Consider the following 461,373-nt stretch of genomic DNA (forward strand, 5'->3'; position numbering starts at 1 on the left):
GCGGGCTCCACGAGGAGCCCGCCGCCCGCTGTGGTGTCTAGAGCCGGTCGCCGCGATCCGTGGAGTCGTACCGCTGACCCGTCCTGCGGTCGATCCCCTCACGCCGGGTGACGACGGTGTGCCTCTTGCGGAACGAGAGCACGATGCCGATGATCACGACGAGGAGCCCGCACGCCATCAAGATGTAGCCGATCATGTCGAGATCGACGACCTGTACGTCCACGTTGACCGCGAATGTGAGAATCGCGCCGATGGCGAGGAGAAAGATCCCTGCTCCGATGCTCATCGTGTCTTCCTTTCGCTCCCGAATGCCGTCGCGTTCACCTTACAACGCGGTTCTGCGAGTGGGGCAGAACCTGATAAATTCGACATTGCCGTCACCGTCAACGCGTGTGACGGCATTACGGCCGAATCCGGCGTGACCGACGCCGCCGTCGACCTGGGCAATGTCTGCCCATCCGTCATCGCCCGACGCACCGATCGGCGCATCCTCTTCGGGGGACGGAATCGTGCGCTGCCTCGCGCAGCCGCGGCCACGAGCATCCGCCACCCGGCTCTTCCACAGCATCCATTCCGCACGCCAGAAACCAGTGTGTCTCGGCGTCAGCCTCAATAAAGGTTGCCATGACTCTCACAGCCGCACCCGCGCCGCTGACGTTCTCCCGTCAGCTCACCGACCGCCCCACACCGCCGGCGGTACGGGAGCGCGTCCTCAGTGACCCCGGCTTCGGCCAGCATTTCACCGACCACATGGTCATAATCGATTGGACCGCAGGCGAGGGGTGGCAGAGCGCGCGCGTCCAGCCCTATGGTCCGATCGAGCTCGAGCCAGCCGCCGCGGTCTTTCACTACGGGCAGGAAGTGTTCGAAGGACTCAAGGCGTACCGGCACTCCGACGGGTCGATGTGGGCATTTCGACCCGAGAGGAACGCAGCCCGGCTCCAGCGCTCTGCCGGGCGTCTCGCGCTCCCACAGCTGAGCACAGACGACTTCCTGGCGTCACTGCGTGAGCTGATCGCCGTCGATGCCGATTGGGTGCCCGGAGGAGACGAACACAGCCTCTATCTGCGGCCGTTTCTCTTCGCCAACGAGCCGTTCGTCGGCGTCCGTGCGGCACGTCGCGCCTCCTACCAGGTGATCGCGTCGCCAGCGGGACCGTACTTCGCGAGCGAGCTTTCCCCCGTCTCGCTGTGGCTGTCCACCGAGCACGCGCGCGCGGGGCGAGGCGGCACGGGGGCAGCGAAAAGCGGTGGAAACTATGCGGCATCGCTTCTGCCTCAGGCCGAGGCGCAGCGTCACGGCTGCTCGCAGGTGCTGTTCGCGGATCCATCGACCGGACGCATCGATGAGGCGGGAAGCATGAACGTGTTCTTCGTCACCCAGGAGGGGGCGCTTCTGACGCCGGCCGTCACGGGCAGCATCCTTGAGGGAATCACACGCGACAGCATCATGCAGATCGCGCGCGAGCGCGGACGCGAGGTCGTCGAGCGGGATCTTCAGCTCGATGAGATGCTCGACGGCATCGCATCGGGGGCGATTACCGAAATCTTCGCCACCGGAACCGCCGCCGTCGTGACGCCCATCTCGCGGCTGGCGGATCGGGATCGCGAGTGGGTGACGGCGGATGCCAAGACCGGCCCCGTCGCGCGCGAACTCCGCGCCGAACTCACCGGCATCCAGCACGGTCGCATCGCCGACCGTCACGGGTGGATGCACCGGCTCGACCGGTGACACTTGTCCGCCGTGCGCGACGTGCGACGGCGGTAGGCTTAACACAGTCACACATCACAGTTGCAGGAGCCACATGTCACGCACCCTCTCACTCGCCGTCATCCCCGGAGACGGGATCGGACCAGAAGTCATCGCCGAGGCAGAGAAGGTCCTCGATCGGGTGCTGGACGGCAGCGATGTCTCTCTGACAAAGCAGCGCTTCTCGCTCGGTGCCGGGCGGTACCTGGCCACCGGCGACGTTCTCACCGACGATGACCTCGCCGCCATCTCAGCCACAGACGCGATTCTGCTGGGTGCGGTCGGAGGAGCTCCGGGCGACCCCCGGCTGACGGACGCGAACATCGAGCGCGGTCTGCTCCTGAAGCTGCGCTTCAGCCTTGACCATTACGTCAATCTGCGCCCCACACGCGTCTACCCGGGCGTCCCCAGCCCGCTGAGCAATGCCGGCGAGGTCGATTTCGTCGTCATTCGCGAAGGCACGGAAGGGCCGTACGTCGGCAACGGCGGCAGCATCAGACAGGGCACCGAGCATGAGATCGCCAATGAAGTCTCTGTCAACACGGCGTACGGTGTCGAACGGGTCGTTCGGTACGCGTTCGAAAAAGCCGCGGCGCGTCGCGGACGCCTGACTCTCGTGCACAAGACAAACGTCTTGGTCTTCGCCGGATCCCTGTGGAAGCGCACGGTCGACGCCGTCGCCCGCGAGTTCCCCGAGACACACGTCGACTACCTGCACGTGGACGCGGCGACGATCTTCATGGTCACCGATCCGTCCCGCTTCGACGTCATCGTGACAGACAACCTCTTTGGCGACATCCTCACGGATCTCGCGGGCGCCATCAGTGGGGGCATCGGGCTGGCAGCATCCGGAAACATCAACCCCGACGGAGCGTTCCCGAGCATGTTCGAGCCCGTGCACGGTTCGGCGCCCGATATCGCCGGCCAGCAGAAGGCCGACCCGACGGCAGCAATTCTCTCGGTCGCGCTCATGCTGGAACACTTCGGCCTGAGCGCGCAGGCGGCCTCCGTCACGGATGCTGTCGAGGCCGACATTGCGCAGCGCACCGGCGCGCCGCGCACGACAACCGAGATCGGCGACGCCATCGTCGCCCGCCTCAGCGGTGAGGCTCTCGCATCCGATTCCCGACCAGAGGACAACTGATGAGCACGGTTTCAGACTCGCCCACCCTCAGCTACGTGCGGACGCTCAATCCGTCACCCGCGTCGGCAGAGGAACGCGACGCCATCTTGGCGAACCCCGGCTTCGGCATCCATTTCTCAGATCATATGGTTGCGATCGACTGGACCATCGAGTCCGGCTGGCACGACGCTCGCCTGCAGCCGTATGGACCGCTGCAGTTCGATCCGGGCTCGGCTGTGCTGCATTACGGGCAGGAGATCTTCGAGGGTCTCAAGGCATATCGTCACGCCGACGGGTCGATCTGGACGTTCCGGCCCGAGAAGAACGCAGAGCGTCTGCAGCGCTCGGCCCAGCGTCTCGCGCTCCCTGAGCTGCCCGTCGAAGACTTCCTCGCCTCGCTGAAGCAAGTCGTCTCGGTAGACAGAGACTGGGTGCCCACAGACGACGACGGCAGCCTCTATCTGCGCCCGTTCATGATCGCCAACGAGACGTTCCTCGGCGTCCGACCGGCACAGACCGTCGCCTACTACGTCATCGCGTCGCCCGCAGGCCCCTACTTCTCCGGTGGTGTCACCCCGGTGTCGATCTGGCTGTCCACGGAGTACTCGCGCGCAGGCCGCGGCGGCACCGGTGCGGCGAAGTGCGGCGGAAACTATGCGGCGTCACTGCTTCCGCAAGAGGAAGCCGCGCAGAACGGCTGCTCTCAGGTGCTGTTCCTCGACGCCGAGACCGGTCAGCATGTCGATGAGCTGGGTGGAATGAACGTGTTCTTTGTGCGCGGAGGCGACACGCTCGTCACCCCGGCGACCTCGGGAAGCATCCTCGAGGGAGTCACCCGAGACAGCATCATTCAGCTGGCCCGCGACCGCGGCCTGAACGTCGAAGAGCGAGACATCACTCTCGACGAGTGGCGTGAAGGCGTGGATTCCGGCGAGATCACCGAGATCTTCGCCTGCGGCACCGCGGCAGTGATCACACCGATTTCGCAGGTGAAGAGCCGCGACTTCACGATCGGTGCACCGGATGCTGTCGCCGGGGAGATCACGATGTCTCTGCGCCGAGAGCTCACAGACATCCAGCACGGACGGGCCGAGGACCGCCACGGCTGGCTCTACCGGCTAGACGCCTGAGACGACGAGGAGACGCACCACGTGAAAATTGCCCGATTCAGCCATGACGGAGCCATCAACTACGGGATCGTCGATGACGACGCTCTCGTCGTGCTCGACGGAGACCCGATGTACACGGGCTTCAACCCGACCGGGGAGCGAGTGCCGCTGAGCGACGCGACTCTGCTCGCCCCCGTGATCCCGCGTTCCAAAGTCGTTGCTGTGGGAAAGAACTACCACGATCACGCTCGGGAAATGGGCGGAGAGGCTCCCGAAGAGCCGCTGCTGTTCCTCAAGCCGAACACCGCCGTGATCGGGCCGAACGACCGCATCGTCCTTCCGGAGATCTCCGATCGGGTGGAGCACGAGGGAGAACTCGCGGTCATCATCGGCGCGATCGCCCGCAACGTGGCGGCGGAAGACGCCGGCACGGTCATCTTCGGCTACACGGCGGCGAATGACGTCACTGCGCGCGATCTGCAGCAGCGAGACGGTCAGTGGACGCGGGGCAAAGGATTCGACACGTTCTGCCCGCTCGGCCCCCTCGTCGACACGGAGTTCGTGCCCACGACGGGCAGCATCGAGACTCGAGTGAACGGTGAGGTCCGACAGCACGCGCCGCTGAGCGACATGATCCATTCCGTCGGTGCGATCATCGCGCACGCGTCTGCTGTCTTCACTCTGCTTCCCGGTGACGTCATTCTTACAGGAACCCCCTCCGGGGTCGGGCCGCTCGAGACCGGGGATGTCGTCGACGTCGAGATCGATGGTCTGGGAACTCTCAGCAACCCGGTAGTCTGAACCGCCCGACACCGTCGCCGGGGAGAGATAAACTGTTCGCCGAACGTTTCCTCCATTCTGCGTCGTGCCAGCCCGACGCGTGAAATGTCGAGGTCCGTCCCGGTCGACGCCGACGGGCGAGAGATGATCAGGACGAGAGAACACATGCACGAACCCGAACGTGGGGCGCACGGATCTGCCCATGCCAAGACGATCCTGCTCGGAGAGCACGCCGTCGTCTATGGCAGACCGGCGATCGCGTTCCCCGTCCGGTCGCTCACGCTCACCGCACATGCCCGTGCCGTGGACGGCCCGCTGAGGCTGTCGACGCCGTATCACCACGGCTCGATAGCCGCCGTCGACGACGGCACAGCGCCTCGAGAAGAGCATCTGGCTGAGGCGGCACTTCGACACACCCTCGACGCACTGGGAGTAGCGCACGACGGCGTTGATGTCACGGTGACCGGGCGCATCCCCGCTGCCCGCGGGCTCGGCTCCAGCGCCGCCGTCGCAAGCGCGATTTCGGTCGCCGTCGCGCGCCTGCACGGCATCGACCTGACGTACGAAGCCCGCTTCGAACTCGTGCAATTCGTTGAGCGCATCGCACACGGGTCCCCGAGCGGTCTCGACGCACACGCGACGATGTCGCCTGGACCCATCCGTTTCGAGAGCGGCGTCGCCCGCCCCCTCGTAGACACATGGCTTCCCCCTCTCGTCATCGCCGATACTGGAGTCGCGGGGCACACGGCGGCCGCCGTCGCCAGCGTCCGCGCACTCCGCACCACCGACAAACGCGGCGTAGACGCCGCGTTCGACGCGATCGCCGCTCTCGTGGAGGGTGCCCACACCGACCTCCGGACCGGAGATGCCACGGCGCTCGGCGCACGCATGAACGCCTGTCACAGCATCCTGTCCGACCTTGGCGTGAGCAGCCCGGAACTCGACACGCTCGTCGACGCCGCTCACACCGGCGGCGCTCTCGGTGCCAAACTGACAGGAGGCGGTCAGGGCGGATGCGTGATCGCCCTGGCCCCGACGCCCGCGGACGTCCCGGCCCTCGCCCGGGCACTCACCGAGGCCGGAGCTCGGGGCGTCTGGCCCGTGAACGGCGGAGAGGAGGAAGCAGCGTGAGCACGAGCACCGCGACCGCACACCCGAACATCGCCCTGGCGAAGTACTGGGGCAAACGCGACGAGGAGCTGATCATCCCCGCCACGGGAAGCCTGTCGCTCACACTCGACGTCTTTCCCACGACGACGTCGGTGAGTCTGGGGCACAGCGATGACGATGTTGTGATGCTCGACGGTGTTGCGCTCTCGGGAGAGGAATCGGCGCGGGTCCGCACGGTCCTCGACCGCGTCCGGGCACTCAGCGGTCGCGCCGAGTACGCACATGTGGTCAGTGCGAACACCGTGCCGACGGCAGCCGGACTGGCATCGTCCGCCGCTGCATTCGCCGCCCTGGCGACAGCTGCGGCCGATGCCTACGGGCTCGAAGCGGACGACCGGATGCTCTCGCGCATCGCTCGTCGCGGATCAGGGTCCGCATGCCGTTCCGTCTTCCCGGCGCTCGCACGCTGGAACGCCGGCACCGATGACCTCACGTCATTCGCGGAGCCGCTTGACTGGTCCGGCCCGGAACTGGCAATGATCATCGGAGTGGTGAGCACAAAACGCAAGGCCATCTCGAGCCGCGCGGCGATGCAGCGCACCGTTCAATCGTCACCGTATTTCCCCGCCTGGGTCGACTCAAGCGCCCGCCTCCTCGAGCGCATGTCCGACGCGGTCGCCGACGGGGATGTCGACACGTTGGGTGAGCTCACTGAGCAGAGCGCCCTGCGGATGCACGCGAGCATGTTCGGTGCCGTTCCGCCCATCCGCTACCTCAGCCAGGCGAGCATCGCGCTCTTCGACGCGGTTGCCGAACTGCGCGCCGACGGCCTCTCTGCGTACGCGACGGCCGACGCCGGCCCCAACGTCAAGATCCTCTGCCGTGCGGATGACTCGGCAGCCATCGTCGAGGGTTTGCGGTCCATCGGTGCTGACGCCGAATACGTCGTGGCGCACGCGGGCCCGGGGGCGCGCATCATCGAGAGGGAGGGCGCATGATCACCGTCAGGGCGCCGGGCAAGCTGTTCATCGCTGGCGAATATGCCGTCGTCGAAGCGGGAAATCCCGCGGTTCTCGTGGCCGTCGATAGGTTCGTCCGGGTCGATCTGACGCCAAGCGTGGGTAAGGGAAGCATCCATTCTGATCAGTACGGACGCCAACCCCTCGTCTGGTACCGGGACGCCCGCGGCATCGTGCTCGATCACGACATGCGTCCGGTCGACTACATTCTCTCGTCGATCGAGGCTGTCGAGCAGCTGGTGGCCGAACGGGACATCACCCCGCGCTTCTATGACCTGTCCGTGTCGAGCGAGCTCGATGACGTCAGCGGTCGCAAGTTCGGGCTCGGCTCGAGCGCAGCAGTCACCGTCGCCACGGTCAGTGCGTTGAACCAGTTCTACGAGCTGGGCCTGACCCGGCGTGAACGCTATAAGCTCGCGATGCTCGCGACGATCGCCGTTTCGCCGCACGCCTCGGGAGGGGACCTCGCCGCCAGCACCTTTGGCGGGTGGATCAGCTACTCGGCCCCCGATCGTGTGCAGGTGCTGCGGCTGCGCGAGGAGCACGGAGTCTCGGGAACTCTGCGCGAGAACTGGGACGGCTTCACCGTGCGCCGGCTGACTCCGCCGAGCGGCCTTCAGCTCCTTGTCGGCTGGACGGGAGAGCCCGCATCGACGTCGCGCCTCGTCGATGACCTGCGCGACAGACGCTGGGCTGAGGAGATTCGCTATTCGGACTTCCTCGCGCACAGCCGCCACTATGTCGAAGCACTCATCGCCGCCCTCGACGCAGACGACGCCGAGGGCGTGAAGAGCGCGATCCACGGGGCACGCCGCACGCTGTCGCGGCTGGACGCGGCAGCGCAGGTCGGCATCGAGACGCCGGCGCTGTCTCGGCTGAGCGACTCGGCGGATGCCATTGGGGCTGCAGCGAAGTCATCCGGCGCCGGCGGCGGAGACTGCGGTGTTGTGTTCGCCGACGTCGATGCCGACCTCACCGGCCTGCTGAGAGAATGGGAGCGCAGCGACATCCGCCATCTCGCACTTGCCGTTCACCCGGCCGAAGGAGGCCTCGATGAGCAGTGATCGTAAAGACGACCACGTTCGGCTCGCCACAGAGCAGAACCGTGGCCGTCTCCGGGGCAACGACTTCGATGACGTGCGCTTCGTTCACCACGCACTCGGTGCCGTCGACATCGACACCGTGTCGTTGGCGACGCGCGTCGGCGCTCGCGATTGGCCTGTTCCGCTGTATATCAACGGCATGACAGGCGGCAGCGCGTCGACAGCCCTCATCAATCGCGACCTCGGAATCGTCGCGCGCGAGACGGGCATCCCCGTCGCATCCGGCTCGATGAGTCGCATGTTCTCTGATTCGAGCGCAGGCGAGGGATTCCGTGTCATCCGTGACGAGAACCCGGACGGCCTCGTGTTCGCCAACGTGAGCGCGAACGCGACAGTCGAGCAGGCCCGTGAGGCCGTGGGGATGCTGCGTGCTGATGCCCTGCAGATCCACATCAACTCAGTGCAGGAGATCGTGATGCCCGAAGGCGATCGCGCGTTCTCGCACTGGCCGGAGAGGATCGAGCGGATCGTCGCCGGTCTCGACGTGCCCGTGATCGTGAAAGAAGTGGGATTCGGCATGAGCGGCAGCACTGTGTCCCGCCTCGCCGGGCTCGGCGTCGGCATCGTCGATGTCAGCGGACGCGGCGGAACCGACTTTGCAGCCATCGAGAACGCGCGTCGCACGGGCGCGGACTTCAGTATACTCTCGGGCTGGGGACAGTCGGCGATCGTCGGCCTGCTTGACGCACAGCACGCGGCTGCGTCCTCGGGAGTGTCCCTTCTGGCATCAGGCGGAGTCAGAACGCCGCTCGACGCGGTGCGCGCGCTCGCGCTCGGCGCGTCGGCGGTCGGTGTCGCCGGAGGTTTTCTGCGGACGCTGCGCGATGACGGAATCGACGCGCTCATCGCGGAGATCACCCGGTGGCTCGAGCAGATCCGCTCGATCACCGCGCTGCTCGGCCACACGACCGTCGCCGGGCTCACAGAGACAGACGCAGTGATCGGGGGAGAGGTGCGCGACTACTGCCAGGCGCGCGACATCGACATCACGGCGTTCGCCCGCCGCAGCGAGAACGAAAGTGAGGCGCGGTCATGACGGAAGCAGCGTTCGCCCCGGTGCCCCTGCGATGGCTCGGCCCCGTGCGAATCAGTGGAAACGTGATGAACGGCGAGCAGGAGGTGCCGCTCGCCACGTACGAGACGACGCTGTGGCCCTCCGTCCGCCGCGGCGCGCACGTATCGACGATGGTGGACGGCGGAATCCGTGCGACGCTCATCGACGAGCGCATGGCACGTTCCGTGCTCTTCGAGGCCGACGACGCGGGTTCGGCGCTCGCCGCAGCCAGGCGGATCGAAGCGGATCTTCCGGCACTGCAGGCCGTCGTCAGCGCAACGAGCCGGTTTGCGACGCTCATCGACATCAACCACCAGATCGTCGGCAATCTGCTCTTCCTGCGGTTCGAATTCACCACGGGCGATGCCGCGGGACACAACATGGTCACCCTCGCCTCGGACGCCCTCATGGCGCACATCCTGGATCGAGAGAGCGCACTGCGCTACGGCTCCATCTCGGGAAACTACTGCACAGACAAGAAGACCTCGGCCGTCAACGGCATCCTGGGTCGCGGCAAGAATGTGGTCACCGAGATCGTGATCCCCGAAGAGATCCTGCGGCGGCGGCTGCGCACGAGCGCCTCGGCTTTGGCGCAGCTGAACGTGCGCAAGAACCTCGTGGGAGGTGCAGTCGCCGGAAGCCTGCGATCTGCCAACGCCCACTTCGCCAACATGCTGCTCGCGTTCTATCTCGCGACGGGGCAGGACGCCGCCAACATCGTCGAGGGCTCCCAAGGCTTCACCCACGCCGAGGAGCGCGGCGACGACCTGTACTTCTCCTGCACCATCCCCAACCTGATCGTCGGCTCGGTCGGCAACGGCAAGGGGATCGATGCGATCACCGAGAACCTTGACCGTCTCGGATGCTCCGAGGAACGCGAACCGGGCGAGAACGCTCGCCGACTCGCCGTCCTCTGCGCGGCGACCGTGCTCTGCGGCGAGCTCTCCCTGATGGCGGCTCAGACGAATCCGGGCGAGCTCATGGCCGCCCATCTCCAGTTCGAAAGGACATCCCGATGACGATCGGCATCCACGACATCTCTGCTGCGACCGGCGGCCTCGTCTTCACGCTTGCCGACCTGGCGGAGCACGAGGGAATCGACGTGGGCAAATATCATCGGGGAATCGGGCAGACGGAGATGAGCCTGACGAGCGAGGACGAAGACATCGTCACCATGGCCGCGCGCGCGGCGGCGCCGATTCTCGAGCGCCACGGCAGCACCGGCATCCGCACCGTCGTTTTCGCCACCGAGTCGGGCATCGACCAGTCCAAGGCTGCCGCCGTGACGCTGCACGGGGTTCTCGGGCTTCCCCCTGAAGTGCGTGCCGTCGAGGTCAAGGAGGCGTGCTATTCGGCGACGGCGGCTATTCAGTTTGCACTCGGCATCGTCGCCCGCAGGCCGAGCGAGCGGGTGCTCGTGATCGCGAGTGACGTGGCGCGCTACGAGCTCAATTCCAGCGGCGAGGCGACGCAGGGCTCTGGAGCCGTCGCGCTCTTGATCGCTGAGGACCCGGCACTTCTCGAGATTGAACCGGAGTCCGGATTGTGGACGGGCGACGTCTGGGACTTCTGGCGCCCCAACGACCGCAGCACGGCGCTCGTCGACGGTCGATACTCGGTGCAGGTCTATCTTGACGCTCTAGAGGGCGCGTGGAACGACTACCAGGCTCAGGGCGGAGCTGAGTTCTCGAGCTTCGCGCGCGTCTGCTACCACCAACCCTTCACCCGCATGGCCGTCAAGGCGCAGCAGCGTCTGGCGCGCATTGCAGATCCGGATGGCGAGGCCCGAGATATCGATCGACTCGCCGACACGGTCGAATACAACACCCGAATCGGCAACTCGTACACCGCATCGATCTATCTCGCGTTCCTCTCTCTGCTGGACAACGGTCCGGATCTCTCCGGTGAACGCGTCGGCTTCTTCAGCTACGGCTCAGGAGCCGTCGGCGAATTCTTCTCCGGCGTCCTCGTTCCCGGCTACAAGGATCGGGTGAGAGTCGACGCACTCGAGCGGATGCTGGCAAGCCGCCGCCCCGTCGCCTACGACGAGTACCGGCATCGGCACATCGCGTACGACCGGGTCGGCGACTTCGAGACGGCAGACGAGACCCAGGGCGCTGTGCGCTTCGCGGGCGTGAGCGAGCACAAGCGCCAGTACGAGCGTCGCTGACGACAGCATCCGGCTCGGCCCGTCTCGACTAGGATCGAGATGATGTCAACTGCAGCCTCTTACCCCTTCTCTCCAGCCGCCGGCCGCGATGTTCGTGTGCGGTTCTGCCCTTCTCCGACCGGAACGCCCCACGTGGGCCTGATCCGCACGGCCCTGTTCAACTGGGCGTATGCGCGGCACTCGGGCGGAAAGCTCGTGTTCCGCATCGAAGACACCGACGCCGCACGCGACAGTGAGGAGAGCTACGCGCAGATTCTCGAGGGGCTGCGATGGCTGAACATCGACTGGGATGAGGGCATCGACGTGGGTGGCCCGCACGGCCCCTACCGTCAGTCGCAGCGGTCGGAGATCTATGCCGACGTCATCGAGAAGCTGACAGCATCCGGTCACCTGTATGAGAGCTACTCGACGGCGGAGGAGATCGAGGCGCGCAATGTCGCCGCGGGGCGTCCGGCCCAGCACGGATACGACAACGGCGATCGCGACCTCACGGACGAGCAGAAGGCGGCGTTCCGAGCCGAGGGTCGTCAGCCGGCTCTGCGCCTGCGTGTGCCGGACGAAGACCTCTCATTCACTGACCTCGTGCGCGGAGAGATCACATTCCCCGCGGGATCGTTCATCGACTTCGTCGTCGTTCGCCCGAACGGAAAGCCGCTCTACACCTTCGTCAACCCGGTCGACGACGCTTTGATGGGCGTCACTCACGTGCTGCGCGGGGAGGACCTCCTGCCGTCGACGCCACGTCAGATCGCCCTGTATCGCGCGCTGATCGACGTGGGGCTGACCGAATTCGTGCCGAACTTCGGGCACCTGCCCACCGTGCTCGGCGACGGCAACAAGAAGCTCTCCAAGCGCAACCCCGAGTCGAACCTCTTCCACCACCGTGATCGGGGCTTCATTCCCGAAGGGCTCGACAACTACCTGGCGCTCCTCGGCTGGGGCTATTCCGCCGATCGTGACGTCTTCACGCTTGACGAGATGGTCGAGCGCTTCGACATCGTCGATGTGAATCCCAACCCGGCGCGCTTCGATATCAAGAAGGCCGAGTCGATCAACGGTGACCACATCAGGATGCTGGAAGTCTCAGACTTTGCCTCGCGCTGCATCCCTTATCTCGTCGATGCCGGAATTCTGACAGAGCCGCTGACCGACGACCAGCAGGCGATCCTCGCCCAGGCGGCCCCGCTCGTGCAGACGCGCATGAGCCTGCTGGCCGATGCTCCCGGGATGCTCGGCTTCCTCTTCACCGACGCCGCATCCATCGAATTTCAGGCCGATGCGCTCAAGTCTCTTCCGGCAAACGCCGACGAGGTTCTCGCGGCAGCGCTCTCCACGCTGCGTGCGGCCGACGACTGGTCGGCAGAAGCACTGCAGCAGGGACTCGCCGACGCGCTTGTCGAGGGCCTCGGCCTCAAACCGCGCGTCGCCTACGGCCCACTGCGCGTCGCGATCTCCGGGCGCCGGGTCTCTCCGCCGCTCTTCGAGTCGATGGAGATTCTCGGCAAGTCCGACTCGGTGGCGCGCCTCGAACGGCTGGCGGCGCACCTGGGGGAGTGAGGCAGCGATGACACAGCACTTCGATGTCGTCGTCATCGGCGGGGGGCCCGCTGGGCTCTCGGCCGCGCTCAACCTAGTGCGCGCGCGCATGCGTGTTCTCGTGCTCGACGCCAACCGGCCGCGGCACTCGGCGACGCTCTTCGCACACGGGTTCCTCACTCGCGACAACATCTCTCCGCTGGAGCTGCGGCGGCTCGGCCGTGAGGACGTGTCAGCGTACGAGAACGGTGAGGTGCAGTTTGCCGCTGTCGATGCTGTCACGGCTCTGCCCGACGGCTACCGTGTCGTCGCCCGTGGGGTGAAGGGACACCCGGACCGCGACGTCCATGCCCGGCGCATTGTCGTGGCGACAGGGCTCGCCGAGATCCTTCCCGACATCGGCAATGCGCGTGCGTTCTACGGAACCTGCCTGCACAGCTGCCTCGAGTGCGATGGGTGGGAGAAACAGGATGCTCCGCTGGTGCTGATCGGCGAGAGCGAGGACCTCGCGCTGCAGGCGTTCCGTGCGCTGCAGTGGACGAACGACCTTCTGGTGCTCACCAACGGTGCCGCCGTCATCGACGAGGCAGAAGAACGTGAGCTTGCCGCATCCGGAATCCGTCTGGAGCGCACGCCCATTGATGAGATCACCGGGGAACGAGGCGTCATGACGGGCCTTGTGCTCGCTGACGGTCGGGCGCTGACGTATCGGGCGGGGTTCATCCGCCCGCGCTGGGAGGTGCGGCTCGGTTTCCTCGATCCTCTCGGCCTCGACGCCGACGGCGATGGTCTGCTCATTGTCGACGAGCGCGGGCGCGCGTCTCGACCCGGCGTGTACGCGGCGGGAGATATCGTGCCGCCCGGGCCTCAGCAGATTGCGATCGCTGCCGGGCATGGTGCCGTCGCCTCCGCGACGATCGTCGATGACGATGTTCGTGAGAGACGAGCATTCGGGACACGCCCGGTGTGACCCGTTTTGGCGCGTGCGCCGTCGTCGGCTAAAGTTGTCTCTTGGCTCCGGCACCACCGGGGCACGCCGTGGGGTATGGTGTAATTGGCAACACAGCGGTTTCTGGTACCGCCATTCTTGGTTCGAGTCCAGGTACCCCAGCTCTGAACTCCTCCGACATCGTCGGGGGAGTTTTGTGTTTCGCTGCCCAATAACGTGTGGTGGGGGAGCGCTATGGTGGGGGCGTGAACCATCAGGCTGCCGATGACCCCAAAACACCGGCGGCGTCAGGCGCGCGTGCGCCGCTCGAGCGGTTTCCGCTCCGACTGCGACGACGCCCGCCTCGCCGTACACTCAGTCTGCTGGGGGCGGGAACGCTCGTCGCCGCCCTGGCCGTCGGTGGCGTGATGACGCAACTGCAGCAGGGCGAGATTCTCAAGGCGATCGTCATCCTCAGCGTCTGCGGTCCGCTCGCTCTCATCGCATTCGGCTCGGTGCCTCAGCCGCGGCATACGAGGTCCTTCAGATTCATCAACGCCATCGTCATGACGCGAGCGGAACGGGCACCCGTCGACTCCTGGGTGCATCTTGCCCCCACCGGGCGTATGCGGGTGCTGGTTCTGATCACGTTCGTGTGGCTGTCGCTTGGAGCGTCCGCGACCGTTCTCAGTGCACTTGCTCAGCTGACGGGGCTGATGGCGATTCAGAACGAAGAATCCGGAGTCGGGGGTCTCGTCCTCGGCGGAACTGTGTCGTTGTTCGCGGCCATCGGGTTGTGGCGGGTGACGGCACTCATGCTCTCGCGGAATGCGCGCCACGGGACCGTCGGCCGTCGGCCGAGTGGAATCGCGCTCGGCCGAACAGCCGTCGCCGTTCACGTCCCCGGGCGAGATGTCGAGATTCCCTGGACGGCAATCACGCGCATTCAACCGTCGAGGCTGAAGATCGGTCGTGACGCGAACGTGCCGGTGATCCTCTTCTGGCTGAACCCCGACAGCACGGTGCCTGGCGGTCGACAGTTTGTGCCCATCGAGTCGATTGGCGTTCCGCCTGATGCCCTCTACACGGCTCTGCGTTGGTACCTCGCCCATCCCGAAAGCCGCTGGGAACTGGGCCGAACCGAGGGAGCGCACCGACTTGACGCGTGGCACCGTGACGCTCTCGGCTGATCGGCAGGCCTGCGTCACGTTGGCGAGCGGACTGCCGCAGCGCTCTGCACATCCGGCGAAGCACAGTGACGCGCGTGCGCGCCGGAGGAGAGGGAGAACGACAGTGAGGGTCGTGAGCGATCAGTGACTGGGCGCTACACTCTCACGGGGGTCGCCGCGATCGCCGTCACTGCTGTGCTCTGGGGAACGACCGGAACGGCCGCCACTTTCGCGCCCGATGCCGGCCCGCTGGCGATTGGCGCGGCGGCCCTCGGCATCGGTGGTCTGCTTCAGGCTGCGATCGCGTTTCCCGCTTTGCGCTCCGCATGGTCGGCCTTGAGAGCACAGCGGCATCGCATCGTTCTCGGCGCCCTCGCTGTGGCGGTCTACCCGTTGGCCTTCTACAGCTCTATGGCTCTGGCCGGCGTAGCGATCGGCTCCGTGGTCTCGCTCGCCTCCGCTCCGCTGGCCTCGGGGCTTCTTGAGCGGATTGTGGAACGTCGACCGTTGAGCCGGTGGTGGATGCTGTCGGCGGGCTTCGGCATCGGCGGCAGCGCGCTCCTGTGCTTTTCCACGATGGGCGAGCCGCACGCGTCTGCCCCCGCCACGGTCATCGGAGTGCTTCTCGGCCTCATCGCCGGGGTCACCTATGCGACGTTCTCCTGGGTCGTCTCACGCCTCATGACGGCCGGGATCTCCCGCGCTGCGTCAATGGGTGCGGTCTTCGGCGTCGGCGGTGCACTGCTCATGCCGGTCCTCGCGATCACCGGTGCACGGCTCGTGACCTGGCCCGAGGGCATCCTGGTCGGCGCGTACATGGCGCTGATTCCGATGTTCCTCGGGTATCTGCTGTTCGGCTTTGGACTGACGCGCGTCTCCGCGAGCACCGCCACGACGATCACACTCGCCGAGCCGGCCGTCGCTGCCCTGCTCGCCGTTCTCATCGTCGGGGAGCGACTCACCTCTCTCGGATGGATCGGTTTAGGAGCCATCGCCGCCGGACTCCTCATCGTGGTCGTTGCACCAGTGAGTTCAGCCCGCGTCGCAGAGCGGCCTCGGGCCGAGGACCCTCCGGGCAGCGTGTGAGCGAGCGGGGCCCGAGTCGCGATCAGGCCGGTCCACCGGCGGTTGGCTGATCAATGCCGTCGACGACGGCGAACCGGCGTGCGTGAGCGGACCACCCTCGCTCGGTTGGCATCGCGCGGAGAGCGCGATTCGAGAGTGCCAGCAGGGCAGCGACCATTGTCAGTGCGGCACAGAGCGCCAGCGTCCCGGTCCGTCCGGCTATCGTCAGCCCGAACCCGGCGATGAGCGGAGTCAGTGGCATCGCGCCCATGCTGAACACCCGGAATGCGCTGTTCGCGCGTCCCAGCAGCTCGGTGGGGACAGCGACCATGAAGTATCCCATCAGCGCAGAGTTGAGTGCGGGCACGAGGAGCACCGAGAGCCCGATGACCGTCATGATCGCCGGGACCGTGTGCACCATCACGAGCGCTGTGGTTCCGAGCGTGCACATCACCAGGCTCGCGATGACGATGACGCTGCCGGGAATGCGAGGGACGAGCAGCGGCGACACAGCGGCGCCCAGGAGCATGACGCCGCCGAGCACAGCAGTGATCGTGCCGATGATCACGGGGGAGTGGCCCGATTGCTGCAGCGAGTAGATGATCGTCGTGATCGCAGAGTTGAATCCCAGGTTCGCGAGCATCGCGACCCAAAGCACTCCACGGAGGTCGACGCGAGAGAAGAGCCAGCTGACACCCTCACGCACCTCGGAGAGCGCGCTGGGTCGAAGGGGCGAGATCTCGGATGCTGCCGGCTGCAGGGCAGCCGTGAGGTTCGCCCCTCGGCGCAGCAGCACCCACGACGTTGCGGCCGAGATGAGGTAGATCACCGCGGAGAACAGCGCGACGAGCCAGCCGCCGACCGCGAGGAGCGCACCTCCGAGAGGTCCGCCGGCGAGCTGGATTGCTGCGCCGCGCCCTTGATTCGCAGCTTGAGCGCGCCCCATTGCCTCATCGGGGACGACTTCTTTGAGAGCGACCTCCCCGGCGATATCGAAGAGTCCCTCACGCGCTCCCAGCAGCGCGTTGAGCGCCAGAAGCACGCCGAATGTGAGGGCCGACGTTCCGTCGAGAACGGCGAACGACAGAGCAAGAGCGACGCCAATGCCGGCGCCGAGGAGCATCAGTCTGGGCCGGGAGTGTCGGTCGGCGAGGACACCGCCGCCGAGTGTGCACGTGAGGCGTACCACAACCCCGACGGCGCCGATGATTCCCGCCTGCGCCGGGCTGTCCGTCACGATGAGGGCGATCAGGGGCACGGCGAAATCGAGAAGTGCTCCCGCGAGTTCCTTCGCGGAATCGCTGAGAAACCACGTCGGATAGGACGCGACCCGCCAGAGTCGGATCGGGGCGTCTGAAGATGTCATACGGTCACCGTAGACGCGCAAGGAAAGATGCGCAACTAGCATTGCGCAATTATCGATGCGCAATCGAGTAGCCTTGAGACATGACGAGTGCGGAGGAGAACGCCCACGACAGTGCCGAGGTGGTGCACGGCGCATCTTCGGCAGGCGGACATGCGTGGCATGCCGAAGATGAGGTGATGACGGAGGCGATGCTCAAAGCGCTGACGCACCCCGTGCGCCGGAGAATCCTGCGGGTGCTCGGGCAGAAGGTCTACGCGCGCTCAGCAGACCTGGCCCAGGCACTCGGCGTCGCGGCGAACTCGGTCAGTTTCCACGTTCGGACCCTGGCCGATGCCGGCCTGATCGAAGAGGCCCCCGAACGCGCGCGAGACCGCCGTGATCGGGTCTGGACGCCGGTGCGAGGAGGCCTCAACGTCGGCACCCCGGAGCATCCTGTCCGCGACGAGGTTCTCGCCGACGCTCTCATGAGAGCCATGGTCGAGGACCACTACGACCTCGTGAACCGGTCGAGTGCGAGCTGGATGGAGTTCATCGCCGGGCGCAACGCCCGAATGCGTTCAAACTTCATGCACATGAACGTCCCGATGGATGCCGAGACCGCCGAGACTTTCTTTCGGACGATCAGTTCATTGGCCGATGAGGCAGCCGAGCGCCTCGATCCGGATGACCCGGATGTACACGTCTGGGAGATCGACGTCATTGCGGCTGACGACACCGTCTGATGACCGCGTCACCGACGCGTGCCGCTGACCTTGTGATCAGGCCCGGCGCGTCTCCTGGGCTCTCGGCGCGGCCTCAGACCTCGATCGACTCGCCCGGTTCCAGAGGGAAATGCTCGCCCCCGCCGCTCTCCACAACGCTCGCGATCCGTTGATTCGACATATCTTTCCCGACGCGCGAGAGCACCATCTCGTGGGTGGGAAAGCTCCGCTTCGGGGCGACCTCGGCGACGAAGTCCATCACCTCACTGATCTTCAGCCACGGCGCGCCGGCAGGAACCGCCATCAGATCGACTTCAACGCCCTCGGGTACGGTGAAGGAATCTCCGCCGTAGTACACGGCACCGTCGATCAGCACCCCGAGGTTGTCGACGATCGGAATGGACGGGTGGATCACGGCGTGCTTTCCGCCGAAGAAGCGCAGGGAGAATGGCTCGACATCGACCTCGTCCCCGGCCTCGACCACCGTCACATCAAAGCCCTCGGCAGCCCGAGCGACACCGGCCGGTCCAAAGATGCGCACGTTCGGATTGATCGACCGGATCCGCTGAAGCTGCTCCGGCGTCCAATGGTCGGGATGCTCGTGAGTGATGACGACGGCAACGGTTCCGGCAGCATCCGTGATCGGAGTGGTGAAAGCCCCGGGATCCACGATCAGCCGCTCTCCGTCGTTGTCGATAACGAAAGCCGCGTGCTCAAGCTTTGTGAGGTTCATATCGCCAGTCTCGCGCCGCCCTGCGGCGACCGCAAGCGGACCGCTGACATAATCCAGGTGTGAGTCGTGAACCGTACAGGATCGCCGTCGCGATCAACCCGGCATCCAGCTTCGGCGCGCATTCCGCCGTGGGCATGAGCCTCGTCGATGCTCTCGCTCGGCAGAATGTCGAGGTGACGACGCTCATCGAGGCGGATGCCGAGAAGCTCGGTGCAGCCACGGCTGCCGCCGTCCGTTCGAACCCCGATGCCCTCGTCGCCGTCGGGGGAGACGGTCTTGTCAACGTGGCCATCAACGCACTCGCCGACAGCGAGGTGCCTCTCGCAATCGTCCCGACCGGCACGGGGAACGACTTCGCCCGCGGACTGGGCATCGCACGCGACAAGCCGGATGCCGCGGCACAGCGAATCCTGACTGCGCTGCGTGCTGACAGCATCCGAGTCGTCGATGTCGGTGTCGCGAGAACCGCGGCGGGTGAACGCAGGTTCGGGGGAGTCGTGTCCGTGGGGTTCGACGCCCGAGTGAACGCCAGAGCCAACGCAATGCGCTGGCCGCGCGGAGGATCGCGCTATGTTCTCGCCGTGCTGCGCGAACTCGCATCATTCCGCGCCGAGCAATTCACGGTCACTCTCGGCTCACACACCAGCACGCATGACGCGCCTTTCATCTCGATCGCCAACAACCGATTCATCGGCGGAGGCATGGCGATCGCGCCCGATGCAGATCTCGATGACGGGCTGCTGGACGTCGTGCGGGTCGACCCCATCTCAAAGCTGGCGCTGCTCGCCTTCTTTCCTCGCGTTTTCGCGGGCACCCACACCAGGCTCGAGATCGTTCACGTCCAGCGCGTGCGGGAGATCTCACTGGCGGGCGCGAGCGTCGATGCCTATGCGGACGGCGAGAATCTCGGAACGCTGCCGGTCAGCATCCGGGTGATTCCACACGCCCTCCGTGTGATCGTGTGAAGCCGTGCGTTGATGCCGACACGCCCGGCATGTGCGCTGCGGGCGCGTGATTTGTTGGCATGTGTTGTTCTGTGGCATACTCATGGAGTTGTTTTCAGGCCCCATCGTCTAGCGGCCTAGGACGCCGCCCTCTCACGGCGGTAACGCGGGTTCAAATCCCGCTGGGGTCACAATCTGAAAATCGCCTCCAGGATGCACGCGTCCGGGAGGCGATTTTTGTATCTGCGTTCAGCGCCATCACGCCTCGGCAACGTTTTCAGTGTCGGTGCCCGAAACGTTTGCAGACGTGATTATGCTGAATGCATTGCACTACAGCAACGTCGCTGGCTACACGTGTGTCGGCGGCGTCTTCCCCCAACCAAGAAGGGATGTACCCAAATGGCATCCGGAAAGTCCACGGCCCGACGTGTTGTGACTGCGACGGCGGGTCTTGCCGTCGCCACGCTCGCGCTCGCCGGCTGTTCAGGAAGTTCAGGAGACGATGGCGGATCCGGCGGTGATGGCGGGCCGATCGTGATCGGCACAACCGACAAGATCACGACCATCGACCCGGCTGGCTCCTATGACAACGGCTCGTTCGCCGTCATGAACCAGATCTACCCGTTCCTCATGAACACCCCCTACGGCAGCCCCGACGTCGAGCCCGACATCGCCGAGTCGGCGGAGTTCACATCGCCGAACGAATACACCGTCACGCTCAAAGACGGCCTGACATTCGCAAACGGCAACGAGCTCACGTCGTCTGATGTGAAGTTCAGTTTCGAGCGCACACTGAAGATTGACGACCCCAACGGCCCGGCATCGCTGCTCAACAATGTCGACAGCATCGAGGCCCCCGATGACCTCACCGTCGTATTCACGCTCAAGAGTGAGAACGACCAGACGTTCCCCCAGGTGCTTTCAAGCCCCGCGGGTCCGATCGTTGACGAGGACGTGTTCTCGGCAGACGAGCTGACGCCGGACAAGGACATCGTCGACGGGAAGGCGTTCGCTGGCCAGTACTCCATCGAGAGCTACGACTTCAACAACCTCATCCAGTACAAGGCGAACCCTGATTACCAGGGCGTGCTCGGTGCCGCAGAGAACGACGTCGTCAATGTCAAGTACTACTCGGAGTCGTCGAACCTGAAGCTTGCTGTGCAAGAGGGCGACATCGACGTGGCGTACCGCAGCCTGTCGGCGACCGACGTCGAAGACCTCAAGGGCAACGACAACGTCAAGGTGACGAGCGGCCCCGGCGGCGAGATTCGCTACATCGTGTTCAACTTCGACACGATGCCGTTCGGTGCGAAGGCGGACGGAGCCGACGAGGCGAAGGCGCTCGCAGTGCGCCAGGCGATGGCCGATCTCATCGACCGTGACCAGATCGCCGAGCAGGTGTACAAGGGCACATACACGCCGCTGTACTCCTACATTCCGGACGGACTGACCGGTGCCACCGAGTCGCTGAAGCCGCTGTACGGAGACGGTGAGGGTGGCCCGGATGCTGACAAGGCGAAGCAGCGTCTCGAGGACGCCGGTGTTGAGACGCCAGTCAAGCTCAGCATTCAGTACTCGAACGACCACTACGGTCCGTCGTCCGCCGATGAATATGCGCTGATCAAGTCTCAGCTCGAGGCTGACGGGCTGTTCAGCGTCGATCTTCAGACAACGGAATGGGTGCAGTACTCGAAGGACCGCACGGCTGACGTGTACCCGATGTACCAGCTGGGATGGTTCCCGGACTACTCGGATGCCGCGAACTACCTGCAGCCGTTCTTCAGCAAAGAGAACTTCTTGCTGAACCACTATGACAACGCGGAGGTGCAGGACCTCATCGACCAGCAGTTGGTCGAGCAGGATCCCGACGCTCGCGCGAAGCTCATCGAGCAGATCCAGGACGTCGCGGCCAAGACGCTGCCGACGCTTCCCTACCTGCAGGGTGCGCAGATCGCCGTATCAGGCTCCGACGTTGAGGGAATCACTCTCGACGCGTCGTTCAAGTTCCGCTACGCGCCGATCCACAAGTAGTAGCTCAGCCTGGTGTGGGGCGGATGCTGTACCCGCATCCGCCCCGCGCCGGGCGAGCAATCCGTTCGTCCCCAGTTAGGCAGGTGGAACGCTGACTTCCCCGAGCGCACAACCCAGCGGCTCCGTTGCGCAGACCGCGCCCTCCGCGAAATCGGGAGGAGGGGGAGGGAGCCTGTGGCGATATATCGTCGTGCGGTTTCTCCTCATCATTCCGACGATCTTCATTCTCGTCACCCTTGTGTTCGTGCTTATGCGCACGACCGGCGATCCGATCACAGCCGCTCTCGGTGGCCGACTCACACCGGATCAGCTTGCCGAGCGCATCCATAACGCTGGCTACGATCGCCCCGTCATCGTTCAGTACTTCGAGTACCTGGGCGGTTTGCTCCGCGGCGACTTCGGCACGACGATCAGCGATCATCGTCCGGTCACCGAGATCCTCCTCACCTATGGCTCTGCGACCCTCGAGCTGGCGATCTATGGCCTGATTGTGGCTTTCATCGTCGGCATTCCGCTCGGCATGTGGGCAGCGTACCGCCGTGACAAGGCATCGGATGCCGTCCTGCGCATCCTGGCCATCCTGTTTTACGCCACACCAGTGTTCTTCGCCGGGATGCTGCTCAAACTCATCTTCTCTGTGGGTCTGGGCATCCTTCCCGTCTCCGGCAGAGCGAGTACGCGAACCGAGTTGAATATTCAGTTCCTCGACAATCCCACGGGCATCCACCTGATCGATGCGTTCCGCCTGGGCGACCCCGATGCGGTCGGTGACGTTCTGAGCCATGCTGCTCTGCCCGCCATTGCCCTCGGGCTTCTCACTGCCGGTGTGTTTCTGAGACTCGTGCGCACGAACATGATCGGAACGCTGACGAAGGACTACGTGGATGCTGCGCGCTCACGCGGCGTGAGTGAGTTCCGCCTGGTCCGCACACATGCTTATCGCCCCGCGCTGATTCCCATCATCACCGTCATGGGCATGCAGATCGCGCTGATGCTGGCGGGGGCGGTGCTGACCGAGACCACCTTCGAATGGAAAGGCCTCGGGTTCATGCTCGTGCAATACCTCCAATCACGCGATTTCGTCGCCGTGCAGGGCATCGTCGTGCTACTGGCCGTGATCGTCGCCATCACCAACTTCATCGTCGACATCATCGCGGCGCTGATCGACCCGAGAGTGAGGTATTGACATGACCACTCAGACGGGAACTCCACGACGCTCACTTCTCGATCGTCTGCCCATCCTGCGCCAGCTGAGGCAGAGCTATGGCATTCAACGCGGCATGCTGATCGCGGGCCTCGCCATCACGATTGTGTTCGCGATTGTCGCCATCTTCGCCCCATGGCTCGCACCCTATGGGTACGCGCAGCTCAGTGACGATAACGGCGGATTCGGGGCACAGCAGCCACCGAGCGCCGCGCATCTGTTCGGAACCACGGTCGGCGGATTCGACGTGCTCTCCCGAGTGCTCTGGGGCGCTCAGACCGCGGCGCTCGTCGTCATCGTGGCCGTCGTCTTATCGATCTTCATCGGCGTGATCCTCGGCCTGCTGTCTGGATACTTCGGCGGTTGGATCGACCGCGTGCTCGTCGTTATCTGCGACGCGATATACGCCTTTCCGTCTCTGCTCCTCGCGATCGTCATCTCGATTGCGATCTCGGGCGGCAGATCCAACCTCATTGGGGGAATCCTGACGGCGGCGATGTCGATCACCGTCGTATTCATCCCGCAGTATTTCCGGGTGATCCGCGCGGAGACCGTGCGCATCAAGGCGGAGGCGTTCGTCGAGTCGGCCAAAGTGCTCGGCGCGAGCAACGTCCGCATCATGAGCCTGCACGTGTTCCGCAACGCCACACGCACGCTGCCGCTCATCTTCACGCTGAACGCATCCGAGGCAATCCTGACCCTCGCCGGGTTGGGCTTCCTCGGCTTCGGCATCGAGCCGACAGCAGCATCCGAATGGGGTTATGACCTCAACAAGGCGCTCGCCGACGTTTCGAGCGGGATCTGGTGGACCTCCATCGGCCCCGGTCTCGGCATCGTGCTCGCCGTGCTGGGCATGACCCTCGTGGGCGAGAGCCTCAACGACCTCAACGATCCGCGGCTGCGCGGGCGCCGCGTTGTCGCTGCGGACTCCGGCGAGATGGTCGAGACGAGTGTCGTTCCGGCTGTCGGCACACACGACGCTTCCGAGGGCGATAACGACGACGCGAGCGAGGGAGAACGACAATGAGCAACGACATCCTGCAGATTACAGATCTGAACGTCGCGTTCTCGTCGGATGCCGGGGCGGTTCGCGCAGTCGACGGTGTCTCACTGACGGTGGGGCAGCGAGAGGTCGTGGCGATCGTGGGGGAATCCGGGAGCGGGAAGACCGTGACGGCGAAGACCATCCTCGGTCTGCTGCCGGAAACAGCGACCAGTTCGGGGGCCGTCGTCGTGCGCAGTCGTGAAGGCGACCGTGAGAGCGACGTCATCTCTGTATCGAAGAATCGTCTTCGACAGATTCGGGGAGACGACGTCTCCATGGTCTTCCAAGAGCCGTCGACGGCGCTGAATCCCGTCTTCACCGTCGGGTGGCAGATCGCCGAGGGGCTCAGGGCGCATAATTCGAAGCTCAAGAGGTCAGAGGCCAGGACGCGAGCGATCGATATTCTGCGGCGGGTCGGCATTCCAGACCCCGAGACCCGCGTCGACTACTTCCCGCACCAATTCTCCGGCGGTCAGAAGCAGCGCGTCGTCATTGCCATGGCACTCGTTCTCGATCCGGGGCTCATCGTCGCGGACGAGCCGACGACGGCGCTCGACGTGACCGTGCAGGCCGAGATCCTTGATCTGCTGCGGCGGTGCCGTGACGAATTCGACACATCGATCGTCCTCATCACACACAATATGGGCGTCGTCGCCGATCTGGCCGATCGTGTCGTCGTCATGTATCAGGGTGAGGTCGTCGAAGAGAACGAGGCACGGGCACTTTTCGCAAGCCCGAAGCATGACTACACCAAGAAGCTCCTGGGGGCCGTTCCCCGCATCGGTCAGAGCATCGAGGTCGCCGATCGACGTGCGCCCGACCGCGAAGCGACGCCGATCGTCGAGGCGACGGATCTGCACATCCAGTATCCGGGCCGACTGGGGAGGCCGGGCTTCATGGCTGTCGATGGCGTCTCGTTCCGCATCGCACCGGGAGAAGTCCTGGGCCTCGTGGGTGAGTCCGGGTCGGGAAAGACCACGATCGGTCGCGCCATCGCAGGTCTCACCCGCGTGACCGGCGGCTCACTTCAGGTACTCGGCGCCGAGATGAACGGCGTCAAGGAGCGCAGCTTCAAGAAGCAGCGCTCGCGGATCGGTTTCGTTTTCCAGGATCCGGCCTCGAGCTTCAATCCGCTGCTCTCCATTGAGGATTGCGTGGCCGAGCCGTTCCGCGTTCATCGGCGAGACATGACCGATGCGCAGATCGAAGCGAAAGTCGCTGAGCTTCTGGAAGCCGTTCAGCTCCCGCGGGCCTATGCGAAGCGGTTTCCGCACGAGCTCTCCGGCGGTCAGCGCCAGCGGGCAAGCCTCGCACGAGGACTCGCCCTTGACCCCGAACTGCTGATCGCAGACGAGCCGACGAGTGCCCTGGACGTTTCCGTGCAGGAGCGCGTGCTTGAGCTCTTCGCCGAGCTGCAGGGAGAACTTGGCTTCGCCGCACTGTTCATCAGCCACGACCTCGCTGTCGTTGACATCCTCTCCGACCGCATCGCCGTGATGTATCACGGTCGGATCGTCGAGGACGGAACAGGTGCTGAAGTCCTGGGAAATCCTACTGACCCCTACACACAGCGTCTTCTCGCCTCGCTGCCCGTTCCGGATCCGGCAGAGCAGGAAGTGCGTCGCACCGCGCTTGCCGCGATCATCGCGGAAGAGCGGGCCTGACGGCCGGTGCGCCGTTCGGTGCGTGGTCCTTCGACGGCGCACTGAACGGCGTGTGCGGGGGAGCACGCACTGCGGCATCCGTTAGAGTGGTGACAGCGAAGGGGAGTATCCCGTTTCGCGGCGTCCGTCAGGACGGGTCACAACAGGGTGATCCCGGGTGCCGCGCCGATGTGTGTCGGGGGAGAGACTTTCGACGTTTCACGCACCCTCTTTCGCGAAAGGCATCGCCGCATGCATCCTGAGCTCCCACTGGCATTCGAGATCGGCTCCTACGTCGTTCTCGTGCTCATCCTCCTGTTCGACTTGCTCTTGGTGGTGCGGCGCCCCCACATCCCCTCGATGAAGGAGTCGGCTCTCTGGGTTGCGTTCTACGTCACCCTCGCGCTCGTCTTCGCGGGGTTGATGCTTCTTTTCGCCGGTGGCGACTTCGCGGGGGAGTTCCTCGCCGGCTGGCTGACCGAATACAGTCTTTCCGTCGACAACTTGTTTGTCTTTGTCATCATCATGACGAAATTCGCGGTGCCGAAGAAGCTCCAGCAGGAAGTCCTGATGGTGGGAATCATCATCGCTCTGATCTTCCGTGGCATCTTCATCATTGCCGGCGCGACACTGATCGAGCATTTCAGCGCCGTGTTCTACATCTTCGGTGCCTTCCTGCTGTACACAGCATGGAAGCAGGCGTTTGGTGACAGCGACGACGAGAGCGAGGGCGACTCGTGGTTCACCCGGTTCATGCGCCGCAAGATGAAGGTCGCACCGGACTTCGATGGCTCGAAGCTGCGCACCGTCGTCGACGGCCGCAGAATGTGGACGCCCATGGTGATGGTCTTCCTTGCCATCGGAGCGACCGACGTCATGTTCGCGATCGATTCGATCCCCGCAATCTTCGGCATCACACAGAGCCCGTTCATCGTCTTTACAGCGAACATCTTCGCGTTGATGGGGCTTCGCCAGCTCTACTTCATGCTGGGCGGACTCCTCGAGAAGCTTGAGTACCTGCATTACGGAATCGCCTTCATTCTCGCGTTCATCGGAGTGAAGCTGGTCTTCCACGCGCTGCATGTGAATGAGCTGCCGTTCATCAATGGGGGTGAGCCCGTGCTCTGGATCCCTGAGATCAGCACGTGGGTATCGCTCGGCGTCATCATCGCCTCGATGGCTGTCGCGACGGTCGCAAGCCTCATCGCCGCACGCCGCAAGGGGGGAGCGGAGCGCGAGATCTCCGGCGAGTGATATCCTTGCCACGTGCTGTTCGGTCTGCTTCTTAGCTGCCGCGGCGAGGCCTAGTCTTCAGGCATCCTCGTCGCGGAGTCTGGTGACGCCTCTTTCACTTCACCCCAAGGAAGCACTTCAATGCCACAGAACGCTGACACCCCGAACACCCCGCGCACGCTGGCCGAAAAGGTCTGGGCCGACCACCTTGTTTCGAAAGGGCAGGACGGCACCCCCGACCTCATCTATGTCGATTTGCACCTCGTCCACGAGGTGACGAGTCCGCAAGCCTTCGACGGCCTGCGTATGGCCGGTCGCCCCGTCCGGCGCCCCGACCTCACGATCGCCACGGAGGATCACAACACACCAACGCTCGCGATCGACAAGCCGATTGCCGATCTCACGAGCCGGACGCAGATCCAGACGCTGCGCAACAACGCTGAGGAGTTCGGCATCCGGCTTCACTCGCTTGGCGACGTCGAACAGGGAATCGTGCACGTCGTCGGCCCTCAGCTTGGCCTGACGATGCCGGGAATCACCGTCGTGTGCGGAGACTCGCACACATCGACCCACGGTGCATTCGGCGCGATGGCCTTCGGAATCGGAACGAGCGAGGTCGAGCACGTCATGGCGACGCAGACGCTCCCGCTCAAGCCGTTCAAGACGATGGCCATCACGGTGGAGGGCACGTTGAAGCCCGGTGTCACGGCGAAAGACATCATCCTCGCCGTGATCGCGAAGATCGGCACGGGCGGCGGGCAGGGGTACGTGCTCGAGTACCGCGGCAGCGCCATCAGGTCGCTGTCGATGGAGGGCCGCATGACGATCTGCAACATGTCGATCGAAGCGGGTGCCCGCGCCGGTATGGTCGCTCCAGACCAGACGACATACGACTACCTGAAGGGGCGCCCCCATGCTCCCGAGGGCGCGGACTGGGACGAGGCTGTCGCGTACTGGGACACGCTGCCGACCGATGACGGGGCCGTCTTTGACGCCGAGGTCTTCCTCGACGCCGACGAGCTTGAGCCGTTTGTCACCTGGGGCACGAACCCCGGCCAGGGCGTGTCGTTGAGCGGTGAGATTCCGGACCCAGGGCAGTTCACCGACCCCACCGATCGTTCATCTGCTGAGCGCGCCCTCGAATACATGGACCTCGCGCCGGGAACGAAGCTCAAGGAGATTCCCGTCGACGCCGTCTTCATGGGATCGTGCACCAACAGTCGCATCGAGGACCTGCGATCCTTTGCCTCGATCATCAAGGGAAAGAAGAAGGCCGACGGTGTGCGCGTCATGGTCGTCCCCGGCTCGGCCCGAGTCCGGCTGGAGGCCGAAGCCGAGGGAATCGACAAGATCGTCGAGGAGTTCGGCGCCGAGTGGCGGTTCGCCGGGTGCTCGATGTGCCTCGGCATGAATCCCGACCAGCTCTCACCCGGTGAGCGCTGCGCGTCAACAAGCAACCGAAACTTTGAAGGTCGCCAGGGCAAGGGTGGGCGCACCCACCTCGTGTCGCCCGTTGTCGCCGCGGCCACGGCCGTGCGCGGCACGCTGTCGAGCCCGTCTGACCTGGAGAACTGAGAATCATGCAGAAATTCACAACTGTGACGGGGATCGCCGCTCCATTGAAGCGGTCAAACGTCGACACCGACCAGATCATCCCCGCTGTCTACCTGAAGCGCGTCACGAAGACCGGCTTCGATGACGCCCTGTTCGCCGGCTGGCGACAGGATCCCGAATTCGTGCTCAACAGACCGGAGTTCTCGGGTGCCAGCATCCTGGTCGCCGGCCCGGATTTCGGCACGGGATCGTCACGTGAGCATGCGGTCTGGGCGCTGCGCGACTTCGGTTTCGCCGTCGTTCTGAGCCCGCGTTTTGGAGACATCTTCCGGGGGAACTCCGGCAAGCAAGGCCTGCTGGCCGCCCAGATCAGCGAAGATGACCTCGAACGGCTCTGGGCGGTCATCGACGAGAACCCGGGCGTTGAGTTCACCGTGAGCCTTGATGATAAGACCGTGACAGCCGGTGACGTTCAGGTGCCATTCGATATCGATGATTACACTAGGTGGCGCCTGCTCGAGGGGCTCGATGACATCGCGTTGACACTTCGCAATGAAGACGCGATCACCACATTCGAGGCGACGCGGGCCACATGGCGTCCGCAGACTTTGCCCGCCAAATAGCCAAATAATAGGGGCACGTATTGAAGACACTTGTTCAGGACGCAACGCGGGTGGGGGCAGGCGTGGCATTGCACGCAGACTCGATCACGATCCGCGGCGGGCAGCCTCTCAACGGACGCATCGAGCTCAAGGGAGCGAAGAACCTCGTCACCAAGGCGATGGTCGCCGCGCTTCTCGGTGACACCCCGAGCGTCTTGAAAGACGTTCCCGACATCAGCGATGTGCGCGTCGTACGCGGACTGCTCGACGTTCACGGTGTGAAGATCACCGACGGCGAGGAAGACGGTGAACTGCATCTGGATCCAGGTGCCGTCGAGTCTGCCCACATGGCTGACATCGATGCCCACGCGGGCTCGAGTCGCATTCCGATCCTGTTCTGCGGACCGCTTCTGCACCGCCTCGGCGAGGCATTCATCCCGGATCTCGGCGGGTGCCGCATTGGCGACCGACCCATCGACTTCCACCTGGATGTTCTGCGCACGTTCGGTGCGGTCGTCGAGAAGCTGCCCAGCGGAATCCGGCTCTCGGCCCCGACCGGGCTCCGAGGCGCCAAGATCGAACTGCCCTACCCGAGTGTCGGCGCAACCGAGCAGGTTCTCCTCACCGCCGTGCGCAGTGAGGGCATCACAGAACTCCGCGGTGCCGCCATCGAGCCCGAGATCATGGATCTCATCAACATCCTGCAGAAGATGGGCGCGATCATCTCCGTCGACACCGATCGTGTCATCCGCATTGAGGGGGTCACGGCGCTCAGCGGGTACTCGCATCGGGCACTTTTCGACCGCAACGAGGCGGCCAGCTGGGCTGCCGCGGCGCTCGCGACCGAAGGCGACATCTTCGTCGGTGGAGCTCGGCAGTCTGAGATGCTGACCTTCCTCAACGTCTTCCGCAAGGTGGGCGGCGAATTCGAGATCCACGAGGACGGGATCCGGTTCTACCACCCGGGAACGGCTCTGAATCCTGTCATCATCGAGACGGACGTGCACCCGGGCTTCATGACGGACTGGCAGCAACCTCTCGTCGTCGCCCTGACCAAGGCGCAGGGTGTTTCCATCGTGCACGAGACCGTCTACGAGAAGCGCTTCGGCTTCGTGGACGCGCTCGTCGAGATGGGGGCGACGATCCAGATCCACCGCGAGTGCCTCGGCGGGCAGGCCTGCCGATTCGGTCAGCGCAACTTCAACCACTCTGCCGTGATCTCGGGGCCGAGCACGCTGCACGGTGCCGACATCGTCGTTCCCGACCTGCGCGGAGGGTTCTCGCACCTCATCGCGGCGCTCAGCGCTGAGGGAACCTCACGCGTCTCAAACGTCGGAATTATCAGCCGCGGATACGAGCGCTTCCTTGAGAAGCTGCAGCTGCTCGGGGCCGACTTCACAATCGAAGGATAATGGGGGAGTGTCAGACACTCCGAAGCCATTGCCACAGACGTCAGTGAAGCGCAGCACCGAGAAGTCGCGTCCGTCGGTCTTCTGGATCCTCGCGGCGATCATCTTGCCGATCGCGCGCGTGATGATGAAGATCACGATCATCGACGGACACAAGCTTCCGAAGAACGGCCCGTTCATTCTCGCGCCGAATCACTACAGCGAGATCGACCCAATCGTGATCGGAATCGCGACCTGGAAGATCGGCCGTGTCCCGCGGTTCATGGCGAAATCGTCACTGTTTCGCATTCCTGTCGTCGGGCGCCTCCTTCGAGCCTCCGGACAGATACCGGTCGAGCGTGAGGGCTCGTCGAGAGGAAACGGACCGATCGACGCTGCCGGTACGCTCGTGACAACGGGCGGGGGCGTCATCGTGTATCCCGAGGGAACCCTGACGCGTGACCCGGATCTGTGGCCCATGCGTGGCAAGACCGGGGCAGCGCGCATGGCGCTCACGCACGATCTTCCCGTGATCCCGATTGCCCACTGGGGAACCCAAAAAGTGATGGCACGCTACGCGAAGAAGGTCAGTTTCTTCCCGCCCAAGAAGATCACGATCAAGGTGGGCGATGCCGTCGATCTGTCCGCCTTCGACGGACGCGCGCGAGATTCCGCTGCCTTCGCGGCCGCGACCGGTACGATCATGGACGCGATCACGGCTGAACTCGAGGATATCCGCCACGAGAAGGCACCCTCCGAACGCTGGGATCCGACCAAGCACAATCAGAGGGAGACTGGACGCTTTGAGTCGTAAGACGACGACGGCCCGAGTGGCGGTGATCGGTTCGGGCAGCTGGGGCACCACGTTCGGCAAGATCCTCGCCGACGGCGGCAGCGATGTCACCATGTGGGCGCGCCGCGCCGAAGTTGCGCGGGACATCTCGAAGAATCACCGCAATCAGGACTACCTGCCCGGTGTGACGCTTCCCCCGCGGATGACCGCGGTGACGAAGCTCGCCGACGCCGTCGCGGGCGCTCAGCACGTCTTCGTCGCCGTTCCAAGCCAGTCGCTGCGCGACAACCTCGTCGAGCTGCGCCCGCATCTGGCCGACGAGGCCAGCATCGTGTCGCTCATGAAAGGCGTCGAACGCAGCTCGGGGATGCGCATGAGCCAGGTCATCGAGGAAACCCTGGATTGGGATCCGGCACGTGTCGCGGCAGCATCCGGCCCCAACCTGGCGCTCGAAATCGCCAAAGAGCAGCCGACGGCCGCGGTTGTGGCCTCACAGAGTCTCGAGACGGCCCAGGCGATCGCGCTGCTCGCCCGCAACTCGTATTTTCGGACCTTCGTCAACACCGACGTGATCGGGACGGAATTCGGCGGCGTGCTGAAGAACCTCATTGCCGTCGCCATCGGTATCGTCGACGGCGTCGGCTACGGAGAAAACACCAAGGCATCGATCATCACACGCGGTCTCGTTGAGATGACGGACTTTGCCGTGGCGTTCGGTGCCCAGCCCGAGACGCTCTCCGGCCTTGCAGGACTGGGCGACCTGATCGCCACGTGTCAGTCGCCGCTGTCCCGTAATAACACGGCGGGCAGACTGCTCGGCCAAGGGTATAGTTTCTCGTCGGTCGTCAAGCAGATGCAGCAGACGGCCGAAGGTCTCGCTTCGGTGGGGCCGGTGCTGGAGATGGCTGATTCGGTTGGTGTGAGCATGCCGATCGTGCAGCAGGTCAAGCAGGTTCTCGACGGAACGCTCGACCCCAAGGGAATCGCCCCGCACCTGACAACCGAATCAGACGAACCCCAGGGGGAGAGGACGACCGATGATGCGAAAGCTGCGGGTGGCGGTGCTGTTTGGGGGGCTCTCAAGCGAGCATTCGATCAGTTGCGCAACGGCGGCGGGAGTGCTGGGAGCGATTGACCGCGACCGATTCGAGGTGATTCCCATTGGGATCACACGGGCCGGACAATACGTTCTGCAAGACGACCTCAGCACGTTCTCGCTCGATCGCGCCGAACTCCCCGAGGTCACGGACAACGGCACTCGGGTGCGCTGGCCCGATGACGCGACGAGTCGTGAGATGACACTCGAGCGCGACGGAGAAGTCGTCTCGCTCGGCGTCATCGACGTGGTATTCCCGATCCTGCACGGAACGTCGGGCGAAGACGGCACGATTCAGGGGCTTCTCGAACTCGCGGGGCTTCCCTATGTCGGCTCCGGTGTGCTCGCCTCAGCCCTGGGCATGGACAAGCACTTCACCAAGACGGTGCTTCAGCACGCCGGGATTACCGTGGCGCCCTGGAAGCGTGTGCGCAGCGCTGAGTGGGAGGCAACTCCGGATGCTGCGGGCGCACTCCTCGAGGGGCTCACCCTTCCCGTCTTCGTGAAGCCGGCTCGAGCGGGCTCCAGCGTCGGCGTCAGCCGTGTCGCGCACCCCGACGAGCTCGCTGAGGCCCTGCGCGTGGCGTTCGCCGAAGACGACTCCGCGATTGTGGAACAGGGGATCGATGGCCGTGAGGTCGAGATCGCTGTTCTCGGCGGGCGCCCGGGCGAAGCCGCCCGAACCTCTGATGTCGCCGGTGAGATCGTCGTCTCGGGACGAGACTTCTACGATTTCGACGCGAAGTACTTGGGGGCGGCTGGCATCGATCTGGTGTGCCCCGCTGAGGTGACAGGCGACGAGCTCGACGAGATGAAGTCCACTGCGCTCCACGCCTTCGATGCCGTCGGCGCCGAAGGGCTCGCCCGCGTCGACTTCTTTCTGGCGGACGACGGGTTCGTGCTCAACGAAGTGAACACGATGCCGGGGTTCACACCGATCTCGATGTTTCCCACATGCTGGATCGCTTCGGGGCTCAGCTACAGCGACCTGATCACCGAACTCATCGAGGCCGGCAGAGAGCGCGGCGCTCGTTAACCGGTGACGTCCTCAGCGTTCAGGCACTTCTCCGACTGATCGATCACGCTGACCGCGGCTGAGAGGTCGAGCAGAGCAGATCCGGACGCTTCGCGGTTGTCGATCACGACCTCGACGGCGGGCGTCCGCCCGTACGTCGTGAATCGATAGATCGGTGCCTCGCTGTCATCACGCACCCAGTCGACGCCATCCACGCTGAAGCAGGGCATAGTCGTCGGCCCGATGGGCGTGACGCCGCAGTGCAGCAGGATCGAGGCGGGATCGCCCCACGCTCCGGTCGCCTGAGCCGTCGTCTGGCGTTTGTCGAAATCGCCGACGGCGTCGGGAAGACGCACCGTGACAGCGGCACACATCGGGTCATTCGAATCGGGGGCGGGCTCCATGGCGACTGCGCCGGCACAGCCCGTCAGAGAGAGGGCTGACGCGGCAATGAGGAGAGACGCCGAGAGGGCACGGGCACGGTTACGCATCACATTCAGGCTACCGTTGATGGTATGGGGTTCTCTGACAGCGCTGGTGGGCCGAGTGTCGCCGAGGTGAGCGAGGGCGAGGTGCTCGCTCGCATCTTCCCGCGCCTTCCCGAGGCCGATGCGGCTCTCATCGGTCCGGGCGATGACAGCGCTGTTCTCGCGGTTCCCGATGGGCGCACCGTTGTGACGACGGACATGATGGTGCACGGTCCCGATTTTCGGCAGGCCTGGTCGACACCGTGGCAGCTGGGCTGGAAGGCCGCGGCCACGAACCTGTCTGACGTCGCCGCCATGGGCGCGAGCCCGACAGCCCTTCTCGTCGCACTCGCGGTGCCGGAGTCCACACCCGTCGCCGACGTGGAACGGTTCGCAGACGGACTCCGCGATGCGTGTCACGCTCTCGCGCCGGGGTGCGGCGTGGTTGGCGGAGACCTCTCGGTGTCCGACACCTTTACGATCGCCGTGACCGCATTCGGAGATCTCGCCGGGCTTGCTCCCGTCCTGCGCTCAGGAGCGCGGCCGGGAGATATCGTCGCGGTCTCCGGTCCCCTCGGGCTCGCGGCGCGCGGGCTGGAGCTTCTGTTCCGGGATGGTGTCGATGAGGACGGCGTCCCCGATGCTTCCCGTGCGCGTCGGCTGCGGGAGCAGCATCCGGATCTCATCCTCGCGCAGCTCACCCCGTCGCCTCCGATCAGCGATGGGCCGCGTGCGGCTCGTGCGGGTGCGACGGCCATGATGGACATCTCCGATGGCCTCGCTCTTGACGCATCGCGCCTAGGACGGGCAAGCGGAGTGACGATCGCTCTGGAGTCTTTGCTGCTCGGAGATGAGCCGACTGCGGCTCTGCACGGAGGCGAGGACCACGGCCTGCTCGCGTGCTTCCCCGCCGGTACGAATGTGCCGGACGGATTTGCCCGTATCGGGATGGTGGTGGATCGGGGAAGCGATGTCGTCACCTGCGACGGGGCTGCTGTCGAGGCGCGCGGGTGGGATCCTTACACGGCGTGGGACGGCGCTTCCGGCTGATCATCTGCCGGTTCGGCCCACCAGATAACCGTCTCGCCGTAACGACGGGAGCGCACAGGGGCGATCCAGTCGGGCCAGCTCGGCTCGGGGGAACGCGAGCTTCGCTCCACGACGATGATCGCATCGTCGGCGAGGATCGGCACGAGCGAGTCGAGGTTTCTCGTGAGCTCGTGTTCGGCGAGATCGTACGGCGGATCGAGGAAGACGAGCGAATAGCGGATGCTGCCTGCGGCACGATCGAGCCAACTCTGCACGCTCGACACCACGGTCTCCACATGCAGCGAGCGCTCGGCGGCGCGTGTCACCGTTGAGGCGTTTGCTCGGCAGATGGCGCCAGCGCGCGACGAACTGTCGACAAGGGTGACCGAGGACGCGCCACGGGACGCTGCCTCGAGGCCTTGCGCGCCCGAACCCGCGTAGAGGTCGGCAACATGGGCGCTGCGCAGCGCATCCCGGGCATCGAGAGCAGAAAAGATGGCCTCGCGCACACGGTCGCTTGTCGGGCGCGTCCCCTGAGGAGGCACCTTGATCGCGAGTGAGCCGGCGTCACCGCCGATGATTCTGGTCATTGCTCTCGACAATATCGTGTGTCAGTACCACCGCGTAGACTCGAACACATGAACGAGTCGGGACTGGGAGAGAAGCTTTCCGTGCCTCTCGGCGGCCGTACAGCAGCGGCGTTCGAGCGCGCCTTCGGGCATCGTACCGTCGGCGATCTTCTCGCGCATTACCCGCGCCGGTACGCCCATCACGGCGAGTTGACCCAGCTGGGCAGCCTTCCGGTCGGTGAGAACGTGGCTCTCGTCGCCGATGTCGTGCGCGCCTCAAGCCGGCCCATGAACAAGCGCAAGGGGTCGATCTTTGAGGCCGTGATTTCCGACGGTCGCGGCATCCTCACACTCACGTTCTTCAATCAGAACTGGCGCAAGAGCGAACTCGTCCCCGGTGCGCGCGGCGTCTTCTCGGGAAAGATCTCTGTGTACCGTGGGGCGATGCAGCTCACGCACCCCGATTACGAGCTCTTCGAGAAGTCCCAGGTGTCTGAAGAGAACGCCCGGGTTTGGGCCGAGACCCCGATTCCCATCTACTCCGCCACAGGGTCCATTCCGACGTGGGCGGTCAAGAAGTCCGTCGCACTCGCGTTGGATCATGTGGGGCTCGGCGTCGTCGACCCCGTGCCGGCGGCGATCCGGGATACCGAAGGCATACTCGACTACGGAACAGCACTGGAACGCATCCATCGCCCACGCACCGACAGCGACTGGCAGCGTGCACGGCGGGCCCTGCGCTTCCATGAAGCGTTCGTGCTGCAGGCGGCTCTCGTCGAAAGCCGTGCGCAGGCGCGTGAGCAGATGGCGATGCCCCGCGTGTCAGAACCGGGTGGGCCACTCGAGCGCTTCGAGGCGCAGCTGCCCTTCACCCTCACCGCGGATCAGACCTCGGTCGGAGCCGAGATCACCCACGACCTGGCGCAGCACAATCCCATGAACCGTCTGGTCCAGGGCGAGGTGGGCTCCGGAAAGACCCTTGTCGCGCTGCGCGCCATGCTCACGGTCGCTGAAGACGGCGGCCAGACCGCGATGCTTGCGCCGACGGAGGTGCTCGCCGCTCAGCATTTCCGGTCGATCGTCGCATCTCTCGGCCCCGACCTGGCCGCCGACATGGCACCGGTTCTGCTCACCGGTCGCATGCCTGCGGCCGAGCGTAAGAGGGCACTTCTGCGCATCGTCGGCGGGCAGGCGAAAATCGTGATCGGCACGCACGCCCTGCTCAGCGACATCGTGGAGTTCTACGACCTCGGGCTCATCGTGATCGATGAGCAGCATCGGTTCGGCGTCGACCAGCGCGACACGCTGCGTCGCAAGAGCGCGGCGCACCCGCACACCCTCGTGCTCACAGCCACCCCGATTCCCCGAACCGTCGCCATGACCGTCTTCGGCGACCTCGACGTCAGCACGATCACCGAACTTCCCGACGGGCGACGGGGGATCGAGACGTTTGTCGTGCCACTCGCCGTGAAGCCGACCTGGATGCCACGTGTGTGGGCGCGCATGCGCGAAGAGGTCGATCAGGGCCGTCAGGCGTTCGTCGTGTGCCCGGCAATCGATGCCGACACTCCGGGAGAACAAGACGAAACGGGTGAGGATCTCGACCCGGAGGTCGGAACGGCGATAAAACAGGCCCCCGCGACGGTCGTCGAAGTCACGGCGACGCTGCGCTCGGATCCAGTGACGGAGGGACTGCGCATCGAGAGCATCCACGGCCGTCTCTCGACGGACGAGAAGAACGACAGCATGACGCGGTTCGCCGCCGGTGACATCGATGTTCTCGTGTCCACAACGGTGATCGAGGTCGGTGTCGACGTGCCTAACGCATCGACGATGGTGGTCCTCGACGCCGATCGCTTCGGGGTCTCGCAACTTCACCAGTTACGCGGCCGCGTCGGGCGCGGGTCCGTTCCCGGTCTGTGCCTGCTTGTCACGAACGCCGCCCCCGAATCGACGAGCCTTGAGCGTGTCGAAGCCGTCGCCGCGACAACCGACGGATTCGAGCTGGCGCAGCGGGATCTCGAGCTGAGACGGGAGGGCGACGTCCTCGGCGGTGCTCAGTCCGGCGGACGGTCGTCGCTTCGGCTGCTGCGCGTGGCGTCGGACGGCGAGGTCATCACGCGCGCACGCGAGGCGGCGCAAAACGCGTACGCCGAAGATCCGGGCTTCACGAAGCATCCTGAACTTCGAGACGCGATCGACAGACGGCTGGATGAGACCGAACGCGAGGCGCTGTCGAAGTCCTGACGGCCACGTCGAAATCCTGCGCGCACGCCAGGTAGGCTGGGGGCATGAGCAGGATCGCCGTTGTTCCCGGATCATTCGACCCCGTCACGCTGGGGCACCTCGACGTGATCGAACGGGCGGCACCGCTGTATGACGAATTACACGTCGTTGTCGTGCACAATCCCGACAAGGCAGCGCTTCTGCCCATCGCCCAGCGCGTGGCCCTTCTCGAGGAGTCCATCGCGGCGGCTGGGCTCCCGACGAACATCGTCGTCTCATCGTGGAGCGTCGGTCTGCTCGTCGACTACTGCACGGATGTCGGTGCCTCCGTGCTTATCAAGGGCATTCGATCGCAGATCGACGTGGCATACGAGACCCCCATGGCGATCGTGAATCGCGACCTTGCGAGTGTCGAGACGGTATTCATGCTCACAAGCCCGGCACACGCGCACGTCTCAAGCTCACTCGTCCGCCAGGTGGCGGCCCTGGGCGGTGACGTTACACCGTACGTTCCGAACGCCGTCGCCACGTTCCTGAGGTCGACATGACGGACGCAGCCGTTCGGTTCGACACGGACGAGACCGGTCGTCGAGACGCCATGCCGATCTCGGAGGTCAGCGCTCTGGCCACGCAGATCGTAGGCCGCATCGAGACGGTCATTGACGGCAAGCACGACGCTGTGCGCACCGCGGTCACCGTGCTGCTCGCCGAGGGGCATCTGCTGATTGAAGACGTCCCCGGCGTCGGGAAGACGATGCTCGCGCGGGCGCTCGCAGCCTCGGTCGGGGTCACCGTCAGCCGCATCCAGTTCACGCCCGATCTGCTTCCGAGCGACGTGACCGGGGTCGCCGTCTTCGATCAGCGCGAGAGCCGATTTGAATTCACGCCAGGCCCAGTCTTCGCACACATCGTCATCGGCGACGAAATCAACCGTGCCTCACCCAAGACACAGTCTGCACTTCTCGAATGCATGGCAGAACGCCAGGTGACGGCTGACGGAACCACCTACCAGCTCAGCCGGCCGTTCACGGTATTCGCGACGCAGAACCCCATCGAAATGGAGGGAACCTACCCGCTGCCCGAGGCGCAACGCGATCGATTCTCCGCACGGCTCTCGATGGGCTACCCGGACGCCGCCGCCGAGCGCGCCATGCTCACCAATCGTGATGACGGCGACCCGCTCAGCGCGATCGAGCCCGTCGTCACTCTTCCCGAACTCGTGTCGATGATCGATGCCGTGCACGGAGTATTCGCCTCACCGTCGGTCAAGGCGTATGCCGTCGATCTCGTTGCAGCGACGCGCGACCACGCCGAACTGAGGCTCGGTGCCAGCCCCCGAGCGACGCTTCAGCTGCTGGCGGCCGCGCGTGCCAGAGCCGCCGTCGAAGGGCATGAGTTCGTGTTGCCCGACCACGTCGCCGCCCTGGCCGAATCAGTGCTCGCTCACCGCCTCGTGCCCGTGCCCCGTGCGGGGGAGCGCGGCCGTGACACGGCCGCAGCACTTCGCGCGATCGTTGCGGAGATCGTGGACTCCACTCCCGTCCCGAACCTCGGGTAGGCGCAACATGCCGGCGCAGACGCTCCGCCTGACTCGACGTGGCTGGTCTCTGCTCTGGGCAGCTCTTGCGATCGTCGTCGTGACGACGGCGATGAACCGGCGCGAAGGGCTGTTCATCGCCGCGTTCCTGGTGCTCGCCGTCGTGCTCTGCAGCGCTACTGTCGCGTTCCAGAAGACTCCGCTGCGCATGACGCGCACGGTGCCGGCCGAGGCACAGTGCGGTGAGCCGATGGAGATCGTCTGCACGATGAAATCGATCGGGATCACCAGCACGGTGGCCGGGTGGACGGACGCCGTTCCTCAGTCGTTCGGGCGATCGCCGGTCGGGGTGCTGCCGCCCGCGCATCTCCTGCGCGGAGGGCGGGCCGCCGTGCGCTACCGTGTGGTGCCGACGGTGCGTGGCCTGCACGAGATCGGCCCCTTCAGCGTCACGCTCACGGATCCGCTCGGCGTGTGTGAGGTGGTGCGCGCGGTCGGATCACCATCGACAGCCCTCGTCCTTCCGCGCGTCAGCCCCCTTGCTCCCAGTGAGCTGTTCACGGCGGCCAGCGAGGGGCGGCGCCGTGATCGCACCAGGCCGACGGCGCCGCGCGCCGACGAACTTATTGCCCGCGATTACCGGCCGGGGGATCCATTGAGGCGAGTGCACTGGCGCGCAACGGCCCGTCACGGTCAGCTGATGGTGCGTCAAGAGGAACCGCAGGCCGACCCCGACGTGCTGGTGCTGCTCGACGTTCCCCCTGGCCAGACGCGCATCGACGCCTGCGTTGACCTGGCAGCGTCCATTTCTCTGCACCTGGGGTCCCTCGGCTACCGGATCACCGTCGCCCTGCCAGAGACCGAGTGGCTGACCGTGTCGCCGAAGGACGCGCGTGAAATCCTGATGCCCCTCGCCGTATGGCCCGGCGGAACAATCAGATCTGCGCACGAGACGGCGCAGCGCTGTGAGCAGCGGTTCGCCGACCGCATCCCGCTTATCCTCATCACCACGGATGCCGACAGGCTCGTCGCCCTCGCCGACCTCGCGACCCAGGCGTCTCCCGCGATTGCCTTCATCGCCACGGGGTCAGGATTGCTGCGGGACACGGTACCGGCCACGTGGCAGGCATCGGGGCTGTCAGACCGTATCGATGTGCCTGCGAGCTGGGACCGACTCAACCGGAGGCTGCTCGTTCATGACTGATGCGAGAGCAGATGCGCGTGCGGGCCGTCGACGCGAGGGGCGTCGGCTGGTTCCGCTCACCGTGTCGCTTGGCCTCCTCATCGTCACGGCGCTCTCGGCGTTTCTGCCGGTTCTCGATGAGACGGGCTGGTGGTTCGGTTGCGTCGCCGTTGTGGCCGCTGTGGCGGGGGCGTCCGCCCTCGCACGGTTTCTGGGGGGCGCACGGCCCCTCGGCAGCATTGTGGGCGCTGCCGCGGGAGTCCTCGCCGTCACGGCGATCTGCGGAGCCGACACGACGCTGGCCGGAATCCTTCCCACGCCCGGGACGATCGGCCATTTTGTCGACCTCACCCAGTCGGCAGGAGAATCGATCTACCGGCAGTCGATTCCGGCCCATGCGGATGCCGGAATCACGTTTCTGCTGATCTTCGCCGCTCTCATGGCCGCCGTGTCGATCGACTTGATGGCTATCTCCGCCGGGGCGGCGGCACCAGTGGGGCTTGTCGCCCTCGCGATCATCATTCCCCCGTCCGTCTTGATGGAGGAGCTTCCGGTCTTCGCTTTCGCCGCGACGGCGCTCACGTATCTCGCGGTGCTCTGGGCCAGCAGGGTTGCGCAGGGCCGCGGCGGTGGCCTGGCCCGGATGCTGTCGATTGGTGTGGTTGCGGCATCCATCGCGGGCATTGGCGCCGCGGCTGTTCCCGGCTTCAACGGCACCAACCCGTTCAGCGTGTCGAACGCGACGACATTGTCGAGCAGTGTGTCCCCGCTTCTCAACCTGGGCGAGGACCTGCAGCGCACGGGAAACTCGGTGCAGTTCCGCTATCGCACTTCGGCCTCGGAGCCTCCGCGCTTTCGGATGATGACGCTTGAGACGTTCGATGGTGAGACGTGGTCGTCGACGCAGGAGCGGTCGGGAGTGTTCGCCGTCGAGCCCGGAGAGAGCCTGGTGCGCAATGAGGGCATCGCCGCCCCCTCGGGAACGCCCGTGAACACCGTCGTGTCCATTGCGGGGCTTCGTGACCGCGTGCTGCCCATCCCCGATGGCGCGATTGCAATCGACGGTGCCGATGGCACGTGGCTCTGGGATCCCGCAGACGAGACGGTGCGCAGCGCGAGTGACAGCACGACGGGGCTGCACTACACCGTCGCCTCGATCCGCTCAGCCCCGACGGCCGAGAGCCTGCGGGCGGCGGATATTCCCGACCGCGGAATCTTCGCCGCTGAACGGGAGGTTCCCGGCGACGTCCCCGAGGTCATCACGAGCACATTGGAAACGGTCATCGAGGGGACCGAGAACCCCTACGCGCGGGCTCACGCGATTCAGACATTCCTGCGTGACGGTGACTTCACCTATTCGCTCTCGGCGCCCGTCGCGCAGGGCTACGACGGAGATGGGCTCGACGTCATCGCCATGTTTCTCGAGCGCCGCGCCGGGTATTGCGTGCACTTCGCCGCCACGATGGCGACCATGGCGCGGCTGATCGACATCCCCTCGCGGATCGTCCTCGGATTCCTACCGGGTGACGAGAACAACAAAGGCCAGCACACCGTCACGACGGAAGACCTGCACGCCTGGCCCGAGCTGTTCTTCGAAGGCGTCGGCTGGGTAGCATTCGAGCCGACACCGGGGCGAGGCAGCACACCCGCCTACGCGCCCGAACCGACATCCACTGCCGAAGCGCAAGCGCCGGAGGACCTCGATCCGCGCGCGTTCGATACCCCAACCGCCCGCGAGACCACGCAGACACCGGATGCTGACACGGCAGCGCCCGACTCGAACAACAACGCCACGCCGAACCTTGCGCCGTTCGGCGCGATCGGCGGCATCGTCCTCGTCCTGCTCGCTGTTCCCGCTCTTGTTCGCGCGGCGCGACGGACGCGACGACTGCGGCGCGCAGGCCACGACCGGTCTGCCATCGACGCTGCCTGGGCCGAGATCGTCGACACCGCCGTCGACCTCGGCTGGCAGCATCCGGTCTCTGACACGCCGAGACGGTTGGGCGAGAGGATCTTGACTCGGATTGACGAGGGAGGGGCCGATGAAAGCGGCGCCGTCGCCGCGTCCGTCGAGAACCTCATGCGTGCCGTGGAGCGCGCGCGGTATGGACCGTCCGTCGACTCCACCATGGTCGGCACCGCGGCTGATGCCCGGGTGGTGCTGTCCGCACTGCGCGCGACAGCGACACCGGCCGAGCGCCTGCGGGCAGCGATGTGGCCGCCGAGCGTGTTCGCGCGGGGCATCCAGCCGACAACCAACCTGGCCGGGTAGACTCGTTTGTTGTGAGTGGAAGCAAGAAGAGCCCGTTCGCGATCAGCGTTCACGACCTCATCGGTCGCCCCGGGCACATGCGCGAGCACGCGCTGACGGTCGCCGCGCCCGAGCAGCTGGGCGAGGGACTGATCTCGGTCAAGCAGGGCGCAGAGATCGTCGAAGACGTTCGTCTCGAATCCGTGCACGAGGGCGTCCTTGTCACAGCCGACGTCTCGACGACGGCGACAGGGGAGTGCGGACGCTGCCTGACAGACATCGCCCAGAGCGTCGAAGTCGAGATTCAGGAACTTTTCGCGTATTCTACTGAGGAAGCTTCTGAGCAGGCGGTTCACGATGACCACGTGGATCTTGAACCTCTTGTCAGAGACGCAGTGGTTTTATCATTGCCGTTTCAGCCGGTGTGCCGACCTGATTGCCCCGGTCTCGATCCCGAGACCGGCGAGCGTCTCGCCGACACCGGTGAAAAAGAACCCCGCGAGATACTGGATCCCCGGTGGGAAGCCCTCGCTCGGTTCTCCTCACGCCCAGGCACCGAAGACTCGAGTGCGACAGACAGAGAAGAGAGATAACCATGGCTGTTCCCAAGCGAAAGAAGTCGCGTGCCAACACCCACGCCCGTCGTTCGCAGTGGAAGGCGAGTGCGCCGACGCTGGTGAAGACCGTTGAGAACGGTCAGGTCACCTACAGCCTCCCGCACCGCGCGAAGGTCGTCACCGACTCGGCCGGTACCGAGCTGTTCCTCGAGTACAAGGGCCGCAAGGTCGCCGACATCTGACGTGCGGCACGCCGCATCCGCTCATCGCGAGCGCGAAACCACCGACCGAGGACCGCTTCTGGCGGTCCTCGGCGTTTCGCTGGACCCGGGGCTTCTTGAACTGGCGCTGACCCACCGGTCATACGCATATGAGCACGGCGGGCGACCGCACAACGAACGCCTCGAGTTTCTCGGCGATTCGGTGCTAGGTCTCGCCATCACCACGGCCCTCTACCGCGATAACCCCGGCCTGCCCGAGGGCGAACTCGCGAAGATGAGGGCCGCTGTCGTGTCGACGGTCGCCCTTGCCGAGGTTGCGACGTCGATCGGCCTCGGCCAGTACATCCTGCTCGGCAACGGTGAAGAGCGCACGGGCGGCCGCGAGAAATCCTCGATTCTCGCCGACACGATGGAAGCGCTCTTCGGTGCCGTGTACCTCGACAAGGGCCAGGATGCCGCCACCGACACCGTGATGCGTCTCGTCGGCCCGCTGCTGCAGGACACCGCGCGCTTCGGCGCGGCGATGGATCCGAAGACACACCTGCAAGAGGCAGCAAATCGCATCGGCGCGCCCGCACCCGAGTACGCGATTGAGAGCACGGGTCCCGATCACGACAGGCGCTTCACCGCGACAGTCACCGTGGGTGACATCGTCTCGGCGACGGGAACGGGTACGAGCAAGAAGCAGGCCGAGATGGCGGCTGCGCTCACCGCGTGGACCGAACTCAATGCCCGAGCTTCCTGAAGTCGAGGTCGTCAGGCGAGGTCTCGAACCCGCCGTGACCGGCGCCCTTGTGACCTCTGTCGAGGTGCGCGATGAACGGTCGTTGCGGCGCCATGATCGCGCAGCAGGAGAATTCGCTGACCTGCTCACCGGTCAACGCATCTCGAGTGCGGTTCGCCGGGGAAAGTTTCTGTGGTTTCCGCTGACCGAGCGCGAGGCACTCGTCACGCACTTAGGAATGAGTGGCCAGGTGCTGCTCCGCGAGCCCGGCGTCGACGATCGGCACACACGCATCGCTCTGACGATCGAGCATCCCGACCATGGCGAGCTCCAGGTCAACTTTGCCGACCAGCGCATTTTCGGAAGCATGGCCATCGATCCTCTGGTGCCGACGGCGGACTCCTGGGCGGGCGGTTTCGCTGGGCAGGGGATCGCAGGCCCCACTGTCCCCTCCCAGGTGGCGCACATTGCCCGCGACATTCTCGACCCCGCGTTCGACGCCGACGGCACGATCGAGAAGATCCGCAGGCGCCGCTCCGGCATCAAACGCGTGCTTCTTGACCAGACGCTCATCAGCGGCATCGGTAACATCTATGCGGACGAAGCGCTGTGGGCCGCCGGGGTGCACGGCGAGCAGGCAGCATCCCGGATGTCACGGGCTCGCATCAGCACCCTGCTCGCGGCCGTGAGGAACGTGCTTGAGAAGGCCCTCGCCGAGGGCGGCACCAGCTTCGACGCCCAGTACGTCAATGTGAACGGCCAGTCGGGATACTTCGCGCACTCGCTGAACGCCTACGGTCAGGCGGGGCGGCCCTGTTCACGGTGCGGGTCAACGATCATGCGCGCCTCGTTCATGAACCGGTCGAGCCACTTCTGCCCGGTCTGTCAGCGGCGCCGTTGATGGTGCGTGCGGTGTTCTCGGGCGACGAGCCTGCCAGATCCGACGGATCGCGGCAGTGATCCGTTACCGTAGACCACAGAGTTCCGCACCATCCCGGTCATCGAAAGGCCTCAGCGTTGTATTTGAAGAGCCTCACCCTCAAAGGCTTCAAGTCGTTCGCTCAGCCGACCACTTTTGCGTTCGAGCCCGGCGTCACGTGTGTCGTGGGGCCCAACGGTTCAGGAAAGTCGAACGTCGTCGATGCCCTCGCCTGGGTGATGGGTGAGCAGGGCGTCAAGACCCTGCGCGGCGGCAAGATGGAGGACGTCATCTTCGCCGGCACTTCGACGCGAGGGCCGCTCGGCCGCGCCGAGGTCATCCTCACCATCGACAACTCAGACGGCGCGCTGCCGATTGAATACTCCGAGGTCACGATCAGCCGCACGCTGTTCCGCAATGGCGGAAGCGAGTACGCAATCAATGGCGAGGGATGCCGTCTGCTCGACGTTCAGGAGCTGCTGAGCGACTCAGGACTCGGCCGCGAAATGCACGTCATCGTGGGCCAGGGTCGACTCGACACCGTTCTGCATGCGAGCCCGGAAGAGCGCCGGGGCTTCATCGAAGAGGCTGCGGGGATTCTCAAGCATCGCCGGCGCAAAGAGAAGACGGTGCGCAAGCTCGAGGCCATGGAAACAAACCTCACACGGCTGAGCGATCTGGCGGGGGAGATCCGCCGCCAGCTGAAGCCGCTGGGCAGGCAGGCCGAGATCGCGCGCGAAGCTCAGACGATCGCGGCGGTCGTCCGCGATGCGCGCGCCCGCATCCTGGCCGACGATGTGGTGACGCTGCGCACGACGCTTGACGCGTTCGGCCGTTCTGAGAGTGAGCGGCACACGGAACGCATCGTGCTGCAGGAGCAGCTCGAGCAGAAGCAGCTGCGCATCGCGCACATCGAGAAGGCACAGCTCGGCGACGCTGTCGACGAGGCACGGCGGGTCTCATACGGACTCGATTCGGTGCAGCAGCGGCTGCGCAACTTGCACACGCTCACGGGCCAGCGCATTGCGCTTCTCGACGCGCAGTCCGAACAGTCTGAGACCTCGTCGACCGTGTCTGAGCAGATGATCACGGATGCCGAGAGCGAGCTCGAACAGCTGCGCGAGGGAATCACGGCAGCCGAGCAGGCGTCAGAGGCAGCGCAAGCGCACACCATGCAGACCCGAGAGCGCCTCGATGCCGTCGACCAGGAGATCCAAGCGCAAGCCGATCTCGTGTCGCAGCATGACCTCGAAATCGCCAAGCTCTCGGGCCAGGTCGAGACCGCGGCCTCCAAGCTTGCCGCGGTCCGCGGAGAGAAGCTGCGTCAGCAGAACTCACTGGACGCCGCAGAGCAGCGTCGCCAAGAGGCCCAGCATCGCCTCAACGAGCTTGAGGAAACATCGAGCGAGAGCAGCGTGAGCGAGTCCGGACTGGACGAGGCCTACGAACTGGCTCAATCGCGCGTCTTCGACGCCGAGGCCGAGATCGACAGGCTGCGCGACGACCTTCACACCAACGAACGCGAGCGCGACGCCCTCGCCGCAAAGACGAGCGCACTGTCTCGCGCCCTCGACATCCGCGACGGAGCGGCAGACCTGGTCTCGGCATCGCTCGACGGCGTCACGGGCATCGTCGCCGACAGCGTCCAGGTGAAGCCGGGCTACGAGGCCGCCGTCGCTGCCGGGCTCGGGACGCTCGCCGATGCCGTACTCGCTACAGGGGCGGCCGCCGCAGAGAACGCTCTCGCCCACGCCAAGCAGAACGATCTCGGCCGCGTCGAAGTCGTGCTCGCCGATGGGCCGCGGCGCACCATTTCGTGGGCGAAGAAGGCTGTCTCGGCAGCATCCGTCGTCACGGCCCCCGACGGCGTGCTGGGCCTTCTCGACCACATCGGCATCGTGGACGATATCTCCGCGGCCCGATCGGCCCGAGCCGAACTCGGAGACGACGCCGCGCTCGTCACCTTCGTGACCGCTGCTGGTGATGTGATCACCGAGCATGTGCTGCGCGGAGGATCCGGCGGCAAGCAGGGGCGCATCGAACTGCTGGCCGAGCGGGATGCTGCGGACGAACGACTCACTGAGGTGACAAGCGCCGTTGAGCGGCTGCGCTTCGATCTGGATGCCCAGAGGGCCGAACACGCGGCGGCGAAGGAACAGTCGCAGCTCGCCCTGCAGTCGCTGCGCGAGTTCGACGCGCAGCTGGCTGCCGAGACCGAAGCGCTCAACAAGGCAACAGTGCAGGTCGAGGCATCGGTCGCCGAGTGCGAGCGCCTCACCGCATCGTGCGCGGCATCAGAGGTCGCCGTGACCGAGGCCGAGGCAGCGAGTGAAAAGGCGAAGGCTGCGTTGGAGACGGCGCAGAGCAGGCCACGCCCAATCCTCGACGTCTCGGCACGCGACGAACTCGCCGCCGAGCGTGAACGCGCACGCGAAGCCGAGGTCGAGGCGCGCTTCCACGTCGAAACTGCGCGGGAACGCGTGTCTGCTCAGGCGGAGCATGTGCGTTCGCTGACGCAGCGCCGTGAGCGCGAGAGGCAGGCCGCCGAGGCGGCAGCACGCCGTGCGGTGATCCGCCGTCGCCAGCTCGACGCGGCGACGCGCGTCTCGGAGGCACTGCCCGAGGTGCTTGCCTCGGTCGAGAGGTCGGTGCGCGAAGCATCCGTCACGCTCGCTCGCGCTGAAGAGCAGCGCTCCAGCCAGAACGAGGAGCTCGCGGCGTTGCGCCGCGAGGAGTCCGCCCTGCGCGAGCGGCTTCAGGCCGTGACCGAGAACGTCCACGGACTCGAGCTGCAGATCTACGAGAAGAAGCTGCAGCTCTCGAGCCTCCTGGAGCGGGCCGGAAGCGAATTGGGCCTTGTCGAAGACGTCCTCGTCGCCGAGTACGGCCCCGACGTTCCTGTGCCCGTCGATGTCGCCGATGCACCGGAGATCCCCGAGACCCCGGAGCCGGGTGCCGAGCCCTCGGCGGAGGCCCCGCACGAGGCAGAGGCGGAGGGCGTGGAAACGCAGGAGCCCGAACTCGACATGCGCGAGCAGACGGTCACCGACGGGTCTTCGTCGAGGCCGGAACCTGCCGAGTCGGGTGCAGCTGCGGCGTCAGACAACACGGATGCTGTCGCCGAGGAGCCCGACGTCGAGACCGTGCCCTACGATCGCACCGAGCAGCAGCGTCGCCTCGAGAAGGCCGAGCGGCAGCTGCAGAGGCTCGGCCGCGTGAATCCGCTTGCCCTCGAGGAGTTCGCCGCGCTCGAGCAGCGGCACACGTTCCTCACCGAGCAGCTCACCGACCTCACAAACACCCGCAAGGACCTCCTCACGATCATCGACGAGCTCGATGACAAAATGCAGAGCATCTTCCAGGACGCGTTCGACGACACCAAGGCCGCCTTCGCCGAAGTGTTTCCGATCCTGTTCCCCGGAGGAACGGGCAGCATCTCGCTCACCAACCCGGACGACATGCTGACGACGGGAATCGATGTTGCCGTGCGCCCCGCAGGCAAGAAGATCGAACGTCTCTCGCTGCTGTCTGGCGGCGAACGCTCGCTCGCCGCCGTGGCCCTGCTCATCGCCATCTTCAAGGCGCGGCCCAGCCCGTTCTACATCATGGACGAGGTCGAGGCGGCACTGGACGACGCGAACCTCGGCCGGCTGCTCAGCATCTTCGAATCGCTCCGCGAGGCGTCGCAGCTCATCGTGATCACCCACCAGAAGCGCACGATGGAGATCGCCGACGCGCTTTACGGGGTATCGATGCGGCAGGACGGCGTATCCGCCGTTGTCGGTCAACGACTTGCCGAGGAGCGCGAGCGGGCGAGCGCGTGACCGCCCGCGGCGGCTACGCTTGAGTCATGGCAGAACGCACTCCGTGGTCTCTTTCCGGTGCCCTGAAGGGCATGTTCCAGCGACCCACCATCGATGAGTCGACGTGGGACGATCTCGAGCACGCTCTCATCACCGCAGACTTCGGCTCCGACATCGCCGAAGCGATCATCGACGAGCTGCACGCGAATGTCGATCGCTATCACACGACCGATCCGCGTGACCTCCAGCGGATGCTGCGAGAGACGATCGATGAACGACTCTCGCGCTTAGACCCCACGCTGACACTCAGTGAGCGGCCCGCCGTGGTTCTGATGGTCGGCGTGAACGGCGTGGGAAAAACCACGACGATCGGCAAGCTGGCCCGCTTCATCAGCAACGCGGGGCGCAGCGTAGTCGTCGGTGCTGCTGACACCTTCCGCGCGGCCGCCGTCGAGCAGCTCGGAACCTGGGCCGAACGCGCCGGCGTGCCGATTGTAAAGCCACAGCACCCCGGGCAGGATCCTGCTTCTGTCGCGTACCAGACGGTCGAGCACGCCATGACGACCGGCACCGAGATCGTGATCATCGACACGGCCGGCCGGCTGCACACCAAGGGCGGCCTCATGGACGAGCTGTCGAAGATCCGGCGTGTCGTCGAGAAACAGGCGCCGGTCTCTGAGGTGCTGCTCGTTCTCGACGCGACGACGGGCCAGAACGGCGTCCAGCAGGCACAGGCGTTCATCGAGCACGCCGGGGTCACAGGACTCGTCATCACCAAGCTCGACGGGTCGGCCAAGGGCGGTTTTGTGCTCGCCGTGCAGGAGCGCACCGGGCTGCCGATCAAGCTCATCGGCCAAGGCGAGGGGATCGGCGACATCACTGGCTTCACACCGCACGTCTTCGCGCAGAACCTCGTGGGGGCGTAAATGGGCATCGAACACGATTACTTCGGCGTCATCGAATCGGATGCCTCGGGTGCCCTCTATTGGTCGGAGACCGTCGAGGCGGGTGACCAGACCGTCGATGTGACACTCAGCGTGCCCGGAGGTGTATCCGTCACCGATGAAGCGCTCGACGTGGCGCAAGCGATGATTTCGACGCTCGAGGGACTCGATATGCGGGCACGCGAAGCGCTTGTCGCAGAGCTGGGCACCGCAGCATCCGATGTGACGGCATTTTTGCTCGAGATCGACGAACTGCTCGGGCCCGAGCTCTCCGCATTCATCACACGCGAGTCAGGTGACCGCGACATCGATGTGCTCCGATCGCTCGAGCTGCTGCGCACCGTGTTCCATCCCCACCAGACGGGGGAGGGTGACACGTTCGTCACGCTCGAATTCGCCCTGGCACCCGACGAGAACGAGCTTGCACTGCTGACGCACCTCAGCATGCGCGGCGAACCGGTCTCGATCGAGTTTCTGGACTGACGCCGTCAGACAGCCTGGGCGAACGGCCGTGAATCGTCGGCCAGGTGCCGCAGAGCGTCCGGGATCGGGCGCTCCGAGGCGACCATGGACTGCGCCCAGAGTCGGCCCGCCCGATACGACGAGCGCACGAGCGGTCCCGCGAGCACACCGAGAAACCCGATTCGCTCGGCGATCTCTTTGAACTCGATGAACTCCTGTGGCTTCACCCAGCGGGCGACCGGAAGATGGCGTGGGGACGGGCGCAGATACTGCGTCAGTGTGATGATGTCGGTTCCGGCATCACGCAGGTCGTGCAGCGCCGTGACGACCTCTTCGGGCTCTTCGCCCATGCCGAGAATGAGGTTCGACTTCGTGATCAGGCCGGCGTCTCTCGCCTGCGTCAGCACACCGAGCGACCTCTCGTAGCGGAATGCGGGGCGAATGCGCTTGAACAGGCGCGGCACGGTCTCGACATTGTGCGCGAAAACCTCGGGGCTGGCACCAAAGATCTCGTCGAGGAATCGCGGATCGCCGTTGTGCTCGTTCGCGAGAATCTCGACGCCCGTGTTCGGATTCTGCTCGTGGATCTGCCGCACGGTCTCCGCGTTCAGCCACGCGCCGGTGTCGGCGAGGTCATCACGGGCGACGCTCGTGATCGTCGCGTAGCGCAGCCCCATCCGTGACACGCTCTCAGCGACACGGCGCGGTTCGTCGGTGTCATACTCGGCCGGCTTGCCCGTGTCGATCTGGCAGAAGTCGCACCGACGCGTGCACTGCGACCCACCGATGAGGAAGGTCGCCTCGCGATCTTCCCAGCACTCGTAGATGTTGGGGCAGCCGGCTTCCTGACACACGGTATGCAGGTTCTCGTCTGCGACGAGTGCGCTCAGCTGCTTGAATTCGGGGCCCATCCGCGCCCGCGTCTTGATCCACTCGGGTTTGCGCTCGATGGGAGTTTCGGCGTTGCGCACCTCGAGACGCAGAAGCGGTCGACCCTTGGGAGCGGTGGCGGGACCCTGGGCTCCTCCGCCGGCTGCGCAGCCGCTCATGCGACAGCCTCCTCGCGGTTGAACGCGGCAGTCATCACCCGCGAGACGGAGTCGGCGAGATCGGCCGGAGTGATGCGGTACCCCAGCTGCTCGCTCACGCTGGTCACACCAGCATCCCGGATGCCGCAGGGAATGATGTGCTCAAATGCACCGAGGTCGTTGTCGCAGTTCACCGCGAATCCGTGCATCGTCACACCTTCGGCGACGCGGACGCCGATCGCCGCGATTTTCTCGTCACGATCCGCGCCACGTACCCAGACACCCGAACGACCGGAGACCTGAACGGCCTCCACACCGAGCGGAGTGAGGGCATCGATCAGCGCACGTTCGAGTGTGCGGACATGCGCGACGACGTCGACGGGGTCTGCGAGTCGCACGATCGGGTACCCCACGAGCTGGCCCGGCCCGTGCCAGGTGATCTTGCCCCCGCGGTCCACGTCAATCACCGGAGTGCCGTCGTCGGGTCGCTCATCGTCCTCCGTGCGCTTTCCCGCCGTGTAGACGGCTTCGTGCTCGAGGAGGAGCAGCGTGTCGGGGGAGAGGCCGTCGGCGACGCGGCGATGGGTCCGTCGTTGGATCTCCCACCCCTCCAGATACGGAACATATGCGGGCGCGAGCCCGAGTGTCGATGTGGTCAGCATGACGACACCCTAGCGTTAATAGACGCAATACATTAAATAAGAACGAGTCGTGTCGCCAAGGTGGCTCCCACGCTCAGCGAAACCCAGTAGAATCGGTGTCCAAATGGCTACATTCGGAACACTCTCAGACCGCCTCGCAGAGACCTTCAAGAACCTTCGCAAGAAGGGCACGCTCTCGGCCTCAGACATCGACGGCACCGTCCGGGAGATCCGGCGTGCGCTCATCGACGCCGACGTCGCCTTCGACGTGGTGAAGGACTTCACCACGCGGATCCGCGAACGCGCCCTCGGTGATGAGGTGAACAAGGCGCTCAACCCGGCTCAGCAGGTTGTGCAGATCGTCAACGACGAGCTCATCGGCATCCTCGGCGGTGAGCAGCGCCGGCTCGAGTTCGCCAAGACTCCGCCGACGGTCATCATGCTCGCTGGTCTGCAGGGCGCGGGGAAGACGACCCTCGCCGGAAAGCTCGCGAAGTGGCTGGCCAAAGACGGCCACACGCCGCTGCTGGTCGCGTGTGACCTGCAGCGCCCGAATGCGGTGACTCAGCTGGGCGTCGTCGCTGAGCAGGCGGACGCCGCCCTGTTCGCGCCAGAGCCGGGCAACGGCGTCGGCGACCCGGTGAAAGTGGCGAAGAACTCGATCAAGCACGCCCGTGACAAGCAGTACGACACGGTCATCATCGACACCGCGGGTCGCCTCGGCGTGGACGCCGAGCTGATGAAGCAGGCGGCGAACATTCGCAAGGCGGTTGACCCCGACGAAGTGCTCTTCGTCATTGACGCCATGATCGGTCAGGATGCTGTCGCCACGGCGAAGGCCTTCCAAGACGGGGTGGACTTCACCGGCGTCGTGCTGTCGAAGCTCGACGGCGATGCCCGCGGTGGTGCGGCGCTGAGCGTCGCCTCCGTCACGGGCCGCCCGATCATGTTCGCCTCGACGGGTGAGGGTCTCGGTGACTTCGAGCCGTTCCACCCCGACCGCATGGCCCGTCGCATTCTCGACCTCGGTGACATCCTGACGCTCATCGAGCAGGCGCAGCAGGCCTTTGACGAAGAAGAGGCACGTCAGGTCGCCGAGAAGTTTGCGACAGACACCTTCACCCTCGACGACTTCCTCAAGCAGATGCAGCAGCTCCGCAACGCGGGATCCATCAAGAAGATGATGGGGATGCTGCCCGGCATGGGGCAGATGAAGGGGCAGCTCGACAATTTCGACGAGAAAGAGATCGTGCGCACGGAGGCGATCATCCAGTCCATGACCCGAGCAGAGCGCACGACGCCGAAGCTGCTCAACGGCTCGCGCCGCTTGCGCATCGCTCGCGGATCGGGCACGACGGTCACCGAGGTGAATCAGCTCGTGGCGCGGTTCGAGCAGGCTGCCAAGATGATGAAGTCCGTCGCCAAGGGTGGAATGCCGCAGATGCCGGGAATGGGACCCGTGCCCGGTGCACATGGCGGCAGCCCGCGCAAGAGCAAGAAGGGCAAGAAAAAGGGCGGTTCACGCTCGGGCAACCCGGCGAAGCGGGCGGCAGAAAACGCGCAGCTCGGCCAGCCGGCTGAGAAGCCCGCGGGCTCCGGATTCGGGCTGGGAGCCTCCGGCGCAACCCCGCCGAGCGAAGACGAACTCGAGTCGCTGCAGAAGTTCCTCGGCCGCTGACGCGTCAGCGCTCTTTCAGCTCGCGAGCCAGATGCGCCACGACGGCTGTGAGGTCTCCGTGCGCCTCGTCAGCGATGCGTCGCTGACGCGTGCTGCTGCCGCCGCTTGAGATAATGTCTCCGATGGAGGTCAGCTCTGCAGCGCAGCCGAGACGGCGGGCGACGGGTTCGAGACGGTCAAGGTGCGCGGCGATGTCGTCGGCAACGGGGCGTTGGGTTCCCTCGGCATCCACGATGATCGTCGCGTCGAGACCGTAGCGCGCCGCACGCCACTTGTTCTCGCGGACGAACCACGGCTGCAACTCGGGGAGAGGTCGTCCGTCGTCGATGCGTTGAGACAGATCGTCCACGAGGCAGTGCACGAGTGCGGCGATAGCAGCGAGCTCACCAGGCGTCGACGTACTGTCACAAAATCTGACCTCGACGGTTCCCCATCGCGCCGACGGGCGAACGTCCCAGCGGACTTCAGTCTGATCCTCGATGATCTCCGTCGCGAGCTCGTCCTCGACGTAGCGCTCATAGTCTCCCCACGTGCGGATCTGCTCGTACGGAAGCCCGGCTGTGGGAAGCTGCTGAAACATCAGTGACCGATTCGAGGCGTACCCCGTATCCACTCCGCCCCAGAAGGGGCTGGAGGAGGAGAGGGCGAGAAGATGCGGAAAATAGCGCAGCATCCCCGCCACCGTCGGCATCGCCTTCGACACATCGTCGAGCCCGACATGCACGTGGACACCCCAGATGAGCATATTCCGGCCCCACCACTGAGTGCGCTCGATCAGCTTGTGGTATCGCTCCTTGTCGGTGACGGGCTGATCGAACCACTGGCCGAACGGGTGGGTTCCGGCACCGATCGGGACGACTCCGCGCGCGGCGGCGACAGTTCGCAGCTCGTCGAGAAGCGCGCGCAGCTCGTCGACAGCATCCGAGACCCGAGAGTGCACGCCGCTCACGAGCTCGACGGTATTCTGAAGCAGCTCCGAGACGATCTGCGCGTGTTCGCGTCCGTCCGTCCGCCGCAGATCGGCGAGGACGTCACCCGCAGCATTGGCGAGCTGGCCTGTGTGTTCGTCGACGAGGGCGAGCTCCCATTCGAGTCCGATCGACGAGCGGGCGGAGCGGGCGAATTCGATCGTCATCGGTACACGACCTTTCTTGAGATCACTATCCTCACACGTGCGCGCGCTCACCGGCAGGCATGCCGAGGCGCGGTCAGAATGAATTAGCGGTCGGGCCCGGTATCTGGCAGAATAGGACGCTGAAGCTGTGAGTGCTCGACCCTCTATCCGGCAACCACGGCCTTCCCTTACGTTTTCGCGCCTCCGTGTACCCCACCGGTCGGGCCGGGCACACCAATCAACAGACATCTCAGGAGAATTGTGGCTGTCAAGATCCGTTTGAAGCGCTTTGGAAAAGTTCGGGCGCCGTACTACCGCATCGTCGTGGCAGACTCGCGCACCAAGCGCGACGGTCGTGTCATCGAGGAGATCGGCAAGTACCACCCGACAGAGGAGCCCTCGCTCATCGAGGTCGACTCGGAGCGCGCGCAGTACTGGCTCTCGGTCGGCGCTCAGCCGAGCGAGCAGGTGCTGGCCCTTCTCAAGCTGACCGGCGACTGGGGAACCTTCAAGGGAGACAAGGACGCCGTCTCGACGGTAAAGTCACCTGAGGCCAAGGTTGAGTTCGTCGCCGACGAGAAGAAGAAGCCCGTTCTCAAGCCCAAGGCGGAGAAGCCGGCAGAGAAGGCTGACGACGCAAAGAAGGCTGACGACGCCGAGAAGCCCGCCGAGGACGCTGATACGGCTGAGGCACCGGCAGAGGAGCAGGCCTAATCTTGCTTGCTCCCGCTCTGGAACACCTCGTCAAAGGGATTGTCGACAATCCCGATGACGTCAACGTTCGTGCCACGAGCTCATCTCGCGGCGAGGTCCTCGAGGTTCGCGTGAACCCCGAGGACCTCGGCCGGGTCATCGGCCGGTCTGGACGCACGGCGAAGGCTCTTCGGACCGTCGTCGGCGCGCTGGCCGACGGGTCGCGCGTGCGCGTTGACGTCGTCGACACTGACGACTGACGTGGCGAAGAACGACTCGCACCGCACGTCACTTCGCGTGGGCCGGCTCTCGAAGGCCCACGGGCTCAAGGGTGCCCTCAAACTCGAGTTGTACACGGATGACCCGAACCGCCGGTTCGTCCCTGGTGCCGCGTTCAGTCTGCAGGTGCCCACCACGTCTCCCTGGCACGGTCAGTCCATCGTGCTGTCCGAACTGCGCTGGTACAACGGTGCCCCCGTCGCCTTCTTCGAAGGCGTGACCGATCGCACGGCCGCAGAGACTCTCGTCAAGGCGATTCTCTGGACGGACGACACCGATCAGTCTCCGGAAGAGAACGCCTGGTACGACCATCAGCTCGTCGGTCTGCGCGTCCATCGCGATGGCATCGACGTCGGAGCTGTCAGCCGTGTCGACCATCTTCCGGCCCAGGATCTCCTCATCGTCGACACCAGTAGCGGTGAGGTTCTGGTGCCGTTTGTCGCCGCCATCGTTCCTACTGTCGATATTGCGGCAGGAACAGTGACGGTCACTCCTCCCGCAGGCCTCTTCGAAGAGCTTCCGGCGAATCCGGAATCTGACGCGCAGGACACCGCCTCAGAAGAGGATGCCTGAGAACTCCTCCAGCCCCGTCTGTGGAACGCCTCGGCCCACGTATCTCGCTGCAGTGACCTGTGCAGGTGCACGCGCGGAACCGTCTCGCTCGCTGCACTGCAGAGCGCTCCTTTAATGAGAGCCTCGTAAACCTCGCCGATGGCTGCGATCCGCACAGCCTGCTCACTCACGCAGCTCCGCCGAGTCTGCCGACGACTCCGCCGAGTCCGCCGACGACGCTCTGCTCCGCAGAAGAGTTCCACCCCGCATAGAATCGGGGGATGCGCTTTGACATCGTCACGATCTTTCCCGAGTTCTTCGACGTGCTCGATATCTCGCTGCTCGGGAGGGCCCGGAAAAGCGGACTGATCGAACTTGGCGTACACGATCTGCGCGATTACACCCACGACCGGCATCGCACGGTCGATGACACGCCGTATGGCGGAGGCGCGGGCATGGTGATGAAGCCGGAGCCGTGGGGTGAGGCGCTTGACAGCGTTCTCGACGACGCTGATGACCCCCTGGTGATCTTCCCCTCACCGGCGGGAGACGTTTTCACCCAGCAGATGGCGCGTGAACTCTCCGAGAATGCGCATCTCGTGTTCGGTTGCGGCCGGTACGAAGGCATCGACCACCGCGTCTTCGACCACACGGCGTCGCGCGCGCGAGTGAAACTCGTGAGCCTCGGCGACTACGTGCTCAACGGGGGAGAGGTAGCTGTCATGGCCATGATCGAGGCGATCGGTCGACTCGTCCCGGGGGTCATTGGCAACCCGGCAAGCCTCGTCGAGGAATCTCATGAAGCCGGGCTTCTCGAATATCCCAGCTACACGAAGCCGGCGGTCTGGCGCGGCATTGACGTGCCGCCTATCCTGCTCAGCGGCAACCACGGCGCGATCGAGCGCTGGCGGCACGAGCAGCAGGTGGAGCGGACTCGCCGTGTGCGCCCCGACCTGCTGGACGAGTGACGCGCTAGCGCTGTGTCAGGATGATCGGACCGTCCTCAGCGATGGCGATCGTGTGCTCCATGTGTGCGCCGCGTGATCCGTCGACGCTGCGGAGCGTCCAGCCATCGGAGTCGGTGACGATCTTGTCCGTCGACTGAAGGAACCACGGTTCGATCGCTACCACCAAGCCGGGGCGCAGCGGGTAGCCCCGCCCCGCACGACCGTCGTTGGGGATGTGCGGTTCGCCGTGCATTTCGCGCCCGACGCCGTGCCCGCCGAAGTCCGTGTTGATCGTGTATCCCGCGCCGTGGGCGACTTCCGCGATCGCCGCGGAGATATCGCCGATCTTTGAGCCGGCGCGCGCGGCGCCGATTCCCGCGTCGAGCGCGCGGGTTGTGACCTCGATGAGTCGTGCATCTTCGTCGCGCGGGGTCCCGACGATGACGCTGAGTGCTGAGTCGGCGACCCAGCCGTTGACGGATGCTGCGAAGTCGACGCTCAGCAGGTCGCCGTCACGCAGCCGATAGTCGTGGGGGAGACCGTGCAGAACCGCGTCGTTGACCGACGTGCACAGCACTTTGCCGAACGGCATCGCTCCGAATGACGGGTGGTAGTCGATGTAACAGGATTCGGCGCCGGCCGCCCGAATCCGATCGTGGGCGAGTGTGTCGAGGTCGAGTAGGTTCACGCCGACGTCGGCCGCCTCTGCGAGTGCAGTCAGGGTATCGGCGACGAAACGTCCGGCCGGACGCATCTGTTCGACTTCGGCGGGTGTCTTCAATTCGATCATGGGTTCCTCCGCACCCATTGTTTCAGCCAGCCAGTACGCAGTGGGCATCGGTGGTTCTCTCAGTTTGCCCTCATAGCATGAAGTCATGTTTCTTCGCAGGGCCGTCTACTACTGGCAACTCGCCGCGGTGCTGCTTCTGCCCTTATGGCTTTTCGTCGGCTGGGGCATCTGGGGCGGCAGCGCCTGGACGTTCCTCGGCGTCGTCGTGGCCGCGCCTATCCTGTTCGTCGCCCTGCTGATCGTCACGCTCGTGATCTACGGCCGCGCCGAGGTTCGGGACAGCAACGCCGTTTCGTGGATCGATGTCGCGACGATCGCCGCGTGGCACGTGAGCATCATCGCATTCGGATTCTTCGGAGCCACCGCCTCGATGTTCGCGGTGCTCACCGTCGTCTTCGGACTCACCGCGTTCTGGGTGGCGCTCTGGGAGCTCGTGCGCAGCGTGACACGCCGGGCGAAAGAGACGATGAGAGAGTTTGAGAAGATGGCGGGCGGCACGGCACACGGGCCCGTTTCCCCTCCGCGCGAGGAACGTCGGCGCACAGACACGGCCGATGAGATCTTCGTCGTGTACGAGGGACGCGAGGACCGCAGCGCCTGATCGATTGGCGCCGGAGCCGCAATCGTGGCAGAATTGACGTTCGTGCCTTGGCTCGGTTCTGCCACGGGGGAACCTTTGCGCCGCGGATCAATCTGACAGAGATCAATCCGACACAGGGGCACGCACCTTCAACTTTTCCAGAGATTCGTGCTCGACCAGTGGCGGGCACAGAGAGTGAATGACCATGCATATCCTCGACAGCGTCGATGCAGCATCCCTCAAGTCCGACGTCCCCGACTTCCGCGCCGGCGACAACGTTAAGGTTCACGTGAACATTGTCGAGGGCAGCCGCTCACGTATCCAGGTGTTCCAGGGCACGGTAATCGGCCGTCAGGGCCACGGCGTCCGTGAGACATTCACCGTTCGCAAGGTCAGCTTCCAGGTCGGCGTTGAGCGTACGTTCCCCGTGCACTCGCCGGTCATCGAAAAGATCGAGCTTGTCTCGCGCGGCGACGTGCGCCGGGCCAAGATCTACTACCTGCGCAACCTGCACGGCAAGAAGGCGAAGATCCGCGAGAAGCGCGCCAACTGATTCGCGTCGTTGTCAAAACGTGCCGAGCTCCCCACCTAGACTGGTGGGGAGCTCGGACGGTTTAATGACAGAAGAATCAGTGGCGGCGGAAAACCCCGCAGACAGACGGCGGCGCGGAGCGCTCGCGTTCCTTCGTGACCTCGTGATCATCGTCATCGTGGCGCTTCTCGTGTCATTCCTCGTGAAGACGTTCCTTGTGCGGTCGTTTTACATTCCGTCCGGATCCATGGAGGACACGCTCCAGATCAATGACCGAATCATCGTCAATGAACTCGTTCCCGACGTCATCGATCTGCAGAGGGGAGATGTCGTCGTGTTCACCGACCCGGGCGGCTGGCTCTCCTCGCCCCCGCCCGACCCCGACACTCCGTGGATCGTCAGCGCCTGGGACGGCCTGCTCACGGCGGTCGGGCTCTCGGTGAGCGACAGCAACGACCACCTCATCAAACGAGTGATCGGGCTGCCCGGCGACCACGTCGTGTGCTGCAACGCTCTCGGCCAGATGAGTGTCAACGGCGTGCCGCTCAATGAGCCCTATCTTCTGCTTCCGCAATCAGCCCAGGCCGTCTCGGCGACCTCGTTCGACATCACGGTGCCCGCCGACTCGCTGTGGGTGATGGGCGACAACAGGTACAACTCCAAAGATTCCCGGTACAACGGCAACACGCCGGGCAAGGGATACGTTCCCATCGACAACGTCGTCGGGCGCGCGTTCGTCATCAGCTGGCCGATTGACCGGTGGCAGGGGCTCGGCGATTATCCCGCCGTGTTCGACGGCATTCCGGATGCTGGGGCCGAGTGAACGACCGATGACCGTGTCTGATCCGACACTTGACGTCGAGACCGAGCTGATCACGTCGGGAGCCCCGTTCGTGATCGGCTGCGATGAGGTGGGGCGGGGAGCAGTGGCGGGCCCTGTCGCTGTGGGTATGGCCGTTGTCGATGCGACGCACACCAGCATCCCGCCCGGTTTGCGTGACTCGAAGATGCTCAGCGAGAAGAAGCGCACGTCTCTCGCGCCCGTGGTCGCGACCTGGGCTCTGCACTCGGCTGTCGGGCTGGCAAGCCCGCAGGAGGTCGACGACGTCGGAATCGTCACTGCGTTGGGGCTGGCGGCCAAGCGTGCCCTCGGGCTGCTGTACGAACAGGGCCTCGCCATCGCTTCGGGAACCATCCTTCTCGACGGCAATCACGATTATCTGTCACCGACGCTGACGCATCCGCTCGACGTTCGTACACGGGTCAAGGGCGACCGCGACTGTGCATCGATCGCCGCCGCGTCAGTTGTCGCAAAAGTGCACCGCGACACGATGATGGTCGCCGAACACGCCAAGACCCCGGTCTACGAGTGGCAGTCCAACAAAGGGTACGGCTCCGTCGCCCATCTAGAGGCGATCAGGGCGCACGGGGTGACCTCCGTCCACCGCCGAACCTGGCTCGTCAACCACGTAGGATGAGAACACAATGGATGACGAAGATTTTGAGGACTACGACCGCGAGGTCGAGCTTGCCCTCTTCCGTGAGTACCGGGATGTCGTCGGACAATTCGGCTACGTGATCGAGACAGAGCGGCGCTTTTACTTGGCCAATGAGGTTGAGCTCGTACGTCGCGACACCGAGCATGATTTCTATTTCGAGGTCACGATGCGCGATGTCTGGGTGTGGGACATCTACCGCTCCGACCGCTTCGTGAAGTCAGTGCGTGTTCTGACGTTCAAGGACGTCAATATCGAAGAGCTGCAGAGCCGAGAGTTCGAGCTCCCCAAGGACCTCGCCCTCGACGAATAGCCGTCGGCGATCGGATGCTTGAGGCAGGCGTCCTCCTTCGGTGAACGGTCGGCAATCGTCGTCCACAAGCGTGCGGCGCGGGCATGTCGTACACAGGTGGACCTGGTGCGGTCGCGCGCGACGAGATCGCGCGCCACGATGGGCGCATGGATGAGACGACGATCGAATTCGGGGCACGCGGAGAAGCCGCGGCGTGCGCCCATCTGGAGCAGTTGGGCTACGAGATCCTCGAGCGCAATTGGCGTCATGCGCTCGGCGAGATCGACATCATCGCCCGCTCGGGCGACACCATTGTCTTCGTCGAGGTGAAGACGCGCTCGGGCGTCGGCTTCGGCCACCCCTTTGAGGCGATCACGCACGACAAGGCGCGTCGCCTGCGCAGGCTGGCCCGGCAATGGGATGCCGAGGCTGTCACAGCGCCGCGCCGCATCCGCATCGACGCCATCGGCGTGATCTGGCCGCACGGGGACGACGCTCCCGTGATCGAGCATCTTGAGCAGGTGTGCTGATGCCCGTCGCGCGAACCTGGGCTCTCGCACTCATCGGTCTGGACGGCACGCTGATCGAAGTGGAGGCCGATATCTCGGCCCAGCTGCCCGCCTTCGTGATTATCGGTCTCGGAGACCGCTCCCTGCGCGAAGCCGAGGGCCGTGTGCGTCAGGCGGTGAGCAATTCCGGATGCCGGCTGGCGGCCAGGCGCATCACCGTCAACCTGTCACCGGCCAGTCTGCCCAAGCACGGGGCGGGATTTGATCTTGCCATTGCACTGGCCTGCCTCGCAGCGGATGGTGTGATCGACCGCGCCTCGGTGGACCAAGTGGTCCATATCGGGGAATTGGGTCTCGATGGCCGGCTGCGCCCCACACCGGGTGTTCTGCCCGCGGTTCGCGCTGCCGTTCGCGAGGGACGCAGCACCGTGATGGTGCCCGTGGCGAATGCCGACGAAGCGCGGCTTGTTCCCGGTGCCGACATCATCGCTGTTCCCTCGCTTCGCGATGCGGCGATCCACCACGGCGCTGACCTTGCCGCACGCCCGGTCGAGGCAATCACGGCGCCGCCTGTTCCCGATGTGGAGCCCGAGTCTCTCGACATTGCTGATGTCATCGGGCAGTCGGATGCTGTCGATGCACTTGAGACAGCGGCCGCGGGAGGGCATCACCTGATGATGCTGGGCCCACCGGGGTCTGGAAAGACGATGATCGCCGAACGGCTGCCGGGAATTCTTCCCGATCTCAGCATCGACGAAGCGTTGGAAACAGCGAGCGTCGGGTCGCTTGCCGGCCAGCCGTTCGGAGGCGCGCTTCGTCTGCGACCCGGCTATGAGGCGCCGCACCACACGGCAACGGCCGCGGCGATCATCGGCGGCGGCAGTGGAACAATTCGCCCGGGCGCCGCTGCGCGAGCGGTCAACGGAGTGCTGTTTCTGGATGAGGCACCCGAGTTCGACAGAACCGTGCTCGACGCCCTCCGCCAACCTCTCGAGTCGGGCATCATCACGATTCATCGAGCGCATGCTGTCGCGCGCTTTCCTGGCCGGTTTCAGCTCGTGATCGCGGCGAACCCCTGTCCGTGCGGCCAGTACGGCGCGGCAGACGGACACTGCACATGCCCTCCGGCGTCGATCCGCCGATACCTGGGGCGGCTCTCCGGGCCGCTGCGCGACCGTGTCGACATTCAGCTGAGCGTGTCTCGGGTCTCCGCCGCGCACCTGCAGGCGTCTGCGTCTGTCGACCGGCCTCGATCAAGCGACGTGCGAGCTCGTGTCACCGAAGCCCGCGCACGCGCCGCAGAACGCCTGCGTTCCACACCCTGGACGCGTAACTCCGAGGTGACGGGGGCTTGGCTCCGTGGCGACGGCGCAGTGCCGAGGAGTGTGACGGCGGGGATCGATCGCGCTCTGGAACGTGGCTCGCTCACCATGCGCGGATACGACCGTGTACTCCGCGTCGCCTGGACGATCAGCGACTTGGCGGGAACGGAGCAGCCGACGGCAGAGCATGTCGGAAAGGCGCTGTACTTGAGGAAGGGAATGACACCGTGACGCAGATCGACGGGGCAGCACACACCGGGCACACGGGTACACCGCGTCGCGATGAAGAAGAGCGACGGGCCCGCGAGCACTGGCTTGGGGTCGCCGAACCCGGTGATGGAACAGCGCACACGCTCATCGACGCGCTCGGCGCTGCGCGAGCACGCGATCTCGTGGCAAGCGATGTCTCGGCCGCCGTAATCGTCAGCGAACTGCTCGAGCACACGGATGCGGGGGCGGACGCGGTCCACGAGGTCGTGGAACTTGTCGCCCACGGGCTGAACAGGTGGCGGCCCCGCATCGGCACCATCGACTCCGACGCCTATCGCCGGGCCGCCGAGCGGTGCGGCGCACGTTTCATCATGCCGGGAGACCGGGACTGGCCGAGTGGTGTCGATGATCTCGGCGAGAACGCGCCGCTCGGGCTCTGGGCGCGCGGCAGCCTCGATGTTCTCCCCACACGTTCGGTTGCCGTCGTGGGCTCGCGCAACTCGACAGGATACGGAGAGCACGTCACGATGGAGATCGCGTCGGGACTCGTGGCCCGCGGCGTCGGCATCATCTCCGGCGCGGCGTATGGAATCGACGGCCATGCGCATCGGGCGACCCTTGCCTCCGGCGGTGCAACTGCTGCTTTTCTTGCCGGAGGGATCGACAGACCCTATCCGCGGGGGCACTCCGACCTCATCGAGCGCATTGCCACGGAGGGTGTTCTGCTCAGTGAGGTCCCTTGCGGTTCGACTCCCACGCGCTGGCGGTTTCTGCAGCGCAATCGACTTATCAGTGCGCTGGCGACAGCGACGATCATCGTCGAAGCAGGATGGCGCAGCGGCTCGCTGAACACCGCAGCTCACGCGTCGACACTCGGCAGGCCGCTCGGCGCCGTTCCCGGACCGGTGACGAGCGCCGCCTCAGCCGGTTGCCACCGGCTTCTGCGCGAGAACGACGCCGTGTGCGTCACGAGTGCGGACGAGGCAGCAGAGCTCGCGGGAGACAGCGACGATACCGACATCCTCTCTCCGCTGCGCGACTGGATCGAGACACGTGTGCTCGACGCCCTGAGCTCACGACGTCCGCGTACCGTCGACGAGATCGCGTCGCGCAGTGGGCTCGACCACGACGCCGTCCGCTCTCGCCTCGGAACGTTGAGCGTGCTGGGCGACGTTCGCGAGACATCGAACGGCTGGCTGATGGCCTGACCAGCCGTCGGTATGGTTTCGCGCCGGTCAGTGCGGCCTCGCAGCTGCTCCCTCGTCGGAGTGCCGTGCCCGGGATCCGACGCAGGGAGACCAGACTGAAGACATGGAGATCAGCGCAGCCCGCGAGGAGTTCGTCGATCACGTCGTGGTCGAGCGCAACTTCTCACCGCAGACCGCGCGAGCCTATGCCTCGGACCTTGCGGCCTTCGCTGCGTGGGCCGCACAGCGGACGATCTCCGACACTCGCCAGCTCGACCTCGACACCTACAGAGATTGGCTCTGGTCGATGTCCACAGCCGGGCTCGCACAGACGACGATCGCTCGCCGCTCGGCGACGCTGCGCAGCTGGTCAGCATGGATGTGGCGCGAGGGAGCCACAGAGGTGGACACCGCGGCGCGACTGCGTTCGCCGAAGACCGGCACGCACCTGCCCACCGTCGTGCCCCGGGAATCCATGGCACACGTTCTTGACGAGGTGGCGGCAGCCGCGGCATCCGGCGGGGCACTCGAGATTCGCGATCGAGCGATCGTCGAGCTGCTCTATGCGTCGGGACTGCGCGTCTCCGAGCTCTGCGGACTCGATATTGACGACATCGACCTGGATCGCCTTACCGCTCGCGTGACGGGCAAGGGGTCGAAGCAGCGCGTCGTGCCGTTCGGTGTTCCGGCACAGTCGGCTCTCGTCGACTACCTGCGCTCGGCGCGTGCTGACCTTCTGGCCAAAGCGGGGAACGCCGCGTCAGCGGAAGCCGCCGCTGTCTTCCTCGGAGCACGCGGTGCGCGCCTGAGCACGCGGTCGGCGTACGCGGTGATTTCGCGGATTCTTTCGCGTGTTCCCGCAGCGAGCGGTGTGGGACCGCACACGCTGCGCCACACGGCGGCCACACACATGCTCGACGGCGGAGCCGACCTGCGCGCCGTGCAAGAGCTTCTCGGCCATTCCAGCCTCGGCACGACGCAGGTTTACACGCATGTGTCAGCCGATCGCCTCAGAGAGAGCTACCGGCTGGCCCACCCACGCGCGTAGGTACCCGCGTGCGGTGGTGGCATGACCGCGCTGGACCAATCAGGGGAACCTGAGCGCGTAGGGCCCCGATCCGTTGGCGTTATCGTGGGGACCGCGCAGGGGGCCCGTGCGGAAGGTCTTCCGCCGACGGCGCAGAAGCGAGGGGCAGGAGCACGGCTCGCTCGATCCCGCCGAAGAAGAGAAGCGGATTGACGTACTCGCCATGAACGCGCACGCCAACATGCAGACAGCTCGTGCCACAGTGTGGCCCCGTCGTGACGGTCCCGAGCAGCTCCCTGCCGTCGACGACGTCGCCGAGCTCGACGGCGGGAGCCACAGCCTCATAGCTGCTGAGAACATCGCCCTCGTGCGCCACGGTGATCACGGGCCGGTCGACGACCATACCGACGAAGAAGACCGTGCCGGGGGCGGGGGAGCGCACCTCCTGGTCGGCATGCACCGCGATGTCGATGCCGCGATGGCCGGGCCCCCACGGATCCGCCGGGGCTTCGAATCCGCGGGTGATGCTGCGCTCGCCGTCGACCGGCCACAGCCACGGTGTCGCGACGGCCGGGGGAGCGGAACGGTTTTCTGCCGCTGCGGGCGCATCGACGAGGAGGGCCGCAGCCACAAGCACGATCATGAGCGCGCACGCGGATGCGGGGGAGCGAAGAAACCGGGATCGCACAGTCATGCCCCGATTGTCTCTGCCGGAGAACGGCGACGGAATAAGAACGTGCGCACCTGTCAGCATCCGGTCTGTCACGCCTGCCTGTGGGCGACGAAGCCATGGCTGTCGGATGCTAAGATAGCCGGAGCATCCCGCATGTCGGGGTGACTACGCGTGCCCAATCGGCCTCCTCACCCATCGGTCTTCGCTCCTGGAGCGGAGTGGGTGTGTGCCGGGCACCAGGACGAGCGATCAGCCGATCGCGTATGCAACCGAACACGACGCCGCACGGCGTCAGAGAAGGAGACACGGCCATGGCCGTCGTAACAATCCGCCAGCTGCTCGACAGCGGCGTGCACTTCGGGCACCAGACCCGCCGTTGGAACCCCAAGATGAAGCGCTTCATCTTCACCGAGCGTTCCGGCATTTACATCATCGACCTGCAGCAGTCGCTCGCGTACATCGATCGCGCGTACGACTTCGTCAAGGAGACCGTCGCCCACGGCGGCAGCGTGCTCTTCGTCGGAACGAAGAAGCAGGCTCAGGAGTCGATTGCCGAGCAGGCGACGCGTGTGGGCCAGCCCTACGTGAACCAGCGTTGGCTCGGTGGCCTCCTCACCAACTTCCAGACCGTGTCGAAGCGTCTTGCTCGCATGAAGGAGCTCGAGGAGCTCGACTACGAGGATGCCTCGAAGTCGGCGTTCACCAAGAAAGAGCTGCTGATCAAGAAGCGCGAGCTCGACAAGCTGCACAAGTCGCTCGGCGGTATCCGCAACCTCACCAAGACGCCGTCTGCGCTGTGGATCGTCGACACCAAGAAAGAGCACCTCGCCGTTGACGAGGCGAAGAAGCTTGGCATTCCGGTCGTCGCAATCCTCGACACCAACTGCGACCCTGACGAGGTCAACTACCCGATCCCGGGCAACGACGACGCGATCCGCTCCGTGAGCCTGCTCACGCGCATCGTGGCCGACGCCGCAGCCGAGGGTCTCATCCAGCGCCACCAGAAGCCCGCCGAGGGCTCTGAGCAGGCCGAACCGCTCGCCGAATGGGAGCAGGAGCTCCTGACGGCCGAGCAGGGCAAGCCTGCAGAGGAGACGGCAGCGCCGGCCGAGGCGAAGGCTGATGAAGCCGTCGCTCCGGCTGAGGCAGCTGCAGACGAGGCAGCTGAGGCTTCCGCAGACGCTGAGGCAACAGAGACTCCGGCCGAGACTGTCGAGGCTCCGGCCGAGGCCGCCGCAGAAGAGGCTCCTGAGGCGCCCGCCGAGGAAGCCCCCGCCGCAGACGACGCAAAGTAACTTTCGAACACGAGGAGTTCCACACAATGGCAAACTTCAGCATTGCCGACCTGAAGGCGCTGCGTGAGCAGCTCGGCACGGGCATGTCTGACACCAAGGCGGCTCTCGTCGAGGCCGACGGCGACGTCGAGAAGGCCACGGAGATTCTTCGCCTCAAGGGTGCGAAGGGAAACGCCAAGCGCGCCGACCGCTCGACGAGCGAGGGGCTGATCGTCTCTCGTGAGTCGGCCGGTGCCACAACGCTCATCGAGCTGGCATGCGAGACTGACTTCGTCGCGAAGAACGACACATTCGTTCGACTCGCTGAAACCGTAGCTGACGCCGTTTCGGCGGCTGGCGCGTCGTCGGCGGACGAGGGCCTCGCGGCCGACGCATCGGGTAAAACCGTTGCCGATCTCATCAGCGAGCAGGCAGCAACTATCGGCGAGAAGATCGAACTGCGTCGCGTTGTGCGTGTCGAGGGCTCGACCTTTGCCGTCTATCTGCACAGGACCTCCAAGGACCTCCCACCGCAGATTGGCGTTGTCGTGGCCTATGAGGGCGAGGACGCCGAGACGGCTCGCGCGATCGCCCAGCACATCGCCATGTTCGACCCCGCCTACCTGAACAGCGACGATGTTCCGGCTGACGTGCTCGACAAGGAGCGCGAGATCGTCACCGAAATCTCGCGCAACGAGGGCAAGCCGGAGGCCGCGCTCCCGAAGATCATCGAGGGGCGCCTGAACGCCTTCCTCAAGCAGGTCGTGCTCCTCGAGCAGGCCTACGCGAGAGACAACAAGGTTCAGGTCAAGAAGGTACTTTCTGACGCCGGTCTGACCGTCACCGGTTTCGCCCGGTTGAAAGTCGGCGCGTAAGCAGACACAAGGAGTCCGGGTTGCGAATGAGCGACCCGGACTCCTTTGTGTGTGCAGGAACCGGCAGCACCCAGTAGTTTGAAGAGCACACGATCGGAAGGAAATCGACCGCATGTTGGAGAAGAAGCGCAGAGTACTGCTCAAGCTGTCGGGAGAGGCGTTCGGAGGCGGGCGGCTGGGAGTAAACCCGGACGTCGTCGGAAACATCGCGCGTGAGATCGCAGAGGCGGCGAGCGAGGTCGAGGTCGCGATCGTCGTCGGCGGCGGAAACTTCTTCCGTGGTGCCGAGCTTTCGGAGCGTGGGATGGAGCGCGGGCGCGCCGATTATATGGGAATGCTGGGCACGGTCATGAACGCGCTCGCCCTGCAAGACTTTCTTGAGCAGGCCGGAGCGGCCACACGTGTTCAGTCGGCGATCGAAATGACCCAGGTGGCTGAGCCATATATTCCGCGTCGAGCCGAACGACACCTTGAGAAGGGGCGTGTTGTGATCTTCGGAGCCGGCGCAGGGCTGCCGTACTTCTCCACGGACACGGTGGCGGCCCAGCGAGCGCTGGAGATCGGTGCCGATGTCGTACTCGTCGCGAAGAACGGCGTCGACGGTGTGTACACCGCCGACCCCAACGTCGACCCGTCGGCAACTCTGATTCGGGAGATTACGTATCAGGAAGCACTTCAGAAAGGCCTGAAAGTTGTCGATTCGACGGCGTTCAGCCTCTGTATGGACAATCGCATGCCGATGCAGGTTTTCGGCATGGAACCCGCAGGCAACGTCACGACAGTTCTGCGCGGCAGCGAAATGGGAACCTTCGTCACCAACTAGACTGGGCGAAGGCCAACGACGAGAAGGAGCGACGAGTGATCGCCGAAGTATTGACTGAGACGTCAGCAAAGATGGACAAAGCCGTTGAGGTGGCCAAGGATGACTTCGCCACCGTGCGTTCGGGGCGCGCGAACCCGCAGCTTTTCCAGCGCCTACTCGTCGACTACTACGGTACTCCGACGCCGCTCGAACAGCTGGCCTCCGTGAACAACTCCGACGCGCGCTCGATCGTGATCTCGCCGTACGACAAGTCGGCGATGAAAGACATGGAGCAGGCGATCAGAGACGCTCCCAATCTCGGAGTGAACCCCACGAATGATGGCACGATCATCCGGGTGACCATGCCTGAACTCACTGAAGAACGTCGCAAAGAGTACGTGAAGCTGGTTCGCGCCAAGGGCGAGGACGCTCGCGTGGCGGTGCGCAACATTCGGCGGAAGGGCAAGGACGATCTCGACGCGCTCAAGGGAGAACTGGGCGACGACGAAGTAGCGCGCGGCGAAAAGGAGCTTGAGCAGATTACCAAGACGCACACGGACGCCATCGACGATGCGTTGAAGCGCAAAGAGGCAGAACTTCTCGAGGTGTGATGCCTGTATTCGATGACAGGGGGCATCATGAACTCTGATGATGAATCCTCGTCACGGCGCCATACCGCCCGCCGCCGACGAGCGGATCTGCAAGCACAGTTGCGGGTGACGAGAGAAGACATCGAGCGTCAGGTGCGCGATGGCCGGGAAAGATTCGACCAGGTCAATGAGCGCATCGAGGCGCGCACCGGTCGCAACTTATTCCTTGCGATCATCATCGGAGTTGTCCTCGGTGCCGGGCTCGTCGCGAGTCTGATCTTCGTGAAGGTCGTCTTTGTTATCTTCGCGACGATCATCGTTGGCTTCACGGCGTTTGAGCTTGCACAGGCCCTCCGCCGGACCGGGCGGTTCGTCGACCCCGTCGCCGCCGCGATCTCGGCTGTCGTGATCATCGGCACCGCGTATTTCATCGACGCACCATCGCGCGGAATGGTTCTGGCGGGCGGAATCGCGTTCGTCGTTGTCTTCCGCCTGGTTGCCCAGATGGCGTCGGGCTCAACGCGCGGCGTCAAAGACATCATTAGTGACCTCGCAACCGCCGCGTTCATCCAGATCTACGTGCCGTGGCTCGCGAGTTTCGCCGTTGTGCTCGTGGCGCAGGAGAACGGCGAATGGTGGACTCTCGGGTTCATCATCCTTGTCGTGAGCGTTGACATCGGCGCGTATGTGGCCGGGCTGTCGTTCGGCAAACATGCGATGGCGCCGATGATCAGCCCGAACAAGACCTGGGAAGGTTTTGCAGGCGCTGCCGCCTGCAGCATCCTGGTTGGCATTCTCCTCGCACTATTCATGATCGGGCAGCCCTGGTGGATCGGCGTCATTCTCGGTCTGCTCATCCTCGGCAGCGCCACGGTGGGGGATCTGACGGAGTCGATGATCAAACGCGACATGGGCATTAAAGACATGAGTTCGTGGCTGCCTGGGCATGGCGGGTTTCTCGATCGGCTCGACTCGATCCTGCCGTCCGCGGCCGTCATGTTCGGCGTCTACACTGTCGTGATGCATTAGCAACGCACTGACGTTGCGGTCAGCTGCCCAGAGGAGAGAACGAGAACGTGACGACACATTTTCCACGGGTTGAGCACGGCAAGGGATACGCCATCGACGAGGTGGAAGCATTCCTTGATCGCGCTCGCGACGCCTACAACGAGTCTGGAACCGAGTCGATGTCGGCGGATGACATGCGGTCGGCGTCGTTCAGCATGAAGCGCAAAGGGTACTCGCCCGTGCACGTGGATGCCGCGTTGGAGCGTCTGGAGGATGCTTTCGCGCGTCGTGAGCGTGACAATGCCTATGCGGAGAAGGGTCGTGAGCCCTGGCTGGCGGAGGCACGGACGACAGCTCAGGTGATTCTCAATCGGCTGGCGCGACCAGACGGAGAGCGTTTCCGGCGCGTCAGCATCATCGCTCAGGGCTACCGGCGGAAAGACGTCGATGCCTTCGCACGACGCATTCAGGACTACTTCACGGATGGGGAGTCGATCAGTGTCGACCGTGTGCGCTCTGTCGTCTTCGCGAGTGAGCGCGGCGGATACGACGAAGCACAAGTGGATGCTGTGCTCGATGCTGTTGTGAGCGTCATGCTGGCCGTTCGCTGATCGTCGGGGCGTCGCGGTGGAGACTTGGCCGACCCCTCGTGTAACATAACCGTTATCGTGGGAAAGCATGTTGCAGTATTCGCGCCTGTCGTTGAACCGGTAAAGGCACGGCGTCAGCGACCCCGCACTCGCCGAACGATCGTCATGGGATTCTTCTCGTTCCTTGCCGCTTTCGGGTTTATCGCGGTGAACATCGTCGACCCCTACTCGGGTGCGATAGCGTCCCCCTATTTTCAGGTGGCGCAATCTGATCGTGCCGTCGACGCGCAGTCGATGGTCGTGGCCGGAAAGTATGAGACCGCTGTCGATCGGGATGGCTACGACGTCTATGTCAAGCCGAAACCCAAACCCAAGCCGAAGCCGGTTGAGAAGGACACGACGGATTCCGGGTCCAACTCGGGGTCCGGCGGCAGCGCGCCGCCTGCGGGCACCCCCGACCCAGGTTCCGCGAAGGCCATTGCGCACGACATGGTGATGGCTCGCGGCTGGGGCGAAGACCAGTACAGCTGCCTTGTCGCCCTCTGGAACCGTGAATCCGGCTGGAATGTCTACGCCCATAATGCGTCATCCGGGGCGTACGGAATCCCGCAGGCGCTTCCGGGAAGCAAGATGGCATCGGCCGGGGCGGACTGGCAGACGAATCCCGCGACGCAGATCACCTGGGGTCTTGGGTACATCGCCGGACGATACGGCTCGCCGTGTGGAGCGTGGGCGCACTCGCAAGCCAAGGGCTTTTACTGATCCCTCTCGACGTGGAGTTGATGATGCCGCGAAGCAACAGGCCTCGTCGACGGCGCCCGGCCGTTTCGACCGAGGACGATGACCTCAGCCACCTGCTCTCCGGCTGGAAGCGCTCTGAGGTGCGGCACGGAATGACCTGGAATGTGCAGCCCGTTTCTGCCGTTCGCGCGCTCAAGGACTATACGTGCCCCGGATGCGGCGGCATCGTCGAACCAGGTGTCCCGCACGTCGTCGCCTGGCGCGCCGACGGTGTGCTTGGCGATTCCGCTGACCTGGCGGCCCGCCGCCACTGGCACTCCCACTGCTGGAGCATCTCGTGAGTACCGAGATCCGCGGCGCGATTGTTCTTCCCGCCCGTCGGGAGGACATCACGCTGCACACCGATGACGGCCTGACGCTTGTCGGTGAACTCGCCCTGCCCGTTGATCGAGAGCCCGTGGCGACGCTGGTCACGCTGCATCCGCTGCCAACCGCCGGCGGGTTCATGGACTCGCACATCCTGAAGAAGGCTGCCGCTCGACTTCCCGCCCTTGCTGATCTCGCCGTTTTGCGGTTCAACACGCGCGGCACCACCTCGCCGCGCGGCACAAGCGACGGACAGTTCGGCGACGGCATCGATGAAGAATCTGATGTCGATGCGGCAATGGACTTCGTCGCTCAGCGCGAGCTGCCCAATCCGTGGCTTCTGGGCTGGTCGTTCGGAACCGAGCTTGCCCTCAAATATGGTCGCGCGCATCCGGTGACCGGAGCAATCCTGCTCTCACCGCCTCTGCACCGCACAACGGATGTCGAGCTGGCGGCGTGGGCCGGGGACTCTCGCCGCCTTGTCGCCGTGATTCCCGAACTTGACGACTACCTGCGCCCGGCGGAAGCTCAAGAGCGCTTTTCGGCGGTCCCCGACGCCTCTGTCGTGCCTGTTGAGAATGGCCGGCACCTCTGGGTGGGTGAGAAGCAGACGCGACGGGTGCTCTCCGAGATCCTCGCGATCGTCAACCCGGCTGCACTGCCGTTGCCCGATGAGTGGGACGGTCCGGTCGACTAGAGCTCGATGAGAGCTCGACTAGAGTTCGTTCTGTCGGGGGATCACGACCTGCTTGATGATGAGCAGGATCGCCGCCGCCGTCGGAATGGCGACGAGTGCCCCCAGCAGCCCGAGAAGCGACCCTCCCGCAAGCGCGGCGATGACGACGACGGCACCGGGAACCGAGACCGCGCGGCGCATGATGTTCGGGCTGATGACGTACGCCTCGATCTGCATGTACACGAGGTAGTAGACCCCGGCGACGAGTGCGGTGAAGGGAGAGCCGAGGCCCGGAATCAGGCAGGCGAGCGTGATGATGATCGAGCCGGACAGGGTTCCCACGAGTGGGATCATCGATGCCACGAACGCGAGAACCGCGAGCACGGGCGGGAATGGGGCTTGGATGATCGAGAGGAAGATGAACGACAGGATGCCGTTACAGGCAGCGATGCTCGCCTGACCGATGACGTAGTACCCGATCGAATCTGTGATCTGCTCGCTGAGATCAGCAAAGCGTGCCCGCTTCGAGGCCGGCACGAGCAGGTACATCCCGCGACGCATACTCGGCAGCGAGGCGGTGAAGTAGAGGGTCAGGATGAGGATGATCAGGGCCCCGAAGAAGAATGATCCGATCGACAGTGCGACGTTCAAGATGCCGCTTGAGAGGTTCGAGACGTTGCTCGCATCCGTGAGCCAGCTGGCGGCGCTGTCGATGAAGTCATCGAAGGGGATGAAGGGGAACTGCTGCTGCAGGTATTGCAGCAGCGTGAGGTCGCCGATCTGCCGCTGAATTTGGGGTACGAGGGCGACGAGCTTGCCGACCTGATCGACGATGATCGGAACGACCATCCAGATGATTCCAGTGAACAGCGACAGAACGCAGACCATGACGGTGACGAGAGCCGCCCAGCGCGGGAAGCTCTTTTTCTCGAGCCAGGTCACGATCGGGTCAAGGCCAAGCGCGATGAACAGGGCGGCCCCGATATAGATGATGACCGTCGAGAGAGAGACGACTGAATTGATGATCAGCAGACCGATGCCGACGCCGAGAGTGCCGATGAGCCCGACGCGGAATGCGTTCTGGATTTTCACTCGTGCCCCTCTCGAGAGTTCGTGCCACTCATCCTAGACGCCGCGGAGCCTCGCCCGGGGAAGCATGGCACCGCGTCGCCGAGCTTGTTTTCAGACAAATGGGCTAATCTGTAGCGTCTGTATTCGTCACCGTCATGCCCGAAACCCGATACCCGGATGCACTAACCGATCACGGTGGCGCTGGAGGAGAAACTCGTGCGATTCGTCTTGGCAATTGCCGCGTTCGTCGTTGCGGCGGCCATGATCGTTCTCGGCATCGCCCAGCGGACCGTTTTTCTGCCGCCGGCCGCGGTGTCGTATGAGGTGACGGTTCCCGGAGACGCGGCATTCACCGTGATCGACGGCGGCACGATGACCGCGCTTCCTGGCAAGCAGTCGGTGACCGCTACAGGGTCGGACACCGTCTTCGTCGCTTACGGTCGGACCTCTGACGTCAAAGCCTGGCTCGGGGACGAGCCGTTCAACACGATCTCGTTCAACGAGGACACTTCGAAGCTCGTTGTGGCATCGCACACGCCGGAGCCCTCCGAACCGGAGACCACGGAAACGCCGGACCCGAAAGCGACCGACGACCCTGACGCTGACAAGACCGACGCTGAAGCCGATGACGCCGACGCTAAAAACGCCGACGAGGAGGCCGGACCGAACCCTAAGGGGTCAGACCTGTGGTTGATGGAGAACGTCGAAGAGGAGGCAGTTATCGCCCCCATGAACATTCCCTCGGACGTGAGCGTGCTGATTGCCTCGGACGGCACACAGCCCGCGCCAGAAACCGTCAAGCTGACCTGGCCGAGTGATAACTCGACGCCCTGGGCCGGGCCGCTCATCGTCGGCGGGATCGTGATGATCATTGTGGGATTGGTGCTCTACCTGCTCGGCATCAATCATCTGCGTCGGTCGCGCGGGCCTCGCCGCAAGGGAATCGATCAGGGCCGCAAGAAGGGGATTCTCGGTCGAGGGTCGCGTCCGCGTGCGCTGACGACGGGCAAGAGCACCAAGCGACTGCGGATGATCGCTGTGCCGGTGGTTCTGGTCGGTGCCATCAGCCTCTCCGGATGCTCGCAGGCTTTCTGGCCGGACTTCACACCTGACCCCAGGCTGTCGTCGACTCCCACGCCGACAGCCACCCCCGACGGCGATGAGCTTCCGGCACCCGCAGTCTCGGTTCCTCAGCTCGAGCGCATCATGGCTGATATCTCCGCCGTCGCGACCGAGGCAGACAGCGCGCGCGACAGTGATCTGGCAGCCACGCGCTTTGCCGGAGCCGCGCTCTCGGAACGCGAGACGAATTACAAGATCCGCGAGAAGATCTCGGATTACGGTGCCCCCGCAGCGATTCCGGCTGCGCCGCTGACGATCAGTCTTCCGAAGGCGACGGATACCTGGCCACGAACGGTTATTGCGATGGTGAAGGACGAAGACCCGACCGTTGCGCCTACGTCCGTCGTGCTTGAGCAGAAGACGCCGCGCGAGAACTACAAGGTCGTGTATACCCAGCGTCTCGAGCCGGATGCTGTTGTGCCGCAGCTCGCACCGGCGAGCGTGGGCGCGGCGAGCATTCCTGCGGACTCCGCGTGGCTGACTATGCCACCGGGAGACGTGGCCTCGGCCTATGCCGACGTCGTCGCCAAGGGTGATGACAGTGAGTACGCTTCGATGTTCGACACGAGCAATGACACGCTGATCGAAGCGATCGCCTCTGACCGCAGTGCGAAGAAGGAAGAGCTTCCCGACACGGGCACGATTTCGTTCTCGACCAAGGCGGGCGATGCCGAACCGATTGCACTGGCGACGCTCAATTCGGGCGCCCTCGTCGCCGTCAATATGCTCGAGATCGAGACAGCGAAACCCAAGGAAGACGGTGCGGAGATCAAGATCGACGGCACGACGATGAGCGCGCTGACCGGTCTCGAAAAGACGACAAAGGGCATCGAAGCCACGTATTCTGATCAATTGCTGTTCTATGTACCGCCCGCTGACTCTGAAGGGAAGATCACGCTTCTCGGATTCAGTCAGGGGCCCCTGAGTGCCACGGAGTTGAAATGAGCGAAATGCCACTTGATGGTGCAGCCCTGAGGGGCGCCGTCGACCTGTCCAGCCTCGCCAATCGCGGAGCGTCCTCGTCGCCGCAGCAGCAGACGCCGGGGCAGCCCGCAGGCCAGGGCGAAGAGGCTTCTGCTGGCCCCGTCGCCGTCGACAGCCTCGTCCTCGACGGTACGGACCAGACTGTCGAGACTTTCGTTGAGCTGTCGATGCAGGTGCCTGTTCTCGTGGACCTCTGGGCTGAATGGTGCGGACCCTGCAAACAGCTCACCCCCGTTCTCGAGAAAGTCGTCGCTGACTACGCGGGTCGTATCCTGCTCATGAAGGTGGATGTCGACGCGAACCCGCAACTGGCCCAGGTGTTCCAGGCCCAGTCAATCCCGACTGTCGGTGTGCTGCTCGGCGGGCGTCCCATGCAGGTATTCCAGGGTGCCGTGCCCGAGGCCCAGGTGCGTGAAGTCATCGAGCAGGTGCTGCAGATCGCGGCTCAGAACGGCGTCACTGGCACCGCGACGGTGACGGGGGCCCCGGACGAGCCCGAGGATGCTGAGCCGGAACCTGAGCCGCTTCCGCCGCTGCATCAGGAGGCTCACGACGCGATCGACCGCGGCGACTACGATGCGGCCGTCGCTGCCTACGACAAAGCGATTGCGCAGAACCCGAAGGACGACGAAGCCCGCGCGGGGCGCGCGCAGGTGCGGCTTCTGGCCCGCGTCAGCGGGGCATCGCTTGAAGAGGTGCGGGCTGCTGCAGCATCCGCTCCGGGCGACCTCGATGCGCAGCTCGCCGTCGCCGACATGGATATCTCCGGGGGCCACATCGATGACGCCTTCGACCGTCTGCTCTCGCTCTTTCCCGAGCTCGATGATGACGGCAAGGCAACGGTGCGCGAGCGCCTGCTCGAGCTGTTCGAAATTGTGGGTGCCGATCCTCGCGTCACAAAGGCACGTGCGAGACTCGCCGGTCTTCTCTTCTGAGCCTCTGCGAGGGGCGATGGCGGATGCTGAGTGCTGACGCCGCCTAGACGAGCGACGCGGTGTCGCCGTTCGTGACGGCGAGCAGATCGGCGGGAGCGATCTCGATATCGACGCCTCGGCGCCCGGCCGAGACGAAGATTGTGGCGTGGGCGCGGCAGGAGTCGTCGATGACGGTGCGAAGCGAGGTCTTCTGACCGACTGGGCTGATGCCGCCGATGACGTAGCCCGTCTTGCGCTCGGCAACGGCCGGGTCGGCCAAGTGCACACGCTTCACGCCGAGAGCGGCGGCGACGCCCGAGCGATTCATACGGGCGTGAACCGGAATGACGACAACCGCGAGAGAGCCGTCAGCCTCGACGATCAGAGTCTTGTAGATGCGCTCAGCGGAAACGTCGAGCTTGTCGGCCGCCTCGGCGCCGAAATCGGTGATCGCGGGATCGTGCTCGTACGTGTGGACGGTGATCGGGACGTCGCGTTCGGCAAGTACGCGGGTCGCGGGCGTCGCGGGTGATCCTGTCCGACTCCTTTTGCCCACGAGCTCTCCCTCCGCGCGACCGAACGTTCCTGTATGCACTCCGTCGGATCTAGAGTAGTGAATGCGGCTCAGCGTCGCAGCGACCAGACAGATGAGACAGGGGACGAACCGTGAGCGTGTACCTCGACCACGCGGCCACGACGCCCATGCGCGGGGAGGCCCGCGAAGCCTACGCCGATGCGCTCGGTCTTGTCGGAAACCCGGCGTCAATTCACTCGACGGGGCAGCACGCGAAGCAGCGCCTTGAGGAGGCCCGCGAGACGATCGCCACGACCCTCGGCTGCGACTCCATCGAGATCATCCTCACCTCGGGCGGAACCGAGGCGATCAACGTGGCGCTCAAGGGTCTCCTGTGGTCGCGGAACCCGAATGGCGAGCGCCCGATCATTCTCGCGCCCGGCGGAGAACACCACGCGACGATCGACACACTCGAATGGCTCGAGGCGCACGAAAGCGCAGAGATCCGATGGCTGCCGCTCGACGACGAGGGGATGCTGCAGCCCGACGTCTTCGATCGAGCACTGGCCGCCGCCGCGGACGCCTGCGCTCTCGCAACCGTGATCGTCGCGAACAACGAAGTCGGGACGATCCAGCCGATCGAGGAGCTCAGTCGCATCGCCGCTCGCCATGGTGTTCCGCTGCATGTCGACGCCGTTGCCGCCTACGGACACATGCCGATCGACGTCGCCGGAATTCGCGCCCGGAGCGGTGCCGAAGGAGCATCCGGCCTCGTCGCCGCGAGCGTCTCTGCGCACAAGATCGGCGGCCCGGTCGGGGTCGGTGCCCTCTATCTCTCTCGCGGAGCGAGCGTCGAGCCGCTGCTGCACGGCGGAGGACAGCAGCGCAACGTTCGGTCGGGGACGCAGGATGTCGCCGGAGCGATCGCGTTCGCGACGGCCGCGCAGCTCGCCGCCGCCGAGATCGATGCGGAGGCGCGGCGGCTGGCACAGTTGCGGGACGTGCTGATTGATGGCGTCCTGGCTGCCGTTCCCGAGGCGCGCGTCAACGGGTCGATGACCCAGCGTGTCGCGAGCAACGCACATTTCTCCTTCCCCGGCTGTGAGGGGGACTCATTGCTCTTCCTCCTGGACATGGCGGGAGTCGCGGTCTCAACCGGGTCCGCATGCCAGGCGGGCATTCCCGAGCCCTCGCACGTTCTGCGCGCCATGGGGCGCTCCGAGAAGGAGGCCCGCGGGGCGCTGCGTGTGACGCTGGGGCGCACGACGACACGCGACGATATCGACGCGTTTCTCGCGGCGCTTCCGGGTGCGCACGCGCAGGCGAAGAAGGCGGGGCTCGCCGACCGCGAGGTCGTGCGGCGCTGACGTTCAGCCGCGGCGTCGTAAACTGGAACGATGAAAGTTCTTGCTGCCATGTCCGGAGGCGTCGACTCGGCAGTCGCCGCTGCGCGCGCCGTCGATGCCGGGCACGAGGTCGTCGGCGTCCATCTTGCGCTCAGCCGCATGCCGGGAACACTGCGCACAGGAAGTCGCGGCTGCTGCACCATCGAAGACTCCATGGACGCTCAGCGCGCCGCGAACATGATCGGGATCCCGTACTACGTCTGGGACTTCTCTGAACGGTTCAAAGAAGACGTCGTCGATGACTTCATCGCCGAGTACGCGGCCGGACGCACCCCGAATCCGTGCCTGCGCTGCAACGAGAAGATCAAATTCGCCGCACTGCTCGAGAAGGCACTGGATCTCGGATTCGACGCTGTCTGCACGGGGCACTACGCCACGATCCGCTATGACGAGAACGGCAACCGCGAAATGCACCGCGCGAGCGCGTGGGCGAAAGACCAGTCGTACGTGCTGGGCGTTCTCACCGCCGAGCAGCTCGAACACTCGCTCTTCCCCCTCGGCGACACGCCGTCGAAGGACCTTGTGCGCGAAGAGGCGGCACGCCGCGGCTTCACGGTGGCCAGCAAACCGGACAGCCACGACATCTGCTTCATTCCGGACGGCGACACGCGCGGCTGGCTCGCCGAGCACGTCGGCAGTGAGACGGGCGAGATCCGTGACCGCGAAGGCAACGTCGTCGGGTCGCACGAGGGAGCCCACGCCTACACGGTCGGACAGCGTCGCGGTCTCAACCTCGGCGTCCCCGCGCCCGACGGGCGGCCGAGATTCGTCCTCGAGGTGAAGCCGAGCTCGAATGAAGTGATCGTTGGGCCCAAGGAAGCTCTCGCTGTGGCCGAGATCGCCGGAACGCGGCACAGCTGGGCGGGGCTGCCTCCGGAGAATCCGGAGAGTGACTTCGCGTGCGAGGTGCAGATTCGTGCCCACGCCGATCCGGTGCCCGCCACGGCGGTGATGGCTCCCGACAGCGAGACGGGGGAGCCCGAGGTCGTCGTGCGACCGGATGTTCCGCTCGACGGCGTCGCACCGGGGCAGAGCGCCGTGCTGTACGTGGGAACACGCGTTCTCGGGCAGTTCACGATCGCCCGCACCGTCAGCGCGGTTCCGGTCGGCGCTTCTGCGTGATGTCGCCCCGAGCCGCGGCTCGTCAGCACCGAGTCTGTGTGGTGCGGCTCCGCCTCGGTCGGTGAGTGGCGTCCTGTAGCACTGCCTCAGTCAGGGACCGGCGTCGTGCGGCGCCCTGATCAGCGCGAGCGAATGGATGCCGCCGTGGCGAGAAGCTCGCGGGCGAGCACCTTCTCGACCTTCTCGGTGTAGCGTTCTGCCGGAACGGCAATCGACAGCGCAAGTGAAGGCTCCCGAGCGATGCATACGCCGACGGCCGTGACATCCGCATCGCTCTCTTTGACATTGACCGCGTAACCGCGTGTGCGGATGTGGGCGAGCTCTCGGCGCAACGCATCGAGTGGTGCCGGCTCTTGGTCGCGCCACCGGGGGAGCCCCGTGGGGTATAGCGCCGGAATCGACGCGTCGCCGAGATCTGCGAGGATCGCCTTGCCTCCCGACGTTGTGAACGCGGGGGTGCGAGAGCCGATGCGCAGGCTCACGCGGAGCAGTTGCGAGCCCTCGACGCCGTCGAGAAAACGCACATCCGGACCGGTGAGCATCACCAGGTGCACGGTCTCATCGACGCGGTGTGCCAGCGCTTCGACATGGGGCCGCATGGTGCGCACAATGCGGCGCAGCTGATTGCCGTCCGTGCGCTGTCCCGTGAGCTTGGCCCCGGGGTGGTAGAGGCGCTTCTCACCCTGCTCGACGAACCCGCGGTGGGTCATCGTGGTGAGCAGCCGATGAGCCGTCGACGCTGCAACGCCCAGCTCACCCGCAGCATCCGTGACGCTCAGGGTTCCGCGCTCGGTGAGCAGATCAAGCAGCTGCATCGCCCGGTCGACCGATTCGACCCGATACGGGTCATCATTCTGGTTCACGCAAATCACTGTATCCCACACTGGTCAGAGGTGCGCTCGTGTGGTACTGCACGTCGGCGAAGCCGATGTCGGATGTGCCTCGTAGACTTGCTCTTGTGACTGATGCCCGTGAACTGAGCCTTGAGCAGGCTGCCGACGACGCACGCGAACTGACATCGCGCATCATCGAACTGCGTGACGCCTACTATGAGCGCGACACCTCGCTCGTCTCTGATCAGGAGTACGACGCGCTGATGCGTCGCCTTGAAGAGCTTGAAAGAGCGTTCCCTGAATTGCAGGGGCAGGATTCGCCGACGCAGACCGTCGGCGGCCGCGCCGAGACAGCGCTCTTCGCTCCCGTCGTGCACGCCGAGCGGATGCTGAGCCTTGACAACGTGTTCAGCGATGACGAGCTGCGTGAGTGGGCGGCGCGCACGGAGCGCGCTTCCGGGCGCAGCATCCGGTATCTCACAGAACTGAAGATCGACGGTCTCGCCGTGAATCTGCGCTACCAGAACGGAACCCTCGTCTCCGCCGCCACCCGCGGCGACGGCGTCGTCGGTGAAGATGTCACCGAGAACATCCGCTTCATTCCCTCGATCCCGCGGCGGCTCTCGGGGGAGGGACACCCTGACCTCGTCGAAGTGCGCGGCGAGATCTTCTTTCCGGTCGCCGCATTCACCGCGCTGAACGAGCGGCAGCAGTCTGTGGGCGAGAAGGTCTTCGCAAATCCGCGGAACGCGGCAAGTGGAAGCCTGCGGCAGAAATCTGAGGGCAAGACCGACGCGCAGCGCACCCTCATGCGCGACAGACTCTCGCGGCTGCAGATGCTCGTGCACGGAATCGGGGCGTGGCCAAATCCGCCTGTGGACAGCCAGTCCGGTGTGTACGAGCTGCTCGACGGGTGGGGACTGCCGACCTCAACGCACTTCCGGGTGTTTGACGGCATCGACGACGTCATCGGCTTCATCCACGACTACGGCGAGAACCGCGGCACTGTCGAGCATGAGATCGACGGCATCGTCATCAAAGTCGACGAGTTGGCGCTCCACGATGAGCTGGGGGCCACGAGCCGTGCACCACGCTGGGCGACGGCATTCAAATACCCGCCAGAGCAGGTGAACACCACGCTTCTCGACATCGTGGTGAGCGTGGGCCGGACGGGACGGGCGACACCGTATGCCGTGGTTGAGCCCGTGCGCGTGGCAGGATCAACCGTGAGTCAGGCGACGCTGCACAATCAGGACGTTGTGAAGGCGAAAGGTGTGCTGATCGGCGACACCGTCGTGCTGCGCAAGGCCGGCGACGTCATTCCCGAGATCCTCGGGCCGGTCGTCGAGGCGCGAGACGGCAGCGAGCGTGAGTTCGAGATGCCGAGTCACTGCCCCGAGTGCGGGTCACCCCTGCGCCCAGCGAAAGAGGGAGATATCGACCTGCGCTGCCCGAACGCGCGCTCGTGCCCCGCCCAGGTGCGCGGGCGGGTCGAGCACATCGGCAGCAGAGGAGCGCTCGATATCGATGCGCTCGGTGAAGTGACGGCGGCCGCGCTCACGCAGCCGTTCACACCGAAGACACCGCCGCTGGTCACCGAAGCAGGGCTGTTCTCGCTCACTCTCGACGACATCATCGATGTCGAGGTGATCGTGAAGGACGCCGACACCGGTCTTGAGCAGATCGAGGACGGCGAACCGAAGCAGCGCACACCATTCAAGAAGGTGCAGCTCGAGTACCCGCCGGAGGCAGAGGGTCTGGATGCCGCAGAGCGCCGCCGGCGCGGCATCCGGAAAAATCATCGAGCCACCTATCCATCCGTTCAAGCGGAAACGCTGCTGAGCGAGCTGGATGCCGCCAAGACGAAGCCGCTCTGGCGGCTGCTCGTCGCCCTCAACATTCGGCACGTCGGCCCCGTCGCCGCGCGCGCGCTTGCCGAGTGGTTCGGCTCACTCGATGCCATCCGCTCGGCCACGCGCGACGAACTCGCCGATGTGGACGGCGTCGGCGGGATCATCGCTGACTCCGTGCTCGACTGGTTCGACGTTGACTGGCACCGCGACATCGTGAGCTCGTGGACGGACGCGGGTGTGCAGTTCGCGATTCCCGGGCACCCGGGCCCCGGCGCGGCGGCCGAACGAGGCGGTGTGCTGACGGGTCTTACTGTCGTCGCCACCGGTTCGCTCGAGGGATTCACCCGGGACGGCGCGAAAGAAGCGATTATCTCGGCAGGAGGCAAAGCAGCCTCGAGCGTCTCGAAGAAGACCGACTACGTTGCGGCGGGGCCTGGTGCCGGGTCAAAACTGGCGAAAGCCGAAGAACTGGGCCTTCCGATTCTGGATGCCGAACAGTTCGCACGTCTCGTCACCGAAGGACCGGAGTTCCTGGCAGGCGACGACAGCGAGAGCTGAGCTCAGGACTCCAGAAGCGACGCTCGCACCTCTTTGCGCAGCACCTTGCCGATGAGGGACGTAGGAAGCTCGTCCACCTGGACGATGCGCCGGGGTACCTTGTACGGCGTGAGGATGCTGCGCGCAAACTCTCTCAGCTCCTCCGGATCGATGGAGGCACCGGGAGCCGGCGTGACAGCGGCGACGACGTCTTCGCCCGAGTGTTCGCTCGGCAGCCCAACGACGGACGCATCGTCGACGCTTGGGTGTGACCGCAACGCGTTCTCGACCTCGGAGGGGGAGACGTTGAACCCGCCCGTGATGATCAGCTCCTTCAACCGGTCGACGACGGTGACGAATCCCTCATCGTCGAGAGTGACGATGTCGCCCGTGCGGAACCAGCCGTCGTCCGTGAACACCGCGGCCGTCTCGTCCGGCTTGTCGACGTAGCCGCTGAACACCTGCGGGCCCGAGACGATGAGCTCGCCCTGTTCACCCGCCGGGACGTCCTGCCCCGGATTCTCCGGATCGACAACACGAATACGAGTGCTGGGAAGCGGCAACCCTACGGTGCCCGCCTTACGTCCGTCAGACACCGGATTGGCCATCAGAACGGGCGAGCACTCACTCAGTCCGTACCCCTCGACGAGGTAACCGCGCGAGGCTTTTTCCCACGGCTCGACGAGAGTCTGCGACAGCGGCATCGCGCCAGAGATGCAGATCTCGATGCCGGCGAGGGAGATGCCTTTCGCCGTGGCCGCGTCGAGCAGCCGCTCGGCGATCGGGGGAACGGCGGGGAAGAACGTCGGGGGATGCGCGCGCATGGCTTTGAGGACGAGCTCCGGGTCGAACTTTGGAAAGAGCACCAGACGTGCTCCCATGCTCATGGCAAAGGTGAGGCACAGGGTGAGCCCATAGGCGTGGAACATCGGAAGGACGGCGTAGACGACACAGTCTCCGCGAGAAATCGTGGGAACCCAGGCGCGCGCCTGTGCGGCATTCGCGAGCAGATTCTCGTGGGTGAGAATCGCGCCCTTGGGAGACCCTGTCGTACCGCTGGTGTACTGGATGACGGCGACATCGGCTTCGGTGGGGGCCGGATGATCATCAGCCACGGGCTCGGATGCTGTGAGCTCCTCCCATCGGATGGTGCCGCTCACGGGTGTCGTCAGAGCACGCCGCGACTCGCGGGCTTTCTTGACAGGCAGGCGGAGCGCCAGGCGCATCCCTCGAGGGAGCGAGCGGGCGACGTCGACGGAGATCAGTGTGTCGACAGCGACATCGTCCGGGAACGCTTGCACCGTCGTGACAACGTTGTTCCAGACGATCGCCGTCGTCGCGCCATGATCCTCGAACTGGTGCCGCAGCTCTCGAGCCGTGTACAGCGGATTGTGCTCGACGACGATTGCACCGAGTCGCAGAACCGCGTAGAACGCGATGATGTGCTGCGGGCAGTTGGGCAGCACGATCGCGACACGGTCACCGTGGGCGACGCCGCGGCGTCGCAGCCCTTCGGCGACACGGCCGATGGCGTCTTCGAGCTCCGCGTACGTCGTCTCGGCGCCGAAGAACTCGAGTGCGACAGCATCCGGGAACTCTCGCGCCGACTCGGCGACGAGAGCGCCGAGCGAGCCGGTCTGGTCCTCGATCGTGTGCGGAACATCGGGCGCGTAACTGCTCAGCCATGGGGCATCGTCGTCGTGCTTCACCCATCCACCTTAACGCCCGTGCGACAGCCACGCCGCGCTCGCCACGGCCTAGAATGGTGAGGAACCCCACGATCCATGTGACGGAGACCTATGTCTGAAATATCCGAGGAGCAGGTGGCGCACCTCGCGAGCCTCGCTCGAATCGCGCTCACCGACGACGAGATCACGAACCTCGCGTCGGAACTCGACCAGATCGTCAACAGCATCGCCAAGGTGCAGGAGGTGGCCACAGACGACGTTCCGGCGACGAGCCACCCGATCCCGCTGCGTAACGTCTACCGCCCCGACGTCGTTGGCGACACACTCACGCAGGAGCAGGCGCTGCAGAATGCGCCGGATGACGACGGCCAGCGTTTCGTCGTTTCCGCGATTCTGGGGGAGGAGCAGTAGTGGGCGAGATCACCGCACTGACGGCCGCGGAACTCTCGGAACGACTCGCCACGGGCGAGATCAGCTCGGTCGAGGCGACGCGTGCTCATCTTGACCGCATCTCCGCCGTGGAGGGCGACGTTCACGCATTCCTGCACGTGTCGGATCACGCGCTCGATGTCGCCGCAGATATCGACGCGCGGCGCTCCTCCGGGGAAGAGCTCGGCCCGATCGCCGGCGTGCCGCTCGCCATCAAAGACGTTCTCGTCACAACAGACATGCCCTCGACATCCGGCAGCCGTATTCTCGAGGGCTACATGTCGCCGTTCGACGCCACGACCGTCGAACGGTCGCGCGCTGCGGGACTCGTGCCGCTCGGAAAGACGAACATGGACGAATTCGCCATGGGCTCGTCCACGGAGCACTCGGCATTCGGTCCGACACACAACCCGTGGGATCTGGAGCGCATCCCCGGCGGCTCAGGCGGGGGCTCCGCCGCTGCCGTCGCCGCTTTCGAGGCTCCGCTCGCGCTCGGAAGTGACACGGGCGGCTCCATCCGTCAGCCCGCGCACGTCACGGGCACCGTCGGAGTGAAGCCGACATACGGTGCGGTGAGCCGCTACGGCGCGATCGCGCTGGCCTCATCTCTCGACCAGGTCGGGCCGGTCGCGCGCACCGTGCTTGACGCCGGTCTTCTGCAGGATGCCGTTCAAGGACACGACCCGCGCGACTCGACATCGCTCACCGATGCGTGGCCGTCGATGGCGGATGCCGCTCGGGCCGGCGCCCGCGGCGAGGGCGTGAAGGGGCTGAAGATCGGTGTGATCTCGGACCTGACGGGTGCGGGCATCCAAGAGGGCGTCTCGACGCGCTTCCGCGAGGCGCTCGACACGCTCGAGGCAAACGGGGCTGAGATCGTCGAGGTCTCGGCACCCCACTTCGAATACGCCGTCGCCGCCTACTACCTGATTCTGCCGGCCGAGGCCTCATCAAACCTTGCGCGGTTCGACTCGGTGCGTTTCGGGCTCCGCGTCACCCCGGAATCGGGCGGAACCGTCGAGCAGGTGATGGCGGCATCACGTGAGGCGGGCTTCGGCCCCGAGGTCAAACGACGCATCATCCTCGGCACCTACGCGCTCAGTGCCGGCTACTACGACGCCTACTACGGCAGCGCCCAGAAAGTTCGCACGCTGATCCAGCGTGACTTTGCGAACGCTTTTTCTCACGTGGACGTGCTGGCCAGCCCGAGCGCGCCCACGACCGCGTTCCGATTTGGCGAAAAGCTGGACGATCCGATGGCGATGTACCTCAACGACGTCACGACGATTCCCGCCAACCTGGCGGGTGTGCCCGGCATCAGTGTTCCGGTCGGGCTCGCCCCCGAAGACGGGCTGCCCGTTGGCATCCAGTTCATGGCTCCGGCGCGGGAAGACGCCCGCCTGTACCAGGTGGGGGCGTCCCTGGAGGCGCTTCTCGAATCCGAGTGGGGGCACACCCTCATGTCACAGGCTCCGCAGCTGGGAGGAAAGCACTGATGTCGACGGCTGAACTGATGGACTTCGACGAGGCTATCGAGAAGTTCGAGCCCGTTCTGGGCTTCGAGGTGCACGTCGAACTCGGCACCGCAACGAAGATGTTCTCGGCGGCTCCGAACGGCTTCGGCGACGAGCCGAACACGAACGTGTCACCCGTGTGCCTGGGACTTCCCGGCTCACTTCCCGTGGTCAACGAGCAGGCAGTTCGCTACTCGATTAGCCTGGGGCTCGCCCTCGGCTGCTCGATTGCGGAATCGTCGTCATTTGCACGCAAAAACTACTTCTACCCCGATCTGGCGAAGAACTACCAGATCTCACAGTACGACGAGCCGATCGCGTTCGAGGGCGAGGTGGAGGTGGAGCTGTCCGACGGCAGCATCCGTCGCATTCCCATCGAACGCGCGCACATGGAAGAAGACGCGGGCAAGCTCACGCACGTGGGCACGAGCGGGCGCATCCAGGGTGCTGATCATTCTCTTGTCGACTACAACCGTGCCGGTGTGCCGCTCGTCGAGATCGTTACGCATCCGATCTTTGGCGCGGGAGCTCTCGCCCCGGAGATTGCGAAGGCGTATGTCGCGACAATTCGAGACATCGTCATCTCGCTTGGCATCTCCGAGGCACGCATGGAGCGCGGCAACCTGCGCTGCGATGCCAACGTGTCGCTGCGCCCGTGGGGGCAGGAGAAGCTCGGAACCCGCACCGAGACGAAGAACGTCAACTCGATGCGGTCCGTCGAACGCGCCGTGCGCTACGAGATCCGCCGCCAGGCAGCGATTCTCGAGGCGGGCGGCACGATCACGCAAGAGACAAGGCACTGGCACGAAGACACAGGAACGACATCGGCGGGCCGCCCCAAGAGCGACGCGGATGATTACCGGTACTTCCCCGAGCCAGACCTGCTCCCCGTCGTGCCGAGCGCTGAGCTGATCGACGAGCTCAGGGCCGCTCTTCCCGAGCCGCCCGCTGCTCGCAGGCGGCGACTCAAGACGGAGTGGGGATTCACCGACCTCGAGTTTCAGGACGTACAGAACGGTGGTCTGGTCTCCGAGGTCGCCGCGACCATCGCCGCCGGTGCATCGCCGGCCGCTGCTCGCAAGTGGTGGACGGGTGAGATCACGAGACTCGCAAACGCACGTGGTGCTGAGCCTACGTCGCTTGTGGCGCCCGAGAGCGTCGCAGAGCTCACGGCGCTCGTCGACGAGGGGACGCTCACAGACAAGCTGGCGCGACAAGTGCTGGAAGGCGTGATTGACGGGGAGGGAACTCCCGCTGAGGTTGTTGACACGCGTGGTCTCGCCGTTGTGTCTGATGACGGGGCGCTCATCGCCGCCATTGATGACGCGCTCGCGGCTCAGCCCGACGTGCTGCAAAAGATCAAGGACGGCAAGGTCCAGGCTGCCGGTGCCATCATCGGAGCCGTCATGAAGGCGATGCGCGGGCAAGCGGATGCCGCGCGCGTGCGCGAGCTCATTCTGGAACGCGCGACCGAATAGCACGACGTCGCGTGACGGCATCCTGGCGAAAGGTCTGGATGCCGTCACGCGACTGACCTACCATGAAGACATGCTCGTCGAGGGCACGATTCGCTGGCAGGTCACGGAAGACTGTCCGTGGGACCTCTTGCTGGCGCTTGCCTTGAGAGACCTCGCCGGGCTCGCGGATGAGTGCTCGCCTGAGATCCCGCTCGGCGTCCCGGGCATCGGGCGCATCGATACGGCGGGAATTGACAGGGCACAGTTGGCCGCCCAGTGGCGCGGCTGGTGGGCGGGAATCGTGCCGCTCGAGACGCGCCCATTCATCACTGAGGTCAGCCCACCGCACTTCGCGACCTTTGATCGGGCACTCGACCTGCAGGAAGCCATGTACCGCGGATACGACCGCGCCATCGAATGGGCGCGTCAACGACGTTTCGAGTATCTGTCGGCTGTCGAGAAGCGTGAGCATCCGCTTGCAGACGTCTACGGGCTCGTGCAGCGCCGCCAATTCGAGCTCCGACGCCAGTCGACGTCGTTCCGTCTCGACCTGGCCATCCTCCCGGTCGCGGAAAAAGGCGCCTGGGTGGAAGCCCCGGACACGATCGTCGTGAGTGAGAGCTTGCGCGACGACGCCGACCAGTTCCGAGAATGGCTTTTACCGCTCGTTATCGCCCTGGTCTGACGCCGTGTCAGCCCGGTGGGGGAGAATGGGATCATGTCACGTCAAGACGGTCGCGCCCGCCGTGTGTCTTCCGATGACGTCGACGACACCGGCGCCCACATTCTGCACGTCGACCTCGATGCGTTCTTCGCCTCGGTCGAGCTGCTCGATCGCCCTGACCTGCGCGGTCGGCCCGTGATCGTGGGCGGGCGCGAAGGACGTTCGGTCGTGACGACAGCGACGTATGAGGCTCGGGCCTACGGTGTCGGTTCCGCGATGCCGATGGCTCGCGCGCTGCAGCTGTGCCCCTCGGCCATCGTGCTTCCCCCTCGCCATGAGCTTTACCGCGAGTATTCCGCGCGGGTCATGGCGATCTTCGACGAGGTCACCCCACACGTCGAGCGGCTCAGCATCGACGAGGCATTTCTCGATGTGACGGGTGCTCGCCGACTGCTCGGTAGCCCGGTGACGATCGCCCAGTTGATCAGACAGCGGGTGGAAGACGAGACCGGGCTCACCTGTTCTGTCGGCGCGGCGGCGACGAAGTTCGTGGCCAAGCTCGCCTCCGGAATGTCGAAGCCCGACGGTCTGCTCGTGGTGCCGCCGGGGCAGACCCAGGAATTTCTGCGCCCTCTCCCAATTCGTGCGCTCGCGGGCGTCGGAGGAAAGACCGAAGAGGCTCTCTCCCGGCTGGGACTGCGCATCGTCGCCGACGTTGCCGACGTTCCCTTCGCGGCGCTGCGCTCTGCCGTCGGCGAGGCGCACGCGGCGCGCCTTCATGAGCTGGCGAACGGACGAGACCCACGTGTGGTCGAGACCGAGCGCGTCGAGAAGAGCGTCGGCCACGAGATCACGTTTCATGAGGACGTCACAGACCCGGGCGTCCTCGAACGTGAGCTGCTGCGGCTGAGCGATCGGGTCGGTGCGCGATTGCGCGCCGCAGATGTGACGGCCGGCGGTGTCGCTTTGAAGCTCCGCTACGGCGATTTCACGACGCTCAGCCGATCGCGCAGGCTGCCCGAGGCGACGAACGTGGCCAGGCGGATCTACGAATCGAGCCGTGAGCTCTTTCGTGAGCTTCAGGTCGGCGCGCGCCCGGTTCGGCTCATCGGTGTGCGGGCAGAACGGTTGTCGGACGACACTCCGTCGCTCAGCCTGTGGGATCCCGATGACGAGTGGCGCGACGCCGAGAGTACGGTTGACGCGCTGCGCGGGCGCTTTGGCCTGGATGCTGTCACCACAGCATCTCTTCTGTCGCGGCGTCCGTCGACGGCAGGAGGAACGCGGCAGCCGGGCCAGGACGCCACCTGAGCGTTGGCATTCGTGTCTGGGCATCCGGGCAAATGCGGGGTAGCGTTGACACATGGGAAACGTAGCGTTGGATCTCGCAGACAAATTCAAGTCGGTCGGCGTCACGACGGTGTACGGAGAGGTCGTCGACGTCGATGGCGTCAAGATCGTACCGGTCGCCCTCACCTCGTACGGCTTCGGCGCCGGGGAGGGCGATGCCTCGGGCGACATGAAGGGTGAGAACAGCGCGGGCGCCAAGGGCGGCGGCGGAGGCGGCGGCGGTATGAGCGTGCCGGTCGGCGCGTACATCCGCACCGGCAGCACCGTGCGGTTTGAGCCCAACCTGATCTCGCTTCTCGCCGTGGGTGTACCGCTCGTGTGCGTAGCGGGAACCGCGCTTAAGGGGATCATCAGGGCGCTCAAGAAGTAGCACAGCGCCCCACCAGCCGCTCGAACGGCTACACTTGCACTTAACACGGGAGTCCGGTGAGCCGGGCTGAGAGGAAAGTTCTCAACTTTCGACCGTCGAACCTGATCTGGGTCATGCCAGCGCAGGGAGTGACAATCTCAATACCCGTGCCCAATTCAGATTCGAAAGGGGCACGCTAGTGCAGACAACCAATCCATCATCACCGTCATCGACGAAACGCGTCCTGCGGTGGCGCGTCGTCGACATCGTTGTGGCCAGCATCATCGGCGTCGCCTCGGGCGTCGTCTTCCTCTTCTGGAATATCGCGTACGGGCCGCTGAGCCTTCCGCTCGCCGTCACGCCGGGCCTCAGCGCCCTGCTCGGAGGAGGCTGGCTGTTCGCAGGCGTTCTCGGCGGCCTGATCATACGCAAGCCCGGCGCTGCCCTCTTCGCCGAGCTCATCGCCGCGACCGTCTCGGCGCTCGTGGGCAATCAATGGGGCTTCTCCACACTGATCTGGGGTCTCGTGCAAGGCCTGGGCGCAGAGATCGTCTTCGCGCTCTTTCTCTATGCCAACTACCGTCTCTACGTCGGACTTCTCGCCGGGTTGGGCGCCGGTCTGGCCATGGCCTTCCTTGACACCACGTTCACGGACTACGCGGTTCTCGATCCGGCATTCAAGACTGTCTACTACGTCTGCGCTGCCGTGTCTGGCATCGTGATCGCTGGACTGCTCTCCTGGGCGGCGATGCGAGGGCTGGCGTCTGCTGGGGCGCTGAACCGGTTCTCCGCCGGTCGCGAGGGGCGACGGAAGGCCGCGTGATGACCGGCGCTCACGTTCACGCGAGCGGCTGGGGGTGGACACATGCTGGGCGGACGCGTCCCGCCGTGAGTGGGATCGACCTGTGGATCGACGCGGGGGAGCGCGTGCTGCTGCTCGGCGCCTCCGGTGCCGGAAAATCCACGCTCCTCCACGGGCTTGCCGGTGTTCTTGGCGGCGATGAGGAGGGCGAGCAAACGGGCACGCTCAGGATCGATGCTCGTAGCCCCGTCGACTCACGCGGCACGGTCGGTCTCGTCCTCCAGGATCCTGACAGTCAGATCGTGATGGCACGCGTGGGCGACGACGTCGCGTTCGCCTGCGAGAACCTCGGCGTCCCACGTGACGAGATCTGGCGTCGCGTGCACTGGGCCCTGGACGCTGTCGGTCTTGACGTTCCGCTCGACCACCCCACGTCACAACTCTCCGGCGGGCAGGTGCAGAGGCTCGTTCTCGCTGGGATCCTCGCCATGCGTCCCCGTCTGCTCCTCCTCGACGAGCCCACGGCGAACCTGGACCCGGAGGGCGTACGCGACGTGCGCGATGTCGTCGATCACGTGGCACGCGAGACAGGCATGACACTCATCATCGTCGAGCACCGGGTCGCCGTGTGGCAAGACGTCGCCTCGCGTGTCGTCGTGCTCGAGCCCGGAGGCGGCATTCTCGCCGACGGCCCCAGCCGCGAGGTGCTCGCTTCCGAGGGTGCGCGGCTCGCCGAGCGCGGAATCTGGGTGCCCGAGCATCCACCCGAGCTTCCCGACAGGACCCCGCGAGAGCCGGGGGAGCCCCTCATGCACGCGGACGGGCTTGTCGTCGGACGCACGCCGTTTGCGCAGAAGGAGCCCGTCATCGCAGCATCCGACCTGTCGTTCGAACTCCGCGCGGGCTCGACGACCACCGTGCTCGGGCCGAACGGCGCGGGCAAGAGCACACTCGCGCTGACGATCGCCGGGCTGCTCCGACCCGTGGCGGGCACACTCGAGGCTGCGCCGCCTCTCGCCGCAGGCGTCGTACCCCAACCGCACCGGTGGAAGTCACGCGAGTTGCTGACGAGGATCGGCACGGTCTTCCAGCATCCCGAGCATCAATTTCTCACAGGGACGGTGCGCGCCGAGCTGGCTGTGGGGCCACGTGCGCTCCGGCTGACGGACGAGGAGGTGACGGCGCGCGTCGATGCGCTCCTCGAGCGATTGCGGCTCGGGCACCTCGCGGACGCGAACCCGTTCACGCTCTCGGGCGGTGAGAAGCGCAGGCTCTCTGTGGCCACGGTGCTGGCCTCACGCCCGCGGATGCTGGTGCTCGACGAGCCGACATTCGGACAGGATGCCCGGACGTGGCGTGAACTCGTGCTCCTGCTTCGCGGGCTTGCCGACAACGGCGCGAGTATTGTCGCGGTGACGCACGATGAGCCGTTCGTCGATGCGCTCGCCGAGAACGTCATCCGATTGGGCAGCCCGCAGGGGGTGCTTCGATGAGCGCTATGACTCCGCAGATCGCCCCGTCGGCCGCGGCACGCGTGAACCCCGTGGCCAAACTCGGGGCGGCGCTGGTGATCAGCGTCACGCTCCTGCTGTCCGTCGACATCGTCTCGGCATCGGTCGCGCTTGTCCTCACGCTCGCGCTGGTGGCCTTCGCAGGACTCCGCGCGCGATCGTTCTGGATTCGGACGGCACCGGTCTGGTTCGCCGCGCCGTTTGCCGCGATCACGACGATCCTGTACGGGGAGGACTCCGGGGCGCAGGTTGCCCAGCTCGGCATCGCGACGATCAGCGAGGGATCCCTGCTGCTCGGCGTGGCCATCATGCTGCGCGTGCTCGCCATCGGGATCCCCGGTGTCGTGCTGATGGCGACGACCGATCCGACAGAGCTCGCGGACGGCCTCTCGCAGGTGGCCAGGCTGCCCGCGAGATTCGTGCTCGGTGGCCTCGCCGGCATGCGGATGATCGGTCTCTTCATCGACGACTGGCGTGCGATGGCCCGCGCACGTCGTGCTCGCGGAGTCGCAGACACGGGCGCGATCCGGCGCTTCGCGTCACAGGCGTTCGCGCTTCTCGTGTTGGCGATTCGCCGCGGCAGCAAGCTCGCGACGGCGATGGAAGCTAAGGGGTTCGGCGCGGCGTCGACGCGCACCTGGGCGCGTGAATCGACGTTTGGCTGGCCTGAGACCCTGCTCGTCGGCATCGGCGTCGTCATCGCGGGTGCCGCGGTCGTCAGCGCCGTCATCGCGGGTACCTGGAGTTTCGTCCTTGGCTGAGGTTCCTGAGCATGTCGCGCAGAACGCCCAGGCGATCGTCGAGGCGGTCAGACGGCTGCCCGAACAGCATCCGATCGTACTCATCGACGGCCCGTCCGGGGCCGGTAAGTCGACGACGGCGGATGCTGTTGTCGCGGCGTGGCCGGGTTCCCCGCCGACACTCGTGCGCATGGACGACGTGTATCCCGGATGGTCGGGACTCGAAGCGGCAGGAGAGCACATCGGCCGGCATCTGCTCGACCCGCTGTCACGGGTCGAGACCGGCTGGTGGCAGCGCTGGGACTGGTTCGCGAATCAGCACGCAGAGTGGCATGACGTTGCTCCCGACACCTCGCTTGTGATCGAAGGGTGCGGGGTGCTCACCCGGCGCAACGCACACTTGTCTCATCTCAGGGTTTGGATCGACGGCAATCCTGCCGACCGCAAACGCCGCGCCCTGGAGCGCGACCGCGGTGGGTTCGACGCGCACTGGGAGGATTGGACGGCGCAGATGGGTACATTCATCGAGCGGGAGCGGCCGCGATCCTCGGCGGACCTGGTGCTCTGGGCAGACGAGTGAGTCAGCCGCCGAAGAGCTGAGTGACAAACGCCGGGATCAGTTCGATGGGGTGCCCGATCCGCCACCAGACGTCGGGCGCGTGCATTGTGCCGTCGATCTTCACGGGAACCTCAACGGTCGACGCCCCGTGCGAGACCGTCGCCGTCGCCACGATGTCCCCGCGCGTCGCCAGCGTCACACCATCTGTTTCCACGTGCACGGTCGGTTCACCGGCCACCCAGCGAGTCGCCGTTGCTGACGAACCGATCACACCTTTCGCCCGCTCACCCCACGGAGTCGTGAACGTCGCGACCGGGGTGTCCTCGGGGAGGACAGGTCCGCTGTGCACGCCCGCTTCTGCGCTGTCCATCAGAGCGGTCATCGCGTCGTCGAGCGAATCCCAGTCCGGCATGCGAATCAGGGCACCATAGAAGACGTAGTCGGAGTCGTCGACAGTGACAGTGGCGGCGAAGAGCAGGCAGATGCCCGCCTGCGTCGTAAAGCTTCGCGAGATGCCCGTGACACCGCGGTCCGACATGTAGGCGGTTGTGTTCTCAACCCCGCGGGTCTCAGCGATGCCGGTGACCTCGCCCGAGAGAACGCCCGGAATCACCGGGTTGTCCATCGCGAGGGCGGCGAGAAGTGAGAGATCGGATGCTGTCGACACGTCGTCAGGCGACAGCCCCGTCGCATCGACCACCGTCGTCTCGTCAAGGCCGTTCTCGGCAAGCCACGTTGTCGCCGCGTCGACGTACGCGTCTACGGAACCGAACGCCCACGCCGCAAGGGTGTCCGCGAGGTTATTGCTCGAGCCGAGCAGGACGGCCTGCAGCACGGCGCGCTGTGACCACGTGTCGTCCGTGTAGACGGTCACGACGCGTGCCCCCGCATCCCGGTAGTCAGTGAAACGCACGAAGTCGCGAGAGGTGATGGGGACCGTCTCGCCATCGCCGTCGTCTTCCATCGGCTTCTCGTCGAGGACGACGAGCGCGGTGATCACCTTGGCAATACCCGCCATCGGCAGGGGAGCGTCATCTCCTGCCCGCGCGATGACCGGGCCCTCGGAGGATTCGGCGATCGCGCTTGCGCCGTCGTCGGGGAGAGCGGGCGGTGTGCCGTCGCTGTCGAGCTGCACCGTGTGGGCCGTCATCGTCGCCGGGGGAAGCGGGGCGAGAAGTGTCGCAGGACCGTAAAGGCCGACGGCGAGGATCACGAGGACCCCGACGAAGATCCCGAAACCGCGAAGAACCCGCATGATCACCTCTTCTCCCGTCTGATTCGAGATTATCCCGGGGTCGGGAGTCGGCGGCTACGCCCAGCCGAGTCGGTGCAATTCGGCATCATCGATTCCGTAGAAGTGCGCGATTTCGTGCACGAGAGTGATGTGCACCTGGTCGCGCAACTGCTCTTCATTGTCGACGATGGAGAGCAGGGGCAGCCGGTAGATGCTGATCGTGTCTGGCAGCTCGCCGAAGCCGTACTGTCCGCGGTCGGTCAGGGCAATGCCGTGATAAAGCCCCAAGAGCGAGAGCGAGCCGTCTTCGGGGAGATCTTCGATGAAGATCGCCACGTTGTCGAGGCCGGAGAGCATGTCATCGGGAAGCCGGTCGAACTCGTCGCTGACGAGCTCTTCGAACGTGTCAGCATCCATCTCGAACACGGCACCCTCTTTCTCTCTGCGTCGTCACCAGCCTATGCGCACGCCGTGACAGGCGGGACGCGTCGGCCGTGGCGGATACGATGGAGACCATGAGCAATCTCAGCGACCACCTGGTGTGGATCGACTGCGAGATGACCGGGCTCGACGTTTCCGTCGATGAGCTGGTCGAGGTCGCGGTCGTCATTACGGATTTCGACCTCAACATCATTGACGAGGGAATCGACATCGTGATTAAACCGAGCGATGCCGCCCTGGCGCATATGAATGACTTCGTCACAGAGATGCACCGTTCGTCTGGGCTGAGTGACGAGATCCCCCAGGGAGTCAGTCTCGCCGACGCCGAGACGCAGGTCCTCGAGTACGTGAAGAGCCATGTTCCCGAGGAGCGCAAGGCTCCTCTGGCCGGGAACACCATCGGAACCGACCGAGCATTCCTCGCACGGTACATGCCGCAACTCGATGCACACCTGCACTACCGCAACGTTGATGTCTCGTCCGTCAAGGAACTCGCACGCCGGTGGTACCCGCGCGCGTACTTCAACGCACCGAAGAAGGATGGCGGGCACCGTGCGCTCGCCGACATTCTCGAGTCGATCCGTGAGCTGCAGTACTACCGGCAGATCGTGTTCGTCGCCGACCCGGGGCCCACCTCGGACGAGGCGAAAGCGGCGGCCGAGGCCGTCGTGTCGCAAACCACTCCGAACGTGTAATACAATCGTGTGGTTGCTGTTTTCGCCGCGGTGCGAAAACCAGCACATGGTGGGTATAGCTCAGCTGGTAGAGCGCCGCGTTGTGGTCGCGGATGTCGCGGGTTCGAGTCCCGTTACTCACCCCAGTAGAGGGGTGGCAGGGGAGTGCGATTCTCTCCGCGTCACCAGTTCGGCGCAATGCTGCGAAGACTCAGCGCTCGTGCTCGCCAGACGCGGAGCCGGGCGCGCCGACCAGGTGCAGTCGTGAGTGATTACCGAGCCGGCTGCGGCGATGGTGCGCCGGACCCGCCGCGAAATTCCGTATCCCGCCGCGCCCTGCGGTATTCTTGACGTATTCGCCTCCGTAGCTCAGGGGATAGAGCAGGAGCCTTCTAATCTCTTGGTCGCAGGTTCGAATCCTGCCGGGGGCACAGAGAAACCGGCCGGCAGGCCAGAAATGTGAGCAATCCGTGACCGATCATTCGGGCGCCGTCGCGTCGTACCCGACGGCCGAGACGACCGACGAATTTGCGGCCAACCTTCGCGATGTGCGCGAGCGCATGGATGCTGCGGCGCAGCGTGCGGGGCGTGCCCCGGAATCCGTGCGCCTCCTCCCGGTGAGCAAGACAGTCCCCGAGGAGCGCATCAGGCATGCGATCGACGCCGGGGCGACATTCCTCGGCGAGAACAAGGTGCAGGAGGCCCTGCGCAAGTCCGAGAACCTGGCCGATATCCCGGATCTCGTGTGGGCGGTCATCGGGCATCTGCAGACGAACAAGGCCAAGTTTGTGGCGCGGTTCGCTGCCGAGTTCCACGCTCTTGACAGCATCCGCCTTGCCGAGGCTCTGCAGCGGCGCCTCGACATCGAAGATCGCACGCTCGACGTCTTCGTCCAGGTGAACACCTCGGGCGAAGAGAGCAAATTCGGCATCGAACCGAATGCGGCCGAGGCATTTGTGCGGGAACTTCCTGCCTTCGACCGACTCCGGATTGCCGGATTCATGACACTTGCCGTCTTCAGTGCGGATGAGAAGCGCGTCCGCGAATGCTTCGTCACGCTGCGCGAGCTTCGTGATCGCGTGTGCGAGGAAGCTCCGGGCGGGTTGCGCCCCGAAGGCCTCTCGATGGGGATGTCCGGCGATTACGAAGCGGCCATCGACGAGGGAGCGACAACGGTGCGCGTCGGCCAGGCGATCTTCGGCTCCCGCGCGTTACCGGACAGCTACTACTGGCCAACCGAGAACGGTGCGGGCAGCCGCGCGTGAGTGCCGAAGACTCCGTTCTCACGAGCGGGTGGGAGATGGACAGACGTCCCGTCGACGTCGTCGTCATCAGCTCACAGGTCGCATACGGCTCGGTGGGAACGACGGCGGCGGTTCGTGTGCTCACCGAAGCGGGGCATCGGTGCGTTCAGATTCCCACCGTCATTCTCGGAACCCTCCCGCACTACCCTCGGCTGCACGGCGGTGCCCTGCCCGATGAGTGGCTCTCCGGGATCCTCGACGATCTGCTCGAACTTGACGCGCTGCAGTCAGTCTCATATGTGCTCGTCGGCTACCTGGCGCACGCCGGGCAGGCACGGCTGATCGCCGACTGGTACCGTCGCCTGCGCGAGCGCGTGCCGGGAGTGCAGCTTGTCATCGACCCGGCGATGGGCGACGATGACGTCGGCATGTACACCGACCCCGCAGTGGCGGCCTCCTACGGAGAACACCTGTCTCCGCTTGCCGTGGGGCTCACGCCGAACCGGTTCGAGCTTGGTCTCATGTCGGATGCTGTCGTCGACGATGCCGCCGCCGTAGAGAACGCTGCCGTCGCGCTTCGCCCGCCAGACGGATGGGTGATCGTGACGAGCTCCGCAGACCCAGGTGAGGATGCTGTCGGCAATCTCATCGTCACCGACGACGGCGCTGAGGCAACCGCACACGACCGCATCACAACGCACGCCAAGGGCGCGGGTGACATCTTCGTTGCCACGGTGATCATGCGTCTGCTGGCGGGGGATACCGTCGCCGGGTCCGCCGAGTTCGCCGGGTCCGCCGTTGCCGCAGCAATCCGGCGTGCCGAGGGTGTCGACGGCTGACCTGCCCGTTCTCAGGAGCGACCGCGAAGCTTATCGATCGCGCGGCGGTCCCGCTTTGTCGGGCGTCCCAAGCCGCGCTCGCGCGAAACGGGCGCGGGTGCCTCCGTCTTCGCCGGACGCGGGGGAGTGCTGTCAATGAGACACTCGGCGGCGACAGAGGCCGAGACGCGCTTGGCGATGGGCCTGGTCACCGTCACGATGCGCTGGAACCCGCTGCGCGTGAGGCGTACCTCATCGCCCGGGCCGATGCGCTGTGCCGGTTTGGCGCGGTCTCCGTTCACACGCACGTGGCCGCCTTTGCACGCCGTTGTGGCCGCCGACCGTGTTTTCGCCAGACGGACGGCCCACAGCCAGCTGTCGACGCGGACGGAGTCGGAAGAGCCCATCACTTGAGTTTAGGGGACGGCTCCGGCGATCGCGTCGAGCACGATCTTCGCCGTGAACTGGGAGCCCGAGGTGTTCGGATGCAGCCGGTCGTCGAAGAGAAGTGAATCCACCGAGTCTGACGACAGGTACGCGTCGTAGACATCAATGAGCAGCACATTGCTCAACGGCTCCGCCCAGTCGGTCAGCCCGGCGATGACGTCCTCAAACGGTTCCTTCCACCGGTCGAAGCGCGGGTTCTCGAGAATGACCGCGTATCCGATCGGGTCGGTCCAGCGCGTCTCGACGGCTTTGATGAACGCCTGGATTTCTGGAGCAGCGCCGTCGGGGTTTCGGACGTTGTTGAGCCCGTGGTTGATGATGACGGCATCCGGCTGCTCGGGCACGAGCAGATCAAGATGTTTGAGCGAATAGGCAGCGGTCTTGCCCGATGCTGAGCCGTTCCACACAATGATCGGTGCGGAACCCGGCGCGCCGCTTGCGCGAGAGGTCAGGTCGTACTTGTGTGTCTCTCCGTTCCAGAAGTGGATGATGAGGGGGCGTTCTTGCTCTGCCGCGAGCGTGTGAAATGCCCGATCGACCCATTCTCCGGGAGCGTTTCCTGTGGAGTCACCGGCGACGGCGATGACGAACGGTGTATCTGTCTGCGCGATTCGCGTCCAGGCATCGGCGAATGAGATGGACGCGAGAATCGCCGAACCGTTGACCTGGGGGTCCTGCCCGGCCACAGTGACCGAGGGCGATTCAGCGGGACGCGCCATCGAGACGACCCCGGTGATGACGGATGCGACAACGATGACACCCGCGAGGAGGGCGGAGATTCTCCACCGAACCGAGCGTGGGTGTCGGTCAGCATCCCCTCGTGTCATGCGTATAGGGTACGCGCGAGCCGGCCCATTTCCCCAATCCGGCGTGGCCCTCATTCGGGTGACGTGTGCGGGAGTGTGGGCACGCAGGTTTTCGTGAGGCGTATTGACTAAGCTCTGGGCGTGGGCACGTCGAAACAGAACGAAGTCAGCGATCGCATCGTGACGCTGCCGAATCTGCTGAGTTTCGCTCGACTCGCGCTGGTTCCGGTATTCCTCATTCTCCTTGTCGAGGGTAATGATGTTGCGGCGCTCATCGTGCTCGGTGTCTCCGGACTCACGGATTTTCTCGACGGGTTTCTCGCGCGACGGCTGAATCAGGTGACGCGGCTCGGCCAGATACTCGACCCTGCGGCCGACCGGCTGTATATCGTTGCGGCGCTGCTCGGTCTGGGCTGGCGTGATCTGATCCCGTTCTGGCTCGCCGTCGTGATCATTGCGCGCGACGTCATGCTCCTCGTTCTCGGGGGCGTGCTGGCTCGGCACGGCATCGGAGCGCTCCCCGTCATCAAAACGGGAAAGGCGGCTACGGCCGCGCTGTTCATCGGGCTTCCCCTCCTGATGCTCTCGGCGGCCGTGCCTTCGATCGGCGTTGTCACACTTCCCTTCGGGCTCGGGTTCTCAATTCTCGGAGCCGCGCTGTACTGGGCGGCGGGAATCGTCTACATTGTTCAAACCCGGCGAATGATTCATCACCGGTCTGTCCCCGGGCCCGATTCATCAGATACGCTGGACACGTGAGGAGGACCACGGTGCCCCAACCCGAAAACAACAACCCGTTGGCCGGAGTCATCAGGCGCGGATCCTCGCCAGATGAGCCTTCTGGCGGCGGTCTGAACGACACGACAGTCGGCTACGGCGAAGACTTCAGCAACGCGCTCGCCGGTCTTGACGCCTCGGTTTCTCGCGAAGAGCAGGAGGCGATCGCCGCCCTGCCCTCTGGATCGGCCCTTCTCGTCGTGCGGCGAGGACCGAATTCAGGTGCCCGCTTCCTCCTCGATTCCGACCTCACGACCGTCGGTCGTCATCCCGAAGCAGACATCTTCCTCGACGACGTCACCGTGTCTCGTCGTCATGCGGAATTTCGGCGCACGGGCACGACATTCGAGATCGCTGACCTCAACTCGCTCAACGGAACGTACTTCGACGGCGTCCGCATCGACACGGCGCTGCTCTCGGACGGTGCCGAGGTACAGGTCGGCAAGTACCGACTCACGTTCTACGCCTCGCGACGCGACATGCGAACGTCGACTGGAAGCTAGTGGCTGCGGGGGCGGCCAAGTCGCAGGCGCCGGGGGACCAACTCCTGAACATTGGTCAGGTGCTGGCGCGACTGCGAACAGATTTTCCTGATCTCTCGAATTCGAAGCTGCGGTTTCTCGAAGAGCAGGGCCTCGTCTCTCCATCACGCACGACGAGCGGGTACCGCAAGTTCTGCATGGACGATGTGGAGCGGCTGAGGCTGATTCTCTCGATGCAGCGCGACCACTACCTTCCACTCAAGGTGATTCGTGCCTACCTCGCCGATCTCGACGCTGGCCGTGCGCCGGCGTTTCCCGGGCTTCCCGACGGCGCGGCAGCGCCGACGATCATTCCCGGAGGAAAACGGTATAAGAAAGACGAGCTTCTGCGTGAGGCGAACGCGTCGGCTGCATTGCTGGCGGATGCTGTTTCAGCGTCGTTGATTCAGCCGGGAGAGTCGTACGGTGACGATGCGCTGGGCATGCTGACCTCGCTCGTCGCTCTGCAGCGCTGCGGAATTGAACCTCGGCACCTGCGCGGATTCCGCACGGCCGCCGCACGGGAAGTGGACCTGATCGAGAGCGCACTTCGGCCTCTTGTCAGGCGCAGGGACGCCGCGAGCCGGGCACGCGCTGCAGAGCTTGCAGGCGATATCGCTGTCAACCTTGAAACGGTGCGGACGAACCTCGTGCGATCGGCACTAGGCCGAATCACTCCCGAGGCTTAGACTGTCCTCAGAGAAGCCCTCGAACCCGACACGCCGACCTTGTTGGAGCGAATGTCGAACACTTCTCGACCATGTGTCGATAGCGTAGAGGGTGCGCACAGCTTCACGTGCGGAAGGAGCAAGGGAGAACGATGAGCGAACTCAGCCGCGACGACAGCGCTCGCTACGACCTCGGTCTCCTGTTCACGGACGGGCTTCCCGATCTGGATGCCGACGCCGGTTACCGGGGTGCCGTCGCCGCTCGTGCCGCGGGCATCAGCTACCGTCAGCTTGACTACTGGGCACGCACGGGACTTGTGGAGCCCACCGTCCGTAACGCCTCAGGGTCCGGAACGCAGCGGTTGTATGGTTTTCGCGACATCCTTGTGCTCAAACTCGTGAAACGGCTTCTCGACACGGGGATCTCTCTGCAGCAGATCCGGAGCGCCGTCAATCAGCTCCACGAAGCCGGAGTTTACGACCTGGCTCAGACAACGCTCATGAGTGATGGTGCGAGCGTTTACCTCTGCACCTCGAACGATGAGGTCATCGACCTCGTCAGCCGCGGTCAGGGCGTGTTCGGCATTGCCGTCGGCAAGGTACTGCGGGAGGTTGAGACCACGCTCGTGGACTTCGACCCCCAGGCTCCGGACCCAATGGACGAGCTTGCGGCGCGACGCGCCGCTCGCAGCGCCTGAGCGTCGGACGCACCTCTGCCCTGAACAACCCTGTGCGGGCAACGCTCCTGCGCGGTCGACGCGACAGCCGCTGTCAACGCCCCGTCACGACGGTGACCTGGCCGATCGACGCGACCGAACGGTTGCTCGTGTTACGAGACAAGTTCGCGCCACAGGACAGGCGCGCGCGACGAGACGGTCTCGCGTTACGAAACAGGCTCGATGGGCTCGGCATCGTCGCGTGGGACAGCATCCGCGTATTCTCCCACCCGGCCCGTGCGAAGAACACGTTCCAGAAGCTGATCGAAGTAGTGCGCGAGTTCCTGTGCGCTGTCTCCCGGCCAGATGTGGAGCGGCTTGGCGGCCCCCTGTGCCTGCTGCAGTGACGTGCGCTCAGGCAACTGCGGGTTGAGCACCAGCGGGCCGAACATGTCGCGCAACTCCTTGATGCGGAACTGATGCTCCAGAGACTGGTTGCGCACGCGATTGACGATGATGCCGAGCGGCTGCAGCCGTGGTGACAGACCGCGGCGAATTTCCTCAATCGCGCGAAGAGCGCGGTCGGCTGCGGCGACAGAGAACAGCCCGGGCTCGGTGACGACGCTGACGCGGTCACTCGCAGCCCACGCCGTGCGCGTGAGTGCGTTGAGCGAAGGGGCGCAATCGATCAAGACCAGATCGTACTCATTCTCAAGGTAAGCGAGTGCCTCTTCGAGCTTCCAGATGTCGCGAATCGACGGATGCGGTCCGTCAAAGTTGATCGCAGAGGGGCTGCCGATCAGCACATCCAGTTTTCCCGGATGCGTTGTCGTCCAGCCCGAGGGTGCGATGGCCTGACGGACGGTCTTCTCTTTCGGAGACGTCAGGACGTCAGCAATATTGAGACGCCCGGCCAGGGAGATGTCGAGACCCGTCGACACATCGGACTGCGGATCGAGATCGACGACGAGCGTGCGAACGCCGCGAGCGAACGCGGCCGAGGCCAGTCCGAGACTGACGGTCGTTTTGCCCACACCGCCCTTGAGGCTACTGACGCTTAATACGTGCACAATCACATACGTTACCGTTACTACGGTTAGAGAACCTAAATGTTGGCTGAGCAGTACCGGGCCAGAGAGGACGTCGCGTGTTCACAAAGATTCTCGTTGCCAACAGAGGAGAGATCGCGATCCGCGCCTTTCGCGCAGCGTATGAGCTGGGTGCGAGGACCGTCGCCGTCTTTCCCTATGAGGATCGGAACTCGCTCCACCGGCTGAAAGCGGATGAGGCGTACCAGATCGGGGAGCCGGGGCATCCGGTGCGGGCGTACCTCGACGTCGATGAGATCATCCGTGTCGCTCGCCACGCGGGAGCGGACGCCATCTACCCCGGATACGGCTTCCTCTCCGAGAATCCAGAACTGGCCGAGAAGGCAGCCGCTGCGGGAATCACCTTCATCGGACCGGACACGTCAGTACTCGAGATGGCCGGAAACAAGGTCACGGCCAAACAGCACGCGATCTCTGCGGGCGTCCCCGTTCTGCGCTCGTCGCCGGCCTCGGCCGATATCGATGAGCTCGTCGCCGCGTCAGACGAGGTGGGCTATCCGCTCTTCGCCAAGGCCGTCGCAGGCGGCGGCGGTCGAGGCATGCGCCGGGTGGCGACGAAAGATGAGCTCGCTGACGCACTGGCCGAGGCCATGCGAGAGGCGGACAGCGCATTCGGAGACCCGACGATGTTTCTCGAGCAGGCCGTCATCAGACCTCGCCACATCGAGGTTCAGATCCTCGCCGACAGCACGGGCGACACCATTCATCTGTTTGAACGTGACTGCTCAGTGCAGCGCAGAAATCAGAAAGTCGTCGAGATCGCACCCGCCCCAAACATCAGCGACGAGCTTCGCCTGGCGCTCCATCGTGATGCTGTCGCGTTCGCGAAGTCGATCGGCTACGTGAACGCTGGAACCGTGGAGTTTCTCGTCGACACGGCAGGTGATCGAGCGGGAGAGCACGTCTTCATCGAGATGAACCCGCGCATCCAGGTCGAGCACACGGTGACCGAGGAAGTCACCGACGTCGATCTCGTGCAGTCGCAGATGCGTATCGCTGCGGGGGAGACGCTGGCCGATTTGAAGCTTGACCAGGACTCTCTCACGCTTCATGGAGCCGCGCTGCAGTGCCGCATCACGACCGAGGATCCGACGCAGGGTTTCCGCCCAGACACCGGAAAGATCACCACCTACCGCTCGCCGGGCGGAAGCGGGGTCCGGCTGGACGGCGGGACAATCAACCCCGGTGCGCAGATCAGTCCACACTTCGACTCGATGCTGACGAAGATGACCTGTCGCGGTCGCGACTTCCCGACCGCCGTCGCCCGAGCCCGCCGCGGGCTCGCAGAATTTCGCATTCGCGGGGTGGCGACGAATATCCCGTTCGTGCAGGGGGTTCTCGACGATCCGTCGTTCCTCGCCGGCGATGTGAGCACATCCTTCATCGATGAGCGCCCCGAGCTGCTGCAGGGGCGCACATCGAAAGACCGCGGAACAAAGCTGATGAACTGGCTCGCCGACGTCACGGTGAACCAGCCGAACGGTCCGCGCCCCGAGGGAATCAATCCGGCCGAGAAGCTTCCTGCGACCGACCTCGACGCGCCAGCGCCGTCCGGCTCACGGCAATCCCTCCTCGACCTCGGTCCGACGGCTTTCGCCGGTGCCCTGCGTGCCCAGACAGCGTTGGCCGTCACCGACACCACGTTCCGCGACGCTCACCAGTCACTTCTCGCGACGCGTGTCCGCACGAAGGAGCTTCTGCGGGTCGCGCCGTACGTCGCACGTCTCACGCCCGAGCTGCTCTCGGTCGAGGCGTGGGGAGGGGCGACCTATGACGTCGCCCTGCGGTTCCTCGGCGAAGACCCGTGGGAGCGGCTTGAGAGCCTCCGCGAGGCACTGCCGAACGTGGCCATTCAGATGCTGCTGCGGGGCCGCAACACCGTCGGCTACACGCCCTACCCGACGCGTGTGACTGACGCGTTCGTTGACGAGGCATCCCGAACGGGCGTGGACATCTTCCGCATCTTCGACGCCCTCAACGACGTCGAGCAGATGCGCCCGGCCATTGAGTCGGTTCTCGCAACGGATCGCTCGGTCGCTGAAGTCGCGCTCTGCTACACGGGCGATTTGGTGAACCCAGCCGAGGATCTCTACACGCTCGACTACTACCTGCGTCTTGCCGAGCGGATCGTCGACGCCGGCGCCCACATCATCGCGATCAAAGACATGGCCGGTCTTCTCCGTCCTGCTGCCGCCGCCACCCTTGTCTCTGCTCTCCGTGAGCGATTCGACCTTCCGGTGCACGTGCATACCCACGACACGGCGGGAGGGCAGCTCGCAACGCTGCTCGCCGCAGCCCAGGCGGGTGCGGATGCTGTGGACGTCGCGTCGGCCCCCATGTCTGGAACCACGAGTCAACCCTCTGCGTCAGCGCTCGTCGCGGCGCTTGCGCACACGGAGAGAGACACGGGGCTGTCTCTGGAGAGCGTGTCGAACCTCGAGCCATACTGGGAGTCGGTCAGGCATCTCTACCGCCCGTTCGAATCCGGGCTTCCGGGCCCGACGGGCCGCGTGTACACACACGAGATTCCCGGCGGTCAGCTCTCGAACCTGCGCCAGCAGGCCATCGCCCTCGGCCTTGACAACGACTTCGAGCTGATCGAGGACATGTATGCCGCAGCTGACGCGATCCTCGGGCGTATCCCCAAGGTGACCCCATCGTCTAAGGTCGTGGGTGATCTTGCGCTGCATCTGGCGGCCGTCCGTGCCGATCCGGCAGATTTCGCCGAGAACCCAGAGAAATACGACATCCCCGATTCTGTTGTCGGGTTCATGGCCGGTGAATTGGGGGAGCTGCCTGGCGGCTGGCCCGAGCCGTTCCGTTCGAAAGTGTTGGCCGGGCGCGACGTGTCGACGGGAGTCACGCCGCTGAGCACAACCGATGAGGCCGAGCTTGAGGGGACGTCGGCCGAGCGTCGCGCCGCGCTCAATCGGCTGCTGTTCCCGGCCCCGACCCACCAGTTTGAGCAGCGCCGCGAGCTCTTCGGCGATCTGTCCGTCATGGAGACCGCCGACTACCTGTACGGGCTTGAGCAGGGCCGGGAGACGTACGTCGAGATTGCGAAGGGTGTTCGTCTCTACGTCGGACTCGAGGCTGTGGGCGAACCTGACGATAAGGGAATGCGCACCGTGATGGCCGTGCTCAATGGGCAGCTGCGTCCGGTGTTCGTGCGAGACCGGTCCGTCGAGGTCGAGACGAAGGCGTCCGAGAAAGCAGACGCGAACAGACCGGGCCACGTCGCTGCGCCGTTCTCGGGTGTCGTGACCGTCAAGGTCTCGCCGGGTGACGCTGTCCAGGCTGGCCAGGCGGTCGCGTCCATCGAGGCGATGAAGATGGAGGCGGCGATTACCAGCCCGGTCGCTGGGATGATCGAGCGCGTGGCGATCAACTCACCCCAGCAGGTTGAGTCGGGAGACCTGATTGTCGTGGTCGACGGCGCGTGACTGCGTCTTTGCCTGGCCTCACGAATCGGCCGATCGGTCGCTGGTTTACTACACTGTTCACGGATTACACGGGCACATCAACGTGCCACAACCCGAAGGAGCATCAGCACCATGCCCTCGACGCATGACGGAACCGACAGCGCGCTCACCGCGACTGATCTTGCCGCGACGACCGAGAAGGCGCAGATGCGCAGCCAGACTCAGACGATCAGCGTCACCATTCCGACGGCGCAGGATGACGAGCTCGACGATGATGACGTTGTTCTCGACGATGTTGCATCGGACAGCGAGTTCGCTCTGACATCCCCGGTGGAGGCTTCGGCGGCACAGGTGCCCGTTTCAGAGGCCGACGATGACCGAGACGTGACGACGGATGCCGGAGACGAAGCAGCGCTGACAGCGACGTCACGCTCGACGCCCACACAGACGCCGGCGCCGACGTCGTCGAGCTCGGCGACGCCGTCGCCCAAGGAATCGGAGAGGTCGCCGTCGGTGACGAAGGGCGAGAAACCGAGTCCATCGCCGTCGGACCCGTCCAAGCCTGTGGCTCCGAAGTCTGGGACCTCGAAATCGGGGGCGTCGAAATCCGGTCAGTCGACGTCCGATTCCCCGAAATCTGATGATCCGAGAGGTCAGCAGCCGAAAGAACAGGCTGCGACGTCGCAGTCTTCACAATCGAAGGCTGCAGAATCGGGTACGTCGAAGGCTCAGGCTTCGAAGGCTCAGCCATCCACGGCGAAGAAATCGAAATCGCAGGCATCGACGTCGAAATCTGCGAAGGCGAGGTCCACGGCGTCGACATCGGCACGGGCGGCGTCCTCTGCGACCCAGGCGTCTCCGTCGGAACCCGCGCAGGCTGACGCATCGACGTCTGAAGACGTACAGACGGGGCGGCAGCAGCCATCGACGTCACCGAAGACCGGTTCTGCTCGGCAGGCATCGACGGAGCGAACCAGCTCGACCGCTTCACCTCGCGCAGAGGGACAGGCACGACCCCAGGCTTCAGGCTCGTCAGCGTCGGCACGCGCGTCGCAGACGGCGTCTTCAACGGAGGCGACGCCGACTGACTCTCCGTCGCGATTTGGCGCGTCCCCGCAGCCGTCGAAGCGCAGCGGCCAGCCCGGGGCTCAGGCCAGCGTTCAGAGCAGTGTTCGGACACCGTCTGAATCATCGTCCGCGGACACCGGGGCATTGAAATCGCGGGGAACATCGACGGTTCCCGCATCGACCACCCTGTCGGCGACGTCAGGCCTGTCTGCGGCATCCACCGCGATACCGAATTCCAGCGCGGGCTCGGCCGACGCGCAGCCGACTCCGCAGAGCGTAAGTGCTCGCCGCGCCCCGAACTCCGGCGCAGAGAACGCCGACATGCTGACGGCAGAGCGGCTGCTGGATGACCGAAGCTCCCGCGGGCGCGCCCCAGAAGATGGCGTGCAGCGACTGCTGTACCAGGTCAGCGGGCACCTCATCAATCTCGGCGACAGCAAGAAGACGCGGAAGCGCAAGGATCTGACGCACCGCATTGCGAAGCCCTTTGCCGGATCAGCACGGTTCGTTCCGGTCCTCACGCGCAAAGGTGGTGTGGGAAAGACGACGGTGTCGATTCTTCTGGGCATGGCCCTCGCCGATGCGCGTGATGATCGCGTGATCGCTGTCGACGCCAACCCGGATCACGGCACGCTGCACGATCGTCTCCGCGGCAACAGCGACTACACAGTTCGCGACGTGATCCATCGCGCGGCCGACGTCGCAGGGTTCACAGAATTCTCGACACTCGTGGCACGTGACGAAACACGACTCGACGTGCTCGCGTCGGATCCCGACCCGGCGGTGACGAAGGCCTTCGACGACTCCGATTACCGCGTTGTGGCCGAGCTCGCAGCGCAGTACTACTCAATGGTCCTGACCGATTCAGGCACGGGGATGGTGCACGACGTGATGGGCGAGACGCTGGAGAAGGCCGATGGCTGCGTCATCGTTTCGGGCACCAGCGTTGACGAAGCCCGAGCAACATCGGAGACCATCTCGTGGCTGGAATCGAATGGGCACGGTGCTCTCGCGAAGAACGCCGTCGTCGTCATCAACAATCGCTCGGCGGCGCGTTCGATGGTGAAGCTTGACGAGCTTGAGGCTCACTTCGCGTCGCGGGTGCGCGCTGTCGCCCGCGTTCCGTACGATCCCATGCTCGCGTCTGGTGCTCCTATTGACTTCCGCGCGCTTCGACCGGCGACGCGTCAGGCGGCGCGCCTTCTGGCCGCATCCGTTGTCGATGGGCTGCCCACGCAGCGTCCGACGATCCCCGTTTACTGAGGAGACCCGCACGAATGACCGAACGTTCCATCCGGCTTTTCGGCGATCCGGTGTTGAAATCGCCGTGTGCCGAGATCACGACGATCGATGATGGCGTTCGCGCGCTGATCAGCGATCTGCTCGACTCGGTGAGGCTGCCCGGGCGCGCGGGCGTCGCGGCCAACCAGATCGGCATCGGCATGCGCGCGTTCAGCTACAACGTCGACGGTGTTGTGGGGTACGTGATCAATCCCACGGTCGTCGAGGTGCGTGGGGAGAAGGAGCTCATCGACGAGGGCTGTCTCTCGGTCCCCGAGCAGTGGCACCCCACACCGAGGCACCCGTACGCGCGTGTGACGGGAATCGATCTGGATGGAAACCCGGTCACGGTCGAGGGGACGGGCGTGCTGGCACAAGCATTGCAGCACGAAGTCGACCATCTTGACGGCTACGTGTATCTCGATCGACTCGAGAAGGACGAGCGCCGCGTCGCGATGAAGCAGGTTCGAGAGTCCGACTGGTTCTGATGCCGGATCAGCGCGGACGATGAGCCGACGGCGGGATGCCGCGGGTCACCCTCCGCGCTTCCGGGGCAGCGCCCGAGCGATCAGGACAGCGACAGCCCTTGCGTGGGCTGTGGTGTTGTGTAGATGCGGTCGATCACATCGGCGAAGTCCTTGACGATCACGGCTCTCTTGATGCTGAGCTTTGGCGTCAGGTGCCCGGAGTCCTCTGTGAACTCGGTGTCGAGAATCTCGAACTTGCGAATGGACTCAGCGCGCGACACGCGCGAGTTCGCCGCGTCGATGGCGCGCTGTACCTCCGCGATGACGGCCGGGTTGCGCGCAGCATCCGCGACGGACATCGTGGCGTCCTGCCCGTTGTTCTGAAGCCAGGTGGGCAGCATTTCCGGGTCGAGAGTGATCAGCGCGGCGATGAACGGCTTTTGGTCGCCGACGACGACGATCTGGCCGATGATGGGATTGGCACGCACCGGATCCTCGAGAACGGCCGGGGCGACGTTCTTCCCGCCCGCGGTCACAATGATCTCCTTCTTCCGACCGGTGATGGTGAGAAAGCCGTCGGCATCGAGTGTGCCGAGGTCGCCCGTGCAGAACCAGCCGTCCTCGAACGTGTCTGCCGTCGCATCCGGGTTATTCCAGTACTCCTTGAAGACATCGATGCCCTTGACCTGGATCTCGCCGTCCTCGGCAATGCGGACGCTCATGCCGGGCAGCGGAGGGCCGACGGTGCCGATCTTCGACGCCGACGGAATGTTGACCGTCGCCGGAGCCGTGGTCTCGGTAAGACCGTAGCCCTCGAGGATCGTGATGCCGAGGGCATGGAAGAAGTGTCCGAGTCGAGCTCCCAGCGGCGCGGAACCGGATACCGCGTAGCGGACGTTCCCGCCCATTGCAGCACGCAGCTTCGCGAAGACAAGCCGGTCGAAGAGGAGGAACTTCATCTTCAGGCCGAAGGGGACGCTGCCGGACTCGAGAGCGGCGCTGTACGCGATGGCCGTGTCGGCGGCCTTGCGGAAGATCTTCCCCTTGCCACCGGCCTCGGCCTTCTGCTCTGCCGAGTTGTAAACTTTTTCGAACACGCGCGGGACGGCGAGGAGGAACGTGGGCTTGAATGAGCCCAGCGACTCGAGCAGCCGACTGGTATCCGGCTGGTGCCCGACCTTGACTCCGGCGTGTACGGCCAGAACCGCGATGAATCGGGCGAAGATGTGCGCCATCGTGATGAACAGAAGCGTCGAGGAGCCGGGGGCGACGACCTCCTTCATCGCGACGGCCGCGTTGCGTGAGAGCTCCACGAAGTTCGAGTGCGTGAGCACGCACCCCTTCGGCGTCCCCATTGACCCGGATGTGTAGATCAGCGTGGCTATGTCAGAGCCGCGTGCCAGAGCGCGCCGCCTTTCGATCTCGTCGTCCGGCACCTCTATGCCGCTCTGTGAGAGCTTGTCGAGGTCGCCGAGGTGCAGCTGCCAGACACGTCCCACGGCAGGCAGATCGCTGTGCACCTCGTCGAAGCGAGAGAAATGCTCCGGCGTCTCGACGATCATCGATGTGGCACCGGAATCGCTGAGGATCCAATGGATTTGCGAGGGGGAGCTCGTGTCGTAGACCGGAACGAGCACGGCGCCGGCGAACCAGGTGGCGAAGTCGATCAGAGACCACTCATAGCTGGTCTTGCACATGAAGCCGATCTTGTCGCCCGGCTCGATACCGGAGGCCACGAGTCCCTTGGACAGCGCCATTACTTGCGTGAGGAACTCTGCGGCCGTCACATCCCGCCAGCCATCGCCCGCAGGCAGGGAGAACAGCGGCGTATCGGGAGTAGCCGAGACACGGTCGATGAGGAGATCAGAGGCGTTCGCCTCGGGATCGGCGGGAACAAGAGCAGGTACGGAGTGGTGGTCCACTGTAGCTCCTTCGGTACGTGGGCGGGTGCGTCTTCCTCTACTCTAAAGTGAGGACGCTTGCGTTCACGGGATCGGCGAAGGCCACTCGGGGATTTCACTGCACGGAACGAGCAGGAGCAGGCGGTTTTTTGTGGGTTTCGTCAGTTTTCGAGCCCGAGTCATCTGTGGAGGTAGAACGTGCACGCCATCGGGATCGATATCGGAGGAACGAAGATCGCCGGTGCCGTCGTCGACGACGACGGTGAGATCGTCACCGAGGATCGCGTCCCGTCACCGGCACGCGACAGTTCAGCCATTGAGGATGCTGTCGTCGACATGGTGACGCGGCTGCGCGCCGAGCACGAGGTCGCCGGAGTTGGCGTCGCGGCGGCGGGCTTCATTGACGCCGCGCAGTCGACCGTGTACTACGCGCCAAATCTGAGCTGGCGCAACGAGCCGTTCCGCGCGAAGCTCACCGCGCGCCTCGACATGCCCGTCGTCATCGAGAACGATGCGAATGCGGCCGGGTGGGCAGAGTTCCGCTTCGGCGCCGCCAGGCTCGTCAGCGATATGGTCATGCTCACCATCGGAACGGGTGTCGGCGGCGCGATCGTGACCGGAGACGAGCTCTTCCGCGGCGGTTTCGGCACGGGCGGCGAACTCGGTCACATCAGGCTCATTCCCGGCGGGCTGCCCTGCGGCTGCGGTGTGCGGGGCTGTCTCGAGCAGTACGGCTCTGGTCGCGCTCTCGGGCGTCTCGCCGATGAACTCGCGGATGCCGGGGGCATCGGGCAAGCGCTCGCTGACGCGCGTGAGGCCGCGGGAGGCCGTCTTTCCGGAACGGACATCTACGACCTCATCATCGCGGGCGATGGTGGTGCTCTCACAGCCCTTCGCCGCCTCGGCTCGTACATCGGGCAGGGGTGCGCCACGCTGGGAGCCGTCCTCGATCCACAGATGTTCGTGCTGGGCGGGGGAGTCGCTCAGGCCGGTGAACTGCTGCTCGAGCCCGTGCGCGCCGCGTATCTCGAGAACCTGCCGGCTCGGGGCTTCCACCCGGAGCCCGAGTTCGTCATCGCCGAGCTGGTGAACGATGCCGGAGTCGTCGGCGCCGCCGATTTGGCGCGGATCGCCGCACGTCGAAGCGCGGCCTGATCCGCGTCGGGGATACTGTTACATACGATGTTCTACTGGATCATGAAGAACGTGATTGTCGGGCCACTGGTGACGGCGATCTTCCGGCCCTGGGTCGTGGGCGCCGAGAACGTGCCGACGAAGGGCGCAGCGATCATCGCCAGCAATCATCTCTCGGTGATCGATTCCATCTTCCTTCCGCTGTATCTCGATCGCCGCATCTCGTTTCTCGCCAAGAGTGACTACTTCACGGGCCGCGGTCTCAAAGGCTGGGCGACGCGCGCGTTCATGAACGCGACAGGCCAGCTCCCGATCGACCGCTCGGGCGGGAAAGCGTCCGAGGCATCGCTCAACACCGGCCTCGGCGTACTCGGGCGAGACCAGCTTCTGGGAATCTACCCCGAGGGGACGCGAAGCCCGGATGCCCGCATGTACCGCGGCCGCACCGGCGTTGCGCGCATGGTTCTTGAAGCCCGCGTGCCCATCATCCCCGTTGTCATGGTCGGCACCGAACACATCCTCCCGATCGGGAGAACGATGCCGCGCATCAGGCGCCCGGGCCTTGTCTTCGGCAAGCCGTTGGACTTCAGCCGGTTCGAGGGGCTCGAGGGCGACAGGTTCATTCTGCGCTCCGTGACAGACGAGCTGATGTATGAGTTGCAGCGTCTCAGTGCACAGGAGTATGTCGACGTGTATGCGACGACGGTGAAGGACAAGCAGTCTCGTCTTTCGCGATAGGCTGAGAGTCGCGCTTCGCGCATTTCCGCATCCACCTCGCACACAGATTTGGGAACGCCCGTGACAATGTCGAATGACCCGGTAGTGAAGGCTGATGAATCAGTGATCGCCGGTCTCGACTATTGGCGCGAACTGCCGATCAAGCAGCAGCCGACGTGGAATGATCCGGATGCTGTCGCCGAGGTCTCGCGCGAAATCGCGGCACTACCCCCTCTCGTGTTCGCGGGTGAGGCCGATTTGCTGCGCGACCGCATCGCGGGAGCCGCTCGGGGCGAGGCATTTGTTCTCCAGGGTGGTGACTGCGCCGAGACCTTCGCGGGTGCCACCGCCGACCAGATCCGCAATCGCGTCAAGACGATCCTGCAGATGGCCGTCGTGCTCACCTACGGCGCGTCGATGCCCGTCGTGAAGATGGGGCGTATGGCCGGTCAGTTCGCCAAGCCGCGCTCGAGTGACACCGAGACGCGCGGTGACGTCACGCTTCCCGCGTACCGAGGCGACATCGTCAACGGCTACGACTTCACGCCCGAGTCGCGTCGGGCCGACCCGAGCCGACTGCTGCGCGGCTACCACATGGCCGCATCGACGTTGAATCTCATCCGAGCGTTCACGCAGGGTGGGTTCGCCGACCTGCGCGAGGTGCACTCGTGGAACCGGGGCTTCGCTGCGAACCCAGCGAACCAGCGGTATGAGCACCTCGCGAAAGAGATTGATCGCGCCATCAAGTTCATGGAGGCAGCGGGAGCTGACTTCGATGAGCTGAAGCGGGTGGAGTTCTACACCGCGCACGAGGCACTGCTCATGGACTACGAGCGCCCGATGACCCGCATCGACTCGCGGACGGGCCAGCCATACAACACGTCTGGGCACTTCCTCTGGATCGGGGAGCGCACACGCGATCTCGACGGCGCACACGTCGACTTCCTCTCGCGCGTGCATAACCCCATCGGGGTCAAGCTCGGCCCGACGACCACGCGCGATGACATGCTGCGCCTGATCGACAAATTGGACCCTGAGCGCCGGCCCGGGCGTCTGACATTTGTCACGCGCATGGGCGCGGGGAAGATCCGTGACGCGCTGCCGCCGCTTCTCGAAGCGATTCAGGCGGAAGACGCGAACCCGCTCTGGGTGACCGACCCCATGCACGGCAATGGCATCACCACGCCGACCGGCTACAAGACGCGTCGCTTCGACGACGTGGTCGACGAGGTTCAGGGCTTTTTCGAGGCGCATCGCGCGGTGGGAACGCATCCAGGTGGCATCCATGTGGAGCTCACGGGTGACGACGTCACCGAGTGCCTGGGTGGCTCAGAGCACATTGACGAGGAGACTCTGTCGACGCGCTATGAGTCGCTGTGCGATCCGCGTCTCAATCACATGCAGTCACTTGAGCTCGCTTTCCTCGTGGCCGAGGAGCTCGGCAAAGGCTGACAGTGCCGCGCGTGACCTGCCGCGGGCGCGGCGCGCTGTGTGGTGCTCGGTTAGAGGTTCGCGGTGATCGTCACCGTTGAGCCGCGCTTGATCATCTCGCCTGCGGCTGGGTCCGTGCTGTCGACGGCGAACAGGTCGTTGATGACAGCATCCCAGTACTCTTTGGGGATGTTGGAGTCGACTTTCACCACGAAGTCGGCTTCCTCGAGCTTCTGTTTGGCCGCGTTGATCGTCATGCCGACGACGTCGGGAACCTGAACGAGGTCCTGACCCTTCGATACCACGAGGTCGACCGTGTCGCCGGGTGCCAGGGGAGTGTCATAGTCGGCGGAGATGACTGTTCCCTTGGGGACGGAGTCGCTGAACTGCTCAGATACCGAGCCCAGGGTGAGACCGGCATCGTCCAGGGCCGCCGTTGCGGCATCCTGAGTCTGGCCGACAAACTTGGGCACGGGGCCGACGGAGACGAGGAAGTCGACGGTCTTGCCCTGGTATGTCTCGACGCCCCCGGTGACGTCATCACCGTCGATGGATGCCGCGATGACCCCGTTCTCGGCGACGTCGGCATTGAACTGGTACGACTTGTCGCCCACAATGAGACCGAGATCCTCGACGGTCTTCTGGGCCTCATCGAACGACACGGCGGCCAGCGATGGCAGCTTTTCGGGTTTCGGGCCGAGGGAGACGTTCACGGTGACCGTGGAGTTTGGGTAGACGAGCTCACCCCCGGCAGGGTTCGTGCTCGTGACAAGCCCCTCCTCAACGTCAAGGCTGTACTCTTCCCCGGTCTTCACGACCAGCCCGAGCTCCTCAAGCGCGGCTGCCGCGGCATCGGGAGAGTCGCCGACAAAGGTGTCAGGCACCGCCACGCGCGAGCCGGGCCCGGTGCCGAAGTACCAGCCCGTGCCTCCGACGACGGCGCACAACAGCACGACGATCAGGAACATCCACAGGCCCTTGCGGCGTCGGCGCCCAACCGTCGTTGTGAGCTTCTTTACCGTGCCCGTTGAGGCGATCATCGACCCGAGCGGATCAGTGGTTCCGGTCGTCGCGGCGGGAGCCGTGTGCGCATCGAATGCGACTGTCGAGCCGAACGCCACCGTTTCATCCATCGGCATGACCGTCGTGTGCGCGGTGGGCATCGCCGAGAGGCTGTAGCCCAACTCTGCCTCGACCTCGTGCAAGCGGTCGAGCATCTCCTGGGCGTCGGCGGGACGCTCGTCTGGATCGCGTTCCGTGGCCCACAAGACCATGTCGTCGACTTCGTCTGGAATATTCGGTGCCCGTGTGCTGGGGCGCGGTACGGAATCGTTCGCGTGCTGATAAGCGATCTGCATCGGCTGCTCGCCCTTGTAGGGCTGCTCGCCGGTCAGCATCTCGTACATCATGATTCCAAGTGCGTAGATGTCGCTGCGCGTGTCGGCCATCCCGCGCGTCACCAGTTCGGGGGAGAGATAGGCGATGGTGCCCAAGAGAGCCTGACCCGTCGCCGTGTTCGCGGAGGCCGCCCTTGCGAGGCCGAAGTCGCTGATCTTGATGCGGCCGTCGTCGGCCAAGAGCACATTCTCTGGCTTGACATCGCGGTGCACGATGCCCGCGCGGTGTGCGGAGGCGAGCCCCGTGAGTACAGCATCCATGATGTCGACGACCTGCTGAGGAGTCAGCGCACCGTGGTCGCGCAGCAGCTCCCGTAGGGTGATACCGGGCAGGTATTCCATGACCAGGTAGGCCATGTCGCCGTCCTGCCCCTGGTCAAAGACGCTCACGACATGCGGATTGGCCAGCCGAGCCGCCGAGCGCGCCTCTTGCACGAAGCGATTCGTGAACGCCTGGTCGTCACTCAGATGACCGTGCATCACCTTGATCGCGACGCGTCGCTCAAGCCGATGATCCGTCGCGACATAGACTGTAGCCATACCGCCGCGCGCGATGCGCGAGCGCACCTCGTATCGGCCGTCGAAGACACGGCCGATCAGAGGATCGGTTTGTTGGCTAGTCGTCACGACTCGAGTTTACGAAGTGCACACTGAGTGGACGCCCGGACACACGGGACACGCGCCTATTCGTTGTGCTTCGTTATGGGATTGTCAACCGAGTTGTGCCAGCCAGGACCGTGCGGAGGCCTCCCACGTGCCGTAGGCCTCGGGGTAGGCCGAGATCTGGACGGCTTGTGCCGCTTCAGACACTGACATGTCCTTCCAACCGGCAATGTCGAGAAGCCCACGTGTCTTTCCCGAGACACCGACGAAGAACACCTTCGCCGCGTATTCCGGATTCATGATCTGCTCTTTCGTGCCCCAGCCCTGGCTCGTGCGCTGCTGGAAGAGCCCGAGCGAATCACGGTCGCCATGTTCGACGTTGCGCAGACTTGACTCCTGCATGGCCGCGGCAAGGGCGATGACCAGGCCGTAGTCGCTGACACCCAGCGAACGCCCGACCCGAATGATCGTCTGCGCGTTTGTCTTCATCTCCGCGGTGAGCGGCGTCGTATCGTCGTCAGAACTCCCGCCGGATTCGGACTCCGTCGATTCGGATCCGGGGATCGTGAGCTTCTGGCCGACATAGATGATGCTTGTCCAGGTCAGGCCGTTGGCGTCGAGCAGCGACTGGATGCTGATCCCGTGCGCAGAGGCGATGCCGCTGACGGTGTCACCGGAGACGACCGTGTAGGTCGAACCCTTCGCGTTGTCTGACTTTTTCGAGTCCGACTTCTTCGAATCAGACTTCGATGAATCCGAGTGCCCGGAGCTCTTCCCTGCGCCGGGAATTGTGAGCTTTTGCCCGGGGTAGATGACGGACGACCAGCTCAGGCCGTTGGCGTCGAGGAGTGACTTGATGCTGATGCCGTGTGCTGAGGCGATGCTGCTTGGTGTGTCGCCCGAGACGACAGTGTATGTTGACCCCTTCGCGTTGTCTGACGTCTTCGAGTCCGACTTCGTCGAATCAGACGTCGATGAATCCGAGTGCCCGGAGCTCTTCCCTGCGCCAGGAATTGTGAGCTTTTGCCCGGGGTAGATGACCGATGACCAGCTCAGGCCGTTGGCGTCGAGCAGCGACTGCGTGCTGACGTCGTGGCGTGAGGCGATACGTGAGACCGTGTCGCCTGACTGCACGACGTACGTTGTGTCTGCGGATGCTGCGCTCGGTGAGGCAGCTGCATCTTTTTTCGTGAGTGCAAGAGTCTGGCCCGCATGTACGGCGCTGTCTGTCGCGAGGCCGTTGAGCGCTGCGACGGTTTCGGCGTCAAGGCCGAAGCGTGTGGCGATGACAGCCAGACTGTCCCTGGCACCGACCGTGTATGAGGCGGGTGCCGGAAGAAAATGCGGAGTCTGACGCGGGAGCCCGGAACCACGAGTGAATCCCTCGGGCCCGTAATCGGCTGTGCGGTGTTCAGATGACTGTGCCGGTGCGATGTGCATTCCTGCGGCGACAGCGCTCAGCAGCGCGATCGGCACCATGCTCTTTGTGACCCCTGCCGGTGACATACGTTCCCCCTCGTCACGTTCCAGTAACGTCCCCACCGTTGCATAAGGATGTGAAGCGTGTCAATGAAAGCGAACAGTGTGGTTTGTGATAGAGACGAGGAAAAAGGGACGAAAGTGATGAACGTTATAAAAGAAGAGACCGGCCGTGACGAGATCATCTCTGCGGGGTGATGCCTGCTGATGCACGGTGGCACGGGCACCCCGTGGCAGCGCCGATCGGCTCCGGGTGGTCGAGTGATGTGGGCTCGTCCGACGAAAACGTGCACGGCGAGGATGCTGGTGGGGAACCGACCGGGTGCGTCGCTGGTCTGCGCCCGTGAACCGTGGCACACTCGAAACGTGACAGAACCCGCAGCAATCGAATGGCTCACCATCCCTGACCTCGCTGAGATCCTCGACGTGAGGCTGAGTCGCGTGCGTCGGCTTATCGAAGAGCGTCAGCTTCTCGCTGTCCGCCGCGACGGCATCCTTGTTGTTCCCTCCGGCTTTCTGCGTGACGGTGAACCGCTGAAAGAACTACGCGGCACCATCATCCTGCTCGCAGACGCGGGGTTCTCAGACGACGAGATCCTCGACTGGCTTCTGGAGGAGGACGACGCGATCGGGGATGCTCCGCTGAACGCCCTGCGTGCAGGGCGCAAATCTGAAGTGCGCCGCGTCGCGCAGGCTCTCGCGTAGTCCTTACGCGTTCCGCCGTGTGACAGCATCCGCAAGGCTGAGCAGCCCCTCGACAGCACGGGCATCAAGCGGGGCATGGACGATAGCCGATGTGGCAGTCGCCACAGCCTCGTTGATGCGGCTCTCGACCTGCTCGTGAGCGCCGCTTGAACGGATCATCGTCTGAATGCGAGCGACGTCGGCCTCCGTGAGGTCAGGGTCGCCCAGCATCCTGTCGAGGGCGTCACGATCGGAAGCCGAGACGGCGAGCCTGGTGAGGCCGACAAGAACCGTGCGCTTTCCCTCGCGAAGATCGTCTCCGCTCGGTTTGCCTGTCACCGCTGCGTCACCGAAGACTCCCAAGAGATCGTCGCGGAGCTGGTACGCGATGCCCAGCGGGAGTCCGTAAGCGCGGAGAGCGTCAACCTGCTCCGCACGACCCGCCCCGGCAAGAGCCCCAAGGGCGAGTGGCGCTTCAACGCTGTACTTCGCCGATTTGAAGGTGGCAACGGTCTCGGCGCGCCGCACCTGATCGGCATCGCTGTGCGTGGCCCACGCCTGCTCTTCACGGATGTCCAGGAATTGGCCCGCCGTCACCTCTGTGCGCATGCGACGGAACTCGTCGCGAGCACGGCGAGCACTCGCGTCATCGTTCAGTTCTGCAAGGGCGTCATCGAGAAGCTCATCACTCCAGCCCAAAAGAAGGTCGCCCTGCAGAATGGCAGCTGAGCGCCCAAACTCCTGAGCATCTCCCGACCAGGACGCGTCCCGGTGCTGCTGCTCGAACCGGCGGTGAGCTGAGGCCAGACCGCGACGCGTGTCTGAATTGTCGATGATGTCATCATGGACGAGCGCGGCCGCGTGAAAGATCTCGAGTGCCGAGGCGACTCCAACAATCGGGTCTGCCGCGCCTGAGGCCTGCGCGCCGGTGACCGCCTGCCAGCCCTGATGGCAAAAACGTGCCCTGAACCGTTTTCCACCACTGAGAAACTGCTTGGAGAAGCGGGAAAACTCAGCTGTCTCTGGGGCAACACGCGCCAGAATAGTCGTGCGCGCGGTGAGAAACTCGTCGAGCCGATTCTGGATAATTGAAAGCAGATTCTGTGGATCGGGCACGCGTCTAGCCTAGCCACATGAGGTCGGGATAGAATTGAGACAGACATTGAGTCGCATCCGAACTCGCGAGAAGGGGGAAGGCGATGCCACTATCTGAACAGGAGCAGCGGCTCCTTGATGAGATGGAGCGTCACCTCTATAGGAATGACGCTGATTTCGTCTCGACGGCGGGCGATCGCCGCGGACGTCCCTCGTACCGAAGCATCGCTCTCGGCAGCCTCGTTGTGCTTGTCGGCATTGGCGCGCTCGTCGCCGCGGTCATGATCCAACAGCCTCTTGTCGGGATCATCGGATTCATCGTGATGCTCGGCGGTGTGCTGCTCGCGATGAAGCCGTCGAAGGATGCCCCAGAGCCCACCGGAACGAAGACGCGACGGCCCACGGCTGATCGCGGCAACTTCATGGACAAGATGAATGATCGTTGGGATCGTCGCCAGGAGAACGAGCGCTGATCCCCGAGTAAGGCTTCGGCAGGAGCCCGAAGAAGGACCGACCGAGAGGTCGGTCCTTTGTGCGTTAACGAAGAGAAACGGCGCAGACCTCCTGCTGATGTGCGCGCAATGCCTTGAATCTCCGGCTGGCGCCTTCTGCGGCTGGGCCGGCACCGCGGCCATCCCAGAGCGTTCGGTTCCACGTGGTCGCTGCGTCCCCTCAGGCTGCGTGGACCGGTCGCGCCACTCTGCCGCGCCGAGCGTCTGCCACCGTGCTCGGCTGGAGCGGATCTCACTCGACTCCGGATGAATCAGCAGATGTCTTCGTCCGCGTACGCTTCACGCTGTTCCATGAGGGCGACCCGTCATCTCCACCGAGAAGTCTCCACTCCACCGGCGTCCTCCACTTCGCCCCACTCAACCGGACCGCCATGTTTCCGCCGTCCGCTGAGTGCACGTATCGCCTCGTGTCGACGTGTCAGAGGCATGAATACCTGACGATCGACGCTCGTTGAGGGTGACGTTTGGGCGCAGCATCCCCAAACATGCCGTATTTCCTCCACCTTCCTCCACATTCAAATTCCTTGTATTCCCGCGGAACTATGAGATAGATTTGCTCGAATTGCCCGCAATTGCTTCAAATTGTGGTGGGTTGTGGAGTAAAGTGGAGTAATACTCCACGTTGGCCGGCGAAAGGGGAGGGTCCGATGTTTCTCGGCACGTACTCTCCCAAGCTCGATGACAAGGGCCGGATCATCCTTCCGGCGAAGTTCCGCGACGAGCTCGCGGGCGGCGTCGTCATGACACGTGGCCAGGAGAACTGCATCTACGTGTTCAGCACACGAGAGTTCGAGGACATGCACGAGAAGATCCGGCAGGCCCCGGTGACCTCGAAGCAGGCCCGCGACTACCTCCGCGTCTTTCTCTCCGGCGCAAGCCCGGAGACGCCAGACAAGCAGAACCGCATCACGATCCCGCAGAATCTGCGCTCGTATGCGGGACTCGACAGGGAGCTGACAGTGATCGGCGCGGGCAGCCGCGCCGAAATCTGGGACTCCGAGGCATGGGAGACCTACCTCGCTGAGCAGGAATCCGTCTTCTCTGACACCGCAGAGGAGGTGATCCCGGGACTGTTCTGATCCCTCGTCGCCGACTCCCAGCCGTTGGCGCCCTGACACACTTCCCCGGTGCCAGGTCGAACGGATGGGGATCAGCGCCGAGGGCCCGGTGAAATCAATGGCACACAACGACATTCATACTCCCGTGCTCCTCGACCGCTGTGTCGAGCTGCTGGCTCCCGCCCTCGAGGGTTCCGGGCGGGTCGTCATTGACGCGACGCTCGGCATGGGCGGTCACAGCGAAGCACTTCTTGAGCGGTTTCCGGATGTGCAGCTGATCGGGATCGATCGCGATGCAGATGCCCTCGCACTTGCGCACGAGAGACTGTCGCGCTTTGACTCCCGGATCACATTCGTCAAGACGGAATACGACGACATTGCTGGAGCGCTTGACGCTGCCGGGGCTGATCATCTTGACGGCATCCTCTTCGACCTCGGCGTCTCGTCACTTCAGCTCGACCGCGCAGAGCGGGGATTCTCGTACTCGCAGGATGCTCCTCTCGATATGCGCATGGACGCCGAAAGCGAGCTCACGGCAGAACACGTGCTCGCCAGCTACAGCGAGGGAGAGCTTCGCCGCATCTTTCAGCGCTACGGCGAAGAGAAACTCGCGGGGCGCTACGCCCGGGCCATCGTCGCCGCCCGCACACCGCAGCCGCTACAGACATCAGCTCAGCTCGTTCAGGTTCTCGATGACGCAACACCAGCAGCCGTTCGGCGAAGCGGTCACCCGGCAAAGCGCGTCTTCCAGGCACTGCGCATCGAGGTGAATCAGGAGCTTGCCGTGCTCGAGAACGCGATTCCGGCGGCACTCGATGCTGTGCGGGTAGGCGGGCGCATCGTCGTTATGTCGTATCAGTCGCTCGAAGATCGGATCGTCAAACGAGCGTTTCACACGGCTTCGCAGTCGAGCGCTCCAGCGGGGCTGCCGGTCGAGCTGGACGAGCATCTGCCGACCTTTCGTCTGCTCACGCGAGGGGCTGAGCGGGCGAATGACGACGAAATGGCCGCGAACCCGCGCGCGACGCCCGTGAGGCTGCGTGCGGCAGAACGGATCAGGGGGAAGAACGCATGAGTACTCAATTGGCGCAGACGGCGCGCCCACTGCGGTCACCGGCGACCGAACCACAGCGCGCGCCGCTGCGCGCGGTTCCGCTGCGCACGGTACGGAAGTCTCGCCCCAAGATCGCTTACGCCATCACGACAATCGCGGCGGTCAGCGGGATCGTCGTGGCACAACTGCTCTCCAGCGTCGCGCTGAGTCAGGGGGCGTACGAATTATCTGATCTCCGGGCACAGCATCATGACCTCAGCCTGAAGCAGCAGTCGCTGACCGAGCAGATCGAGGTTCTGAGTTCGCCGCAGTACATCGCCGAGAGCGCACAGGCCCTCGGCATGGTGATCAACCAGAGCCCGGTGTACATCCGCTTATCGGACGGCACCGTGCTTGGCCAACCTGGACCTGGCGGCGAGCCGACCGAACGACCCCTTGCGGACAACCAGGTAGGGAACAGCCTTGTCGATCAGCTCGGGCCGATCGGAAGCAAAAAGGAGTCGAAGGAGAAAGACTCGAGTGCTACGCCGCCAGCAGACGATCCCTCCCAGGGCGCTGAGGATTCCTCCGGGGCAGGCGAGTCGAGCTCGAATCCGCCTCCATCGCAGGTAATCTTCGAAAACGATCTCCCGTCACCCAAGACACATTGATTTCGCCCGCGTCGTCGTGAGGAACCTACGTGCAGCACACGAACCGAATCAGCAGGCGCCGTGCCTTCGTTGCGGTCATCTGCGTTCTCGGAGTGTTCGCCGCATTCGTGATCCGGCTCATTGACATCCAGGTCGTCAACGCGGCGCAGCTGCAGGCCGAGGCATCCACAAAGACCTCGGGAGAGCTCGTCGTCTATGGCGAGCGTGGGGAGATTCTTGACGCGAACGGCGAAGTGCTGGCGGGGAGCGTGAAGCGATACGACCTGTCGGTGGCTCCTGTCAACGTGAACGCCTTCACACGAACCGCCGACGATGGATCCACGTCGAAAGTGAGCGTCGAGCAGGCGGCGAGCGAGATCGGCGCGATCATCGGGGTCTCAGGAAAAGACATCCTCGACATCGTCTCCGATGCCTTGGACAAGGATGGAAACTCGTTGTACGCGCGGATCGCGAAGTCGGTCGATGTCGACCAGTACCGGGCCATCGACGCCCTCGACATCCCGTGGCTGTATGCAAAGCAGCATCCCGCTCGTTTCTACCCGAATGGCGCGATCGCGGGTAACCTGATCGGCTTCGTCGGATCAGATCAGGAGCCGCTCGCCGGCATTGAACGCTATATGAACTCCTGTCTCAAGTCGCAGAACGGCACCCAGGCGTATCAGCGCGGCAAAGATGGCGTCGCGATTCCGGGGTCAATGGAAACGACGCAGCCCGCGGAGAACGGTGCAGCCGTCAAACTCACCATCGACGCGGACCTGCAGTGGTACGCCCAGCAGCGCCTCGCCGAACAGGTCGAGGCCACCAAAGGCACCTGGGGCATCGTCACGGTGATGGAGGCCAAGACGGGCAAGCTCAAAGCCGTGGCCGAGTACCCATCCGTGGATCCGACAGACGTGTCGGCCAGTAATCCGGAGGACCGCGGGGCGCGCGCTTTCACGACGCCGTTCCCTCCCGGATCAACGTTCAAGACGCTCCTTGCCGCGTCGCTTATCGACGCGGGGCTGGCGGACCCCACGACGCAGGTCGTCGCCGATGGCTGGTATTACCCGAGCAACGGCGCTGAGATCAAGGACTCATTCCCGCACGGTCCGATGAACCTCACGCTGACCGGTGTGCTCGCTGAATCCTCGAACACGGGGATCTCACAGCTCGGTGAGCGCATGTCAGCTGAGGACCGCTACGCGTATCTGCAGAAATTCGGCGTCGGCGAGAAATCAGCCGTTGGGTTCCCCGGGGAATCGTCCGGAGTGCTTCACCCGTGGCAGAAATGGGACAACCAGACGTTCTACGCCACTATGTTCGGACAGGGCCTCACCTCGACGTCCATTCAGGATGTGAGCGCGTACCAGGCGCTGGCCAATGGCGGAGTCCGGCTTCCCGCTCAACTTGTCGAAGGGTGCGTGCAGCCGGACGGAACCGTGACCAACGTGCCGTCCAGCACGGGAACCCGTGTGGTTTCTGAAAACGCCGCAGACCTCACCGTACAGATGCTCGAGAGCGTTCCGACCGAGGGACACTTCGGGACCACACTGCAGATTCCGGGGTATCGGGTTGCCGCGAAGTCGGGGACAGCTCAGCAGGGTGATGGCTCGGGCGGACTCAAATCGACATACATCGTGTCAATGACCGGTATGGCACCCGCAGAGAATCCTGAGTATGTCGTTTCTGTCACGATCGCGGATCCGACTACCATTAGGTCGTCTGCGGCCGCCGCCCCGACCTTCCAGCAGGTTCTGACCCAGGTGTTGAAGTCGTACGACGTCCCGCCGTCGACGGAGCCGGCTCCCAACTGGCCGACGCGATTCTGACAGAATCGCACGGACCGCGCACAAAGGAGACAATGCACCGGTGATCACTCTCACCTTCGGCGAGGTCGCCACCGCCGTTTCAGGGCGATTTGACCCAGCGGGAACGGACGCCACCGATCTCACAACCATCTCGGGCAATGTCGAGACGGACTCTCGCGAGATCGTCGACGGCGGCATTTTCGTTGCGAAGCCTGGCGATGTCACGGACGGTCACCGATTCGTCGACGCTGCCGTCCACAACGGGGCCGCTTTGGCCATCGTCGAACACAACGTCGACGTGGAGGTCCCGCAGATTGTCGTGCACGACGCCGTTGAAGCTCTGGCCGCTCTGGCAGCCGAGGTCGTCGGTCGGGTCAAAGCCATGGGAAACCTCACAGTGGTCGGCATCACCGGGTCGAATGGCAAGACGACGACGAAGAACCTGCTGGGAGCGATCCTCTCTCCGGATGCTGAGACAGTGATGCCCCGCAAATCGTTCAACAACACGGTCGGCGCCCCCACGACGATGCTGCGGGTCACCGAGAGTACGCGTTATCTCATCTCGGAGATGGGAGCCTCCGGCCCCGGACATATCGCGCACCTCGCGGCGCTTGCGAAGCCGGACATCGGGATCGAGCTGAAAGTTGGAATGGCACACGCTGGCGGGTTCGGAGGGATCGAGCAGACAGCGGCGGCGAAGACCGAGCTTGTCGCGGCGCTTCCGAGTGATGGCGTGGCGATCCTGAATCGCGATGACCCGCGTGTCGTTGCCATGGCGACGAAGACGTCGGCACACGTTGTGTGGTTCGGAGAGCACAAGGACGCCGATGTGCGTGCAGACGATATCGTCGTCACGGCGAGCGGGACCACGTTCACTGTGAGCACACCCGACGGGGACAGCATCCCCGTAGCCTTCAAGGTTCTGGGGGAGCACCACGTCTGGAACGCCCTCGCCGCGTTGGCCTGCGCCCGCGAAGTCGGGATTCCCCTGGCGACGGCCGTGCGCCGTTTGGAGTCCGTGACGCGCGCCGAACGCTGGCGGATGGAGGTCATGGGAGGCCGTGACGGCATCACGATCATCAACGACGCCTACAACGCCAGTCCGGACTCAATGGCGGCAGCGCTCAAGACTCTGGCGCTCGTCACCCCGTCCGAACACCGCACCGTCGCCGTTCTCGGGGCGATGAGCGAGCTGGGAGAGTTCGCGGGTGATGAGCACGACCGCATCGGGCTCATGGCCGTGCGTCTCGGCATTGACCAGCTCGTCGTCGTGGGACCGGAAGCACGTCGTTTACACATTTCCGCCATCAATGAGGGCTCGTGGGCAGGGGAATCAGCGTTCATGCCAACGGCTGAAGAGGCATACGAGTATCTGGCGGCGGAGCTGCGCGCCGGCGACACTGTCCTCGTGAAATCGTCGAATTCGGTCGGACTGCGCTTTCTGGGCGACCGGTTGGGAGAATTGTTCTCGTGATCGCACTACTCACCGCAGGAGCCCTCTCTGGGGCGTTCTCGCTCTTTATGACACCGCTGTTCATCCGACTCTTCCGGGCACTCGGCTGGGGGCAGTTCATCAGAGACGACGGCCCGCAGTCGCACCACGCCAAGAAGGGCACGGCGACGATGGGCGGGATCGTCGTCATCGTCGGCGTTCTCTTCGGATACTTCACGGCGATGCTCATCACCGGTGACCGAATCAGCGTTTCGGCGCTCCTCGTGTTATTCATGATGATCGGTCTCGGCGTCGTGGGCTTCGTCGACGACTTCCTGAAGACGCGCAAACAGCAGAGCCTCGGCCTCGGTGGCTGGGAGAAGATCGTCGGCCAGGTCATCGTTGCCGCGGTCTTCGCGGTGCTCGCGATCGGCTTCCCCAACAGCCAGGGAGTCACCCCAGGCTCCACCGCCGTGTCCTTCATCAGAGACCTGAACATCGACTTCCTGGCGCTCACGCAGTGGGGACTCGCCGGAACGATCATCGGCTTCATCGTCTACTTCATCTGGATCTCCTTCATCGTCACCGCCACGTCCAACGGCGTGAACGTCACCGATGGCCTGGACGGCCTCGCCACCGGGGCCAGCATCTTCGCGATCGGCTCGTACGTGGTGATCGGCTTTTGGCAGTACAACCAGTCCTGCTACAGCACGGCCCTGCAGGGAGACCTCGCCTACAAGTGCTACGAGGTCGTGGACCCGCTCGGACTCGCCATCGTCGCTTCCGCGATCGTCGGCGCGCTCATCGGCTTCCTCTGGTGGAACACGACACCGGCGCAGATCTTCCTCGGCGACACCGGCTCTCTTGCTCTCGGTGGCGCCGTCGCCGCGCTTGCGATCCTGACACACACAGAGATCCTCCTGATCTTCATCGGCGGCCTTTTCGTCATCGAAGCCGGATCGGTCATTGTGCAACGCGTGTACTTCAAGCTCACCCATGGCAAGCGGATCTTCCTTATGAGCCCGATTCATCACCACTTCGAGCTCAAAGGCTGGGCTGAGATCACGGTGGTCGTGCGTTTCTGGATCATTGGCGGGCTCCTGGTGGCCGCGGGCGTCGGCACGTTCTACCTGGAATGGATCTCCCGGTGAGCCCGAGGCACGCTGCGTCAGGGCGCCTCGACGCGCTGACGAGCTGGCACGCCGACTGGAGTGGACTCCGCGTCGCGGTTCTCGGGCTGGGCGCGACGGGATTCTCCGTCGCCGACACCCTCGCCGAGCTCGGTGCTGACGTCCTCGTCATTTCGGAGGGCGCGTCGGAAGAGCACGCGAAGCTGATTCCGGTGATCGGGGCCCGTCTGGTGCTGCACGACCTGCAGAATCCGCCGACCGAGCTCATTGAGCACGACCCCGAGCTCATCGTGGCATCGCCCGGATTCTCACCGGATCATCCGATCATCCGCTGGGCTGTGGACGAACGGATCCCGCTGTGGGGCGACATCGAACTCGCCTGGCGGGTGCGTGACAAAGTGGGGGCGCCCGCAGACTGGATACTCGTCACCGGCACGAACGGCAAGACGACAACCACGCAGCTGACGGCGACGCTCATCGCCGAGGCCGGACATCGCGTTGCTCCGTGCGGAAATATCGGGGTTCCCGTGCTCGATGCGGTGCGCGATCCCGCGGGATTCGACGTTTTCGTCGTCGAGCTGTCGAGCCACCAGCTGCACTACCTCGCGGCGAGCGATGCGGCGGTGACGCCGCATTCCGCGGTGTGCCTCAACCTCTCCAGCGATCACTTGGAATGGCACGGGTCGTTCGAGGCGTACCGTGACGCCAAAGCGCGCGTCTACCAGCACACGCGGGTGGCGTGCGTCTACAACAAAGCGGATGCTGCGACGCGCACAATGGTCGAGAACGCTGACGTCACCGAGGGGGCTCGCGCGATTGGCTTCGACCTGGGCGTTCCCGGTCCGAGCGATCTGGGAATCGTCGACGGCGTACTCTGCGACCGTGCGTTCCTCGACGACAGGCGGGTCTCAGCGCTCGAGATCATCACTGTCGATGAACTGCGCCCTGTCGGTCTTGACGCTCCGCACATTGTGGCCAACATCCTCGCAGCGTCAGCGCTGGCTCGTGCCTATGGCGTCCCTCCGGCGACGATCAAATCGGCACTTCTCGGATTCTCACTCGATGCTCATCGGATTCAGCTGATACGCGACGACGACGGTGTGCGCTGGGTCAACGATTCGAAGGCGACAAATCCGCACGCTGCCGACGCGTCGCTTTCCGCATTCGACTCGGTTGTCTGGGTCGTCGGCGGCCTTCTCAAGGGCGTGGACATCGGCCCCCTCATCGAACGCCACGCCGCTCGGTTGCGCGGTGCTGTCATCATCGGCACCGAGCAGCAGGCCGTTGCCTCCGCATTGCAGCGACACGCGAGCGACGTACCGGTGATTGCCGTCGACCCGGCCGACACTGAAACTGTCATGATGCGCGCAGTCGAGGCCGCACGCGGCATCGCCCAGCAGGGGGATGTCGTTCTGCTGGCTCCGGCGGCAGCATCCTATGACCAGTTCACCGGCTACGACCAGCGGGGAACACTCTTTGCACGGGCCGTCAGCGAGTTTAAGGGAGGTGGGGCCGATGACGAGCCAGAAGAGCCCCACCGGCTCGGCGACTGAGCGGAAGGGCTTCACCACTGCCCGGATCTCGCTGGGCGCGATCGAACGATCAGTGCCGTCGAATTTCGTTCTGCTGCTCGGGGTGACGCTCTTTCTCGTGGTCTTCGGCCTTGTGATGGTCGCGTCATCATCGACGATCGACTCGTACCTCGATTCGGATGGATTCTTCGGCGGATTCTGGAAGCAGGCGACCTACGCCGCAATTGGCATCCCCATGATGCTGATCATGAGCCGCCTGCCGATCTCGTTCTGGAAGGTGTGGGCCTGGCCTGCCATCCTTGGGGCGATCGTGTTGCAGACGCTGGTCTTCACGCCTCTCGGCATCGAAGACGGTGGGAACCGCAACTGGATTGCGATCGGTCCGGTGAGCGGGCAGCCGTCCGAGCTGGTCAAGGTGGCGCTCATCATTTGGCTGGCCACCGTTCTCGCCCGCAAACAGCCGCTTCTGCACAAGTGGTACCACGTGCTCATCCCCGTGCTGCCTGTCGCTGGTCTTGCGATCGGGCTCGTGCTGCTGGGGCATGACCTCGGCACGGTCAGCATCATGGCGGGAATCGTTCTGGGCGCCCTGTTCTTCGCCAACGTCAAATTGCGCTTTCTTGCCGTCCCCGTCATCGCAGGAGCCGGTGTGCTCGCCGCCTTCGCCCTGACGAGTGAAAACCGGATGCGGCGAATCACCTCGTTCTTGGATGCCCAGTGTCTGGACTATGAAGGTCTGTGCTGGCAGCCGCTGCACGGAACATGGGCGTTGGCGGGCGGTGGGATCTTTGGCCGCGGCCTCGGAAACTCGCATGAGAAGTGGGCGTGGCTGCCCGCAGCATCCAATGACTACATCTTCGCCATCATCGGCGAAGAGCTCGGCTTGATCGGCTGCGTGGTGCTTCTCGGGCTCTTCGTCGTCATGACAATCGTGTTCCTGCGCATCATGCGATCATCGACCGACCCGTTTACTCGGATTGCGACGGGTACAGTAATGGTTTGGATCATCGGGCAGGCCTTCGTCAACATCGGAGTCGTGCTGCGGGTGTTCCCCGTGCTCGGGGTTCCGCTGCCGTTCATCTCGGCCGGTGGGACAGCGTTGCTGACGGGAATGATGGCGATCGGTGTCGTGCTTTCATGCGCGCGCCATGACGACGCGAGCCATGCTCGCGTGAAAGCAGGACAATGACTCGATATCTCCTGGCCGGGGGTGGAACAGCGGGGCACGTGAATCCGCTGCTCGCCACGGCTGACGCCATTCGCGAACGTGAGCCCGACGCCGAAATTGTCGTCCTCGGCACCCAGGAGGGCCTCGAGGCGCGCCTGGTGCCCGAGCGCGGCTACGAACTGGTCACCATCCCCAAAGTGCCCTTCCCCCGGCGGGTGAACGGGGCCGCTCTGCGCTTCCCCGGGCTTTTCCGCCGCGCACGGCACGAGACAGTGCGGCTCATCAGGGACCGCTCCATTGACGTCGTCGTCGGATTCGGCGGCTATGCGGCAACGCCCGCGTATGTGGCGGCCAAGAAGACCCGCGTTCCGCTCGTCATTCACGAGGCGAACGCGCGCCCCGGGCTCGCCAACCGGCTGGGTGTGCGATACACCTCGTACGTCGGCGTCGCGTTCCACGGAACCCGCCTGAAGCACGCGCGCTTCGTGGGAATGCCGCTTCGTCCGGAGATCGAGCGCATTGATCTGGACATCTCGCGCCGAGAGGGCATCGAGCACTTCGGTCTTGATGCCGAGCGCCGAACACTCCTGGTGACCGGCGGATCTCAGGGCGCCAAGCGCCTCAACTCGACGGTGATTGAAACAGCTGAGTCGATCATCGGAACCGGTTGGCAGATCATCCATCTCGTCGGGGGAAAAGCCGATGTTTCAGACCTGGAGATCGAGCACTACCACATGCTGAGGTACTGCGACCGGATGGAGCTCGCTCTCGCCGTCGCAGACTTTGCGGTCTCGCGTGCGGGGGCGGCGACGGTGTCTGAGCTCACAGCCGTGGGAGTGCCCGCCGTCTATGTTCCGTATCCCGTCGGCAACGGCGAACAGCGGTTGAATGCCTCGGATGTCGTCGGGGCCAATGGCGCGCTTCTCATCGCTGACGCCCTGTTCGTGCCGTCCTGGGTCTCTGAGACCTTGATCCCACTGTTGAACGACCGTGTCCGCCGGCACGATATGGCTGTTCAGAGCCGTCATATCGGCTCGCGTGAAGGCTCACAGCGTATGCTTCAACTCATCGACGACGCCCTGGCCGGCTGACGCCGACCGAACCCGATCCCGAAAGAACGACAGTGATCAAGCCCGACCTCACAACACCCATTCCCGACCGAATTGACGCCGTCCATTTCGTCGGCATCGGTGGGTCGGGCATGAGTGGAATCGCACGGCTTTTTCTCGCACGCGGAATCACGGTGTCGGGAACTGACCGTGGTGAGTCAGACAACGTGGACCAACTCCGCGCCGCCGGGGCGACCGTGCACGTTGGGCATGATTCAGCGCACCTGGGCAACGTCGACGCCATCGTGGTGACGAGCGCACTGTGGCCAGACAATCCCGAGCTCGTCGCGGCACGAGAGCGGGGCATTCCCGTTCTTCACCGGTCGCAGGCTCTCGCCTGGCTCGTCGCCGATTCACGCCTCGTGTCGGTCGCGGGAGCGCACGGCAAGACCACATCGACAGGCATGATCGTGACGGGACTGCTCGGTCTCGGTGCAGACCCGAGCTATGTGAACGGCGGCGTCATCGAATCGCTCGGTGTCAGCTCGGCGCCCGGAAGCGATGATCTCTTCGTCGTCGAGGCTGACGAGTCAGACGGCTCGTTTCTGCTGTACAACACCGCTGTCGCGCTGATCACCAACGTCGACCCGGACCATCTGGATCATTACGGCTCACTGGAGAACTTTGTCTCGGCGTTCGTCGACTTCGCCGACAACGCGAGCGAGCTTGTCGTGATCTCTGCCGACGATGCCGGAGCGCAGGGCGTCTACGCGCGTCTGAGCCACGAGAACATCGTCACCTTTGGAACAGCGCGCGACGCCGACGTGCGCGTGTCGGATATCAGCTCCACCGGGCCCCTCACATTCACGATCGAGTATCGCGGTGCGCGATACGAGGCTTCCCTCGACGTGCCTGGTGTGCACAACGCGCTCAACGCAGCCGGTGCTTTTGCCGTGCTGACGGGACTCGGATTTGACCCGGCATCCGCCGTCGCGGCATTGAGCAGTTTCGGCGGCACCAAACGGCGATTTGAACGTCATGCCGTCGTCGGAGGAGTGAGCGTCTACGACGATTACGCCCACCACCCGACCGAGGTCGCAGCCGCCCTCTCGGCTGCGCGCAGCGTCATCGGAGACGGCCGGATCATCGCTGTGCACCAGCCTCATCTGTACAGCCGCACGCAGCTCATGGCCGGAGAGTTCGCTGAGACCCTCGAGAGGTACGCAGACCACACGATCGTGCTCGACGTGTGCGGGGCCCGCGAGGACCCGATTCCCGGCGTCACCGGCGCGCTCGTCTCCGAGGGCTTCACCGACCCTGCTCACGTGGACTACATTCCCGACTGGCAGCAGGCAGCAGACCGCACAGCGACGATTGTGCGGGACGGAGACTACGTCATCACCCTCGGCTGTGGCGATGTGTACCAAATCATTCCGCAGCTGCTGTCGTCGCTCGAACGCGAGCGTGGAGCAGACGCGTGAAACGTCCCGGGGGATTTTCTCCTCAGAACCGGCCGGAGGAGGACGCGCCGGCCGAGGACGCGAGCCCGGCACCCGTATCGTTTCTGGGGCGGTTTCGGCCAACGGATGCTGATGAGGCGACCACGGATCCGGATGCTCCGGCACCGGATGACGCCGCTGAACGTGAGACGGCGTCCGCACCACCTGAGGGCAGCCAGTCAGCAGCCGGACGCTGGTCGCTGAGGCACGCTGTCAGGGCACGCCGAAAAGTTGAGCGCTCTGAGGTTCGCCGATTCACCGCGCGGCAGCGCAGGCGTCGGCGGAATACGTGGATCGCACTCGGTGCCGTTGCACTCGTCGCCGTGGCTGCCGTGGTGACGGCGTATTCTCCGGTCATGGCCGTGCGCACGATCACGGTCGAGGGCGCGCGCCTCGTCAACAGCGACGGCATCGTCGAGGACTTGCAGTCACAGGTCGGCACTCCGCTGCCCCTCGTCGACCAGCGGGCGATCAAGGCGTCACTCGTGAAGTATCCGCTGATCCAGAGCTACACGGTCGAGGCGGTGCCGCCGTCGACGCTCGTCGTGCGTCTGGTCGAGCGTGAGCCGCTCGGGCTCATCGACTCGGGCTCAGGCTTCTCACTCGTGGACGCGGCCGGCGTGACGCTGCGGACATCTGAGAGCCGGATCGAGGGCTTTCCGATCATCGACACGGACGCTGACCCGGAGAGCACGGGATTCGCTGCGGCGGTGTCCGTGCTCCGGGCGCTTCCCGATGATGTGCGCGCGGCTGTCGATACAGTGACGGCGTCGACGCGGGACGACGTGACGTTGGTCTTTGCGGACAGCGGAGCGCAGGTGCGCTGGGGGAGTGCTGAGGACTCGGATGAGAAGGCGCGTGTGCTCAGCGCGCTGATGGCGTCGTATCCGCCCGATTCCGTGTCACTCTACGACGTCTCCAGCGCGGAGAACGCTGTCGTCAAGCCTCGCTGATCGCCTGGTTTCTTGAAATCACCTGACCTCTCTGCGACACGCCCGCGTGTCAGCAGACGATGCTGTCCTCGCACGCATAACGTGAAACTCAGGAAATGCATACTGAGCATAACTTTAACCCTTAACTAGAGGTTGAAAGTTCTCATCGGAGGCCGGACGTGACTACAAACCAGAACTACCTCGCAGTGATCAAGGTGGTCGGCATCGGTGGCGGCGGCGTGAACGCCGTCAACCGCATGATCGAACTCGGATTGCGGGGCGTTGAATTCATCGCCATCAACACAGACGCGCAAGCGCTGCTCATGAGCGACGCCGACGTCAAGCTCGACGTGGGGCGCGAGATCACTCGCGGCCTCGGCGCGGGCGCAGATCCCGAGGTCGGACGCCGTGCTGCGGAAGATCACGCGGAAGAGATCGAAGAGGCACTGGCGGGGGCAGACATGGTCTTCGTCACCGCTGGTGAGGGCGGTGGCACCGGAACCGGGGGGGCGCCCGTCGTCGCGCGCATCGCAAAGTCGATTGGTGCCCTGACGATCGGTGTCGTCACGAAGCCGTTCAGCTTTGAGGGCCGTCGGCGCCAGCAGCAGGCAGAAGTCGGCGTTGGCACGCTGAAGGAAGAAGTCGACACGCTGATCGTGGTGCCGAACGATCGGCTCCTCGAGATCAGTGATCGTGGAATCAGCATGCTCGAGGCATTCTCGACAGCTGACCAGGTGCTCCTCGCCGGTGTGCAGGGCATCACCGATCTGATCACCACGCCTGGCCTGATCAACCTCGACTTCGCTGACGTGAAGTCGGTCATGCAGGGAGCAGGTTCCGCGCTCATGGGCATCGGCTCGTCCCGGGGCGCTGATCGCTCGATCAAGGCAGCGGAGCTTGCCGTCGCCTCGCCCTTGCTCGAGGCCAGCATTGAAGGCGCGCACGGCGTGCTGCTCTCTATTCAGGGTGGCTCCAATCTGGGCATCTTCGAGATCAATGACGCTGCGCGGCTTGTGCAGGAAGCCGTGCACCCCGAGGCGAACATCATCTTCGGTGCGGTCATCGACGACACGCTCGGTGACGAGGTGCGTGTCACCGTCATCGCGGCGGGCTTCGACGGTGGCGAGCCTCCGGCGCGGCACATCGAATCGATGACGGATGCTGTCATTACGACGGGCGGCGTTGTCTCGTCGAGCGAGGCGGAGCCGGAGAGCGGCGGAGACAGCGACGAATCAGCCGATGCCGAGCCCGCGGTCGAGCCCGAGCGTACGCCGTGGACTGCTCCGCGTGCACCCCAGCGCATCCCGGCCCCCTCCTCGGCTGACGGGTCGTTCTCGGACGAGGACGAACTTGATATTCCGGATTTCCTGAAGTAGAAATTCCCGCCTCCGAGCAGGCGCCCGGGCCCGCATCGCGGACCCGGGCGCCTGTGTTTTTCCCCCCCTGCGACACGCGGGCGAGTTCCCTGCGTCAATCAGCGGAAACCGGGGGTATGGCCATTAACCTCGAGAGTGACGAACCATTATCGGAGGAAGCGATGTCGAACCCCCTGAAAAAGACCATGATGTACCTCGGCCTCGCCGATGAAGAGCTTGAGTACGAGGAGCAGGCTCAGCAGCCCAGCGCTCCGGCCTCACCCGCACAGGCGACGACATCGGCACAGCAGGCGGCACCGCACCGCGCGGCGCCCGTCACTCCGCTGAGACGTCCCGCCGCAGTGAAGCAGGCTGCACCCACGGAGCTCAGCGAGATTCTGACCGTGCATCCGAAGCAGTACCGCGATGCTCAGTCGATTGCCGAGAGCTTCCGCGACGGCATCCCCGTGATCATCAACCTGTCGCAGATGAGTGATGGTGATGCACGCCGGCTGATTGACTTCGCGAGCGGGCTGTCACAGGGTCTGTACGGAAAGATTGAGCGCGTCACCGCGAAGGTGTTCCTGCTGTCGCCGGCGCACGTGTCCATCTCGGGTGAGAACGACAGCAAGGCCGAAGCTGACGCCACGTTCTTCGCTCAGCAATAATTGACGGGTGAGTTCTGTCATTTCCTGGATTGGCAGCATCCTCTACCTGGTGCTGCTCTTGTACTTTTTCGTGATGTGGGGTCGGTTCATTCTCGACCTCATGCGTACGTTCAATCGAGCCTGGAGACCTCGCGGCGCGGGCCTCGTTGCGGCCGAGGTTGTCTACTCCGTCACGGACCCGCCCGTGAACTTCTTCCGACGTGTGCTCCCTCCGGTTCGTCTGGGAGCCGTCGCACTTGATTTCGGATGGACGATCACGATGCTGTGCGTGATCGTGGCAATGTTCTTCGTCGGATTCCTCTAAACGGAAGACAAGCAGACATTCAGACTCTCCGCATAGAGTGTCGGGCGAATGAACGAAACGGGCTGTAAAGTTGGGAATGCCGTCACACGACGTGCGTCCGACAAATTGCCGTCGTGTTTGCTAACGTGGGCACGCTACACATAACTCAGAACACATGAAGGTGGTAAGCCATGGCGCTCACTCCGGAAGACGTAGTCAATAAGCAGTTTCAGCAGACCAAGTTTCGCGAGGGGTACGACCAGGACGAGGTCGACGATTTCCTCGACGAGGTCGTTGTTGAGCTGCGCCGTTTGATCCAGGAGAACGAAAACCTCAAGGAGCAGGTCTCCAAGGCCGAAGCTGGATCGAGCACGCCAAGCTCCAGTGAGCCCACGACATCTGAGTTTGTCGCCGAGAAGCCAGCGGCGGCCGCTCCCGCACCGGCACCGGTTCCCGCGGCTCCGGCCGCGGCCGAAGCTCCGGTCGCGGCAGCCGAGACGTCGGGCGACGAGTCCGAAAGCTCCAACAGCCTCCTTGTGCTTGCCCGCCGTCTGCACGACGAGCACGTGCGTGAGGGCTCGGAAAAGCGCGACCAGCTGATCGCCGAGGGTCACGCAACGGCCGCTCGCGTCGTCGCTGAGGCCGAGGCCAAGCAGCGCGATGAGCTGGCGAAGCTCGAAACTGCGAAGTCGGGTCTCGAGAAGAAGATCGACGAGCTCCGTCAGTTCGAGAGCGAGTACCGCCAGAACCTCCGCAGCTACATCGAAGGCCACCTGAAGGATCTCGACAAGTCCAGCCCGTCGACTGGCTCATCGCAGCTGTCCGAGTCGACAAGCCACTAGGTCTTGCCTGATTCACCTTCGCGCACAGCCACGGTCCGAGCGCTCAGCGTTCTTTTCACCGTGGCTGTGCTGTGGTTGGGGCTAGATCAGCTGACGAAATATCTCGTCGTCTCGAACCTCGAGGCCGGTGAGCGTATCCCGGTCCTGAACGACGTGCTGCAGTTCATTCTCGTTCGCAATCCGGGTGCCGCTTTCTCGCTCGCCTCCGGTGCCACGTGGATCTTCTCGATTCTCGCGGCCGTCGTCGTCGTCGTGATCATCGTGATGGCTCGACGTATTCGCTCAGTCTGGTGGGGCCTGGTGTTCGGCCTCCTGCTGGGCGGTGTCCTCGGCAACCTGACGGACCGGCTCTTTCGTGAGCCCTCGTTCGGACTCGGCCACGTTGTCGACTTCATCTCCACGCCCTGGATGATCCCCGCGATCTACAACGTCGCGGATATCGGCATCTGTGTCGCAATGGGAGTCTTCATCCTGCTGACGCTGCTGGGCGTCGGGCTGGACGGCAAACGTGCGGTCAAGCAGCGTCCTGGGGCTGACGAGGTGTCAGACAACGAAAGCGACGCGGGCCACGCAGAAGAACCGGGCACAGGTGCCGTCTCGGATGGCCCGGCCACCGACGGCCAGACACCGCAGAAGGAACTCTGATGGAGTCGCGGAGCCTCCCGGTCCCCGACGGACTCGAGGGCACGCGCGCGGATGCCGGCATCGCGAAGCTTCTTGGATTCTCGCGATCGTTCGCCGCCGAAGTGATCGAAGCCGGGGGAGTGGAGCTCGACGGACGTTCGCTGCAGAAGTCCGACCGACTGCACGCTGACGGGTGGCTCTCTGTCACATGGACGCCGCGGCATGAGCCCGTCATCGAGCCTCGCGCCGTCGACGACCTCGGCATCGTGCACGACGATGACGACATCGTCGTCGTCGACAAGCCGACGGGCGTCGCCGCGCACCCTTCCGTCGGATGGACGGGCCCGACCGTGCTCGGCGCTCTCGCCGCTGCGGGCTACACGATCGCGACGTCCGGTCAAGCAGAACGTGCAGGCATCGTCCACCGCCTCGACGTCGGAACGAGCGGCCTCATGGTTGTTGCGAAGTCTGAGCGGGCCTATGCAGCGCTCAAACGTGCTTTTCACGATCGTGAGGTCGAGAAGATCTATCACGCGGTCGTTCAGGGGCATCCCGATCCGCTGAAGGGCACGATCGACGGGGCCATCGGGCGGCACCCCAAGCACGACTGGAAGTTCGCCGTCACTGTCGACGGCAAACCCTCCGTCACGCATTATGAGACGCTCGAGGCCTTCCCCTCCGCAAGTCTCCTCGAGATTCATCTCGAGACCGGGCGCACGCATCAGATCCGCGTGCACATGGCCGCTGTGCGGCATCCCTGTGTCGGCGATCCCCTTTACGGCGCGGATCCGACGGTGGCCGCGCGACTCGGCCTGACGCGGCAATGGCTGCAGGCCGTGCGTCTCTCGTTCGACCACCCCGCGACCGGGGAACGCGTGTCGTTCTCGGCCCCGTACGCACCCGATCTGCAGCACGCTCTCGATGTCTTGGGTCGCGACTAGGGTGGAAGCATATCGTCGTCGTCACACGGAGTAATGGTGTCCTCAACTGACTCGTTCGTTCATCTGCACGTCCACAGCGAGTTCTCGATGCTCGACGGTGCTGCCCGCATCAACGAGGTGGTCAAAGCGGCAGCAGACCAGCAGATGCCGGCCCTCGCGGTCACCGACCACGGCAATATGTTCGGTGCCTTCGACTTCTGGAGCACGGCGACATCGGCCGGTATCAAGCCGATCATCGGAACCGAGGCGTACATCACCCCGGGCACGCATCGCAGCGACCGCACACGGGTGCGGTGGGGAAACGGCGGCGGCGACGACGTCTCCGGTTCGGGCGCGTATACGCACATGACGATGCTCGCCGAAACGACGGAGGGAATGCACAATCTCTTCCGGCTGTCGTCACGTGCATCCATTGAGGGCTACTACTTCAAGCCCCGAATGGATCGCGAACTGCTCGAGCAGTATTCGAAGGGCATCATCGCAACGACGGGCTGCCCCAGCGGCGAGGTACAAACGCGACTGCGACTCGGGCAGTACAAAGAGGCACGTGAGGCGGCAGCCGATTTCCGTGACATCTTCGGGCCCGAGAACTACTACTGCGAGCTCATGGACCACGGCATCGGCATCGAGAAGCGCGTCGCTACCGAGCTGCTCGATCTGGCGAAAGACCTCGGCCTGAAGCTTGTGGCGACGAACGACCTCCACTACACGCACGCGTCAGACGCCAAGAGCCACTCAGCGCTGCTCTGCGTTCAGTCGGGGGCGACGATCGATGACCCCAACCGGTTCAAGTTCGACGCTGACGAGTTCTACCTGAAGTCGGCGGACGAGATGCGCATGCTCTTCCGCGACCACCCTGACGCCTGCGACAACACGCTCGAAATCGCGGAGCGCTGCAATGTCACGTTTGACACGACGGCGAACTACATGCCGCGCTTCCCCGTTCCAGAGGGGGAGACCGAGCAGACCTGGTTCGTGAAAGAGACAGAGAAGGGGCTCGAGTACCGCTATCCGCAGGGCATTCCGGATGCTGTGCGCGAACGTGCCGAATACGAAATCGGCATCATCTCGCAGATGGGTTTTCCCGGATACTTCCTCGTCGTCGCCGACTTCATCAACTGGTCCAAAGACAACAACATCCGTGTCGGCCCGGGGCGCGGCTCCGGTGCGGGGTCGATGGTCGCGTATGCGATGCGCATCACCGACCTCGACCCGCTGGAGCACGGGCTGATCTTCGAGCGCTTCCTCAACCCCGATCGCGTGTCCATGCCCGACTTCGACGTCGACTTCGACGACCGCCGCCGGGGCGAAGTGATCAAGTACGTCACCGAGAAATACGGCGACGAGCGCGTCTCCCAGATCGTCACCTACGGAACGATCAAGGCGAAGCAGGCGCTCAAAGACTCCGCCCGCGTGCTCGGCTATCCCTTCGGCATGGGCGAGAAGCTCACGAAGGCGATGCCGCCTCCCGTCATGGGGAAGGACATCCCGCTCACCGGCATCTTTGACAAAGAGCATGCGCGCTACAAAGAAGCCTCCGATATCCGATCCGTTGTCGAGACCGATCCAGACGCAAAGAACGTCTTCGACACCGCGCTCGGCATCGAGAATCTGAAGCGCCAGTGGGGCGTGCACGCGGCCGGCGTGATCATGTCGAGTGATCCGCTCCTCGACATCATCCCCGTGATGAAACGCGAGCAAGATGGTCAGATCGTCACGCAGTTCGACTACCCGTCGTGCGAGTCCCTCGGCCTGATCAAAATGGACTTCCTCGGCCTGCGCAACCTCACAGTCATCTCAGACGCCCTCGCCAACATTGAGACGAACCGGCAGCAGAGCCTTGACCTCGAGACTCTCGGGCTCGACGACCAGCCGGCATACGATCTGCTTGCCCGCGGCGACACGCTCGGCGTTTTCCAGCTCGATGGCGGGCCCATGCGCAGCCTGCTGCGCCTGATGAAGCCCGACAACTTCGAGGACGTGTCGGCTGTCATCGCGCTGTACCGTCCGGGGCCGATGGGTGCCGATTCTCATACCAACTACGCGTTGCGCAAGAACGGCGCCCAGAAGATCACGCCGATCCACCCGGAGCTCGAGGAGCCCCTCGCCGACATCCTCGACACCACCTACGGCCTCATCATCTATCAGGAACAGGTGATGGCGATCGCGCAGAAGGTCGCCGGGTTCTCGCTTGGCCAAGCAGACATTCTGCGCCGGGCCATGGGTAAGAAGAAGAAGTCCGAGCTCGACAAGCAATACGTGGGTTTCAGCGAGGGAATGAAAGAGCGCGGATACTCGGACGGAGCGATCAAGGCGCTCTGGGACATCCTGCTGCCGTTCTCGGACTACGCATTCAACAAGGCCCACTCCGCGGCGTATGGCGTCATCGCGTACTGGACGGCCTACCTCAAAGCACACTATCCGGCTGAGTACATGGCCGCGCTGCTCACGAGCGTCGGCGACTCGCGCGACAAGCTCGCGATGTACCTCAACGAGTGCCGACGTATGGGCATCAAGGTGCTTCCGCCTGACGTGGACGAGTCCATCAACTTTTTCGCCGCGGTGGGCGAAGATATCAGGTTCGGCCTCGGCGCCGTGCGCAACGTGGGGACGAACGTCGTCGACGGCATTGTCGCGGCGCGCCGCGAGAAGGGCCGGTTCGAGAACTTCCACGATTTCCTCCGCAAGGTTCCCGCCCACGTCACGAACAAGCGCACGGTGGAGTCGCTGATCAAATCGGGTGCGTTCGACCGCATGGGCTCGTCGCGGCGGGCGCTTGTCGAGATCCACGAGGACGCCGTCGAGTCCGCTGTCCGTGAGAAGCGGATGGAGGCGACGGGACAGGTCGGTTTCGACTTCGACAGCCTCTTCGCCGAGGCTGGGCAGGCCGAGGTCACGCAGGTTCCGGAACGCCCGGAATGGGCGAAGAAAGACAAACTCGCGTTCGAACGAGAGATGCTCGGGCTCTATGTCTCCGATCACCCTCTTGCCGGGCTCGAAGTGCAGTTGGCGAAGCTCGCCAGCACGTCGATCACCGATCTGACAACCTCGGAACACACGCAGGACGGCGATACCGTCACAATCGCGGGCCTGGTGACCGGCGTGCAGCATCGCGTCGCCAAGACATCGGGTAACCCGTACGGCATGATCACCGTCGAGGACTTCGGCAGTGAGATGACCGTGATGTTCATGGGCAAGGCGTACCAGGAATACCAGCACACGCTGCAAGGGGACACCATCGTCGTCGTGCGAGGCCGGGTGAGCATGCGTGACGATGGAATGAACCTGCATGCGTACTCGATCTTCAGCCCCGACCTGCAGCAGGACGGACCGGCTGGACCGCTCGTGCTCAATGTGCCCGAACGGCGGGCCACGACGGAAGCTGTGACCGAGCTCGCCGAGATCCTTGGGCGCCACAAGGGCGAGAATGAGGTGCGGTTACGGTTGCTGCGTGGGGATGTCGCGCGCGTCTTCGATGTGCCGATGCCCGTGTCTGTCACCGCGGACCTGTTCGGCGAGCTCAAGTCACTTCTCGGGCCGAACTGCCTCGGCTAAGATGGCCGCGCCGCTCAATACGATGATGTGGAGTATCACGCTATGACCAACCAGCATCCGGCATCAGGCTGGAATCCCGCTCAACAACCGACGCCGCACCAGGGAGCACCCGTGCCGCCGTCGCAGTACGGTGCGCCTCAGCGTCCGCAGGGATACCCGGCTCCGCAGCCGCAGGGATACCCGGCGCCTCAACCGCAGCGGTCGCCGTCGGACAGCATCCTGGTTGGACCGTTCACGCTGCGTGAGCTGATTCTCTTTATCGCCGTCGTGCTGGTGCTGGTCTCGTCCTTCCTGCCGATGATCGCGAGCAGCTTCGGAAGCGGAACGAATCTGTGGAACCCCGTCTGGCCGCTCGCCATTCCGGGGGCGCTCCTGCCAGTCGCCGCCGCTGTCCTGGTGCTGATCCGCAGACTTGCGCCCGGTGTTCGGATGCGCGTCGGTTCATTGTCGGTCGACCAGTTTGCCTCGGTCACCGCGATCGTCTCGGCTGCGACGTACCTCGGCGTTACATTTGTCGTCCTCGGTCTGGGGCAGGCTGTCGGGGGCGGCTTTGGCTTCGTTTCGGTGTCGCTGAGCTTCGGGCCGCTCCTCGGCCTCCTGTTCTCACTCGTCTTCGTCGCGGTCACCACCTGCGCGACGTTTATCCCGCCGTTCGCCGCAGACTTCCGCGGTCGAGACGTCGTCGACGCACACGTGACGGCGCGTCAGGCTAAGCCGATCGCCCGTGCGCCTAAGCCCGCACCGATGCCCGGATACCAGGCCCCCATGCCGCAGCCTGGTGGGTACGGACAGGCACCGGGCCCGTATGCGGCGCCCACCGGTCACACATCTGCCCCCGAGGCGCAGGCACCCCAGTCGCCGTACGCAGCTCCGTCCCCACGTTTCTCTGCGCCGGTGGTCGGAGCACCTGCAGATGCGCCGCAGGACGAACGCACGGGCAACCCGGCAAACGAACAATCGGGCACCGAGTCGGCCGATGGTCAGCACGGAGCATCAGCAGTGCCGGAACCCCAGTCGGTTGCCGAGCCAGTGGCACCGTCGTCAGATCAGACTGACGTGCCCGCAGAGGAACCGGCTGACGCATCGGCGTCTGGGGCTGAGAGCGGTGGCCACGTCGATGATCACGCGTCGGGCACCGGGTCTGCTCCGGTGAGTGCATCGGGGCACGTCAACGGCGCGTCGTCGCACAGCGCGTCGCCGTTCTGGGTCTGGTCGCCGCATCCGCGCCCCGTCCTGGACGAGGCAGGCGGAGAGCAGCTGTTCGAGATCGGACCTGATGCCTGGGCGCTGGCCGTCGAAGAACGGGACGATGCTCTCGTGATCCGGCACGACGACGGACGTGTGGGCATCCTCACCGATATCGGGGGCCTGACGCGAGGCTGACGCGTCGGGCACCGGTATGATGATCAGCAAATGATCTCGCTTATCGACCTGCGCTCGCGCGACCTCAGCCATGCTGACGTGCTCTCCGCGCTTCCGCGCCCGACCGTTGACGTCTCCGTCGCCAGTGACTCTGCTGAGAAGCTGATCAGCGCCGTGAGATCCGGCGGCTCTGCCGCTCTTCTGGAGCAGGCTGAGCGCTTCGACAGAGTCCGCCCGACAGCGCTGCGCGTGCCGCAGAAAGACATCGACGGTGCCGTGCTGACTCTCGACCCGTCCGTCCGAGAAGCGCTGACCGAGGCCATCGGTCGTGTTCGCCGTGCGACAGCGGCGCAGATCCCGCCGCAGCGGCGCACAGAAATGGGTCACGGGGCTTCCATCGTGCAGCGGTGGCAGCCCGTCGAGAGGGTGGGCCTGTACGTGCCCGGAGGAAAGGCTGTCTATCCCTCGAGCGTCGTGATGAATGTCGTCCCCGCTCAGGTGGCCGGGGTGACGTCGATCGCTCTCGCGTCGCCGGCGCAGCGCGAGTTCGACGGGGGAGTGCACCCGACGATTCTCGGGGCTGCCGGTCTGCTCGGCATCACCGAGGTCTACGCCATGGGCGGTGCCGGGGCGATCGGCGCGTTCGCCTATGGCGTTCCCGATCTGGGCCTCGCCCCGGTCGATGTGGTCACCGGCCCCGGCAACATCTATGTGGCCGCCGCGAAACGACTGGTGCGTGGTCAGGTCGGCATCGACTCCGAGGCGGGGACCACAGAGATCCTCATCATCGCGGACGGCACCGCTGATGCCCGCCACGTCGCAGCCGATCTGGTCAGTCAGGCGGAGCACGATGACGCGGCAGCATCCGTGCTCGTCACCGACTCGCCACGCCTCGCCCACGAGGTCACCAGCCGACTTGACGAACTGGTGGAGGCGACAGCGAACGGTGACCGTGCACGTCGAGCGCTGAGCGGCCCGCAATCCGCCATCGTGCTGGTGTCGGACATCCCGACCGCGGCTGAGGTCAGCAACGCCTATGGCCCGGAGCACCTGGAGATTCAGACGCACGATCCGCACGGCACCCTGGAGCACATCACGTCAGCCGGGGCGATCTTCTTGGGCAGTTACACCCCGGTGAGCCTCGGTGACTATCTGGCGGGATCGAACCACGTGCTCCCGACAGGAGGGCAGGCACGGTTCGCCGCCGGGCTCGGCGCATACACGTTTCTCCGGCCGCAGCAGATCATCGAATACGAAAGAGCGGCGCTTCAGTCAGCATCCGCATCGATAGTGGCTCTCGCGAACGCCGAGCGGCTCCCCGCTCACGGCGAAGCCGTCACCGAACGGTTCGAGGCGTAAGCCGATCCCGAGAGGGAGTTTGGAAGACCATGCACTGTCCCTTTTGCCGACACCCCGATTCGCGGGTCATTGATTCGCGCACGAGCGACGACGGGCTCTCGATTCGGCGCAGACGCCAGTGTCCCGAATGCGGTCGGCGCTTCAGCACGACCGAAACATCGAGTCTGAATGTGATCAAGCGCAGCGGAGTCGTCGAATCGTTCAGCCGGGACAAGGTCGTCTCCGGAGTTCGAAAGGCCTGCCAGGGACGGCCCGTGACAGACTCAGATCTTGCTGTTCTCGCCCAACGGGTCGAAGAGGCGATCAGGCAGACGGGTACGTCGCAGATCGATGCCAATGACATCGGTCTGGCCATTCTGACGCCACTGCGCGAATTGGACGAGGTGGCCTACCTGAGGTTCGCGAGTGTCTACCAGGCATTCGACTCGCTTGAGGACTTCGAAGAGTCCATCGCGGCGTTGCGCCGCGAGCATTCATCCTCTGCCTCCCCTGAGGGCGACGAGGGCGAGAATCGGTGACCGGATGCTGGACCAGGCGGTCCCGCCCCAGAAAGGCTGACTGAATGTACCGAACGCTGTTCTCGCTATTCCTGTCCCGACTCGATCCAGAGGTCGCCCATCACCTGGCCTTCATTGCGATCCGGCTTCTCCCGCGTATCGGGATCGGGCCGCTCGTGCGGCGGTTCACTCGCCCCGACCCATCTCTGCGGGTGAACGCCCTTGGCCTCACGTTCGATTCGCCCTTCGGCGTGGCCGCAGGGTTTGACAAGAACGCCGAAGCGATAGCCGGGTTGGGGCAGCTGGGATTCGGGCACGTTGAAGTCGGTACGGTGACGGCGCGCCCGCAGCCGGGTAACCCGCGCCCGCGGCTCTTTCGGCTGATACCCGATCGCGGAATCATCAACCGGATGGGATTCAACAACCGAGGGGCAGAAGATGCTGCGCCACGTCTTGCCCGCGCTCATCGCCGCAGAGCTCGTCCGGTCATTGGCGTGAACATCGGCAAGAGCCGGGTCGTCGACGTCGCGGATGCCGACGATGACTACGTCGCCAGCTGCCGCATGGTCGCTCGCCTCGCCGATTACCTGGTCGTCAACGTGTCATCGCCGAACACCCCGGGACTCCGCGGTCTGCAGGACCGTGACCGTCTGCAGCCGCTTCTCGAGCGGCTCAACTCCGAGTCGGGGGAGACGCCGCTGCTGGTCAAGATCGCTCCGGACCTCGCGGATGACGAGATCGAGAACATTTGCGACTTGGTCGTGCGTACGGGCCTGGCCGGGATCGTCGCGACGAATACGACACTCTCGCGCGAGGGGCTGACGACGGATGCTGGAGTCGTTGAGGCGGCGGGCGCTGGCGGACTCTCCGGCGCACCGCTCGCAGCTCGGTCACTCGAGGTTCTGCATGTCATCCGAGCTGTCGTTCCCGAGGATCTGTGTGTGATCTCGGTCGGCGGAGTCGAAACCGGAGCCGACGTTGCCGAACGTCTCGAAGCTGGGGCCACGCTCGTCCAGGGGTACAGCGGTTTCATCTACGAAGGACCGCTGTGGGCACGGGCCATCAATCGTGAGCTTGCGAGACTCACGATCGCACACTGATCAGCGAGGATACTCTCCGCGTGCCGACTGAGGTTTCGGCAGGCGCAGCTTGCGCAGCTGAATCATGCGCATCGCCGCGTACCAGCGGACACCGCGCTCCACGCGCGTCTCTCCGAACTTCTCGCGCAGCAGTTTGCGCACGCGCAAGCCCGCGAAAATGCACTCGATCACCATGATGAAGAAGAACACCCACAGGGCGAACATCCCGTACACCTGAATCTGGGGGATCGGGATGAATGTGGCAACGATCACCAAAAACATGAAGGGGAGCATGAACTCGCTGAGGCTCGTGCGTGCGTCTACCCAGTCGCGCACGTAGCGCTTCTGCGGCCCTCGATCGCGTTCGGGGAGGTATCGCTCGTCGCCATTGGCCATCCCGATGCGTGCGCGCTCGCGCTGGTCGGCCATCTGGGCACGTGCGCGCTGACGCGCCTCTTTGCGGTCATTGGGCACGAGCGGACGCTTATTCGCCGCTACCTGCTCGCTGCGTTTTGGCGTCGGAGCGCCCTTCTTGCCACCGCTGGTGACAGCATCCGGACTCTCTGCCGTGTCGGGTATATCGTCTGAAGTCTTCTTGGTCACGTGATCCTCGGTTGTTTGCGTGCTCTTAAGATTACCTGCATGACTGTTTCCACAGAGAATGTCCCAGGCAACGGTGACGATCTGGCCAGGCTTGTCACCGAGAGCATGCCGGAAAGTATCGCCGATTTGAGCAAACTGGTGCGGATCCCATCAGTGTCGTGGTCCGCGTTCGACCCTGCACACGTTCAGCGCAGCGCCGAAGCTGTTGCCGATCTGGTCCGTGCGACGGGTGTCTTCGAGACCGTCGAGATCTCACGGGCGCCGATCGCCGGGAAGTCCGAGCTTGGTCAGCCTGCCGTGCTGGCCCGTCGTGAAGCACGAAACGGAAAGCCGACGATCCTTTTGTACGCGCACCATGACGTGCAGCCGCCTGGTCGGGATGAGGACTGGGACACCGCACCGTTCGAACCCGTGGTGAAAGGCGACCGTTTGTACGGGCGAGGCGCCGCCGACGATAAGGCGGGCGTGATGACTCATATCGCCGCGATTCGAGCGATTGCGGCTGCGCATGGCAATGATCTCGACGTGGGGCTTGCTCTGTTCATCGAAGGGGAGGAAGAGTTCGGCTCCCGATCGTTCTCTGCCTTCCTCGATCAGCATCGTGACACCCTGGAGGCCGACGCGATCGTCGTTGCCGATTCCGACAACTGGACGACAACGACCCCTTCGCTGACGGTGAGCCTTCGCGGCAACGTGACTTTCCGTCTTGACATTCGCACGCTTGACCACGCGTCGCATTCCGGAATGTTCGGCGGAGCCGTCCCTGACGCCATGATGGCGACGATTCGGCTGCTGAACACCCTCTGGAACGATGACGGATCCGTGGCCGTGAGCGGCTTGACGAGCAGAGATGCAGAGACCCCTGAATTCGACGAGGCGCAATTACGAGTCGACGCAGGACTGCGACCGTCGGCATCGCTCACCGGCTCGGGGGAGATCCTCGGGCGGATGTGGAACAAGCCGGCGATCACCGTGACAGGAATGGACGTTCCCGATGTGGGCAGTGCCTCGAACACCTTGCTGCCGCAGGTCTCCGTGCGCGTCAGCGCCAGGATCGCGCCCGGTCAGAACGCTGAGGACGCATACCGGGCGTTGGAAAAGCATCTTCACGACAACATCCCTTTCGGGGCCGAAATCTCGATCGACGACGTCGACACCGGGAGTCCGTTCCTCGTTGACACATCAGGGCCGTTGGTAGCCGCCGCACTCGACGCTATGCGAGCCGGGTGGGGCGAAGAGCCGGTGAGCACCGGCATCGGTGGTTCGATCCCGTTCGTCGCAGACCTGGTATCGACATTCCCCGACGCAGAAATTCTCATCACCGGCGTTGAAGACCCGGATACACGCGCGCACAGTCCTAATGAGTCGCTTCATCTCGGCGTGTTCCGTCGGGCGATCCTTACGGAGGCGATTCTGCTGGAAACATTGAACGGATGATCACGAGACTCGACACTTTCTCGATCAAGGCGAGTAGCATGGCCGAAGATCCCCATACCGGGGCGCACACATCACGAGGAGAGTCATGAGCGACACACTGACCACTCAGAACCCGACGAAGGCACACGGCGTCGAGCTGACAGACACCGCGTCTTCGAAGGTGAAGAGCCTTCTGGAGCAGGAAGGCAGAGATGACCTTCGCCTGCGGGTGGCAGTACAGCCGGGCGGCTGCTCGGGTCTTATATACCAGCTGTACTTCGACGAGCGGTTGCTCGATGGCGACGAGACCGTCGATTTCGGCGGCGTCGAGGTGATCGTTGACAAGATGAGCGTTCCGTATCTCGACGGGGCTGTGATCGACTTCGAAGACACCATCCAGAAACAGGGATTCACAATCGATAACCCGAATGCGCAAGGAAGCTGCGCGTGCGGGGACAGTTTCGCCTGATTGAGGCGAAAGCATCGCAGACGGGGCAGGCGGATTTGACGCCTGCCCCGTCTTTTTCTGTTCCGGCCCCGGAACGTAAGCCGATTTTGTGACCTCGGCCACGGCGTTGGTGACGCGAACCGTTCGTAATCGGGCTAGACTAGCTGTGATTTACCAGTGTCTTCGAAAGGTCCCAGGTGCGCTCGAATAGACGACTCCGCTGGGCTGCACTGCCGATCGGCATCGCTCTCACAGTGATGCTGGCCGGCTGCACGCAAGCTGAGCTTCACGGTTTCCTCCCCGGCTTCATCGAGGGGGAGAAAGCCGTGACCAACCATGCTGAGACCGTCGCCACGTTGTGGACATCCTCGTGGATCGTCCTGCTGGGCGTCGGTCTGCTGACGTGGGGGCTCATCATCTGGGCAATCGTCGTGTATCGGCGGCGCAAGGGGCAGACGGGCCTGCCTCCGCAGCTCAGATACAACATGCCGATCGAGATCTTCTACACTCTCGTGCCGCTGATCCTCGTGATCGGCATGTTCGCCTTCACCGCCCGTGACCAGACGGCTATCGAAACGCAGTACACCGACGACGAAGCGGATGTTGTCGTTGAGGTGTACGCGAAGCAGTGGGCTTGGGACTTCGTTTATGACGACGCTGTCGACGGTCAGCAGGTGTGGAGCGCTGGTGTTCAGGCGGACGAGGCCGAAGACGGCACGATCGACCAGGACAAGCTCCCGACCCTTTACCTGCCGGTTGATTCCAAGGTCAAGATCGCGCTGAATTCCCGTGATGTCGCTCACTCTTTCTGGGTCGTTGACTTCCTCTACAAGAAGGACATGTATCCGGGCAAGACCAACTACATGTCGTTCGAGACACAGCGAGAAGGCACATACGCCGGTAAGTGCGCAGAGCTCTGTGGCGAATACCACTCGCTCATGCTGTTCAACGTGAAGATCGTGTCCCAGGCCGAGTATGAGGCTCACCTCGATGATCTCGCCGCGAAGGGACAGGTCGGGGATTACGGCGCGGAGTACGACCGGAACCAGAACATGCCCGATGACGAGAAGTCGTCGGTAGACAAGAGGGAAGAGGGGGAGTAGACCGTTGTCGACAGTAACGGACTTGCCCGAGGGACAGGCGAAGGTGGTCAACCAGTCACAGGTTGAGCACAAGGGAAACATCCTCGTCAAGTGGATCACCTCAACAGACCACAAGACGATCGGGTACATGTACCTCATCGGATCTTTCGTGTTCTTCTGCATCGGCGGCGTGATGGCTCTGATCATCCGCGCCCAGCTGTTCGAGCCTGGTCTCGATCTGGTTCCGACGAAAGAACAGTACAACCAGCTGTTCACCATGCACGGCACGATCATGCTCCTCATGTTCGCGACCCCTCTGTTCGCCGGATTCGCAAACGTGCTCATGCCGCTTCAGATCGGTGCCCCTGACGTCGCATTCCCACGGCTCAATGCCTTCGCGCTCTGGCTCTACCTGTTCGGAAGCATGATCGCTGTCGCGGGTTTCTTGACGCCGCAAGGTGCTGCCGCGTTTGGTTGGTTCGCGTACACGCCTTTGTCGAGTACCACGTTCTCGCCGGGCGCCGGGGGGAATCTCTGGGTCTTTGGCCTTGGTATGTCTGGATTCGGGACGATCCTTGGCGCTGTGAACTTCATCACGACGATTATCACCATGCGTGCGCCCGGCATGACGATGTTCCGCATGTCGATCTTCACCTGGAACACGCTCATCACCTCTCTGCTGATCCTGATGGCGTTCCCGGTCCTCGCGGCCGCGTTGTTCGGGCTCGGTGCCGACAGAGTATTTGACGCGCAGATCTTCAACCCGGCGAATGGCGGAGTGATCCTCTGGCAACACCTCTTCTGGTTCTTCGGGCATCCCGAGGTGTACATCATCGCGCTGCCATTCTTCGGCATCGTGTCAGAAGTGTTCCCTGTCTTCAGCCGGAAACCGATCTTCGGATACAAGACACTCGTGTACGCGACTATCTCAATTGCGGCGCTCTCTGTCACCGTGTGGGCGCACCACATGTATGTCACTGGGTCCGTCCTGTTGCCGTTCTTCTCCTTGATGACAATGCTGATCGCTGTTCCGACGGGCGTGAAGATCTTCAACTGGATCGGCACAATGTGGCGAGGATCGATCACCTTCGAGACGCCAATGCTCTGGGCTATCGGGTTCCTCATCACGTTCACCTTCGGAGGACTGACAGGTGTCATCCTCGCCTCACCGCCCCTTGACTTCCATGTCTCGGACACATATTTCGTCGTTGCGCACTTCCACTACGTGGTGTTCGGCACCGTTGTGTTCGCGATGTTCTCCGGGTTCTACTTCTGGTGGCCGAAGTGGACAGGAAAGTTGCTGAACGAGCGACTGGGCTACTGGCACTTCTGGTTGCTGTTCATCGGGTTCCACACCACATTCCTCGTGCAGCACTGGCTCGGCGTGATGGGCATGCCACGCCGATACGCGACGTACTCGCCTGACGATGGGTTCACCTGGATGAACCAGCTCTCGACATTTGGCGCGATGATCCTCGCGGTGTCGATGATCCCGTTCTTCTTGAACGTGTACATCACCGCACGACGTTCGCCAAAGGTCACCGTCGACGACCCCTGGGGTTATGGAGCATCGCTGGAGTGGGCAACGAGCTGCCCGCCACCACGGCACAACTTCACGTCGATTCCCCGGATCCGCTCCGAGCGACCCGCATTCGACCTCAACCATCCCGAGACCATGATGCCGGTGGGGCAGGCGGCCATCAACACGACGCAGTCCAGCTCGGATGCAGACGGAAAGGGAAACTGACCTATGGTCGCGAATATTCGCATCTTTTGGACGATCGCCGTTTTCTTTCTGCTGGTGTGCGGCATGTACGCGGTCTGGGGTGTGCTTGATCCGCTCCAGGCAGGCATTGAGTGGGCAGGAACAATCGCGCTCGGCCTGGTTGCGATTCTTGCCGGTCTCATCGCGTTCTATCTGGGGCTTGTCCACCGCAGCCAAGGGGGCGTGCTGCCCGAGGATCGCGTAGACGCAAATATCGATGATGGTGACCCTGAGCTCGGGCATTTCAGCCCGTGGAGCTGGTGGCCGGTTCTCCTCGCGGGGTCAGCTGGTTTGGTTCTCCTTGGACTCGCCGTCGGCTTCTGGGTGTCGTACCTCGCCGTGCCGCTTGTCGTGATCGCCCTTGTCGGCTGGGTTTACGAATACTACCGAGGATATTTCGCCCGCTGAGGCGGCGTACAGCCACGAGAAGGGCGGGGACACTTATGTGTCCTCGCCCTTCTTTTGCCGCTACGTGCTCGGTACACGTCACGTCGAGTGCGGTGCAGCTGGCCCACGGGACGTGACCATTCAACGTGTTCATACGCCATGACCGTTGATATAGGGTGGCCGTTTTCTGCGGTGGCCGTCCACGACGTGCATGGCATTCTGGGCAACGCACGTGCAGATGATTCGGAGAGTAGCGCGTCCCCGAGGGCCCTCCTGTATTTGGCAGTGCGGAGAACTTACGCACAACGGAGGCTTCTCCTTCTGTGTGTTCAGGCCGGTTTCATCTGCCAACGTTCTCCACTGCCACGCACGAAGAGCGATCCCTGGGCAGGACGGGCGCTCATGGGGTTGCTCCGATGAGCGATGACACCGAGCTCGATCTTCGTGACGGGGAGCTCGGCCGATTGTCTGCGGCCGATGACGGATCCATGCCCGAGGTTGTTTCCGTGACCGCTGCCGGATCCCGCGCTCGTGTGCGGACGCGACACTGCCTGTGCGTTCCGGAGAGCCCTGGTCGAGGGGTGGCGCACACGGAGAGCGTACGTGGTCGAGTGCGAACCAACACGTGCTCGGGGGAGAGGGTTCCCGCAGCAAGCGACCGGCTGGGTCCGCATAAGCGGCGCATACGCACAGAGAAAAGGGGCCGGGCAACAAGTAGTTGCCCGGCCCCTCATGGCTCGCGCCTAGTGCTGGTCGTGGGACCTGTCGATCTCCGTCTGGGTGACGGGAGCGATGCGATCCTCGAAGAACCATCTGGAGAGTGCGGCACGGAAGCGCTGCCCGGTTGTGATCTTGCCGCGAGAATTCGGACGGATCATGAGGGGCTTGTAACTGTCGTGACTGACGAGCTTCCAGCGCTCGTACTCGTCAACGGGCTGGTGCACCTCGATGTATTCACCGCCGGGCAACCTGACGATACGACCGGACTCGTACCCGTGCAACGCAATCTCGCGGTCCTTCTTCTGAAGTGCAAGGCAGATGCGCTTTGTCACGAAGTATGCGATGAACGGCCCGATGACGAGCATCGCCTGAAGGGCGTGGATGACGCCTTCCATCGTCAGCTGGAAGTGGGTGGCGATCAAGTCCGAGCTCGCTGCCGCCCAGAGAGCGGCGTAGAACGTCACACCAGCAGCACCGATTGCTGTGCGCGTGGGCGCGTTGCGCGGGCGGTCGAGCAGGTGGTGTTCGCGCTTATCTCCCGTGATCCATCCCTCAATGAACGGATACAGAAGAACGAGCACGATGAACACGCCGATGACCAGCAACGGCAGAATGATGTTGAACGACCACGTATGGCTCAGCCAGACGAATTCGAGATGCGGCGGAACAAGCCTCAACGCTCCATCGGCAAATCCGATGTACCAGTCAGGCTGCGTTCCCGCAGAGACAGGGGATGGGTCGTAGGGACCATAATTCCAAACCGGGTTGATCGTGAAGAGCGACCCGATCAACGCGATGATGCCGAAGACGATGAAGAAGAAGCCACCGGCCTTCGCAGCGTAGACGGGAAGGACGGGGAACCCGACGACGTTTCTCTGGGTCTTTCCCGGTCCGGGATACTGCGTGTGCTTATGGACCACGACAAACATCAGGTGCAAGGCGATGAAGAGCACAACGATGGCCGGAAGCAACAAAATATGCAGGGTATACAAACGCCCCACGATTTGATCACCCGGGAATTCGCCACCGAAGACCAGATATGACGTCCAGGTCCCAATGAGGGGGATGCCCTTGACCATTCCATCGATAATGCGCAATCCGTTACCCGATAGCAGATCATCGGGGAGGGAATAGCCTGTGAACCCTTCAGCCATGGCAAGGATGAACAGCACAAAACCGATCACCCAGTTGAGCTCGCGTGGCTTCCGGAAGGCACCAGTGAAGTAAATGCGCAACATGTGAAGGCCGATGGATGCGACAAAGAGGAGAGCCGCCCAGTGGTGGATCTGCCGCATGAGCAGACCGCCGCGGATATCAAACGAGATGTCAAGCGTTGATGCCATGGCGGCCGACATCTCGACGCCCTTGAGAGGTACATACGAGCCGTCGTAGTGGACCTCAGCCATTGACGCCTGGAAGAAGAACGTCAGGAAGGAGCCCGAGAGGAGAATGACGACGAAGCTGTACAGCGCGACCTCGCCGAGCAGGAACGACCAGTGGTCCGGAAAGACCTTGCGGCCGAACTCCTTGACTGCTGCGGAGATACTCGTGCGCTCGTCGATGTAGTTCGACGCTGCGGCGGTGAAACCGCCGGAGGCTTTCTTCGCCTCAGGGGATGACGTTGTTGCTGTGGTGGTACTCAATGACGCTCCCAGAAGCTCGGTCCGACAGGCTCAGTGAAATCGCTCTGTGCGACGAGATATCCCTCGTCATCGACGGTGATCGGGAGCTGCGGAAGAGGACGTGCGGCCGGCCCGAAGATGACCGCGCAATGGTTCGTGACATCGAACTGTGACTGGTGGCAGGGGCAGAGCAGGTGGTGCGTACGCTGCTCGTACAGAGCCACAGGGCATCCGACGTGCGTGCATACCTTCGAGTAGGCGACGATTCCGTCGTACGACCAGGTTTTGCGCTCTTCAACTTCATGCAGCTGATCGGGCTGCAGCCGCATGAGGAGCACGATAGCCTTAGCCTTCTCCTCCAGCATTCCGTCGGAATGCGATATGTCAGAGAGGCCGTCTGGAATGACGTGGAAAGCCGACCCGAAGGTGACGTCAGCCGCCTTGATCGGGGCACCGTCTGGGTCACGCGTCAGACGGGTGCCCTTCTCCCACATCGTCTGGCTCAGCAGTGCGACGGGCTCGGTGTCTTTGCCCTCGGGAGCGAGACCGCGGAACAGCGCGATGGCCGGCAATGGGAAGGCGATCAGCGCGCCGAAGAGCGAGTTGCGGATCATCGACCGTCGTCCGAAACCAGACTCCTTGTTCGCTGTATCGAAAATCTCCACAGCCGTCTGACGCGTCTCGTCAGAGCCACGCACAGGATGGCGGATATCAATCGATTCTTCGTCAGCCATGAGCGCCTTGCCCCAGTGGACAGCGCCGATTCCGAGCGCCAGCAGCGCAAGCGCGATTCCCAGGCCGATGAAGAGGTTGTTGAGCCTGACGGATCCGAGATCGCCCGGTGTGATCGGGAAGGCCATGTACGCGGCAACTGCCCAGACACTTCCGACGATCGACAGATAGAAGAGCGTGTATACGGTTCGTGCCGCGCGCTTCTCCTTCTTCGGGTCGAGGTCGGTGACGCGCTTCCGGTGCGCGGGAAGACCGGGGTTCTTCACCGCATCCGGTGCCACGACTGCCGTTCCGGTCGACGCGCCCGGAACGGCGATGTGGGCTGACGAATCGTCAGCGGCGAGATCCTTGCCGCTGTTGTCGTCCTGTGCCATTCTGCTCCTTCTTACAGGTTTTCGAGTCTGTGATCTGCCGGGGTCAGTTCGACTTCGCCGTGATCCACACGGTGATCGCGACGATGCTGCCGAGTCCGAAGATCCAGATGAAGAGTCCTTCTGAGACCGGGCCGAGAGAGCCGAGTCCGAAACCACCGACGGACGGGGTGTTCTCCGCGTACTTGAGCGCCGTGATGATGTCGCGCTTGTCTTCAGGCGACAGATTGGCGTCGTTGAAGACCGGCATGTTCTGCGGGCCGGTGATCATCGCCTCGTAAATGTGCGCTTCACTGACTCCCGTGAGTGGCGGGGCGAACTTTCCTTCGGTGAGCGCACCACCGGCACCTGCAACGTTGTGGCACATGGCGCAGTTGATCCGAAAGAGCTCGGCACCATTGGCAGCGTCGCCCTGCGCGTCAAGATACTTCTCGTCCGGAATGCCGGGTCCAGGAGCGAACGAAGCAACGTACGCGGCAAGCGCCGAGGTATCACTCTCGCTGAACTGCTTCGGCTTGACGCGCGCCTGCGGACCCTGCATCTGCAGAGGCATCCGGCCCGTACCGACCTGGAAATCGACAGACGCCGCGCCGACACCGATCAAGGTGGGCCCGTTTTCTGTGCCCTCGAGGTTCATCCCATGGCATGTCGCACAGTTTGCGGCGAAAAGCTTCTCACCATGTTGAAGCTGCTCTTGCGACGAAGGCTCAGCCTCGTCAGCGGATGCAGTGGCAGAACTGAACGCGGCGTAAGCGCCGCCAGAGAAGAGAAGGCCGATCGCGATGAGAGCAACGTTTGCGAGGGGGTGACGGCGCCCCTTCTTCGACGTTTTCGCCGCTGTGGCCATACTTGTGCGTGACATACGTGCTGACTGCTTTCGAAATCTATTGAAGAACGTAAATGACGAGGAAGAGGCCGATCCAGACCACATCGACGAAGTGCCAGTAATACGACACGACAATCGCTGTGGTCGCCTCTTTGTGCGCGAATGTCTTGACAGCGAACGCGCGACCGATGACGAAGAGGAAGGCAAGGAGACCGCCGGTCACGTGAAGGCCGTGGAACCCGGTCGTCAGATAGAACGCAGAGCCGTAGGCACTGGACGAGAACGTGATGCCCTCGCTGACGAGCGTCGCGTACTCCCAAACCTGCCCGCCGACGAAGATTGCGCCGAGCGCATAGGTGAGGAAGAACCACTCGACCATGCCCCATTGCGTCGGTTTCCAGCCGGTGGCACGCGACTGCATGCGCTCGGCAGCGAAAACTCCGAACTGGCAGGTGAACGACGAGGATACGAGGATCAACGTGTTCACGGTTGCGAACGGGACGTTGAGAATCTCCGTCGACGACTCCCAGAGGACGGGGGAGGTGGAGCGCAGGGTGAAGTAGATGGCGAAGAGGCCAGCGAAGAACATGACTTCGCTACCGAGCCAGACGATGGTTCCGACCATCACGGCGTTCGGCCTCTTCAACGCGGCTGCGCTGGGGGCATAGTTCATTGAGGTGCTCGTCACAGTTCCATTATGGCCGATATTCGTCAGGATTTTTCGCACGACGAGCCGGGGTGCTCCCCAAGACGGCAGGAATCACCCTTAAAACCGCCAGTTAAACACCTCTGAGTTCACCCGGGAGGGGCAGCGCCGATAAGATCGGCCTCATGTCCGAACGTATGTCATGGCCGCCTCTTTTCACTCAACTCCTCTCGAATGAGAACCTCAGCGTCTCTGAGGCGACATGGGCGATGCAGCAGATTATGACGGGGGATGCGACTGAAGCGCAGATTTCCGCATTCCTCATTGCGCTGCAGGCCAAAGGAGAGACTGTCGACGAGATCGTGGGATTCCGCGACGCGATACTTTCTGCGGCAGTGCCGCTCCCGGCTAATTCGATGGCGCTCGACATCGTCGGGACGGGTGGGGACCGCTTCGGAACATTCAACATCTCGTCGACGGCGTCGATCATCATCGCCGGTGCTGGAGTGCCGGTGATCAAGCACGGAAACAAGGCGGCGAGCAGCAAGTCAGGCTCCAGCGATGTGTTTGCTGCGCTCGGCATCGACCTCACGCTGAAGCCTGAAGAAGTCGTGGCAGTCCTTGAGGAGGCCGGGATCACGTTCGCCTTCGCATCGGCGTTTCACCCGGGATTCCGCCATGCGGGAAAAGTGCGTGCCGACCTCGGCATCCCCACGGTCTTCAACTACCTTGGCCCGCTCTGCAACCCGGCCCGGCCCGAGGCGTCGGCAGTCGGCGTGGCGCAGCTCGATCGCGTGCCGCTCATCGTCGGCGTATTCCAGACGCGCGGCGCGACAGCGCTGGTCTTCCGCGGAGACGACGGACTCGACGAGCTCACGACCACGGGGCATTCGCACATTTGGGAGGTTTCGCGCGGTCTCGTCACCGAACACGATCTGGATCCGCGCGACCTGGGGATCGAACTCGCGTCGATCGATGATCTTCTGGGCGGTGACGCCGAGTACAACGCTGATGTTCTGCGCCGTGTTCTCGCGGGAGAGACGGGGCCTGTGCGTGACATCGTGCTGCTGAACGCGGCGGCAGGCATGGTCTCGTACCGGCTCGAAGAGGATCCCGCGCAGTCGGAACGACGCATGGTCGACCGCTTCGCCGAGCAATTGGAGATCGTTCGGGAAACTGTCGATTCGGGGGCCGCGGCGGCCAAGCTCGAGGCCTGGGTCGCAGCATCCGCCCGCCACTCGTCGCAAGACCTACCCGAAGCGTCGCCAACAGCGTAGTTTGAAGAGTGCAGGCATCCCCGAGCCGCACATGATCATCGCTGGAGGAGAGTTCCAATGAAGAAGCTCATCAATGACCCGAAAGACGTCGTTGCGCAGTCTGTGGAGGGGTTCGCGGGCGCGCACGCCGACCTCGTCCGGGCGGAATTCGACCCGACGTTCGTGGTCCGCGTCGATGCCCCTGTCGCGGGTAAAGTCGGGATCGTCAGCGGCGGAGGAAGCGGGCATGAGCCGTTGCACGCCGGATTCGTCGGGTTCGGGATGCTGGATGCCGCCGTCCCCGGCCCGGTGTTCACATCGCCGACGCCGGACCCGATCGTCGCGGCGACGAAAGCTGTCGATGCCGGTGCCGGAGTTCTGCACATTGTGAAGAACTACACCGGAGACGTTCTTAATTTCGAAACGGCCGCTGACCTTGCCTCCGCTGACGGGATCGACGTCGAATCGGTTGTTATCGATGATGACGTTGCTGTGCAGGACTCGCTGTTTACCGCAGGCAGGCGCGGCGTCGCCGGTACTGTGCTCGTCGAGAAGGCCGCGGGCGCTGCCGCGCAGCGCGGTGATTCGCTCGCCGAGGTCGCCGAGATCGCCCGCCGTGTGAACGCCAACGTCCGTACCATGGGCGTTGCGCTCACGCCGTGCGTCGTTCCGCATGCGGGGGAGCCGAGCTTCGCCCTCGAAGATGACGAGATCGAGATCGGGATCGGGATCCACGGAGAACCCGGGCGCGAGAAGATCGGGCTCGAGACCGCCGACCGCATCGTCGACAGGCTGCTCGAGCCGATTCTGTCTGACCTCGGAATCGAATCAGGCGACAATGCCCTTCTCCTGGTCAATGGCATGGGCGGCACACCCCTGATCGAGCTGTACATCGTCTACCGGCATGCGGCGCAGGTGCTTGCCGACCGCGGAATCACTGTGGCGCGAAATCACGTCGGCAATGTCACGACGTCGTTGGAGATGCAGGGCGCCTCGCTGAGCGTTTTGAAGCTCGATGACGAGCTCACAGACCTGTGGGATGCTCCCGTGCAGACATCGGCGCTGCGCTGGGGCCGATAAGCCACGCCAGAGAAGACACCGGAAGGCAAGGAGTGTGACGATGACAGTCGACGCATCATGGGCGCGGGAATGGCTCGTCCAAAGTGCAGCCGTGATCGCAGAGAACCGGAGCGAACTGGTTCGTCTCGATCGGGAGATCGGAGACGGTGATCACGGGGAGAACATGGATCGCGGGTTTCAAGCCGTGCTGACGGCGATTCGGGATGCCGATGACGCCGCGACGGTTTCCGGCATTCTGAAGCGCGTGGCGTCGACTTTGATCTCGACGGTCGGAGGCGCTGCGGGCCCCCTCTACGGAACGGCCTTTCTCAAAGCATCCGGGGCTGTCGCTGGCACTGCAGAACTGGGGTCTGACGATATCGTTGCCCTGCTCACAGCAGCCCGAGACGGAATCGTGCTGCGGGGAAAGGCAGAGTCCGGCGACAAAACGATGATCGATGCGTGGACTCCAGCCGTCGACGCTGCGGAGAGAGCGGCGAGCGATGGCGCCAGCACCGCTGACGTTCTCGACGCGGCTGCGCAAGCGGCGGAGGGCGGCGCCGCAGCCACGGAGCCCTTGGTGGCTCGCAAGGGGCGGGCGAGCTATCTGGGGGAGCGCGCGATCGGGCACCGAGACCCGGGCGCGCAATCCACGGCACTGATTTTGCGGGTTGCCGCAGACGTGGCGAAGGACGACGCGTGAGCGTCGGCCTGGTGATCGTCTCGCACAGCTCAAAGATCGCCGAGGGGACTGTGGAGCTTGCGGTGCAGATGGCGCCCTCAGTGACGATGCGCCCCGCGGGTGGCACCGATGAGGACGGAATCGGGACGAGTTTCGACAAAGTCTCGCGGGCCCTCGGCGAGGCTGAGTCGGGCGATGGCGCCGTGATTCTGTGCGATCTGGGCTCCGCGGTTCTCACCGCAGAGACCGCACTCGACTTCCTCGATGAGGATGAGCGCAGCAGGGTCACGATTGCGGATGCGCCACTTGTTGAGGGAACGGTTGCCGCTGCTGTCGCCGCGGAGACCGGGGGAGACATCGCCGCTGTTGTCGCCGCCGCCGAGCACGCGGGCCGTGGTGGACCGAGTGGTACAAGCGAGGCGGCCGTGACGGAAACCGCTGAACCAGGTGGTCCAGTGACTCGGACCGTCACACTGGTGAATCGCGATGGCCTGCACGCGCGCCCCGCCGCTGACTTCGTCAAGAAGGCGAGTGAGTTCGACGCGCATGTCACAGTGAACGGCGTCGACGCGAAGAGCCTGCTGGGCATCATGTCCCTGGGGCTGGTGAAGGGGCGTGACGTGGATTTGTCCGCAACCGGTCCCGACGCCAGCACGGCGGTCGCAGACCTGGCAGAGTTGATTGAAACCGGCTTCGGCGAAAAGTGACAGTGGGAGGAATGTCATGATCGATCGCGTCGATGAGGATCAGCTCGGAGGCGTCATTCGTGATGTTCTTCGCCCGCGGGCGGATGTCTGGCGGCTATGGACGGAGCCCGAGTTCATCCAGCGCTGGTTCTGGGCGTCTCCGGAGGGAACCGAGGCAGAGTTCGTTCCCGAAGTTGGGCAGAGCTGGCGGGTTGTCTCGCCCAATGTTTCGGTCGGCGGGCAGATCCTCGAGGTTGTTCCCGGGGAGAAACTCGTCTTCACCATGCGCTGGACGGGCGACAACCACACTCTCGAAGTGGATATTCGGCTGCTCGACGACCCGGCCGGGGGAACCACGATCGAAATCAGCGAATCCGGGTTCACCTCGGCAGCTGAGAAGGCCGAACACGTTGCCGGGTGGGAGGCAAGCCTCGCCCGGCTCTCACGGTTGCCTCTTGACGGTGGAATGCAGCTCTAGCCTTTCCACATGAGCAAACCTAGAATGGGAGCATGGTCCCTTCAGAGGAGTCTCGTGATGGGGCGGGCCGGTACGACAACTTCTTCCGGCGCGTCGAAGACAGGCTCGTGCCTGCTATGGGTCCCGCCGATGTCGGCCCCTACGAGGACGATGTGCACGAACTGCGCCCCGAAGATTCGTGTCCGATCTGCGACTACGCGATGTCAAAGCACTCGATAGATCGGTCGACGGACAACGCAGTCCTCATCTGCCCGGTCGAGGCCCGGCCTGTCGAGAGCGATACGTCGCCGTTGAACGAGCTGGGCATGCCGACCGAGTCCGCACGCCGTCGCGCTGAGAGACACGACGACAGCACCTGATCGGGCGGCTCCACCGTGCCCCCGGTCAGGCGCCTGCGCCGCCGTGCGACATACTGGTGGGTGTGGGTGACGTGACGAATCCGTGGCGGTCCAGCGAGCTCAGGCGGCACCTGGCTGACTGGACTCCGAACTCGGCCGAACAGGCATATCGACGGCACGAGTACCTCGAATTCCTCACAGCGCACGGGGACGGCGCTCTCGACCGGGCAGCGGGATCCGATCATGTCACGGCGAGCTGCTTCATCTTCTCGCCATCATTTCGGAGCATTCTGTTGTGCTTCCACAAGAAGGGCCGGTTCTGGGTTCAGCTTGGCGGCCACATCGAAGCGGGCGATGCCACGGCAGCAGCAGCCGCAGCGCGTGAATCGTACGAAGAGAGCGGCCTTGAGCACATTCGGATGCTGTCAGATGCACCACAGGATCTGAATCGCCATGAGCTGGCCGCGGCGTTCGGGCGCTGCCGTCGACACTGGGATCTCGGTTTTGCGGCCCTGGCGACGGGGGAGCCGCGAGCAAGCGATGAGAGTGAGGACGTCGCCTGGTGGCCCGTGGATGCCCTTCCCGAGAACAGTCCGTGGGATTTCCGGGTACGCGTGGCGAATGTGCTCTCGGAGATTCGGGGCTGAACTACGCGTCGAGCAGCGGCCAGGGCTGAGGTGTGCGGTCATCTGTCGCGAGGATGCTGCCGACCCAGTCGTCTTCGCGACCGGTGCGGCCCATCGACGCGGAGCGGCGCACGCCTTCGAATCGGAAACCGGTGCGCTGTGCCACACGTGCTGAGCCGCGGTTTCCCGCATAGCACCGCCATTCAACGCGCTCCAAGTTCAGTGTTCCGAATGCGTAGTCGAGGACGGCGGTGACGGCTTCCGAGAGGTAACCGTGCCCACGCTGATCGGGCGCCAGCCAGAAGCCGAGGTTCGCCGAGCCGTGTGCGACTGCGTCGAGGCCGACCACTCCTGCAAATGTGCCGTCAGCATCGAGCGCCCAGGTAAATCTCTCGCCGCTGCGCCAGCCGTCTTCGCAGAAGGACATCACGTAAGCAACGGCATGCTCGCGCCGATAGGGGACAGGCACGGGTACCCGCCGCTGGATCTCGGGATCCTGGCAGGCAGCGGTGATCGCGTCGACATCGTCGAGGGCGGGACAACGAAGCAGCAGCCGCGATGTCGTGAGGGGGTCGTCGGGGACGGCATCCGAGCGTCTGTGTGCTATCGACGCGACGAGGTAGGCCTGGGCTGTGCGCTCGTGCCGTGTCGGCGCCGTCTCGGCGCGCAGCTCGACGACGAATCCAGCAGCTTCGAGAGCCGAGACGATGACGTCCGGAGAATGGCGGTACGCGACATAGTCGAGGTCCTCGTGCCCGTATGCGCTCGTGATCGTGACTCTCTGTGCGGCACCGGCTTGAAATGCGATGAGCAAGACGCCGTTGGGCGAGAGCGCGCGGCGGAATTCGGCGACAACATTCGAGAGCTCGGATTCCGGCGTGTGGATGATCGAGTACCAGGCGACAATGCCACCAAGGGACGCATCGGCGACTCCCAACTCATCGAGCGTACCGACGCGAAAGTCGATGCTCGGGTGCCGTCGCTGGGCCTCGGCGACCATCGCGGGAGAGAGATCGATGCCGGATGCTGTCACGCCGCGTTCTGCCAGATACTGGGCGACGCGCCCTGGGCCACAGCCCACGTCGAGCACGGGGCCGCGCACCCGAACAGCGATGTCATCGAGAAGATGACGGTGGAGCGGGCGTTCTGTGAGTTCGTTCTCAAGAAGTTCCGCGTAATCGATGGCGACGCGATCATAGGCAGCGCGCGTTCGCTCACGGTGCGTTTTCGGCATCCGTCAAGTTTATCCGTGCGCGAGTACCCGCTCTTTATTCGTGCACGAGCATCCATTGGACCTCAATTTCGTTATCGAATCGTTGCCGAAAGTGACGCCGTGGGGTATTTTTGGTTAATGGTCAGTAACATTGCTGGACATCACGTACCCCGGTCGCGAGGCGCCGGAGCGGGGGAGCGCTGGCGAGACTCGCGCGCGTTCGCCTATGTCGCGGCGATCGCTTACGGGTTTGCCGGCATCGTTCTTCCGGTCGTCGGCTGGGTCATCGGAGTCATCATGGTGGCGACCTCACCCCGGTGGAGTGCCCGTCAGAAGCGCTGGTGCGCGACTGTTCCACTGATACTGACACTCGCTGCCGTCGCCGTAACCTCGCTGGCCTCGGCGCTGCACAGCGACACGGAGAGATTCCCTATGGCCGAGAGCCTGCCGAGCGCTTATGACATCGCCTGGTTCGGCATCGTCGTCGTGCTTGTCATATCGGCGAGCATCGGCGTCTGGCTGATGCACTCGGCACGTGACTGAGCACCGTGACCCTGCGTGCGCACAGATCAGCGGCTGCCTGTGTCACTCGGGCGAACATACATTAGCGTCAGCGAATCGCATCACATGAACGCCCAAGACGTGGTCGTAACACCGGAAAATCGCGGGTGCGAGGGCCAGCGCCCGAGAGGCTGGCACAGAGCGGATGTTCGGCGAACCAGCGGAGTGCAGGGCGTCAGTATCGTGTCCTGATATCCGAGGCCGTCTCGTCTATTCTCCGTTGGGTCTGAGCACGTCGAGAATGGTGCCCCAGGCTTGGGCGCCAAGTGCACGATCGGCTTCCTCCGTGCCTCCGCGCGCCATAATTCGCCCTGAAGAGACCGGGGACTCGCCGGGGAGTAAGGTGCGGTGCCCTGCAATGTTGTGGCTCACGAGGGTTGTGGCGAATGGGCATCCCTGACGCCTGTCACGGATGCGTTCGGCTTGCGCAACGCTCGGCCAGACTCGATCGTCGCCTCCCGCAACGAGAACGAGGTCTCTGATGCGCTCAACGGGAATCGACGCTGACTCGACCTCATGTGCGTATGTCACACGCGAGGCGGTATACAGCGGAAGAAAACTCGGCTCGTCGCTGGGCACATGCGCATCGAAATCGAACGGAACGTAGGGGAGGGGCGTGCCATCCAGCGTCCAATGGGAGGTCTCGTGTCCTGTGCCGTCGAATCCAGCCCAGACGACATCTGAGGGGGCGAACGCGACGACGCCGGACACGGCATCGACGTGGGCGCCGGTCAGAAGCGCGGCCTCAGACCCGAACGAGGTTCCGACGATATAGACACGGTCGCAGGTTCTGGCGAGATTCTCGACTCGTTCAGCGAATGTCTCGAGAGGAATCTCCCACGGCCCGTCATGTTGCCCGGCCCCGCCAAACCAGCGTATCGACTCGGCGACGCACCCCAGCTGCGCGAAGACTCTGGCTCGATCTTCGTCGATACGTCCGCTCGAGCCGGCGAGCACGAGAACGCCTGCGCCGGAATACTGATCCGGCATCCAGCGCACGCCTTCCGGCGCCTGAAGTGCGATGCGGCGCATGGCGTCAGCTCGCCACTGCGTCGAGTGCCCACGCTGCAATGACATCGTCGAGGTGGGAAACAGGGCTGTCGGATGCTGTCAGGGGCACCCGCCACGCCAGCTCCACAAGCTCGTCGCTTGGCGTCGCAATGGCATCAGTGACCCGTGCGAAGAAGATGGCCCCGAGTTCCTCTCGCGGGGGAGCTGTCAGCTCAAAGTACGCATATCCCAAGAGCAGCGGTTGCGGAACGGTGATTCCGGTTTCTTCCTGGAGCTCCCGAGAGGCGGCGCTCTCAAAGGGCTCGTCATCCTCCACCATTCCGCCGGGCAGCTCCAACGATCGCCGCCACCGATTAAGACCGAAGAGAACCCGATCGGAATGCCCATCGACGACCACCACGAGTGCCAGTGGACACGGCGTGCGTGCGCTTGCCTCGTTCAGCCCGGCCGAATCGGTGCGCACGACTTCGATAAGCGAGTCTCCGCGAGCATCAGTGGCGATCGGGGCTGTGGGCATGAGAGCCATTTTACGGGCGACGAGGGTCACGGCACCGGCACCTCGATCAGGTCGGGCATGGAGAGCGTGCTCCAGAAGCGGCCGGCCTCTTGGCCCGGTCGCACCACGCCAACGGCGACCAGCCATGCCGTCAGCACCATGCCATGGCTCGCGACGACGATCGACTCGCCATCGATTGCGTCGATACCTGCCTGAAACCGTGACGCTGCGGCTTTTGGGGTTTCCCAATGCTCGTGGATTGGGTGCGGATGGCCAACGATCCACGCGAACCGTCGATCGTGAAATCCATCGTCAAACGGCTCACCTGGGCGATTCACTTCCGCGAAGCGGGAATCGACAACGATATTTGTATGCCTACCGACTGCCTGTTCGAGAGTCTGCCGGGCCTTGAGTTCTGGACTTGATGCGAGGACACCGTTAGCGGGAAGTCGCCCGCATAGCTGCGACGCCGCCGTCGCGCCTTCGTCGCTTAGCGGCCAGGTGTCAGGAGAACTATCGGGTGACGCGTCGGGCATCGCATGTCGAAGGAGCAAAATTCGACGTGTCATGGATTCAGACTAACGAGTAGGGGAGAGCAACGCTCCTCGCTGGGCGAGATCGCTTAGAGAGGTAGCCCATCCGCGTTGCGGTGTCGCAGGGGACATCAGCCAGGAATTCCATAATGTGAAAACTGGAGTCGTGTACTAGTTCTGGCGAGGCGAGACAAGGATGCGGACGCGGCAGCCCGCGCGCGGGTGAGTCATCCCACGTAGAGCGGAAAAGGCGGCGGTTCGCGGTGATTCACTGTGGCGGATGGGCAGTGACGATGGTCGACTGGGGTGTGGCAACTTTGAATCGAGCGGGGCAGTGGCTCCGTTGGCCTCTGAAAAGTTTAGTTGACATAATGTACATTATCAGCATGCAAGAGCGTGCGCGGGATGGGCGCTGAGGTGCGGCGTTGCTCTCGAGAATGCGCTGCGTGAGGGGGTCGTGTTGTGGCGGCATCTGTGCTCCGCTGTGCGGCCTCGACTCTGACAGGCGTGCTGTCTCGACGCGTTCGATGTTCGTGCAGGTTGCAGGTCTTCGTCGGATTGTCCGACTGCGTTTCCCGCTGACTCGTCCATGAGCGCCCATGCTCGCAGCAACGCGTTGGTGCCGTGCGTGTGCGTGTGTGACAGCGTCCTGGCGTGATGTCAGGTTCGCGACGCTGTGTCGCATAGCGACTGCTCTCTGAGGTGCATCCGCTCAGGCTCAACGCGTGCGTGCGCGACGGAATCGCTGGTCATTGCTGCCTCGTGCAGATGAGTCACCCCTCCCGGCGGATGGTTGATTAATGCATGATAATCGATATTACTTGACATAATGCGAAGGATATCGGTTCCCAATGCTCACCCTGGTTATCCACGCGCACGCTTCGTAGGCGGTTCTGCTGGCGGACGATCCATCAAATGAGTGCAAATTGTGCAGTTCTGCGCGAAAGTGGAGGTAAGCGACGAATTCGAGGAGGAATTGTGGCCGACAACGGAACCCGGTGGCTTGTGGATCACACCGCCCTCTCCCCTGCCCAGATCAACGGCATCCGGGCAGCGTTGATCGTCGGCGGCCTCGCGGCCGTCGTTCTGGGAATCGTCATCTGGGCGTGGCCGAGTGTGACGCTTGTCCTCGTTGCCTGGGCATTCGGGCTCTTCTTCATCGTGAGCGGGATCGTACGCGGCGTCATCGGCCTCACAGCCTTCGGAGAGACGACGGGCGGCAAGATCCTTGCCGTGGTTCTGGGCATTGCGATGGTCATTGCCGGAATCCTGATCCTGATCAACCCCGGGTTTGGCATCACCGTACTGGCCACAATCGTCGGGCTTGTGTGGATTGTCGAGGGGGTCGCCGCGTTGGCGTCATTGCCGACGAGTTCGCTGAAATGGCTCGCCGTTGTGTACGGGGTGCTCAGCATTGTCGGCGGCGTCTTCGTGGTCCTGTCCCCGATCTTCGCAGCCGGCGTTCTGCTGATTCTGGCCGCGACGATGCTCGTGGTCGGCGGGACAGCGCAGACGCTTGAAGGGATCGTCTTTGCGCGCGGTCGCGATAAGCCGGTCACCGCGGGATCTTACGACGACTGAGTCCGCATCGGCATCCTCCGCGATTCCCGTCAGAGGGAGCGAGACGGACGCCGTCGAGTGACGTTCATCGGGGGCATCGCGACGGGACGCGTCGTGATGTTAACTTTCGGGTGTGAAGTCGGACACATCACCGACGAGGCGCGTATTGTCAGACGGAACCTCGTCAACGGCGGCCTGGGCAACTTCTGCTGCGAACTCCGCAACGTTGTACAGGCGTCCCGCAGCCTTCTTGCGTTCGTCGAGTGCTCCCGGGTTCATGCGGTTCAGCAGCGTCGCCGTGATGGTGCCCTCAATCATGTCGCCCGAGACAACGACGAACTCGATCCCCGCGTCACTGAGCGCGGGGATCTTCTCACGCAGTGCATCCTCGCCGGCACGCTTTGAGCGTGCAACAGCTTCGTACTCAGGCATCGTCGGAGTCGTGCGAATGAAATGCGCCTGATGACTCGTCACGAAGACGACGCGTGAGCCTTTCCCCATCAGCGGCTCGGCAGCTGTGAGCGCATTCACCTGCGCATCGCGATTGAGGACCATGGCGTAATCCTCTTCCATTCCGGACTCCATGCCGCCCGAGGCGTTGAGCACGAGGATGTCGAGGCCGCCGAACTCCTTCTTGACCGTGTCGAACATTGATGCCACCGACTCGGGATCGGTCAGGTCGGCACCAATTGTGATCGCCGTGCCGCCGCTCTCTCGAATCGCCGTGGCGAGCTTCACCGCACGTGCTTCTTTATTGCGGAAATTGATCGCAACCTGGGCTCCGGCCTCGGCGAAATAGCGGACGGTGTCAGCACCGACACCGCGGCTGGAACCGGTGACGAGAACGCGGGTGCCGTCGAGCGAACCAGGCTGAAGGGGGTTGGACACGAAATACTCCTTGACGATGGGGTGCGGACGGACCGCGCGTACCTCCCGAGACTACCAAGACGAGGCCGCTCACACTGATAGATTCGAGGGCGAAGAAGCATCGCCAATCGCGGTCGATGGAGGGCGCAGGTCATGAAACGGGTCACACGTCATGCGGCGGCCGCGCTGACCCTGCCGACGGAGGGCGGACACCCGTGACCGTCAGCTTTCTCGCCCCGCAGAAGAACATCCGCATCTTCGCTCATCGTGGTCTTGCCGCCGGGGTCCCCGAGAACACTCTCGCCGCTTTCAGCGCTGCTGTTGCCGCCGGTGCCGATTACATCGAAACCGACGTTCATGTGACTCAGGACGGCATCTGCGTCATTCACCACGACCCGGTCGTGCGGTTGGGCGGAACCACCTGGCAGATCGCCGATGAGCCCTATGAGACGCTTCGTGCCCTCGATTTAGGTGCGGGTGAGAGCATCCCAAGGCTCGCAGACGCACTTTCCGCATTTCCCGAGGTCCGGTTCAACATTGATGTGAAGGCCAGGGATGCTGCTGAGCCTGCAGCTCAGGCCGTCATCGATGCCGATGCCATCGATCGTGTGCTCGTCACCTCGTTCGACGAAGCGACGCGACGCGCCGTCACGGCGCTGCTTCCCGGCGTGACGACGAGCGCCTCATCGCGTCTGATCATTGCGGCGCTTCCCTGGATGCTGCTTGGAATTCCGTCGCGGGTCGCTGCCGTGCTCTCCGGCATCCCTGTCGTTCAAATACCGGAGAAGCGAGGATTTTTGCGGCTGGTTTCCCCACGGATGGTGCGCGTGATGCACCGTGCAGGAATCGAGGTGCATGTGTGGACGATCAATGACCCTGAGGACATGGCCAGACTGCATCGGTGGGGCGTCGAAGGAATCGTCACTGATCGCTGCGATGTCGCCGTGAGAATGACGCGGAGCTGACAGCATCCACGCCCTTCTCGGGCGTCGATTCCGCACCTGCTGGAAGCATTTGCCCAGCTTGTTGGTTTATACATGATGAGAGCGGCGAGAAGGAGACCACACAATGGCAGATCGCAGTTTGCGCGGAATGCGCCTCGGCGCCCAGAGCTTGCAAAGCGAAGAGGGCGTCGTATTTTCGGAACGAGTTCAGCGCACTTACCAGTGCACCGAATGCAAGAAGGAGACATCCCTCACTTTTGCAGCGGACGCTGAAGCTCCGGACACGTGGGAGTGCAAGGCATGCGGTGCGGAAGCACTGCTCCTTGTCGGCACCGAGACCGTCACGGTCGATCATTCGGACGCCAAGACTCCCCGTTCACATTGGGACATGCTTCTTGAACGGCGCAGCCGTGAAGAACTCGAAGTGCTCCTTCAGGAGCGGCTCGAGTACCTTCGCAGCCGGAGAGGCGAGCAGAAGAGCGCCTAATCGCTGACTGACTCAGCGACCCTGACGTGGCCGCCTGGCACCCGTGCCGGCGGCCACGAGTGCACTGAGGCCAGCAAGCACGATGAACAACTCGATCTGACCGCCCATTTTTACAGCAGGCGTCTCGCCGCGCATCAGCGGGAGAGTCTGCAGAAGATAGCCCGGCTGATAAGCGGGGATCTCCTGGATCGTCGATCCGTCGGGAGCAATCATCTGGCTCTCGCCGACCGTTGAGATGTTGACGAGCGCGCGCCCGGTCTCGATGGCGCGCATTCGGGCGATGGCCAACTGCTGCTGGTTCTCATCCGTCTGGCCGAAATCAGCGTTGTTCGTCTGGGCGAGAATGATCTGCGCACCGCGGTCGACGGTGTCTCTCACCAAACCGTCGTCGACGATGTCGAAGCAGATGGACACCCCGGCGATCATGCCGTTGATGTTCATCACCGCGTCGCGTGTTCCCGGCGTGTATTCGCGCTGAATCAGCCCGATCAAGTCGGGCGCGAACGGCTCCCAGAACGATCGGTCGGGAACGTATTCTCCGAACGGCACCGGGCGCACCTTGTCGTAGTAGTCGGCGACACGGCCTTCCTGCAGAAGAAGCGACGAGTTGTAGTACAGCCCATCGCGCTTCGTGATTGTTCCGGTCAGAATCGGCGCTCCCCCGAGCGACTGACTCAGCAGGTTGAGGGCGACGGCGGCCGAACTGTCACGCGTCGGATCAAGATCCGAGCCGTTCTCCGGCCACACCAGAAGATCGATGCTGTGGCCGATCACGCCCTGAGTGGCTTTCAGCTGCGAGACCAGAATGTCGCCCGGTTCGCGTTCATCGAAGTACCCGGCCTTGCCGTTACCCTGTACTGCGGCGATCGTCGTGGTGCCATTCTGCTGTGTGGGCCAGATGGGGATGATCAGGACGCTGGCGATGAGCCCGACGGGCAGGACCGCGGCCGACAGTTTCAGAGGCCCCGGAGCGATGAGTACCTGCACGATGACCGCGGTGATGAAGACGATCACGAAGCTCACACCTGAGAGCCCGAGCCACGACACCAGGTCGGCGAATGGACTCTGTGACTGGCTGAGGGCGACGCGTCCCCACGCAAAACCGCCGTACGGCCACGTCCCTGCGACAACTTCGCGGGCGGTCCAGAGCGCTGCGACGACGGCGGGAACGGCGGCGTACCGACCGGCGGCAGAGGTCCAGACGCGTGGCCCCCACCGGTATGCGAGAGTGATGAGCATCCCGCCCAGCCCGAAGAACAGTGCTTCGAGCGTCGACAGAGCGGCCCACGGGGCCGGTCCGAGATAGAGAGTCGCCCAAAAGATGTGGGTGAGATAGAACGACAACCCGGCAATGAAACCCACGAGAAAACCCGTTCCGGCCCGGCGCCCGATCAGCGTGATGAGAACCATGGCGATGCCGACGAAAGCGAGCGGCCAGATGTCCTTGTCCGGGTACGCCGCGTCGAGGACGGGCCCGGATGCTGCGGCGATAACGATCGCGGGAATCAGCGAAAGCAGCGGTTTGTCGCGTTCAGGCTTTCGACGTCGAGTTGAAGACACGCCCTTCAGCCTACGAGGTTGTTGCTGTGAATCAGACGGAGGCGTACCCGACGATGCCTCTCCGAATGGCTTCGATGCCGGCTCGAGCGGTCTTCGACATCGTTGGCGAGGCGATTCCACTGATCTGGTCGAGAAGGTCGATGATCTGGCGGCACCATCGGACAAAGTCTCCCGCCGCCATATCGGCTTCGATCAACACCCGGTCGAGATCCGCGCCGCGTGCCCACAGGTGCACGGCCGGTGCGAGGGCTGTCGAGGGCGGCTCGGAACGGGAGAGTCGGTGGCGCTCCTCCAGATCGTCGAGAACGCTCCAGACATTCACCGTCTCGGTGAGCGCCCGCCGGAACGGACCGCGCGGCAGATACTGCTGCGCATACTCCGCTGAGTCGCGTTTCGGCTCGAAAAGTAAGCAGCTCACCATCGCGGCCAGCGACGCGCCGTCGAGATCGTCCCACAGGCCGTTCCGCAGGCATTCCGACACCAGAAGATCGCGCTCACCGTACACCCGAGACAGCACATGTCCGTCATCGGTCAGCTGCGGTTCGCCGTCGGCATCGGATCGCACGTAGTCCAGCGATGCCAGCACGTCAGTGACGCGGTCGAACACGGCAGCGACTGCGCTGGTGCGTGACGAGATGCGGCGCCTCAGCTGATCGGTCTCGCGCTTGAGACGCCACCAGCGTTCCGCCCATCGAGCGTGCGATTCGCGGTCGGGGCACCCATGGCACGGATGCTGCCGCATGCGCCTGTGCAACTCTGCGATGCGCTTCTGGCGCTTGTCGCGCTTCGCCCGGGACATCGACCCGACCTGGTTGCTCTTGCGCTCCAGATCGGTCAATTCTCGGCGCACACCGGCATAGTCGGAGAAGTCGCCGCGCTCACACTCCATCGACTCGGCATAGCCAGCGAGGGAAGCTTCCTGCTCACGCACCGTACGCGCCATCGCGAGCACCGCACGGTCAGCCTGGAACTGCGCGAACGACGATTCGAGGATGTCACGGGTCCTCTGCCGCCCGAACTGGGCGATCAGGTTGACCGCCATATTGTACGTCGGCCGGAAGCTAGATTTCAGCGGGTAACTGCGCTTTGATGCGAGGGAGCCGACCGTGCCCGGCTCCAGACCGTCATGCCAGCAAATGACCGAGTGGCCCTCGACATCGATCCCACGGCGGCCGGCGCGTCCCGTGAGCTGCGTGTACTCCCCGGGGGTGATCTGCACGCGTGACTCGCCATTGAACTTCTGCAGCTTCTCGAGAACGACCGTGCGCGCTGGCATATTGATGCCGAGCGACAGCGTCTCGGTGGCGAAGACGACCCGCAGGAGCCGCCGGCGGAAGAGCTCTTCGACGACCTCTTTGAAGATGGGAAGCATGCCGGCGTGATGAGCAGCAACGCCGCGCTGCAGAGCCTCGAGCCAGGACCAATAGCCGAGGATTGCCCGATCTCTGTCTGGGATGCTGCGACAACGCTCTTCCGCGAACTCGCGGATTTGCGTGCGTTCGTCTCGATCGGTGAGTCGAAGCCCGGATCGCACCACCTGCTCGACGGCGCCATCGCACCCGGCCCGGCTGAAGATGAAGAAGATGGCGGGTAGCAGCTGGTGCGATTCCAACAGGCGCACGACCTCTTCACGGCGCACACGGTGCACTCCCCCGCCGCGCTGGCGACCGCGTCTGTCGCGATTGCTCACCGGGGCGCGTCCGCCGTACTTCGCGAGCCGGACAAGCTCCGGATTTACACTGTCTGAGGTGCCGGCGTCTGCGAACAGCTCGACGAGATCTCCCTGAATGAGAACGTGCTGTTCAAGGGGTACGGGACGGTCTTCGGAGACGATCACCTCGGTGTCCCCGCGCACGGTCTGAATCCAATCGCCGAATTCCTCCGCGTTGGAGACCGTCGCACTGAGCGCGACAAGACGTACACGCTCCGGGAGGTGGATGATCACTTCCTCCCACACAGCACCGCGGAACCGGTCGGCGAGGTAGTGCACTTCATCGAGGACGACGAATGCCAGGTTCGGAAGCAGATCGGAGTCGGCGTACAGCATGTTGCGCAGCACTTCGGTCGTCATGACGACGATGCGAGCACGAGGGTTGATATTGGTGTCTCCGGTGAGGAGGCCGACAGCATCCGCGCCGTAGCGCTCGGTGAGTTCGATAAATTTCTGATTGCTCAGCGCCTTCATCGGAGCTGTGTAGAAGACCTTAGCGTTCGCCTCGCGCATCGCGGTGTGAATCGCGTACTCGGCGACGACGGTCTTGCCTGCCCCAGTTGGCGCGGCGACGAGAACACTGTGGTCGGCGTCGATGGCTGCACAGGCTTGCTGCTGAAACTCGTCGAGAGAGAAGTCAAGGTCAGCGGTGAATGCCGAGTATGTGTCAGTGGGCTGGGATGCGGGAACGGGTGCCGTCACGACTGATACTCAGACTCATTTTTTGCCGCCTTCTTCGCGCGGCGACGATCGTTGAGGAATGACACGAGGTAGGCGGCGAAGTAGAGCACGATCATGGGAATCGCGAGGAGGAACATCGAGATCACATCGGCGGCGGGGGTCGCGATCGCGCAGAACAGCATGATCACGAGAAGTGCGATGCGCCATCCCTTGATGATGGCTTTGGCCGAGAGCACGCCCACGAAGTTCAGCAGGACAAGGAAGACCGGCAGGACGAACGCGATGCCGACGGCGAGAACGAGCTTCAGAATAAAGTCGTAGTAGTAGCCCGCCTGATACAGGTTTGATGCGTCTTCGGGGGTGAAGTTGGCCATCAGCTCGACGATGTGCGGCATGACGGTCCAGCCGGCGAAGCAGCCGGCGAAGAACAGCGGAATCGCGGTGAGGATGAAGCCGAGGATGTACTTGACCTCTGTGCGTCTCAAGCCGGGTACGAGAAACGCCCAGATCTGGTACAGCCAGACCGGTGCGGAGACAACAAAACCGAGGGTCAGCGCGACCTTCATGTGCAGATCGAAGCCGCTTGTCACCGTGTCGAAGTTGAGGTTCGCGAGCTTTGAGTCGGCAAGCTGACGAATCGGCTCTGACATGAGTTCGATTGCGTAGTTGGACACGACGAAGCCCAGAATCATTCCAACCACGATTGCGATCGCGGCGATGAAGAGGCGTTTGCGCAACTCAAGCAGGTGCTCGGCCAGCGTCATGCGGCCGTCAGTGTTCTTCCGCGTCTTCTTCTTGCTGGGGAGTGCGGGCTGTTCAGACACAGCTGTCGTCAGGAGTGAGAGGTCGGATCGTCAGAGGGCTTCTCGGGCGCGGGCGCCGACTCTGACGACGTCGGCGTCGTCTTCTGAGCGCTCTCGCCCTCGGGCTTGGTCTCGCCCGTTGTTGAGGCTTCTTCGTCGTCGTTGTTCTTGATCTCGCTCTTGAAGATCTTCATCGACTGGCCGACGCTGCGCGCGAGCCCGGGAAGTTTCGGGGCGCCAAACAGCAGAAGTACGAGGAAGAGGATGATGACAAGGTGCCATCCATTCAAGTTGCCAAGCATGAAACACCAATCAGTGGAGGTTGGATTAGTCTACAGCGTGTCCCGGCGGGACGCTCGCCGAAGGACGGCGATCGTTCTCGTACCGTGATAGGGCACGGGATGCCCAATCTGCAATCTGCTGACGGGCCTCAGGGGGGTCGATGACGCGGGCGACCCCGGGCAATCCCACGATCAACCGACCGAGACCGGCGATGTGGGCAAGACGGAGGGACGCAATGACTCGGTCAGGGCTTTCCCCCGCCTGAGTAGATGCAATGTATTCATCGATCAGGGGGACGGCATCTTTTGCAATGTCGACCGTCACCGTGATGTCAGCATCTGACGCTTGAAAGAGTGTGTCAGGCAGCGTGACGTCGCTGGCGCGGTGTGTGATCTCGGCATCGATGATCGTGAGATCTGAGATGCGATCGAGCCGAAATGTGCGTACCCCGGAGCGCAGATGGCACCAGGCGCGGATGTACCAATTCTGATCAAGCGAATCGATGCGCAAGGGATCGACGCGTCGACGCTCGCGTTCATCGCGCGCATTGATGTAGGTGAACTCGATCTGCCGCTCTGACGCGACGGCCTCGCGGATTTCAGAGAGGGTCTCGTCAGCTGCTCCCTGCTCGACGGCCACCTGGAGGGGTGCTTCCGACGCTCCGCGGGTGAGCTTGGCCATGAGGCCGCCGACGACGTCGCGATCGGCCTGCTCCGGAAGCGCGGAAAGATACTGGAGGCCCGCGATGAGCGCTGCCGCCTCGCGCGACGAGAACCGTGGAGAGTCATCGATCGCGACCAAGTGCGTGATGATGATCTCGTCATGCTCTTCGAATGCGTCCCAGTCGATGTCGAAGAGATCGTTGTGCTGGTACTGCGTGCTCTCGCCCGGGACGCCCGAGACCGCGATGAGACGCACGGATTGGCGGACCTGATCTTCGGGAACGTCGAAATGCGCCGCGGCTTCGGCGACTGTCGAGTGCCGACGATCGAGCAGATAAGGAACGAGGGAGAGCAGGAACGCGAGCTTATCGCGTGCGCCGGGGGTGCGTGGGTTCACTCGGCCTCCTCCGCATCGGAATGTGCGCTGCGTGTGCGCGTGAGGCGCTGAACGATGGCCGCGCGCAGGCTGGGCGGCGTGAGCGCCTCGGCCTCGGGGCCGAACGCGGCGATCTCATCCGCGAGAATGTTGATATCGGTGAAATGCAGACGGAAATGGTCGCCATCGATTGCCTCGGAGCCGTGCAGCCGTGACAGCCGGAACCACGCGTGTGTGTTCGGATCGGCACGCACTGTCGCGACGTTGCCCTCCCAGATGCGATCAAGGTCACGGAGCGCGGTCGCGGAGAAGCTCTCGGCGTCATCGGGCGCTTCGAATGTGCGGCTTGACGAGCGCGGTGCCTGCAACATGCGCGAGAGCAGAAAGGTGCGGCGTTCGTCGATGTCGACGTCGAGAGCGTACAGATGCCAGCGTCCGCTGTGCTGAACCAGGGCCAGCGGTGCAACGGTTCTCGTGCGCGCCGCAGCATCCCCGGGTTTGATGTAGGGGAACGAGACGACGAGGTGCCGCTCAAGTGCCGTGCGGAGGGGCTCGAAGGCTGCCTCTCGCGTGCGCAGGCGTGGAGCGACCCCGATGACGGGATCAAGCTCGGTGATTCCCAGTGAGCGCAGCTTCATCAGCGCGCGCTGGGACTCTCCCGAGAGCGTCCCCTCGCGCCACACCGTCGCGGCGAGCCCGAGCAGTGTGATCTCCTCGGCCGTAAACGTGACGTCCTCCGGCAGATCGTAGTCGCCCTTGGGAATGCGATAACGGGTGTTCTGCGAGTTGCCCTCTTCATCGGGCGGCGTCACCGTCTCGAGCGGGATGCCGAGGTCACGAATGTCGTCTTTATCTCGCTCGAACTGTCGCTCAAGGCTCGCGTTGTCGCCTCCGGCGGAAAATCGCTGCCGATAACCCTGCACTGTGGAGAGGATTGCGTCCTTGGTCAGTCCCGACTCGGTGGCGACGAGCGCGAGAACAAGGCTGAAGAGGCGTTCCTCGACGGGAACGCGCGGGGCAGCTCGAGTGGAGTCGGACACGAGTTCATCCTAGTGTCGGGCCGGCATTGCAGCATCCGACACTCCCGGTCAGAGAATGCCGAGAACGTCGATCACGTAGATGGAGGTGTCGCCGTCCGACGTCGGCACAAGGGCGATCACCTGGGACCCCACAGCGACGCCGTCGAGAGCCGAGGTGAGTTCGTCCGGAGCTTCCTGCATGGGAATCGTCTTGGGCGACCCGTCGGACCACGTCGATGAGGTAATCGATTCGTTGTTCCACGATGCTTTCTGGATGTGCGCGAGAACGGTGTCTGACTGTGTCACCTTCTCGCCGCCGCCGAGTTTGAGCAGAGCCGATGTCGGCTCGGTCGGCGCGTCGGTGTTCGGGATCGTGATTCCCGGCGTGCCGTCGGGAGCGACGGCGACCGAAGGCAGGCCGGGCTGCACGACGGGAACGTTGATGCCGTTCGCCTTGCCGAGATAGGACTTCTCAACGTCGATGACCATCACAAGAGTGTCGTCTGACTTGACGCCGTACTGGGGATTCCCGGTCTCGCCGAAGCCCTCGTCTGGAGTGATCGTGGCGACGAGACGTGATCCTACGGTGTGGCAGGCCAGGGCATCCGCCATGCCGGGGAGCATTCCCGCGGGGCTCGCCGGCTGGAGGTCGTCATACGGCGTCGCGAAGATCTTCTCGCCCGTGCGGCCGTTGTAGAGCGACCACGCGAGCTCGACGACTTCGTTGCCCTGGAGCTCTGCCCCGTCGCCTTCGATCACCGTGCTCACCTGCGTTGACGGCGCGTACAGGGGCGACGGGATGGAGACCTTCGGCTCGGCGCCGAAGTCGCCGCTGACGGACACCTGGCTCGAGGCGTCTCCGGGCTCGACGCACGCGGCCCCGGTTGATGCGCTGGAGCAACCGCTCAGTGTCGCGGTGACGAGTGCTGCGGACAGGAGCACGGCGGGTGCGTAGCGCACGGTACCTCGTTTCGGTGTCACGGACGTCGTTCTGGTCAAGTTTAGTGTGCCTCGCCGGGTGTGTCGGTCGCGCCCGGTTCTGAGTCGTCGAGACCACGGGCCTTCGACGCGGCAGCGCCGGCCTCAGCGAGGCGTGCGCGCTTGCGCAGGATTTTGGTGCTCACCGACCGTTCGCCGAGCGCTCCGGGCGTCCAGGCTTCGACGTCGTCGTCGTTGAAGTCGCTCTTCGAAGCCCTGCGCTTCAGTTCGGGAAGCACGGCGCCGGGCGCAAGTCTGCGGGCGGTGATGAGGAAGCCGGTGTGACCGATCATTCGGTGTTCGGGGCGCACGGCGAGTCCTTCGACATGCCAGCCGCGCACCATCGTCTCCGTCGAGGCCGGATTGGTGTACAAGCCGCTGTCGCGGATCGCCTCGGCGACGCGTGAGAGCTGGGTGACCGTTGCGACGTAGCAGAGCAGCACTCCCCCAGGTGTGAGAGCGTCAGAGACGACGTCGAGACACTCCCACGGTGCGAGCATGTCGAGCACGACGCGGTCGACGCTCGCCGCGGGCGCAGCATCCGGAAGCGTGTCGACAAGGTCACCGACCGTGATCGTCCAGGTGCGGGGGTCAGTGCCGAGAAACGTGCCGACGTTGCCGCGGGCGACGTCGGCGAACTCCTCACGGCGCTCGAAGGACATCAGTCTGCCTGCCGGGCCGATGGCGCGCAGCAGCCAGAGTGACAGCGCCCCCGAGCCGACACCGGCCTCGACGACCGTCGCCCCGGGGAAGATGTCGGCTTGTGCGATGATCTGGGCGGCATCTTTCGGATAAATAATCGCCGCTCCCCGCGGCATCGACATCGCGAAATCTGCGAGAAGGGGCCGCAGCGTCAGATAGTCGATTCCTGCAGAATTCGTTACGACGGAGCCGTCCGGTTTGCCGATGATGTCGTCGTGCTCGATCAGGCCCTTGTGCGTGTGAAATTGGCGGCCCGCTTCCAGCGTGATCGTGTTGCGTTTGCCCTTCGGCCCGGTCAGCTGCACGCGGTCGCCCACGCGAAACGGTCCGCTGTTCTGGGGGCGTTCGGTCGGAGTCGTCATGCCGGGGCATCCTTATCGGGGAAGGGAAGGGAGAAAAGATCGTCGACCGTGCGCCCCTCAAGGGTAGGCCAGAGTGTGTAGTCGGAACTGTCATCGAGGGACACCGCGTGCGGAATGGCGAGAGAGCGGGCGCCGGAGGCGACGGCAGCTGAGAGCCCGTTGTGCGAGTCTTCCACGGCGATGCAGTCGGCAATCGGGACGCCGAGGCGCTCGGCCGCGGTCAGATACGCCTCGGGATGCGGCTTGGGCTGCGCTACCTCGTCCCCGGTGACCAGCAGCTCAAACGCCTCGAAGGGCAGATGGCCGACGACCTGCTCCGCCATGGCACGGACGGACATCGTGACGAGAGCCATGCGGACACCGCGTGCGTTCAGCTCTGACAGCATCCGCTGTGCCCCCGGACGAAACGGGACTCCGTCTGTGGTCAGCCGGTGCCGCACCGCTGTCGTGAGGTGAGAGACGATGTCGTCCGGCACCATGTCAACGCCATGGTCGCGCAGAATCTGCGCCGATTCCCACAGGCCGGCACCCACGAGGGTCATGGAGTCCTCGTACGTCCAAGTGCGGCCGTGCGCCTCGACGAGGGCGGTTTCGGCCTGGATCCAGTACGGTTCGGTGTCGACGACGGTTCCGTCCATGTCCCACAGAACGGCCGCCGGAGCTATGGCAGTCACGTGTCACCATGCTACCGGCTTGCGCTTGCGCCTATTCTGGGATGAGCGCCGGATTCTCGGTGACCGACGAAAAGACATGGATGCGTGTGACTGACGGACTGGATTTCTTGGGCGGACGACTGCTGGTCGTGGCGTTCGAAGGGTGGAACGACGCGGGCGATGCCGCCACGGGAGCGGTTCGGATGCTGAAGGACCAACTCGAGCTCGTGCCGCTATTCGACGTCGATCCCGAGCTGTACTTCGACTTCCAGTTCAACAGACCAGTGATCTCTGCCGACGCCGAGGGGCGGAAGCGACTGACCTGGCCGAGCGCCACCCTGTACGGCCCTGCACACCCGGCGGAGCCTGTCCACGGGCTCGCCGATGATGCCGAGATGCACATCAGCGGCTCGAACAATGACAATGTCTATCTGCTGGTCGGAACTGAGCCGTCGCGCAGTTGGAAGGCATTCTGCGCTGAGCTTCTCGACGCCGCGCTGACCCACGACATCTCGGCGATCATCTGCCTCGGGGCGATGCTCGCCGATGTTCCTCACACTCGCCCGATCAGCGTGTTCACGAGCAGCGAGAGCGCTGAGGTTCGTCAGGCCCTCGACATCGAGCGCAGCAGCTACGAGGGGCCTGTCGGAGTGCTGAGCGCCCTGTCGGATGCCGCGGACATCCTCGACATCCCGACGCTGTCGATCTGGGCGTCTGTGCCGCATTACGTGCAGCACTCCCCCTCGCCGAAGGCGATGCTCGCACTGATCGACAAACTGGAGGAACTCGTCGACGTGGTGATCCCTCGTGGCGAGCTGATGGAGCAGGCCGAGGAGTGGGAGCAGACGATCAACTCGCTCGCGTCCGATGACGAGGAGATGGCGGCGTACATCCAGCAGCTGGAAGCGGCGCGCGACACGGTCGAAGCGCCCGAAGCGAGCGGGGAGGCGATTGCTCGTGAGTTCGAGCGCTACCTGCGCACCTCTGATGGCCCGAGGGGCGCGGTCAGTAGCGAAGACCCGAAGAAGGCACCGGGAGCTGTGGCCAGCGAAGACCATCAGTGGGCACCGAGAAGGCCGGCAGACGATGCCGCACAGCGTCGAGATGACGCGGCGAACGAGTCGGAGAGTTCTGTTGAGCCCGCCGAAGACGCGTCACCGGCCGATGATCTTGACGCATCTCTTGATCCCGCCTCATCCGCCGATCGGGATGCTGATTCAGGCGACGAACTTGACAACGTGAATGGGGCCGACACGAGCGAGGCCAGCGCTGACGGGGATCGCGAGGACGAGGCCGACACGAGCGACGGGACGACCGGCCGAGACGCGGATGCTGACTCCGAGGAGGATGCTGGTCACAAACGGGACACCGGAACAGAGGACGATCCCGACGCGGACAGAGACTGACCGCGAGCCTCAGTCGAGTTTGATGCCCAGCAGTGCGTGAATCGCGGCTCTGACGGCGCCGGCATCGTCGACGCCGGAATGCGCCGCCTCATCCGCGATCGCGAGGGCGGCGGGCGTGTCGAGGTCATGCCTGAGAGCCGCTCTCAGATCGTGCAGCACGGTTGACGTCGAGGCACCGGACGAGGCGTCAGAGCGAAGCCCGCGTGACCAGGACGCGATCCGGTCGGCAGCAGTGGGCACAAGATCGTCCGTCCACTCCCAATCGGCGCGGTAGTGGTGCGCGAGGATCGCCAGGCGGATGTTGCGAGCATCAACGCCCTGCGCGCGGAGGTCGGAGACGCGCACGAGGTTGCCCAGCGACTTCGACATCTTCTCGCCCTGATACGCGACCATGCCCGTGTGGCTGAAGACTCGAGCGAGCGGTCGGCCGGAAAGTGCCGCGGCATGCGCAGCACTCAATTCGTGATGCGGGAAGACGAGATCGCTTCCGCCTCCCTGAACGGTGAAGTCTGCTCCCAGCTCGCGGAGGGCGATGACCGAGCATTCGATGTGCCAACCGGGGCGGCCATTACCGAGAGGTGACGGCCATTGTGGCTCTCCGGGACGGGCCGACCGCCAGACGAGCGGGTCGATCGGGTCGCGTTTGCCCGTGCGGTCGGGGTCTCCCCCACGTTCACGCGACAGGGCCAGCATCGTGTCGCGGTCGTAGCCGCTCTCGGAGCCCAGCGTCCACACGCCCTGAGCCTCGGCCGCGGCGATATCGAAGTAGACGTCGTCTCCAGCCGGCGAATCCGGGGTGTCGACGCGATAAGCCGTGCCATTCTGCAGCATCCGTTCGACGGCAGCACCGATCGGCTCGATGACCTCGGTCACCGCGATGAAGTCATCGGGCGGGATGACCGCGAGAGCCTCCATGTCATGACGGAAGAGATCGATCTGCTCGTCGGCGAGGTCTCGCCATGAGACGTTCGTCGCCGTCGCACGCTCAAGCAGCGGATCGTCGATGTCGGTGATGTTCTGCGCGTAGTGCACAGTGAGCCCGGCATCCCGCCAGACACGCTGCAACGTGTCGTAGGCAACGTACGTGGCCGCATGCCCCATGTGTGTGGCGTCATACGGGGTGATTCCGCAGACATACAAGCGGGCCGTCTCGCCTGTCTGCGCCTCAACGAGCGAGGCAGTTGCGGTGTCCCAGAGACAGGGCGGCGTCGATTCGCCGGGAACGACAGGGATCTCAGGGGTGGGCCAGGACTGCATGGTCCCAGCCTAATGCTCGGCTCAGGGGGCCAGGACTCCGGTGAGCATCAGCACGATGAGCGCACCGCCCAACAGAATCCGGTAGATCACGAACGGGAGGAAGCTGTGGTTCGAAATCCACTTCATGAAGAAGGCGATCACGACGATCGCGACACCGAACGCGACAATCGTGGCGACAAGCGTCTCGACCGGCCCGAAAATGTCGGGCGTGCAACCGGTCATCCCGGGCTCGCAGGGCGAGACGATGCCTTTGGCCAACTGATAGAACCCGCTGCCGAGAACGGCGGGGATCGCGAGGAGGAAGGCGTAACGTGCTGCTGACTCGCGTGAGTACCCGAGGAACAAACCAGCCGTGATGGTTCCGCCGGAGCGTGAGACTCCGGGGATCAGCGCCATCGCCTGGGCGAATCCGTAGATGATGCCGTGCCCGTAAGTCAGGTCGTTGAGTTGGCGACGTTTGGCCCCGACCCAGTCAGCGATGCCGAGCAGCACGCCGAAGACGATCAGCGTGGTGGCTGTGAACCACAGGGAGCGAAGAACGGTCTCGATGGCATCTTGGAAGAGCAGGCCGAGAACGACGATCGGGACGCTGCCAATGATGATGAGCCAGCCCATGCGCGCATCGGGATCATTGCGCGGGATCTTCCCGCGGAGCGCACGGAACCAGGCGCCGATGATCCGAACAATGTCACGCCAGAAGAAGATGATGACGGCGGTTTCGGTGCCGATTTGGGTGATTGCCGTGAATTGCGCGCCCGGGTCCTCTCCGGTCCCCAGGAATGCCCCAACGATGCGCAGGTGTGCGCTTGAAGAGACAGGAAGAAACTCGGTGAGCCCCTGGACGATGCCGAGAATGATTGCGTTGATGAGATCCATGTACCGGGTTTCCGCGTGAAAAAGTGTTCTGGTCGTCAGTAGGTGCTGAGCAGATCCGTCAGAACCTGCCTGCCAAAGACTAATGCGTCCAGAGGAACTCTTTCATCGACACCATGGAACATTCCTGGGAAGTCCATGTCCGGGGGCAGACGAAGCGGTGCGAACCCGTAACCGGCGATTCCGAGTGCAGAAAGCGCCTTGTTGTCCGTGCCGGCCGGCATCAGGTAGGGAAGCACCGGTGCGCCGGGATCGAACCTGTGCAGCGAACTCTTCACCGCGTCGATCAGCGCACCCGAGAACGGATTCTCGAGGCCGACGTCGCGATGGTTGACCTCCACCTCGATATGGTCACCGACAAGTTTTTGAACCTGGGCGATGACGTCATCTTCCTCCCCCGGCATCGCCCGGATATCGAGGCGTGCCTCCGCCGTGTCTGGAATCACATTGCTCTTGTATCCGGCCTCGAGCATCGTCGGGTTTGTCGTCGTGCGCAGGGATGCCTGGAGGAATCCCGCGGCCGTCCCGGTCGACAGCAGCAGTTCGTGTGGAGAGATCGTCTCGACATCAGCATCCAGAATGCGTGCGATCTCGCGCAGCAGACGATCCGTTGTCGATGTCAGCCGAACCGGCCATTCCTGTGTACCGACCGCGGCGACAGCGCGAGCAAGAGTGGTGATCGCGTTATCGTGCATAACCCGTGACCCGTGCGACGCGGTTCCACGCGCCCGCAGCGTGAGCCACACAAGGCACTTCTCCCCCGTCTGCAGCAAGTACGCACGCTGGCCGCTGACGTCGATCGAATAACCGCCGACCTCGCTGATCGCCTCGGTGGCACCGTCGAAAAGCTCTGGGCGATTCTTCACAAGGTGGTGAGAGCCGAGCACCCCGCCGTTCTCTTCGTCGGCGAAGAAGGCGACGACAAGATCGCGCTCCGGCTGCCCCGTGGCGAGGATGTCCTTGAGGCTCGTCAGGATCATGGCATCCATGTCCTTCATGTCGACAGCTCCGCGGCCCCACAGCATCCCGTCTCTTACGACACCGGCGAACGGGTCGACCGACCAGTTTCGCGGATCAGCGGGAACGACATCGAGATGCCCGTGCACGACAAGCGCCGGCTTGCTCGAGTCGCGACCTTCGATGCGTGTCACGAGGCTTGTGCGTCGCGGTTCGGAGTCGAAGAGCTGCGAGGAGATCCCCAACGTGCTCAAGTATGCCTCGACGTATTCAGCGGCCTCGGTCTCTCCTTTCGACTTCCCACTGCCATAGTTTGTGGTGTCGATGCGAATGAGATCGCGGGTGATGCGCGCTGTTTCCTCGAGCTCGTCGGGCTCGCCCGAGACATTGGAACCGTCGTCGATCGTCGTGCTCATGATTCAACGGTACCGGTGAGCGCGACGACGAGCCGCTGTGTTCAAAGTGGGCTCGATTTCATGCTAGAGTCTTACCTCGGCGCCGGAGACATCTGGAGCCGAAAATATCTCGCGCGGGTGGCGGAATTGGTAGACGCGCTAGCTTGAGGTGCTAGTGCCCACATATAGGGCGTGGGGGTTCAAGTCCCCCCTCGCGCACACGAGAGAAAAAGAGCCGGATCGAAAGATCCGGCTCTTTTATTTTTGCCTGATCCGTGCGCGGGACGGCTTAAGGGCCAGAAGGTGTGGCCGCACGATCGGCGAAGATGTACGGCTGTCGGATCGATCGATGCGACACCGGGAGTAAGATCTGCCCATGCCGATTTCGACATTGAGTTGGATGCTGATCGAGGACGATGCGGATCGGAAGAAACGCATCGGCGACGCGGTGCGGCACGTCGTGGCGCAGCGCTCGTCAGCCGAGCATCGCGCGATCGACGTCCCCGAGCTTTCAGACGGGGAGATCTGGCTCCTGCGCGACGGCGCGGCAGAGCTCGCATCACTCTGGGTTCTGCACGACGGTACCCGAGTCGTCCTGGGTGACGTCACCGTGCAAGACGCCTCACTGGTTACCGGTCGCCTTCTGTGGACTGAACTTCGGGCGCTCGCCGGCCGGCGCGGCTGGACAGACAGCATTCACGTGAGCGAGCTCGGACACAATCCCGTCATCGCCGAGTGCGCATCGGCCGCCGATGCTGTGCGTGTGGCAACGAAGATGCAGGTAGATGTCGCTCGGGTGCCCCCGGCGCGCGGCATCGTGCTTGAGCCGATGACCGAGGAGGCCTTCATCGCATACCAATCGGCCACGATCATCGAGTACGCACGGGAGCTTCGCTCAAACGGCTTGGCCGGCAGCACGGACGAGGCACAGAAGCGCTCGGCGGAGCAGCATGCCGAGCTTCTTCCCAGAGGTCTGGCGACGCCAGGCGAGAACTTATGGACGGTGAAAGACGGGTCTGAGGCTGTCGGTATCCTCTGGGTGCACACCGATGAGACACGCGGGTTCATTTACGACATTGAGATGCGCGAAACGGCGCGTGGACGCGGGTACGGCACCCAGACGCTGCGCGCTGCGGCCGGCTTCACGCGCGACGCCGGATTACCGATGCTCGCGCTCAACGTCTTCGGCGGTAACGAAGGCGCGCGCCGTTTGTACGCACGGGAGGGCTTCGCTGTCACAGAGACTATGTGGTCGATGCCGCTGGGCTGACGGAGGTCACAGAGCAGCACGTCAAACAAGTCCTGTTCGATGCGCGAGGATCACGGCGCCGATGCGATCGCGCACATCAAGCTTCGCGAGAACGCGTCCGACGTGCGTTTTCACCGTGGACTCGGCCAGAAAGAGTCGCTCTGCGATCTCGTTGTTGGTGAGTCCCTCACCGATCAGCTCGAGGACGGCGCGCTCACGTTCCGACAGAAGCGCAATCTGATCGGATGCTGCTGAGCCGCCGCTCTCGGGCAGAGAACCACCGTATAACTCGAGCAGCCGTTTTGTGACGCGCGGTGAAATGGCCGCGTCCCCAACGTGGACGGCGCGCACCGCTGCACTCAGCTGGTCTGGTGGGGCGTCCTTCACGAGGAACCCACTGGCTCCGGCGTTGAGCCCGCTGAAGGCATACTCGTCAAGATCGAACGTGGTGAGAATGATGACCTTCGTCTCGGGGCGTTCCGCGATGATTCGACGCGTTGCCTCAATGCCGTCAGCCCCGGGCATCCGCACATCCATGAGAATGACGTCTGGTTTCAGCTCTCGTGCCCTCGCGACCCCCGACTCGCCGTCCGAAGCCTCGCCGACGATGGCGAAGTCCGGGACGTCGCCGAGCACCATGGCCAGCCCGAGCCGCATGAGATCCTGATCGTCGACAAGAAGAATCCTGATCGTCATTGCGTGCTGCCGTCCTGCCTGGGGATCCTGAACCGCACGGTCCAGCCCGAGTCGGTGGAGTCGGCCTGCGCGTCGCCCCCGAAGATCTTGGCCCGTTGCTGCATCCCCCTGATTCCCCGCCCGGCGTCCGCGCCTCTCGCAGCATCCTGTTTGCCGTCGTCTGTGACCGTCACTGTGGTTCCTTCCGCGTAGTCCAACTCGACGCGGACGTCGGTGGGCTGTTCCGCGTGTTTCAGCACATTCGTCAGTGCTTCTTGAACGGTACGGTACACGGCGAGCTGCACCCCGGCAGAGGCGGGCGGCGTTCCCGACTGCTGAACCGTCACAGGAAGGCCAGCGTGCACGAAATCGTCGATGAGCGTCGGAAGCTGTGCAAGCGTCGGCTGCGGTGATCGCGCCGCGTCATCGCCCAGGGCGCTGAGCATGCGACGTGTGTCGGCCAGCGATCGTCGGCCGGTGTCGGCGATGTGCTCGACCGCGCGGGTGACGTCGGCGTACCCTGTCGCACCGTCTAATCGGGAGTGCGCACCGTCTGCCAGCCGAACCATGACAGTGAGACCGTGAGCGATGACGTCGTGCATCTCACGGGCGATGTGCTCTCGTTCGTCAGCGACAGCCAGCTGCGCGCTCTGTTCCTGTTCACGCTCGACAGCAGCCGCATGGTCGACAAGGGCAGAGACATAGAGACGACGCTCGCGAATGCTGATCCCGAGAGCGAGAACAGCGAAGTAGATCGTGATGAGGAAAAGCGCGTTCCCGACGCCAATGTGCGGAACAGCGATCCCGATGACCATGAGAATAACGGCGAGCACGGCGAATGCACTCTGCGCCACACGTGACGCACGCTCCGCTGTGTCGGGCTGGTGCGCGCCCAGAGAGTATGCCGCGATCACCGTCGCGGTGGCCCCAGCCCATCCGAAGGGCAGCGTGATGACCCCGACGAAGGCGACAATGGCGAAGACAAGAACGGGACGCGCACGTCGGAGGGCGAGAGCGGCGCATGCGGCGACGGCGAGAACGTACCGGGCGATGACGAGCCACAGCTGATACGACCCATCTGCATTCACCCCGGGATCTCCCGGCCGCCCAAGCACATCTTGTGCGATCGCGAGCAGCCAGACGGCGAGCAGGACGCTGGCAAGACTGATATCGATGGCGCGCGGATGTGTCGCGATGAACCGGCCGAGCCTTCCGGGAGGTCGGGGCGGATTCTGTGTCGCCGAAGCCGTGGTTGCAGTTGTCACGTTCACCTCTCGTTCCTGATCTGAATCGAGAGTACGCGGCACGCTGCGACTGTGGCATCAGCCCGTGGTACCTCTGGAGAGGGACAGCAGGACGATTTTCGCCGCCCTCGAGCGCCGGGTCAGCGGGAGCTTCCCAGCTTCTTCCGCAGAAAATCGATGCGCGCCTGCAGCTGCGTCACGCTCGCCTGCGGCACCGCGGGTCCGCCGCAGACGCGCCGCAACTCCGCATGCACAAGCCCGTGCGGCTGGTTCGTGTTCTTGGCGTACAGACCGACGAGGCTGTTCAGCAGACTGCGTTGCTCTTTGAGCGTGCGGTACAGCGGCTTGCTGGCCTCCAGCTCGTCCGGTGGGGCGCTCTTCTGCCGTGCCTCGATACGTTTGGCCTGCCTGCGGTGACGCTGCGTCAACAACTCGTGAACCTGCTCCGGCTCCAAAAGACCAGGAAGCCCGATGAACTCGAGCTCCTCCTCGGTCTCCGGCTGGGCATAACTGCCGAATTCCGTGCCGTCGAACACGACCCGGTCGAACTGCGCATCGCTCGAGATCGCCTCGAAGCTGAACTCGTCCATCAGACTGTCCGAGGCCTTGTCCGGTCTGTTCGCGTCGGCAACCAGGGCGTCCTCCGGATTCCAGAGCTCCCCCTCCCCTGCGCCGGAATCCTGTCTGTCTAGCGCATGGTCGCGCTCCCGCTCCAGCTCATTCGCCAGTGCCATCAGCTGAGGAACATTGGGGAGAAACACGGATGCTGTCTCGCCGCGCCGACGCGATCGGACGAACCGGCCGATGGCCTGTGCGAAGAACAGCGGCGTCGATGAGCTTGTCGCATAGACACCGACGGACAGCCGCGGAACATCGACGCCTTCGGACACCATGCGCACGGCCACGAGCCACCGGCTGTCACTCGACGCGAACTGCTCGATCCTGTCGCTCGCCTCCTTCTCGTCAGAGAGCACGACCGTCGGCTGCTCTCCCGTCAGAGAGTGCAGGATCGCCGCGTAGGCTCGCGCGGCGTAGTGGTCTGTGGCGATCACCAGCCCACCAGCATCCGGAATCGCGTGACGCACCTCGGTCAGACGGCGGTCTGCGGCGGCAAGAACCTGGGGAACCCACTCGCCTTCTGGATCGAGCGCTGTTCGCCACGCCTGCGAAGTGATGTCTTTCGTGTTGTCTTCGCCGAGGCGGGCCTCCATCTCGTCGCCCGTGCTGGTGCGCCAGCGCATGTGCCCCGCATAGACCATGAAGATGACCGGCCGCACGACACCGTCGGTCAGCGCGCGGCCGTATCCGTAGCTGTAGTCGGTCTGAGAGGTTCGGATCCCGTACCTGTCGGGCAGATACGTGACGAACGGAATGGGCGCCGTGTCCGATCGGAATGGCGTTCCCGTCAGCAGCAGCCGCCGTGTCGCGCCTTCGAACGCCTCGCGGATCGCATCTCCCCAGCTGAGCGCATCGCCGCCGTGGTGCACTTCATCGAGGACGACGAGGGTGCGCGACGACACGGTGATGTCGCGGTGCAGCGATGCGCGCACGGCGACCTGAGCGTACGTGACGACGACGCCGTGGTAGTGCCCCGCATACCGGCCCTGCCGGTTCGTGAATGTGGGATCGAGCCGAATGCCTGCGCGATGGGCGGCCTCGGCCCACTGCTTCTTCAGATGCTCCGTCGGTGCTACGACGGTGATCCGATCCACTGTGCGGTTCGCCAGCAGCTCGGCGGCAAGACGCAGCGCGAACGTTGTTTTGCCTGCTCCAGGCGTCGCGGCAGCGAGAAAGTCGCGCGGCTCGTCGGTGAAGTAGGCATCCATCGCCTCCTGCTGCCACGCGCGAAGCTTGCCGACGGTTCCCCAGGCGGCCCGTTCGGGAAACGTCGGCGACAGGTGTTCTGCCGCGGACGTGCCGATGCGGGGTGTGGTGTGCTGCAGGGAATCAGGGGTACTCACGACTTTCGTACTGTACCCGACCAAACCGACAGAGCATCATCCGGCGCACGGGTCAACGGGCAACGCGATACGGTAAAACAGACACGACTTCGGAGGGACGGTGTTTTCTGTGACAGACAGCACGCAGCAGCCACGTGACGCAGCGGATTCCTCACAGCAGCATCCCTGGTCGCGGTACGTGGCGATCGGCGATTCGTTCACGGAAGGAATCGGCGACCCCGAGCCGTCGCTTCCCGGCGGGCACCGTGGCTGGGCCGACCGCGTCGCCGAGGTGCTGAGTCAGGGATCACGTGACTTCGCCTACGCGAACCTCGCCGTGCGCGGCAAGCTGATCCGGCAGATCGTCGACGACCAGATCGAGCCGGCACTCGACCTGCACCCCGACCTCATCACGATTTCGGCGGGAGGCAACGACGTGATTCGGCCGGGCAGCGATCCTGACGCCATCGCCGAGCTCTTCGATTCCGCCATCTCCCGTCTGCGCAGCGACAACGCGACTGTCGTCGTGTTCACCGGAGTGGATGTCGGGTTCTCCCCCGTATTCCGGGGCATCCGCGGCAAAGTCGCGATCTATAACGAGAACATCAGGGCGATCGCGGATGCTCATGACTGCATCGTTGCCGACCAGTGGGCGCTGAAGAGCGTGCAAGACACCCGGATGTTCGCTCCCGACCGGCTGCACATGAACCCTCTCGGACACCACGAGGTGGCGCGGATGGTGCTGCGAGCCCTCAACGTCCCGAACGAACTCAAGCCGATGGAACCCGAACCGCTCCCCTCGCGCTCCTGGCGCCAGGCCCGCGGTGAAGACCTTGTGTGGGCGCGCGAATATCTCGTCCCCTGGGTGTTGCGGCGCATCCGACACCAGTCGTCGGGTGACAACGTCTCGCCCAAGAGACCCACGGCCGCACCGTATCTGCCGACTGGCGACTGATCGTCAGCGTCGACGCAGCTCCCAGAGCGCTACGGCACTCGCCGACGCGACGTTCAGCGAATCAACGCCGTGCATCATCGGAATGACGATTGCCGAATCGGCGCTGCGCAGTGCCCGAGGGCTGAGACCATCGCCCTCCGCGCCGAGGCAGAGCGCCACACGTTCGGGCACCTGTCGCGAAAACTCATCGAGGGTGATGGCATGATCGTCGAGTGCGAGCGCCGCGACGTGGAAGCCCGCGTGCTTGACCTCGTCGATGGACGTCGACCAATCGGGCATCCGGGTCCACGGAACCTGCAGAACGCAGCCCATGCTGACGCGGACGCTGCGGCGGTACAGCGGGTCAGCGCAGCGTGGTCCGACGAGAACGGCATCGGCGCCGATGCCGGCGACGGCCCGAAAAATGGCGCCGACGTTTGTGTGATCGACGATGTCTTCGAGAATCACAATGCGCTCGGCACCCGCGATCGTGTCAGCGATCGAGGCGAGCGGCGGGCGGTGCATCGAGGCCAGCGCACCGCGGTGCATGTGAAAACCCGTCAGCGTCTCGAGGACCTCGGGCGTGCCGACGTAGACCGGGAGATCCGGGAATGCCCGTAGGTCGTCCTCGATGTCCGGTAGCCACTTCTCAAGCAGCAGCACGGAGCGCGGGCGATGCCCCGCCGCCAGCGCACGGCGGATGACCTTCGGCGACTCCGCCAGGTACAGCCCGCCCTCGGGCTCAAGCACGCGGCGCAGCGCCACGTCTGTCAGCTGGGAATAGTCCCGCAAGCCGGGGGCGTTGAGATCAGTGATGGGCGTGATGAGCACGAGAGTCCTTTCCAGCGCCGCCGCACAGCGGGCACAAGCCGCATCTACTATCGTCGCAGGTGCGAGACCGCAGGAGGAACGATGATGAGCGTCACCGACGTGCAGGAAACCCAGATGGATGCTGCCGCCGAAGCGCTCGTCGGGCGGAAGATCGCTTTTCTCACCGGCGCGGGCGTCAGCACGGACTCCGGCATTCCTGACTACCGAGGCGGCGGCGCGCCGAGGCGCACGCCGATGACGATCCAGAAGTTCCTTGCCGATGAATCGGCGCGCAAGCGCTACTGGGCCGGCAGCCACCGCGGCTGGACGCTGTTCGACTCTGTCGTGCCGAACGACGGCCACCGGGCGATCGCCCGCTTTGAGCGGGCGGGGCTCTCCCCCGGAGTCATCACGCAGAACGTGGACTCGCTTCACGGCCAGTCAGGCAGCACACGGCACGTGGAGCTGCACGGCACCATGCACCGCGTCATCTGCCTGACCTGCGGGCAGGTCTATGCGCGGGCAGACCTCGCGAACCGTCTCGACGCACTCAACCCGTGGCTCGCCGAGCCGGATGCTGTTCAGATCAACCCCGACGGCGACGCCGAGGTCGCCGACCCCGGCCGCTTCGTCGTTCCGGACTGCGAATTGTGCGGCGGTGTGCTGAAGCCGGAGGTGGTCTTCTTCGGAGACGTCGTTCCGGTCTCGACGTTTCGGCTCGCGGCCGGCCTCGTCAACGAATCAGATGCCCTCGTGATCGCGGGCTCGTCTCTTGTCGTCAACTCCGGCATTCGCATCCTCGAGATCGCACGCCGACGCGCATTGCCCGTCGTGATCATCAACCGCGGTCAGACGAAGGGCGATTCCCGCGCCACGGTTAAGCTGGATGCTGGAACATCATCGACTCTCACCGCGCTCGCCTCCCGGCTCATCCGCTGAGCGGCGGCGAAGCTGCAGAAAGGGCACGCACGTGACCCAGATCACCTTCGTCAGGCACGGCCAGACGGACTGGAACCTCGAACGACGCATCCAGGGCCTCACAGACATTCCGCTGAATGACACGGGACGACAGCAGGCGGAACGCGCCGGCCGTGAACTGGCGCAGACGGCCTGGGACGGGATCGTGTCGAGCCACCTCAGCCGCGCCCTCGAGACGGCAAGCATCATCGCCGCCTGTGTGGGCCTCCCCGAGCCCACGGTCGTCGCCGGGCTCGAAGAGCGCGCACACGGCGCCATGGAAGGCATGACGTTTGACGAACGGCAGGCGTCGTTTCCGGGCGACACTGTCGTGCCTGGGCTTGAGACGCGTGATGCCGTCATCCAACGTGTGCTGAGTGCCCTCGCCGGGCTTGAGCATGCCGAGCCGGGGCGCATCCTCGCCGTGTCACACGGCGGTGTGATCGGTTCGGTCGTCCGTCACGCGACTGACGGCGAGCAGCCGACAGCGGGTCAGGTGATCGCCAACGGCTCGTACCATGACTTCGATTGGACAGACGGTGAGCTTTCGCTCATCAGACTGCGAGCAATCGAGGCAGATCGGGATCTTCCGCCCGCCACGCTTCCTCAGCGCTGATCGTCGGCGCGCGCCCGGGAGCGGCGTTCCCGATGCACCTCGTAGAACAGCGCCATCAGCTGGTCCGCCTGTTCCGACCACTGCGCGGCGTTCGGGCTCAGCACGTCGTCGGGATCGAGCCGCAGAATCTGCTGACCGGGGCGCGTCGCCGTGACAGCCTCACGTTGCCCGGCGCCGGCGACGGCAACAACAGCATCCGCCCCTCGCTGCAACAGCCGATGGAAGATCGGTCGCAGCGGGCGCAGCATCCGACCTCCGAGCCCCGCATAGGCATCGCGTCCCTGTGGCGCGGATGAACCCACGACGAGTCCGTATCGCCGACCGAGAGTGCTCCACACCGGCACAGGCGAGAACAGCAGATCGACGCCCGCCTCGCCGAGCCCGACTGGTGTGAGGATGTCGCGCGGGTCGTCGAGGGCCCGCAGCAGCTGCCAAGGAAGGTCAGGGAGCGTCTGAAGCTGCTGATGGTCGCTGATCAGCATCGTGAGCGGATGCGCAGAACCGAGCGCGCCAACAAGCCCACGCGTCGCCGTGCTGACGGGATCATCGGCGCGCGGCGTCACGACGCGACAGTCGACGACGAGCCTCACAGGCCTCCCTTCCCTAGGAACTCCTGAATATACCGTGCAGCATCGGCCGGTGCCTCGTAATGGATCAGATGCCCGACGTTGGGGATGACCCGCAGCGTCGCGTCGTCGAACAGTGAGGCGAGGCGCTGCTGCGCGGCGATCGGAGTGAGATCGTCGCGATCGGAAGCAATGAGAAGCACGGGCTGAGTGATGCCCGCCGCGACCTCGCTGACGTCGGTGCTCACTGACGCCCGGAACGCTTCAAGAACGACGCCGCGATCGGTGAAAGCGCTGAAATAGGCGTCGTGCTGCGAGTGAATCCAGCTTCGCAGCCGCGCATCGCGAGTCTTCGCCATTGTCTCGCTCATGACACGGACGATGACTCGGTTGCGCAGCAGGGCGAAGCCGACAGGGGCGGGAAGCACGGCGCTTGCGCGGTAATACGCGACCGCAAGGCGAGTCAGGATGCCGCGGGGCCCCGCGAGCGCCGGCGCAGCGATCGGGTTGATGAGGATGACCCGCTGGGTGTCGAGCCCGGCGGCGACGGCGGCCGAGACAATAATCGATCCGAACGAATGGCCGACGATGACGATTCTGTCGTCAAGACCACGCGCGTGCGTGAAGTCGATGAGCCACTGTGCATAGTGCTCGACGTCATGGGGCGCGTCGGAAAAGCGCGCCGACTCGCCGAAACCGGGCAGATCCGGTGCGATGATGCGCATTCCGGGCAGGTGGGCAGCGACCGGCTCAAGACCGTGATGGTCGCCCCGGAAGCCATGGACGAAGACCAGTGTGAGACCAGCATCCGCGTCACCGTACTCCCAGTATCGGGTGCGGGTTCCCCGCACATCGATCGCGCCCGACTGCACGGGAATCCGCTGGAGCTGGGCTGCATATGGAGAGGTCTTCGGCATCAGTGTTCCAGTTTAGGGTGATCCTGCCCAGATTCCCTGTTGAGTGGCTCTAGAATCGCTAGGACATCACGCCCGTGCCGATGCTTGAGAGGGTTCCCTTCGTGACGTTCACAGCCCCGATTCAACTCCCTGGACTTGCCAGAGACCCGCTCTGGCACCGCAAAGCGGTGTTCTACGAGGTCATCGTGCGATCCTTCGTCGACAGCAACGGCGATGGAACGGGAGATCTGGCCGGCCTCATCTCAAAACTTGACTATCTGCAGTGGCTCGGCATCGATGCGCTGTGGATTCCGCCGTTCTTCGACTCGCCTCTTCGCGACGGCGGCTACGACGTCGCCGATTACCGGTCGATCCTTCCCGAATTCGGCACGATCGATGAGTTCTCCGAGCTCGTGACGAAGGCACATGAGCGCAACATGCGCATCATCATCGATCTGCCGCTCAACCACACCTCCGACCAGCACGAATGGTTTCAGCAGTCCCGGGCGGATCCCAAGGGCCCGTACGGAGACTTCTACGTGTGGAGCGACACGGACGAGAAGTGGCCGGACATCCGGATCATCTTCACCGACAACGAAGACTCCAACTGGGCGTTCGACTCAGAGCGGCGCCAGTACTTCTTTCACCGCTTCTTCTCACATCAGCCTGACCTGAACTACGGAAACCCCGAGGTTCACGAGGCGATGTTCGACATCGTGCGGTTCTGGCTGGATCTCGGCGTTGACGGCTTCCGGCTCGATGCGATTCCCTACCTCTACGAGTCAGACGAGGGCAACGGCGAGGGTGAGCCTGAGACGCACGCGTTCATTCGCCGCCTCCGAGCCCTCGTCGATGCCGAATACCCCGGGCGGATCATGCTGGCCGAGGCGAATCAGTGGCCACGCGAGGTCGCGGCATTCTTCGGCACCGACGAAGAGCCCGAATGCCACATGGCCTTCGACTTCCCCGCCATGCCGCGGATCTTCTACGCGCTGCGCTCGCAGAACGCCGAAGAACTCGTCCGGGTGCTCTCCGAGACGACGGAGATCCCCGAATGGGCGGGATGGGGCGTCTTCTTGAGAAACCATGATGAGCTGACGCTCGAGATGGTGAGCGAAGAATACCGCCAGGCGATGTACGGATGGTACGCGTACGACCCGCGCATGCGCGCGAATGTGGGCATCCGCCGCCGTCTCGCCCCGCTGCTGGACAATTCCCGGGCGGAACTCGAGCTGACGCACGCGCTGCTCTTCGCCCTGCCCGGAAGTCCGTTCCTGTACTACGGCGACGAGATCGGCATGGGCGACAACATCTGGCTGCCCGACCGCGATTCGTCCCGCACTCCCATGCAGTGGACTCCCGACCGCAACTCCGGGTTCTCGAGCGCCGACCCGGGCAAACTGTACCTGCCCGTTGTGCGTTCGCTCGTGTACAACTACACGCTCGTCAATGTCGAATCTCAGCTGGCGCAGTCCCGGTCGCTGCTGCACTGGATCCGCAACGTGATTCATGTGCGCAAGAGCCACGCGGCGTTCGGACTCGGCAGCATGGCGATTGTGCCGTCCACGCACGCGTCGGTTCTGGCATTCGTGCGCGAGTTCGCGGGCACAACGGTTCCGGGTGGTGAGCATCACGAGCGGGTGCTGTGCGTCTTCAGCTTCGCGCATTACGCCGTGTCAACGACGCTCGATCTGCCCGAGCTGGCCGGATGCCGGCTGCGCGATGTCTTCGGTGGCGCCGAGTTCCCGAGCGTTGACGACGACGGCACCCTGACGCTGACGATCGGAACGCAGAGCTTCTACTGGCTGCAGGTGACATCGGCGGATGCTGGTGAGATCGAGCACTGACAGCGCTGTGTGTCGAGCGTCAGCCGTGAGTCGTAAGGTATGAGCGTGTCTATGAATAAGGGTCATTGGTCAGAGTCGGTCGGCGTGTTCGATCTGGAGACAACAGGAATCGATGTGGCGACGAGTCGCATCGTCAGTGCGAACGTCAGCCTGCTCGATACCGACGGCAATGTCGTCTCTCGAACCGATTGGCTCGCCGACCCGGGTGTGCCGATTCCCGAGCAGGCGGCACGCGTCCACGGCATCACGACGGAGCACGCGCGGTCGTTGGGGCGCCCCGCTGCCGAGGTCGTGAGCGAGATCGTCGCCGCGCTGCGCGAGATCCTGGCGACCGGTGCCCCGATCGTCATCTATAACGCTCCCTACGACCTGAGCCTTCTGCGGCACGAAGCGCTCCGGCACGGCGTTGCGCCCCTTGACGACCCGAGACCGGTCATCGACCCGCTCGTGATCGACAAGGCGGTCGACCGCTATCGCAAGGGCAAGCGCACGCTTGACGTCGTGTCTGCCCATTACGGGGTCGAACTGCGTGACGCGCACGAGGCGGCGTCGGATGCTGTCGCGGCAGGCCGTGTGGCGCAGGCGATTGCTCGTGCGTACCCTCAGGCGCTCGCCATCGCCGCAGATGAGCTTCACGACATGCAGATCGGCTGGTGCGAAGCCCAGGCGCTGAGCTTTCAGACATATATGCGCACTAAGCGCGGGCGCACCGACTTCGTGGCCTCTGGGGACTGGCCCGTACGCGTGTGACCCGAGCATGCACGTCAGCTGGGTACGACCCGGCCTGCTCGAAGCTGGTGCGCCAGGGCCGATGCGTGCGACAGGGCGTGCCTTCAACCAGTGCTCCCGGTGGCCGCGTGTCGCGGTCTCACGAGTCGTTGATGCGCGAATTGTTCGTCCGCACAGCACAATGGCCCGGCTCCACGAGGGAGCCGGGCCATTGTGATGTGGCTTACTTGCCGAAGTTCTTGAAGCGCTGGTTGAACTTCTCGACACGGCCGGCCGAGTCGAGGATGCGCTGCTTGCCCGTGTAGAACGGGTGCGACTCGGACGAGATCTCAACGTCGATGACCGGGTACGTCTCACCGTCGAGTTCGATGGTCTTGTCGCTCGACACTGTCGAACGCGTGAGGAACGTCGCGCCCGATGAGAGGTCGCGGAATACGACCGGTGCGTACTCGGGGTGAATGGCAGTCTTCATAAGAATTCCTTCGTCGTACAGAGATCAATTGCTCGTCTGCCGCGAGAAAAACGCAGACAGAGAAGTCCAGGGCTTGCGCCAACGACCTACTTTATCAGATTCTGGCGTGGCTTATCGCGCACGCGCCGCGAACCGGCCGTCAGTGTTGGTCAGCTCGATGGGCATTCCGAACGTCTCCGTCAAGGTCTGAGACGTCAGGGCCTCGGCGAGCGGGCCAGCCGCAACAATGCGACCCTCGCGCAGCAGGAGCGCGTGTGTAATGCCCGTCGGGATCTCCTCGACGTGGTGAGTGACCATCACGATCGCGGGCGCGTCTGCCGCTTGCGCATAGCCGCTGAGAAGCGCCAAAAGCTCCTCGCGGGCACCCAGATCGAGGCTGGCGGCGGGTTCGTCGAGCAGCAGCATCTCGGGGTCCGTCATGACCCCGCGGGCGATCTGCGCGCGCTTCTGCTCGCCATCGCTGAGCGTCCCGAAACGGCGGTCGGCGAGCTCATCGAGCTTCCACTCGGCAAGCACGCGGTGTGCGCGCTTCTCATCGAGCTGTTCATATGCTTCGTTCCAGCGGCCGGTGACGGAGTACGCGGCCGTCATGACGACGTTGAGCACGGTCTCGTCAAACGGGATTCGCTTGGCCATCGCGCTGGATGCAAAGCCGATCCGCGGGCGCAGTTCGAAGACATCGACCGAGCCGAGCTTCTCGTCGAGGATCGACACCTGACCGCGTGTCGGGTACATGAGGGTTGATGCGAGCTGGAGAAGCGTGGTCTTGCCTGCTCCGTTAGGGCCAAGGATGACCCACCGCTCCGCATCGTCCACTGTCCAGTCGACACCGTCGAGTATGGCTGTGCCATTGCGAACGACAGTGACACCGGTGAAATCAAGAACCGTCGACATATCTCCAGCCTAACGGTCGTGGGAGCCTGTTCCCGCCCCGAGTGCACGACGAACGACGTGTCGTGCCATGATCAAAAGTGACCAGCTGTCACCATCCCAAGGAGAACACCGTCACCATGCCGCGAGAACTCGCTTCGCCCGCCCGATTCCTCGTCGTCCTCGACGCCGATTCCACGCTGATTCAGGATGAGGCGATCGAGCTGCTTGCCGACGAGGCGGGATCGACGGACCGAGTCGCCGCCGTCACGGAACGAGCCATGCGCGGCGAACTTGATTTTGCTGAGAGCCTGCGTGAGCGCGTCGCCACGCTTGAGGGCGTACCGGAATCTGTGTTTCCCCGCGTGGTGAGTCGGGTGCGCCCGACGCCGGGGGCGGAGCAGCTGATCGCCGGTGTCCATGCGGCAGGAGGTGCCGTGGGTGTCGTCTCGGGAGGCTTCCACGAGATCCTCGACACAGTCGCCGCCGACCTCGGTGTCGATGCGTGGCGCGCCAACCGACTGCAGATCGCGGACGGCACGCTCACCGGACTCGTCGACGGAGACATCGTCGACGCCGAGGCGAAGGCGACGGCTCTGCGCGCCTGGGCGGCCGCCGGCGAGGTTCCCCTCGCCCGCACGGTGGCGATCGGCGATGGCGCCAACGACCTCCGGATGATGGCCGTTGCGGGACTCAGCGTCGCGTTCAATGCGAAACCCGCCGTCCGCGAAGCCGCCGACGTCGCGTGTGAGCGCGTGGATCTCAGCGACGTGCTCCCCCTGCTGGGGCTCCGCGGCTGATAAAGGTCAGTGCCCCATTCCGAGCCCGCCGTCGACCGGGATCACCGCTCCTGAGATGTACGCGGCGTCATCGCCCGCGATCCACGTCACGACTCGCGCCACCTCGTCCACCTGGGCAAACCGTCCCGCAGGGATGCGCTTCTTGTACTCGGCCTGTGTGTCCTCCGGCAGCTCGGCGGTCATGTCCGTCTGGATGAACCCCGGAGCGACCACGTTCGCGGTGATCCCGCGTGCGCCGAGTTCACGGGTGATGGAGCGCGCCATGCCGACCAGGCCGGCCTTTGACGACGCATAGTTGATCTGGCCGGCAGAACCCAGCAGGCCGACGACACTCGAAATCATCACAATGCGACCAAAACGGCCCTTCAACATTCCCTTGGATGCCCGTTTGACGACGCGGAACGTGCCGCCGAGGTTGGTGTCGACGACGTCATCGAAGTCCTCATCGCTCATGCGCATCATGAGGGTATCCCGGGTGATCCCCGCGTTCGCCACGACAACCTCGACGGGGCCGAGCTTCTCCTCAACCTCCGTATATGCGGCATCGATGCTGGCACTGTCGGTCACGTCGGCACGGACGGTCAGTGTCCCCTCCGGACCGTTGCCCGACCGCGCGGTGACAGCGACGCGGTGCCCTTCGGCGACGAACTGCTCGGCAATGGCGTATCCAATGCCTCGGTTGCCGCCGGTGACGAGAACGGTGCGCTGAGTTGTCATGGGTATCCAATCCGGAAAACGAGAAAGCGAAGTATCAGGTTACGAGCATACAAAAGACGTAGTCTGGAAGAGATGAAGAACGCCTCGATCACTACCCTTGGGATGACTCCCGAAGAGGAGCGACACCGCCGAGTCGTCAAGTACTCGGTGGCGATGGGGATTCGTATGGTCTGCATCGTTCTCATGCTCTTCGCTCATGGCTGGTGGCTTCTCGTCTTCGCGATCGGGGCGATCGCTCTTCCCTACATCGCCGTCGTCATTGCGAATACGCCGACAAGGACGTCCGCGGCCGTGGAACGCCCAGGCGGCGTGATCGTTGCCCGCGAACCCGAGGTGGACGACCCGAGCAGCGGCGCTCAAGGACACGACCAGCACGAGGCATCGTGATCGGAATTGGCGCCGAGCCAGGCGCTCGAGAATGCTCGCGCGCCGGGTGCCGGGAGACCGCGAGCTGGCTGATCGGCTGGCGCAATCCGCGCATTCACTCGGCCGACCGCGAGAAGATCTGGCTCGCCTGTGATGAGCATGTCGACTACCTGCGCGATTTTCTTGAGGCACGCAGCTTCCCCGTCGCCGTGCGCGCGTTCAGCGAGGACGACGAGCAATGACGAGGCACTGGTCCTTTGCATTCAGCTGGCGTTGGGGCGGGTACCTCGCAGTCGCCATCGTGTTTGCCGTCGTGTGCGGGTTCCTCTCGAACTGGCAGGTCAGCAGACTGCATGAGAAGGAGCAGATTCAAGCGCTCGTCGACAGGAACTGGAGTGCAGATCCGGTCCCGCTCGACGAGATCGTTCCGGATCGCACGACCTTCGACGATTCGCATGAATATCAGCCGGTGAGCATGACGGGCGAATACCTCGTCGATGACCAAGTGTTGGTGCGCAACCGGCCGCGATCGGGCAAGCCGGGATTCGAGGTCATCACGCCTCTCCGGCTCGACTCCGGTGCGATCTTCATGGTGGACCGCGGGTGGGTCCCCACCGGCAACGAGCAGGACCACCCCGACAGCATCCCCGCTCCCCCAGACGGCACCGTCACGGTCGTCGCCCGAGTGAAGCCGGGCGAGCCGGAACTCCCCGGGCGGTCAGCGAGCGGTGACCAGATCGCGACGATCCACCTGCCGGACCTCGCCTCACGGGTCGGCGGCGACAGCTACACCGGAGCATACGGTCTGCTGGTCTCCGAGAGCCCGGAGCCATCCGACGCCAGACCCCTGGCGGCGTTCCAGCCTGAGGTTAACGAGGGAATGCACCTGTCGTACGCGATTCAGTGGGTGATCTTCGCACTGCTGGCATTCGCCTTCCTCGGCTACGCCATCCGGCAGGAATACCGGCTGCGCAACGCTGACGACCCGCGTGTGCGCGAGTCCGAGGAGCGCCGTGAGCGCAAGCGCCGCGAAAAGCGGACGGATGCTGACGTCGAAGACGAGCTTCTCGACAGCGTCCGCTGAGGCTCACGCCAGCGAGACGAGCTCGGCGTAGTCCTTCGTCCACAAGTCTTCAACGCCGTCGGGCATGATGAGGACGCGTTCGGGGCTGAGCGCCTCGACGGCTCCCTCGTCGTGGCTGACGAGAATGACCGACCCCTCATAGTGCGCGAGGGCGTCGAGGATCTCGGCACGGCTGGCCGGGTCGAGGTTGTTCGTCGGCTCATCGAGGAGCAGAACGTTGGCTCCCGAGACGACGATCATCGCGAGGGCCAGACGTGTCTTCTCCCCGCCCGAGAGCACCCCGGCAGGCTTGAGCACGTCGTCGCCGGTGAACAGGAAGGAACCCAGAACACGGCGCCCTTCGGTCTCTGTCAAGTGCGGAGAGGCAGACATCATGTTCTGCAGCACACTGCGTGACACGTCGATCGTCTCGTGCTCCTGCGCGTAGTAACCGACGCGCAGACCATGCCCAGCCTCGATCACGCCCGTGTCCGGTTCGTCCACTCCCGCGAGAACACGGAGCATCGTGGTCTTTCCCGCACCGTTGAGCCCGAGAATGACGACGCGTGAGCCGCGGTCGATCGCGAGGTCGACGGCGCTGAACACTTCGAGCGACCCATAGCTCTTGCTGAGTCCCTTGCCCATGAGCGGCGTTCGCCCGCATGCCGCTGGCTTCGGGAAACGCAGTTTGGCCACGCGGTCTGCCTGACGCACCTCTTCCAGGCCGGAGAGCATTTTTTCGGCGCGCGCCACCATCTGATGCGCGGCGGCGGCCTTCGACGCCTTAGCCCCGAACTTTGCTGCCTGCTGCTGCAGAGCCGATGCCTTCTTCTCGGCGTTGGCGCGCTCCTTCTTGCGACGCTCCTGGTCAGCTTCGCGCTGGCGCTGGTAGTTCTTCCAGTTCATGTTGTAGATGTCGATCGTCGTGCGATTGGCATCCAGGTAGAACACACGGTTGACGGTTTCCCCGACGATATCGACGTCGTGGCTGATCACGATGAATCCGCCGTTGTAGCTGCGCAGAAACTCCCGCAGCCAGACGATGGAATCGGCGTCGAGGTGGTTCGTCGGCTCATCGAGGATCATCGTCTCAGCATCCGAGAAGAGAATGCGGGCCAGCTCGATGCGACGGCGCTGGCCGCCCGAGAGCGTCTTCAATTGCTGGTCGAGGATGCGGTCGGGCAGGTTCAGATTGCTGGCGATCGACGCAGCCTCGGCTTCGGCCGCGTACCCGCCGAGAACGTTGAATCGCTCCTCGAGGCGAGAGTACTTTTTCATGGCGGCGTCACTTGCGGCGGCGTCCGTGCTGGCCATCGCCTCGGTTGCGCGCCGCATGCCATCGACGAGGTCGCCGATGCCGCGCGCATTCAGAATGCGGGTGCGCGCCGTTTCTTCCGGGTCTCCTGACCGCGGGTCTTGGGGAAGGTAGCCGAGCTCCCCCGACCGTTCGACGGTGCCTTCGTTGGCGAGCAGATCGCCAGCGAGAACCTTGGTGAGCGTTGTCTTTCCCGCGCCGTTGCGGCCGACGAGGCCGATCTTATCGCCGGGCTGCACGCGAAAGCTGACATTCTGCATCAGCACGCGCGCTCCGACGCGGATCTCGAGATCCTGGACGTTCAGCACGAGGGATTCCGTTCTCCCGGAGGGACCGGGTGAGAGTAGTGGTGGACAGCGTCATGGCTCGGCTCCCTTGCTGGAGCCGAGCCATGACGTGGTGTATGTCGTTCAGATGGCGAAGCCGAGGGCCCGCATCATGTCACGACCATCGTCTGTGATCCGTTCGGGACCCCATGGCGGCATCCACACCCAGTTGATGCGGAACGCATCGACAACGTCGCTGAGAGACTCGGCAACCTGCTGCTCGATGACGTCCGTCAGCGGACAGCCGGCGCTCGTCAGCGTCATATGGATGATCAGGGAATCCGTTTCGTCATCCCATCCGAGATCGTAAATCAGGCCGAGGTCGACAATGTTGACCCCGAGCTCGGGATCCATGACGTCCTTCAGGGCCTCTTCGACCTCGTCGAACTTCTGAGGATTGAGCGTTGTGACCATACCGTTATGATACGGCGGTTTCTGTCAAGAAGCGATCATAGCCTTCATCTTCAAGACGCTCTGCCAGTTCGGGGCCACCCTCTTCGGCAACGCGTCCGTCAACGAACACGTGCACGAAATCGGGCTTGATGTAGCGCAGGATGCGCGTGTAGTGCGTGATGAGCAGCACACCGAGGCCGGTGTTGCTCTTCGCACGATTCACGCCTTCCGAGACCACACGCAGCGCGTCGACGTCGAGACCGGAGTCCGTCTCGTCGAGAACCGCGAAGGCCGGCTTGAGCAGTTCGAGCTGGAGAATCTCGTTGCGCTTCTTCTCACCGCCGGAGAATCCCTCGTTCACATTGCGCGCGGCAAAGCTGGGGTCCATGCGGAGGTTCTCCATCGACGTCTTCATGTCTTTCATCCAGCCACGGATTGCCGGTGCTTCTCCGTCGAGCGCTGTCTTCGCGGTGCGCAGGAAGTTGGTGACGGTGACGCCGGGGATCTCGACCGGGTACTGCATGGCGAGGAACAGGCCCGCGCGTGCGCGCTCGTCGACGGACATCGCGAGAATATCTTCTCCGTCGAGCGTGATGGTGCCCGAGTCGACGGTGTACTTGGGGTGGCCGGCGATTGTATAGGCAAGAGTCGACTTGCCTGAGCCGTTCGGCCCCATGATGGCGTGGGTCTCATCGCTCTTGATGGTGAGGTCGACGCCCTTGAGGATGGGCTTGTTTCCCTGATCGGTATCGACGCTGACGTGCAGGTCGCGGATCTCGATGACTGACATGGGCTAAATCTCTTTCGTTACGTTCGGGTCTATGAAGATGGAGCCGTCGATGATCTCGACGGGGTACACGGGGACGGGCTCGTAGGCCGGAAGCGTCAGAGGCTTTCCCGTGGTGAGTGAGAACTGTGAACCGTGCGCCCAGCACTCCAGGGTTCCGTCTTCGACGAAGCCCTCTGACAGCGAGATATCGCCGTGGGTGCAGGTGTCGCCGATCGCGTGCACATCGCCTGATGAGTCGAGCACGACAGCAATCGGGACACCGTCAAGCACGCAGCGTTTCGCCTCGTCGACGGTCAGTTCACTGAGTTCGCAAGCTTTGACAGATGCCACGTTAGCGTGCGTCTCCCGTGAGGCTCGTTGTGGCGAGCTCGTCCTCGACGGCTGTTTCAAGGCTGGCCTGCAGGTCGGCGTCGCCGATCTGCTGGATGATCTCCGTGAGGAATCCCCGCACGACAAGTCGACGAGCCTCCTCTTCGGTGATCCCGCGAGCCTGAAGGTAGAACAGCTGCTCGTCGTCGAAACGGCCCGTCGCGCTGGCGTGGCCTGCTCCGGCGATGTCTCCTGTCTCGATCTCGAGGTTGGGAACGGAGTCGGCGCGGGTGCCATCGGTCAGAACGAGGTTGCGGTTCTGCTCGTAGCTGTCGGTTCCCGTGGCGTCCGGTCCGATGAGGACATCGCCGATCCACACCGTGTGAGCTCCTTCACCCTGCAACGCGCCCTTGTAATTGACGCGGCTGCGGGAGTACGGCGCATCGTGGTGGACGTACACCTGATGCTCAAGGTGCTGACCCGTGTCGGCGTAGTACAAGCCGAGCGACTCGACGTTGGATCCTTGACCGGCAAGATGCAGCGAGGGGTTCACACGCACGAGACTTCCACCCAGGGTGACGAGCACGTGCTTCAGCGTGGCGTCTCGACCGATCCGGGCGAAATGCGAGGCGAGGTGCGTGGCGGTGTCGCTCCACCACTGCACACTGACGACCGTGAGCCGGGCGCCCTCTTCCACGACAATCTCGACGTTCTCGGTCAGATGCGCGTCGCCGGAGCTCTTGAGAATCAGGAGTGCCTGGCTGTTCGGCTTGGCGGTGATCACCGTGTGGGCACCGCGCGCGTTCGCGCCGAGCGCGTCGCGCTCGACGGTGATCGTCTTCGGTTCTTCACCCGTAATGGTGATGGCGTACGCCTTCTCGGTCTGTGACCAGGCGTTCGCCGCGGGCCGCTCTTCGGGCAGCGCTGCACTGCCGATGCGCGGGTCGCCCATGGCGATCCACTCGGCGGTCACGCCGTCGGCATCGGTCACCGAGACCGCGTACGGGCTACCGTCGAGGTCTCCGTCGCTGAGCGCCGTGAGCCGTTCCACGGGTGTGTAACGCCATTCGGCCTCGCGGCCGGTGAGGTTCGAGAAGTCTTCGACGTTCGTCGACCGTGGGCGTTCAGAGCGGGTCTGCAGAGGGACGAGCCCCCATCCGCCGTCCGTGTGCTCTCTGAATCCGTGCTGCCCTGCCTTGTTTTGTGATGCTGAGGTGTCTGTGACAGTCATTGTTAGCCGACGGATCCTTCCATGCCCATCTCGATGAGCTTGTTGAGTTCGAGAGCGTATTCCATGGGAAGCTCTCGAGCGATGGGCTCGATGAACCCGCGCACGATCATGGCCATGGCCTCAGTCTCTTCGAGCCCACGGCTCATCAGATAGAACAGCTGCTCCTCGCTGACCTTCGACACGGTAGCTTCGTGGCCGAGTTGCACATCGTCGACGCGGATGTCGATCGCCGGATACGTGTCGGATCGCGAGATCGTGTCAACGAGCAACGCGTCACAGACCACCGAGTTCGACGAGTGGTGTGCCGAGGGGTCGACACGCACTTCGCCGCGGTAGCCGGCTCGGCCGCCGCCGCGTGCAATCGACTTCGACGTGATCGAGGACTGCGTGTACGGCGCCATGTGGATCATCTTCGCGCCGGCATCCTGGTGCTGACCGGGGCCGGCGAATGCGACGGAGAGCGTCTCGCCCTTGGCGTGCTCGCCGGTGAGGTAGATCGACGGGTACTTCATCGTCACCTTGGAGCCGATGTTGCCGTCGACCCATTCCATGGTGGCGCCTTCTTCGGCCATCGCGCGCTTCGTCACGAGGTTGTAGACGTTATTCGACCAGTTCTGGATCGTGGTGTAGCGAACGCGTGCGTTCTTCTTCACGATGATCTCGACGACAGCCGAGTGCAGCGAGTCGCTCTTGTAGATCGGGGCCGTGCAGCCCTCGATGTAGTGGACGTAGCTGCCCTCATCCGCGATGATCAGCGTGCGCTCGAACTGTCCCATGTTCTCGGTGTTGATCCGGAAATAGGCCTGCAGCGGGATGTCGACGTGCACACCCGGGGGCACGTAGACGAACGATCCGCCTGACCATACTGACGTGTTCAGAGCGGCAAACTTGTTATCGCCGGCGGGAATGACGGTGCCGTAGTACTCCTCGAAGAACTCGGGGTGCTCGCGAAGCGCCGTGTCGGTGTCCATGAAGATGACGCCCTGGCTCTCGAGGTCCTCGCGGATCTGGTGATACACGACCTCGGACTCATACTGGGCAGCGACTCCGGCGACGAGGCGGGAGCGCTCGGCCTCAGGGATCCCGAGCCGTTCGTACGTGTTGCGGATGTCCTCGGGGAGGTCCTCCCATGACTGGGCCTGCTTCTCCGTGGAGCGCACGAAGTACTTGATGTTCTCGAAGTCGATCTCTGAGAGGTCGGCACCCCACGAGGGCATTGGTTTGCGATCGAAGAGCTTGAGCGCCTTGAGTCGGCGTTTCAGCATCCACTCGGGCTCATTCTTGAGCCGCGAGATGTCGGTGACGACATCGGTGTTCAGGCCACGGCGGGCCGAAGAACCGGCATCGTCCGAATCGCTCCAGCCGAACTCGTAAACACCAAGGCTTTCGAGTTCCGGGCGGTCGATCAGAACATCTGACATATCTACCTCTCTAGAACCGCTAAGAAACAGGATCTCTGTTCACGGCTTGTCCTGCGCACTCGGGAAAGCTGAATGCGAGGAATGTGGTCCGCGTCTGCGTGAACCTACAATTGTTCGAGACCATTCGAATCTGCCCTCATGACGAGTGGCTCTCGCAATGATTACTTGAACAATGCAATTCTACAGGTTGTGTCGACGAAAATGTGAGGTATTCAGTCGACATGAAGCCGGGGCCTCCCCGACGCGTATGAGAGAAGGATCCCGCAGTGAGTCGTGTGTCGTCAGGACGCCACCCCGAAACTCGTCAGACGCAGAAGGACAATGTGCTCATTCGACTCTGGCACTGGCTGCCCAGCAGCGCCGGTGACCGCCGGGTGGTTGTTGCGGCATGGCTCAACCTGATCTTCCAGACCGTGCTCGTGGGTACCGGAGGCGCTGTGCGTCTGACAGCATCCGGATTGGGCTGCCCGACCTGGCCGAAGTGCACGCCCGAATCGTTCATCTCTACGCCGGAGATGGGGATTCACGGGATCATCGAGTTTGGGAACCGAACGCTCTTCTTCGTTCTGCAGATCATCGCGATCTTCGCACTCCTCTGCGTCATCCGCTACCGCGCGCAGCGTCGCGACCTGTTCGTCCTGGCGTTGATCCCCGCGTGCAGCGTGCTCTTCCAGGCCGGCATCGGCGGCATCACGGTCCTCACCGGACTCAACCCCTACGTCGTCGGGCTGCACTTCGTGCTGAGCGTCGTTCTCGTCGTGCTCGGCGCGGTGCTGGTGATGCGCGTGACGTCCGAGCCGGGGCCGCGAGAGCGTGTGGTGCCCGCGTGGTTCGCGCGCCTCGCACACGTTGCGGCGTTCTTCGTCGCAATCTCGGTGATCATCGGGATCCTGACAACCGGGTCAGGGCCCCACGCCGGAGACCAGGGTGCCGCACGCAACGATCTCCCGCCCGAGGTCATGCAACACGTGCATTCCTGGCCGGCATACGTGATGCTGGCTCTCACCGTTGTGCTTGCCCTCGCCGCCTGGACGCGCGGGATCCGCTCGCCGCGAACCTGGCTGACCTGGCTGGTCGTCGTGCAGGGCGTGCAGATCCTCATCGGCATTACTCAGTCGCGCCTCGGTCTCCCGGAAGCACTTGTGGGGACTCACATGGTGCTCGCCTGCGTACTCGCGGCGCTGATGTCGGCGGTGCTTTACTTCATGAAGCGCCCGGTGAAACTGGCCGAGCAGGAACTCGCGCGCTGACCGCGCTCTCGCGCAATCATCCCGGCCTGCGGTGCGTCAGAACGGCAGGAGCGGGTCGATCCCCACGGCGAGGAACAGCAGCGACAGGTACGTGATCGAGCCGTGGAACACGCGCATCGGCGAGGCGTCCTCGTCACGGATCGCCAAGTTGTACAGGCGGTGCGTCTCGTAGATGAACCAGCCCCCGGCGACGATGGCGATAGCCGAGTACGTGATGCCCATGGGTGCGAGGGGAATCAGCAGAAGCGAGCAGACGACAGTCGCCCAGGCGTACAGAATGGTCTGCAGCCCGACGACGGCGCGTCCGCGGACGACGGCGAGCATCGGTACGCCGACCTCTTTGTAATCGGAGCGGTACTTCATCGACAGCGGCCAGTAATGCGGCGGCGTCCACAGGAACACGACGGCGAAGAGAATCCAGGCCTCCGCGCTGAGCGACCCCGTGACGCTCGACCAGCCGATCAAGACGGGAAAGCATCCGGCGATTCCGCCCCAGATGATGTTCTGCTCGGTCCGACGCTTCAGCCACAGGGTGTAGACGCAGACGTAGAAGAAGATTGCGGCGACCGAGAGGCCAGCGGCGAGAAGATTCGTCGTGAGGGCGAGCCACACCGTCGACAATACGGCGAGCGTCCATGAGAACACGAGCGCTTCGCGCGGGCTGAGCTCCCCGGTCACGAGCGGGCGATTCTCGGTGCGCTTCATATGGCGGTCGATGTCGCGATCGATATAGCAGTTGAACGCCCCGGCCGAACCGGCGCTCATGGCCCCGCCAATCACCGTGGCAGCGACGAGCCACAGATTCGGGATGCCGCCAGCGGCGAGGATCATCACCGGAACCGTCGTGACGAGCAGAAGCTCCATCACGCGGGGTTTGGTGAGAGAAAAATATGCGGCGGCCTTGCGCCGGAAGCCGATCGGCTGTGCTGCGATCGGGGTGGGGGTGGTGACGTCCATTGCTCCTCGACTGCTGGGGATGCTTCGATTCTAGGCCACGGTGGGTGAAAGCTCACCGAGACCGGGGAACATTCGCTCCGGTTCACACGTTGTCATGAATGTGCGCACGAGGTGGTGGCTATCTCTATACTGGGGATGCTCGCCTAGCTTCGCGGCGCCCCTGCACGAAAGTCTGTGCCAGTGAGGGGCCGCGACCTGTCAAAGTAGCCAAATGTGCGTGTAAACGCTTCGGCGGGCCGTCAGGCCCGGACGAACAACCAGAAGGGTCAAACAACGTGGCAGCACTGCAATGGGATCCCATTGACAACAAGGCCGTCGACACCGCGCGCGTTCTCGCCGCGGATGCTGTGGAGAAGGTCGGAAACGGCCACCCGGGAACCGCGATGAGCCTTGCGCCCGCGGCCTACCTCCTCTTCCAGAAGGTAATGCGCCGAGACCCGAGCGACGATGCGTGGCTCGGTCGCGACAGGTTCATCCTCTCTGCCGGGCACAGCTCGTTGACGCAGTACATTCAGCTGTATTTCGCCGGGGATGGACTCGAACTCGACGATCTGAAGGCGCTGCGCACGTGGGGCTCCCTCACGCCGGGGCACCCGGAGTACGGCCACACCAAGGGTGTTGAGATCACCACGGGGCCGCTCGGACAGGGACTCTCATCCGCCGTGGGTTTCGCCTACGCGTCGCGCTACGAGCGTGGCCTGTTCGATCCGGATGCTGCCGAAGGCACGAGCCCGTTCGATCATCATGTGTATGTCATCGCCAGCGACGGCGACCTTCAAGAGGGCATTACGAGCGAGGCATCCTCGCTCGCCGGGCATCAGCAGCTCGGTAACCTCATCGCGATCTATGACAGCAACCAGATCTCGATCGAAGATGACACAGACATCGCGTTCACCGAGGACGTCGCCGCCCGCTACGAGGCGTACGGCTGGCAGGTGCTCACCGTCGACTGGAAGAAGTCGGGTGAATACGTCGAAGACGTCTCAGAGCTGAACGACGCGATCGAGGCCGCGCAGGCTGAGACCGGCAAGCCCACGCTGATTGTCTTGAAGACCATCATCGGCTGGCCTGCGCCGAATAAGAAGGACACCGGTGCCATTCACGGTGCCAAGCTCGGTGGCGAGGAGCTTGCCGGACTCAAGGACGTCCTCGGCTTCGACCCGGACAAGACTTTCGATGTGTCGGATGAGGTCATAGAGCACACGCGCGGTGCACGTGAGCGCGGGGCTCAGCAGCGCGCCGAGTGGCAGAGCGCCTTCGATGCCTGGGCCGCGGCGAACCCCGAGCGCAAGGCTCTTCTCGATCGACTGCTGTCCGGGGAACTCCCCGCGGACATTGCTGAGGCGCTCCCCCGCTTCGAGGCGGGCACAGACGTCTCGACCCGCGCAGCATCCGGAAAGGTGCTCACAGCACTCGGTGCCGAGCTCCCCGAGCTGTGGGGTGGCTCTGCCGACCTCGCCGGATCGAACAACACGACGATCGATGGCGCAGCCTCGTTCGTGCCGGCCGAGCACTCGACCGACTCGTGGCAGGGAAACCCCTACGGGCGCGTCTTGCACTTCGGCATCCGCGAGCACGCCATGGCGGCGATCCTCAACGGCATCGTGCTGCACGGACCGACGCGCGCGTACGGCGGAACGTTCCTGATCTTCAGCGACTACCAGCGTCCGTCCGTGAGACTCGCTGCTCTGATGAATGTGCCCAGCATCTTCGTCTGGACGCACGACTCCGTCGCGCTGGGTGAAGACGGCCCGACGCACCAGCCGATCGAGCAGCTCTCCACGCTTCGGGCCATCCCGAACCTCGCTGTCGTGCGTCCGTCCGACGCCAACGAGGTGGCGTACGCATGGCTTGAGATCCTGCGGCGCCACGACGGACCGACCGGGCTCGCGCTGACGCGTCAGAACCTGCCGGTCTTCGACCGCGGTGAGGGCGAGGCAACAGGAGACACGCTGGCCGCCGCGTCCAACGTGACACGCGGAGCGTACGTGCTCGCCGAGGCACCGGGCGGTACGCCCGACGTCATCCTCATCGGCACGGGCTCCGAAGTGCAGCTTGCCGTCGAGGCCCGAGAGCAGCTGCGCGCCGAGGGCGTCAATGCACGCGTCGTCGCCGCACCGTCGCTCGAATGGTTCGACGAGCAGTCCCCCGAGTACCGCGAGTCTGTGCTTCCAGCATCCGTCACCGCACGGGTATCCGTCGAGGCGGGTCTGGACCTGACCTGGCGCGGTATCGTCGGCGACCGGGGCCGTTCAGTTTCGATCGAGCACTTCGGCGCATCGGCTGACTACAAGACATTGTTCCGCGAGTTCGGCATCACTGCCGAAGCCGTTGTGAACGCCGCCAAGGAAACGCTCGGCGCCAACTGAGCCGGGCAGAGGAGAAATCATCATGACTGAGACACCCACGGCACAGCTTTCCGCTGCCGGCGTCAGCATCTGGCTCGACGACCTGTCACGCGAGCGCATCGAGACCGGCAACCTGACGGATCTGATCTCGAACCGCAACGTCGTCGGCATCACGACGAACCCGACGATCTTCGCCAAGGCGATCAAAGACGGCGACCGCTACGCAGCCCAGGTGAGCGAGCTCACCGCGGCGGGCAAGAACGTCGACGAGGTCATCGCCGAACTGACAACGAAGGATGTCGCGGACGCCGCCGACGTCTTCCGACCGATCTCTGATGAGACGAACGGGGTCGACGGCCGAGTGTCCATCGAGGTTGAGCCGGGGCTCGCCCACGACGCACAAGGCACGATCGACCAGGCCGTCTCCCTGTGGGAGCGACTGCAGCGTCCGAACGTACTTATCAAGATCCCGGCGACCGTCGAGGGCCTCGAGGCGATCACCGCCGCGACGGCGAAGGGAATCAGCGTCAACGTGACGCTCATCTTCAGCCTCACCCGTTACCGCGAAGTCATCAACGCATATCTGACTGGCCTTGAGCAGGCACGGGAGGCCGGGATCGACCTGTCCGGCATCCACTCGGTCGCCTCGTTCTTCGTGTCACGCGTCGACACCGAGATCGACAAGCGCCTCGACGCCGTCGGCACGGATGATGCTCGGGCGCTCAAGGGCAAGGCGGGTATCGCGAACGCGCAGCTGGCCTACCAGGTGTTCGAGCAGGAGTTCTCGTCTGAGCGCGCGAAGGCGCTGACGAGCGCCGGTGCGAACCCGCAGCGTCCGCTCTGGGCGTCGACGGGTGTCAAAGACCCGTCGCTCCCCGACACTCTGTACGTGACAGGGCTCGTCGCTCCGGGCGTGGTCAACACGATGCCGGAGAAGACGCTGGAGGCGACGTTCGACCACGGGGTCGTCACCGGCGACACCGTCACCGCGAGCTATGACGACGCGAACAGCGTCCTCGATGCCATCGCGGCGGTCGGAATCTCGTACGACGACGTGACACTCGTCCTTGAGAAGGAGGGCGTCGAGAAGTTCATCGTGTCGTGGAACGAACTCGTTGACGACGTGAAGGTCGCAATGGAGGCCGCGCGATGAGCATCGCGATCCATGTGAGCGGGGCGGCGGAAGACGCCGTCCGCTCCGCCGTCCCGACGCTTGTGAAAGACCTCGTCGCCTCGGGGATCACCGAGCAGAACCCCACGCTCTGGGGCCCTCAGGCCGAAGCAGAGTCTGCAAAGCGACTGGGGTGGACTGAAGCCGTTGCCGTCTCGCGCCCGCTGGTGGACGAGATCGTGGCACTGCGCGAGAAGCTCGCTGCCGCCGGTGTCAATCGGATTATTCTGGCGGGCATGGGAGGCTCATCCCTCGCTCCCGAAGTGATCACCCAAACCTTCGGTGCCGAGCTCACGGTGCTCGACTCGACCGCTCCGGGGCAGGTGCGCGCCGCTCTTGACGCGGGCGTACAGAACACGGCTATCGTGGTGTCGTCGAAGTCGGGGTCGACTGTCGAGACGGACAGCCAGCGCCGCGTCTTTGAGAAGGCGTTTCAGGATGCTGGGATCGACCCGCGAGAGCGGATCATTATCGTCACGGACCCGGGTTCGCCGTTCGACACTGCCGCCCGCGAGGGCGGGTTCACCGTCTTCAACGCGGATCCGAACGTCGGCGGTCGCTACTCGGCCCTGACGGCGTTCGGTTTGGTGCCGTCCGGTCTCGCCGGTGTCGACATCTCTGCGCTGCTCGACGAAGCAGACCAAGTGCTCACCGAGCTCGCCATCGACGATGAACGCAATCCGGGGCTGATCCTCGGTGCCGCGATCTCGGCGACCTCGCCTCGCAAAGACAAGCTCGGTATCGTCGCTGACGGTACGCACATCGTCGGGTTCGCCGACTGGGCTGAGCAGCTGATTGCGGAGTCAACGGGGAAGGAAGGCACGGGGATCCTCCCGGTCGTCCTCGAGACGCTGGCACCAGAGCTGGAGAACACCCCAGATGACCTGCAGATCGTTCGCCTCGTCGACAACGCCGACGAGCTGCACCTTTTCCCGCGGGACCGCCACGAGGGCGAGATCCTCGTCAGCGGCTCCCTCGGCGCCCAGCTAATCGTCTGGGAATACGCCGTTGCCGTCGCCGGTCGGATTCTCGGCATCAACCCATTCGATCAGCCCGACGTCGAATCGGCCAAAGAGGCGGCGCGTGGTCTGCTCGATGACCGGCCCGAACCTCAGTCACCGGCATTCACCGAAGGCGGCATCGAGGTCCGAGGCGACCAGTCACTCGTCGAGGGCGTTTCGAACGTGCGCGAGGCGATCGATCGGCTCGTTGCAGCGATCCCGGAGGACGGCTATGTGTCGATTCAGGCATACGTCGATCGACTCAGCCTTCCGCAGCTCGACGGCCTGCGCAGCCTGCTCGCCGCACGGGCAGGGCGCCCGGTGACGTTCGGCTGGGGTCCGCGATTCCTGCACTCAACCGGCCAGTACCACAAGGGCGGGCCTGCCCAGGGTGTGTACCTTCAGATCACGGAAGAGGCATCGACCGACCTGGAGATCCCCGACCGTCCGTTCACGTTCGGGCAGCTCATCGAGGCACAGGCTGCGGGAGACGCGGGGGTTCTGCGTGAGCACGGCCGCCCCGTGCTCTCCGTCAAGCTGACGAGCCCTCAGGACGACACGCTCGCTCTCTTCGAGGCCATCAACTAACTCTCAACGACTCAGCATTCGCACGGGCGGATGCTGTCAAGGAGCCGAATGTCACCGGTGGACATCACACCAGAGTTCAACCCGCTTCGATTGAGCATCGATCGCAGGCTGAACCGCATTGCGGGGCCGAGCGGCCTCATCATCTTCGGGGTGACGGGCGATCTTTCTCGGAAGAAGCTCATGCCCGCGGTCTACGATCTGGCGAACCGGGGGCTGCTGCCCCCGGGGTTCGCGCTCGTCGGCTTTGCGCGACGTGACTGGGAAGATCAGGACTTCGCGCGCGTCGTTCATGACGCTGTGAAAGCCCACGCACGCACGCCCTTCCGCGAGGAAGTGTGGGAGCAGCTGTCTCAGGGCATCCGGTTCGTCTCCGGCGAGTTCGGAGACGACGAGGCGTTTGCACGGCTCGGAGAGACGATCAGCGAGCTCGACACCACCAGGGGAACGATGGGCAACCATGCGTTCTACCTGTCGATCCCGCCGAAGGCGTTCCCCCAGGTGACGTCGCAGCTCAAGCGTTCTGGTCTTGCGGAAGAACGTGACGGAAAGTGGCGTCGTGTCGTCATCGAGAAGCCGTTCGGCAGCAATCTTGAGACAGCTCGAGAGCTGAACGACGTCGTGGAGTCGGTGTTCCCCGCCGATTCGGTGTTCCGGATCGACCACTACTTGGGCAAAGAGACAGTGCAGAACATCATGGCGCTGCGCTTTGCCAATCAGCTGTTCGAGCCGCTGTGGAACGCCAACTATGTTGACCACGTGCAGATCACGATGGCCGAAGACATCGGCGTCGGCGGTCGAGCCGGCTACTACGACGGCATCGGCGCTGCCCGCGATGTGATTCAGAACCATCTGCTGCAGCTTCTCGCTCTCACCGCGATGGAAGAGCCCGGATCGTTCGACGCCGCTGACCTGCGTGCGGAGAAAGAGAAGGTGCTCGCCGCCGTGCGGCTCCCCGACGACCTGAGAACGGCGACAGCCCGCGGGCAGTACGCCGGTGGATGGCAGGGTGGCGAACGAGTCCGTGGCTTCCTCGACGAGGACGGCATGAACCCGGAATCCACCACCGAGACGTATGCCGCGATGAAGCTTCTCATCAATACACGGCGCTGGGCCGGAGTGCCCTTCTACCTGCGCTCCGGCAAGCGGCTCGGCCGCCGGGTCACTGAGATCGCCGTTGTGTTCAAACGGGCTCCGCAGTACCTGTTCGAAGAATCGCAGACGGCCGAGCTCGGTGAGAATGCGCTGGTGATCCGTGTGCAGCCGGACGAGGGCGTCACGATCCGTTTCGGATCGAAGGTGCCCGGCGCTGGAATGCAGGTGCGCGACGTCACGATGGACTTCGGCTACGGCCACGCGTTCACCGAGGCCAGCCCGGAGGCATACGAGCGTCTGATCCTCGATGTGCTGCTGGGCGACCCGCCGCTGTTTCCCCGCCACGAGGAGGTTGAGCTCTCATGGAAGATCCTCGACCCGATTGAAGAGTTCTGGGCCGAACAGGGCGGCCCGCTTGAGCAGTATGAACCGGGGACGTGGGGGCCGGCGTCGGCCGATGAGCTCCTCACCCGAGACGGCCGTGGCTGGAGGCGTCCATGATCATCGACATTCCCGATACGACAACGAGTGCCGTGTCCAAGCGGCTCGTAATGCTGCGCGAAGAGGGCGGCGTCATCGCCCTGGGACGGGTGCTGACTCTCATCATCATCGCGAATCGCGGTGATGAGGAAGAAGCGATTGAGGCGGCGAACGACGCATCTCGCGAGCATCCCATGCGCGTGATCGTGATCTCGCTCGCCGGCCCGGACGACGACTCCGAGACCCGGATCGACGCGCAGATTCGCGTCGGTGGCGACGCCGGCGCGAGCGAAGTGATCATCCTGCGAGCATATGGGGAAGCCTCAGAGAACAAGGTCAGCCTCGTCACCGCGCTCCTGCTGCCCGATGCGCCCGTGGTGGCATGGTGGCCGGGAGAGACCCCGACCAATGTGTCCGAATCACCGATCGGGCAGATCGCGCAGCGACGGATCACCGATGCGTCGGCCCACGCCGACCCCCACGAGGCTCTGCGGCAGCTCGCGGCATCATACGCGCCCGGTGACACCGACTTCGCGTGGACACGTCTGACGCTCTGGCGGGCGCAGCTTGCCGCTGTTCTCGACCAGCCGCCTTTCGAGCAGATCACTGCCGTCCACGTCACGGGAGCTGCCGACTCGCCGTCGACAACGCTCCTGGCTGCGTGGTTGCAGCTGCAGCTCGACGTACCCGTCACCTGCGAGTTGACTCGCGGGGTCGCCGGCCCGGGAGGCATCCACGGTGTGGAGATGACTCGCGCATCGGGGACGTTCTCACTCGAGCGGCCGCTGTCCAATATCGCGACCCTGACGATTCCGGGCCAGCCGGTGCAGGATATCGCACTTCCACGACGAAACCTCCGCGACTGCCTGGCGGAAGAGCTCCGGAGGCTGGACCCCGACGTTCTGTATGGTGACGTGTTAACGAGAGAAGTCGCCGTGCTCGAGGGCACGTCGGTGAAGTCCGCGGAGGGAACCCTGTGACCAACGAACGACGCGTGCTGATTCACGCAGACAAGCCCGCACTTGCCGCCTCGATTGCGGCGAGGTTTCTGACGAAGGTCGTCGATCTCCTGGACGAACAGGATCGCGTGAATATCGTCCTCGAAGGCGGACGTGTCGCTCTCGACGTGCTGACGCAGATCAATGCGAACCCCGCACGCGACACGGTTGATTGGGGTCGCGTGCACTTCTGGTGGGGCGACGAGCGCTTCGTGCCGCGCGGGCACGACGACCGCAACGATGCGAAGGCGCGGACCGCGCTTCTCGACCACATTGCGCTCCCCGAGTCCAACATCCATCCGATGCCGTCCTCAGACGACGACGGTGAGCTGGAAGCGGCGGCAGCCACCTACGCGGCAGAACTGCGTGAGAACGCCGACGGTGATTCGGCACTCCCCCGCTTCGACATCACTTTTCTGGGTGTGGGACCCGATGGGCACACAGCTTCTCTCTTCCCCGACCACCCGCAGGTGCTCGAGAAGGAGGCCACGGTGCTGCCGGTCACGGATTCTCCGAAGCCGCCCGCAGAGCGTCTGACGCTCACGCGTCCCGCGCTCAACTCGTCCCAGAGGATCTGGGTCGAGATCGCCGGTGCCGAGAAGGCATCATCCCTCGGGCTGGCGCTGGCCGGTGCCGCGTACTCCGAAGTGCCCATCGCGGGAATCAAGGGACGCCGCCGCACCGTGTTCTTCGTTGACGAAGAGGCGGCCGCCGAGGTGCCTGAGAACCTGATCGCGCAGTCTTACTGAGCGTCTCGGATAGAGAACGGCTCGGGCCCCGCACACGATGTGCGGGGCCCGAGCCGTTGGTATCAGGTCTGACGCGCCTCAGGCGGTTCCGCGGCGTTCGCGAAGCTGCGTCAGAGCGTCTTGAAGGAGCTGCTCCGCTTCCTCATCCGTCCGCCGCTCTTTCACATAGGCCAGGTGTGTCTTGTACGGCTCGTTCCGCAGTGCCGCCGGCGGATTCCCCTTGTCACGCCCGGCAGGGAGCCCTGAGGTGGGCGAGCTGATCGTCTCGGGAATCTCCTCGTCGGGAACATCCGCCGCGAAATACCGGACGGTCTCGTTGCCCAACGCGTCCCAGTACGAGATCGCAACGCGTTCCGCATGGTGCCCGTGATCCTGCTCGCCCATGGGGCCGGCGCCGACGCGAGCCCCTCGAATGGTGTTTCCTCCGAGTGCCATATATGACCTTTCCTAGACGCCCGACTGGAACTTGGTGATGAGCCCGAGCACAACGATGCAGGCGAACCACAGGGTTCCCAGCAGGACTGTGATGAGGTTCAGGTTGCGCTCTGCGACGCCGGAGGCGCCGAGGTTCGACCCCATCCCGCCACCGAACATGTCGGACAGACCGCCACCACGCCCTTTGTGGAGCAAGATGAGGAACGTCAGCAGCAGGCTCGTTATTCCAAGCACTACCTGGAGGATGATCTGGAGAATCTCCACGGGGGACCTTTCACTTCGGATGCGCCGGGCACGGCAAGACCACGACGATTATACGCGAGAGTATGCCGTGCCCGAACCCGGCGTTCAGACGCCGACGTGCTTCTGGTAGCGAGCGATGTTCGAGAACTCGGTCACGTCGAGGCTTGCCCCGCCGACGAGCGCGCCGTCGACGTTGGGCTCACGCATGAATCCAGCGATGTTGCCGGACTTGACGGAGCCGCCGTACAAGATGCGTGTGCGACCGGCAGCGTCCTCGCCCAATGACTCGGTGATCACCGTACGCAGCGCCGCTGCCACCTGCTCAGCCTGGTCGGGCGTCGCCGCCTGACCCGAACCGATGGCCCACACGGGCTCATAGGCGACAACGACATCGGCATCCGAGGCGACGCCTTCGAGCGCGGCGCGCAGCTGCGCGACAGGAACCGCAGACGACCCATGCTTCTCGAGATCCTCTGCCGTCTCTCCGACGCAGATCACGGGAGTAACACCGTGCTTCAGCGCTGCTGCCGTCTTCGCGTGCACGACGTCGTCTGTCTCGTTGTGCAGCGTGCGGCGCTCGGAATGACCGATGATCACATACCCGCACTCCAGCTGGCTGAGGAAGGCGCCCGAAATCTCACCGGTGAACGCTCCCGAATCCTGCGCCGACACGTCCTGCGCCCCATAGCCAAGTGGAAGCTTGTCTGCAGACACGAGCGTCTGCACGCTGCGCAGGTCGGTGAACGGAGGGAAGACGGCGACCTCGACAGCGTCAAAGTCGTGCTTGGCGTCCTGCAGACTCCAGGCGAGCTTCTGAACAAACGCGATCGCCTGAAGATGATCGAGATTCATCTTCCAGTTGCCGGCGATGAACGGGGTACGTGTTACTGCTGCCATCCAAGGACCTCCAGTCCGGGGAGCTTCGTGCCCTCGAGGAATTCGAGGCTGGCACCGCCGCCCGTAGAAATGTGGCCGAACTGATCGTCGGCGAAACCAAGTGCGCGAACGGCGGCTGCCGAATCGCCTCCGCCGACGACGCTGAGACCGGTGACGCGGGTGAGTGCTTCGGCGACAGCCTTCGTTCCGGCTGCAAACGGCGCGAGCTCGAAGACGCCCATCGGGCCGTTCCAGAACACCGTCGTCGACGCGGCGATCCGCCGCGCGAAGTCGTCTGCGGTCTGCGGTCCGATGTCGAGTCCGAGACCGGATGCTCCGAACGAGGTGTCTTCGATCGAGTCGATCGGGCGCACCTCGTGCTCAGCATCCGCGCTGAAAGCGGATGCCACGACGACGTCCGTCGGCAGGACGATTTCGACACCGCGGTCTGCCGCCTCGGCAAGATACGACTTCACCGTGTCGATCTGATCGCTCTCAAGGAGACTCGATCCGACGCTGTAGCCCTGCGCGGCGAGGAACGTGAACAGCATTCCTCCCCCGATCAGCAGGGAGTCGACACGTGGGAGGAGGTGCTCGATCACGCCGAGCTTGTCTGAGACTTTCGATCCGCCGAGAACGACAGCGTACGGACGCTGCGGGTTCTCGGTGAGGCGATCAAGGACGGTCAGCTCCGACTCGATCAGGGTGCCCGCCGCGCTGGGAAGCAGCTGCGGAAGCTCGTAGACGCTCGCCTGCTTGCGGTGGACGACGCCGAAGCCGTCGGAGACGAACGCGTCGCCGAACTCCGCGAGCTTCGCGGCGAACTCGCGCCTCTCGGCCTCGTCTTTACTGGTCTCCCCCACGTTGAAGCGAAGGTTTTCCAGAACGGCGATCTGGCCGTCCTGGAGCCCGGCAACAGCGTTGGACGCCGCATGACCCACCGTGTCTGCGGCGAAGGTCACCGGGCTGCCGAGCAGCTCGCTGAGGCGCTGAGCGACCGGGGCGAGACTGTACTGAGAGTCGGGAGAGCCCTTCGGGCGACCCAGGTGCGAGATCACGACGACGCGAGCGCCCTGATTGATGAGTGCATTGAGGGTGGGCAGAGACGCGCGAACGCGTCCGTCGTCGGTGATGACCCCGTCCTTGAGAGGGACGTTCAGGTCACACCGGACGACGACGCGTTTGCCGCTCAGCGAACCCAGCGTTTCCATTGTGCGAAGCACGCTGATGATCCCCGACCTTAGAGGCGCTCGGCCACGTACTCGGTCAGGTCGACAAGGCGGTTGGAGTAGCCCCACTCGTTGTCGTACCAGCTGGAGAGCTTGACCTGGTTTCCGATGACGCGCAGCAGGCCCGAGTCGAAGATCGACGAGTGCGCATCGTTTACGATGTCGCTCGAAACAATCTCGTCTTCGGTGTACTTGAGGATGCCCTTCAGCGGTCCCTCCGCTGCGGCCTTGTAAGCGGCCTTGACCTCGTCGACCGTGACGTCGCGCGATGCCTCGACGGTCAGGTCGGTGATCGAACCGGTGGGAACCGGGACGCGCAGCGCGAAGCCGTCAAGCTTGCCCTTGAGCTCGGGGAGCACGAGGCCGATGGCCTTGGCTGCGCCCGTCGACGTCGGGATGATGTTGACGGCGGCGGCGCGGGCACGGCGAAGATCCTTGTGCGGGCCGTCCTGCAGGTTCTGGTCTGCCGTGTAGGCGTGAACCGTGGTCATGAGGCCGCGCTCGATGCCGAAGGTGTCGTTGAAGACCTTGGCGAGCGGTGCCAGGCAGTTCGTGGTGCACGAAGCGTTCGAGATGATGTGGTGGTTCGCCGGGTCGTAGTCCTGCTCGTTGACGCCAAGAACGAACGTGGCGTCTTCGTCGGTCGCCGGGGCGGAGATCAGAACTTTCTTGGCGCCTGCATCGATGTGCTTGCGGGCGTCAGCGGCGTTGGTGAAGCGTCCTGTCGACTCGATGACGATGTCGACTCCGAGCTCACCCCACGGGAGCTTCGCCGGGTCGCGCTCTTCGAAAACCTTGATGGACGTGCCGTTGACGGTGATCTGCTCGCCGTCGAAGCTGACGTCCGCATCAAGACGACCCGTGATCGAGTCGTACTTGAGGAGGTGGGCAAGGGTCTTGTTGTCCGTGAGGTCGTTGACTGCAACGATCTCGAGGTCGCTCCCCTTGGCGAGAGCTGCGCGGAAGAAGTTGCGGCCGATGCGGCCGAACCCGTTGATGCCGATCTTTACTGACAAGAATGTCTCCTGTAACTGGGCGCTGTGGGGCGCGTTTTCACTGTGTCTCGCGAACGAGCTGGAGAGGGTTGTCCCAGACAGGAGTCCGGGACAACCCTGTCTGTCCTAAGACAGTACCAGCAGGCCTGAGGTCTTCTCACGTGCTGTTGTGAAGCGCTCCTGCACGTTCGCCCAGTCGACGATGTTCCAGAAGGCCTTCACGTAGTCCCCCTTGACGTTCTGGTAGTCAAGGTAGAAAGCGTGCTCCCACATGTCGAGGAGCAGCAGCGGGACGGTTCCCGCGGGGAAGTTCGACTGCTGGTCGTAGAACTGCTGGATCAGCAGCTTCTGGCCGATTGAGTCCCACATGAGCGCTGCCCAGCCGGAGCCCTGGATCCCCAGAGCGGCGGCGTTGAAGTGCGCCTGGAACTTGTCGAAGGAGCCGAAGTTGTCGGTGATGGCGGCGTCAAGCTCGCCCGTCGGACGGTCTCCGCCGTTCGGCGAGAGGTTGGTCCAGAAGATCGAGTGGTTGACGTGTCCGCCGAGGTTGAACGCGAGGTCCTTCTCCAGCTTGCTGACGTTGCCGAAATCTCCCGAATCACGTGCCTCCGCGAGCTTTTCGAGTGCGGTGTTCGCCCCCGTGACGTACGCCTGGTGGTGCTTCGAATGGTGGAGCTCCATGATCGTGCCCGAGATGCTCGGCGCCAGGGCACCGTAGTCATATCCGAGCTCAGGAAGCGTGTATTCAGCCATGTAGATCTCTCCGTTTCATCTCATGCGCGATGAGCCGCGCACGGCACTGAGTGACGTACTCAGTCTAGTCCTGACGACGCGTGTGGCTACCCACGGGCGGTCATCATGACGGTGAGTGACGTCAGTCGAGCTGCGTCGGCAGGTTGGCCTGTGTGTCAGGCAGGCCCTGATCGTGCGCCTTCTTGTCGGCCATGGCGAGCAGCCGGCGGATCCGTCCGGCGACAGCATCCTTCGTCATGGGAGGTGTGGCGAAATGCCCCAGCTCATCGAGACTGGCGTCACGGTGCTCCAGCCGGAGCTTGCCCGCATAGGACAGGTGTTCAGGCACATCGCTGCCGAGGATCTCTAGTGCGCGCTCGACGCGTGCACACGCGGCGACGGCAGCCTGGGCGGAACGCCGGAGGTTGGCATCGTCGAAGTTCACGAGTCGGTTCGCCGTTGCCCTTACCTCGCGCCGCTGCCGCATCTGCTCCCACTCGGTCACGGTCCGGTGTGCGCCCATGGCTGTCAGCATGGAGCCGATGGCCTCACCGTCGCGAATCACGACACGATGGACGCCTCGCACCTCGCGCGCCTTGGCCGAGATGCCGAGGCGACCTGCCGCCCCGACGAGCGCCATGGCCGACTCGTTGCCCGGGCACGATACTTCGAGCGCGGCTGAACGCCCCGGATCGGTCAGCGTTCCCCGTGCGAGGAAGGCGCCGCGCCAGATGGCGGCCAGTTCGTCACGCGACCCCGTCGTGAGACGGTTGGGAAGCCCACGCACCGGTCGGCGTCGTGAGTCCAGAAGCCCGGTCTGACGGGCCAGGGTCTCGCCGCCAGCGACAACGCGAACGAGGAAATACGGGGCGCGCCGGGAGCCGGAGGGCGAGATCGCGGTGGCCTCGCTGCGAACGCCGTAGAGCTCTGCCAAATCTTTGCGCACGCGTCGTGCGATACGCGGTGAGTCCACCTCGGACTCGATGGCGATTCGGCCCGAGATGATGTGGAGCCCGCCGCTGAATCGCAAGAGCGATGCGAGCTCGGCGGCACGCACCGTGTTGCGCGTCTCATCGACGGCGGTCAATTCGTCCTTGACATCGGCTGTGAGAGCCAATCGGTGTCCTATCTGCTTGTGGATCTCGGTCGTCTATTCGCGCCCGAGATCTCGGTGTTTCACGTTCACGACCACATCGGGTTGTTCCGTCAGGAAAGCGGCGAGACGCTCGGCCATGGCGACTGAACGGTGCTTTCCGCCTGTGCACCCCACGGCCACGACGGCATGCCGCTTGTTCTCACGCTGATAGCCGGTCAGAACCGGTTTCAGCGCTGCAGCATACGCGTCGAGGAACTCCTCGGCCCCGGGCTGCGCGAAGACATAGCCGTCGACCTCGGGTTCGAGGCCCGTGTGCGTTCGCAGTTCCGGAACCCAGAAGGGGTTCGGCAGAAATCTCGCATCAGCAATCATATCGGCGTCCGTGGGGATCCCGTATTTGAAGCCGAAGCTCATGACGGTGAGCTGCACACCCGGAGTCTCGTCGGTTTTGAAGAGGTCACGAACGGTCGAGCCGAGCTGGTGGACGTTGAGATCTGTGGTGTCGATCACCAGATCGCTGAGCTCGCGGATGGCCGCGACACGCGAGCGCTCAATGCGAATGCCGTCGAGAATGGTGCCGTCTCCCTGAAGCGGATGCGGCCGGCGCACAGCCTCGTAGCGGCGGACGAGAGCGTCGTCGGCCGCATCGAGGAAGAGCACGCGCAGGTGCGTCCCCTCACGCAGGCCCTGCAGCATCGAACGCAGATCGGCGAAGAAATCGCGGCCCCGAACGTCGACGACGACGGCAAGCTTCTCTGTGCCCTCGGCGCGCTCAGCGAGATCGACAAGAGGGCGCAGCATCTGCGGAGGCAGATTGTCGACGACGTACCAGTCGAGATCCTCGAGAGCATTCGCGACGCTGGAGCGTCCGGCCCCCGACATTCCGGTGACGATGAGGACTTCCTGCTGGGATGCTGGTTCATCGCTGGTCATGGTGAGTCTTCCGTTCGGGCGTTTCGGGTTGATACAAGACTACCCAGTGTGGAGCCGAGCATGAATTGCCTGAGCTAGAGCGGGTCCAACGCCCGGCGTCTCGGCGATCTGCTCGGGGCTTGCCGCCTTCAGCCTGGCGACGGACCCGAACTGGGTCAGAAGCGTCTTCACCCGGGCCGGGCCGACACCGGGAACCTCGCTCAGGACCGTCGAGATGTCGCGCTTGCGCCGCTTGCGCTGGTAGGTGATGGCGAATCGGTGCGCTTCATCACGCAGCCGCTGCACGAGGTAGAGAGCCTCGCTGTTTCTCGGCAGAATCGCGGGGAAATCGCTGTCAGGCAGCCAGAGCTCTTCGAGGCGCTTGGCGATGCCCGCGATCTGTATTCCGGTGCGGCCCGATTCCTCGAGGGCACGTCGTGCAGCTGCGACCTGTGGTTGCCCGCCGTCGACGAGGAGCAGCTGCGGCGGGTACGAGAACCGCCTGGGCGCAGCATCCGGTTCGGTCTCCGCAGGAGCGTCGTCCAGGTGCGCGAGCCGCCGCGTGAGCACTTGATACATCGAGTCGGTGTCATCCGTCGATTCCGCGATCGAGAACGTCCGGTACTGGTCTTTGCGGGCCAGGCCGTCTTCGAACACGACCATCGACGCGACGATGTTGGTTCCCGACAGATGGGAGATGTCGTAGCACTCAATGCGCAGCGGCGCCTCCGCCATTCCGAGGGCTTCCTGAAGGTCGGCCAGCGCCTGGCTGCGGGTCGCGAAGTCTGAGCTGCGGCGGGTCTTATGGCGGATGAGCGCCTGTTTGGCGTTGAGCACGGCGGTTTCCATCAGCGCCGCCTTCTCGCCGCGCTGCGCCGTCTTCAGCCGAACAGTTCCACGGCCGCGCAGCTGTGTGAGCCACGTCGAGATCTCTGTCGCGTCGTCCGGCATCAGCGGCACGATCACCTCGCGGGGAACATCGGCATCTGGCGAGTTGTACGCGGTGCGGATGACGCCCTCGATGAGATCGCCGGTCGTGACGTCGAGTTCTTTATCGACGGTCCACGAGCGCACACCGCGAATGCGACCGCCGCGCACGACGAACTGCTGCACCGCAGCAGAGAGCTCATCGTGCTCGATGCCGAACATATCGGCGTCCACCGAGTCCTTCATGACGACAGTGCTTTTCTCGAGCACAGCCTCAAGCGACAGCAGCTGGTCGCGGTACTTCGCGGCCGCCTCGTAGTCCTGCGTCTCAGCAGCATCCTTCATCAAGGCCTGAAGCTCACGCGTGAACCGCTTGTCGTTGCCGCTCATGAAGCTGACGAAGTCGTCGACGATGCGCCGGTGCTCCTCGATGCTGACCGTCATGGAACACGGGCCTCCGCACTTTCCGATCTGCCCGGGGAAGCACGGCTTGCCCGACTGCATTGCCCGCTTGTAACTCGAATCGGAGCACGTGCGAATTGGGAATGCCTTGATCATGAGGTCGATCGTGTCGTGCACGGCCCAGATCTTCGGGTACGGACCGAAATACCGTGCCCCCTTGATGCGCGGGTTGCGAGTGACCATGACGCGCGGCGCCTCGTCTGCCATCGTGACCGCCATATACGGGTACGTCTTGTCATCGCGGAACTTGACGTTGAACGGCGGCTCGAACTCCTTGATCCAGGTGTATTCGAGCTGCAGTGCCTCCACATCGCTGCCCACGACCGTCCACTCGACGCTGGATGCCGTCGTCACCATGCGCCTGGTGCGCTCGTGCAGTGAGCGCAGCGGCGCGAAGTAGTTGCTCAGTCGCGCCCGCAGACTCTTCGCTTTGCCGACGTAGAGCACGCGCCCCTGGGCGTCGCGGAAACGGTAGACACCGGGCTGCGTCGGGATCTCCCCCGGCTTGGGCCGGTAGGCAAGTTGCTGCTCGGGCACCGTCAACCCGCCCGGCGCGCTTCACCGATCTCGTCGGCGAAGATCTCTTTGAGGAACTTCCCGGTGTGGCTCTTCCGGGACCGCGCGACATCTTCCGGCGTTCCGGTCGCGATGATCTGACCGCCACCTGCTCCTCCCTCGGGGCCGAGATCGACGATCCAGTCGGCAGACTTGATCACATCGAGGTTGTGCTCAATCACGATGACCGTGTTCCCCTTGTCGACGAGACTGCCGAGAACGAGGAGAAGTTTGCGGACGTCTTCAAAGTGCAGCCCCGTCGTCGGCTCGTCGAGGACGTACACGCTGCGTCCGTTGGAGCGGCGCTGCAGCTCTGTCGCGAGCTTCACCCGCTGAGCTTCACCACCCGAGAGCGTTGTGGCGCTCTGCCCGAGCCGGACATAGCCGAGCCCGACGTCGACAAGCGTTTTGAGGTAGCGGTGGATCGCCGTGATCGGCTGGAAGAACTCCGCGGCCTCGACGATGGGCATGTCAAGGACCTCGGAAATGTTCTTTCCCTTGTAGTGCACCTGCAGGGTGTCGCGGTTGTACCGCGCTCCCCCGCAGACCTCGCACGCCACGTAGACATCGGGCAAGAAGTTCATCTCGATCTTGATCGTGCCGTCGCCCGAGCATGCCTCGCAGCGTCCGCCCTTGACGTTGAAGCTGAAGCGGCCGGGAAGGTAGCCGCGTGCCTTGGCCTCCGGTGTCTCCGAGAAGAGCGTCCGGATGCGGTCGAAGACGCCCGTGTACGTCGCCGGGTTGGAGCGCGGTGTTCGCCCGATGGGCGCCTGATCGACGTGCACGACCTTGTCGAGGGCGTCGATGCCCGTGACGCGCGTGTGCTTGCCTGGTACTTTGCGTGCGCCGTTCAGCTTGTTCGCCATGACGCGGTACAGGATGTCGTTCACGAGCGTCGACTTCCCCGAACCGCTGACGCCGGTGACGGCGGTGAACAGCCCAATGGGGAAATCAACGGTGACCTTCTTGAGGTTGTTGGCGGATGCCCCAACCACGGAGATCATGCGCTCGGAATCGGCGGGACGCCGGTCGGCGGGCGTCTCGATCTGACGACGACCTGAGAGGTAGTCGGCGGTGAGCGACCGCGTGTTGGCGAGCAGCTCTGAGACGGTTCCCGAATGCACAACGTGTCCGCCGCCCTCGCCCGCGCCCGGGCCGATGTCGACAACCCAGTCCGCCGTGCGGATGGTGTCTTCGTCGTGCTCGACGACGATGAGTGTGTTGCCGAGGTCGCGCAGAGCGATCAACGTCTCGATGAGGCGCCTGTTGTCGCGCTGGTGCAGCCCGATGCTGGGTTCGTCCAGAACGTACAGCACGCCTGTCAGCCCCGACCCGATCTGGGTCGCGAGGCGAATGCGCTGGGCTTCTCCGCCTGAGAGCGATCCCGCCGAACGCGACAGCGTGAGGTAATTGAGACCGACTTGGATGAGGAAGTCGAGTCGGACCTTGATCTCGCGCAGCACCTGCGCGGCGATCCGGGAATCTCGCTCGCTGAGAGCGAGCTCCTCCATGAAGTCGCGAGAGTCGGTCAGACTCAGATTCGACACGTCGGCGATGCTCGTTCCGTTGACGAGGACCGCGAGAACCTCGGGCTTGAGCCGCTTGCCATCGCATACGGGGCAGGGAATCTCGCGGAGGTACTCAGACCAGCGGGCCCGCTGTACGTCCGTCTCGGCCTGCATATACTGCCGTTCGATGTAAGGGATGACGCCCTCGAACCCGGACGTATACGAGACCTCACGCCCAAATCGGTTGCGCCATTTCACACGAACCTTGAAGTCCTTTCCGCGCAGCACAGCTTCACGGACGTTTTCAGGCAGTTCGTCCCAGGGGGCGTCGAGTGAAAAATCGAGATCGTTCGACAGCCCCACGAGAAGCTTCTCGTAGTACTGGTACAGGCCCTTGCCCTGGGTCGTCCACGGGACGATCACGCCCTGGCTGATGCTCAGCTTCTCGTCACCGAGCAGAAGGTCGGCATCGACGGACATCCGTGTGCCGAGGCCGGAGCACTCCGGGCACGCGCCGAACGGGGCGTTGAACGAGAACGTGCGGGGCTCGACCTCAGACAGCTGAATCGGGTGATTGTTGGGGCAGGACAGCTTCTCAGAGAACGTGCGCACGGCGTCGTCGCCCTCGGCATCCACGAAGTTGATCTGCACGACGCCATCGGTGAGTCGCAGCGCCGTCTCGAGCGAGTCGGTGAGGCGTGTCAGCATGTCGGGGCCGGCGACGAGACGGTCGACGACAACGGAGATGTCATGCTTGTAGGACTTCTTGAGCGTCGGCGGCGCGCTCAGCTGCACGGTCTCGCCGTCGACGACGGCGCGCGCGTAGCCGGATGCCGCGAGTTCGCTGAACAGGTCGACGAACTCGCCCTTCTTCTGCGAGACCACGGGGCTCATCACCATGTAGCGGGTGCCCTCGTCGAGCGTCATCAGCTGGTCGGCGATCTGCTGAACGGTCTGCCGCTGAATGGGTTCACCGCATTGGGGGCAGTGAGGGATGCCGATGCGCGCCCAGAGGAGGCGCATGTAGTCGTATACCTCGGTAATGGTTCCGACCGTCGACCTCGGGTTGCGGTTCGTCGACTTCTGGTCGATCGAGACCGCGGGGCTGAGCCCTTCGATGAAGTCGACATCGGGGCGGTCGACCTGCCCGAGGAACTGGCGCGCGTAGGCCGAGAGTGACTCGACATAACGGCGCTGCCCCTCGGCGAAGATCGTGTCGAAGGCGAGCGATGATTTGCCCGACCCGGAGAGCCCCGTAAAGACGACGAGGGAGTCGCGCGGGATCTCCACGTCGACGTTGTCGAGATTGTGGACTCGGGCCCCGCTGACCGACAGAGTGGTGTTCGAGGAAGCTGGTGAAATCGTCACTCCCCTAGCCTAATCGTGGCCACCGACAGAGCACTCAGGATGGCTTCACAGAGCGCGGCATGAAGCGCACAATGGCCTCATGGCCGACACTCTCTTGGCAGCGCGCGAGCGGATGCTGCGCGACCACCTCGAGCCGCGCGGTATTGACGATCCGCGCGTGCTCGAGGCCATGCGCGCCGTGCCGCGCGAGCGTTTTGTGCCGCCGAACCTCGCGGTGCACGCTTACGAGGACCATCCGCTTCAGCTCGGCCATGGCCAGACGATCTCGCAGCCGTACATTGTCGCGGCGACGGCTCAGGCGGCGCAGATTGGTCCCGAGGATGTCGTGTTGGACATCGGGACGGGTTCCGGCTACGCGGCGGCGGTGCTCGCTCATCTGGCAGCGCGCGTCGTCTCCATCGAGAGGATCGCTGAGCTGTCGGCAGGGGCGGGCCAGGTCCTGCGCAACCTCGGCTATGACAGTGTCGAGCTCATCGTCGGCGACGGCACGGCGGGCGCGCCAACGCGGGCTCCGTATGACGCGATCGTGTGCGCGGCAGCATCCGATGGTCTTCCGGATGCATGGATGGAACAGCTCGCGCCTGAGGGGCGCATCGTCGCTCCCCTCGGCGGGCGCACGGGGCAGCGGCTCATCCGACGGCGTCGGAGCCGAGACGGCACGATCACGGACGACGACCTCGGAGGCGTCATGTTCGTGCCGCTCGTCAGTGGTGACTGACCGGATGCTGTTACTCACGGTCGCGCACGATCGGAAGAACGAGCGTCGCGGCGCAGGCGACGAGCGCAGCGGCTCCGACCGGCGCGAGCCAGACCGCGTGTACACCGGCTGGCGTCAGGAGGGCGAGGACGATGATGAGAAGTCCCTGTGCGGGAAGCTGGATCACGAGATAGCGACGCAGTGTTCGGCCGAGGACGGACAGCGCGATCCTGCCACGCAGCGGAACGGCCAGGGACATCGAAGCGAGCACGTGCAGAAGATGGAGACCAGCCATCAACACGTACGGGCGCCAGTCAGTGAGAAGCGGCGGGTGGCTCAGCTGGGCGAAGGCGAGAAGCACCATCAGCGCCCACGCCATGTGCAGACGGGGTGCAGCGGCTGCGGCGACGGCGAGAGCGAGGGCGACGATGAGCCAGAACGGCACGGTCACGGTCGCCATCGAGAGAAGCACGGCGACAGCGCCGACGCCGATATGCACAGTCGCCGACGGAATCCCGTGCGCGATGCGGATCGACGGCTTGGATTTCGTCATCGTGCGCGCTCCCGCGCCAGTGCCGAGAATTGCGCATTCCGTGAGGGAAGACCCGCCGCATCCGCCCATCGGACGATGCGCACTCCGGCCGCCTCCATGTCCCGCAGCCGATCCTCGCGTTCCATCATCACGATCGTGTGGGCGGTTGCCTGCTCGGGAGTGAGTCCCGCGCGATTGCCCGGCGGCAGGGTGTCCACAGCGAGCACACGATGCCCGACGGCGCTCCACATCGCGGCAAGCGTCGCCGCTTCGCCGTCGAAGAACGTCGACAGCACAAAGACAAGAGCGCCCGCGGCGACGAGGGGCGCACGCCGATGGGTCATGCCGACGCCGTGCGGGCGGGTGGCGGCAATGGTGGCGAGCAGCCGCTCTCGGTGCCTGTCCCCCGACCCGCGGCGCACCTGACGGGATCCGAGCGCGAGATTCTGCAGTGCGACCTGATCTCCGGACTGCGTATAGGCGACGGCGATTGCGGCCGCCGCTTCGCGTGCAGCATCCATTGAGGTCAGGCCGGTCTTGTCGACGCGCCCTCGCGTCCACTCGGCGACGACCTCTCCCAGCTCGTCTCCGGTGTCCATCACGATCACCGCTGTGGCGTCGCTCGTTGCGAACGACCGGCGAACGTACAGATCTCCTGGGCGCCTGGCGAGGCGTGCCGTCGCCTTCCAATCAATGCGGCGCAGTCGGTCTCCCGGTGCAAAGAGAGCGATGTCTCTGAAGCTGCCGCCGTCGCCGGGGCGGGTGGAACCGTGCGTTCCGGTCAGACCGTGCAGCCTCTGAGGCAGAAGCAGCTGGGGAAGAGGGACGATCTGGGGTCGGATGATGCGCTCTGCCTCCTGCTGCGGCGTCGGATCTGTGATGAATGCTCCGTCGGCAGATACGAGCCGGTACCGAAGCGCGAGCACCTCGCACGGCCCGGAATGGCGCGCGGGAACGACAGCCGACAGCGGAGCCTCCGATCGGCCGTCGAGCACGGCATTGCGCCGGTGCGTGCCACCCACGAGCGTACGGGCGTGCACGAACTCGGCCAGCTCATCGCTTGAGACGCGCAGCGCCGCCGTCAGGCAGGGGCTCTCCCCCGTGACACGATGCGCCGTCTCGATCACGCACTCGGTCTGCGCCTCGCCCCGAGGCCTCCCCTGCCAGCTCCACGCCGCCCAGACCAGCAGCGGCACGGCGAGGCACGCGAGGTCAGGCCGCGACGCGACAAGCCCCGTACCGAGCACGACCACACCGACGATGACGGCCCCCGCAAGCGATCCGCTCGCGTGCCACAGGGCGGCGTGCTGAGTCCTGCTCATTCCGCGGTCGCCCTGACGGTCGGAGGCCCGGGAACAGCGCCGAGCACTCCGGCGACGATGTGCTCAGCCTGAACGCCGTTCGCCCACGCCTGTGGCGTCAGTGAGAGCCGATGGGCAAGGACGGGTACGGCGACGCGTTTGACGTCGTCCGGTGTCACATAATCGCGGCCCGCCATGACCGCCACGGCGCGCGCCACCAGCATCAGACCCTGTGAGCCGCGCGGAGAAGCCCCGACCTGAACAGATTGGTCCCTGCGCGTGGCGACGGCGAGGTCGACGCAGTAGCGCGCGATGTCGGGGTCAACATGCACGGCTTCCACCCCGCCCTGCATAGCGAGGAGGGTGTCTGCGTCGACGACGGGTTCGATTTGGGCAGCGTCGTGCCGACGGTGCGCGCGCGACATCAGCATCCGCTGCTCGTTCTCAGGCGAGAGGTAGCCGACACTCAAGCGAACCATGAACCTGTCGAGCTGAGCCTCGGGAAGCGCGTATGTGCCTTCGAACTCGATGGGGTTCGACGTGGCGATCACATGAAACGGGGACGGCAATTCGAAGTGGCTGCCCTCGACAGTGACGTGGCCCTCGGCCATCGCCTCGAGAAACGACGACTGCGTTTTTGGCGTTGTGCGGTTGATCTCGTCAGCCAGGACGAGCCCCGCGAAGAGCGGACCGGGACGGAACACGAACTCACCGGAGGATGGAGCATAAACGAAGGACCCGGTGATGTCGGAAGGCAGAAGGTCGGGCGTGCACTGAATACGGCGGAAGTCGAGGCCGAGTGCAGCGGCCAGGCTCCGAGCGGCGAGTGTCTTGCCCAGACCGGGGACGTCTTCGAAGAGGACATGTCCACCCGCGAGAACGGTGGCGAGAGCAAGCTCGAGCGGGGTCTTCATGTCGACGACAACGTCGGTGACACGGTCCAGCACGTCTCTGCTGAGCTCGGCGATGCGCTCGATGGGCAGGGCGGCGGTCATGAATTCTCCTTGCGCGGGGGTACGGACAGTCGGTTCAGGATGTCGTCGATGTCGCTGCGTTCGGCGCGAAGCAGGGATCTCGGCGAGGTGATGGCGTGGCCCCGTGCACCGATGAGAGCGATGATCGCCTCATCGTCCTCGGGGTTCTCGAGGGACAGGCCGCGACGATTGAGCCGTCGCTCGGCGACCGCCCGCACGCGTTTCTGAGCGCTGTCTCCCACGCGTCCGTGGGTGGCGCGGAGGGACCAGGCCAATCGCGTGACATCTTGGCGTGCTCCGGTCGCACTCGCGGCTTGCGCGGGGTCCCACGGGCCGGGTTCGACACCGGTACGGCATTCCCAGAGCAGCGCGACGGCGATGACGAGCAGACCCGCGGCGATGGCGAACGGCGCCGCCATCCCCACAAGCCACAGGACAAAACCCACAGCGACGGCGGCGAGCCCCACGGCGATCAGCCGGCCCATTCTCATGACCACACCTCCCGGATGGCGCGCAACGCATCGCGGGCACGGGTGATATCGGATGCTGTCGCACGATGATCGCCAAAACGCACATCCTGGTACAGACCGAGCAGCTCCCGCAGGTCGCGTGCGATGCTGTCGTCGCGCGCCAGGACGCGCACGGTGAATTCGGCGGGCGTTTCACTCACCTGAGCGCTGTATCCGGCGTCCTCGGCCGATTCCTGCAGCCCGAGCCAGGCCGCGATGACAGCATCCTGGGGGTCAACGGCGGTGTCGAGGATATCCAGCGATCGCTGAATGCCGCGGGCGAGTCGTGCCGGGGCGGGGGTAGCAGGCGGCGTGTCGACAGGTTCTGCCGAGAGCGGTGAGAGGTCTGCGGTCGATGTCTCACCGCGGCGTCGTCGGCGGAGTGCTCTGACTCCCAGAAGGATCGCGGCGACGATAGCGGCAGCGGCGAGGGCGCTGATGGCGATGAGAATTGTCGTGGGATCGAAGAGACCGTGTGGCTGTGTCGTCGGCGTGTCGGGAGCCTCATCACCCTGCTGTGTCGGCTCCGGAGACAGCGTGATGTCGGGTCCGTTGCCCGGCATGATGAGGTCAAAGCGAGGTTTGCCAAACACGATCGGCCCCTGTAGCGCGGCCACGATGACGACGGCGATGCAGCCAGCGATCACCAGCGGAAGAAGACGCCGATTGCTCATCCCGCGGTGACTGCCGGGAACACGCGCACGGTGCAACTCATCCGTCCACACTATCGCGTCTCTTGACGCTAGATGTGGCCGGCCTTTTCCATACTTCTCAGCTCCTTCTTGAGATCGGACACCTCGTCACGAAGGCGAGCGGCGAGCTCGAACTTCAGCTCACCGGCAGCGGCGAGCATCTGGGAGTTGAGATCGGCGATGATCGCCTCGAGATCGTTGGCTCCTTCGGCCGCAAGCCCTTCATGATGACGCAGCTGCGGCGTCGGCGAGGAAGTGCGCTCGGCTCCTCGCGAGGCGAGCAGCTTCTCGGTGTCTGCTCCCTCACGGACGAGAACGTCGGTGATGTCGGCAATGCGTTTGCGCAGCGGCGTCGGGTCGATCCCGTGCTCCGTGTTGTATGCAATCTGCTTCTCGCGTCGGCGGTTCGTCTCGTCAATGGCGAAGCGCATCGAGTCGGTCATGTTGTCGGCGTACATGTGCACCTGACCCGATACGTTGCGGGCGGCGCGCCCGATCGTCTGGATCAACGATGTTGATGACCGCAGGAACCCCTCTTTGTCAGCGTCGAGAATGGCGACGAGCGAGACCTCGGGCAAGTCGAGTCCCTCGCGCAGAAGGTTGATGCCGACGAGCACGTCGTAGACGCCGCCGCGAAGCTCGGTGAGCAGTTCGACGCGGCGTAGGGTGTCCACATCGGAGTGAAGGTAGCGGACGCGCACTCCGGCGTCGGTGAGAAAGTCGGTGAGTTCCTCAGCCATCTTTTTAGTGAGGGTCGTCACGAGCACACGCTCGTTGCGCTCCGAGCGCGCCTTGATCTCTTCCAGCAGATCATCGATCTGCCCCTCGGACGGTTTTACGACGATCTCCGGGTCGATGAGTCCGGTGGGCCGGATGATCTGCTCGACGACGCCGTCTGCGACCCCGAGCTCGTATCGCCCCGGAGTGGCCGACAGGTACACGGTCTGGCCAACGCGCTCTGAGAACTCGTTCCACGTGAGCGGGCGGTTATCGAGCGCGCTCGGGAGGCGGAAGCCGTGGTCGACGAGCGTGCGCTTACGCGACGCATCGCCCTCGTACATGGCACCGATCTGCGGAACTGTGACGTGCGATTCGTCGATGACGACAAGGAAATCATCCGGAAAGTAGTCGAGAAGGCAGTGCGGTGCCTCCCCCGGCTGGCGTCCGTCGATATGGCGCGAATAATTCTCGATGCCGGAGCAGAAGCCGATCTGCTCCATCATCTCCAGGTCGAATGACGTTCGCATGCGCAGACGCTGTGCCTCGAGGAGCTTGCCCTGCTTTTCGAGCTCAGCGAGCCGAACTTCCAGTTCGTCCTGAATGGTGCCGATGGCTCGATGCATCGTCTCGGGGCTCGCCGCGTAGTGCGTCGCTGGGAAGAGCGAGACGGCGTCGAGGGTCTTCACGATGTCGCCGGTGAGCGGGTGAAGCGCATAGAGGGCCTCGATCTCGTCGCCAAACATCTCGATGCGGATCGCGAGTTCTTCGTACACCGGGATGATCTCGATTGTGTCCCCGCGAACGCGGAAGTTGCCGCGCGAAAAGTCGACGTCATTGCGGTTGTATTGCATGCCGATGAACCGGCGCACGAGCTCGTCGCGTGAGATGCGCTGCCCGATCTGCAGCGCCACCATGGCATCCAGGTACTCTTCTGCGGCGCCCAGACCGTAGATGCACGACACCGTCGAGACCACGACGACATCGCGTCTGCTGAGCAGCGAGTTCGTTGTCGAGTGCCTCAGGCGCTCAACCTCGGCGTTGATCGAGGAGTCCTTCTCGATGAAGGTGTCTGTCTGGGGTACGTAGGCTTCAGGCTGGTAGTAGTCGTAGTACGACACGAAGTATTCGACGGCGTTCTCGGGCATCAGCTCGCGGAACTCGTTGGCGAGCTGCGCGGCGAGGGTCTTGTTGTGGGCGAGGATGAGCGTGGGTCGCTGCACGGCCTCAATGAGCCAGGCTGTTGTCGCTGACTTCCCAGTTCCGGTCGCGCCGAGCAGGACGACGTCGGTCTCCCCCGCATTGACACGGCCCGCGAGCTCGGCAATGGCTTTCGGCTGGTCGCCGCTCGGCTCGTAGTCGCTGATCACGGTGAAAGGATGAACGGAGCGTGTCGGTTCCATGTTCGTCAGTCTAGGACGACCCACTGACGGTCGGCTGGGCCATGGCGCCTCTGTATCGCTGATCCGCCACGATCTGCGTGCTCCGTCACACGGCAAACGTGCTGTGGGAGGTCATCGGCCGTTCTCGGAGGATATCCTCTGCCACAGCCGGTCCACCTCGGCCCGCGTCTTCTCGAGCGACCCCGACGTGTCGATGACGACGTCGGCGATGCGTCGTCGCTCGTCATCGCTTGCCTGCGAGGCGATGCGGCGCGTCGCGTCCTCCGGCGTCATTCCCCTCAGCGAAACGAGGCGCTCGTGGCGCACGGTGGTGGGGGCATCGGCGACCACCACGAGGTCGAACGCGTCTGTCATGCCGCTCTCGGCCAGCAGAGGGACGTCGTAGACGATGACGGCGCGCGGATCGGCGTCCGCGATCTCTCGGATGCGCTTCGCTGCGCGATCACGGACTGCCGGGTGCACGATGGCGTTGAGATCTCTCCTGGCATCGGCATCGCCGAAGACGACGGTGCCGAGTGTCTGTCGATCGAGTGCGCCGTCTGCGGTGATCACAGACTCGCCGAAACGCGCACGGATGCTGGTGAGGGCCGGAGTGCCCGGTTCGACGACCTCACGCGACAGGCGGTCAGCGTCGATGATCACGGCACCGTGCGCGCGGAGCATACTGGCCACGGTGGACTTGCCCGAAGCGATTCCTCCGGTCAGACCAATGAGCATCGTCTCAGTCTCGCCCGTCGATGAAGGTGTTCAAGTAGGTGAGCGGAACGGAAGCGGCCTCGGCAATGAGCGTCGGGTCGCCCTCGGGATCGGCGTCGAAGGCAATGCGCTGCATTGTGCGCGACAGCTCGATCGCGACGGCCACGCGTTTGTGCCATTCGGGTCCCGAGGGAGCATCGTCGTATTGGCTCAGCAGCGAGACGACGGCGTCAATATACGCACGGGTGCGCTCCTGGTATTTGTATTCGTTCGGGCCGTCGGGAAGGATCCGGTAGTGCGTGGCTTTGTACCCCGGGATCGTGCGTCGCGCCGTGCAGGTACTTTCGACGAGGGTTGTAAATGCCTCTTGCCAGGTCTCGGCCGGCTTCTCGGCGAACGTCTCCAGAGCGATCTCGATGTATCGCGAGATCATGAAGTCGTAGACGCCCAGCAGCAGAGCAATACGATCGGGAAAGAACCGGTAGACGGTCCCGATCGCCATATCTGCCCGCTTTGCAACTTCAGCCGTTGTCACGCCAGCGTGACCGGATTCATCGATGATCTCCCCGCAGGTCCGGAGAATCGTTTCGAGGCTCTGCTTGCTTCTGCTCTGTTGTGGGCTATTGCGCAATAACGAGGCGTCTTGGTACTCGATCGACAAGAAGTCTGTCAACGAATCTACTCTCACTGCACACCTTGGGTCTCGTCTGCCGAGGGAGCCTCGACGTGGTCTGTATGGGAAAACACTAACAGGCGGCTGAGCGCCAGGCCGTGATCGAAAACGCCGAGGGCCGGTTCAGCAAGTGCTGAACCGGCCCCGGACCGTTGCACGGTCAGTTGCTGTTCGAGAGCTTCTCGCGCAGTGCGGCGAGGGACTCGTCGTCAGCGAGCGTTCCGCTGGAGTTCGCGTCTCCGGCGTAGTTCGCTGCGGCCGCCGGAGCCTCGATGTCGGACTCCTCGACGAGCGAAGCGGCAACCTGCTTCTTGTGAGCCTCCCAGCGCGCCTGTGCAGCAGCGTAGTCCTGCTCCCACTTCTCGCGCTCGGTCTCGAAGCCTTCCTTCCACTCGTTCGTCTCGGGGTCGAAGCCGTCGGGGTACTTGTAGTTGCCCTCGTCGTCGTACTCCGTCGCCATGCCGTAGAGTGCCGGGTCGAACTCGGTGCCTTCGGGGTCGACGCCCTCGTTCGCCTGCTTGAGGCTCAGCGAGATGCGGCGGCGCTCAAGGTCGATGTCGATGATCTTGACAAAGACCTCTTGGCCGACAGCGACGACCTGGTCGGCGAGTTCAACGTGCTTCGAGCTGAGCTCGGAGATGTGCACGAGGCCCTCGATGCCGTCCGCAACGCGCACGAAGGCACCGAACGGAACGAGCTTGGTGACCTTGCCCGGCGTGATCTGGCCGATCGCGTGGGTACGGGCGAACACCTGCCACGGGTCCTCCTGCGTCGCCTTGAGCGAGAGCGACACGCGCTCACGGTCGAGGTCGACCTCGAGAATCTCGACGGTGACCTCCTGGCCCACCTCGACAACTTCGGAAGCGTGCTCAATGTGCTTCCAGCTGAGCTCGGAGACGTGAACGAGACCGTCGACGCCGCCGAGGTCGACGAACGCGCCGAAGTTGACGATCGACGAGACGATTCCCTTACGAACCTGACCCTTGTGCAGGTTGTTGAGGAACGACGTGCGGCTCTCGGACTGCGTCTGCTCAAGGAGCGCACGGCGTGAGAGAACGACGTTGTTGCGGTTCTTGTCGAGTTCGAGGATCTTCGCCTCGATCTCCTGGCCGAGGTACGGCGTGAGGTCGCGGACGCGGCGCAGCTCGATGAGCGATGCCGGGAGGAACCCACGAAGCCCGATGTCGACGATCAGGCCGCCCTTGACGACCTCGATGACCTGTCCGGTCACCACGCCGTCGGATTCCTTGATCTTCTCGACGTCACCCCAGGCGCGCTCGTACTGTGCGCGCTTCTTGGACAGGATGAGGCGGCCTTCCTTGTCCTCCTTCTGGAGAACGAGCGCCTCGACGCTGTCGCCGACCTCGACGACCTCAGTGGGGTCGACGTCGTGCTTGATGGAAAGTTCGCGCGAGGGAATAACACCCTCGGTCTTGTAGCCGACGTCGAGGAGAACCTCGTCGCGGTCGATCTTCACGACTGTGCCCTCGATGAGGTCTCCGTCGTTGAAGAACTTCAGTGTCTTTTCGACCGCTGCCAGGAAATCTTCAGCAGATCCGATGTCGTTGATGGCGACCTGCTTGGCGGTCGTTGCGGTTGTCATATAAGTAAATGCTCCAGGGTGGACATGTGGTCGGGCCCGATTCGCGCATCATAGTTAGCGCGATGGGCAGGCGGATAGGACGTCACAGAAGTGACACTCCATCCTAGCGGAGTTTTTAGGCGTGAATCAAACGGCGAATCCTCGCGCGTGCGGCTCAGCAGGCAAGGGCCGATCGGAGCGTGTCCAGGCCGACCCCTCCGAGCGCGAGCGCGCGGCTGTGGAAGTCCTTAATGTCGAAATCCCCACCCTGGCGTGCGGCCGCATCATCGCGCAACTGCTCCCAGATCCGCTGCCCGACCTTGTACGAGGGAGCCTGCCCGGGCCAGCCGAGATACCGGTTGACCTCGAAGCGCACAAACCCCTCGTTCATGTTCACGTTTCGGCTCATGAAGTCGAACGCGTACTCGGCGGTCCACGGTCCGGCGCCGTCCGGGCGCTGCTTCTCGAGATGCACGCCGATATCCAGAACGACGCGAGCGGCGCGCATGCGCTGCCCGTCCAGCATCCCCAGCCTGTCCGCCGGGTCGTCGAGGTACCCGAGCTGTTCCATGAGGCGCTCGGCGTACAGCGCCCAGCCCTCGGCATGACCAGATGTACCCGCGAGCAGCCGTCGCCACGAATTCAGGATGCCGCGGTTGTAGACGGCCTGCCCGATCTGCAGGTGATGCCCGGGGACGCCCTCGTGATACACCGTCGTCAGCTCACGCCAGGTGTCGAACTCGGTCACGCCCTCGGGCACTGACCACCACATGCGTCCCGGGCGGGAGAAGTCGTCGGTCGGTCCCGTGTAGTAGATCCCGCCTTCCTGCGTCGGCGCAATCATGCACTCGATGGTCTTGATCTCGTCCGGAATGTCGAAATGGCTGCGCGCCAACTCGGCGACGGCTTTGTCGCTCGTCGCCTGCATCCAGGTACGCAGGGCGTCTGTGCCATGCAGCTTGCGGGACTCATCGTTGTCGAGATGCGCGATCGCCTCGAGGACTGTGACCCCGGGCACAATCTGCCGGGCGATCGACTCCTGCTCGTCGACCATGCGCGCGAGCTCTTCGATCCCCCATTCGTAGGTTTCGTCGAGATCGATCGTTGCGCCGAGGAACTGCCGTGACGTCAGCGCATACAGGTCGCGCCCGATCGCGTCTCGTTCGGTCGCCGCGCCGGCCAGCTCGTCTGTGAGAAATCCGGCGAGCCGACCGTATGCTGCCGCCGCACGCTCAGCGCGCTCGCGCAGATCGGCGACGAGGGCCGATGGGAGTTCCCCTGTGGCTGGGCTGGCCGAGGCGGCGAAGGCTGTGAAGAACCCATCGGATGCTGCCACTTTGCGCGCCTGATCGGCGACCTCAAACACCTGCCGCCGCGCCGGGGTGATGCCCTGGTCGATTCCGAGGCGGAGCGTCTCGACATACCCGTCGATCGCCTCGGGAACACGCGACAGACGTGCCGATACGGTCGACCAGTCGTCGACCGTGTCCGTCGGCATCAGATCGAATGCCTCTCGAATCTCCTGCGACGGAGATTCGATGACGTTCAGGCTGCGCAGTGGAAGCCCGGCATCGAGAGTCTCGAGGGCGAGATCCAATTCACGCCCGAGATCCTCCTGCGTCACCGCGTCGACGTCATCCACCGGACGTTGCGCGCGCAGCGCGGACCGCGCCGTCGTGAGTGCGTCTCGCTCGCTGTCGAGTCCGGCAGGAGAATAGTCGGCGAAGCGATCATTCGCCTCCGAGCGCCCGATGTAGGTTCCGACGGTCGGCTCGAGGGTCACGAGCGTGTCGACCCAGTCCTCAGCAATCTTATCGATCGCTGACGGCGTCCTCTTCTGCTGTGGTGTCATAACTCGAGCGTATGGCGGGCGAGTGCGGCGTGCAATCAGTGCGCCGCAGCATCCCAATGCGGGCCGTAGCCCACCTGCACATCGAGGGGAACGCTGAGATCGGCAGCATCCCCCATGCGCCTGCGCACGAGCCGTTCAAGCTCGTCGTGCTCACCATCGCTGACCTCGAACACGAGTTCATCGTGGACCTGCATCAGCATGCGGCTGGTGAGCCCCGCGTCGCGGATGTCTGCTTCGATATTGATCATCGCGATCTTGATGATGTCGGCGGCGGACCCCTGGATCGGCGCGTTGAGTGCAGCACGCTCGGCGTTCTGACGGAGGGTCCGGTTGGGACTCTTCAGATCGGGGAACGGGCGGCGGCGTCCAAAGATCGTCGTCGTGTAGCCGTCGATCTTCGCCTGCTCGACAACGTTGCGCAGATAATCACGGACGGCACCGAATCGTTCGAAGTAGTCGGCCATGAGCTGTTTCGCCTCGGAGTTGTCGATGCGCAGCTGTCGTGAGAGTCCGAACGCGCTCAGCCCGTAGGCCAACCCATATGACATCGCCTTGACCTTCGACCTCATCTCGCTCGTCACGTCGGCGGGCTCGACGCCGAAGATGCGGGCACCGACGAAGCGATGCAGGTCCTCACCCGTGCGGAAGGCCTCGATGAGGCCGGGATCCTCTGACAGGTGCGCCATAATGCGCATCTCGATCTGCGAGTAGTCCGCGGTGAGGAGACTGTCATACGGGGCGCCGACGCGGAACGCCTCACGAATGTGCCGCCCGGCTTCCGTGCGAACGGGAATGTTCTGCAGGTTCGGATCGGTCGACGAGATGCGGCCCGTCGATGTTCCTGTCTGAACGTAGGAGGTGTGGATGCGGCCGTCGTCGCCGATCGCCTTGATGAGGGTGTCCACGATCTGACGCAGCTTTGTTGCATCGCGGTGCTCGAGAAGAAGCCCGAGGAACGGATGCGGATGCGACGCCTGAAGATCGGCGAGGGCGGCAGCATCCGTCGAGTAGCCCGTCTTCGTTGCACGGGTCGTCGGCATCTCCAGCTGTTCGAACAGCACCTCTTGAATCTGCTTCGGCGACCCGAGATTGATTTCGCGACCGATCTCGGCGAATGCCTTCTGGGCGAGCTCGGCCGCTGTCGCGCCGAGAGATTCAGACAGGGCGGCGAGTGCCTCGCGGTCCATCGCCACACCGCGTGCCTCCATTGAAGCGAGCACGCTCACGATGGGCATCTCGATCTCACGCAGGACGCGTGCAGAGCCGTCGTCCAGCCGGCGAAGCAGCGGTGAGACCAGGCGCTGTGCGTACCACGCCAGAGCCGCCGCCGACGAGGGCTCGACCTCTGGCACGAGCTGATTCGGATCGGCCTCGGGAAGTTTCTCATCGAGATAGCGGGAGACGAGCGCGCCGAGAGTCTTGTCTTGCCCACCCGGGCGCAGCAGCCACCCGGCGATGAATGTGTCGAAGGCGAGGCCGCCCACGACGAGGCCGGCGCGCGTCAGCGCCTTGAGCTGTTCCTTACCCCCGTGCATGATCTTGAGGCTGTCGGGGTCGGCGAGCCATGCCTCGAACGGTGCATAGTCGGCCCGTCCTGGCTGCCATGCAAGCGCGACAGACTCGGTTCCTCCCGAAACGCCGATCGCCACAGGGACGCCATCGGAGACCTCGACGTGAACGCCGAGCCCGTGCTCGCTGGATTCTGACTGCCGTGTCAGCCATGCGCCAAGTTCTTCATCCAGAAGGTTCTGGGCCTCGGGAGCGGTCACCTCGGGGACGGCGGGCTCCGCGTTCTCGATGCCTTCGAGCTTCATGACGCGATCGAGGAGGGTGCGGAACTCAAGCTTGGCGAAGACGTCGCGCACGGCCGCCTGGTCGATGGGCTGCTTCGCGAGAGAATCGATCTCGCAGGGAAGCTCGACATCGGTAACCAGGCGATTCAGCCGGCGGTTGCGGACGGCGTTCTCCTTATGCTCGCGGAAGCTCTCGCCGACCTTTCCCGTGATCTCGTCCGCATGCGCGAGAATCTCATCGAGACTGCCGAAACGGTGCAACCATTTGACTGCCGTCTTCTCGCCGACTTTCGGAACGCCGGGGAGGTTGTCGCTCGTCTCCCCCACGAGCGCGGCGATCTCGGGATACTGGTGCGGCTCGATGTCGTAGCGTTCCTTGACCTTGGCGGGGTCGTAACGCGTGAGATCAGACACGCCCTGTCGTGACGGGTACAGCAGCGTCACATTGTCGTTCACGAGCTGGATTGTGTCGCGATCCCCCGATACGACAGACACCCGGTAGCCAGCATTCGTGCCGAGAACGGACAGGGTGGCAAGAATGTCGTCTGCCTCGAAGTCTTCAATCGAGATGGTCGTGATGTTCATGGCCTTGAGCGCCTCTTGCAGCAGAGGAATCTGACCGATGAACTCGGGCGGCGTCTCCCCGCGGGTGCCCTTGTACTCGGGATACTCGCGTGTGCGGAATGAATACCGAGAGATGTCAAACGCGACAGCGATGTGCGTCGGCTTCTCGTTCTTCAACAGGTTGAGCAGCATCGCGATGAACCCGTGAATGGCATTGGTGTGCTGCCCCTCACTGTTCTGGAAACTGTCGATGGGCAGCGCGTAGAACGCACGGAACGCCAGCGAGTGGCCATCGATGACGAGCAGGGTAGGCTTTTCGTTGTCCGACACAGGTCCCAGCCTACAAGTCGCCGACGACATTGGCTGGGGAATGAGAGCGCGAAGGTGTTCATGAGCCAGACAGCATCCGACCCCCTCGAGTTCGTACGCGAGCGCGGCCTCGGCGCCCTTGCCGAGAAGATGGGCATCCAATTCACGGAGTTCAGCGTGGATCGAGCGGTGGCGACGATGCCCGTCGAGGGCAATACGCAGCCCGCGATGCTTCTTCACGGCGGCGCGTATGTGGTGCTCGGTGAATCGCTTGGCTCGATGTCGGCCAACCTTTTTGCCGGAGAAGGGCGCCTCGCTGTCGGCATCGACATCAACGCGACGCACACGCGGTCAGCGACAAGCGGGATCGTCACCGGTGTCTGCACGCCGATTCACCTCGGACGGAGCCTCACCGTTCACCAGATCGAGGTCTCAGATGAGCAGGGGCGACGTTGCTCGACCGTGCGGATCACCAACATGATCAAGGACCGTCCGGCCTCGTAACGGCAACAGGCCCGACCCCCAGAAGGGCCGGGCCTGTCGGCGCGCGGAATGCGCTCGGTGGTTAGAGCACTTTGTCGAGGAATGCTTTCGTGCGCTCATGCTGCGGTGCATCGAAAATCTGATCCGGCTTGCCCTCTTCGACGATCACTCCGCCGTCCATGAACAGGACGCGGTCGCCCATTTCACGAGCGAAGCCCATCTCGTGGGTGACCACAACCATCGTCATACCCTCAAGGGCGAGCTGCTTCATTACGGAGAGAACATCCCCGACGAGTTCCGGGTCGAGCGCGCTCGTCGGCTCATCGAAGAGGAGCATCTTCGGCTCCATCGCGAGTGCACGCGCGATGGCCACTCGCTGCTGCTGGCCGCCGGACAGCTGTGCCGGATACGCGTCTGCTTTGTCGCCGAGACCGACTTTGTCAAGCAGTCGTAATGCGCGGTCCCGAGCCGCGGATACGGACAATTTGCGCACCTTCAGAGGCGCGAGCATGATGTTCTCCATCACAGACTTGTGCGGAAACAGATTGAACTGCTGAAACACCATGCCGATCTCGGTGCGCACCGCGTTGATGTCGGTGTTAGTGTCCGTGAGGCTCTGGCCATCGATGACCACTTCGCCACTCGTGATCTCCTCGAGCATATTGAGGCAGCGCAGGAACGTGCTCTTTCCCGAACCGCTCGGCCCGATGACGCACACGACTTCCTGAGGTTCGACATCGCAGTTGATGCCCTTGAGTACCTCGTTGTCGCCGAACTTCTTATGCAGGTCTTCAACGTGAATGATCATGAGTGGGCCAGCCTCTTCTCAGTGATATTGAGCACCTTGGACAGCGTGATGGTGACAATGAGGTAAATCACCGCGACGACCGTATAGATTTCGAGGGCGTTGTAGTGGGTGGCCACGATGGTGCGCCCCTGGAAGACAAGTTCGGGAACAAGGATCACCGAGAGCACCGACGTGTCTTTGATGCTCACGATGAACTGGTTGCCCAACGGAGGGATCATCCGTCTGAAAGCCTGAGGCCAGATCACATACTGCATTGTGTAGTGATGACTCATGCCGAGTGAGCGACCTGCCTCCATCTGACCCTTCTCGACAGATTGCACGGCACCGCGTACAACCTCGGCGATGTACGCGCCGGAGTTGAGGCCGATGGAAATAATGCCGGCTACCAACGGGGCAATATCAAAGCCCAGCACCAGCGGCAACGCGTAGAAGACCCAGATCGCCAGGATCAGAATCGGAACACCACGGAAGACCTCGACGTACACGGAAGATGCGCCGTAAATGATCTTATTTCGTGAAATTCTCCCGAGTCCGAAGATTGCGCCGAGAACGAAACCGATGAGGAGCCCGACGACAGACACCAGAAGGGTGTAGTAGAGCCCGACGAGCAGAATCGGAATGAAGTCAACGACACCGAGCCAGTCGAATGTGACTGTATGAATCATTTCTCCCTCTCACAGGCGACGGGCACGGAGGAATTCTCCTGCGTGCCCGTCGCGCCTCGTGTGATGTTCTGATCTACGCTCGTGGACTATTCGTCAGCCGGCGGTGCTTCGCCGAACCACTTCTCATAGAGCTCGTCGTAGGTGCCGTTCTCCTTGAGGGTTGCGAGAGCGTCGTCAATCGCTGCGACGAGGTTCTCGTTGCCCTGGGCGATGGCTATTCCGTAGTCCTGAGCCTCGAGAAGCTCTCCGACCATCTTCAGGCTGTCTTCGCCCTTCGTCTGGATGTAGTAAGCGACGTTGGGGGCGTCATAGAGGATGGCATCTGAGGTTCCGTTCTGAACCGCGAGGTACGCCTGATCAAGCTGTTCGAACGTCTGCGCCGTGGCGCCCTCGATGTTTGCCTCGATGTAATCGGCGCTCGTCGAGCCGAGACGCGTCGCGATGTTCTTGCCTTCAAGATCGTCGACGCTCGTGATGTCGTCGTTGTCAACGGGAACGCCGATGCGTAGACCTGACTTGTAATAGGGGTCAGAGAAGTCGACCTTCTCAGCACGCTCCGGCTTGATCGTCATGCCTGCGATCGCGATGTCGAACGTTCCCGTCTGAAGCCCGGGAATCATTCCGTCGAAGTTCGTTGTCTTGAGGTCGATCTTGAACCCTGCTTCGTCCGCGACGGCATTGATCAGGTCGATGTCGAAACCGACGTACTCGCCGTCCTGTTTGAACTCAAACGGAACGAAGGATGTGTCCGTCGCGACGACGTATGTGTCTTCGAGCGGGGCATCCGTGTCGCCGCCGTCATCGCTCGAGCATGCTGTCAGTCCCGCCATGAGGGCGAGCGAAGCAACCATCGCTCCGCCAGCGAGCAGTCTTCTCTTGTTTGTCACGTGTACCTTTCGTGAGGGATTGTCCTCGTTTGGGGGTCCGTGGTCAGTACGATACGGCCGGTTTTCATAGCGTGTCAAAAGGGCGCGCTGCTGTTACCCGAATGAGACGTCGCCCGCCATGACGCGGATCCGTGACGGAACACGCACAAAAAAGACCCGCGCAGGCGGAACCTGCGCGGGCCGGAAAGCGTGTGTGACGGAGCCTAGCTCTTCTTGGCGCTCAGCTGCTCGATGATCGCCTGCGCGACATCATGCATCGTCAGACGACGGTCCATCGATGCCTTCTGAATCCACCGGAATGCTTCGGGCTCGCTGAGGCCCATCTTCTCGTTGAGCAGGCCCTTGGCACGGTCGACGAGCTTGCGAGTCTCGAAGCGCTCAACCATGTCGGCGACTTCGGCCTCAAGCGTGATGATCTGCTGGTAGCGGCTGAGGGCGATCTCGATGGCCGGCAGCAGGTCGTTAGGGGTGAACGGCTTCACGACGTATGCGAGGGCGCCGGCCTCAGATGCTCGCTCGACGAGATCCTTCTGGCTGAACGCCGTCAACAGAACCACGGGCGCGATCTGCGCCTTGCTGAGGCGCTCGGCGGCAGAGATGCCGTCAAGCTTCGGCATCTTCACGTCCATGACCACCAGGTCGGGCCGGAGCTCGGTGGCGAGGGCCACTGCTGTCTCGCCGTCACCGGCCTCTCCGACGACTTCGAATCCGTTGTCGCGAAGGATCTCGACGATGTCGAGGCGAATCAGCGATTCGTCCTCGGCGACGACGACGCGGCGGGGGGCGTTTGCGGTTGTCTCTTGCTCAGTCACTCTAGAATCCTACGATACGCTTGACGAGGTTGTGTCAGCCGGTGTGGCGGAATGGCAGACGCGGAGCACTCAAAATGCTCTGCCTTCACGGGCGTGTGGGTTCGAGTCCCACCACCGGCACCTCCGATGAAGGCCCCAACTCCCGCGGAATAACGCGGAAGTTGGGGCCTCGTGCTTAAGCCACGAAAGACTCGGATGGAGGTTCCTACTTCCGTTCACCGCTGGCGGAATATTCGACAGTCAGAATCACACTTACGCGAGATTCCTCATCGCGGGAGCCTTTCACTCTGCGTGTCCACTTCGAGCGGAGCGGGGTTCCGTCCCCGTTGACCGAGCGTCGTGCTGTGTCGTCTCGCTGCATGAGTGAGCGGGAAAGCACAGAGGATGCTGGAGGGCGCCGCCCTCCAGCATCCTCTCGTGTCTGTCGCTACGGCTTCTTGCGCAGGGCGTATGCGGGAGCAACACCCTGGTGCACGTCGCCCATCGTGTGGACGCGGACATCGTTCGTCGACCCCGAGATCCCGGGAGGCGAACCAGAGATCACGACGACCTTCTCGCCCTCCGTGGCCATTCCTTCGGCAAGGAGGATGTCGTCGACCTGTCCGAACATTTCATCCGTGTGCGTGACGGTGTCGACGAGGAACGACTCGATGCCCCAGTTCAGCTGCATGCGGCGTCGGATGGCCTCGTTCGGGGTGAACCCGAGAACGGGAATCTTCGTGCGCAGTCGCGCCATGCGGCGCACTGAATCACCCGACTCGGTGAAGACGCAGAGGTACCGGGCCTCGACGAAGTCGGCGACCTCGGATGCTGCCAGCGTCAGCGCTCCTCCCTGAGTGCGCGGCTTGCTCCCGAGGGGGGCAATGCGCTCGAGGCCGTGCTCCTCGGTGGACGCGATGATGCGCGCCATTGTCTGGACCGTGATCTCGGGGTACTCCCCCACGCTCGTCTCGCCGCTCAGCATGACGGCATCGGCACCGTCAAGGATCGCGTTAGCGACGTCAGAGGTCTCCGCACGGGTCGGCACGGGGCTCGAGATCATCGATTCGAGCATCTGCGTGGCGACGATGACCGGTTTGGCCATGCGGCGGCACTGTTCGACAGCGCGCTTCTGAACAAGCGGCACGGCCTCGAGTGGAAGCTCGACGCCAAGATCGCCGCGAGCAACCATGATTCCGTCGAAGGCATCGATGATCTCGTCGAGCGCGTCAACGGCCTGTGGCTTCTCGATCTTCGCGATGACGGGGAGCGTAATGCCCTCTTCGCTCATGATCTCGTGCACACGCTGGATGTCTTCGGCGTTGCGCACGAACGAGAGGGCGATGAAGTCGGCGCCGAGCTTGAGGCCCCAGCGAAGGTCGGCCTCGTCCTTGTCTGACAGCGCCGGAACGTTGACGGCGACTCCGGGCAGGTTGATGCCCTTGTTGTTCGAGACCGGACCCGCGACGATCACCTTGGTCTTCACGCGGACGCCGTCGGTCTCGAGAACCTGTACGCGTACCTTCCCGTCGTCGATCAGGAGGAAGTCGCCGGGTGAGACGTCGTCGGGCAGTCCCTTGAACGTCGTCCCGCAGACAGTGGCGTCACCGTCAACGTCTTCCGTCGTGATGGTGAAGATGTCGCCTTCCTCGAGTTCGTGCGGTCCGTTCGCGAACGTGCCGAGGCGGATCTTCGGGCCCTGCAGGTCAACGAGGACGGCGACCGGCTTTCCCGTGTCGGTTGCGGCCTTGCGCACGTTTGCGTAGACGCCCTCGTGGACGTCATAGCTGCCGTGGCTGAGGTTCATCCGTGCCACGTTCACACCCGCGTCGATTAACGCGCGAATGTTTTCGTAGCTGGACGTCGCCGGGCCGAGCGTTGCGACGATCTTTGCTCGTCTCATGTATGAGTTTCTCCATGTCCTGCGCAGGGGGAATGCGCTGGGTTGACTAGTTCACCATCGCGTTCACCGGGAACGCGAGGTCAGAGAGCGATCGGCCGATCCGTCGGTGCGACGGGCCACGGGAGTTCGCCCTCCCCTTCAAGATACCGGTCTACAGCCGCCGCCGCAGAACGCCCCTCGGCAATCGCCCACACGATGAGGGATTGTCCGCGCCCGGCATCGCCCGCGACGAAGACCCCCGGAGTTGCTGTCTGGTAGTCGGCGGCCCGTTCGAAGGCACCCGATTCGGCAACGGAAATGCCCAGTTGAGATGTCTCTGTCGTCGTCTCCGGTCCCGTGAAACCGAGCGCGAGCAGTACGAGATCCGCTGGAATCTCGTACTCGGTTCCCGCCTTCGGCACACGCCGACCATCGACGTACTCGGTCTCGGCCACGCGCAACGCCCGCACGGCGCCTGAGTCATCCGCGAGGAACTCAACGGTTGAGACCAGGTACTCTCGCTCTCCGCCCTCCTCGTGCGAGGTCTGGACTTCGAAGATCGTCGGCGTCATGGGCCAGGGCTGGTGACCAGGACGCGTCGCTGCCGGTCTGCGCCCGATCGCGAGGTTGGTAACGGATGCCGCGCCCTGACGATGCGCCGTGCCGATGCAGTCTGACCCAGTGTCGCCGCCGCCGAGCACGACAACGTGTTTGCCCGCGGCAGAGATCGCTGGTTCGGCGCTGTCGCCGGCGACGACACGGTTTGCGCCGACAAGGAAGTCCATGGCGACGTGCACGCCGTCGAGATCGTGCCCGGGAATCTGAAGTGTGCGAGCCACCGGTGTGCCGGTCGCGATAATGACGGCGTCGAAGCGGGCGCGCAGTTCCTCCCAGCTGATGTCCGCTCCGATGGCTGTGCCGGGGCGGAACCGAGTGCCCTCTTCTCGCATCTGCTTGAGTCGCTTGTCGAGAACCTGCTTCTCGAGTTTGAAATCCGGGATGCCGTAGCGCAGCAGCCCGCCGATGCGGTCGTCGCGTTCGTAGACGGCGACCGTGTGACCGGCACGGGTGAGCTGCTGGGCCGCGGCGAGCCCGGCGGGGCCGGAACCGACGACCGCGACCGTCTTGCCCGTGAGGCGCTCCGGGGGCTGCGCATCGATCCACCCGCTGTCGAACGCCTGGTCGGCAATCGACACTTCGACCTGCTTGATCGTCACGGCAGGCTGGTTGATGCCAAGCACGCAGGCGCTCTCACAGGGCGCCGGGCACAGACGCCCGGTGAGCTCCGGAAAATTGTTCGTCGCATGCAGGCGATCGGATGCTGCGCGATCGTCGCCCCGCCACGTCAGGTCGTTCCATTCCGGAATCAGATTGCCCAGAGGGCAGCCCTTGTGGCAGAACGGGATGCCGCAGTCCATGCAGCGACCGGCCTGCCGCTGAAGTTGATCGCCGTCTTGACGCTCATATACCTCTTTCCAGTCCATGATGCGCACGGGCACGGGCCGGCGTGCGGGGAGCTCACGCTCCGTCGTGGTCAGGAACCCTCGTGGATCAGCCACGGGTCACCTCCCTGATTCGGCGCCACACTTCATCACCGTCGGGGTCGAGGCCCTCGGCGATGGCATGCTGGCGTGTTTCGACAACTGCCGCGTAGTCACGCGGCTGGATTTTGATGAATTCCTTAAGCGCGATCTCAAGCTCTTCCAGCATCCTGGTGGCGAGGGGTGAGTCGGTCTCAGCTTGATGCTGCCGGAGCAGATCCGTGATGATCTCACGGTCGCCCGGTCCCGGCGCGGACAGGACAAGATCGCCGGCAGCGACCGCTTCGCGGTTGAGAGAGGACTCATCGAGCCGGTAGACGTAGGCGCTGCCTCCGGACATTCCCGCGCCCAGATTGCGCCCGGTCTCGCCGAGGATCACCGCGAGCCCGCCGGTCATGTATTCGAGCGCATGGTCGCCCACGCCCTCGGCGACCGCAGTTGCCCCTGAGTTGCGCACGAGAAAGCGCTCACCCACCACGCCGTTGAGGAACATGCTGCCCGATGTCGCGCCATAGCCGATGACGTTGCCCGCGATGACGTTGTCTTCGGGAGCGAATTCAGATGTCCGTTCGGGTCGCACAACGATGCGCCCTCCGGACAGGCCCTTGCCGACGTAATCGTTGGCGTCGCCGTCGAGTCGCAGTGAGACTCCCGAGGGGAGGAATGCCCCGAATGATTGGCCCGCGGATCCGGTGAGAGCGATGGATATCGTGTTCTCGGGGAGGCCGTTCTCGCCGTGACGTCGTGTCACTTCATTGCCCAGCAGCGTGCCGACAGCACGGTCGATGTTTGCGACACGGCGAACAATCTCGACGGAGTCTCCGCTGTCGAGCGCGAGACCGCTCTGCCTGATCAGCTCGACATCGAAGTGTGAGTCGAGTTCGTGCTCCTGGTCACGTGTATGCCGACGCGCTGTGCCGGGCGGAGTGCCGTGCCCATCACGACCGCCGAGGATCGGTGTCAGGTCGAGGCCATCGGATTTCCAGTGCGCGATCGCCCGGTGGACGTCGAGAGCCTCCGAGTGGCCGATAGCCTCATCGAGGCTGCGGAACCCGAGCGCGGCCAAGTGCTCACGCACCTGCTCTGCGATGAACTCGAAGAACGTCACGACGAACTCGGGCTTGCCCGAGAACCGCTTGCGCAGTTCCGGATTCTGCGTGGCGACGCCAACTGGACACGTGTCGAGATGGCAGACGCGCATCATGATGCAGCCGGACACGACAAGTGGCGCAGTTGCAAACCCAAACTCCTCGGCCCCGAGCAACGCAGCGATGACCACGTCCCGTCCCGTCTTCAGCTGACCGTCGACCTGAACAACGACGCGATCGCGCAGCCCGTTGAGCACAAGGGTCTGCTGCGTCTCTGCGAGGCCGAGCTCCCACGGTGTTCCCGCGTGCTTCAGCGAGTTGAGCGGACTCGCTCCGGTTCCCCCGTCATGTCCAGAGACCAGCACAACGTCGCTCAGTGCCTTGGCGACGCCGGCCGCGACAGCGCCGATGCCGGTCTCACTGACCAGCTTGGTGTGCACGCGAGCGCGCGGATTTGCGCGCTTGAGATCGAAGATCAGCTGCTTGAGATCCTCGATCGAGTAGATGTCGTGATGCGGCGGCGGTGAGATCAGCCCGACTCCCGCTGTTGCGTGGCGTGTTCTGGCGACCCAGGGGTAAACCTTGCTCGGGGGAAGCTGGCCCCCCTCCCCCGGCTTTGCGCCCTGGGCAAGTTTGATCTGCAGGTCGTCAGCATTCGAGAGATACATGCTCGTGACGCCGAAGCGCCCCGAGGCCACCTGCTTGACGGCGCTGCGTCTTTCCGGGTCGAGCAGCCTTTCGACGTCTTCACCGCCTTCGCCGGTGTTTGACTTGCCGCCGAGACGATTCATGGCAATGGCGAGGGTCTCGTGCGCCTCTTTCGAGATGGAGCCGTAGCTCATGGCACCCGTCGAGAATCGCTTGACGATCTCAGAAACCGGTTCGACCTCGTCGAGCGGGACAGGCTCGCGCTGCCCCGCTGCGAAACCGAATAGACCGCGCAGCGTCATCAGACGCTCCGTCTGATCATCAATGAGGTCGGTGTACTGCCGGAAGATGTCGTATCGGCGTGACCGTGTCGAGTGCTGAAGGCGGAACACCGTGTCGGGATTGAACAGGTGCGGTGGCCCCTCTCGACGCCACTGATACTCGCCTCCCGTCTCCAAGCGCTCGTGAGCACGGCTCGGAGGGTTGGCGGGGAACGCCGACGAGTGCCGGCGCAGATTCTCCTCCTGGATGACGTCGAGTCCGACGCCACCCAGTCGCGACATCGTTCCCGTGAAGTACGTGTCAACGAAATCTTGGCTGAGACCGACGGCCTCGAACGTTTGGGCACCGGCATACGACGACACCGTGGAAATGCCCATCTTGGACATGATCTTGAGCACGCCATTGCCGAGAGCCGCGATGACATTGGCGACGGCCTGGTCGGCAGTCACGCCGCTGATCTCTCCCCGCCGGACAAGCTCCTCGCACGTCTCCATGGCCAGGTACGGGTTGACAGCCGACGCTCCGTAGCCGATGAGCGTCGCCACGTGATGCACTTCTCGCACATCTCCCGCCTCGACGATCAGACCCACCTTCATGCGATTCTCCGCGCGGATGAGATGGTGGTGGACGGAGGCAACGGCGAGAAGCGAGGGAATCGGTGCGAGATCCTTCGTCGAGTCTCTGTCGCTCAGAACAATGAAATGCGCGCCCGCGTCGATCGCAGCATCCACGTCGTCGTTGATCGCGTCAAGCCGGTCACGGAGTGCATTCTTCCCCTCGTCAAACCGGTAGAGGGCACGGATGATCGCTGTCGTCGTTCCGCCGGGGAACGCATCAATATGCTCGATCTTCGCCAGCTGGTCATTATCGATCACCGGAAAGTCCAGGACGATCTGGCGCGCGTGCTCCGGCCCGGAGTCCAGGAGGTTCCGTTCGGGCCCGAGCGTCTGGGTGAGCGAGGTGACCACGCGTTCCCTGATCGAGTCGAGGGGCGGATTCGTCACTTGTGCAAACCGTTGCGTGAAATAGTCGAAAAGGAGCCGAGGCCGATCAGACAGGACAGCGACGGGCGTGTCCGTGCCCATGGCACCCAGCGGCTCCGCACCCGTTGCCCCCATGGGCTTGATGATGCGGGCTACCTCCTCTTCCGTGTAGCCGAAGGTCCGCTGACGTCGCGTCACTGACGCGGGAGTGTGGATCACGTGCTCTCGTTCGGGGAGGTCGGAGAGGTTGATGCGTCCGTCTTCCAGCCATTCGGCCCAGGGTCGGGATGCTGCGAGGGAATCCTTAATCTCGTCGTCGTCGATCATTCGGCGCTCGTCGAGATCGAGGAGGAACATCCGCCCGGGCTGAAGCCGCCCCTTGCGGATGATCCGCTCGGGCGCGATATCGAGGACACCGATCTCGCTTCCGAGCACGATGAGCCCGTCATCGGTCTCGAGCCAGCGACCCGGGCGCAGGCCATTGCGATCAAGAGTCGCGCCGACGAACGTCCCGTCCGTGAACGTGAGGGCCGCCGGGCCGTCCCAGGGCTCCATCTGCATGGAGAGATACTCGAAAAACGCGCGACGGTCCTTCGGCAGGTCCGTGCGCTTCTCCCATGCCTCGGGCACCATCATGAGCATGGCGTGCGGCAGTGACCGACCGGTGAGGGTGAGGAGTTCGAGAACCTCATCGAAGGACGCCGAGTCGCTCGCTCCATCCGTGACGATCGGCAACAGCGGAGAAAGATCCCCCAGAAGTTCCGAAGACAGCTGTGATTGGCGTGCGCGCATCCAGTTGCGATTGCCCTGCACCGTATTGATCTCACCGTTGTGCGCCATCATTCTCAGCGGTTGCGCGAGCGGCCACGAGGGGAAGGTGTTCGTCGAATATCGCGAATGAACGATGGCGACGCGCGTGGCAAAACGTTCGTCTTCGAGGTCAGGGTAGAACGGTTCAAGTTGCAGGGTCGTGACCATGCCCTTGTAGACCATGGTGCGACACGACAGAGAGACAAAATAGGCCCCGATCTCGCGCTCAGCGCGTTTCCGGAGCCGATAGGCGGAGCGGTCGAGAACCACCCCGTTCTCTCGAGTGTCGCCCGGAGCAGATGCTCCTGTGCATACGAAGAGCTGCTCGATGACCGGCATTGCTTCGCGCGCGAGGCGGCCAAGCTGTTCCGGGCGCACGGGAACAGTTCGCCAGCCGAGCACCGTCAGCCCCTCATCGGCCGCGATCGCAGCGATCGAGTCCTTCTCAGCAGCACGAGCGTCGGGGTTCGCAGGCAAAAAGACCAGACCGACCGCGTACTCACCGCGTGACGGAAGCTCAAAGTCGACGGATGCGCGAAGGAACGCGTCGGGAATCTCGGTCAGGATGCCGGCACCGTCACCCGTTCCAGCATCCGAACCAACGGCGCCGCGGTGCTCGAGATTGCGCAACGCAGCCAGTGCCGCATCGATGATGTCGTGTCCGCCGTAGCCGCGCAAGGTGGCGACCATCGCCAACCCGCACGCGTCCTTCTCCTGCGCTGGATCGTAGAGTCCCTGCTTGGCGGGGACAAGGCTGAAGCGGGAATAAGGGGATTGAGCGGTCATTCGGTGTACTGCCCTCAGTCGACGTCATGACGGGGCATCGGCGACCCGCCGGGGAGTTCCGGGCCGGAACGGCCCGTCAGAACCCGGCGGGCGTTGACCGCTCAGGCTCGAGTAACTGAGTCTCGCGTGCTTGTGGCGGCTGACTCGCCCCGGTCGTCGACTCCATCAGCGTCGTCACTGAGATCGACGTACAACGAATCGGGGGAATCAGAGTCTAACTCTCCGTCTGTTTCAGCTGTGTTACGTTCCGGTAAGTACGGGCTCGGCATGAGCCCTGGGTGCCGCGACTTCTGAGCGAAGAAGATGACGATGCCGACAACGACGGCGATCAGAGCGGCCCAGACGTTGACGCGCAGGCCAAGGAATACCTCGCTCGGGTCGATGCGGATTGACTCCCAGACCACGCGGCCGGCGCCGTACCAGATGAGGTAGAGCGCAAACTGACGGCCCCACTGGAGCGTGAACCGGCGACCAATGGCGATGATGACGGCAGCGCCCAGCAGGTTCCAGATCACCTCGTACAGGAACGTGGGGTGAAAGAGCGTGTCTGCGGGCAGCCCGACGGGGAACGCCGGATTCGACGCGTCAATCTCGAGACCCCACGGGAGGTCCGTCGGCAGGCCATACAGCTCTTGGTTGAACCAGTTCCCGAAGCGCCCGAACGCCTGGGCGACGAGCATGCCCGGGGCGAGGGCATCAGCGAACACGGAGAACCGCAGCTTGAGCACGCGGCAGCCGATCCACGCGCCGATTCCGCCACCGATGAGCGCGCCGAAGATGGCGATTCCGCCCTCCCAGATGTAGAGCGTTCTCAAAAGATCTGCGCCCGGATAGAAGTAGTCATCCGGATGGGTCAAGACGTGGAAGATCCGGGCGCCGACGATGCCGAAGGGAACGACCCACAGCATGAGATCGATGATGAGTCCCGATTCCGCCCCGCGGCGTGTCATCCGGGCGTTCGTGATGAATGCGGCGGCGATGATGCCGGCAAGGATGCACAGTGCGTAGAAGTGAATCGTGAACGGCCCCAGCTGAATGAAGCTGACGTCCGGACTCGGAATGCTTGTGGGGTGGATCACCGTGAGCCTTTCAGATCATGTCGTGTGCGCGTCGTTCCGGTGGCCAGCTGCGCGGCGAGTTCACCCACGGCTGGAACGCCGCCATCAGCGAGTGCCTTGACGAGAGCTGAGCCGACGATTGCCCCGTCAGCGTACTCCAGCACTTCGCGAACCTGCTCGGGAGTGGAGATTCCGAGCCCAACGCAGGCGTTCTCGGCCCCCGCGTCCCGAAGCCTCGAGACGAGTGACCGCGCGGCCGTGTCGATGTCGGTGCGAGCGCCCGTGATCCCCATCGTGGACACCGCGTACACGAAGCCTCTGCTCGTCTCGACAGCCTGCGCCAGCCGGTCATCGCTGGATGACGGCGCGGCGAGGAAGACGCGGTCGAGGCCGGTGCGTGCTGAAGCAGCGATCCACTCAGCTCCCTCATCGGGAACCAGATCCGGCGTGATGAGACCGGCGCCGCCTGCGTCGATAAGGTCGTCGGCGAATCGCTCGACGCCGTACTGAACGACAGGGTTCCAATAGGTCATGAGCAGGACATCCGCATCGCACTCCGCAGTGATGCGGCGCACGGCCTCGAAAGCGTGCGAGAGACGGAAGCCCTCGGCCAGTGCGCGCTGCGTTGCAGCCTGGATGACGAGGCCATCCATTACCGGGTCCGAGTACGGCACACCGAGTTCGATGATGTCGACGCCTGACTGCGCGATGCCTACAGCGGCGTCGATGCTCTCATCGAACGTCGGAAAGCCGATCGGCAGATAACCGATGAGCGCGCCCTCCCCGGCCTCACGTCGCGCGCGAAGCGTTTCTGCCACACCGGTCACGATTGCTCGGCTCCCTCGTCGATCAGATTGAAGTATGTTCCCGCCGTCTCCATGTCTTTATCGCCGCGCCCCGAGAGACTGACGAGGACGACAGCATCCGGTCCGAGCTCGCGTCCAAGCTCGATCGTGCCCGCGAGCGCATGCGCTGATTCGATCGCGGGAATGATTCCCTCGGTACGGCTGAGGAGGCGCAGTGCCTCCATGGCAGCGGCATCCGTGACCGGGCGGTAGCGGGCGCGCTCGATGGAGGCCAGCCATGCGTGCTCAGGACCGACTCCGGGATAGTCGAGTCCGGCCGAGATGGAGTGCGATTCGGTCGTCTGCCCGTCGTCGTCCTGCAAGAGGAAGCTTCGGGCCCCATGGAGCATCCCGGGACGGCCTTTGGTGATCGTAGCGGCGTGACGTGGAGTGTCGACGCCCTCGCCCGCTGCCTCGAAACCGTAGAGCGCGACGTCGGCATCGTCGAGAAACGCGTGGAATATCCCCATAGCGTTCGAGCCTCCGCCCACGCAGGCCGTGACAGCGTCCGGGAGCCGTCCGGTCAGCGAGATGACCTGATCGCGAGCCTCCTCTCCGATGACCTTCTGCAGATCGCGGACCATCGAGGGGAACGGATGCGGTCCGGCGACCGTGCCGAAAATGTAGTTCGTCGTGCCAACGTTCGTCACCCAGTCGCGCATCGCCTCGTTGATCGCGTCTTTGAGTGTGCGGGAGCCGGTCGTGACGGGGATGACCTCGGCACCGAGGAGGCGCATGCGTGCGACATTGAGGGCTTGGCGCTCCGTGTCGACCTCGCCCATGTAGATCACGCAGTCAAGCCCGAAGAGCGCCGCTGCGGTTGCCGTCGCGACACCGTGCTGGCCGGCCCCGGTCTCGGCGATGACGCGCGTCTTCCCGACGCGCTTGGTGAGCAGCGCCTGGCCGAGAACGTTGTTGATTTTGTGCGATCCCGTGTGTGTGAGGTCTTCACGTTTGAGAATGATGCGTGCGCCGCCCGCGTGCTCGGCGAAACGCGGAACCTCGGTGATGGCCGTCGGACGACCGACGTAGTCGCGGAGAAGCGCATCGAGTTCGCGGTGGAATGCCGGGTCGGCCTTGGCATCCTCCCACTCACGGGTGAGGTCATCGAGCGTGGCAATCAGGGACTCGGGAACGTATCGTCCGCCGAAGTCGCCGAAATACGGACCAGTGCTGTTTTTCAGTGTCATGATCAGACCGCCAGGAATGAGGAGAGCGTAGTGACGGGGTCACTTGTCACGAGGGCTTCGCCGACAAGGACGACGTCGGCCCCGGCACGCCGGTAGTGTGCGACATCGTCTGGCCCGGAGACCGCGGACTCGGCGACTTTGATGACGCCAGCCGGAATCGTCGACGACAACGCGCCGAACAGGTCGCGGTCGAGCTCGAATGTCTTGAGATTGCGGGCATTGATGCCGATGAGGCGCGCGTCGAGCTCAAGCGCGCGGTCGAGCTCTTCTGCCGTGTGAGCTTCGACGAGCGGCGTCATGCCCAGGTCGAGCACGAGCGCGTGCAGGTCACGCAGCGCGGGCTGTTCGAGCGCTGCGACGATCAGCAGGATGATGTCGGCGCCCGCCGCACGTGCCTCGTACACTTGGTACGGCTCGGAAATGAAGTCCTTGCGCAGCACCGGAACCGAAACGGCGGCCTTGACTGCTGACAGGTCGTCGAGCGATCCTTTGAACCGTCGGCCCTCGGTCAGCACGCTGATCGCACTCGCTCCGCCTTCGGTGTAGCGGCCCGCGAGCTGCGCGGGATCGGGAATGTCAGCAAGGTCTCCGCGTGACGGGCTCGCACGCTTGACCTCGGCGATGATCTTCACCGTGTCTGCAGGGGCGAGTGCCGTGAGCGCGTCGAGCGCCGGAGCGGCGGCGTGGGCCGCGCGCTCCACGTCGTCGCGAGGCAAAGCGCTTTCGCGGGCACGCGAATCGCTCCGCGCCCCCTCTGTGAGCTCGGTCAGAAGATCGGCCACTGCGTCAGTGGCCCTTCGGCTGGTAGCGCGGTCCGTTTACCCCGAAGCCGACCTTCTCGAGAACCCAGCCGACGATCAGCCCAACGATGAGCAGTCCGGCGGCTGCGACAACGCCGTAGGGCTGGCCGATGAACAGCATGGCCGTGCCGATGCCGAATGCGATGAGCATGATGATCACGGCGGTCCAGGCGGCCGGTGAGTGGCCGTGTCCGGGATCGATCGATTCGGGGGTCACATGAACTCCTTCTCTGACGTGGGGATCGTCTTCAAGTCTAGCTGTTACCGAGTGGGGTCCTCGCCGCGACTCAACTCGTCCCAGCTGTCGACGGCGTCGGGCGCGCTGCTCTGCGGTTTTGCGGCGGGTGAATCGAATTTGCGACTCGACGAGGGCCAGCGCCCCGACGTGGCGATGACGGCGACTCCGGCGAGCACGAGAAGCGCTCCCGCGACGATCGCGATCATTGGCCAGATGGTGGGCACGGCTGCCGTGACCAGATCGTGGGCGGCCGACGAACCGGCGACTCCTGTGGCTTGCGTGATCGTCGTGGTGCTCGCGGCAGCGGGGTCTCCGAGGGCGACCACAGCGGAGAGTCCCAGACTGCCGCCGATGAGCACCTCGAGGACGCCGAAGACGATGCGCAGAACGCGTCCGGCGATGGCGAGTGCTCCGCCCAGGGCAAGACCGGCGAGTCCAAGCGCTGCAGCAGCGGGCCCGGCTGCATCTCCGGGAACATCGATGGCGTCACCGGCATGAGTGCTCTGAGCGAGCGTGATTGAGAACCACGGCTGTGTCCAGGTGAGGAGGGCGATGCCGCTCACGACGAGCGTGGCGGCGATGAGCGTTCCTTTGATGCGTCGCCCGGTCATTCGCCCTCAATTCGGGTCATCGCGTCGGCGATGGCTACAGCGCGCAGCGGTGCGGCGGCCTTATTGCAGGATTCCTGGTACTCGGATTCGGCGACCGAGTCAGCGACGAGACCGCCTCCGGCCTGTACGAGGGCCGTGCCGTTGATCAGCGTGGCCGTGCGGATGGCGATGGCGAGATCCGCATCACCAGAGAATCCGATGTAACCCACGACCCCACCGTACGCTCCACGTTGAGCGGGCTCGAGCTCGTCAATGATCTGCAGTGCGCGCGGCTTCGGGGCACCCGAGAGCGTGCCGGCGGGGAATGTTGCACGGAAGACGTCGATCGGAGTCATCTCTGGCCGCAGCTCGCCCTCGACGCTCGAGACAAGGTGCATGATGTGGCTGAACCTCTCCACGCGCATGAACTCCGTGACGTCGACGCTGCCCGGTACGCACACCTTTGCGAGGTCGTTGCGTGCCAGGTCGACGAGCATCAGGTGCTCGGCCTTCTCTTTGTCGTCCGACCGCAGCGTGCGCTCGAACTCGTAGTCTTCGTCTGGGGTGCGCCCGCGCGGCTGTGATCCGGCGATGGGATGCGTGACGACGTGTCGGCCCTGAGCCTTGACGAGAGCTTCGGGCGAGGAGCCGACGATCGCGTACGGCGTGCCCTGGGGAGACTCCAGGCTCAACAGATACATGTACGGGCTCGGATTGAGTGCGCGCAGCATCCGGTACACGTCAATCGGGGCAGCCTCGGTGTCAAGTTCGAAACGTTGCGAGATGACGACTTGGAAGATGTCGCCGTCGCGAATGTACGCCTTGCTCTTCTCAACCGCGACGAGAAAGTCGTCCTTGTGCGTACGATGCCTGGCCACGGGCTCGAGAGACAGATCGACCTCGGCGAGGTGAGAATCGCTCGGACGAGCCAGCGCGGTCTGCATACGCGTCAGTCGGTTCTGCGCGTCGTTCCACTGCGCATCTCGATCGCCGGCGTCCGTCAGCGCGTTCGCAATCAGCTGGACGGTGCCCCGACGATGATCAAGCACGACGAGGTCAGAGACGAAGCACAGGGCCTGACCGGGAACCGGATGTTCCGCGGGCGGTGCGTCGGGAAGGTTCTCAATCTGTCTGATCGACTCCCAGCCGAGAAAGCCGACGAGTCCACCCGTGAGTGGCGGCAGGTCCGGCAGCGGCTCACCTGACCAGCGACGGATGACCTCGGCCACAGCATCCAATGGCGCAACACCGCGAAGATCACCAACGGCGCGATCGGCCGAGAGCCCGTAGTCGAGCCATTCCGGCTTGTCGCCGGTCTGAGTGAGTACGCCGTAAGATGCGACACCGACGAACGAATACCGCGACCAGATTCCACCTTCAGCGGACTCAAGGAGGAAGCTGCCGGGGCGGCCTGCGGCCAGCTTGCGGTAGATGCCAACCGGGGTCTCGCTGTCGGCGAAGATCTCGCGGATGACAGGGACGACACCGAGCCGAGCCGCGCGATCGTCGAAGTCGTCACGCGTCGTCGTTGCGGGCATCTCCGTCATTCGGCGCCGTCCTGGAGAACGACCGGAGTGAGCCCGTCGGCGTCGAAGCAGGTGCGTGTGCCAGTGTGGCAGGCCGCACCGATCTGATCGACGGAGACGAGGATCGTGTCGGCGTCGCAGTCGAGGGCCGCGTGCTTCACGTACTGCACATGACCCGAGGTGTCGCCTTTGCGCCAATACTCGCCGCGTGAGCGCGACCAGAATGTGACGCGGCCGGTCGTGAGTGTGCGGCGAAGAGCCTCAGCGTCCATATACCCGAGCATGAGGACCTCGAGGGAGTCCCACTGCTGAATGATCGCTGGCATGAGTCCGTCGTCGCCGAAGTGGGCGCGTGCCAGGACGCTGTCGAAGTTCGTTGTCATCGAACGGGCACCCCCGCCGTGCGCAGCGCAGACTTCACGTCGCCGATCGTCAGCTGCCCCGAGTGGAAGACGCTTGCGGCGAGGACGGCGTCGGCTCCAGCATCAATAGCGGGCGGGAAGTCTTCCGCAGCACCCGCTCCACCGGAGGCGATGACGGGAACGGTGCAGCCGTCGCGCATGAGGCTGATGAGCTCGATATCGAACCCGTTTTTCGTGCCGTCGGCATCGATCGAATTCACGAGAAGCTCGCCGGCGCCGCGTTCGGCGGCCTCGCGCGCCCAGGCGACCGCGTCGATGTCTGTTGTCCGACGGCCGCCGTGCGTCGTCACGACGAAGCCGGAGGGCTGGTTGGCGTCGCGTTTCACATCGAGCGAGACCACGAGCACTTGCGCGCCGAATCGATCGGCGATCTCACTGATCAGTTCGGGCCGGGCGATTGCGGCGCTGTTGACGCCCACTTTGTCGGCGCCGCTGGCCTGAAGCCGCGAGACATCGTCGACCGAGCGCACACCTCCCCCGACGGTGAGCGGAATGAACACCTTCTCGGCGGTGGCCCTCACGACGTCATGCATTGTGTCGCGGCCCTCGACCGTCGCCGAGACGTCGAGGAACGTGAGTTCATCAGCGCCCTGCTCGTCGTAGCGCTGTGCCAATTCGACGGGGTCGCCCTGGTCGCGCAGGTTCTCGAACTTCACACCCTTGACAACGCGGCCGTCGGAGACGTCAAGACAGGGGATCACACGGACAGCGAGTGACATAGCATCCTCCTACAGGCGGGCGGCGTGGATGGCGCTGACAAGGATCGCACGGGCGCCAAGATCGTACAGTGCATCCATGATCTGGTTCATGTCTCGGCGGGGAACCATGACGCGCACGGCGACCCAGTCGGGATCCTTGAGTGGCGACACCGTGGGCGATTCGATGCCGTGCGCCACCGCCGTTGCACGTTCGAGAAGCGCCGCGGGCAGGTCGTAGTCCATCAGAACGTAGCGTCGCGCGACGAGCACTCCCTGCAGGCGCCGCAGCAGCACGTTCGTGCCCGGCTTCTGCTCGGGAGCTGAGATGGCGACGGCCGTGGAGTCGAGGATGACCGGACCGAAGATCTCGAGCCCCGCATTGCGCAGGGTCGTTCCGGTGGAGACGACATCGGCGACAGCATCCGCAACGCCCAGATCGACGGCAGATTCGACGGCCCCATCGAGCTTCACGAGTTCGGCCGTGACATGGTGGCGGGTGAGAAAATCGCCGACGAGACCCGTGTAGCTTGTGGCGATGCGCACGCCGTTCAGGTCGCTCAGCTCGGTGAAGCGGCCGACCGGGCCGGCAAACCGGAACGTGGAGCCGGCGAAGTCGAGTGACGCCACCTCGTGGGCCGGTGATCCAGAGTCCAGCAGAAGATCACGGCCGGTGATTCCCGCGTCGAGGGCGCCCGATCCCACGTACGTGGCGATGTCGCGCGGGCGGAGGTAGAAGAACTCGACGTCGTTTCGGGCGTCGATGAGGTGGAGCGCTTTGGGGTCGGTGCGGGTGAGATAGCCGGCCTCTGCCAGCATTCCCGCGGCCGTCTCGGCCAGTGAGCCCTTGTTGGGCACTGCGATTCGCAACATTCGGTTTGTGCTCTCGTGTCAGGGAAACGTCAATGGAAGGATGCCGCGAAGCGGCGCTGATCACAGATGTCGGTATACGTCCTCGAGACGCAGACCTTTCGCGAGCATCATCACCTGCACATGGTAGAGAAGCTGAGACATTTCTTCGGCCGCAGCCTCGTCTGTCTCATGTTCGGAGGCCATCCAGACCTCGGCTGCCTCTTCGACGATCTTTTTGCCGATGGCGTGTACGCCCGCATCGAGTTCGGCGATGGTCCGTGAGCCCGCGGGGCGGGTCGCCGCTTTGTCGCTCAGTTCTGCGAACAGCTCATCGAAAGTCTTCACGATTCCAGCCTACTCGGTCACCGTGAGTACCTGGTTCCTCGCGCGGGTCAGCGGTGGCTGTGGGCGGCGGCGCGCTCGCGCAGCATCCGGATCTGGTCGGCGGGATCGGCGGCGTTGAAAACGCTGGAGCCTGCGACGAACGTATCGGCACCATTCTCGGCCGCAACTTCGATGGTCTCGAGTGAGATGCCTCCGTCGACCTGGAGCCAGAGATCGAGCCCCGAGCGTTCCGCTGCCGCGCGCACAGCCTGCAGCTTCGGCATCATGTCGCGTTTGAAGCTCTGCCCGCCGAAGCCGGGCTCAACGGTCATCACGAGAAGCTGATCGAACTCGGAGAGCAGATCGAGGTAGGGCTCGGGATCGGTGCCCGGCTTGAGCGCGATGCCCGCTCGGGCCCCGATCTCGCGCAATCGGCGAGCGAGGGCGACGGGGTCGGTGGCGGCTTCCGCGTGAAATGTGACAGAGAACGCGCCGGTCTCGGCATAGTCGGGTGCCCAGCGGTCAGGGTCATCGATCATGAGATGCACGTCGAGCGGGAGTGGCGAGACCTCCTGGACCCGCTGAACCATCTGCAGCCCGAACGTGAGGTTGGGCACGAAGTGGTTGTCCATCACATCGACATGCACGAGATCGGCATCGGCGATGCGCCCGAGGTCGCGCTCCATGTTCACGAAGTCGGCCGAAAGGATGCTGGGGTTGATGCGGGTTGCCATGGCTTGATCTTACCGATCCGAGGGTTTCAGAGTTTGCGCAGGAGGGCGACGTACATCGCGTCTGTGCCGTGCCTGTGGGGCCACAGCTGAACGTTGGGAATCGCCGGCGTGCGGGTCGGATCGGGCTCACCGAGATCGATGTCACCGACGATGCTTCGCAGGACGTTTGGGGCGTCGATCGCAGTCACGCTCTCTGGCATGCGGCGCAGCACATCGCCGACGATCGCACGGGTCTCCCCCAGATGCGGCGAGCACGTGACGTAGGCGATCGTGCCTCCCGCAGCCGTCGCCGCAATCGCTGAGCGCAGCAGCTCTGCCTGCAGATCGGACAGGGCGGCCACGTCCTTCGGCAGTTTGCGCCAGCGTGCTTCAGGGCGGCGTCGCAGCGCGCCGAGTCCGGTGCAGGGCGCATCGACGAGCACGCGATCGAACTGGCCGGGATGCTGTGCGCCCACGTTGCGGCCATCAGCCGTGCGTACCTCGACGACGTCGCCGAAGCGTTCGGTCGCACGGCGAACGAGGTCGGCGCGCGCGGGGGTGATCTCGTTGGCGACGAGTGTCGCTCTGCCGGCAGCGGCCTCCGCGGCGAGAAGGGCGCTTTTCCCGCCGGGGCCCGCGCAGAGGTCGAGCCATCGTTCTCCCGCACGGACCGGTGTCGATCGCGTCAGCATCAGCGCCGCCAGCTGCGAGCCTTCATCCTGCACGCGCAGTCCGCCGTCTGATCCGTTCACCAGGGCGTCGGGGTCACCGTGGCTCAGGCGGAAGCCGACAGGCGAATAGCGGTTGGGCTCGGCTCCCTCGGGCAGGCGTCCGACACCGGGGAGTGCGACAACGTTGACGCGCGGGGCATCGTTGTCTGCGGCGAGGAGGGCGTCGAGTTCTGCTTCTCTGCCCTCTGCTGCGAGGGCCGTGCGGAATGCCCGTGCGATCCAGGCGGGGTGCGCGTAGCGGATCGCACGGAGATCGGCGGCGTCCGTGATGCCGTCGGCCAGGCGGTCGAGCCAGGTGGCGTCATCGTCTCGCGAGATGGTGCGCAGGACTCCGTTGACGAAGCCCACGGATGATTGGCGTGCGTGCCGTCGTGCGAGGGCAACAGATTCGTTGACGGCCGCGTGCGGGGCGACGCGCATGGCCAGGAGCTGATGCGCACCCAGCCGCAGAGCGTTGCGAACGGGAGCGTCGATCTCGTCGATGGTCCGATGCGCTGCGTGCTCAATGATGGCGTCGTAGTGTCCGCGTCGCCGGAGTGTGCCGTAGCAGAGTTCCGTGGCGAGAGCGGCGTCGTTCGTCGCGAGGCGTGCACGCGCGATCTCGTGCGGCAGAAGCAGGTTGGCGTAGGCATCGTCGGCGTCGACGGCCATGAGCACAGTGAAAGCGACCCGGCGGCTCGGCTGGATGCTGTCGGAGCCGCGGGTCCGTGTCGGCCGATGTGCTCGATCGCTCATGCGCTCTCCTCCAAATCGACGGTCAGCGAGCGCCCCTGCTGCCCACGCCACCAGTCCTCAGCAGCCATTGCCGGCTTTCCTGCCGGCTGTACGCGGTCGAGCCGGAGAGGAGTCGTGCCCGTGCCCACCAGCACGCCTCCCCGCGTGGCCGAAAACTCACCCGCTTCCAACGCAGGAGCAGCATCGTCGGGCAGCCATGCCGCGTGGATCTTCAGGCGAGCCCCGTCAATGGTGACGAATGCTCCGGGTTCCGGCGTGACGCCACGGAATCGGTTGTAGACGACGTTCGCGGGCTGCCGAAGGTCAAGATGAGCCTGATCGAGTGTGAGCTTTCCCGCATAGCTCGCGCTGCCGGACTGCGACCGAGGGGACAGCGAACCGTCGTCAATACCGTCGACTGCCCGGAGAAGATCGTGTGTTCCGATGCGCGCCAGGCGCTCGAGCAAGGCTCCCGCGGTTTCGTGCGGGTGGATGTCCGTCGACGAGGCACACCAGATGTCTCCCTCATCGAGGCCAGTGGTCAGCTGAAAGACGGTTGTGTCGATCGACGTGTCTCCATTGATGAGAGCATGCTGGACGGGAGCGGCGCCGCGCCAGGCCGGGAGCGCGGAGAAATGCAGGTTGATCCATCCGTGTGCTGGTGCCGACAGCAGCGGTTCACGAACAAGCCCGCCGTAGGCCACGATGACGCCCAGGTGAGGGGCGAACCCGGTGATGCGCTCTGTGACCTCCGCATCCAGGCGGTTCGCTTTGATGACAGGCAGGCCGAGTTCGCTCGCCGCCTGCGCGACAGGCGACGGAGTGAGTACCCGTTTCCGGCCCTGCGGTGCATCGTCGCGCGTGACTACGGCCGCCACCGTATGGCGTGAACGATGCAGCGCTTCCAAAGACGGGACGGCAGCCGCGGGCGTTCCGGCAAAGACGATTCTCACGTGACAAGCTCCGTTTCATCAAAGCGAAGGCGCAGCGTCGGCGGCCGCTGGTAGCCGCCCTTCGCGGCGGGGCCTCTGCGTCGTTTCGTGGCGTTCTCGACGACAGCTGCGCGGAGCGTCCGGGCGATCTCGGGCCCCGCCGCGTAGTCGAAGCGCACAATCGACCGTACACCGCCGTCCGGCAGCGCGCTGGGGCCGAGGACATCCCGGTACATGGCCGGGTCGAGACGGGCGACAGCTGCGTCGACGGCGTCGCCGTCGCCACTGACCGAGACAGTTCGCACCGCGGGCGGAAATGCGAGCTCACGGCGGTCGGCGAGTTCCTGCGCCGCGAATGCCGCCGACGTCCACGTGGCAAAAGCGGTGCCCAGACGCCCGGCAACGCCGACGAGAATGACGGGTGCTCCGCGGGTCGCGAGAGCAGCCGCGTTCGACCACCACCGGAGACAGTCGCTGGCAATGGTGAGGGCTTCGCGCGCCAGCATCCGGTCACCGTCAAGCAGGAGAACAGCACTGTATCCGCCGTCTGCGATCGGCTCCGCTCCTCGCGTCGAGACGACGAGGGCGGGGCGTGCGGGTATTCGCTCGACGGGCTGATCGCCGTCGGACGTGATCACCGTGGTGCCGGGGAACGCCCTGCCCAATTCTTCTGTCGTCCGTTCCGATCCGCGTGAGACGAGGCGCAGGCGCGTGTCATCGCACTCATCGCAGCGCCAGTCAGTTGCGAGTGCTCCGCACAGGGAACACTGCGGCGGCTGACCGGAGCGCGTGATCGCGAGTGCTCCCCCGCAGGCGCGGCAACGGGCGCCGGTGCGGCATCGCTGGCAGGCGATCACGGGAGCGTAACCGGGCCTTGCTACCTGCACGAGCACGGGACCCGTGTCGAGCGCTGTGCGTGCGGCCTTCCACGCTGATGAGGGAATGCGTGCCGCATCGCCATCTGTTGCGGGGTCGGTCAGGGCGATGCGCGGCTGTGTATGCCGCTCGGGGTCGCATGCGCGGAACCAGCCGATCTCGACAAGACGCTGAGCCTCAACGCTGCGGGTGTGCGACAGCAGGATGAGCGCGCAGCCGGAGTCCTGTTGTCGCACAAGTGCGGCATCACGCGTGTGGACGTAGGGAGCGAGCGGCTCCGCGTGCAGACTGTCGGCATCATCCCAGACGATGATCGCGCCGAGGTCAGCGGCCGGGGCATACACCGCTGACCGATTTCCGACAATGACGCGCGGCCCGGGGTGAAGGCAGTCGAGGAAGCCTCGGTAGCGCTGCGCCGCAGGCTGCGTGGCGTCGACACGCGAGATCAGATCGGGGCTCGCGACGTGCTCAAGAGCGGTCAGCACCTGGTTCTCGTCGCGATAGTCGGGCACCGCGACGATGATCTTCTGGCCTGCCGCAAGTACCCGCGAAGCAAGTTCGGCGACGGTGAGCGCCCAGCGGCCGATGGTGACGCCACCGGGCGTTTGGCAGAGTTGCGGGATCGCCATCAGCGCGGTGCGGGCGCCCTGCTGGGTGATCGAGTCATCTGTCACGTACCCCGTGAGCGGGAGCTCGGTGACGGACCCAGACTGGGGCTCTGCCTCACGCCAGGCCTTCTCAACCCGGACGTGACGTTTCGGCACAGCGAGGCGCACGACGTCGCTTGCCGTGCCCGCGGCCCGGTCTGCGACAGAACGGGCAACGCGCCAGACCTCGGGAGCAAGCACGGGGACCTCGGAGACAAGCTCATCGATATCGCTCAGCGCCCCGTCGAACGAACTGGAGTCGGTCAGCTCGACGACGTAGGCGAGGGCGATCCGGCCACCGGATCGCAGCGGAACCCGAACCCGGCAGCCGACACGCACGCGATCCGCGATCTCGCTCGGAACGGCGTAGTCGAGCAGATGGTCGAGAGCCGGCACCGGCGAATCGATCATTACGCGAGCGACACGCGCGGTCATCGTCACAGCCCGGATGCTGCCCGAAGGTCATCTGCTCGGTCGGTGGTCTCCCACGTGAAGTCGGGAAGCTCACGGCCGAAGTGCCCGTACGCGGCGGTCTGAGCGTAGATGGGGCGCAGCAGATTGAGCTGGTCGATGATGGCGCCAGGCCGCAGGTCGAAGACCTCTCGGATCGCCGCCACAATGGTGTCGTCCGGAACGTGCCCCGTTCCGAACGTTTCGACGTACAGGCCGACGGGCGTGGCCTTGCCGATGGCGTAGGCCACCTGGACCTCGATGCGGTCGGCGAGCCCGGCAGCGACGGCGTTCTTCGCGACCCAGCGCATCGCGTAGGTCGCTGACCGATCCACCTTCGACGGGTCTTTGCCGCTGAACGCTCCCCCGCCGTGCCGGGCGGCACCGCCGTATGTGTCGATGATCACCTTGCGCCCGGTGAGGCCCGCATCGCCCTTGGGGCCTCCGAGAACGAACGTGCCCGTCGGGTTGATGTACTGCTCGTACGACGAGGTGTCGAGATCGAGCGGCGCGAGAACGGGAGCGATGACGGCGTCGTGAACCTCACGGCGCAATTGTTCCGTTGACACGTGCGGCGCATGCTGGGTCGAGAGCACGATCGCCGTGACCGCGCGCGGAACATCGCCGTCGTAGCCGACGGTGACCTGTGTCTTCCCATCGGGGCGCAGATAGTCGAGCTGACCGGTCTTGCGCACAGCGGTGAGCCGCTCGGACAGCCGGTGGGCGATCCAGATCGGCATGGGCATGAGCTCGGGCGTCTCATTCGTGGCGTACCCGAACATGATCCCCTGATCACCGGCGCCTTGCCGGTCATACGGGTCGAGCGACGACTGTTCGCGAGTTTCGAACGCGTCGTTGACGCCCTGGGCGATGTCGTTCGACTGCGAGCCGATCGAGACTTCGATCCCGCAGGAGTCAGCGTCGAAGCCCGTCTCACTTGAGGTGTACCCGATGTTGCGGATCACATCGCGGACGATCGCAGGGATCTCCACGTATGCCGACGTCGACACCTCTCCGGCGACATGCACGAGTCCCGTCGTGACCATGGTTTCGACGGCGACACGGCTCCGGACATCCTTCGTGATCAGTGCATCGAGGATGCTGTCAGAGATCTGATCACAGATCTTGTCAGGGTGCCCCTCAGTGACGGATTCAGAGGTGAAGAGTCGCAATTCAGTCATGGGGATCCCTACGGTATCGTGTCTGCGCAAAGAAATGTCGGTGGTTCCAGCATCAGCTGCACCACCGACATTCCGATGAAAACTATTCGGCGAGCGGGCGCAGAACCAGCTTGTCTTCGTTGATCTCGTGCAGTGCAACCGAGAGAGGCTTGTCGTCTACCGTCGAGTCGACGAGCGGCCCGACGTTGTCGAAGAGGCTGCCTTCATGCAGATCCGCGTAGTAGTCGTTGATCTGGCGCGCCCGCTTGGACGCGAAAATCACCAGCTGGTACTTCGAGTCGACCTTCGAGAGCAGTTCGTCGATCGGCGGATCGATGATCCCCTTGAGCTTGTCAGCCATAAGTCTTGTCACACTCCTCGTGTGGTGTTGGCGGCGGTTGATGCAGCGTCATGGTGTGCCCGTCGTGGGCCCCGGCCGCGAGTCTTAATCAATTCTACGACGTCTTCGGCTGCTTCGCGGACTGTGGTGTTCGTAATGCGGACATCGAACTCGTCTTGAGCGGCCAATTCGACCTTCGCGGTGTCGAGGCGGCGCGCTCGCTCGACAGCATCCTCTGTCCCTCGTCCGACGAGGCGGCGCACCAGCTCATCCCAACTGGGTGGGAGCAGAAACACCAGCGTGGCTTCCGGCATCCGCGCGCGTACTTGGCGTGCGCCCTGCAGATCGATTTCGAGAAGCACACTGTGTCCCTCGGCCAGCGCCTTGTCAATCGGCGACCGCGGAGTTCCGTAGCGGTAGGAGTTGTGCACTGTCGCGTGCTCGAGAAGCTCGCCCGACTCAATCATGCGGTCGAACTCGGCGTCGTCGACGAAGTAGTAGTTGACGCCGTCGACTTCGCCGGGGCGCGGAGCGCGGGTGGTGGCGGAGACGCTGAGAAGCACGTCTGGGTGGTTGTCGCGAATATACGACGCGACGGTTCCCTTGCCGACCGCGGTGGGGCCGGCAAGGACGACGAGGCGGCTGCGTCGACGGGATCTGTTCGTCGACTCGCGCTTCGTGAGAAAGGCGGTGATGCGTTCGCGTTGATGCACGCCGAGACCTCCGATGCGCTTGGCCTTGGAGATGCGCAGATCAGACAGGATGCGCTCGAGCTTCGTCGCGCCAATGGCGGGAACACTGATCAAAAGGTCAGTGATGCGCATGCGGCCCTCGACGCCCTCGGGATCGGCGAATCCTGCGGAGAGTACGTCAAGAGCGGAGCGGTGCCCGCGCGCGATATCGGACTTCACTGCGGCGCGTGCTCTTCGCGCGGCGACGGCGGCTCGGGATGCTGCCTGGCGATCCACCTCGGGTGGACGCCGATGCGACGGTTCAGACAAAGGACTCCCTCACTTCTGTGGCGCGCTGTGCGGCCACGCGCGCAATGTCATCAGGCCCCGCTGACAGGATACTTCGCGATTCGCTCACGATCACCCCGGGAGACAGCTGACCGTAGATCTCTGTCGCATCGCTCACTTGTGCTCCCTGGAAGCCGAAGCCGGGTGCGAGCACGGGAAGAGTGGGTGTGCGAGCCCGTGTGTCGATGCCGAAGCTGCTCAAATCGAGAGTTGCGCCGGCGACGATGCCAATGTCGGCGACGGCCCCCTCGGCATGCGTGCTGTTCCAACTCGCGACCTGCGAGGTGATGTCGTGCGCGACGGTGCCGCCGTGAGCCATGACAGCGCGCTGCAGGGCCGCGGCCTCTGGGTTCGACGTCGCCGCAAGGACGAACGCTCCCTTGCCGACGCGAGACGCTGCAGAGAACGTCTCGTCAAGTGCACCGACACCCAGATACGGGTTGAGCGTCACCGCGTCTGCTTCGAGCGGAGATCCCGGAGTGAGCCATGCCGAGGCGTAGCCGAGCATGCTCGAGCCGATCTCGCCGCGTTTGACATCGGCGATGATCAGCAGCGAGGCCGCGCGGGCGGCAGCGAGGACGTCCTCGAGGGCCGCGTAGCCCGCCGAACCGAATCGTTCGAAGAATGCCACCTGTGGCTTGACGATCCCGACGGTTCCCGCCGCCGCGTCGACGGCGCGCAGCCCGAACTCGCGCGCGCCGCCTGCGGTGTCGTCAAGCCCCCACGACGCCAGCAGGTGTGCGTGGGGGTCGATGCCGAGGCACAGGCGTCCATACGCGTCACGAGCCGATGCGAGCCTCTCGCCGAATGCGACGGTCATCCGACGAGATCCCGAGCACTCTGATACTCCTGAAGGCTCGTCACGGTGAATCCCGCGCGTATCGCACCGAAGGAGGCGACGGCGGCCGACAGTTCGGCGACGGTCGTGAACAGGGGCTTGTCCGCAGCGACTGCTGCGGCGCGGATCTCATAGCCGTCTGCGCGGGCCGAACTGCCGCTCGGCGTATTCACGACGATGTCCACCTCGTTGCGGTCGATGAGATCAACGATGCTCTCGCCTCCCTCGCTGACCTTGCGAACGGTCCGCGTGGGGACGCCGTAGCGGGTGAGCACGCCGGCTGTTCCCTCGGTGGCGATGATCGCGAAACCCAGTTCGTGAAGCCGAAGCACGGATTGCACAACAGAGCGTTTGTCCCCATCGGAGACGGACACGAAGACGGTTCCTTCGAGGGGAAGACCGCCGTACGCCGCTTCCTGGCTCTTTGCGAACGCGGTCGGAAAGTCTTTGTCGATTCCCATGACCTCACCCGTCGAACGCATCTCCGGCCCAAGGATGGAGTCGACGACGCGACCGTCGCGGGTGCGGAATCGCTTGAACGGCAGAACGGCCTCCTTGACCGAGACCGGAGAATCCAGCGGCACGCGCGACCCGTCGTTTTCCGGGATGAGCCCGCTGCGGATGAGATCATCAACGGTGGATCCGGTCATGACGAGAGCCGCCGCCTTCGCAAGCGGTATCCCCAAAGCCTTCGACACAAACGGCACGGTCCGTGATGCGCGCGGGTTCGCCTCGAGAACGTAGAGGACGCCTTGGCCGATGGCGAACTGCACGTTGAGCAGGCCGCGGACGCCGATGCCGGTGGCGATGGCATGTGTGGCCTCTCGGACGGCATCGATCTGCACGGTGCCGAGTGTGACGGGAGGCAGCGTGCAGCTTGAGTCACCGGAGTGGATACCGGCCTCCTCGATGTGTTCCATGATGCCGCCGATGTAGAGGCGTTCACCATCATAGAGCGCATCGACGTCGATCTCGATGGCATCGTCGAGGAAACGGTCAACGAGCAGCGGGTGGTCCGGTCCGACGATCCCCTGGTCGGCGATGCGGCGGAAGTAGTCGACGAGCGCGCTGCGCTCATAGACGATCTCCATGCCGCGCCCGCCGAGCACGAAGCTGGGCCGGACGAGGACCGGGTAGCCGATGTCGTCTGCGACGGCGAGAGCGTCGGCTTCGTTGGTGGCGGTGCCGTTGCGCGGTGCCAGTAGTCCGCCCGTTTCGAGAATCTGCGAGAACTGACCCCGTTCTTCCGCCGATTCAATGGCTTCGGGGGATGTGCCAAGAATCGGGATGCCGTTGGCCTTCAGCCCATCGGCGAGACTCAGCGCCGTCTGGCCGCCGAGCTGGACGATCACACCGACAAGCTCGCCTGACGCCGACTCCGCATCGATCACTTCGAGGACATCCTCGAGGGTGAGCGGCTCGAAGTAGAGCCTGTCGCTGGTGTCGTAGTCCGTCGAGACGGTCTCCGGGTTGCAGTTGATCATGATCGTCTCGAACCCGGCATCTCGCAGAGCGAACGATGCGTGGACGCACGAATAGTCGAACTCGACGCCTTGGCCGATTCGGTTGGGGCCGGAGCCGAGAATCACGACCTTGCGGCGGTCGCTCGGCTCGACTTCCGTCTCGGCATCGTAGCTCGAGTAGTGGTACGGCGTCAGCGCGGGGAACTCGCCTGCGCAGGTGTCAACGGTCTTGAATACGGGTCGGACACCGAGGAGATGCCGCACCTCGCGCACCTGCTCGGCGGCGAATCCGCGCAGCTGGCCGATCTGGGCGTCAGAGAATCCATGGTTCTTCGCGACGCGCATGACGTTGCCGTCGAGCATCGGTGCCGCGCGCACGTATTCGGCAACCTCGTTGATGAGGGCGATCTGGTCGATGAACCACGGGTCGATCTTCGTCGCGTCGAAGATCTGCGCTGCTGTGGCTCCCTTGCGCATTGCCTGCTGCACGAGCACGATGCGGCCGTCTGTCGGTGTGGCGATCTCGGCGAGAAGCTCATCGACGGTGCGCTCCTCGTCTCCCCAGTGGAACGACGAGCCGCGCTTCTCGAGCGAGCGGAGCGCCTTCTGTAGCGCTGTTGCATAGTTGCGTCCGATCGCCATCGCCTCGCCCACGGATTTCATTGTGGTCGTGAGTGTGGGGTCGGCCGCCGGGAACTTCTCGAACGCGAACCGCGGAACCTTCACCACGACGTAGTCAAGCGTCGGCTCGAAGCTGGCCGGTGTCACCTGAGTGATGTCGTTCGGGATCTCATCAAGGTTGTATCCGATGGCGAGCTTTGCGGCGATCTTCGCGATCGGGAAGCCCGTCGCTTTGGACGCGAGGGCACTGGAGCGAGAGACACGGGGATTCATCTCGATGACGATCACCCGACCATCACTCGGATCGATGGCGAACTGGATGTTGCAGCCACCGGTGTCCACGCCCACCGCGCGGATGATGTCGATTCCGATGTCACGGAGGTTCTGGTACTCGCGGTCGGTCAGGGTCAGCGCCGGAGCGACGGTGATGGAATCGCCGGTGTGAACGCCGACCGGGTCGACATTCTCGATCGAGCAGACGACGACCGTGTTGTCCGAAGCATCGCGCATGAGCTCGAGTTCATACTCTTTCCACCCGAGAATGGACTCCTCAAGGAGCACTTCGTGTGTCGGCGAGTCGTGGATTCCAGCACCCGCAATGCGGCGGAGATCTTCCTCGTCAAAGGCGAAGCCCGAGCCCAGGCCGCCCATGGTGAAACTGGGGCGCACGACGAGTGGGTAGCCGAGCTCTTCCGCCCCTTCGAGCACCTCGTCCATGGTGTGGCAGATCTTCGACGCCGCAACGTCCGCACCGCACTCGATGACGAGGTCCTTGAAGACCTGGCGATCTTCGCCCTTGTGGATCGCCTCGAAACTCGCGCCGATCAGCTCCACGTCATACTTTTCGAGGATGCCGTTGTCGTGCAGCTCGATTGCGGCGTTGAGAGCCGTCTGGCCTCCCAGCGTCGGCAGGATCGCGTCGGGTTTCTCTTTCGCGATGATTGTCTCGATGACCTGCCAGGAGATCGGCTCGACGTACGTGGCGTCGGCGAAATCGGGGTCAGTCATGATCGTCGCGGGGTTGGAATTCACGAGGATCACGCGGACCCCCTCTTCGCGAAGGACACGGCACGCTTGCGTGCCCGAGTAGTCGAACTCGCAGGCCTGGCCGATCACGATGGGGCCTGATCCGATGACCAGGACGCTGTTGATGTCGTCGCGCTTCGGCATTAGTTGTCGTCTCCCGCGTTGTTCGGTGTAGCTGACTGATTGTTCCGTGCGATGACCATGTCGCGGAATCGGTCGAAGAGGTACATGGCGTCATGTGGTCCGGCAGCAGACTCGGGGTGATACTGGACACTGAACGCCGGAATGTCGAGGCAGTTGAGACCTTCTACCACATTGTCGTTGAGGTCGTAGTGGCTGACTTCGACGCGACCGAACCCTTCGGAGGATTCACTGATGCCCTCGAGGGGCGCGTCGACGGCGAAGCCGTGGTTGTGCGCGGTGATCTCGACGCGGCCGGTCGAGGTGTCGAGAACCGGCTGGTTGATTCCGCGATGCCCGAACGGCAGCTTGTACGTTCCGAAGCCGAGGGCGCGGCCGAGCAGCTGGTTGCCGAAGCAGATGCCGAAGTACGGAATCCCCGCTCGAAGGGCGTCACGCAGGATCTCGACATGCCGCTCTGATGCACCAGGGTCGCCGGGACCGTTGGAGTAGAACAGCGCGTTGGGGGCAAGCTCGAGGATGTCATCGCTCGACACGTCTTCCGGAAGCACGTGTACGTCGAATCCGCGCGCAGACAGGTAACGGAGGGTTGACGTCTTCACCCCGAGGTCGAGAACGGCAACGGTACCTACGCGCACTCCTTCGGCCGGCAGGATGTACTTTTCACGCGTCGAGACTTCGGCTGAGAGGCTGAGTCCCGTCATCTGAGCACTCGCACGGACAACTTCAAGCTGTTCCGAGTCGGACAGCGTCAGATCGTCGCCGGAGAAGATTCCCGCGCGCATCGCCCCTCCGGAACGGATGCGTCGTGTCACGGCGCGCGTGTCGATACCCGAGATGCCGACGATCTTGTCGACCTCAAGCTCGTCGTCGAGGCTCGTCTCTGCACGGAAATTCGACACCACACGAGACGGGTCCCGGACGACAAAGCCGGAGACCCAGATCTTCGACGATTCCTTGTCGGGGGTGTTTGCCCCCGTGTTGCCGATGTGTGGTGCGGTCATGATGACGATCTGACCGGCGTATGAGGGGTCGGTGAGGGTCTCCTGGTATCCCGTCATTCCGGTGGCGAAGACGACCTCTCCCAGAGTGGTTCCCGTCGCTCCATAGGCGTCACCGGCGAAGCGGGTGCCGTCCTCAAGCACGAGAACCGCGGGGGGCTGGGGACGGAACTGTGATGTTGTGGTCATGCCTTGCTTTCGCTTTCAGAGTCCGATTGTGCTCGGTGAGTGGGGATGACGCGCTGCAGCGCGTCCAGTGCGGGCCGCTGGTCCGACGGGTCAATGACGCGCACGTAGCTGTCGCACGGGATGCCGTCTGGAAGTGTCCAGGAGATGCGAACGAGCCCGCCGGGTTCGACCGCCCGGTCGATGGTGACGTGTGCTGTGTCGATGCCGCGCAACGAGGGCGCGGGGAGGAATACAGCGTCTTCACCCGTGACCGTGATCGATGCGCCGACGGCGGCGACACTGAGGCGTGCGTAGCCACGGAAGCCGAGGCCGGGGAGAGCCAGCCGTTCGAGAGGCTGGTCGGCCTTCGTTGTGGCAACATACTGGATCGCGAAATCCTGGTCGGAGGCGTAGCCCTCGGGAATACCATCAACGCCATGTGCCGCGTCGGTCGAGGCCCGTCGTCGCCAGGATCGCCACATGACAGCAAAGACGAGCACGACGATCGCCACGATGATCAAGCCGGGAACGAGTTTATCCACGGTACGCTCCCTCCTCGGCAACCTGCTCCGGAGGCGTGAGAGATCCATCGTGAAGCGTGAGTCGGCCATTGTGGATCGTCGTGACGACGTGACCTGGCAAGGAGCGGCCCAGGTACGGCGAGTTCGCGCTGCGTCCCCGAAGCGAGTCGGTGGTGAATGCGCTTGTTGCCTCCGGGTCGTACAGCACGATGTTCGCGCGGCTTCCGACGACGAGCGGTTCGCCCTGCCCGCCAAGCTGCCCGATCCGCGCCGGTTCTGAGCTGAGCACACGTTCGACATCGGTCCAGCCGAGTTGACCCGAACTCACAACGGCGTCATGGACCACCCGGAGAGCGGATTCGAGCCCGACCATGCCGTTGGCAGCAGCATCCCATTCGCACTGCTTGCTCTCGGCGGGGTGCGGCGCGTGGTCGGTCGCGACGATATCAATCGTTCCGTCAGCGAGTGCGGCGCGCAGAGCTGTGACGTCCTCATCGGTGCGCAGCGGCGGATTGACCTTGAAACGGGCGTCGTATCCGGCGACGAGGTCGTCGGTGAGCAGTAGGTGGTGTGGCGTGACCTCGGCAGTGACCGGGATGCCGCGGGCCTTTGCCCAGCGGATGACCTCGACGCTTCCCGCGGTCGAGACATGGCAGACGTGCAGTCGTGAGCCGACATGCTCAGCCAGAAGCACATCGCGCGCGATGATCGACTCCTCGGCCACTGCGGGCCACCCGGTCAGTCCCAGCTCGGCCGAGCGCGCACCCTCGTTCATTTGCGCTCCCACCGTGAGCCGGGGTTCCTGCGCGTGCTGTGCGATGACTCCGTCAAATGCCTTCACATATTCGAGCGCGCGGCGCATGAGCAGCGGATCGGAGACGCAGAAGCCGTCGTCCGAAAAGACCCGCACTCGAGCCCGGGATGCTGCCATGGCACCGAGCTCGGCGAGACGCTCCCCCGCGAGCCCGCTCGTGACGGCGCCGATCGGCTGTACCGTCGCGTATCCCGCGCGTGCCCCGAGCTCCAGCTCCTGCTCGACAACTCCCGCCGTGTCGGCGACGGGCGATGTGTTCGCCATGGCGAACACCGCCGTGAATCCGCCGGCTGCTGCGGCGCGCGTTCCCGTGAGCACGGTTTCGCTCTGCTCAGCGCCCGGCTCGCGCAGATGGGTGTGCAGGTCAACGAGTCCGGGCAGTGCGAGGAGTCCGTCGGCATCGATGCGCCGGGCGTCGGCCGGTGCTGACACGGTGCCGGTCTCGGTGATGATGCCGTCGGTCACAAGGAGGTCCGTTGTCGATCCGTCGGAGAGCCGGGCGCCCGCAATGTGCAGTGTGTGGTGTGTCACAGGAGATCCTCTCGTTCGCCTGACAGCAACAGATAGAGCGCGGCCATTCGCACCGACACTCCATTGGTGACCTGTTCTCGAACCGTCGACTGCGCTGAGTCGGCGGCGGACGCCGAGATTTCGAGACCGCGATTCATCGGTCCGGGGTGCATGACAATCGTACTCCGCGGCAGCCGGGCGAAACGCTCGTCGTCCAGTCCCCAGGTGCGCGAGTATTCGCGAGCGTTCGGGAAGAACGCGTCGTGCATCCGTTCGGCCTGGATTCGCAGGAGCATCACGGCGTCTGGCTGCTCACGCAGTACGTCGTCGAGGTCGTACGACACGGTCACCGGCCAGGTAGAGACGTCGACAGGTACGAGGGTCGGAGGGGCGACGAGCGAGACAGATGCCCCGAGCGTGGTGAGCAGCCAGACGTTTGAGCGCACAACTCGGGAGTGCACAATGTCACCGACGATCGCGACGTGGAGGCCGGCAAGGTCCTTGCCTCGGCTGGCTTCGCCGTGTGTCCGCTTGCGAATCGTGAATGCGTCGAGGAGCGCCTGGGTCGGATGCTCGTGCATGCCGTCGCCCGCGTTCATGACTCCGGCGGAGATCCATCCGCTTGACGCAAGGGTGCGCGGCGCGCCCGATGCGCTGTGTCTGATCACCACGGCGTCCGCGCCCATCGCCTCGAGGGTCTGTGCCGTGTCTTTGAGGCTTTCGCCCTTCGAAACGCTCGATCCCTTGGCACTGAAGTTGATGACGTCCGCTGAGAGCCGTTTCGCCGCTGCTTCGAACGAGATCCGGGTTCGCGTCGAGTCTTCAAAGAACAGGTTCACCACGGTCTTGCCGCGCAGCGTGGGAAGCTTTTTGACTTCGCGCTGCTGGGTGGCGGCCATGTCTTCGGCGACGTCGAGCAGGTCGACGGCCTCACCGTGTGAAAGGTCTTTCGTGCTGAGCAGGTGGCGCATCAGTCAGCCGCTTCCTCGATCGTGACGGCGTCTTCTCCGTCGTACTCGATGAGGTGCACGTTCACCCGTTCGTGCACTGCGGAGGGGAGGTTCTTGCCGACGAAGTCTGGGCGGATCGGCAGCTCCCGGTGCCCACGGTCGATGAGCGTCGCGAGGCGCACGGCACGGGGCCGGCCAATGTCGCCGAGCGCGTCGAGAGCCGCTCTGATGGTGCGCCCGGAATACAGCACGTCGTCGACGAGCACGACCGTCGCACCATCGATCCCCTCGGCGGGAATGGAAGTCGGTGCGGGGGCGCGCGTTGGATGCCTGTCGAGGTCATCGCGATACATGGTGACATCGAGTGCTCCGGCGGCGACGGCAGTGCCGGCGATCGAACTGATCGACGCGGCGATGCGGTCAGCCAGGGCGACTCCGCGGGTGGGGATGCCGAGCAGGACGAGGCGGTCGGCGCCCTTGTTCGATTCGATGATCTCGTGGGCAATGCGGGTCGTCGCTCGAGAGATGTCTGCCGCGTGCAACACGGTACGCAGGCTCATTGAGCCACTCCCTTCTCCGCCTCTCTGGACGGTGTTAAAGGATGTTCGTCGTCTGATGTTATCGCACGACGCGTCACGGTGATTACAGAGCGCCCGCTGCCTCCGCGATCTTACCGAGCAGGCCGTTCACGAATCCGGCAGATTCGTCTGTGGAGAGCGACTTCGCCGACTCCACAGCCTCGTTGACGGCGACACCCGTCGGTACGTCCGGATTGTGCAGGATCTCCCACACGCCGATGCGGAGGATCGCACGATCGACGGCGGGCATCCGTGCGATCGTCCACCCCTGTGCGTACGTCTCGATCTGCTCGTCGATCTCAGCCCACGACTCGATGACGCCGTCGACGATGTCTCGCGCGTAGAGCCAGGATGCCTCGCGTGCGGGCTCACTTGCGGCGCGCGCCGCCTCGGCGGCAAGAGCGTCGGCGGGGGCCTGCTGGCGGACGTCGGCGCTGTACAGGATATCGATGGCGCGTTTGCGCGCTTTTGACCGTGCGCTCACTAGTCGTTGATGCGGCCGAGGTAGTCGCCCGTACGGGTATCGACCTTCACCCGGGTTCCGGTCTCGAGGAACAGCGGGACCTGGATCTCGTAGCCGGTTTCGACGGTGGCACCCTTGGTGCCGCCGGTCGACCGGTCGCCCTGCAGGCCGGGCTCTGTGTAGGTGATCTCAAGAATCACGGATGCCGGCATCTCGACGTACAGCGGGTTGCCGTCGTGCATCGCGATGGTGATCGACTGATTCTCGAGCATGAAGTTGGCGGCATCACCGACAATGGCCGCCGGGACTTGGATCTGGTCGTAGTCGCTCTGATCCATGAAGATGAACGAGTCACCGTCGTTGTACAGGTAGGTGTACTCGCGACGGTCAACGTTCTCGAAGTCGAGCTTCGTTCCGGCGTTGAACGTCTTGTCGATCGTCTTGCCCGACACGACGTTCTTGAGTTTGGTGCGCACAAACGCACCGCCCTTGCCCGGCTTGACGTGCTGGAACTCGATAACGCTCCACAGGTTGCCGTCGATGCTGAGGACGGCGCCGTTCTTGATGTCAGCGGTTGATGCCATGAAATGGATGTCCGTTCGGTGGAAGATGAGGGGCAGAATCAGGCCCGACGAATGAGTTTACCGGCCGGGACGGGCCCTGCCAAAGGCGTGTCGCGCCCGTCAGCGCAGAAGCTGAGCGACAGCGAGACGGTAGGAGTCGAACCCGAACCCGGCGATCACTCCTGTCGCCACCGAGGTCAGCACGCTTGTATGCCGGAACTCATCGCGTGCGTGCGGGTTCGACAGGTGCACTTCGATCACGGGCACTCCGGCCGTCGTGACCATTTCGACGGCATCGTGGAGTGCGTAGGAATAGTGTGACCAGGCTCCCGCATTGAGAACGACGGGGGTCTGGGAATCCATGGTGTCGTGCAGCCAGCCCAGCATCTCCCCTTCGGTATCGGTCTGTCGCAGATCGATGTCGTGGCCCGGCGCGTCGTCGGCCAGCACGGTGCGAAGGTCATCGAGTGTCTGGGTTCCGTAGACGTCGGGAACCCGTGTGCCGAGGCGACCGAGGTTCGGTCCGTTGAGAACGAGGATGCGCGTCATACCTTCAGCCTAGAGCTATGACCCGATTTCCTGATACGCCGAGAAGAGCAGCGATTGGTCAGGCGCACGCAGCACCGTCGGTCGTGCGATGTCGTCAAGAACGATGAATCGCAGCATCCCCGCTCGCGCTTTCTTGTCGCGCTGCATCGTGGCCAACAGCGTCTTCCACCGTCCGATCGGGTATTCGAGCGGCAGCTCAAGTGAGCTCAGGATGCTGCGATGACGATCGACGGCGGACTCCGAGAGCCGTCCGGCCAGCCGTGACAGCTCGGCCGCGAACATCATCCCGATGCTCACGGCGGCACCGTGCCGCCACTGGTACCGCTCAGTGTGCTCGATCGCGTGGCCGAGCGTATGACCGTAGTTGAGGATCTCGCGCAGCCCGGACTCACGGAAGTCTTCGCCAACGACCCGTGCCTTGACGCTGATCGAGAGCTCCACAACGCGGCGGAACGCCGCAGACGTGGTGTCGGTGACGGCCGAGACGTCCTTCTCGATGATGTCGAGGATTTCGGGCTCGGCGATGAAGCCGCACTTGACGATCTCGGCGAATCCGGCGAGGACGTCGTTGCGCGGCAGCGGTTCGAGAGTGTCGAGGTCGGCGACGACGGCACGCGGAGCGTGGAAAGCCCCCACGAGGTTCTTGCCTTCGGCCGTGTTGATGCCTGTCTTGCCTCCGACGGCGGCGTCGACCATGCCGAGAACGGTCGTCGGAATCTGAATGAGCTCGACGCCCCGCAACCAGGTGGCGGCAACGAATCCGGCAAGATCCGTGGCCGCTCCCCCGCCGAAGCCGATCACGGCGTCGGAGCGGGTGAAGTCCGCCTGGCCCATGATCTGCCAGCAGAACGCAGCGACTTCGACACGTTTGCCCGCCTCAGCATCCGGAATCTCGGCGAGGAGAACCTGCCGATCATCGGCGAGCGAGGCGCGCAGTTCTTCAGCTGCCGCCGCCAGCGTCGGCGGATGCACGATCAGAACCTTCGCCACGGCCCCGCTCAGTTGGGCCGCCACATCGAGCCGGTTCGCCCGGCCGATCGACACGCTGTAGGGGGTGGTTCCGTCGACAATGATCTCGGTGATCTCCGTCATGCTGTCCTTCCTTCGTCAGTCACGTGCGTGCCCACGCGGCGATGTCATCGGCGATGCGTGAAATCGCCACGTGCGACGTATCGAACGTGACGGTGGCGAGCCGACTGTAAATCTCTCGGCGCTCGTCGTAGATGCGCTGCCAGGCATCGGGGCCGTCCTTCAACAGCGGACGCTTTGCCGTGTTCATCCGTGCCAGCACTGCCTCGGCCGTGACGGTCAGCTCGATCACCGTGTGATTCGCGAGCACGCGCTGCGACTCCGGGTCGAGCACGGCGCCTCCCCCCAGCGAAACCACGGCCTCCTCGCGGAGTGCGTCGGCAACCGCCTGTCGCTCGAGCGTTCTGAAGTGCGCCTCGCCGTGTGTCTCGAAGATGTCGGTGATGGAGCCGTGCTGCGCGGCGATGACCTTGTCCGTGTCGATGAAGCGCACATCGAGCGCCTTCGCCACGCGACGTCCGACGCGCGTCTTACCCGAGCCCATGGGGCCGATGAGCACGAGTGGAAGCTGGTGTGCCGCCACGTCAGAGCGTGTCATCCGAAGCGGCAGCGGTGCGTAGGGTGCCGGGGATGTTCTCGAGGTAGCTCGTCAGGTTGCGGTGGGTCTCATCAACGGAATCGCCGCCGAACTTCTCGAGCACAGCGTCCGCGAGCACCAGTGCGACCATCGCCTCGGCGACGACGCCGGATGCCGGAACCGCGCACACATCGGAACGCTGATGATGGGCGGTCGCCTCGTCGCCTGAAACGACGTCGACGGTGCGAAGCGCACGCGGAACCGTGGCGATGGGTTTCATGCCGGCTCGCACCCGCAGAACGGTTCCTGTCGACATGCCTCCCTCGGTGCCGCCCGCGCGATCACTCGTGCGGTGAATGACACCGTCCTCCGGGTAGAGCTCGTCGTGTGCTTCTGAGCCTCGGCGGGTCGTTGTCGTGAAGCCGTCGCCCACCTCGACGCCCTTGATCGCCTGAATGCCCATGAGCGCCTGCGCGAGTCGCCCGTCGAGGCGACGATCCCAGTGCACGTGTGACCCAAGCCCCGGCGGAAGACCGTAGGCAAGCACCTCGACAATGCCGCCGAGTGTATCGCCCGATTTGCGGGCGTCGTCGACCTCGGCGACCATCCGCTGGCTGGTGTCGGGGTCGAAGCAGCGCAGCGGGTCGTTGTCGAGCGTCGCGACGTCATCCGAGTGCGGAAGCGTCGCGTCGTCGGGGACGCGCACCGGACCGATCGAGAGCGTGTGGCTGACAAGGGAGATGCCTAGCTCGCCGAGGAACGTCTTGGCGACCGCTCCGAGAGCGACGCGCGCAGCGGTCTCGCGGGCACTCGCACGCTCGAGGATGGGCCGTGCGGTGTCGAATCCGTACTTCTGCATGCCGACGAGATCGGCGTGCCCGGGTCGGGGGCGTGTGAGCGGTGCACCGCGGCCGCGCGATCTGTCGCTGAGCTCGTGGGGCTCGGCGCTCATGACCTCGGCCCATTTGGGCCATTCGGTGTTGCCGATGCGGATCGCGATTGGGCTTCCGAGTGATGCTCCCTGGACGACTCCGCCGGAGAGCGTCAGTTCGTCCTCTTCAAATTTCATGCGGCTGCCGCGCCCATACCCGAGTTTGCGGCGCGCAAGGTCAGCGCGAATGCTCTCGAGCGATACGGGCACTCCCGCGGGCAGTCCTTCGAGCACGGCAATGAGTTCGGGGCCGTGAGATTCTCCGGCCGTGAGCCAACGCAGCATGCCTCCATCTTTCCACAGCACCGGGGCTCTGGTGACCGTGTGACGCCGAGTGATCAGGCAAGCCCGTCTGCAGGAAGGTCGACAGCCGCGCGCATGGCCGTCAGGACACGCTCTTCGTCGGCAAGCGGGATTCGCGGGGACCCGGAATCGAAGATGCGCACTTGCAGCAGTGCCTGGTGCACGAGCATCGCCAGGCCGCTGACGACGCGGCCGCCGTCGGCATGCCAAGCCCGGGCGAGAGCGCTCGGCCAGGGAGCGTACGCCGCGTCGAAGAGAAGCGCGTGCGCGCGCATGTCGGGGTGGTACTGCTCGGGGGCCGGTGTTCCGCCGGGAAGTGTGCTGAACACGAGGTCCGGTCGGCTGTCGACCGGATCCGTGCGGAATCGCCTGATCTCGAGGTCGACGTTCACGGTCTCGGCGAGCGGCATCAGATGCGCGGCTCGCTCGGGTGTCCGCACGGCGACGTCAATGTGCTGGGCACCAAGCCGCGCCGCCGCGGCGACGGCGGAGGCAGCCGTCGCCCCTCCGCCAAGCACGAGAGCGCTCTCGAGCGATTCGGGCCCGGCCGCGCGCACGGCTCGCACAATGCCGTCGATGTCTGTATTGAACCCTGTGAGCGGGCCGTCATCGAGCCGCAGCGTGTTCACCGCCCCTGTGAGCCGCGCATCATCGTCGATAATCTCGGATGCCGCGAATGCCGCGTTCTTGAGCGGCATCGTGAGCGAGAGCCCGCGCCACGAGTCGTCGGCGCCGGCGAGAAATGCCGCCAGCTTGTCCTCGCGCATCTCCAGACGATCGTATGACCATGCTCGTCCGAGTTCTCGGTAGGCGCGCAGATGTAAGGCAGGGGACTTCGAGTGCGCGATCGGCGAGCCGAGCACAGCGAGTCTGTCCCCCATCAGCATCCGTTCCCTGGGTTCTCTTCGCACCACGTTCGCAATTGCTTGACGGCCTTCTCGTGGTCCTCATTTGTCGTCGAGAAGACGGTCTCACCGGTGGAGAGATTGACGGTGACGAAATAGAGCCAGTCACCGTCCGCCGGATTGACGGCGGCGTCAATTGCGAGGTCGCCCGGGCTCGCGATGGGACCGATAGGCAGCCCCTTGTGCTTGTACGTGTTCCACGGGCTGTCCGACTCGAGCGCCTCTTTGCTCGACCACACGGAGTCACTGCCGTTGTCGACACCGTATTGTGCTGTCGAGTCCATCTGCAGCTTCATGCCCGCCTCCAGCCGGTTCTGGATGACACGCGAAACTTTGTAGAAGTCGTCTTTCTGCCGGGCCTCGCGCTGGATGATCGACGCCTCAGTCAGAACCTTCTCGCGATTTTCAGGGGCGACATTCGCCTCGTCCAGGGCCTGCATCATTCGGTCGACGAGCCGTTGGATCACGTCGTGCGCGCTCGTGTCGGGTTCGAACTCGTAGACGGCGGGAAACAGCCAGCCTTCGATGGACGGCGCGGAGTCCGGAATGCCGAAGTCTGTCGGGTCGGATGCCGCCTTGCGCAGATCATCTACGGGAATCTCGGTCGCGTCGCTCAGCCGAGTCAGGATCGTCTCGCCAGAGAGACCCTCCTGAATCAGAGCAGTTCGCTCCACCTTGTTGTCCGGGTCTTGCAACGCGCTGAGCGCTGCCTGTGCGCTCATCTTTTTCTTGAGCGAATACGTCCCCGGCTGGAACGTCGGCTCGGGATTTTGGGTGAGCAGAAGCTGATAGAACACCTCTGACGTCTTCGTGACGCCCTCGTCTTTCAGCGTGGCGGCGATATCCGTGCCCGTGTCGCCCTCGGAGATGACGATGAGGACTTCTCCGGTGCCGCTGCCTTCGTAGTCGTTGGATTCTTCCCAGCCCATGACGCTGCGAATCTGCGGCTCGAAAGTGTTCCACACGTAGAATCCGCTGGCCACAATCGCCGCAACGACGACGATCGGCAGAATCGTCCACAGAATGATGCCCGAGCGCTTTTTGGTCCGTCCGGTCGTTCGAGCTTCCTTCGCTCGTCGCCGACGTTCCGTGCGGTCCTCGGTCACCGATTGCGAGACGAGCAGGTCGAAGCTGGAGGTGATGGGGTCAGGTGACGCAACAGCGTCCCCATCATCCCCAGCCGGATGCGATGCAGTGCCCGCCTGGGGTCCTGTGGCGCCTTGCTCGGCTCCCGGCTCGGAGTCTGCCGCCAGCTCCGCGGCTGCGGCGGAACTGGCGGGTGCAGTGTCGTCTGCCGGTGACGCGTCAGCGTCCACGGGCTCGTCAGTCGAGGCGGGCGAGCCTGAGTCGCCCTGCTCGGCCGCCCGGCGGGTCCGCCGCTCACGTCGTGTGAGCGGACGCGCCTCAGGGTCGGGTTCGTCGTTGAACAGATGGCGAAGCGGGTCATCGCCTGATGTGGGGTCAGTGGGCATACGAGTTCACGATTCCGGGGGTGTCTCCACTCGGGTTCCAGGTGGTACGGACATCGACCTCTCCGTGTCGATGGCATGTTGCAAAATGATAACGGCCGCAACCTGATCAATGATCTTACGGGACTGCTTCTGCGTCCGGCCAGTATCGCGCATCGCTGAATGCGCGGTCACTGTCGACAGGCGCTCATCGACCAGCCGTACAGGACGGCTCGAGGACGCCGCGAGTCGTTCCGCGAACTGGACGGCATCATCGGTCGACGGCGTGTCGGACCCGGAGAGTGACAGAGGTAATCCGACGACGATCTCGAGTGCATTCTGCTCGTCGGCGATCGCCACAATACGCGCGATATCCGCTGATCCTGAGGCATCGCGCGCGACAGTCTCCACGGGAGTCGCGAGCACGCCGAGGGGATCGCACCGCGCAACACCGATGCGGGCCTTGCCCACATCGACGCCGAGACGTACCCCCGTGCGGAAGCCGCCCACGCTCACCCCTGAAGGGATGTGACGATGCTCGACAGGGCGGCCGTAATCGCCGTGCTGTCCTGACCGCCACCCTGAGCGATGTCGTCCTTGCCGCCGCCCCCGCCGCCGAGGAGCCCCGCCGCTGTGCGCACAAGCTGTCCCGCGCGCACGCCCTCAGACCGAGCACCCTCATTCGTCGCGACGATGATCACCGGGCGATCATTCACGCTCGCCGCGAGAGCCACGACGGCGGGGTCGCTGCCGAGACGTTCGCGAATGGCGGTGACGAGCGAGCGCACGTCGTCTGCCGAGCCCATATCGCCGAGTTCTTGCGCGACGACGCGAACTGGTCCGACATTGTCAACGGTTGCGAGCAGATCGGGGATCCTCTGCGCCTGTGCGCGAGACTCGAACTCCTTGATCTTCTTCTCCGCCTGCTTCAGATTGGAGACCAGCTCTGAGATCCGCGCAGGCAGCTGTTCGCGCGGAGTCTTCAGCGACGAGGTCAGTTCGCGTACAATCGCGCGCTCAGCAGCAAGGTCGTCGAAGGCCTCTAAACCGACGAGCGACTCGACGCGCCTGTTGGTTGACCCCACAGACGATTCGCTCACGAGATTGATCATGCCGATCTCCGCACTCGTCGACACGTGAGTGCCAGCGCAGAGTTCGCGGGACCAGGGCCCTCCGATGTCGACAACCCGCACAACATCACCGTACTTCTCACCGAAGAGAGCCATCGCCCCGAGGGACTTCGCCTCATCGAGCGGCATCTCACGTGTGACGACGTCAAGATTGTCGCGAATAGCGTTGTTGGAGATCTCTTCGATCTCAGTGAGCGTTTCGCGCGAAACCGCCTGGTTCCAGGAGAAATCGAGGCGCAGATATCCGGCCTTGTTGTAGGAGCCGGATTGATGCGCATTGGGTCCGAGGATCTCCCGGAGCGCAGCGTGGATGACGTGCGTTCCGGAGTGAGCCTGTCGAGCCCCGCGCCGATAGTCGGCGTCGACGAGCGTGGTCGCTGGCGCATCGACAGAGACAACGCCGTGCGTCACGCGTACGGTATGACTGATCAGGCCCGTGACAGGCTTTTGCACGTCACGCACCTCCAGTTCGAAGCCGTTTCCCACGATCGTGCCGCGGTCAGCATCCTGGCCACCGGATTCCGCGTACAGGGCGGTCTCACCCAGAATGACCTCTGCCGTCTGGCCCTCGGATGCGCTCGTGACTGACGAACCGTCGACGATGATGCCCAGAACGCGCGTGTCCGCCGTCAGGTCCGTGTACCCGAGGAAGCGCGTCTCCCCGAGGGCGCGAAAGGCGCTGTAGACGCTCAAATCGGCGACCTGCGACTTCTTGCTCTTCGCGTCGGCCTTCGCACGCTCTTTCTGCTGCGTCATGAGCGAGTCGAATGCCTCGCGATCTACGCTGAGTCCGGCCTCGTCCGCGATCTCCAGGGTCAGGTCGATCGGAAACCCGTAGGTGTCGTGCAGGAGGAACGCCGTATCGCCCGCGAGAGTTTTACGGCCCGAGGACTTCGATGACTCAACGGCCAGGTCGAGGATCGTCGTGCCACTTGCCAACGTGCGCAGGAAGGTCTCCTCCTCACCGAAAGCTGCCTGCGAAATGCGATCGTAGTCGCGCTCCACCTCGGGGTACGACGCCTTCATCGCATCGCGTGATGCGCCGAAGAGCTCGGGGAATGTCGCCCCGTCCACTCCCAGAAGACGCATGGCCCGGATGCTGCGACGCAGAAGTCGCCGCAGAATATAGCCGCGGCCCTCGTTCGACGGTGTGACACCGTCGCTCATGAGCATGAGAGACGAGCGGACGTGGTCGGCGATGACGCGCATGCGCACGTCGTCTTCATGGTCGCTGCCATAGCGGCGCCCAGAGAGCTCGGCTGCCCGGTCGAGGACGGGCCGCACTTCGTCGATCTCGTACATGTTCTCGACGCCCTGGGTGAGAAACGCAACGCGTTCCAGACCCATCCCGGTGTCGATGTTCTTCGAGGGCAGCTCGCCGACGATGTCGAACTCTGTCTTGCTGCGCACATTCTCGATCGCGTACTGCATGAACACGAGGTTCCAGATCTCCACGTAGCGATCGTCGTCCGTCGCCGGGCCGCCGTCTGCGCCGTAGGCCGGGCCGCGGTCGAAGAAGATCTCGGAGCAGGGTCCAGCCGGCCCAGGGTGACCTGTCGACCAGTAATTGGTGTCCTTGTCCAGTCTCTGGATCCGCTCGTCCGGGAGCCCGGCAATGCGCTTCCAGAGTGCGATCGATTCGTCATCGTCCTTGTACACGGTGACCCAGAGATCCCGGGGATCGAAGCCGATTCCGCCGGCCGACTCGGACGTCGTCAGCAGCTCCCAGGCGAAGCCGATCGCCTCTTCCTTGAAGTAATCACCGAACGAGAAGTTCCCGTTCATCTGGAAGAACGTGCCGTGGCGCGGTGTTTTGCCGACCTCTTCGATGTCGTTCGTTCTGATGCACTTCTGCACACTCGTCGCACGCGGGAACGGCGCGGGGATCAGTCCGGTGAGGTATGGGATGAACGGCACCATACCGGCGATGGTGAACATCACCGTCGGGTCCTCACTCACGAGAGAGGCGCTCGGAACGACCGTGTGCCCTCTCTCCCCGAAGTAATCAAGCCAGCGCTGACGGATCTCGGAAGTCTTCATATGTCCGTTCGTTCGTGAGTGATGTGACGGGAGTTCACCGTTTGTTGAGGTCGTCGATCGCCGCTTCGGCATCTTCGACGAGAGAGTCGATCGTCTCGCGCAGCTCAATCTCGCGCTCGCGATAGGCCTCGGCCACCGTGTCGGTGAATTCACGCATCTTGGCGTCGACATCGGCGAAGAACTCGCGGCCGCCTTGGGTCTGGTTGACCTTGTGGGCGACAACGAATCCCGTCGCGATCCCCACGAGAAGCCACAGCAGGTTCTTCATCGTCATCTCCTCGTCGAATATTCCTCGAAGTCCTCGACAATCCTACCCGCTGCGTATGCGCGTCACGGAGTGCCCCAAAACTAAAGAGGGCCACGGCGAACCGTGACCCTCTCAGAGTGCTGAGATCAGCGAGCTGCGTAGTACTCGACGACCAGCTGGACCTCACAGGTCACGGGAATCTCGGCGCGCTTGGGGTGACGAACGAGACGTGCCTGGAGCTTGTCCAGCTCGACCTCGAGGTAACCGGGAACCTTCGGCAGAACCTCGGCGTGGCCGCCTGCTGCCGCGACCTGGAAGAGCTCGCTCGACTCGCTGCGCGACTTGACGTGGATGAGCTGGCCCTCTTTCACGCGGAACGAGGGGCGGTCGACGATCTGGCCGTCGACGAGGATGTGACGGTGAACGACCATCTGCCGAGCCTGGGCCGTCGAACGGGCGAGGCCCGAGCGCAGCACGAGCGCATCGAGACGCGTCTCGAGGATCTCGACGAGGTTCTCACCGGTCAGTCCCTGACGGCGACGCGCTTCTTCGAAGGCGATCTTGAGCTGCTTTTCGCGAATGCCGTACTGGGCGCGAAGACGCTGCTTCTCCTTGAGACGGACGGCGTAGTCGGAGTCGGCCTTGCGCTTGGTGCGACCGTGCTCACCGGGAGCATAGGGGCGCTTCTCCATGTGGCGGGCGGCCTTCGGGGTCAGGGCGACGCCGAGGGCGCGCGAGAGGCGCGTCTTGGAACGGGACGTGTTTGACACGGGGTCCTTTCGGTATGAATTCTCTAACAGTGCTTTGCGAGTGCGCGCGAGCGCACGGCAGGGCAGAGGGATCAGCCAGGACGTTCGGCTACAGAACGGTTCCCGTAAACACAGACGAGTACGCAGCCGCACGCGCTCGCCTGGTTGAGGCCAACGAATATCCTAACACGGGCAGGTCAGGACCCCGTACCGCGGATGATGCGCAGCAGCTTAGCGAGCCGCGACGACACCTCCCGTTCATGTCCATGCTGCGTCGGGCGATAATACTGACGGTCGAGGAGCTCGTCTGGAAGGTACTGCTGCCGTGACACTCCGAGTTCGGAGTCGTGAGGATATACATAGCCTTTTCCATGGCCCAGCCGCTTTGCTCCCGGATAGTGCGCATCGCGCAGGTGCACGGGAACGCGCCCAATGCGGCCGTTCCTGACATCGGCGATGGCTTCGTCGATACCGATGTTCGAGGCATTGGACTTCGCTGCCGTCGCAAGGTAGACCACGGCCTCCGCGAGGGGGATGCGCCCTTCGGGCATACCGATGAACTGCACGGCGTGCGCGGCGGCGACGGCTACCTGAAGTGCTTGCGGGTCGGCCATCCCGACATCCTCAGAGGCCGAGATCACGATCCGTCTGGCGATGAATCGCGGGTCCTCCCCCGCTTCAATCATGCGGGCCAGGTAGTGCAGCGCGGCATCCGGATCTGACCCCCTGATGGATTTGATGAAGGCGCTGATCACGTCGTAATGCTCATCGCCGTTCTTGTCGTACCGCAGCAGTGCTCGGTCGACGGCTTGAGCGACGACGTCATCGGTGATGACGGGAGAATCGGAGTCGGCAGACGCCGAGACAGCGGCAGCTTCGAGTGCAGTGAGGGCCCGACGCGCGTCACCCGAGGCAAGTCGGATGATGGCGTCACGGGCGTCGCTTTCGAGCGCCACGCGGTCGCCCAGGCCACGCTCGTCGCGCACTGCGCGATCGACAAGTTCGCCGAGATCGTCATCACTGAGCTGCTCAAGCGTGAGGAGAAGCGAACGTGACAGAAGCGGAGAGATCACTGAGAACGACGGGTTTTCTGTCGTCGCCGCGACGAGGATCACCCAGCCATTCTCCACACCGGGCAGAAGGGCATCTTGCTGGGCCTTTGTGAACCGGTGGATCTCGTCGAGAAAGAGGACGGTCGACAGCCCGTACAGGTCGCGGCTGTTCAACGCCTCTTCCATGACACGGCGGACGTCCTTCACCCCGGCCGTCACTGCTGAAAGTTCGACGAAGCGGCGCCCTGACGAATTGGCTATGGACTGCGCAATCGTCGTCTTGCCCGTCCCCGGCGGCCCCCACAGAATGACGGACGTCGACCCAGAAACACCCGCGGAGTCGCTGGCGAGGGCAACGAGGGGCGAACCAGGTGTGAGCAGGTGCTTCTGACCGGCGACCTCCTCGAGTGACCGCGGGCGCATACGGACGGCCAGGGGCACATTCGACTGCTGATACGCCGTGCCGGTGTTCGCCATGCCGATAGGCTACCGGCTGCGGCTGACAGGCAAGACGGTAGGCTTTGCACCGCGCGTCAACTCCCCCGTAAAGTTCTTCTGGGTAGCGTCGCGGCTTCATCCGCGGCAATCCGGCCGCGCATCAGGGCGTCGGTCATCACGTTGGAGGAATCTGTGGCCCCAAGCAAGCACGATGAGAAGAAGGCGCGCATCGAGCGCGCTCGGCTCCGCGCATTCCAAGCACGTCAGACGGTGCACGATCACCGACGCAAACGCCGCATCCGAGACAACTGGCTGGCCGGAGTGCTCGTCGTCCTCGTCGCCGTCGGCGCGAGCTTCGCGCAGGTCTTCTACTTCACGGAAGGACCGGGCAACCCCGAGGCGAGTGCAACTCCGACTCCGACAGCATCCGCGTCGCAGTACACAAAGCCGGATGCCTCTCTTGCCGAGAATCGCGAGTGGACAGGCGAGATGACAATCAATGACATTCCGCTCGGCATCTCACTCGATGGTGCTGCGGCCCCTCAAGGTGTGGCCAACATGGTGTACCTGAGCCAGGAGGGCTTCTACGCCGGGCTGACCTGCCACCGCCTCACGACGACGGACGGGTTCGGGGTGCTGCAGTGCGGTGACCCGAACGGCGATGGCAGCGGCGGTCCCGGCTATAGCTGGGGGCCGATCGAGAATGCGCCTCAGGACGACTTCTATCCTGCAGGGACGATCGCGATGGCCCGCCAGGGTGGTAACGGTGACAGCATGGGTAGTCAGTTCTTCATCGTGTACGAGGACACCACGATTCCGTCGGACGAAGCCGGCGGATACACCGTTCTCGGCACGGTCACGAGTGGACTCGACGAACTGACAAAGGCAGTGATTTCCCAGGGAACCGCCGACGGTTCTGCAGATGGTCCACCTGCAGTCAAAACAGTGATCGGCGGGATAACGGTTCAGTAGAGTCGGTCCCGTACGGCTGGCGCGCATAATAGGCTGGGAGTTCAGTCCCGCACGACCGTGAGCACGGTCACGATCACGACGAGGTAGAGGCACGTGGCAGAGACACAAGAACAACCGTGGGGTCGCGCAGACGAGACGGGAACTGTGTTCGTCCGCGAGGGAGACGACTGGCGAGAAGTCGGGCAGTTTCCGGACGGTACCCTGGATGAGGCGCTCGGATACTTCGAGCGCAAGTTCACCGATCTCGAGGGACAGGTGTCTCTGCTGGAGCAGCGTGCGAAGCGCGGAGCTCCAGCGAAGGACATCGCCCGAGCCGTCGCACGCCTGACTGAGACTCTGCGGGAGCCGAGTGCTGTTGGCGACATCGCGTCCCTGCGAGCACGCGTCGCCGCACTGGACACGACGGTTGACGAACTCAGCGAGCAGCAGCAGGCTGAGGCGGAGGCCGCCCAGCAGACGGCGATCGCCGAGCGGGAAAGCATCGTCACCGAGATCGAAGAACTTGCATCGATGGATCCGGGCCGCGTGCAGTGGAAACAGATGACAGCCCAGGTGAATGATCTGTTCGCCCGCTGGCAGACGCACCAGCAAGATGGTCCGAGACTTCCGAAGTCACAGGCGAATGCGCTCTGGAAGCGATTCCGTACGGCCCGCAGCACAATTGAGCAGGAGCGACGGGCGTTCTTCGCCGAGCTTGATGTTCAGCACCGCGAGGCGAAGCAGCAGAAGCAGCGACTGATCGAAGAGGCTCAGGCCCTCGTACCCCGCGGCATCGACGGCGTTCCTGGCTACCGTCGTCTCCTCGACGAGTGGAAGCGGGCCGGCCGCGCGGGGAAGAAGCAGGACGACGCCCTGTGGGCCCGTTTCAAGGCAGCAGGCGACGAGATCTATGCGGCGAAAGCCGAAGTCGATGCCCGGGATGAAGCCGAATATCGTGAGAACTATGAGCAGAAGCTTGTTCTTCTGGAGGAGGCCGAGCCGCTTCTGACCGAGAAGAATCTCGACACGGCGAAGTCGAAGCTTCTGAGTATTCAGCGCCGCTGGGAGGAGATCGGTCGGGTTCCCCGCGATAAGGTCAAGACGGTCGAAGACCGGCTGCGGAAGGTCGAGCAGGCCGTGCGCACGCTCGACGAAGAGAATTGGCGGAAGAACAACCCGGAGACCAAAGCCCGCACGGAAGGGCTTGCCGCGCAGCTGCACGAGTCGATCGCCAAGCTGGAAGCGGAGCTGTCAGACGCCGAGGCCTCCGGCGACGCCAAACGAATCGACGAGGCCTCTGAGACGCTGCGCACTCAGCGTGAATGGCTCAAAGCGATCGATTAGTCATCCACACGGGTGACGGTGACACGAGGTTTTCCACACCTGTGACCGTGTGCTCCACGCTGCGGCGGGTTTCGGCGACGATGAAGGTATGTCCCGACTGATCCCGCCCGTGCTGAGCACAGACGACCTACCGCTCGCGGTCTTGAGTGCGGCACGCCTCGACGGAACTCTGTGGCGCATGTACGACGGCTATTGCCCCGTTGACGAGCCAGACAGACCCGAGCTTCGGGCAGATGCGCTCTCCCCTGAGCTGCAGGACAACGATGTCGTTGTAGGTCGGTCTGCGGCGTGGGTGCACGGAGCCAGCTCCACGATGGTCGGCCGGCTCGAGGTCAGACCGAAGGCGAGGCCGCTCGATGCCTGGAAGAGGGGAATCCGGTATCGCGAGCTCAGCCTTGCCCGGGCAGATGTCACAAGAGTCTCTCCGTGCACACCATGGGTGACCACCGTGGCGCGGACGATCGTGGACATCGCTCTCGACACCGAGAGGTCGCCTCACGACATCGAACTCGTCATGCAGCTGTGTCACGGTGATGCCGCGGTGGTTCGCGCGCATACGAACGATCTGGCGGCGTCACACCGCCGACCGGGCAAGGCCTCCGGCGTCGAATTCTTGCGAGCCGTCGCTGCGGCCGCACAGCGCCGTGACGCAGAGGGCAGATTGACTACCCTCCATTGACCCGATAAACATCGTAGACGGCGTCGACGCGGCGCACAGCGTTCAGGACGCGTTCGAGATGTGTCGTGTCTCCCATCTCGAAGACGAATCGACTGATTGCGAGACGAGCGTGCGACGTCGTGACCGTGGCGGACAGGATGTTCACATGGTGCTCACTGAGCACCTGCGTGATGTCCGAGAGCAGAGCCGCACGATCGAGCGCTTCGACTTGAATGTTGACGAGGAAGAGCCCCTTGGATGTCGGCGCCCATTCAACATCGATCATGCGCTCGGGTTCTTTCACGAGCGATTGCACGTTGTGGCAGTCCGATCGGTGAACCGAGACTCCAGACCCGCGTGTGACAAACCCGACGATCTGATCTCCGGGCACAGGTGTGCAGCACTTTGCGAGCTTGACGAGAATGTCAGGTGCTCCCCTGACGAGTACTCCGGACTCGGTATTCGATGCACGACTGCGTGGCCGCCCACGAACCGGCATATCGACGATGGTGTGCTCGGACTCGGCGTCTCCGTGCACCACCGATGCCGCCTTTTCCAGGACGGACTGCGTTGAGACGTGCCCCTCTCCGACCGCAGCGTAGAGAGCCGATACATCCGTGTAATGAAGCTGCGAAGCCACTTCGTTCAACGAATCGAGCTGCTGCAGCGGCAGGTTCTGCTTCCGGAACGCCCGGGCGATGGCATCCTTGCCCTGGTCGATCGCCTCGTCGCGGCGTTCTTTCGTGAACCACTGACGGATCTTGCTGCGGGCGCGGGGGCTCTTGACGAACCCGAGCCAGTCCTGGCTCGGACCGGAATCGGGATTCTTCGATGTGAATACCTCAACGACGTCACCGCTGGCGAGCGTCGACTCGAGCGGGACGAGGCGACCATTGACGCGTGCACCCATTGTCCGGTGCCCCACCTCGGTGTGCACGGCATACGCGAAGTCGACAGGTGTCGCGCCGGATGGCAGCCCGATGACACGTCCTTTGGGCGTGAACACGTAGACCTCTTTGGCTCCGATCTCGAAGCGCAGGGAGTCGAGGAACTCACTGGGATCCGCGGTCTCCGCCTGCCAATCAGAGATATGGGCCAGCCAGGCAAGATCCGTATCGGATGAGGGTCCGGATCCCTTGCTGCCGTTCATCCGCTCTTTGTACTTCCAGTGCGCCGCGACACCGTATTCGGCATGCTGGTGCATCTCATGCGTACGGATTTGAATCTCGACCGATTTGCCCTCCGGCCCGATCACCGTGGTGTGCAACGACTGATAGAGGTTGAACTTCGGTGTCGCGATGTAATCTTTGAACCGACCAGGAATTGGCGTCCATCGCGCGTGGATGGCACCGAGGACGGCATAGCAGTCGCGTACGCTGTTGACGAGCACGCGGATGCCGACAAGATCGTAGATGTCGTCGAAGTCACGACCGCGGACGACCATCTTTTGGTAGATCGAATAGTACTGTTTCGGTCGACCGACGACTTTGCCACGGATCTTCTGCGCCTTCAGGTCATCGTTGACAGCGTCGATGACGATCTGAATGAAGTGCTCGCGCTGAGGAGTGCGTTGTTTGACGAGGCTCTCGATCTCTGCATAGATCTTCGGCTGCAAAACGGCGAAAGAAAGATCTTCAAGCTCCCATTTGATGGCCTGGATCCCCAGTCGATGTGCCAGCGGTGCGTAGATCTCGAGCGTTTCCGTCGCCTTCTTCGCTGCCTTCTCCGCCGGCATGAAACCCCAGGTGCGGGCGTTGTGAAGGCGGTCGGCGAGCTTGATGATCAGCACGCGGATGTCCTTCGACATCGCGACGATCATCTTGCGCACGGTCTCTGCCTGTGCCGCCTCACCGTACTTGACCTTGTCAAGCTTGGTGACACCGTCGACGAGCATCGCGATCTCGTCGCCGAACTCCGCTCTCAGTTCGTCGAGCGTGTACTCGGTGTCTTCAACCGTGTCATGAAGCAGCGCAGCGGCGATGGTCTTCGACCCGATGCCGAGATCAGCGAGGATCTGCGCGACGGCAACAGGGTGGGTGATGTAGGGCTCGCCGCTGCGCCGCTTCTGTTCCCGATGCGCGCGTTCCGCAACCGTGTACGCCCGCTCGATCACGGACACATCGGCCTTCGGCTGATGCATGCGTACGGTGCGGATCAGTCGATCGACTGCGCCGACAGGCTGTGCCCGTGAGAAGATGCGCGGCACAAGGCGCCGCAGCGACGCGGACTGAGGAGTCGTCGTCTCTGTCATCGCGGATCACCCCCTTGAACTCTCAAGGATACTGCTCCGCGGCTGACTATTTGACCGCTTCCGTCTGCTTCGCGCGCTCGCGCGCGGCGAGGACGCGCGCGTCGCGCTTCTTGATCTCGGGCTCGTTCTGCCGGAACAGCGCGTAGAGCGGAGCGCCAACGAAGATTGTCGAGTACGTGGCGACAATGATGCCGACAAACAGCGACAGCGAGATGTCCCGGAGCGTCTCCGCACCGAGGAGGAAGTCCCCGATCACCAGAATCGCCGCAACGGGAAGTGCCGCGACGACTGAAGTATTGATCGAGCGCACGAGGGTCTGGTTCACCGCGAGGTTCACCGACTCAGAGAACGTGCGTGGAGAGTCCTCACCGTCTTCGTGCGTATTCTCACGGATCTTGTCGAAGACGACAACGGTGTCATACAGCGAGTATCCGAGAATTGTCAGGAATCCGATGACGGCAGCCGGCGTGATTTCGAATCCGGATGCCGCGTAGACACCGAGCGTGATGACGAGCACATCGGCGAGTGTGACGATCGCCGCGGCTGACATCTTCCACGTTCGGAAGTACAAGGCCATGATGATGAACGTGAGAACAAGGAAGATCACAAGGGCTGTCAGCGACATCTTTGTGACGTCGCTGCCCCACGTGGCTCCGACGAAGTTGGTGTTCACGTCGGAGTTCTCGACGCCGTACGCCTTCGCCAGTGTCTGTGTGATCTGATGTGTCTGCGCTGCTGTGAGCTGATCCGTCTGTACGCGAACGCCATCCTCGCCGACGATTACAACGCGTGTCACAGCATCGGGCACGACCTCGGCGACAGCATCCGATGCCAGGGACTGTTCTGTGCTTTTCGCTCCCGAGATTGAGAACTGGGATCCGCCCGTGAACTCAATGCCGAAGTTGAATCCGCCCTTGAGAATAGGCGTCAGTATTGAGGCGATAACAAGGAGCGCGGCAATCGTGAACCACACGCGACGGTTGCCAACGAAGTTGACGGAGCGCTTTCCCGTGTAGAGGTCATTTCCGAACCGAACGAAGCTGGCCATCAGGAATCCTTCTCGTCATTCTTCGCGGACCCGGACGATGCCATTTCGGCCTTCTTCCGCTCTGCGATTGTTTGCCGCTTCTGTGCTTCCTTGCTGGAAGAAGCGATCTTGGAGCGCTTCGCTGACACCGGGGTACGAAACTGAGCCCGCCCGCGATACACGGCGCCCAAGGCATCTGGATCGAGGCCAGAGAGCGGATGCCCGCTGGAGAAGAAGCGTGTCTTCGCAAGCAACTGCAGCATCGGATGGGTGAAGATTACGACAACGAGCACGTCGATAATTGTCGTCACACCAAGCGTGAAAGCGAACCCTCGCACATTTCCCACAGCGAGGACATAGAGAACCACGGCAGCGAGGAGGTTAATCCCCTTGGCCGAGTAGATTGTGCGAGCCGCGCGCTTCCACCCTGCCTCGACGGCAGACTCCAGCCCTCGCCCATCACGAAGCTCATCGCGTATTCGCTCAAAGTAGACGATGAACGAGTCGACGGTGAACCCGATCGCGACAATCAGACCGGCAATTCCGGCAAGGGATAGACGATAGCCCTCACGCCACCCGAGAATCGCGATCACGAGATACGTGAGGACGGCGGCAATCACGAGCGAGAAGATCGTGACGAAGCCCAGAAGGCGATATTGGAAGAGCGTGTAAACGACGACGAGCAGGAGCCCGATTAATCCAGTGATCAGACCGATCTCCAGCTGTGCCGATCCGAGCGTGGCCGAAATCTGGTTCGAGCTGAGCTCGGTGAAGTTGATCGGCAACGCACCATACTTCAGCTGATCGGCAAGCGCCTTCGAGGTCTCCTCAGTGAAGTTTCCGCTGATCTGCGCCTTACCATCGGAGATAACTGCTTGTGAACGCGGTGCTGAAATGACCTCGCCGTCGAGGACGATCGCGAACTGGTTCTTCGGGGACTCGGCGCCTGTCAGTCGCGAGGTGACGTCGGCGAACGCTTTTGAGCCGGTGCCATCGAACTCGAGATTGACGACCCACTGCCCTGTCGTTGCCCCGGTCTGGGTCTGGCCCATGCCCGCGGAGGCGTCGCTGATGTGGGCTCCCTCGACCTCCACAGGTCCGAGAATGTACTTGACGGTTCCGTCTGACTCGCAGGCGACGATCGGCTCATCTTCCGGCGCGCTTGCGGCTTCGCCGCGTTCGGCGTCGCAGTCGAACGCCTGATACTCCTGCTGCAGATGCGGTGTGATCCAGCTGTCGTCGCTCGCGTCCGTCGGGGATGCCGTCGGCTCACTCGGAACAGAGGCGTCAGGCGACGGATACGGAGTGGACTCTCCATCTTCACCCACAAACTCATTCGACGGCTCGCCGGCGACCAGAACGGGCCGGAAGGAGAGCTTCGCCGTTGAGGTGACGCGGTCGCGCGTCTCCTGGTCCGCAACACCGGGAATGGCCACGACAATGTTGCGACCGCCCTCTGTCGTCACCTGGGCCTCGGTCACACCGGACGCGTTGACGCGCTGGCGAATAATGGAGACCGCCTGATCGAGCTGTTCCTGTGAGACATCGGAATCGTCAGAGACCTCGGCTTCGAGGATGATCTGAGTTCCGCCCTCCAGATCAAGAGCGAGCTTCGGAATGAAAGTCGCTCCGCCCCAGAGAACGCCACCGATGAGGACCGCAAGAAGGGCGAAGACGATGAATCCCAGCCAGGAAAGCGATCGGGTCGCCTGTCGGGTCGGTGTGGAGCGTGGAGACACCTATGTACTCAGCTTTCTATTGCAGTGTGGCCTGGCGCCTCGAAGGGCTACGCGTTGTCAGACTTGTTGTCGCCGTTGGACGATGTGTCGTCGACGTCGACATCTGTCTCGGACTCATCGACCTGGTCGACATCGTCAATGGCCTCGTCCGTCGGCTCTTCGTCCGTGTCAATGACGCGTGTGATGGTCTGACGGTGAACGGTGAGGACCACACCGGGGCTCGTTTGCAGTTCGACCTTGTTCTCTTCATCGTCGATCGAGAGGATCGTCCCGAAAAGCCCGAAGTTCGTCATGACGTCGGCGCCGGGAGTGACCTTTGACTGGAGGTCCTGCTGCTCACGCTTGCGCTTCTGGCTGTTCCGGAACATAAAGAAAATGAGAACGGCCAGGACGGCAAGCATGCCAATGGTTAACGGATCCATACAGTTTCACGGCTTTCCGCGGCAAAATACCGCTGATTGTGGGGGCGGCTGGAGGGCCAGAGTCGATTATAGGGTATCGAGCGGGAGCGCCTCCTGAGCGCGGGCAATGCCGAAGTGACGATAAGCGAGTTCTGTTGCCACTCGTCCTCTCGGTGTGCGCGTGATGAGACCGATCCGCACAAGGAAGGGCTCAACGACGCTTTCGATCGTTTCGCTCTCTTCCCCAACCGACACGGCAAGCGTGCTGAGCCCGACAGGACCGCCGTTGAACCGGGTGAAAATCGTCGTCATGACGGCGCGATCAAGGCGGTCGAGTCCGAGTTCGTCCACGTCATAGAGGCGCAGCGCGGCCTTCACAGCATCCACGTCCCCCGTCGTGCCATGCACCAGCGCGTAGTCACGAACACGGCGAAGCAGCCGGTTCGCGATTCTCGGTGTGCCGCGGCAGCGTCCCGCAATCTCGGCGATGGCGTCACGGTCGATCCCGAAATCGAGCATCGGCGCCGCGCGCTCGATGACGCGCTCGAGATCCGCATCGTCGTAGAACTCGAGGTGGGCCGTGAACCCGAATCGATCCCGAAGCGGATTCGGCAGGAGGCCGGAACGGGTGGTCGCGCCGACGAGAGTGAAGGGGGCGAGATCGAGCGGAACCGATGTGGCGCCGGCACCCTTGCCGACCATGATGTCGATGCGGAAGTCCTCCATGGCGAGGTACAGCATCTCTTCGGCCGACCGAGCCATCCGGTGAATCTCATCAATGAACAGGACTTCGCCCGGGACGAGACTGGACAGTACGGCGGCGAGATCACCGGCATGCTGGATGGCCGGGCCGCTTGACATGCGTAGCGGTTGCCCTGACTCGTGCGCGACGATCATCGCGAGCGTCGTCTTGCCGAGCCCGGGCGGACCAGCGAGCAGAATGTGATCCGGTGTGCGGTTCTGGAGCGCTGCCGCTTTGAGAAGCAGTTCAAGCTGCCCGCGCACTTTGGGCTGGCCGACGAACTCCGCAAGGCTGCTCGGCCGAAGGGCTCCCTCAAAGGCGAGCTCTGCCTCCGAGAGGGCGTCAGATGATGTCAGTTCGCCATCGCTCATGAGCGTCCTCCGTGAGACGGAGCGGGACCAAGCTGAGCGAGCGCAAGGCGGAGCAATGTCTGCACGGTCGCCGTTGACAGGTCAGGCTGCGCGGCCAGAACGGCATTCAACGCCGACTCGGCATCGCGTTCCGACCAGCCGAGCCCGGTGAGAGCCATCACGACGTCAGTGCCGCTGGTGCTCGTGCTGACGGGAGCAGTGCCCTCGTCGGTGTAGGCGAGACTCGAGATCTTGCCCGAGAGCGACAGAATGATGAGTTTTGCCGTTTTCGGCCCGATTCCGCTGACGGCCCGGAACGCCTTGTCATCTTCGTTCTCGACGGCCGCTGCAACCTGACCGGGCCCGAGTGCCGAAAGAACACCGAGTGCAGACTTCGGACCGACACCGGTGACACTAAGCAACAGCTCAAAGATCTCAAGCTGCTCGATGGTCTCGAATCCGAACAGGCTAAGGGCGTCCTCACGGACGATCAGGCTTGTGTGGATAAATGCTGTGTCGCCGGTGCGGAGCGCCAGTTCATGCTCCGGCGTGACCTGGACGGAGAGGCCGACGCCCCCAACCTCAATGACGACGCGACCATCACGGCTCGCGAGTACCGTCCCATGTACCGAAGAAATCACGATTCCAGCCTATTCGGTGACACCGACACCACAGGTCAGGCTCGCGGAGCGCGGTCCCTGCGTGTCGCCCGCTCCGCCTCAAGCCAGGCGCGCTGAGCCGGGGTTTCGGCCGCTGAGCCGCTCGACGTGACATGGCTGCCGATTCGCCACGCGTGGCACAGTGCGAGCGCGAGGGCGTCCGCGGCATCAGCAGGAGTCGGCGGAGCGGCGAGACGAAGGATGCGAGTCACCATTGCCGCAACCTGCTTCTTCTCCGCCGAGCCATAGCCCGTCACGGCCGCCTTGACTTCCGACGGTGTGTGGTGTCCCACCCGGAGGCCACGGCGCGCCGCGGCGGCGAGAGCGATCCCACTGACTTGAGCTGTGCCCATCACGGTGCGGAGATTGTGCTGCGCGAATACCCGCTCGACGGCGACGGCCTGAGGACGATACTCGTCGAGAATGTGGTCGATCCCGTCTGCGATCGTGAGCAGCCGTGCTTCGATTTCTGCATCGGCATGGCTGCGGATAACACCGAAATGCACAAGCTCGGCCGTCCGGTTCGCTGCGACATCGACTACGCCGATTCCGCATCGGGTGAGCCCTGGGTCGATTCCGAGAACCCGCAGCGCCACGCGTCAGTCTTCGTCGTCTTCGAGCTGTGCGCGAACGTCGGCGCTGATGTCGAGGTTACTGTAGATGTTCTGCACATCGTCGGAATCCTCGAGGGCATCAATCAGCTTGAAAACCTTGCGTGCGGTGTCAGCGTCGACCTCGATTTTGATGTTCGGCACGAAGGCGACGTCGGCGGAGTCGTAGTCGATGCCCGCGTCCTGAAGCGCGGACCGTGCGGGCACGAGATCCGTGGCCTCGGTGATGATCTCGAAAGACTCATCTTCCGTCTGGACTTCTTCAGCCCCCGCATCGAGCACAGCGGCGAGGACGTCGTCCTCCGTGGTGTCTTCCTGCGGAACGACGATGACGCCCTTGCGCTCAAAGTTGTAGGCAACGCTTCCCGGGTCGGCCATCGTTCCGCCGTTGCGGGTCATCAGCGTGCGGACATCGGCAGCGGCGCGATTCTTATTGTCGGTGAGGCACTCAATCAGGAGTGCGACACCATTCGGCCCGTAGCCCTCATACATGATCGTCGTGTATTCGATGGACTCTCCCGTGAGCCCGCCGCCTCGCTTGATCGCCCGATCGATGTTGTCGTTGGGCACCGAGGTCTTCTTGGCCTTCTGCACGGCGTCCTGCAGCGTCGGGTTCCCCGCAAGGTCCGGTCCCCCGATTTTGGCGGCGACTTCGATGTTCTTGATGAGCTTTGCAAACGACTTCGCGCGCCGCTGATCGATGATCGCCTTCTTGTGCTTCGTCGTCGCCCACTTGGAGTGCCCTGACATGTGCTCCCTCACTGCGTCTTGTAAAGTACGGCCATTCTACGGCAGGCCTGCGCTCGGCCCATTTCGTCGTCACCCGAGGCGGGTGCGCACGCGCTCGAGAAAGCGTTCGTGGAATCGCCGCTCCCCCGACATCTCAGGGTGAAAGGAGAGACCCATGACGTTTCCCTGCTCGACGGCGACGATGCGGCGATCGTCGAGCTGGCTCAGAACCGTCACATCAGCGGCGGCCCTCGTGACGATGGGAGCCCTGATGAAAACAGCATGGACCGGTGTCGATCCGAGTACCGGAACGTCGAGATCGGTCTCGAACGACTCAGTTTGCGAGCCAAATGCGTTTCGCTGCACCGTCACGTCGAGTCCGCCGAATGTGCGCTGGCCGGAGATGCCGTCCGAGAGCTCACGAGCAAGCATGATGAGCCCCGCGCAGGTGCCGAGGACGGGGAGCCCCGCCCTGATCGCCGCGCTGAGCGGCTCTGCCACCCCGAACAGGCGGCTGAGCTTGTCGATCACACTGGACTCGCCACCGGGTATGACGAGGCCATCGATGATGGAGAGCTCTCGCTCATTACGAACCGATAAGACGTCAACGTTGAGTTCACCGAGCAGGGCGGCGTGCTCGCGCACATCGCCCTGCAGTGCGAGAACTCCGACCCGTGGTCTACCAGCCACGCTCGGACAGGCGGTGCGGAGCCGGAAGGTCGCCGACGTTGATCCCGACCATGGCCTCTCCCAGGCCGCGTGACGCCTCGGTGATCACCGACGGGTCGTCATAGAAGGTCGTCGCCTTGACGATGGCCGCGGCGCGCTGAGCGGGATTGCCCGATTTGAAGATGCCTGAGCCGACGAAGACTCCGTCGGCGCCGAGCTGCATCATCATGGCTGCGTCAGCCGGTGTGGCAACTCCGCCGGCGGTGAAGAGCACGACCGGGAGCTTGCCTGTCTCGGCGATCTCCTCGACGAGCGCGAACGGTGCCTGCAGCTCCTTGGCGGCAACGTAGAGCTCGTCCTTCGACAGCGCCGTCAGAGCGCGAATCTCGGACGTGATCGCACGGATGTGCTTCGTCGCCTCAGAAACGTCGCCCGTTCCGGCTTCGCCCTTCGAGCGGATCATGGCCGCGCCTTCGTTGATGCGCCGAAGTGCCTCGCCCAGGTTCGTGGCACCGCAGACGAACGGAACCGTGAAATTCCACTTGTCGATGTGGTTGACGTAATCGGCAGGGCTGAGGACCTCCGACTCGTCGACGTAGTCGACATCGAGCGCCTCAAGCAGCTGAGCTTCGACGAAGTGTCCGATTCTGGCCTTGGCCATGACGGGGATCGACACCTCGCTGATGATCGCCTCGATGAGATCTGGATCGCTCATGCGTGCGACGCCGCCCTGTGCTCGAATATCGGCGGGAACGCGCTCAAGCGCCATGACGGCGACCGCACCAGCATCCTCGGCGATTCGCGCCTGTTCGGGCGTGACAACGTCCATGATGACGCCGCCCTTCAGCATCTCAGCGAGGCCGCGCTTGACACGGCCCGTTCCGACCTGGTTCTGCGTAGATGTCTCAGTCATGGTGATTACTCTCCGAGTGTTCGGGCTTCGGCCACGCATCGGCGAGGGTCTCGCGAACCTCACCGAGCAGCTGTGGAAGCGCTTTGGTCTTGGCGATGATGGGGAGGAAATTTGCGTCTTGCGCCCAACGGGGAACAATGTGCTGATGCAGATGTGCGGAAATGCCCGCCCCGGCGACGGCGCCCTGGTTCATGCCCAGGTTGAAGCCATCGTTGCCGGAGACTGAGCGAATCACCCGCATTGCCGTCTGAGTCAGCTCTCCGATTTCAGCTACCTCTTCCGGAGTTGCCAAATCGTACGTCGAAATATGACGATACGGGCACACGAGAAGATGCCCTGAGTTGTACGGGAACAGGTTGCAGATGACGAATGCGTGGCGGCCGCGAGCGACGATGAGCGAGTCTTCGTCTGCCATGCTCGGCGCGCGGCAGAACGGGCATTCGTCGGCCTCCGGCTCTCCCTGCCTGATATACACCATTCGGTGAGGTGTCCAAAGTCGCTGGAACTCATCGGGAACGCCCGCCAGATGGAACTCGCCCGGTGTCTCCGCGTGGGTCTCGTGGTTATCCGTCATTCTGCCCACGCCGTCGCAATCTGATCGTGGGCAGCGATGCTCGCGACGATTCTCTCGACGGCATCGTCAATGGGGATGCCGTTCAGCTGTGTACCGTCACGGAAGCGGAAGCTCACATTGCCGTTCGACCGATCTTCTTCTCCGGCGATCAGCAGGAACGGCACCTTCTCTTTCGTGTGCGTACGGATCTTCTTCTGCATACGGTCGTCAGAATGGTCGATCTCCACACGGACGCCGCGTGCGCGGAGGCGTGAGGCGACATCGTCGAGATACGGCCCGAACTCCTCGGCAACAGGAATGCCGACAACCTGAACCGGGGAGAGCCAGACCGGGAAAGCGCCGGCATAGTGCTCCAGAAGGATCGCGAAGAAGCGCTCGATGGAGCCGAGCAACGCGCGGTGGATCATGGCCGGCTGCTGGCGGGTGCCGTCTGCTGCCGTGTATTCGAGCGCGAAGAGCTCCGGCTGATTGAAATCGAGCTGAACCGTCGACAGCTGCCATGTGCGGCCGATCGCGTCGCGCGCCTGCACCGAGATCTTCGGCCCGTAGAACGCGGCACCGCCCGGATCGTCGACAAGCTCAAGCCCGGATTCCAGGGCAACCTGGCGGAGCGTCTCTGTCGCAGCATCCCACGCCTCATCGGAGCCGACGAACTTCTCCGGATCCTTTGTCGAGAGCTCGAGGTAGAAGTCGTCGAGCCCGTAACCGCGCAGCGTCTCCAAGACGAACTCAAGCTGGCGGGCAACCTCTGGCTTGATCTGATCTTCGGTGACGTAGATGTGTGCATCGTCCTGAGTGAGACCGCGCACGCGCGTCAGACCGGAGAGAGTGCCGCTCTTCTCGTAGCGGTACACGGTGCCGAACTCGGCGAGCCGAAGAGGAAGCTCACGATAGCTGCGTCCTCGTGCCCGATAGATCAGGTTGTGCATCGGGCAGTTCATTGGCTTGAGGTAATAGTCCTGGCCCTGTTTGATGACGTTGCCGTCGTCATCCACGACTTCATCAAGGTGCATGGGCGGGAACATCCCGTCCTTGTACCAGTTCAGGTGCTGGCTGATCTCGTACAGGTGCCCCTTCGTGATATGGGGCGTGTTGACGAGCTCATAGTCATTCTCGACGAGACGCTGGCGCATATAGTCTTCGATCTCGGCGCGGATGATGCCGCCCTTGGGATGGAAGACAGCAAGGCCCGAGCCGATCTCGTCTGGGAAGCTGAACAGGTCGAGTTCGGCGCCGAGGCGTCGATGGTCACGCTTCGCCGCCTCTTCGAGACGGGTTTTGTAGGCGCGCAGCTCGTCTTTTGTAGGCCATGCGGTTCCGTAGATGCGCTGGAGCTGCGGGTTTTTCTCCGAGCCGCGCCAGTAGGCCGCTGCGACGCGCATCAGCGCAAATCCGTTTCCGATCAGGCGAGTCGTCGGCAGGTGAGGTCCGCGGCAGAGATCCTTCCACACGGTTTCGCCGGATTTCGGATCGACGTTGTCGTAGATGGTCAGCTCGCTGCCGCCGACTTCCACGTTCTCGTTGTCTTCCCCGCTGCCGGAGCCCTTGAGCCCGATCAGCTCGAGCTTGTACGGCTCGGCCGCCAGCTCAGCGCGCGCCTCGTCCTCGCTGACGACGCGACGGACGAAGCGCTGACCCTGCTTGATGATGCGCTCCATCGCCTTCTGCAACGCCTTGAGGTCCTCCGGCGTGAAGGGGGCGTCGACATCGAAGTCGTAGTAGAAGCCGTCGGTGATCGGTGGGCCGATGCCGAGCCGTGCATCGGGATTGACCTGCTGAACAGCCTGAGCCAGCACATGCGCAGCGGAGTGCCGCAGAATGCTGAGACCGTCAGCCGATGTGATGTCGACAGGCTCGACAGCATCCGTTGCCGTGACCGTTGCAGCCAGATCCTTCAGCTCACCGTTGACGCGCATTGCGACAACGGAACGGTCGGGGAACAGGTCGAAGCCGTCTGACACCGGTACACACTCCTTGGCTGGCGATCAATGACTCTGTCAACTTTAGTCGCCCTGGGAAGCATCGTGGGACGCACGAAAAAACCCCTCGACAACAGTCGAGGGGTTCTTCTGTGCGCGATACTGGGATCGAACCAGTGACCTCTTCCGTGTCAGGGAAGCGCGCTACCGCTGCGCCAATCGCGCCCGTCAAGGGCTATTCAGTTTTCGGCGAGGTGGCGACGGGATTCGAACCCGTGTGGACGGCTTTGCAGGCCGCTGCCTCGCCTCTCGGCCACGCCACCGCGTGTGGGTTAGCCCACAGGCCGTAACCAGCCTTGAGACTGATCCTCAGCACTCGAGCGGATGACGAGATTCGAACTCGCGACCCTCACCTTGGCAAGGTGATGCGCTACCACTGCGCCACATCCGCGTTACTCGCATTTCTGCGTGCTCCAAAACTGTAACCGAAAGATACGCGAATGTTCAAACCGATACATCTCGCGCGTGTCGAATCCGGATGCCGCAGGGGCCATGCATCGATTGTGCGCGCACAACGGTTGTCGGTTAGTATCGAGTGTCGTACCGGCAGCAGGCCGGTCCGGGCGATTGGCGCAGTTGGTTAGCGCGCTTCCTTCACACGGAAGAGGTCATCAGTTCGAATCTGGTATCGCCCACACAATGTCCTGATGCGATCCTCAGTGCCGATGCACTTATCGCCGTCGCGCGCCCGTACGTTGTTGCGCGTCATAGCACGTGCAGGCTTGACTGCGACGCTGCGTCATAGTTGAGACTAGGGTCATGACCCATAGATCGACGTGGCTCAGAACGCTGCATAGAGTGCATGCTGCTCTCACCGTGTGTGTCGCAGTGACGCTCCTCGTTCTGAATCTTTCAGGTGTTCTCAGCGGGCGAATCTCATTGCTGGTGCTGTTCACTGTCGAAGCACCGTTGCTCCTCGCCTTCGCCGCAGTCACTGTGTGGCGGTTCCGTCATATCGATCGCTCCGCGGATTCGTCGGGTACGAGCTTTCTTGCCCAGCTTGAGTCCGAGGAGCCATTGCTCCGTCTTCCGATCTTTGAGCTTCGGACATTTGGCAATCTGTTCCTGGCTCTGGGAGGGAAACGGCATGTTCCTGAGGGCGCGCTCGCGTTCGGCTACACGAAGGGAACTTTCACTCTTCCGACCGTGTTGATCGTTGTCAGTCTGATTGAAATTGTGATCATGCATGTACTCGTACCCTGGGCATGGCTACAAATAGTGCTCGTACTCGTGACAATCTGGGGCGTTCTGTTCGTTCTCGGGATCTTCGCTACTCGCGTCGTCCGGCCGCACTTTGTCAGCGAGGGGGTTCTGCACCTGCGTTGGGGGCTTCAGTCCGTGCTTGACACGCCGCTCACAAACATCAGCTCGATGGCCCGGTACGAAAACCACGTGCACACGCAGCCACACGTCGACGAAGACCGGGTGATTCTCACGCAGTTCACGAGCACCAATGTGCTTATTCGATTTGCAGAACCAGTTGTCGCTGATCCTCCAGTGGCGAAAAACAAACTGGCTTCTGGATTTCGCGCGTCAGAAGTGCTGCTCTATACGGACGACCCCGACGGGTTCGTGCGAGCGGTAGAGCGGCTGGCAGGCTCGGTGGCTCCATGACCAACTCGTATGAGCCACAAGCAGACCAGCCGTCGGAAAGCCCCGCTATGGATGCTGTTCTGCGCAGCCACGATGTGGCCGAACTCGCGGGCACAACACCTCGCGCACTGCGCCATTATCATGCGATCGGACTGCTCCCAGAGGTGCCTCGTGATCCAAACGGGTATCGGCGCTACAGCGTCAGCGACTTGGTGAGAGTGCTGCGGATTCGACAACTCGCAGACAGCGGAATGCCTCTGAGGAGTATCGCGAATGCTCTTGAACGCGACGGGCAAAGCTACGACGAGCTTCTGGCGGAACTTGATGCCCGGTTGCAGGATCAGGCGAAGCACATCGATACGCAACGACAGCTGGTGGCTGAGTTGCGAAGAGCGTCTGCGCACAATCCCTGGATTGAGAGCACAGAGCGCTCGACGGCTACCCGGAATTTCGATCAAGACGTATGGACTCTGGTCACAGGCACAGACGATATTGGTGCTGATACTGCCTCGGCCCTACTTGACACGATTCAGGATGAGTCTCTCGCCGAGGAGGCAGGCAACTGGTACCGCGAATTCGAAGAGCTGGAGTCATACACTCACCTTGATCACGCGAGCGCGGAGCGACTCGCGCATCGCATAGCCGATTTCGCTGCCACGGTGGTGGCGATTACCGGCCTCACACCGACAGCCGGCGAACTGCCAGTCATGGCCCTGATCGAGCAGATGCAGTCGGAACGTCTCAGTGGTGCACAGAAGGACGTCTGGCAACGCTTTCTCTCGATTGTTGATCAGAGGTGGGAAACCAGGGCTGATCATGAGGGCGGATCGCGAGAGTAGATGAAACGGGGCCGCACGGCGATGAGATGAATGGGGAGAGTATCGATGGCCGCAATTATGATGCTTTCGACGGCTCGATCTCCTCCTCATGCAGCCGTATAGCCACCGTCAATCGGAAGCACAGCACCCGTGATGTAGGACGATGCCGGGGAGCCCAAGAAGTGGATCGCCTCGGCCACCTCGGAAGGATCGGCGAGGCGGCCGAGCGGAATCGTCGCCGCTTGCTCTGCGCGATAAGCATCCGGATCAGGGCGCCGCTGTATCCACGATTCGATGATCGGCGTGGTCGTGAGCCCTGGCGCGGCGACATTCACACGGATGCCGCGAGGCGCGAGCTCGACGGCCGCCCCCTTCGCCAACATGATGAGCCCGCCCTTCGCCGCCGAGTACATCACCTGCCCGGGGATCCCGGAGATGCCGAGCCGCGATGCAACGCACACGATAGCGCTGCCGTCTTCCATGAGGGGAGCCGCGTGCTTGATCACGGTGAAAACACTGAGGACGTTTGCCCCGAGAAGAGCGTCGGCATCGGCGAGCGGCATCTCGGTGAGAGGCCCCTCTGCTTGCAAGCCATGCACCAGGACGACGGTGTCCAGCCCGCCGAGCTCGCTCGTCGCACACCGTACAAGATCGGCGACAAAGTCTTCGTCTGACAGGTCGCCGGGAACGTAAAGATCATCGGGCCGCAGACTCTCAGGAGGATCATCGCGCCGTCCAGTGAGCACGAGCCGGGCTCCTGCCGCAGCAAATCGTGCGGCCACGGCCTCACCGATGCCGCTTGTCGCCCCGGTGATCAGTACCCGCTGCACGTGGTCATTCATCTGTCCTCCTCAGGAGAGTCGTCCTCGCGCCGACACGGGCCACGATTCGATCGTGCGCTCGGGCGTGATGATCGTCAGCTCATCGAAGCTGTTCACCACGGGACACACGTGATTCGGCACCACCGGCACCACTGTTCCGATGGGAATCTGGGGTCCCTCCTCGGGAAGATCGAGATAGCCGTGATATTCATTCAGCTTTCCGAGCCGGTAATCGAGCCCGGCGATCTTGCCGAAGCCGCGCTCGGAATCGCCCTCACGCCCCAGTGCCTTCGTGCCGGCATCGAGAATCGCGCGGCCCGACTCCTGGGCACTGACCACGGTGGCCGCGACGAAGAGTGCGATCTGAGACTCATCGCATGCGCCCAGCGCGAGGTTGTCGCCGTCGTTGAACACGTACTCCCCCGGCCTCAGTTCCGTGATCACCGGCTCTGTCGAGAACTCCGCGGTCGGCGTCGAGCCTGCGCTCACCACCCGGGCGGTCAGCCCGGACGACGTGAAGCTCGACACCGCACGAGCGAGTGCGGCGCCTTGATCGCGGGCTGCCTGTTCGCGGGCCCCCTGCACGCCGCCGTGGCCGGGATAGGTATACACGCCCTCGACGCGAAAACCTTTCTCGCTCGCGTATCGCGCAAGGGGTCCAGCATCGCGCGGGTCGACGCCCGATCGGCGTGCGCCGCACTCGACCTCGACAATGAGCGAGACGTCACGAACGCGATCACCGAAAGCGGCCGCAAGCGCATCTGTGGCCTCGCGGCTCTCGACGCCGATACTGAGGGTCGTGTGGGTGGCGAGCGACCGCAGTCGCTCGGCTTTGGAACCGACAGCCCAGACCGGGTACGCAATGAAGATGTCGTCGAATCCGGCAGCGGCGAACACCTCGGCTTCACCAATCGTGCCGGCCGTGATTCCGATAGCCCCGCCTGCGAGCTGCATGCGCCCGATCTCAATGCACTTGTGCGTCTTGACGTGCGGACGCAACAACACCTCGTGTGCATCGGCGAATGCCTGCATGCGTGCGATATTCGTGCTCAGAACGTCGCTCAGCACAATTGCTGCGGGGCTTTCCACCACGTTAATGTGTGCCAGGATCTCAGCGAATCGATGCACGCCACATCACCCCATTCGGCCCCGCGCGAGCGACTCGATGCGCCCTATTCGCAGCATCAGTATCGCTACGGGCGATTCTCTCACGGCAGCCCCCGACTGTTAAGGGGTGGTGCGGGCGCTTCCCGGCCACACCGGAGTGCGCGACTATTCCTCGGCAATCAGGATGCCGGTGCCGACGCAGTCTTCGGGGATCTGCGCTTTGAGGGCCGCCTTGGCACTCTCGTAGTCGGTGCCGGTCGCTTCGACGGGTGTGATGGCCGTCGCGCGGATGATCCCGGTGACACGAGCGCCCTCCTCGGTCTTGCCGATATCGAGCTGGATGATCTCGTACCCCTCGGGAACGGCCTCCTCAATCAAGGAGCGGGCAGCTGTCACATCGGCAGCATCCTGAGTGATCTGGTCGGTCTTGGTGGTCCGGTAGCTGCTGACAAGACGGGTCATGGATTAAGCGTACCGAGGTGCCCGCTCCCTCGCGGGCGGGGACACCCCGGTACCTCTGATCACATCTGCTCAGGAACCGTCATGTCGTACGCTCGTTCCCCGTGCACTTCCCTGTCGACGCCGGCGACCTCGGCATCGGGGGCGAGACGGAATCCGATGGTCTTCTCGATGACGGTTCCGACGATCCACGCGACGGCGAAACTGTACGCCAGCACTGCTGCGGCAGCAATCACCTGCAGAACGAGCTGCTCGATCCCTCCACCGACGAACAGGCCCGTGCCTGTCGCAACAAAGCCGAGCGAGACTGTGCCGATGAGACCGCCGACGAGATGGATGCCCACGACATCCAGCGTGTCGTCGTACCCGAGCCGGAACTTCAGCTCTACCGCGAGAGCACACACGGCCCCGGTCAGGGCACCGAGCAGCAGCGACCAGCCAGGCGTGAGGTTGGCGCATGCCGGTGTGATCGCGACGAGCCCGGATACCGCTCCGGACGCGGCCCCGACGGCAGTGGGCTTTCCGCCCTTGACACGTTCGACGACGAGCCAGCCGATGATGGCTGCCGCTGTGGCTCCCAGCGTGTTCACGGCGATCAGACCGACGCCGGCCATTCCGTTCGCCCATTCCGCACCCGCGTTGAACCCGAACCAGCCGAACCAGAGCAGCGCCGCACCGAGCAGCACCAAGGGAACATTGTGTGGCTTGTCGGCCTCCTTGCCGAATGTCGTGCGCTTGCCGAGCACGAGGACGAGAGCGAGCGCAGCAGCTCCCGCATTGATGTGTACGGCGGTTCCGCCCGCGTAGTCGATGACTTCTGCACCGCTCTCGGTGCCGAAGAGTGTCTCGCCGAGATGCAGAATCCACCCGCCGCCCCAGACCCACGCCGCGACGGGAAAGTACACAATGCTTGCCCACACGCCGGCGAACAGCATCCAGGATCCGAACCGTGCGCGGTCCGCGATCGCTCCCGAGATCAGTGCGACTGTGATGATCGCGAACGTGGCGCTGAATGCTGATCCCAGAAGATCGGTGTTGGCCGTCTCACCAGTCGCGAGTGATGTCAGGCCAAGATCTGCGAGCGGGTTTCCCGAGAAGTCCCAGAGCCCGGTCACCGTGCTCATGCTCGCCCCGTAGAGCACCCACAGCACGCCGATCAACGCGAGAGCGCCGAAGCTCATCATCATCATGCTCACGACACTCTTCGCCTTGACGAGGCCGCCGTAGAAGAAGGCGACGCCCGGTGTCATCAGCAGTACGAGCGCCGTGGCGGTCAGGCCCCAGGCGATGCTTCCGGTATCCATGTTTTCTGCCTCTCAGTGGTGCTTTCCGACGAATCCGGTCGGTGAGCACAGCTTCGAGCAGGCATGTTTCGATCACTGCATGCTGGTGTTTCAGCGTCGTTACAGAACGTTCAGCGTATGAACAGCAGGTTTCAGAGCTCTGATGTCAGCGAGATCATGCGCGACATTGCTCGCAGGTACTTCTTTCGGAACCCACCCGTGAGCATCTCTTCCGTGAATACGGTGTCGAGTGGGATGCCACTCGCGATGATCGGGATCTGAGCGTCGTACACCCTGTCGATGAATGCAACGAGTCGCAGGGCCGCCGCTTGCGATTCGAGCGTCACCGTGTCGGTGATCGCAATCGCCTCGACGTCGTCGAGAAGCCGGATGAAGCGTGAGGGGTGCACGGCAGCAAGATGCTCGACGAGTTCCGTGAAGTCGTCGACGCTCATGCGGGTACCGGATGCTGCGGCGCTCTCCATCGCCCGAGTGATCTCGGTGTCGGATGCTGTCCGGCAGTGTCCCTCGATGGTGCGCCTGCGGTAATCGGTGCCGTCGATTCGGAGAGTTTCGAATGTGCTCGCGAGCGAGTGGATTTCGCGCAGGAAGTCCTGAGCGGCAAATCGTCCCTCGCCCAGCGCATTTGGGGGCGTGTTCGACGTCGCGGCAATCCGCGTGCCCTGCGCCGCGAGCTCCGTGAGTAGACGGGTCATCATCATGGTGTCGCCCGGGTCGTCAAGCTCAAACTCGTCGATGCAGATGAGCGTCGACCCGGTGAGGAGCTTCACCGTTCCGTTGAACCCCAGGGCACCCACGAGCGCCGTGTATTCGATGAACGTGCCGAAGTATTTCCGCGATCCGCCTTCGGCGTGCCATAAAGCGGCGAGCAGGTGCGTTTTGCCGACACCGAATCCGCCGTCGAGGTACACCCCGGGCTTCACAGCATCCGTCTTGGGCTTGCGGGCGAACCACTTCGTCTTGACCGGTGCGGGGCCGGCCGAGAACATCCGAAGGTAGTCGACTGCAGCGGTCTGCGACGGATACGCGTCATCCGGACGATACGAGTCGAAGCTCGCTGTGGCGAACTGCGGCGGCGGTGTGAGATTGGCCGCGAGGTCTTCCCCGGACATCTCCGGGCGCCGGTCAACAAGGTGCATGAGCGTCCCGGCCTGAGGCGGGGGAATATTCATCGAGTGCGGAGCCTTCATCTGAATGCGGACTGTCGGCTTATGTCAGACTCTTACGGCTGACGCGCGACAACTCTCAGCCCGCGAGCGTATCGTCGGGCATGACAGCATCCAGCCTAACGGCTGAGATCACGTGCCACGGCGCCACCACCAGAAGGAGGAACAATGACCGTTGAGGTCGATGCAGGAACCGAGAAGTTCACCGGATACGCGAATCCGAACCGACTCGTCAGCACAGACTGGCTTCAGGAACACCTCGACTCCCCCGGCCTGGTCATCGTCGAATCGGACGAGGACGTTCTGCTGTACGAGACAGGGCACATCCCCGGCGCCGTCAAAGTGGACTGGCACACCGAGCTGAACGATCCCGTGACCCGCGACTACGTGGACGGCGACGGTTTCGCCGCGCTGATGAGTCGCAAGGGCATCGCTCGCGACGACACCGTGGTGATCTACGGAGACAAGAGCAACTGGTGGGCCGCCTATGCGCTGTGGGTGTTCAGCCTCTTCGGGCACAAAGACGTCCGGCTGCTCGACGGCGGGCGCGACAAGTGGATCGCCGAAGACCGGGAGACCACGACGGAAGCACCAGGGCGCGCAGCCACCGACTACCCCGTCGTCACACGCGACGACGCGACACTCCGTGCATTCCGCGACGACGTGCTCGCACATTTCGGCAACCCGCTCATCGACGTGCGCTCCCCCGAGGAATACCGTGGTGATCGCACGACGGCACCCGCCTACCCCGAAGAGGGTGCGCTGCGAGCCGGGCACATCCCCAGTGCGGCCAGCGTCCCCTGGGGCCGAGCCGTCGCCGACGACGGTACGTTCCTCCCCGTCGCCGAGTTGGAAGGCGTCTACCGCTCCGATGCCGGCCTGCGTGACGGCGACGACGTCATCGCCTACTGCCGCATCGGCGAGCGGTCCAGTCACACCTGGTTCGTGCTCCACCATCTGCTGGGCCTGGAACACGTGCGCAACTACGATGGTTCCTGGACGGAGTGGGGCAGCTCGGTCGGCGTGCCCATTGTGGTCGGAGACGATCGAGGGGCCGCGCCCGAGCCGCGATCGTAGAGGAGGTCGAGCACCATGGGCGAGGCGAAACTGACCGAAGCGCTTGCCGAGATCCGAGACGAGTTTCTCGAGCTCGGCGAGCAGGATCGGCTGCTTCTGCTTCTCGATTTTGCCAACGAGCTTCCCGAGCTGCCGGAACGCTATGCCGATCATCCGGATCTTCTCGAGCGCGTGGTCGAGTGCCAGTCACCGGTGTTTCTGACGGTTGAGGTCGATGACGGGTCGGTGACCGTGATCGCCTCCGCCCCGCGCGAGGCCCCGACAACGCGCGGCTTTGCCAGCATCCTGGCTCAGGGGATCCACGGTCTGAGTCCGGCCGAAACACTCGAGATTCCGAACGACTTTCCCCAGATGTTGGGCCTCGGCCGCGCTGTCTCGCCCCTGCGGTTGAGCGGCATGAGCGGCATGCTGGCACGCATCAAGCGTCAGGTCCGAGAGAAATCGGATGCTGCGGCCTGAATCAGCGTCTCGGCAGGGTATCCAGCCAGTCGCGGATCGTGCGCGCCCATCGGTCGGCGTCGAGGTTCCACAGCTTCGTGTGACGAGCGGTGTCGAATGACGCGAGCGTGACGAGATCGGGTCGTGCCTCGGCCAGCCCATGCGAGGCATCTGACGGGACGAACCCGTCATCGTCGCTGTGCAGAATGAGAACCGGATGCCGCAGGTCGACCGCGTGCGCCACGCGATCAAGCCTGTCGAAGTCTATCGGCTCGCTCTGGCCCGTCACGAGCCGTCCGACGGAGTGCGAGAGCAGCCACAGGGCGGCGTCGCGAATGAGGGCGGGAATGCGCGAGGCACTCGCCTGATAGCGCAGAACCGTGCGCCAGTCGACGACGGGTGACTCCAGCACGAGTCCGTCAATCGCGTCGGCGTGACGTGAGCGGTCGGCGGCCTGCAGACACAGTGCGCCTCCCATTGACCAGCCCATGAGGACGAACCGCGAGTGACCGCGTCGTGCAGCCTCGTCGAGCGCCGCATCCACGTCCTTCCATTCGCTCTGCCCGAGTCCATAGCGGCGATCGTCGGATTCCGGCGCCTCGCCGTCGTTGCGATACGACACGGCGAGACAATCGAAGCCGGTGGCGCGAATCGCGGGAACGGCACGCAGAACCTCATGTCGCGTCACTCCCCGACCGTGCACGAGGACGGCGAGTCCCCGCGAACCTTCGTCGTCGGCAGGAAAGTACCACGCGGGCGCCGTGCCGTTCTCGGTGGGAATCGCCCAGTCCTCGACATCGATCCCCAGCTCTCGCGGATCGTGGTAGAACCATCCGCTGAACGAGGCACCACCGTGCTGAACATGATCGGGAAATGCGGAGAGCACACGGCGGGTAACCGTGTGCGGTGTCTGCTCAACGACGTCTCCGAGCTGCAGATGATCCTGAGAACGATTGACCCAGAGACCGTAGCGGCCAGGCAGCAGGGTGTCCGGCGTGCCCGTGAGCGTGATCGTGCCGGCAGCGACGTCCACGCGAACCACTCGCGTGTTGTGCGACCGCGACGTTGTCGGCATGAGAACCGTGCGTGCAACTTGAGCTGTGACTCCGGCGAATGCGCCGATTACCGTGACTCCGACCCCTGCAAGAGCTAGGGGGATCCACCGGCGCGGGCTCTGGTCGGCGTGGCACTGTCGTTTCATCGCCTCCTCACTCTAGTCTCTGGGTGTGGCTGAGCGTTCGGAAACCGAAGACGTGCCCCAGGAATTCACCGAGGCCGTCGCCGCTGTCCGCGCCGCCGTTTTGCGCGACGAACTCGTCGTCTCGGAGATTCCCGCGCCGGCACAGCTCGCGCCTCACGCTCTTGCGTTGTCTGCCGATGTGCGCCCCAGCGCCCACGGCACCGACTCCGAGCTGGGGACGGGACGCTTCATCATCCTGTACGACCCGAGCGAACCAGCATCCTGGCACGGACGTTTTCGCGTCGTCTGCTTCGCGCAGGCTCCGCTGGAGACCGAGATCGGCCTCGACCCGTTTCTGACGGACGTCGCCTGGTCCTGGCTCGTGGATGCTTTGGATGCCCGTGATGCCCAGTACACCGCGGCGTCAGGCACAGCGACTCGGATCCTCTCGACCGGTTTCGGCGAACTGGCAGATCAGGGTGACGGCGCTCAAATTGAACTGAGGGCATCGTGGACTCCTCTGGAGTCGAGTGTGTCCGCCCATGTGGAGGGGTGGGCCGAACTGCTCTGCATGCTCGCGGGTCTGCCTCCCACGACCGAAGGAGTGACATTGCTTTCCGCCCGCAGGACGGCTCGTGACTGACCGTCACGTTATCGACACACACACCGAATACGAGAGTTCTCTGCGCGCGATCGCTGCCGGCACCGGTCCGGTCGCCGTCGACACGGAACGGGCATCCGGATACCGGTATTCGCAGAAGGCCTACCTCATCCAGGTTTTCCGGCGCGGCGCCGGAGTCTTTCTCTACGACGCACCGGCGATCGGCCGGTTCGACGACCTCAATGCCGTCGTCGGCGACGATGAATGGGTGCTGCACGCAGCCAGCCAGGACCTGCCGTGCCTGCGCGAGGTCGGCATCGATCCGCAGACGCTGTTCGACACTGAACTCGCCGCTCGGCTCCTCGGCATGTCCAAGGTGGGGCTCGGCGCCGTCGTCGAAGACACGCTCGGCATTCATCTGGCCAAAGAGCACTCGGCTGCCGATTGGTCGACACGACCGCTCCCGCAGTCCTGGCTCGAGTACGCCGCCCTGGACGTCGAACTTCTCGTCGACGTGCGCGACGAACTCGAGGCTCTGCTCGTCGAGCAGCGCAAGACGCGCATCGCACGCGAAGAGTTCGAGGCCGAGCTGGGCGCCGAGCCCAAGCCACCGCGCCCCGATCCCTGGCGCAAACTCAGCGGCATCCACTCGGTGCGCGGCACCAGGCACCTCGCCGTCGCGCGAGAACTGTGGACGGCACGCGACGATCTCGCTCGCGAGACCGACACCGCTCCCGGGCGTCTTGTTCCAGACCGGGCGCTCGTTGCGGTTGTGAAGGCGATGCCCACGTCGAAGGACGCCCTCGCGGGGCTGCGCGAATTCACCGGGCGGGCCAGTCGCACCGAGCTCGACCGTTGGTGGGCGGCCGTCGAACACGGCTTGACGACGGACGACGTTCCCGAAGCCCGGCGCTCGAATGGTGATCACGTTCCACCACCGCGCGCCTGGGCAGACCGTGACCCTGAAGCGGACGCCCGCCTCAAGCGGGCAAAACCTGCGGTCGCGCAGATCGCCGAAGCCCTTGAGATGCCCGTCGAGAACCTCCTGAAGCCCGCGTATCTGCGTGAGATCTCATGGAATCCCCCGGAACCAGCAGATCGTGAGCACATCGCCGCTCGGCTAGCCGAGTTGGGCGCCCGTCCGTGGCAATGTGACGCAACGGCACAATCAATCGCGCAGGCGTTTGTGGATGCTGCCCAAAACGGCGCGCCCGAGCCGGAACCGGAATCGTAGGAACAAGCAAAGGATTCCCCTGCAGACCCGGCGCCTCGTAATCTCAAGGTGAACCCCTAAGGAGGCACAGTGACGAGCAACGCTGACGTCTATTTCATTGACGGCGTTCGAACCCCGTTCGGTCGAGCGGGCGAGAAAGGCATGTACTGGCAGACCCGGGCAGACGATCTCGCCGTCAAGGCCATGATCGGACTCCTGGAACGCAACCCCGATGTCCCGAAGGACCGCATCGACGAGGTAGCGGTCGCCGCGACGACCCAGCAGGGCGACCAGGGCCTGACTCTCGGGCGCACCACTGCTCTTCTCGCCGGGCTTCCGAAATCGGTGCCCGGCTTCGCCATCGACCGCATGTGTGCGGGCGCGATGACAGCGGTGACCGCTGTGGGCGGTGGAATCTCCTTCGGCGCCTACGACGTAGCCATTGCCGGCGGTGTCGAGCACATGGGGCGGCACCCTCTCGGGATCGGAGCAGACCCGAACCCTCGGTTCCTCTCGGAGAAGCTCGTCAGCGCCGATGCGCTGGACATGGGAAAGACCGCCGAGCGTATCCACGATCGCTTCCCGCATCTGACGAAGGAACGCGCCGATCGGTTTGGAATGCTCAGCCAGCACAAGGTGGCTGCCGCCTACGAGAACGGCAAGCTGCAGCCCGATCTGGTGCCTGTCGCGACGCGGAGCGACGCTGGCTGGGGCCTCGCCACGAAGGACGAGGGCATGCGCCCGGAGACCACCATGGAGGGCCTCGCGGGCCTGCGCACGCCGTTCCGGCCGCACGGGCGCGTCACAGCGGGCACGTCCTCTCCCCTGACAGACGGGGCGACCATCAGCATGATGGCCGGCGCGGACGCAGTGAAGGAGTTCGGACTGACCCCGAAGATGCGGATGGTGAGCTTCGGATTCGCCGGAGTGGATCCGGAGATCATGGGTCTTGGGCCCGTGCCCTCGACGGAGAAAGCTCTGCGCAAGGCAGGGCTCAGCATCGATGACATCGGTCTCTTCGAGCTGAATGAGGCGTTCGCCATTCAGGTGCTCTCGTTCCTCGACCACTTCGGCATCGCCGATGACGACCCGCGTGTGAACCCGTGGGGTGGTGCGATCGCGATTGGTCATCCTTTGGCAGCATCCGGGGTGCGCCTCATGATCCAGCTCGCTGCGCAGTTCGCCGAGCGTCCCGACGTCCGATATGGCGTTACTGCCATGTGCGTCGGGCTGGGACAAGGCGGAACGGTGATTTGGGAGAACCCCGCATGGAACGGACGACGGAAGTGACTGACACCACATACTCTTCAATCGATTTCGGCCCGCTTGTTGACATGTCTCACGACGAGGTCGTGACGCACAGCTATGTGCGTGACGTGACGCTGCCGTCTGGCTCGACACTGGCGCTCATCACCCTGGACAACGGCGCTGACCACACACGTCCGAACACGTTTGGTCCCGTGGGCCTTCTGGAGCTCGATGTGACCATCGAGGCGCAGCGCGATCGCGCGGCGGCGGGAGAGATCTCGGGCGTTGCGATCACGGGCAAACCGTTCATCCTCGCCGCCGGCGCGGACCTCTCAAAGGTGAACGACATTCCTTCGCGAGAGATCGCCGCGCTACTGCCGAAGCTCGGGCATCATGTGTTCGGCAAGCTCGAGGACCTCGGTGTGCCGACATTCGTCTTCATCAACGGGCTCGCACTCGGCGGCGGCCTCGAAATCGGCCTCAACGCGAACTATCGCACGATCGACTCGTCGGCCCAGGGCATCGCCCTTCCCGAAGTGTTCCTCGGGCTGATCCCCGGCTGGGGCGGCTCCTACCTGCTGCCCAACCTGATCGGCATCGAGAATGCTCTGACCGTCATGATCGAGAACCCGCTCAAGATGAATCGGATGCTGAAAGCTCCGCAGGCCTTCGAGATGGGCATCGCCGACGCCATGTTCCCGGCGTCGACGTTCCTCGAGGACTCCCTCGCCTGGGCCTCCGATGTCATTGCGGGCACCGTCACGCCCAAGCGACCGAACGCACCGGGGCGGATTGAGCGCACCGTCAAGTGGGATGCCGCGATCGGCATCGCCCGCAAGATGCTCGAGTCGAAGATCGGTACGGTGCCGCAGTCACCGTACAAGGCGCTCGAGCTGCTGAAGGCCGCGAAGTCGGGCACCAAGGCCGAGTGTTTCGCCCTCGAAGACGAGGCTTTGGCCGAGCTCATCGCTGGCGAGCAGTTCCGCGCTTCGGTGTACGCGTTCAACTTGGTGCAGAAGCGCGCGAAGCGCCCGGCCGGGGCTCCGGACAAGAAGCTCGCGCAGCGGGTCACGAAGGTCGGCGTCATCGGCGCGGGATTGATGGCCACGCAATTCGCCCTTCTGTTCGTCCGTCGGCTGCGTGTGCCCGTCGTGATCACTGACCTCGATCAGACGCGCGTCGATCAGGGTGTTGCGACGATCCGCGGCGAGATCGACAAGCTGGCGCAGAAGGGGCGGATCTCCGCCGACGAGCAGAACCGACTCACGGCGCTCGTCCACGGCACGACAGACAAGGCGGACTTCGCCGACTGCGATTGGGTCATTGAGGCGGTCTTCGAAGAGCTTGGTGTCAAGCAGGACGTGTTCGCCGATGTCGAGAAGCACATCTCCTCCGAGGCCGTGCTCGCCACAAACACGTCATCGCTGTCTGTCGAGAAGATCGGGGCCAAACTCGAGCATCCGGAGCGTCTCGTCGGGTTCCACTTCTTCAATCCCGTTGCTGTTATGCCGCTGATCGAGGTTGTGCGCACCCCGCAGACGAACGACGCAGTCCTCGCGACGGCGATGGCAACGGCGAAGAACCTGCGCAAGAACGCCGTCATCACCCGTGACACTCCCGGGTTCGTCGTCAATCGTGTTCTTGCGAAGCTTCTCGGCGAGGCGATGCATGCCGTTGACAGCGGAACGAGCTTCGCCGATGTCGATACGGCACTTGCGCCTCTCGGCTTGCCGATGGCACCCTCTGAGCTGCTCGACTTGGTGGGTCTGCGTGTGGGCGCCCACGTGCTCGACACACACCACTCGGCATTCCCCGACCGGTTCTACAACTCCGACAACCTGCACAAGCTCGCGGAGTACGGTGCGCTCTTCGAGAAGGACGGCAAGGGAAAGATCAAGGGCTTCGACAAGAAGGCGCTGAAGATCGTGTCCGGAGGCACATCGCCGCTGGGTGCCGACGAGATTCTGCGACGCGTGCAGGACGGCTTGGCGGACGAGATTCACCGGATGCTGGAGGACGACGTCGTGCATGCGGCCGAAGACATCGACCTCTGCCTCATCCTCGGAGCCGGCTACCCGTTCCAGATGGGCGGCGTGACGCCCTATCTCGACCGCGTCGGCGCAAGCGAACGTGTCTTCGGCGACACATTCCATCATCCACCGATGACGGCGCTCGACGCGTAAGCCATCAGAGCTCTGACCGCGGGCCGCCCCTTCGCCGGGGCGGCCCGCGGTCGCGTTAACCGTGTTTCTCGGCCTCGGCTCCAGTCTCGCGGTGCGCCGCGGACGCCCGCTGGTCCGCCCGTGGGCGGGCGACGGGAATTCTGCTGCCAAGCACCTGGGCCACGACGTCGCGCGCGATCTGCCGCCCGGTGAGGCCTGCCTCCTCGAGAATCTCGGCGCGTGAGGCATGGGCGATGAACTCATCGGGCACGCCGAGTTCGTCGACGGCTGTGTCGACGCCTGCTCCGCGCAGAACCTGACGGATCCTGGTCCCGATCCCCCCGACGCGCACCCCGTCTTCGATTGAGATCACAAGACGATGCTCGCGCGCGAGGTCAATAATGCTGTCGGCAACGGGAACGACCCAGCGCGGATCAACGACCGTGGCCCCGATCCCCTGTGCTTCAAGTCGTTCCGCGACATCAAGAGCCGTCGTCGCCATCGCGCCGACGGCGACAATGAGCACGTCCCTGTCCGGACTTTCACGCAGGACGTCGACGCCGTCGGCGAGCCGCCGAATGGCGGGCAGCGTCTGTGATGTAGCGCCCTTGGGAAAGCGGATGACGGTCGGGGCATCGTCGATCTGCACAGCCTCGGCGAGTTCCTCGCGCAGACGCTCGGCATCGCGCGGGGCGGCGATGCGGATGTGCGGTACGGCTTGGAGTATCGACAGATCCCAGATGCCGTGGTGGGACGGGCCATCCGGGCCTGTTATGCCTGAACGGTCGAGGACGAACGTGACTCCCGCTTGATGCAGCGCGACGTCCATAAGCACTTGGTCGAAGGCGCGATTGACGAACGTGGCGTACAGCGCGACAACAGGATGCAGCCCTCCGAACGCGAGGCCGGCGGCACTCGCGACGGCGTGCTGCTCGGCAATCCCCACGTCGTGCACGCGGTCGGGAAAGCGCTCAGCGAAGCGGTGCAGACCCGTAGGCCGCAGCATGGCCGCGGTGATGGCGACGATCTTCTCGTTCTGTGTCCCCAGATCGACGAGGCTCTCGGCGAACACGCTCGTCCATGTCGCACCCGCATCCGCCGTTGTCGGCCGACCCGTCTCTGGATCGATCTTTCCGACGGCGTGGAATTGATCGGCCTCGTCGTGCCTGGCCGGGGCGTATCCGCGGCCCTTCTCTGTGATCGCGTGCACGATGACCGGTGCTGCAAAGTCTCTCGCCTGTTCGAGGGCTTCCCTCATGGCACTGATGTCGTGACCGTCGATGGGCCCGACGTATTTGATATCCAGGTTCGAATACAGAGCTGCGTTGTTCGTGAACCTGCTGAGAAAGCCGTGGATTCCGCCACGTACGCCGCGATAAACGGCGCGACCCGGCTTGCCGAGACGCGCGAAGGCGGCCTCGCTCGAACGGTACAGCGACCGATAGGTCGGGGCGGTCCGGATGCTGTTGAGATACCGCGCCATGCCGCCGATCGTGGGCGCGTACGAGCGTCCGTTGTCGTTGACGATGATGATCAAACGGCGTGTGTTGTCGTCTGAGATGTTGTTGAGGGCTTCCCACGTCATGCCGCCCGTGAGCGCACCGTCGCCGACGACGGCGACGACGCACCGGTCGTCTTGCCCTGTCAGTGCGAACGCGCGCGAAATCCCGTCCGCCCAACTCAGCGAGCTGGATGCGTGGGAACTCTCAACGATGTCGTGTGCGGACTCTGAGCGCTGCGGATACCCCGCGAGCCCTCCTCGCTGGCGCAACCGCGTGAAGTCCTGCCGCCCAGTCAGAAGCTTGTGAACGTACGACTGGTGTCCGGTGTCGAAGACGAGGGCATCGCGCGGCGAATCGAATGTGCGGTGCAGCGCAAGCGTGAGCTCGACGACGCCCAGATTCGGGCCGAGATGGCCACCCGTCTGCGAGACCTCGCGGATGAGGAACTGCCGGATCTCCTCGGCCAATTGCTCGAGCTGGTCACTTGAGAGTGCGTCGAGGTCTCGGGGACCTGAAATCGACTCAAGCAGGGACATGCAGCGGCTCCTCGCGGGAACGTAGTTTCAGTAGCGCCAACTCTACGCCGCCGCCCCTGGAACGCTCACACAGAGCATCCAGGAGCGGCGGCGTGTCGAGTTACGCGGCGAGGCTGCGAAGCACGTACTGCAGGATTCCGCCGTTGCGGTAGTAGTCAGCTTCACCCGGTGTGTCGATCCGCACGTCAGCGTCGAACTCAACGGGTGTGCGACCGGACGCGGAGTGCTCGGTCGGTGTCGCTGTCACGTGCACGGTGGCCGGTGTCGTCCCGTTGTTCAGCTCTTCGATCCCGGAGATGGCGAATTCTTCGGTGCCGTCGAGCCCCAGGCTCTCGGCGGATTCTCCCGCGGGGAACTGCAGAGGGATGACTCCCATGCCGATGAGGTTCGACCGGTGGATTCGCTCGAAGCTCTCGGCAATGACAGCATCCACGCCGAGTAGGCGCGTGCCTTTGGCCGCCCAGTCACGGCTTGAGCCGGAGCCGTACTCCTTGCCCGCGAGGATCACGAGTGGTGTGCCGGCCGTCTGGTAGTTCTGCGAGGCATCGTAGATCGACTCCTGCGCGCCATTAGCCGTCGTGAAATCGCGCGTGAAGCCACCCTCGACGTCGTCGAGGAGCTGGTTGCGCAGACGGATGTTGGCGAAGGTTCCCCGGATCATCACCTCGTGGTTGCCGCGACGCGATCCGTAGGAGTTGAAGTCGCGCCGTGCGATGCCGTGCTCGGACAGGTAGCGACCGGCCGGGCTGTCTGCCTTGATGGAGCCAGCGGGGCTGATGTGGTCCGTGGTCACCGAGTCGCCGAGCTTTGCGAGCACGCGGGCTCCCGCAATGTCCGAGACAGGCGTGGTCTCGAGCGTCATGCCGTCGAAGTACGGGGGCTTGCGCACATACGTCGACTCGTCGTTCCACTCGAAGGTGGAGCCGGTCGGCGTCGGAAGCGCGCGCCACCGGTCGTCGCCGTCGAACACGGCACTGTACTCGTGCGAGAACATGTCGCTCGAGATCGAACTGTCGATGGTCTTCTGCACTTCCTCAGCCTCGGGCCAGATGTCCTTCAGGAAAACATCGTTGCCGTCAGCATCAGTGCCCAGCGGGTCCACGTCGAAATCGAAATTCATCGAGCCGGCAAGAGCATACGCGATCACGAGCGGCGGGCTCGCGAGGTAGTTCATCTTCACATCGGGGTTGATGCGGCCCTCAAAGTTGCGGTTCCCCGACAGCACGGCAGTCACGGCCAGATCACTGTCGTTGACCGCCGTCGAGATGTCGTCATCGAGAGGTCCCGAGTTGCCGATGCACGTGGTGCAGCCGTAGCCGACGGTGTAGAAGCCGAGTGCCTCGAGGTCCGAGGTCAGGCCCGCCTTCTCGTAGTAGTCGGTGACGACCTTCGAGCCCGGTGCCAGTGTCGTCTTGACCCAGGGCTTCGCGGTGAGTCCCTTTGCTGCTGCGTTACGTGCGAGCAGCCCCGCGGCGAGCATCACCGACGGGTTCGACGTGTTTGTGCACGATGTGATGGCGGCGATTGCGACGGCTCCGTGGTCGATCGTGAAGGCGTCGCCGCCCTCGCGCTCGACCATCGTCGGTGTGGAGGCCGTGCGCGGGGCATGGCTTCGATGCGTGTGGCTGTGGACGACGTGCTCATCTTCCGGAGTATTGCCGGGAGGATCTGAGGCCGGGAACGACTCAGATGTCTCGAGATCGACCAGGTCGTGCTCAACTGTCGCGTAGTTGTGGAGGTCCTCTTCAAATTGGGTCTTCGCCTCCGTCAGACGGATGCGGTCCTGCGGGCGCTTGGGCCCGGCAATTGACGGCACAACCGTTGACAGATCGAGTTCGAGGTACTCGCTATACTGCGGCTCGACCTCGGGGTCGTGCCACAGGCCTTGCGCCTGGGAGTATGCCTTGACCAGCGCGATCTGCTCCTCCTCACGGCCCGTGAGGCGCATGTAGTCGAGCGTGACGTCGTCGATCGGGAAGATCGCCGCGGTGGAGCCGAACTCCGGGCTCATATTGCCGATCGTCGCGCGGTTCGCCAGTGGGACAGCACTGACGCCGGAGCCGTAGAACTCAACGAACTTGCCGACGACACCGTGCTCGCGAAGCTTCTCGGTGATGGTGAGGACGACATCTGTCGCGGTGACGCCCGAGGGGATGTCGCCTGAGAGCTTGAACCCGACGACCTTCGGAATGAGCATCGAGACGGGCTGGCCAAGCATGGCGGCCTCTGCTTCGATGCCACCCACGCCCCAGCCGAGCACGCCGAGGCCGTTAACCATCGTCGTGTGCGAGTCGGTCCCGACGAGCGTGTCGGGGTAGGCCTGGACGACGCCGTTCACCTCGCGCGTGTAGGTGACGCGAGCCAGGTACTCGATGTTCACCTGGTGCACGATTCCGGTACCGGGCGGGACGACCTTGAAGTCTTCGAAGGCGGTCTGGCCCCAGCGGAGGAACTGGTAACGCTCACCGTTGCGCTGGTACTCGATCTCGACGTTGCGTTCGACAGCATCCGCCGATCCGAAGACATCGGCAATCACCGAGTGGTCGATGACGAGTTCTGCGGGCGACAGCGGGTTGATCTTGTTGGGGTCGCCTCCGAGTTCCACGAAGGCCTCGCGCATCGTGGCGAGGTCGACGATGCAGGGAACTCCGGTGAAGTCCTGCATGACGACGCGCGCGGGCGTGAACTGGATCTCAGTGCTGGGTTCCGCCTCGGGGTCCCACGAACCCAGCGCCTTAATGTGCTCGGATGTGATGTTCGCGCCGTCCTCGGTGCGAAGCAGGTTCTCGAGGAGGATCTTCAGGCTGAAAGGCAGCTTCTCGTAGCCGTCGACGGCATCGAGGCGAAAGATCTCGTAATCGGAGTCACCGACTGTCAGTGTGCTCTTAGCTCCAAAGCTATTTACCGTGGACACGTTGCCTCTCCTTCATTGGCGTTTGCTGTCACGCACGCTCAGAGTCAATTCTGGCTTCCCGACACTCCCACAGCTAGCAAGGTGCACCTAACAGAGTGCGATTGAGTGCCGATCGGAATTTATCTTGATATCAAGATAACTCTATCAGTTCTCCGTCTTGGGCTCATCAGCGGCACGCTTCTTTCGCACAGATGTCACGCTGAGCCACGTCACAACGAGAAGCGGGGCGTACAGCGGGACCCCGAGTACAAGCTTGACGGTGCCGAGCGCCACGAGACTGTCGGAAAAATAGAGGGGCAGTTCAACGGCGAGCCTCAGGGCGAACATGGCCGCCCAGACCCAGGTGAGGCCCGCGTAAAAGCGCCGGAGACCGTTGTCGTGCCGCCACCCGTGGCCATCTCCGGTGAGCGTGCCCACAAGGACGCCGATGAGGGGCCAGCGTGCGAAGACGGAACTGGCCAGCGCGACCAGATAGATGCCGTTCGTCCAAAAACCGGGAACATAGAAATCCTCGGCTTTCCCCGTGATCGCGGCGAGGGCGGCGGAAATGGCGATGGCAACGAGTCCCGTGATCGCCTGGAGAAGCGTCTGCCGCTGAAGCAGCCTGACAATCGTGAAGATGATGCCGATCGCCCCGGCAGCGACGATCGCGGGAATCAGCTCACGCGAAACAGTGTACGCAACAAGGAACACGAGTCCCGGCAGGATGGCCTCGAGGATGCCTCGAACGCCGCCCATTGCCGCGACCAAGGTTTTTGCATCAAGCGATTCGGCAGAGCCGAGCGCAGACAGCGACGATCTGCCCGCCGCCCTGTCGATCTCGGAAGATAATGCGTCGCGCGTCGACGAGGTGTCGTCTGGCGACTCGGAGCTGCCGCTGTTCATCTAGCTCGTTTGCCCCGGCTGCTCGGGCATCTTGAGCGGGATCAGATCGCGCGGAGGCATCGCCTGGCCGCCGCGGACGACAACAATGCTGCGAAACAGGTCGTTGATCTTGTCGGCGGCGTCGCCGTCGCGGGCCCCGGCTCCAGCCACGACGCCGCGGAGGAACCACCGCGGGCCGTCCACGCCAATAAACCGGGCATCGCGCGACTTCGCACCCTCGCTCTGCCCGGCGACAGGCACACGGGCGATGAGCTCGCGCCCAAACGGCCCGTCGATCTCCTCCGTCGTGCCCCCCTGCTTGTCGATCTGCTCGCGGATCTGATCGCGTGTCTCGTGCCAGAGACCGCGACTGCGCGGAGCGGCGAACGGCTGCACCTGCAATGTCGAGTCAGCGTAGTCGAGGCCGACTGCGACAATTCTCTTGGAGGATTCCTCCACCTCGAGGCGGAGGTTGAGCCCCTCGCGCGGCAGAATCTTCACGCCACCGAGGTCGATGTACGGGCGAACCGGGTTGGCCTCCGCCTCGTCGAACGGGCCGCTTTCGTCCCGGTCTGTCGGCGCTGACTTCTCGGTCGGGTCGATGGCGTTTTCGTCAGCATCCTCGTCTGCCGATACTGTCTCGCTCGCGCTGTCGAGAGTCGTGTCGTCATCGAGCACATCTTCGGGATCGTTCTTGCTCTTCTTGTTCTTCTTACGCACCATTTATGAATCTGCTCCTGTCTGGCGTGACTGATACCCGGTGGAACCGAAACCCGAAGCTCCACGTGTACTGTCGGGGAGTTCGTCCACGGGAACGAACCGCGCCTGCGTAATCGGCATGACGATCATCTGCGCAATACGGTCGCCGCGCTCAACCCGGTATTCCTCGGTCGCATCCGTGTTCAGGAGAATCACCTTGATCTCCCCTCGGTAGCCGGCGTCGATCGTACCCGGACTGTTGACGATCGTGATGCCATGCTTGGCGGCGAGACCGCTGCGGGGCACGACGAACGCGGCAAATCCCTCGGGCAGGGCGATCGACACGCCCGTGCCGACGAGGGCCCGCTGGCCCGGCTGAAGCGTCACCGATTCGTCGGCGACCAGATCGGCACCGGCGTCGAACGGGTGGGCGTAGCTCGGAGGCTGGGGCGCGATAATGGGTACGTCTGCGCTATCAGTCACAGATCGAGAGTAGTGCAGAAACCTGATCGAAGAGGAACTTTGACTATCTACAACGAACGCCTGTGGCCCGCCAAATGGATTCCGTGGGCGCTTCTTCTCGTCATCCCCGCTACTTTGCTCGTGCTGCAGCCCGTGTCTTGGCTGGTCGGAGCAATAACCGGGCCGATCCTCTACCTCGCGTGCCTCGCATTGTGGATTCTGTCGGCAAGCACTTTGGCAGTGGAAGACGGAACCCTGAGGGCGGGACGCGCGACGATTGACACGCAATTCCTCGGTGAAGCCGAGGCGATCTACGCAGACGACGCGTTCGCCGCCCGTGGACGGGACCTGGATCCGCGAGCCTGGCTGGTCATCCGCGGCGGGGTGAAAGACGTTGTCCGTGTCCCCGTGACGGATCAGGATGACCCGACGCCGTACTGGCTGCTGTCGACGAGGTCCGCAGACGCGTTGGCCGCCGCGATCAATGATGCACGGCGGCCAACGGCTCGGATTGAGGGCGAATAGTCAGGAAGCACACTCGATGCACACAGGACCGAGCTTCTCCTGGTGGTCGAGCTGCGAACGGTGCTTCACGATGAAGCAGTTCACACACGTGAACTCGTCTGCCTGGGGAGGCAGCACAACGACGTCCAGGTCGACGTCGGAGAGATCGGCGCCCGGCAGGTCGTAACCCGCGGGGTTGTCGGCGTCCTCGACGTCAACGGTGCCCGACATCTTGTCAGGAACACGCTCCTTGAGTGCCTCAATGGAGTCGGAGTCTTCCTCCGACTTACGGGGAGCGTCGTAATCCGTTGCCATTCTTTTCCACTTCTCGCTTTCAGGGGGCCAAACAAAATCGGCGGCCACAGTTTGCACCATCGGATCGCAAAGAGCAAACCGCTTTCCGCGGTCCGCGACGGCAGATATCGGGTGGTCGGGACTGCGTGTCAGATCCAACTCACGGCACGCCCGCGTTATTCCCGCGATTTCCGGGTAATCCGTGTGACGATGGCGGTCAAGAAGTTGCCAGCCGGAAAGGCGTTTCGCTCATGCAAGATCTGAAGGTAATCGGGGTCGAGGACGGAGCCCTCGTCGCTGCCACGGAGCAGGGGCAACGTTTCCGCATCGTCATCAACGAAGTCCTGCTCTCGCATCTGAGGCCGCCGAAGGAAGCCCACGCCGAGGAGCGTCGGCTCAGTCCGCGCGAAGTCCAAGCACACATCCGCTCAGGACTCTCGGCCGAGGAAGTCGCCGACCTCACCGGCGCAAGCCCGGAATATGTCCAACGCTTCGAAGGGCCAGTTCTCGCGGAGCGCGAGCACATCGTCGGGTCGGCATTGAGTGTTCCTGTGTTGTCTGCGATGGAGATCGCCGGAGACGACGAACCGACTTTCGGTGCAGCGATCGCCGCTCGGCTTGAAGGGCTCGAGGCGTCAGGAGAACGGTGGACGAGCTGGAAGGACCCGGCCGACGGTTGGGTCGTGAAGCTGTCGTTCACAGCAGCGACAATCGATCACGACGCCCGCTGGAGCTACGAGCCGAAGAAGCACACGCTGGCACCACTCAACCAGGAGGCAATCACCCTGTCACAGCAGGGCGAGCTTCCTCACGGCATGATCCCGCGGCTCCGTGCCGTCGAAAGCGACGCGCCGCCAACGCGTGAGGCTCCGGAGACGGACGATTCGCGCTTCGACAGCGGTGCATTCCGCTTCACGCAGAACGACGGGGAAGATTCTCGAACGATCGCTGTGCTCGAACCGGCGGCGCTCTCGCCGCGGCATCCATCCGCGGCGTCCCACGCCGCGATCAACCGGGGCTCCGCGTCTGCAGAGTCTGGAACGTCGAATCAGACCGCCGATCTTCTCGAAGCTTTGCGCAAACGTCGCGGGCAGCGGGAGTCAGCACCGGCTAGTGACGGCATCGAGGCTGAGACGACCCGCGACGACGAGGTGAACACACCCCTCGACTTTGGCGCGCTTGCGTCGCACGAAACATCGGATGCTGCGCCAGAAGACTCAGCCGAGGAGAAGCGCTCATCCGCGAAGGCCAAGCGCGGTCGTGCTGCGATGCCCTCGTGGGACGAGATCGTCTTCGGGGCACGCTCCGACTCTGACGAATAGCGAGCCTACGACCACGCTCCGAGACGAATGAAGGGGACGCTGCGTTCGTCGTCGGAGAGCGACCCGTGTTGCCCGATCATTCTCCGTGACGATGCTGAGGCCGGTGTGCCGTCATAGAATGCTACGCGCGTGCGTGCCGTAACGAGCACATCCCCGATGCGGGCGTGCACGGCGGGATCTACGGAACCGTACCAGCCGGCATTCACAGCCTCATCCCGCGTCGCAACGACGGCAGCGTCACCGAGGCTGTGCCGCCAGCGCTCCGCGATCTCGCTCGCGCGAGCAGCGTCATCGATGTACAGCTGCAGAAACCGTGGCTCTCCCCCAACCGCCTCCACGCCCTCGAGAAGTCTGGGATCGGAGTCGTACAGAATCTGGTTCTGGTGAGGCACATCGACGATCCCGTGGTCTGCGGTGACGAGAATCCCCGTGCGTGCGGAGTCCACGATGCCGTGAAGCCGTGTGATCTCAGAGTCAATAGTCTCGAGGGAGGCCACCCAGCGATCGCTGCGCCACCCGTGCTTGTGCGCGATCTTATCCAACTCCGGCAGGTACAGGTAGATGAAGCGAGGATGCTTGTCGCGAACGATCGCGGCCGCAGCATCCACACGATCGGCGATGGTGGCTGCGGACACATACCGTGACCCGCGCAGCACGGCGCGTGTGAATCCCGAGCCATCGAATGCCCGCGGACCGACCGCAACGGCTCCCGCACCGGCGTCAGTCATCGTCTCGAAGAGGGTCCTGGAGCGCTGCCAGGTATCGGGAGATGAAAGCTCGTCCCAGCCCTTGAGCTGGTTGACAAGGCGATGATTCTCAGGGTCACGGATGCGATACCCGAGCATCCCGTGTTCGCCGGGCAGCTTCCCCGTGAGGATTGTCGGAAGCGATGCCGCGGTCGTCGACGGAACGGGCGCCCGTAAGGAGCGCCCGCGGTGGGAGGCGAGGAACCGTGCATGCCCGGCACGTTCCGCGAGGTTGGCACTGCCCAGGCCATCGACAACGACGACGATCGTGCTCGTCACCGGGGTCAGCCCCAGGGCCCCGTGCTGGCCGCGCATCGTCGTGAGAAATTCCCCGGCGAGTACGGCAAGGCTCCGGGATTGCGAGCCTTCTATCGGTAGCATTGTCGTCATCGTGGCCAGTCTTCCACACCCGTGTGAGACAGGGCCGTCAGCACACCAGAGAGATCCCACATACCCGAATGGCCCGCTCGAAAGAACCTACTCCCCCTGAACAGATCGCCGAACGTGTCGAAGACATCGACGTCGCATCCGAGATGCAGGGGTCATTTCTCGAATACGCCTACTCGGTCATCTATTCCCGCGCCCTACCCGATGCACGCGATGGGCTGAAGCCCGTTCAGCGGCGCATCATCTATCAGATGGCGCAGATGGGGCTCCGCCCCGACCGTGGTCATGTGAAGTCGGCGCGTGTCGTTGGCGAGGTGATGGGAAAGCTCCACCCCCACGGCGACTCGGCGATCTACGATGCCCTCGTCCGCCTTGCACAGCCGTGGACGATGCGTCTGCCGCTCATCGATGGCCACGGGAACTTCGGCTCCCTCGACGATGGCCCCGCAGCACAGCGGTACACCGAGGCGCGACTCGATGCCGCGGCTCTCGCCCTTGCCGAGAACCTCGACGAAGACGTCGTCGATTTCGTGCCCAACTATGACAACCAGTTCCAGCAGCCAGCAGTTCTTCCTGCAGCGTTCCCGAATCTGCTCGTCAATGGCACCACGGGAATCGCCGTCGGCATGGCGACAAACATGTCTCCCCACAACCTCATCGAGGTAGTGGGCGCCGCGCGACACCTCATCGACAACCCCGATGCCACGCTCGAGGACCTGATGGAGTTTGTGCCCGGGCCCGATCTGCCCTCGGGCGGAACAATTGTCGGTCTTGACGGCATCAAAGACGCCTATGCAACGGGCCGCGGCGCGTTCAAAACCCGAGCTCGTGTCTCGATCGAACCCATCACGGCACGCAAAACAGGTCTCGTCGTCACAGAGCTGCCTTACCTGGTCGGCCCGGAAAAAGTGATCGAGAAGATCAAATCCGGCGTGCAATCGAAGAAGCTCAGTGGCATCTCAGACGTCACCGACCTCACCGATCGTGCCCACGGACTCCGCCTCGTCATCGGGCTCAAGACCGGCTTCAGCCCGGAAGCCGTCCTCGAGCAGCTCTATCGCCACACACCCCTGGAAAACTCCTTCAGCATCAACAGCGTCGCTCTCGTCAATGGCGGGCCGCAGACGCTGGGTTTGAAAGAGCTGCTTTCGGTGTACATCGATCACCGGCTGGAGGTCGTGACCCGACGCTCACGGTATCGCCTCGCCCGCCGCCAGGAACGACTGCACCTCGTCGAGGGGCTGCTCATCGCCATTCTGGACATCGACGAGGTCATCCAGGTGATCCGCACGAGCGACGACAGCGAGCAGGCCCGGACGCGACTGATGGACGTCTTCGATCTCAGCCAGGTGCAATCGGAGTACATACTCGAGCTGCGGCTCCGTCGCCTCACGAAGTTCTCGCGCATCGAGCTGGAGGCCGAACTCGATGAGCTGAAGAAGGAGATTGCCTCTCTCGAGGAGCTGCTGGGCTCTGACACGCTCCTGAAGGCTCTTGTCTCGTCCGAGCTGGATGAGGCGGCAGAGAAATTCGGCACTCCGCGCCGCACGCTTCTGACTGAGGCGAAGCCCAGCATCGCCACCGCGGGTCGAGGCAAGAAATCAGCCCCGGTCCTCGAGATTCAGGACTCCCCCTGCCGCGTGTATCTCGGTGCAACGGGCCGCGCAGTTCGCGTGGATCTGGGAGACGGCGCCGAAATCGCGCATCCGACCCGACGCAGCAAACACGATGCGATCCTGACGTTCATCGACACGACGACGCGCAGCGAACTCGGTGCTGTGACGAGCACAGGACGCCTCGTCCGCTTCACACCTGTCGATCTTCCGTCCGTTCCCGCATCCAGCATCCAGCTGCGCGCGGGTGTGCGTATCGGCGACTACCTCGCACTCGGCAATCGCACAGAACGGGTCCTTGCCATTATCTCTCTCGATGAGACCCGCACCCTCGCGCTTGGAACAGCACAGGGCACGGTGAAGCGATTGCAGATGGGATCGTGGCCGAACAAGCCAGACTTCGACGTGATCACCCTGAAAGATCACGACACGCTGGTGGGCGCCGCACTCGCAGATGACGACGATCAGCTCGTCTTCGTGTCGAGTGACACTCAGCTGTTGACCTATGCGGCATCCGCCGTGAGGCCACAGGGCCGCACAGCATCCGGAATGGCGGGCATCAAACTGACGACCGGCGCCGACGCGGTATTCTTCGGGGTCGCCGGCGCGACGGCCGGACGTCATGTGGTCGCTACGGTCGCCGTCAACACACAGATGCTCGACGGCACCGACCCAGGGTCGGCGAAAGTGTCGTATCTCAGTGACTTCCCCGTCAAGGGGCGTGCAACGGGCGGAGTGCGGGCTCAGCGCCTGTTGAAGGGCGAGGACAGACTGTCGGTGGCCTGGGTGGGCCCCGCTCCCGTCTTCGCCGTCGCCTCGGACGGCACGCCTCGGGTGCTCCCTGCGGCGGGCGCGAAGCGGGACGGCTCGGGAGAACCGCTCGAAGGGGCCGTTGCCGCGCTGGGCCACCACATCTGAGGACGGGCGACGACGCTGGGCAATGCCGACCGGCTATGGACGCCGGTCAGACATCGATGCGTTCCTGGCTGAGGCTGTCCGAATTGGCGATGATGAACTCCTTGCGCGGCGGGACATCGTTGCCCATCAGCAGCTCGAAGACGGCATCCGCAGCCTCGGCGTCCTCAATGCGCACCCGTCTCAGAGTGCGGTGCCTGCGGTCCATCGTGGTTTCTGCCAGCTGGTCGGCGTCCATCTCGCCGAGTCCCTTGTACCGCTGAATCGGCTCCTTGTACTTCTTTTTGCTGCGCTCGAGGCCCTTGAGCACACCGTGCAGCTCTTGCTCGGAATAGGTATACATGACGTCGTTCGGCTTCGAACCGCCATTGACGGCCACCACACGATGCAAAGGTGGCACGGCAGCGTATACTCGGCCTGCCTCGACGAGCGGTCGCATGTACCGGAAGAAGAGCGTCAGCAGGAGCATCCGGATGTGAGCACCATCGACGTCGGCGTCGCTCATGAAGATGACCTTGCCGTAGCGCGAACTGTCGAGATCGAATGTGCGCCCCGAACCGGCCCCGATCACCTGGATGATCGCCGCGCACTCCGCATTCGACAGCATGTCGCTGACCGATGCCTTCTGCACGTTGAGGATCTTGCCTCGAATGGGAAGCAGTGCCTGGTAGCTGCTGTCGCGTGCCAGCTTGGCCGTGCCGAGCGCCGAGTCTCCCTCGACGATGAACAGCTCGCTTTGCGCCACGTCGTTCGAACGACAGTCGACGAGTTTGGCGGGGAGCGTCGAGTTCTCGAGGGCATTCTTACGGCGCTGCGTCTCTTTGTGCGCTCGCGCGGAGATCCGTGACTTCATCTCGGCGACAACCTTGTCGAGGACGACAGAACTCTGGTTCTTATCGTCACGCTTTGACGACGAGAACTTGGCCGTCAGCGCGTCGGTCAGCACCTTCGACACGATCGTCCGGGCCGCGGGAGTGCCGAGGACCTCTTTGGTCTGCCCTTCGAACTGCGGCTCGGGAAGTCTGACGTTGAGCACGGCCGTCAAGCCGGCGAGCACATCGTCTTTCTCGACTTTGTCGTTGCCCGCCTTGAGTCGGCGCGCATTGCGCTCGACTTCCCGACGCAGCACCTTGAGAAGACCTTGTTCGAACCCTGAATGGTGAGTGCCGCCTTTGGGCGTCGCAATGATGTTCACGAACGATCGCACAGTGGTGTCGTACCCGGTCCCCCAGCGAAGCGCGATGTCGACCTCGCAGGTGCGATCGAGTTCGGTCGAGACCATCGAACCATCGGCCTGTAGCGTGGGAACGGTCTCGGTGAATGTTCCGGATCCGGTCACCCGCCAGATGTCTGTCAGCGCAGCGTCCGGGGCTAGGTACTCGACAAACTCTGAGATTCCGCCGTCAAAGCGGTATTCGCTCGTCACGGCGTCTTGCGGCGCAGCGCCTGCCCGCTCGTCGTCGATGCGGATTGTCAGGCCGGGAACGAGGAATGCCGTCTGGCGTGCGCGGCTCTGAAGGTCGTCGACGTTGAACGTCGCGCCCTTTTCGAAGATCTGACGGTCGGCCCAGTAGCGGACGCGCGATCCGGTCACGCCCTTCTTCACCCGGCCGACGACGCGCAGCTCACTCTTCTTTTTGAACGGCGTGAAGGGAGCTTCCGGGCTCGGTTCGCCTCCGTTGTCGTCGAAGACGCCGGGCTCGCCGCGGTGGAATGACATTGCCCAGGTCTTTCCGTCTCTGTCGACTTCGACGTCGAGACGTTCAGACAGTGCGTTGACGACGGAAGCGCCGACGCCGTGCAGGCCTCCGGAGGAGGCATACGATCCGGTGCCGAACTTGCCGCCCGCATGCAGCTTGGTGAACACCACCTCGATACCGGTCAGACCGGTCTTCGGCTCGATATCAATCGGGATGCCGCGGGCGTGGTCAATGACCTCGACGCTGTCGTCTTCGCGCAGCCTGATCTCGATGTGGTCGCCGTGCCCGGCAAGGGACTCGTCGACTGCGTTGTCGATCACTTCCCAGAGACAGTGCATGAGGCCGCGGGACCCGTTGGAGCCGATGTACATTCCGGGACGCTTGCGCACAGCCTCCAGGCCCTCGAGGACGGAGAGATGGCGGGCAGAATAGTCAGAACTCACACACTCAACAGTAGTTCGCCCGGTGCCCTCTCCCGGTGATCGACACCCCTCCTGCGCAGGCCGAGCGCCGATGCTACGCGGTGAGCGAACTCGCCGCACATGAGGAAGCTATTCAGGCGGGTCGTGGTTACATAGGAGCACGAGGGGTGCACAAGGCGCTCCGTGAGGTCAGGAGGAGCTCATGTCGAACACCGGTACACACACTGTCGACGCGGTCCAGCCCCAGCTGACCGCGGCGGATCGATGCGATAGCTGCGGCGCGCAAGCGTACATCCGCGCTGTCGTATCGAACGGCGAGCTGCTGTTCTGCGCACATCACGGAAAGAAGTACGAGGAGAAGCTCATGGCTGTGGCCGAGAGCTGGCACGACGAGTCAGATCGTCTCCTCGAAGACACTCGCGCCTGACGCGCTACAACGGCACGGGCGGATGCTTCGGCATCTGCCCGTGCCGTCGTTAACGCGCTATCAGTCGACGTAGATGTGCTCGGCAGGTCGGGCAAGGCGGATGACGATCTCTTCTCCGATGGAATCCATCGCGTCGGCCCAGACTTGCAGGCTCGCTTCGCCGTGGGCGCCATTGCCGAAGAGGTAGACGTCGTCACCGACGGTGACATTCGCCTGGCCGACGTCGATGTCCGTCGCCGTCCGTCCCACGGCAATCACCGGGTGCCTCTGGCCACGAATAGCGACATCCACGTGGTGCTCGGCGTCCGAATAGAGCCCGTGGACCTGGCCGAGAGGGATGCGGGCAATGACGCTCCTGGCACGGGTCGTGACGTCGGAGACCGTTGTAGACAGCGTCAGCGCCGGTGTGAGGCCCAGCTGTTCCGGTCCGATGCCGTCGCCGGGCGCGATTCCATACACGAATGCCCCGACCCGGACGAGGTCGAACCGTGCGTCGGTGCGCTCGAACGACGCCGCGCTGGCGGCGAGATGACGCCACTGAGGGCAGAGCCCGGCCGAGCGCACCTGTTCGATTGCCCGCTCAAATCTTTGTATCGCCGCCGTGTCAGCATCGTCCGAGGCTTCTGCAATGTGCGTCCAGACGCCCACGACCTCGATCGATCCGTCCCTCTGGAGCGTGGCCGCGCGGTTCACGAAGGTCGGCCAGGCATCGGCGATGACGCCAGCTCGGTGCAGCCCTGTATCGATCTTGAGGTGCACGCGTGCTGTCGTGCCCAGGCGGGCGGCGGCTGCGGCAACGCGCTCGAGAATCTGCGGATATGAGACCCCTAGATCCAGTCGCGCCGCCAGTGCGGCCTCAATGTCGTCAGTCTCACCAAACACCCACGTAAAGATGAAGGCGTCAGCGGCGATGTCTCGGACGGTCAGCGCCGTCTCGAGATCCAGGGCCCCAAAGTGTGCGAAACCGGCGTCGCTGAGCGTGGAGACGACAGGGCGAAGCCCATGGGCGTACGCGTCGTCCTTGACCACGATGGCAAGCCGGGCTGGCGCGACCCGCGCAGCGACTCTCTGCGCATTGTTGATGAGTGCGCTGCGCGAGATCACCGCGCGCGCTGGATGTTGGGGGGTCATATGCCGATGCTCCCCGCGACTCGGCGATCAAGGCACGTGACGATCGCGACCGGTGACTCTCCGATGGCTTCTGCCCAGTCGGTGAGCGAGACCTCGCCGCGGGCGGCATCGCCGAACACGCAGATGGCCGCGCCCGCATGAACCGGGGTCTCACCGGCATCCACGACAAACTCATCCATGGCGACCCGGCCGACAATCGGAAGTCGCGTCGTGCCGCCATCGTCTGTCCAGCTGACAGTGACACGGTTTCCGGCTTTCCGCGGGAGACCGTGACCGTAGCCGATTGCGACACGTGCGAGGACGGTGGGACGATCGGTGACATATGTGTGCCCGTACGACACACCGGAGCCCGCACCGACAGCCTTGGTCGAGAGAACCTCGACGCATAATCTCACGGGGTCGACGGAAAGCGCCTCATCGAAGGCTGCAGCGGCGGCCTCGTTACCGAGACGTGCGTTGACAGCGCGCGATCGCTGGGCATCGGAGAGGTGCAGGGTCCGTTGGCCCGCTGCGCCGGTTCCCGCCAGCAATGCGCTCACTTTCCTCCCCCGTACGATTCCGCCACGACAGTCTATCCCGGAGCGCCGAAGACAGCGCACAGGCGACACCTCCCTATAATTGGGTGTTCCTGACATCCGACGATGGGAGTGCTCCGCAGCATGCCGAAGGCCAATCGCCTCAAGATCCGCCTTGACTACATCAAGAACCGGGCTCGTCGCATCGACATCGCGTCGCTCATCGAACGAGCGCGGGAGGTGTCCTCTCAGCATCACAAGGCACTTCCCATCATCATCGTCGACATGCTGTGGTCGGCGGCGTTCCGCGACACCGCATTCCAGGATTACGTGGACTGGGACTATGCGATCCTCAGCCGACCCGAGCGCGAGACATTCATGACGCACTCGATCTCCAACCACATAGCGATGGAGCACGATGCCGTCGCGAGTCGGGGAATCTTTCACGACAAAATCGAATTCAACAAGGTATTCGATGCATTTCTGAAGAGGCAGTGGCTCGATGTGAGAGAGGCTTCCGTCGACGACGTACGCGCGTTCGTGGAACGGGCAGGAACGGTGATCGGCAAGGTCCCGTTCAGCAGCGCGGGGCACGGTGTGCACCGTCACAGCGCCGATGACGTGCAAGATTGGGACGATTTTCGGACGCAGTTGCTCGACAACGGAGAGTTCCTGCTCGAAGAGGTCATCGACCAGCATCCGGTGCTCGCCGAGGTCTGCCCGGGAACGGCAAACACGACCCGCGTGACAACATTCTTCGACGGCGAGAAGACGCACATCCTCTCGATGGCTCAGAAATTCGGGCGCGGTCAGGCCAGCGACCAGCAGACGTTCGGTGGTTTCTACACCATGCTGAGCCTCGACGGGAAGTCGATGGGGCGCGGGTACGACTCGCACAACAACGTGCACGCGACCCACCCGGAATCGGGAGTCTCCATCCCCGACTTCACCCTGCCGCTTGTCGAAACCATTCAGCCCTTCTTCGATGATGTGGCGCGTGTCGTCCCGGATATGAAGTACATCGGGTGGGACATCGTGATGAGCGAAGACGGGCCCGTTCTCGTCGAGGGAAACTGGGCAGCCGGCGTGTACGAGAACAAGCCGAGCGTTACCGGCATTCGCACGGGAAGTCGGCCCCGCTACCAGAGCATTATCGGGTTTTGACCCGTTTGCCCGCACCGGTTGGGCGCGATGACGGTGTTTTTGCGGTGTGTCGCGCACCGGAATTTCCTCACGCGGGCAGCACGTACGTCCGGGTGGCGCACGCATAATGCCGCGGTCGGCCGGCACGAACCGACGTCAGGACAGCGCGCGAATGATGCCGATCGGCGTGCTCTGGTGCTGCTGCCCGAGCGGATTGTCCTTCAGAACGCGCACCATGTGCTCGTTCTGAGCGTGCCCGCGGGTATTGCCCAGGATGTTGCCCCCGAGGTCGTTGATGTCGACGATCATGACGTCGACCGCGCCGCCGAGTGCGGACTTCAACTCGCTCGCCACCTCATCAGGACGTTCAGGGCCGAGAACGACCTGCGAATTGTACGGCGGGATCGTGTGGCGCGTCGGGCCATCGATCGCGCGAGCCTTCTCGCCAGCAATGCGGTAGAAATCGCCGGACCGCCCGATGACCTTCGACACGACAGACACGGCTGACGCGAACAGGATGCGCACCGTCCCGCACTCGCGGAACGCCATCTCCATGGTCTCGGGCATGCCGAGCCCGATGCCGTATGACGTCTTCGTGACGTACTTTGAGAGAAAACGCGCGAGCGGCCTGACCGAAATCGAACTCACGGGATAGGCGCGGCCCTGCGTGATCGCGACGATCTTCTCGGTCACGAAGAGAATGTCGCCGTCGCGGACATGCTCCTTCGCGAACGTCGTCACGACATCGACGATGTCATCGTCGGGGCCGACGAGACGAGTCTTTACGGGGATCCGCTGATAGGTGGTTCCATCGACTGTCGTCTCGAGAGCCTTGCCCTCGTTAGCCTCCACGGCCATAGATCTGCCTTTCGTCGAGAACGTCAGAGTGATCTGAGATTACTCGAGGTAGTCGCGGAGAGACTGGGAGCGGCTCGGGTGACGCAGCTTCGCCATGGTCTTCGACTCTATCTGCCTGATGCGCTCCCGAGTGACACCAAATGTGTCGCCGATCTGGTCGAGCGTCTTCGGCATACCGTCGCCCAGGCCGAATCGCATGCGGATCACGCCGGCCTCGCGCTCCGACAGCGAGTCGAGCAGCGACTCCAGCTGCTTCTGCAGCATGGTGAAACCGACAGCATCCGCCGGTACGACCGCCTCGGTGTCTTCAATCAGATCACCGAACTCACTGTCGCCGTCCTCACCAAGCGGAGTGTGCAACGAGATGGGTTCTCGACCGTACTTCTGCACCTCGACGACCTTCTCCGGCGTCATGTCGAGCTCCTTACTGAGCTCTTCCGGAGTCGGCTCCCGACCGAGGTCCTGCAGCATCTGCCGCTGAACGCGCGCCAGCTTGTTGATGACCTCGACCATGTGCACGGGAATGCGGATTGTGCGAGCCTGGTCGGCCATCGCGCGTGTGATCGCCTGACGAATCCACCAGGTGGCGTACGTCGAGAACTTAAAGCCCTTTGTGTAGTCGAACTTCTCGACAGCGCGGATCAGGCCGAGGTTTCCCTCCTGAATGAGGTCGAGAAACTGCATGCCGCGACCGGTGTACCGCTTTGCTAGCGAGACGACGAGTCGGAGGTTTGCGCCCAGGAGGTGACTCTTCGCACGCTGACCGTCACGAGAGACCCACTGGAGTTCACGACCGAGCTTCTGCCGCTTTTCAGCATCCGTCATCTGTCCGAGTTTGTCTTCGGCGAACAAGCCAGCCTCGATGCGCATCGCCAGCTCGACCTCTTCGGCGGCGTTGAGCAGCGGAACCTTGCCGATCTGCTTCAGGTAGTCCTTGACGGGATCTGCCGTCGCACCCGTGATCGTGGTCGAGTAGACCGGCATCTCGTCTTCATCATCGCCCTGCGACATAACGAGGGCGCCCTTGGGCAGCGGCTCGTCCTTCGCTGTCGACTTCTTCTTCGGTGCCTGCTCCTCGAGGACGGGTTCATCGACGACCGACTCGACGTCTGGCTCTGCCGCCTTCTTCTTCGTGCGCGTCGCAGGCTTTGCTGTCGTCTTCTTCGCCGACGCGGCCTGTGCGCTCTTTTTCGCTGTGGTGGACGTTGCCGTCGTCGCCGTCTTCTTCGGCTTCTTCTCGGCCTCTGTCGTGGCGTCCGTTTTCTGTGCAGGCTTGGTTGCCATGCGAGCACCCCTTCGGTCCGTGGCGCGCCTGTCCCAGCGCGGAATCACCGACGTTTATCGATTTCGGACAGTACTAAGACCCATGTCAAGTCCCGCAGTGCGCATCGGAACACGTACCAGGGGGACACAATGGGTCTGTTTCTCATTATGTCATGGATTTGTCGAGGCGATGACACACCTCTCTCAGGCGCGGCCCCGGCGCATCCATCTGACAAGTGCAACCCATAACGGGGCCACTTTTATTCCCTCATCCTCGGTGAGGCGAGTGCGCGTGGCGCGCCGAGCCTGAAACAGCATGACGACGCCGAACCCGATGACCACGTACTGCACAAGGAACGCAATCGTGAACGACGACAGCGTGTACGTCTGAGCAGCATCTGACGGGTCCGGGCTGAGGACGTCGAGCACCAGTCCGATGACGAACATCATTGTGAAACTCGCAAGAAAGCCACCGACGTTGACAATTCCGTTGGCAGAGCCGAGGGCACGGCTGTGATTGAAGGTGCGAGCGAAGTCGAAACCGATGAGAGACCCGGGTCCGCCGGCGCCCAGGGAGACGAGCAGCACCACCAGCATCCAGAACGGCGGCTGCCCGGGCCACGCGAGAAAAACCGTCCACGTGATTCCCATCACTGACACGATCCCAAGCACGAGATTGCTCCGCCTCGTGGGGAAGCGGGCCGTGAGAATGCCAAGGATCGGGCCGACAACGACTCCCGAGAAGACGATCACGAGCAACAGTGCTGCCGCTGTCGACTCCGGGATGCCGAGAGCGAACACCATGAATGGGTATCCCCAGAGCAGCGAGAACACGGTGCCGCTCGACTGAGTGATGAAGTGCGCCCAGAAGCCAAGGCGCGTTCCAGGGCGTTTGAGCGAATCGAGGAGGATGTCGAGAGAACTCCCCCATGTGCGACGTACCGGTCCCGTACTGTCGTCGACCGGACGATCGGAGACGCAGATGATGACGCCGATCAGCATCAGCACACCCAGGGCTGCAGCGGCCAGGTAGGCGCTCTCCCACCCGATGGTATTAAGGACGAGCGCGAAGGGCAGGGCCGAGAGCAGCTGACCGATCTGCCCGATATTCCCTGTCCATTGGCTGAGTGAAGGGACGATCGGTCCGGTGAACCAGTAGTTCACCAGTCGAAGCACCGATACGAAGATGCCCGCGTCCCCGATGCCGACGCAAACACGGCCAAGAGCAGCGATCGCGAGGTCCGGTGCGATCGCCAGCACAGCCTGTCCGACGCTGATCAGCACGAGCCCGATGATGAGCAGCCGCCGGGGACCCCAGCGGTCGATCAGGAGGCCGACCGGGATCTGCATCGCCGCATAGACGACGAGTTGCACGACGGCGAGCGATGAGAGAGCGGATGCTGTGATGTCGAAGCGATCGACAGCCGCAACGCCCGAGACCCCGAGTGTGCTGCGCTGCAGGATTGCGACAACGTATGCCGCCACTCCGACGATGAAGACGATCCAGGAGCGACGGGAGTTCACTCCTCTGATGCTACAGGGCGTCAGGCATCGGGTTCGGAGGAGTCTCCGTCCGCCGGACGCCGTGCGGCGAGATAGCGTTCCAACTCGGCCGCGATGTCGTCTGCGGACGGCAGGTCACCTTCGTCCATGGTGAGCGGCGAACGCTGCTCCGTGCCCTCCATGTAGGTGTCGTATCGCGACTCAAGGGACGACACGAGCTTGCCAAGCTCACCGTTCTCGGCGACCTGTTCATCGACCCGCGACACGAACGTCCGCCCCTCCTCGCGCAGCTCATCGCTGGGAAAGACCAGGCCGGATGCGGCACTGTACAGCTCAAGAGCGGTCAACGCTGCTGGTGGGTACTCGGTCTCGGTCAGATAGTGAGGCACCAGGAGAGCGAATCCGGCGACCGGCTGGTCGCGCTGCTGCAGCCGGTATTCGAGAAGATGAAGCACATTAGCCGGAAGCTGTGTCGTCGGGCGCCAGATAGAGAGTGAGTCGACGAGATCTTCGCGATTGCCGCTTACGGTGGCCCCGAGGGGGCGCGTGTGCGGCACAGGCATCGGGATGCCGTGGACCCACGTCGTGTGGGCCACATGGAACCGTTCAATGATGTCGACAACTGTCGCTGTGAACGATTCCCAACGAAAGTCCGGTTCATAGCCTGTCAGAAGAAGGAACGGTCGATGCAGCTCATCGGAGGCGAGCGAGAGCGCGAGCCGCGCGGGTTCATAGCTCGTCAGGTGATCATGCTCGAACTGGATGATCGGTCGGCGCGCACGGTAGTCGAGAAGAGCGTCGTTGTCGAAGATGGCGATGTCGTCCGACGTTTCATTGTCGTGTAAATAGGTGATGGCCTGGGCGATGGTGCTGCCCGCGTCAGTGAAACCGGTGAGACCGATGACCAACGGGAGCCCCTCGGGAACGGCATGCGCCGATTCCGTGAAACGAACCAGGTCTTCAGGGATGCTCATGGTTCCATGCTATTCGGGAGCACAGCGCCCTCGGCCCCCTGTCGTAGCGCCCAGAGCGAACGTGGACGCCGATAGCATGAAGGTATGAGCACACTCTCGCTTGATTTTGCACCTGATTCCCCTCTCTCCGCAGACGCCGACATCACCATCGTCGGGGCGATTGCGACGCCTGATGGACCACGCCTCCACGCCGTCGACGGTTTTGAGAGCCTGTCCGGAGTCCTCAGCGCGCTTGGCGTCAGCGGCGCCGCCGACTCGATGACGCGCGCTGTGGTTCCGGACTCCCCGTCGACGGTTGTCGCGGTCATTGGAATCGGTCGCGAGGCCACGCCTGAGTCGCTTCGGCAGGCCGCGGGATCCGCCGTGCGGCAGCTCGCGGGAACAGCATCCGTTCGCTTCGCCCTGCCTCTCACAGACCACGCTGACGTGGTCGCTGTCGCCGAGGGGGCTGCGCTCGGTGCGTACACGTACACGAGTGAGAAGGGTGTGAGCGACAAGACGGCGCCCGTTGCCTCTGTGACGATCGTGGCGCCGGAGCCGCTCAGCGACGACGAGGTGCTGCGCGTGACCGCAACAGCGCGCGCCGTGCATCTTGTCCGCGATCTCGGCAACACCTCGGCGTCCGAGCTGACTCCCGAGGACTTCGCCGCAGCGGCATCCGACGAGGCATCCGGTCTTCCGATCGAGACGACCGTGTGGGACGTTCCACAGCTCGAGGCCGACGGCTTTGGTGGCATCATCGGCGTCGGACGCGGCTCTGAGCACGGCCCGAGACTTGTCAAGCTCGATTACTCGCCTGCCGGTGCGACCTCGCACATCGCCCTCGTCGGAAAGGGCATCACATTCGATACCGGTGGACTCTCGCTCAAGCCGTCGACCGGCATGATGGGCATGAAGTACGACATGCTCGGTGCCGCGACCGCGTTGGCGACGATCACCGCCGCTGCCCGCATCGGAATCGCCACGCGCGTAACGGCGTGGTTGTGCATGGCGGAGAACATGCCATCGGGATCAGCCACGCGCCCCGGAGACGTGCTCAAGATGTACGGTGGGCGCACCGTCGAGGTGACAAACACCGATGCCGAGGGACGTCTCGTCATGGCTGACGGTCTCGCTGCCGCCAGTGAAGAGCACCCTGATCTGATCGTCGATGTCGCCACGCTGACCGGTGCCGCAGTCGTGGCGCTCGGCAAGCGCTACACGGGCGTGATGGGCAACGACGACAGCGCCGCAAATGTCGTCGCAATCGCCGACCGGATCGGCGAGAAGTTCTGGGAGATGCCCCTTCCAGCTGAACTCCGCTCAGCTCTCGATTCAGATGTCGCCGACATGGTCAACGCGAATCTCTCACGACGCGAGGGCGGGATGCTGGTCGCGGGGCATTTCCTCTCGGAATTCGTCGGCACACGAGAGGGCTCTGACGAGAAGATCTCGTGGGTCCACCTCGACATCGCAGGCCCCGGTGACAACGGCACCGCAACATACGGGTACAACGGAAAAGGAGCTACGGGCGTCACCGTCCGGACACTGCTCGCGCTCGCCGAACAGCAGGCCAGCGCGTAGTAAGGTCGAAGAGGCGCTTCAGCGCAACCAAACGGTCGCTCGCTGCACACCGGCGTGCGATACGAAACCGCACCATCAATCGGCAAAGGGAGAAGCTCAGTGTCGGAGCAGAATTTTGACATCGTCGTACTCGGCGGCGGAAGTGGCGGATACGCAGCGGCGCTCCGAGGCAGTGAGCTCGGATTCTCCGTCGCACTGATCGAGAAGGACAAGGTCGGAGGCACGTGCCTCCACCGCGGCTGCATCCCGACCAAGGCGCTTCTGCATGCCGCCGAGGTGGCAGACTACGCTCGCGATTCCGCGAAGTTCGGCGTCAAGACGTCGTTCGACGGAATCGACATCGAGGGCGTCACCGCGTACCGCGAAGGAATCATCGCGAAGAAGTACAAGGGACTGCAGGGACTCGTCAAGGCACGCAAGATCACGACGATCGAGGGCGAAGGGCGTCTCACCTCCCCCACGACGGTGCAGGTCGGCGACACCACGATCACTGGGAAGAACATCATCCTCGCCACCGGGTCGTACAGCAGGTCTCTGCCTGGTCTCGAGATCGGCGGCCGTGTGATCACGAGCGAAGAGGCGCTCTCACTGGATTACGTACCCAAGAAGGTCGCCGTGCTTGGGGGTGGCGTGATCGGCGTGGAGTTCGCCAGTGTCTGGCGCTCATTTGGCGCCGAGGTCACAGTGATCGAGGGTCTGCCGCATCTCGTCCCGAACGAGGACGAGACGATCAGCAAGCTGCTCGAGCGTCAGTTCCGCCGTCGCGGAATCGACTACAAGATCGGCACCAAGTTCAAATCGGTCGATCAGAAAGATGATGGCGTCACCGTCACCCTCGAGACCGACGAAACCATCGACGCCGACATCCTGCTCGTCGCTGTTGGGCGTGGGCCCGTGACCGAAGGACTCGGCTACGACGAGGTCGGAATCGAGATGGATCGCGGATTCGTTCTCACGAATGACCGGCTTGAGACGAATGTCTCCGGCGTGTACGCGGTCGGTGACATCGTGCCGGGACTCCAGCTTGCGCACCGTGGTTTCCAACAGGGAATCTTCGTCGCCGAAGAGATCGCTGGTCAGAAGCCCGTCGTGATCTCAGACGTGAACATTCCCAAGGTGACATATTGCGACCCGGAGGTCGCCTCCGTCGGCCTGACCGAGGCGAAGGCTAAGGAACAGTACGGCGATGATGCGATCACCGCGTATGACTACAACTTGGCCGGAAACGGCAAGAGCGAGATCATCGACACGAGTGGCCTCGTGAAGGTCGTACGTGTCAACGAGGGTCCTGTCGTCGGGGTACACATGATCGGCGCCCGCGTCGGCGAGCTCATTTCCGAGGCTCAGCTCGCGGTGAATTGGGAGGCCTACCCCGAGGACGTTGCGCCGCTCATCCATGCTCACCCGACACAGGGCGAGGCGCTGGGAGAGGCGTTCCTCGCGCTGGCTGGCAAGCCCCTGCACGCGCTCTGATCGATACGCTAGGAGTAGGAAATGCTTTCAAAGGAGACGAGGTCATGAGCGAAACGGTGAACCTGCCGGCACTCGGCGAAAGTGTCACCGAGGGGACGGTCACCCGCTGGCTGAAGAGTGTGGGTGATCACGTCGATGTCGACGAACCGCTGCTCGAAGTATCGACCGACAAAGTCGATACGGAGATCCCGTCGCCCGTTGCGGGCGTGCTGGAGGAGGTCTACGCGGAGGAAGACGACACGATCGACGTCGGCGCTCCGCTCGCGAAGGTCGGCGACGGATCCGGGACGTCCTCGTCTGACGTTCCTGCCGGTGATAGCGATCACAGCGAAGACGAATCCTCGTCTGAGCCCAGCGCGTCTGATGAGCAGACCGAGAATGACGCAGCGCCAGAACAGTCTGAAACCGCAGAATCAGACGCGCCTGCGGAGCCCGAGAAGGTAGCGGAGGAATCACGCCCAGAGCAGCCGTCTGAGCCCGAAACGGTGCCCGAGAGGCCTGCCGCCGCGTCAGAGTCCGCGTCATCGTCCACAGAACCCGCACAGTCATCGTCCGCACCTGTCCAGGCAGAGACGGTCGATGTTACGGGCAATGCGGGCTATGTCACGCCACTCGTACGGCGGCTTGCGAACCAGCACGGTGTGGATCTGTCGACTGTCGAAGGGACGGGAGTGGGAGGACGTGTCCGCAAGGAAGACGTCCTGGACGCCGCCTCCCGTTCCACGAGCTCAGGGGCACCGACCCCCGCGGCTGTATCCGAGTTGCGTGGCACGTCACAGCCGATGACCCGGCTGCGCAGTGTCGCCGCGGAGCAGGCTGTCTCGTCGCGCCAGACGACGGCGCAGGTGACAACGGTCGTCGAGGCGGATGTGACGCCCGTCGTTCAGCTCATTGAGCGCGTGCAGCAAAAGTTCACCGAGAAGACAGGCAAAGCGCTCGATGTGCTTCCGTTCTTCGCCAAGGCAGCGACACAGGCGCTCCAGGAGCACCCGATCATCAACGCCACCGTCGACGGTGATCAGATCGTCTACCCCGGTGCTGAGAACCTGAGCGTTGCTGTTGATACCGATCGTGGTCTGCTGAGTCCTGTGATCAAGAATGCCTCGTCGCTCGATGTGGCCGGGCTGGCGACATCGATCGATGACCTGGCAGAGCGCACTCGGTCGAACAGCCTGAAGCCGGATGAGCTCTCGGGCGGGACCTTCACGATTGCGAGTTCAGCAGATCGTGGTGCTCTCATCGAGACTCCGCTGGTGTTTCTGCCTCAGTCAGCAGCGCTCAGCGTCGGTGCTGTCGTCAAGCGCCCCGTGGTCGTTGTCGTCGACGGTTCCGATGCGATTGCCGTCCGCTCGATCGCGTACTTGTCGCTCTCGTATGATCAGCGCATCATCGACAGTACCGACGCGTCGCGGTTCCTCGCGGCTGTCACGAACGCGCTTGAGAACGACGACTTTGAGAGTCAGCTCGGCCTCTAAGCATCGAAGATATCGCGTATCAACCAGCCGGTCTCCGTCATCGTCAGAATGACGGAGACCGGCTGGTTTTTGGCGTCCGAATCTCTGACGATGAACGCTGCGAAACCGCCTGAGACCCGTTGCGCGGTGACGTCTCGACGCGCAGGCTCGAGGCTCAGCACCGGAAAGGGATCACGAGCTGAGGCGCCTAAAGCCGCCCTGTCGGCCTCTAACGCCGGAGACCCAGTTTCATAGACGTGGGCGAGGCACCGCGCCGCATGGCTCTGTTCCTGGCATACGCGTCGCATAGCGAGCAGTTTGTCGAGTGCTTTGCTCTCGTCCAGGTCCGCAGGGGCGACGTCGGCCATCGTTGCGGGGGGGACGGGACGTTTCGTCGGTGCGCTTGAGGACTCGTCCGCAGACGTGCGCTGCGGAAGGAGCCACAGGGTGCCTGTCAGGAAGACAGCGAAGATCAGTACCGCGACGAGTACGAGGCGTCCGCGCCTGCCACGCAGTCGGTCGACAATCTGACGGAGGAGATTTCGCGTCTCCTCGAGTGAGAACGACAGCTCCCCCTCGAGGAGAGCCGCGACGGGGGAACCGCCATCACGCCGACGAACCGAGCGATCTCGCACCCAATCTGTCCGTTGCGTCGGTACGGGCTGTCTCTCGCCGACGGCGAACGGCAGTGGTGTCGCCAGTGCGAAGATGCGACGTTCTAGATCGGCATAGGTATCCGGCGGTGGTCGATCCGGACCCTGGCACCGATTGCGTAACCATGCCGTGATCTCGCTCATGCCGCGAGACCTGCAGCTGCCATCGCTGTTCTGCAAAACCGAGTCCAGGAGGTGAGCGAACCCCTCGAGATCGGAGCGGACATTTGTCGGAGTTGCGGACAGCCCGCCGTCCGCTCCCACCAGAACAGGACTGCCATCTGAGGCGAGCCTGATGTGCGCGACGTCCACGGCGCCGTGAGCGATTCCGTTTTCATGCAGGCAACGTAGAGCCGCCGCGAGGGGTGCGGCAAGCGTGACAATTGAGCCGGGAGCGATGTGTCCTCCGCCGTCGAGAAGCTCACTGAGCCTGCGGCCCAGGCGCGCGGTCACAAGAACCGGGTCATTCGTCGGCGAGACGCCGATGTCTTTAGCCCTCTGGAGATGCGGGGTATCGACCTGTGCCGCCATCTCCAGCTCTGTAAGAGCGCGAGCCGGTCCATCCGGTCCGGTGAAGACCCGGAGGACGACATGGACCTCAGAGCCTGGGGCACGTGCGAGGAAGGCCGTCGTCCGTTCGCCGGTGTGCAAGCGTCGCAGCGGACTGTACCCGCACATCGTCGCCTCAGAGCTTGTCGGCCACCGGGAATCAGCCTGACGGTTGGACAGTGACTGTGTCATGGGGTGATTCTGCCTCACGCTGCGGTTCGAGCATCCTCGTCGTTCGGTTGCTGTGTATAACCAGACACGTCGCCTGCGCTGTGGGCGAATGAACCCACGAGGGGCGCTCTCACGTCGCTAACAGCTGCCGCGGTGACGTATCCTGGATGACATGGCACGAGAGTCAAAGAGCGCGAAATCGACGAAGGAACCTGGCCGCCTGAAGCAGATGTGGCAAGTCTTCCAGATGACGCGTCGTTACGACTCGCTCGCACAATGGTGGATGCTTCTCGGCCTCGTTCTCGGTGTGGCCGCGGGTGTTCTTCTTGCCGTGTTCCTTGCTGGTGGCAACGTCTTCATGATGGTGATGTGGATCCTATCGGGACTGCTCGCCGGTCTTTTGGCCGCGATGATCATCCTCGGCCGTCGTGCGGAGAAAGCCGCGTACAGTCAGATCAGTGGTCAGGCGGGTGCCGTCGGAGCCGTGTTCAAGAGTTCGCTCCCCCGCGGATGGGCCGGTAGCGAGATGCCGGTAAATGTCAACGGTCGCACGCAGGATGCCATCTACCGTGCCGTCGGACGCGGAGGGGTTGCGCTCGTCGCCGAGGGCCCCGCGTCTCGAACAAAGCGCATGCTTGAGGATGAGCGGCGAAAGGTCAAACGAGTCCTGCCCAACGTTCCGATCTCCGTCTTTCAGGTCGGACCGGATGACGATTCGATTCCGCTCTACAAGCTCGCCAAGTCGATGCGCAAGGTGAAGCGACAGCTGACGAAGGCGGAAGTACTCGCCATCACGAATCGGCTGGGATCACTGAACAATCAGCTTCCGATCCCGAAGGGCGTCGACCCGTACAAGGTCCGCCCGCAGCGTGCGCGCTGATCACGGCAGTTAGCCTCTGATCAGTACGGTCGCCGCGATCTTGTCGTGGAATCCGCGCTGGTCGGAGTCCCACACGAGAATCGGGACGATCAGGCAGAGCAGAACGGTGCGCAGCGCCGGCCGCCACAGTCCGACATAGCCGCCCGCGAGCGGGACGAGGCGCATCCCGCAGAGGCGATGCCCGATGCTTCCGCCGATCGTCGGAATGAAGATCACCTGGAGCACAGCGAAAGCCAGCGGGATTGTCGCGGGATGCTGTGCCAGAGAGGCGAGCGATGGCAGGAGAGCCGCAAGGCCGGAGACAATCAGCGACGCGATTGCCCAGTCGATGATCAGCCCGATGAGGCGTCGCCCGAACCGGGCAATACTGCCGTGCCCCTCGCGCGGAAGACCCAGCCTTTCACCTGGATATTCACTCGGAGCAAGGTCGCCGAAAGTCTGACCGGGTATGTTGGAGGGTGGCACAACGCCATTCTAGCTGGGCCGTGCCGACGAAACATCGTGGAAACATGAGTGATACCGACGAGAAATCGCCCCGCTCTATGGTGTTGTCGTTGCATGGCGCAGCGTGATCAGAATCAGACATCTGGAGTGACCCGCATGTTCAGTTCCCCCTCGGACGTTCTCGAATTCATCAAGGAGACAGATGTCAAATTCGTCGACATCCGTTTTACCGATCTTCCCGGGGTGCAGCAGCACTTCAATATCCCGGCGTCGACGGTTGACGAGGACTTTTTCAGCGTGGGCCAGCTCTTCGATGGATCCTCGATTCGCGGGTTTGCCAGCATCCACGAATCAGACATGCAGTTGATCCCTGACGTCTCCACCGCGTACGTTGATCCGTTCCGCCGGGAACGCACGCTCGTACTCATCTTTGATATCTATAACCCTCGCACCGGAGAGATCTATGCGAAGGATCCGCGTCAGGTCGCGAAGAAGGCGGAAAAGTACCTCACGTCAACGGGAATCGCAGACACCGCATTCTTCGCACCCGAGGCCGAGTTCTACATCTTCGATGACGTGCGCTACGAGGTCAAAGAGAACACCGCATTCCACAGCGTTGACTCCGGCGAGGGCGCCTGGAACTCAGCCCGCGTCGAAGAGGGCGGAAACCTGGGGAACAAGACCCCGTTCAAAGGTGGGTACTTCCCTGTCAGCCCGGTGGACAAACACGCCGACCTTCGCGATGACATCTGCATCAAGCTGACCGATGTCGGCCTCGAGCTCGAGCGCAGCCACCATGAAGTCGGCACGGCGGGTCAGGGTGAGATCAACTACCGATTCGACACGATGGTCCACTCGGCAGATGACATCCTGAAATTCAAATACATCGTCAAGAACACGGCTGAGCAATGGGGCAAGACGGCGACGTTCATGCCAAAGCCGCTGTACGGCGATAACGGTTCGGGAATGCACACCCACCAATCGCTGTGGAACGGCGGGGAACCGCTTTTCTACGACGAGAACGGTTACGGAGGGCTGTCAGACCTCGCGCGCTGGTACATCGGGGGCCTGCTCGCCCATGCGCCAGCCGTACTCGCGTTCACGAACCCGACGGTGAACTCCTACCACCGTCTTGTTCCTGGTTTCGAAGCGCCAGTCAATCTCGTCTACTCGGCGGGCAACCGGTCGGCGTCCATTCGCATCCCGATCACCGGTACCAACGCAAAGGCTAAGCGCATTGAATTCCGCGCCCCTGATGCCTCAGGCAACCCGTACCTCGCATTCGCGGCACAGCTGATGGCTGGGCTCGACGGGGTCAAGAACCGCATTGAACCCATGGATCCGATCGACAAGGACCTTTATGAGCTTCCGCCAGAAGAGGCCAAGGGAATCCCGCAGGTGCCCGCGTCACTCGGAGCCGCCCTCGACGCCCTCGAGGCCGATCACGACTTCCTTCTCGAAGGCGGTGTATTTACCCGTGAGCTGATCGACACGTGGATCGACTACAAGCGCGAGAACGAGCTAAAGCCTCTTGCCCTCAGGCCACACCCGTATGAGTTCGAGCTCTACTTCGGAGTGTAGTAGCAGCACGCACGCGAGGGCCGGACGATAGGCATCGTCCGGCCCTCGTCTGTGCGAACGCTGATCAGAAGGCCCGGGTGTGCGGTAGATCTGGCCGGCCGTAGAAAGACTGCTCGAAGACCCGGCGGGAACGTCGGGTGATGGTGAAGTAGTCCTCCTCGAGCACTCCCGCGGAACCAGGCGGATACTCGAGAATTCGGGCGATTCCCTCAAGCTGACGTCGTTCTGACGGCAGCACATCAGTTGTGCGGTTCAGCCAGAGCGTCATCGCTGAACGCACCCGGGAAGCGAAGATCCATGCGTCTCGCAACTGCTCGACCTCGTCATCCTTGATGAGACCGTTCGACCTGGCCTCGTCAAGAGCCGTGAGCGTCGATGTTGTCTGCAACGTAGGAATCTCGTGCGCGTGCTGCAACTGGATAAGCTGTACGAACCACTCGACATCGCTGAGCGATCCGCGCCCTAGCTTGACGTGCCGCAGTGGATCGGCGCCGCGCGGCAGCCGCTCATTCTCGACGCGAGCCTTGATGCGCTTCACTTCGCGGACATCGTTCTCGCTGATCTGCTCCGGATATCGCACAGCATCCGCCATGGCTGTGAAGTCGGCGATCAGATTCTCGTCGCCGGCAACGCCGCGAGCCCTCAGCAGCGCCTGAGCCTCCCAGGTCAGCGACCAGCGTTCGTAGTAGCTGCGGTACGACGAGAGGGAACGCACGAGTGGTCCGTTCTTGCCCTCGGGTCGCAGATCAACGTCGAGATCAAACGGAAGCACGGGGTCGTCGGTGAGACGCGTCAGCTCGGAAACATACTTCTGCGCGATCGACTGTGCCTGAGATGAGTCGTCGGTGAGCGGGCGGAAGACATAGATGACATCGGTATCCGAGCCGAAGCCCAGCTCTGCTCCCCCAAACCGCCCCATTCCGACGACAGCGAATTCGAGAAGGTCCCGGCCGTCCACCGTCGATCGAATCTGCCGCAGTACTCCCTGAAGCGTGACGTCAGTGATGTCGGCCAGCGCTGGGCCGAGTTCGGTCACCCCGTCGATATCAAGGATCGCCCCGAGCGCCAGTCGCAGAATCTCACGGCGGCGCACGCGGAGCACGGCCTTCGCCGCGCGCTCGAGCGATTCATGCCGCGAGAAAATTGCCTGCATCTCGTCACGCAATGCCCTGGAGCTGAGCGGGCGCAGTTCTGAGTCATTCTCCAGCCAGGCCGAGGACTCGGGAAACGCGGCGAGGAGCTCACCGACGTAGCGCGAACTCGACAGCACACGCGTGAGTCGCTCCGCAACCATCGACGAGTCGCGCAGCATGCGCAGGAACCAGTGCGTCGAGCCCAGAGCATCACTCAAGCGGCGAAACGCGAGAAGGCCGTAGTCAGGGTCGGCTCCCTCCGCGAACCAGCGCAGCATCACGGGCAGCAGGTGACGCTGAATCGCTGCGCGTCGAGAGACCCCCGCCGTAAGCGCGGCAATATGTGACAGCGCTCCGCGTGGATCCCGGAATCCGATTGCCGTGAGTCGGGCCTTCGCCTGGTCCGTGCTGAGCGTGAGCTCGTCTTCGGGCAGAGCCGCGACAGCGCTCAGGAGCGGGCGGAAAAACAGCCTCTCGTGCAGTTCTCGCACGTCGTGCTTCGTCTTTTCCCACGCTTTCACGAGGCTCGAGGCTCCGCCGGACTGCCGCGCTGCTCGTGCGAGAACGCGAAGGCTCTCTTCCTCACGCGGCATCAGGTGCGTTCGCCGCAAACGTACGAGTTGGAGGCGGTGCTCGAGAACGCGAAGAAAACGGTACGCTTCCGCGAATTCCGACGCTTCCTGACGCCCGATGTAGCCCGCGTCAGACAGCGCGGATAATGCAGGCAACGTCCCCCGGTGACGCACCTCCTCATCAGCTTGGCCATGCACGAGCTGAAGAAGCTGCACGGTAAATTCGACGTCCCGCAGCCCGCCCGGCCCCAGCTTGATCTGGCGCTGAACCTCGTCAGCGGGGATGTTCGCGGTCACGCGCCCCCGCATCGACTGGACGGATTCCACGAAGTCTTCCCGGTGGGCAGTGTCCCAGACGAGGGGCCAGATCTCGTCGATATAGCTTTGCCCGAGCTCGGGGTCTCCCGCCAACGGCCTCGCCTTGAGGAGGGCCTGAAACTCCCAGCTCTTCGCCCAGCGTGCGTAGTACGCGGCGTGGGAGTCCAGGCTGCGCACGAGCGCACCGTCTTTGCCCTCCGGCCGCAGATTCGGGTCGACTTCCCAGAGCCCAGGTTCGATGTCTGGTTCGTCAATGATGCGCTGCACCTGCATGGCCAGGCGTGTCGCGACGTCGATCGCTCTGCTCTGGCCCAAATCGCCGTCAGGCTCCGCCACGTAGATCACGTCAACATCGCTGACGTAATTCAGCTCACGTGCTCCGGCCTTACCCATTCCGATGATCGCGATCCTGGTCTGTTCGACATCGGCGCGCGGGAAGAGAGCACTACCCACGTCCGGGTCGCTGACGCGGCTTCGCGCGATCCACAGTGACGCCTCGAGAACAGCGGCGGCGGCATCCGTGAGATATCCGGTCACCTCGTCAAGCACCTCTCGCGGATCTTGGGCGCTGAGGTCCACGATGGCGATTCGGGTGAGGAGTCGGCGGTACCTTTCGCGCAACAGGCAAGCAGCGGCATCATCGCTCCGGTCAGCGAACCCGTGAGACTCCCCCAGTGCCGTCGCAAAGTCATCGCGCATTTCGGATGCTGTCGGAATGCGTTCCCCGCTGCGGGTCATCACATCGAGGTGCTCTGGATGTCGGAGGAGAAACTCGGCGAGCCCGCTCGACGCTCCCACGACACGCACGAGCGCTCGTCGCGGGGACTCCTCGCTCCAGAGCCCGCCGACACTTCCCTTGTGTGCTCGTTCGAGATCGATGAGGTGCGTCAGCGCAGCATCCGGGTCGGCGGCAACGCTGAGCTCAGGGGCGATCGAATCAGACGGGATGCCGAGGAGATCACTGAGCTCTGCAAGCCAGGACTTCGCCTCCGTGAGACGGGCGAAGCCGGCGCGCGCGAGACCGCTCAGCGCTGACTGGTCACGTGCAGCCATGGGCGGTCACAGAGCGGTGAGGTTCGTGCGCAGCTCGTAAGGCGTGACCTGTGCCCGATAGTCGTACCATTCCTGACGTTTGTTGAGCATGAAGTAGTCGTACACCTGCGAGCCGAGCGTCTCGGCGACGAGCTCGGACTGCTCCATGTACTGAACGGCATGGTCAAGGTTGGACGGGAGCGGTTCATACCCGAGCGCACGTCGCTCGGCATCGGACAGGCTCCAGACGTTGTTCTCGGCTTCCGCGGGAAGCTCGTAGCCCTCTTCGATTCCCTTGAGGCCGGCGGCCAGCATGAGCGAGAACGCAAGGTACGGGTTGCACGCGGAGTCGATGCCGCGGTACTCCACGCGTGAGCTCTGCCCTTTGTGTGGCTTGTACATCGGCACCCGAATGAGCGCTGAACGGTTGTTGTGGCCCCAGGTGACGAAACTCGGTGCCTCGTCGCCGCCCCAGATGCGCTTGTACGAGTTCACGAACTGGTTCGTCACGGCGGTGATCTCTTGCGCGTGGGTGAGCAACCCGGCGATGAACTGGCGGCCGACCTTGGAGAGCTGATACTGGGCACCCGCCTCGTAAAAGGCATTCGTGTCGCCCTCGAAGAGCGACATGTGTGTATGCATTCCCGACCCTGGCTGACCGGACATCGGCTTAGGCATGAACGTCGCGTGCACGCCCTGCTCAATCGCGACTTCCTTGACCACGGTTCGGAAAGTCATGATGTTGTCGGCGGTAGTGAGGGCGTCGGCGTATCGAAGATCGATCTCGTTCTGGCCCGGACCGCCCTCATGATGACTGTATTCCACAGAAATCCCGATGTCCTCCAGCATGGTCACGGCCCGACGGCGGAAATCATGCGCGGTGCCGCCAGGAACGTTGTCGAAGTATCCAGCGTCGTCGACGGGAACCGGGCTACCGTCGACAAGCGCCGTCGACTTCATGAGATAGAACTCGACTTCGGGATGCGTGTAGAACGTGAACCCGAGATCCTTCGCCTTCTCGAGTGTGCGCTTGAGGACGTGCCGAGGGTCTGCTGCTGCTGGCTGGCCGTCTGGAGTGGTGAGGTCACAGAACATGCGGGCGGTCGGGTCGATCTCGCCACGCCACGGGAGTACTTGGAACGTCCCGGGATCCGGGAGCGATAGAAGATCTGACTCGTAGCTGCGCGTGAACCCCTCGATCGCGGAGCCGTCGAAGCCCAGACCCTCGGCAAATGCGCCCTCGACCTCGGCGGGCGCGATGGCGACCGATTTGAGGGTGCCGACGACGTCGGTGAACCACAGCCGGACGAACTTGATCCCTCGTTCCTCGATCGTTCGAAGAACGAAGTCACGCTGCTTGTCCATCCATTCCCCTTTCGACACCAGCCGATGGCCGTACCCAGGCTATCCGGTGAGCACTACTCGTACCTGTGCGACGAGCGGACGTCACCGCTCTGCTTCGTCTTCCTCGTCCCATTTCCGGCTGTTCTCGGCCAATCGCTCCGGGGCCCGTGCAGCCTCCTCAGCCGTGTCGAAAGGGCCCGCCCTGTCAACAGACGGAGATTCATAGCCGTGTTCGACCGCGCCAGTCTTGAGGTTGTACCAATATTTCGTCGATGGATCGTCGGTCATCGGTGCCTCCTCCGTGCTCGCTTAGGATCGAGTCTATGCCCAAGGATTCACACGGTCATCTGTTCCCCGGACGCGTCGGCCCACAGCGTCCTGTTCCCGCCGCCATCGCACGCCCGGAATACGTCGGCAAGAAGGCTCCTGCGGCATACACGGGAGACGACACCTATACGGAGGATCAGGTTCAGCGGATCCGCACGGCCAGCGTGATCGCGGCGCGCGCAATCGACGCAGTTGCAGAGCGGATCCGGCCGGGCGTGACGACAGACGAGCTTGATCGTGTGGGGCATGCCTACATCATCGAGAACGGCGCCTATCCGTCGACACTCGGGTACCGCGGATTTCCGAAATCGCTCTGCAGCTCGATCAACGAGGTCATCTGCCATGGCATCCCCGACGACACGGTGCTGAAGGATGGCGACATCATCAACATCGACATCACCGCGTACCGCGACGGAGTGCACGGTGATACGAATCGCACGTTCGTCGTCGGTGACGCCTCGCAGACTGCACGTGATCTCGTCACACGTACCGAGGAGGCTTTGCGTCGCGGAATCAAGGCCGTAGCGCCGGGCCGAGAGATCAACGTGATCGGGCGTGCCATCGAGTCGTACGCGAAACGCTTCGGATACGGTGTCGTCCGCGACTTCACCGGGCACGGCGTTGGTGAAGCCTTCCATTCAGGGCTGATCATTCCTCACTACGACGCTGCTCCACAGTATGCGACGATCATTCAGCCCGGGATGGTGTTCACGATCGAGCCGATGCTGACACTCGGCGACGTCGCCTGGGACCTCTGGCCGGACGACTGGACGGTCACGACGAAAGACAAATCTCTGACCGCCCAGTTCGAGCACACCCTCCTCGTCACCGAGCGAGGCGCCGAGGTACTGACACTGCCCTGACACCGGTAATCTGGTGGCATGAGCGCACACGACAGAGACGTCGCAATCGGCATCGACATCGGCGGGACAGGAATCAAGGGCGCATCCGTCAACGTGCGAACCGGCACGCTGATCAGCGATCGGATCAAGATTCCCACGCCACGCGGCGCCCGCCCCGGAGACGTCATCGATGCGGTGACAGAGCTCTTTGACTCCCTCGCTCACGATGACATCGCCGATGCGCCTCTGGGGGTTGCGTTCCCAGCCGTTGTGAAACACGGGGTGACGATGTCAGCGGCGAACGTCTCTGATGAATGGATCGGGCTCGGCGCTGAGAAGCTTTTCGAAGACGCGCTCTCGCGCGACATCAGCTTTCTCAACGATGCGGATGCTGCTGGGCTCGCTGAGCTTCGGTTCGGTGCCGCCCGCGACGCCGACGGGGTGACGTTGATGACGACGCTGGGCACCGGCATCGGCACGGCGATTCTCTGTGACGGCATCCTTGTTCCCAACGTGGAGCTCGGACACATTGAACTTGACGGACATGATGCTGAGACTGTCTCGTCCAATGCCGCTCGTGAACGCGAAGGGTTGTCCTGGGAAGACTGGGCACAGCGCCTCCAGCGGTATTACAGCGCCTGCGAGGTGTACCTATCCCCTGACCTGATCGTTGTCGGAGGTGGTGTGTCCAAGCACCACCAGAACTTCCTGCCGCTTCTCGACCTCACGGCAGAAATCGTCCCGGCTCAGCTTCGGAACAATGCCGGCATCCTCGGGGCAGCGGCACGAGCATCCGAAATGCATCCGGCATATGTGTGAACGGGCCAGCTGATACGCCGGGTTCTGTTGAGGCGACGTGCGCCCTGGACGGCCATCTCTCTCGGGGGCGTGTTGCCACGACCCTCTAGCGGTCCACCCGGAAACGAGACGAGCAGCCTCATTGTTTCCTGTCTGACCTTGCTCCGGGCGAGGTTTACCAAGCCACCCGGGTCGCCCCGGATGCTGGTGGTCTCTTACACCACCCTTTCACCCTTACCTCCGGCCGAAGCCGGCGGCGGTCTGCTTTCTGTTGCACTATCTCGCGAGTTGCCTCGGGTGGGCGTTACCCACCACCCTGCTCTGCGGAGCCCGGACGTTCCTCGGCACCATTATCGGTGACGCGACCGTCTTGCCGACCCGTTCACACATCTATCGTATCGTGCTCACCACAGCCCAGACTCCTCGGTACGCACGACCACACAGCTGCATTCCGGGCAGCGCACAACGTCGTCGATCTCGGCGGCACGAACATCAGCGAGGTCTTGGCCTGTCAGAGTCATCGTGCATCCACCGCAAGTTCCGCGGCGGAACAGCGCCGCACCGATGCCGGTCTTCGCACGCTGCTTCTCGTATACCTCGAGCAGATCATCCTGGATCGACTCTGTCAGTGCGGTACGCGCCCCGGCAAGCGTGCCGAGTTCGCCCGACATCTCATCGAGTGCTGCGGTGCGCGATTGCGTGATCTCTGAGATCCGCTGTTGAATCGCCTCTCCCTCGGCTCGTGTGGCGTCAGCAATCGCGGTGGCATCCTCAACGGACTGCATCGCCTCGAGTTGCTGATCCTCCAATGCGGACGTGCGATTCTTGAGAGACTCCAGTTCTGCTTCAAGCGCGGCAACATCTTTCACCGAGGAGGTCTGCTGCAGTCGCTGCTCGTCGCGCTGCTGACGTGTCGCCACCGTCGCAGCATCCGATTCCAGCCGGTTGAGCTCCGTCTGAGCGTCCTCGACCGCTCCCACCTCCGTCGCGAGTCGTGCGTTGATGGTGTCCCGCTCGGCGGTGGCCTCGGCAAGTGCAGCGTTCTCCGGCAGGTTCTTCTCGCGGTGACGCAACTGGTCCACGCGTGAATCGATCTGCTGCAGCTCAAGGAGCTTCGTCTGCTGTGAGTGGGGTGCTTTCATGGGTGTCACTTTCGTCAAGCGTTATGGACTGAGAAGTCCCACGGATCGGTTCGCTGGTCGCTCACGCGCACATCGAGCGAGGGGAAGCGTGCGCTCAGCTGGGACGCCGCGGTGCTCAACCAGAGCGACTCCGCAGCCCAGTGCGAAACATCCACGAGTGCGGGCCCACCGGTCACCAGGGATTGTTCACGCGACTCCGAAGCCGGGTGGTGCCGCAGGTCGCTGGTGACGTAGACGTCGGCCGTCGTCACAGACGGGTGGTTGAGCAACGAGTCCCCGGCCCCTCCGCAGATCGCAATGCGCTGGACGGATGCTGTCGGGTCACCCGCAACACGCACGCCGCCGACGGTCTTGGGTAGGGCGTCGGCAACGCGCGCCGCGAACTCCTCGAGGGAAAGCGCGTGAGTCAGGGATCCGACGCGACCGAGGCCTCCAATTCCGTTGCGCGCGGGGGTGATGGGTTCGGTGTCGACGACGCCGAGCGCGCCCGCCAGAGCCGATGATGTTCCGCCGTCGACGACGTCTGCGTTGGTATGAGCAGCCAGCAAAGCGCAGTCGTGACGGATGAGTCGCGACAGGATGTTGCCCTTGTACCGGTCAGCAGCAATGCTCGTCACCCCGCGCATGAGCAGAGGATGGTGAACAAGCAGCAGGTGTGCCTTCGTGGCGAGAGCCTCGTCGATGGTGGCGCCGACGGCATCGACGGCGAGGAGCACACGCTCGACTGTTGCGCCAGGATCTCCGCTCGCGAGGCCCGTGGCATCCCATTCCTCGGCTCCGGAGGATGGCCACAGGTCGTCCGCGGCGGCGAGGATTTCTGAGAGTAGGACTGCCACGATTCCAGACTACGCGACGTCACCCCGTGTGCATGAACCGCACTCGCGCCGGGACGAGACAGATCACGGCCCTCCTCGCCTGATGACGGCCTTTGCCGCGTAAGCTGAAGAAGATCCGGGCACAAGGCTGGCCAAAGGAGTTGCCGTGGCTGAAGAGACTGTCGACACGCTGCTGGTGGAGCTCGCCGCACTCGAGAATCCGAGAATGCGTGCGGTGAATGAACGGCACGGCGATGATCACGGGGTCAATCTCTCATCGCTCCGCGCGATCGCGAAGCGAGTTAAGAAGAATCCGGAACTCGCCACAAAGCTGTGGGACACAGGCGACACCGCAGCACGGCTCCTCGCCATTCTGATCAGCGGACCCCGAGATTACACGCGTGATGACCTCGACAGAATGCTGCGACAGGCGCGTGCTCCGAAAGTTCACGATTGGCTCGTGAACTACAACGTGAAGAAATCTCCGCATGCCGAGGAGCTGCGCCAATTGTGGCTCGCCGACCCTGACTCGGTTGTTGCGAGCGCGGGCTGGGCGCTGACGGCGCACCGCGTTGTTTCTCAGCCGGAGGGTCTTGATCTGTCGGCGCTCCTTGACACGATCGAGCAGCAGATGAAGGACGCCCCGGACCGCCTGCAGTGGGAGATGAACACCTGCCTCGCACAGATCGGTATCGCGCACGAGGACCAGCGTGACCGTGCTGTCGCCATCGGAGAGCGTCTCGAGGTGCTGAAGGACTATCCGACTCCCCCGAACTGCACGTCCCCGTTTGCCCCGACATGGATTGCCGAGATCGTGAGACGTCAGCAGCTTTCGCCCTGAGAGGGGGTCCGCTCGCCTTCGTCCGTTCAGGGGTGCCTTCTGTCAGACTGGCTCCACGGCGAGCCACGGAGGTCAGCGTGACGATACCGGAATATACCCAGGCGTTGGGTGAGGCAACGAGGCACGGTTGGGGTTTTCTCTTCGCATACGGTGCGACCTGGCTGGTGTGCGGAGTGCTGTGGCATCGAGCGAGTCAACGCACGGCCGCGTACGCGACCCTGTTTCAAGGGATGGTTGCTCTGCCTGTCGCGCTGGCTCTGACGGCGTTGACGTCTCAGGCCGACCGACCTGAGCTTGAAGGAATGGACATGCTGTCCGTTCTGCTCAGTGCCGGTCAGTTGCTCGCGCTGCCTCTGGTCATCTTTCTCGTCGCGACGCGCCGGTACACGGATGTACCCTTGGCGATGGCGATCGTGCTCGTGGTGCATTTCGCACCGTATTCGTGGCTGTACGCCACACCTCTGTACCTGATCATGGGTGCCGCCGTCGCCGTTGGCGTCACAGCGGCCATGGGCCTCAACGTCCGCCCCGATCTGCCAGAGGAACACCGCGCGACGATCCGCTCCGGTTGGGCCAGTCTGATAACAGGTTTCGTCTTGGTGGTCAGCGCCGGCGCCGCTTGGTTCCTGTAGGTCGTGTCGCGTCTGTATGCGCGCAGCGTCCGCGGGGGGCTTAACGCCCGAGCTGATCGACCGGAATCGTGTCTGACCCGCCACCGGTGCCGATCACGGATTGCTCGACGGCCCGGATCGCGTGAAGTAGCGGGCCGAGTTCGGAGGGCAGCGTTCTGGCGTCCTGACGGGCGGCACGGATCACGCGACCATGGGTGATCATGTCTCCGCCGATGGATGCGAAGGCGGACTCCGACCACAGAAGGCTCTCCGAGACGTATCGGTCAGTGGGCAGGGGCCGATTCGTTCTCGCGTGTGTCGTGGGATCCATGTCGCTCAGCACGAGTCCAACCCTGGCTGCGGCAAGAGAGTCAATGATGCTTGCGAGACTGTCGAAGGACGGAAGTCGAATCGAATCTCCCGGCCGAAGGCCGTCGGCGAGAAAACGATCGGCACCAGCCTGAGTACGATCGTTGAAGGTCCCCACAGTGATGCGCTCTTCGAGGATCGTTATGACCTCGTCAGGCCCGGTCTCCGCCGCAGCATCCAGGAGATACGGGATCGCAAGGCTCATCGACAACCACCTGCTTCGGATACCTGCGCAACATCACGCGCGTGGGCCCTGCCGGGCTCGAACCGACGACATCCACGGTGTAAACGTGGCGCTCTACCAACTGAGCTAAAGGCCCCTCATCACTGATGCGACCTGTCAATAATAGCGGTTCAAGAAGCCACGTCGAACCGCGCAAGCGCACGACGATACATTTCTGCTGTACGCGGCCGGTCCACGGGCGTCGAGAACTGCTCGACAACGCGCCCGTGCTCGTTGATCGCAACGCTCGTCCGTGTCGCGCGCCCTGTCTCAGTATCGAAGGCCCCGTACCGAGCCGCCACAGCACCGTGGGGCCAAAAATCAGAAAGAAGCCGGATGCTGCTTCCCACAGCATCCGCCCATGCCCTGAGAGCAAACATCGAATCGACAGTGACGCCGAGCACCTCGGTGCGGGACGCATCAAAAAGGCGACGATCGGCGTCGAGCTGCTCAAGTTCCGCACCGCAGACGCCGGAAAATGCAAGCGGAAGAAACACCAGCATCACCCGGCGGCCTGCACGTGACACCGCGCTCACGCGCCTGCCGTGCTGATCGACAAGGTCGAACGTTGGCGCGACGTCGCCAATGCTGATCATGTGCGGAGTCCTTTCTACCGTTCGATACGTCAAGGCTAGCCTCCGAGGTCGATAGGCTGAGGTAGTGGTCGTCGCACACGGCGATCGCACCATGCCAGAGTCGTTGGTGACCGCGAGGAGACAGTTCGAACGTGCCACGGACCAAAGAAGAGACGCTCGCCTGGCTGCGCCGCATTTCAGGCGAGCTCGCCACCGTCACCATCAAACGGCTCGAGAACACGTTGCCCTGGTATGCCGACATGCCCCCGGGGCGCCGCAGTTCCGTAGGACTTGTGGCTCAAGCCGGAATCTCCTCGTTCATCGCCTGGTTCGATGATCCGCGCTCGACTCCGTGGATCGCTGCCGACGTCTTCGGCGCTGCTCCGCGGGAGCTGCTGCGATCCGTAAGCCTGCAGCAGACCCTTCAGCTCATTCGGGTCACGGTCGAGGTCGTCGAAGAGCGTGTGGCAGGCCGCGACGAGCAGCTCCGTGAAGCGATTCTGCTGTACTCCCGAGAGATCGCGTTCGCCGCCGCTGATGTCTACGCGCGCGCTGCAGAGGCTCGTGGGCTCTGGGATGCGCGCCTCGAGGCCCTCGTCGTCGATTCGATTCTCACCGGCGAGACCGATGACGAGTTGCCCAGCCGCATCGCCGCGTTGGGCTGGCACGGCCACGGAGAGGTGTGCGTTCTCGTCGGCACCACGCCACAACAGCTCGACGTGGATCACCTGCGTCGCGCGGCCCGTCACATGCAGGCCGATGTCCTGATCGGTGTGCAGGGAAAGAGGCTCGTTCTCGTGATCGGTCGCTCTGATTCGCGAACGTCCGAGGGCGAAGAGACCGTGGGGACGGCGCCGGGTCTCTCGTTCCAAGAGATTGCCGTTCAGCTGGAATCCGGATTTGGTGATGGGCACTTGGTGCTTGGCCACGCCGTGCCCACCCTTGTCGAGGCCTCGCAGAGCGCGCGCGCCGCTCTTGCCGGGTTCGCTGTCGCACGCGCCTGGCGGCACGCCCCACGCCCCGTCTTGGCCGATGACCTGCTGCCTGAGCGAGCTTTGGCGGGAGATCCGCTGGCTAAGCGAACACTCGTGGACCGTGTCTACCGTCCGCTGAAAGATCACTCGACTGAGCTTGCGACGACTCTGTGGTGCTACCTCGACAATGGCCGTTCCCTCGAAGCGACGGCACGCGAGCTGTTCGTGCACCCCAATACCGTCCGGTACCGGCTGAAACGGGTCTCCGAGGTGATCGGATGGGATGCCACGGGCGCGCGGGAGGCGCTGATCTTGCAGGCCGCTCTCATCCTCGGCTCGATCTCCGAGCACGAGCCGGCACGTCGCAGAACCTCCAAATCGTGACCTTCTCGACAAAGGAAGCCACAATTCTTCGTGGGTGTTCAACACTCAATACCGCCTCGCGACCGGCAGACTAGAACGGTGATTGTCATCGTCTGCCCTGGACAGGGCTCACAAAAGCCAGGATTTCTGGAGCCGTGGCTCGAATCGGACGACGCGAGATCTCGCCTCGCCGACTATTCAGATGCTGCCGGACTCGATCTCGCGAAGCACGGAACCCAGAGCGACGCTGAGACGATCAAGGACACCGCTGTCGCCCAGCCACTCATCGTCGCGGCCGGCCTGCTCGTTCTCGACGCTCTCGAGCAGCGTGATGTGCTTGCACGCGCGGGCGGCATTGCCGGGCATTCAGTGGGCGAGATCACTGCGGCCGCGGGTGCGGGTGTGCTCGGGGTCGCCGATGCCATGGCTTTCGTGAGTGAACGTGCATCTGCCATGGCTGAAGCGGCCAAAGTCGTACCAACCGGTATGAGTGCTGTGCTCGGTGGCGACCCAGATGACGTCGTCGCCCGTGCGGAGAGCTTGGGCCTCCAGCCAGCGAACTACAACGGGGGCGGCCAGATCGTCGTCGCCGGTGAGCTTCCCGCCCTTGCTCGTCTCGCCGATGCCCCTCCCGAAAAGGCCCGGGTGATGCCGCTCAAGGTCGGCGGGGCGTTCCACACGCGGTACATGAACAACGCCCGCGACTTCCTCGCCACCCAGGCCGAGTCATTCTCGGCCGCCGACCCTCATCTGCGCCTCTGGACGAACAATGACGGCTCCGAGGTCACGGACGGCGTTCGCTTCCGCGATCTCCTCGTCACACAGGTCGCCTCCCCCGTACGCTGGGATCTGTGCATGGATTCATTCCAGACGGCCGGAGTGACCGGAGTGATCGAGATCGCCCCCGCCGGAGCGCTGGTGGGGCTGGCTCGTCGCGGCTTGAAAGGCATCCCCACTCAGGTCGTCAACACCCCGGATGACCTAGACGCCGCCGTCGAGATGATCACAGCAGCCTGACCCCCGAGAGAGCAATGACAACACCAACCCTCAATCAGAGCACCGGATCCGCGTACACCCGATTTCTCGGGTTCGGAGCGTCTCGCGGAGACCTCTCCGTCCCCAACGACGACCTCGTCGAACCCATCAACTCGTCAGACGAGTGGATTAGAAAACGCACGGGCATAGTGGCACGCACACGCGCATCGGCCGGGGTCCTGGCTGTCGACATGGCGACGGATGCTGCGCACGAGGCGATTCGCGTCTCGGGTGTCGACCCCACAGACATCGATCTTGTGGTCATCGCCACGATCAGCAACGTGCAGCAGACTCCGTCGATGGCGGCGGTGGTCGCTGACCGCGTCGGGGCGAACCCAGCAGCGGCATACGATCTGAACGCCGCGTGCGCCGGGTACACGTACGCGGTAGCGCAGGCAGACGCGCTCATTCGTTCTGGTGCAGCGCACTATGCGCTTGTCATCGGGGCCGAGAAGCTCTCGGATGTCGTCGATCCCACCGACCGCAGCATTTCCTTCCTGCTCGGGGACGGTGCGGGCGCCGCTGTCGTCGGGCCAAGCGACACGCCCGGAATCTCCCCCACGATCTGGGGATCGGACGGATCGCGTGCGGATGCTGTCGGGATGAACTCGACGCTCCTCGACTACCGCGATGGCACAGCCGAGTGGCCCACTCTCCGCCAGGAGGGACAGACCGTGTTCCGCTGGGCTGTGTGGGAGATGGCGAAGGTCGCACGTGCCGCCATCGACCAGGCCGGCATCGAACCCGGCGACCTTGCCGCGTTCGTGCCGCACCAGGCGAATATGCGCATCATCGACGAGTTCGCCAAGCAGCTCGGCCTGCCCGACAGCGTCGTGATAGCACGCGACATTGAGTCGACCGGAAACACGTCGGCCGCGTCCATCCCGCTCGCGACACATCGACTTCTACAGGGGCATCCCGAGCTGTCAGGGGGGCTCGCACTTCAAATCGGGTTCGGCGCGGGGCTCGTATTCGGCGCCCAGATCATCGTTCTGCCGTAGCGGCATCCACGTCAGATCCGTCTTGCCCTCTAGACTGTTCATCGGTCAATCGACACTCAAGGAGATACACATGGCACTGTCCAATGAAGAGGTCCTCGCGGGCCTCGCCGAGCTCGTCAACGATGAGACCGGCATCGCAGCAGACACCGTCGAGCTCGACAAGTCGTTCACCGACGACCTCGACATCGACTCAATCTCGATGATGACCATCGTCGTGAACGCTGAAGAGAAGTTCGACGTCAAGATTCCGGACGAAGAGGTCAAGAACCTCAAGACCGTCCGCGATGCCGTGGACTACATCGTCAAAGCCCAGGCCTAGACCTCACGCTCCGGCGCGGGCCACGGAAACGTGTGCCCGCGCGGGCGTCGAGGGCAATGTAACACCCCTGAGAGAGTCGCAGGAATGACCAAGAAGATCGTCGTCACCGGAATCGGTGCAACGTCCCCGCTCGGTGGAACCGCCCGCGAAAGCTGGACGGCCTTGCTGGCGAAGGAGTCCGGAACCCACACCCTCGAATACGACTGGATCGACGAATACAACATCCCCGTCACGTTCGCAGCTGAGGCCAAGGTCCGTCCCCACGAGGTGCTTGCGCGCCCTGTCGCTAAGCGGCTCGATCCCTCGAGCCAGTTCGCGCTCATCTCTGCCCAGGAGGCCTGGGCGGATGCTGGTGAGCCCGACGTCGACCCGGAACGACTCGGTGTCGACTACGCAACGGGCATCGGCGGAGTGTGGACGCTTCTTGATGCGTGGGACACTCTCCGCGAACGTGGGCCGCGTCGTGTGCTGCCCATGACCGTGCCGATGCTGATGCCGAACGCAGCGTCGGCGGCCGTCTCGATGCACTTCCACGCACGCGCTTTCGCACGCACCGTGGCTTCGGCGTGCGCATCGAGCACCGAATCGATCGCCAACGCGTACGAGCACCTTCAGCTCGGGCTTGCAGACGTCGTGATCGCCGGCGGAACAGAATCAGCGATCCACCCCATTACCATTGCGTCGTTCGCTTCAATGCAGGCGCTCTCGAAGCGTAACGACTCCCCCGAGACCGCGTCACGCCCGTACAGCGTCGACCGGGACGGCTTCGTCATGGGTGAAGGTGCGGCGAGCCTCGTCCTCGAAACCGAAGAGCACGCTCGTGCTCGCGGGGCCAAGATTTACGCTGAACTCGCGGGTGCCGGCGTCACTGCAGACTCGTACCACATCACCGCGAACGATCCCGAAGGACGCGGTGCGAGCCGTGCGCTCTCACTTGCCCTTCAGCAGGCTGATGCGTCGGCTCACGACGTCACGCACATTAACGCTCACGCGACAAGCACCCCGGTAGGCGACATCGCCGAATACGCTGCGCTGCGTGCCGTTTTCGGTGAGCGAATCAGCGAGATTCCTGTATCGGCCACCAAAGCATCGACGGGGCATCTGCTCGGTGGAACTGGAGCCCTGGAATCGGTGTTCTCGATCTACGCGATCGCCGAGCGCATCGCGCCGCCGACGATCAACATCACGACACAGGATCCGGAGATCCCACTGTCCGTGGCCGGGGACACACAGGATCTCGGCAGCGGCGACCAGCTTGCCGTGACCAACTCGTTCGGGTTCGGCGGGCACAACGCCGTTGCTGCGTTCCGCTCGGTCTGACGACCCTGTGCCCGGCGCACATGTTGAGGGCCTCTTCCCCGGTGGGAAGAGGCCCTCAGCATGTCGGAGACACCGGCATTCAACTTCAGCCGACCTTGTGCAGCCAGACCACAGGCGAGTGATCGCTCGCGTACCGAAACACGTCGAGTTCGTCGTCCCACGCCTGTCCGAGCGCGAGTCGCAGATTCTCTGACATCGCCTGGGCGGATCCCTGTGCGGCGTCCATGGCAGCCCGGACACGATCTTCGGGCACGACCACGTTGCCCGCCGTATCGAGTTGCGCATAGAAGATGCCGAGGTCGGGCGTGTGCATCCAACGCCCACCGTCGGAACCGGGAGAAGCGTCCTCAGTCACCTCATAGCGAAGATGTTCCCATCCCCGCAGAGAGGAGGCGAGAGCGGCGCCCATTCCTTGGCGCCCTTCCCAATAGAACTCCGTTCGGTGCGAACCGGGCAGAACCGGCTGGTCGGACCAGTCAAAGTTGACGGCACGACCGAGAGCGCGCCCTGCCGCCCACTCAACATGGGGGCACAGCGCGCGGGGTGAGGAATGGACGTAGATCACTCCTCGAGCAGCTGGCGTCGTCATCGTGTCTCCTTTGTTCACCGGTACGTCTTCCCCTACGACCTGTGACAAAGTTTGCGATACGACTGCACTATGAAGTTACAAACTGACGTTCTGAGTTCATTATGCCCTATATAACACGCGGATAACAAGCATTCGGCGCCTGCGCGCGCTCGCCTCACCACCAACGGACGGCCTCCCCACCGCCTCGTGAGGCATACTGAGTATAGTCACGCGAGAGGAGGCCAGATGACCGTCAAGCACAGCCTCCTGGCAATTCTCTCGCTCGGCGATGCATACGGTCTTCAGCTGAGAGACGAACTCGTCGAACGTGCTCCACACCGTGCGAGCATCAATGTGGGTCAGGTATACGGCACGCTCGATCGACTCCAGCGTGCTGCACTCATCACCAGCTCGCACACGACGTCCGATGGCCTCCAGCTTTACACGCTGACGGAACTCGGCCGTTCTGCGGCGTCCGAGTGGATGCGGATTCCAGCTGTGCGCACCCCGTTTGACTGGCTTGAGCTCTTAGACCAGATACTCGTGACCGCGTCGATTCCCGGTGGCACGCTCGTCGAACTCCTCTCAGGTTATCGCACGGCTCTGAAACCAGACCTGCTCGAGGACGCCGCAACAGCGCAAACCCGCCCCCAGAAGCGCGCGGCGACGGCTGCCGCTCACGTGCAGCTGCGAGCAGCCTTAGGATGGCTCGATCAGGTGGAGGACTCGCTGAGTGACAGCGATGCTGCGTTCGAGCTTTCTCAGCTCCGCCCACGCCGCGGGCGGCGCGCCCTCGCCACATATGGTGCATAGGGAAGGTCCAGGATCCATCCAGCGCACGCTCGTAGAGTCTCACTGATGCCGAGTGTGGGAAGAATCCGGAGCCTCGATGGCGTGCGTGGTATCGCCGCTGTTGTCGTGATGCTCTACCACGTCACTCTAGTCGCGCGCCCCCACCTGTCAGAGACCACCTGGGTCTGGCTCACCCAGAGCCCTCTCAAGCTGCTGACGGTTGGGACAGAATCAGTGCTCGTCTTCTTCGTGTTGTCCGGCCTCGTCGTGGCACTTCCCACGTTGAAGAGCACGTTCTCGTGGGCGGCGTATTATCCCCATCGGGTGTTGCGCCTCTATGCACCAGTGTTCGTCTCCCTCATTATCGCCTCCGCACTGATTCTGCTCATCCCCCGCGACCCGGCAACCGTTCCAGACGGCTCGTGGATGCGGGATGCCCAGGCGACATCCGTCAGCGTGCAAAGCTTCTTCAGCGAAGCATCCCTTTTTCGTGTCACCTACGACATCAACAATGTTCTCTGGTCGCTGCGGTGGGAGGTGGTGTTCTCGCTTCTGCTCCCGGTATTCGTGTTTATCGCGTGGATGCTGCGTAAACAGGCGCTCTGGATCGGAGTGGCATGCGCGGCCCTCAGCGTCGTCGGGCGCGTCACCGAGATCAACGCGCTGATTTACCTGCCGGTGTTCATGATGGGCACATTGATTGCTGTTCGCCTCGACGAGCTCGTGGCCTGGGGGCAGCATCGAGGGCGCGGACTATGGATTGTCGTCGCCACGACTGCGGCGTTCCTCATGGGAGCGAGTTGGTTTGCCCGACCTGTCTTCGAGTCGGGGAGCATCGGAAATCTTATCCTGTGGGGTCTGTCTGGCACCGGAGCCGGTCTTGTCATCGTCCTGGCTGTCGCCTGGCCCGGGTTCCGCAGCCTCCTTGAAATCAGGCCCGTGCAATGGCTCGGCAAAGTCTCGTTCAGCCTGTATCTGGTGCATGCTCCCCTGCTGGGAACGCTTGGCTTCCTATTCGGTGACCGCTACTGGTGGCTGACTGGAATCGTCGGCATCCCCGTCAGCCTCGTCGTCGCCGCCCTGTTCTTTCGCTTCATCGAATCACCGAGCCAGAAGCTCAGCAAGGTGGTCGGCCGTTGGAGCGGACGTACTCTCGCAAAAACGGCGACCGTGGGCTAACGGTCGAGGCCGGTCACACGCTGCACCCGGCGCTTCGTGCGCCCGATGCTCTTGCGCATTCTGACAAATGCTGACACGTCGCCGGCATGGCGTGTTCGTTTGCGTTCTAAGGCGATCTCCATGGCACGTGCCCACCGGCGGCACACGACTGTGTCCGCATAGCGCTGCGAATGAAGAGTTGCTCTCCGCCGCATTCTGGCCACCTGCTCGGCTGGCAGAGACTGTTCGGCGAGAATGCCGCGAACGAGGGACTCGATATCTCCGTCGTCGGCGAGAAAGCCGTTGCGTCCATGAGCGATCATGTCGGCTGGTCCGTATTGGATGTCGTATGAGATTGGGATGCAGCCGTAGGCCATCGCCTCGACAAGCACGAGAGGTTGGCCCTCGGCCGTTGAAGACAACAGGCTGAAGTCCGCGTCGGCGAAGCGCGCCGCCGCGTGCGCGTCGAAGGGCAGCAGGCTGACAGCATCCGCCACGCCAAGTTCAGCGATGAGTGTCTGCAGCCTCTCGCGTTCAGGGCCGTCGCCATGGACATCGAGCGTGACGTCGAATCCACGTTCACGGACACGGGCGATTGCCCGGATCGCATGGTCGACGCGCTTGCGTTTCGTCAGCGAGGCAAGCATGATGCCGCGGCCGCGCTTATGGGCCGCGGAGGGCACTGTGGGCGTCGCCTCACGCCCGTTCGGGATGGCGAAGATCGCGTGTGCGCTGACGCCATCATCACGCAGATCTTGGCGCTGCCTCTCTGTGAGGGCCACGAGCGCGTCGTAGCCGTCAGCATGCTCGATCGAGTCTTTGCGCGACGCTCTCAGCTTCGCGGAGCCGCCCGCGCGCCGATGTGAGCCGTGCAACAGGTGCATGGTGACGACATTGTCCCGTCGATACGTGTGCACAAATCGTGCGGCGGTCTTTGAATCAACAATGAGGAAGCTGCGCTTGCCTTCCGTGAGCGCGTCGAGCCAGTAGCGATAAACCGCCCACACGCTCTTCCACGAGCGAACCGGTTTGCCACTGGTGTCGTAAAAGACAACCGATCGCCTGCCATCGTGCGCTCGATCCGTCATCAGAAGAGAGCCATCGTCACGAAAGCGGTCGGCGGAGGCGTCGTCGGTTCCGCCGTTTCGCATACGGCACACGACGACGCCGTCGCGCATGCGGACGTCATCGCCGTCCTGGGGCGCGAGGGGCTCGGCGCGGGCGTGCGTTCCTGCCTTGGGCCGGACACCATGTTCACGCATCCAATCCCAGATATTGAGCAGGCGCATCCGATCTGTGAGCTGGCCCTCGGCACGGAGCCGCCATTCCAGCTCCGTGTAGTCGGGGCGATCATCAAGTGTGAGCACCGACAGCGAGGTGTCTCCCTCGCGAACGAATGCGCGCGACCGATGGAGCATGGCTGCCGTCATGCCCCCGAAATGTTCTGGTATCCCCCATGTCAGAGCGAACTGCCGCCCCCGCGGGAATCGCACTTGTGCAATTGACACGCTGCGAGGCTATTCCCGTGATCTATGCGGAACCTGTGACGTTCCAGATGATTCGGTGACCTCCAGCGATCAGAGACATGTGCACAAGGGTGGGGCGTGCGGGGCTTGAACCCGCGACCGACGGATTATGAGTCCGTTGCTCTAACCGGCTGAGCTAACGCCCCCGACGCGTGCCATCGGACATATCCGTGACATCGGTGACTGGGTCAGTCACCGCTTCACCACGATACAGGCTTTCGAAGGTTGATAACGTGTTCTGGATGTCGTGTGGCCTGATCATGCGCAGCGATGCGCGCTTCATCTTTTCATACTGATCACGATCCGCCGTGAGCACGTCACTGAGCCGCTGGGAAAGCTCATCGACATCGCCCGGCGTGAACAGATAGCCGTTCTCCCCGTCGTGTACAAGGTGCGGAAGAGCCATGGCATTCGCCGCGACGACAGGAAGCGCCGTGGCCATCGCCTCCATCGTGACGATGCTCTGCAGCTCGGCGATGGAGGGCATCGCCAGGACGGTTGCGCGCTGGTACGCCGCCTTGAGCTGCTCGTCAGTGACATATCCGGTGAAAGTCACGCGATCTGCAACGCCCATCTGCTCGGCAAGAGCCTCGAGATTGCGCCTCTGATCGCCGCCTCCGATGATCTCAAGGCGGGCGTCCAGACTGTTTTCCATGCGTGCAAATGCCTTGATGAGCACATCGATCTGCTTCTCCCCGGTGATCCGGCCGACGAAAATAATCCGATTCTCGGATCTCGGCTCGAAATCAGGAGTATAGGCGGATGCGTCAATTCCGCAGGAGATTGCATGCACATCCGCACGTCCCGTCGCCTGTTCGAGGAAATCGGCGGCCCGTCGAGTAGGTGTCGTCACTGCCGACGCCAGGCCCAGAATGCGACGCGCGTCGTTCCACATGATCTTCACCGCACGCTTCTGAATGAAACGCGGAAGCATCGTGAATTCGAGGAGATTCTCGGGCATGAGATGGTTCGTTGCGACGACGCGGATCCCGCGTTTTGCCGCTTCGATCGTCATGCCTCGCCCGATCACCAGGAACGATTGGGAGTGCACCACATCGGGCCCCACAGCATCCAAGATGCGGGCGGCGTTCTTGCGCGAACGCCACGGCAGCGCGAATCGCAGCCAGTCGTGCGGGAACCAGCGCCAGCTGTACAGCCGATGCGCCGTCATCCGTTGGCCCTCGTGCGTCTCCGTCCAGGTGCCGTGCCGGCGCGAGGCAGCGGGTGCGACAACATGCACGTCGTGCCCCCGTTCGACAAGCCCGGCTGACAAACGTTCAGCGAAGCGTGCCGCCCCATTGACATCGGGAGCGAAGGTATCGGCTGCAATCAGCACCTTGAGTGGGGGACGGTGCGCAGAATTCTCGCGGATATCAGACTCAGACAAAGTGGGGGTCGTTCCTCCGTCTCGGCCGGTGCTCGTTGCACGCGGTCACATGCGCGAATCCTTGGTGAGATGTTCGCACGAACGTGGTCATTCTAATCAAACACCGCACCGTGGCGGTGACATGCCGTGCGGGTAATCAGCAAGCTCACGGTTTCACCTGTGGATGGTGTCTGGCGAGTTGCACGACGCCCCAGATCGCAACAAATCCGGCGACGATGAAAGAGATGATCGCCCACAGCGGCGCGCCGGACGCCTCACGGAGGACCACAATGCCGACGGCGACAGCCACGAGCGGATCAATGACAGTGAGACCCGCGATGACGAGATCAGGAGGCCCCGACGCATATGCGTTCTGCACGAAATATGCTCCGAGCGCCGTTGCGGTGATCAGCCCGGCAATGCAGACAACGGTGAGCCAGTCGAAGTTGCCGTTAGACACACGACTGAGGATGACCTTCGCAAGTGTGGCAACGAAGCCGTAGATGGCGCCAGCCGCGATGATGTAGAAGATCGCCTTCGCCCGCGACCGTGTTACGGCGAAGATGATGGCGAACAATACGAGGACGCCGCCCATAGCGCACAGAACGATGATGAGCGCCGGAGTAGTGACGGGGCGGTCTACGCCAACAATCGCCGCCGTTGTAACAAACAGCGCGACACCCGTCACGCACGCGATGATCGCGATGATCGAGCGACGATTCAGCGTGATGTCCGCAATCCGGGCATTCAAAATCGACGTGATCACAAGTGCGATGGCCCCGAGAGGCTGTACGAGAATGAGCGGTGAGAACGCCAGCGCTGACAATTGGAAAACAATCGCGAGAGCCAGCATCACCGTGCCGATCACCCAGGAAGGCCGCAGCAGTAGTGCCTTCAACTGCGTGAGGCTCAGTCCGCTCGAACCTCCCCCTCCGCTTCGTTGTTCGACTTTGACGACACCACGATGCTGAAACTGAGCCCCGAGCGACATCAGCACGGCCCCGACCAGCGCAAACGGAATGCCGATAAGGCGAGTTGGATCCTGTGTGAACTGGTCCGTGAGATCAGACAGGTCGTCGAGCGGAAACATCACCTCCTGAGACTACAGCGCTGCTGCGAAAGATAAGCTGATTGGCATGACCGTTCGTCCGATCCGCATTCACGGCGACCCCGTTCTGCACGAACCGGCCCGCATCGTCACGGACTTTAATGCCGATCTGCGCACCCTCGTCACTGACATGTTCGACACGATGGACGCAGCGCCAGGCGTTGGTCTTGCCGCACCGCAGGTGGGGGTGGGGCTACGGCTCTTCGTTTACAGCTACGGAGATCAGAACGACACTCCGTGGCGGGGCGTCGTGGTGAATCCCACACTCCTCATGATTCCCGCCCCCGCTGGGGTTCCCGATGACGACGACGAATCGGAAGGGTGCCTGTCGTTCCCCGGGGAGCGGTTCCCCCTTCGTCGCTCAGAGCACGTCATCGTTACCGGCGTCGACGCGGAGGAACGCCCTGTCAGGATCGAGGCAGACGGATGGCGCGCACGAATCCTGCAGCATGAGTACGACCATCTTGACGGAACGATTTACATCGACCGCCTCGACTCGGCGTTCGACCGTGTCCTGATGCGCATTATCCGCAAGCGCGGCTGGGGCGTTTCCGGTAACGCCTGGAACCCGATGGATGAACGTCTGGAAGGATGATGCCGTGGGAGTGCGTCAAAACGCCCGGGACAGTGTCCGGATTTGGCGCATCGCAAACGTTTGGTAAAGTAGCTGTGCTGTTCGACAGTGATCCTCGATAGCTCAATTGGCAGAGCAATCGGCTGTTAACCGATAGGTTGTTGGTTCGAGTCCAACTCGAGGAGCTTCTCACCCCCTCCGCGTGCGGAGGGGGTTTTGCGTGGGGCTTATAGGCCAGAACGTGTGTATGGGGTTGGGCGTTTCATCCTCGTCCTATGGTGTCGAAGCCACAACGGGTGACACGGTTCAGTCGCCGTCCGGCTACGACAACGGCGTGTCCTGGTGGGCGGGCCGATACTGGAGAGACGCGATAACCCGCTCGGGCGCTGGCTCAGGCCGTGCCCCCCTCTTCGTGAGAGCCCAGTGCGCTCAGGTAGGGATGCGTGCGATCCGCAAGCAGCGTGTCGATGTCATCGAGGCCGACGAGCCCACCTTTGTGCAGAGCGATCACTCGAGAGGTGACGTGACGCAGCAGAGCGAAGTCATGGCTGATCACGAGAGCTGCCAGACCCTTCTCGTCGCGCAGACTGCGGAGAAGATCGTGCAGTGCCTCCCGCGCGAGGACATCGATGCCCGTGGTCGGCTCATCGGCGATGAGGACCCGTGGCCCGAGCACCAGCGAGCGCGCGATGGCCACGCGCTGACGCTGGCCGCTCGACAACTCAAATGGATACGCGTCCAGGGACGAGAACGGCATATGCACGGCGTCAAGAATCGTGGCGACGTGGCGCCCGAGGATCGCACGATCAAAGCGTTTGTCGCGCTCAAGGATCGGCTGCCCCAGAATCTCGGAGACCGTGTACTCGGCGGGCAGCTGCATGGCAGCGTCCTGTGGCAAATATGCGGTACGGAACTGCAGCTCGGCGAGACGCCGCTTCGACACGCGGCCGCGCAGCGCCGTTCCGAGCAGACGCGCCTCTCCCCCGGCAATTGTGGGTCCGAGACGCTTGCCTCTCGATACTTTGAAATCGGCGGACAGGACAGAGGCGAGCGTGGATTTTCCGGACCCTGCCTCGCCGATTACTCCCACGATCTCTCCCGCACCGACCGCGAAGGTGACGCCGTCGATGGCCGTGTGCTCAGCACTCGCTCCATGCGCGGGATAGCTCACGGTCAGATCGGAGGCTTCGAGCGCGGGCTCGGCGTCAGATGCAGAGGGCATACGTTCCATCATGCCGTAGCCGACCCCACACGTGCTCAGCCCGCGCGGAGTCGGCGACGTTCGGTCTCGAGCTGCACCAGCTTCTGCTGGATCGTTCGCGAGCCTTCGGTATCGCTCGGATCGTGCCGTTGTAGGGATCCAAGGAGCTCCGCCTTGCGACGGAGCATGTCGCGCTCGATGAGTGACACCGTGACATCACGCGCATACACTTCGAGTTCGTCCTGACCGCGCTCAGGGAGCGGTGCAACGCCCAGCTGATGAAGCAAATCGCGATAAGGCGCGGGGGTGTCATCGCTGATCGACTGAAACCACCCCGTCGACGCGAAGTCGTCCATGTGCGCGGCGATCGCATCGCGGACGACCGAAAGCGAATGATTCGTGAAGCCGGTGTGCACGGCGGCCAACACAAGATCTTCACCGATGACTTCCGGATGCTGTACAACAGCCATGAGCGCATCGCGTTCAAGCCGAGTCGACGGATCACGCGGCAGATCGGCCAGCCCGACAGGTCGTTCAACCGGGGGCTCGACAGGAGGCTGAGCGCGCTCGTGGCCGTGAGGGACCTGTTTACCTGCCGATCGGACGGCGCGCTGAACCTCGCTGAGCTCGACACCGAGCTGCCGGGCAAGTACGCGAGTGTATCCGGGACGAAGGGAGGCATCGCGAATGTCGGAGACGATGGGCGCCGCCGCGCGGAGTGCGCCGACACGGCCCTCGACCGTGTCGAGGTTGTACTGGGCGAGCACCTGCTTGATCACGAACTCGAACATCGGTTCTTTGGTGTCGAGCAGACGCCTGACAGCCGCGTCTCCGCGTTTCAGACGCAGATCGCACGGGTCGAGCCCGGCAGGGCCCACGGCAACGTATGTCTGCGCGGCGAATCGCTTCTCTTCGGAGAACGCGCGCAACGCGGCCTTCTGCCCGGCAGCATCCGGATCGAAAGTGAAGATGACCTCTCCATTGTGCGAATCATCGCTCATGATGCGGCGGATGATCTTGATGTGTTCCACGCCGAAAGCGGTTCCGCACGTGGCGACGGCCGTCGTGACTCCCGCGAGGTGGCACGCCATCACATCTGTGTAGCCCTCGACGACGACAACGCTGTTGCCACGGGAGATGTCGCGCTTCGCGAGATCCAGTCCGTACAGAACCTGCGCCTTATGATAAACCGGCGTCTCCGGCGTATTGAGATATTTGGGGCCTTTGTCATCATCGAAGAGCCTCCGGGCACCGAACCCGACGGTCTGCCCCGTCACATCGCGGATCGGCCAGACGAGGCGTCCGCGGAAGCGATCGTAGACTCCCCTGTCGCCCTGCGATAGCAGCCCCGCGGTCACGAGCTCATCTCGAGTGAAGCCTGCAGCTGTGAGGTGCTTCTGCAGGCTGTCCCACGACTTCGGCGCGAATCCCACCCCGAACCGTGCGGCAGCGTTCGCGTCGAAGCCCCGCTCCCCCAGAAAAGCCCGCCCCGCTTCGGCACTCGGTGCCATCAGCTGCTGCTGGAAGAACTGCTCAGCGGCCTTGTTCGCCGCGAGAAGGCGCGACCGACGCCCATGATCGACGCTTGGACCCGCGCCATCCTCGTAGTGCAGTTCGATGCCGACGCGCGCGGCAAGGCGCTCAACGGCTTCGGCGAACGTGACGTGGTCCATCTTCTGCAGAAACGAGATGACGTCGCCCGATTCGCCGCATCCGAAACAATGGTAGAAACCGACCTGCGATCGCACGTGGAAGCTCGGCGTCCGCTCATCGTGGAAAGGACATAACCCCTTCATCGACCCGATTCCTGCGGACTTCAACGTGACGTAGTCGCCGATGATCTCCGCGAGATTCGTGCGTGATTTGACCTCTTCGATGTCACTTTGTCGAATGCGGCCAGCCATGCCCCCATCCTAGCGTCAGCCCTCGAGCGCAGGACCGAGTTGTGGACGGCGTTACGCCCTGGGGATAACTCCGGCCACCACGTCACGATTCTCATACAGCGCGACAGCACCCTGATCGGTCAGACTGGCGATCTGATCGACGACGATGCGCTTGCGCACGGCATCTGACGGCGCGACCCTCCACTCGGCGGCGAAGCCGACGTCGAGCCCGGCGCCGTCGGATGACCACAGTCGCTCGGCGAGAGCCAGCAGGATCTCTCGCTGCTGACGGTAGATCGGCTGCCGGGCATCGCTCGACATTACGAACGCAGCGACAACGCCCTTCAGCACGGCGATCTCAGACTCGATCTCGTGGGGTATCTCGACGTGGGCTCCGAAACGAATGAGGCTGCGCTGCGGATACGCCGCTTGTGTCGCCGCCGTTGCAGAGCGTGCGAAGTGCCCGATCATCGAGCTCGTGAAGTCTTTCAGCCCGGCGAGATCGCGACGGGATCCGTCCCACGAGAGCGGCCAGGAAGGATGCTGTGAGAGTCTCTCGAACGCGGCGCCCAGATCATCGAGGGTGAACGCGCTCCCCGCCCAGGCGAGCACCGCCTTGAGAAGCGACTCGTGGCCCGCTTGCGCATTGAGGAACGCGGGGTCGATGTATTCGCTAACGATGGCGTCTTCGAAGTCATGCACCGAGTACGCGATGTCGTCGGAGAGGTCCATAACCTCGGCTTCGATACAGCGCTGTTCGGCGGGCGCTCCGTCTCGGAGCCACTCGAACGCACGCGTGTCATCGTCGAAGAAGCCGAACTTGGCCCGACCACTGGGATCAGCAGTCGCGTGCGCCGCTGGCCACGGGTACTTGCAACTGGCATCGAGGCTCGCACGCGTGAGGTTCAGGCCATACGGTGTTCCATCGGCGTCGAACACTTTCGGCTCCAATCGCGTGAGCACGCGCAAGGTCTGCGCGTTCCCCTCGAACCCACCGACATCGAGTGCCCACTCGTTGAGTGCCTTCTCTCCGTTGTGCCCGAAGGGCGGGTGGCCGATGTCGTGCGCGAGACACGCCGTGTCGACGACATCGGGCGCGAGCGCTAGGCTCGCCGCGAGCTCTCGGCCCACCTGCGCCACTTCAAGGGAGTGCGTGAGCCTGTTTCGGGCGAAGTCCACGCCCGAGGTGGGGCTCAGCACCTGCGTCTTCGCCGCCAGTCGTCGCAGCGCGCTTGAGTGCACAAGCCGCGCACGATCGCGTGCGAAGTCGCTGCGCCTTGATGTGTGGTGTTCGGGGAGCCATCGCGCTTGATCATGTGCGTTGTAGACGTCAACCGCCACTGGTGCTCAACTCCGCTTCGTGAATCTCGCGCGCATGCTGTCCGGCAATGGCATGCGACTCAAGCCAGCCCTCGGGCAGCACGGGGCGCTTGGGATGCCCTGAGCGGCCCCGAGGCCCCTCGGCATCGACCCCCGGGTACGGAAGCGATTCGTCGAGCGACGACAGAAGCTCGTCCAGCTGGGCGAGGGACTCCACAGTGGCCAGGCGCGTACGCAGATCGCTGCCGACGGGGTACCCCTTGAAGTACCACGCCACGTGCTTGCGAATATCGCGGCATCCGCGCTCTTCTGACTCGAAGAACTCGGCCAGAAGCTCGGCGTGACGCCGGAACGTGGCGATTACCTGTCCGAGGCCGGGGCGGAACCGCTCGGGCTCGCCGCGGAATGCCGCAGCCAGGTCCCCGAATAGCCACGGCCGGCCCAGGCAGCCGCGGCCCACCACGACACCATCGCAACCGGTCTGCTCCATCATGGCGAGGGCATCGGACGACGACCAGATGTCGCCGTTGCCGAGAATGGGAACGTCGGAGATCGCCTCCTTCAGCTGGGTGATCGCGTTCCAGTCCGAATGCCCGGAATAGAATTCGGATGCTGTCCGCGCGTGAAGCGCGATGGCCGACACCCCGGCGTCGCGTGCAAACCGTGCCGCATCGAGGTAGGTGAGATGGTCTTTGTCGATACCGGTGCGCATTTTCACGGTCACCGGAATCGATCCGGCCGCCTTGACAGCCTCGGTGACGATGCCACGGAACAGCTCATGCTTCCACGGAAGTGCGGCGCCGCCGCCCTTCCGAGTGACTTTGGGGACGGGGCAACCGAAGTTCAGATCGATGTGGTCCGCGCGGTCTTCAGCGACGATCATCGTCACGGCGTCGCGAACAGTCGCCGGGTCGACACCGTTGAGCTGCACGCTGCGGGGAACCTCTGACTCGTGATGCGAGATGAGGCGCATGGTCTCTGCCGTGCGCTCGACGAGTGCCCGAGAGGTGATCATCTCGCAGACGTACAGCCCGGCCCCGAACTCGCGGCACAGGCGCCGGAATGCCGTGTTGGTGATTCCGGCCATCGGGGCAAGCACAACGGGCACGTCGAGGGTGAGCGAGCCGATCTGCAGCGGACGCTCACGCGTGGAAGTCAAGGTCATAACCTCTCAATTGTCCCAGATTCGGTCGCCGTCGGCGTGCGCCGCGGGAGGTCGGCACCGCGGCACCCGACAGGGTGCCCCGTCAGCGCCCTTCCTGCGCCTCGGACGTCGGAGTGTCAACAGCTCCCCCGAACCGACGATCCCTGCTCACATAGAGGCTCACAGCTTCCCAGAGATCGGTGCGAGTGAAATCGGGCCAGAGTGTGTCGAGGAAGACCATTTCGGCGTATGCACTCTGCCAGAGCATGAAGTTGCTTGTGCGCTGCTCACCCGAACTGCGCACAAACAGGTCTACGGGCGGTGTCTCGGGAACGTAGAGGCGCGAGGCGATCGTGCGCTCGTTGATTCCACCGGGCTTCAGCCTGCCCGCCGCGACGTCGCGAGCGATCGAGCGAACAGCATCCGTGACTTCGGTTCGACCTCCATAGTTGACACACATCGTCAGGGTGAGGACGGAATTGTCGGCCGTGAGTCGCTCAGCGTACTGGAGTTCTTTGATGACGGAAGCCCAGAGCCGAGGCCTGCGCCCGGCCCAGCGGATTCGCACACCCCACTCGTTCAGCTGGTCACGCCGTCGATGAAGCACGGCACGATTGAAGCCCATGAGAAAGCGCACTTCCTCAGGCGACCGCGCCCAGTTCTCCGTCGAGAACGCGTACACGCTGATGTGGCGGATGCCCATCTGAATGGCACCGGCAACAACATCCAGAAGTGCCGCCTCGCCGGCCTTGTGACCTTCGATGCGGGTCATCCCCCGCTTGTTCGCCCATCGACCGTTGCCATCCATCACGATGGCGACATGCTTCGGCAGCGCCTTCGCCGGCAGCTCGGGAGGATAGATTCCTGTCCAGTCGACGGGGCGATAGGGCACGGCGTCGGCGTGCGTATACGGCTTGGGTGTCACTGTTGTCTTTCCGGTGTCGAACTGAGATGTGCGTACGAGCGCAGGCCGCGCTCGAGGTGCCATTGCACGTATGCGGCGACAAGTCCGCTCGCGCGTGACCGTACTCGCTCGTCGGCGGCATCCACCAACTGCCAGTCGCCCGCAAGGAGCGAACCGAGAAGCTCACGGGTCGGTTCTTCGATTCGGGGACTGCCCGTCGGAGCGCAATCGGGGCAGACGACTCCGCCCATCTGCACAACCATCGTCGCGTGCGGGCCCGGTTGCTGGCAGCGCGCGCAATCAACAAAACTCGGTGCCCACCCCGCAAGCGACAGCGCTCGCAACAGGTAGGAGTCCAGCGTCATCGCCGGCACGTGCTCCCCGCGGGATAGAGATCGCAATGCCCCGAGCAGCAGCAGATACTGCTGGTGATTGGAATCCGATTCAGTGAGTTTGTCCGCCGTCTCGACCATGACATTCGCTGCCGTATAACTGTCATAGTCGGCGGCGATCAGCTGCCCGTACGAACCGAGCGAATCGGCCTGCGTGATGGTGTCGAGGCTGCGCCCCTCGTAAAGCTGGAGGTCGGCGACCATGAACGGTTCCAGTCGCGAACCGAATCGGGACGACGTGCGGCGGATCCCCTTCGCGACGGCGCGCACCTTCCCGTGCTGACGAGTCAGCAGGGTCACGATGCGGTCGGCCTCGCCCAACTTGTGGGTGCGCAGCACAACGCCTTCATCTCGGTATAACGGCACACCTGATTATCTCGCGTTCAGCTGGGTGGTCGCCCCGCGACATCGCTTCTGGCCGAAACGAAAGGGCGGATGCTGTGGGACACCGACACATGTCGGTGTCCCACAGCATCCGCCCTGCCGAACTGATTCGTTACGCTGAGACGGTGACGAGCGCGGGATCCTCAACCACTGATCGCAAGCCGCGGTTAATCGCCGAAACGATCGCCTTGAGCGAGGCCACCGAAATGTCGCCATCAACTCCGACGCCCCAGAGACGAGTCTCGCCGACCTGCAGCTCAACGTACGCCGCCGCGGCGGCGTCTCCGCTGGCACCGAGCGTGTGCTCCACGTAGTCGTAGAGCGTCACATCCACGCCGTGGTCGTTCATGACGGTGAGGAACGCGGCAATCGGGCCATTGCCCTGCGCCGTATGGTGATCGATTGTCTCGCCGTCTCGGATGGCCACGTCGATCTCGACGCCGCCATCAACATTGCTCGTGGTGCGCAGCCCCGTCAGCTCAAACCGACCCCACTTCGCCCCGTCGGCATCGGACGGCAGATACTCGTCCTGGAAGATCCGCCAGATCTGCTCACTCGTGACCTCGCCACCGTCGGAATCTGTCTTTCCCTGCACGACCGATGAGAACTCGATCTGCAGGCGCCGAGGCAGCTCGAGGCCGTGATCGGACTTCAGCAGATAAGAGACTCCGCCCTTGCCCGACTGGGAGTTGACGCGGATGACGGCTTCGTACGAGCGTCCGAGATCTTTCGGATCGACCGGCAGATACGGAACGGCCCACGTCAGATCCTCCGTGGACACGCCTGCGGCAGCAGCATCCGCCGCCATCGCCTCGAAGCCCTTCTTGATCGCGTCCTGATGCGATCCGCTGAACGCCGTGAACACCAGATCCCCCGACCAAGGGCTGCGCTCATGCACGGACAGCTGATTGCAGTATTCAGCGGTGCGCTTGATCTCGTCGATGTCGCTGAAGTCGATCTGTGGGTCGATGCCCTGAGTGAACAGGTTGACACCGAGCGCAACGAGATCGACGTTGCCCGTCCGCTCTCCGTTGCCGAACAGGCATCCTTCGATACGATCCGCCCCGGCCATGTAACCGAGCTCGGCAGCGGCGATTCCCGTCCCCCTGTCGTTGTGAGGGTGCAGAGAGAGGATGACGTTTTCACGGTGATTCAGATTCCGGTTCATCCACTCGATGGAGTCCGCATAGACGTTCGGGGTGGCCATCTCGACAGTAGCCGGCAGGTTGATGATCACCTTGCGCTCGGGCGTGGGGTCGAGGACCTCGAGCACCTGGTTGCAGATCTCTGCGGCAAACTCGAGCTCCGTGCCGGTATAGCTCTCCGGCGAGTACTCGTAGTAGACCGTTGTGCCGGGAACTGTGCTCTCCATCTGCTTGCAGAGCCGGGCACCGTTCAAGGCGATATCGATGATGCCCTGCTTGTCTGAGCGGAACACGACGTCACGCTGCAGGACGCTCGTGGAGTTGTAGATGTGCACGATGGCCTGTTTCGACCCGGCGATCGCCTCGTAAGTGCGGCGGATGAGGTGCTCGCGGCACTGCGTGAGGACCTGGATCGTCACGTCATCCGGGATCGCCTGTTCATCGATGAGCGACCGCACGAAGTCGAAGTCGGTTTGACTCGCGCTGGGGAATCCGACCTCGATCTCCTTGTAGCCCATCCGCACGAGCATGTCGAACATGACGCGCTTGCGCTCGGGGCTCATCGGATCGATGAGAGCCTGGTTACCGTCACGCAGGTCAACAGCGCACCACCGCGGCGCGCTCGTGATCCGGGCATTCGGCCAGGTGCGGTCGGGCAGATCAACCGCGATCTGCTCGTGAAACGGCCGATACTTGTGTGTCGGCATCGGCGATGGCTTCTGGTTGTTCTTCATTGCGTCACTACTCCTCGCGAATCTATTTCAGCCGACGACGAACTCCGCGACGAGAAGGGCTCGAACTTAAGCCTCGTCGCGGCAGCTAAGGAGAAGCGCGGTAGAGAACACGTTTTCAGCATAACACCGTCGACGCTGTCTGAGAATCGCAGTAGAGATCACGCTACAGCGAGTGCCGCGATGGGGCTGCCGCGCAGCACACGTCGCGTGGGCATGATCGCCGCGCCAATACACAGTGCGACGGTGGCCACGGGCACCGCGATGAGCAGCCAGAGCGGGACCACCGGTACCACGAACTGACCTCCCGGAATCGAGCCGAGAAGCGCCATTGCCCCGCTCCAGCCATAGCCGATCCCGAGGGCGAACCCCACGATCACTGCCGACACACCCATTGTCATGCTCTCCGTGAGTATCATCACTCGGACCTGTCGGCCCGTCAGACCGATGGACCTGAGAAGGCCGAGCTCGCGGCGGCGCTGCAGGACAGACTGCGACAACGTGTTGACGAGGCCGACGGCAGCTATCAGGGCAGAGAAACCGAACAGCAGAGAGAACACCACGATCGAGAAGGACAGCGCCGAGTCGGAATCAGCATAGAGATCAGGAAACGCCGATTGCGCACCGAACAGCACATCGTAATAGGTCTCCATCGCCACGGAGAACATCACGATGAGGGTCACCCCGATTACAACCCCGATGACGGCCCGGCTGCTCCGACCCGGTTCGCGCACCGCGTTCGCCGCAGCAAGACGTGTGGCCGCCCCCATCGTGAAAAGGCTACCGACCGCCCGAAGAACAGCAGGCAAAAATCGATCAGCGCACAGAATCACTCCCCCGAACGACAGCATCCCTCCGGGCACGGCCACGGGAAGCCCCCACGGCGTCTCTCGGCCGATAACGATCCCGAGAACGAGACACCCGATCCCCACGATGATGAGCACGATGCCGAGAGGGGCCCGCGAACGCGGCTCGGTCAGACCAACGGCAGCCGCACCCGCAGCTTCAACCGGGGCAACCCCCAGCACAGCGCGTGAACCCGTGAGGACGGCAACAGCGCAGACCGCGATCGTTGCGATGACCGGTGCGAGAAGCTGAGCAGAGAACAGATTATAGGGCTTGGACGGCAGCGCTCCAATGTTCACGGCGATCAGCACAGTCAGTGCTCCGACAGCAGCCACGATGGCCGCGCCAAATGTGCTGCTGATCGACGCGGTGAACAATCCTGAGCGCACAAACCCACGGCGGATGCTGCGCGTCTCGGCTCCGAGCAGGCGCAGGCGGGCGATGTCGATCGTGCGGCCGGCGATCACCGTTCGCACGGTGTTCGACGTCACGATCGCACCGACGAAGACGGCGATCGCGAAGAATGTGGCGGCGACGACCGTCAGAGCGACCTTCATGCGTTCATGAGTGGCGACATCGTATTCCCCGAGCACATGAACCAACACAGCGGCTCCCTGAAGTAGCGCGACCCCGAATCCGGAGGACAGCGCGGCGACAAGGCCGGTGGAGCGCAGGTCTCGACGCGTGAGAATCATCGCACTGCCTCACGCCGCAGCATCGCCGCGGAGATATCCTCCGCCGAGGACGGGCCCCGATCGTCGACAACGCGTCCGTCGGCCAAGGAGACGATGCGCGTTGCCCAGCTCGCGGCGATCGGATCGTGCGTCACCATGGCCACCGTCTGGCCGAGTTCTCGAGAGGTCTTGGTGAGGAGAGTGAGAACGTCATGTCCGCTTGCCGAATCGAGGTTTCCTGTCGGTTCGTCGGCGAACACCACATTCGGCCGTGTTGCGAGAGCCCGCGCGATGGCGACGCGCTGCTGCTGCCCTCCGCTGAGCTCGCTCGGCCGGTGTGCAAGCCGGTCAGAGAGGCCAAGGAGGTCGATGAGCTCAGCAACGTGCCGTCGCTCACCAGCTGAGGGTCGGCGACCATCCAGGTCGAACGGCAGAAGGATGTTCGCCTCTGCATCGAGCGTGGGTACGAGATTGAACGCTTGGAAAATGAAGCCGATGCGGCGCCTGCGCATTATGGTGAGCGCCGAGTCGCCGAGAGTCGTGATCTCGTCGTCTCCAAGCCATACCTGACCGGTATCAGCGGTGTCGAGTCCAGCCAGGACATGCATGAGTGTGGACTTTCCCGAACCGCTCGGCCCCATGATCGCCGTGAACTCTCCCCGCCGGAGGCCGAGCGTCACATCGTCGAGAGCGCGCACACGCCCTTCACCGTGACCGTAGCTTTTGCTGACGCCGACAACACGGGCGACAAGGCCCATGTCAGATGTTGAAATCTTCATGTTCTCAACGCTATGGACGGCGAGAGTCGGAGGCGTCAACCCGTAGGATGACCTGCGTCGATCATGAGATGGAGATCAGCTGGCGATGCCGTGTTCATACGCGTAGATCACCAGCTGCACGCGATCACGCGCGCCGAGTTTGCTGAGAACCCGGCTGACGTGGGTCTTCACCGTCGCTTCGCTGAGGTACTCCTTCTGAGCGATCTCGGAGTTGCTCAGACCCGCGGCCGCAAGTCGGAATATGTGCTTTTCACGATCGGTGAGCGCAGCGAACTCGATCGGGTCTCTATGCACCGCGGAATGTCCCAGCTGCGCAAGGAGCGTCTTCGTCGCGCCCGGGGCGATCACGGCACTCCCCGAGTGCACTGATCGGATGGCGGCGAGCAGAAACTCCGGCTGAGAATCTTTGAGGAGAAAACCGCTTGCCCCGATGCGCAAGGCACGTGCTGCACCCTCATCGAGCTCGAAGGTGGTGAGGACGATAATGCGGGGCGGGGTCCGGCCGGCGGCATCGGCTTCGGCAAGGATGCGCTCTGTCGCCTCGATCCCGTCGAGGGCCGGCATACGCACGTCCATCAGGATCACGTCGGGTCTCGCGGTTCGAGCCAGTTCAATGCCTTGGTGACCATTCTCGGCTTCACCCGCGAATTCTAGGTCGGATTGCGAATCGATCAGCATCCGGATGCCGGCGCGGAACAGTGACTGATCGTCGACGAGGGCGACGGAAATGGTCTCGGGCATCAGACGGTGACCTCACTCAACTCAGGCTGCGGGGAGTCGTGCATGGACGCGGAATCTTCCGATGGCGGAAGCGTCGATATCGAGCGTACCGCCCGCAAGGGCCGCACGCTCTTTCATCCCGGGAAGACCGTGCCCTCGCGCGAGACCGCCCGGCTCGGACGCACCAGCTGGAGCTGTGGCATTCTCAATGATGAGTTCAACGCCGTCAGCGTCTCCTTTGACAATCGCGTCGACATCGACCGTTCGGTCGCTGTGATGCAAGGCATTGGTCAGGGCCTCCTGCATGATGCGATAGGCGGCGATCTGCCTGCCCGTGGGCAGATCAGGGGGCGTACCGATGAGCGTGTACCTCACAGACAGTCCTGCCGTGCGCATCCTCTCCACAAGGGCGTCAATGTCGGCGAGTCCCGGTTGGGGACCGGCATCCTGCTCATGTCGCAACTCGCTCAGTAGCAGCCGAACATCGCCGAGAGCGTGACGAGCCGTGTCGGAGACCGTCTCGAGAGTACCCGCGAGCGCTTCGGCGTCGCCCTTGTGCACGTACCGGGCACCGTCGGCCTGCGCGACGACGACGGCGAGTGAGTGTGCAACGACGTCGTGCATGTCGCGCGCGATTCTGCCTCTTTCGTGCTCGATAGCCGTGGCCTGTTCGGCGAGCACTTGCGCTTGCTGCGCGCGGAAGCGATCGTATCCGGCCTGCCGTGCGGCATCAGCGGTCCGCATCAGCTGACCAAGTGTCCAGGACAGCCCGAGAACGAGAACACCGACGATCGATCCCATAATCGTGGCGAAAGAGACGATTGAGATCGACGTCAAGTCGCGAGGAAGCTGTGAGTTCGTCAAAAGAACCGTGTAGGCGGATGCGACCACTCCGCCGAAGATCGCAGAGCCGAGTCCGTACCAGCGCACCCAGCCCTGCCCGTACCGAGCCGTGGCGTAGAGAACAATGGGTATGGCGATGTTGTACGCATTCGGTGTCGCCCCCGAGACCATTTGAACGATGGCGGCCAGCCAAGCGACGGACAGCGAGAGTGCGGGCGATGTCCGCCGCAGGACGAGAGCACCGCCAATCGCCAGTAGCACCCACGGCTCAGCGGCCCCGCCGTGCATCGCGAACGGGAGGGCCAGGAGGCAGATGAAGGCTCCAATGACGCCATCGACAGCGTATTGACGTGGCAGGAGCGGGCGAATCATGCGCTCAACAGTAGTGCGCCGGCGTCGCTGAGGCGATCGATTTCGACCGCGCTCATCCTCACGTTGTGCGAAATCATCCGCGAGTTGCATGATGGCTGATCAGAACCCGAGCCGACCCAGCTGTTTCGGATCTCGTTGCCAATCACGAGCCACCTTGACCCGGAGCGAAAGGAACACTCGAGAGCCGACGAGCGGCTCGATCTGCGCCCGAGCGCGCTCTCCCACGTCGCGGAGGCGGGATCCGTGCTTGCCGATCACGATCGCTTTCTGACTGTCGCGTTCCACGAAGAGATTTGCAAAGACATCGACGATCTCCTTGTCGTCACGCTTGCTCACATCGTCGATCGTGACAGCGAGAGAATGCGGAAGCTCGTCACGCACGCCCTCGAGCGCAGCTTCGCGAATGTACTCGGCAATGCGATCTTCGAGCGACTCATCGGTGACCCGTTCGTCTGGATAGAGCTTCGGCGATTCTGGAAGCAACATGATGAGCTGATCGGTGAGGATGTCGAGTTGAATGCCCTCGGTGCTTGACACGGGAATGATCTCGTCCCATTCCCTCAGCTGTGACACGGCGAACAGCTGATCAGCGACCCGGGCCTTCGGCACGGCATCAATCTTGGTGACGATCGCGACTTTGCGCGCTCGAGGGAACGCATCGAGTTGATCATTGATGTAACGGTCCCCTGGTCCGATCTTCTCCCCCGCCGGTACGCACATGCCGATGATGTCCATGTCGCTGAGCGTCGACTGGACCAGATCGTTGAGCCGTTCACCGAGCAGGGTCCGGGGCCGATGCACCCCGGGGGTGTCGACGATGATGAGCTGGCCGTTGGGCGCCGTGATGATGCCGCGAATCGCCTTGCGCGTTGTCTGCGGTTTCTCACTCGTGATCGCCACCTTCGTGCCGACCAGCGCATTCATCAGCGTCGATTTCCCGACGTTGGGTCTGCCGACGAACGAGACGAAGCCCGCCCGATAGTTGCTCGCGCCTGTGCCGCTCATGCTCGCTCCTGTTCCTCTGAACGGTCCGAACCGGCATCCGTTTCTCGTGTCACGATGATGGTACTGATCTCGCCCTGTCTGCCCCGCGTTCGCTCGGCAATCATCCGGAGACCGTGCGTGGTCGCTGTGTCACCCGACTCGGGCAGCCTGTCCAGGGACTTCGCCAAGAGCCCGCCTGCCGAATCCACGTCGTCGTCCTCGATGTCGAGATCGAAGAGATCCCCCAGTTCGTCGAGCGAGAGTCGTGAGCTGACGCGGAATCGCGCGTCGTCAAGGCGTTCGACGTCCTCCGGCTCATGATCGTATTCGTCGGCGATGTCGCCGATCAGCTCTTCAATCAGATCCTCGAGCGTGACGAGGCCCGCTATGCCGCCATACTCATCGACGACCATCGCCAGGTGGTTCGACTCTACCTGCATCTGCTGAAGCAGATCATCGACCTTCTTCGACTCAGGCACGAACAGTGCGGGCCGGGTCAGTTCAAGCGCGCTGCCCTGCTGCGCGTCATCATCGCGTTCGTAGACGACGCGCGCCAGATCTTTGAGGTAAAGGATGCCGAGCACCTCATCAACATCGTCGGAGATGACGGGCGCGCGTGAGATGCCCGTTCCGAGAAATACGCCGAGGGCGTCGACAACCGTGGTCTCGTGATCGATGCTCACCATGTCCGTGCGCGGGATCATCACCTCCCGAACATACGTGTCGTTGAACTCGAAGATCGAGTGGATGAGCTCGCGGTCGTCTTCTTCGAGAACACTCATTTCAGTGGCCTCGTCGACCATGCTCAAGAGCTGCTCTTCTGACGAGAACGAGATCTCGCGCGGGACGCCGGGTGTGACGCGATTTCCGAACGCCATCAACGCATGCGCGACGGGTCCGAGAAGCACACGCACGAAGTGGATGAGCGGTGCCGTGAGATGCAGAAGCGTATCGGCGTGATTGCGCCCAAAGCTGCGGGGGCTGGCCCCGACGAGGACGAACGACACGATCGTCATGATGAATGCCGACACGAGCAGGGCGAGCCACAGCTGCGGGAACAGTTCGGCGAACACCAGCGTCACGAGCACCGCAGCGGTCGTTTCAGCGAAGATGCGCATGAAGTTGATCGAGTTCATGTGCGCGCCGGGATCGATGGCGACGGCTTCCAGAGCACGCGGTCGCCGAGCACGTTCCGCGAGCTCCTGAATATCGCTGCGCGACTTGACCCCGATCGCGGCATCCGTCGCTGTCATGAGCCCCGCGAAAGCGATGAGCGCGAGCGCTGCGCACACGAAGACAATCAGGAGCACTTAGGCCCCATGTCGGTCGATGGTCGCGAACGAGAGCAGAATGTCTCGTTGGATGCCGAACATCTCGCGCTCTTCGTCCGGCTCGGCGTGGTCGAAGCCCAGCAGATGCAGAATGCCGTGCGTGGTCAGAAGAAGCAGTTCGTCCAATGTCGAATGCTTTGCCGCTTCGGCCTGGAGCTCGGCCACCTGCGGGCACAGGACGATGTCGCCGAGCAGCCCGGGAGCAGCGGGGTTCTCCTCGGTTCCCGGGCGCAGCTCGTCCATCGGGAAGCTCAAGACGTCGGTCGGCCCGGGTTCATCCATCCACTGCACATGCAGCTGCTCCATCGCTCCTTCGTCGACGAGAACAATGTTGAGCTCGGCTTCAGTGCTGACGTGCATGGCACCCAGCGCGTGATTGGCGAGACGCAACAGAGCGCCTTCATCGACGCTGACCGCCGATTCGTTATTGATCTCGATGCTCACGATGTGAACCCTCCGGGTCGGCGTCTATCGTCTCGGGACGATCTGCCGCGACGTTCTGCCCTGTTAGCAAATTCGCGGGCCTGATCGCGCTCGAATCGCTCAGCCTGCTGGCGCTGATCGTACTCGCTGTACGCGTCCACGATCTGCCCGACCAGCGTGTGACGCACGACGTCGTCACTGGTCAGTCGGCAAAACTCAATGTCATCGATGCCGTTCAGCACACGCGTGACCAGGCGAAGGCCGGATGCTGCGCCGGGAAGATCCACCTGCGTGATGTCACCTGTGACAACCATTTTCGAGTTGAAACCCAACCTTGTCAGGAACATCTTCATCTGCTCTGGCGTTGTGTTCTGCGCTTCGTCCAGCACCACGAATGAGTCATTCAGCGTGCGTCCCCGCATATACGCGAGCGGGGCGACCTCGATCGTACCCGCCGCGAGTAGACGCGGCACTAGCTCCGGGTCCATCATTTCATTGAGCGCATCGTAGAGGGGGCGCAGATACGGATCGATCTTGTCGGTCAGCGTTCCGGGAAGGAATCCGAGACGCTCCCCTGCCTCGATTGCCGGTCGCGAGAGGATGATCCTGGTGACCTCTTTGCGCTGCAGTGCCTGCACAGCCTTCGCCATAGCCAGGTAGGTCTTGCCTGTCCCGGCCGGGCCGATGCCGAAGACCACGGTGTTCTCGTCGATGGCGTCGACATACTGCTTCTGGCCGGCAGTCTTCGGGCGGATCGTCTTTCCGCGGGCCTGCAGAATCGTCTGTCCGAGGATGTCGGACGGCGTGTGGCTGCCTTCGTCGAGTAGCCGTGATGACGTCGTCACGTCTGATTGCGCGAGATCCTGCCCGTTTCGCACGAGGACGAGAAGCTGCTCGATCAGCTCACGTGTGGCAGCGACGGATTCCGTCGGACCGGTGAGTGTGATCTTATTGCCGCGGACATGCACGCTGACATCAGGATGCTCGTGCTCGATGCGCGTCAGCAGGCGATCCTGCGGGCCGAGGAGCTGCACCATGGCGATGCCGTCGATGTGCATCTCGGCGGAGGTCGGTGCCCCGGATTCGGGCTGGTCAGCGTCCGACAAGTGACCCCTCTCCGAGATCTCCGGCAAGAATATGCGCGTGCACGTGAAAGACGGTCTGCCCCGCCTGTTCTCCGCTGTTGAAGATGAGACGGTACTGTCCGCTGGAGCGGTCGTCAGCGATCTGCTGAGCCATGCCGACGAGATCGGCGAGCAGCTGCGGGTCGCCCGAAGCCAGCTCACTCACCGTCGCGTAGCGTTCGGTCTTGGGCACGACGAGAACGTGCACCTGCGCCTGCGGGTTGATGTCTTCAAAGGCGATCAGCGCGTCGGTTTCAGCAACGATCGTCGCCGGAATCTCACGCGCGACGATGCGGCTGAAAATACTCGGGGTCGTCTCAGTCATGTCTCCATCCTACGGAATCACCGAGCGAGTCGTGCGCGCTCACCACAGGCCTGTCATGACGTTGAGTACGGCCAGCGATGCGGCTCCCGCTGACGAGGTGCGCAAAACGGTGGGGCCGAGACGCACGCGCTCGGCACCGGCATTGGCAAATATCTTGAACTCACGTTCCTCGATTCCCCCTTCCGGACCGACGACGATTGTGATCGCGCGGTCGTCGAGATGGATGCTGCTGAGAGACGTGTCAGCCTGCGGGTCGAGCACCAGCATCCGGCTGTCTGCAGCGCGATCGGCGAGGTCCGCCGTGGTCGCAGCGGTCTCGACGACGGGAATGTGGGCCCGCAACGACTGCTTTGACGCTTCACGAGCGATCGTCTGCCACCGCTGCACGCCCTTCGCAGCCTTGGCGGCATCCCAGCGGGAGACGCTCCGCGCAGCCTGCCACGGAATCACTCCGGTCACTCCGAGCTCGGTGCACATCTGCACAGCCCGCTCATCGCGGTCACCTTTCGCGAGTGCCTGTGCGAGATGGACGCGGGGCGTCCGTGGGCTGTGGCTGTCTACGCTCTCCGCCGTGACGACCACTTCACCCGGTCGAGCAGATTCCACGACGCCGGTCACGAGCAGGCCTCTCCCGTTGCCGACCATCACGTGTTCGCCCGGCCGCACACGGCTGACGGACACCGCGTGCTTGGCTTCCGCGCCTCCCAGGGCCAGGAGGTCGCCTGGTGTCGCGTGCTCCAAGTGATCGTCGAGGTAGAGGGTGCTCACATCAGCTCACGAAGCGGTCGCGGAGTTTCGCAAAGAGTCCCTGCTGGAAGTGCGCAAGCTGAGGCGCGGGTTCTCGGCGCCGCTCGGAGAAGGAGCGGATGAGATCGCGCTCCTTGTGATCGAGTTTCGTCGGGGTGACAACCTGCACTCCTACGCGCAAGTCGCCGCGGTTGCTGCTACGCAAAGCCGTGATGCCGCGTCCCTTGATCACGAGAACGTCGCCGCTTTGAACGCCGGGACGCACCTCAAGTTCGACATCGCCGTCTAGAGCGTTGATCGTGCTGGTGGTTCCCAGGATCGCGTCGGCCATGGAGACTTCGAGGGTGCAGAGGATGTCGTCGCCGTTGCGGCTGAAGACATCGTCGTGACGCACCTTGATCTCGAGGTAGAGATCGCCCGATGGTCCGCCGCCTGGGCCGACCTCACCGCTGCCCGGCATCTGAAGCCGCAGGCCGGTGTCTACGCCCGACGGAATGTCCACGGACACAGTGCGGCGGGCGCGAACCCGGCCCTGACCCTGGCAGGTCACACACGGGTTGGGAATGACTGTCCCGTATCCCCGGCAGGTTCCGCAGGGGCTGGCGGTGACGACGTTGCCGAGCAGTGAGCGCACCGTGCGCTGCACCTGCCCGGTGCCGTGGCAGATGTCACAGGTGACGGGAGACGTGCCCGGCTGGCAGCAGGAGCCCTCACACGTCTCGCACAGCACCGCGGTGTCGACGTCGATCTGCTTCGTGCTGCCGAACATCACGTCGATCAGGTCTACCTCGATGCGAAGCAGGGCGTCTTCCCCGCGTTCCTGGCGAGAGCGCGGCCCTCTGCCACCTCCGCCTCCTCCGCCGAAGAATGAATCGAAGATGTCGCCGAAACCGCCAAAGCCCCCGGCGGAGCCAAACGGGTTGCGCCCGCCCGCGTCGTATTCGGCGCGCTGCCGTGGGTCGCTGAGAACGTCGTAGGCGTGCGTGACGTTCTTGAACGTGTCAGCGGCTTCCGGGCTCGGGTTGACGTCAGGATGCAGCTGACGCGCGAGCTTCCTGTACGCCTTCTTGATCTCATCGGCCGACGCGTCGCGCGACACGCCGAGTGTTTCGTAGTGGTCAGCCACTCGTGGCCTTTCCTCGTCGTACGCCGGTCGGGCTCGTCCGGCGAATCTGCAGTTCTGTGCGCCGAGCCGCGCACCTGGAGTGTGTCACTCGACTCCGAGGAGCCGTGTGAGGTACCGGGCGACGGCGCGCACGGCCGTGATGTTGCCCGCGTAGTCCATTCTCGTCGGTCCCAGGACTCCGAGGCGGGCGATTTCGCCAGCAGAGGAACGGTAGCCGCTCGTCACGATACTCGTCTCATCAAGGCCGAATGGGGCGTTTTCACGCCCGATGCTGGCCGAGACGTCGAGCTGATCCACCTGCATCTCGCCGAAGAGCCTGAGCAGCACCACTTGCTGTTCGAGTGCCTCAAGGACGGGAAAGATGCTGCCGGAGAAGTCTTCTTCAGTACGAGCGAGGTTGGCAGCGCCCGCCATGACAAGACGATCCTCGCGGTAATGGCTCAGGACCTCGAGGACGACCTCGCGCACAGAGGCGAGGACATCGTTCGTCGTGTCTGCGGGCTCGACAGCCTCGCATTCTGCCAGCGCTGCGGCTGCGGCCGTGACGGTGCGTGTGGACACCTCGTCATTCAGCCGCGTTTTGATGCGTGAGATCTCATCGTCGTCCAGCGGATGCCGCGACTCCACGAGTCGCTGATCCACGCGGCCGTTGTCGATGATCACGACGACGAGCAACGTGGTGGGGCCAACAGACACGAGCTCGATGTGGCGTACCGACGCGCGTGCAAACGACGGGTACTGCACGAGTGCTACTTGATTGGTGATTTGAGAGAGCAGTCGAACCGTCCGGGCCAGAAGATCGTCAAGATCGGCCGAGGGCTCAAGGAACATCTCGATGGCCCGTCGCTGAGCCTGGGACAGGGGACGCTTGTCCCTGAGCTGGTCGACGAAGAGCCGATACCCCTTGTCGGTGGGCACTCGACCGGACGACGTGTGCGGAGCGACGATCAGCTGTTCTTCTTCAAGCTGGGCCATGTCGTTGCGGATCGTAGCTGCTGACACACCGAACTGGTGACGATCCACGATCGATTTGGAACCGACGGGCTCGCGTGACGAGACGTAGTCGGCAACGATCGCTCGCAGCACGTCGAGGCTGCGTTCGGAAACCATGGTGCACGACTCCTTCCTGGCACTCCGAGCTTCTGAGTGCCAATCTTAGTCGGTGACAAAGCGGCGCGGATAATTGCAGCGTTCACGGCGTATCTGTAGGTTTACTCATAAGTCTTGCGAAGGACTTGACACGAGCGTTCGCCAGCCAGCGAACTCACTAAGCGAAAGGCGAAGCAATGACTGACCCCAATGCATCACAGCCGGCTGATCCCAATCAGCCGCCACCCCCGCATGGCCAGCCATCTCAGACACCCCCACCACAGCAGCCGCAATACGGTCAGCAGCAGCCACCGCAGCAGCCACAGCAGCCGCAGTATGGGCAGCAGCCACCCCAGCAGCCGGGGTACGGCCAGCAGGCTCCGCAGCCGGGGTACGGCCAGCAGCCTGAGTATGGGCAGCAGCCACCTCAGCAGCCGGGGTACGGCCAGCAGCCCGGGCAGCAGCCGTACGGACAGCCGCAGTACGCGCAGGCTCCCGGGGCGCAGCCGCTATCCCCGCAGGATGACAAGACGTGGGCGATGTGGTCGCACTTTGGTGGCGTGCTCAGCATTCTGCCTTCGTTGATCATCTACCTTGTGTTCAAGGATCGTGGCCCGTTTGTCCGTCAGGAGGCCAAAGAGGCTCTGAACTGGCAAATTACGATTCTCATCGTGATGATCGCGTGGGGAATCGTGACGGGGATCCTCAGTGGCATCATCGTCGCGTCGATGATCGCCGGAGGAAGCTTCGCAGCGTTGACGGGCGTTTCGGCGCTGTTCACGCTTCTGGCGTGGCTCCCGTACATCCTCAACTTGATCTTCTCGATCGTGGGAGGCGTCAAGGTCAAGGGTGGGCAGCCGTACCGCTACCCGGTCAACTTCCGCTTCATCAAGTAGGTCATTCGGTCAGACGCCGTACGACGGCATCCGCCAGAAGCCGCCCTTTCACGGTCAGTACGATGCGACCGTGAAGGGCGGCTTCTGCGTTGACCAGCTCGTCTGCGATCAGCCCGGCAACGGCGGTGCGCGCCGGCGCGCTCAGAGCGTTCGTGGGGAATCCGTCGCTGATACGGGTCTCCAGAAGCACCCGCTCCAGCTGACGGGTCTCATCGCTCAGTGTCTCTCGCCCCGCGGCAGGTGACAGGCCCTGTGCCAGTCGTCCTGCATAGGCTGCGGGATGCTTGACATTCCACCAACGGACGCCGCCGACATGGCTGTGAGCTCCGGGGCCGACGCCCCACCAGTCCTGTCCCGTCCAGTACGCGAGGTTGTGGCGCGATCTGTGCGCTTCGCCGCGTGCCCAGTTGCTGACCTCGTACCAATCGAAGCCCGCGGCACTGAGCATTGCCTCGGCGAGCTCGTACATGTCTGCTTCGAGGTCGTCGTCTGGGACAGCCACCTCACCACGCCTGATCTGACGGGCGAGCTTCGTGCCCTCCTCGACGATCAGCGCATAGGCCGACAGATGATCGGGATGCTGTTCGAGGGCGTGCTCCAGCGAACGCCTCCAGTCGTCGATGCTCTCGCCCGGCGTTCCGTAGATGAGGTCGAGGCTCACATCGAGGCCTGCTGCCCGCGCGGCGGCAACGACGTCGGGGATGCGCTCCGGGTCATGCGTGCGCTCCAGCGTCGCGAGCACATGAGGAACCGCTGACTGCATTCCGAACGAGACACGGGTGAAGCCTGCCTCGACCAGTTCGTTCAGGTACCGCGCGTCAACGCTGTCAGGGTTCGCCTCTGTCGTGACCTCGGCGCCGGCGACAAACCCGAATTCATCGCGGAGGCCCGACAGCATCCGCCCCAAGTCACGCGCGGGCAAGAGCGTCGGTGTGCCTCCACCAAAGAAGACAGTCGACAACGGACGTGCTTCGGCACCGACATCCGAGAGGACCTGCCCGGCCAGTCGGATCTCCCGCAGAGCCTCATCCGCGTAGTCGCTCTGGTGGGCGCCCGCGAGTTCTGTGGCCGTATATGTGTTGAAGTCGCAATAGCCGCAGCGCACGCGGCAGAACGGGACATGCACGTACATCCCGAGGTCGCGCGTGGCAGAGCCTAACGCGGCCGATGACGGCAGGCGGCCGTCGGTCGGTGCGGGATCGCCGAGGGGCAGGGCGGACGGTGACATCTAGTCGCGCACGGTGCGCGCCCAGGCCGGCGAGAGCGCCCTCAGATACTGAGCCGCCAGTCGACGACGTCTGCGCATGAGCAGAAAGGGGAAAATGCGATAGAGCGGCCGCGCAGCACGCACGAAGGCGCGTACGGTGAACCAAACGCTGTCGTCGTCTCTCTTCTCGATCGCAAAAGACTCTTCACCGCTGATCGTGTGGCCTGAAACCGTGCCGAAGGCGAAGGTAACCCGTCGTGGCTCCTCCACGACATAGACCACTCGAATATGCCCGCGCACTCGATAGGGGCCGACGCGTCCCGAGAGCTCGGCTGTCGTGCCCGATGTGATGTACGGGGTGCCGTCTGAGGCGAAACGATCCTCGGTGCGCTCGGTTCCGCGACCGATCGGAGTTCCGTCCTCGGCGAAGCGCACACCCTGATACGCATCTCCGGAACCGCGTTCGATGCTTGCCACCGTGATTCCCGCGAGTCGGAGGACCTCCCAGGACAACACCGACGCGGATGCTGCGGCGAAACGCTCGTCACCGCTCCCGATCTTGATCGATTCCTCGTGCGGCCGATAGCCGTCCGGTGGATACTGCATCAGGTCGGCAGCCTGGGTCGCCCCCACCGCCGCGTAATCGGTCGGCTGGTCTTGGAAGTTGGACCGGCGCATGTGTCTACTTCTTGTCCTTCTTGGTCTCGGTCTCACCGCTCAGCGCCGCGATGAAGGCCTCCTGTGGCACTTCTACGCGCCCGACCATCTTCATGCGCTTCTTGCCTTCTTTCTGCTTTTCGAGCAGTTTGCGCTTGCGCGAGATATCTCCGCCGTAGCACTTGGCGAGCACGTCCTTGCGCATGGCTCGGATCGACTCGCGAGCGATGATACGCGATCCGATCGCCGCCTGCACGGGCACTTCGAATTGCTGCCGCGGGATGAGCTTCTTCAACCGCTCGGTCATCAGGACGCCGTACGCATAGGCCTTCTCACGGTGCACGATCGCGCTGAAAGCATCGACTTGTTCGCCCTGAAGCAGAATATCGACTTTGACCAGGTCGGCCTCTTGCTCCCCCATGGGCTCGTAGTCGAGCGAGGCATAACCCTGCGTGCGACTCTTGAGATGGTCGAAGAAGTCGAAGACGATCTCGCCGAGCGGCAGACTGTACCGAATCTCGACGCGTTCCTCACCGAGATATTCCATGCCGAGCATGCTTCCGCGGCGCGACTGGCAGAGCTCCATGATCGCCCCAACGTATTCTTTGGGAGCGATGATGCCGACTTTCACGACCGGCTCCGAAACCGATTTGATCTTTCCCTCGGGGAACTCACTCGGGTTCGTGACGGTGAACGTCTTGGTGTCTTCCGTGACAACTTCGTAAGTCACGCTGGGGGCCGTCGCGATAAGGTCGAGTCCAAACTCGCGCTGGAGGCGCTCACTCACGATTTCCAGGTGAAGCAGGCCGAGAAATCCACACCGAAAGCCGAAGCCCAGAGCCACCGACGTCTCCGGTTCGTACGCGAGAGCGGCATCAGACAGCTTAAGTTTGTCGAGTGCGTCGCGCAGATCCGGATAATCGGCCCCGTCGATCGGATACAGGCCGGAAAACACCATCGGCTTCGGATCCGTATAACCGGGAAGAGCCTCGGGCGCCGGTGTCTTGGCATCGGTGACCGTATCCCCGACACGAGACTGCCTCACGTCTTTCACTCCGGTGATGAGATAGCCCACTTCTCCCACGCCGAGTCCCGTCGTCGCTGCAGGCTCGGGAGACGACACCCCGATCTCGAGAAGTTCGTGGGTGGCCGTCGTCGACATCATCTGAACGCGCTGACGGGGTCGCAGCGAACCGTCCATCATGCGCACATAGGTGACGACGCCGCGGTAGCTGTCGTAGACGGAGTCGAAGATCATGGCGCGCGCCGGCGATTTGGCATCACCGTTCGGGGCGGGCACGCGTGCCACGACGCGGTCAAGCAGCTCGTCAACACCGGCTCCGGTCTTGCCCGATACCCGCAGAACATCGTCGGGTGAGCCGCCGATCAGATTCGCGATTTCGGCTGCATACCGCTCGGGGTCGGCGGCCGGCAGATCGATCTTGTTGAGCACCGGGATGATTTCGAGATCATTTTCGAGGGCGAGGTAGAGGTTCGCGAGCGTCTGCGCTTCGATCCCTTGGGCGGCGTCGACGAGGAGCACTGCGCCCTCGCAGGCGGCGAGGGAGCGGGACACCTCGTAGGTGAAGTCGACGTGCCCTGGTGTGTCGATCATGTTGAGCGCAAAGGTTTCGCCGTCTTTCTCCCACGGCATGCGCACAGCCTGGCTCTTGATGGTGATGCCGCGCTCGCGCTCGATGTCCATCCGGTCGAGGTACTGTGCGCGCATGTCGCGATCGGCGACGATGCCTGTCACCTGTAGCATTCGGTCGGCGAGCGTGGACTTGCCGTGATCGATGTGCGCGATGATGCAGAAGTTGCGGATGGCTGCAGGGTCGGTAGCGGCGGGCTCGAGGGCCGTGACTGCTCTGGGGCTCAACGCGTTCCTTACTCTGTTGTCGTCGGTAGTGTCTTATTGTCCCACGCGAAGTGCCGAATAGTTCATGTGTTCGTTCGTTATCGGTCCGTGTGCGGGAGCGTGTGCCCCGTCGTGACCTCACGGTTTCCGGATGCCCGCGGTTGCTGGTAGTATCGAGCGTTGGCTTGCGTGTGGCGGAAACCGCACGAATCGCCGGGAGCGCCCTCTCTCGCCCCACCGGCACCACCGAACACACCAAACGAAGGCACAGATAAACGTGGCAAACATCAAGTCGCAGATCAAGCGAATCGGCACAAACCTCAAGGCGCAGGAGCGCAATCGTCAGGTCAAGAGCGAGCTCAAGACCGCGGTGCGTAGCACGCGCGAGGCCGTTGCCGCTGGCGACAAAGAAGCAGCGTCGAAGGCTCTCGCGCTCGCTTCGAAGAAGCTCGACAAGGCAGTGAGCAAGGGCGTCATTCACAAGAACCAGGCAGCGAACCGCAAGTCCGGTCTCGCGCAGATGGTCAGCGCGCTCTAAGCAGCACAGTTCAGACCTGCTCGGCCCCGCTTCGGCGGGGCCGTTTGCATTTGTCGTGGGAATGCTTTCAGCCCTCGGTCACGACGAGGTGCCCCGTGACGCGATCACGCCGATGAGCCGCTCAACGGCAAAGACCGGGTCGCGTTCGGCCCCCTTAACAGCGGCGTCTGCCTCAGCGAGCGCGAGGATAGCCTGACCGAGGCCCGCGTCGGACCAGCCACGGGCGTCGCGTCGCGCCCGGTCGACTTGCCACGGTGCCATGCCGAGCGCCCCGGCGAGTTGCCCGGAACTGCCGTGCGCGTTTGCCACTTTCGCCATCGCTCGTACCTTCATGGCGAAGGCCGCGACCATCGGCACAGGGTCGGCACCCGAGTCGAGGGCGTGCCGCAGGCTGACGAGGGCTTCTGCTTTCCGCCCGGCCAGGGCGATGTCGGCGACAGCGAATGCCGTTGTTTCGACGCGGCCGCCATAATAGCGATCGACGATCTCCTCTGTGATGTTCTCTGCCGAGTCAGCGATCAGCTGTTGGCACGCGGCAGCCAGTTCAGCCACATCGTCCGCGAAAGCCGAGACGATCTGCCGAAGGGCTCCGGGGCTGATCCGCTTTCCTGCGCGTGTGAATTCGGCACGTGCAAAGTCAGACTTTTCGGCATCCTTCTTGAGATCGTCGCAGACGATCTCAATCGCGATTCCCTGTGCGGCGCGCACGGCTTCGAGAAGCTTCTTTCCCCGCACTCCTCCACTATGTCGGAGCACGAGATAGGCGCTCTCCGCAGGCTCAGCAATGTACTCGATCGCCTCTGCAAGGAACGCGTCGGTGCTTTTCTCGACAGCGCCCACGCGGATCAGGCGTGGCTCGGCGAACAGCGACGGACTGGCAAGCGTGAGAAGCTCGCCCGGCTGATACGCGGCCGCATCGATATCGGTGACCTCAAGGCTCGGATCCTCGGCACGGAGATAGTCGCGGAGCCCCTTTGTCGCGCGTTCGGCGAACACGTCCTGCGGCCCTGAGACCAGGACGACGGGTGCCGGCCGCACCTCGTGCCATTTCAGCTGCGGAATTGCCGCCGTGTTCTTCGCTGTGGAACCTCGCCGTGCTGCCACATCGCTCCTTCGTCGTCGTACCCGTCCAGCTTATCCGGCACCGCCGTCAGCGGCTGTCGTCTCCGACCACACCACGAAGGAGCCATCGCGGGCCGAGATGAGGATCATTCCGCGTCTGTCCGTGCGCAGGATGTGCCCACCGGCTTCTTTCAGAACGTCAAGCGTCTGCTGGGCCGGATGCCCATACGTGTTGTCAGCGCCGACCGACACGATCGCGAGCGTCGCATGCAGCTGTGCGTACAGCTCGGCGGCTTGATCACGGCTGCCGTGGTGAGCGACCTTGACGATGTCTTCTGTCGTGCCCGCGTGCAGACGAGAGAGCAGCTGATGCTGTTCGGGCTCTCCCAGGTCCCCCAGCAGCATGATTCGGATGCCATCGAGCTCGACGTCCAGCACAATACTTCCGGCGTTTCCCGTCGCCGCGTGCGATGCTGGCCAGAGCACCGAATAGTCGATGCCCCCGACCACGTTGTGCACACCCGCCGTCACGACCTCCGCGGGGACTCCGGCGTCGGCAAGGATGCTGGTAACCCTCTCCCCTGCCTCGTCGTGGACCTCCTGGACAAGAGCAACGTCGACGCGTTCAACGATGCCGCTCAGGCCACCGACATGATCGGCGTCGTAATGCGTGAGTACGAGGACGTTGATGCGCGTGATCCCAAGCGTCTCAACGCAGCGCGAGACGAGTTCGGGCTCGAGACCGGTGTCGACGAGCATCGTGCCGCCATCTGAGCGCAGCAGAACGGCATCACCTTGCCCCACGTCGCACGCGGCAACGGACCAGTCCGACGGCCGCTGTAGAGCCCGCGTGAGCACCGGGGTTCCGGTGATTCCCGCCGTGCCTCCCAGGCCGAGGCAGAGCAGCCCGATGGCCACTTTGCCCGTCCAGTGCGCACGCCACCGCGGGAGAAGAAACAGCCCGATCGTCACAGCAGTGACAGCGGCAAGCACGAGGGCACCGAGGGCGCCAGGGATCCATGGAACTTGAGCACCGGGCAGCGATGCTGCGACCGTGGCGACTCCCGCGACCCATGACGACGGGACGAAGGCAATCCAGGCGAGAGCCGTCGCAACCCACGGAACAAACGGTGCCACCACGCAGGCGCAGAGCCCGACCACGGTGCCGACGGGAGCGGCCGGAGCGGCGAGAATGTTGGCGGCGACCCCGTACAGGCTGATGCTGCTCGACAGGAGGATGAGCACAGGTTGGCAGGCCAGCTGGGCAGCAAGCGGTACCGCGATCATCGTCGCCAAACCGCGTGGCAGAACGCGCCCGAGTGCCGCTGCGAGGGGCCGTGTCAGCAGCAGAAGTCCTGCTGTTGCCAGCACGCTCAGCGCGAATCCGGCGTCGAACGCATACCAGGGGTCGAGGGCGAGCATCAGGATGACGCTCGCCGCGAGAACCGGGATACCGCCCGATGGCCGCCCTGAGAGGTGAATCAGTAGTGCGAGCGCTGCCATGATCGAGGCGCGCACGACACTCGACTGTGGAGTGACGAGAACGACGAAGCCGATGAGAATGATAAGAGCAAGTGCGACGCGTATCACTCGGCCGGCACCGAGCCGAGCCGACAGGAGCATGGCGAATGCGACGACGATGGCGCAGTTGGCCCCGGAAACGGCTGTGAGGTGGCTGAGGGAAGCGTCCTTCATGGCAGCATCCAGTTCGGCATCAACAGCACTCGTGTCCCCCACGGCTAGGCCGGGTAGAAGGCGGGCGCCTGCTCCGGGCAGATCCGCACACAACTCGACGAAACCACGTCGCATGTCGTTGGCCCAGCCGAGGTACCAGGGAGGGGCTGCTGTGACCGAGATCTCGTCGTCGGCGAAGATCAGCGCGGACGCGGCATCCGTTAGGTCAGTAAGAATCACCTGGCCGCTGATCTCGACGGTCGACCCGATCGCCGCTTTCCCTCCCGAGATCGAACCGAAGATCGTGATCGGCACATCAACAGCCCGCCCCTCGACCGCCGTTGCTGTCGCACGCATTCTCAGCTGCGATGGGCCGCGGCTCGTTGCGTGCGCGAGACCACCGATCGTTGCCACGACCGTCGTCGCGCCGCCCTTCTCACCGGCTGCCGTCACAAGAGCATCTGGGCGGCGGATGTCGGCGTTTGCGGATGCGGAAATGCTGATAAGCGCGGCGCTTCCCAGAGCAATGGCGATGAGGGCGAGGACGCCCCCTCGACGCCGGATCACGCACCAGGCGGTAAGGGCGACGGCAACACCCGTGCATCCTCCCCAAATGAGGACGTACGCCTGCGTCGCGATTCCGACGAGAGCGGCCAGCCATGCCATACCCGCGGGAAAGAGCAGTCGCATCTCAGATCGTCACCAGGTCTTTGAGCATCGCGAACGTCTTTTCGCCGATGCCCGAAACGTTGCGCAGATCGTCGACGGAGCGAAAGCCTCCGTTCTCGTCGCGCCAGGCGATGATGCGCTGCGCAAGTGCCGGGCCGATTCGTGGAAGTGTTTCCAAGTCTTCTGCGGTCGCTGTATTGAGGTTCACGCGGCCCTGGGCATCGGTGCCGTCCTCCTCTTCTGTTTCCCCGACGGCAGGGACGCGGATCTGCTCGCCGTCCGTGACGAAGCGGGCGAGATTGATCGCAGTGGGGTCGGCCTCGTCCGTCATACCGCCGGCTGCCGCGACAGCATCCATCACGCGTGCGCCCTCGTGAAGTTGATACAGGCCGGGGGTCTGCACCGCGCCCAACACGTGGACGTAGATGGCGACCGGCGCGCTCGACGCCGTGGGATGCGTGCGCACCGTTGAGACGTGCTCATCGCCGTTGAGGAGCGTGATCACCACAGCGACAGACAGACCTGCGAGCATCGTCAAAACCGCGACTCCGGCACCGAGACGCAGACGTTTCGGGCGTCGAGCGCGTCGCGACAGTTCGGCCCGCTCGTGCATGGGCCCAGGTTAGGGCGATCCCAATCGGTGCCGCGCGCTCGAGCGTCAAGTTGTGGGTAGACAACGCGGATCGCCGTCCTGTGGACGGCGATCCGCTCTGCTGTTATCGCGCGGTGGCGATGCTCACAATCTTGGGGGCGCGGACGATGACATTGGTGATCTCCGCCTCACCGATTGCGCGCTGTACGTTCGCATCACCACGCGCGAGCCGCTCAAGCTCGTCGGGCATGATCGACGGAGACACCTGCAGGCGGCCCCTGACCTTTCCATTGACCTGCACAACGGCCGTGACTTCATCCTCGACGAGAAGAGCAGGCTCAGCCTGTCGCCATTCCACGTGCGCCACCGTGGGCTCGTAGCCGAGCAGCTCCCACATGTCCTCCGCCGTGTACGGAGCGAAGACGTTCAGCGCGACGGCGATCGTCTCCGCCGCTTCGCGCACGGCTGCATCGGCGGCGCCCGGCCCCTTGTCGATGGCCTTCCGCGTGACGTTCACAAGCTCCATCAGACGGGCGACCGCGACGTTGAACTTGTACGACTCGATGAGGTCAGGAACATCGGCGAGGAAGTGATGAACCAGTTTGCGCAGTGCCGTGTCACCGGTCGACACATCAATGCCCGGGCCGCTCGAGACGTCGTGCGCAATGCGCCAGGCACGCGCGAGGAATTTGGTGGAGCCGGTCGGCGAGACATCCGCCCAGTCGATATCGTCCTCGGGCGGACCCGCGAACGCGAGAGTCACACGCAGCGCGTCTGCTCCGTAGCTGTGCATCTGATCGGCGAACTCCACGAGATTGCCGACACTCTTGCTCATCTTCTGCCCGTCCATGAGCACCATGCCCTGATTGAGCAACGCGGTGAATGGCTCTTCGAAGTCGACATAGCCGTAGTCGTGCAGAACCTTCGTCATGAATCGCGCATACAGCAAGTGCAGGATCGCGTGCTCGACACCGCCAACATACTGATCGACCGGCGCCCACTTCTTCGCCTCGGCCACGTCGAACGCCACCTCATCCGAGTTCGGGGAGAGGAAGCGCAGAAAGTACCAGGAGCTGTCAACGAACGTATCCATCGTGTCCGAGTCACGGCGCGCGCTGCCACCGCACGACGGGCAGTCCACGGTGGCCCAGTCGTCTGCACCGCCAAGTGGACTCGTGCCCTTGGGCCGCAAGTCGAGGCCTTCGGCCGCTGGCAGTTTTACCGGAAGCTGGGACTCCGGGACGGGCACCTCACCGCAGGAATCGCAGTGGATGATCGGGATCGGCGTACCCCAGTAGCGCTGCCGCGAGATCAACCAGTCGCGGAGCCGGTAATTCGTCGCCGTCTCACCCGCTCCGGCCTCGCCGAGGGCCGTCGTCAGAGCGTCGATGGCCTCGTCCTTCGAGAGCCCATCGAACGTTCCAGAGTTCACGAGAAGACCGTCACCGCTGAGGGCTGTGCCTGTCTCGGCCGGGTCATCGACATCAGTCAGCGTCCCGTCCGGGGCGACGACGACGCGTACCGGCAGATCGAGCGCGCGGGCGAAGTCGAGGTCGCGCTGGTCGTGGGCGGGGACACCCATGACGGCACCGTGACCGTAGTCGGCCAGAACATAATCGGCTGCCCAGATGGGGATCCTGTCGCCGGTGAGCGGATGAGTCGCGTACCGGTCGAGGAACACTCCGGTCTTCTCGCGGTCTGTCGACTGCCTGTCGATGTCGCTCTCCGTCTTCGTCTTCTCGAGGTACGCGGCAAATTCCGTCTGCACCGCACTCGTGGCGCCTGCGGCAAGCTCAGCAGCGAGAGCAGAGTCGGGAGCGACGGCCATGTAGGTGACACCGAAGAGCGTGTCTGGGCGCGTTGTGTACACCGTGACGGGTTCATCCCGGCCCTCGATACCGAACACGACGTCAGCGCCGGTCGACCGGCCGACCCAGTTGCGCTGCATCGACAGAACCTTCGCGGGCCATGCGCCTTCGAGTTGTGTCAGGTCATCGACGAGCCGGTCAGCGTACGCGGTGATTCGGAAGTACCACTGCGTCAGATTGCGCTTGGTCACGACGGCACCGCAGCGCTCGCACATGCCATCGACAACCTGCTCGTTGGCGAGCACCGTCTGATCGTTCGGGCACCAGTTCACCGGGCTCGCCTTGCGATACGCGAGCCCTTTCTCATACAGCTTGAGGAACAGCCACTGGTTCCACTGGTAGTACTCGGGGTCTGATGTGTGAATCTCGCGAGACCAGTCGAACGACGGCGCGTAGACCCTGAAGCTCGCCTTCTGCTGTTCGATGTTGCCGTAGGTCCAGTCGCGCGGGTCGGCACCACGTTTGATCGCCGCGTTCTCCGCGGGCAGCCCGAACGAGTCCCAGCCGACGGGATGCAGAACGTTGTACCCGCGCTGACGCCAGTACCGTGCGAGCACGTCACAGAGACCGAATGCCTCCGCATGGCCCATGTGCAGATCGCCTGACGGGTAGGAGAACATGTCGAGAACGTACTTGCGCGGGCGCTCGTCAGTGGCGTCATCCGTCGCGAACGGCTTCAGCGCATCCCAGACCGGAAGCCATTTCTCCTGAATCGCGGCGAAATCGTACTTCTCGGCTGTAGCGTGCGCTGTCTGCTCGTGGGACACGTGACTCTCAATCTCCGTCAGCTGGGCAACCAGGCCGACACAGTGGCCTGGTCCAATATCCCAGGATACCGCTAGACGAGGGTGCCCTCTCTCATACTGAATCGTCGGTCGATCAGCGGCGCGGGAACATCATCATGGCTGATCACGATGATGCTTCGCCCTGTTGACGTCGCTGCCGTGATCAGATCGCGCAGCAGAACGCCCGCTCGCGCAGCATCCACATTTGCCGTCGGCTCATCGAGAACAAGGATCGGGAAGTCACGCAGAAGCGCCCGGGCGAGCGACAGACGCTGAGCCTGCCCACCGGAGACAAGTGCTCCGCGTTCACCCACCCGAGCATCGAGTCCCCCGCGTGCCGCGACCCAGTCGCCGAGCCCGACCTGGTCGAGAATAACGAGAAGCTCCTCGTCCGTCGCTGTGTCGCGCGCAAAGAGCAGGTTCTGCCTGACGCTGTCGTCAAAGAGATATGGATGCTGTTCGCACAGCCCCACCGTGGCATGCACATCGCCGAGGCTCCGTGCCTCGACTCCCCCGATGCGGTAGCTGCCGCCGTATTCCAAGAACCGCACGAGCACATTCGCGAGCGTGCTCTTGCCGGAGCCGCTGCTTCCCTCGATGAGAACGGACTCGCCAGGCTCGACAACGAGGTCGACGTCGGTCAGCGCGTTTTCCTCCGCGCCGGGCCAGCGCGCCGACACCCCCTGCAACGTCAGACGCGTGTCTGTCGGAGCACTTGTACCCGTCGGGGCACCGCCCTCGCGAGGGATCTCGACGGGCAGTTCCTCCGGCAGGGTCGCCGCAAGGCGGTCGGCGCTGGAGCGCACGGCTCGCCAGTGATTCACCGCCACAGGGATCGTGCCGATCACCTCGAAGATGGCGAGCGGTGTGAGCGCAATGACGGCGAAGACCGGGCCCCCAGTGCCGTCGGGCATGACGAGCGTGGAGCCGACGCTGATCGCTCCGACGACGGCCAAGCCCGTCAGCAGGGCGATGATGGCCGCACTCAGTCCGAACCCGCTCGCGCGGCGCAGCGCGGTTCGCGTCAAACGAGCATCCGCCATGCGGACGCGCTCGCGCGCGGCAGCCTCGGCGCCGTAGTGCACCAGAACGGGGAATCCCTGCACGTAATCGAGGATCGCACTCGCCAATTCTTCTCGCTTGGGAGCCAGCGACCGTTCCGACGCTCCCGCCACTGTCGACGTCGCCCAGGTGGCTCCGATGCCGCAGAGGACGAGAGTGATAGCCAACACGACGGCTGCTGTCGGACTCAGCAGTGCAATGCCCGCGACAGACAGGACCGCGACGGTCACAGCGACAACGATCGGCTGCACGACCCGGAGAGACAGATTCTGCAGCTCATCGACGTCAGTGACCACTGCGGTCAGAAGTGAGCCGCGAGAACGGTCTGTGAGACCTGCGGGGGCACGAGGGATGAGGCGCCGGAGGACGTCGGTGCGCAGGGAGGCGAGCTGCCGGAAAACCGCATCGTGGCTGTACAGCCGCTCGAGGTAGCGGAACACCGCGCGTGCGAGGGCGAACGCGCGTACGCCGACCGCAGCCATGGTGAGAAACAGCACAGGTGGCTGCTCTGCAGCTCGGACGATGAGCCACGCGCTGGTCGCCAGCAGCGCCACGATGGCGAGCCCCATCGCGATGCCCGACAGCATCCCAGGCAGCACCTGCCTGAAGCGAGGAAGTGCACGACGGAGGATGCGACGGCGCTCACGCACATCGGCTGTGCTGGTCATACGAGAACCTCCGCCCGATCGCCGATCGTGATGCACTCGTCCGCCCATTCGACGAGCGCGGGCCGGTGACTGACGACGATCACGCAGGCGCCTCCAGCCGCGAGCTCGCGCAGACCGCGCGCGACGATCTGCTCAGTGCGCCGGTCGAGTGCCGACGTGGGCTCGTCTAGGACGATGATGTGCGCCCCGAAGCGCTGTGCACGGTAATAGCACCGAGCAAGTCCGACGCGCTGTGCCTCACCGCCGGACAGCCCCATACCCGCTGTTCCCAGATTCCGGTCCAGTTTGATATCGCCAGCCGCCGCTCGTTGGAGCGCCCGCTCGGCCTGCCGCACATCGGGCGCCGGGTCTCCGAGTGTGACGTTGCTGAGGACAGTTCCGGCCTGAAGGGCAGGGTTTTGCGGCGCCCAGGAGAGCCACGAGCGCTCCCCTGGGCTCACGGCCGTCATGTCGACACCACCCACATGAACGCTGCCCGTGTGCGGGGTGAGCCCGGCGATCACACGCAGGAGTGTCGATTTGCCTGCTCCGCTGTCGCCGGTGATGGCGAGGACGCTTCCGCACCGAGCGCGCAAGCTCTGATGTTCGAGAACAGCTGTCTCGTCACGCACCACGGTGACGTCGCGCAGTTCAAGATCTCCAGATGCTGACAGAGAGGCACACTGGGGCTCGGGGGCGGCCTCCGCAGCGTCGAGGATCTCGAACGCATCCTGCGATGCCTCCACGCCCTCGGCTGCCGCGTGGAAGTGTGTGCCCACCTGTCGGATGGGCAAAAACACCTCGGGCGCGAGAAGCAGCACGAAGAGGCCGACGGTCAGCGGAATCGCGCCATCGACGAGCCGGAAGCCGATGGAGACGGCGAGCAGCGCCACAGACAGGCTGGCCATGAGCTCGAGAACGAAGCCGGAGAGAAACGAGATGCGCAGGACGGCCATTGTCGAGCGTCGGTAGTCATCGGTGATCGAGCTCATGCGGTCGATTTGCCGCTTCTCCCGCCCGAAGACCTTGAGCGTCGACAACCCACCGACCACATCGAGGAATGATGCCGACAGACGGTTCAGGCCGTCCCATTGACGCCGTTGAACGGTGCGCGTCGCGAGTCCGATGAGCACCATGAAGATCGGGATGATCGGCAGAGTGACAAGAAGAATGATGCCCGAGAGCAGGTCCTGCCCGAAGACGACAAGAGCGAGCGCGGGGAGCGTGATCGCCGTGCGGATCAGCTGGGGAAGGTAGCGGGCGAAATAGTCGTCGAGTGCGTCGAGACCGTGCCCCAGCAGCGTTGTCAGACGTGCGGACTGTGTGTTCTCGAGCCACTCGGCTCCGAGTCTTGGCAGTGCTGTGAGAACGGTCATGCGCAGCTCGCTCTTGGCGCGCGCGGCCCCTCGTGCGCCTGTCGCCTCGGTGCCCCAAGACAGCAGGGCGCGGGCGGCTGCGCAGGCAGCGATGCCGCCAAGAGACGGCGCGAGCTCCTGCCACGACGCCCCGTCGATGATGTGAGTGAGTGAAGCAGTCACGCCCCAGGCGAAACCGATGATCGCGAGCGTGTCGGCCAGTGCGAGCACGGCGCCGAGAACGAGGAAGCCTCGAGACGACCTCGCGTAGCGCAGCAGGCGGGGGTCAAGCGGCCGCATGAGCGTCCACGTCCTCGGGAATATGGTCTCGTGATACGCGTTTCCGAAACACCCAATATGTCCACCCCTGATACAGCAGGATGAGCGGTACAGCGAACAGAGCGATCCAGCTCATGACCTCGAGTGTGTAAGGCGTCGACGAGGCGTTCGCGATTGTGAGGCTGTTCGCCGGGTCGTTTCTCGCGGGCATGACCGCGGGGAAGAGCGCGGTGAACAGCGTGAGCACGGCCCCGGCAATCGTTGCTGCCATGCCGGTGAATGCCAGGCCTTCGCGGCCCAGCACATTCGTCAGTATGGCGCTCACAAGCAGTACCGCGGTGACGATCGCCAGAATCACCACGGCTCCTGTGCCGTGTTCGATGACAGTCCAGCCAAGGAAGGCGACGGCCAGGAGAGCCGTGATGATCCCGGAACGGGTCGCGAGCGTCCGTGCTCGAGCCCGGATCGTGCCATCGGTCTTAAGAGCGATGAACACGATGCCGTGCGTGAAGAACAGCAGAAGCGTCGTGAGCCCGCCGAGAAGCGCGTAGGGGTTCAGCAGATCCAGGATGCTCCCGATGAAATCGTGGTTCTCATCCAGGGGAACCCCGTGCACGATGTTCGCGAACGCGACACCCCAGAGCAGCGCGGGCACAGCTGATCCGAACACGATCATCGCGTCAAAGCGCCGCTTCCACGATTTCTCGGGGCGCTGGTGACGGTACTCGAAGGACACTCCTCGGAGAATGAGCGCAACGAGAATGAGGAGCAGAGGCAGGTAGAAACCACTGAACAGCGTCGCATACCACTCGGGAAAAGCCGCGAAGAGCATAGCGCCGGCGACGATGACCCATGTCTCATTGAGATCCCACACGGGGCCGATGGTGTTGATCAGCACGCGCCTGTCGGTATCGTCGCGCCCGAGAAACGGTAGCGACATGCCGACGCCGAAATCGAAGCCATCGAGGACGAAGTATCCGATGAAGAACGCGGCGATGACCCAGAACCACACAACTGTCAGATCCATGACTACTCCTAGTACACCGTTACGCGGGCAGCGGGCTCGCGCGAATCATCGTCTGTCGAAATGGGCTCTGGCCCGGCATGCACTGCTTTGAGGATGAGCCGGAATTCCACGACGGCGAGGGATCCGTACACGAGAGTGAACGCCACGAGCGAAATCAGGACGGTCAACCCGGACACCCCAGGAGACACGCCGTCCTCTGTCTTCAGCAGACCGAAGACCAGCCACGGCTGCCTGCCCATCTCGGTGAAGATCCATCCGACACTCATCGCCAGCAATGAGGCGGGGAATGACCAAATGGCCGCCCTCCAGACCCACGGGTTTTTCGGCATCCGGCCCTTGCGGGTCAGCCAGAGGCCGACGACAGCCACCACAATGTGCACGACGCCGAGTCCGATCATCCAGCGGAACGACCAGTAGGTGATCCAGATGATCGGTGCGTAGTCCCCGGGACCAAAGACTCCTTGATAGGCGGCCTGAATATCGTTGATCCCCTCGACTGTGCCGTCAAGCGAATGAGTCGAGAGCAGGGCGAGCAGATACGGCACGCGCACCGAGAACAGTTCGTGTACGCCGTCGGGTGTGCCGAGTGTGAAGATCGAGAATGAGGCGTCGGCACCGGATGCTGTCGTGTACAGCGCTTCGGCTGCCGCCATCTTCATCGGCTGCGCCTCCACCATGGCCAGGCTCAACTGATCGCCCATGAGTGCGGTTCCCGCTCCAGAGATCACCATGGTCCAGAGCCCGAACTTCAGTGCCGGGCGCATCGTCTCGATGTTCTTTCCGCGTGCCAGGTGCCAGGCGGCGACGGAGATCACGAGGCCAGCAGAGACCATGAAGCACGCGAAGATGGTGTGCGGGAACGCTGCGAGAGCAATGGGATTCGCCAGCAGCTCACCCAAGCTGGTGAGCTCAGCGCGGCCCTTCTCCTCGTTGATCGTGTATGCGATCGGATTCTGCATGAAGGCGTTCGCAGCGATGATGAAATAGGCGGAGACCACCGTGGCCACAGCCGTCACCCAGATCGTTGCCAAGTGCAGGCCGCGCGGAAGTCGGTCCCAGCCGAAGATCCAGAGTCCGATGAACGTCGCCTCAAGGAAGAACGCCAGAAGTGCCTCGAGAGCGAGTGGCGCGCCGAAGACGTCTCCCACAAAGCGCGAATAATCCGACCAGTTCATCCCGAATTGAAATTCTTGAACGATTCCCGTAACAACGCCCATGGCGAAGTTGATCAGAAAGATCTTTCCGTAGAAATGGGTCAGCTGCAGATACTCGAGCTTTCCCGTTCTCACCCACACGGTCTGGAAGATGGCGACGATCGTTGCCAATCCGATCGTGAGAGGGACGAAGAGAAAGTGATACAACGTCGTCAGCCCGAACTGCCAGCGCGAGAGAACAAGCGGATCGAGGAACTGTTCCACCGACGACCTCCACAAGCTAGTGACTTCTACAATATGTAGAACCGAGCATTTCTACACAGTGTAGAACACATTCTTCTACAATGTGTAGAACTTGTTTTCTACTGCCTGTAGAAGCTTCGGCGAAAACCGCGTATCCTGGTCGTATGGCAACTCTTGGAGATCTTGAACGCTCAGTGATGGACGTCCTCTGGACATCACCTGAGCCGCTCAGCGCTGGTGATCTGAGGGACCGGCTCGTGTCCTCGGCGGCTGGTGCGACGCGCCGTCAGCTGGCGGCCACGACCGTACTGACAGTGCTCTCGCGTCTTGAATCAAAGGGGTTCGTGTCGCGCAACCGCATGCACCGTCCTCACCTGTACGAAGCAGTGACGACGCGTGCCGACCACACGGCTGAGCTCATGCACGAGGTTCTCGGGGCCTCTCAGGACCGCGAAGCTGCACTCGCGCGCTTCATCGGCCAGGTCTCCCCGTCCGAAGCCGAAACCCTTCGCGCGCTGCTGAGCAGCACGACGCTTCCCGCCAAGTAGCCGTATCCTGAGTGCGATGGTTCTCGCCTCTGCGCTCCTCGCCATACTCGCTTTCGCTCTGGCCTGGCCCGCCCCGATACTGCTTGCCCGAGCGGCATGGCCCTCGCGAGCGCCCGCCGTCGCGCTGGTGGTCTGGCAGGCCATCGCCATCGCCGGTGTGCTGTCCACCCTCGGCTCTCTCATCACGTTTGGCCTCTCGGGAGTTGCAGACACCCTCACCGCCGGGCTCACCCGACTCACGGAAAGTGTCGCGACAGGCGGCAGCCCCGCGGGCCTCGGTGCGCTCCACATCTTCGCGCTCTGCTGCGCCGTCCTGTTCTCGGGGCATCTCATGCTCAGCGTGCTGACGACAGTCATTCGCACTGAGCGAGAGCGTCGGCGTCAACACGATCTGGTGACGCTGCTCAGCGCTCCGGCGAGCACGGTGCCCGGTGCCCGGGTCATGGAGTATCCGGCGCCTGTAGCCTATTGCCTGCCCGGCGCATTCCGCACAGCGACGGTCCTCACCGACGGGCTTGTCAAAGCGTTGAGCCCTGACGAGCTCGCGGCTGTGCTGGCCCACGAGCGCGCTCATCTGACACAGCAGCATCACCTTCTCCTCCTGGCCTTCCGTGCCTGGCGCAAGGCCCTTCCCTGGTTCCCCATCGCCACCCGCGCCAGTGACGCTGTCGGACTCCTCGTCGAAATGCTCGCTGACGATGCCGCGCGCTCCGAGTCCTCAGCTGAATCTCTCGTCTCAGCCATTGTCACGGTGGCCACGGGCGGCGGAAGCTCTCCCGATGTCGGTGTTGCCGATGCCACGCCGGAGTCCGCCGCTCCGCGCGTGACCCGGCTTCTGACCGAACATCCCCCGCTGCCTTCCGCCACCGTCGCTGCCGTCCTCATGAGTGCTGTCGTGCTCGTTCTCGTGCCCCCAGCCCTCCTTCTCGCAGCCTGACAGCACCCGGATTCGTTTATGCTCGCAGAGTGAACGATCTCCTTGACGGCATCTTGAGCGCGGTGCAAGACGTTGATCCCGTCCTGCGGACGATCATCGCTGGAGTCGCGATCATGCTTGAGACGAGCATCCTCGTCGGGCTCATCGTCCCCGGAGACTCGATCGTCATCGTCGCCAGCACAGGGGTTGCCACTCCGCTTCAGTTCATCGCGATGTACTGCGTTGTCGTGGTCGGCGCTCTCATCGGGGAGAGCATTGGCTTCGCCCTCGGGCGATACTTCGGCGACTACATCCGGCGCTCCAGACTAGGGCGACGCATTGGGGAGCACAATTGGGAGCGTGCAGAACGCTACCTGCAGCGACGCGGCGGCATCGCTGTCTTCCTCTCGCGGTTTCTGCCGGTCTTTCACTCGATCATCCCCCTCACTGTCGGGATGAGCTCGATGAGATACCGTCGCTTTCTGGCGTGGACAGTGCCCGCGTGTCTCATCTGGACGGGTGCGTACGTAACTGTCGGCTCGGCTGCCGCCGAGACTTACCGGGAGCTCTCCGAGCGACTGCACTTCGCCGGCTATGTCTTCGTCGGCATCATCGCTGTTTTCCTGTTGCTGGCCTGGCTGATCAAGAAGATTCTGCATCGCCTGGAGCGCCGGCATATGGTGCAACCGCAGCCGCCGAACACCTCGCGCGATCGCGATGCTGACGACAACGTGACAGGATTGACGGATGCCCCGCACCGAGATGAGTCCGCCTGAGCCCGAGCGCATTCACCGTGCGGCACGGCTCGATGACGCATTTCTCGCGTGGCGAGCGAAACGGGCGATCAAACGGGGCTTAGAGCCCACAGCAGTCACGTACACGGGGTATGGGTCGACCACCTGGGTTCGCGTGCTGGGGCGGGTGCTCTACACTCACCGGGGCCGAGAGAAGGAAGCGACGAGTCGCACACGAGGATGGCGCAGCTTCACCAGCATCCCCGTGGTTTCCAGCGCCGTCACCATTGACATCGCCGGCACGCGGCATGAAGTCGTTGCCGACCGAGGAGGAGTCATCGACGCGGTGATCTCCGCCGAGATGGAGCCGGGCTGGCAGACGATCCAGATGTCTGCACAAGGCTCCGACCCGGTGACAAGTGACGTCTACATCGTCGATCCAGACACGCGTGTTGGCGTGATCTCAGACATCGATGACACCGTCATGGTGACGGCACTGCCGCGCCCTTTCGTCGCCGCGTGGAACACTTTCGTCCTTGACGAGCACGCGCGCACGCCCGTCCCGGGAATGGCGGTGCTCCTCGACAGACTGTCGCGGATGAACGGCGGCTGCCCTGTCATCTACCTCTCCACGGGCGCATGGAACATCGCTCCCGCGATCACCCGGTTTCTGTCGCGTCATCTGTATCCCGCCGGTGCGCTCCTGCTGACGGATTGGGGGCCAACGCACGATCGGTTTTTCCGCAGCGGCCGAGAGCATAAGCATGAGAGCTTGCGCCGTCTCGCGAACGAATTTCCCGACATCAAATGGATCCTTGTTGGAGACGATGGCCAGCACGACGAGGAGTTGTACTCCGCTTTCGCTTCCGAGCTGCCCGACAATGTCTCTGCTGTGGCAATCAGACAGCTGTCCGCTGGTGAAGCAGTTCTCGCCGGAGGCCGCTCCAAGCACGAGCAGCGCGACGCCGGCCACACCTGGGTGTACGCACCTGACGGCGCGGGCCTTCTGAGCGAGCTGAACGATATCCTCTCCGACTGATGTCACAGGCTGGCGATAGAGTCTGACTCGTGACTCGAGAACTGACAGCCGCTCACGTGCGGCGTGCACGCTGGCAGTCGCTGGGCTTAGGGACGCCTCGGTTCGACTCTCCACCCGACGTCGTGGATGGGCTCGGAGCGCTCCAGGGGCAAGACCTCCCGGGGGTGCTGCTCTCACTCGCTCTTCGTATTCCCGGCGCAGATACTGACGATGTCAGGCAATGCTTCACTGATGGAACTCTTGTGCGAGGCTGGCCGATGCGGGGCACCTTGCACGTGGTGCGCTCAGAAGATCTCCTTCCGCTCACGCAACTCACCCAGGGCCGGGTCCTTAGCGGTATGGCCAGTCGCGCCCGGGCGCTCGGCATTACAGACACGATTGTCGACACCGTCATCGACAACGTGACGGCTGAGCTCGACATGTCGCACCCTGTCTCCCGAGCCGAACTGAGAGCGATGATCGCACGCGCTCATCCAGGCGAGCCACGAACCGAGGTCATTTCGCATTTGATGTATCAGCTGAGCGTCCGAGGACTCATCTGCCATGGCCCCTTCGTCGAGGGCGAGCAGCGCATCGTGCTCACTCGCCGTTGGGTTCCCGAGGGCACGTCTGTGAACGACGAGAGCTTTCTCCCCCGGATGCTCTCACGGTATATCAGCGGGCACGGCCCGGTATCTGCTGCCGATGCGGCACGCTGGTTCGGACTGCCCTTGGGCCATATTCGGAGAGCACGGCACTCACTTTCGGATGCAATTCTCGACGTCTCCACTCCCACGGGGACACAATGGATGCTGTCGAGCGCCGCCACGGACAATACGCTGTCGACGCTTCACCGTCGCCCCACTACCAGGCTGCTGCCGGGTTTCGATGAATTCATGCTGGGTTACTCTGACCGTTCCTTTGCCGTGCCTGCCGCGTCTTTGTCCGAGATCGTTCCCGGCAACAACGGCATGTTCCGGTCGACGGTGTGCTCCGCAGCATCCGTGGTCGGCACCTGGTCCCGGAAGAACTCCGGGCGCAGCATCCAGACCCACCCGTTCACAACGTTCTCGAGGGAGACAGTTCGCGGTATCCGGTCTTCTGCGCGAGAGCTGTCGCGCATCACCGGCACGCAGTTGACAGTGCAGCTTCCGGATTAGTCTGAAGTCATGAGATTCACGGGACGCATTCAAGCGTCGAAGCGGGCACCGCTTCTGCAGGTGGTAAAGACGTCTGTAGCTGCCGTCCTCTCGTGGATCGTCGCGAGCCTCATTCTTCCGGCCGAACTGCCGATCTTCGCGGCGATCGCTGCGCTGCTCGTTGTTCAGCCGAGTGTGAACCAGTCGTTCGGCAAGGCGATCGAGCGCAGTGTCGGCGTCATATCCGGAGTCGTCGTCGCGACTCTGCTCAGCGTCGTGCTCGGACAGCATGCCTGGGTGGTGATGCTTGCCATCCTTGTCGCCGTTCTCTTGGCGTGGTCGCTGCGGATGACCACGGGCACATCAAACCAGGTTGCGATCAGCGCAATGCTGGTCCTCGCACTCGGTGCCTCCTCCCCCGAATACGCCTGGGACCGGATCATCGAGACCTTGCTCGGCGCCGCGCTGGGTTTCGTCGTCAATATCGTGATCGTTCCGCCCGTTCTCGTCTCCCCTGTTCGCGAGAACGTCATCCTTCTGGGCAACGAACTTGCGGCCACGCTCGAAAGGCTCGCTACCGCTCTCAGTGAACCGCAGAGCTCCGGCGACCGCGAACGCCTCATGATCGAGGCACGTCTGCTTCGGCCCATGAAGGATGCCGCCGTCGACGCGATCGAGGAAGGTGAAGAGTCTCTCTCGCTGAACCCGCGAAAGTCGGCGCATCGCGATCAGCTTCGTGAGCTTCGTGAGGTGACTGACCGTTTCGGCCCTGTGGTGACGCGCGTGATCGGCATGACCCGCGCATTCCGCGACCACTATGACGAACGTCTCTATGAAGAACCGACGCTGCGAGCCATCGCTGACCAGCTCACGAGAGCAGCGCATGACTTACGCCTCATCATGCGCCCATCGATTCCGGATCCGGAGCCGATGACAAGCGAGTTTCCCGCTCTCACGGCCCCGCTGCAGGTCAAACCTCCACAGTCGACGCACTGGGTGTTGATTGGATCCCTCATGGAAGACCTGCGGCGCATCCGCGAGGAGCTGTTGATTCAGACCGAAGACGATTTGGACGACATCGACGATTTCGGTTCCAGGGACGACTGATCTGAGCGGCTAAGAGGCGATGGGCAGGTCGTCGACGTAGTACCAGCGCCCGTTTTCTCGAACGAAGTGACTGCGCTCCTCCTGCCGGCCCCGCCCGTCGGCAGTATGGTACTGGGCGACGAAATGCACGGTGCCCTCGCTGTCGAATGGGCCGCCGCCGGTTGTCGAGAGAACGTGGAGCCGCCACCACGTCGCATCCTCATCGAGTGCGAGGCCCCGCGGACGCGTTGATCGGTGCCAGGTACGCAACAGATACGTCACATCGCCCACTGCGAATGCCGTATACCTGGAGCGCATCAGTTGTTCGGCTGTCGGGGCGTCAGACACACCCGCAAGAACCGGGCCGCAGCATGAACCGTAATCATCACCCGTGCCACACGGGCACCGATCGTCGTCGTTCACCACGGGATACACAGCCCATCCCCCACAGGTATTCTCACAATTCCCATTCTGCCGGAACCAGCGCCCCCAGAGCGGCAAGTGGGGCCCGTGCTTTCACTACGACCTCGCCGATCTCGAAATCGGGGCGAGAATCGATGGTGAGACCACCACCAGCGCCCACGTATGCCTCGTCACCGTCGATGACAACGCTACGAATGGTCATCGCCAGGTCCATCGTTCCGTCGGAGCCGAGCCATCCGTAGCATCCGGAATAGGCTCCCCGGGGTGCGCCTTCCAGTTCTCTGAGAATCTCGATCGCACGATGCTTGGGCGCTCCCGTCATCGATCCGGCCGGGAACGTCGCGGCGACGACGTCAGCGCGGTCGACGCCGGTGGCCAGTAAACCCGTCACCTGGCTGACAAGTTGATGGACATGCGTGTGAGTCTCGACGTCGAACAAGCGCGCCACAGCCACCGTTGCCGTCGCGCAGACGCGGCTGAGATCATTGCGCATCAGGTCGACGATCATCAGGTTCTCGGCTCGTTCCTTGGCGTCTGCGGCAAGCTCATCGATGAGAGCACGATCTGCCGTTGCGTCGGCTCCTCGAGGCCGGGTGCCCTTGATCGGGCTTGACGTCAGCTCGCCGGATGCTGCCAGATGTAGAAATTGTTCGGGCGATGCGCCGACGAGCGCTCGCTCCCCATCCCGGATCAACGCCGCATAACGGGCCTCTCCGTGAGACAGCTGAGCGTGTACGTCGCGCGGATCGACACGGCCAGGAACCGTGAACCGTGTCGTGAGACAGAGCTGATAGGCGTCTCCCGCCCGAATCGCGTCCAGCGCGCATGAGATCATCTGACGGTACTCCCGCGGGCTGTGACGCGCACGTGCTCGGCGAGAAGGCAGGATCTCCGCGCTCTGTGGGCGAACTCCCGATCGCCCTTTCAGCGCAGCCGTGACTGATCCGGCCCATTCGTCGAGCTCATCGATGGGCGCGTGGGCCCAGATTCTCCCGGTTGTCTCTTCGACAGACACGTACCTTTCAACGCGCAGCCACGCAGATTCCTCGGGCTCATAGCCGATCCAGCCGACCCACCCCGCGAATGGCAACTGTACTGAGCCGGCCTCCAAATCGTCGGGAAAGCAATCTGTCGTCATGGAATCACCGATGCCGATGCGGCTCACCGTGAACTCACGGTCCCGCGTGGTGAGCCAGAATCCTTGGGGATCATCCCCCACCAGCACATCGTAGATGTCGCCAGCATCCTGCGATCTCACCGGAAGCAGCCGTCGCGCCATGATCTTCCCACCAACCTCCGAATGATGATTGACGCGGGGCAGGGGCCGTCGCGGGCAGGCGTGCGTGTTCCCCAAGTCTATGGCGTGCCCGCGCCAGACCGTATCGCCGGGCGACGACTCTTTTGCTCCCGGCCCGGCTCAAGGGTTCCCCATTCGGGTGACCGCGGTGACCGTGTGTATTCCAATGGACGCGGCGTTCAGTCCAGCCTGTTAGCGTCGCCCGTGCGACGACAAGGAGATTCACATGCATCGTAAGCTGTTGGCAGGATTGGGAGCGGCAGTCGTGCTGCTCGGCATCGCCGGGTGCAGTGACGCTGCCCCGCTCGCGGGCCCCACGTCCACGAGTGGTGAGCAGCAGGCTGGTGAGCCTGATCTGTCAGGCATTCCCGACGTCGTCGCTGAGGTGAATGGCGAAGAGCTCGCGAAGGATGACTTCATCGAGCTCTACAAGGGTCAGTTCCAGCAGATGCAGGCACAATCCCAGACCACGGGCCAAGAGGTGGATCAGAAGGAGCTTCGCACTCAGACTGTGAATGCAATGGTCGATACCGAGCTGCTCGTGCAAGAAGCTGATTCTCGCGACATCACCGCTTCGCAGGAGGAGCTTGACGCTGCGTTGCAGGAGCTCGCCACGGCCAATCAGATGAAGACTGCTGATGAAGCGCTCGCGGCTCTCAAGGAGCAAGGGCTTGACGAGGACGAGGTGTATTCCCAGCTAGAGACCCAGGTGCGACTCGACAAGTTGATTGCCGAAGAGACTGGCGACATCGAGCCGACGGAAGACGAGCTGCGGGCGCTCTACGACGAGGCCGTCGCCCAACAGAAGCAGTCGGGTGCTGAAGGTGAGCTGCCTTCGTTCGAGGACGCCAAACCGCAGCTGATTGAGCAGGCGACCTCGCAGAAGCAGTCTGAAGCCTACAAGACGATTGTCGATGACCTGCGCGAGGGCGCGAAGATCACGATCAACCTCTGAGCTCGGAGCGTTTTTCTGCAGATCAGCCCGTGACACGGCGACGTGACCTCCTTTCAAGCTCGGTCAAGCGGATGCCGCCTCTGCCGTAGAGCACAATCGCGAGTGCTCCCCTGATCGCGAGTCCTCCCTAGGCGCATGCGCCCAGGGAGACTAACGATCCGGCGCTCACCGGAACAATCACAATGACGAACGCGTCATTGAGATTGACAAGGCCACAATCCGCGCGAAATAAGGCTCGGCGCCGCGGTGTATTCGCGACGAGGCGCGTGCATTGGGAGCAGAAGGGATGCTCGGGGTCACGATGGATCCCTCATCATCGCGGTCCCAGTGCAGCGAAGTCTCATACGCGGGTCATCAGCACTGCTGTGTACGCGTGGCGCTCCTTGTAACAGTCAGGGGTCGCCTCGGTGGGCTCGCCGGCGAAGCTGTCCATGGCGGTGTCCGCCGCGTCGCACCTTGTTGAATCGAATTCGGTCGTGGCAAGGTCAGAGCCACTCACAGGGCCGGAGTCGTCATTGCCCTCGCGGCCCTTGCCGTTGGGGATCGGATCGTTCGTTGTGCCGGAGCTTATACAGCCGCCGAGCCCGACGCACAGCACCGCGGCTATCGCTTCTGCCAGCACGCTGAATGATCTCCATTGCACTCTCATGCAGCCACGATGCGTCCCCAAGTGCTCGCATGCAGCCAGAATTAAAGGATTCGCATCGTGATCGCACGCGCCGTCACCCGCGAATAGAGCCGCCTGGGAGTCGAATGTGTGGGAACCTGAGCGCAGGGAGAATTGCAAGAACTGGTCAGCTACATCTGTGTTCCTCAGAAGCCTCCTGTGTTCCCGCCCGGAATCGGAGGTTTTGTGTACTTCCTTGCATCGCGAATGCCGTGTCGCACTCCCAGCCTGATAATCCAGTAGAGAATGAAGCAGGCCAACACGGCGACCAAGATGTAGAGCAGGAATCCGACCCAGATTGTTGAGGAATGCATCATGCGAAGATGATAGCGGTAGAGTTCACAACCGCTTCTCAACTCGCGAAAAGTCGTACCGGCCTGGATCGCCCGACGTTGTGGACTCAAGGCGCACAGCTGGCGGTCTCACCATCACCTTTCGGCAATAGTACGGGTGTGAAAGGCATTGCAGGTGCGGGAAAGAACTAGGTGTCCTGCCGGGGAGCTTTATTAAGCGACTGATGGGCGGCTTGTTCCCGATTGTGGAGCAGGTCCTGTGCTGATTGTAGTAATAGCGCCAGGGCTCGAAAACGGCTCGACGCTCTATGTCTGAGGCGTAGAAGCGACCGTGGCCTGTCCGTCGACGAGGCTCTCTCCAGCTCATTCACCTCAACTCTATGCGAGCTGAGGTGGTCAGCGGTGCGTAGCCGTTATTGGAGGTAGTCGTGATCGTCATGAATGTTCTATGCGAGCGATTCATGATCAATGATCCACGGCGGCTTCTCAGCGCGGGAGGAAGCTGGCAATTCCGGACCGCTCTCGGCCTCTCCGGACTACCCGCCAACAAAAGTGCCCTGGAAACTGACGTTTACCAGGGCTTTTGTGGATCTGAGGGGACTCGAACCCCTGACCCCCTGCATGCCATGCAGGTGCGCTACCAGCTGCGCCACAGACCCATAAGTGTTGCCGGAGCAACTCCCCTACTGTACTACACACAGGGGCGCGAGCAGAAATCGCTCAGCCCCGTGTCGGGCATCCCCTTTATGGAGCCAGCGCTTCCTGCAGAGGGATCACCGGGCAGTCGCTCCAGAGCCGCTCAAGCGCGTAGTAGTTGCGCTCTTCCGGATGGAACACATGCACGACGAGGTCGCCGAAGTCGATCAAGACCCAGCGACCCTCCGCGCGGCCTTCACGTCGCGCGACACGTGTTCCCCCCTCCGCGAGCACTTCTTCGACAGCATCAGCAATTGCTCCGACATTCCTCTCGCTGCGTCCAGAAACAATCAGGAAAGCATCGGCGAATGGAAGCGGCTGCGAAACATCGAGGGCGACCAGTTCTTCTGCGCCCGCGTCCACGGCAGCCGCGGCTGCACGCCGAACCTGGAGCTGTGAATCCTCAGAAACTGTCACGTTGACTGTGTGCTCTTTCTCGCGATGGTCAGAAGGAACCCGTCATGAGCCCCACGATCACAACGCCGATAACGGCGACACACAGGACGCCAGCGGTGATCGCAAGGATCATAAGCAATTTGGAACTGGATGCTTTCGTGGGTGGAGTGATGACGTCGCGCGTCACCGCGTGTGTGCTGACTGCCTTTGTCGCAGACACTGGCGTGCCTGCCGTTGCCGTCGTGTCTGCGCCGTTGTCCCTGCCCGTGTCGACGTCCGAGCGCTCGGCCCCCGACTGACGATCACGCGCCTTCGACCTCGGAAGATCGACGGAACCGGTCACAAGGGGCCCGTCGCTCCCTGGCACCGGGCTCTGAGTCGGCTTACTCGGAGCTCCAGGCAGAATGAGGACGCTCGATGTCGTGAACACGTCGGATCCGCGAGCTTCGGGCGCGACGAGCGTGTCGAAGGCACGAGCGGCACCGTCGCCGCCTTCCTCACCAGCACGCGCACTGAATGCCGAGGACACATCAGCATTCGACTGAGAAGAACCCTTCTCGGAATCCGGAGGCCGAGGGGCTTCGACAGGCTTCTCGCCGCTGGAAGCGACGCCCTCTGCTTCGCGCGACTCTGGCTTGCCGGTTGCCGGTTTATCGTCGGGTCCTTCCGGCTGAGACGACGTCTTTGCTGTCGCATCGCTGTCAGCGGCCTCAGGCTTCTGCGCCTTCAGCGCTTTGGCCGCCTTCTTCGCCGCTTTCGACTTCTTGGCCGGGGCCGGCTTGGGTGCAGCGGGCTTCCGCTGGCCGGTCGGAGAACCCTGCGCCGTCTCTTCGCTGGGCGGCGGCACGGGTGCGTCGTCTGGTATCGATGGTCGCGCTGGCTGCGGTGCGGGAAGAGGCGGCTCGTCACCATTCTGGAGCCCGGTGGGGGTGACAATTTGCGTCTGTCCGGTTTCGGCGCGCAAAGCTCGAAGCTCGCGGCGGGTCAATGGGCGCCCCTCGGACTCGGCGGAGGGCGATGGCCCCGTGCTCGGCTCGCCTGTCACAGCCTGTGGGGCCGCAGGTGCGTCTTCGGCATTCTGCGATGCCGCACGATCTCCCGTAAGCGGAGTTTCGCGCTTTTCGGCCGGGGTCTCCTCTGCAGGCAGCGTCGACGCGTCGGGCTCGTCGCCCTGCGGCGGCTTCTGTGACTGCAGGACGCTGTCGTGCGCCTGCTGCGCTCGCAGCCTCTCGCGTCGTTGTCGCCGTGAGAGTGGCTGCTCGTCAGAAAACGACGTCATTCACTACTCCGATACAGATGATATTTCGTGATGTATTGCACGACACCATCCGGAACCAGATACCACACGGGATGCCCCCTGCTGACCCGGCTTCGGCAATCCGTCGACGAGATCGCAAGTGCCGGAACTTCCAACAAGCTTACGTGCTCCTCGGGCAATCCAGAAATGTTCAAGGTATGTCCCGGCCGACTCACAGCGACGAAGTGGGCCAGCGAGAACAGCTCAGCATGGTCCTTCCAACTCAGAATTTGCGCGATCGCGTCGGCACCGGTGATGAAGAACAGGTCAGAATCTGGCCGCTGCCGCTTCAGATCGCGGAGAGTGTCGATCGTGTATGTCGGCCCCGTACGTTCAATATCGACGCGACTCACCGTGAACTGCGGGTTGGCCGCAGTGGCGACGACCGTCATCAGGTACCGGTGCTCGCCCTCGCTGACCTGGCTCTTCTGCCACGGCTGACCGGTGGGCACGAAGATCACTTCGTCCAGCCCGTACGAGTGCGCGACTTCGCTCGCGGCTACGAGGTGCCCATGATGAATAGGATCGAACGTGCCGCCCATCACGCCGATGCGGGGTCGCGACACAGCGCCTACGCTCACGATGCTGATCGGTGCTTAGTGCTGCTGCTCGCCAGCATCCGCGGTGTCGTACGTGTGAGATGTCGGTGCCGAGCCGGTCTTGTGGCTGTGGCGGTTCGCGACGTCACGGTAGGTGAAGGTGATGACGCCGAGAAACAGGAACACGACGAGCGCCAGCACACCGAACATGAAGCTCGGCATCGGCAGTTCGTTGACCACATGCTCGGATTCGGCCATCAGGATCGTCGCAAACGACATGTTCTCTCCGTTTCTCGCGGCCTATCACCGCACACACCAGTCTACAGGTCAGGCGCGAACCTGGCCGTCGCCGCGCACGAGCCATTTGGTGCTGGTCAGCTCGGCTAGGCCCATCGGCCCACGCGCATGAAGCTTCTGCGTCGAAATTCCAACTTCGGCGCCGAAGCCGAAGACGCCACCATCGGTGAAACGGGTCGATGCATTGACCATCACGACGGCGGAATCCACTTCAGCGAGAAAGCGTTCTGAGCTGCGGACACTCTTCGTGATGATCGCGTCTGTGTGATGCGTCGAGTAAGTATCAATGTGCTCAATAGCCTCATCAAGCGAGTCGACGATTCGCACTCCGAGAGTCAGCTCGAGGTGCTCTGTGCTCCATTCGTCGGGCGCGGCAGCCTCGATGCGCGCGTCGAGCGCACGTGCCCTCTCGTCTCCGCGCACGGTCACGCCAGCATTGAGCAGCCCGTGCATCACGCTCGGCAGCACCTCGTGCGCAGCGTCCGTGTGAATCAGGAGCGTCTCGGCGGCGTTACAGACACTCGGGCGCTGTGCCTTCGCGTTCACGATGATGGATGCTGCCATGGCAGCATCCGCGTCGGCATCCACGTACACGTGCACGACGCCCGCTCCGGTTTCGATGACCGGGACGGACGACTCCGCCACGACCGTATTGATAAGAGATGCACTCCCCCGCGGAATCAGGACATCCACCCGCCCGCGGGCCTGCATCAGCTCGCGCGCACCGTCTCTTCCAAAGTCGTCGATGGACTGAATCGCGTCGGCAGGCAGCCCGGCATCCATAATTGCACCACGCAGAATTCGCGTGAGTGTCGTGTTGCTCTCGATCGCTGCCGACCCTCCGCGGAGGACAACGGCGTTACCACTGCGGAGAGCAAGGGCCGCAATATCCACTGTGACGTTGGGCCGCGCTTCATAAATCGCTCCGACGACTCCGAACGGCACACGGACTTGTTCAATTTTGACGCCGTTATCGAGGACGCTCCCCCGCAGAACCTCGCCCACCGGATCGGTCAGCGCGCCGATGCTGCGCACGGCATCCGCGAGACCGCTGATGCGTGTCTCGTTGAGCGTGAGCCGATCGAGAAGGCCCGCGGCGAGAGAGTTCTCGCGCCCACGCGCGATGTCACGCGCATTCGCGCTGAGAATCTCATTAGCCGATCGTTCGATCGCCGTGGCGACCGCCTCGAGCGCCGATTCGCGCTCCGATCCGGTTGTCAGCGCGAGTCGGCGAGAGGCGCGACGCGCGGCGTCAAGTCGCTGGCTGACGGTGGAGGCTGAGGCGTTTTCGGTCATGCCCCGATTCTAGCGAGAGGCGCTACTCGACACGTCTTTGTGGCACGAACCAGGTTCCGACATCTGCTCCGTTGAGCGCATCGCGCACCTGGGACGCCGCCGTGACGAGCACACCAGTCCCGTTCTGGGCAGCCAGGAGGGCCGCTGAGACCTTCGTCGAGGCTCCACCCGTTCCCACACCGCCGCGTTTGGCCTCGCCAAACTCAACGTCGACGAGCGCGTCTCCCGCACGAACGGTGCCGATGCGCTCCGCGCCCGGAACGTCGGGCGGCCGAGTGTAGATTGCATCGACGTCGCTGAGCAGCACGAGAGCATCTGCCTGTGTCAGCGTGGCAACAAGGGCGGCAAGCCTGTCGTTGTCGCCGAAACGGATCTCATGGGTGGCCACCGTGTCGTTCTCGTTGACGATCGGCATAATACGCAGCCCCAACAGACGTTCAACAGCTCGCTTGGCGTTGCTGCGCGATGCAGGGTCGTCGAGATCGCTCGCCGTCAGCAGCACCTGACCGGCAACAACACCGTACCGATCCAGGCTGTCCTGATACCGGTAGACGAGGACGTTCTGGCCGACCGCTGCAGCCGCTTGCTGAGTGGCCAGGTCTTCCGGCCTGCTGTCGAGGCCCAGATAGGGCATTCCTGTCGCGATCGCTCCCGATGACACGAGGATTACCTCGACACCGCCCGAATGGGCGTCTGCGAGTGCGTCGACGAGCGGTTCGATCTGACCGCTGTTCACGCCGCTGATGGATGACGATCCGACTTTCACAACGATGCGTCGCGCGGCAGTGATCTCTGCGCGAGCCGTGATCATGATTCGGGCTCGTCCTCCGACCAGAGGCCGGCTTCGCGCTCACTCTCGAGTTCTTCGCGGGCAGCGGCTTTGGCGTCCATCCGCTCGTAGTATGCGTCGCGGCGCTGACCGCGTGTTGGGCGCGCATTGTCGTCGAGCCGTGTGTCCGTTCCTCGAGGTGACGACATCAGCTCAGCCGTTGAGGTAAGCGTTGGCTCCCAGTCGAAGACCACGCCCTGTCCCGGACCGATCACAACTGTTGATCCGGGTACGGCGCCCGCCTTGAAGAGCGCGTCTTCAATACCGATCTTCGCGATGCGGTCGGCGAGGTAACCCACGGCTTCGTCGTTGGTGAAGTCCGTCTGCTGCACCCAACGTTCTGGCTTCGCGCCGAGGATGCGATAGACATTGCCGTACGTGCCGCCTTCCACGAGGATCTCGAACGGCTTGCGGTTCACGGGCTTCGGCGTCATGACGATGCGCGGCGCCTGCTCGTCGAGCTCACGCTGGGCATCGCGATGTTCCTGCACGATCTCCCCCAACGCGAATGTGAGCTGACGGAGTCCCTCATGGCTGACGGCGGAAATCTCGAAGACCCGATATCCCCTGGCCTCGAGGTCGGGGCGAATGAACTCTGCGAGCTCGTGTGCCTCAGGAACGTCGATCTTGTTCAATGCGATCAGCCGAGGGCGCTCGGCCAACGGAATCTGCCCGTCGGGAACAGGATATGCGGCGAGTTCGGCCTCGATCACGTCGAGGTCACTCAGCGGATCGCGGCCGGGCTCAAGGGTGGCGCAGTCAATGACGTGGAGAAGCGCAGCACACCGCTCGACGTGACGGAGGAACTCAAGCCCGAGCCCCTTCCCTGTGCTCGCGCCCTCGATCAGACCAGGGACGTCAGCGACCGTGTAACGGTATTCGCCGGCCTGCACGACACCGAGATTGGGGTGCAGTGTCGTGAATGGATAGTCGGCGATCTTGGGCTTGGCGGCCGAGATCGCGGCGATGAGGCTCGACTTACCTGCAGAGGGGTACCCGACAAATGCCACGTCGGCAATGGTCTTCAGCTCGAGCACGATATCGGCAGCCTGACCCGGTGTGCCGAGAAGCGCGAACCCGGGTGCCTTCCGCTTCGTGGACGCCAGTGCCGCGTTCCCGAGCCCGCCATAACCGCCCTCGGCGATGACGTACTGGGTGCCGGGCTCGGTCAAGTCAATGAGGGTTTTTTCAGCGGCGTCTTTGACGACGGTTCCCACCGGGACGGGCAGAACGAGATCTGCTCCGGCAAAACCGTGTCGCAAGTCGCCCATCCCAAACCCGCCGTTCTCCGACGCGCGGTGGGGCGATCGGTGGTACGGCAGAAGCGTTGTTACCTGCGGATCCGCCTCAATGATGATGTTGCCGCCGTTGCCGCCGTTTCCGCCGTCGGGCCCGGCGAGGGGCTTGAACTTCTCTCGCCGAACGGAGACGCAGCCGTTGCCGCCTTTGCCCGCGCTGACATGCAGTGTCACGCGATCGACGAATGTCGCCACGGTGCCCTCCTTGAGATATGTCCGGCCGCTGTCGTGCCGGAAAGTGCATAAGGGGGCGGGCAAACGCCCGCCCCCTTATGAGAAATCGTTGTCGGCTACGCGTCGACCGTCACGATGTTGACGACCTTGCGGCCGCCCTTCTTGCCGAACTCTACTGAGCCGTTCGACAGAGCGAACAGCGTGTCGTCGCCACCACGGCCGACGTTGACGCCCGGGTGGAAGTGCGTGCCACGCTGACGGACGATGATCTCGCCCGCGTTGACGACCTCGCCACCGAAGCGCTTCACACCGAGGCGCTGGGCGTTCGAGTCACGACCGTTGCGAGTCGAACTCGCACCTTTCTTGTGTGCCATCTCGTATTCTCCTCGATGCCTTACTTGATTCCGGTGACCTTGACGCGTGTGAGCTCCTGACGGTGCCCCTGACGCTTCTTGTAGCCGGTCTTGTTCTTGAATTTCTGGATGGAAATCTTCCGCCCGCGCAGGTCTTCGAGGACCTCAGCCGTCACTGTGACCTTGGCGAGCGACTTCTGGTCGCTCGTGACCGTGTCACCGTCGACGAGCAGCACAGCGGGAAGCTCAACGTTGCCGTTCTTATCGGCCTGGACACGATCCATCGTCACGATGGTGCCGACCTCGACCTTCTCCTGCCGACCACCGGCGCGCACAACTGCGTAAACCACTTGGAGTACCTACTTCTCTGAGGAGCCAATGCTCCGCTTGTCTGTCAAAGGAAAAGTCACTGCTCCAGACATACCCAGCGGGAAAAGAGGTGTGCCTGTCAGAAAACCATGGTGGTGACACAGTGATAAGCCAGTCACCAACGATCAACTTTACTTCATCGACGCGAGATTCGACAAATGAGACGTCCGCGTGTTCCTAGAATGAGCGTATGGCCGTTCTGATCGACCCTCCGCTGTGGCCTGCGCACGGCACCGTGTGGTCTCACGTCGTGAGCGATACCTCAATCGACGAGCTGCAACGTTTCGCAGCATCCGTGAATCTGCCTCCACGCAGCTTCGATCGAGACCACTATGACGTGCCCGCTTCGCGCTACGACGAGATCGTTGCCGCGGGGGCCGTTCGTGTCACAGCGAACGAGCTGACCCGCCGACTGATCGCCAGCGGCCTTCGCGTCCGTGCGCGGGACCGCTGACGTCTCGTCAGGATTCGTCGGTTGCGTTTGGGTCGTCCCCCGCCGAAACAGGTGTTCCCGTCAGCGCCGCTGTCGTGACGCGACGCGAGCGATTGCGCCCCTGGCCGGGTTTCTTCGGTTCGGGAAGCGAGTCGAGGACAGATCCGAGCAGGTCCTCGGCTTCGCGTTTGTCGATCGCGCGTGAGGACCGCTGCGCCGGCTCGATCGGAATGTCGAGAATGGCAACGGACTCGTCCGGGCCGGTCGCCGTGCCGGCATCCGCCTCTTTCGACTCGCTTGCAGCCGGCTCGGAGACGTCATGCTTCTCGGGTGTCTCCGTCTCGGGGTGAATCGTGCTGGCTGCGATCTGCGACAGTGCCTTCTTCGCATCGTCGGTGATCGAGTGCGCCGTTCCCGCGCTCTTCTGAGAGTGCTGGCCACCGCCGTTGCCGTGGTTTCCGCCGCCGTTGCCGCGTCGCTTGCGCCCGCCGTTGTCCGAGCCGGATGAACGATGCTTCGACACGGGCTCGTGATGCACAACGACACCGCGCCCCGCGCAGGCGTCACAGGCCTCACTGAAGGTTTCCAGCAGGCCGAGACCCAACTTCTTCCTGGTCATCTGTACCAGTCCGAGCGAGGTCACCTCTGCCACCTGATGCTTGGTGCGGTCACGGCTCAAGCACTCGACAAGTCGGCGCAGAACGAGGTCACGGTTGGTCTCAAGCACCATGTCGATGAAGTCGACGACGATGATTCCGCCGATGTCGCGCAGTCTGAGCTGTCTGACAATCTCTTCGGCGGCTTCGAGGTTGTTCTTGGTGACGGTCTCTTCGAGGTTGCCGCCCGAACCCACGAACTTGCCGGTGTTCACGTCGACGACAGTCATGGCCTCGGTGCGGTCGATCACGAGAGACCCGCCACTCGGCAGCCACACCTTGCGGTCCAGTGCCTTCTCGATCTGCTCGGTGATGCGGTATTCGTCGAAGACATCCTTGCTGCCCTCGTACGTCTCGACGCGGTCAAGCAGATCGGGCGCGACCTGACTGAGGTACTTCTCGATCGTCTGCTTGGCATCAGAGCCCGAGATGACCATGCTCTGGAAGTCTTCGTTGAAGACATCGCGCACGATCTTGATCAACAGGTCGGGTTCAGAGTGCAGCAGCGCCGGAGCGTGTCCGTTCTCGACCTGCTTCTGGATCGACTCCCATTGCGACGTCAGCCTGTTCACGTCCCGCGTCAGCTGCTCTTCTGTCGCGCCTTCGGCGGCGGTGCGCACAATGACTCCGGCGTTCTCCGGGAGGATCGCCTTGAGGATCTTCTTCAGACGGGCGCGCTCCGTGTCGGGAAGCTTGCGCGAGATCCCGTTCATCGAGCCGTTCGGTACGTACACCAGGTAACGCCCCGGGAGCGACACCTGACTGGTCAGCCGTGCTCCTTTGTGGCCCACGGGGTCTTTCGTCACCTGCACCAGCACCTTGTCGCCGGGCTTCAGCGCGAGTTCGATGCGCCGGGGCTGGTTGCCGGTCTCGACGGAGTCCCAATCGACTTCACCTGAGTACAGCACAGCATTGCGTCCGCGACCGATGTCGACGAACGCAGCCTCCATGCTTGGCAGCACATTCTGCACCTTGCCAAGGTAGACGTTTCCGATCAGCGACGACTCCTGTGAGCGCGCAACGTAGTGCTCTGCGAGAACCTGGTCCTCGAGAACTCCGATCTGAATGCGCCCGCTCTTCGAACGCACAATCATCGTGCGGTCGACCGATTCACGGCGGGCGAGAAACTCGGCTTCGGTGACGACAGAGCGACGCCGACCGGCATCCCGTCCGTCACGGCGACGCTGCTTCTTCGCCTCGAGCCGCGTGGACCCCTTGATCTTCTGCGGTTCGGTGATCGGCTCCGGCTCATTCTGGCCTGATCCGTCGTTGTCACCACCGCGGCGGCGTCGCGAGCGCCGCCTCGAGTTGCCATCGTCATGCGCGCTGTCGTCTTTGTCATTCCGCGACGGGCGCGGAGGCAGCGGTCTGATGTCAGGCGCCTTGAAGATCAGCTGCGTGGTGACTGGCGGGGCGGATACCTCGCTCAAAGTGGATGCTGCTGAGCTGCTCTCCTCAGCCGCGTCTCCCTGGCTGTCGTGATCCGCTGTTGTTGCAGACCCCGTGCTCTGGGCCTCGGCGTCGCCGGGCTGATCCGGTGCGGCCGTCGCGTCAGATCCAGACGCAGCGCGGGAATCGGCGTTTGCCTCGGAGGCAACGGCATTCTCTGCCGTCGTGTCCGTGCCCGCGCTGTCTCTCCCTGCGGCGTTCTCGACAGCCTCCGTCTGCGTGGAGGCGTGTGGTTCTGGCGTTGTCTGGGTTGTGCCGTCGACGGGGTCGACGGGCGGTGTCGTGTTCTCTTTTTCCACCATCTCTGGTGCACTCCTCGACCGGAGGGACAGCCGCGCCATCCATCCGGGAACTCTCATAGGGAAGATGCGCCTCAGCGAACTCCTCCACACTTCTTATCGCTCGCGATCGGCGTGATGCTCTGATCGCAAACCCTCGGTCACTCCGACCGATTTACAACACTGGGCGGTCTGTGCCCAATAAGCCTTTATCTGCCGGGAGGCAAAGCGCGGTTCGCCTGACGACTGTGCCATTATCGCACGTTACCCGGCGATCTGCCGCATGCGCCGTCGACACAGCGGTCTGTGTCATAATCCACACCGTGACCGAAACGCGCACAGATTCTCCCGACACAGCCCGTTCCGTCCCTGTGGCGATCTTTCTCGTCATCGCGGGAGTCATTGGGTGGTACGCCGCTTTCCGGCTGACGCTCGACAAATTTGTCCAGCTCGAGAATCCTGATTCCAAGCTCGGCTGCGACATCAGCGTCATTGTGGGGTGCAGTACAAATCTGTCGTCAGAGCAGGGAGCGGTCTTCGGTTTTCCCAACCCAATCATCGGGCTCGCCTGCTGGGTCGTCCCCATCGTCATCGGCGTCGCGCTCCTCGCCGGTGCGAGGTTCCCGCGCTGGTTCTGGCTGTGTCTCTGGGCGGGATTCCTCTTCGGGTTCTGTCTGGTCGCCTGGTTCGCCTTCCAGAGCATCTACGTCATCAGTTCGCTCTGCCCGTGGTGCATGCTGACGTGGTCGGTGATGATCCCGTCGTTCTTTGCGTTGACCTTCCACGTGATGAGGCTCGGAGCTTTCGGTGACCGCGTGCGTGGCCTCGGAGCGACGCTGGCCGGCTGGACGCCACTGATCACTCTCGTCGTATTCGTGCTCATCGCTGTGCTCGCCCAAGTGCGACTCGACGTGATCGGCTCGCTCCTCTAATGCCCGATGCGCCGCCGCAGCCTCGCGGCCGCCACGGCGCATCGGTTGGTGCAGCGGGTCAGGCGAACCAGAGTGAAAGTTCGCGCGCGGCCGACTCCGGGCTGTCCGACCCATGCACAAGGTTCTGCTGAACCGGAAGTCCCCAGTCGCGGCCGAGATCACCGCGGATGGTCCCTGGCGCCGCCAGCGTTGGGTCTGTCGTTCCCGCCAGCGAGCGAAAGCCCTCGATAACCCGGTCGCCCGCAACACGAAGCGCGACCGTCGGGCCCGACATCATGAATTCGACGAGTGGCTCGTAGAACGGCTTGCCCTCATGCTCCGCATAGTGCTCGGCCAACAGGTCGCGCTCAGCCTGGATCAGCCGGATATCGACAAGCGAGTACCCTTTGGCCTCGATGCGGCGAAGAATCTCACCCGTCAGACTGCGAGCGACCCCGTCCGGCTTGATCAGAACGAGTGTCTCTTGAACGGCCATTGTCAACTGTCTCCTGCCTCGAACCTGCGGTTCTGTTCTTTCTGGATGCGAGTGCCCACGACCATGCAGTACACCCACATGAGAAGGAACAGCCCGCCGATGACGTACATCTGCGGCATCACGATGCCGGTAGCAACGATAACGCCTTGCAGCACCCAACCGCAGATCAGCCCCCAGCGGAACCTCAGCACCGGGATCACCGCAACCATGAGTACGCAGAGGATGCCGCCGGAGACGAATGCGGTGACGGGAGGTACCGCCTTTAGGCCATACGCTACGAGCGTGGCCAGAAAGACGACGAGCAGCTCTGCGCTGAAAACGATAGAGCCGAGAGTCGCACGAATGCCACCGCCCCTCACGCCCAGCCCCGATCATCGACGACAAGCAGCGCCTCTCCCGCGAGAATCACGGATCCCGCCACGACCAGCATCCTTCCGGGTTCGGCACTCGCCCACTCGCGAGCGAGCGTCAGCGCCTCATCAACGCTGTCGTAGGCATCGACGGGCTGCGCAGGATCCACACGCTGAACCTCGGCGGCAAGCTCTTCAGCGTCGCGGGCGCGCTCGGCATCCACCTGCGTGGTGAAGACGCGCTCAGCCAGGGGCAGAAGAGGCTGCAGGATGCCTCGCGCATCCTTATCGTCGAGCACTCCGATCACGAGACCGATGTGTTCGCTGTCGAAGTAGCGTCCCACCGCCTCGGCCAGAGACCGTGCGCCGTGCGGGTTGTGAGCGGCGTCCACAAGGATCGTCGGCTGAGTCGCGGCGATCTCCAGGCGACCAGGCGACGTCGCTGCCCCAAGCCCCTGCGCGAGCACCTCAGGATTGAGCGGAACTGTGCCGTCACCGAGGAACGTCTCGCATACGGCGATGGCCACAGCGGCGTTGTGCCCCTGGTGGTCTCCGAACGCTGGCAGGAAGATGTCGTCATAGGCGCCCGCTTGCCCCCGGACCGAGATCTGCTGGCCGCCGACGGCGACAACGTCATTCGAGAGCATAAAGGCGCGGTCTTCGACGATGACGGGGACACCGAGATGCTGCGCCGCGCGTTCGATCTCAGCCAATGCAGCTGAGGTCTGATGCGCACTGACGACGCGGGACCCGGCTTTGATGATCCCGGCTTTCGTCGCCGCGATCTCCGTGATCGTGCCGCCTAGCGTCGCTGTGTGGTCGACGTCGATTGGGGTGAACACCGCCACGGAGGCGTCTGCGACATTCGTCGAGTCCCATTCCCCGCCCATACCGACTTCGATGATCGCGACGTCGACCGGCGCCTCGGCGAAACTTGCGTACGCGAGAGCCGTCAACGTCTCGAAGAACGTCAAACGCACCTCTCCCGCCTCGAGCAGTTCGGCATCCACCATCTCAACGTACGGTTTGATGTCGTACCAGTTCTCGACGAGCTTCTCGTCGCTGATCGGAGCACCGTCAATCATGATGCGCTCATTGAAGACGCGCAGGTGCGGGCTCGTGAACACTCCGGTGCGGAGTCCATGAGCGCGCAGGATGCTGTCGATGAATCGCGACGTGCTGCTCTTGCCGTTCGTCCCCGTGAGGTGGATCACGGGGCATGCGCGCTGCGGATCTCCCAGAAGCTCGACGATCTTGCGCGTCGGGTCAAGTCGCGGTCGCGGCCGCCCCTCCCCTGTTCGCGCAAAAAGTTCCGCGATCACGTCGGCGGCTTCCGCGGCGAAACCAGCGCTTCCCACGATCGGCTCAGACATGAGGACCTCCTGTCCTGCTCACCGCGATGGTGACTCGGCCGGTGTTCGCGAAGTCCCCGGGCTCGACAACTTGGGTTCGCTCCGGTTCCGTCGGAGCGACAGCGGCCAGTTCCTGTGCTCCCAGGTCGGCCGTGGAATGCACGGCGAAATTCACGGCAAGCGTCTCTGCGGCCAGGCTGACGGCGGTCACAGAGGCGACTGCAGTCGCCTCCGCGGCGTCGTCGAATGCCAGGTCCAAGTTGATTCGGTCGCTGACGTCGAAGCCGGCCGCCTTCCGTGTGTCCTGCACAGCGCGGATCATGTCACGAACGAGCCCCTCCGCTTCGAGCTCTGCGGTTGTCGTCGTGTTGAGCAGGGCAAAACCCGACCCGCCGAGAAGTCCCAGTGCTGACCCGTCTCCGGAGTCTGCCGTTTCGAGGACGAGATCGTATTCCCCGTCGACGAGCTCGATTCCGCCAACAGTCACGGCTCCATCGGTCTCCGACCAGTCTCCCTTCTTCGACGCGGCGATGACCTGCTGCACCTGCTTGCCCAAGCGTGGACCGGCCGCCCGTGCATTGATCGTGAGCTTCGAGGTGATGCCAAAGTCAGCGGCGCTCGTCTCGGTAAGAGGTACGAGGGTGACGGCTTTCACATTGAGCTCATCGCGCAGGATGTCGTCGAAGGGGCGCAGCGCGTCAGCATCCGGCGTCACGACCGTGAGTTCCGCGAGCGGCAGGCGTACGCGACGGCCCGCCTGTTTGCGGAGAGCCTGACCGACCGAGCTGATCTCGCGCACACGATCCATGGCGGCAACGAGCGCATCATCGGACGGGTAGTCAGCGGACTGCGGCCAGTCGGTCAGGTGGACGCTGCGTTCGCCCGTGAGTCCCTTCCAGATGTTCTCGGTGACGAGAGGGAGCAGGGGTGCTGACACCCGACAGAGGGTCTCGAGGACCGTGTACAGGGTGTCGAACGCCTCACTGCCGGAACCGTCGTCACCGATGCCCTTCCAGAAGCGATCGCGTGAGCGGCGCACATACCAGTTGGTGAGCACGTCGGCGAAGTCGCGCAGCTTCGTCGAGGCCGTCGTCGAATCGAAGTTCTCGAGATCCGCTGTCACGCCGTCCACCAGCTGCCGAAGCTTGGCGAGAATGTACCTGTCGAGCACATCTGTCGAGTCGGTTCGCGGTCGGGCCATGTACCCGCCTTCGAGCGCCGTATTCGCGTAGAGCGAGAAGAAGTACCAGGTATTCCAGAGCGGGAGGAGAAGCTGCCTGACGCCCTCGCGGATTCCCGCTTCGGTGACCACGAGATTTCCCCCTCGGAGAACCGAGCTCGACATGAGGAACCAACGCATGGCATCCGAGCCGTCCCGGTCGAAAACCTCGTTCACGTCGGGATAGTTGCGCAGAGACTTCGACATCTTCTGCCCGTCGCTTCCCAGCACGATTCCGTGGCTCACGACGTTCTTGAACGCGGGGCGGTCGAAGAGGGCGGTTGAGAGGACGTGAAGCAGGTAGAACCAGCCACGCGTCTGGCCGATGTACTCGACGATGAAATCCGCCGGGTTGTGTGTGTCGAACCAGTTATCGTTCTCGAAGGGATAATGCACTTGTGCGTAGGGCATCGACCCTGAGTCGAACCAAACGTCAAAAACGTCCTCAATGCGACGCATCGTCGACCGGCCAGTCGGGTCGTCGGGGTTCGGCCGTGTCAGCTCATCGATGTAGGGGCGGTGCAGATCGGTCGGTCGCACGCCGAAGTCTCGTTCCAGCTCGTCGAGTGACCCATATACATCAACCCGCGGGTATGCCGGGTCGTCGCTCTTCCACACGGGAATCGGGGAACCCCAGTATCGGTTGCGGCTGATTGACCAATCGCGCGCATTCGCCAGCCACTTGCCGAACTGGCCGTCTTTGACGTTCTCGGGAACCCAATTGATTCCTTGGTTTACGTCGACCATGCGATCGCGGAAGGCGGAGACGCGGATGAACCAGCTCGACACCGCTTTGTAGATGAGTGGATTGCGGCAGCGCCAGCAGTGCGGGTACGAGTGCAGGTAGCTCGCCTGGCGGAGGACGCGACCGGCGTCCCGCAGCATCCGTGTCAGTGTCTTGTTGGCGTCTGACCAGAGCTCTCCGCTGACGTCTGCGACCGTGGAGAGGAACCGGCCGGCGTCGTCGAGCGACAGGATCACGGGAATGCCGGCAGCTTCACAGACACGCTGGTCGTCTTCACCGTAGGCCGGAGCCTGGTGGACGATACCGGTGCCGTCCGTCGTCGTTACATAGTCATCAACGAGGATCTGCCACGCGTTCTCGGTGTGCCAGGTGTCGGTATCCGCGAAGTAGTCGAACAGCGGCCGGTAGCTGATCCCCACGAGATCACGCCCCATGACTCGGCGTTCGATCGCGGCGACGGCGTCATCGGCCGACGCATAGCCGAGGTCTTTCGCGTGGGCGCCGACAAGCTCGACGGCGAGGACGTAGCGCCCTGAGTCTTCGGGGGCATCGGCTGCGCCGTCCGGGCCGGCGGGGACGCACGCGTACTCGATGTCAGGCCCCACGACGAGTGCGAGGTTCGTCGGCAGCGTCCACGGTGTTGTCGTCCACGCCAGTGCCTTCGCACCGTCGAGCCCGAGCGCCGCAGCCTTCTCCCCTGTCAGCGGGAACGTCACGGTCAGCGTCTGGTCTTGACGCTCCTTGTAGACGTCCTCATCCATTCGAAGCTCGTGGTTGGACAGTGGCGTCTGATCACGCCAGCAATAGGGCAACACGCGGTAGCCCTCATACGCCAGCCCCTTGTCGTGGAGCGTCTTGAACGCCCAGAGGACGCTCTCCATGAAGGTGGCGTCGAGCGTCTTGTAATCGTTGTCGAAGTCGACCCAGCGCGCCTGGCGCGTGACATACGTCTGCCACTCGTCTGTGTAGTGCAGAACCGACGAACGAGCCGCCTCGTTGAAGGCGGCAATGCCCATCTCTTCGATCTGTGACTTGTCGGTGATCCCCAGCTGCCGTTCGGCCTCGAGCTCAGCAGGAAGGCCGTGCGTATCCCAGCCGAACCGCCGATGCACCTGCTTGCCGCGCATCGTCTGGAAGCGAGGGAAGACATCCTTGGCGTACCCGGTCAGCAGATGCCCGTAGTGCGGGAGGCCATTGGCGAACGGCGGGCCGTCGTAAAACACCCACTCCGGTGCGCCCTCGCGCTGATCGATGGATGCGGTGAAGGTGCCGTCGGCTGCCCAGAAACTCAGGATGTCCGTCTCGATCGTGGGAAACGACGGAGATGGCGTCACTCCGAATGCGGCGCCGGTGTGTGCAGTCTCGGTGTGGTTCGTCTGAGGGTACGGCATGTCGCTCCTGGCAGGTCTGTGCTGTTCCTGCGAGGACGGCGAAGCCGCGGTACCACCCCACTTGTCCGTTACCGGACCTCTTGTTCTTTGGCGATGACGGGCCAGCCCCGTTCGGTTCTACTGAGCACGAATGCCGTTCTTCCGAAGACTCCCCGGTGATGGCCGGATCACAGTCTCTACACCCAGTCTACTCGCTCAGCACAGCCTGCCGGACAGGAACGGGCCGAATTAGTCGAACCGCGGTCTGAAGCCCGCGCAAACAGGTGAGATCGCTGCCTGTACGTAACCATCGAGCGGCCCGCGACCCACGCCGTCGTTCGCCCAGCGCACGGCCGCCGTCGCTGCAGCCGCCGTGAGTGCCGCTGCAGCTGTGGCGGCATCCTGCCCGGCATCCGCCCGCACGTTCGAGGTGAGGTACCAGTTCAAGGTCTCGGTCACCGCAAGAACGCGCGCCATACCCGAGCTCAGCAGCTCGGTGCGTGTTCCCATCAGCTCGATCTGGGTGAATGCCCACGGCACGCGATTCGCGGGATGCTCGGCGGCAACCTTCAGCAGTGTCGACTCGACGGCATCAAGTGCGTTGTCCGGGGCGGGACTCGACGCGAGGATGCGGGAAAGAGCACTGATCGTCTCGTCCAAATCGACCCAGAGCACATCGCTCTTCGACGAGAAGTAGTTGAAGAAGGTGTTGCGGCTCACCCCGGCCCGGGATGAGATGTCGTCAATCGTCGTGCCATCGTATGTCTGCTCGAGAAACAGCTCAGCAGCTGCCTCTTCCAACATTCTGCGTGAGGAGCGACGGGGTCGACCAACGCGCTGTTTTTCAGCCATTGTGCCCCCAACCCGTCATACGAGCATTCTGCCATAGACTTATTACCGGACCCCATACAGAAACGCAGAGCGGGCAACGACCGCCGGAGATGAAAGGCTCTCATGCACCGTATGTCCCGACCGATGATCGCGCTCGCCGCTGTCGCATCCGGCGCTCTGATACTCACCGGCTGCACCGCGGATACTGCTCCTTCCGGAGCCGACGGCGGCGGAACGTTCGTCTATGCAACCGGCGACGCCGAGCCGGACTGCCTTGACCCTCACGTCGGCGGCAACTACCCGCAGGCTCTCGCCGGGAGCCAGGTCATTGAGTCCCTCGTCTCTCGCAACGATGACGGCGAGATCGTCCCCTGGCTCGCCACCGACTGGTCGGTGTCGTCGGACGGACTCACGTGGGACTTCACACTCCGTGACGACGTGACGTTCACCGACGGCACAGATTTCGATGCGGATGCTGTCGCGGCGAACATCGCGCACCTGCAGGATCCAGACACCGCTTCGTCGACCGGCTACCTTGCCGTGCAAAAGATCGCCGACGTCGAGACCGTGGATTCCGATCAGGTTCGTTTTCACCTGAGCCAACCAGACAGCGCACTGCTCGAGTCGCTCTCGCAGACCTGGGTGGGCATGCAATCTCCCGCGGGCATTGAGCGGGGCATGGATGAGAACTGCGAGCAGCCGATTGGGACGGGGCCTTTCGTTGTCTCGGAGTGGGCGCATCAGGACCACATCACATTCACCCGTAACGATGACTACAACTCGGCGCCCGCTGATGCGAAAAACTCCGGGCCGGTCGCCTTCGACTCCATCGAATGGCGGTTCTTGCCCGATTCCACGTCACGGTACGCCGCCCTGCAGAGCGGCGATGTCGACATGATCGACAATGTGCAGCCCGATGTGCTGGCCTCCGCGCTCGACGACGGAACGTTCACCGTCCTCAACGCCCCACGTACAGGCGCCTCGAACAGAATCGAATTGAATGCGGGCAAAGCGCCCTTCGATGACCAGCGTGTGCGTGAGGCCTTCGCCACCGGAATCGACATTGACGCGGCCATTGACTCGCTCTTCTTCGGAACGGTGGACCGTTCATTCTCCCCGCTTTCCAGCGCCGAGCCCGCAGCCTACAGTGATCCTTCTGCTTTTGCCTTCGATTCAGACCATGCAGCGGATCTCTTGGACGACGCCGGGTGGACGGAGCGCGACGCCGACGGTTACCGCACCAAGGATGGGACGCGGCTCTCACTGAGCTTTCCGGTGAGCACCGCGCAGTCGATTCCGGCGGAACAGTCGCTCTTTGATCAGATCGCAGCCGGTGCCCGTGATCTGGGTATTGAGATCAACATCGAGCTGATGGATCTGTCGTCGTGGTACGAGGCGCTGGGCGCAAATGAGTACGATCTCGTCAGCGCTCCCTATACAAAAGTCGGGCCGGATGTTCTGCGCATCCTCTATCACTCATCGGGAATTGAACCGGCGCCGAGCGGCTACTTCGCGAACCATTCCCAGGTCGATCTGCCGGAGCTCGACGAGGCGCTCGACCAGGCGTCCGCATCGCAAGACGATGCCGAGCGGCGCGAGCTCTACCAGCAGGCTCAGGAGATCATCCTCTCCGGTCACTACGTCGTTCCCCTCTACGATCAGCTGAACACATTCCTCATCTCTCCCGATGTCACTGGCGTTCGTGCGATGCCCACTCTGTCGACCCCAAGCTTCGTGGACGCTTCATTCGCGTCATGACCTCCATAGCCGCGCCTCCGTTATCGCGTGCCCACCGCATCGGGCGGTGGGCACTGCAGCGGTTGGTCGGCGGCGTGGTCGTCCTCGCCGCCACGGCGACGATCGTGTTTTTCGCCATGCGGCTCATCCCGGGCGACCCCGCCGAGGCGATACTCGGCGGTCCTGGGTCGCAGACATCAGCCGAAGCGCTGGCACGCGTGCGCGCAGAGTACGGCCTCGATGATCCTCTCGGTGTGCAGTACCTCCACCATCTGGCGCGACTGGCCACCGGTGACCTCGGAACCTCGTATTCCCTGCGTATGCCGGTCGCCGACGTCATCGGACCGCTCCTTGTCTCAACGCTTGTGCTCGCGTTTTCCGCGCTCGCCGTGGCATGGGCGCTCGCCGTCCCCCTCACGCTGTTCTCCACCCGGGGCAGCAGGGTGGCCGCGCTTGTGGGCAATGGCCTCGAACTCACGGCAGCCTCACTTCCGCACTTCTGGCTGGCATCGATCCTCATCGTCACTTTCAGCACCGGACTCGGCTGGCTTCCCCCGATCAGCACAGGAGGGGTGCTGGGTCTTGTCCTCCCCACGCTCACGCTCGCCATCCCCGTCGCCGGTTTTCTCGCCCAGGTGATGCGGGACTCATTGCTCGATGCTCTCGCATCACCGTTTGTTCTGGCGTCCCGGGCCCGTGGCGCCGGAGACGCGCGCGTGCGCTTCGTCCACGCGCTCAGACACGCTGCCCTTCCCGGAGTCAACCTCACGGCGTGGGCATTCGGTTACCTTGTCAGCGGTGCCGTGGTCGTCGAAACGATCTTTGCCCGCCCGGGGCTGGGACGCAGTCTCGTCAGTGCCGTGCTCGACCGCGACGTCCCCTTGGTCACCGCGATCGTCGTCGTCACTGCGGCCGCGTACGTACTCATCATGATCGTTGCCGATGCCGCGGCCCGTATCGCCGATCCTCGAATCGAGGAGCGCGCATGAGCGATATCGAACTGCTGACCAGACGACATTCACTCACGGCGTCCCGGCATACCGGTACCGTTCTTGCCGGTGCGATCGCCGCTGTGCTTGTGCTGTGCGCGGTTGCTCCGGGGCTCATGGCACCGGCGGATCCTCTCGCTGTGAACCCGCACGATTCATTCGCCGCGCCCAGCATCGCGCATCTCTTCGGAACCGATGAGTCTGGCCGAGACGTCCTGAGCCGGGTTATCTTCGGCGCACGCGACTCACTCACTATCGGCGCGGCCGCGACAGGAATCGGGCTTATCGGCGGCACGGTTCTCGGGATCATCGGCGGTTTGCTCGGCCGTTGGGCTCACGCCGTCGTCGGTCGTGTCATCGAGGTTTTCTTCGCCTTCCCCGGCCTGCTGCTCGCACTTCTGGTCATCGTTGTGGCCGGTCCGGGGCCAATGTCCGTCATTATCGCCGTCGGCCTGTCGACGGCCCCCGGCTACGCCCGCATCATTCAATCGCGTATCCTCCAGGTTCGCGTCTCTCCGTATGTTGAAGCCGCACGCGTGCTCGGTCGCACGCCCCTGCGCATTCTCACCCGCACAATCGCACCGAATACTGCCGCACCGCTTGTCGTGCTCGCCACCTTGGGGATCGGGCAGGCCATCGTCTGGGCAGCATCCCTCAGCTATCTCGGGCTGGGTGCGCAACCACCCTCTCCCGAGTGGGGCGCGATGCTCAACAACGGCCGCACCTATCTGCAGACAGCACCGTGGATGACGATTATGCCCGGACTCGTCATCCTCGCCGCCACGATGTCGTTCACCGTCCTCGGGCGTGCACTTTCGCGACGAACGGAAGGACGCGCATGAACACCGTACTCACGGTCGACGGGCTTTCTGTCGATTTCGGGGGCAGACCTGTCGTGCACGATGTCTCGTTTTCTCTGGCAGCGGGAGAATGCCTGGCCGTCGTCGGCGAGTCCGGGGCGGGAAAGAGCGTGCTTGTCCGCAGCCTGCTCGGGTTGAGCGGCGGCACTGTCGCAGCCCGAAAAATGGCGACGCCACGAGAGGATCTCACGCAGGTGTCCGAGCGGCGCTGGCGTAGAATTCGCGGTTCGCAGGTCGGGCTCATTCTCCAGGATGCTCTCGGCTCGCTCGATCCCCTCCGCACCGTCGGGAGGGAGATCGATGAGGCTCTGCGCCTCCAGACCCGTCTCTCCGCCCGAGAGCGCCGTGAACGTGCGGAGTCCTTACTCGAGAGTGTCGGCCTGCCCGAGCCGAAGCTCCGCCTGAGGCAGCGTTCGGGACAGCTGTCCGGTGGCCAGCGACAACGCGCACTCATCGCCACGGCGATCGCCGCAGATCCGCCGATCCTCATTGCCGACGAACCGACAACGGCTCTCGACGTGTCAACACAGGCGCGCATCCTCGCGCTGCTACAAGACCTCACCGCCCGCGGTACAGGCCTGATCCTCGTGAGCCACGACCTTGCCGTCGTTCGCACGATTGCTGATCGCGTGATGGTCATGGATGGCGGTCGCGTGGTCGAATCCGGCTTTGCGGACGACGTTCTCGATCACCCGCGCACTGATATCACGCGCACACTTCTCGCTTCTGTCCCGTCGTCGAAGCCACGCGGAGAGCGGCTGCTGTCGCACAGCCCTCAGCCGCTGCCCGTGCAACGGCAGCGCACGGCGGCCGAGCTTCGAGCCACACAGATCTCTGTGTCTTTCGGACGCGGGACGCGACGGTTCACCGCGCTCTCCGATGTCAGCTGTCGTGTTGCATCGGGGCGCACGCTCGGCATCGTCGGCGAGTCCGGCTCCGGAAAAACGACACTGGCGCGGGCATTTCTCGGTCTCGCCCCCATCGATAGCGGATCGGTCACACTCGATGGCGGGGCCTGGGCGAACATTCCAGAGCGCGCACGCCGTGCACGCCGTCGATCCGTGGGGTACGTCACGCAGGACAGCTTTGCGTCGTTTGACCCTCGGTGGACCGTCGGGCGCATCATTGCGGATGCCGTCGGGCGCGACGAAGGCGGCACGGCACCGAAATCGCGCGTCGCCGAGCTTCTGACGCAGGTGCAACTCGACAACGCGCTAGCCAATCGCTCACCTGCAACGCTGTCAGGCGGACAGAGACAACGCGTGGCGATCGCCCGCGCGCTCGCCGGCGATCCGGGTCTTCTCGTGCTCGATGAGCCTGTGTCGGCCCTCGACGTCACCGTCCAAGCACAAATCCTCGACCTGCTCGATGATCTGCAGCGTGTCAAAGGACTCGGTTATCTGCTGATCAGCCACGACATGGGCGTCATCCAGCATATGAGCGACGAGATCATCGTTCTGCGCAATGGCCGCATCGTCGAGCAGGGCGAGCCGGATGCTGTGCTCTCACGCCCCTCAGATCCCTATACCCGCGCACTTCTCGCAGACACGCCGCAGCTCTAGGCGGATGCTGACTCGACGACGTTCGCGATCTCGTCGCCGAACGGAGCGGCGAGCGTCGACGAGTACACCCAGCTGATGTGGTGGGTGTCGCGGAAGGCCAGCACACCGCCGATAACGGGCGGACATTCGCCGTCGACAATGAAGTAGTCGCTCATGTCAATCAACGAGACACGGGCATCACTCGTTTCTTCAGCGGCCTCGGCGAGCGGATCCTCTCCGAACGCATCATCAACAGGTACCGCGCACTCCTCCCCGGCCTTCGTCCCGTAGGCCGTCACACAACTGAGAACATCGCTGTTCATGCGGGGAGTGTCGCGCACCGCGATGATGCTGCCGATGTGGTCGGGAAGCTCACTCCACCGCTCCTCATATGCCGAGATAGCGGTGTCCTGCCACGACCGTCCGTCCTCCGCTTCAACAGGGTTCGCTGACTTCGCGGAGGTCACGATGGTGTCGATCTCCGTGTGTTCGTCGAGGTAGGCTTTCGCCTCGTCGTTCCAGGTCGTGCAGGTATCGACGAGCGCGGCCACCTCGGCATCCGATTTCTCTGGCTCGTCACGCGGGACCCCGATATAGGGGCAGGATGCCTTCGTCAGAACCGTAACGTGCCAATTCCGCTCGTCCGCGGTACTCGTGAGCGCGCTCAGCCACTGCTCCGCGTGAGAGTCTCCGACAAGAGCGATGACCTCGTCAGCATCCGCAACATCGGCCCCGTATTCGCAGACCTTGAGTTCATCATCGCGCGTGTTGGTGATGCAGCGCTCGGGAGACTTGTCAACGAGGGCCGGATCAGGAACAGCGACGGTGTCCGGCTCGACGGTGCACCCGGACCCCGGCTCCATGGCTGCTGCGCCAAAGCACGGCTCGTCACTTTGCACGAGGGTCTCGAGCTCCTTCTGGCTGGTCTTGACCTGCTGGTCGGCCACGCCGACGCCGGTCATTGTCACTGCGACAACGACCCCCATCGCCGCCGCTGTCGCGGCGAAGGTCAGACGCGGACGCCACGACCGTGTCACACCGATGCGCACCGGATCTTCGACCCAGACCTTCGATGCCCACGCCAGAAGAAGCGTGAGGGCAGTGATCACGAGAAGATCGACAGCGCCAACCGGTCGCTTCACAATTAACGGGGCAAGGATGATGAGGGGGAAGTGCCAGAGATACACGCTGTACGACACGTCGCCCAGCCACTGCATGGGGCGCACCGCGAGCACACGGCGGGGTGACCAGACCGGGCTCGGGTCGTGCGCCACAATGACGGCGACCGTCGCAAGCACCGGCAGCAGCGCTGTGTATCCGGGGAACGGGGTGTCACCGGTGTAGACGAACGCGCTCACCATGATGCCGGCCAGGCCGACCCACGCCAGCACGGCCCGGGCTCTCTGGGGTATCGCCTCAACGAACCCCGGTCGGGACACGACTACGAGAGCCGTGAGGCCACCGAGTGCGAACTCCCACGCGCGTGTCGTCGTCACGAAGTAGGCCGCAGCGGGGTCGAACGCGGTCTGCCATAGCGACCAACCGAACGAGACGACAGCGACCGAGCCCATGACGATCGCGATCATGCGGTTCCGGCTGCCCGAACGTGACCGGGCGGCGAGCCAGATCGCGGCCACCATCAGAAGCGGCCAGACAATGTAGAACTGTTCTTCTGTCGACAGCGACCAGTAGTGCTGCACCGGGGATGCCTGAGCCTCCGCCGCCATGTAGTCGACAGCCTGGTCGGCCAGCATCCAATTCTGCCCGTACAGCGCCGACGCGGCCACCTGCGAGAGGAACCCGGGCCTGAACCCGGTCGGAACGAACACCCAGACCGCGGCGACGGTCAGCGCCAGCACCAGCATCGCGGCGGGCAGCAGACGCCGAGCTCGCCGTGCCCAGAATCGCGGCAGATTCACACCGTCGCTTGTGGTGATCTCGCGCATGAGATGCGCGGTGATCAAGAACCCCGAGATCACAAAGAAGACGTCGACTCCGACGTATCCTCCGGGGAGGGCAGCAGGGACGAAGTGGAAGATCACCACAATGCCCACGGCGATCGCCCGCAGGCCCTGGATATCGGTCCGCACGTCGGTCGCGCGTCCGCTCGTCTTCTGAGACATGAGTGGATCACCAGCCATTCGTCGAGTACCCCCACTTTAGGGGGCACACGTCATGCTCACGTCCAGTAGCCGTTCAGAAACCTGTCGATTTCCGTGCTCCGGGACGCGCCCAGTAGCATGAGACGATAACCGTCAAGGCACGTTCACACGGTGCCGCCCATATCGAACTGGAGTTGCCACAATGACTGCTGTACCTGAAAAGCCCGCCCTCGAAGGACTCGAGGACCGTTGGGGTTCCGCCTGGGAGCAGTCTGGAACGTACCGGTTCGATCGCGACGCTGCGGCGCACGGCGGGCGCCCCTGCGTCTATTCCATCGATACTCCCCCGCCCACAGCATCCGGATCTCTGCACATCGGGCATGTCTTCAGCTATACACACACGGATGTGATCGCCCGTTACCAGCGGATGATGGGGAAACAGGTCTTCTACCCGATGGGGTGGGATGACAATGGCCTGCCCACGGAACGCCGCGTGCAGAACTACTACGGGGTTCGCTGCGACCCGTCACTGCCCTACGATCCCGACTTCGTCCCTCCGCACAACGGTGACGGGAAAAGTATCAAGGCTGCCGATCAGCAGCCGATCTCCCGGCGCAACTTCATTGAACTCTGCGAGAAACTGACGGTCGAAGACGAGAAGCAGTTCGAAGACGTGTGGAGGCGACTGGGCCTCTCGGTCGACTGGACGCAGAGCTACCGGACCATCGGCGACGAGTCACTCGCCGTGAGCCAGAAGGCGTTTCTGAACAGCCTCGAACGGGGCGAGGCCTACCAGGCAATGGCTCCGACGCTCTGGGACATCACGTTCCGCACGGCTGTCGCCCAGGCAGAGCTTGAAGACAAGGACCAGCCGGGCACGTATCATCGCATCGCGTTCCACAAGCCAGACGGCGGAACGATCGAAATCGAAACAACTCGGCCTGAGTTGCTGCCCGCCTGTGTTGCGCTCGTCGCTCACCCCGATGACGAGCGCTATCAGGAGTACTTCGGAACGTCGGTGACGACACCCGTGTTTGGCGTCGAGGTGCCGGTCCTCGCCCACCATCTGGCACAGCCGGACAAGGGTGCGGGCATCGCTATGATCTGTACCTTCGGCGATATCACCGACGTCGTGTGGTGGCGCGAACTCGACCTCCCCAACCGTGCGATCATCGGTTTTGATGGCCGCATCATCGCGGAGACGCCCGACGTCATCACGTCACCCGCTGGGCGTGAAGCCTACGCTGAGCTCGTCGGCAAGACGGTCTTCTCGGCAAAGAAGGAGGTCGTGCGCCAGCTGACCGAGGCCGGCGACCTTGTCGGAGAACCACGACCGATCACGCATCCGGTCAAGTTCTTCGAGAAGGGCGACAAACCGCTCGAGATCGTGTCAACGCGACAGTGGTATATCGCGAACGGGGCACGCGACGAAGCGCTCAGAGCACGGTTGCGTGAGCTCGGAACCGAGCTCAACTGGCATCCGGACTTCATGCGCGTTCGCTACGAGAATTGGGTTGGCGGACTGACCGGTGACTGGCTCGTCTCGCGCCAGCGATTCTTCGGTGTGCCGATTCCGCTCTGGTACCCGGTTGACGCAGACGGGAACACTGATTTCGACTCCCCCATCGCCGCCAATGCGTCTGCCCTGCCCGTTGACCCGTCGAGCGATACAGCTCCGGGTTACGACGAGTCGCAGCGCGGAGTGCCCGGCGGTTTCGTTGGGGAACTCGATGTGCTCGACACGTGGGCAACGTCGTCGCTGACCCCACAGATCGCCGGCGGATGGGAACGGGACTCCGAGCTGTGGAGCCTCGTGCACCCATACGACTTGCGCCCGCAGGGCCAGGACATCATTCGCACCTGGTTGTTCTCGACGATGCTCCGGTCCGTCCTCGAAGACAATGTCTCGCCGTGGACCAACGCCTCGATCTCCGGCTTCATCGTCGACCCCGACCGCAAGAAGATGTCAAAGTCGAAGGGCAACGTCGTCACGCCCGCTGACATGCTCGTGAAGCACGGCTCGGACGCCGTGCGTTACTGGGCGGCATCCTCCCGGCTGGGCACCGATGCCGCGTTCGACCCGCAGAATCCCACGCAGATCAAGATCGGACGCCGCCTCGCCATCAAGATCTTGAATGCGTCCAAATTCATTCTCGGTTTCGAGGGCACGGATGCTGCTGACGTGACCGAGCCTCTCGACCTGAGCATGCTCGCAACTCTCGAGAGAGTGGTATCCGAGGCAACAACGGCGCTCTCCGCCTACGATCACGCGCGAGCGCTCGAAGTGACGGAGAGCTTCTTCTGGACGTTCTGCGATGACTACCTCGAGCTGGTGAAGGAACGCGCGTACGACGCGAACAACTCCGCTCGTTCTTCGGCTGTTTCGGCGCTCCGCCAGGCGCTCCACACGCTGCTGCGGCTTTTCGCTCCGTTCGTGCCCTTCGCAACCGAAGAGGCATGGTCGTGGTGGAATGACGGCTCGGTACACCAGGCATCCTGGCCAACGACCGAGGAGGTGGCGTCCGACGGCGACGAGCGCGTCCTTGCTCTCACCAGCTCGGCTCTCATCGGAATCCGTCGGGCGAAGACCGACGCCAAGGTGTCACAGAAGGTGCCCGTTGAGCACGCGACCGTCACGTGCCCCGCAGACCAGATCGACGCTGTGAAGAGTGCGGCACCAGATCTTGCTGCCGTCGGACGCATCGCGAACCTGGCGTTCACAGCCGGTGACGAAATCGGTGTCGCCGATATCCAGCTGGCACCGGTGCCCGAGGCCTAAGGAGCAGTCATGCAACTCGGCACGCGGTGGGCAGTCGGTTCCCCATCCCCGAAGGCTCTTCCTCGCGTCGTGGGCGGTGCCGTCCACGACGTCGAAGCAGAGCTGCAGGCAGACGACGTTGACGTCACCAGATGGGCGTGGACGTTGACATGGCTCGAAGGTCGGCCCGTCGTGGAGCTCGATGATGGCACGCTCATCACGTACAACGACGCAGAGGACACGGCAACGGTACGCCAGGTCACAGACGAGGACGACGAAGACGACTACTGAGCCGCCTGCTCGGCGGCAGGACGCCTCTCACTGTCGCTTGCGAGCGATGACCTCACCGTGTGGAATGGCGAACCAACCCCGTGAGTCCTCAGACCACGCGCGCCAGGAGCGCGAGATAGCATCGAGCTCTTCAGCGTTCGCCGCGCCAGCCTCAATCGCTCGCACGGCGAAATCTGATTCCGTCGCGCGCTCAGCCCAGGTGAGCCCCCAGTGTTCGCGTTCCGCATCCGAGGAATACGACCAAATGGATGCTGAGGACTCCACAGTCTCGGCCCCGGCATCCAGCGCGATGGCTCGAAGCCGTCGCCCGATATCGGGGTCTCCGCCCACGCTGCGGGCTGCTGTGAGGTAGGCGGTGTGCCATTCCCCGAGCCCGGGCAGCTCCGGATACCACGAGGCACCGGAGTAGATCGCATCGCGGGCGGCCACGAGGCCGCCCGGGCGTGCCACCCGCAGCATCTCCGCAAACAGGCGTGTCGGCTCAGCGACGTGCTGCAGAACTTGATGCGCGTGAACGAGATCGTACGAGTCGTCGGGGGCGTCGATCTCGTAACCGCTCCCCGTCTCGAACGTGACGTTCGTCACGCCCAGGTCGGCGGCGTGCTCGGCCGCTCGGTCGACGATCGCCGGCTCGACGTCGATTCCCCGGACGAACCCAGGGAACACGCGCTCTGCGAGGTCGACGGAGATCGACCCGGGTCCGCACCCCACATCAAGCACGTGCATTCCTGCTGTGAGATGCGGGATCAGGTAGGCGGCAGAATCCTCAACGGTGCGCACAGCGTGTGAGCGCACGACGCTCTCGTGATGACCGTGGACGTATCGATCGCGGCTGACCATTGCTCTAGGCTACTCGTGCCCCGGGTCCCGAGACACCGTCGCGCCTAGGCTGACTTCTCGCGACGCGCGTGCGTCTCGAGAACCGGCTCAGCACCCTCGGTCACAGCTTCGCGTGTGATGGTCACGCGTGCCACGTTCTCACTCGACGGAACGTCGAACATAATCGGCCCGAGAACATCCTCGAGGATCGCACGCAAGCCACGCGCTCCCGTCTTTCGTTCCACAGCGAGATCAGCGATCGCCTCGAGAGCATCCTTCTCGAACTCAAGCTCGACGCCATCCAGCTCGAACATCCGCTCGAACTGTTTCACAAGTGCGTTTCGCGGCTCAGTGAGAATCTGAACGAGGGCGTGCTGATCGAGTGGCGTCACGGTCGTGAGCACGGGCAGCCGGCCGATAAACTCCGGGATGAGCCCGAATTTGTGCAGATCCTCCGGAAGCACCTCGCTGAAAAGATCGGCATTGTCATCCTGCGAGTGCAGCGGTGCGCCGAACCCGATCCCGCGCTTGCCCGCGCGGTTGGAGACGATGTCTTCAAGCCCCGCGAATGCTCCGGCGACGATGAACAGCACGTTCGTCGTGTCGATCTGGATGAATTCCTGGTGCGGATGCTTGCGCCCGCCCTGCGGCGGCACGGAGGCGACGGTTCCCTCGAGGATCTTCAGGAGTGCCTGCTGCACACCCTCACCCGAGACATCTCGCGTAATCGACGGGTTCTCTGCCTTGCGCGCGATCTTATCGATCTCGTCGATGTAGATGATGCCGGTCTCGGCACGCTTCACGTCATAGTCTGCCGCCTGCAGAAGCTTCAGGAGGATGTTCTCGACGTCCTCCCCCACATATCCGGCTTCCGTGAGCGCTGTCGCATCGGCAACCGCGAAGGGAACGTTCAGCTGCTTCGCCAGCGTCTGGGCGAGGTATGTCTTACCGCATCCGGTCGGCCCCACCATCAGAATGTTGCTCTTAGCGATCTCGACATCCTCGTGCATGTTGTCTGCACTGGTCAGCGTCGACCGGGCTTTCACACGCTTATAGTGGTTGTACACCGCGACAGCGAGCGAGCGTTTCGCCGGCTCCTGGCCAATCACGTATTCCTCGAGGAAGTCGAAGATCTCCTTCGGCTTGGGCAGCTCGAACTCCCCGGCTGCGGACTCTCCTGCCTCCGCGAGGCGCTCTTCGATGATCTCGTTGCAGAGTTCGACGCACTCATCGCAAATGTAGACTCCGGGTCCCGCGATCAGCTGCTGGACTTGCTTTTGGCTCTTGCCGCAGAAGGAGCACTTCAGCAGGTCGGCGCTCTCACCGATTCGCGCCATGGGCGTGCCTCCTCCTCTGATTGCTGTGCATGTATCGAGCCTAACCTCTCGAGCCGACATCCCCGGCGAACTGTGACGCGTGTGTGTCACAGAGACGAACGGCGGCAGGCCTTGGCCCACCGCCGTTCGTCACGATCTGCGTGTAACTCAGGAGTTGAGAGCAGCCGGAGCGTTCTTGCGGCTGGTCAGCACCTGGTCGATGAGTCCGTATTCCATGGCCTCTTCCGCCGACAGGATCTTGTCGCGGTCGATGTCATTGTGCACTTTCTCTTCGGTCTGCTTGGAGTGACGCGAGAGCGTCTCTTCCAACCAGGTGCGCATCCGCATGATCTCGGCCGCCTGGATCTCGATGTCGGAGGCCTGTCCCTGGCCCGCCTCACCGACTGCTGGCTGGTGGATCAGGATGCGTGCGTTGGGCAGCGCGAGGCGCTTCCCCGGTGTACCTGCCGCAGTGATCACGGCCGCCGCCGACGCAGCCTGCCCGAGGACGACTGTCTGAATGTGCGGGCGAATGTACTGCATCGTGTCGTAGATCGCCGTCATCGCGGTGAAGGAGCCACCCGGTGAGTTGATGTACATGACGATGTCGCGGTCCGGGTCCATGCTCTCGAGAACGAGCAGCTGAGCCATGATGTCGTCAGCTGATGCGTCGTCTACCTGGACGCCGAGAAAGATGATGCGATCTTCGAACAGTTTGGCGTACGGGTCCTGTCGCTTGTAGCCATATGCCGTGCGCTCTTCGAAGCTCGGCAGGATATAGCGCGAGCTCGGCATCTGCAGGGAGCGGCCTGCCGCTTCAAATGTGGGAGTCTGCATTGTTGTCGTCCTCTTCCGCCTACTTCTGAGAGCTGTCTGTTCCGCCGCCGCCTGTGACGTCACTTGCCGACTCACGGATGTGGTCGACGAATCCGTACTCCAGGGCCTGCGTCGCCGTGAACCACCGGTCGCGGTCACCGTCGGCGTTGATCTGCTCGACGGACTTTCCCGTCTGAGATGCGGTGATCTCGGCCAGACGGCGCTTCATGTCGAGAATGAGCTGGGCCTGCGTCTGAACGTCGCTGGCCGTGCCGCCGAATCCACCGTGCGGCTGGTGCAGAAGGACGCGCGCGTTCGGCGTGATGTAGCGCTTGCCCTTCGTTCCGCTGGTCAGCAGGAGCTGACCCATGGATGCTGCCATGCCGATGCCGACCGTGACGATGTCGTTCGGGACGAACTGCATCGTGTCGTAGATCGCCATTCCCGCGGTGATCGAACCGCCGGGCGAGTTGATGTACAGGTAAATGTCGCGCTTCGGGTCCTCTGCCGCAAGCAGGAGGATCTTCGCGCAGATCTCGTTGGCATTCTCATCGCGCACTTCTGACCCCAGCCAGATGATGCGGTCTTTCAGAAGCTGGTCAAAAACACTCTGGGCCACAAGGGGCTCTGCCATGTCGCGCTCCGTTTCGTTATCGCTACAGTACGAATCTAGTAGAGGCGTACACGGAACTCGGGCCGTGTTCGCCGTGGGCAGATCGGCGCCGGCGATAGAAACGGGACCGGGGCCTTTCGGCTCCCGATCCCGTCTGACGCACGATGTCGGCTACTTGGCGTCCTCGTCGGCAGCCGTGTCCTCAGACGCGGTGTCGGTCTCGATGTCAGCCTCGTCGTCTGCCGCAGACTCGTCTTCGGCCGGGGGCAGGAAGCCGGTTAGATCAACGGCAGCGCCCGCCGTGTCGACAACGGTGGCCTTCCCCAGAACCACGGCGATCGCCTTGTTGCGTGCGACCTCTCCGACCATCTGCGGGATCTGCCCGTTCTCGTCGAGAACCTTGATGAACTCTCCCGGCTCCATGCCGTACTGCGACGCGCCCTGGATCAGGTACTGCGTGAGCTCTTCCTGGCTGACCTGAACGCTTTCCTTCTCGACGATTGCGTCGAGAAGGAGCTGGGTGCGGAAGGTCTTCTCGCTGGACTCGCTGACCTCGGCACGGTGTTCGTCGTCCTCAAGGCGGCCTTCGCTCTCCAGGTGACGGTGCACCTCGGCCTCGATCAGGGACTCAGACACCGGGATGTCAGCGGCCTCGAGCAGCAGGTCGACAGCCTTGGTGCGAGCTTCCGTGCCCTGACCGAACGTCTTCTGGCCCTTGACCTGCTCGACGAGGCTCTCGCGAAGCTCGCCGATCGTGTCGAATTCGCTGGCCATCTGTGCAAAGTCATCGTCGGCCTCGGGGAGCTCGCGCTCCTTTACGGCAGAAACCGTGACGGCGACCTCGGCGTCCTCACCCTGGTGCTCGCCACCGAGGAGAGGCGATGAGAACGTCGTGCTCTCGCCCGCCGTGAGCGATTCAACGGCTTCATCCATGCCTTCGAGGAGCTCGCCTGAGCCCACCTCGTATGACACGCCGCTGGCGGAATCAACCTCGTTGCCGTCAATCGTCGCCGTCAAGTCGATCTGAACGAAGTCGCCGGTCTTCGCCGGACGGTCAACAGACACGAGCGTTCCGAAGCGCGTGCGCAGCTCGTCGAGCGCCGCGTCGACGTCAGCGTCCGTCACCTCTGCGGGCTCCACTTCGACGGTAAGACCGTCGTACGCCGGAATCTCGAACTCGGGGCGAACGTCCACCTCGACGGTGACGACGAGGTCGCCCGAGAAGTCCTTGTCGCTCGGCCACTCGGTGACATCGGCCTCGGGGCGGCCGAGCGTCTTGAGGTCTTCTTCCTCAACGGCGGAGCGGTAGAACCCGTCAAGACCGTCGCTCACAGCCTGCTCGATGACCGCGCCTTTGCCGACGCGCTGATCGATGATGGCGGGCGGAACCTTGCCCTTGCGGAAGCCGGGGATCGAGATCTGCTGAGCGATCGCCGAGTAAGCACTGGTGATGCTGGGCTTCAGCTCCTCGGGCGGAACCGAAATGGTGAGCTTCACCCGGGTCGGGTTCAGCTTTTCGACCGTGGTCTTCACGATTATGCGTTCTCCTGTGATTTGGATTCTTACCTCGAACGAGGATGTACGTGGTCGGGGCGACAGGATTTGAACCTGCGACCTCCCGCTCCCAAAGCGGGCGCTCTAGCCAAGCTGAGCTACGCCCCGGCGCAAACGAACCGGATGTGGACCTTCACCAAGGCATAAGCAGGCGAATTGACCTCAAGCAGTCTACTGTACCGTGTCGTGGCCGCATCACAGATTCCGACTGCCGGGATGCTGCCACGCGACGAGTGCCCGTGTACGCAGAGCCCTCAAACGTGTACTACGATGTTCGAGTGCCCACAGGCGCATGGGGATGTAGCTCAATGGTAGAGCCTCAGTCTTCCAAACTGATGGTGCGGGTTCGATTCCCGTCATCCCCTCCACTCGACACGGCTGAGTTCTTCATGACTGAGTCGTGGGTCACCGGATCACATCACAGGCGACGGGAGCAGGCAGTCATGAAGTTTCCGCGGCTCGAAAAGATCTGGACTGTCGCGGGGGTCGCCTGCTTCCTCGTCGGCGGTGTGCTCCTCGGAATCGGGCGATTCGGACCAGGCACGCTGCTCATGATTGCCTGCGTCATCTGCCTGGGCTCGGCCATGGGCGCCCACCGGCGACGGATCCGCCGCACGCAGAAGAACTGACCCGGTTCAGGTGCCGCTGTGCAGTCGCGCGTTACCGACATAGTGCTCGGCGTTCGCCCGGATGGAGGCCACTTCGTCATCCGTGAGCTCGCGTCGCACCTTTGCCGGAACACCCGCGACAAGCGAGCGCGGGGGAATCGTGGTTCCGCCGAGCACAACGGCTCCGCCGGCAATCAGCACGTCGTCTCCGATCGTCGCACCACTCAGCACCACTGCTCCCATTCCGACAAGAACCGAGTTGCCGATCGTGCACCCGTGCACGACGGCGTTGTGCCCGACTGACACGTCATCACCGATCACTGTCGGCGAGCCGGCGTCTGTATGCACGGCGACGCCGTCCTGAAGATTGCTGCGTGCGCCCACCGTGATGGAGTCCGAATCACCGCGCATAACCGCGTTGTACCAGACCCCTGAATCGCGTCCCACCGTCACGTCGCCGATGACCTTCGCACCGGGAGCAACGAACGCGCTGGCGTCGATCATGGGTGAGACGCCGGGCAGGGAGATGATGGATGCTTCATCGATCACTGTCATGGACCCAGCGTAGTTGTTCGGGCGACACTCTGCGATGCCAGCACACGCCGACTCGGCGGGGCGCGGCGTGCATGCATGCCGCGCCCGCCAGCATCCGACATCATGGAACCATGACCAGCACGGACGACGAGGCGACACGTCGCGAACCAGGTGTGAACCGTGCGCTCATCGTCGCGGCGGGCGCAGGGACGATCCTCGCGTCCGCCGGAACCGTCGTGCTCTGTGCACTCGTTATCCCGGCTCTCGGACATCTGCCGCTGAGCATCGTGTTTTTCGTCCTCGCGGCATTTCTCAGCGGGCGTGCCGCATCACGCCGGCACGCGGGACTCGGCGCGGTCATCGCAGGCGCCGCCGTACTCCCACTGATCTACAGCGAGTGGAGCATTCGGCTAGCCAATCTCGCCTTCATCGCCGACGTGCCTCTCGGCGCCTACGTCGGTGTTCTCAATATTCTCGTGATGCTGCTCCTCGCCGCGGCGGTGCGCGCATTCCATGCTCCCGCCTTCATGCCTCTGGCCGTTGTGGCAGCCGCCATCGCCTTGATCGGCATCGGTGCTTCTTTGTTTCCCGCTGCTGCAGTTCTCTCGCGGCTCTGGGCAGGCGTTATTCTCGTCGCCGCTGCCGGGACGGCCTGGCCCTGGCTCGTCGGGTCTCTGCCTGCGCGTATTACTGCGCGGTCCGCTGGTGCCGTGGCGAGTATCGCCGCACTCGTCGTTGCCGCGGCCACGTGGCCATCCGTGCCGTGGGGCACATCAGCGGCATTCGTGCTGACGGCCTCGGTCTTCGCCGTGCACCTGCTGACGTCGCCCGTCGCCGTTGCCGGCGGCGATATCGGCGACCAAGCCGTGCCACAGACGCGCCCTATTCGCATCGTCGTCCCCACCCGAGAACCCGCTCGGGTCCGCGAGCTCGGCGCGTGGAAGACCGCGTCGGCGATCGGTCTTGGACTGGCTCTCGCGGGCGCCGCCGCCGGGCCGGCGACAGTGCTGTCCTCCCTGGCTGCGCAACTCACCACCACGGCTGCCCTCAGCACGCTTCTCTCCGCCGCTCTCGCGATCGCATCCTGGCGGCTGCGCCACAATCGCAGCTCCCCTGGCTTACGTCTGTCTGGGATCGTCCTGCTCCTGATCTGCGCGATCACGGCCATTCCGTCGATCGGCCTCGGTGCGATCGAGCTCTGGGCACGGATCTCAGTTACCAACTTCACCGTTGACGCCCTCGCCCCGCACGAGATCATGTACCCGGAGATCAGCCCGTTTGTGTGGATCACCGCGGCACTGCTCACTGCGGGGACGACCGTCACCCTTCTGTATGCGGGTCAGCTCCGACGGCTCAGCTGGCTGCCGATCGCACTCGGCGCACTGACGCTGCTTGTCGTCCACGCCACAGCGCCGACACTTGCGATCTCCGCTGCCGCCGGCTGCGCGCTCACTCTTGCGGCAACCACGCTGTTCATCGTCCTACGCCCACGACGAGGTCGCCGGACTGTCCTCATCTCGACGGTTCTCATCTCCTCAGCATCCTCGTTCCTCGTCGGGGCGGGCAGCACAGCGGTCTGGCCCGTCACTGCCCTGGTTGCCATCGGGTGCCTCGTCGCGCTGCGCTTCGCTCTGCCCCGGAGAGTTGCACGACCGGACAAACTCGCCATCAGCCCGGTCTTCACGGCTCTCGCCACGCTCTTGGCGATTTTCACGGCACGCTGGATTCCGATCTGGCAACCGTCGCTAGTCGCCGATGCAGCGACCGCGTCGGCGCTGACGACAGTGATCACCGCATCGGCCGTGCTCATCCTCGCCGCACTCACCGCTCACCGCTTTGTCGGCTCTGATGCTGCTGTCGCGTCGACAATCGCCGCACTCACCGCTGTTCTGGGAGTCGCCGCCCTGGCCAGCCAGAACACGCCCGCGAGCCGCCTGCTCTTCGTCATCGCCCTGGCCGGTGTTCTCCTGGCCGAACTCTCCTGGCAGATCTTCCGCGGAGGGCGCCAGAGCGCCGCTCGCTATGTCACAGCTGTGCTCACCCCACCGACTGCTGTGCTCCTGGCCGTTGTCGCCTGGCGACGATTCGGCCCCTCCATCTGGGGAGCGCCAGAGCTGCTTGCTGTTGGCATCGCCGCCGTTCTCGCTGGTCTCGGAATCGTGCTGTTCCGAGGCACACCCGCCCGCAACGGGCAGCCCCGGTCCCATCCGGCACGGCTCGCGTGGGACTCGTCGATTGCCCTGACATCAATCGTCACGGTGCCCGCCGCGCTCACGACAAGCGAGTTCGGGCCGCTGAATCTCATTCTTCTGGGGGTCATTCCCATTTTGTTTTCGTTCGGCGAAGGGTCGATCTGGCGCAGCGGGAGCCGTCGGCGGCATCTGGTCTGGGCGTCGCTCCCACCGCTGGGAGCTGCGATCTGGGTCGCACTCGACGAGCAGAACTCCGGGCGAAGCGAGATCGCGGGGCTCGCGCTCGCCTGCCTGATCTTCGCGGCTCTCGCCATCGTCACGATGCGCCGCCCACGTGCCAGTGCCCCGGTGCCTCCCGGGCGCAACAT

General features: G+C 63.7%; 433 protein-coding genes, 16 tRNA genes, 1 other RNA gene and 1 riboswitch (1 of these 451 only partly in view). Of the genes, 212 read left to right on the plus strand and 238 right to left on the minus strand.

Annotated features, from left to right (window positions below):
- Positions 1-37: 37 nt before the first annotated feature.
- Both OK352_RS13540 and OK352_RS13545 read right to left on the minus strand, forming a co-directional pair.
- A complete protein-coding gene (locus OK352_RS13540; protein ID WP_265142036.1) occupies positions 38-286 on the minus strand; it encodes a DUF6458 family protein in 249 nt (82 codons plus the stop codon).
- A gap of 39 nt (positions 287-325) precedes the next feature.
- Positions 326-568, minus strand: a complete 243-nt coding sequence (locus OK352_RS13545) for a hypothetical protein (RefSeq protein WP_265142037.1) — start codon at positions 566-568, stop codon at positions 326-328.
- A gap of 56 nt (positions 569-624) precedes the next feature.
- Between OK352_RS13545 and OK352_RS13550 the strand changes: the two genes are divergently transcribed.
- From OK352_RS13550 to OK352_RS13620, 15 genes are all read left to right on the plus strand, one after another.
- Positions 625-1,731 carry a branched-chain amino acid aminotransferase gene (locus tag OK352_RS13550; RefSeq protein ID WP_265142038.1) on the plus strand — a complete coding sequence of 369 codons (1,107 nt, stop codon included), beginning with the start codon at positions 625-627 and terminating at the stop codon, positions 1,729-1,731.
- Between the two features lie 73 nt (positions 1,732-1,804).
- Positions 1,805-2,893, plus strand: coding sequence for a 3-isopropylmalate dehydrogenase (locus tag OK352_RS13555; protein WP_265142039.1), 1,089 nt, complete (start codon positions 1,805-1,807; stop codon positions 2,891-2,893).
- Positions 2,893-4,002, plus strand: a complete 1,110-nt coding sequence (locus OK352_RS13560; RefSeq protein WP_265142040.1) for a branched-chain amino acid aminotransferase — start codon at positions 2,893-2,895, stop codon at positions 4,000-4,002. The genes OK352_RS13555 and OK352_RS13560 overlap by 1 nt, the downstream gene beginning before the upstream one ends.
- Positions 4,003-4,023: 21 nt before the next feature.
- Positions 4,024-4,782, plus strand: coding sequence for a fumarylacetoacetate hydrolase family protein (locus OK352_RS13565; protein WP_265142041.1), 759 nt, complete (start codon positions 4,024-4,026; stop codon positions 4,780-4,782).
- A gap of 144 nt (positions 4,783-4,926) precedes the next feature.
- On the plus strand, positions 4,927-5,892 hold the full coding sequence (gene mvk / locus OK352_RS13570; protein WP_265142042.1) for a mevalonate kinase: 966 nt from the start codon (positions 4,927-4,929) through the stop codon (positions 5,890-5,892).
- Positions 5,889-6,869 (plus strand): diphosphomevalonate decarboxylase, encoded by a 981-nt coding sequence (gene mvaD, locus OK352_RS13575; protein WP_265142043.1) that lies wholly within the window; start codon positions 5,889-5,891, stop codon positions 6,867-6,869. The genes mvk and mvaD overlap by 4 nt, the downstream gene beginning before the upstream one ends.
- Complete coding sequence (locus OK352_RS13580) at positions 6,866-7,954, plus strand: phosphomevalonate kinase (protein ID WP_265142044.1); 1,089 nt, start codon at positions 6,866-6,868, stop codon at positions 7,952-7,954. Before mvaD ends, OK352_RS13580 begins: the two co-directional genes overlap by 4 nt.
- The gene (fni, locus tag OK352_RS13585; protein WP_265142045.1) at positions 7,944-9,029 is read left to right on the plus strand and encodes a type 2 isopentenyl-diphosphate Delta-isomerase; all 1,086 of its coding nucleotides are present in this window, start codon (positions 7,944-7,946) and stop codon (positions 9,027-9,029) included. The genes OK352_RS13580 and fni overlap by 11 nt, the downstream gene beginning before the upstream one ends.
- Positions 9,026-10,066, plus strand: coding sequence for a hydroxymethylglutaryl-CoA reductase (locus OK352_RS13590; RefSeq protein WP_265142046.1), 1,041 nt, complete (start codon positions 9,026-9,028; stop codon positions 10,064-10,066). Before fni ends, OK352_RS13590 begins: the two co-directional genes overlap by 4 nt.
- Positions 10,063-11,217, plus strand: a complete 1,155-nt coding sequence (locus OK352_RS13595) for a hydroxymethylglutaryl-CoA synthase (RefSeq protein ID WP_265142047.1) — start codon at positions 10,063-10,065, stop codon at positions 11,215-11,217. The genes OK352_RS13590 and OK352_RS13595 overlap by 4 nt, the downstream gene beginning before the upstream one ends.
- 42 nt (positions 11,218-11,259) lie before the next feature.
- Complete coding sequence (gene gltX, locus OK352_RS13600; RefSeq protein WP_265142048.1) at positions 11,260-12,774, plus strand: glutamate--tRNA ligase; 1,515 nt, start codon at positions 11,260-11,262, stop codon at positions 12,772-12,774.
- Between the two features lie 7 nt (positions 12,775-12,781).
- Positions 12,782-13,723, plus strand: a complete 942-nt coding sequence (locus OK352_RS13605) for an NAD(P)/FAD-dependent oxidoreductase (RefSeq protein ID WP_265142049.1) — start codon at positions 12,782-12,784, stop codon at positions 13,721-13,723.
- Positions 13,724-13,792: 69 nt separating this feature from the next.
- A tRNA-Gln gene (locus tag OK352_RS13610) sits at positions 13,793-13,864 on the plus strand.
- Between the two features lie 83 nt (positions 13,865-13,947).
- Positions 13,948-14,871, plus strand: coding sequence for a hypothetical protein (locus tag OK352_RS13615; protein ID WP_265142050.1), 924 nt, complete (start codon positions 13,948-13,950; stop codon positions 14,869-14,871).
- Positions 14,872-14,994: 123 nt separating this feature from the next.
- Positions 14,995-15,936, plus strand: coding sequence for a DMT family transporter (locus OK352_RS13620; RefSeq protein ID WP_265142051.1), 942 nt, complete (start codon positions 14,995-14,997; stop codon positions 15,934-15,936).
- A gap of 22 nt (positions 15,937-15,958) precedes the next feature.
- Here OK352_RS13620 and OK352_RS13625 read toward each other — a convergent pair whose 3' ends face one another.
- On the minus strand, positions 15,959-17,281 hold the full coding sequence (locus OK352_RS13625; RefSeq protein WP_265142052.1) for an MFS transporter: 1,323 nt from the start codon (positions 17,279-17,281) through the stop codon (positions 15,959-15,961).
- Positions 17,282-17,361: 80 nt separating this feature from the next.
- On the opposite strand from OK352_RS13625, the gene OK352_RS13630 reads away from it, so the two are divergent.
- Positions 17,362-18,003 carry an ArsR/SmtB family transcription factor gene (locus OK352_RS13630; RefSeq protein ID WP_265142053.1) on the plus strand — a complete coding sequence of 214 codons (642 nt, stop codon included), beginning with the start codon at positions 17,362-17,364 and terminating at the stop codon, positions 18,001-18,003.
- Positions 18,004-18,076: 73 nt separating this feature from the next.
- Here OK352_RS13630 and OK352_RS13635 read toward each other — a convergent pair whose 3' ends face one another.
- Positions 18,077-18,715 carry an MBL fold metallo-hydrolase gene (locus OK352_RS13635; protein WP_265142054.1) on the minus strand — a complete coding sequence of 213 codons (639 nt, stop codon included), beginning with the start codon at positions 18,713-18,715 and terminating at the stop codon, positions 18,077-18,079.
- A 59-nt stretch (positions 18,716-18,774) separates the two neighbouring features.
- Between OK352_RS13635 and OK352_RS13640 the strand changes: the two genes are divergently transcribed.
- The 13 genes from OK352_RS13640 to OK352_RS13700 all read left to right on the plus strand — a co-directional run bounded on the left by OK352_RS13640 (position 18,775) and on the right by OK352_RS13700 (position 33,284).
- Complete coding sequence (locus OK352_RS13640) at positions 18,775-19,680, plus strand: diacylglycerol/lipid kinase family protein (protein ID WP_265142055.1); 906 nt, start codon at positions 18,775-18,777, stop codon at positions 19,678-19,680.
- Positions 19,681-19,777: 97 nt separating this feature from the next.
- Positions 19,778-19,850, plus strand: a tRNA-Glu gene (locus OK352_RS13645).
- A gap of 208 nt (positions 19,851-20,058) precedes the next feature.
- Complete coding sequence (locus tag OK352_RS13650; RefSeq protein ID WP_265142056.1) at positions 20,059-21,690, plus strand: ABC transporter substrate-binding protein; 1,632 nt, start codon at positions 20,059-20,061, stop codon at positions 21,688-21,690.
- A 172-nt stretch (positions 21,691-21,862) separates the two neighbouring features.
- The gene (locus OK352_RS13655) at positions 21,863-22,876 is read left to right on the plus strand and encodes an ABC transporter permease (protein WP_265142524.1); all 1,014 of its coding nucleotides are present in this window, start codon (positions 21,863-21,865) and stop codon (positions 22,874-22,876) included.
- 1 nt (position 22,877) lies between these two features.
- Complete coding sequence (locus OK352_RS13660) at positions 22,878-23,921, plus strand: ABC transporter permease (protein WP_265142057.1); 1,044 nt, start codon at positions 22,878-22,880, stop codon at positions 23,919-23,921.
- The gene (locus tag OK352_RS13665) at positions 23,918-25,603 is read left to right on the plus strand and encodes a dipeptide ABC transporter ATP-binding protein (RefSeq protein ID WP_265142058.1); all 1,686 of its coding nucleotides are present in this window, start codon (positions 23,918-23,920) and stop codon (positions 25,601-25,603) included. Before OK352_RS13660 ends, OK352_RS13665 begins: the two co-directional genes overlap by 4 nt.
- A gap of 231 nt (positions 25,604-25,834) precedes the next feature.
- Positions 25,835-26,836, plus strand: coding sequence for a TerC family protein (locus OK352_RS13670; protein WP_265142059.1), 1,002 nt, complete (start codon positions 25,835-25,837; stop codon positions 26,834-26,836).
- Positions 26,837-26,956: 120 nt separating this feature from the next.
- The gene (leuC, locus tag OK352_RS13675; protein WP_265142060.1) at positions 26,957-28,390 is read left to right on the plus strand and encodes a 3-isopropylmalate dehydratase large subunit; all 1,434 of its coding nucleotides are present in this window, start codon (positions 26,957-26,959) and stop codon (positions 28,388-28,390) included.
- Between the two features lie 5 nt (positions 28,391-28,395).
- Positions 28,396-28,992: a 3-isopropylmalate dehydratase small subunit gene (gene leuD / locus OK352_RS13680; RefSeq protein ID WP_265142061.1), complete on the plus strand. Its 597-nt coding sequence runs from the start codon at positions 28,396-28,398 to the stop codon at positions 28,990-28,992.
- Between the two features lie 62 nt (positions 28,993-29,054).
- Positions 29,055-30,383, plus strand: coding sequence for a UDP-N-acetylglucosamine 1-carboxyvinyltransferase (gene murA / locus OK352_RS13685; RefSeq protein WP_265142062.1), 1,329 nt, complete (start codon positions 29,055-29,057; stop codon positions 30,381-30,383).
- A 7-nt stretch (positions 30,384-30,390) separates the two neighbouring features.
- On the plus strand, positions 30,391-31,173 hold the full coding sequence (locus OK352_RS13690) for a lysophospholipid acyltransferase family protein (RefSeq protein ID WP_265142063.1): 783 nt from the start codon (positions 30,391-30,393) through the stop codon (positions 31,171-31,173).
- The gene (locus OK352_RS13695; protein WP_265142064.1) at positions 31,163-32,287 is read left to right on the plus strand and encodes an NAD(P)H-dependent glycerol-3-phosphate dehydrogenase; all 1,125 of its coding nucleotides are present in this window, start codon (positions 31,163-31,165) and stop codon (positions 32,285-32,287) included. The genes OK352_RS13690 and OK352_RS13695 overlap by 11 nt, the downstream gene beginning before the upstream one ends.
- Positions 32,190-33,284 (plus strand): D-alanine--D-alanine ligase family protein, encoded by a 1,095-nt coding sequence (locus OK352_RS13700; protein ID WP_265142066.1) that lies wholly within the window; start codon positions 32,190-32,192, stop codon positions 33,282-33,284. Before OK352_RS13695 ends, OK352_RS13700 begins: the two co-directional genes overlap by 98 nt.
- Here the strand turns inward: OK352_RS13700 and OK352_RS13705 are convergent.
- Positions 33,281-33,754, minus strand: a complete 474-nt coding sequence (locus OK352_RS13705) for a DUF3515 domain-containing protein (RefSeq protein WP_265142067.1) — start codon at positions 33,752-33,754, stop codon at positions 33,281-33,283. The genes OK352_RS13700 and OK352_RS13705 overlap by 4 nt on opposite strands.
- A gap of 24 nt (positions 33,755-33,778) precedes the next feature.
- Between OK352_RS13705 and thiL the strand changes: the two genes are divergently transcribed.
- Positions 33,779-34,780 carry a thiamine-phosphate kinase gene (thiL, locus tag OK352_RS13710; RefSeq protein WP_265142068.1) on the plus strand — a complete coding sequence of 334 codons (1,002 nt, stop codon included), beginning with the start codon at positions 33,779-33,781 and terminating at the stop codon, positions 34,778-34,780.
- Here thiL and OK352_RS13715 read toward each other — a convergent pair.
- Positions 34,750-35,349 (minus strand): RsmD family RNA methyltransferase, encoded by a 600-nt coding sequence (locus OK352_RS13715; protein ID WP_265142069.1) that lies wholly within the window; start codon positions 35,347-35,349, stop codon positions 34,750-34,752. The two genes, thiL and OK352_RS13715, sit on opposite strands and share 31 nt — an antisense overlap.
- Positions 35,350-35,397: 48 nt before the next feature.
- Here OK352_RS13715 and OK352_RS13720 point away from each other — a divergent pair, with 48 nt between their 5' ends.
- The 12 genes from OK352_RS13720 to OK352_RS13775 all read left to right on the plus strand — a co-directional run bounded on the left by OK352_RS13720 (position 35,398) and on the right by OK352_RS13775 (position 50,176).
- Entirely contained in the window at positions 35,398-37,575 is a 2,178-nt protein-coding gene (locus OK352_RS13720) for an ATP-dependent DNA helicase RecG (protein WP_265142070.1), read from the plus strand.
- Between the two features lie 44 nt (positions 37,576-37,619).
- The gene (gene coaD / locus OK352_RS13725) at positions 37,620-38,102 is read left to right on the plus strand and encodes a pantetheine-phosphate adenylyltransferase (RefSeq protein WP_265142071.1); all 483 of its coding nucleotides are present in this window, start codon (positions 37,620-37,622) and stop codon (positions 38,100-38,102) included.
- Positions 38,099-39,112, plus strand: a complete 1,014-nt coding sequence (locus OK352_RS13730) for an AAA family ATPase (RefSeq protein ID WP_372338112.1) — start codon at positions 38,099-38,101, stop codon at positions 39,110-39,112. Before coaD ends, OK352_RS13730 begins: the two co-directional genes overlap by 4 nt.
- 7 nt (positions 39,113-39,119) lie before the next feature.
- A complete protein-coding gene (locus OK352_RS13735; RefSeq protein ID WP_265142072.1) occupies positions 39,120-40,295 on the plus strand; it encodes a DUF58 domain-containing protein in 1,176 nt (391 codons plus the stop codon).
- Positions 40,288-42,546, plus strand: a complete 2,259-nt coding sequence (locus OK352_RS13740; RefSeq protein WP_265142073.1) for a transglutaminase TgpA family protein — start codon at positions 40,288-40,290, stop codon at positions 42,544-42,546. The genes OK352_RS13735 and OK352_RS13740 overlap by 8 nt, the downstream gene beginning before the upstream one ends.
- An 11-nt stretch (positions 42,547-42,557) precedes the next feature.
- Positions 42,558-43,118, plus strand: a complete 561-nt coding sequence (locus OK352_RS13745; RefSeq protein ID WP_372338113.1) for a YceD family protein — start codon at positions 42,558-42,560, stop codon at positions 43,116-43,118.
- Positions 43,119-43,120: 2 nt separating this feature from the next.
- Positions 43,121-43,324, plus strand: a complete 204-nt coding sequence (gene rpmF / locus OK352_RS13750; RefSeq protein ID WP_265142074.1) for a 50S ribosomal protein L32 — start codon at positions 43,121-43,123, stop codon at positions 43,322-43,324.
- A gap of 1 nt (position 43,325) precedes the next feature.
- Positions 43,326-44,048 (plus strand): ribonuclease III, encoded by a 723-nt coding sequence (gene rnc, locus OK352_RS13755; protein WP_372338114.1) that lies wholly within the window; start codon positions 43,326-43,328, stop codon positions 44,046-44,048.
- The gene (gene mutM / locus OK352_RS13760; protein ID WP_265142075.1) at positions 44,032-44,928 is read left to right on the plus strand and encodes a bifunctional DNA-formamidopyrimidine glycosylase/DNA-(apurinic or apyrimidinic site) lyase; all 897 of its coding nucleotides are present in this window, start codon (positions 44,032-44,034) and stop codon (positions 44,926-44,928) included. Before rnc ends, mutM begins: the two co-directional genes overlap by 17 nt.
- 116 nt (positions 44,929-45,044) lie before the next feature.
- Complete coding sequence (locus OK352_RS13765) at positions 45,045-48,770, plus strand: chromosome segregation SMC family protein (RefSeq protein WP_265142076.1); 3,726 nt, start codon at positions 45,045-45,047, stop codon at positions 48,768-48,770.
- A gap of 26 nt (positions 48,771-48,796) precedes the next feature.
- The gene (ftsY, locus tag OK352_RS13770) at positions 48,797-49,675 is read left to right on the plus strand and encodes a signal recognition particle-docking protein FtsY (RefSeq protein ID WP_265142077.1); all 879 of its coding nucleotides are present in this window, start codon (positions 48,797-48,799) and stop codon (positions 49,673-49,675) included.
- A complete protein-coding gene (locus OK352_RS13775; protein ID WP_265142078.1) occupies positions 49,676-50,176 on the plus strand; it encodes a DUF2004 domain-containing protein in 501 nt (166 codons plus the stop codon).
- Between the two features lie 5 nt (positions 50,177-50,181).
- Here the strand turns inward: OK352_RS13775 and lipA are convergent, their stop codons facing one another.
- Positions 50,182-51,204, minus strand: a complete 1,023-nt coding sequence (gene lipA, locus OK352_RS13780) for a lipoyl synthase (protein ID WP_265142079.1) — start codon at positions 51,202-51,204, stop codon at positions 50,182-50,184.
- Entirely contained in the window at positions 51,201-51,845 is a 645-nt protein-coding gene (gene lipB / locus OK352_RS13785; protein ID WP_265142080.1) for a lipoyl(octanoyl) transferase LipB, read from the minus strand. The genes lipA and lipB overlap by 4 nt, the downstream gene beginning before the upstream one ends.
- A 103-nt stretch (positions 51,846-51,948) precedes the next feature.
- Here lipB and ffh point away from each other — a divergent pair, with 103 nt between their 5' ends.
- On the plus strand, positions 51,949-53,502 hold the full coding sequence (gene ffh / locus OK352_RS13790) for a signal recognition particle protein (RefSeq protein ID WP_265142081.1): 1,554 nt from the start codon (positions 51,949-51,951) through the stop codon (positions 53,500-53,502).
- 4 nt (positions 53,503-53,506) lie between these two features.
- Here the strand turns inward: ffh and OK352_RS13795 are convergent, their stop codons facing one another.
- On the minus strand, positions 53,507-54,637 hold the full coding sequence (locus OK352_RS13795; RefSeq protein ID WP_265142082.1) for a glutamate--cysteine ligase: 1,131 nt from the start codon (positions 54,635-54,637) through the stop codon (positions 53,507-53,509).
- Between the two features lie 240 nt (positions 54,638-54,877).
- On the opposite strand from OK352_RS13795, the gene rpsP reads away from it, so the two are divergent.
- The 4 genes from rpsP (at position 54,878) to trmD (ending at position 57,108) form a co-directional block, all read left to right on the plus strand.
- A complete protein-coding gene (gene rpsP, locus OK352_RS13800; RefSeq protein ID WP_265142083.1) occupies positions 54,878-55,330 on the plus strand; it encodes a 30S ribosomal protein S16 in 453 nt (150 codons plus the stop codon).
- A gap of 2 nt (positions 55,331-55,332) precedes the next feature.
- A complete protein-coding gene (locus tag OK352_RS13805; RefSeq protein WP_265142084.1) occupies positions 55,333-55,569 on the plus strand; it encodes an RNA-binding protein in 237 nt (78 codons plus the stop codon).
- Position 55,570: 1 nt separating this feature from the next.
- Positions 55,571-56,161: a ribosome maturation factor RimM gene (rimM, locus tag OK352_RS13810; protein WP_265142085.1), complete on the plus strand. Its 591-nt coding sequence runs from the start codon at positions 55,571-55,573 to the stop codon at positions 56,159-56,161.
- A 260-nt stretch (positions 56,162-56,421) separates the two neighbouring features.
- Entirely contained in the window at positions 56,422-57,108 is a 687-nt protein-coding gene (gene trmD, locus OK352_RS13815) for a tRNA (guanosine(37)-N1)-methyltransferase TrmD (protein WP_265142086.1), read from the plus strand.
- A 4-nt stretch (positions 57,109-57,112) separates the two neighbouring features.
- On the opposite strand, the gene map (OK352_RS13820) is transcribed toward trmD, so the two are convergent.
- A complete protein-coding gene (map, locus tag OK352_RS13820) occupies positions 57,113-57,877 on the minus strand; it encodes a type I methionyl aminopeptidase (RefSeq protein WP_265142087.1) in 765 nt (254 codons plus the stop codon).
- 85 nt (positions 57,878-57,962) lie between these two features.
- On the opposite strand from map (OK352_RS13820), the gene OK352_RS13825 reads away from it, so the two are divergent.
- From OK352_RS13825 to OK352_RS13865, 9 genes are all read left to right on the plus strand, one after another.
- Positions 57,963-58,478 carry an MFS transporter gene (locus OK352_RS13825; RefSeq protein WP_265142088.1) on the plus strand — a complete coding sequence of 172 codons (516 nt, stop codon included), beginning with the start codon at positions 57,963-57,965 and terminating at the stop codon, positions 58,476-58,478.
- 184 nt (positions 58,479-58,662) lie between these two features.
- Positions 58,663-59,010, plus strand: a complete 348-nt coding sequence (rplS, locus tag OK352_RS13830) for a 50S ribosomal protein L19 (protein ID WP_265142528.1) — start codon at positions 58,663-58,665, stop codon at positions 59,008-59,010.
- A 64-nt stretch (positions 59,011-59,074) separates the two neighbouring features.
- Positions 59,075-59,812 (plus strand): signal peptidase I, encoded by a 738-nt coding sequence (gene lepB / locus OK352_RS13835; protein ID WP_265142089.1) that lies wholly within the window; start codon positions 59,075-59,077, stop codon positions 59,810-59,812.
- 7 nt (positions 59,813-59,819) lie between these two features.
- Positions 59,820-60,467 (plus strand): ribonuclease HII, encoded by a 648-nt coding sequence (locus tag OK352_RS13840; RefSeq protein ID WP_265142090.1) that lies wholly within the window; start codon positions 59,820-59,822, stop codon positions 60,465-60,467.
- Positions 60,468-60,474: 7 nt separating this feature from the next.
- Complete coding sequence (locus tag OK352_RS13845; RefSeq protein ID WP_265142091.1) at positions 60,475-60,798, plus strand: DUF2469 domain-containing protein; 324 nt, start codon at positions 60,475-60,477, stop codon at positions 60,796-60,798.
- 83 nt (positions 60,799-60,881) lie between these two features.
- The gene (locus tag OK352_RS13850) at positions 60,882-61,307 is read left to right on the plus strand and encodes a YraN family protein (RefSeq protein ID WP_306387804.1); all 426 of its coding nucleotides are present in this window, start codon (positions 60,882-60,884) and stop codon (positions 61,305-61,307) included.
- A complete protein-coding gene (locus tag OK352_RS13855; protein ID WP_265142092.1) occupies positions 61,307-62,839 on the plus strand; it encodes a YifB family Mg chelatase-like AAA ATPase in 1,533 nt (510 codons plus the stop codon). The genes OK352_RS13850 and OK352_RS13855 overlap by 1 nt, the downstream gene beginning before the upstream one ends.
- Positions 62,836-64,026 (plus strand): DNA-processing protein DprA, encoded by a 1,191-nt coding sequence (gene dprA / locus OK352_RS13860; protein ID WP_265142093.1) that lies wholly within the window; start codon positions 62,836-62,838, stop codon positions 64,024-64,026. The genes OK352_RS13855 and dprA overlap by 4 nt, the downstream gene beginning before the upstream one ends.
- Positions 64,027-64,129: 103 nt before the next feature.
- The gene (locus OK352_RS13865) at positions 64,130-65,053 is read left to right on the plus strand and encodes a tyrosine recombinase (protein ID WP_265142094.1); all 924 of its coding nucleotides are present in this window, start codon (positions 64,130-64,132) and stop codon (positions 65,051-65,053) included.
- Between the two features lie 79 nt (positions 65,054-65,132).
- Here OK352_RS13865 and OK352_RS13870 read toward each other — a convergent pair whose 3' ends face one another.
- The gene (locus OK352_RS13870; protein WP_265142095.1) at positions 65,133-65,726 is read right to left on the minus strand and encodes a murein hydrolase activator EnvC family protein; all 594 of its coding nucleotides are present in this window, start codon (positions 65,724-65,726) and stop codon (positions 65,133-65,135) included.
- Positions 65,727-66,016: 290 nt separating this feature from the next.
- On the opposite strand from OK352_RS13870, the gene rpsB reads away from it, so the two are divergent.
- The 9 genes from rpsB (at position 66,017) to OK352_RS13915 (ending at position 72,648) form a co-directional block, all read left to right on the plus strand.
- On the plus strand, positions 66,017-67,000 hold the full coding sequence (rpsB, locus tag OK352_RS13875; RefSeq protein WP_265142096.1) for a 30S ribosomal protein S2: 984 nt from the start codon (positions 66,017-66,019) through the stop codon (positions 66,998-67,000).
- Positions 67,001-67,026: 26 nt separating this feature from the next.
- Positions 67,027-67,854, plus strand: coding sequence for a translation elongation factor Ts (gene tsf, locus OK352_RS13880; RefSeq protein WP_265142097.1), 828 nt, complete (start codon positions 67,027-67,029; stop codon positions 67,852-67,854).
- Positions 67,855-67,966: 112 nt separating this feature from the next.
- Positions 67,967-68,677, plus strand: a complete 711-nt coding sequence (gene pyrH, locus OK352_RS13885; protein ID WP_265142098.1) for a UMP kinase — start codon at positions 67,967-67,969, stop codon at positions 68,675-68,677.
- A gap of 35 nt (positions 68,678-68,712) precedes the next feature.
- The gene (gene frr, locus OK352_RS13890) at positions 68,713-69,267 is read left to right on the plus strand and encodes a ribosome recycling factor (RefSeq protein WP_265142099.1); all 555 of its coding nucleotides are present in this window, start codon (positions 68,713-68,715) and stop codon (positions 69,265-69,267) included.
- Between the two features lie 27 nt (positions 69,268-69,294).
- Positions 69,295-70,275 carry a phosphatidate cytidylyltransferase gene (locus tag OK352_RS13895; RefSeq protein ID WP_265142100.1) on the plus strand — a complete coding sequence of 327 codons (981 nt, stop codon included), beginning with the start codon at positions 69,295-69,297 and terminating at the stop codon, positions 70,273-70,275.
- 47 nt (positions 70,276-70,322) lie between these two features.
- Positions 70,323-70,865, plus strand: a complete 543-nt coding sequence (locus OK352_RS13900; protein ID WP_265142101.1) for a DivIVA domain-containing protein — start codon at positions 70,323-70,325, stop codon at positions 70,863-70,865.
- Between the two features lie 144 nt (positions 70,866-71,009).
- Positions 71,010-71,606: an aggregation-promoting factor C-terminal-like domain-containing protein gene (locus OK352_RS13905; protein ID WP_265142102.1), complete on the plus strand. Its 597-nt coding sequence runs from the start codon at positions 71,010-71,012 to the stop codon at positions 71,604-71,606.
- 23 nt (positions 71,607-71,629) lie between these two features.
- The gene (locus OK352_RS13910; protein ID WP_265142103.1) at positions 71,630-71,926 is read left to right on the plus strand and encodes a hypothetical protein; all 297 of its coding nucleotides are present in this window, start codon (positions 71,630-71,632) and stop codon (positions 71,924-71,926) included.
- Positions 71,923-72,648: an alpha/beta hydrolase gene (locus tag OK352_RS13915; protein ID WP_265142104.1), complete on the plus strand. Its 726-nt coding sequence runs from the start codon at positions 71,923-71,925 to the stop codon at positions 72,646-72,648. Before OK352_RS13910 ends, OK352_RS13915 begins: the two co-directional genes overlap by 4 nt.
- Before the next feature lie 18 nt (positions 72,649-72,666).
- Here the strand turns inward: OK352_RS13915 and OK352_RS13920 are convergent, their stop codons facing one another.
- On the minus strand, positions 72,667-73,719 hold the full coding sequence (locus tag OK352_RS13920) for an AI-2E family transporter (protein ID WP_265142105.1): 1,053 nt from the start codon (positions 73,717-73,719) through the stop codon (positions 72,667-72,669).
- A gap of 195 nt (positions 73,720-73,914) precedes the next feature.
- Here OK352_RS13920 and OK352_RS13925 point away from each other — a divergent pair, with 195 nt between their 5' ends.
- Together OK352_RS13925 and OK352_RS13930 are read left to right on the plus strand one after the other, a co-directional pair.
- Positions 73,915-75,765 (plus strand): DUF8094 domain-containing protein, encoded by a 1,851-nt coding sequence (locus OK352_RS13925; protein WP_265142106.1) that lies wholly within the window; start codon positions 73,915-73,917, stop codon positions 75,763-75,765.
- A complete protein-coding gene (locus OK352_RS13930) occupies positions 75,762-76,739 on the plus strand; it encodes a tetratricopeptide repeat protein (RefSeq protein WP_265142107.1) in 978 nt (325 codons plus the stop codon). The genes OK352_RS13925 and OK352_RS13930 overlap by 4 nt, the downstream gene beginning before the upstream one ends.
- 43 nt (positions 76,740-76,782) lie before the next feature.
- Here OK352_RS13930 and ybaK read toward each other — a convergent pair whose 3' ends face one another.
- Positions 76,783-77,274, minus strand: coding sequence for a Cys-tRNA(Pro) deacylase (ybaK, locus tag OK352_RS13935; RefSeq protein WP_265142108.1), 492 nt, complete (start codon positions 77,272-77,274; stop codon positions 76,783-76,785).
- Positions 77,275-77,384: 110 nt separating this feature from the next.
- On the opposite strand from ybaK, the gene OK352_RS13940 reads away from it, so the two are divergent.
- Positions 77,385-78,599, plus strand: a complete 1,215-nt coding sequence (locus OK352_RS13940) for a cysteine desulfurase family protein (RefSeq protein WP_265142109.1) — start codon at positions 77,385-77,387, stop codon at positions 78,597-78,599.
- A gap of 30 nt (positions 78,600-78,629) precedes the next feature.
- Positions 78,630-79,760, plus strand: a complete 1,131-nt coding sequence (mnmA, locus tag OK352_RS13945) for a tRNA 2-thiouridine(34) synthase MnmA (RefSeq protein WP_265142110.1) — start codon at positions 78,630-78,632, stop codon at positions 79,758-79,760.
- Between the two features lie 119 nt (positions 79,761-79,879).
- On the opposite strand, the gene OK352_RS13950 is transcribed toward mnmA, so the two are convergent.
- A complete protein-coding gene (locus tag OK352_RS13950) occupies positions 79,880-80,623 on the minus strand; it encodes an IclR family transcriptional regulator (RefSeq protein WP_265142111.1) in 744 nt (247 codons plus the stop codon).
- A 65-nt stretch (positions 80,624-80,688) separates the two neighbouring features.
- On the opposite strand from OK352_RS13950, the gene ligA reads away from it, so the two are divergent.
- Positions 80,689-83,004, plus strand: coding sequence for an NAD-dependent DNA ligase LigA (gene ligA / locus OK352_RS13955; RefSeq protein WP_265142530.1), 2,316 nt, complete (start codon positions 80,689-80,691; stop codon positions 83,002-83,004).
- A 2-nt stretch (positions 83,005-83,006) separates the two neighbouring features.
- On the opposite strand, the gene OK352_RS13960 is transcribed toward ligA, so the two are convergent.
- Complete coding sequence (locus tag OK352_RS13960; protein WP_265142112.1) at positions 83,007-84,692, minus strand: long-chain-fatty-acid--CoA ligase; 1,686 nt, start codon at positions 84,690-84,692, stop codon at positions 83,007-83,009.
- 90 nt (positions 84,693-84,782) lie between these two features.
- Between OK352_RS13960 and gatC the strand changes: the two genes are divergently transcribed.
- The 10 genes from gatC to OK352_RS14010 all read left to right on the plus strand — a co-directional run bounded on the left by gatC (position 84,783) and on the right by OK352_RS14010 (position 94,067).
- Entirely contained in the window at positions 84,783-85,082 is a 300-nt protein-coding gene (gene gatC / locus OK352_RS13965) for an Asp-tRNA(Asn)/Glu-tRNA(Gln) amidotransferase subunit GatC (protein WP_265142113.1), read from the plus strand.
- Complete coding sequence (gene gatA, locus OK352_RS13970) at positions 85,082-86,596, plus strand: Asp-tRNA(Asn)/Glu-tRNA(Gln) amidotransferase subunit GatA (protein WP_265142114.1); 1,515 nt, start codon at positions 85,082-85,084, stop codon at positions 86,594-86,596. Before gatC ends, gatA begins: the two co-directional genes overlap by 1 nt.
- On the plus strand, positions 86,596-88,092 hold the full coding sequence (gatB, locus tag OK352_RS13975) for an Asp-tRNA(Asn)/Glu-tRNA(Gln) amidotransferase subunit GatB (protein WP_265142115.1): 1,497 nt from the start codon (positions 86,596-86,598) through the stop codon (positions 88,090-88,092). Before gatA ends, gatB begins: the two co-directional genes overlap by 1 nt.
- A gap of 70 nt (positions 88,093-88,162) precedes the next feature.
- Entirely contained in the window at positions 88,163-88,756 is a 594-nt protein-coding gene (locus tag OK352_RS13980; RefSeq protein ID WP_265142116.1) for a hypothetical protein, read from the plus strand.
- A 33-nt stretch (positions 88,757-88,789) separates the two neighbouring features.
- Positions 88,790-90,046, plus strand: coding sequence for a DNA polymerase IV (gene dinB, locus OK352_RS13985; protein ID WP_265142117.1), 1,257 nt, complete (start codon positions 88,790-88,792; stop codon positions 90,044-90,046).
- A 52-nt stretch (positions 90,047-90,098) separates the two neighbouring features.
- Positions 90,099-90,455: a hypothetical protein gene (locus OK352_RS13990; RefSeq protein WP_265142118.1), complete on the plus strand. Its 357-nt coding sequence runs from the start codon at positions 90,099-90,101 to the stop codon at positions 90,453-90,455.
- A gap of 35 nt (positions 90,456-90,490) precedes the next feature.
- Positions 90,491-90,600: riboswitch (TPP riboswitch) on the plus strand.
- Positions 90,601-90,633: 33 nt separating this feature from the next.
- Positions 90,634-91,257 carry an ECF transporter S component gene (locus tag OK352_RS13995; RefSeq protein WP_265142119.1) on the plus strand — a complete coding sequence of 208 codons (624 nt, stop codon included), beginning with the start codon at positions 90,634-90,636 and terminating at the stop codon, positions 91,255-91,257.
- Positions 91,257-92,729, plus strand: coding sequence for an ABC transporter ATP-binding protein (locus OK352_RS14000; protein WP_372338115.1), 1,473 nt, complete (start codon positions 91,257-91,259; stop codon positions 92,727-92,729). Before OK352_RS13995 ends, OK352_RS14000 begins: the two co-directional genes overlap by 1 nt.
- A complete protein-coding gene (locus OK352_RS14005) occupies positions 92,726-93,508 on the plus strand; it encodes an energy-coupling factor transporter transmembrane component T family protein (protein ID WP_265142121.1) in 783 nt (260 codons plus the stop codon). Before OK352_RS14000 ends, OK352_RS14005 begins: the two co-directional genes overlap by 4 nt.
- Entirely contained in the window at positions 93,501-94,067 is a 567-nt protein-coding gene (locus OK352_RS14010; protein WP_265142122.1) for a nucleoside/nucleotide kinase family protein, read from the plus strand. The genes OK352_RS14005 and OK352_RS14010 overlap by 8 nt, the downstream gene beginning before the upstream one ends.
- A gap of 1 nt (position 94,068) precedes the next feature.
- Here the strand turns inward: OK352_RS14010 and OK352_RS14015 are convergent, their stop codons facing one another.
- Positions 94,069-95,301 (minus strand): D-alanyl-D-alanine carboxypeptidase family protein, encoded by a 1,233-nt coding sequence (locus OK352_RS14015; protein WP_265142123.1) that lies wholly within the window; start codon positions 95,299-95,301, stop codon positions 94,069-94,071.
- A 54-nt stretch (positions 95,302-95,355) separates the two neighbouring features.
- A complete protein-coding gene (locus OK352_RS14020; RefSeq protein ID WP_265142531.1) occupies positions 95,356-95,697 on the minus strand; it encodes a metallopeptidase family protein in 342 nt (113 codons plus the stop codon).
- A gap of 98 nt (positions 95,698-95,795) precedes the next feature.
- On the opposite strand from OK352_RS14020, the gene orn reads away from it, so the two are divergent.
- From orn to OK352_RS14045, 5 genes are all read left to right on the plus strand, one after another.
- The gene (gene orn / locus OK352_RS14025; RefSeq protein ID WP_265142124.1) at positions 95,796-96,416 is read left to right on the plus strand and encodes an oligoribonuclease; all 621 of its coding nucleotides are present in this window, start codon (positions 95,796-95,798) and stop codon (positions 96,414-96,416) included.
- Between the two features lie 49 nt (positions 96,417-96,465).
- Positions 96,466-96,541 (plus strand) — tRNA-His (locus OK352_RS14030).
- A gap of 212 nt (positions 96,542-96,753) precedes the next feature.
- Positions 96,754-96,826, plus strand: a tRNA-Arg gene (locus OK352_RS14035).
- Positions 96,827-96,865: 39 nt separating this feature from the next.
- The gene (locus OK352_RS14040) at positions 96,866-97,660 is read left to right on the plus strand and encodes a YggS family pyridoxal phosphate-dependent enzyme (protein WP_265142125.1); all 795 of its coding nucleotides are present in this window, start codon (positions 96,866-96,868) and stop codon (positions 97,658-97,660) included.
- Entirely contained in the window at positions 97,657-98,478 is an 822-nt protein-coding gene (locus OK352_RS14045; protein ID WP_265142126.1) for a bifunctional hydroxymethylpyrimidine kinase/phosphomethylpyrimidine kinase, read from the plus strand. Before OK352_RS14040 ends, OK352_RS14045 begins: the two co-directional genes overlap by 4 nt.
- Positions 98,479-98,489: 11 nt before the next feature.
- Here OK352_RS14045 and OK352_RS14050 read toward each other — a convergent pair whose 3' ends face one another.
- Together OK352_RS14050 and OK352_RS14055 are read right to left on the minus strand one after the other, a co-directional pair.
- Positions 98,490-98,864 carry an RNA-binding S4 domain-containing protein gene (locus OK352_RS14050; RefSeq protein WP_265142127.1) on the minus strand — a complete coding sequence of 125 codons (375 nt, stop codon included), beginning with the start codon at positions 98,862-98,864 and terminating at the stop codon, positions 98,490-98,492.
- A gap of 9 nt (positions 98,865-98,873) precedes the next feature.
- Positions 98,874-99,731, minus strand: coding sequence for an SGNH/GDSL hydrolase family protein (locus OK352_RS14055; protein ID WP_265142128.1), 858 nt, complete (start codon positions 99,729-99,731; stop codon positions 98,874-98,876).
- Between the two features lie 120 nt (positions 99,732-99,851).
- Between OK352_RS14055 and OK352_RS14060 the strand changes: the two genes are divergently transcribed.
- From OK352_RS14060 to OK352_RS14075, 4 genes are all read left to right on the plus strand, one after another.
- Positions 99,852-100,469, plus strand: coding sequence for a CDP-alcohol phosphatidyltransferase family protein (locus tag OK352_RS14060; protein WP_265142129.1), 618 nt, complete (start codon positions 99,852-99,854; stop codon positions 100,467-100,469).
- Between the two features lie 50 nt (positions 100,470-100,519).
- Positions 100,520-100,990, plus strand: a complete 471-nt coding sequence (locus OK352_RS14065) for an FHA domain-containing protein (RefSeq protein ID WP_372338120.1) — start codon at positions 100,520-100,522, stop codon at positions 100,988-100,990.
- Entirely contained in the window at positions 100,990-101,697 is a 708-nt protein-coding gene (locus OK352_RS14070; protein WP_265142130.1) for a transcriptional regulator FtsR, read from the plus strand. The genes OK352_RS14065 and OK352_RS14070 overlap by 1 nt, the downstream gene beginning before the upstream one ends.
- Before the next feature lie 131 nt (positions 101,698-101,828).
- Positions 101,829-102,374, plus strand: a complete 546-nt coding sequence (locus OK352_RS14075; RefSeq protein ID WP_265142131.1) for a MerR family transcriptional regulator — start codon at positions 101,829-101,831, stop codon at positions 102,372-102,374.
- A 185-nt stretch (positions 102,375-102,559) separates the two neighbouring features.
- Here OK352_RS14075 and OK352_RS14080 read toward each other — a convergent pair whose 3' ends face one another.
- A complete protein-coding gene (locus OK352_RS14080) occupies positions 102,560-103,402 on the minus strand; it encodes a ParA family protein (RefSeq protein WP_265142132.1) in 843 nt (280 codons plus the stop codon).
- Between the two features lie 77 nt (positions 103,403-103,479).
- On the opposite strand from OK352_RS14080, the gene OK352_RS14085 reads away from it, so the two are divergent.
- The 3 genes from OK352_RS14085 to def (OK352_RS14095) all read left to right on the plus strand — a co-directional run bounded on the left by OK352_RS14085 (position 103,480) and on the right by def (OK352_RS14095) (position 109,700).
- The gene (locus tag OK352_RS14085; RefSeq protein WP_265142133.1) at positions 103,480-106,884 is read left to right on the plus strand and encodes a pyruvate carboxylase; all 3,405 of its coding nucleotides are present in this window, start codon (positions 103,480-103,482) and stop codon (positions 106,882-106,884) included.
- Positions 106,885-106,995: 111 nt separating this feature from the next.
- Positions 106,996-109,194: a nucleotide-binding protein gene (locus OK352_RS14090; RefSeq protein WP_265142134.1), complete on the plus strand. Its 2,199-nt coding sequence runs from the start codon at positions 106,996-106,998 to the stop codon at positions 109,192-109,194.
- 14 nt (positions 109,195-109,208) lie between these two features.
- Positions 109,209-109,700 (plus strand): peptide deformylase, encoded by a 492-nt coding sequence (gene def / locus OK352_RS14095; RefSeq protein WP_265142135.1) that lies wholly within the window; start codon positions 109,209-109,211, stop codon positions 109,698-109,700.
- 80 nt (positions 109,701-109,780) lie between these two features.
- Here the strand turns inward: def (OK352_RS14095) and OK352_RS14100 are convergent, their stop codons facing one another.
- Positions 109,781-111,601 (minus strand): AMP-dependent synthetase/ligase, encoded by a 1,821-nt coding sequence (locus tag OK352_RS14100; RefSeq protein ID WP_265142136.1) that lies wholly within the window; start codon positions 111,599-111,601, stop codon positions 109,781-109,783.
- Positions 111,602-111,778: 177 nt separating this feature from the next.
- Here OK352_RS14100 and OK352_RS14105 point away from each other — a divergent pair, with 177 nt between their 5' ends.
- From OK352_RS14105 to OK352_RS14115, 3 genes are all read left to right on the plus strand, one after another.
- Positions 111,779-112,735 carry an ROK family glucokinase gene (locus OK352_RS14105; protein WP_265142137.1) on the plus strand — a complete coding sequence of 319 codons (957 nt, stop codon included), beginning with the start codon at positions 111,779-111,781 and terminating at the stop codon, positions 112,733-112,735.
- Between the two features lie 27 nt (positions 112,736-112,762).
- Positions 112,763-113,452, plus strand: coding sequence for a lysophospholipid acyltransferase family protein (locus OK352_RS14110; RefSeq protein WP_265142138.1), 690 nt, complete (start codon positions 112,763-112,765; stop codon positions 113,450-113,452).
- 66 nt (positions 113,453-113,518) lie between these two features.
- Positions 113,519-114,883, plus strand: a complete 1,365-nt coding sequence (locus tag OK352_RS14115; RefSeq protein ID WP_265142533.1) for a class II 3-deoxy-7-phosphoheptulonate synthase — start codon at positions 113,519-113,521, stop codon at positions 114,881-114,883.
- A 50-nt stretch (positions 114,884-114,933) separates the two neighbouring features.
- Here OK352_RS14115 and pknB read toward each other — a convergent pair whose 3' ends face one another.
- Entirely contained in the window at positions 114,934-116,886 is a 1,953-nt protein-coding gene (gene pknB, locus OK352_RS14120) for a Stk1 family PASTA domain-containing Ser/Thr kinase (RefSeq protein ID WP_265142139.1), read from the minus strand.
- Between the two features lie 84 nt (positions 116,887-116,970).
- Positions 116,971-118,368 carry a muramidase family protein gene (locus OK352_RS14125; RefSeq protein WP_265142140.1) on the minus strand — a complete coding sequence of 466 codons (1,398 nt, stop codon included), beginning with the start codon at positions 118,366-118,368 and terminating at the stop codon, positions 116,971-116,973.
- A gap of 339 nt (positions 118,369-118,707) precedes the next feature.
- On the opposite strand from OK352_RS14125, the gene OK352_RS14130 reads away from it, so the two are divergent.
- Positions 118,708-119,046 (plus strand): Rv2175c family DNA-binding protein, encoded by a 339-nt coding sequence (locus OK352_RS14130; protein WP_265142141.1) that lies wholly within the window; start codon positions 118,708-118,710, stop codon positions 119,044-119,046.
- Between the two features lie 3 nt (positions 119,047-119,049).
- Here OK352_RS14130 and OK352_RS14135 read toward each other — a convergent pair whose 3' ends face one another.
- The gene (locus OK352_RS14135) at positions 119,050-120,141 is read right to left on the minus strand and encodes a polyprenyl synthetase family protein (RefSeq protein ID WP_265142142.1); all 1,092 of its coding nucleotides are present in this window, start codon (positions 120,139-120,141) and stop codon (positions 119,050-119,052) included.
- 83 nt (positions 120,142-120,224) lie between these two features.
- Here OK352_RS14135 and OK352_RS14140 point away from each other — a divergent pair, with 83 nt between their 5' ends.
- From OK352_RS14140 to OK352_RS14250, 23 genes are all read left to right on the plus strand, one after another.
- Positions 120,225-120,593, plus strand: coding sequence for a DUF3040 domain-containing protein (locus OK352_RS14140; RefSeq protein ID WP_265142143.1), 369 nt, complete (start codon positions 120,225-120,227; stop codon positions 120,591-120,593).
- Between the two features lie 686 nt (positions 120,594-121,279).
- Positions 121,280-121,711: a division/cell wall cluster transcriptional repressor MraZ gene (gene mraZ / locus OK352_RS14145; RefSeq protein ID WP_265142144.1), complete on the plus strand. Its 432-nt coding sequence runs from the start codon at positions 121,280-121,282 to the stop codon at positions 121,709-121,711.
- A gap of 97 nt (positions 121,712-121,808) precedes the next feature.
- Positions 121,809-122,765, plus strand: a complete 957-nt coding sequence (gene rsmH / locus OK352_RS14150) for a 16S rRNA (cytosine(1402)-N(4))-methyltransferase RsmH (protein WP_265142145.1) — start codon at positions 121,809-121,811, stop codon at positions 122,763-122,765.
- Positions 122,762-123,394 carry a cell division protein FtsL gene (locus OK352_RS14155; protein ID WP_265142146.1) on the plus strand — a complete coding sequence of 211 codons (633 nt, stop codon included), beginning with the start codon at positions 122,762-122,764 and terminating at the stop codon, positions 123,392-123,394. Before rsmH ends, OK352_RS14155 begins: the two co-directional genes overlap by 4 nt.
- 29 nt (positions 123,395-123,423) lie before the next feature.
- Positions 123,424-125,202, plus strand: a complete 1,779-nt coding sequence (locus OK352_RS14160) for a peptidoglycan D,D-transpeptidase FtsI family protein (protein ID WP_265142147.1) — start codon at positions 123,424-123,426, stop codon at positions 125,200-125,202.
- 40 nt (positions 125,203-125,242) lie between these two features.
- Positions 125,243-126,655: a UDP-N-acetylmuramoyl-tripeptide--D-alanyl-D-alanine ligase gene (gene murF, locus OK352_RS14165; RefSeq protein WP_265142148.1), complete on the plus strand. Its 1,413-nt coding sequence runs from the start codon at positions 125,243-125,245 to the stop codon at positions 126,653-126,655.
- The gene (gene mraY, locus OK352_RS14170) at positions 126,652-127,764 is read left to right on the plus strand and encodes a phospho-N-acetylmuramoyl-pentapeptide-transferase (RefSeq protein WP_265142149.1); all 1,113 of its coding nucleotides are present in this window, start codon (positions 126,652-126,654) and stop codon (positions 127,762-127,764) included. The genes murF and mraY overlap by 4 nt, the downstream gene beginning before the upstream one ends.
- Positions 127,761-129,296 (plus strand): UDP-N-acetylmuramoyl-L-alanine--D-glutamate ligase, encoded by a 1,536-nt coding sequence (murD, locus tag OK352_RS14175; protein WP_265142150.1) that lies wholly within the window; start codon positions 127,761-127,763, stop codon positions 129,294-129,296. Before mraY ends, murD begins: the two co-directional genes overlap by 4 nt.
- Positions 129,259-130,464: a putative lipid II flippase FtsW gene (gene ftsW / locus OK352_RS14180; RefSeq protein WP_265142151.1), complete on the plus strand. Its 1,206-nt coding sequence runs from the start codon at positions 129,259-129,261 to the stop codon at positions 130,462-130,464. Before murD ends, ftsW begins: the two co-directional genes overlap by 38 nt.
- On the plus strand, positions 130,461-131,534 hold the full coding sequence (locus tag OK352_RS14185) for a UDP-N-acetylglucosamine--N-acetylmuramyl-(pentapeptide) pyrophosphoryl-undecaprenol N-acetylglucosamine transferase (protein ID WP_265142152.1): 1,074 nt from the start codon (positions 130,461-130,463) through the stop codon (positions 131,532-131,534). The genes ftsW and OK352_RS14185 overlap by 4 nt, the downstream gene beginning before the upstream one ends.
- A gap of 32 nt (positions 131,535-131,566) precedes the next feature.
- The gene (gene murC, locus OK352_RS14190) at positions 131,567-132,973 is read left to right on the plus strand and encodes a UDP-N-acetylmuramate--L-alanine ligase (protein WP_265142153.1); all 1,407 of its coding nucleotides are present in this window, start codon (positions 131,567-131,569) and stop codon (positions 132,971-132,973) included.
- On the plus strand, positions 132,970-133,944 hold the full coding sequence (locus tag OK352_RS14195; RefSeq protein WP_265142154.1) for a cell division protein FtsQ/DivIB: 975 nt from the start codon (positions 132,970-132,972) through the stop codon (positions 133,942-133,944). Before murC ends, OK352_RS14195 begins: the two co-directional genes overlap by 4 nt.
- Before the next feature lie 158 nt (positions 133,945-134,102).
- Positions 134,103-135,299, plus strand: a complete 1,197-nt coding sequence (gene ftsZ / locus OK352_RS14200) for a cell division protein FtsZ (protein WP_265142155.1) — start codon at positions 134,103-134,105, stop codon at positions 135,297-135,299.
- Between the two features lie 161 nt (positions 135,300-135,460).
- Positions 135,461-135,946 (plus strand): cell division protein SepF, encoded by a 486-nt coding sequence (locus OK352_RS14205; protein ID WP_265142156.1) that lies wholly within the window; start codon positions 135,461-135,463, stop codon positions 135,944-135,946.
- A gap of 7 nt (positions 135,947-135,953) precedes the next feature.
- A complete protein-coding gene (locus tag OK352_RS14210; protein ID WP_265142157.1) occupies positions 135,954-136,250 on the plus strand; it encodes a YggT family protein in 297 nt (98 codons plus the stop codon).
- Positions 136,251-136,420: 170 nt separating this feature from the next.
- Positions 136,421-137,071, plus strand: a complete 651-nt coding sequence (locus OK352_RS14215; protein WP_265142158.1) for a DivIVA domain-containing protein — start codon at positions 136,421-136,423, stop codon at positions 137,069-137,071.
- Between the two features lie 3 nt (positions 137,072-137,074).
- Positions 137,075-137,716, plus strand: a complete 642-nt coding sequence (lspA, locus tag OK352_RS14220) for a signal peptidase II (protein WP_265142159.1) — start codon at positions 137,075-137,077, stop codon at positions 137,714-137,716.
- Positions 137,716-138,636 carry an RluA family pseudouridine synthase gene (locus OK352_RS14225; protein ID WP_265142160.1) on the plus strand — a complete coding sequence of 307 codons (921 nt, stop codon included), beginning with the start codon at positions 137,716-137,718 and terminating at the stop codon, positions 138,634-138,636. Before lspA ends, OK352_RS14225 begins: the two co-directional genes overlap by 1 nt.
- Positions 138,637-138,669: 33 nt before the next feature.
- Positions 138,670-142,191, plus strand: coding sequence for a DNA polymerase III subunit alpha (dnaE, locus tag OK352_RS14230; protein WP_265142161.1), 3,522 nt, complete (start codon positions 138,670-138,672; stop codon positions 142,189-142,191).
- A 42-nt stretch (positions 142,192-142,233) separates the two neighbouring features.
- Entirely contained in the window at positions 142,234-143,574 is a 1,341-nt protein-coding gene (locus OK352_RS14235) for a hypothetical protein (RefSeq protein ID WP_265142162.1), read from the plus strand.
- Positions 143,575-143,604: 30 nt separating this feature from the next.
- Complete coding sequence (hisD, locus tag OK352_RS14240; RefSeq protein ID WP_265142163.1) at positions 143,605-144,912, plus strand: histidinol dehydrogenase; 1,308 nt, start codon at positions 143,605-143,607, stop codon at positions 144,910-144,912.
- A 29-nt stretch (positions 144,913-144,941) separates the two neighbouring features.
- Positions 144,942-145,430 carry a transcriptional regulator NrdR gene (gene nrdR / locus OK352_RS14245; RefSeq protein ID WP_265142164.1) on the plus strand — a complete coding sequence of 163 codons (489 nt, stop codon included), beginning with the start codon at positions 144,942-144,944 and terminating at the stop codon, positions 145,428-145,430.
- 44 nt (positions 145,431-145,474) lie between these two features.
- Positions 145,475-146,509, plus strand: a complete 1,035-nt coding sequence (locus OK352_RS14250) for a quinone-dependent dihydroorotate dehydrogenase (RefSeq protein WP_265142165.1) — start codon at positions 145,475-145,477, stop codon at positions 146,507-146,509.
- Here the strand turns inward: OK352_RS14250 and OK352_RS14255 are convergent, their stop codons facing one another.
- Positions 146,510-147,091 (minus strand): DUF3043 domain-containing protein, encoded by a 582-nt coding sequence (locus OK352_RS14255; RefSeq protein WP_265142166.1) that lies wholly within the window; start codon positions 147,089-147,091, stop codon positions 146,510-146,512.
- A 39-nt stretch (positions 147,092-147,130) separates the two neighbouring features.
- Here OK352_RS14255 and OK352_RS14260 point away from each other — a divergent pair, with 39 nt between their 5' ends.
- The 5 genes from OK352_RS14260 to OK352_RS14280 all read left to right on the plus strand — a co-directional run bounded on the left by OK352_RS14260 (position 147,131) and on the right by OK352_RS14280 (position 152,210).
- Positions 147,131-148,528: a dipeptidase gene (locus tag OK352_RS14260; RefSeq protein WP_265142167.1), complete on the plus strand. Its 1,398-nt coding sequence runs from the start codon at positions 147,131-147,133 to the stop codon at positions 148,526-148,528.
- An 85-nt stretch (positions 148,529-148,613) separates the two neighbouring features.
- Positions 148,614-148,976, plus strand: a complete 363-nt coding sequence (gene erpA, locus OK352_RS14265; RefSeq protein ID WP_265142168.1) for an iron-sulfur cluster insertion protein ErpA — start codon at positions 148,614-148,616, stop codon at positions 148,974-148,976.
- A gap of 176 nt (positions 148,977-149,152) precedes the next feature.
- Positions 149,153-150,058, plus strand: a complete 906-nt coding sequence (gene coxB / locus OK352_RS14270) for an aa3-type cytochrome oxidase subunit II (RefSeq protein ID WP_265142169.1) — start codon at positions 149,153-149,155, stop codon at positions 150,056-150,058.
- Positions 150,059-150,062: 4 nt separating this feature from the next.
- Positions 150,063-151,784, plus strand: a complete 1,722-nt coding sequence (ctaD, locus tag OK352_RS14275; protein ID WP_265142174.1) for an aa3-type cytochrome oxidase subunit I — start codon at positions 150,063-150,065, stop codon at positions 151,782-151,784.
- Between the two features lie 3 nt (positions 151,785-151,787).
- Positions 151,788-152,210, plus strand: a complete 423-nt coding sequence (locus tag OK352_RS14280; RefSeq protein ID WP_265142175.1) for a cytochrome c oxidase subunit 4 — start codon at positions 151,788-151,790, stop codon at positions 152,208-152,210.
- Between the two features lie 308 nt (positions 152,211-152,518).
- Here the strand turns inward: OK352_RS14280 and OK352_RS14285 are convergent, their stop codons facing one another.
- From OK352_RS14285 to OK352_RS14305, 5 genes are all read right to left on the minus strand, one after another.
- Positions 152,519-152,737: a hypothetical protein gene (locus tag OK352_RS14285; RefSeq protein WP_265142176.1), complete on the minus strand. Its 219-nt coding sequence runs from the start codon at positions 152,735-152,737 to the stop codon at positions 152,519-152,521.
- A 195-nt stretch (positions 152,738-152,932) separates the two neighbouring features.
- Entirely contained in the window at positions 152,933-154,552 is a 1,620-nt protein-coding gene (locus OK352_RS14290; RefSeq protein ID WP_265142177.1) for a cytochrome bc1 complex cytochrome b subunit, read from the minus strand.
- A complete protein-coding gene (locus OK352_RS14295; protein ID WP_265142178.1) occupies positions 154,549-155,637 on the minus strand; it encodes a cytochrome bc1 complex Rieske iron-sulfur subunit in 1,089 nt (362 codons plus the stop codon). The genes OK352_RS14290 and OK352_RS14295 overlap by 4 nt, the downstream gene beginning before the upstream one ends.
- Positions 155,638-155,680: 43 nt before the next feature.
- On the minus strand, positions 155,681-156,481 hold the full coding sequence (locus OK352_RS14300) for a cytochrome bc1 complex diheme cytochrome c subunit (protein ID WP_265142534.1): 801 nt from the start codon (positions 156,479-156,481) through the stop codon (positions 155,681-155,683).
- A gap of 37 nt (positions 156,482-156,518) precedes the next feature.
- The gene (locus OK352_RS14305; RefSeq protein ID WP_265142535.1) at positions 156,519-157,133 is read right to left on the minus strand and encodes an aa3-type cytochrome oxidase subunit III; all 615 of its coding nucleotides are present in this window, start codon (positions 157,131-157,133) and stop codon (positions 156,519-156,521) included.
- Positions 157,134-157,291: 158 nt separating this feature from the next.
- Here OK352_RS14305 and trpD point away from each other — a divergent pair, with 158 nt between their 5' ends.
- The 7 genes from trpD (at position 157,292) to OK352_RS14340 (ending at position 162,252) form a co-directional block, all read left to right on the plus strand.
- The gene (trpD, locus tag OK352_RS14310; RefSeq protein ID WP_265142179.1) at positions 157,292-158,383 is read left to right on the plus strand and encodes an anthranilate phosphoribosyltransferase; all 1,092 of its coding nucleotides are present in this window, start codon (positions 157,292-157,294) and stop codon (positions 158,381-158,383) included.
- Between the two features lie 57 nt (positions 158,384-158,440).
- On the plus strand, positions 158,441-159,442 hold the full coding sequence (dhaK, locus tag OK352_RS14315; protein WP_265142180.1) for a dihydroxyacetone kinase subunit DhaK: 1,002 nt from the start codon (positions 158,441-158,443) through the stop codon (positions 159,440-159,442).
- 40 nt (positions 159,443-159,482) lie between these two features.
- A complete protein-coding gene (gene dhaL, locus OK352_RS14320) occupies positions 159,483-160,124 on the plus strand; it encodes a dihydroxyacetone kinase subunit DhaL (protein WP_265142181.1) in 642 nt (213 codons plus the stop codon).
- A complete protein-coding gene (dhaM, locus tag OK352_RS14325) occupies positions 160,121-160,810 on the plus strand; it encodes a dihydroxyacetone kinase phosphoryl donor subunit DhaM (protein ID WP_265142182.1) in 690 nt (229 codons plus the stop codon). The genes dhaL and dhaM overlap by 4 nt, the downstream gene beginning before the upstream one ends.
- A 16-nt stretch (positions 160,811-160,826) precedes the next feature.
- On the plus strand, positions 160,827-161,267 hold the full coding sequence (locus OK352_RS14330; protein ID WP_265142183.1) for an SRPBCC family protein: 441 nt from the start codon (positions 160,827-160,829) through the stop codon (positions 161,265-161,267).
- Between the two features lie 32 nt (positions 161,268-161,299).
- Positions 161,300-161,626 carry a hypothetical protein gene (locus OK352_RS14335; protein ID WP_265142184.1) on the plus strand — a complete coding sequence of 109 codons (327 nt, stop codon included), beginning with the start codon at positions 161,300-161,302 and terminating at the stop codon, positions 161,624-161,626.
- A gap of 62 nt (positions 161,627-161,688) precedes the next feature.
- Positions 161,689-162,252: an NUDIX domain-containing protein gene (locus OK352_RS14340; RefSeq protein WP_265142185.1), complete on the plus strand. Its 564-nt coding sequence runs from the start codon at positions 161,689-161,691 to the stop codon at positions 162,250-162,252.
- 1 nt (position 162,253) lies between these two features.
- Here the strand turns inward: OK352_RS14340 and OK352_RS14345 are convergent, their stop codons facing one another.
- Complete coding sequence (locus tag OK352_RS14345) at positions 162,254-163,465, minus strand: GNAT family N-acetyltransferase (RefSeq protein ID WP_265142186.1); 1,212 nt, start codon at positions 163,463-163,465, stop codon at positions 162,254-162,256.
- 117 nt (positions 163,466-163,582) lie between these two features.
- On the opposite strand from OK352_RS14345, the gene OK352_RS14350 reads away from it, so the two are divergent.
- Positions 163,583-163,987 carry a hypothetical protein gene (locus OK352_RS14350; protein WP_265142187.1) on the plus strand — a complete coding sequence of 135 codons (405 nt, stop codon included), beginning with the start codon at positions 163,583-163,585 and terminating at the stop codon, positions 163,985-163,987.
- Between the two features lie 228 nt (positions 163,988-164,215).
- Here the strand turns inward: OK352_RS14350 and OK352_RS14355 are convergent, their stop codons facing one another.
- From OK352_RS14355 to OK352_RS14365, 3 genes are read right to left on the minus strand one after another with little or no spacing between them, the layout of a single operon-like run.
- Complete coding sequence (locus OK352_RS14355; RefSeq protein ID WP_265142188.1) at positions 164,216-165,037, minus strand: acyl-CoA thioester hydrolase/BAAT C-terminal domain-containing protein; 822 nt, start codon at positions 165,035-165,037, stop codon at positions 164,216-164,218.
- 4 nt (positions 165,038-165,041) lie between these two features.
- Complete coding sequence (locus OK352_RS14360) at positions 165,042-165,533, minus strand: NUDIX hydrolase (protein WP_265142189.1); 492 nt, start codon at positions 165,531-165,533, stop codon at positions 165,042-165,044.
- Between the two features lie 26 nt (positions 165,534-165,559).
- On the minus strand, positions 165,560-166,081 hold the full coding sequence (locus OK352_RS14365) for a histidine phosphatase family protein (protein ID WP_265142191.1): 522 nt from the start codon (positions 166,079-166,081) through the stop codon (positions 165,560-165,562).
- Positions 166,082-167,023: 942 nt separating this feature from the next.
- Between OK352_RS14365 and OK352_RS14370 the strand changes: the two genes are divergently transcribed.
- Positions 167,024-167,626 (plus strand): HdeD family acid-resistance protein, encoded by a 603-nt coding sequence (locus OK352_RS14370; protein WP_265142192.1) that lies wholly within the window; start codon positions 167,024-167,026, stop codon positions 167,624-167,626.
- A gap of 99 nt (positions 167,627-167,725) precedes the next feature.
- On the opposite strand, the gene OK352_RS14375 is transcribed toward OK352_RS14370, so the two are convergent.
- Positions 167,726-168,493: an SDR family oxidoreductase gene (locus tag OK352_RS14375; protein WP_265142194.1), complete on the minus strand. Its 768-nt coding sequence runs from the start codon at positions 168,491-168,493 to the stop codon at positions 167,726-167,728.
- A 194-nt stretch (positions 168,494-168,687) separates the two neighbouring features.
- Between OK352_RS14375 and OK352_RS14380 the strand changes: the two genes are divergently transcribed.
- Together OK352_RS14380 and OK352_RS14385 are read left to right on the plus strand one after the other, a co-directional pair.
- Positions 168,688-169,437, plus strand: coding sequence for a glycerophosphodiester phosphodiesterase family protein (locus tag OK352_RS14380; protein ID WP_265142196.1), 750 nt, complete (start codon positions 168,688-168,690; stop codon positions 169,435-169,437).
- A gap of 103 nt (positions 169,438-169,540) precedes the next feature.
- A complete protein-coding gene (locus OK352_RS14385; RefSeq protein WP_265142197.1) occupies positions 169,541-169,903 on the plus strand; it encodes an RNA polymerase-binding protein RbpA in 363 nt (120 codons plus the stop codon).
- 12 nt (positions 169,904-169,915) lie between these two features.
- On the opposite strand, the gene lnt is transcribed toward OK352_RS14385, so the two are convergent.
- The 9 genes from lnt to OK352_RS14430 all read right to left on the minus strand — a co-directional run bounded on the left by lnt (position 169,916) and on the right by OK352_RS14430 (position 179,713).
- Positions 169,916-171,463, minus strand: coding sequence for an apolipoprotein N-acyltransferase (lnt, locus tag OK352_RS14390; protein WP_265142198.1), 1,548 nt, complete (start codon positions 171,461-171,463; stop codon positions 169,916-169,918).
- Between the two features lie 31 nt (positions 171,464-171,494).
- A complete protein-coding gene (locus tag OK352_RS14395; protein ID WP_265142199.1) occupies positions 171,495-173,876 on the minus strand; it encodes a DEAD/DEAH box helicase in 2,382 nt (793 codons plus the stop codon).
- Complete coding sequence (gene tatC / locus OK352_RS14400; RefSeq protein WP_265142536.1) at positions 173,873-174,619, minus strand: twin-arginine translocase subunit TatC; 747 nt, start codon at positions 174,617-174,619, stop codon at positions 173,873-173,875. Before tatC ends, OK352_RS14395 begins: the two co-directional genes overlap by 4 nt.
- Positions 174,620-174,687: 68 nt before the next feature.
- Positions 174,688-174,960 (minus strand): Sec-independent protein translocase subunit TatA, encoded by a 273-nt coding sequence (gene tatA, locus OK352_RS14405; protein WP_265142200.1) that lies wholly within the window; start codon positions 174,958-174,960, stop codon positions 174,688-174,690.
- Between the two features lie 25 nt (positions 174,961-174,985).
- Positions 174,986-175,999 carry a helix-turn-helix transcriptional regulator gene (locus tag OK352_RS14410; RefSeq protein ID WP_265142201.1) on the minus strand — a complete coding sequence of 338 codons (1,014 nt, stop codon included), beginning with the start codon at positions 175,997-175,999 and terminating at the stop codon, positions 174,986-174,988.
- Positions 175,996-177,018 (minus strand): helix-turn-helix transcriptional regulator, encoded by a 1,023-nt coding sequence (locus OK352_RS14415; RefSeq protein WP_265142203.1) that lies wholly within the window; start codon positions 177,016-177,018, stop codon positions 175,996-175,998. Before OK352_RS14415 ends, OK352_RS14410 begins: the two co-directional genes overlap by 4 nt.
- A gap of 48 nt (positions 177,019-177,066) precedes the next feature.
- Positions 177,067-177,957, minus strand: a complete 891-nt coding sequence (locus OK352_RS14420; RefSeq protein WP_265142205.1) for an FKBP-type peptidyl-prolyl cis-trans isomerase — start codon at positions 177,955-177,957, stop codon at positions 177,067-177,069.
- A gap of 41 nt (positions 177,958-177,998) precedes the next feature.
- Positions 177,999-179,039 carry a tRNA (adenine-N1)-methyltransferase gene (locus OK352_RS14425; RefSeq protein WP_265142206.1) on the minus strand — a complete coding sequence of 347 codons (1,041 nt, stop codon included), beginning with the start codon at positions 179,037-179,039 and terminating at the stop codon, positions 177,999-178,001.
- On the minus strand, positions 179,036-179,713 hold the full coding sequence (locus OK352_RS14430; protein WP_265142207.1) for an HAD family hydrolase: 678 nt from the start codon (positions 179,711-179,713) through the stop codon (positions 179,036-179,038). Before OK352_RS14430 ends, OK352_RS14425 begins: the two co-directional genes overlap by 4 nt.
- An 86-nt stretch (positions 179,714-179,799) precedes the next feature.
- On the opposite strand from OK352_RS14430, the gene OK352_RS14435 reads away from it, so the two are divergent.
- Positions 179,800-181,098: a proteasome assembly chaperone family protein gene (locus tag OK352_RS14435; RefSeq protein ID WP_306387805.1), complete on the plus strand. Its 1,299-nt coding sequence runs from the start codon at positions 179,800-179,802 to the stop codon at positions 181,096-181,098.
- 9 nt (positions 181,099-181,107) lie between these two features.
- On the opposite strand, the gene mshC is transcribed toward OK352_RS14435, so the two are convergent.
- From mshC to OK352_RS14450, 3 genes are read right to left on the minus strand one after another with little or no spacing between them, the layout of a single operon-like run.
- Positions 181,108-182,355 (minus strand): cysteine--1-D-myo-inosityl 2-amino-2-deoxy-alpha-D-glucopyranoside ligase, encoded by a 1,248-nt coding sequence (gene mshC / locus OK352_RS14440; RefSeq protein WP_265142208.1) that lies wholly within the window; start codon positions 182,353-182,355, stop codon positions 181,108-181,110.
- Between the two features lie 21 nt (positions 182,356-182,376).
- Positions 182,377-183,231, minus strand: coding sequence for an undecaprenyl-diphosphate phosphatase (locus OK352_RS14445; protein WP_265142209.1), 855 nt, complete (start codon positions 183,229-183,231; stop codon positions 182,377-182,379).
- A 35-nt stretch (positions 183,232-183,266) separates the two neighbouring features.
- Complete coding sequence (locus OK352_RS14450) at positions 183,267-184,601, minus strand: M20/M25/M40 family metallo-hydrolase (RefSeq protein ID WP_265142210.1); 1,335 nt, start codon at positions 184,599-184,601, stop codon at positions 183,267-183,269.
- A gap of 111 nt (positions 184,602-184,712) precedes the next feature.
- Between OK352_RS14450 and OK352_RS14455 the strand changes: the two genes are divergently transcribed.
- Together OK352_RS14455 and OK352_RS14460 are read left to right on the plus strand one after the other, a co-directional pair.
- Positions 184,713-184,799: transfer RNA gene (locus OK352_RS14455), tRNA-Leu, on the plus strand.
- 157 nt (positions 184,800-184,956) lie between these two features.
- Positions 184,957-185,850, plus strand: a complete 894-nt coding sequence (locus OK352_RS14460; RefSeq protein WP_265142211.1) for a GNAT family N-acetyltransferase — start codon at positions 184,957-184,959, stop codon at positions 185,848-185,850.
- A gap of 21 nt (positions 185,851-185,871) precedes the next feature.
- On the opposite strand, the gene OK352_RS14465 is transcribed toward OK352_RS14460, so the two are convergent.
- The 3 genes from OK352_RS14465 to OK352_RS14475 form a co-directional block, all read right to left on the minus strand.
- Positions 185,872-186,525, minus strand: a complete 654-nt coding sequence (locus OK352_RS14465) for a response regulator (RefSeq protein WP_265142212.1) — start codon at positions 186,523-186,525, stop codon at positions 185,872-185,874.
- Positions 186,522-187,769, minus strand: a complete 1,248-nt coding sequence (locus OK352_RS14470) for a histidine kinase (protein WP_265142213.1) — start codon at positions 187,767-187,769, stop codon at positions 186,522-186,524. The genes OK352_RS14465 and OK352_RS14470 overlap by 4 nt, the downstream gene beginning before the upstream one ends.
- A 119-nt stretch (positions 187,770-187,888) precedes the next feature.
- Positions 187,889-189,709 carry a DEAD/DEAH box helicase gene (locus OK352_RS14475; protein WP_265142214.1) on the minus strand — a complete coding sequence of 607 codons (1,821 nt, stop codon included), beginning with the start codon at positions 189,707-189,709 and terminating at the stop codon, positions 187,889-187,891.
- A gap of 109 nt (positions 189,710-189,818) precedes the next feature.
- Between OK352_RS14475 and OK352_RS14480 the strand changes: the two genes are divergently transcribed.
- Entirely contained in the window at positions 189,819-190,643 is an 825-nt protein-coding gene (locus OK352_RS14480; protein ID WP_265142215.1) for an SGNH/GDSL hydrolase family protein, read from the plus strand.
- A gap of 3 nt (positions 190,644-190,646) precedes the next feature.
- On the opposite strand, the gene OK352_RS14485 is transcribed toward OK352_RS14480, so the two are convergent.
- Complete coding sequence (locus OK352_RS14485; RefSeq protein ID WP_265142217.1) at positions 190,647-191,453, minus strand: TrmH family RNA methyltransferase; 807 nt, start codon at positions 191,451-191,453, stop codon at positions 190,647-190,649.
- An 84-nt stretch (positions 191,454-191,537) separates the two neighbouring features.
- On the opposite strand from OK352_RS14485, the gene OK352_RS14490 reads away from it, so the two are divergent.
- The gene (locus OK352_RS14490; RefSeq protein WP_265142218.1) at positions 191,538-192,371 is read left to right on the plus strand and encodes a Sir2 family NAD-dependent protein deacetylase; all 834 of its coding nucleotides are present in this window, start codon (positions 191,538-191,540) and stop codon (positions 192,369-192,371) included.
- 31 nt (positions 192,372-192,402) lie between these two features.
- On the plus strand, positions 192,403-193,005 hold the full coding sequence (locus tag OK352_RS14495; RefSeq protein ID WP_265142219.1) for a histidine phosphatase family protein: 603 nt from the start codon (positions 192,403-192,405) through the stop codon (positions 193,003-193,005).
- On the opposite strand, the gene OK352_RS14500 is transcribed toward OK352_RS14495, so the two are convergent.
- Positions 192,996-193,595 (minus strand): hypothetical protein, encoded by a 600-nt coding sequence (locus OK352_RS14500; RefSeq protein WP_265142220.1) that lies wholly within the window; start codon positions 193,593-193,595, stop codon positions 192,996-192,998. The two genes, OK352_RS14495 and OK352_RS14500, sit on opposite strands and share 10 nt — an antisense overlap.
- Positions 193,592-194,488, minus strand: coding sequence for an alpha/beta fold hydrolase (locus OK352_RS14505; RefSeq protein WP_265142221.1), 897 nt, complete (start codon positions 194,486-194,488; stop codon positions 193,592-193,594). Before OK352_RS14505 ends, OK352_RS14500 begins: the two co-directional genes overlap by 4 nt.
- 101 nt (positions 194,489-194,589) lie before the next feature.
- Here OK352_RS14505 and treS point away from each other — a divergent pair, with 101 nt between their 5' ends.
- Both treS and OK352_RS14515 read left to right on the plus strand, forming a co-directional pair.
- Entirely contained in the window at positions 194,590-196,314 is a 1,725-nt protein-coding gene (gene treS, locus OK352_RS14510; protein ID WP_265142222.1) for a maltose alpha-D-glucosyltransferase, read from the plus strand.
- 51 nt (positions 196,315-196,365) lie between these two features.
- The gene (locus tag OK352_RS14515) at positions 196,366-197,064 is read left to right on the plus strand and encodes a 3'-5' exonuclease (protein WP_306387809.1); all 699 of its coding nucleotides are present in this window, start codon (positions 196,366-196,368) and stop codon (positions 197,062-197,064) included.
- 202 nt (positions 197,065-197,266) lie between these two features.
- Here the strand turns inward: OK352_RS14515 and OK352_RS14520 are convergent, their stop codons facing one another.
- Both OK352_RS14520 and OK352_RS14525 read right to left on the minus strand, forming a co-directional pair.
- Positions 197,267-197,515: a type B 50S ribosomal protein L31 gene (locus tag OK352_RS14520; RefSeq protein ID WP_265142224.1), complete on the minus strand. Its 249-nt coding sequence runs from the start codon at positions 197,513-197,515 to the stop codon at positions 197,267-197,269.
- Positions 197,516-197,626: 111 nt separating this feature from the next.
- Positions 197,627-198,409, minus strand: a complete 783-nt coding sequence (locus OK352_RS14525; RefSeq protein ID WP_265142225.1) for an ABC transporter ATP-binding protein — start codon at positions 198,407-198,409, stop codon at positions 197,627-197,629.
- A 116-nt stretch (positions 198,410-198,525) separates the two neighbouring features.
- On the opposite strand from OK352_RS14525, the gene serB reads away from it, so the two are divergent.
- Positions 198,526-199,185, plus strand: a complete 660-nt coding sequence (serB, locus tag OK352_RS14530; protein ID WP_265142226.1) for a phosphoserine phosphatase SerB — start codon at positions 198,526-198,528, stop codon at positions 199,183-199,185.
- 6 nt (positions 199,186-199,191) lie between these two features.
- Here the strand turns inward: serB and fabG are convergent, their stop codons facing one another.
- Positions 199,192-199,902 (minus strand): 3-oxoacyl-ACP reductase FabG, encoded by a 711-nt coding sequence (fabG, locus tag OK352_RS14535; RefSeq protein ID WP_265142227.1) that lies wholly within the window; start codon positions 199,900-199,902, stop codon positions 199,192-199,194.
- 72 nt (positions 199,903-199,974) lie between these two features.
- Between fabG and OK352_RS14540 the strand changes: the two genes are divergently transcribed.
- From OK352_RS14540 to OK352_RS14550, 3 genes are read left to right on the plus strand one after another with little or no spacing between them, the layout of a single operon-like run.
- Positions 199,975-200,289, plus strand: a complete 315-nt coding sequence (locus tag OK352_RS14540; protein ID WP_265142228.1) for a DUF3099 domain-containing protein — start codon at positions 199,975-199,977, stop codon at positions 200,287-200,289.
- Entirely contained in the window at positions 200,286-200,510 is a 225-nt protein-coding gene (locus OK352_RS14545) for a hypothetical protein (protein ID WP_265142229.1), read from the plus strand. Before OK352_RS14540 ends, OK352_RS14545 begins: the two co-directional genes overlap by 4 nt.
- Positions 200,507-201,352: an SURF1 family cytochrome oxidase biogenesis protein gene (locus OK352_RS14550; RefSeq protein WP_265142230.1), complete on the plus strand. Its 846-nt coding sequence runs from the start codon at positions 200,507-200,509 to the stop codon at positions 201,350-201,352. The genes OK352_RS14545 and OK352_RS14550 overlap by 4 nt, the downstream gene beginning before the upstream one ends.
- Positions 201,353-201,355: 3 nt before the next feature.
- Here OK352_RS14550 and OK352_RS14555 read toward each other — a convergent pair whose 3' ends face one another.
- The 6 genes from OK352_RS14555 to sufB form a co-directional block, all read right to left on the minus strand.
- A complete protein-coding gene (locus OK352_RS14555) occupies positions 201,356-202,954 on the minus strand; it encodes an ABC-F family ATP-binding cassette domain-containing protein (protein ID WP_265142231.1) in 1,599 nt (532 codons plus the stop codon).
- Positions 202,955-203,056: 102 nt separating this feature from the next.
- Positions 203,057-203,386 carry a metal-sulfur cluster assembly factor gene (locus OK352_RS14560; RefSeq protein WP_265142232.1) on the minus strand — a complete coding sequence of 110 codons (330 nt, stop codon included), beginning with the start codon at positions 203,384-203,386 and terminating at the stop codon, positions 203,057-203,059.
- A gap of 4 nt (positions 203,387-203,390) precedes the next feature.
- The gene (gene sufC, locus OK352_RS14565; protein ID WP_265142233.1) at positions 203,391-204,155 is read right to left on the minus strand and encodes a Fe-S cluster assembly ATPase SufC; all 765 of its coding nucleotides are present in this window, start codon (positions 204,153-204,155) and stop codon (positions 203,391-203,393) included.
- Between the two features lie 3 nt (positions 204,156-204,158).
- Complete coding sequence (locus tag OK352_RS14570; protein ID WP_265142234.1) at positions 204,159-204,485, minus strand: non-heme iron oxygenase ferredoxin subunit; 327 nt, start codon at positions 204,483-204,485, stop codon at positions 204,159-204,161.
- A 1-nt stretch (position 204,486) separates the two neighbouring features.
- Complete coding sequence (sufD, locus tag OK352_RS14575; protein ID WP_265142235.1) at positions 204,487-205,695, minus strand: Fe-S cluster assembly protein SufD; 1,209 nt, start codon at positions 205,693-205,695, stop codon at positions 204,487-204,489.
- 2 nt (positions 205,696-205,697) lie between these two features.
- Entirely contained in the window at positions 205,698-207,116 is a 1,419-nt protein-coding gene (gene sufB / locus OK352_RS14580; RefSeq protein WP_265142236.1) for a Fe-S cluster assembly protein SufB, read from the minus strand.
- 266 nt (positions 207,117-207,382) lie between these two features.
- Between sufB and OK352_RS14585 the strand changes: the two genes are divergently transcribed.
- Positions 207,383-208,366 carry a COX15/CtaA family protein gene (locus tag OK352_RS14585; RefSeq protein ID WP_265142237.1) on the plus strand — a complete coding sequence of 328 codons (984 nt, stop codon included), beginning with the start codon at positions 207,383-207,385 and terminating at the stop codon, positions 208,364-208,366.
- 36 nt (positions 208,367-208,402) lie between these two features.
- On the opposite strand, the gene OK352_RS14590 is transcribed toward OK352_RS14585, so the two are convergent.
- The gene (locus tag OK352_RS14590; RefSeq protein ID WP_265142238.1) at positions 208,403-209,323 is read right to left on the minus strand and encodes a heme o synthase; all 921 of its coding nucleotides are present in this window, start codon (positions 209,321-209,323) and stop codon (positions 208,403-208,405) included.
- 275 nt (positions 209,324-209,598) lie between these two features.
- On the opposite strand from OK352_RS14590, the gene tkt reads away from it, so the two are divergent.
- Genes tkt through pgl form a run of 6 tightly spaced genes read left to right on the plus strand, consistent with a single transcriptional unit; the run spans position 209,599 to position 217,750 of the window.
- Positions 209,599-211,692: a transketolase gene (tkt, locus tag OK352_RS14595; RefSeq protein WP_265142239.1), complete on the plus strand. Its 2,094-nt coding sequence runs from the start codon at positions 209,599-209,601 to the stop codon at positions 211,690-211,692.
- A gap of 22 nt (positions 211,693-211,714) precedes the next feature.
- The gene (gene tal / locus OK352_RS14600; RefSeq protein WP_265142240.1) at positions 211,715-212,824 is read left to right on the plus strand and encodes a transaldolase; all 1,110 of its coding nucleotides are present in this window, start codon (positions 211,715-211,717) and stop codon (positions 212,822-212,824) included.
- Positions 212,821-214,431, plus strand: coding sequence for a glucose-6-phosphate isomerase (locus tag OK352_RS14605; protein ID WP_265142241.1), 1,611 nt, complete (start codon positions 212,821-212,823; stop codon positions 214,429-214,431). Before tal ends, OK352_RS14605 begins: the two co-directional genes overlap by 4 nt.
- Before the next feature lie 48 nt (positions 214,432-214,479).
- Complete coding sequence (gene zwf / locus OK352_RS14610) at positions 214,480-216,024, plus strand: glucose-6-phosphate dehydrogenase (protein WP_265142242.1); 1,545 nt, start codon at positions 214,480-214,482, stop codon at positions 216,022-216,024.
- Positions 216,021-216,983, plus strand: a complete 963-nt coding sequence (locus OK352_RS14615; RefSeq protein WP_265142243.1) for a glucose-6-phosphate dehydrogenase assembly protein OpcA — start codon at positions 216,021-216,023, stop codon at positions 216,981-216,983. Before zwf ends, OK352_RS14615 begins: the two co-directional genes overlap by 4 nt.
- Positions 216,980-217,750 (plus strand): 6-phosphogluconolactonase, encoded by a 771-nt coding sequence (pgl, locus tag OK352_RS14620; protein WP_265142244.1) that lies wholly within the window; start codon positions 216,980-216,982, stop codon positions 217,748-217,750. The genes OK352_RS14615 and pgl overlap by 4 nt, the downstream gene beginning before the upstream one ends.
- A gap of 78 nt (positions 217,751-217,828) precedes the next feature.
- Here pgl and OK352_RS14625 read toward each other — a convergent pair whose 3' ends face one another.
- The 10 genes from OK352_RS14625 to uvrA form a co-directional block, all read right to left on the minus strand.
- Positions 217,829-218,185 (minus strand): RNA polymerase-binding protein RbpA, encoded by a 357-nt coding sequence (locus tag OK352_RS14625; protein ID WP_265142245.1) that lies wholly within the window; start codon positions 218,183-218,185, stop codon positions 217,829-217,831.
- Between the two features lie 12 nt (positions 218,186-218,197).
- Positions 218,198-218,449, minus strand: a complete 252-nt coding sequence (secG, locus tag OK352_RS14630) for a preprotein translocase subunit SecG (protein ID WP_265142246.1) — start codon at positions 218,447-218,449, stop codon at positions 218,198-218,200.
- Positions 218,450-218,533: 84 nt separating this feature from the next.
- Positions 218,534-219,325 carry a triose-phosphate isomerase gene (tpiA, locus tag OK352_RS14635; RefSeq protein WP_265142247.1) on the minus strand — a complete coding sequence of 264 codons (792 nt, stop codon included), beginning with the start codon at positions 219,323-219,325 and terminating at the stop codon, positions 218,534-218,536.
- Positions 219,313-220,515, minus strand: coding sequence for a phosphoglycerate kinase (gene pgk, locus OK352_RS14640; RefSeq protein ID WP_265142537.1), 1,203 nt, complete (start codon positions 220,513-220,515; stop codon positions 219,313-219,315). Before pgk ends, tpiA begins: the two co-directional genes overlap by 13 nt.
- A gap of 29 nt (positions 220,516-220,544) precedes the next feature.
- Positions 220,545-221,549 (minus strand): type I glyceraldehyde-3-phosphate dehydrogenase, encoded by a 1,005-nt coding sequence (gap, locus tag OK352_RS14645; RefSeq protein WP_265142248.1) that lies wholly within the window; start codon positions 221,547-221,549, stop codon positions 220,545-220,547.
- 105 nt (positions 221,550-221,654) lie between these two features.
- On the minus strand, positions 221,655-222,281 hold the full coding sequence (locus OK352_RS14650; protein WP_265142249.1) for a superoxide dismutase: 627 nt from the start codon (positions 222,279-222,281) through the stop codon (positions 221,655-221,657).
- A 121-nt stretch (positions 222,282-222,402) separates the two neighbouring features.
- Complete coding sequence (gene whiA, locus OK352_RS14655; RefSeq protein WP_265142250.1) at positions 222,403-223,377, minus strand: DNA-binding protein WhiA; 975 nt, start codon at positions 223,375-223,377, stop codon at positions 222,403-222,405.
- Positions 223,378-223,410: 33 nt separating this feature from the next.
- Entirely contained in the window at positions 223,411-224,289 is an 879-nt protein-coding gene (rapZ, locus tag OK352_RS14660) for an RNase adapter RapZ (protein ID WP_265142251.1), read from the minus strand.
- A gap of 39 nt (positions 224,290-224,328) precedes the next feature.
- On the minus strand, positions 224,329-226,194 hold the full coding sequence (gene uvrC, locus OK352_RS14665; protein ID WP_265142252.1) for an excinuclease ABC subunit UvrC: 1,866 nt from the start codon (positions 226,192-226,194) through the stop codon (positions 224,329-224,331).
- A gap of 2 nt (positions 226,195-226,196) precedes the next feature.
- A complete protein-coding gene (uvrA, locus tag OK352_RS14670; RefSeq protein ID WP_265142253.1) occupies positions 226,197-229,088 on the minus strand; it encodes an excinuclease ABC subunit UvrA in 2,892 nt (963 codons plus the stop codon).
- Between the two features lie 79 nt (positions 229,089-229,167).
- On the opposite strand from uvrA, the gene OK352_RS14675 reads away from it, so the two are divergent.
- Positions 229,168-229,806 carry a protein-L-isoaspartate(D-aspartate) O-methyltransferase gene (locus OK352_RS14675; RefSeq protein ID WP_265142254.1) on the plus strand — a complete coding sequence of 213 codons (639 nt, stop codon included), beginning with the start codon at positions 229,168-229,170 and terminating at the stop codon, positions 229,804-229,806.
- A gap of 10 nt (positions 229,807-229,816) precedes the next feature.
- On the opposite strand, the gene OK352_RS14680 is transcribed toward OK352_RS14675, so the two are convergent.
- From OK352_RS14680 to polA, 11 genes are all read right to left on the minus strand, one after another.
- The gene (locus OK352_RS14680) at positions 229,817-230,338 is read right to left on the minus strand and encodes a hypothetical protein (RefSeq protein WP_265142255.1); all 522 of its coding nucleotides are present in this window, start codon (positions 230,336-230,338) and stop codon (positions 229,817-229,819) included.
- Positions 230,335-231,639, minus strand: a complete 1,305-nt coding sequence (locus tag OK352_RS14685) for a DUF58 domain-containing protein (protein WP_265142256.1) — start codon at positions 231,637-231,639, stop codon at positions 230,335-230,337. Before OK352_RS14685 ends, OK352_RS14680 begins: the two co-directional genes overlap by 4 nt.
- Positions 231,636-232,613, minus strand: coding sequence for an AAA family ATPase (locus OK352_RS14690; RefSeq protein WP_265142257.1), 978 nt, complete (start codon positions 232,611-232,613; stop codon positions 231,636-231,638). Before OK352_RS14690 ends, OK352_RS14685 begins: the two co-directional genes overlap by 4 nt.
- The gene (locus OK352_RS14695; RefSeq protein WP_265142258.1) at positions 232,610-233,083 is read right to left on the minus strand and encodes a hypothetical protein; all 474 of its coding nucleotides are present in this window, start codon (positions 233,081-233,083) and stop codon (positions 232,610-232,612) included. The genes OK352_RS14690 and OK352_RS14695 overlap by 4 nt, the downstream gene beginning before the upstream one ends.
- The gene (locus OK352_RS14700) at positions 233,080-233,775 is read right to left on the minus strand and encodes a DUF4129 domain-containing protein (protein ID WP_265142259.1); all 696 of its coding nucleotides are present in this window, start codon (positions 233,773-233,775) and stop codon (positions 233,080-233,082) included. The genes OK352_RS14695 and OK352_RS14700 overlap by 4 nt, the downstream gene beginning before the upstream one ends.
- Before the next feature lie 68 nt (positions 233,776-233,843).
- On the minus strand, positions 233,844-235,913 hold the full coding sequence (gene uvrB / locus OK352_RS14705; RefSeq protein WP_265142260.1) for an excinuclease ABC subunit UvrB: 2,070 nt from the start codon (positions 235,911-235,913) through the stop codon (positions 233,844-233,846).
- A gap of 111 nt (positions 235,914-236,024) precedes the next feature.
- Entirely contained in the window at positions 236,025-236,630 is a 606-nt protein-coding gene (coaE, locus tag OK352_RS14710) for a dephospho-CoA kinase (RefSeq protein WP_265142261.1), read from the minus strand.
- Between the two features lie 4 nt (positions 236,631-236,634).
- A complete protein-coding gene (locus tag OK352_RS14715) occupies positions 236,635-237,282 on the minus strand; it encodes a TetR/AcrR family transcriptional regulator (protein ID WP_265142262.1) in 648 nt (215 codons plus the stop codon).
- A 160-nt stretch (positions 237,283-237,442) separates the two neighbouring features.
- On the minus strand, positions 237,443-238,885 hold the full coding sequence (gene rpsA / locus OK352_RS14720) for a 30S ribosomal protein S1 (RefSeq protein ID WP_265142263.1): 1,443 nt from the start codon (positions 238,883-238,885) through the stop codon (positions 237,443-237,445).
- Positions 238,886-239,039: 154 nt separating this feature from the next.
- Positions 239,040-240,716 carry a DUF885 domain-containing protein gene (locus OK352_RS14725; protein ID WP_265142264.1) on the minus strand — a complete coding sequence of 559 codons (1,677 nt, stop codon included), beginning with the start codon at positions 240,714-240,716 and terminating at the stop codon, positions 239,040-239,042.
- Between the two features lie 35 nt (positions 240,717-240,751).
- Positions 240,752-243,403, minus strand: a complete 2,652-nt coding sequence (gene polA / locus OK352_RS14730; protein ID WP_265142265.1) for a DNA polymerase I — start codon at positions 243,401-243,403, stop codon at positions 240,752-240,754.
- 60 nt (positions 243,404-243,463) lie between these two features.
- Between polA and OK352_RS14735 the strand changes: the two genes are divergently transcribed.
- Complete coding sequence (locus OK352_RS14735) at positions 243,464-243,886, plus strand: hotdog fold thioesterase (RefSeq protein ID WP_265142266.1); 423 nt, start codon at positions 243,464-243,466, stop codon at positions 243,884-243,886.
- 61 nt (positions 243,887-243,947) lie between these two features.
- Here the strand turns inward: OK352_RS14735 and OK352_RS14740 are convergent, their stop codons facing one another.
- The 4 genes from OK352_RS14740 to OK352_RS14755 all read right to left on the minus strand — a co-directional run bounded on the left by OK352_RS14740 (position 243,948) and on the right by OK352_RS14755 (position 247,037).
- Positions 243,948-244,673, minus strand: a complete 726-nt coding sequence (locus tag OK352_RS14740) for an amino acid ABC transporter ATP-binding protein (protein WP_306387806.1) — start codon at positions 244,671-244,673, stop codon at positions 243,948-243,950.
- Complete coding sequence (locus OK352_RS14745; protein ID WP_265142267.1) at positions 244,670-245,338, minus strand: amino acid ABC transporter permease; 669 nt, start codon at positions 245,336-245,338, stop codon at positions 244,670-244,672. The genes OK352_RS14740 and OK352_RS14745 overlap by 4 nt, the downstream gene beginning before the upstream one ends.
- Before the next feature lie 86 nt (positions 245,339-245,424).
- Complete coding sequence (locus OK352_RS14750) at positions 245,425-246,225, minus strand: transporter substrate-binding domain-containing protein (RefSeq protein WP_265142268.1); 801 nt, start codon at positions 246,223-246,225, stop codon at positions 245,425-245,427.
- Positions 246,226-246,428: 203 nt separating this feature from the next.
- On the minus strand, positions 246,429-247,037 hold the full coding sequence (locus OK352_RS14755; protein WP_265142269.1) for an ANTAR domain-containing response regulator: 609 nt from the start codon (positions 247,035-247,037) through the stop codon (positions 246,429-246,431).
- Between the two features lie 37 nt (positions 247,038-247,074).
- Here OK352_RS14755 and OK352_RS14760 point away from each other — a divergent pair.
- Positions 247,075-247,157, plus strand: a tRNA-Leu gene (locus OK352_RS14760).
- Positions 247,158-247,464: 307 nt separating this feature from the next.
- Here the strand turns inward: OK352_RS14760 and pyk are convergent.
- From pyk to OK352_RS14965, 41 genes are all read right to left on the minus strand, one after another.
- A complete protein-coding gene (gene pyk, locus OK352_RS14765; RefSeq protein ID WP_265142271.1) occupies positions 247,465-248,919 on the minus strand; it encodes a pyruvate kinase in 1,455 nt (484 codons plus the stop codon).
- Positions 248,920-248,999: 80 nt separating this feature from the next.
- Positions 249,000-250,457, minus strand: a complete 1,458-nt coding sequence (locus OK352_RS14770; RefSeq protein WP_265142272.1) for a glutamate synthase subunit beta — start codon at positions 250,455-250,457, stop codon at positions 249,000-249,002.
- Positions 250,450-255,036 carry a glutamate synthase large subunit gene (gltB, locus tag OK352_RS14775; RefSeq protein ID WP_265142273.1) on the minus strand — a complete coding sequence of 1,529 codons (4,587 nt, stop codon included), beginning with the start codon at positions 255,034-255,036 and terminating at the stop codon, positions 250,450-250,452. The genes OK352_RS14770 and gltB overlap by 8 nt, the downstream gene beginning before the upstream one ends.
- A 101-nt stretch (positions 255,037-255,137) precedes the next feature.
- Positions 255,138-256,115 (minus strand): prolipoprotein diacylglyceryl transferase, encoded by a 978-nt coding sequence (lgt, locus tag OK352_RS14780; protein WP_265142274.1) that lies wholly within the window; start codon positions 256,113-256,115, stop codon positions 255,138-255,140.
- On the minus strand, positions 256,112-256,921 hold the full coding sequence (gene trpA / locus OK352_RS14785; RefSeq protein WP_265142275.1) for a tryptophan synthase subunit alpha: 810 nt from the start codon (positions 256,919-256,921) through the stop codon (positions 256,112-256,114). Before trpA ends, lgt begins: the two co-directional genes overlap by 4 nt.
- Positions 256,918-258,129: a tryptophan synthase subunit beta gene (gene trpB, locus OK352_RS14790; RefSeq protein ID WP_265142276.1), complete on the minus strand. Its 1,212-nt coding sequence runs from the start codon at positions 258,127-258,129 to the stop codon at positions 256,918-256,920. The genes trpA and trpB overlap by 4 nt, the downstream gene beginning before the upstream one ends.
- Before the next feature lie 2 nt (positions 258,130-258,131).
- Entirely contained in the window at positions 258,132-258,911 is a 780-nt protein-coding gene (gene trpC, locus OK352_RS14795) for an indole-3-glycerol phosphate synthase TrpC (protein WP_265142277.1), read from the minus strand.
- A 4-nt stretch (positions 258,912-258,915) separates the two neighbouring features.
- On the minus strand, positions 258,916-259,146 hold the full coding sequence (locus OK352_RS14800; RefSeq protein ID WP_265142278.1) for an HGxxPAAW family protein: 231 nt from the start codon (positions 259,144-259,146) through the stop codon (positions 258,916-258,918).
- Positions 259,147-259,190: 44 nt separating this feature from the next.
- Positions 259,191-259,778, minus strand: a complete 588-nt coding sequence (locus OK352_RS14805; RefSeq protein ID WP_265142279.1) for a Trp biosynthesis-associated membrane protein — start codon at positions 259,776-259,778, stop codon at positions 259,191-259,193.
- Positions 259,775-261,295: an anthranilate synthase component I gene (locus tag OK352_RS14810; protein ID WP_265142539.1), complete on the minus strand. Its 1,521-nt coding sequence runs from the start codon at positions 261,293-261,295 to the stop codon at positions 259,775-259,777. Before OK352_RS14810 ends, OK352_RS14805 begins: the two co-directional genes overlap by 4 nt.
- A 5-nt stretch (positions 261,296-261,300) precedes the next feature.
- On the minus strand, positions 261,301-261,666 hold the full coding sequence (hisI, locus tag OK352_RS14815; RefSeq protein ID WP_265142280.1) for a phosphoribosyl-AMP cyclohydrolase: 366 nt from the start codon (positions 261,664-261,666) through the stop codon (positions 261,301-261,303).
- A complete protein-coding gene (hisF, locus tag OK352_RS14820; protein WP_265142281.1) occupies positions 261,663-262,424 on the minus strand; it encodes an imidazole glycerol phosphate synthase subunit HisF in 762 nt (253 codons plus the stop codon). The genes hisI and hisF overlap by 4 nt, the downstream gene beginning before the upstream one ends.
- Before the next feature lie 9 nt (positions 262,425-262,433).
- Positions 262,434-263,273 carry an ATP phosphoribosyltransferase gene (gene hisG / locus OK352_RS14825; RefSeq protein WP_265142282.1) on the minus strand — a complete coding sequence of 280 codons (840 nt, stop codon included), beginning with the start codon at positions 263,271-263,273 and terminating at the stop codon, positions 262,434-262,436.
- Positions 263,274-263,333: 60 nt separating this feature from the next.
- Positions 263,334-263,597, minus strand: a complete 264-nt coding sequence (locus OK352_RS14830; RefSeq protein ID WP_265142283.1) for a phosphoribosyl-ATP diphosphatase — start codon at positions 263,595-263,597, stop codon at positions 263,334-263,336.
- 47 nt (positions 263,598-263,644) lie between these two features.
- Positions 263,645-264,310 carry a ribulose-phosphate 3-epimerase gene (rpe, locus tag OK352_RS14835; protein ID WP_265142284.1) on the minus strand — a complete coding sequence of 222 codons (666 nt, stop codon included), beginning with the start codon at positions 264,308-264,310 and terminating at the stop codon, positions 263,645-263,647.
- A gap of 26 nt (positions 264,311-264,336) precedes the next feature.
- Positions 264,337-265,755: an RsmB/NOP family class I SAM-dependent RNA methyltransferase gene (locus OK352_RS14840; protein WP_265142285.1), complete on the minus strand. Its 1,419-nt coding sequence runs from the start codon at positions 265,753-265,755 to the stop codon at positions 264,337-264,339.
- Positions 265,752-266,687: a methionyl-tRNA formyltransferase gene (gene fmt, locus OK352_RS14845; protein WP_265142286.1), complete on the minus strand. Its 936-nt coding sequence runs from the start codon at positions 266,685-266,687 to the stop codon at positions 265,752-265,754. The genes OK352_RS14840 and fmt overlap by 4 nt, the downstream gene beginning before the upstream one ends.
- Positions 266,684-268,624: a primosomal protein N' family DNA-binding protein gene (locus OK352_RS14850; protein WP_265142540.1), complete on the minus strand. Its 1,941-nt coding sequence runs from the start codon at positions 268,622-268,624 to the stop codon at positions 266,684-266,686. The genes fmt and OK352_RS14850 overlap by 4 nt, the downstream gene beginning before the upstream one ends.
- Before the next feature lie 2 nt (positions 268,625-268,626).
- Complete coding sequence (gene metK, locus OK352_RS14855; RefSeq protein WP_265142287.1) at positions 268,627-269,820, minus strand: methionine adenosyltransferase; 1,194 nt, start codon at positions 269,818-269,820, stop codon at positions 268,627-268,629.
- Between the two features lie 82 nt (positions 269,821-269,902).
- Entirely contained in the window at positions 269,903-270,160 is a 258-nt protein-coding gene (gene rpoZ / locus OK352_RS14860) for a DNA-directed RNA polymerase subunit omega (RefSeq protein WP_265142288.1), read from the minus strand.
- Positions 270,161-270,168: 8 nt separating this feature from the next.
- The gene (gene gmk, locus OK352_RS14865) at positions 270,169-271,140 is read right to left on the minus strand and encodes a guanylate kinase (RefSeq protein ID WP_265142289.1); all 972 of its coding nucleotides are present in this window, start codon (positions 271,138-271,140) and stop codon (positions 270,169-270,171) included.
- Positions 271,133-271,978, minus strand: a complete 846-nt coding sequence (gene pyrF / locus OK352_RS14870; protein ID WP_265142290.1) for an orotidine-5'-phosphate decarboxylase — start codon at positions 271,976-271,978, stop codon at positions 271,133-271,135. Before pyrF ends, gmk begins: the two co-directional genes overlap by 8 nt.
- Positions 271,975-275,250 (minus strand): carbamoyl-phosphate synthase large subunit, encoded by a 3,276-nt coding sequence (gene carB, locus OK352_RS14875; protein ID WP_265142291.1) that lies wholly within the window; start codon positions 275,248-275,250, stop codon positions 271,975-271,977. Before carB ends, pyrF begins: the two co-directional genes overlap by 4 nt.
- Positions 275,250-276,437 (minus strand): glutamine-hydrolyzing carbamoyl-phosphate synthase small subunit, encoded by a 1,188-nt coding sequence (gene carA, locus OK352_RS14880; RefSeq protein WP_265142292.1) that lies wholly within the window; start codon positions 276,435-276,437, stop codon positions 275,250-275,252. Before carA ends, carB begins: the two co-directional genes overlap by 1 nt.
- Positions 276,434-276,958, minus strand: coding sequence for a PH-like domain-containing protein (locus OK352_RS14885; RefSeq protein ID WP_265142293.1), 525 nt, complete (start codon positions 276,956-276,958; stop codon positions 276,434-276,436). Before OK352_RS14885 ends, carA begins: the two co-directional genes overlap by 4 nt.
- On the minus strand, positions 276,951-278,282 hold the full coding sequence (locus tag OK352_RS14890; protein ID WP_265142294.1) for a dihydroorotase: 1,332 nt from the start codon (positions 278,280-278,282) through the stop codon (positions 276,951-276,953). The genes OK352_RS14885 and OK352_RS14890 overlap by 8 nt, the downstream gene beginning before the upstream one ends.
- Complete coding sequence (locus tag OK352_RS14895; RefSeq protein ID WP_265142295.1) at positions 278,279-279,232, minus strand: aspartate carbamoyltransferase catalytic subunit; 954 nt, start codon at positions 279,230-279,232, stop codon at positions 278,279-278,281. Before OK352_RS14895 ends, OK352_RS14890 begins: the two co-directional genes overlap by 4 nt.
- Positions 279,232-279,771, minus strand: a complete 540-nt coding sequence (gene pyrR, locus OK352_RS14900) for a bifunctional pyr operon transcriptional regulator/uracil phosphoribosyltransferase PyrR (protein WP_265142296.1) — start codon at positions 279,769-279,771, stop codon at positions 279,232-279,234. Before pyrR ends, OK352_RS14895 begins: the two co-directional genes overlap by 1 nt.
- An 82-nt stretch (positions 279,772-279,853) precedes the next feature.
- Complete coding sequence (nusB, locus tag OK352_RS14905) at positions 279,854-280,273, minus strand: transcription antitermination factor NusB (RefSeq protein WP_265142297.1); 420 nt, start codon at positions 280,271-280,273, stop codon at positions 279,854-279,856.
- Entirely contained in the window at positions 280,273-280,836 is a 564-nt protein-coding gene (gene efp / locus OK352_RS14910) for an elongation factor P (protein ID WP_265142298.1), read from the minus strand. Before efp ends, nusB begins: the two co-directional genes overlap by 1 nt.
- Before the next feature lie 99 nt (positions 280,837-280,935).
- Positions 280,936-281,364, minus strand: coding sequence for a type II 3-dehydroquinate dehydratase (locus OK352_RS14915; RefSeq protein WP_265142299.1), 429 nt, complete (start codon positions 281,362-281,364; stop codon positions 280,936-280,938).
- 15 nt (positions 281,365-281,379) lie between these two features.
- The gene (gene aroB, locus OK352_RS14920; protein WP_265142300.1) at positions 281,380-282,456 is read right to left on the minus strand and encodes a 3-dehydroquinate synthase; all 1,077 of its coding nucleotides are present in this window, start codon (positions 282,454-282,456) and stop codon (positions 281,380-281,382) included.
- Positions 282,457-282,475: 19 nt separating this feature from the next.
- On the minus strand, positions 282,476-282,976 hold the full coding sequence (locus OK352_RS14925) for a shikimate kinase (RefSeq protein WP_265142301.1): 501 nt from the start codon (positions 282,974-282,976) through the stop codon (positions 282,476-282,478).
- A gap of 1 nt (position 282,977) precedes the next feature.
- Positions 282,978-284,186, minus strand: coding sequence for a chorismate synthase (aroC, locus tag OK352_RS14930; RefSeq protein WP_265142302.1), 1,209 nt, complete (start codon positions 284,184-284,186; stop codon positions 282,978-282,980).
- Positions 284,187-284,239: 53 nt separating this feature from the next.
- The gene (locus tag OK352_RS14935; protein ID WP_265142303.1) at positions 284,240-285,085 is read right to left on the minus strand and encodes a shikimate dehydrogenase; all 846 of its coding nucleotides are present in this window, start codon (positions 285,083-285,085) and stop codon (positions 284,240-284,242) included.
- On the minus strand, positions 285,085-286,581 hold the full coding sequence (gene mltG, locus OK352_RS14940) for an endolytic transglycosylase MltG (protein WP_265142304.1): 1,497 nt from the start codon (positions 286,579-286,581) through the stop codon (positions 285,085-285,087). Before mltG ends, OK352_RS14935 begins: the two co-directional genes overlap by 1 nt.
- A gap of 6 nt (positions 286,582-286,587) precedes the next feature.
- A complete protein-coding gene (ruvX, locus tag OK352_RS14945; RefSeq protein WP_265142305.1) occupies positions 286,588-287,067 on the minus strand; it encodes a Holliday junction resolvase RuvX in 480 nt (159 codons plus the stop codon).
- Positions 287,068-287,069: 2 nt separating this feature from the next.
- Positions 287,070-289,727: an alanine--tRNA ligase gene (gene alaS, locus OK352_RS14950; RefSeq protein ID WP_265142306.1), complete on the minus strand. Its 2,658-nt coding sequence runs from the start codon at positions 289,725-289,727 to the stop codon at positions 287,070-287,072.
- A 34-nt stretch (positions 289,728-289,761) separates the two neighbouring features.
- Positions 289,762-289,995: a hypothetical protein gene (locus OK352_RS14955; RefSeq protein ID WP_265142307.1), complete on the minus strand. Its 234-nt coding sequence runs from the start codon at positions 289,993-289,995 to the stop codon at positions 289,762-289,764.
- Between the two features lie 125 nt (positions 289,996-290,120).
- A complete protein-coding gene (rpsD, locus tag OK352_RS14960) occupies positions 290,121-290,744 on the minus strand; it encodes a 30S ribosomal protein S4 (protein ID WP_265142308.1) in 624 nt (207 codons plus the stop codon).
- A 176-nt stretch (positions 290,745-290,920) separates the two neighbouring features.
- Entirely contained in the window at positions 290,921-292,252 is a 1,332-nt protein-coding gene (locus tag OK352_RS14965) for a replication-associated recombination protein A (RefSeq protein ID WP_265142309.1), read from the minus strand.
- 153 nt (positions 292,253-292,405) lie between these two features.
- On the opposite strand from OK352_RS14965, the gene OK352_RS14970 reads away from it, so the two are divergent.
- From OK352_RS14970 to OK352_RS14980, 3 genes are all read left to right on the plus strand, one after another.
- Entirely contained in the window at positions 292,406-293,185 is a 780-nt protein-coding gene (locus OK352_RS14970; protein ID WP_265142310.1) for a peptidylprolyl isomerase, read from the plus strand.
- A 93-nt stretch (positions 293,186-293,278) separates the two neighbouring features.
- Entirely contained in the window at positions 293,279-294,508 is a 1,230-nt protein-coding gene (locus tag OK352_RS14975; RefSeq protein ID WP_265142311.1) for a DUF349 domain-containing protein, read from the plus strand.
- An 88-nt stretch (positions 294,509-294,596) separates the two neighbouring features.
- Positions 294,597-295,187, plus strand: a complete 591-nt coding sequence (locus OK352_RS14980) for a hypothetical protein (protein WP_265142312.1) — start codon at positions 294,597-294,599, stop codon at positions 295,185-295,187.
- Here OK352_RS14980 and OK352_RS14985 read toward each other — a convergent pair.
- The 15 genes from OK352_RS14985 to OK352_RS15055 form a co-directional block, all read right to left on the minus strand.
- On the minus strand, positions 295,174-297,417 hold the full coding sequence (locus OK352_RS14985) for a RelA/SpoT family protein (RefSeq protein ID WP_265142313.1): 2,244 nt from the start codon (positions 297,415-297,417) through the stop codon (positions 295,174-295,176). The two genes, OK352_RS14980 and OK352_RS14985, sit on opposite strands and share 14 nt — an antisense overlap.
- 46 nt (positions 297,418-297,463) lie before the next feature.
- Positions 297,464-298,465 (minus strand): protein translocase subunit SecF, encoded by a 1,002-nt coding sequence (gene secF / locus OK352_RS14990; RefSeq protein WP_265142314.1) that lies wholly within the window; start codon positions 298,463-298,465, stop codon positions 297,464-297,466.
- Positions 298,465-300,183, minus strand: coding sequence for a protein translocase subunit SecD (gene secD, locus OK352_RS14995; protein WP_265142315.1), 1,719 nt, complete (start codon positions 300,181-300,183; stop codon positions 298,465-298,467). Before secD ends, secF begins: the two co-directional genes overlap by 1 nt.
- A 47-nt stretch (positions 300,184-300,230) precedes the next feature.
- Positions 300,231-300,605 (minus strand): preprotein translocase subunit YajC, encoded by a 375-nt coding sequence (gene yajC, locus OK352_RS15000; protein ID WP_265142316.1) that lies wholly within the window; start codon positions 300,603-300,605, stop codon positions 300,231-300,233.
- A gap of 66 nt (positions 300,606-300,671) precedes the next feature.
- Entirely contained in the window at positions 300,672-301,697 is a 1,026-nt protein-coding gene (gene ruvB, locus OK352_RS15005; protein ID WP_265142317.1) for a Holliday junction branch migration DNA helicase RuvB, read from the minus strand.
- Positions 301,694-302,317, minus strand: coding sequence for a Holliday junction branch migration protein RuvA (gene ruvA, locus OK352_RS15010; protein ID WP_265142318.1), 624 nt, complete (start codon positions 302,315-302,317; stop codon positions 301,694-301,696). The genes ruvB and ruvA overlap by 4 nt, the downstream gene beginning before the upstream one ends.
- Before the next feature lie 35 nt (positions 302,318-302,352).
- Positions 302,353-302,931 (minus strand): crossover junction endodeoxyribonuclease RuvC, encoded by a 579-nt coding sequence (ruvC, locus tag OK352_RS15015; RefSeq protein ID WP_265142319.1) that lies wholly within the window; start codon positions 302,929-302,931, stop codon positions 302,353-302,355.
- A 3-nt stretch (positions 302,932-302,934) separates the two neighbouring features.
- Positions 302,935-303,696 carry a YebC/PmpR family DNA-binding transcriptional regulator gene (locus OK352_RS15020; RefSeq protein ID WP_265142320.1) on the minus strand — a complete coding sequence of 254 codons (762 nt, stop codon included), beginning with the start codon at positions 303,694-303,696 and terminating at the stop codon, positions 302,935-302,937.
- A 69-nt stretch (positions 303,697-303,765) separates the two neighbouring features.
- Positions 303,766-304,365, minus strand: a complete 600-nt coding sequence (pdxT, locus tag OK352_RS15025; protein WP_265142321.1) for a pyridoxal 5'-phosphate synthase glutaminase subunit PdxT — start codon at positions 304,363-304,365, stop codon at positions 303,766-303,768.
- Positions 304,355-305,257, minus strand: coding sequence for a pyridoxal 5'-phosphate synthase lyase subunit PdxS (gene pdxS, locus OK352_RS15030; RefSeq protein WP_265142322.1), 903 nt, complete (start codon positions 305,255-305,257; stop codon positions 304,355-304,357). The genes pdxT and pdxS overlap by 11 nt, the downstream gene beginning before the upstream one ends.
- On the minus strand, positions 305,250-305,831 hold the full coding sequence (locus tag OK352_RS15035; protein WP_265142323.1) for an HIT family protein: 582 nt from the start codon (positions 305,829-305,831) through the stop codon (positions 305,250-305,252). Before OK352_RS15035 ends, pdxS begins: the two co-directional genes overlap by 8 nt.
- The gene (gene thrS / locus OK352_RS15040) at positions 305,828-307,747 is read right to left on the minus strand and encodes a threonine--tRNA ligase (protein ID WP_372338121.1); all 1,920 of its coding nucleotides are present in this window, start codon (positions 307,745-307,747) and stop codon (positions 305,828-305,830) included. Before thrS ends, OK352_RS15035 begins: the two co-directional genes overlap by 4 nt.
- A 156-nt stretch (positions 307,748-307,903) precedes the next feature.
- Positions 307,904-307,975: transfer RNA gene (locus OK352_RS15045), tRNA-Val, on the minus strand.
- A gap of 27 nt (positions 307,976-308,002) precedes the next feature.
- Positions 308,003-308,073 (minus strand) — tRNA-Cys (locus tag OK352_RS15050).
- 56 nt (positions 308,074-308,129) lie between these two features.
- A tRNA-Gly gene (locus tag OK352_RS15055) sits at positions 308,130-308,201 on the minus strand.
- 170 nt (positions 308,202-308,371) lie between these two features.
- On the opposite strand from OK352_RS15055, the gene OK352_RS15060 reads away from it, so the two are divergent.
- From OK352_RS15060 to OK352_RS15070, 3 genes are all read left to right on the plus strand, one after another.
- A tRNA-Val gene (locus OK352_RS15060) sits at positions 308,372-308,445 on the plus strand.
- A gap of 124 nt (positions 308,446-308,569) precedes the next feature.
- Positions 308,570-309,424: a hypothetical protein gene (locus OK352_RS15065; RefSeq protein ID WP_265142325.1), complete on the plus strand. Its 855-nt coding sequence runs from the start codon at positions 308,570-308,572 to the stop codon at positions 309,422-309,424.
- On the plus strand, positions 309,421-310,242 hold the full coding sequence (locus tag OK352_RS15070; RefSeq protein ID WP_265142326.1) for a helix-turn-helix domain-containing protein: 822 nt from the start codon (positions 309,421-309,423) through the stop codon (positions 310,240-310,242). The genes OK352_RS15065 and OK352_RS15070 overlap by 4 nt, the downstream gene beginning before the upstream one ends.
- A gap of 86 nt (positions 310,243-310,328) precedes the next feature.
- On the opposite strand, the gene OK352_RS15075 is transcribed toward OK352_RS15070, so the two are convergent.
- The 5 genes from OK352_RS15075 to zapE all read right to left on the minus strand — a co-directional run bounded on the left by OK352_RS15075 (position 310,329) and on the right by zapE (position 315,084).
- A complete protein-coding gene (locus OK352_RS15075) occupies positions 310,329-311,063 on the minus strand; it encodes an SDR family NAD(P)-dependent oxidoreductase (protein WP_265142327.1) in 735 nt (244 codons plus the stop codon).
- 9 nt (positions 311,064-311,072) lie between these two features.
- Complete coding sequence (locus tag OK352_RS15080; protein ID WP_265142328.1) at positions 311,073-312,131, minus strand: alanine racemase; 1,059 nt, start codon at positions 312,129-312,131, stop codon at positions 311,073-311,075.
- A 183-nt stretch (positions 312,132-312,314) separates the two neighbouring features.
- Positions 312,315-312,611 carry a hypothetical protein gene (locus OK352_RS15085; protein WP_265142329.1) on the minus strand — a complete coding sequence of 99 codons (297 nt, stop codon included), beginning with the start codon at positions 312,609-312,611 and terminating at the stop codon, positions 312,315-312,317.
- 59 nt (positions 312,612-312,670) lie between these two features.
- Positions 312,671-313,912, minus strand: a complete 1,242-nt coding sequence (locus OK352_RS15090; protein ID WP_265142330.1) for an ammonium transporter — start codon at positions 313,910-313,912, stop codon at positions 312,671-312,673.
- 131 nt (positions 313,913-314,043) lie between these two features.
- A complete protein-coding gene (zapE, locus tag OK352_RS15095) occupies positions 314,044-315,084 on the minus strand; it encodes a cell division protein ZapE (protein ID WP_265142331.1) in 1,041 nt (346 codons plus the stop codon).
- A gap of 162 nt (positions 315,085-315,246) precedes the next feature.
- On the opposite strand from zapE, the gene OK352_RS15100 reads away from it, so the two are divergent.
- Both OK352_RS15100 and OK352_RS15105 read left to right on the plus strand, forming a co-directional pair.
- On the plus strand, positions 315,247-316,155 hold the full coding sequence (locus OK352_RS15100; RefSeq protein WP_265142332.1) for a sulfurtransferase: 909 nt from the start codon (positions 315,247-315,249) through the stop codon (positions 316,153-316,155).
- Positions 316,156-316,170: 15 nt separating this feature from the next.
- Entirely contained in the window at positions 316,171-316,614 is a 444-nt protein-coding gene (locus OK352_RS15105) for a SufE family protein (RefSeq protein ID WP_265142333.1), read from the plus strand.
- Position 316,615: 1 nt separating this feature from the next.
- Here OK352_RS15105 and OK352_RS15110 read toward each other — a convergent pair whose 3' ends face one another.
- Positions 316,616-317,794, minus strand: a complete 1,179-nt coding sequence (locus OK352_RS15110; RefSeq protein ID WP_265142334.1) for an alpha/beta hydrolase family protein — start codon at positions 317,792-317,794, stop codon at positions 316,616-316,618.
- Positions 317,795-317,819: 25 nt separating this feature from the next.
- Here OK352_RS15110 and OK352_RS15115 point away from each other — a divergent pair, with 25 nt between their 5' ends.
- The 4 genes from OK352_RS15115 (at position 317,820) to OK352_RS15130 (ending at position 323,018) form a co-directional block, all read left to right on the plus strand.
- Entirely contained in the window at positions 317,820-318,416 is a 597-nt protein-coding gene (locus OK352_RS15115) for a DUF3000 domain-containing protein (protein WP_265142335.1), read from the plus strand.
- Complete coding sequence (locus OK352_RS15120) at positions 318,409-319,608, plus strand: HRDC domain-containing protein (protein ID WP_265142336.1); 1,200 nt, start codon at positions 318,409-318,411, stop codon at positions 319,606-319,608. The genes OK352_RS15115 and OK352_RS15120 overlap by 8 nt, the downstream gene beginning before the upstream one ends.
- A 69-nt stretch (positions 319,609-319,677) precedes the next feature.
- The gene (locus OK352_RS15125) at positions 319,678-320,877 is read left to right on the plus strand and encodes a thiolase family protein (protein WP_265142337.1); all 1,200 of its coding nucleotides are present in this window, start codon (positions 319,678-319,680) and stop codon (positions 320,875-320,877) included.
- Positions 320,878-320,921: 44 nt separating this feature from the next.
- On the plus strand, positions 320,922-323,018 hold the full coding sequence (locus OK352_RS15130; RefSeq protein ID WP_265142541.1) for a 3-hydroxyacyl-CoA dehydrogenase NAD-binding domain-containing protein: 2,097 nt from the start codon (positions 320,922-320,924) through the stop codon (positions 323,016-323,018).
- A 55-nt stretch (positions 323,019-323,073) separates the two neighbouring features.
- Here the strand turns inward: OK352_RS15130 and dxs are convergent, their stop codons facing one another.
- The 5 genes from dxs to dut form a co-directional block, all read right to left on the minus strand.
- The gene (gene dxs / locus OK352_RS15135) at positions 323,074-325,035 is read right to left on the minus strand and encodes a 1-deoxy-D-xylulose-5-phosphate synthase (protein ID WP_265142338.1); all 1,962 of its coding nucleotides are present in this window, start codon (positions 325,033-325,035) and stop codon (positions 323,074-323,076) included.
- 100 nt (positions 325,036-325,135) lie between these two features.
- Entirely contained in the window at positions 325,136-327,949 is a 2,814-nt protein-coding gene (gene acnA / locus OK352_RS15140; protein WP_265142339.1) for an aconitate hydratase AcnA, read from the minus strand.
- A 144-nt stretch (positions 327,950-328,093) separates the two neighbouring features.
- On the minus strand, positions 328,094-328,834 hold the full coding sequence (locus tag OK352_RS15145) for a DUF3159 domain-containing protein (protein ID WP_265142340.1): 741 nt from the start codon (positions 328,832-328,834) through the stop codon (positions 328,094-328,096).
- A complete protein-coding gene (locus OK352_RS15150; RefSeq protein ID WP_265142341.1) occupies positions 328,835-329,536 on the minus strand; it encodes a DUF3710 domain-containing protein in 702 nt (233 codons plus the stop codon). It lies immediately after the preceding gene.
- A complete protein-coding gene (dut, locus tag OK352_RS15155) occupies positions 329,537-329,995 on the minus strand; it encodes a dUTP diphosphatase (RefSeq protein WP_265142342.1) in 459 nt (152 codons plus the stop codon). It lies immediately after the preceding gene.
- Between the two features lie 39 nt (positions 329,996-330,034).
- Here dut and OK352_RS15160 point away from each other — a divergent pair, with 39 nt between their 5' ends.
- Positions 330,035-330,499 (plus strand): DUF3093 domain-containing protein, encoded by a 465-nt coding sequence (locus OK352_RS15160; RefSeq protein WP_265142343.1) that lies wholly within the window; start codon positions 330,035-330,037, stop codon positions 330,497-330,499.
- Here the strand turns inward: OK352_RS15160 and OK352_RS15165 are convergent, their stop codons facing one another.
- Positions 330,500-330,793 (minus strand): DUF4193 domain-containing protein, encoded by a 294-nt coding sequence (locus tag OK352_RS15165; protein ID WP_265142344.1) that lies wholly within the window; start codon positions 330,791-330,793, stop codon positions 330,500-330,502.
- Between the two features lie 230 nt (positions 330,794-331,023).
- Between OK352_RS15165 and sepH the strand changes: the two genes are divergently transcribed.
- Positions 331,024-332,094, plus strand: coding sequence for a septation protein SepH (gene sepH, locus OK352_RS15170; RefSeq protein WP_265142345.1), 1,071 nt, complete (start codon positions 331,024-331,026; stop codon positions 332,092-332,094).
- Between the two features lie 5 nt (positions 332,095-332,099).
- On the opposite strand, the gene OK352_RS15175 is transcribed toward sepH, so the two are convergent.
- Positions 332,100-333,230 (minus strand): alkaline phosphatase family protein, encoded by a 1,131-nt coding sequence (locus OK352_RS15175; protein WP_265142346.1) that lies wholly within the window; start codon positions 333,228-333,230, stop codon positions 332,100-332,102.
- A gap of 68 nt (positions 333,231-333,298) precedes the next feature.
- Here OK352_RS15175 and OK352_RS15180 point away from each other — a divergent pair, with 68 nt between their 5' ends.
- On the plus strand, positions 333,299-335,758 hold the full coding sequence (locus tag OK352_RS15180; RefSeq protein WP_265142347.1) for a DNA gyrase/topoisomerase IV subunit A: 2,460 nt from the start codon (positions 333,299-333,301) through the stop codon (positions 335,756-335,758).
- Between the two features lie 46 nt (positions 335,759-335,804).
- Here the strand turns inward: OK352_RS15180 and OK352_RS15185 are convergent, their stop codons facing one another.
- A complete protein-coding gene (locus OK352_RS15185) occupies positions 335,805-337,898 on the minus strand; it encodes a DNA gyrase/topoisomerase IV subunit B (RefSeq protein ID WP_265142348.1) in 2,094 nt (697 codons plus the stop codon).
- Positions 337,899-338,079: 181 nt separating this feature from the next.
- Here OK352_RS15185 and OK352_RS15190 point away from each other — a divergent pair, with 181 nt between their 5' ends.
- Positions 338,080-338,304 (plus strand): DUF7455 domain-containing protein, encoded by a 225-nt coding sequence (locus tag OK352_RS15190; RefSeq protein WP_265142349.1) that lies wholly within the window; start codon positions 338,080-338,082, stop codon positions 338,302-338,304.
- Positions 338,305-338,364: 60 nt separating this feature from the next.
- On the opposite strand, the gene OK352_RS15195 is transcribed toward OK352_RS15190, so the two are convergent.
- Both OK352_RS15195 and OK352_RS15200 read right to left on the minus strand, forming a co-directional pair.
- Positions 338,365-339,435: an alanine racemase gene (locus OK352_RS15195; protein WP_265142350.1), complete on the minus strand. Its 1,071-nt coding sequence runs from the start codon at positions 339,433-339,435 to the stop codon at positions 338,365-338,367.
- Positions 339,432-339,974, minus strand: coding sequence for an alanine racemase C-terminal domain-containing protein (locus OK352_RS15200; RefSeq protein WP_265142351.1), 543 nt, complete (start codon positions 339,972-339,974; stop codon positions 339,432-339,434). Before OK352_RS15200 ends, OK352_RS15195 begins: the two co-directional genes overlap by 4 nt.
- Positions 339,975-340,094: 120 nt before the next feature.
- Here OK352_RS15200 and OK352_RS15205 point away from each other — a divergent pair, with 120 nt between their 5' ends.
- Positions 340,095-341,114, plus strand: a complete 1,020-nt coding sequence (locus tag OK352_RS15205; RefSeq protein WP_265142352.1) for a sugar-transfer associated ATP-grasp domain-containing protein — start codon at positions 340,095-340,097, stop codon at positions 341,112-341,114.
- 135 nt (positions 341,115-341,249) lie between these two features.
- Here OK352_RS15205 and OK352_RS15210 read toward each other — a convergent pair whose 3' ends face one another.
- The 4 genes from OK352_RS15210 to OK352_RS15225 all read right to left on the minus strand — a co-directional run bounded on the left by OK352_RS15210 (position 341,250) and on the right by OK352_RS15225 (position 345,691).
- Positions 341,250-341,951, minus strand: a complete 702-nt coding sequence (locus OK352_RS15210; RefSeq protein WP_265142353.1) for a coenzyme F420-0:L-glutamate ligase — start codon at positions 341,949-341,951, stop codon at positions 341,250-341,252.
- Positions 341,952-341,990: 39 nt separating this feature from the next.
- Positions 341,991-343,235, minus strand: coding sequence for an RNA polymerase sigma factor (locus OK352_RS15215; protein ID WP_265142354.1), 1,245 nt, complete (start codon positions 343,233-343,235; stop codon positions 341,991-341,993).
- A 183-nt stretch (positions 343,236-343,418) separates the two neighbouring features.
- Positions 343,419-344,738: an MFS transporter gene (locus OK352_RS15220; protein ID WP_265142355.1), complete on the minus strand. Its 1,320-nt coding sequence runs from the start codon at positions 344,736-344,738 to the stop codon at positions 343,419-343,421.
- A gap of 20 nt (positions 344,739-344,758) precedes the next feature.
- Positions 344,759-345,691 (minus strand): proteasome assembly chaperone family protein, encoded by a 933-nt coding sequence (locus OK352_RS15225; RefSeq protein ID WP_265142356.1) that lies wholly within the window; start codon positions 345,689-345,691, stop codon positions 344,759-344,761.
- Between the two features lie 84 nt (positions 345,692-345,775).
- On the opposite strand from OK352_RS15225, the gene OK352_RS15230 reads away from it, so the two are divergent.
- The 3 genes from OK352_RS15230 (at position 345,776) to OK352_RS15240 (ending at position 350,202) form a co-directional block, all read left to right on the plus strand.
- On the plus strand, positions 345,776-347,254 hold the full coding sequence (locus OK352_RS15230) for a leucyl aminopeptidase (RefSeq protein WP_265142357.1): 1,479 nt from the start codon (positions 345,776-345,778) through the stop codon (positions 347,252-347,254).
- A 99-nt stretch (positions 347,255-347,353) separates the two neighbouring features.
- On the plus strand, positions 347,354-348,727 hold the full coding sequence (gene lpdA / locus OK352_RS15235; protein WP_265142358.1) for a dihydrolipoyl dehydrogenase: 1,374 nt from the start codon (positions 347,354-347,356) through the stop codon (positions 348,725-348,727).
- Between the two features lie 44 nt (positions 348,728-348,771).
- Entirely contained in the window at positions 348,772-350,202 is a 1,431-nt protein-coding gene (locus OK352_RS15240) for a 2-oxo acid dehydrogenase subunit E2 (protein WP_265142359.1), read from the plus strand.
- Here OK352_RS15240 and OK352_RS15245 read toward each other — a convergent pair.
- Positions 350,199-351,575, minus strand: coding sequence for a serine/threonine-protein kinase (locus OK352_RS15245; RefSeq protein ID WP_265142360.1), 1,377 nt, complete (start codon positions 351,573-351,575; stop codon positions 350,199-350,201). The two genes, OK352_RS15240 and OK352_RS15245, sit on opposite strands and share 4 nt — an antisense overlap.
- A gap of 151 nt (positions 351,576-351,726) precedes the next feature.
- Between OK352_RS15245 and OK352_RS15250 the strand changes: the two genes are divergently transcribed.
- A complete protein-coding gene (locus OK352_RS15250; RefSeq protein WP_265142361.1) occupies positions 351,727-352,434 on the plus strand; it encodes a DUF4191 domain-containing protein in 708 nt (235 codons plus the stop codon).
- A gap of 9 nt (positions 352,435-352,443) precedes the next feature.
- Here the strand turns inward: OK352_RS15250 and OK352_RS15255 are convergent, their stop codons facing one another.
- Positions 352,444-352,899: an RDD family protein gene (locus OK352_RS15255; RefSeq protein ID WP_265142362.1), complete on the minus strand. Its 456-nt coding sequence runs from the start codon at positions 352,897-352,899 to the stop codon at positions 352,444-352,446.
- A gap of 135 nt (positions 352,900-353,034) precedes the next feature.
- Between OK352_RS15255 and glnA (OK352_RS15260) the strand changes: the two genes are divergently transcribed.
- Positions 353,035-354,459 (plus strand): type I glutamate--ammonia ligase, encoded by a 1,425-nt coding sequence (gene glnA / locus OK352_RS15260; protein WP_265142542.1) that lies wholly within the window; start codon positions 353,035-353,037, stop codon positions 354,457-354,459.
- Between the two features lie 64 nt (positions 354,460-354,523).
- On the opposite strand, the gene OK352_RS15265 is transcribed toward glnA (OK352_RS15260), so the two are convergent.
- The 3 genes from OK352_RS15265 to OK352_RS15275 form a co-directional block, all read right to left on the minus strand.
- Positions 354,524-357,535, minus strand: coding sequence for a bifunctional [glutamine synthetase] adenylyltransferase/[glutamine synthetase]-adenylyl-L-tyrosine phosphorylase (locus OK352_RS15265; RefSeq protein ID WP_265142363.1), 3,012 nt, complete (start codon positions 357,533-357,535; stop codon positions 354,524-354,526).
- A gap of 6 nt (positions 357,536-357,541) precedes the next feature.
- Positions 357,542-358,879, minus strand: a complete 1,338-nt coding sequence (gene glnA / locus OK352_RS15270) for a type I glutamate--ammonia ligase (RefSeq protein WP_265142364.1) — start codon at positions 358,877-358,879, stop codon at positions 357,542-357,544.
- Positions 358,880-358,960: 81 nt separating this feature from the next.
- On the minus strand, positions 358,961-359,146 hold the full coding sequence (locus OK352_RS15275) for an SPOR domain-containing protein (RefSeq protein WP_265142365.1): 186 nt from the start codon (positions 359,144-359,146) through the stop codon (positions 358,961-358,963).
- A gap of 35 nt (positions 359,147-359,181) precedes the next feature.
- Here OK352_RS15275 and map (OK352_RS15280) point away from each other — a divergent pair, with 35 nt between their 5' ends.
- Both map (OK352_RS15280) and ppgK read left to right on the plus strand, forming a co-directional pair.
- Positions 359,182-360,048 (plus strand): type I methionyl aminopeptidase, encoded by an 867-nt coding sequence (map, locus tag OK352_RS15280; RefSeq protein ID WP_265142366.1) that lies wholly within the window; start codon positions 359,182-359,184, stop codon positions 360,046-360,048.
- Positions 360,049-360,066: 18 nt separating this feature from the next.
- Positions 360,067-360,846 carry a polyphosphate--glucose phosphotransferase gene (ppgK, locus tag OK352_RS15285; protein WP_265142367.1) on the plus strand — a complete coding sequence of 260 codons (780 nt, stop codon included), beginning with the start codon at positions 360,067-360,069 and terminating at the stop codon, positions 360,844-360,846.
- On the opposite strand, the gene rnpB is transcribed toward ppgK, so the two are convergent.
- The 3 genes from rnpB to OK352_RS15300 all read right to left on the minus strand — a co-directional run bounded on the left by rnpB (position 360,844) and on the right by OK352_RS15300 (position 362,803).
- An RNA gene (rnpB, locus tag OK352_RS15290) (RNase P RNA component class A) lies at positions 360,844-361,206 on the minus strand. The two genes, ppgK and rnpB, sit on opposite strands and share 3 nt — an antisense overlap.
- Before the next feature lie 23 nt (positions 361,207-361,229).
- A complete protein-coding gene (locus OK352_RS15295; RefSeq protein ID WP_265142368.1) occupies positions 361,230-361,967 on the minus strand; it encodes a zinc ribbon domain-containing protein in 738 nt (245 codons plus the stop codon).
- 14 nt (positions 361,968-361,981) lie between these two features.
- Positions 361,982-362,803, minus strand: coding sequence for a Nif3-like dinuclear metal center hexameric protein (locus OK352_RS15300; protein ID WP_265142369.1), 822 nt, complete (start codon positions 362,801-362,803; stop codon positions 361,982-361,984).
- A 145-nt stretch (positions 362,804-362,948) separates the two neighbouring features.
- On the opposite strand from OK352_RS15300, the gene OK352_RS15305 reads away from it, so the two are divergent.
- Both OK352_RS15305 and OK352_RS15310 read left to right on the plus strand, forming a co-directional pair.
- Positions 362,949-363,623, plus strand: a complete 675-nt coding sequence (locus tag OK352_RS15305; RefSeq protein WP_265142370.1) for a DNA alkylation repair protein — start codon at positions 362,949-362,951, stop codon at positions 363,621-363,623.
- Positions 363,624-363,700: 77 nt separating this feature from the next.
- A complete protein-coding gene (locus tag OK352_RS15310) occupies positions 363,701-364,255 on the plus strand; it encodes a DUF7010 family protein (RefSeq protein WP_265142371.1) in 555 nt (184 codons plus the stop codon).
- Between the two features lie 40 nt (positions 364,256-364,295).
- Here OK352_RS15310 and OK352_RS15315 read toward each other — a convergent pair whose 3' ends face one another.
- From OK352_RS15315 to OK352_RS15325, 3 genes are all read right to left on the minus strand, one after another.
- Positions 364,296-364,808: a hypothetical protein gene (locus OK352_RS15315; protein WP_265142372.1), complete on the minus strand. Its 513-nt coding sequence runs from the start codon at positions 364,806-364,808 to the stop codon at positions 364,296-364,298.
- A gap of 42 nt (positions 364,809-364,850) precedes the next feature.
- A tRNA-Val gene (locus OK352_RS15320) sits at positions 364,851-364,923 on the minus strand.
- A 34-nt stretch (positions 364,924-364,957) separates the two neighbouring features.
- Positions 364,958-365,422 carry a redoxin domain-containing protein gene (locus tag OK352_RS15325; protein ID WP_265142373.1) on the minus strand — a complete coding sequence of 155 codons (465 nt, stop codon included), beginning with the start codon at positions 365,420-365,422 and terminating at the stop codon, positions 364,958-364,960.
- 131 nt (positions 365,423-365,553) lie between these two features.
- Here OK352_RS15325 and OK352_RS15330 point away from each other — a divergent pair, with 131 nt between their 5' ends.
- The 5 genes from OK352_RS15330 (at position 365,554) to OK352_RS15350 (ending at position 370,413) form a co-directional block, all read left to right on the plus strand.
- Positions 365,554-366,759, plus strand: coding sequence for a PucR family transcriptional regulator (locus OK352_RS15330; protein ID WP_265142374.1), 1,206 nt, complete (start codon positions 365,554-365,556; stop codon positions 366,757-366,759).
- 78 nt (positions 366,760-366,837) lie between these two features.
- Positions 366,838-367,755: an ACP S-malonyltransferase gene (locus OK352_RS15335; protein WP_265142375.1), complete on the plus strand. Its 918-nt coding sequence runs from the start codon at positions 366,838-366,840 to the stop codon at positions 367,753-367,755.
- Between the two features lie 14 nt (positions 367,756-367,769).
- Complete coding sequence (locus OK352_RS15340; RefSeq protein ID WP_265142376.1) at positions 367,770-368,774, plus strand: beta-ketoacyl-ACP synthase III; 1,005 nt, start codon at positions 367,770-367,772, stop codon at positions 368,772-368,774.
- 70 nt (positions 368,775-368,844) lie between these two features.
- The gene (locus tag OK352_RS15345) at positions 368,845-369,093 is read left to right on the plus strand and encodes an acyl carrier protein (RefSeq protein ID WP_098407608.1); all 249 of its coding nucleotides are present in this window, start codon (positions 368,845-368,847) and stop codon (positions 369,091-369,093) included.
- A gap of 84 nt (positions 369,094-369,177) precedes the next feature.
- Complete coding sequence (locus tag OK352_RS15350) at positions 369,178-370,413, plus strand: beta-ketoacyl-[acyl-carrier-protein] synthase family protein (RefSeq protein WP_265142377.1); 1,236 nt, start codon at positions 369,178-369,180, stop codon at positions 370,411-370,413.
- Between the two features lie 85 nt (positions 370,414-370,498).
- On the opposite strand, the gene OK352_RS15355 is transcribed toward OK352_RS15350, so the two are convergent.
- The gene (locus tag OK352_RS15355; RefSeq protein ID WP_265142378.1) at positions 370,499-371,002 is read right to left on the minus strand and encodes a DUF3145 domain-containing protein; all 504 of its coding nucleotides are present in this window, start codon (positions 371,000-371,002) and stop codon (positions 370,499-370,501) included.
- A 225-nt stretch (positions 371,003-371,227) separates the two neighbouring features.
- On the opposite strand from OK352_RS15355, the gene OK352_RS15360 reads away from it, so the two are divergent.
- Entirely contained in the window at positions 371,228-371,794 is a 567-nt protein-coding gene (locus tag OK352_RS15360) for a PadR family transcriptional regulator (protein WP_265142379.1), read from the plus strand.
- Positions 371,795-371,839: 45 nt separating this feature from the next.
- Positions 371,840-372,952, plus strand: a complete 1,113-nt coding sequence (locus tag OK352_RS15365) for an acyltransferase family protein (RefSeq protein ID WP_265142380.1) — start codon at positions 371,840-371,842, stop codon at positions 372,950-372,952.
- Here the strand turns inward: OK352_RS15365 and OK352_RS15370 are convergent.
- From OK352_RS15370 to OK352_RS15385, 4 genes are all read right to left on the minus strand, one after another.
- On the minus strand, positions 372,949-374,439 hold the full coding sequence (locus OK352_RS15370) for a glycosyltransferase (protein WP_265142381.1): 1,491 nt from the start codon (positions 374,437-374,439) through the stop codon (positions 372,949-372,951). The two genes, OK352_RS15365 and OK352_RS15370, sit on opposite strands and share 4 nt — an antisense overlap.
- Before the next feature lie 90 nt (positions 374,440-374,529).
- Positions 374,530-374,603, minus strand: a tRNA-Ile gene (locus tag OK352_RS15375).
- On the minus strand, positions 374,594-375,844 hold the full coding sequence (locus OK352_RS15380; protein WP_265142382.1) for a glycosyltransferase: 1,251 nt from the start codon (positions 375,842-375,844) through the stop codon (positions 374,594-374,596). Before OK352_RS15380 ends, OK352_RS15375 begins: the two co-directional genes overlap by 10 nt.
- Before the next feature lie 145 nt (positions 375,845-375,989).
- A complete protein-coding gene (locus tag OK352_RS15385) occupies positions 375,990-376,913 on the minus strand; it encodes a DMT family transporter (RefSeq protein ID WP_265142543.1) in 924 nt (307 codons plus the stop codon).
- A 46-nt stretch (positions 376,914-376,959) separates the two neighbouring features.
- On the opposite strand from OK352_RS15385, the gene def (OK352_RS15390) reads away from it, so the two are divergent.
- Both def (OK352_RS15390) and OK352_RS15395 read left to right on the plus strand, forming a co-directional pair.
- Positions 376,960-377,526 carry a peptide deformylase gene (def, locus tag OK352_RS15390; protein WP_265142383.1) on the plus strand — a complete coding sequence of 189 codons (567 nt, stop codon included), beginning with the start codon at positions 376,960-376,962 and terminating at the stop codon, positions 377,524-377,526.
- Positions 377,527-377,617: 91 nt separating this feature from the next.
- Positions 377,618-377,690, plus strand: a tRNA-Asn gene (locus OK352_RS15395).
- A 206-nt stretch (positions 377,691-377,896) separates the two neighbouring features.
- Here OK352_RS15395 and OK352_RS15400 read toward each other — a convergent pair.
- The 19 genes from OK352_RS15400 to hrcA form a co-directional block, all read right to left on the minus strand.
- A complete protein-coding gene (locus OK352_RS15400; RefSeq protein ID WP_265142384.1) occupies positions 377,897-378,727 on the minus strand; it encodes an ATP-binding cassette domain-containing protein in 831 nt (276 codons plus the stop codon).
- A 35-nt stretch (positions 378,728-378,762) separates the two neighbouring features.
- Positions 378,763-380,610: a DNA primase gene (gene dnaG, locus OK352_RS15405; RefSeq protein ID WP_265142385.1), complete on the minus strand. Its 1,848-nt coding sequence runs from the start codon at positions 380,608-380,610 to the stop codon at positions 378,763-378,765.
- A 51-nt stretch (positions 380,611-380,661) separates the two neighbouring features.
- On the minus strand, positions 380,662-381,930 hold the full coding sequence (locus tag OK352_RS15410) for a deoxyguanosinetriphosphate triphosphohydrolase (protein WP_265142386.1): 1,269 nt from the start codon (positions 381,928-381,930) through the stop codon (positions 380,662-380,664).
- Positions 381,920-383,074 (minus strand): tRNA dihydrouridine synthase DusB, encoded by a 1,155-nt coding sequence (gene dusB / locus OK352_RS15415; protein WP_265142387.1) that lies wholly within the window; start codon positions 383,072-383,074, stop codon positions 381,920-381,922. The genes OK352_RS15410 and dusB overlap by 11 nt, the downstream gene beginning before the upstream one ends.
- 82 nt (positions 383,075-383,156) lie before the next feature.
- Entirely contained in the window at positions 383,157-383,978 is an 822-nt protein-coding gene (locus OK352_RS15420) for an isoprenyl transferase (protein ID WP_265142388.1), read from the minus strand.
- Positions 383,975-384,715 (minus strand): DNA repair protein RecO, encoded by a 741-nt coding sequence (gene recO / locus OK352_RS15425; RefSeq protein ID WP_265142389.1) that lies wholly within the window; start codon positions 384,713-384,715, stop codon positions 383,975-383,977. Before recO ends, OK352_RS15420 begins: the two co-directional genes overlap by 4 nt.
- Before the next feature lie 130 nt (positions 384,716-384,845).
- Entirely contained in the window at positions 384,846-386,612 is a 1,767-nt protein-coding gene (gene leuA / locus OK352_RS15430) for a 2-isopropylmalate synthase (RefSeq protein WP_265142390.1), read from the minus strand.
- Between the two features lie 158 nt (positions 386,613-386,770).
- Positions 386,771-388,150 (minus strand): ABC transporter permease, encoded by a 1,380-nt coding sequence (locus tag OK352_RS15435; protein WP_265142391.1) that lies wholly within the window; start codon positions 388,148-388,150, stop codon positions 386,771-386,773.
- Positions 388,147-388,908, minus strand: a complete 762-nt coding sequence (locus OK352_RS15440) for an ABC transporter ATP-binding protein (RefSeq protein ID WP_265142392.1) — start codon at positions 388,906-388,908, stop codon at positions 388,147-388,149. Before OK352_RS15440 ends, OK352_RS15435 begins: the two co-directional genes overlap by 4 nt.
- Positions 388,909-388,983: 75 nt before the next feature.
- A complete protein-coding gene (locus OK352_RS15445) occupies positions 388,984-389,649 on the minus strand; it encodes a response regulator (protein ID WP_265142393.1) in 666 nt (221 codons plus the stop codon).
- 21 nt (positions 389,650-389,670) lie between these two features.
- Positions 389,671-390,843: a sensor histidine kinase gene (locus OK352_RS15450; protein WP_265142394.1), complete on the minus strand. Its 1,173-nt coding sequence runs from the start codon at positions 390,841-390,843 to the stop codon at positions 389,671-389,673.
- Positions 390,844-390,942: 99 nt separating this feature from the next.
- Positions 390,943-391,848, minus strand: a complete 906-nt coding sequence (era, locus tag OK352_RS15455; protein WP_265142395.1) for a GTPase Era — start codon at positions 391,846-391,848, stop codon at positions 390,943-390,945.
- The gene (locus OK352_RS15460; RefSeq protein ID WP_265142396.1) at positions 391,845-393,137 is read right to left on the minus strand and encodes a hemolysin family protein; all 1,293 of its coding nucleotides are present in this window, start codon (positions 393,135-393,137) and stop codon (positions 391,845-391,847) included. The genes era and OK352_RS15460 overlap by 4 nt, the downstream gene beginning before the upstream one ends.
- On the minus strand, positions 393,138-393,602 hold the full coding sequence (gene ybeY / locus OK352_RS15465) for an rRNA maturation RNase YbeY (RefSeq protein ID WP_265142397.1): 465 nt from the start codon (positions 393,600-393,602) through the stop codon (positions 393,138-393,140).
- Complete coding sequence (locus OK352_RS15470; RefSeq protein ID WP_265142544.1) at positions 393,599-394,639, minus strand: PhoH family protein; 1,041 nt, start codon at positions 394,637-394,639, stop codon at positions 393,599-393,601. The genes ybeY and OK352_RS15470 overlap by 4 nt, the downstream gene beginning before the upstream one ends.
- 34 nt (positions 394,640-394,673) lie before the next feature.
- Positions 394,674-395,030 (minus strand): histidine triad nucleotide-binding protein, encoded by a 357-nt coding sequence (locus OK352_RS15475; protein WP_265142398.1) that lies wholly within the window; start codon positions 395,028-395,030, stop codon positions 394,674-394,676.
- A gap of 39 nt (positions 395,031-395,069) precedes the next feature.
- Positions 395,070-395,798 carry a 16S rRNA (uracil(1498)-N(3))-methyltransferase gene (locus OK352_RS15480; RefSeq protein WP_265142399.1) on the minus strand — a complete coding sequence of 243 codons (729 nt, stop codon included), beginning with the start codon at positions 395,796-395,798 and terminating at the stop codon, positions 395,070-395,072.
- 1 nt (position 395,799) lies between these two features.
- On the minus strand, positions 395,800-396,903 hold the full coding sequence (dnaJ, locus tag OK352_RS15485) for a molecular chaperone DnaJ (protein ID WP_265142400.1): 1,104 nt from the start codon (positions 396,901-396,903) through the stop codon (positions 395,800-395,802).
- A gap of 84 nt (positions 396,904-396,987) precedes the next feature.
- Complete coding sequence (gene hrcA / locus OK352_RS15490) at positions 396,988-398,013, minus strand: heat-inducible transcriptional repressor HrcA (protein WP_265142401.1); 1,026 nt, start codon at positions 398,011-398,013, stop codon at positions 396,988-396,990.
- A 176-nt stretch (positions 398,014-398,189) separates the two neighbouring features.
- Here hrcA and OK352_RS15495 point away from each other — a divergent pair, with 176 nt between their 5' ends.
- Entirely contained in the window at positions 398,190-398,888 is a 699-nt protein-coding gene (locus tag OK352_RS15495) for a DUF4870 domain-containing protein (RefSeq protein WP_265142402.1), read from the plus strand.
- A 1-nt stretch (position 398,889) separates the two neighbouring features.
- Here the strand turns inward: OK352_RS15495 and hemW are convergent, their stop codons facing one another.
- From hemW to lepA, 3 genes are read right to left on the minus strand one after another with little or no spacing between them, the layout of a single operon-like run.
- Positions 398,890-400,116 carry a radical SAM family heme chaperone HemW gene (gene hemW, locus OK352_RS15500; RefSeq protein ID WP_265142403.1) on the minus strand — a complete coding sequence of 409 codons (1,227 nt, stop codon included), beginning with the start codon at positions 400,114-400,116 and terminating at the stop codon, positions 398,890-398,892.
- The gene (locus OK352_RS15505; RefSeq protein WP_265142404.1) at positions 400,117-400,773 is read right to left on the minus strand and encodes a DUF1990 family protein; all 657 of its coding nucleotides are present in this window, start codon (positions 400,771-400,773) and stop codon (positions 400,117-400,119) included.
- 4 nt (positions 400,774-400,777) lie between these two features.
- Positions 400,778-402,631: a translation elongation factor 4 gene (gene lepA, locus OK352_RS15510; RefSeq protein WP_265142405.1), complete on the minus strand. Its 1,854-nt coding sequence runs from the start codon at positions 402,629-402,631 to the stop codon at positions 400,778-400,780.
- Between the two features lie 256 nt (positions 402,632-402,887).
- On the opposite strand from lepA, the gene rpsT reads away from it, so the two are divergent.
- A complete protein-coding gene (gene rpsT, locus OK352_RS15515; protein WP_265142406.1) occupies positions 402,888-403,148 on the plus strand; it encodes a 30S ribosomal protein S20 in 261 nt (86 codons plus the stop codon).
- Positions 403,149-403,226: 78 nt separating this feature from the next.
- Here the strand turns inward: rpsT and holA are convergent, their stop codons facing one another.
- The 8 genes from holA to OK352_RS15555 form a co-directional block, all read right to left on the minus strand.
- Positions 403,227-404,252 carry a DNA polymerase III subunit delta gene (holA, locus tag OK352_RS15520; RefSeq protein ID WP_265142407.1) on the minus strand — a complete coding sequence of 342 codons (1,026 nt, stop codon included), beginning with the start codon at positions 404,250-404,252 and terminating at the stop codon, positions 403,227-403,229.
- Between the two features lie 30 nt (positions 404,253-404,282).
- A complete protein-coding gene (locus OK352_RS15525; protein WP_265142408.1) occupies positions 404,283-406,574 on the minus strand; it encodes a DNA internalization-related competence protein ComEC/Rec2 in 2,292 nt (763 codons plus the stop codon).
- A gap of 1 nt (position 406,575) precedes the next feature.
- A complete protein-coding gene (locus OK352_RS15530) occupies positions 406,576-407,166 on the minus strand; it encodes a ComEA family DNA-binding protein (protein WP_265142409.1) in 591 nt (196 codons plus the stop codon).
- 103 nt (positions 407,167-407,269) lie between these two features.
- Entirely contained in the window at positions 407,270-409,780 is a 2,511-nt protein-coding gene (gene leuS, locus OK352_RS15535) for a leucine--tRNA ligase (RefSeq protein WP_265142410.1), read from the minus strand.
- 71 nt (positions 409,781-409,851) lie between these two features.
- Positions 409,852-411,528: a thiol reductant ABC exporter subunit CydC gene (gene cydC, locus OK352_RS15540; protein ID WP_265142411.1), complete on the minus strand. Its 1,677-nt coding sequence runs from the start codon at positions 411,526-411,528 to the stop codon at positions 409,852-409,854.
- Complete coding sequence (gene cydD, locus OK352_RS15545; protein WP_265142412.1) at positions 411,525-413,162, minus strand: thiol reductant ABC exporter subunit CydD; 1,638 nt, start codon at positions 413,160-413,162, stop codon at positions 411,525-411,527. The genes cydC and cydD overlap by 4 nt, the downstream gene beginning before the upstream one ends.
- Positions 413,149-414,168, minus strand: a complete 1,020-nt coding sequence (gene cydB / locus OK352_RS15550) for a cytochrome d ubiquinol oxidase subunit II (protein WP_265142413.1) — start codon at positions 414,166-414,168, stop codon at positions 413,149-413,151. Before cydB ends, cydD begins: the two co-directional genes overlap by 14 nt.
- An 8-nt stretch (positions 414,169-414,176) precedes the next feature.
- Complete coding sequence (locus OK352_RS15555) at positions 414,177-415,586, minus strand: cytochrome ubiquinol oxidase subunit I (protein ID WP_265142414.1); 1,410 nt, start codon at positions 415,584-415,586, stop codon at positions 414,177-414,179.
- A 143-nt stretch (positions 415,587-415,729) separates the two neighbouring features.
- Between OK352_RS15555 and OK352_RS15560 the strand changes: the two genes are divergently transcribed.
- From OK352_RS15560 to OK352_RS15585, 6 genes are read left to right on the plus strand one after another with little or no spacing between them, the layout of a single operon-like run.
- Complete coding sequence (locus OK352_RS15560) at positions 415,730-416,113, plus strand: BlaI/MecI/CopY family transcriptional regulator (RefSeq protein ID WP_265142415.1); 384 nt, start codon at positions 415,730-415,732, stop codon at positions 416,111-416,113.
- 16 nt (positions 416,114-416,129) lie between these two features.
- Positions 416,130-417,050, plus strand: coding sequence for a M56 family metallopeptidase (locus tag OK352_RS15565; protein WP_265142416.1), 921 nt, complete (start codon positions 416,130-416,132; stop codon positions 417,048-417,050).
- A 29-nt stretch (positions 417,051-417,079) separates the two neighbouring features.
- The gene (locus OK352_RS15570) at positions 417,080-417,805 is read left to right on the plus strand and encodes a DedA family protein (RefSeq protein WP_265142417.1); all 726 of its coding nucleotides are present in this window, start codon (positions 417,080-417,082) and stop codon (positions 417,803-417,805) included.
- Positions 417,777-418,802 (plus strand): App1 family protein, encoded by a 1,026-nt coding sequence (locus OK352_RS15575; RefSeq protein ID WP_265142418.1) that lies wholly within the window; start codon positions 417,777-417,779, stop codon positions 418,800-418,802. The genes OK352_RS15570 and OK352_RS15575 overlap by 29 nt, the downstream gene beginning before the upstream one ends.
- Positions 418,803-418,831: 29 nt before the next feature.
- Entirely contained in the window at positions 418,832-419,941 is a 1,110-nt protein-coding gene (locus OK352_RS15580) for a winged helix DNA-binding domain-containing protein (protein ID WP_265142419.1), read from the plus strand.
- Positions 419,942-419,950: 9 nt separating this feature from the next.
- Positions 419,951-421,027, plus strand: coding sequence for an FUSC family protein (locus OK352_RS15585; protein ID WP_265142420.1), 1,077 nt, complete (start codon positions 419,951-419,953; stop codon positions 421,025-421,027).
- A gap of 9 nt (positions 421,028-421,036) precedes the next feature.
- Here OK352_RS15585 and OK352_RS15590 read toward each other — a convergent pair whose 3' ends face one another.
- Positions 421,037-421,441: a YchJ family protein gene (locus tag OK352_RS15590; protein ID WP_306387808.1), complete on the minus strand. Its 405-nt coding sequence runs from the start codon at positions 421,439-421,441 to the stop codon at positions 421,037-421,039.
- A 22-nt stretch (positions 421,442-421,463) separates the two neighbouring features.
- Positions 421,464-422,708, minus strand: coding sequence for an anthranilate synthase component I family protein (locus OK352_RS15595; protein WP_265142422.1), 1,245 nt, complete (start codon positions 422,706-422,708; stop codon positions 421,464-421,466).
- A 244-nt stretch (positions 422,709-422,952) separates the two neighbouring features.
- Here OK352_RS15595 and OK352_RS15600 point away from each other — a divergent pair, with 244 nt between their 5' ends.
- Positions 422,953-423,681, plus strand: coding sequence for a SurA N-terminal domain-containing protein (locus OK352_RS15600; protein ID WP_265142423.1), 729 nt, complete (start codon positions 422,953-422,955; stop codon positions 423,679-423,681).
- A gap of 340 nt (positions 423,682-424,021) precedes the next feature.
- Here the strand turns inward: OK352_RS15600 and OK352_RS15605 are convergent, their stop codons facing one another.
- The 12 genes from OK352_RS15605 to rplU all read right to left on the minus strand — a co-directional run bounded on the left by OK352_RS15605 (position 424,022) and on the right by rplU (position 432,166).
- Positions 424,022-424,303, minus strand: a complete 282-nt coding sequence (locus tag OK352_RS15605; RefSeq protein ID WP_265142424.1) for a hypothetical protein — start codon at positions 424,301-424,303, stop codon at positions 424,022-424,024.
- A 191-nt stretch (positions 424,304-424,494) separates the two neighbouring features.
- Positions 424,495-424,665 carry a hypothetical protein gene (locus OK352_RS15610; protein WP_265142425.1) on the minus strand — a complete coding sequence of 57 codons (171 nt, stop codon included), beginning with the start codon at positions 424,663-424,665 and terminating at the stop codon, positions 424,495-424,497.
- A gap of 562 nt (positions 424,666-425,227) precedes the next feature.
- Positions 425,228-425,300 (minus strand) — tRNA-Ala (locus OK352_RS15615).
- A gap of 85 nt (positions 425,301-425,385) precedes the next feature.
- The gene (gene rsfS / locus OK352_RS15620; protein WP_265142426.1) at positions 425,386-425,754 is read right to left on the minus strand and encodes a ribosome silencing factor; all 369 of its coding nucleotides are present in this window, start codon (positions 425,752-425,754) and stop codon (positions 425,386-425,388) included.
- A gap of 28 nt (positions 425,755-425,782) precedes the next feature.
- Positions 425,783-427,012, minus strand: coding sequence for a hypothetical protein (locus OK352_RS15625; RefSeq protein WP_265142427.1), 1,230 nt, complete (start codon positions 427,010-427,012; stop codon positions 425,783-425,785).
- Positions 427,009-427,611: a nicotinate-nucleotide adenylyltransferase gene (gene nadD, locus OK352_RS15630; RefSeq protein ID WP_265142428.1), complete on the minus strand. Its 603-nt coding sequence runs from the start codon at positions 427,609-427,611 to the stop codon at positions 427,009-427,011. Before nadD ends, OK352_RS15625 begins: the two co-directional genes overlap by 4 nt.
- Before the next feature lie 15 nt (positions 427,612-427,626).
- Positions 427,627-427,848 (minus strand): hypothetical protein, encoded by a 222-nt coding sequence (locus OK352_RS15635; protein ID WP_265142429.1) that lies wholly within the window; start codon positions 427,846-427,848, stop codon positions 427,627-427,629.
- Positions 427,849-427,896: 48 nt separating this feature from the next.
- Positions 427,897-429,162, minus strand: coding sequence for a glutamate-5-semialdehyde dehydrogenase (locus OK352_RS15640; RefSeq protein ID WP_265142430.1), 1,266 nt, complete (start codon positions 429,160-429,162; stop codon positions 427,897-427,899).
- Positions 429,163-429,184: 22 nt separating this feature from the next.
- Entirely contained in the window at positions 429,185-429,973 is a 789-nt protein-coding gene (gene proB / locus OK352_RS15645; protein WP_265142431.1) for a glutamate 5-kinase, read from the minus strand.
- Positions 429,970-431,484: a GTPase ObgE gene (obgE, locus tag OK352_RS15650; RefSeq protein ID WP_265142432.1), complete on the minus strand. Its 1,515-nt coding sequence runs from the start codon at positions 431,482-431,484 to the stop codon at positions 429,970-429,972. Before obgE ends, proB begins: the two co-directional genes overlap by 4 nt.
- 95 nt (positions 431,485-431,579) lie before the next feature.
- The gene (gene rpmA, locus OK352_RS15655) at positions 431,580-431,837 is read right to left on the minus strand and encodes a 50S ribosomal protein L27 (RefSeq protein WP_265142433.1); all 258 of its coding nucleotides are present in this window, start codon (positions 431,835-431,837) and stop codon (positions 431,580-431,582) included.
- Between the two features lie 20 nt (positions 431,838-431,857).
- On the minus strand, positions 431,858-432,166 hold the full coding sequence (gene rplU / locus OK352_RS15660) for a 50S ribosomal protein L21 (protein ID WP_265142434.1): 309 nt from the start codon (positions 432,164-432,166) through the stop codon (positions 431,858-431,860).
- Between the two features lie 209 nt (positions 432,167-432,375).
- On the opposite strand from rplU, the gene OK352_RS15665 reads away from it, so the two are divergent.
- Positions 432,376-432,639: a DUF4031 domain-containing protein gene (locus tag OK352_RS15665; RefSeq protein WP_265142435.1), complete on the plus strand. Its 264-nt coding sequence runs from the start codon at positions 432,376-432,378 to the stop codon at positions 432,637-432,639.
- A gap of 7 nt (positions 432,640-432,646) precedes the next feature.
- Here the strand turns inward: OK352_RS15665 and OK352_RS15670 are convergent, their stop codons facing one another.
- A complete protein-coding gene (locus OK352_RS15670; protein WP_265142436.1) occupies positions 432,647-435,025 on the minus strand; it encodes an Rne/Rng family ribonuclease in 2,379 nt (792 codons plus the stop codon).
- 299 nt (positions 435,026-435,324) lie between these two features.
- On the opposite strand from OK352_RS15670, the gene OK352_RS15675 reads away from it, so the two are divergent.
- A complete protein-coding gene (locus OK352_RS15675; RefSeq protein ID WP_265142437.1) occupies positions 435,325-435,933 on the plus strand; it encodes a vitamin K epoxide reductase family protein in 609 nt (202 codons plus the stop codon).
- A 58-nt stretch (positions 435,934-435,991) separates the two neighbouring features.
- Here OK352_RS15675 and ndk read toward each other — a convergent pair whose 3' ends face one another.
- From ndk to OK352_RS15700, 5 genes are all read right to left on the minus strand, one after another.
- Positions 435,992-436,408 carry a nucleoside-diphosphate kinase gene (gene ndk / locus OK352_RS15680; RefSeq protein WP_265142438.1) on the minus strand — a complete coding sequence of 139 codons (417 nt, stop codon included), beginning with the start codon at positions 436,406-436,408 and terminating at the stop codon, positions 435,992-435,994.
- Positions 436,409-436,410: 2 nt separating this feature from the next.
- Positions 436,411-436,767, minus strand: coding sequence for a DUF4233 domain-containing protein (locus OK352_RS15685; RefSeq protein WP_265142439.1), 357 nt, complete (start codon positions 436,765-436,767; stop codon positions 436,411-436,413).
- Positions 436,764-438,131, minus strand: a complete 1,368-nt coding sequence (locus tag OK352_RS15690) for a bifunctional folylpolyglutamate synthase/dihydrofolate synthase (protein WP_265142440.1) — start codon at positions 438,129-438,131, stop codon at positions 436,764-436,766. Before OK352_RS15690 ends, OK352_RS15685 begins: the two co-directional genes overlap by 4 nt.
- Positions 438,124-441,465 (minus strand): isoleucine--tRNA ligase, encoded by a 3,342-nt coding sequence (gene ileS / locus OK352_RS15695; protein WP_265142441.1) that lies wholly within the window; start codon positions 441,463-441,465, stop codon positions 438,124-438,126. The genes OK352_RS15690 and ileS overlap by 8 nt, the downstream gene beginning before the upstream one ends.
- A 228-nt stretch (positions 441,466-441,693) precedes the next feature.
- Positions 441,694-442,248 carry a TetR/AcrR family transcriptional regulator gene (locus tag OK352_RS15700; RefSeq protein WP_265142442.1) on the minus strand — a complete coding sequence of 185 codons (555 nt, stop codon included), beginning with the start codon at positions 442,246-442,248 and terminating at the stop codon, positions 441,694-441,696.
- A 159-nt stretch (positions 442,249-442,407) separates the two neighbouring features.
- Here OK352_RS15700 and OK352_RS15705 point away from each other — a divergent pair, with 159 nt between their 5' ends.
- Genes OK352_RS15705 through OK352_RS15720 form a run of 4 tightly spaced genes read left to right on the plus strand, consistent with a single transcriptional unit; the run spans position 442,408 to position 447,423 of the window.
- A complete protein-coding gene (locus OK352_RS15705) occupies positions 442,408-444,033 on the plus strand; it encodes an ABC transporter substrate-binding protein (protein WP_265142443.1) in 1,626 nt (541 codons plus the stop codon).
- Positions 444,030-445,001, plus strand: coding sequence for an ABC transporter permease (locus OK352_RS15710; protein WP_265142444.1), 972 nt, complete (start codon positions 444,030-444,032; stop codon positions 444,999-445,001). The genes OK352_RS15705 and OK352_RS15710 overlap by 4 nt, the downstream gene beginning before the upstream one ends.
- Positions 444,998-445,843: an ABC transporter permease gene (locus OK352_RS15715; RefSeq protein ID WP_265142445.1), complete on the plus strand. Its 846-nt coding sequence runs from the start codon at positions 444,998-445,000 to the stop codon at positions 445,841-445,843. Before OK352_RS15710 ends, OK352_RS15715 begins: the two co-directional genes overlap by 4 nt.
- Positions 445,840-447,423, plus strand: coding sequence for a dipeptide ABC transporter ATP-binding protein (locus OK352_RS15720; RefSeq protein ID WP_265142446.1), 1,584 nt, complete (start codon positions 445,840-445,842; stop codon positions 447,421-447,423). Before OK352_RS15715 ends, OK352_RS15720 begins: the two co-directional genes overlap by 4 nt.
- Here OK352_RS15720 and OK352_RS15725 read toward each other — a convergent pair.
- Positions 447,420-449,525, minus strand: a complete 2,106-nt coding sequence (locus tag OK352_RS15725) for an acyltransferase family protein (RefSeq protein WP_265142447.1) — start codon at positions 449,523-449,525, stop codon at positions 447,420-447,422. The genes OK352_RS15720 and OK352_RS15725 overlap by 4 nt on opposite strands.
- A 181-nt stretch (positions 449,526-449,706) precedes the next feature.
- On the opposite strand from OK352_RS15725, the gene valS reads away from it, so the two are divergent.
- Both valS and OK352_RS15735 read left to right on the plus strand, forming a co-directional pair.
- Complete coding sequence (valS, locus tag OK352_RS15730) at positions 449,707-452,283, plus strand: valine--tRNA ligase (RefSeq protein ID WP_265142448.1); 2,577 nt, start codon at positions 449,707-449,709, stop codon at positions 452,281-452,283.
- 9 nt (positions 452,284-452,292) lie between these two features.
- Positions 452,293-452,553 (plus strand): hypothetical protein, encoded by a 261-nt coding sequence (locus OK352_RS15735; RefSeq protein WP_265142449.1) that lies wholly within the window; start codon positions 452,293-452,295, stop codon positions 452,551-452,553.
- A 27-nt stretch (positions 452,554-452,580) separates the two neighbouring features.
- On the opposite strand, the gene OK352_RS15740 is transcribed toward OK352_RS15735, so the two are convergent.
- The 6 genes from OK352_RS15740 to OK352_RS15765 form a co-directional block, all read right to left on the minus strand.
- The gene (locus OK352_RS15740; protein ID WP_265142450.1) at positions 452,581-453,393 is read right to left on the minus strand and encodes a methyltransferase domain-containing protein; all 813 of its coding nucleotides are present in this window, start codon (positions 453,391-453,393) and stop codon (positions 452,581-452,583) included.
- Positions 453,394-453,437: 44 nt separating this feature from the next.
- Positions 453,438-454,709 carry an ATP-dependent Clp protease ATP-binding subunit ClpX gene (gene clpX / locus OK352_RS15745; protein ID WP_265142451.1) on the minus strand — a complete coding sequence of 424 codons (1,272 nt, stop codon included), beginning with the start codon at positions 454,707-454,709 and terminating at the stop codon, positions 453,438-453,440.
- Between the two features lie 147 nt (positions 454,710-454,856).
- Entirely contained in the window at positions 454,857-455,525 is a 669-nt protein-coding gene (locus OK352_RS15750; RefSeq protein WP_265142452.1) for an ATP-dependent Clp protease proteolytic subunit, read from the minus strand.
- A 19-nt stretch (positions 455,526-455,544) separates the two neighbouring features.
- Complete coding sequence (locus OK352_RS15755; protein WP_265142453.1) at positions 455,545-456,138, minus strand: ATP-dependent Clp protease proteolytic subunit; 594 nt, start codon at positions 456,136-456,138, stop codon at positions 455,545-455,547.
- A gap of 150 nt (positions 456,139-456,288) precedes the next feature.
- Positions 456,289-457,650, minus strand: a complete 1,362-nt coding sequence (gene tig, locus OK352_RS15760; protein WP_265142454.1) for a trigger factor — start codon at positions 457,648-457,650, stop codon at positions 456,289-456,291.
- Positions 457,651-457,701: 51 nt separating this feature from the next.
- Positions 457,702-457,779: transfer RNA gene (locus OK352_RS15765), tRNA-Pro, on the minus strand.
- Between the two features lie 186 nt (positions 457,780-457,965).
- Here OK352_RS15765 and OK352_RS15770 point away from each other — a divergent pair.
- Both OK352_RS15770 and OK352_RS15775 read left to right on the plus strand, forming a co-directional pair.
- A tRNA-Gly gene (locus tag OK352_RS15770) sits at positions 457,966-458,039 on the plus strand.
- A gap of 75 nt (positions 458,040-458,114) precedes the next feature.
- Positions 458,115-458,300, plus strand: a complete 186-nt coding sequence (locus OK352_RS15775; RefSeq protein WP_265142455.1) for a hypothetical protein — start codon at positions 458,115-458,117, stop codon at positions 458,298-458,300.
- 6 nt (positions 458,301-458,306) lie between these two features.
- On the opposite strand, the gene OK352_RS15780 is transcribed toward OK352_RS15775, so the two are convergent.
- On the minus strand, positions 458,307-458,834 hold the full coding sequence (locus tag OK352_RS15780; protein WP_265142456.1) for a gamma carbonic anhydrase family protein: 528 nt from the start codon (positions 458,832-458,834) through the stop codon (positions 458,307-458,309).
- 110 nt (positions 458,835-458,944) lie between these two features.
- Here OK352_RS15780 and OK352_RS15785 point away from each other — a divergent pair, with 110 nt between their 5' ends.
- Positions 458,945-461,373 carry the 5' portion of an SCO7613 C-terminal domain-containing membrane protein gene (locus OK352_RS15785; RefSeq protein WP_265142457.1) on the plus strand. It continues 994 nt past the right edge of the window, so 2,429 of the gene's 3,423 nt are visible here — the first part of the coding sequence; it begins with the start codon at positions 458,945-458,947; the stop codon falls past the right edge of the window.

Origin of the sequence: Microbacterium sp. MPKO10 (assembly GCF_026107415.2) — a bacterium.
Classification (GTDB): Bacteria; Actinomycetota; Actinomycetes; order Actinomycetales; family Microbacteriaceae; genus Paramicrobacterium.

Coding starts and splice junctions, on each gene's coding strand:
- OK352_RS14215 (WP_265142158.1), top strand. CDS start 136,421: ATGGCGCTCACTCCGGAAGACGTAGTCAATAAGCAGTTTCAGCAGACC.
- cydD (WP_265142412.1), bottom strand. CDS start 413,162: ATGCGGCCGCTTGACCCCCGCCTGCTGCGCTACGCGAGGTCGTCTCGA.
- pdxS (WP_265142322.1), bottom strand. CDS start 305,257: ATGACTGAGACATCTACGCAGAACCAGGTCGGAACGGGCCGTGTCAAG.
- OK352_RS13990 (WP_265142118.1), top strand. CDS start 90,099: ATGGGAAACGTAGCGTTGGATCTCGCAGACAAATTCAAGTCGGTCGGC.
- OK352_RS13700 (WP_265142066.1), top strand. CDS start 32,190: ATGATGCGAAAGCTGCGGGTGGCGGTGCTGTTTGGGGGGCTCTCAAGC.
- OK352_RS14185 (WP_265142152.1), top strand. CDS start 130,461: ATGACTCGATATCTCCTGGCCGGGGGTGGAACAGCGGGGCACGTGAAT.
- OK352_RS15530 (WP_265142409.1), bottom strand. CDS start 407,166: ATGCACGAGCGGGCCGAACTGTCGCGACGCGCTCGACGCCCGAAACGT.
- OK352_RS13895 (WP_265142100.1), top strand. CDS start 69,295: ATGAACTCTGATGATGAATCCTCGTCACGGCGCCATACCGCCCGCCGC.
- gatC (WP_265142113.1), top strand. CDS start 84,783: ATGTCTGAAATATCCGAGGAGCAGGTGGCGCACCTCGCGAGCCTCGCT.
- OK352_RS15635 (WP_265142429.1), bottom strand. CDS start 427,848: ATGTCGTTTGCGACGATCCTGATGGCCGAATCCGAGCATGTGGTCAAC.
- OK352_RS14235 (WP_265142162.1), top strand. CDS start 142,234: ATGACCAACCAGCATCCGGCATCAGGCTGGAATCCCGCTCAACAACCG.
- OK352_RS15720 (WP_265142446.1), top strand. CDS start 445,840: ATGAACACCGTACTCACGGTCGACGGGCTTTCTGTCGATTTCGGGGGC.
- OK352_RS14805 (WP_265142279.1), bottom strand. CDS start 259,778: ATGACCGGGCGACGCATCAAAGGAACGCTCATCGCCGCCACGCTCGTC.
- OK352_RS15100 (WP_265142332.1), top strand. CDS start 315,247: ATGACCGTTGAGGTCGATGCAGGAACCGAGAAGTTCACCGGATACGCG.
- mraZ (WP_265142144.1), top strand. CDS start 121,280: ATGTTTCTCGGCACGTACTCTCCCAAGCTCGATGACAAGGGCCGGATC.
- OK352_RS14055 (WP_265142128.1), bottom strand. CDS start 99,731: ATGACACGAGGGGATGCTGACCGACACCCACGCTCGGTTCGGTGGAGA.
- OK352_RS14300 (WP_265142534.1), bottom strand. CDS start 156,481: ATGGCCACAGCGGCGAAAACGTCGAAGAAGGGGCGCCGTCACCCCCTC.
- tal (WP_265142240.1), top strand. CDS start 211,715: ATGACTGAGACACCCACGGCACAGCTTTCCGCTGCCGGCGTCAGCATC.
- OK352_RS14020 (WP_265142531.1), bottom strand. CDS start 95,697: ATGGATGCTGACACGTTCGAAGAGCTCGTCAGCGACGAGTTCGACCGG.
- OK352_RS14680 (WP_265142255.1), bottom strand. CDS start 230,338: ATGACGAAATCCAAGCCGTCGATCCGCATCGCGCACGGGATTCCGTCG.
- OK352_RS14605 (WP_265142241.1), top strand. CDS start 212,821: ATGAGCATCGCGATCCATGTGAGCGGGGCGGCGGAAGACGCCGTCCGC.
- rpsB (WP_265142096.1), top strand. CDS start 66,017: ATGGCCGTCGTAACAATCCGCCAGCTGCTCGACAGCGGCGTGCACTTC.
- OK352_RS14450 (WP_265142210.1), bottom strand. CDS start 184,601: ATGAGCACGACGATCGACGACGGTTCCAATGTCTCGGGCGAGCCCGAC.
- OK352_RS13665 (WP_265142058.1), top strand. CDS start 23,918: ATGAGCAACGACATCCTGCAGATTACAGATCTGAACGTCGCGTTCTCG.
- rpoZ (WP_265142288.1), bottom strand. CDS start 270,160: ATGGCTGACAAGCTCAAGGGGATCATCGATCCGCCGATCGACGAACTG.
- OK352_RS14305 (WP_265142535.1), bottom strand. CDS start 157,133: ATGAACTATGCCCCCAGCGCAGCCGCGTTGAAGAGGCCGAACGCCGTG.
- OK352_RS14650 (WP_265142249.1), bottom strand. CDS start 222,281: ATGGCTGAATACACGCTTCCTGAGCTCGGATATGACTACGGTGCCCTG.
- OK352_RS15295 (WP_265142368.1), bottom strand. CDS start 361,967: ATGAAAGCACCCCACTCACAGCAGACGAAGCTCCTTGAGCTGCAGCAG.
- coaD (WP_265142071.1), top strand. CDS start 37,620: ATGAGCAGGATCGCCGTTGTTCCCGGATCATTCGACCCCGTCACGCTG.
- zapE (WP_265142331.1), bottom strand. CDS start 315,084: ATGAATATTCCCCCGCCTCAGGCCGGGACGCTCATGCACCTTGTTGAC.
- OK352_RS15180 (WP_265142347.1), top strand. CDS start 333,299: ATGGCCCGCTCGAAAGAACCTACTCCCCCTGAACAGATCGCCGAACGT.
- OK352_RS14895 (WP_265142295.1), bottom strand. CDS start 279,232: ATGCGCCACCTGCTCAGCACGAAAGACCTTTCACACGGTGAGGCCGTC.
- carA (WP_265142292.1), bottom strand. CDS start 276,437: ATGACCACAACATCACAGTTCCGTCCCCAGCCCCCCGCGGTTCTCGTG.
- lepB (WP_265142089.1), top strand. CDS start 59,075: ATGACAGAAGAATCAGTGGCGGCGGAAAACCCCGCAGACAGACGGCGG.
- OK352_RS15355 (WP_265142378.1), bottom strand. CDS start 371,002: ATGACGACGCCAGCTGCTCGAGGAGTGATCTACGTCCATTCCTCACCC.
- rpmA (WP_265142433.1), bottom strand. CDS start 431,837: ATGGCACACAAGAAAGGTGCGAGTTCGACTCGCAACGGTCGTGACTCG.
- OK352_RS14490 (WP_265142218.1), top strand. CDS start 191,538: ATGAGCGTCACCGACGTGCAGGAAACCCAGATGGATGCTGCCGCCGAA.
- trpB (WP_265142276.1), bottom strand. CDS start 258,129: ATGACACTGAAAAACAGCACTGGTCCGTATTTCGGCGACTTCGGCGGA.
- ndk (WP_265142438.1), bottom strand. CDS start 436,408: ATGGCCGTTCAAGAGACACTCGTTCTGATCAAGCCGGACGGGGTCGCT.
- thiL (WP_265142068.1), top strand. CDS start 33,779: ATGGGGTTCTCTGACAGCGCTGGTGGGCCGAGTGTCGCCGAGGTGAGC.
- serB (WP_265142226.1), top strand. CDS start 198,526: ATGCCGCGAGAACTCGCTTCGCCCGCCCGATTCCTCGTCGTCCTCGAC.
- OK352_RS15450 (WP_265142394.1), bottom strand. CDS start 390,843: ATGATTCGCCCGCTCCTGCCACGTCAATACGCTGTCGATGGCGTCATT.
- zwf (WP_265142242.1), top strand. CDS start 214,480: ATGTCACCGGTGGACATCACACCAGAGTTCAACCCGCTTCGATTGAGC.
- OK352_RS15190 (WP_265142349.1), top strand. CDS start 338,080: ATGTCGAACACCGGTACACACACTGTCGACGCGGTCCAGCCCCAGCTG.
- OK352_RS13735 (WP_265142072.1), top strand. CDS start 39,120: ATGCCGGCGCAGACGCTCCGCCTGACTCGACGTGGCTGGTCTCTGCTC.
- OK352_RS14295 (WP_265142178.1), bottom strand. CDS start 155,637: ATGGCACAGGACGACAACAGCGGCAAGGATCTCGCCGCTGACGATTCG.
- OK352_RS15230 (WP_265142357.1), top strand. CDS start 345,776: ATGAGCACACTCTCGCTTGATTTTGCACCTGATTCCCCTCTCTCCGCA.
- OK352_RS14810 (WP_265142539.1), bottom strand. CDS start 261,295: ATGCCCGCAACGACGACGCGTGACGACTTCGACGATCGCGCGGCTCGG.
- OK352_RS15600 (WP_265142423.1), top strand. CDS start 422,953: ATGCATCGTAAGCTGTTGGCAGGATTGGGAGCGGCAGTCGTGCTGCTC.
- lipB (WP_265142080.1), bottom strand. CDS start 51,845: ATGCTGACCACATCGACACTCGGGCTCGCGCCCGCATATGTTCCGTAT.
- OK352_RS14250 (WP_265142165.1), top strand. CDS start 145,475: ATGTACCGAACGCTGTTCTCGCTATTCCTGTCCCGACTCGATCCAGAG.
- OK352_RS15750 (WP_265142452.1), bottom strand. CDS start 455,525: ATGCAGACTCCCACATTTGAAGCGGCAGGCCGCTCCCTGCAGATGCCG.
- ileS (WP_265142441.1), bottom strand. CDS start 441,465: ATGCCGTACCCTCAGACGAACCACACCGAGACTGCACACACCGGCGCC.
- OK352_RS14915 (WP_265142299.1), bottom strand. CDS start 281,364: ATGACGCGCATCCTCGTTCTCAACGGACCGAACCTCGGTCGCCTCGGC.
- leuA (WP_265142390.1), bottom strand. CDS start 386,612: ATGAAGAACAACCAGAAGCCATCGCCGATGCCGACACACAAGTATCGG.
- dxs (WP_265142338.1), bottom strand. CDS start 325,035: ATGTCCCTGCTTGAGTCGATTTCAGGTCCCCGAGACCTCGACGCACTC.
- aroC (WP_265142302.1), bottom strand. CDS start 284,186: ATGCTGCGTTGGCTCACGGCCGGAGAATCTCACGGCCCCGAACTCATT.
- OK352_RS13660 (WP_265142057.1), top strand. CDS start 22,878: ATGACCACTCAGACGGGAACTCCACGACGCTCACTTCTCGATCGTCTG.
- OK352_RS14125 (WP_265142140.1), bottom strand. CDS start 118,368: ATGTCACCGGCAGGGGTCACAAAGAGCATGGTGCCGATCGCGCTGCTG.
- OK352_RS15070 (WP_265142326.1), top strand. CDS start 309,421: ATGACCAACTCGTATGAGCCACAAGCAGACCAGCCGTCGGAAAGCCCC.
- OK352_RS14335 (WP_265142184.1), top strand. CDS start 161,300: ATGGTCCCTTCAGAGGAGTCTCGTGATGGGGCGGGCCGGTACGACAAC.
- OK352_RS15385 (WP_265142543.1), bottom strand. CDS start 376,913: ATGTTTCCGCTCGACGACCTGTCTGATCTCACGGACCAGTTCACACAG.
- OK352_RS15495 (WP_265142402.1), top strand. CDS start 398,190: ATGACTGACCCCAATGCATCACAGCCGGCTGATCCCAATCAGCCGCCA.
- trmD (WP_265142086.1), top strand. CDS start 56,422: ATGCGCTTTGACATCGTCACGATCTTTCCCGAGTTCTTCGACGTGCTC.
- mnmA (WP_265142110.1), top strand. CDS start 78,630: ATGAAAGTTCTTGCTGCCATGTCCGGAGGCGTCGACTCGGCAGTCGCC.
- OK352_RS13550 (WP_265142038.1), top strand. CDS start 625: ATGACTCTCACAGCCGCACCCGCGCCGCTGACGTTCTCCCGTCAGCTC.
- era (WP_265142395.1), bottom strand. CDS start 391,848: ATGAGCGGCACAGGCGCGAGCAACTATCGGGCGGGCTTCGTCTCGTTC.
- OK352_RS14360 (WP_265142189.1), bottom strand. CDS start 165,533: ATGCCCACAGCCCCGATCGCCACTGATGCTCGCGGAGACTCGCTTATC.
- dnaG (WP_265142385.1), bottom strand. CDS start 380,610: ATGGCTGGCCGCATTCGACAAAGTGACATCGAAGAGGTCAAATCACGC.
- OK352_RS15105 (WP_265142333.1), top strand. CDS start 316,171: ATGGGCGAGGCGAAACTGACCGAAGCGCTTGCCGAGATCCGAGACGAG.
- OK352_RS13845 (WP_265142091.1), top strand. CDS start 60,475: ATGGATGACGAAGATTTTGAGGACTACGACCGCGAGGTCGAGCTTGCC.
- glnA (WP_265142542.1), top strand. CDS start 353,035: ATGTTCAGTTCCCCCTCGGACGTTCTCGAATTCATCAAGGAGACAGAT.
- OK352_RS14690 (WP_265142257.1), bottom strand. CDS start 232,613: ATGACCGCCGCCCTGCCCATCGAGCGCATCGCCGAGCTCAGCAGAGAC.
- map (WP_265142366.1), top strand. CDS start 359,182: ATGCCCAAGGATTCACACGGTCATCTGTTCCCCGGACGCGTCGGCCCA.
- lipA (WP_265142079.1), bottom strand. CDS start 51,204: ATGAGCGGCTGCGCAGCCGGCGGAGGAGCCCAGGGTCCCGCCACCGCT.
- OK352_RS15360 (WP_265142379.1), top strand. CDS start 371,228: ATGACCGTCAAGCACAGCCTCCTGGCAATTCTCTCGCTCGGCGATGCA.
- dhaK (WP_265142180.1), top strand. CDS start 158,441: ATGAAGAAGCTCATCAATGACCCGAAAGACGTCGTTGCGCAGTCTGTG.
- pyk (WP_265142271.1), bottom strand. CDS start 248,919: ATGAGACGAGCAAAGATCGTCGCAACGCTCGGCCCGGCGACGTCCAGC.
- OK352_RS15205 (WP_265142352.1), top strand. CDS start 340,095: ATGCCGAAGGCCAATCGCCTCAAGATCCGCCTTGACTACATCAAGAAC.
- OK352_RS13605 (WP_265142049.1), top strand. CDS start 12,782: ATGACACAGCACTTCGATGTCGTCGTCATCGGCGGGGGGCCCGCTGGG.
- dhaL (WP_265142181.1), top strand. CDS start 159,483: ATGACAGTCGACGCATCATGGGCGCGGGAATGGCTCGTCCAAAGTGCA.
- OK352_RS13775 (WP_265142078.1), top strand. CDS start 49,676: ATGGGCATCGAACACGATTACTTCGGCGTCATCGAATCGGATGCCTCG.
- OK352_RS15020 (WP_265142320.1), bottom strand. CDS start 303,696: ATGTCAGGGCACTCCAAGTGGGCGACGACGAAGCACAAGAAGGCGATC.
- OK352_RS13865 (WP_265142094.1), top strand. CDS start 64,130: ATGGAGATCAGCGCAGCCCGCGAGGAGTTCGTCGATCACGTCGTGGTC.
- OK352_RS14280 (WP_265142175.1), top strand. CDS start 151,788: ATGGTCGCGAATATTCGCATCTTTTGGACGATCGCCGTTTTCTTTCTG.
- OK352_RS14155 (WP_265142146.1), top strand. CDS start 122,762: ATGAGTACTCAATTGGCGCAGACGGCGCGCCCACTGCGGTCACCGGCG.
- OK352_RS15350 (WP_265142377.1), top strand. CDS start 369,178: ATGACCAAGAAGATCGTCGTCACCGGAATCGGTGCAACGTCCCCGCTC.
- OK352_RS14525 (WP_265142225.1), bottom strand. CDS start 198,409: ATGTCGACGGTTCTTGATTTCACCGGTGTCACTGTCGTTCGCAATGGC.
- OK352_RS15225 (WP_265142356.1), bottom strand. CDS start 345,691: ATGAGCATCCCTGAAGACCTGGTTCGTTTCACGGAATCGGCGCATGCC.
- OK352_RS15585 (WP_265142420.1), top strand. CDS start 419,951: ATGAGATTCACGGGACGCATTCAAGCGTCGAAGCGGGCACCGCTTCTG.
- OK352_RS14515 (WP_306387809.1), top strand. CDS start 196,366: ATGAATAAGGGTCATTGGTCAGAGTCGGTCGGCGTGTTCGATCTGGAG.
- OK352_RS14520 (WP_265142224.1), bottom strand. CDS start 197,515: ATGAAGACTGCCATTCACCCCGAGTACGCACCGGTCGTATTCCGCGAC.
- OK352_RS15710 (WP_265142444.1), top strand. CDS start 444,030: ATGACCTCCATAGCCGCGCCTCCGTTATCGCGTGCCCACCGCATCGGG.
- OK352_RS15035 (WP_265142323.1), bottom strand. CDS start 305,831: ATGACGGATAACCACGAGACCCACGCGGAGACACCGGGCGAGTTCCAT.
- OK352_RS14590 (WP_265142238.1), bottom strand. CDS start 209,323: ATGGACGTCACCACCCCCACCCCGATCGCAGCACAGCCGATCGGCTTC.
- sepH (WP_265142345.1), top strand. CDS start 331,024: ATGCAAGATCTGAAGGTAATCGGGGTCGAGGACGGAGCCCTCGTCGCT.
- ruvB (WP_265142317.1), bottom strand. CDS start 301,697: ATGAGCGATGGCGAACTGACATCATCTGACGCCCTCTCGGAGGCAGAG.
- ligA (WP_265142530.1), top strand. CDS start 80,689: ATGTCGGATGTGCCTCGTAGACTTGCTCTTGTGACTGATGCCCGTGAA.
- OK352_RS15670 (WP_265142436.1), bottom strand. CDS start 435,025: ATGGTGGAAAAAGAGAACACGACACCGCCCGTCGACCCCGTCGACGGC.
- OK352_RS14075 (WP_265142131.1), top strand. CDS start 101,829: ATGAGCGAACTCAGCCGCGACGACAGCGCTCGCTACGACCTCGGTCTC.
- OK352_RS15240 (WP_265142359.1), top strand. CDS start 348,772: ATGAGCGAAACGGTGAACCTGCCGGCACTCGGCGAAAGTGTCACCGAG.
- mshC (WP_265142208.1), bottom strand. CDS start 182,355: ATGCAGTCCTGGCCCACCCCTGAGATCCCTGTCGTTCCCGGCGAATCG.
- dinB (WP_265142117.1), top strand. CDS start 88,790: ATGTCACGTCAAGACGGTCGCGCCCGCCGTGTGTCTTCCGATGACGTC.
- rapZ (WP_265142251.1), bottom strand. CDS start 224,289: ATGACCAGCGATGAACCAGCATCCCAGCAGGAAGTCCTCATCGTCACC.
- OK352_RS15245 (WP_265142360.1), bottom strand. CDS start 351,575: ATGACACAGTCACTGTCCAACCGTCAGGCTGATTCCCGGTGGCCGACA.
- OK352_RS14840 (WP_265142285.1), bottom strand. CDS start 265,755: ATGAGCGATCGAGCACATCGGCCGACACGGACCCGCGGCTCCGACAGC.
- gltB (WP_265142273.1), bottom strand. CDS start 255,036: ATGACCGCTCAATCCCCTTATTCCCGCTTCAGCCTTGTCCCCGCCAAG.
- OK352_RS14355 (WP_265142188.1), bottom strand. CDS start 165,037: ATGCGCCGCATCGCACTTCAGGCGCCGGAAGGCGTGCGCTGGATGCCG.
- OK352_RS14740 (WP_306387806.1), bottom strand. CDS start 244,673: ATGATCATTCACGTTGAAGACCTGCATAAGAAGTTCGGCGACAACGAG.
- OK352_RS14445 (WP_265142209.1), bottom strand. CDS start 183,231: ATGGATCTCATCAACGCAATCATTCTCGGCATCGTCCAGGGGCTCACC.
- gltX (WP_265142048.1), top strand. CDS start 11,260: ATGTCAACTGCAGCCTCTTACCCCTTCTCTCCAGCCGCCGGCCGCGAT.
- OK352_RS15700 (WP_265142442.1), bottom strand. CDS start 442,248: ATGTTGGAAGAGGCAGCTGCTGAGCTGTTTCTCGAGCAGACATACGAT.
- rpsA (WP_265142263.1), bottom strand. CDS start 238,885: ATGACAACCGCAACGACCGCCAAGCAGGTCGCCATCAACGACATCGGA.
- OK352_RS14015 (WP_265142123.1), bottom strand. CDS start 95,301: ATGCGGGTTCTTCGCGGTTTCGGGATCTTCGTCGGGGTCCTCGTGATC.
- OK352_RS15365 (WP_265142380.1), top strand. CDS start 371,840: ATGCCGAGTGTGGGAAGAATCCGGAGCCTCGATGGCGTGCGTGGTATC.
- OK352_RS14685 (WP_265142256.1), bottom strand. CDS start 231,639: ATGAGCAGGACTCAGCACGCCGCCCTGTGGCACGCGAGCGGATCGCTT.
- hisD (WP_265142163.1), top strand. CDS start 143,605: ATGATCTCGCTTATCGACCTGCGCTCGCGCGACCTCAGCCATGCTGAC.
- OK352_RS15505 (WP_265142404.1), bottom strand. CDS start 400,773: ATGCGCCGGTCCAACTTCCAAGACCAGCCGACCGATTACGCGGCGGTG.
- OK352_RS14965 (WP_265142309.1), bottom strand. CDS start 292,252: ATGGCGAACACCGGCACGGCGTATCAGCAGTCGAATGTGCCCCTGGCC.
- OK352_RS14225 (WP_265142160.1), top strand. CDS start 137,716: ATGGAGTCGCGGAGCCTCCCGGTCCCCGACGGACTCGAGGGCACGCGC.
- OK352_RS14365 (WP_265142191.1), bottom strand. CDS start 166,081: ATGACACGTCGAATTTTGCTCCTTCGACATGCGATGCCCGACGCGTCA.
- OK352_RS13870 (WP_265142095.1), bottom strand. CDS start 65,726: ATGACTGTGCGATCCCGGTTTCTTCGCTCCCCCGCATCCGCGTGCGCG.
- hisF (WP_265142281.1), bottom strand. CDS start 262,424: ATGTCACTCGCTGTCCGTGTGATCCCCTGTCTTGACGTCTCCGACGGC.
- OK352_RS15325 (WP_265142373.1), bottom strand. CDS start 365,422: ATGATCAGCATTGGCGACGTCGCGCCAACGTTCGACCTTGTCGATCAG.
- OK352_RS13905 (WP_265142102.1), top strand. CDS start 71,010: ATGGGATTCTTCTCGTTCCTTGCCGCTTTCGGGTTTATCGCGGTGAAC.
- carB (WP_265142291.1), bottom strand. CDS start 275,250: ATGCCGAAGCGCGACGACATCAACAGCGTCCTGGTCATCGGATCAGGC.
- OK352_RS14140 (WP_265142143.1), top strand. CDS start 120,225: ATGCCACTATCTGAACAGGAGCAGCGGCTCCTTGATGAGATGGAGCGT.
- OK352_RS13560 (WP_265142040.1), top strand. CDS start 2,893: ATGAGCACGGTTTCAGACTCGCCCACCCTCAGCTACGTGCGGACGCTC.
- OK352_RS14000 (WP_372338115.1), top strand. CDS start 91,257: ATGACCGGCGCTCACGTTCACGCGAGCGGCTGGGGGTGGACACATGCT.
- OK352_RS15440 (WP_265142392.1), bottom strand. CDS start 388,908: ATGAAGATTTCAACATCTGACATGGGCCTTGTCGCCCGTGTTGTCGGC.
- OK352_RS15780 (WP_265142456.1), bottom strand. CDS start 458,834: ATGACAGTGATCGATGAAGCATCCATCATCTCCCTGCCCGGCGTCTCA.
- OK352_RS15625 (WP_265142427.1), bottom strand. CDS start 427,012: ATGACGTCGTTTTCTGACGAGCAGCCACTCTCACGGCGACAACGACGC.
- yajC (WP_265142316.1), bottom strand. CDS start 300,605: ATGGATCCGTTAACCATTGGCATGCTTGCCGTCCTGGCCGTTCTCATT.
- gatB (WP_265142115.1), top strand. CDS start 86,596: ATGTCGACGGCTGAACTGATGGACTTCGACGAGGCTATCGAGAAGTTC.
- OK352_RS15560 (WP_265142415.1), top strand. CDS start 415,730: ATGGCAACTCTTGGAGATCTTGAACGCTCAGTGATGGACGTCCTCTGG.
- OK352_RS14745 (WP_265142267.1), bottom strand. CDS start 245,338: ATGATTCATACAGTCACATTCGACTGGCTCGGTGTCGTTGACTTCATT.
- OK352_RS15575 (WP_265142418.1), top strand. CDS start 417,777: ATGCCCCGCACCGAGATGAGTCCGCCTGAGCCCGAGCGCATTCACCGT.
- fni (WP_265142045.1), top strand. CDS start 7,944: ATGAGCAGTGATCGTAAAGACGACCACGTTCGGCTCGCCACAGAGCAG.
- OK352_RS14465 (WP_265142212.1), bottom strand. CDS start 186,525: ATGACGATCAGGATTCTTCTTGTCGACGATCAGGATCTCATGCGGCTC.
- OK352_RS15075 (WP_265142327.1), bottom strand. CDS start 311,063: ATGAATGACCACGTGCAGCGGGTACTGATCACCGGGGCGACAAGCGGC.
- leuD (WP_265142061.1), top strand. CDS start 28,396: ATGCAGAAATTCACAACTGTGACGGGGATCGCCGCTCCATTGAAGCGG.
- OK352_RS15150 (WP_265142341.1), bottom strand. CDS start 329,536: ATGGTGCGTAAGAAGAACAAGAAGAGCAAGAACGATCCCGAAGATGTG.
- thrS (WP_372338121.1), bottom strand. CDS start 307,747: ATGCGCGTCAACGGTGAGCTGAAGGATCTGGCTGCAACGGTCACGGCA.
- coaE (WP_265142261.1), bottom strand. CDS start 236,630: ATGCTCATTGGTCTGACCGGAGGAATCGCTTCGGGCAAGTCCACCGTG.
- OK352_RS14385 (WP_265142197.1), top strand. CDS start 169,541: ATGGCAGATCGCAGTTTGCGCGGAATGCGCCTCGGCGCCCAGAGCTTG.
- OK352_RS13740 (WP_265142073.1), top strand. CDS start 40,288: ATGACTGATGCGAGAGCAGATGCGCGTGCGGGCCGTCGACGCGAGGGG.
- ftsY (WP_265142077.1), top strand. CDS start 48,797: ATGGCAGAACGCACTCCGTGGTCTCTTTCCGGTGCCCTGAAGGGCATG.
- OK352_RS14550 (WP_265142230.1), top strand. CDS start 200,507: ATGACGAGGCACTGGTCCTTTGCATTCAGCTGGCGTTGGGGCGGGTAC.
- tpiA (WP_265142247.1), bottom strand. CDS start 219,325: ATGGCAGCAGTAACACGTACCCCGTTCATCGCCGGCAACTGGAAGATG.
- mutM (WP_265142075.1), top strand. CDS start 44,032: ATGCCCGAGCTTCCTGAAGTCGAGGTCGTCAGGCGAGGTCTCGAACCC.
- OK352_RS15345 (WP_098407608.1), top strand. CDS start 368,845: ATGGCACTGTCCAATGAAGAGGTCCTCGCGGGCCTCGCCGAGCTCGTC.
- dnaE (WP_265142161.1), top strand. CDS start 138,670: ATGGTGTCCTCAACTGACTCGTTCGTTCATCTGCACGTCCACAGCGAG.
- rplS (WP_265142528.1), top strand. CDS start 58,663: ATGCATATCCTCGACAGCGTCGATGCAGCATCCCTCAAGTCCGACGTC.
- OK352_RS14850 (WP_265142540.1), bottom strand. CDS start 268,624: ATGACCGCGCGTGTCGCTCGCGTAATGATCGATTCGCCGGTGCCGGCT.
- OK352_RS13720 (WP_265142070.1), top strand. CDS start 35,398: ATGAACGAGTCGGGACTGGGAGAGAAGCTTTCCGTGCCTCTCGGCGGC.
- OK352_RS15215 (WP_265142354.1), bottom strand. CDS start 343,235: ATGGCAACCAAGCCTGCACAGAAAACGGACGCCACGACAGAGGCCGAG.
- OK352_RS14330 (WP_265142183.1), top strand. CDS start 160,827: ATGATCGATCGCGTCGATGAGGATCAGCTCGGAGGCGTCATTCGTGAT.
- dusB (WP_265142387.1), bottom strand. CDS start 383,074: ATGACCTTGACTTCCACGCGTGAGCGTCCGCTGCAGATCGGCTCGCTC.
- OK352_RS13840 (WP_265142090.1), top strand. CDS start 59,820: ATGACCGTGTCTGATCCGACACTTGACGTCGAGACCGAGCTGATCACG.
- OK352_RS14675 (WP_265142254.1), top strand. CDS start 229,168: ATGGCCGACACTCTCTTGGCAGCGCGCGAGCGGATGCTGCGCGACCAC.
- OK352_RS15400 (WP_265142384.1), bottom strand. CDS start 378,727: ATGCCCTCTGCATCTGACGCCGAGCCCGCGCTCGAAGCCTCCGATCTG.
- OK352_RS14110 (WP_265142138.1), top strand. CDS start 112,763: ATGTTCTACTGGATCATGAAGAACGTGATTGTCGGGCCACTGGTGACG.
- OK352_RS13705 (WP_265142067.1), bottom strand. CDS start 33,754: ATGCGTAACCGTGCCCGTGCCCTCTCGGCGTCTCTCCTCATTGCCGCG.
- OK352_RS15690 (WP_265142440.1), bottom strand. CDS start 438,131: ATGTCTGAGCCGATCGTGGGAAGCGCTGGTTTCGCCGCGGAAGCCGCC.
- OK352_RS15595 (WP_265142422.1), bottom strand. CDS start 422,708: ATGGCGCGACGGCTGCTTCCGGTGAGATCGCAGGATGCTGGCGACATC.
- mltG (WP_265142304.1), bottom strand. CDS start 286,581: ATGCCCACTGACCCCACATCAGGCGATGACCCGCTTCGCCATCTGTTC.
- OK352_RS13580 (WP_265142044.1), top strand. CDS start 6,866: ATGATCACCGTCAGGGCGCCGGGCAAGCTGTTCATCGCTGGCGAATAT.
- OK352_RS15145 (WP_265142340.1), bottom strand. CDS start 328,834: ATGAACAGCGGCAGCTCCGAGTCGCCAGACGACACCTCGTCGACGCGC.
- OK352_RS15475 (WP_265142398.1), bottom strand. CDS start 395,030: ATGACTGAGACGACCCCGAGTATTTTCAGCCGCATCGTCGCGCGTGAG.
- rpmF (WP_265142074.1), top strand. CDS start 43,121: ATGGCTGTTCCCAAGCGAAAGAAGTCGCGTGCCAACACCCACGCCCGT.
- OK352_RS14115 (WP_265142533.1), top strand. CDS start 113,519: ATGTCGAATGACCCGGTAGTGAAGGCTGATGAATCAGTGATCGCCGGT.
- OK352_RS15735 (WP_265142449.1), top strand. CDS start 452,293: ATGCAACTCGGCACGCGGTGGGCAGTCGGTTCCCCATCCCCGAAGGCT.
- sufC (WP_265142233.1), bottom strand. CDS start 204,155: ATGTCAGTCATCGAGATCCGCGACCTGCACGTCAGCGTCGATACCGAT.
- OK352_RS15195 (WP_265142350.1), bottom strand. CDS start 339,435: ATGACCCCCCAACATCCAGCGCGCGCGGTGATCTCGCGCAGCGCACTC.
- OK352_RS15610 (WP_265142425.1), bottom strand. CDS start 424,665: ATGATGCATTCCTCAACAATCTGGGTCGGATTCCTGCTCTACATCTTG.
- hisI (WP_265142280.1), bottom strand. CDS start 261,666: ATGACAACGAACTTCGACAGCGTCCTGGCACGCGCCCACTTCGGCGAC.
- OK352_RS15705 (WP_265142443.1), top strand. CDS start 442,408: ATGTCCCGACCGATGATCGCGCTCGCCGCTGTCGCATCCGGCGCTCTG.
- OK352_RS15090 (WP_265142330.1), bottom strand. CDS start 313,912: ATGGATACCGGAAGCATCGCCTGGGGCCTGACCGCCACGGCGCTCGTA.
- OK352_RS15210 (WP_265142353.1), bottom strand. CDS start 341,951: ATGGCCGTGGAGGCTAACGAGGGCAAGGCTCTCGAGACGACAGTCGAT.
- OK352_RS13590 (WP_265142046.1), top strand. CDS start 9,026: ATGACGGAAGCAGCGTTCGCCCCGGTGCCCCTGCGATGGCTCGGCCCC.
- OK352_RS14985 (WP_265142313.1), bottom strand. CDS start 297,417: ATGACAGAGACGACGACTCCTCAGTCCGCGTCGCTGCGGCGCCTTGTG.
- OK352_RS14955 (WP_265142307.1), bottom strand. CDS start 289,995: ATGAAGAACCTGCTGTGGCTTCTCGTGGGGATCGCGACGGGATTCGTT.
- OK352_RS14700 (WP_265142259.1), bottom strand. CDS start 233,775: ATGAGCAATCGGCGTCTTCTTCCGCTGGTGATCGCTGGCTGCATCGCC.
- OK352_RS15110 (WP_265142334.1), bottom strand. CDS start 317,794: ATGAAACGACAGTGCCACGCCGACCAGAGCCCGCGCCGGTGGATCCCC.
- OK352_RS14425 (WP_265142206.1), bottom strand. CDS start 179,039: ATGACGACTCCGACCGAACGCCCCCAGAACAGCGGACCGTTTCGCGTG.
- OK352_RS14005 (WP_265142121.1), top strand. CDS start 92,726: ATGAGCGCTATGACTCCGCAGATCGCCCCGTCGGCCGCGGCACGCGTG.
- orn (WP_265142124.1), top strand. CDS start 95,796: ATGAGCAATCTCAGCGACCACCTGGTGTGGATCGACTGCGAGATGACC.
- OK352_RS15740 (WP_265142450.1), bottom strand. CDS start 453,393: ATGGTCAGCCGCGATCGATACGTCCACGGTCATCACGAGAGCGTCGTG.
- OK352_RS14345 (WP_265142186.1), bottom strand. CDS start 163,465: ATGCCGAAAACGCACCGTGAGCGAACGCGCGCTGCCTATGATCGCGTC.
- aroB (WP_265142300.1), bottom strand. CDS start 282,456: ATGACGGAGATCACCGAGATCATTGTCGACGGAACCACCCCCTACAGC.
- OK352_RS15130 (WP_265142541.1), top strand. CDS start 320,922: ATGTCTCACGACGAGGTCGTGACGCACAGCTATGTGCGTGACGTGACG.
- OK352_RS13625 (WP_265142052.1), bottom strand. CDS start 17,281: ATGACATCTTCAGACGCCCCGATCCGACTCTGGCGGGTCGCGTCCTAT.
- OK352_RS13670 (WP_265142059.1), top strand. CDS start 25,835: ATGCATCCTGAGCTCCCACTGGCATTCGAGATCGGCTCCTACGTCGTT.
- OK352_RS14540 (WP_265142228.1), top strand. CDS start 199,975: ATGAAGAACGCCTCGATCACTACCCTTGGGATGACTCCCGAAGAGGAG.
- def (WP_265142135.1), top strand. CDS start 109,209: ATGACCGAACGTTCCATCCGGCTTTTCGGCGATCCGGTGTTGAAATCG.
- OK352_RS15085 (WP_265142329.1), bottom strand. CDS start 312,611: ATGACCCGTCTTGTCAGCAGCTACCGGACCACCAAGACCGACCAGATC.
- OK352_RS14050 (WP_265142127.1), bottom strand. CDS start 98,864: ATGGGCTCTTCCGACTCCGTCCGCGTCGACAGCTGGCTGTGGGCCGTC.
- map (WP_265142087.1), bottom strand. CDS start 57,877: ATGATCGAATTGAAGACACCCGCCGAAGTCGAACAGATGCGTCCGGCC.
- OK352_RS14615 (WP_265142243.1), top strand. CDS start 216,021: ATGATCATCGACATTCCCGATACGACAACGAGTGCCGTGTCCAAGCGG.
- OK352_RS15175 (WP_265142346.1), bottom strand. CDS start 333,230: ATGACGACAATGCTACCGATAGAAGGCTCGCAATCCCGGAGCCTTGCC.
- OK352_RS15250 (WP_265142361.1), top strand. CDS start 351,727: ATGGCACGAGAGTCAAAGAGCGCGAAATCGACGAAGGAACCTGGCCGC.
- cydB (WP_265142413.1), bottom strand. CDS start 414,168: ATGGATCTGACAGTTGTGTGGTTCTGGGTCATCGCCGCGTTCTTCATC.
- mvk (WP_265142042.1), top strand. CDS start 4,927: ATGCACGAACCCGAACGTGGGGCGCACGGATCTGCCCATGCCAAGACG.
- hrcA (WP_265142401.1), bottom strand. CDS start 398,013: ATGGTTTCCGAACGCAGCCTCGACGTGCTGCGAGCGATCGTTGCCGAC.
- OK352_RS15435 (WP_265142391.1), bottom strand. CDS start 388,150: ATGATTCTCACGCGTCGAGACCTGCGCTCCACCGGCCTTGTCGCCGCG.
- OK352_RS13980 (WP_265142116.1), top strand. CDS start 88,163: ATGCTCGTCGAGGGCACGATTCGCTGGCAGGTCACGGAAGACTGTCCG.
- OK352_RS15775 (WP_265142455.1), top strand. CDS start 458,115: ATGAAGTTTCCGCGGCTCGAAAAGATCTGGACTGTCGCGGGGGTCGCC.
- OK352_RS14205 (WP_265142156.1), top strand. CDS start 135,461: ATGTCGAACCCCCTGAAAAAGACCATGATGTACCTCGGCCTCGCCGAT.
- OK352_RS15715 (WP_265142445.1), top strand. CDS start 444,998: ATGAGCGATATCGAACTGCTGACCAGACGACATTCACTCACGGCGTCC.
- OK352_RS13850 (WP_306387804.1), top strand. CDS start 60,882: ATGTCGTACACAGGTGGACCTGGTGCGGTCGCGCGCGACGAGATCGCG.
- cydC (WP_265142411.1), bottom strand. CDS start 411,528: ATGACCAGCACAGCCGATGTGCGTGAGCGCCGTCGCATCCTCCGTCGT.
- proB (WP_265142431.1), bottom strand. CDS start 429,973: ATGATCACGGCTCGCGCAGAGATCACTGCCGCGCGACGCATCGTTGTG.
- OK352_RS15275 (WP_265142365.1), bottom strand. CDS start 359,146: ATGACCGACGATCCATCGACGAAATATTGGTACAACCTCAAGACTGGC.
- rsmH (WP_265142145.1), top strand. CDS start 121,809: ATGGCACACAACGACATTCATACTCCCGTGCTCCTCGACCGCTGTGTC.
- rpe (WP_265142284.1), bottom strand. CDS start 264,310: ATGGCAACCCGCATCAACCCCAGCATCCTTTCGGCCGACTTCGTGAAC.
- valS (WP_265142448.1), top strand. CDS start 449,707: ATGACTGCTGTACCTGAAAAGCCCGCCCTCGAAGGACTCGAGGACCGT.
- OK352_RS15340 (WP_265142376.1), top strand. CDS start 367,770: ATGACAACACCAACCCTCAATCAGAGCACCGGATCCGCGTACACCCGA.
- OK352_RS15470 (WP_265142544.1), bottom strand. CDS start 394,639: ATGCACATCGACGGCATCGCCATGGTGCAGCTCCTCGGCCCGCAGGAT.
- sufB (WP_265142236.1), bottom strand. CDS start 207,116: ATGTCAGATGTTCTGATCGACCGCCCGGAACTCGAAAGCCTTGGTGTT.
- OK352_RS13930 (WP_265142107.1), top strand. CDS start 75,762: ATGAGCGAAATGCCACTTGATGGTGCAGCCCTGAGGGGCGCCGTCGAC.
- OK352_RS15445 (WP_265142393.1), bottom strand. CDS start 389,649: ATGCCCGAGACCATTTCCGTCGCCCTCGTCGACGATCAGTCACTGTTC.
- sufD (WP_265142235.1), bottom strand. CDS start 205,695: ATGACTGTCACAGACACCTCAGCATCACAAAACAAGGCAGGGCAGCAC.
- ppgK (WP_265142367.1), top strand. CDS start 360,067: ATGAGCGCACACGACAGAGACGTCGCAATCGGCATCGACATCGGCGGG.
- OK352_RS13855 (WP_265142092.1), top strand. CDS start 61,307: ATGCCCGTCGCGCGAACCTGGGCTCTCGCACTCATCGGTCTGGACGGC.
- ffh (WP_265142081.1), top strand. CDS start 51,949: ATGGCTACATTCGGAACACTCTCAGACCGCCTCGCAGAGACCTTCAAG.
- OK352_RS14505 (WP_265142221.1), bottom strand. CDS start 194,488: ATGCCGAAGACCTCTCCATATGCAGCCCAGCTCCAGCGGATTCCCGTG.
- OK352_RS15265 (WP_265142363.1), bottom strand. CDS start 357,535: ATGGCTGCACGTGACCAGTCAGCGCTGAGCGGTCTCGCGCGCGCCGGC.
- uvrB (WP_265142260.1), bottom strand. CDS start 235,913: ATGGAACCGACACGCTCCGTTCATCCTTTCACCGTGATCAGCGACTAC.
- nrdR (WP_265142164.1), top strand. CDS start 144,942: ATGCACTGTCCCTTTTGCCGACACCCCGATTCGCGGGTCATTGATTCG.
- tatA (WP_265142200.1), bottom strand. CDS start 174,960: ATGCTTGGCAACTTGAATGGATGGCACCTTGTCATCATCCTCTTCCTC.
- OK352_RS13825 (WP_265142088.1), top strand. CDS start 57,963: ATGTTTCTTCGCAGGGCCGTCTACTACTGGCAACTCGCCGCGGTGCTG.
- glnA (WP_265142364.1), bottom strand. CDS start 358,879: ATGGACAAGCAGCGTGACTTCGTTCTTCGAACGATCGAGGAACGAGGG.
- erpA (WP_265142168.1), top strand. CDS start 148,614: ATGAGCGACACACTGACCACTCAGAACCCGACGAAGGCACACGGCGTC.
- OK352_RS13595 (WP_265142047.1), top strand. CDS start 10,063: ATGACGATCGGCATCCACGACATCTCTGCTGCGACCGGCGGCCTCGTC.
- OK352_RS14980 (WP_265142312.1), top strand. CDS start 294,597: ATGTCCCGACTGATCCCGCCCGTGCTGAGCACAGACGACCTACCGCTC.
- trpD (WP_265142179.1), top strand. CDS start 157,292: ATGTCCGAACGTATGTCATGGCCGCCTCTTTTCACTCAACTCCTCTCG.
- OK352_RS14260 (WP_265142167.1), top strand. CDS start 147,131: ATGACTGTTTCCACAGAGAATGTCCCAGGCAACGGTGACGATCTGGCC.
- pgk (WP_265142537.1), bottom strand. CDS start 220,515: ATGGAAACGCTGGGTTCGCTGAGCGGCAAACGCGTCGTCGTCCGGTGT.
- OK352_RS14460 (WP_265142211.1), top strand. CDS start 184,957: ATGCCGATTTCGACATTGAGTTGGATGCTGATCGAGGACGATGCGGAT.
- OK352_RS14735 (WP_265142266.1), top strand. CDS start 243,464: ATGAGCCAGACAGCATCCGACCCCCTCGAGTTCGTACGCGAGCGCGGC.
- OK352_RS13630 (WP_265142053.1), top strand. CDS start 17,362: ATGACGAGTGCGGAGGAGAACGCCCACGACAGTGCCGAGGTGGTGCAC.
- pyrH (WP_265142098.1), top strand. CDS start 67,967: ATGTTGGAGAAGAAGCGCAGAGTACTGCTCAAGCTGTCGGGAGAGGCG.
- pyrF (WP_265142290.1), bottom strand. CDS start 271,978: ATGACCGTCGCATTCGGCGAGAGGCTCGCATCGGCTCGTGACGCGTAT.
- OK352_RS14935 (WP_265142303.1), bottom strand. CDS start 285,085: ATGGGGGACAGACTCGCTGTGCTCGGCTCGCCGATCGCGCACTCGAAG.
- OK352_RS15065 (WP_265142325.1), top strand. CDS start 308,570: ATGACCCATAGATCGACGTGGCTCAGAACGCTGCATAGAGTGCATGCT.
- ftsW (WP_265142151.1), top strand. CDS start 129,259: ATGACGAGCCAGAAGAGCCCCACCGGCTCGGCGACTGAGCGGAAGGGC.
- OK352_RS14695 (WP_265142258.1), bottom strand. CDS start 233,083: ATGAGAATGGGCCGGCTGATCGCCGTGGGGCTCGCCGCCGTCGCTGTG.
- OK352_RS15315 (WP_265142372.1), bottom strand. CDS start 364,808: ATGAGCCTTGCGATCCCGTATCTCCTGGATGCTGCGGCGGAGACCGGG.
- OK352_RS15725 (WP_265142447.1), bottom strand. CDS start 449,525: ATGTCTCAGAAGACGAGCGGACGCGCGACCGACGTGCGGACCGATATC.
- OK352_RS14350 (WP_265142187.1), top strand. CDS start 163,583: ATGGTCAGTAACATTGCTGGACATCACGTACCCCGGTCGCGAGGCGCC.
- OK352_RS13555 (WP_265142039.1), top strand. CDS start 1,805: ATGTCACGCACCCTCTCACTCGCCGTCATCCCCGGAGACGGGATCGGA.
- OK352_RS13715 (WP_265142069.1), bottom strand. CDS start 35,349: ATGACCAGAATCATCGGCGGTGACGCCGGCTCACTCGCGATCAAGGTG.
- alaS (WP_265142306.1), bottom strand. CDS start 289,727: ATGAAGACTTCCGAGATCCGTCAGCGCTGGCTTGATTACTTCGGGGAG.
- OK352_RS15525 (WP_265142408.1), bottom strand. CDS start 406,574: ATGCGACTGCTCTTTCCCGCGGGTATGGCATGGCTGGCCGCTCTCGTC.
- OK352_RS13635 (WP_265142054.1), bottom strand. CDS start 18,715: ATGAACCTCACAAAGCTTGAGCACGCGGCTTTCGTTATCGACAACGAC.
- OK352_RS15165 (WP_265142344.1), bottom strand. CDS start 330,793: ATGGCAACGGATTACGACGCTCCCCGTAAGTCGGAGGAAGACTCCGAC.
- OK352_RS14625 (WP_265142245.1), bottom strand. CDS start 218,185: ATGGCACTCGGAGGAAACACCATTCGAGGGGCTCGCGTCGGCGCCGGC.
- OK352_RS15755 (WP_265142453.1), bottom strand. CDS start 456,138: ATGGCAGAGCCCCTTGTGGCCCAGAGTGTTTTTGACCAGCTTCTGAAA.
- tatC (WP_265142536.1), bottom strand. CDS start 174,619: ATGACGCTGGCCGAGCACCTGCTTGAGTTGCGCAAACGCCTCTTCATC.
- OK352_RS13730 (WP_372338112.1), top strand. CDS start 38,099: ATGACGGACGCAGCCGTTCGGTTCGACACGGACGAGACCGGTCGTCGA.
- hisG (WP_265142282.1), bottom strand. CDS start 263,273: ATGTTGCGAATCGCAGTGCCCAACAAGGGCTCACTGGCCGAGACGGCC.
- OK352_RS14560 (WP_265142232.1), bottom strand. CDS start 203,386: ATGGTCACAACGCTCAATCCTCAGAAGTTCGACGAGGTCGAAGAGGCC.
- def (WP_265142383.1), top strand. CDS start 376,960: ATGACCGTTCGTCCGATCCGCATTCACGGCGACCCCGTTCTGCACGAA.
- OK352_RS13910 (WP_265142103.1), top strand. CDS start 71,630: ATGCCGCGAAGCAACAGGCCTCGTCGACGGCGCCCGGCCGTTTCGACC.
- OK352_RS13650 (WP_265142056.1), top strand. CDS start 20,059: ATGGCATCCGGAAAGTCCACGGCCCGACGTGTTGTGACTGCGACGGCG.
- pyrR (WP_265142296.1), bottom strand. CDS start 279,771: ATGAGCCTGCGTACCGTGTTGCACGCGGCAGACATCTCTCGAGCGACG.
- OK352_RS15565 (WP_265142416.1), top strand. CDS start 416,130: ATGGTTCTCGCCTCTGCGCTCCTCGCCATACTCGCTTTCGCTCTGGCC.
- efp (WP_265142298.1), bottom strand. CDS start 280,836: ATGGCATCAACCGCTGACATCAAGAACGGCGCCGTCCTCAGCATCGAC.
- OK352_RS14090 (WP_265142134.1), top strand. CDS start 106,996: ATGCCCTCGACGCATGACGGAACCGACAGCGCGCTCACCGCGACTGAT.
- OK352_RS13795 (WP_265142082.1), bottom strand. CDS start 54,637: ATGACGATCGAATTCGCCCGCTCCGCCCGCTCGTCGATCGGACTCGAA.
- OK352_RS14725 (WP_265142264.1), bottom strand. CDS start 240,716: ATGACACCACAGCAGAAGAGGACGCCGTCAGCGATCGATAAGATTGCT.
- OK352_RS15665 (WP_265142435.1), top strand. CDS start 432,376: ATGGCCGTTCTGATCGACCCTCCGCTGTGGCCTGCGCACGGCACCGTG.
- fabG (WP_265142227.1), bottom strand. CDS start 199,902: ATGACAACTCAGCGCACCGTTCTCGTCACCGGCGGCAACCGAGGCATT.
- OK352_RS13545 (WP_265142037.1), bottom strand. CDS start 568: ATGCTGTGGAAGAGCCGGGTGGCGGATGCTCGTGGCCGCGGCTGCGCG.
- tsf (WP_265142097.1), top strand. CDS start 67,027: ATGGCAAACTTCAGCATTGCCGACCTGAAGGCGCTGCGTGAGCAGCTC.
- clpX (WP_265142451.1), bottom strand. CDS start 454,709: ATGGCGCGAATCGGTGAGAGCGCCGACCTGCTGAAGTGCTCCTTCTGC.
- OK352_RS13540 (WP_265142036.1), bottom strand. CDS start 286: ATGAGCATCGGAGCAGGGATCTTTCTCCTCGCCATCGGCGCGATTCTC.
- metK (WP_265142287.1), bottom strand. CDS start 269,820: ATGACTGAATTGCGACTCTTCACCTCTGAATCCGTCACTGAGGGGCAC.
- secF (WP_265142314.1), bottom strand. CDS start 298,465: ATGGCCAGCTTCGTTCGGTTCGGAAATGACCTCTACACGGGAAAGCGC.
- leuC (WP_265142060.1), top strand. CDS start 26,957: ATGCCACAGAACGCTGACACCCCGAACACCCCGCGCACGCTGGCCGAA.
- hemW (WP_265142403.1), bottom strand. CDS start 400,116: ATGTCACCGTCCGCCCTGCCCCTCGGCGATCCCGCACCGACCGACGGC.
- OK352_RS15640 (WP_265142430.1), bottom strand. CDS start 429,162: ATGACCGAAAACGCCTCAGCCTCCACCGTCAGCCAGCGACTTGACGCC.